292 protein-coding genes, 1 tRNA gene and 12 pseudogenes are annotated in these 333,829 nt (G+C 60.3%); 187 read left to right on the top strand and 118 right to left on the bottom strand.

The window, feature by feature from the left end; translation table 11 throughout:
• Nucleotides 1-182 (top strand): LysR substrate-binding domain-containing protein (locus JQ575_RS03395; protein WP_249166399.1); only part of this gene is annotated, 182 nt, incomplete at its 5' end.
• A gap of 192 nt (nt 183-374) precedes the next feature.
• Here JQ575_RS03395 and JQ575_RS03390 read toward each other — a convergent pair.
• The 4 genes and pseudogenes from JQ575_RS03390 to JQ575_RS03375 all read right to left on the bottom strand — a co-directional run bounded on the left by JQ575_RS03390 (nt 375) and on the right by JQ575_RS03375 (nt 5,399).
• A pseudogene (locus JQ575_RS03390) lies at nt 375-598 on the bottom strand (hypothetical protein).
• A gap of 375 nt (nt 599-973) precedes the next feature.
• Nucleotides 974-1,780, bottom strand: coding sequence for a hypothetical protein (locus JQ575_RS03385; RefSeq protein WP_212031865.1), 807 nt, complete (start codon nt 1,778-1,780; stop codon nt 974-976).
• A gap of 207 nt (nt 1,781-1,987) precedes the next feature.
• Nucleotides 1,988-3,790 carry an NAD(P)/FAD-dependent oxidoreductase gene (locus tag JQ575_RS03380; RefSeq protein ID WP_212031864.1) on the bottom strand — a complete coding sequence of 601 codons (1,803 nt, stop codon included), beginning with the start codon at nt 3,788-3,790 and terminating at the stop codon, nt 1,988-1,990.
• Nucleotides 3,791-4,211: 421 nt separating this feature from the next.
• Nucleotides 4,212-5,399 (bottom strand): enoyl-CoA hydratase-related protein, encoded by a 1,188-nt coding sequence (locus JQ575_RS03375; protein WP_212031863.1) that lies wholly within the window; start codon nt 5,397-5,399, stop codon nt 4,212-4,214.
• A gap of 166 nt (nt 5,400-5,565) precedes the next feature.
• Here JQ575_RS03375 and JQ575_RS03370 point away from each other — a divergent pair, with 166 nt between their 5' ends.
• Genes JQ575_RS03370 through JQ575_RS03345 form a run of 6 tightly spaced genes read left to right on the top strand, consistent with a single transcriptional unit; the run spans nt 5,566 to nt 11,019 of the window.
• Nucleotides 5,566-6,825 carry a Rieske 2Fe-2S domain-containing protein gene (locus JQ575_RS03370; protein WP_212031862.1) on the top strand — a complete coding sequence of 420 codons (1,260 nt, stop codon included), beginning with the start codon at nt 5,566-5,568 and terminating at the stop codon, nt 6,823-6,825.
• Nucleotides 6,825-7,319 (top strand): aromatic-ring-hydroxylating dioxygenase subunit beta, encoded by a 495-nt coding sequence (locus JQ575_RS03365; RefSeq protein WP_212031861.1) that lies wholly within the window; start codon nt 6,825-6,827, stop codon nt 7,317-7,319. Before JQ575_RS03370 ends, JQ575_RS03365 begins: the two co-directional genes overlap by 1 nt.
• 19 nt (nt 7,320-7,338) lie before the next feature.
• Entirely contained in the window at nt 7,339-8,133 is a 795-nt protein-coding gene (locus JQ575_RS03360; protein WP_212031860.1) for an enoyl-CoA hydratase/isomerase family protein, read from the top strand.
• A gap of 3 nt (nt 8,134-8,136) precedes the next feature.
• The gene (locus tag JQ575_RS03355) at nt 8,137-8,895 is read left to right on the top strand and encodes an SDR family oxidoreductase (protein WP_212031859.1); all 759 of its coding nucleotides are present in this window, start codon (nt 8,137-8,139) and stop codon (nt 8,893-8,895) included.
• A 1-nt stretch (nt 8,896) separates the two neighbouring features.
• Nucleotides 8,897-9,829, top strand: coding sequence for an alpha/beta hydrolase (locus JQ575_RS03350; protein WP_212031858.1), 933 nt, complete (start codon nt 8,897-8,899; stop codon nt 9,827-9,829).
• Complete coding sequence (locus JQ575_RS03345; RefSeq protein WP_212031857.1) at nt 9,826-11,019, top strand: acyl-CoA dehydrogenase family protein; 1,194 nt, start codon at nt 9,826-9,828, stop codon at nt 11,017-11,019. Before JQ575_RS03350 ends, JQ575_RS03345 begins: the two co-directional genes overlap by 4 nt.
• Before the next feature lie 44 nt (nt 11,020-11,063).
• Here the strand turns inward: JQ575_RS03345 and JQ575_RS03340 are convergent, their stop codons facing one another.
• From JQ575_RS03340 to JQ575_RS03310, 7 genes are read right to left on the bottom strand one after another with little or no spacing between them, the layout of a single operon-like run.
• Nucleotides 11,064-12,224, bottom strand: coding sequence for an ABC transporter substrate-binding protein (locus JQ575_RS03340; protein WP_212031856.1), 1,161 nt, complete (start codon nt 12,222-12,224; stop codon nt 11,064-11,066).
• Between the two features lie 30 nt (nt 12,225-12,254).
• Nucleotides 12,255-13,301: a branched-chain amino acid ABC transporter permease gene (locus JQ575_RS03335; protein WP_212031855.1), complete on the bottom strand. Its 1,047-nt coding sequence runs from the start codon at nt 13,299-13,301 to the stop codon at nt 12,255-12,257.
• A gap of 4 nt (nt 13,302-13,305) precedes the next feature.
• Complete coding sequence (locus tag JQ575_RS03330) at nt 13,306-14,178, bottom strand: branched-chain amino acid ABC transporter permease (protein ID WP_212031854.1); 873 nt, start codon at nt 14,176-14,178, stop codon at nt 13,306-13,308.
• Nucleotides 14,178-16,112, bottom strand: a complete 1,935-nt coding sequence (locus JQ575_RS03325; protein ID WP_212031853.1) for a long-chain fatty acid--CoA ligase — start codon at nt 16,110-16,112, stop codon at nt 14,178-14,180. The genes JQ575_RS03330 and JQ575_RS03325 overlap by 1 nt, the downstream gene beginning before the upstream one ends.
• Entirely contained in the window at nt 16,112-16,906 is a 795-nt protein-coding gene (locus tag JQ575_RS03320) for an ABC transporter ATP-binding protein (RefSeq protein ID WP_212031852.1), read from the bottom strand. Before JQ575_RS03320 ends, JQ575_RS03325 begins: the two co-directional genes overlap by 1 nt.
• Entirely contained in the window at nt 16,903-17,757 is an 855-nt protein-coding gene (locus tag JQ575_RS03315; RefSeq protein ID WP_249166398.1) for an ABC transporter ATP-binding protein, read from the bottom strand. The genes JQ575_RS03320 and JQ575_RS03315 overlap by 4 nt, the downstream gene beginning before the upstream one ends.
• A 5-nt stretch (nt 17,758-17,762) precedes the next feature.
• Nucleotides 17,763-19,076 (bottom strand): NAD(P)/FAD-dependent oxidoreductase, encoded by a 1,314-nt coding sequence (locus JQ575_RS03310; RefSeq protein WP_212031851.1) that lies wholly within the window; start codon nt 19,074-19,076, stop codon nt 17,763-17,765.
• A 241-nt stretch (nt 19,077-19,317) separates the two neighbouring features.
• Here JQ575_RS03310 and JQ575_RS03305 point away from each other — a divergent pair, with 241 nt between their 5' ends.
• Nucleotides 19,318-19,953, top strand: coding sequence for a TetR/AcrR family transcriptional regulator (locus tag JQ575_RS03305; RefSeq protein WP_212031850.1), 636 nt, complete (start codon nt 19,318-19,320; stop codon nt 19,951-19,953).
• Between the two features lie 307 nt (nt 19,954-20,260).
• Here the strand turns inward: JQ575_RS03305 and JQ575_RS03300 are convergent, their stop codons facing one another.
• A complete protein-coding gene (locus JQ575_RS03300) occupies nt 20,261-20,494 on the bottom strand; it encodes a hypothetical protein (protein ID WP_249166397.1) in 234 nt (77 codons plus the stop codon).
• A 381-nt stretch (nt 20,495-20,875) separates the two neighbouring features.
• Here JQ575_RS03300 and JQ575_RS03295 point away from each other — a divergent pair, with 381 nt between their 5' ends.
• The 8 genes from JQ575_RS03295 to JQ575_RS03260 are packed head-to-tail and all read left to right on the top strand — an operon-like array spanning nt 20,876 to nt 31,646.
• Nucleotides 20,876-21,511 carry a hypothetical protein gene (locus tag JQ575_RS03295; protein WP_212031849.1) on the top strand — a complete coding sequence of 212 codons (636 nt, stop codon included), beginning with the start codon at nt 20,876-20,878 and terminating at the stop codon, nt 21,509-21,511.
• Between the two features lie 53 nt (nt 21,512-21,564).
• A complete protein-coding gene (locus JQ575_RS03290; RefSeq protein ID WP_212031848.1) occupies nt 21,565-22,254 on the top strand; it encodes a hypothetical protein in 690 nt (229 codons plus the stop codon).
• A 7-nt stretch (nt 22,255-22,261) separates the two neighbouring features.
• The gene (locus JQ575_RS03285) at nt 22,262-23,566 is read left to right on the top strand and encodes a hypothetical protein (RefSeq protein WP_212031847.1); all 1,305 of its coding nucleotides are present in this window, start codon (nt 22,262-22,264) and stop codon (nt 23,564-23,566) included.
• Nucleotides 23,567-23,587: 21 nt separating this feature from the next.
• Nucleotides 23,588-25,642, top strand: a complete 2,055-nt coding sequence (locus tag JQ575_RS03280; protein ID WP_212031846.1) for a carboxypeptidase-like regulatory domain-containing protein — start codon at nt 23,588-23,590, stop codon at nt 25,640-25,642.
• A 6-nt stretch (nt 25,643-25,648) separates the two neighbouring features.
• Nucleotides 25,649-26,713, top strand: coding sequence for an aminotransferase class I/II-fold pyridoxal phosphate-dependent enzyme (locus JQ575_RS03275; RefSeq protein ID WP_212031845.1), 1,065 nt, complete (start codon nt 25,649-25,651; stop codon nt 26,711-26,713).
• The gene (locus JQ575_RS03270) at nt 26,710-29,349 is read left to right on the top strand and encodes an OmpA family protein (protein ID WP_212031844.1); all 2,640 of its coding nucleotides are present in this window, start codon (nt 26,710-26,712) and stop codon (nt 29,347-29,349) included. Before JQ575_RS03275 ends, JQ575_RS03270 begins: the two co-directional genes overlap by 4 nt.
• 24 nt (nt 29,350-29,373) lie before the next feature.
• Nucleotides 29,374-30,822 (top strand): dipeptidase, encoded by a 1,449-nt coding sequence (locus JQ575_RS03265; RefSeq protein WP_249166396.1) that lies wholly within the window; start codon nt 29,374-29,376, stop codon nt 30,820-30,822.
• Nucleotides 30,819-31,646, top strand: coding sequence for an amidohydrolase family protein (locus JQ575_RS03260; protein WP_212031842.1), 828 nt, complete (start codon nt 30,819-30,821; stop codon nt 31,644-31,646). The genes JQ575_RS03265 and JQ575_RS03260 overlap by 4 nt, the downstream gene beginning before the upstream one ends.
• On the opposite strand, the gene JQ575_RS03255 is transcribed toward JQ575_RS03260, so the two are convergent.
• The gene (locus tag JQ575_RS03255) at nt 31,647-33,026 is read right to left on the bottom strand and encodes a sigma-54 dependent transcriptional regulator (protein WP_212031841.1); all 1,380 of its coding nucleotides are present in this window, start codon (nt 33,024-33,026) and stop codon (nt 31,647-31,649) included.
• 739 nt (nt 33,027-33,765) lie between these two features.
• Between JQ575_RS03255 and JQ575_RS46365 the strand changes: the two genes are divergently transcribed.
• From JQ575_RS46365 to JQ575_RS03240, 3 genes are all read left to right on the top strand, one after another.
• Entirely contained in the window at nt 33,766-33,975 is a 210-nt protein-coding gene (locus JQ575_RS46365) for a flavin reductase (protein WP_212031840.1), read from the top strand.
• 199 nt (nt 33,976-34,174) lie between these two features.
• Nucleotides 34,175-34,636 (top strand): nitroreductase family deazaflavin-dependent oxidoreductase, encoded by a 462-nt coding sequence (locus tag JQ575_RS03245; protein WP_212031839.1) that lies wholly within the window; start codon nt 34,175-34,177, stop codon nt 34,634-34,636.
• 113 nt (nt 34,637-34,749) lie between these two features.
• Nucleotides 34,750-35,607, top strand: coding sequence for a TIGR03620 family F420-dependent LLM class oxidoreductase (locus JQ575_RS03240; RefSeq protein ID WP_212031838.1), 858 nt, complete (start codon nt 34,750-34,752; stop codon nt 35,605-35,607).
• Between the two features lie 17 nt (nt 35,608-35,624).
• On the opposite strand, the gene JQ575_RS03235 is transcribed toward JQ575_RS03240, so the two are convergent.
• Nucleotides 35,625-36,515 carry an LLM class F420-dependent oxidoreductase gene (locus JQ575_RS03235; RefSeq protein ID WP_212031837.1) on the bottom strand — a complete coding sequence of 297 codons (891 nt, stop codon included), beginning with the start codon at nt 36,513-36,515 and terminating at the stop codon, nt 35,625-35,627.
• A 107-nt stretch (nt 36,516-36,622) separates the two neighbouring features.
• On the opposite strand from JQ575_RS03235, the gene fgd reads away from it, so the two are divergent.
• Genes fgd through cofC form a run of 4 tightly spaced genes read left to right on the top strand, consistent with a single transcriptional unit; the run spans nt 36,623 to nt 40,039 of the window.
• Complete coding sequence (gene fgd, locus JQ575_RS03230) at nt 36,623-37,627, top strand: glucose-6-phosphate dehydrogenase (coenzyme-F420) (protein WP_212031836.1); 1,005 nt, start codon at nt 36,623-36,625, stop codon at nt 37,625-37,627.
• Between the two features lie 17 nt (nt 37,628-37,644).
• Nucleotides 37,645-38,418 (top strand): coenzyme F420-0:L-glutamate ligase, encoded by a 774-nt coding sequence (gene cofE, locus JQ575_RS03225; RefSeq protein WP_212031835.1) that lies wholly within the window; start codon nt 37,645-37,647, stop codon nt 38,416-38,418.
• Complete coding sequence (cofD, locus tag JQ575_RS03220) at nt 38,415-39,365, top strand: 2-phospho-L-lactate transferase (protein WP_212031834.1); 951 nt, start codon at nt 38,415-38,417, stop codon at nt 39,363-39,365. Before cofE ends, cofD begins: the two co-directional genes overlap by 4 nt.
• Nucleotides 39,362-40,039, top strand: a complete 678-nt coding sequence (gene cofC, locus JQ575_RS03215) for a 2-phospho-L-lactate guanylyltransferase (protein ID WP_212031833.1) — start codon at nt 39,362-39,364, stop codon at nt 40,037-40,039. The genes cofD and cofC overlap by 4 nt, the downstream gene beginning before the upstream one ends.
• Here cofC and cofH read toward each other — a convergent pair.
• Nucleotides 40,036-42,402 carry a 5-amino-6-(D-ribitylamino)uracil--L-tyrosine 4-hydroxyphenyl transferase CofH gene (gene cofH, locus JQ575_RS03210; RefSeq protein WP_212031832.1) on the bottom strand — a complete coding sequence of 789 codons (2,367 nt, stop codon included), beginning with the start codon at nt 42,400-42,402 and terminating at the stop codon, nt 40,036-40,038. The genes cofC and cofH overlap by 4 nt on opposite strands.
• Before the next feature lie 124 nt (nt 42,403-42,526).
• Here cofH and JQ575_RS03205 point away from each other — a divergent pair, with 124 nt between their 5' ends.
• Nucleotides 42,527-43,480 (top strand): TIGR03619 family F420-dependent LLM class oxidoreductase, encoded by a 954-nt coding sequence (locus JQ575_RS03205; protein ID WP_212031831.1) that lies wholly within the window; start codon nt 42,527-42,529, stop codon nt 43,478-43,480.
• Nucleotide 43,481: 1 nt separating this feature from the next.
• Here the strand turns inward: JQ575_RS03205 and JQ575_RS03200 are convergent, their stop codons facing one another.
• The 3 genes and pseudogenes from JQ575_RS03200 to JQ575_RS03190 all read right to left on the bottom strand — a co-directional run.
• A complete protein-coding gene (locus JQ575_RS03200) occupies nt 43,482-44,336 on the bottom strand; it encodes an LLM class F420-dependent oxidoreductase (protein WP_212031830.1) in 855 nt (284 codons plus the stop codon).
• A gap of 170 nt (nt 44,337-44,506) precedes the next feature.
• Complete coding sequence (locus JQ575_RS44360; RefSeq protein WP_249166394.1) at nt 44,507-44,800, bottom strand: LLM class flavin-dependent oxidoreductase; 294 nt, start codon at nt 44,798-44,800, stop codon at nt 44,507-44,509.
• Nucleotides 44,801-44,819: 19 nt separating this feature from the next.
• Nucleotides 44,820-45,545 (bottom strand): annotated as a pseudogene (locus JQ575_RS03190) (LLM class flavin-dependent oxidoreductase); the annotation flags it as partial.
• A 173-nt stretch (nt 45,546-45,718) separates the two neighbouring features.
• On the opposite strand from JQ575_RS03190, the gene JQ575_RS03185 reads away from it, so the two are divergent.
• The 3 genes from JQ575_RS03185 to JQ575_RS03175 all read left to right on the top strand — a co-directional run bounded on the left by JQ575_RS03185 (nt 45,719) and on the right by JQ575_RS03175 (nt 48,513).
• Nucleotides 45,719-46,603 (top strand): LLM class F420-dependent oxidoreductase, encoded by an 885-nt coding sequence (locus tag JQ575_RS03185; RefSeq protein WP_212031828.1) that lies wholly within the window; start codon nt 45,719-45,721, stop codon nt 46,601-46,603.
• Between the two features lie 133 nt (nt 46,604-46,736).
• Complete coding sequence (locus JQ575_RS03180) at nt 46,737-47,996, top strand: thiolase C-terminal domain-containing protein (protein WP_212031827.1); 1,260 nt, start codon at nt 46,737-46,739, stop codon at nt 47,994-47,996.
• Between the two features lie 4 nt (nt 47,997-48,000).
• The gene (locus tag JQ575_RS03175) at nt 48,001-48,513 is read left to right on the top strand and encodes a Zn-ribbon domain-containing OB-fold protein (RefSeq protein ID WP_212031826.1); all 513 of its coding nucleotides are present in this window, start codon (nt 48,001-48,003) and stop codon (nt 48,511-48,513) included.
• A gap of 738 nt (nt 48,514-49,251) precedes the next feature.
• On the opposite strand, the gene JQ575_RS03170 is transcribed toward JQ575_RS03175, so the two are convergent.
• Both JQ575_RS03170 and JQ575_RS03165 read right to left on the bottom strand, forming a co-directional pair.
• A complete protein-coding gene (locus tag JQ575_RS03170) occupies nt 49,252-49,965 on the bottom strand; it encodes an MOSC domain-containing protein (protein WP_212031825.1) in 714 nt (237 codons plus the stop codon).
• Nucleotides 49,966-50,330: 365 nt separating this feature from the next.
• Complete coding sequence (locus JQ575_RS03165) at nt 50,331-51,209, bottom strand: GNAT family N-acetyltransferase (RefSeq protein WP_212031824.1); 879 nt, start codon at nt 51,207-51,209, stop codon at nt 50,331-50,333.
• A gap of 238 nt (nt 51,210-51,447) precedes the next feature.
• Here JQ575_RS03165 and JQ575_RS03160 point away from each other — a divergent pair, with 238 nt between their 5' ends.
• The 4 genes from JQ575_RS03160 (at nt 51,448) to JQ575_RS03145 (ending at nt 54,703) form a co-directional block, all read left to right on the top strand.
• Nucleotides 51,448-51,663 (top strand): hypothetical protein, encoded by a 216-nt coding sequence (locus tag JQ575_RS03160; protein ID WP_212031823.1) that lies wholly within the window; start codon nt 51,448-51,450, stop codon nt 51,661-51,663.
• A 16-nt stretch (nt 51,664-51,679) separates the two neighbouring features.
• On the top strand, nt 51,680-52,603 hold the full coding sequence (locus JQ575_RS03155; RefSeq protein ID WP_212031822.1) for a glyoxylate/hydroxypyruvate reductase A: 924 nt from the start codon (nt 51,680-51,682) through the stop codon (nt 52,601-52,603).
• Between the two features lie 15 nt (nt 52,604-52,618).
• Nucleotides 52,619-52,975 carry a cupin domain-containing protein gene (locus tag JQ575_RS03150; RefSeq protein ID WP_212031821.1) on the top strand — a complete coding sequence of 119 codons (357 nt, stop codon included), beginning with the start codon at nt 52,619-52,621 and terminating at the stop codon, nt 52,973-52,975.
• A 270-nt stretch (nt 52,976-53,245) separates the two neighbouring features.
• Nucleotides 53,246-54,703 carry an NAD-dependent succinate-semialdehyde dehydrogenase gene (locus JQ575_RS03145; RefSeq protein WP_212031820.1) on the top strand — a complete coding sequence of 486 codons (1,458 nt, stop codon included), beginning with the start codon at nt 53,246-53,248 and terminating at the stop codon, nt 54,701-54,703.
• A 237-nt stretch (nt 54,704-54,940) separates the two neighbouring features.
• Here the strand turns inward: JQ575_RS03145 and JQ575_RS03140 are convergent, their stop codons facing one another.
• Nucleotides 54,941-55,630: a haloacid dehalogenase type II gene (locus JQ575_RS03140; RefSeq protein ID WP_212031883.1), complete on the bottom strand. Its 690-nt coding sequence runs from the start codon at nt 55,628-55,630 to the stop codon at nt 54,941-54,943.
• A 312-nt stretch (nt 55,631-55,942) separates the two neighbouring features.
• Here JQ575_RS03140 and JQ575_RS03135 point away from each other — a divergent pair, with 312 nt between their 5' ends.
• The gene (locus JQ575_RS03135; protein ID WP_212031819.1) at nt 55,943-57,319 is read left to right on the top strand and encodes an aspartate aminotransferase family protein; all 1,377 of its coding nucleotides are present in this window, start codon (nt 55,943-55,945) and stop codon (nt 57,317-57,319) included.
• Nucleotides 57,320-57,512: 193 nt separating this feature from the next.
• Here JQ575_RS03135 and JQ575_RS03130 read toward each other — a convergent pair.
• Nucleotides 57,513-57,988: pseudogene (locus tag JQ575_RS03130) on the bottom strand (Lrp/AsnC family transcriptional regulator).
• A gap of 304 nt (nt 57,989-58,292) precedes the next feature.
• On the bottom strand, nt 58,293-59,618 hold the full coding sequence (locus JQ575_RS03125) for an FAD-binding oxidoreductase (protein ID WP_212031818.1): 1,326 nt from the start codon (nt 59,616-59,618) through the stop codon (nt 58,293-58,295).
• A 529-nt stretch (nt 59,619-60,147) separates the two neighbouring features.
• Between JQ575_RS03125 and JQ575_RS03120 the strand changes: the two genes are divergently transcribed.
• From JQ575_RS03120 to JQ575_RS03075, 10 genes and pseudogenes are all read left to right on the top strand, one after another.
• Entirely contained in the window at nt 60,148-60,381 is a 234-nt protein-coding gene (locus tag JQ575_RS03120) for a hypothetical protein (RefSeq protein ID WP_212031817.1), read from the top strand.
• Nucleotides 60,382-60,529: 148 nt separating this feature from the next.
• Nucleotides 60,530-62,220: pseudogene (locus JQ575_RS03115) on the top strand (ABC transporter ATP-binding protein).
• A gap of 34 nt (nt 62,221-62,254) precedes the next feature.
• Nucleotides 62,255-63,925, top strand: a complete 1,671-nt coding sequence (locus JQ575_RS03110) for a peptide ABC transporter substrate-binding protein (protein WP_212031816.1) — start codon at nt 62,255-62,257, stop codon at nt 63,923-63,925.
• An 85-nt stretch (nt 63,926-64,010) separates the two neighbouring features.
• Complete coding sequence (locus JQ575_RS03105; protein ID WP_212031815.1) at nt 64,011-64,961, top strand: ABC transporter permease; 951 nt, start codon at nt 64,011-64,013, stop codon at nt 64,959-64,961.
• A 32-nt stretch (nt 64,962-64,993) separates the two neighbouring features.
• Nucleotides 64,994-65,872, top strand: coding sequence for an ABC transporter permease (locus JQ575_RS03100; protein WP_212031814.1), 879 nt, complete (start codon nt 64,994-64,996; stop codon nt 65,870-65,872).
• A 149-nt stretch (nt 65,873-66,021) separates the two neighbouring features.
• Nucleotides 66,022-67,332, top strand: coding sequence for an FAD-binding oxidoreductase (locus JQ575_RS03095; protein WP_212031813.1), 1,311 nt, complete (start codon nt 66,022-66,024; stop codon nt 67,330-67,332).
• A gap of 270 nt (nt 67,333-67,602) precedes the next feature.
• The gene (locus JQ575_RS03090; RefSeq protein ID WP_249166393.1) at nt 67,603-68,388 is read left to right on the top strand and encodes a GNAT family N-acetyltransferase; all 786 of its coding nucleotides are present in this window, start codon (nt 67,603-67,605) and stop codon (nt 68,386-68,388) included.
• Between the two features lie 11 nt (nt 68,389-68,399).
• On the top strand, nt 68,400-69,584 hold the full coding sequence (locus tag JQ575_RS03085) for an alanine racemase (RefSeq protein ID WP_249166392.1): 1,185 nt from the start codon (nt 68,400-68,402) through the stop codon (nt 69,582-69,584).
• Nucleotides 69,585-69,655: 71 nt separating this feature from the next.
• Nucleotides 69,656-70,933, top strand: coding sequence for an FAD-binding oxidoreductase (locus tag JQ575_RS03080; protein WP_212031811.1), 1,278 nt, complete (start codon nt 69,656-69,658; stop codon nt 70,931-70,933).
• On the top strand, nt 70,930-72,387 hold the full coding sequence (locus JQ575_RS03075) for an aldehyde dehydrogenase family protein (RefSeq protein WP_212031810.1): 1,458 nt from the start codon (nt 70,930-70,932) through the stop codon (nt 72,385-72,387). Before JQ575_RS03080 ends, JQ575_RS03075 begins: the two co-directional genes overlap by 4 nt.
• 79 nt (nt 72,388-72,466) lie before the next feature.
• Here the strand turns inward: JQ575_RS03075 and JQ575_RS45600 are convergent, their stop codons facing one another.
• The 8 genes and pseudogenes from JQ575_RS45600 to JQ575_RS03040 all read right to left on the bottom strand — a co-directional run bounded on the left by JQ575_RS45600 (nt 72,467) and on the right by JQ575_RS03040 (nt 79,746).
• The gene (locus tag JQ575_RS45600) at nt 72,467-72,661 is read right to left on the bottom strand and encodes an FAD-binding oxidoreductase (RefSeq protein ID WP_283842578.1); all 195 of its coding nucleotides are present in this window, start codon (nt 72,659-72,661) and stop codon (nt 72,467-72,469) included.
• A 95-nt stretch (nt 72,662-72,756) separates the two neighbouring features.
• Nucleotides 72,757-73,890: pseudogene (locus tag JQ575_RS03070) on the bottom strand (FAD-binding oxidoreductase); the annotation flags it as partial.
• 965 nt (nt 73,891-74,855) lie between these two features.
• On the bottom strand, nt 74,856-75,050 hold the full coding sequence (locus JQ575_RS03065) for a hypothetical protein (RefSeq protein ID WP_212000751.1): 195 nt from the start codon (nt 75,048-75,050) through the stop codon (nt 74,856-74,858).
• Nucleotides 75,051-76,004: 954 nt separating this feature from the next.
• Nucleotides 76,005-76,538, bottom strand: coding sequence for a hypothetical protein (locus tag JQ575_RS03060; RefSeq protein ID WP_212031809.1), 534 nt, complete (start codon nt 76,536-76,538; stop codon nt 76,005-76,007).
• Nucleotides 76,539-76,615: 77 nt separating this feature from the next.
• Entirely contained in the window at nt 76,616-77,050 is a 435-nt protein-coding gene (locus JQ575_RS45595; RefSeq protein WP_312015874.1) for a tripartite tricarboxylate transporter substrate-binding protein, read from the bottom strand.
• Nucleotides 77,047-77,583, bottom strand: coding sequence for a tripartite tricarboxylate transporter substrate binding protein (locus JQ575_RS45590; protein ID WP_212031807.1), 537 nt, complete (start codon nt 77,581-77,583; stop codon nt 77,047-77,049). Before JQ575_RS45590 ends, JQ575_RS45595 begins: the two co-directional genes overlap by 4 nt.
• Before the next feature lie 52 nt (nt 77,584-77,635).
• Entirely contained in the window at nt 77,636-78,619 is a 984-nt protein-coding gene (locus tag JQ575_RS03045) for a tripartite tricarboxylate transporter substrate binding protein (protein ID WP_212031806.1), read from the bottom strand.
• 29 nt (nt 78,620-78,648) lie between these two features.
• On the bottom strand, nt 78,649-79,746 hold the full coding sequence (locus JQ575_RS03040; RefSeq protein ID WP_212031805.1) for a mandelate racemase/muconate lactonizing enzyme family protein: 1,098 nt from the start codon (nt 79,744-79,746) through the stop codon (nt 78,649-78,651).
• Nucleotides 79,747-79,894: 148 nt separating this feature from the next.
• Here JQ575_RS03040 and JQ575_RS03035 point away from each other — a divergent pair, with 148 nt between their 5' ends.
• Nucleotides 79,895-80,848 carry a LysR substrate-binding domain-containing protein gene (locus JQ575_RS03035; protein WP_212031804.1) on the top strand — a complete coding sequence of 318 codons (954 nt, stop codon included), beginning with the start codon at nt 79,895-79,897 and terminating at the stop codon, nt 80,846-80,848.
• 370 nt (nt 80,849-81,218) lie between these two features.
• Here JQ575_RS03035 and JQ575_RS03030 read toward each other — a convergent pair whose 3' ends face one another.
• Complete coding sequence (locus tag JQ575_RS03030) at nt 81,219-81,812, bottom strand: TetR/AcrR family transcriptional regulator (RefSeq protein WP_212031803.1); 594 nt, start codon at nt 81,810-81,812, stop codon at nt 81,219-81,221.
• A 167-nt stretch (nt 81,813-81,979) separates the two neighbouring features.
• Here JQ575_RS03030 and JQ575_RS03025 point away from each other — a divergent pair, with 167 nt between their 5' ends.
• Together JQ575_RS03025 and JQ575_RS03020 are read left to right on the top strand one after the other, a co-directional pair.
• Nucleotides 81,980-82,813 carry an oxidoreductase gene (locus JQ575_RS03025; protein WP_212031802.1) on the top strand — a complete coding sequence of 278 codons (834 nt, stop codon included), beginning with the start codon at nt 81,980-81,982 and terminating at the stop codon, nt 82,811-82,813.
• A 60-nt stretch (nt 82,814-82,873) separates the two neighbouring features.
• Nucleotides 82,874-83,170, top strand: coding sequence for a YciI family protein (locus JQ575_RS03020; protein WP_212031801.1), 297 nt, complete (start codon nt 82,874-82,876; stop codon nt 83,168-83,170).
• 288 nt (nt 83,171-83,458) lie between these two features.
• On the opposite strand, the gene fabF is transcribed toward JQ575_RS03020, so the two are convergent.
• On the bottom strand, nt 83,459-84,721 hold the full coding sequence (gene fabF, locus JQ575_RS03015; RefSeq protein ID WP_212031800.1) for a beta-ketoacyl-ACP synthase II: 1,263 nt from the start codon (nt 84,719-84,721) through the stop codon (nt 83,459-83,461).
• A gap of 43 nt (nt 84,722-84,764) precedes the next feature.
• Nucleotides 84,765-85,925, bottom strand: coding sequence for an iron-containing alcohol dehydrogenase (locus JQ575_RS03010; RefSeq protein ID WP_212031799.1), 1,161 nt, complete (start codon nt 85,923-85,925; stop codon nt 84,765-84,767).
• A gap of 336 nt (nt 85,926-86,261) precedes the next feature.
• Between JQ575_RS03010 and JQ575_RS03005 the strand changes: the two genes are divergently transcribed.
• Nucleotides 86,262-87,461 (top strand): ABC transporter substrate-binding protein, encoded by a 1,200-nt coding sequence (locus tag JQ575_RS03005; protein WP_212031798.1) that lies wholly within the window; start codon nt 86,262-86,264, stop codon nt 87,459-87,461.
• A 187-nt stretch (nt 87,462-87,648) separates the two neighbouring features.
• A complete protein-coding gene (locus JQ575_RS03000) occupies nt 87,649-89,451 on the top strand; it encodes an AMP-binding protein (RefSeq protein WP_212031797.1) in 1,803 nt (600 codons plus the stop codon).
• Between the two features lie 106 nt (nt 89,452-89,557).
• Here the strand turns inward: JQ575_RS03000 and JQ575_RS02995 are convergent, their stop codons facing one another.
• Complete coding sequence (locus JQ575_RS02995; protein ID WP_212031796.1) at nt 89,558-90,070, bottom strand: helix-turn-helix domain-containing protein; 513 nt, start codon at nt 90,068-90,070, stop codon at nt 89,558-89,560.
• Between the two features lie 241 nt (nt 90,071-90,311).
• Between JQ575_RS02995 and JQ575_RS02990 the strand changes: the two genes are divergently transcribed.
• Both JQ575_RS02990 and JQ575_RS02985 read left to right on the top strand, forming a co-directional pair.
• Entirely contained in the window at nt 90,312-90,941 is a 630-nt protein-coding gene (locus JQ575_RS02990) for a 2-hydroxychromene-2-carboxylate isomerase (protein WP_212031795.1), read from the top strand.
• A 98-nt stretch (nt 90,942-91,039) separates the two neighbouring features.
• Nucleotides 91,040-92,239, top strand: a complete 1,200-nt coding sequence (locus tag JQ575_RS02985; protein WP_212031794.1) for a CaiB/BaiF CoA-transferase family protein — start codon at nt 91,040-91,042, stop codon at nt 92,237-92,239.
• A 32-nt stretch (nt 92,240-92,271) separates the two neighbouring features.
• On the opposite strand, the gene JQ575_RS02980 is transcribed toward JQ575_RS02985, so the two are convergent.
• A complete protein-coding gene (locus JQ575_RS02980; RefSeq protein ID WP_212031793.1) occupies nt 92,272-92,949 on the bottom strand; it encodes a glutathione S-transferase family protein in 678 nt (225 codons plus the stop codon).
• Nucleotide 92,950: 1 nt separating this feature from the next.
• Nucleotides 92,951-93,694, bottom strand: coding sequence for an SDR family NAD(P)-dependent oxidoreductase (locus JQ575_RS02975; RefSeq protein ID WP_212031792.1), 744 nt, complete (start codon nt 93,692-93,694; stop codon nt 92,951-92,953).
• A gap of 149 nt (nt 93,695-93,843) precedes the next feature.
• Here JQ575_RS02975 and JQ575_RS02970 point away from each other — a divergent pair, with 149 nt between their 5' ends.
• The 8 genes and pseudogenes from JQ575_RS02970 to JQ575_RS02935 all read left to right on the top strand — a co-directional run bounded on the left by JQ575_RS02970 (nt 93,844) and on the right by JQ575_RS02935 (nt 102,505).
• Nucleotides 93,844-95,541, top strand: a complete 1,698-nt coding sequence (locus JQ575_RS02970) for an AMP-binding protein (RefSeq protein ID WP_312015873.1) — start codon at nt 93,844-93,846, stop codon at nt 95,539-95,541.
• A gap of 14 nt (nt 95,542-95,555) precedes the next feature.
• A pseudogene (locus JQ575_RS02965) lies at nt 95,556-96,292 on the top strand (SDR family oxidoreductase).
• A gap of 15 nt (nt 96,293-96,307) precedes the next feature.
• The gene (locus JQ575_RS02960; protein ID WP_212031791.1) at nt 96,308-97,489 is read left to right on the top strand and encodes an acyl-CoA dehydrogenase family protein; all 1,182 of its coding nucleotides are present in this window, start codon (nt 96,308-96,310) and stop codon (nt 97,487-97,489) included.
• Between the two features lie 21 nt (nt 97,490-97,510).
• Complete coding sequence (locus JQ575_RS02955) at nt 97,511-98,641, top strand: acyl-CoA dehydrogenase family protein (protein WP_212031790.1); 1,131 nt, start codon at nt 97,511-97,513, stop codon at nt 98,639-98,641.
• Between the two features lie 52 nt (nt 98,642-98,693).
• On the top strand, nt 98,694-99,881 hold the full coding sequence (locus JQ575_RS02950) for an acetyl-CoA C-acyltransferase (RefSeq protein WP_212031789.1): 1,188 nt from the start codon (nt 98,694-98,696) through the stop codon (nt 99,879-99,881).
• Nucleotides 99,882-99,929: 48 nt separating this feature from the next.
• Complete coding sequence (locus JQ575_RS02945; RefSeq protein ID WP_212031788.1) at nt 99,930-100,943, top strand: nitronate monooxygenase family protein; 1,014 nt, start codon at nt 99,930-99,932, stop codon at nt 100,941-100,943.
• A 116-nt stretch (nt 100,944-101,059) separates the two neighbouring features.
• Entirely contained in the window at nt 101,060-101,713 is a 654-nt protein-coding gene (locus JQ575_RS02940; protein WP_212031787.1) for a flavin reductase family protein, read from the top strand.
• A 15-nt stretch (nt 101,714-101,728) separates the two neighbouring features.
• Nucleotides 101,729-102,505, top strand: coding sequence for an enoyl-CoA hydratase-related protein (locus tag JQ575_RS02935; protein WP_212031786.1), 777 nt, complete (start codon nt 101,729-101,731; stop codon nt 102,503-102,505).
• A gap of 28 nt (nt 102,506-102,533) precedes the next feature.
• Here JQ575_RS02935 and JQ575_RS02930 read toward each other — a convergent pair whose 3' ends face one another.
• Nucleotides 102,534-103,745 (bottom strand): multidrug effflux MFS transporter, encoded by a 1,212-nt coding sequence (locus JQ575_RS02930; RefSeq protein WP_212031785.1) that lies wholly within the window; start codon nt 103,743-103,745, stop codon nt 102,534-102,536.
• A 97-nt stretch (nt 103,746-103,842) separates the two neighbouring features.
• Nucleotides 103,843-105,042: an acetyl-CoA C-acyltransferase gene (locus JQ575_RS02925; protein ID WP_212031784.1), complete on the bottom strand. Its 1,200-nt coding sequence runs from the start codon at nt 105,040-105,042 to the stop codon at nt 103,843-103,845.
• Nucleotides 105,043-105,120: 78 nt separating this feature from the next.
• Between JQ575_RS02925 and JQ575_RS02920 the strand changes: the two genes are divergently transcribed.
• The 15 genes from JQ575_RS02920 (at nt 105,121) to JQ575_RS02850 (ending at nt 121,671) form a co-directional block, all read left to right on the top strand.
• Nucleotides 105,121-105,837, top strand: a complete 717-nt coding sequence (locus JQ575_RS02920) for a TetR/AcrR family transcriptional regulator (RefSeq protein ID WP_312015872.1) — start codon at nt 105,121-105,123, stop codon at nt 105,835-105,837.
• 14 nt (nt 105,838-105,851) lie between these two features.
• Nucleotides 105,852-108,173, top strand: a complete 2,322-nt coding sequence (locus JQ575_RS02915; protein ID WP_212031783.1) for a molybdopterin-dependent oxidoreductase — start codon at nt 105,852-105,854, stop codon at nt 108,171-108,173.
• 17 nt (nt 108,174-108,190) lie between these two features.
• Nucleotides 108,191-108,895: an SDR family NAD(P)-dependent oxidoreductase gene (locus tag JQ575_RS02910; RefSeq protein WP_212031782.1), complete on the top strand. Its 705-nt coding sequence runs from the start codon at nt 108,191-108,193 to the stop codon at nt 108,893-108,895.
• Between the two features lie 79 nt (nt 108,896-108,974).
• The gene (locus JQ575_RS02905) at nt 108,975-109,796 is read left to right on the top strand and encodes an enoyl-CoA hydratase-related protein (RefSeq protein WP_212031879.1); all 822 of its coding nucleotides are present in this window, start codon (nt 108,975-108,977) and stop codon (nt 109,794-109,796) included.
• 60 nt (nt 109,797-109,856) lie between these two features.
• On the top strand, nt 109,857-110,636 hold the full coding sequence (locus tag JQ575_RS02900; protein WP_212031781.1) for an SDR family oxidoreductase: 780 nt from the start codon (nt 109,857-109,859) through the stop codon (nt 110,634-110,636).
• Nucleotides 110,637-111,041: 405 nt separating this feature from the next.
• Nucleotides 111,042-112,637 (top strand): class I adenylate-forming enzyme family protein, encoded by a 1,596-nt coding sequence (locus JQ575_RS02895; protein ID WP_212031780.1) that lies wholly within the window; start codon nt 111,042-111,044, stop codon nt 112,635-112,637.
• Between the two features lie 114 nt (nt 112,638-112,751).
• Complete coding sequence (locus tag JQ575_RS02890) at nt 112,752-113,951, top strand: ABC transporter substrate-binding protein (RefSeq protein ID WP_212031878.1); 1,200 nt, start codon at nt 112,752-112,754, stop codon at nt 113,949-113,951.
• A gap of 70 nt (nt 113,952-114,021) precedes the next feature.
• Nucleotides 114,022-115,122, top strand: a complete 1,101-nt coding sequence (locus JQ575_RS02885; protein ID WP_212031779.1) for an NADH:flavin oxidoreductase — start codon at nt 114,022-114,024, stop codon at nt 115,120-115,122.
• A 33-nt stretch (nt 115,123-115,155) separates the two neighbouring features.
• Complete coding sequence (locus JQ575_RS02880) at nt 115,156-116,151, top strand: tripartite tricarboxylate transporter substrate binding protein (protein WP_212031778.1); 996 nt, start codon at nt 115,156-115,158, stop codon at nt 116,149-116,151.
• A 291-nt stretch (nt 116,152-116,442) separates the two neighbouring features.
• Nucleotides 116,443-117,231 carry a crotonase/enoyl-CoA hydratase family protein gene (locus JQ575_RS02875; RefSeq protein ID WP_212031877.1) on the top strand — a complete coding sequence of 263 codons (789 nt, stop codon included), beginning with the start codon at nt 116,443-116,445 and terminating at the stop codon, nt 117,229-117,231.
• A gap of 64 nt (nt 117,232-117,295) precedes the next feature.
• Entirely contained in the window at nt 117,296-118,087 is a 792-nt protein-coding gene (locus JQ575_RS02870; protein WP_212031777.1) for an SDR family oxidoreductase, read from the top strand.
• A gap of 115 nt (nt 118,088-118,202) precedes the next feature.
• The gene (locus JQ575_RS02865) at nt 118,203-118,811 is read left to right on the top strand and encodes a TetR/AcrR family transcriptional regulator (protein ID WP_283842576.1); all 609 of its coding nucleotides are present in this window, start codon (nt 118,203-118,205) and stop codon (nt 118,809-118,811) included.
• 169 nt (nt 118,812-118,980) lie between these two features.
• Nucleotides 118,981-119,778 carry an enoyl-CoA hydratase/isomerase family protein gene (locus JQ575_RS02860; RefSeq protein WP_212031775.1) on the top strand — a complete coding sequence of 266 codons (798 nt, stop codon included), beginning with the start codon at nt 118,981-118,983 and terminating at the stop codon, nt 119,776-119,778.
• A 13-nt stretch (nt 119,779-119,791) separates the two neighbouring features.
• A complete protein-coding gene (locus JQ575_RS02855) occupies nt 119,792-121,045 on the top strand; it encodes a CaiB/BaiF CoA-transferase family protein (RefSeq protein ID WP_249166390.1) in 1,254 nt (417 codons plus the stop codon).
• 125 nt (nt 121,046-121,170) lie between these two features.
• Nucleotides 121,171-121,671: a helix-turn-helix domain-containing protein gene (locus JQ575_RS02850; protein WP_212031773.1), complete on the top strand. Its 501-nt coding sequence runs from the start codon at nt 121,171-121,173 to the stop codon at nt 121,669-121,671.
• Here JQ575_RS02850 and JQ575_RS02845 read toward each other — a convergent pair.
• From JQ575_RS02845 to JQ575_RS02820, 6 genes are all read right to left on the bottom strand, one after another.
• Nucleotides 121,651-122,505, bottom strand: a complete 855-nt coding sequence (locus JQ575_RS02845; RefSeq protein WP_212031772.1) for a xanthine dehydrogenase family protein subunit M — start codon at nt 122,503-122,505, stop codon at nt 121,651-121,653. The two genes, JQ575_RS02850 and JQ575_RS02845, sit on opposite strands and share 21 nt — an antisense overlap.
• A complete protein-coding gene (locus JQ575_RS02840; protein WP_212031771.1) occupies nt 122,502-124,874 on the bottom strand; it encodes a xanthine dehydrogenase family protein molybdopterin-binding subunit in 2,373 nt (790 codons plus the stop codon). The genes JQ575_RS02845 and JQ575_RS02840 overlap by 4 nt, the downstream gene beginning before the upstream one ends.
• Nucleotides 124,871-125,362 carry a (2Fe-2S)-binding protein gene (locus JQ575_RS02835; RefSeq protein WP_212031770.1) on the bottom strand — a complete coding sequence of 164 codons (492 nt, stop codon included), beginning with the start codon at nt 125,360-125,362 and terminating at the stop codon, nt 124,871-124,873. The genes JQ575_RS02840 and JQ575_RS02835 overlap by 4 nt, the downstream gene beginning before the upstream one ends.
• Nucleotides 125,363-125,402: 40 nt before the next feature.
• A complete protein-coding gene (locus tag JQ575_RS02830; protein WP_212031769.1) occupies nt 125,403-126,119 on the bottom strand; it encodes a hypothetical protein in 717 nt (238 codons plus the stop codon).
• Between the two features lie 551 nt (nt 126,120-126,670).
• Nucleotides 126,671-127,390, bottom strand: coding sequence for a hypothetical protein (locus JQ575_RS02825; RefSeq protein ID WP_212031768.1), 720 nt, complete (start codon nt 127,388-127,390; stop codon nt 126,671-126,673).
• Between the two features lie 107 nt (nt 127,391-127,497).
• A complete protein-coding gene (locus tag JQ575_RS02820; RefSeq protein WP_212031767.1) occupies nt 127,498-128,472 on the bottom strand; it encodes a zinc-dependent alcohol dehydrogenase family protein in 975 nt (324 codons plus the stop codon).
• Nucleotides 128,473-128,722: 250 nt separating this feature from the next.
• Between JQ575_RS02820 and JQ575_RS02815 the strand changes: the two genes are divergently transcribed.
• The 5 genes from JQ575_RS02815 (at nt 128,723) to JQ575_RS44345 (ending at nt 134,021) form a co-directional block, all read left to right on the top strand.
• A complete protein-coding gene (locus tag JQ575_RS02815; RefSeq protein WP_212031766.1) occupies nt 128,723-129,217 on the top strand; it encodes a helix-turn-helix domain-containing protein in 495 nt (164 codons plus the stop codon).
• A gap of 449 nt (nt 129,218-129,666) precedes the next feature.
• Nucleotides 129,667-130,206 carry a S26 family signal peptidase gene (locus JQ575_RS02810; RefSeq protein WP_212031765.1) on the top strand — a complete coding sequence of 180 codons (540 nt, stop codon included), beginning with the start codon at nt 129,667-129,669 and terminating at the stop codon, nt 130,204-130,206.
• 281 nt (nt 130,207-130,487) lie between these two features.
• A complete protein-coding gene (locus tag JQ575_RS02805; protein WP_249166389.1) occupies nt 130,488-131,675 on the top strand; it encodes a Fic family protein in 1,188 nt (395 codons plus the stop codon).
• Between the two features lie 380 nt (nt 131,676-132,055).
• On the top strand, nt 132,056-132,418 hold the full coding sequence (locus JQ575_RS44350) for a hypothetical protein (RefSeq protein WP_249166388.1): 363 nt from the start codon (nt 132,056-132,058) through the stop codon (nt 132,416-132,418).
• On the top strand, nt 132,327-134,021 hold the full coding sequence (locus JQ575_RS44345) for a relaxase/mobilization nuclease and DUF3363 domain-containing protein (protein ID WP_312015871.1): 1,695 nt from the start codon (nt 132,327-132,329) through the stop codon (nt 134,019-134,021). The genes JQ575_RS44350 and JQ575_RS44345 overlap by 92 nt, the downstream gene beginning before the upstream one ends.
• Nucleotides 134,022-135,459: 1,438 nt before the next feature.
• Here the strand turns inward: JQ575_RS44345 and JQ575_RS02795 are convergent.
• The 3 genes from JQ575_RS02795 to JQ575_RS02785 all read right to left on the bottom strand — a co-directional run bounded on the left by JQ575_RS02795 (nt 135,460) and on the right by JQ575_RS02785 (nt 139,059).
• Nucleotides 135,460-136,644: a DUF2235 domain-containing protein gene (locus tag JQ575_RS02795; RefSeq protein ID WP_212031763.1), complete on the bottom strand. Its 1,185-nt coding sequence runs from the start codon at nt 136,642-136,644 to the stop codon at nt 135,460-135,462.
• A gap of 85 nt (nt 136,645-136,729) precedes the next feature.
• Entirely contained in the window at nt 136,730-137,542 is an 813-nt protein-coding gene (locus JQ575_RS02790; RefSeq protein WP_212031762.1) for a hypothetical protein, read from the bottom strand.
• A 422-nt stretch (nt 137,543-137,964) separates the two neighbouring features.
• Entirely contained in the window at nt 137,965-139,059 is a 1,095-nt protein-coding gene (locus tag JQ575_RS02785; protein ID WP_212031761.1) for a site-specific integrase, read from the bottom strand.
• Between the two features lie 132 nt (nt 139,060-139,191).
• On the opposite strand from JQ575_RS02785, the gene dusA reads away from it, so the two are divergent.
• The 4 genes from dusA (at nt 139,192) to JQ575_RS02765 (ending at nt 143,598) form a co-directional block, all read left to right on the top strand.
• Nucleotides 139,192-140,187: a tRNA dihydrouridine(20/20a) synthase DusA gene (gene dusA / locus JQ575_RS02780; RefSeq protein WP_409364756.1), complete on the top strand. Its 996-nt coding sequence runs from the start codon at nt 139,192-139,194 to the stop codon at nt 140,185-140,187.
• Nucleotides 140,188-140,418: 231 nt separating this feature from the next.
• Nucleotides 140,419-141,546 carry a TRAP transporter substrate-binding protein gene (locus JQ575_RS02775; protein WP_212031760.1) on the top strand — a complete coding sequence of 376 codons (1,128 nt, stop codon included), beginning with the start codon at nt 140,419-140,421 and terminating at the stop codon, nt 141,544-141,546.
• A gap of 64 nt (nt 141,547-141,610) precedes the next feature.
• Nucleotides 141,611-142,201 (top strand): TRAP transporter small permease subunit, encoded by a 591-nt coding sequence (locus tag JQ575_RS02770; RefSeq protein WP_212031759.1) that lies wholly within the window; start codon nt 141,611-141,613, stop codon nt 142,199-142,201.
• A complete protein-coding gene (locus tag JQ575_RS02765) occupies nt 142,198-143,598 on the top strand; it encodes a TRAP transporter large permease subunit (protein WP_212031758.1) in 1,401 nt (466 codons plus the stop codon). Before JQ575_RS02770 ends, JQ575_RS02765 begins: the two co-directional genes overlap by 4 nt.
• Before the next feature lie 34 nt (nt 143,599-143,632).
• Here JQ575_RS02765 and JQ575_RS02760 read toward each other — a convergent pair whose 3' ends face one another.
• From JQ575_RS02760 to JQ575_RS02745, 4 genes are all read right to left on the bottom strand, one after another.
• Nucleotides 143,633-144,205 (bottom strand): TIGR02281 family clan AA aspartic protease, encoded by a 573-nt coding sequence (locus JQ575_RS02760; protein ID WP_212031757.1) that lies wholly within the window; start codon nt 144,203-144,205, stop codon nt 143,633-143,635.
• Between the two features lie 31 nt (nt 144,206-144,236).
• Entirely contained in the window at nt 144,237-144,440 is a 204-nt protein-coding gene (locus JQ575_RS02755; protein WP_212031756.1) for a DUF1289 domain-containing protein, read from the bottom strand.
• Nucleotides 144,441-144,485: 45 nt separating this feature from the next.
• The gene (locus JQ575_RS02750; protein WP_212031755.1) at nt 144,486-146,090 is read right to left on the bottom strand and encodes a HAMP domain-containing sensor histidine kinase; all 1,605 of its coding nucleotides are present in this window, start codon (nt 146,088-146,090) and stop codon (nt 144,486-144,488) included.
• Between the two features lie 130 nt (nt 146,091-146,220).
• A complete protein-coding gene (locus JQ575_RS02745) occupies nt 146,221-147,090 on the bottom strand; it encodes an NAD(P)-dependent oxidoreductase (protein ID WP_212031754.1) in 870 nt (289 codons plus the stop codon).
• A gap of 284 nt (nt 147,091-147,374) precedes the next feature.
• Between JQ575_RS02745 and JQ575_RS02740 the strand changes: the two genes are divergently transcribed.
• From JQ575_RS02740 to JQ575_RS02725, 4 genes are all read left to right on the top strand, one after another.
• Nucleotides 147,375-147,812 carry a VOC family protein gene (locus JQ575_RS02740; protein WP_212031753.1) on the top strand — a complete coding sequence of 146 codons (438 nt, stop codon included), beginning with the start codon at nt 147,375-147,377 and terminating at the stop codon, nt 147,810-147,812.
• A 176-nt stretch (nt 147,813-147,988) separates the two neighbouring features.
• Nucleotides 147,989-149,149: an Mrp/NBP35 family ATP-binding protein gene (locus tag JQ575_RS02735; RefSeq protein ID WP_212031752.1), complete on the top strand. Its 1,161-nt coding sequence runs from the start codon at nt 147,989-147,991 to the stop codon at nt 149,147-149,149.
• Nucleotides 149,150-149,334: 185 nt separating this feature from the next.
• Nucleotides 149,335-150,423 (top strand): TRAP transporter substrate-binding protein, encoded by a 1,089-nt coding sequence (locus JQ575_RS02730; protein ID WP_192734707.1) that lies wholly within the window; start codon nt 149,335-149,337, stop codon nt 150,421-150,423.
• 161 nt (nt 150,424-150,584) lie between these two features.
• Nucleotides 150,585-151,673, top strand: a complete 1,089-nt coding sequence (locus tag JQ575_RS02725; protein ID WP_212031751.1) for a TRAP transporter substrate-binding protein — start codon at nt 150,585-150,587, stop codon at nt 151,671-151,673.
• Between the two features lie 93 nt (nt 151,674-151,766).
• On the opposite strand, the gene JQ575_RS02720 is transcribed toward JQ575_RS02725, so the two are convergent.
• The 5 genes from JQ575_RS02720 to JQ575_RS02700 form a co-directional block, all read right to left on the bottom strand.
• Nucleotides 151,767-153,368: a TRAP transporter large permease subunit gene (locus tag JQ575_RS02720; protein WP_212031750.1), complete on the bottom strand. Its 1,602-nt coding sequence runs from the start codon at nt 153,366-153,368 to the stop codon at nt 151,767-151,769.
• Entirely contained in the window at nt 153,365-153,904 is a 540-nt protein-coding gene (locus JQ575_RS02715; protein WP_212031749.1) for a TRAP transporter small permease subunit, read from the bottom strand. Before JQ575_RS02715 ends, JQ575_RS02720 begins: the two co-directional genes overlap by 4 nt.
• Before the next feature lie 377 nt (nt 153,905-154,281).
• A complete protein-coding gene (gene moaA, locus JQ575_RS02710) occupies nt 154,282-155,313 on the bottom strand; it encodes a GTP 3',8-cyclase MoaA (RefSeq protein ID WP_212031748.1) in 1,032 nt (343 codons plus the stop codon).
• Nucleotides 155,314-155,538: 225 nt separating this feature from the next.
• Nucleotides 155,539-156,000, bottom strand: coding sequence for a hypothetical protein (locus JQ575_RS02705; RefSeq protein ID WP_212031747.1), 462 nt, complete (start codon nt 155,998-156,000; stop codon nt 155,539-155,541).
• A gap of 143 nt (nt 156,001-156,143) precedes the next feature.
• Nucleotides 156,144-156,830, bottom strand: a complete 687-nt coding sequence (locus JQ575_RS02700; protein ID WP_212031746.1) for an HAD-IA family hydrolase — start codon at nt 156,828-156,830, stop codon at nt 156,144-156,146.
• A 141-nt stretch (nt 156,831-156,971) separates the two neighbouring features.
• Between JQ575_RS02700 and rpiA the strand changes: the two genes are divergently transcribed.
• From rpiA to gor, 3 genes are read left to right on the top strand one after another with little or no spacing between them, the layout of a single operon-like run.
• Complete coding sequence (rpiA, locus tag JQ575_RS02695; protein WP_212031745.1) at nt 156,972-157,670, top strand: ribose-5-phosphate isomerase RpiA; 699 nt, start codon at nt 156,972-156,974, stop codon at nt 157,668-157,670.
• Nucleotides 157,671-157,695: 25 nt separating this feature from the next.
• Nucleotides 157,696-158,241 carry a DUF2059 domain-containing protein gene (locus tag JQ575_RS02690; protein ID WP_212031744.1) on the top strand — a complete coding sequence of 182 codons (546 nt, stop codon included), beginning with the start codon at nt 157,696-157,698 and terminating at the stop codon, nt 158,239-158,241.
• A 58-nt stretch (nt 158,242-158,299) separates the two neighbouring features.
• On the top strand, nt 158,300-159,688 hold the full coding sequence (gene gor / locus JQ575_RS02685; RefSeq protein ID WP_212031743.1) for a glutathione-disulfide reductase: 1,389 nt from the start codon (nt 158,300-158,302) through the stop codon (nt 159,686-159,688).
• A 111-nt stretch (nt 159,689-159,799) separates the two neighbouring features.
• Here gor and JQ575_RS02680 read toward each other — a convergent pair whose 3' ends face one another.
• The 7 genes from JQ575_RS02680 to JQ575_RS02655 all read right to left on the bottom strand — a co-directional run bounded on the left by JQ575_RS02680 (nt 159,800) and on the right by JQ575_RS02655 (nt 162,773).
• A complete protein-coding gene (locus JQ575_RS02680; protein ID WP_409364757.1) occupies nt 159,800-160,054 on the bottom strand; it encodes a DUF3551 domain-containing protein in 255 nt (84 codons plus the stop codon).
• Between the two features lie 181 nt (nt 160,055-160,235).
• The gene (locus tag JQ575_RS02675) at nt 160,236-160,649 is read right to left on the bottom strand and encodes a cytochrome c family protein (protein WP_212031742.1); all 414 of its coding nucleotides are present in this window, start codon (nt 160,647-160,649) and stop codon (nt 160,236-160,238) included.
• A gap of 663 nt (nt 160,650-161,312) precedes the next feature.
• Nucleotides 161,313-161,438 carry a hypothetical protein gene (locus JQ575_RS45585; protein WP_283842575.1) on the bottom strand — a complete coding sequence of 42 codons (126 nt, stop codon included), beginning with the start codon at nt 161,436-161,438 and terminating at the stop codon, nt 161,313-161,315.
• Between the two features lie 17 nt (nt 161,439-161,455).
• Nucleotides 161,456-161,785 (bottom strand): hypothetical protein, encoded by a 330-nt coding sequence (locus JQ575_RS02670; RefSeq protein ID WP_249166387.1) that lies wholly within the window; start codon nt 161,783-161,785, stop codon nt 161,456-161,458.
• 152 nt (nt 161,786-161,937) lie between these two features.
• On the bottom strand, nt 161,938-162,126 hold the full coding sequence (locus JQ575_RS02665) for a bacteriocin (protein ID WP_212031741.1): 189 nt from the start codon (nt 162,124-162,126) through the stop codon (nt 161,938-161,940).
• A 155-nt stretch (nt 162,127-162,281) separates the two neighbouring features.
• Nucleotides 162,282-162,509: a hypothetical protein gene (locus JQ575_RS02660; protein ID WP_212031740.1), complete on the bottom strand. Its 228-nt coding sequence runs from the start codon at nt 162,507-162,509 to the stop codon at nt 162,282-162,284.
• A 78-nt stretch (nt 162,510-162,587) separates the two neighbouring features.
• Nucleotides 162,588-162,773: a hypothetical protein gene (locus tag JQ575_RS02655; protein WP_192740453.1), complete on the bottom strand. Its 186-nt coding sequence runs from the start codon at nt 162,771-162,773 to the stop codon at nt 162,588-162,590.
• 226 nt (nt 162,774-162,999) lie between these two features.
• Between JQ575_RS02655 and JQ575_RS02650 the strand changes: the two genes are divergently transcribed.
• A complete protein-coding gene (locus JQ575_RS02650; protein WP_249166406.1) occupies nt 163,000-163,368 on the top strand; it encodes a PilZ domain-containing protein in 369 nt (122 codons plus the stop codon).
• Nucleotides 163,369-163,462: 94 nt separating this feature from the next.
• Here the strand turns inward: JQ575_RS02650 and JQ575_RS02645 are convergent, their stop codons facing one another.
• Together JQ575_RS02645 and JQ575_RS02640 are read right to left on the bottom strand one after the other, a co-directional pair.
• Nucleotides 163,463-163,720 (bottom strand): hypothetical protein, encoded by a 258-nt coding sequence (locus tag JQ575_RS02645; protein WP_212031738.1) that lies wholly within the window; start codon nt 163,718-163,720, stop codon nt 163,463-163,465.
• Nucleotides 163,721-164,621: 901 nt separating this feature from the next.
• Complete coding sequence (locus tag JQ575_RS02640) at nt 164,622-165,524, bottom strand: alpha/beta fold hydrolase (protein WP_212031737.1); 903 nt, start codon at nt 165,522-165,524, stop codon at nt 164,622-164,624.
• 176 nt (nt 165,525-165,700) lie between these two features.
• Between JQ575_RS02640 and JQ575_RS02635 the strand changes: the two genes are divergently transcribed.
• Genes JQ575_RS02635 through JQ575_RS02625 form a run of 3 tightly spaced genes read left to right on the top strand, consistent with a single transcriptional unit; the run spans nt 165,701 to nt 169,240 of the window.
• On the top strand, nt 165,701-167,089 hold the full coding sequence (locus JQ575_RS02635; RefSeq protein WP_192740448.1) for a class II 3-deoxy-7-phosphoheptulonate synthase: 1,389 nt from the start codon (nt 165,701-165,703) through the stop codon (nt 167,087-167,089).
• A 1-nt stretch (nt 167,090) separates the two neighbouring features.
• Nucleotides 167,091-167,444 carry a diacylglycerol kinase gene (locus JQ575_RS02630; protein WP_212031736.1) on the top strand — a complete coding sequence of 118 codons (354 nt, stop codon included), beginning with the start codon at nt 167,091-167,093 and terminating at the stop codon, nt 167,442-167,444.
• 44 nt (nt 167,445-167,488) lie between these two features.
• Complete coding sequence (locus tag JQ575_RS02625; protein ID WP_212031735.1) at nt 167,489-169,240, top strand: NAD+ synthase; 1,752 nt, start codon at nt 167,489-167,491, stop codon at nt 169,238-169,240.
• On the opposite strand, the gene JQ575_RS02620 is transcribed toward JQ575_RS02625, so the two are convergent.
• Both JQ575_RS02620 and JQ575_RS02615 read right to left on the bottom strand, forming a co-directional pair.
• Entirely contained in the window at nt 169,241-170,443 is a 1,203-nt protein-coding gene (locus JQ575_RS02620; protein ID WP_212031874.1) for a DUF2865 domain-containing protein, read from the bottom strand. It lies immediately after the preceding gene.
• A 168-nt stretch (nt 170,444-170,611) separates the two neighbouring features.
• The gene (locus tag JQ575_RS02615; RefSeq protein WP_212031734.1) at nt 170,612-170,920 is read right to left on the bottom strand and encodes a hypothetical protein; all 309 of its coding nucleotides are present in this window, start codon (nt 170,918-170,920) and stop codon (nt 170,612-170,614) included.
• A 286-nt stretch (nt 170,921-171,206) separates the two neighbouring features.
• Between JQ575_RS02615 and cysS the strand changes: the two genes are divergently transcribed.
• The 4 genes from cysS to JQ575_RS02595 all read left to right on the top strand — a co-directional run bounded on the left by cysS (nt 171,207) and on the right by JQ575_RS02595 (nt 175,287).
• Nucleotides 171,207-172,622 (top strand): cysteine--tRNA ligase, encoded by a 1,416-nt coding sequence (gene cysS, locus JQ575_RS02610; protein ID WP_212031733.1) that lies wholly within the window; start codon nt 171,207-171,209, stop codon nt 172,620-172,622.
• Nucleotides 172,623-172,739: 117 nt separating this feature from the next.
• A complete protein-coding gene (locus JQ575_RS02605) occupies nt 172,740-173,249 on the top strand; it encodes a GNAT family N-acetyltransferase (RefSeq protein WP_212031732.1) in 510 nt (169 codons plus the stop codon).
• A complete protein-coding gene (gene cimA / locus JQ575_RS02600) occupies nt 173,246-174,844 on the top strand; it encodes a citramalate synthase (protein ID WP_212031731.1) in 1,599 nt (532 codons plus the stop codon). The genes JQ575_RS02605 and cimA overlap by 4 nt, the downstream gene beginning before the upstream one ends.
• A gap of 65 nt (nt 174,845-174,909) precedes the next feature.
• Nucleotides 174,910-175,287: a VOC family protein gene (locus JQ575_RS02595; protein WP_212031730.1), complete on the top strand. Its 378-nt coding sequence runs from the start codon at nt 174,910-174,912 to the stop codon at nt 175,285-175,287.
• 12 nt (nt 175,288-175,299) lie between these two features.
• Here the strand turns inward: JQ575_RS02595 and JQ575_RS02590 are convergent, their stop codons facing one another.
• Complete coding sequence (locus JQ575_RS02590) at nt 175,300-175,905, bottom strand: TIGR00730 family Rossman fold protein (RefSeq protein ID WP_212031729.1); 606 nt, start codon at nt 175,903-175,905, stop codon at nt 175,300-175,302.
• A 213-nt stretch (nt 175,906-176,118) separates the two neighbouring features.
• Between JQ575_RS02590 and JQ575_RS02585 the strand changes: the two genes are divergently transcribed.
• The 15 genes from JQ575_RS02585 (at nt 176,119) to JQ575_RS02515 (ending at nt 192,945) form a co-directional block, all read left to right on the top strand.
• Nucleotides 176,119-178,065 (top strand): ABC transporter ATP-binding protein/permease, encoded by a 1,947-nt coding sequence (locus tag JQ575_RS02585; protein WP_212031728.1) that lies wholly within the window; start codon nt 176,119-176,121, stop codon nt 178,063-178,065.
• Nucleotides 178,066-178,122: 57 nt separating this feature from the next.
• Nucleotides 178,123-178,827: a phosphatidylserine decarboxylase gene (locus JQ575_RS02580; RefSeq protein WP_212031727.1), complete on the top strand. Its 705-nt coding sequence runs from the start codon at nt 178,123-178,125 to the stop codon at nt 178,825-178,827.
• 79 nt (nt 178,828-178,906) lie between these two features.
• Complete coding sequence (locus JQ575_RS02575) at nt 178,907-179,791, top strand: phosphatidylcholine/phosphatidylserine synthase (RefSeq protein ID WP_212031726.1); 885 nt, start codon at nt 178,907-178,909, stop codon at nt 179,789-179,791.
• A gap of 142 nt (nt 179,792-179,933) precedes the next feature.
• Entirely contained in the window at nt 179,934-180,653 is a 720-nt protein-coding gene (locus JQ575_RS02570) for an RraA family protein (protein WP_212031725.1), read from the top strand.
• A gap of 54 nt (nt 180,654-180,707) precedes the next feature.
• Nucleotides 180,708-181,676, top strand: a complete 969-nt coding sequence (locus JQ575_RS02565; protein WP_212031724.1) for a tripartite tricarboxylate transporter substrate-binding protein — start codon at nt 180,708-180,710, stop codon at nt 181,674-181,676.
• Between the two features lie 289 nt (nt 181,677-181,965).
• Nucleotides 181,966-182,739: a motility protein A gene (locus JQ575_RS02560; RefSeq protein ID WP_212031723.1), complete on the top strand. Its 774-nt coding sequence runs from the start codon at nt 181,966-181,968 to the stop codon at nt 182,737-182,739.
• A gap of 33 nt (nt 182,740-182,772) precedes the next feature.
• Entirely contained in the window at nt 182,773-183,600 is an 828-nt protein-coding gene (locus JQ575_RS02555; protein WP_212031722.1) for a flagellar motor protein MotB, read from the top strand.
• Between the two features lie 160 nt (nt 183,601-183,760).
• Nucleotides 183,761-185,659: a potassium transporter Kup gene (locus JQ575_RS02550; protein WP_212031721.1), complete on the top strand. Its 1,899-nt coding sequence runs from the start codon at nt 183,761-183,763 to the stop codon at nt 185,657-185,659.
• Nucleotides 185,660-185,812: 153 nt separating this feature from the next.
• A complete protein-coding gene (locus JQ575_RS02545; protein WP_212031720.1) occupies nt 185,813-187,744 on the top strand; it encodes a potassium transporter Kup in 1,932 nt (643 codons plus the stop codon).
• Between the two features lie 55 nt (nt 187,745-187,799).
• The gene (locus JQ575_RS02540) at nt 187,800-188,252 is read left to right on the top strand and encodes a GNAT family N-acetyltransferase (RefSeq protein WP_212031719.1); all 453 of its coding nucleotides are present in this window, start codon (nt 187,800-187,802) and stop codon (nt 188,250-188,252) included.
• A 169-nt stretch (nt 188,253-188,421) separates the two neighbouring features.
• Nucleotides 188,422-188,751 (top strand): rhodanese-like domain-containing protein, encoded by a 330-nt coding sequence (locus JQ575_RS02535; protein WP_212031718.1) that lies wholly within the window; start codon nt 188,422-188,424, stop codon nt 188,749-188,751.
• Nucleotides 188,752-188,772: 21 nt separating this feature from the next.
• Entirely contained in the window at nt 188,773-189,942 is a 1,170-nt protein-coding gene (locus tag JQ575_RS02530; protein ID WP_212031717.1) for an aminotransferase, read from the top strand.
• A gap of 5 nt (nt 189,943-189,947) precedes the next feature.
• Nucleotides 189,948-191,054 carry a polyamine ABC transporter substrate-binding protein gene (locus JQ575_RS02525; RefSeq protein WP_212031716.1) on the top strand — a complete coding sequence of 369 codons (1,107 nt, stop codon included), beginning with the start codon at nt 189,948-189,950 and terminating at the stop codon, nt 191,052-191,054.
• A gap of 137 nt (nt 191,055-191,191) precedes the next feature.
• Complete coding sequence (locus JQ575_RS02520) at nt 191,192-192,112, top strand: threonine/serine dehydratase (protein ID WP_283842574.1); 921 nt, start codon at nt 191,192-191,194, stop codon at nt 192,110-192,112.
• Between the two features lie 152 nt (nt 192,113-192,264).
• Nucleotides 192,265-192,945 (top strand): hypothetical protein, encoded by a 681-nt coding sequence (locus JQ575_RS02515; RefSeq protein WP_212031714.1) that lies wholly within the window; start codon nt 192,265-192,267, stop codon nt 192,943-192,945.
• A gap of 277 nt (nt 192,946-193,222) precedes the next feature.
• Here the strand turns inward: JQ575_RS02515 and JQ575_RS02510 are convergent, their stop codons facing one another.
• The 8 genes from JQ575_RS02510 to JQ575_RS02475 all read right to left on the bottom strand — a co-directional run bounded on the left by JQ575_RS02510 (nt 193,223) and on the right by JQ575_RS02475 (nt 199,966).
• Complete coding sequence (locus JQ575_RS02510) at nt 193,223-194,158, bottom strand: lipid A biosynthesis lauroyl acyltransferase (protein ID WP_212031713.1); 936 nt, start codon at nt 194,156-194,158, stop codon at nt 193,223-193,225.
• An 82-nt stretch (nt 194,159-194,240) separates the two neighbouring features.
• Entirely contained in the window at nt 194,241-195,518 is a 1,278-nt protein-coding gene (locus tag JQ575_RS02505; protein WP_212031712.1) for a beta-ketoacyl-ACP synthase, read from the bottom strand.
• Between the two features lie 103 nt (nt 195,519-195,621).
• A complete protein-coding gene (locus tag JQ575_RS02500; RefSeq protein ID WP_212031711.1) occupies nt 195,622-196,824 on the bottom strand; it encodes a beta-ketoacyl-ACP synthase in 1,203 nt (400 codons plus the stop codon).
• The gene (locus JQ575_RS02495) at nt 196,817-197,290 is read right to left on the bottom strand and encodes a 3-hydroxyacyl-ACP dehydratase FabZ family protein (protein ID WP_212031710.1); all 474 of its coding nucleotides are present in this window, start codon (nt 197,288-197,290) and stop codon (nt 196,817-196,819) included. The genes JQ575_RS02500 and JQ575_RS02495 overlap by 8 nt, the downstream gene beginning before the upstream one ends.
• Nucleotides 197,291-197,299: 9 nt before the next feature.
• Nucleotides 197,300-197,593, bottom strand: a complete 294-nt coding sequence (locus JQ575_RS02490; RefSeq protein WP_192740419.1) for an acyl carrier protein — start codon at nt 197,591-197,593, stop codon at nt 197,300-197,302.
• Nucleotides 197,594-197,773: 180 nt separating this feature from the next.
• Nucleotides 197,774-198,112: a hypothetical protein gene (locus JQ575_RS02485; protein ID WP_212031873.1), complete on the bottom strand. Its 339-nt coding sequence runs from the start codon at nt 198,110-198,112 to the stop codon at nt 197,774-197,776.
• Between the two features lie 131 nt (nt 198,113-198,243).
• The gene (locus tag JQ575_RS02480) at nt 198,244-198,822 is read right to left on the bottom strand and encodes a peroxidase-related enzyme (protein ID WP_212031709.1); all 579 of its coding nucleotides are present in this window, start codon (nt 198,820-198,822) and stop codon (nt 198,244-198,246) included.
• A gap of 214 nt (nt 198,823-199,036) precedes the next feature.
• Nucleotides 199,037-199,966, bottom strand: coding sequence for a LysR family transcriptional regulator (locus JQ575_RS02475; RefSeq protein ID WP_212031708.1), 930 nt, complete (start codon nt 199,964-199,966; stop codon nt 199,037-199,039).
• A 105-nt stretch (nt 199,967-200,071) separates the two neighbouring features.
• On the opposite strand from JQ575_RS02475, the gene JQ575_RS02470 reads away from it, so the two are divergent.
• Nucleotides 200,072-201,409: a carboxymuconolactone decarboxylase family protein gene (locus JQ575_RS02470; protein WP_212031707.1), complete on the top strand. Its 1,338-nt coding sequence runs from the start codon at nt 200,072-200,074 to the stop codon at nt 201,407-201,409.
• 333 nt (nt 201,410-201,742) lie between these two features.
• Here the strand turns inward: JQ575_RS02470 and JQ575_RS02465 are convergent, their stop codons facing one another.
• Nucleotides 201,743-203,488 (bottom strand): ATP-binding protein, encoded by a 1,746-nt coding sequence (locus JQ575_RS02465; protein WP_212031706.1) that lies wholly within the window; start codon nt 203,486-203,488, stop codon nt 201,743-201,745.
• Between the two features lie 651 nt (nt 203,489-204,139).
• On the opposite strand from JQ575_RS02465, the pseudogene JQ575_RS02460 reads away from it, so the two are divergent.
• Nucleotides 204,140-205,792, top strand: a pseudogene (locus tag JQ575_RS02460) (EAL domain-containing protein); the annotation flags it as partial.
• Between the two features lie 43 nt (nt 205,793-205,835).
• Here JQ575_RS02460 and JQ575_RS02455 read toward each other — a convergent pair.
• Entirely contained in the window at nt 205,836-206,855 is a 1,020-nt protein-coding gene (locus JQ575_RS02455; RefSeq protein ID WP_212031704.1) for a helix-turn-helix transcriptional regulator, read from the bottom strand.
• A 793-nt stretch (nt 206,856-207,648) separates the two neighbouring features.
• On the opposite strand from JQ575_RS02455, the gene JQ575_RS02450 reads away from it, so the two are divergent.
• The 9 genes from JQ575_RS02450 (at nt 207,649) to JQ575_RS02410 (ending at nt 216,900) form a co-directional block, all read left to right on the top strand.
• On the top strand, nt 207,649-208,572 hold the full coding sequence (locus JQ575_RS02450; protein WP_212031872.1) for a formylglycine-generating enzyme family protein: 924 nt from the start codon (nt 207,649-207,651) through the stop codon (nt 208,570-208,572).
• 32 nt (nt 208,573-208,604) lie between these two features.
• Entirely contained in the window at nt 208,605-210,323 is a 1,719-nt protein-coding gene (locus JQ575_RS02445) for an arylsulfatase (RefSeq protein ID WP_249166384.1), read from the top strand.
• A 67-nt stretch (nt 210,324-210,390) separates the two neighbouring features.
• A complete protein-coding gene (locus tag JQ575_RS02440) occupies nt 210,391-211,416 on the top strand; it encodes an HAD family phosphatase (RefSeq protein ID WP_212031703.1) in 1,026 nt (341 codons plus the stop codon).
• A 31-nt stretch (nt 211,417-211,447) separates the two neighbouring features.
• The gene (locus JQ575_RS02435; protein WP_212031702.1) at nt 211,448-212,866 is read left to right on the top strand and encodes a DUF1254 domain-containing protein; all 1,419 of its coding nucleotides are present in this window, start codon (nt 211,448-211,450) and stop codon (nt 212,864-212,866) included.
• Nucleotides 212,867-213,015: 149 nt separating this feature from the next.
• Nucleotides 213,016-214,374 (top strand): DUF1254 domain-containing protein, encoded by a 1,359-nt coding sequence (locus tag JQ575_RS02430; protein ID WP_249166383.1) that lies wholly within the window; start codon nt 213,016-213,018, stop codon nt 214,372-214,374.
• Between the two features lie 9 nt (nt 214,375-214,383).
• Nucleotides 214,384-214,617, top strand: a complete 234-nt coding sequence (locus JQ575_RS02425; protein ID WP_212031700.1) for a DUF1214 domain-containing protein — start codon at nt 214,384-214,386, stop codon at nt 214,615-214,617.
• Between the two features lie 67 nt (nt 214,618-214,684).
• Entirely contained in the window at nt 214,685-215,716 is a 1,032-nt protein-coding gene (locus JQ575_RS02420) for a DUF1254 domain-containing protein (protein WP_212031699.1), read from the top strand.
• A 3-nt stretch (nt 215,717-215,719) separates the two neighbouring features.
• On the top strand, nt 215,720-215,962 hold the full coding sequence (locus JQ575_RS02415) for a DUF3302 domain-containing protein (RefSeq protein ID WP_212031698.1): 243 nt from the start codon (nt 215,720-215,722) through the stop codon (nt 215,960-215,962).
• Nucleotides 215,959-216,900 (top strand): HlyD family secretion protein, encoded by a 942-nt coding sequence (locus JQ575_RS02410; protein WP_212031697.1) that lies wholly within the window; start codon nt 215,959-215,961, stop codon nt 216,898-216,900. The genes JQ575_RS02415 and JQ575_RS02410 overlap by 4 nt, the downstream gene beginning before the upstream one ends.
• A 1-nt stretch (nt 216,901) precedes the next feature.
• On the opposite strand, the gene JQ575_RS02405 is transcribed toward JQ575_RS02410, so the two are convergent.
• On the bottom strand, nt 216,902-217,912 hold the full coding sequence (locus tag JQ575_RS02405; RefSeq protein WP_212031696.1) for a transporter: 1,011 nt from the start codon (nt 217,910-217,912) through the stop codon (nt 216,902-216,904).
• Between the two features lie 308 nt (nt 217,913-218,220).
• Here JQ575_RS02405 and JQ575_RS02400 point away from each other — a divergent pair, with 308 nt between their 5' ends.
• The 3 genes from JQ575_RS02400 (at nt 218,221) to JQ575_RS02390 (ending at nt 222,788) form a co-directional block, all read left to right on the top strand.
• Nucleotides 218,221-220,341, top strand: coding sequence for a cache domain-containing protein (locus tag JQ575_RS02400; RefSeq protein ID WP_212031695.1), 2,121 nt, complete (start codon nt 218,221-218,223; stop codon nt 220,339-220,341).
• Nucleotides 220,338-221,345 (top strand): ABC transporter substrate-binding protein, encoded by a 1,008-nt coding sequence (locus tag JQ575_RS02395; protein WP_212031694.1) that lies wholly within the window; start codon nt 220,338-220,340, stop codon nt 221,343-221,345. Before JQ575_RS02400 ends, JQ575_RS02395 begins: the two co-directional genes overlap by 4 nt.
• 183 nt (nt 221,346-221,528) lie before the next feature.
• Nucleotides 221,529-222,788, top strand: coding sequence for an MFS transporter (locus JQ575_RS02390; RefSeq protein WP_212031693.1), 1,260 nt, complete (start codon nt 221,529-221,531; stop codon nt 222,786-222,788).
• A 19-nt stretch (nt 222,789-222,807) separates the two neighbouring features.
• On the opposite strand, the gene JQ575_RS02385 is transcribed toward JQ575_RS02390, so the two are convergent.
• Together JQ575_RS02385 and JQ575_RS02380 are read right to left on the bottom strand one after the other, a co-directional pair.
• Nucleotides 222,808-223,785, bottom strand: coding sequence for a tripartite tricarboxylate transporter substrate binding protein (locus JQ575_RS02385; protein WP_212031692.1), 978 nt, complete (start codon nt 223,783-223,785; stop codon nt 222,808-222,810).
• A 55-nt stretch (nt 223,786-223,840) separates the two neighbouring features.
• Nucleotides 223,841-224,644, bottom strand: a complete 804-nt coding sequence (locus tag JQ575_RS02380; RefSeq protein ID WP_212031691.1) for a transporter substrate-binding domain-containing protein — start codon at nt 224,642-224,644, stop codon at nt 223,841-223,843.
• A gap of 144 nt (nt 224,645-224,788) precedes the next feature.
• Here JQ575_RS02380 and JQ575_RS02375 point away from each other — a divergent pair, with 144 nt between their 5' ends.
• From JQ575_RS02375 to JQ575_RS02345, 8 genes and pseudogenes are all read left to right on the top strand, one after another.
• Complete coding sequence (locus tag JQ575_RS02375; RefSeq protein WP_212031690.1) at nt 224,789-225,502, top strand: TetR/AcrR family transcriptional regulator; 714 nt, start codon at nt 224,789-224,791, stop codon at nt 225,500-225,502.
• 7 nt (nt 225,503-225,509) lie between these two features.
• Nucleotides 225,510-226,379, top strand: coding sequence for an amidohydrolase (locus tag JQ575_RS02370; RefSeq protein WP_249166382.1), 870 nt, complete (start codon nt 225,510-225,512; stop codon nt 226,377-226,379).
• A 10-nt stretch (nt 226,380-226,389) separates the two neighbouring features.
• Entirely contained in the window at nt 226,390-227,394 is a 1,005-nt protein-coding gene (locus tag JQ575_RS02365; protein WP_212031688.1) for a tripartite tricarboxylate transporter substrate binding protein, read from the top strand.
• A gap of 128 nt (nt 227,395-227,522) precedes the next feature.
• The gene (locus JQ575_RS02360) at nt 227,523-228,248 is read left to right on the top strand and encodes a PIG-L deacetylase family protein (protein ID WP_212031687.1); all 726 of its coding nucleotides are present in this window, start codon (nt 227,523-227,525) and stop codon (nt 228,246-228,248) included.
• Nucleotides 228,245-228,702, top strand: a pseudogene (locus JQ575_RS02355) (4-carboxy-4-hydroxy-2-oxoadipate aldolase/oxaloacetate decarboxylase); the annotation flags it as partial. The gene JQ575_RS02360 and the pseudogene JQ575_RS02355, both read left to right, overlap by 4 nt.
• A 33-nt stretch (nt 228,703-228,735) precedes the next feature.
• Entirely contained in the window at nt 228,736-228,936 is a 201-nt protein-coding gene (locus JQ575_RS46360) for a hypothetical protein (protein ID WP_409364758.1), read from the top strand.
• 1 nt (nt 228,937) lies between these two features.
• Nucleotides 228,938-229,786 (top strand): hypothetical protein, encoded by an 849-nt coding sequence (locus JQ575_RS02350; protein WP_212031686.1) that lies wholly within the window; start codon nt 228,938-228,940, stop codon nt 229,784-229,786.
• Nucleotides 229,787-229,883: 97 nt separating this feature from the next.
• Entirely contained in the window at nt 229,884-230,834 is a 951-nt protein-coding gene (locus JQ575_RS02345; protein WP_212031685.1) for a catechol 2,3-dioxygenase, read from the top strand.
• A 52-nt stretch (nt 230,835-230,886) separates the two neighbouring features.
• Here JQ575_RS02345 and JQ575_RS02340 read toward each other — a convergent pair whose 3' ends face one another.
• Complete coding sequence (locus JQ575_RS02340; RefSeq protein WP_283842573.1) at nt 230,887-231,582, bottom strand: NAD(P)-dependent oxidoreductase; 696 nt, start codon at nt 231,580-231,582, stop codon at nt 230,887-230,889.
• A gap of 356 nt (nt 231,583-231,938) precedes the next feature.
• Here JQ575_RS02340 and JQ575_RS02335 point away from each other — a divergent pair, with 356 nt between their 5' ends.
• A complete protein-coding gene (locus JQ575_RS02335) occupies nt 231,939-232,892 on the top strand; it encodes a tyrosinase family protein (protein ID WP_212031683.1) in 954 nt (317 codons plus the stop codon).
• A gap of 263 nt (nt 232,893-233,155) precedes the next feature.
• Here JQ575_RS02335 and JQ575_RS02330 read toward each other — a convergent pair whose 3' ends face one another.
• Nucleotides 233,156-233,353 carry a hypothetical protein gene (locus JQ575_RS02330; protein WP_212031682.1) on the bottom strand — a complete coding sequence of 66 codons (198 nt, stop codon included), beginning with the start codon at nt 233,351-233,353 and terminating at the stop codon, nt 233,156-233,158.
• A gap of 67 nt (nt 233,354-233,420) precedes the next feature.
• Here JQ575_RS02330 and JQ575_RS02325 point away from each other — a divergent pair, with 67 nt between their 5' ends.
• Both JQ575_RS02325 and JQ575_RS02320 read left to right on the top strand, forming a co-directional pair.
• On the top strand, nt 233,421-234,128 hold the full coding sequence (locus JQ575_RS02325; RefSeq protein ID WP_212031681.1) for a HEAT repeat domain-containing protein: 708 nt from the start codon (nt 233,421-233,423) through the stop codon (nt 234,126-234,128).
• Between the two features lie 11 nt (nt 234,129-234,139).
• The gene (locus JQ575_RS02320) at nt 234,140-235,372 is read left to right on the top strand and encodes an SCO family protein (protein ID WP_212031680.1); all 1,233 of its coding nucleotides are present in this window, start codon (nt 234,140-234,142) and stop codon (nt 235,370-235,372) included.
• Between the two features lie 175 nt (nt 235,373-235,547).
• Here JQ575_RS02320 and xerC read toward each other — a convergent pair whose 3' ends face one another.
• The 5 genes from xerC to JQ575_RS46355 all read right to left on the bottom strand — a co-directional run bounded on the left by xerC (nt 235,548) and on the right by JQ575_RS46355 (nt 241,434).
• Nucleotides 235,548-236,747, bottom strand: a complete 1,200-nt coding sequence (xerC, locus tag JQ575_RS02315) for a tyrosine recombinase XerC (protein WP_212031679.1) — start codon at nt 236,745-236,747, stop codon at nt 235,548-235,550.
• A 575-nt stretch (nt 236,748-237,322) separates the two neighbouring features.
• Complete coding sequence (locus JQ575_RS02310) at nt 237,323-237,628, bottom strand: hypothetical protein (RefSeq protein WP_212031678.1); 306 nt, start codon at nt 237,626-237,628, stop codon at nt 237,323-237,325.
• Nucleotides 237,629-237,775: 147 nt separating this feature from the next.
• Complete coding sequence (locus JQ575_RS02305) at nt 237,776-238,213, bottom strand: hypothetical protein (protein ID WP_212031677.1); 438 nt, start codon at nt 238,211-238,213, stop codon at nt 237,776-237,778.
• 67 nt (nt 238,214-238,280) lie between these two features.
• On the bottom strand, nt 238,281-240,830 hold the full coding sequence (locus JQ575_RS02300) for a primase-helicase family protein (protein ID WP_212031676.1): 2,550 nt from the start codon (nt 240,828-240,830) through the stop codon (nt 238,281-238,283).
• Between the two features lie 94 nt (nt 240,831-240,924).
• Nucleotides 240,925-241,434 (bottom strand): excisionase family DNA-binding protein, encoded by a 510-nt coding sequence (locus JQ575_RS46355; protein WP_409364755.1) that lies wholly within the window; start codon nt 241,432-241,434, stop codon nt 240,925-240,927.
• Between the two features lie 711 nt (nt 241,435-242,145).
• Here JQ575_RS46355 and JQ575_RS02290 point away from each other — a divergent pair.
• Together JQ575_RS02290 and JQ575_RS02285 are read left to right on the top strand one after the other, a co-directional pair.
• Entirely contained in the window at nt 242,146-242,355 is a 210-nt protein-coding gene (locus JQ575_RS02290) for a hypothetical protein (protein ID WP_212031674.1), read from the top strand.
• A 66-nt stretch (nt 242,356-242,421) separates the two neighbouring features.
• A complete protein-coding gene (locus JQ575_RS02285) occupies nt 242,422-242,739 on the top strand; it encodes a hypothetical protein (RefSeq protein WP_212031673.1) in 318 nt (105 codons plus the stop codon).
• 1,123 nt (nt 242,740-243,862) lie between these two features.
• On the opposite strand, the gene JQ575_RS02280 is transcribed toward JQ575_RS02285, so the two are convergent.
• Both JQ575_RS02280 and JQ575_RS02275 read right to left on the bottom strand, forming a co-directional pair.
• Entirely contained in the window at nt 243,863-244,708 is an 846-nt protein-coding gene (locus tag JQ575_RS02280) for an IclR family transcriptional regulator (protein WP_283842572.1), read from the bottom strand.
• 188 nt (nt 244,709-244,896) lie between these two features.
• Nucleotides 244,897-246,627: a GMC family oxidoreductase gene (locus JQ575_RS02275; RefSeq protein ID WP_212031671.1), complete on the bottom strand. Its 1,731-nt coding sequence runs from the start codon at nt 246,625-246,627 to the stop codon at nt 244,897-244,899.
• Between the two features lie 371 nt (nt 246,628-246,998).
• Here JQ575_RS02275 and JQ575_RS02270 point away from each other — a divergent pair, with 371 nt between their 5' ends.
• Nucleotides 246,999-247,163 carry a hypothetical protein gene (locus tag JQ575_RS02270; RefSeq protein WP_212031670.1) on the top strand — a complete coding sequence of 55 codons (165 nt, stop codon included), beginning with the start codon at nt 246,999-247,001 and terminating at the stop codon, nt 247,161-247,163.
• Nucleotides 247,164-247,209: 46 nt separating this feature from the next.
• Here the strand turns inward: JQ575_RS02270 and JQ575_RS02265 are convergent, their stop codons facing one another.
• The 4 genes from JQ575_RS02265 to JQ575_RS02250 all read right to left on the bottom strand — a co-directional run bounded on the left by JQ575_RS02265 (nt 247,210) and on the right by JQ575_RS02250 (nt 250,426).
• Nucleotides 247,210-248,085 carry a tripartite tricarboxylate transporter substrate binding protein gene (locus JQ575_RS02265; protein WP_212031669.1) on the bottom strand — a complete coding sequence of 292 codons (876 nt, stop codon included), beginning with the start codon at nt 248,083-248,085 and terminating at the stop codon, nt 247,210-247,212.
• A gap of 113 nt (nt 248,086-248,198) precedes the next feature.
• Nucleotides 248,199-248,477: a muconolactone Delta-isomerase gene (gene catC / locus JQ575_RS02260; protein ID WP_212031668.1), complete on the bottom strand. Its 279-nt coding sequence runs from the start codon at nt 248,475-248,477 to the stop codon at nt 248,199-248,201.
• Between the two features lie 4 nt (nt 248,478-248,481).
• Nucleotides 248,482-249,621 carry a muconate cycloisomerase family protein gene (locus JQ575_RS02255; protein ID WP_212031667.1) on the bottom strand — a complete coding sequence of 380 codons (1,140 nt, stop codon included), beginning with the start codon at nt 249,619-249,621 and terminating at the stop codon, nt 248,482-248,484.
• A gap of 55 nt (nt 249,622-249,676) precedes the next feature.
• Entirely contained in the window at nt 249,677-250,426 is a 750-nt protein-coding gene (locus tag JQ575_RS02250; protein ID WP_212031666.1) for a hypothetical protein, read from the bottom strand.
• 127 nt (nt 250,427-250,553) lie between these two features.
• On the opposite strand from JQ575_RS02250, the gene JQ575_RS02245 reads away from it, so the two are divergent.
• Both JQ575_RS02245 and JQ575_RS02240 read left to right on the top strand, forming a co-directional pair.
• Entirely contained in the window at nt 250,554-251,438 is an 885-nt protein-coding gene (locus JQ575_RS02245) for a LysR substrate-binding domain-containing protein (RefSeq protein ID WP_283842571.1), read from the top strand.
• Nucleotides 251,439-252,572: 1,134 nt separating this feature from the next.
• Nucleotides 252,573-254,429, top strand: a complete 1,857-nt coding sequence (locus JQ575_RS02240) for a sigma-54-dependent Fis family transcriptional regulator (RefSeq protein WP_212031664.1) — start codon at nt 252,573-252,575, stop codon at nt 254,427-254,429.
• A 16-nt stretch (nt 254,430-254,445) separates the two neighbouring features.
• On the opposite strand, the gene JQ575_RS02235 is transcribed toward JQ575_RS02240, so the two are convergent.
• Together JQ575_RS02235 and JQ575_RS02230 are read right to left on the bottom strand one after the other, a co-directional pair.
• On the bottom strand, nt 254,446-255,000 hold the full coding sequence (locus tag JQ575_RS02235) for a flavin reductase family protein (RefSeq protein ID WP_212031663.1): 555 nt from the start codon (nt 254,998-255,000) through the stop codon (nt 254,446-254,448).
• An 85-nt stretch (nt 255,001-255,085) separates the two neighbouring features.
• A complete protein-coding gene (locus tag JQ575_RS02230) occupies nt 255,086-256,186 on the bottom strand; it encodes an LLM class flavin-dependent oxidoreductase (protein ID WP_212031870.1) in 1,101 nt (366 codons plus the stop codon).
• A gap of 685 nt (nt 256,187-256,871) precedes the next feature.
• On the opposite strand from JQ575_RS02230, the gene JQ575_RS02225 reads away from it, so the two are divergent.
• The 3 genes from JQ575_RS02225 (at nt 256,872) to JQ575_RS46350 (ending at nt 259,004) form a co-directional block, all read left to right on the top strand.
• Entirely contained in the window at nt 256,872-257,606 is a 735-nt protein-coding gene (locus tag JQ575_RS02225; protein WP_212031662.1) for a PQQ-binding-like beta-propeller repeat protein, read from the top strand.
• A 237-nt stretch (nt 257,607-257,843) separates the two neighbouring features.
• Complete coding sequence (locus JQ575_RS02220; RefSeq protein ID WP_249166403.1) at nt 257,844-258,560, top strand: PQQ-binding-like beta-propeller repeat protein; 717 nt, start codon at nt 257,844-257,846, stop codon at nt 258,558-258,560.
• 87 nt (nt 258,561-258,647) lie between these two features.
• Nucleotides 258,648-259,004, top strand: a complete 357-nt coding sequence (locus tag JQ575_RS46350) for a cytochrome c (protein ID WP_212031660.1) — start codon at nt 258,648-258,650, stop codon at nt 259,002-259,004.
• Nucleotides 259,005-259,398: 394 nt separating this feature from the next.
• On the opposite strand, the gene JQ575_RS02210 is transcribed toward JQ575_RS46350, so the two are convergent.
• Nucleotides 259,399-260,265 carry an IclR family transcriptional regulator gene (locus JQ575_RS02210; RefSeq protein WP_212031659.1) on the bottom strand — a complete coding sequence of 289 codons (867 nt, stop codon included), beginning with the start codon at nt 260,263-260,265 and terminating at the stop codon, nt 259,399-259,401.
• Between the two features lie 250 nt (nt 260,266-260,515).
• Here JQ575_RS02210 and JQ575_RS02205 point away from each other — a divergent pair, with 250 nt between their 5' ends.
• The 9 genes from JQ575_RS02205 to JQ575_RS02165 all read left to right on the top strand — a co-directional run bounded on the left by JQ575_RS02205 (nt 260,516) and on the right by JQ575_RS02165 (nt 273,031).
• A complete protein-coding gene (locus JQ575_RS02205; protein WP_212031658.1) occupies nt 260,516-262,255 on the top strand; it encodes an acyl-CoA dehydrogenase family protein in 1,740 nt (579 codons plus the stop codon).
• Nucleotides 262,252-263,808 (top strand): AMP-binding protein, encoded by a 1,557-nt coding sequence (locus JQ575_RS02200; protein ID WP_212031657.1) that lies wholly within the window; start codon nt 262,252-262,254, stop codon nt 263,806-263,808. The genes JQ575_RS02205 and JQ575_RS02200 overlap by 4 nt, the downstream gene beginning before the upstream one ends.
• A gap of 40 nt (nt 263,809-263,848) precedes the next feature.
• On the top strand, nt 263,849-264,994 hold the full coding sequence (locus JQ575_RS02195; RefSeq protein WP_212031656.1) for an ABC transporter substrate-binding protein: 1,146 nt from the start codon (nt 263,849-263,851) through the stop codon (nt 264,992-264,994).
• Between the two features lie 17 nt (nt 264,995-265,011).
• Nucleotides 265,012-265,893 (top strand): branched-chain amino acid ABC transporter permease, encoded by an 882-nt coding sequence (locus tag JQ575_RS02190; RefSeq protein WP_212031655.1) that lies wholly within the window; start codon nt 265,012-265,014, stop codon nt 265,891-265,893.
• Nucleotides 265,894-265,902: 9 nt separating this feature from the next.
• Entirely contained in the window at nt 265,903-266,775 is an 873-nt protein-coding gene (locus JQ575_RS02185) for a branched-chain amino acid ABC transporter permease (RefSeq protein WP_212031654.1), read from the top strand.
• Nucleotides 266,762-267,556, top strand: coding sequence for an ABC transporter ATP-binding protein (locus JQ575_RS02180; RefSeq protein WP_212031653.1), 795 nt, complete (start codon nt 266,762-266,764; stop codon nt 267,554-267,556). Before JQ575_RS02185 ends, JQ575_RS02180 begins: the two co-directional genes overlap by 14 nt.
• Before the next feature lies 1 nt (nt 267,557).
• Complete coding sequence (locus tag JQ575_RS02175; protein WP_212031652.1) at nt 267,558-268,274, top strand: ABC transporter ATP-binding protein; 717 nt, start codon at nt 267,558-267,560, stop codon at nt 268,272-268,274.
• A gap of 33 nt (nt 268,275-268,307) precedes the next feature.
• Nucleotides 268,308-270,461 (top strand): alpha/beta hydrolase fold domain-containing protein, encoded by a 2,154-nt coding sequence (locus JQ575_RS02170; protein ID WP_212031651.1) that lies wholly within the window; start codon nt 268,308-268,310, stop codon nt 270,459-270,461.
• A 140-nt stretch (nt 270,462-270,601) separates the two neighbouring features.
• A complete protein-coding gene (locus JQ575_RS02165) occupies nt 270,602-273,031 on the top strand; it encodes a cytochrome P450/oxidoreductase (protein WP_212031650.1) in 2,430 nt (809 codons plus the stop codon).
• A gap of 292 nt (nt 273,032-273,323) precedes the next feature.
• On the opposite strand, the gene JQ575_RS02160 is transcribed toward JQ575_RS02165, so the two are convergent.
• Nucleotides 273,324-274,340 carry a LacI family DNA-binding transcriptional regulator gene (locus JQ575_RS02160; RefSeq protein ID WP_212031649.1) on the bottom strand — a complete coding sequence of 339 codons (1,017 nt, stop codon included), beginning with the start codon at nt 274,338-274,340 and terminating at the stop codon, nt 273,324-273,326.
• A gap of 194 nt (nt 274,341-274,534) precedes the next feature.
• Here JQ575_RS02160 and JQ575_RS02155 point away from each other — a divergent pair, with 194 nt between their 5' ends.
• The 6 genes from JQ575_RS02155 (at nt 274,535) to JQ575_RS02130 (ending at nt 279,407) form a co-directional block, all read left to right on the top strand.
• Entirely contained in the window at nt 274,535-275,197 is a 663-nt protein-coding gene (locus tag JQ575_RS02155) for a DUF1028 domain-containing protein (RefSeq protein WP_212031648.1), read from the top strand.
• 148 nt (nt 275,198-275,345) lie between these two features.
• On the top strand, nt 275,346-276,374 hold the full coding sequence (locus tag JQ575_RS02150; protein WP_312015870.1) for an ABC transporter substrate-binding protein: 1,029 nt from the start codon (nt 275,346-275,348) through the stop codon (nt 276,372-276,374).
• A 28-nt stretch (nt 276,375-276,402) separates the two neighbouring features.
• On the top strand, nt 276,403-277,227 hold the full coding sequence (locus JQ575_RS02145; protein WP_212031646.1) for an ABC transporter permease: 825 nt from the start codon (nt 276,403-276,405) through the stop codon (nt 277,225-277,227).
• Nucleotides 277,220-278,020 (top strand): ABC transporter permease, encoded by an 801-nt coding sequence (locus tag JQ575_RS02140; protein ID WP_212031645.1) that lies wholly within the window; start codon nt 277,220-277,222, stop codon nt 278,018-278,020. Before JQ575_RS02145 ends, JQ575_RS02140 begins: the two co-directional genes overlap by 8 nt.
• Nucleotides 278,020-279,063, top strand: coding sequence for an ABC transporter ATP-binding protein (locus JQ575_RS02135; RefSeq protein ID WP_212031644.1), 1,044 nt, complete (start codon nt 278,020-278,022; stop codon nt 279,061-279,063). Before JQ575_RS02140 ends, JQ575_RS02135 begins: the two co-directional genes overlap by 1 nt.
• A gap of 38 nt (nt 279,064-279,101) precedes the next feature.
• The gene (locus tag JQ575_RS02130) at nt 279,102-279,407 is read left to right on the top strand and encodes an antibiotic biosynthesis monooxygenase family protein (protein WP_212031643.1); all 306 of its coding nucleotides are present in this window, start codon (nt 279,102-279,104) and stop codon (nt 279,405-279,407) included.
• A gap of 55 nt (nt 279,408-279,462) precedes the next feature.
• Here the strand turns inward: JQ575_RS02130 and JQ575_RS02125 are convergent, their stop codons facing one another.
• A complete protein-coding gene (locus tag JQ575_RS02125; protein ID WP_212031642.1) occupies nt 279,463-280,248 on the bottom strand; it encodes a helix-turn-helix domain-containing protein in 786 nt (261 codons plus the stop codon).
• A gap of 114 nt (nt 280,249-280,362) precedes the next feature.
• On the opposite strand from JQ575_RS02125, the gene JQ575_RS02120 reads away from it, so the two are divergent.
• The 4 genes from JQ575_RS02120 to JQ575_RS02105 are packed head-to-tail and all read left to right on the top strand — an operon-like array spanning nt 280,363 to nt 284,900.
• Complete coding sequence (locus JQ575_RS02120) at nt 280,363-281,589, top strand: ABC transporter substrate-binding protein (protein ID WP_212031641.1); 1,227 nt, start codon at nt 280,363-280,365, stop codon at nt 281,587-281,589.
• Between the two features lie 50 nt (nt 281,590-281,639).
• Nucleotides 281,640-282,605 (top strand): 3-carboxyethylcatechol 2,3-dioxygenase, encoded by a 966-nt coding sequence (locus JQ575_RS02115; RefSeq protein WP_212031640.1) that lies wholly within the window; start codon nt 281,640-281,642, stop codon nt 282,603-282,605.
• Between the two features lie 27 nt (nt 282,606-282,632).
• A complete protein-coding gene (locus JQ575_RS02110; RefSeq protein WP_212031639.1) occupies nt 282,633-284,444 on the top strand; it encodes an FAD-dependent monooxygenase in 1,812 nt (603 codons plus the stop codon).
• Between the two features lie 15 nt (nt 284,445-284,459).
• A complete protein-coding gene (locus JQ575_RS02105; RefSeq protein WP_212031638.1) occupies nt 284,460-284,900 on the top strand; it encodes a PaaI family thioesterase in 441 nt (146 codons plus the stop codon).
• 38 nt (nt 284,901-284,938) lie between these two features.
• Here JQ575_RS02105 and JQ575_RS02100 read toward each other — a convergent pair whose 3' ends face one another.
• Together JQ575_RS02100 and JQ575_RS02095 are read right to left on the bottom strand one after the other, a co-directional pair.
• Nucleotides 284,939-285,340 carry a VOC family protein gene (locus JQ575_RS02100; RefSeq protein WP_212031637.1) on the bottom strand — a complete coding sequence of 134 codons (402 nt, stop codon included), beginning with the start codon at nt 285,338-285,340 and terminating at the stop codon, nt 284,939-284,941.
• Nucleotides 285,341-285,373: 33 nt separating this feature from the next.
• Nucleotides 285,374-286,273 carry an SDR family NAD(P)-dependent oxidoreductase gene (locus JQ575_RS02095; RefSeq protein ID WP_212031636.1) on the bottom strand — a complete coding sequence of 300 codons (900 nt, stop codon included), beginning with the start codon at nt 286,271-286,273 and terminating at the stop codon, nt 285,374-285,376.
• A 30-nt stretch (nt 286,274-286,303) separates the two neighbouring features.
• Here JQ575_RS02095 and JQ575_RS02090 point away from each other — a divergent pair, with 30 nt between their 5' ends.
• Together JQ575_RS02090 and JQ575_RS02085 are read left to right on the top strand one after the other, a co-directional pair.
• Nucleotides 286,304-287,077: an SDR family NAD(P)-dependent oxidoreductase gene (locus JQ575_RS02090; protein ID WP_212031635.1), complete on the top strand. Its 774-nt coding sequence runs from the start codon at nt 286,304-286,306 to the stop codon at nt 287,075-287,077.
• A 50-nt stretch (nt 287,078-287,127) separates the two neighbouring features.
• Nucleotides 287,128-288,234 carry a TRAP transporter substrate-binding protein gene (locus JQ575_RS02085; RefSeq protein ID WP_212031634.1) on the top strand — a complete coding sequence of 369 codons (1,107 nt, stop codon included), beginning with the start codon at nt 287,128-287,130 and terminating at the stop codon, nt 288,232-288,234.
• Between the two features lie 394 nt (nt 288,235-288,628).
• On the opposite strand, the gene JQ575_RS02080 is transcribed toward JQ575_RS02085, so the two are convergent.
• Nucleotides 288,629-289,534, bottom strand: a complete 906-nt coding sequence (locus JQ575_RS02080) for an IclR family transcriptional regulator (protein WP_212031633.1) — start codon at nt 289,532-289,534, stop codon at nt 288,629-288,631.
• 441 nt (nt 289,535-289,975) lie between these two features.
• Here JQ575_RS02080 and JQ575_RS02075 point away from each other — a divergent pair, with 441 nt between their 5' ends.
• From JQ575_RS02075 to JQ575_RS02050, 6 genes are all read left to right on the top strand, one after another.
• Complete coding sequence (locus tag JQ575_RS02075) at nt 289,976-291,703, top strand: NAD(P)/FAD-dependent oxidoreductase (RefSeq protein WP_312015869.1); 1,728 nt, start codon at nt 289,976-289,978, stop codon at nt 291,701-291,703.
• A gap of 220 nt (nt 291,704-291,923) precedes the next feature.
• A complete protein-coding gene (locus tag JQ575_RS02070; protein ID WP_212031632.1) occupies nt 291,924-292,697 on the top strand; it encodes an IclR family transcriptional regulator in 774 nt (257 codons plus the stop codon).
• A gap of 303 nt (nt 292,698-293,000) precedes the next feature.
• Nucleotides 293,001-294,263: an extracellular solute-binding protein gene (locus JQ575_RS02065; RefSeq protein ID WP_212031631.1), complete on the top strand. Its 1,263-nt coding sequence runs from the start codon at nt 293,001-293,003 to the stop codon at nt 294,261-294,263.
• 214 nt (nt 294,264-294,477) lie between these two features.
• On the top strand, nt 294,478-295,458 hold the full coding sequence (locus JQ575_RS02060) for a carbohydrate ABC transporter permease (RefSeq protein WP_212031630.1): 981 nt from the start codon (nt 294,478-294,480) through the stop codon (nt 295,456-295,458).
• Nucleotides 295,458-296,282 carry a carbohydrate ABC transporter permease gene (locus JQ575_RS02055; RefSeq protein WP_212031629.1) on the top strand — a complete coding sequence of 275 codons (825 nt, stop codon included), beginning with the start codon at nt 295,458-295,460 and terminating at the stop codon, nt 296,280-296,282. Before JQ575_RS02060 ends, JQ575_RS02055 begins: the two co-directional genes overlap by 1 nt.
• 54 nt (nt 296,283-296,336) lie before the next feature.
• A complete protein-coding gene (locus tag JQ575_RS02050) occupies nt 296,337-297,407 on the top strand; it encodes an ABC transporter ATP-binding protein (protein WP_212031628.1) in 1,071 nt (356 codons plus the stop codon).
• A gap of 45 nt (nt 297,408-297,452) precedes the next feature.
• Here JQ575_RS02050 and JQ575_RS02045 read toward each other — a convergent pair.
• The 5 genes and pseudogenes from JQ575_RS02045 to JQ575_RS02030 form a co-directional block, all read right to left on the bottom strand.
• A pseudogene (locus JQ575_RS02045) lies at nt 297,453-298,167 on the bottom strand (IS5 family transposase).
• Between the two features lie 859 nt (nt 298,168-299,026).
• A pseudogene (locus JQ575_RS44340) lies at nt 299,027-299,160 on the bottom strand (transposase); the annotation flags it as partial.
• Nucleotides 299,161-299,398: 238 nt separating this feature from the next.
• Entirely contained in the window at nt 299,399-300,208 is an 810-nt protein-coding gene (locus JQ575_RS02040; protein ID WP_212031627.1) for an SDR family NAD(P)-dependent oxidoreductase, read from the bottom strand.
• Between the two features lie 55 nt (nt 300,209-300,263).
• Entirely contained in the window at nt 300,264-302,549 is a 2,286-nt protein-coding gene (locus JQ575_RS02035; protein ID WP_212031626.1) for a molybdopterin-dependent oxidoreductase, read from the bottom strand.
• Between the two features lie 19 nt (nt 302,550-302,568).
• Nucleotides 302,569-304,068: an aldehyde dehydrogenase family protein gene (locus JQ575_RS02030; protein WP_212031625.1), complete on the bottom strand. Its 1,500-nt coding sequence runs from the start codon at nt 304,066-304,068 to the stop codon at nt 302,569-302,571.
• A 426-nt stretch (nt 304,069-304,494) separates the two neighbouring features.
• Between JQ575_RS02030 and JQ575_RS02025 the strand changes: the two genes are divergently transcribed.
• The 7 genes from JQ575_RS02025 to JQ575_RS01995 all read left to right on the top strand — a co-directional run bounded on the left by JQ575_RS02025 (nt 304,495) and on the right by JQ575_RS01995 (nt 313,027).
• Nucleotides 304,495-305,685, top strand: a complete 1,191-nt coding sequence (locus tag JQ575_RS02025; RefSeq protein WP_212031624.1) for a CaiB/BaiF CoA-transferase family protein — start codon at nt 304,495-304,497, stop codon at nt 305,683-305,685.
• A 3-nt stretch (nt 305,686-305,688) separates the two neighbouring features.
• Nucleotides 305,689-306,261 carry a cysteine dioxygenase gene (locus JQ575_RS02020; protein WP_212031623.1) on the top strand — a complete coding sequence of 191 codons (573 nt, stop codon included), beginning with the start codon at nt 305,689-305,691 and terminating at the stop codon, nt 306,259-306,261.
• A gap of 117 nt (nt 306,262-306,378) precedes the next feature.
• Complete coding sequence (locus JQ575_RS02015; protein WP_212031622.1) at nt 306,379-307,134, top strand: enoyl-CoA hydratase/isomerase family protein; 756 nt, start codon at nt 306,379-306,381, stop codon at nt 307,132-307,134.
• Nucleotides 307,135-307,180: 46 nt separating this feature from the next.
• Nucleotides 307,181-308,800 (top strand): GMC family oxidoreductase, encoded by a 1,620-nt coding sequence (locus tag JQ575_RS02010; protein WP_212031621.1) that lies wholly within the window; start codon nt 307,181-307,183, stop codon nt 308,798-308,800.
• 189 nt (nt 308,801-308,989) lie between these two features.
• Entirely contained in the window at nt 308,990-311,086 is a 2,097-nt protein-coding gene (locus tag JQ575_RS02005) for an acetate--CoA ligase family protein (protein WP_212031620.1), read from the top strand.
• 13 nt (nt 311,087-311,099) lie between these two features.
• The gene (locus JQ575_RS02000; protein WP_212031619.1) at nt 311,100-311,846 is read left to right on the top strand and encodes an enoyl-CoA hydratase/isomerase family protein; all 747 of its coding nucleotides are present in this window, start codon (nt 311,100-311,102) and stop codon (nt 311,844-311,846) included.
• Between the two features lie 146 nt (nt 311,847-311,992).
• Nucleotides 311,993-313,027: a YeiH family protein gene (locus JQ575_RS01995; protein ID WP_212031618.1), complete on the top strand. Its 1,035-nt coding sequence runs from the start codon at nt 311,993-311,995 to the stop codon at nt 313,025-313,027.
• Between the two features lie 439 nt (nt 313,028-313,466).
• Here the strand turns inward: JQ575_RS01995 and JQ575_RS01990 are convergent, their stop codons facing one another.
• The 3 genes from JQ575_RS01990 to JQ575_RS01980 form a co-directional block, all read right to left on the bottom strand.
• Nucleotides 313,467-313,688, bottom strand: coding sequence for a hypothetical protein (locus JQ575_RS01990; RefSeq protein WP_212031617.1), 222 nt, complete (start codon nt 313,686-313,688; stop codon nt 313,467-313,469).
• A 621-nt stretch (nt 313,689-314,309) separates the two neighbouring features.
• Nucleotides 314,310-314,663: a hypothetical protein gene (locus JQ575_RS01985; protein ID WP_212031616.1), complete on the bottom strand. Its 354-nt coding sequence runs from the start codon at nt 314,661-314,663 to the stop codon at nt 314,310-314,312.
• The gene (locus JQ575_RS01980) at nt 314,660-314,962 is read right to left on the bottom strand and encodes a hypothetical protein (protein ID WP_212031615.1); all 303 of its coding nucleotides are present in this window, start codon (nt 314,960-314,962) and stop codon (nt 314,660-314,662) included. The genes JQ575_RS01985 and JQ575_RS01980 overlap by 4 nt, the downstream gene beginning before the upstream one ends.
• Nucleotides 314,963-315,372: 410 nt before the next feature.
• Here JQ575_RS01980 and JQ575_RS44335 point away from each other — a divergent pair.
• Nucleotides 315,373-315,553, top strand: a pseudogene (locus tag JQ575_RS44335) (IS5/IS1182 family transposase); the annotation flags it as partial.
• Between the two features lie 433 nt (nt 315,554-315,986).
• Here the strand turns inward: JQ575_RS44335 and JQ575_RS01975 are convergent.
• Nucleotides 315,987-316,060 (bottom strand) — tRNA-Gln (locus JQ575_RS01975).
• A gap of 200 nt (nt 316,061-316,260) precedes the next feature.
• Here JQ575_RS01975 and JQ575_RS01970 point away from each other — a divergent pair.
• Entirely contained in the window at nt 316,261-317,004 is a 744-nt protein-coding gene (locus tag JQ575_RS01970; RefSeq protein WP_212031614.1) for a spermidine synthase, read from the top strand.
• 12 nt (nt 317,005-317,016) lie between these two features.
• Here JQ575_RS01970 and JQ575_RS01965 read toward each other — a convergent pair whose 3' ends face one another.
• The 3 genes from JQ575_RS01965 to JQ575_RS01955 form a co-directional block, all read right to left on the bottom strand.
• Nucleotides 317,017-317,595 (bottom strand): invasion associated locus B family protein, encoded by a 579-nt coding sequence (locus JQ575_RS01965; protein WP_312015868.1) that lies wholly within the window; start codon nt 317,593-317,595, stop codon nt 317,017-317,019.
• A gap of 123 nt (nt 317,596-317,718) precedes the next feature.
• Nucleotides 317,719-320,865 carry a multidrug efflux RND transporter permease subunit gene (locus tag JQ575_RS01960; protein ID WP_212031613.1) on the bottom strand — a complete coding sequence of 1,049 codons (3,147 nt, stop codon included), beginning with the start codon at nt 320,863-320,865 and terminating at the stop codon, nt 317,719-317,721.
• Nucleotides 320,862-322,031: an efflux RND transporter periplasmic adaptor subunit gene (locus JQ575_RS01955; RefSeq protein WP_212031612.1), complete on the bottom strand. Its 1,170-nt coding sequence runs from the start codon at nt 322,029-322,031 to the stop codon at nt 320,862-320,864. The genes JQ575_RS01960 and JQ575_RS01955 overlap by 4 nt, the downstream gene beginning before the upstream one ends.
• 402 nt (nt 322,032-322,433) lie before the next feature.
• Here JQ575_RS01955 and JQ575_RS01950 point away from each other — a divergent pair, with 402 nt between their 5' ends.
• From JQ575_RS01950 to JQ575_RS01920, 7 genes and pseudogenes are all read left to right on the top strand, one after another.
• Complete coding sequence (locus JQ575_RS01950; RefSeq protein WP_212031611.1) at nt 322,434-322,673, top strand: hypothetical protein; 240 nt, start codon at nt 322,434-322,436, stop codon at nt 322,671-322,673.
• Nucleotides 322,674-322,918: 245 nt separating this feature from the next.
• Nucleotides 322,919-325,525, top strand: a complete 2,607-nt coding sequence (locus JQ575_RS01945) for a TonB-dependent siderophore receptor (protein ID WP_212031610.1) — start codon at nt 322,919-322,921, stop codon at nt 325,523-325,525.
• Nucleotides 325,526-325,549: 24 nt separating this feature from the next.
• Complete coding sequence (locus tag JQ575_RS01940; RefSeq protein ID WP_212031609.1) at nt 325,550-326,239, top strand: Fe2+-dependent dioxygenase; 690 nt, start codon at nt 325,550-325,552, stop codon at nt 326,237-326,239.
• Nucleotides 326,236-327,261 (top strand): tonB-system energizer ExbB, encoded by a 1,026-nt coding sequence (exbB, locus tag JQ575_RS01935; RefSeq protein ID WP_249166380.1) that lies wholly within the window; start codon nt 326,236-326,238, stop codon nt 327,259-327,261. The genes JQ575_RS01940 and exbB overlap by 4 nt, the downstream gene beginning before the upstream one ends.
• Nucleotides 327,262-327,264: 3 nt before the next feature.
• On the top strand, nt 327,265-327,729 hold the full coding sequence (gene exbD, locus JQ575_RS01930; protein ID WP_211996658.1) for a TonB system transport protein ExbD: 465 nt from the start codon (nt 327,265-327,267) through the stop codon (nt 327,727-327,729).
• A gap of 13 nt (nt 327,730-327,742) precedes the next feature.
• The gene (locus JQ575_RS01925; protein WP_212031608.1) at nt 327,743-328,525 is read left to right on the top strand and encodes an energy transducer TonB; all 783 of its coding nucleotides are present in this window, start codon (nt 327,743-327,745) and stop codon (nt 328,523-328,525) included.
• Between the two features lie 140 nt (nt 328,526-328,665).
• Nucleotides 328,666-329,061: pseudogene (locus JQ575_RS01920) on the top strand (energy transducer TonB); the annotation flags it as partial.
• Nucleotides 329,062-329,083: 22 nt separating this feature from the next.
• On the opposite strand, the gene JQ575_RS01915 reads toward JQ575_RS01920, so the two are convergent.
• The 3 genes from JQ575_RS01915 to JQ575_RS01905 form a co-directional block, all read right to left on the bottom strand.
• A complete protein-coding gene (locus JQ575_RS01915; RefSeq protein ID WP_212031607.1) occupies nt 329,084-330,289 on the bottom strand; it encodes a serine hydrolase in 1,206 nt (401 codons plus the stop codon).
• A gap of 343 nt (nt 330,290-330,632) precedes the next feature.
• The gene (locus JQ575_RS01910; RefSeq protein ID WP_212031606.1) at nt 330,633-332,168 is read right to left on the bottom strand and encodes a calcium-binding protein; all 1,536 of its coding nucleotides are present in this window, start codon (nt 332,166-332,168) and stop codon (nt 330,633-330,635) included.
• Between the two features lie 272 nt (nt 332,169-332,440).
• Nucleotides 332,441-333,298, bottom strand: a complete 858-nt coding sequence (locus JQ575_RS01905) for a tetratricopeptide repeat protein (RefSeq protein ID WP_212031605.1) — start codon at nt 333,296-333,298, stop codon at nt 332,441-332,443.
• Nucleotides 333,299-333,829: the final 531 nt, after the last annotated feature.

Below are 333,829 nucleotides of genomic sequence, written 5' to 3'. Positions count from 1 at the left end.
CCGGTCAGGGCATCGGCATCTTCAGCGACGTCCTCGTGGCGCGCGAACTCGCGGCGCGGACGCTCGTGAGACCTTTCAATTTGTGCTTGCCGGGATATCGGTTCTATGTGGTTCGAACGACGGATCATCCGCGCGAGAAGACCATCCAGGCCTTCGCGACCTGGCTGCAGTCGGTCCTCTAACCCTCAATCGTTCACCGGAATCCTACGCAGCTCTCTTCAGCTGATCGTTTACGATCTGCGACCACGTTTCCGTTCGATGGACGACTACGATCCCCAACGCGAGGCCGAAACGACCATGAAGCTTCCAAGGCCTGGCGAGAGCTCGCCCGCGTACGCGGGCGGCGCTCCCGAAAGGCGCGCCGGCCAGGCGGCCTAGCCGCAATCCGGCGGGCGCTCGGGGCAACTATCGCCGATCGAGTTCAGGACATCCCGAATTTCCGCAACTGCCTGATCCGGAGGGACGCCGGGCGGCGGATCTGGCGGTCCCGCATCCAGCCGTGCTCGCATTCGCGGGTCGCGTGAGCTTCCCACAGCACCAAGGTCGCCCAGCCGCGCAGCGTCCAGATCGCGGGCGACCGTTCCTTCGCCATCAGCATCGAGATCCCTCCTGCACGGGACGAATCCTTCCACCCCGGCCCTCGTTCCGGCAGCTAACACATGACAGGGATTTATTCGAAATTGCGGGGGGGGGGGGCGCCTTCCACTCGTTCCGCTCGCCCGGACAGAGCGTCCAGCGCCGCCCGCCGCTTCTCGATGGAGGGGCGGTCGCTGGTTGGCGGCGGCCTCCAAAACTCAACTGGCGGCTTTTGGCGCGAAGCGGTCATTCGGCCAAATGCAGATGTCGGTGCCGTACGTCAAACGCGAATCGATCGGTGGCTACAAACGACGACGACATCGCGCGACGCATACCGCGCTGTATCGGATCGAAGCGCTGTTTCAGCACAAGACTTTGATGGACGTTGCATCGAAGGTTACCAGTCCTCGTCGTAGATCCACTCTCTTGGGGGTCGAGGCCGCGCCCTTACGTGCGGCGACTGCAGCGTACGCTCGGGCTTGCGCAAGGTCGGAGTCGGCTGCGCCGGAGGTGGTAACGTCTTGGGCGGGTTCTGCTCGGAAACCCTTGCTAGTACGCGTTTTATCTCTTCCTGGTTCGCCTTGAGCTCCTCAATGGCCTTTGAACTGTCGCGGACTATTTGTTGCTGGTTCGCCTTGAGCTGTTCGAAGTTTCGCTCGAGAGTCGCGAGATCGCGCGCCATCGTTTGCAGCAACTCTGTGTGATCAGGAAGCGCTGCAGTGGTTGTCGGCGCGGCGTCTTGCGGTGCGGGCTGGGGCAAGGGCGATGCTTGCGGTGGTGCTGCCTCCGCCGCGGCCACTTGAACGGTAGATGGCGCCTGCAGGGCGAGTACCGGCGGATTCTCCGACGACAATGTTGAAACGAGCTGGGGGGCCCAACGGGCGACGACCAGCTTGGCCCCGGCTCCATAGGAGGACTGCAAAACCAGGGCAGCGACAACGATGCACGCCGCCAGCACCAAGCCGACGAGCGCCCGGCGCGCCGGCTTTCCAGGCGGTGATTGCGGGCGAGGTCCGGCCGAAGGAGGTCCGGCCGAAGGTGGGCGCTCGGCATCGTGCTCCATTTTTGCAACCTGTTCACTCACACGCGCAAGCTCTTCACCCGCGCGTGTGATCTGTCCGTAGGCGTGCGCGAGTCGTTCATCGGTGCGCGGGACCGAGGCATCGGGGGAGGCATTTGCCTTCGAAGTAGGTGTGGAGTTCATTGGCGCTTCCCTTTTCCGTCCAACGTCATCCCAAGGTTGAGGTCGACTATTCGTCGGGCCGACCAGCCGCCGACACTGCGTTCAGTCTTGTTCAAAGAATGGCCGTATGATGGAGAGAATGCTCGTATGATGGTCGGACATGAGCAGTCCAGCCGAGCCGGCCTATAGGTGCCGTCTCCAGACCTGCTCAAAGCAATCGAATAGCAATCAGCTCAGATGGTGGGCCTTCTGGAGGCCGTAAACCGGTGTGGGAATGCCTTCCATTCGTGCCTTCAACTGGAGGGACAGAAACTGGGAGTAGTGACGTGACTGGTGCAGGTTACCGCCATGGAACCAAAGCCCCTCCTGCTGCGTGGGCTTCCACATATTTCGCTGCTCGCCTTCCCATGGGCCGGGGTCTTTGGTCGTATTCGAGCCTAGTCCCCAGACCTTACCTACCCTGTCGGCGACTTCCCTGGAGATCAGGTCCGCGGCGAAGCCGTTCATCGAACCGTAGCCGGTGGCGTAAACGACGAGATCAGCCGGCAGCTCGGTCCCGTCGGTCAAGATGACGGAATGTTCCGTGAGCTTTTTGACATCGACGCCGCTCTTCAGCTTGATGTTGCCATTGGCTACCAATTCCGAAGCGCCGACGTCGATGTAGTATCCGGATCCACGCCGCAGGTATTTCATGAACAAACCGGAATCGTCGTCACCATAATCGAGCAGGAAGCCTGCCTTCTCGAGACGTTTGTAGTAATCGGCATCGCGTTCCCTGATCGCGTTATAAACCGGGATCTGGAACTCGTGCAGAATCTTGTAAGGCAATGACGCAAAGATCAGGTCGGCCTTGGCCGTCGTCATTCCAGACTGGACCGCCTGTTCGGAGTAAAGCGAGGCCAATCCGAGCTCCATCAGCGAGTCCGACTTCACGACGTGGGTCGTCGAGCGCTGAACCATGGTAACGTCCGCTCCGGCTTCCCAAAGCGCGGCACAAATATCGTGGGCGGAATTGTTCGAGCCGATCACCACGGCTTTCTTGTTCTTGTATTTGTCCGGTCCCGGATGCTGCGACGAATGGTGCTGATCGCCCTTGAAAATCCCCATGCCTTCGAATTTCGGCGTGTTGGGCTTGGCTGACATTCCCGTCGCCAGTACGAGCTGTTTTGGCTTGAGGACGATTTCCTTGCCGTCGCGCTGGACGATGACGGTCCACTCGCGGCTCTTGTCGTCGTAGGATGCCTTCTTGCATTCGGTGGCGCCCCAGTAATTGAGCTCCATCACCTTTGTATACATTTCGAGCCAGTCCCCGATCTTGTCCTTCGGTGAGAAGACCGGCCAGTTCCGGGGAAACGGCAGATAGGGCAGATGATCATACCAAACAGGATCATGCAGGCAGAGTGACTTGTAGCGTTTGCGCCAGCTGTCGCCAGGTCGTTCGTTCTTTTCGACAATGATTGTGGGCACATTGAGCTGGCGCAGCCGGGCTCCGAGTGCGATGCCGCCCTGACCGCCACCAACAATGACGCAATAGGGCTGACGCGAATATCCGAGTTCGGCAGCTTCGGCCTCGCGTTCTTCCTTCCACGTTTTTCGATTGCGTTCGGCGCCGTGTTTTGCCCCCATCGGACGGTCGAAGCCCACTGCCTCTTCGTGTCCCTTGAGTTCGCTCATGGTCGTCAGCAACGTCCAGATCCGGCCGTCCTTCAGGCGCATGTGGCCAAAGCCACGCGCGACCTCCGTTTCGAATTGTATCCAGCTCTCGATTATTCCATCTGTTTCGGAAGCGTCCTCTCCGTCCGCAATTTTCCAGCTCGACGGCTTCGTATCGGAAAGCCGCGCCTTGAGCATGTCGCGAACCTGTTCCTTACCCTCCATTGTCTTGATGTTCCAGGTGAAGGTAACGAGGTCGCGCCAGTAGCAGTCAGTCTGAAAGAGATCGACGGCGCGTTCCACCTCGCCAGCGGACAGCGCTTTGTCGAGCGCGTTGAGCAGATCAGATATTTTTCCGTCCGGGGCCTTGTCGAGCATGATGTCCTCCCTTGTGCCGATGGCAGAGCTGCGCTCTTTTTCTCGTTTCGGCGAACTGAAGCCGAGGCGCCGACGAAAGCGATGAGCTCGCGCGGTGTCATTCGGTCATTCAGGACATATCTAAATTCTAGCACTTTGCGGTAAAGAGGCGAGGGGAAATCAGCCATTCAGAATGCGGCCAGGCATCTAGATAGGGGCCGAAACCTGATTTCAGGGAACGTCCGGTTTTTTTTGACGCGCAAGCGACCGCCGGGGATGGGCGGATTCGATGAGGACTAGAGCTCGATTTGCTCGGCTGCCGGATCGCTAATACAACTCGAACGAATGGCCGCTATTGGCGCGAAGCGGTCGTTCGCGAGATGGCCGGTTATGGAGGCTTAGCTGAGAGGCCTGAACGACCGCCGCGAAAAATGAGTTTGGTTCAATTGCCGCGAAAATTCGGCTGTCGCTTGGCGACGAAGGCGGAGATTCCTTCCTGTGCGTCGTCGGTGTTGCTGGCGATGACGATCGAATCCATTTCAGCGTCGAGCTGATCGGACAGTCCCGTCTCGAACGACTGGCGCAGCATCCGGCGGACGGCGCCGAAGGCGCGCGTCGGGCCGGCGGCGAGTTTCGTGGCAAGGGAGGCGGCTTCGCTGTCCACCTGATGGTCCGGCGTTAGGCGCGTCACCAAACCGAAGGCGAGGGCTTCTTGCGCGGTGAGGCGGCGGTTGAGCAGGAACAGCTCCTGCGCGCGCCGCGTCCCGACCATGCGCGGCAGGAACCAGGTGTTGCCGCCGTCGGCGGTGAGGCCGAGCGCGCCATAACCCAGCGCGAACCGCGCATCCTCGGCCGCGACGACGATGTCGGCGACATACATCAGGCCCAACCCGCCGCCGCCTGCGCCACCGCGCACCGCGGCGACGACAGGTGCGTTGATGCTGGTCAGCCGCTCGATCGCGAGATGATAGCTGTCGATCATGCGGCGTAGCCGGTTCGGCAATTGCTCACGTGCTGTGCCGGCAAAAAGCCCAAGATCGCCGCCGACCGTAAAGTTCGGCCCGTTGCCCGCGATCAGGACCGCGCGGACATCAGGGCGTTCGGCAATTTGCGTCGTGGCCTCCGCAAGATCAGCGGCCATGCGCTCGTCGATCGCATTGCCCATTTCTGGACGGTTCAAGCGTAATGTGGCAACGCCGCCTTCGAAGTCGAGCAACACCGTTTGCAACAGTCCGGCGGCATCGTGCCAGCGCGCGGTGTCGGTGAATTGCTCGAGCGATTTGATGCGCCCCTGGTCGACCGCGATCAGATGCGCAAAGGCGGCATCGAGCGTGGCGTCGCCTTGCTTGCCGCGGCCGCGATAACGGCCGGTCACCAGGAGGCGGCCATCGGCGAGGTCGAGAAACTGTTCCGGCTCGGCGCGCGCCTCGAAGTGCCGCGCGATCGCGCCCCAGGCGTTGCGCCGCATCGCCGCGGGCCCGTCATGATCGCCGCCGATGCCGAACGGCATGCCCTCGGCGGTGCGGCCGGTGAACTCCGGGTGCAGCAATGCGTCGAGCTCCTCGCGGTCGCCGGTGGCAAGCGCGGCGTAAAGCGCGCGTGCGAGACCGGCAGGGCTGACTTCTTCCATCCCGATGATCCTCCTTGCAAATCTGCTGTTTGGCGGGCTGAAGGGGAAAATTCGCTTGAAACCGCCAAGCGCCGGTGCTATTCGTTAAACGGTCAGTCGGATTATTTTTAGCGCAAGCCGCAGGTCTCCGCAAGAGAGCCCGGGCCAGCCGGTGGGAGATGCAGCGATGAACGTGGTGCCGCACGCGTCACAGTGGGGCGAATTGATCCGCTCCGACAGGGTGCACGGCTCGCTCTACAGCGATCCCGCGATCTTCGAGGCCGAGCTGCAGAACATCTGGTACCGCACCTGGGTCTATGTCGGACACGAGAGCGAGGTGCCGAACGCCAACGACTACGTCGTCAAGTCGATCGGCCCGCAATCGGTGATCATGACCCGCGATGAGCAGGGCAAGGTCAATCTCTTGCTCAATCGGTGTTCGCATCGTGGCAACCAGGTCTGTTCCTACGACAAGGGCAATGCGCGCTCTTTCACATGCCCGTTCCATTCCTGGACCTTTGCCAATGACGGCCGGCTGGTCGGCTACGCCTTCCCGGACGGGTATGAAGGCCAGGATAAATCAAAGCTTGCGCTCGGCCGCGTGACTCGGGTGCAATCCTATCGCGGTTTTGTCTTTGGCTCTTTCGCAGCCGAAGGCCCGACACTGGAAGAGCATCTCGGCGGTGCGGCAGAGACCATCGACCGGCTGGTTCGCTTCTCGCCGGAAGGCGAGGTCGAGGTGACGGCCGGGTTCCTCAAGCATCGCGTCAAGGCCAACTGGAAATTCATCCTGGAAAACGAATGCGATGGTTATCACCCGGCGTTCGTGCATTCCTCGATCTTCGGTGTCGCCGACAGCGCGATCGGCAAGCTCTATGGTGGCGCGTCGACCGCGGTAACGCGTGACTATGGCAACGGCCATACCGAAATCGACCTGCGACCCGAATTCCGCAAGCGTGACGCGCCGATGAGCTGGTTCGGCACCACGGAAGAGCGGCTGCCGGATTATACGGCGCGGATGAAGGCCGCCCATGGCGACCAGAAGGCGCGCGAGATCATGATCGACGGCGCGCCGCATGTGATGATCTTCCCGAACCTGTTCATCGCCGAAATCCAGATGTTCGTAATCCAGCCGCTCGCGGTCGACGACAGCGTGCAGCATGTCACGGCGCTGCAGTTCAAGGGCGCGCCCGACATGAACCGGCGTTTGCGCCAGCAGACCATGGGCTCGGTCGGCCCGGCCGGTTTGCTGCTGGCGGACGATTCCGAAATGTACGAGCGCTGCCATCGCGGCGTGCTGGCGCGCAATCCCGAATGGATTTTCCTCGGCCGCGGCGAGAAGCGCGAGCGCCAGGACGAATTCGGCTTCAAGGTCGGCCACGTCACCGACGAAATCCCGTCGCGCGGGATCTGGCGGCACTATCGCAGCCTGATGGAGGCGGTGTGATGCTGTCGCGCGAAAGCAGCGCTACGCTGATATCAGCCGTAACGGCCTTCATCTACAAGGAGGCTCGGCTGCAGGACGAGCACGCGTATGAAGCCTGGGAAGCGCTGTGGACCGATGACGGCGTCTATTGGGTGCCGGCCAATGGCGACGACATCGATCCCGAGAAGGAAATGTCGATCATTTACGACAACCGCTCGCGGATTTCGCTGCGCATCAAGCAGTTGCTCACCGGCAAGCGCCACACCCAGACGCCGCAATCGCGGCTGCGGCGGCTGGTGTCTAACATCGAACTGCTGGACCAGCAGCCGGGCGGCGATATCTCGGTCGCCAGCAACAGCATGGTGTTTGAATCCAGCCTGCGCGACGACACGGTCTGGGCCGCGCGCAACGAATACCGGCTTCGCTATGTCGATGGCGAGCTGAAAATGGCGTACAAGAAGGTGATCCTGGTCAACAACGAGAAAGCGCTGTTCACGCTCTCGTTCCTGATCTAGCCGAAGGCGGTAGCTTGCCATGATCGATAAAGGACCCGTTCTGCTCGACATCGCCGACGGCATCGCCCGACTCCGCCTCAATCGTCCCGATGCGGCCAACGGTATGAGCGCCGAGCTTCTCAGCGCGCTGTGCGACGCCGTCATGGTGTGCCACGGCGCGCCGGACCTGCGCGTGCTGCTGCTGAGCGGCGAGGGGACGAATTTTTGCGCGGGCGGCGACATCAGAGCGTTTGCGTCGAAGGGTGAGAAGCTGCCCGACTATATCAGGCAGGCCACCGCCTATCTGCAGAACGTCGTGACGGGCTTGCTGCGGCTGGAAGCGCCGGTGATTACCTCGGTGCAGGGCTTTGCGGCAGGTGGCGGTGGCTTCGGTCTCGTCTGCGCCTCCGATATCGTCATCGCTGGCGAATCCGCCAAATTCCTCGCGGGTGCGACCCGCGTTGCAATGGCGCCTGATGCCGGTGTCTCCGTTACGCTGTCGCGGCTGGTCGGCTTGCGCCGCGCCATGTCGATCCTGCTCACAAATCCGGTGATATCGGCGCCCGAAGCGCTCTCCATGGGCATCGTCACCAAGGTCGTTCCGGATGCTGAACTGGCCGAGGCGTCGATGGCCATGGCACGGGAATTGGCTGAGGGCGCGCCAAAGGCGCTGGCCGCGACCAAGCGGTTGGTCTGGGCCGGCACAGCGCTCAGCATTGAGCAGTGCCTTTCGGAAGAGGCGCGCACCGTGTCCGAACTCTCAGGGATGGCCGACGCGCGGGAGGGGCTCGCCGCCGTCATAGAGCGGCGCAAACCGAACTTTACAGGACGCTAGCCGGTGCCTGTCGCCAGCACCCGGCCTTTCGGGCGGCTCGACGGCCGTCGCGCCTTCGTTTCCGGCGGTGCGCAGGGCATTGGTGCGGCGATCGTGCGAAGTTTTGCTGAGGCCGGTGCGCATGTCGTGATCGTCGACCTCGATATCGCCAGAGCATCCGATCTTGCGGGGCAAGTTGATGCGACTGCGGTCCGCCTCGATGTCGGCGACACCGCCATGGTGCAGGTGACCATGGCGCAGTACGGTCCGTTCGATATCGTCGTCAACAATGCCGGCGTCGACCAGCATGCGTTCTTCACCGACACCACGCCGGAAGATTGGACAAAACTGCTCGCGGTCAATCTGGTCTCGGCCTTTGCATGCACCCACGCCGCGCTGCCGGCGATGCAGGCGGCCGGTTTCGGGCGTATCATCAACATCACCTCGGAAGCCGCGCGGCTCGGCTCGAAGGGCGGCGCAGTCTATTCCGCCGCCAAGGCTGGTGTAATCGCCTTCACCAAGAGCATTGCCCGCGAGAACGCGCGCTTCGGGATCACCGCCAATTCGATCGCACCGGGACCGATCCGCACGCCGATGCTGGAAGCCGCCGTAGCGAACGGCGGCGACAGGATTTTGCGTGCCATGACCGACGCCACCCTGTTGCGGCGGCTCGGCGAACCCGAAGAAATCGCCGCCGCCGTCTTGTTCCTGGCGTCCGATCAGGCGGCTTATGTCACCGGAGAAACCATCGGCGTATCCGGCGGCATGGGATTGGGCGGCTGATATGGCGCGCGCAGGCGGCGACATCGCAACGGCGCCGATCGATCTTGCGATCGCGCGCATCCGGGCGGTCTATCGCAGCTGGAATCGCGATACGTCAGTGGCCCAGATGCGTAGCGATTGGGATGCGGCCTTCGGGGGCAGTACCGCACCCGTTACGTGCGTACGGATCTCCGCCGGAGGCGTCGATGGCGAATGGATATCGCCGGCCGATGCGCCAGAGGATCAGGCCATCCTCTATTTTCACGGCGGCGGCTTTCGCCTCGGTTCGGTCGCCTCGCACCGCGACCTGATTGCGCAGATCGCAGTCGCCAGCGGTTGCCGTGTGCTCGCCATCGACTATCGCCTCGCGCCGGAACATCGTTTCCCTGCTGCGCTGGATGATGCGTTGGCGGCCTACGCGTGGATGCTCGATCGCGGCCTGAAACCGGATAACGTCGCCCTTGCGGGGGATTCCGCCGGCGGCAATCTCGTGCTGTCAGCCATGCTGGCCTTGCGCGAACGCGGGCTTCCGCTGCCGGTAGCGGCGGTGCTGATGTCGCCATGGACCGATCTGGCGGCGACCGGCGCGAGTTATGTCAGCCGGGCGGAAGCTGACCCGATCCATCAGCGGCCGATGATCCTGGCATTGGCGAAGAATTATCTGGGCGGGCAGGGCGATCCCCGCGACCCCCTGGCATCACCGCTGTATGCCGATCTAACGGGCTTGCCGCCACTATTGATCCAGGTAGGCGACCGCGAAACCGTGCTGGACGATTCCGTGATGTTTGCCGACATAGCGCGCTCCGCCGGCGTCGATGTTAGTCTGGAGGTCTGGGACGGCATGATCCATGTCTTCCAGATGTTCGAGCTTCCCGAAGCGCATCAGGCCATTGCATCGATCGCCGGATTTCTGAACCGGCACCTTCACATCAAGGACGAGAGGGCATCATCATGAACGTCAGGCCCGCCGATCCCCGCAGTCACGCCGACAGCGAGTTCCATTTCTCGGAGCAGCCGCAACTGTCGGAGGAATTGCGGATGCTGCGCGAGCAGGTTCGCCGCTTTGTCGAGAAGGAAGTCGTGCCGCATGGCGAGGCGTGGGAGCGCGAGGGAAAAATCCCGCGCGAGATCTATCGCCGCATGGGGGCGCTCGGGTTTCTCGGCATACGCCATGCGGCTGAGTATGGAGGCACCGATATGGGGCCGCTGGCGTCGATGGTGTGGGCGGAAGAACTCGGACGTTCGACCTTCGGCGGTTTCACTTCATCGGTGCTGGTTCATACCGACATGTCGGCGGTCCACATCACCCTGCGCGGTACTCCCGAGCAGAAGCAGAAGTACCTTCCCGCGATCATCCGCGGCGAGACGATCTGCTCGATCGCGGTGACCGAGCCCGATGCGGGCTCCGACGTCGCCGGCCTGAAGACGCGGGCCCGCCGCGACGGTGATTCCTGGGTGATCAACGGCTCGAAAATGTTCATCACCAATGCGGTCTATGGCGATATCCTGATCGTCGCCGCGCGCACCGATCCCGCCGCCAAGGGTAGCCGCGGCATCTCGCTGTTCATCGTCGAGCGGACGACGCCCGGCATCTCCGTGACAAAACTCGACAAGCACGGCTGGCTTTGCTCGGACACCGCCGAGATCGGCTTCCGGGATGTCCGGATCCCCGCGGGAAATCTGCTCGGCGAGGAGAACCGCGGCTTCTACGGCATCATGGAGACCTTCGAGAACGAGCGGATCTGCATCGGCGGCATCTGCGCCGGCGAGTCCGCCAAGGCGATCGAGCTCACGACCAATTATGTGAAGAACCGGCAGGCGTTCGGCGGCCCGTTGTGGAACCAGCAGGCAGTCCGGCTCAAGCTCGCATCGCTCGCGACCAAGGCCGCCGCCGCGCGGGCGCTGGCCTATCATGCGGCGGAGCTTGTGGAGGCCGGCAAGCCGTGCCCGCGCGAAGTGTCGATGGTGAAGGCGCTGTCGCCGGAAGTGTTGCACGAGGTCGTGCATGGCTGCCTGCAGCTGCACGGCGGCACCGGCTTCATGCGCGGCACTCCGATCGAGCGGATGGTGCGCGATGCCCGCGTGCTGACCATCGGCGGCGGCGCCACCGAGGTCATGCTGGAGGAAGTTGCGAAAAGGATGTGAGCCCTGACCGGCACGACGAGTGCCGGCCAGGGGTCATCGTGTGCTCAATTCACCGGCTTGAAGCTCAGCGTCGAGAACTCCGACTGCATGATCTGCAGCTTCTGGTTCGAGAACCGCACGCCGGCTCCAAAACTGATCGGCGCCATGATGCCGGTCTCGACGTTTTTGGTCTTCTCCAGTTCGGCGATGGTGCAGGCCCAGGTCGGTTGCTTGCCGCAGCGCTCGATCGCGGCAATCAAGACCTTGGCGGCGGCATAGCCGGTCATGGAATAGCGGTTGATGCCTTTCATCTCGGCTTCCGGCAGCAGTCCCTTGGCCTTCTCGAGGAAGGCCTTGCCGGCTGCACCAGCGAACGGCTCGACATAATCGACCGCGTAGATGCCGTCGCCGGCCGGGCCCATCAGCTTCAGCACTGGCTCGACCCGTCCGGGCCAGAAGATGCCGACCACCGGCTTGATGCTGAGCTTCTCCAGCTCCTTCATCATTGCGATGTTCTCGCCGATGATGCCGCCGGCCAGAAACACTTCAGCGCCAGATTCCTTCAGTTGCAGCATGTCGGAGGAGAAGTCCTGCTGGCCCTTCTTGTAGTTGCCACTGTAGACCACGTTGAGCTTCCTGGCCTTGACCACGGTATCGAAGCCGTCGCGCACGGTGATGCCGTAATCATCGTCCTGGGTGATCAGGCCCCATTTCTTGCCGGGATTCTTCTCGGCGAGATAATTGACGAGGTGGATGATGCCTTCCTCATAGGATTGCCCGACCACGAACACGTTCTTGCGCGGCGGTTCCCAGAGGAATTTGACCGGTGCGACGTCGATCACGGTGGGAATACCGGCTTTCTCCAGCAGCGGCATCACGGCGATGGATTGACCGGAGCCTGAGATGCCGAGCAGGGCAAACGCCTTGTCGACGTCGGTCACCTTCTTGACGCCCTGGATGGTGCGCGCAGTGACATAGCCGTCGTCTTCCAGCACATATTTGATCTTGCGGCCGTTGATGCCGCCGGCGGCATTGGCTTCCGCGATCGCGATCTTGTGGCCGATCGAGGCGGCTACCCCGAGCAGCGCCGGCGGGCCGGTCAGCGGTTCGACATCGCCGATCACGATCTCGGTGTCGGTGATGCCGGGGTCTGCGGCTAGTGCCGGGGTGGTCGAGAGATATGCGCCTGCGAGCAACAGCGACGCGGTCGCCAGATATTTGATCATTGTTTCCTCCTCCTGTTCGATTTCTTTTGATTAGTAACGCAGCGGCCAGTTCACCCACATCCGCCTGAGGTCGTGCCAGGCGCCGACCAGACCGCGCGGCTGGAAGCGGAGGAACAGGATGATGACGAGGCCGTAGAGCATGCTTTTCAGCTCCTGAGCGCCGGTCGTGAAGACAGCATCGATCTGCGCGCTGAACAGGCTGAAGACGAGCCGGGTCGCTTCCGGCAGCAGCACGATCAGGATGGTGCCGAGCACGGCGCCGAGCGCCGAGCCCAGCCCGCCGACGATCAGGATCGCCAGCGCCTCGATCGAGAGCAGGAACGGAAAACCCTCGACGCTGACGAAGGAGAGATAGATGCCGTACAGCGCGCCGGCGAGGCCGGTGATGAAAGCCGAGGTGACGAAGGCGAACAGCTTGTAGGCGTGCAGATTGATGCCCATGACCCGTGCGGCGGTGTCGTTGTCGCGGATCGCGACAAAGGCGCGGCCGACCCGGCTGCGGCGGATATTGAGGGTGGCAAACAGGGTGAGGACTGCAAAGCCGAGGCAGAGGTAGGTGAAGGCGGCATCGCTGTCGAAGCTGATGCCGAAGATTTCCGGCCGTTGCACCGAAATGCCGCGGGCGCCGTTGGTCAACCAGCGTGCTTCCAGGATCACGGTGTTGATGATGAAGGAGAACGCCAGCGTCGTGATCGCGAGGTAAAGTCCCTTCAACCGCAGCGACGGCGCGCCGACGATCAGGCTGGCGAGCGCCGGCACTAAGCCTGCGCCAAGGAAGCCGACCAGCGGATGCATCTGGTATTTGGAAACCAGGATCGCATAGGCGTAGGCACCGGTGACGAGGAAGCCGACATGGCCGAGCGAAATCAGGCCGGTGTAGCCGGTCAGGATGTTGAGGCCGAGCGCGCCGACGACCGTGATCAGGATGATTATCAGGAACGACAGCACGTAGGAGTTCAGCACAAAGGGCGCGACGATCAGGCCTGCGACGAGCAGTGCCGACCACAGCCAGACCGGCGGCGAATCGACGAGGGTGACGAGTTCGCCGTACGTCTGCTTGAAATCACCGGTGCGCATCTTCCTAAACCCTCTCGATGTCGCGTTCGCCGAAGATGCCGAACGGGCGGACCATCAGCACCACGATGATCATGGCAAAACCCGCGACCTCCTTCATGCCGGAGCCGATGTAGCCGCCGGCGAGATTCTCGGTGATGCCGATCAGGAGCCCGCCAAGGCCGGATCCGAGCACGGCGTCGAGGCCGCCGAGGATGGTGGCCGGAAACGCTTTCAGCCCGAGCTGGAACATCGCCGGCGACAGGTCATAGGACAGCGCGAAGAACACGCCGCCGATTCCCGCGATCACGGATGAAGCGGCCCAGGCCAGCGCATGGACCCTGGTGGCGCTGATGCCCATCAGCAGCGCGGTACGGTCATCGGCGGCGACGGCACGCATCGCGACGCCGATCTTGCTGTAGCGGAAGAACGCCCAGATCACGGCGAGCAGCACAAGAAGGGTGACGATGACGGCAATTTGGCCGGTGCGAACGCCGATCGGGCCGATCCGAACGATGCTGCGGCCGAAGCCGACATCGAGGCCGTGCGGATAGGCATCCCAGATGAAGTTGATCGACGAGCGCAGGATCACGGCAAGGCCGATGGTCACCATCACGGTGGCGAACACCGGCTCGCCCAGCATCGGCCGCATCACGACGCGCTCGATGATCAGACCGAGCACGACGGCGGCGAGGATCGCGCCGAGCGCCACCACGAAGACGTTGCCGCTCACCGTGGTCGAGATAGTCCAGGCGATGTAGGCCGTGATCATGGTCATTTCGCCCTGCGCGAAGTTGACCAGGCCCGTGGATTTGTAGATCACCGCAAAGCCCATCGCGATCAGGCCGTAGATGGCGCCGATGGCAAGGCCGGATATCAGCAGCTGCATGAAATACTGCATCAGACCTCCGCCTGGTAGATGATGGCGAGTTCGCGCGCGAACTTCTTCTCGATCATGGCGCGTCGAACTTTTTGTGTGGCGGTCAGTTCGCCGTCGTCGTGGTCGAGTTCCTTTTCGAGGATCGCAAAGCGGCGGATGTTCTCGACGCGGGCAAAGCGCTTGTTGGTCTCGCCCACGATGCGCTCGACAAGGTCTTGCACTTCGGGGAGTTGCGACAGTGATTTGTAATTGGTGTACGGCAGGGCCTTGTCGCGCGCCCAGCGACCGACATTGTCGAAATCGACCTGGATGATGGCGCCGAGATATTTCCTGGCCTCGCCAACCACGATCGCTTCTTTGATGAACTCTGAATCCTTCAGCGCGTTCTCGATCTCGGAGGGAGCGATGTTCTTGCCGCCGGCGGTGATGATGATCGCTTTCTTGCGGTCAACGACGGTGATCTCGCCATTGTCCATGATTTCGACTATGTCGCCGGTGCGCAGCCAGCCACCCGGTTCGAGCGTGGCCGTCGATGCCTTTTCGTCGAGAAAATAGCCTTTGAAGACGCCGGGGTTCTTCAGCAGGATTTCGCCGTCGCTATCCAGCTTCCAATCGGTATGAACGAGCGGCAGGCCACAGCCACCGAGGCGATGATGGCTATCGGTCTGGATGAAGGCAACGCCGCCGCTTTCGGTCAGCCCGTAGCCTTGCGACACCGGGCGGCCGACGATATCGAAGAAGCGCAGCGTCTCCGGCGAAATCGAGGCGCCGGCGCAGAGACGGTGACGGCTGCGCGCGAGCCCGATATGGCGCTGGATGTTGCGAAACAGGAAAATGTAGAGCAGTCCGTAAGCGATCTGGTCGAGCCAGGTGTCGCTGCCGTTCTGCCGCCGGTCCGACAATTTGCGGCCCCATGCGAAACAGGCCTTCGCGAATCCCCGTCGCAGCCGGCCGCTCTCGCCGAGTCTGAACAGGAAATTCTGCTGCAGCTTCTCGTAGATGCGGGGGACGCCGACGAAAAAGGTCGGCGCGATCTCGCGGATGTTGAGTGCGACGGTATCGACCGATTCCGCAAAGCTGACGGTGCCGCCCAGCACGAGCTGCATCACCTCGGAGTAGCAGCGCTCAGCTACATGGCAGAGCGGCAGATAACACACCGATTCGAACGGCTTGTCTGATATCCCGACCGCCTCGGCATAGATATACGAGGCATAGACCAGGTTGCGATGCGTCAGCATGGCGCCCTTGGGCGGACCTGTGGTGCCTGAGGTGTAGACGAGGATGCAGACATCGTCGGGCGAGGCCCGCGCGATCAGCCGGTCGAGCCTGCCATTGGCGTCGGGGTTTTGGTGCGCGTAACGCTTGCCGAGTTCGCAGAGCTTTTCGAACGACATCAGTTGCGAGTGGCCGTAATGCCGCAGGCCCTTCATGTCGACGCAGACGATGGCCTCCAGTGCTGGCAGGCCGTCATTGTTGGCGATGGCGTCCAGAACCTTGTCGGTCTGCTCCTGGTCGCCTGATATGATCACGCGCGCGCCTGAATGCCGGACGATATACTGCAGCTCGACCCACGGATTGGTCGGATAGATGCCGACCGCAATAGCGCCGATCATCTGGGTGCCGAGATCAGCGTAAAACCATTCCGGCGTATCCTCGCCCGCGATGGCGACGCGGTCGCCGGGTTTTAACCCGAGCGACAGCAGGCCGAGCGCGACGGAACGCGCGGTCTCGTAATAATGGTTCCAGGAATAACGGTTCCAGATGCCAAAATCCTTCTCGCGCAGTGCAAGCTTGTCGCCATGCAGTTCAGCCCGCATTCGAAGTAGCTGCGGAATGGTGATCGCGGCATTCTGCAGCGTGGACCGCAACGACGTGGTGTCGGGGGCGGACGTGTTCTTGGCCGAACCCGCCTGCACAGCCGGGTGCGCTGTTCGCATCGTGTCGAGGGTGGACATCAGGCACCCACCTTCGCAAGCGGTTCCGAGCGGTGGCCGCCGAGATAGGCTTCCGTGACGGCCGGATCGCGCCGCACTTCGGCGGGTGTGCCTTCGGCGATCTTGCGGCCGAAATTCAGCACATGGACGCGGTCGGAGATGTCCATCACGATCCGCATCTCGTGCTCGATCATCAACACGGTGATGCTAAGCTGGTCGCGGATATCGAGCACGAATCGGGCGATGTCCTCGGTCTCTTCCTGGTTCATGCCCGATACCATTTCATCGAGCAGCAGCAGTTTCGGCTCGCAGGCCAATGCCCGCGCCAGTTCGACGCGCTTCTGCTGGCCGTAGGACAGCGTGCCGACGACCGCGTCGCGGATGTGTTCGATCTCGAGAAATTCAACGATGTGCTCGACGCGCTCGCGGGCCTCGATTTCCTCGCGGCGGGTGCGGCCGAAGAAGATCACGGCATCGAGCACGTTGGAACGCAGATGGGTGTGGCGGCCGGTCAGGATGTTCTCGACCACGGTGCCGTGCTTGAACAGCGCGAGATTCTGAAAGGTCCGTCCGATCCCGATTGCGGCAAAGCGCGAGGGCGAGACGGTCGCGAGATCGGTGCCGTCGAACAGGATGCGGCCGCCGGTTGGCCGCAGCACGCCGGAGATCATGTTGAACAGGGTGGTCTTGCCGGCGCCGTTCGGGCCGATTACGCTGCAGATTTCGCCCGATGTCACGGTGAGGCTGACATCGGCAACGGCTTTGAGGCCGCCAAAGCTCTTGCTGAGATGTTCGACGCTGAGCAGGTCGCTCATGACAGCCACCTTTTGCGCCGCTTGTAGTGCTTGGCGTCGCGCAGGCTCTTGCGTCCCGAATTGGAGACGCCGAGATAGAACTCCTGCACGTCCTCGTTCGACGCCAGCTTCTGCGCGGTGCCGTCGAGCACGACGCGCCCGGTTTCCAGGATATAGGCGTAGTCGGCGATATCGAGCGCGCGCTGTGCGTTCTGCTCGACCAGCAGCACCGTCATCTTCATCTCGTCGCGCAGCTTTGCGATTACCTCATAGATGCGGTCGATGATGAGGGGCGCGAGGCCCAGCGACGGCTCGTCGAGCGCCAGCAGCACCGGGTCGGTCATCAGGGCACGGCCGATCGCCAGCATCTGCTGCTCGCCGCCGGACATGTAGCCTGCGATCTGGTCGCGCCGTTCGAACAGGCGCGGGAACAGCGCGAACACCTTTTCGCGCCGCTCGCGCGCTTCCGCTGCGGTCTTGGTGTAGCCGCCCATCTGCAGATTTTCGTCGATGGTCAGCGCCGGAAACACGCGGCGGCCTTCCGGCACCTGCACGATGCCGCGCCGAACCAGCTCATCAGGGGCGAGGCGATGGATTTCCTCATTGCGGAAGCGGATCGAGCCGTTCTCGATGACGCCTTCCTCGGTGTAGAGAATGCCGGACATCGCTTTCAGCAATGTCGACTTGCCGGCGCCGTTGGAGCCGAGCAGGGCGACGATGCCGCCTTCGGGCACGGCAATGCTGACGTCGCGGATCGCTTCGATGGCATTGTCATAGACCACGCGGATGTTGCGGAATTCGAGCAGGCATGATGGATCAGGCGCGGCCTGCGCGCCGCTGATACTCACCTGCGTCGGGATTGTTGTCGGCATCGCGGTCAGGCCCGGCTCGGCTGCGTCACGCGCGGCCGCTGCGCCAGGATCGCGTCGGTGACGATTTTCGCGGTTTCGGCGCAGGCTTGCGTGCCGCCATTGCCGTATTGCTTGACGGCGTCGCCGACGCACCACAGGCCATCGATGCCGGTCTCTCGCGGCAGGTCGTAACCAGCGCAGCTGCGCTGGGCCGGCCAGTCGTCGCGCATGACGCGGATCGACAGGATTTTGGCTTGGGCAAAATTCGGGAACTGCTCGCGCAGATCGGTCAGCGTGAGTTCGACCTCGGCGTCGGAGTCGAAATCGCCGAGCGCCGGGATCGGCACGGCATAGGCGACATAGAGATGCCAGCCTGAAGGTGCCAGTTCGGGGCAGGTTGCCGTGAGGTTGGCCATGTTGCACAGCCGCCGCGTCTTGCCGAAGGTCACGATGCCGGGATGGGAGATCAGCGGTTCGCGGCTGGCAATATTGATGACGATGTTGGCGGCGGGCTTGAGCCCGCTGCGCACCTGCTCGACATAGGCAGGCGGGAAGGCGGCTTCGCCGCCAAGCGCCACGGTGGTCTTCGGACCGGCATTGCTGACGACGAGATCGGTCTCGATCCGCACCCGTTGGCCATCGCGTACAACGGTCACTCCGTCGACGCGGCCCCCGGTGGTGTGAATTTGTACCGCCGGCGTCGACAACCAGATATCGCCATTGCGTTTGATCGCGTTTCCGAGTGCATTCCAGACGCCGATCGTGCCTTGCGGGCAGAAGCCAAAACGCTTGAAGGCGCCCTTGCTGGTGAAATAGGTCAGGAAGGCGCGCGCCGGCAGTTCATTGGCGTTGCAGGCGAAGATCGCGGCGCACAGGTTGCGGAAGATCGCATGCACCGAGGCATTGCTGGTGTAGGTTTTGAGCCAGTCCTCGGTCGATTGCCGCCCGTCGGGCAGGTTGCCGGAGCGGGCGTCGGCGAATTTCTCCAGGATGCGGGAGGCCTGTTTTGTCAGCTGCCCGAGCAGCAGCGACCAGCCGCCGCGGCCGACATCGATAAGCTTGCCGTCGATGAAGAAGGAACTGGCGGGCTCGGGGGTGCGGATATCGAGCGGCGTGCCGACGGTGTTGAAGGTCTCCTCGAACACGCCGCCGAGTTCGATCGCGATGGCCCCGATATTGACCGTAAAGCCGTCGATCTCTTCGGTCGAGGCGCGTCCGCCGAGCCGGTCCTTGTCGTCGACGACGATGGTATGAAGCCCGGCATGGGAGAGGCGAGCCGCGGCGCAAAGCCCGCCGGCACCGGCCCCGATCACGACAGCATCCGCCCTAAAAACCGTCATTTCACCTCCCAAAGCGCGCTGCACGGTTGGTCCGGGCTGTCTTTGATTTAGATCATTCTATTATAATCCGACTGGCCGTTCAAACAATTTTTTGCAATAAGGACGATGTGGTCGATCGGCCGCAGGTCCGTGCAGGACCGACGGCGGGCCGACGCATCGAGATCTGAAAAAGGGCGGCTGAATCAGCTAAGCATGTCCTTGGGAATACGAGCTAAAGCTGAATGGAAGCGGACAAACTCCGATGGCGCGAACACGCTCTGAGAACTACGACGGCATCCATCTCGGCATATTGACCAATGCCGCCCGGCTGTTTTCGGCGCAGGGCTACATGCGCGCCTCGATCGCCGACCTCGCAGACGCCTGCAAGCTGTCGCGCGGCGCGCTCTATCATTATTTCGACTCCAAGGAAGCGATCCTGTTCGCGATCCTCGACGCCCATATCCGGGAAATGATCCAGCATGTCGAAACGGCCGTCGCGGCCGGTGGCCCGACGCTGACACAGTTTCAAAATGTCATTCGTGCGATCGTCGAGGTCAACGCCAAATCGCCGCATGAACAGCGCGTCCTGATTCACGACCTCTCGTTCCTGAACGAGGATGAGCAGCAGGCCATCAAGGATCTTGAACTTCAGCTGGTCGATGTCGTCACCGACCTTCTGGTCAGGCTCGACGCCGAGGGTCGAATCGTCAAGCGCACCAGGAAGATCTACACGATGATCCTGTTCGGCATCATCAACTTCACCTACACTTGGTACGACCCCAAGGGCGCGATCGGCCCGCAGGAATTCGCCGATATGGCGGTCGAATTGTTCCTGCAGGGCTTTGCGCCGGGAGCGGTTGGGAAGGCTGCTACGACGAACCGGCGCGAGAAAGTTTAGCGAGCGACGGACCTGCCGGTCGTTGTACGCGCGTGTGGAATGACCGCCTTCTGGCGCAAACCGGTCGTTGAGGTGTGGATCTTAGATCCCGTTGGCTCTCGCTGGTTGGATCTAGCTCAAACTTCCTCATGATGGACTGGAGCGAGAGTTTAATTGTTTCAACCAGTTAGAGGGCGGCGTGTGCACGACGTGTGCACCGGGAGATCCAAGAAAATCTAGAGACAACCAACGTGCGCGGGAGTCGACTTGCGAAGCGGAGCCAGGCAACGTCAAAGCGGTCTCGAATGATTTGCCGACGAGCTTGCGATCACGACAGGCGCCGAGCAGACCCGAGCCCTTCCGCCACGTCGTTGCAATGCGCGATCGGCTGGGGTCGCCCAATCAGGTGGCCTTGGATTTCGGCGCATCCTTCTTTCGCGAGGAAGACAAGGTGACTTGCAGTTTCGACGCCTTCTGCGATGACGGGCAGGTCTAGCGCGCGCAGCGAAAGTCGATTTATCTGCACGTCCCGGATCGGTCCGGCGGCATTATCCAATTTCATCATTTCCCTCAAAGCCGTTCTGAGCGGTTCATCGGTGGCTCGCGGTGGGATGTGCATTTGGTGGACGGATGTTTCCAACGAAAATCCTCGGTGGGGGGATCGGAATCAAGTGAATGTGGTGTGCACTCCGGCGTTCGTGTGCACCATGTGTGTGGCAGCTTGGGCTTGTGCGGCGAAGCTAACTTCTTCCCCGCGCCTCAAGTAGCCGATATCGGCGAAGCAAGCTTCGCGGTCGGAAGCGCCGCCGTCATCAAAATCATTGTAAACTAAGAGCTTTTGCGTTTGGCACGCCCATTGCTGTTGTTATGCGCGAGGACGCCTGCACGAAAGGCTGCGCCGACGTCCATGCACCTGGCTTGGCCAACCCCTTGGGAGGACGAAATGCAGAATCCGCTCAGCGAATACAATCCGGAAATGGAAATGTTCGAATCCGAGCAGTTCGAATGGTCCGGCGAGACGGCCGGTGAAGTCGTCGGGGAAGACGAACTGCTGGAGCTCGCGGCCGAATTGCTCGAGGTCAGAGATGAGCAGGAGCTTGATCGATTCCTTGGCAGCGTCTTCAAGAAGGTCAAGCAGTTCGCGAACTCCTCGGCCGGCAGGGCCGTCGGCGGCATGTTGAAGGGCGTTCTGAAGAAGGCGTTGCCGATTGCAGGCGGTGTCGCTGGTACCTTCTTCGGAGGACCGGTCGGCGCCTCGATCGGCAGCAAGCTTGGCTCTATGGCCGGCAACCTGTTCGAGCTGGAGCTCGAAGGGCTGAGTCAGGAAGATCGCGAATTCGAGGCGGCCAAGCAATTCGCGCGATTCGCAACTGAAGCGGTGAAGAATGCTGCTTCCGCGCCGGGCGGCAATCCGGTTGCGATCGCACGGCAGGCCATCGCTACAGCGGCACAACGATATGCCCCGGGACTGGCGAACAGCGCGCCTTCGCCCTCGGCACACCATGGCGGCGGAGGTCGCGCGCGGACCGGTCGGTGGCGCCGCATCGGCCCGAACAGGATCATCGTCGAAAACATCTAGCGGTTGCAGCAACTGCCTTCAGCGATGCGAACCCAAAAGCCACGGAGACCATCATGCATGACATCGATCGCACCCAGCTAGAAGCCAACATGGAATACCAGGAATTCCAGGTAGAGTATCAAGGCGAGCAATTCGAAGGCGAGCAGTTTGAGTTTCCCGGCGAATTGCAGGAAGTCTTCAGTGAAGGCGAGCAGATGGAGCTCGCCGCCGAACTGCTCGAAGTTAGCAACGAGCAGGAACTCAATCATTTCCTCGGGAACATCATCCGGAAGGCGGCCGGCGCCATCGGCAGCGCCGTCAATTCTCCGCTCGGGCAGCAGCTCGGCGGCATCCTGAAATCTTCGGCGCGGAACGCTGCCCTGCAGGCCGTGCCGGTCATCAGCGACGCCATCGGGTCGCGTATCGGCGGACGTCTTGGGCCGTCGATTGCCAAGGGGCTGACCGCGTTCGGCACCAGCGCGTTGAGCGGGGAATACCAGGAACTGAGTGGCGAGGATCGCGAATTCGAAGGCGCCAGGCAGTTCGTCCAGCTTGCGGCAAACACCGTAAAGAACGCAGTCGCGGCACCGCCGGGCACCGATCCGAGGGCGGTGGCGCGCACAGCCCTGGTCAAGGCGGCGCGAACGGTTGCGCCCGGCCTATTGCAAGGCGGCGGCTCGTCAGCTGTGCCTCAAACCCGTGGCTCCGGACGCAGCGGAATCTGGTACCGCCGCGGCAACAAGATCATCCTGCAAGGCGTGTGAGCATCCGATGGCCCTCGATTCCTACACACGAGCGATGCTGTTGCACGAGACGCGCTCGCTGAAGGCGCGGCTCATCATGGTCAAGTCGTTCGCGCTGCAGGAACCGATGTTGCCGGCCGCGGCGCTGCTCCCGGCTGCGCAGTCGTCGATCGACAAATGTCTGGTCGTGGGCCGCCGCCAGTTGCGGCGTTTGCTGCACCAATTCCTGCGCTGGCTGCAATCGCCCGCCAGCGCCAATGCTACGCCGGAAGAAGCCCAGCGCCGGTTCACGATGCTACGCCTCAAATTCAACGTGGTGCTGACCCAGTTCGACATGTTCTCGGACGTGATCACGCAACGAAGCGAGAACGAGACCGGGGTGTGGCTGGGCGGCCTCGATGTCGTCTCCGCCGATGCACTGGAATTGCCCGGCTATTACCAGGCGCCGCCGATCATCTGCTATCTCGACCGTGACATCGGCGCCGCGATCCGGCGCGCACGCACGCGTCTGCCCGGCGGCGGCGAGAATCCGGTGGCCATCATACGGGTGCCGCGCGAGCGCATGGTGGGCACCGGCATCGCCTCCTCGCTGGTGCACGAAGTTGGCCACCAGGCCGCCGCTCTGCTCGATCTCGTCGATTCGTTGCGTCCGGTCTTGAAAGGTTTGCAACGTGGTTCAGCCGCCAGCCGCTTGCCCTGGCGCATGTGGGAACGCTGGATCTCGGAAATCGTCGCCGATTTCTGGTCGGTCGCCCGTGTCGGCATCGCCTCCACCATCGGGTTGATGGGGGTGGTGAGCCTTCCGAAGCCGTTTGTTTTTCGTCTTAACGCTGATGATCCGCACCCGATGCCGTGGATTCGCGTCAAGCTCAGTGCCGCGATCGGTGACGCACTCTATCCGAATCCGCAATGGCGCCGCCTTGGCGCATTATGGGAATCCTACTACCCGCCCGCCGGACTGCCTGCACCGACGCAAAATCTGCTCGCGCAGTTGCTGGAGAGCATGCCGGCCTTTGTGTCGGTCCTGGTCAATCACCGCCCGAGGGCGCTGCGCGGTCGTTCGCTGATGGAAGTGATGGACGTTGCTCAGCGTCAGCCGGCGCGGCTCGCCGCGCTCTATCAGCGCTGGGGGGCCAACCCATCAGAGATGTACCGAGCCTCTCCGATCCTGGTGTTTGCCGTCATCGGTCAGGCGCGCGCCGACGGCGGGATTAGCCCGGAGGATGAAAGCGCGCTGCTGTCCAAATTACTCACTTACTGGGCGCTCCGCGCCACCGTGAACACGTCAGAACTTTGCGCGGCCGTACCTGCCATGCGCAAGGCCGCAGCTTAACGACCACCGATGGAGGATGAGATGGCGACCTATACCACTAGCAAACCGCAACCAGGCAGCATCTCCGGCGGCGTGTTCGACGTCGGTTTATCGCCAAAGGACAAGTACAAGAATCCGATCGCCGACGCCCTCGTCGAGTTGTTTCTTGAGGAAGTCAAGAAGTACCCACAGGCGATTCCGGAACGCTCTGTCCGCAGCCAGGCAAATGGACAGTTCGATTTCGACGACCTCGATCCGGGTGACTACTGGCTCCGGTGCAAGGTATTCGCGTTGGACCCGCAGTACCACAAAGCGACCGTCGAGGAGGGATGCATCACGCAGGTGCCTTTCGGATTTCAGGTGGGGTTTGTGATCGAAAGCCAGGCGGCGACGGACGATTGCGAGCCTCCCAAGCCGTGCGATCGTGTGACCTCAGGCCGGATGATGGTGTTCAAGGTACCGCCGATCGGGTCGTCGAAGCTCGATTGGGGGCCGATGCAGCACAGGATATCGCCAGTCGCAAACGATCCGACAGCATTCATGTTCGACACAACGGGCCTGCAAGGTTCCGTTGCTCCGACGGCTCGCATGATTGGGCCGGGCGGCGAGAGCGAGAATGCCTCTGCCCCCATCACCGTGACGCCACCGCCGTCGGTCAACATTGGCGGAGATATCAGAACGTCGGCGCAGCGCTCCGGCGGGATGACGCCGACCGCCGATATGGGCCTTTGGCTCGCGATTCGCACCCACGCCAAGGCGATTTCGTTCGGTGGGTTGGGAACGAAGGGCACCGGTCGGACGCTCCGCGGCTATCAGGGATTCATCGAGCAGGTTTTGTGCGAAGGTAACAATCCTCAAGTTCTGCGCCCAGGCAGCCCGGACCTGACCGAAATAAAGCAGGCGAGGCTCAGGCCCATGCACGGCATGGCGGCGTATGAGCTGCTCAAGACCGCAACCGAAATCTTCCTGTTGTGGAATTGCGGCGTCGCGGTGCAGGAGTTTGATTCATTCGGTAGGCCCCTGACAACGGACGACGAGGAACGGATACGTTCGGGACTGACCGTTGCCGATGTCACGGACAGACTCAAGACCTATCTCGGTACCGGCCGTCTTCCCTGTATCGAGCGCGTCGTCCAGACCGCATTTCCGGGCTATGAAGTGGCCGGACGCGATGACGTATTCAATCGCAGCGTGTTCTGCACGGGCGTCCTGACCCCGCGCGCCGATAACGTCTGCCTGATCGAGCTGATCTGGTCGTATTGGCATGAGGAAGGCATGTTGGCGCAGTCGATGAACGCCATCAGCCAGCGTTTCCAGAACGTGCGCAGTATCGCCGATCGCGATCCGCTCGCGCACGTCACGATCGATCCGCTGCGGCCGCTCAACAATCTGCTCTGGGGTTACGTACAGGACGAGCAGAACCGGCTAACAGTGAAACGGCGTGGGGCCGAATACGATCATGAATACGGCATCACATTGCGCGGCAAGGCGTTGCCGCCGCTGCGTCCGGCGGACAGCCGCTCGAAATTCCTCGAGGGCTTCCATAACCTGCTGCACATGTGCTCCGTCTTCTACAAGGAGGACAACGACACCACCGTCATCGCCGATGCGTTCCCGCTGCTAAAGGCGTTGAGGGAAGTTCATCTGCTGCTTGCACAGGGAGCGCACAACCAGTTCGGCGATCTGCCGTGGACGGCACGGGTCGAAATGCTGATGCAGCAATGGCTGCTGGCGCGGCCGGAGATGCGCGACTTCCTGCAAAGTCGGCCGATGGTGCCTTATACCGAAGCCTGGATGCCGCAGGTCGACACCATGAAGACGCTGCAGGGTTGGTCGGACGTCACCGTCACGCACTTCCATGATCTGGCGTCCTTCGGCGAGCAGATACTGCTATCGGTCCGCTACGGTGACTGGATCGATCTCAATGACGAGAGCCATGCCAAGAACTGGGTGCGCTACTGGCGGCCGGAGATTCAGAGCTACATCCATGCCTATCGCACCGTGACGGGTATAGATCTGACCAATCCCGACACCGTCGATTACACGATGCCAGCCGTGCATCTGCAGAAGCGGCTGGCGATGCAGCGGGCGCGGTGAGATGCCGTGCTCGACTTCACCTCGGCGCTCTATCTCGGGCTGCGCCACCCGAGCCCGTCGTTGCGTCCCTGGCCGGCGCTCACGACGGGCAAGCCCGCGGCGCTGCAGTCGTCGCGGGTCAGCGCCGCCATTGCAGGCGAGTTCGCTGCGCTGGTGGGATGCGAACGCGCGACGCCGCTTGCGTCGACGCTGCACCTGTTCTGGGACCTGTTTGGATTGCTCGCACGTGACCGAGTGAGGATCTACATGGACGAGGGTAGCTATGCCATTGCGCGATGGGGCGTCGAGCGGGCGGCGGCGCGAGGCGTTCCCGTGCGCGAGTTTCCGCATCGCGACGCCACAGCGCTCAGCGATCTGATAAAGCAGGACAGGCGCTCCAAACGTCGGCCGGTCGTCGTTGCCGACGGTTTCTGCCCATCCTGCGGAAACGCAGCACCATTGCCGGAGTTTCTGCAATGTGTTGCGCCTCAGCAAGGCTATGTCGTGATCGACGATACGCAGGCGCTTGGCGTGCTCGGCGAGCAGGGTGGTGGTTCGTTGCGGTGGCAAAGTGTCAGATCGCCGGACGTGATCGTCGGCAGTTCGCTGGCCAAGGGATTTGGCGCTCCGATGGCGATGCTGGCCGGCAGTGCCGGCCTGATCCGGCGCTTCGAGGCGGAGAGCGACACCCGCGTCCATTGCAGTCCGCCGTCGATCGCGACTCTTCGTGCCGCCGAGCAGGCGCTTGACGTCAATCGCAGCCACGGCGAGCGGCTCCGGCGGTACCTGGCGTTACTGGTTTGCCGCTTCCAGGCTGGACTGCGTGCGATCGGGCTTGTGGCGGATGGCGGTCCGTTTCCGGTGCAGACATTACAGCCCGCCGGCATCGCGGCGGAAGTATTGCGCGCACGGCTGCTTCGGCGCGGTATCCGCACGGTCGTGGTCCGGCGCTGCCGCGAGATCGCTACGCGCGTGGCATTTCTGATCACCGCGCTGCACCGGCACTCGGACATCGACATGGCTCTCGAGGCAATCGCTCAGGCGATGACATCCGACCATTCCACCCACCAACTGACGGGGAGGGTATCATGACTTCGTATTTCGAATTCGAGACGATCCCGTATAGCGGCGAGTTGACCGAGCAGGAGGACGAGTTCGGCCTGGGAGAAATGGAATCGGAAGACGAGTATTCGCGCCGCAGGCGGGGTTCGACCGGGAGGCCGCAGCGGCGGCCACAGATCATGCGGAAGCCGCGGCCCCGTCCGGCCTGGATGCGGCCGCGCTGGCCAGTACGTCCGCGCCCGACGGTATTTCCCGTCATCCCCTGGGGCGGTGGTTGGGCGCCAGTCGATCTGCCGCCGGCCGCGCCGCCGGAGCCGTCTCAGGATGAGCCGCCGATCGATCCGGCAACCGACGCGCCGGCGCCGGATGATGGACAGCAAGCCGCTGACGCGCAGGATGCACCCGACGGCCAGGCCGATTCGTCCCCGCCAGCCGATTCCGAGAGCTTCGGATTCGAAACCGCGTTCGGTGAAGCCGAGACCGGCTTTGAAGTGTTCGGTGAGTTCAGCGGTGAAACGAACGAATGGGAACTGGGCGCGCCTGGCGAGTTCGAACTGACAGGTGAGGTTGCCAAAAGCACAAAACCATCCTTCCGCTATGTGAAGGATTTCTCCGGTCCCGCCGCGGAGTGTGTTGCCGCCTTGCGCAGGGCAGGAAAAAACAAGGCCCAGGCATTGACCATCATCAATGCGCAAATCGGTACGGCGATCGTCATGCTCCGCAAGGCGGCAGCCAACCTTCAACGAGGCAGCCGCTCTACCGCCACCAAGAATACCTTCCTCAAAATATTCAGGGTGAAGCCTGAATTCGTGCCGACCTGGATGAAGCCGACAGCCGCGATCAAAGATCGAGGTGACGTTGTGGCAGTCCGGTGCAGGCGGGTGGCCGACCTGCTGGCGAGCGGTAAGCTGAAGTTGTTCTGCAGGATCAACTCGACCAATTGTCCAGATTGCGGCAACGACAATAATGACTTTGCCTGCTCGAGCTGGGGATCCGAAAGCGCGGCTCCCGGCAGGAGCAACGTCATCTGCCTCGGCAATGCGTTCTGGGATGACATGAAGGCGGGTCGGACATCGTCCCTGCTTTCCACGCTGATGCACGAGCCCTTCCACATCTATTTCGGCAGATACGTGACCGAACATGCCGCCGATCGCGGCAAGTTCGGCGGCATCAACTGCATCGTGCGGTTTGTGTTCGAGGCAAACAGTCGCGTTGCGCCCGCGCGCGTCAACCAGCGCTGCACCGCCATGGCGGCGCGACGCGAACTGGAAGCCGAGTCGCAATATGGCGAGCTGGAGTCGTTCGAGCTGGAAGTACCGGGCACATGGCAATCCGAAGCCGCGGGGGCCAGCAATGTCCGCTGGCTGCAGGCTTCGCTGAACCAGTTGCTCGGCACACGCCTCGCCGTCGATGGCGTAGCCGGTGCGCAGACGCGCGCCGCGGTTCGCAGTTTTCAGCAGAAGCGTGGACTCAAGGTCGACGGCATCGCCGGCCCGGCGACGAACGCCGCCATCAAGTCGGCGCTGGGGCAAGGTGCGCCTGCATCGGCCGTCACAGGCGATCCCTGCCAGGGTCTGAAGGTTCCGGAGATCCTCGATAGTTTCGATTTTGACCGCGACAATCTCAAGCCGCATCATCTGCCGCTGATCCAGCGGCTTGCCCAATGCATCGTGGCGACCCATCGCAGGGGGCGACCGGTGCGCCAGGTCCGCATTGTCGGGCATACCGATCCGGTCGGCACGGACGACTACAATCGCAATCTTGGTCAGCGGCGCGGAGAGCAAGTCAAGCTCGGCCTGCAAAAGGCTATTGATACACTGGTGCCGGGACTCGCCAGTCGCGTCGCCATCACGGTCGAAACCGTCGGTGAATTGCAGCCGGTTCCTGGCAACGCGCCCGGCAGCCGCCGTGTACAGGTTTTCGTGGTCATCCCGCCGCGCGTGCGGCCGCCCCCGCCGCCAGCTGTTATCACCATCCCGTCGAAGTGCGGTTTCCGTTCGTCGGTGCATGGATTGAAATTCGTCAATTCCTTCAGCGTGCCGGCTGTGATCATGAAGCCCCTTTCCATGCTTGCCTCCAAGCTCGGATTTTCAGTCGGCTCAGGCGGCTACGGGCTTTGCGGCGGCATGTCGTTGCTGGCCGGCGATCACTTCACCTTCGGGGTTGCAGTTCCGACGACGACGTCGGTGCCGGCGACCGGCAGCGCGTTGCACCGCAAATTGGTCGACCGCCAGATGGACTCGCTCAATCTCAATCTGTCGTCGATCGGTTCGGACTTTGGTGCGCCGGTGTTGAAGTTCTTCGACTGGATGGGCCGTCCGGATTCGGGTGCGTCCAACAGCACCGCGGCGCTCACGACGATCGAACTCGCCAAGGTGACCGCCGCGCTGCGCCGCAGTAAGGTGGTCGTGATCGGGTTGGTGCTGGTCGATAAAACCGGCTCATTGACCGAAAACCACCAAGTGCTCGTGCATTGCATGACACGACGATCGCCGGGCCTGGCCCTGCTTCATATCTACGATCCGAACTTCCCGCTTCGTGACGATATTCAGATCGAGGTGAGAACCAGTGGCGGCGAGACCATATCGAAGGAGCTGGTGCCCGGTGGTGCGGGACAAAGTATCCGGGGCTTTTTCGTGATGCCGTTCACGCCGCAGAAGCCGTGACGCGGCTGCTGAAGGAGGCGACCGATGCCGGCGGAATCGAACGGCCTGGCCTATGCGCGATCCAACCGCGCCCGGTTCGTGGCCGAACTCATCGAATTCGTCCGCTTCGCGTCGGTCAGCGCTGGGCCGAAACATGCTCGTGATATCAGCAACTGCGCCGCCTGGCTGGCAGCGCAACTGCGCAGGGTAGGGCTCGATCGCGTCCAGGTGCTTCCGACGCGCGGGGCTCCGATCGTCTATGCAGACTGGCTGCATGCGCCCGGACGTCCGACCGTTCTCATCTACGGACATTACGACGTGCAGCCGGCCGATCCGATCAGCGAATGGCAATCGCCGCCATTCGAGCCCGTGGTGCGCGGCGACAATCTGTTCGGCCGTGGTGCTGCCGATGACAAGGGGCAGATGTTCACCCATGTCAAAGCCGCAGAGTGCCTGTTACGCACCTCCGGCCTGCTCCCCGTCAACATCAAATGCCTGTTCGAGGGTGAGGAAGAGATCGGCAGCACGAACTTGCCGGATTTTGTCCAGCGTCATAGCAAGACACTCAAGGCTGACGTCGCGGTGCTGTCGGACACGCGGATGCTGGCGGCAGATCGCCCCGTCATCACCGAGTCACTGCGTGGTGCGCTCAGCCTTGAACTCGAACTTCGCGGGCCCGCGCATGACCTGCATTCCGGCAATTTTGGCGGATGCGTCCACAATCCGTTGCAGGTGCTCAGTGGGATCATCGCCCGGCTGCATGACCGCGACGGCCGATTGACGATTCCGGGCTTTTACGACCGGGTTCGCTCAATGACGCCTGAGCAGCGTGCTTACATGGCGAAGGTCGGTCCGTCGGACGCTGAGATTTTGAGCGATGCCGGTGCTGAACGAGGGTGGGGTGAGCGCGGGTACTCGCTCTATGAGCGTAGCACCGTCAGGCCCGCGCTCAGCGTGAATGGTATCAGCGGCGGGTATCAGGGACCGGGCGTGAAAGCCGTTATTCCAGCGCGCGCGTCGGCGAAGCTCAATTTTCGCCTGGTGCCCGATCAGAATCCTCACGAGATCGATCAACTGTTTCGTGCCTATGTTCGTCGGATCAGTCCGCTCACGGTACGGCTCGCGATCAGGACCGAGCTCGCGACCCAGCCGGCCATGGTCGATCGGAGACACCCCGGGGTGACCGCTGCCGTCGAAGCTTACAAGAGAGGCTTCGGCAATGCCCCCGTGTTTCTGCGTTCCGGCGGAAGCATTCCCGTCGTCAATCTGTTCCAGAAAATCCTCGCGATTCCCACGGTGCTGATGGGCTTTGCGCTGCCCGACGACCGGTTGCACGCGCCTAACGAGAAATTCCACCTGCCAAATTTCTTCAATGGCATCGCGACTTCCATGCACTTCCTGACGGAGTTGGCCCGTATCGGCCTCGATGCATTCCCGGATCATCGCGACACGCCGCTTTCGTTGTGTGTCCACAATGGCGAGGCGGCACGATGATCATCGATTGCCACTGTCACGCCGGAAAGGGCGATGGGCTAACCGGTCCCTGGGATACAGCGGCGCCATTGAGAAAATACCTGCGCTGGGCCAGTGAGGCCGGCATCGACCGCACCGCGATTTTTGCCGCCTTTCGCTCCGACTACGCGGTCGCCAACCGGGAGATCGCGCGCATTGTCGCCAGCCGGCCCGGCCGTTTCTATGGATTGGCCTTTGTCCACGCAGCCAGGGACCGCGGGCGGATCGGTGAAATAGTTAAAGTCGCAATCGAGCAATATGGCTTCGTCGGGATCAAAGTGCACCGTTATGATGCGCGGCTGTCGCGCGAGATATGCGAAGTCGCTCGCGCCTTTTCTGTTCCCATACTCTACGATCCGATGGGTGAAGTCTCGATCGTCGAACTCATCGCCACGGAATATCCCGATGTAGCGTTCATCATCCCGCATATGGGGAGTTTTTCCGACGATTGGCGCGCGCAACACAGCCTGATTGACCACTTGGTGCGCCACCCCAATATCTATACTGACACATCGGGCGTTCGCCGTTTCGAACTGCTTGAGCTGGCCGTGCAGCGGGCCGGTGCAAGGAAGATACTGTTTGGCTCCGACGGGCCATGGCTGCATCCCGGTGTGGAACTGGAGAAAGTCCGGCTGCTGGGTCTCTCGCCCGCGGACGAGGAACTCGTCCTCGCGGGCAATTTCCTGCGGTTGACTTCGAACCGGCGCCAGCAACCCGTCGCGTTGCCAGAACACCCGTCGCGCGAATTCCAGCCATCGCAGGACGAATACCGCGATCCCTGGCAGGCCGGTCACTTCGAAGCATGATCAGCCGCCGCCATTGTGTTGGCGCCGCGCTGCGCGACGCATCTGAAGGGCGCGATCGGTCACGCCGAGCCTGCGTGCGGCGCCGTGCAAATTGCCGTTCTCCTCGTGCATGGCGATACGCGTTGCGGTATCTGCCGCGGTCTGGCTGATTTCGCGAAGCCCGACGCCCAACGAGAGGGCCTGGGCGATAGCGCGTTCGAACTCCGGCACACGCCAGTTGTCCTTCGCAGGCCCGCCGATTGGATGCTCATCGTCCGGCAAGTCACCGATGGTAATGGGCCCAGGACCGACGTGCCGGCTGCTGACGCGTGCTATCAGCTGACGCAGGTCCCTGACGTTGCCGGGGTAAGCGCGTTTCAGCAGGTATTCTCGAACCGGCCCGTCGAAATCCGCCAGTGAGATGCCGGGTTGGAATAGCTTAAGGAAATGCCGAGCCAAAGTCAGGATGTCTTCGCGTCGCTCCTGCAATGGCGGCAACCGAAAGATCCAGCCCCCGATCCGGTGATACAGATCATGACGAAAATGGCCTTCTTCGATGCTTCGGAGCAAATTCCGATTGGTCGCGGAAACGAGACGAAACTGGCTGCGTTGCCAGGCATTGCTGCCGACACGTTTATAGGTGCCCTCCTGAACGACACGCAAAAGCTGCGCCTGCAGGCTGAGCGGCAGTTCACCCACCTCGTCGAGAAATAACGTTCCACCGTTCGCGTCCGAGAAAGCGCCGTCGCGTGCACCGACGGCTCCGGTGAAGGCGCCGCGCTCGTGACCGAAAAATTCGCTGCCAGATAATTCCGGGGCGATGGTGGTGCAGTCGACGATGACAAGGTCGTTCTCGCAGGCGCGCGGATCAAGCTCGTGGACCAGCCGCGCAACCTGTTCCTTGCCGGTGCCGCTCTCGCCGATCAGTAGCACGGCGGCCCCGGTAAACCGTGCGACTTCGACGATCTGCCGCAACACCGACCGCCACGCCGGGCTTTTGCCGATCAGGTTGTCATGGATGGCCGGTGACTGCAGAAGCTCATCGACGGCACGCCAACGCTCGAAGCGTGCTTTGACCTTTTCCGCCATTTCAGACGCGGACGACCATAGAAATACGTCGGACGCGCCTGCATGCAATAGTCGCCAGGCCTGTTCGTTGTCGAGCTGGCCGCCTGCGATCGGGACCGCCACCACCCGCTTTTCGCGATTATGGCTGACCTCGCGGACGAATTCGCACAAATCATCGTCGAAGTCGGAAAAACAGATGATCCCATCATCCGCGGGCGCGCTGATGTCCCAAGATCGGGTGAGGACTCCACTGCTCGACAGGCTATCAACGATCGCCTGCCTGGCAGCAGGGTCTTTCGGCCCACAGAAATGAATCCATGGCTCCCGAAGCATGAGCCTCCCCCAGCATGACCGCAGAGCTTCCAAGATGTGCGAAGTGGCGGAACGAGGTGGTGAGCAGCTAAGCAAAAATAAATAAAGCAAGAAGATCCAAGCGATGCAACTTCAATTTGTATGATGGGTCTTTGAAGTGAGTTTTGAAATATGTAAGAATTTAATGGGTTGCAAACCAGACTTGATGCCGCCGTGTTGCGGGGCGGCCAACCTCAAGTTGAGCATCTTTTCCACGCTCGAGGCAAAGCCTTCCCGGTGTGTGGTGCCGATGATTTGGTTCGGCTTGATTGAATACAGAATTCACAGCGCAGGCTGTCCTGCATTGGTTCATTCCGCGTCGCGAACAAACTCGGGATTGGGTTAGCGAATGCTCCGAAATAATTTCGGTCTCGGCCCCATCAATAAAGGAGGCGCGGCCGAGGCAGCCTCAGCTCATAGAAGACGGCGAGGGCGAAAAGCACCACAGCGAGCAGGCTCAATTTAAACACCGCCTCGCGGCCACTCTGAGTAAGCTTGGCACAAACTGCATATCCGGGTCCTCGTGACGTTATTTTTTGTTGAGGGGCCGTCCAAACGAGAAGACTGCGACTGATTATTAGAGACTTGGCAGCCGGTCGATCATTTTGCGGTCAACATCCTCAACGAGAACGAGAGCGCCATATCGACGCATATCGCCCGCGCGCTGATCGATAAGTGGGACGGGTAAAATTATGCCCCCCGGGGGCGCAGGGTTCCGCTGTTGTCGTATGCGCTCGCCTGGATCGAATGCCAAGCATACGCAAAAGAAGAACGCGGTGACCATCTCATCATTGTCGGGCATGTGCTGTCATTGACTGCGCGATCCGAAGTAGATGCCCGACCGTTGCTTTTCTTCAGAGGTAAATACTGCCAGCTCGATGTCAATCCGGGCATTACGACACGGCCCGATCAAGGGCTGCACGGGTGGTAGCATGACGTCACGCCTGACCACCACGCTCGACAGATCAGCGCTGCCCGTCATGAAAAGCTCGTGTCTCAAAATGGCTCGGAAGCACAGCGGAGTTCCCGAAAACAGCCAATAAGTGCCACATCGCCTTGCTCTTGAATCAGGATTTGGCCGATCCGGCGCCCGATGGTATGTTCCCTTCTGCTTTTAATGAGAGGGCACGATGGCTGAAGCGAAACTCGGTCCGAACTTGCCGGACTGGATTGTCGAGCACGCGAACCGCTATCTTGCGAGCGGTGGAACCGACGGGCACATGTACAAGGTAACGGTGCCCCAGCACGGTGAGATGACCGTGCCGGCGCTGCTGCTGACCACAACCGGCCGCAAGTCTGGCGATAAGTTCCTGTTTCCGCTGTTTTACGGAATGGAGGACGACAGTTACTTCATAATCGCCTCAAAGGGAGGCGCGCCCGACCACCCAGGCTGGTATCGCAACATTCTTGCGAACCCCGACGTTGAAGTACAAGTCGGGACCAAGAAGTTGAAAGTGCGGGCCAGGACAGCGGAGGGCGTGGAGCGCCTGCGGCTTTGGAAAAAGGCGCTCGAGTTTTGGCCGCCCTATGCTGACTATCAGCTCAAGACCGAGCGCGAGATACCGGTGGTCGTGCTGGATCCCGTCCATTAGGGTACGTGGCGCCGACCGCGCGTCGAGACAATCTCGCTATTCGCACGGCTTGATTCCTATGCCAGCTCCCCGCGATAGCGGTTTGTACGCACCGTCAGCCGGAGGCTATCGACATGAAATTAGGCCGCCTTGGCGTGTGGTACAGCACCGACAAGCTCGACGGATCGCAGCTGCGCGATTTCGTGCGCGCGGTTGAAGGCAACGGCTACTCGAACCTGTGGTACCCGGAATCGCGAGGCTATGAGTCGATGTCGCTGGCGGCCTGGTTGCTGTCGTGCAGCGAGAAGCTGATGATCGGCAGTTCGATCGCCAACATCTATGCACGCGATTCCTTTACCGCGCAGCGCGCCCTAGTCTCGCTGAACGCGCTTTATGGCGATCGGTTCGTTCTCGGCCTCGGCGTCAGTCACATTCCGATGGTCGAAGGGCTGCGTGGCCATCGCTACGACAAGCCGCTTGCGGCCATGAGTGCCTATCTCGACGGCATCAACAAGTCTGCGCCATCAGGTGAACTGCCAGTCGTGGTCGCCGCACTCGGACCGAAGATGCTGGCGTTGAGCGGCGCCAAGTCGCGCGGCGCTGTTCCCTATAACGTGACGCCAGCGCACACGGCGCAGGCGGCAGCGATCCTCGGGCCATCGAAATGGCTTGCGGTGGAGCAGAAAATAACGATCGAGACCAATCCCGTGAAAGCACGGGGGCTCGGGCGCAAGGAGCTCTCGCGCTACATGGGGCTGCCGAACTACCGCAACAGCTGGCTGCGCCAGGGCTTCACCGAGGCCGAACTCGCCGACGGCGGTAACGACCGGTTCATCGATGCGATGGTCCTGTGGGGCGATGCTGACACGGTCAAGCGTGGCCTGCGAGAGCACTTCACGGCCGGCGCCACGCATGTCTGTCTGCAGCCCGTCCACGCCGATGGCGATTTCGCCGCCCGCGACCGCATGCTGGCCGCGCTAGCCGATGCCTGAGACGCCTGTGCTCCGCCTCAGAGCAGATCGGCGACGGCGTTGCGGTAGCGGCGCATCGCGTCGACATGGTCGTTCATGCTCCGGCCGGCCATGCGCTTGTGGTGGTAGCCACCGAAGGTGTTGTGCAGCGTGACATGTGTGACGCCGGCCTGCTTCCAGAAGCTGATCTCCTCGCGCCAGTCTTTTTCGGCGCCGGTGCCGGTTGAAGTCCAGACTTCCAAGCCAACCGAGTCCGGATCGCGTCCCTCGGCTTCCACCAGGCGACGCAGCTTGTCGAATTCGGCGACGGCCTTGGGTCCCGGCGGCTCAGACAGCATCATCCAGCCGTCGCCCCATTTTGCGATCCGCTGCAGCGTCACATCCATGTGACCGCCGAACCACAGCGGAATTTTGCGCTGTGGCGGCCTGGGATTGATGCCGGCGTCCGGAAGGCGATGCCACTTGCCTTCGAACGTCACGTAAGGATCGGCCCACAGCGCTTGCATTACCTGGACCTGTTCCTCGGATCGCTTGCCTCGATTGTGGAAATTCTCGTTGAGGCCGACGAACTCGATCTCGTTCCAGCCGACGCCGATGCCGAACCGGAAGCGGCCGCCGCTGAGCACGTCGAGACTGGCGGCCTGTTTGGCGACCAGCACCGTCTGGCGCTGCGCGAGGATCAGGACCTGGGTGGAGAGTTCGACCTTCTTCGTGCAGGCAGCGATGAAGCCGAACGCCACGAACGGATCGTGGAACAGGCCGAGCCCGCCCGCGCGGCCGCTGGCGGGGTTCGCCGGGTTGCCGCCGAGGACATGGTCCGCTAGCGTCAGGCCGTCGTAACCTTCGGCCTCGGCGAGCTCAGCGTATTCGCGCACAATCGGGCCATCGCCGCCAATGTCGCCGTAGGGCAGGGCTATTCCGAGATGCATGGTCGCTTCCCCCTTTTTGGCTGGTCGCTGCTTTCCCTCTAATCTATAGATTTCCACTACGGGTACCATGGCCTCGGCATCGGCCGGCGCCAGCCAGGAGATTTGCGGTGATCAAGCTCGGATACAAGGCATCGGCGGAGCAGTTCGCGCCGGGCGCGTTGCTGGGCTTCTCCTGTCTTGCCGAGGAAGTTGGCTTTGATTCCGTCTTCATCAGCGATCACTTTCAGCCATGGAAGCATGTCGACGGCCATGCGCCTTTTTCGCTGACGTGGCTGGGCGCGCTCGGCGCCAGGACCTCGCGCGTCGTTATCGGCACCAGCGTGCTGACGCCGACGTTCCGCTACCATCCATCCATCGTCGCCCAGGCGTTCGGCACCATGGGCGCGATGTTCCCGGGACGCGTCGTGCTCGGTATCGGCACTGGCGAAGGACTCAACGAAGTACCTTCGACCGGGCAGCCCTGGCCGGAATTCAAGGAGCGCTTCGCGCGCTTGCGTGAGGCCGTCACCCTGATCCGGGCGCTCTGGACCCAGGAGCGGGTCAGTTTCGAAGGTCAGTATTACAAGACCGAGAAGGCGACGATCTACGATCGCCCGAACACGCCGGTGCCGATCTATGTCGCCGCGGCGGGTGCCCTCGTGGCGCGCTATGCCGGCCGCTCCGCCGAAGGATTCATTTGCACGAGCGGCAAGAAGCCGGAGCTCTACACCGAGACCTTGTTGCCGAAAGTCGCCGAAGGCATGGCGGCGTCGGAGGATCCGTCGCGGTCCTACGATCGCATGATCGAGGTCAAGGTGTCGTTCGATACCGACAAGGCGCGTGCCCTGGAGGATACGCGCCACTGGGCGGCGCTGGCGCTGACGCCGGAGGAAAAGATGACGGTCGAGGATCCCGTCGAGATGCAGCGCCTCGCCGACGCGCTGCCGCTGGAGCGCGCCGCCAGTCGATGGATCGTGTCCAGCGATGCCGACGAGCACGTCGAGCGGATCGGTTACTACGTCGGTCTCGGTTTCCGGCATCTGGTGTTTCACGCGCCGGGACCAGACCAGGCGCGCTTTCTGAAGATCTACGGTGAGAATGTGCTGCCGCGCCTTCGCAAGCGTTTCGGTTGAGCGCGCGGGACCAGCCGATGCAACCCAGCAACGCCGTCGAGCTCCTTGCCGTCCCCCGCATTCCGCTTGTAGCCAAGGACGACGATCTCGTCGCCTTGATCGGCGAGGGGCTGGCGCGCGGTGGGATCGTGCCACGTGGCGGCGACGTCTTTGTGTTGACGCAGAAGATCGTGTCCAAGGTCGAAGGGCGCATGGTCGATCTCGCCAGTGTCAATCCGTCGGCTGAAGCGATCGAACTCGCCGACAAGGTTCAAAAGGATCCGCGCCTCGTCGAACTGATCCTGTCGGAATCGGTGCGCGTGGTGCGGGCAAGGCCGGGCATCCTGATCGTCGAGCACCGACTCGGCCTGGTTATGGCCAATGCGGGGATCGACCAGTCCAACGTGGCTTCGCCCGATGACCCCCAGCGTGCCCTGCTGCTGCCAGTTGATCCCGACGGCAGTGCGGCGATACTGAAAAAGCGCCTGTCGCAAAGGTTCGGTGTGCCGCTTGCCGTGATCATCAGCGACAGTTTCGGTCGCGCCTGGCGGCGCGGTACCTGCGGCGTTGCGATTGGCGCCGCCGGCCTGCCGTCGCTGATGGACCTGCGCGGCTCGTCCGATCTGTTCGGACGCGAGCTTCAGGTCAGCATCACCGGGCATGCGGACGAGATCGCTGCTGCCGCGTCGCTCGTGATGGGGCAGGGTGCCGAAGGTCAGCCCGTCGTGATCGTGCGCGGTTTGACCTGGCGCGGTCCTGACAACGCTGCGTCCGAGCTGGTACGCCCGGCCGCTGAGGACATGTTCCGATGAGAAAACGACTTGTCGTGGCGCTGTCCGGCGGCGTCGGTGGCGCGAAACTGGCGCTAGGTCTGAGCCGCGTCTTGCCGGCCGACGAACTGCTTGTGGTCGCCAACACCGGCGACGATTTCGAGCATCTTGGACTGAGCATCTCGCCCGATATAGACACGCTGACCTACACTCTCGCGGGCATCGACAATCCCGCCACGGGCTGGGGCCGTCGCGACGAGACGTGGTCGTTCATGGACAGCATCGGCGCGCTCGGCGGGGAGGATTGGTTTCGGCTCGGCGATCGCGATCTGGCGCTGCATGTCGAACGCACCCGTCGCCTGCGCCTGGGGCAGACCCTGTCCGAGGTCACATCAGACATTTGCCGGCGTCTCGGCATCGGTGCGCGCGTGTTGCCGATGAGCGATGACCGCGTGCGCACCCGCGTGCGCAGCGAAAGGGGCTGGATCGACTTCCAGGACTATTTCGTCCGCCAGCAGTGCCGGCCGGTCGTTCATGAGCTGGCTTTCGATGACGTGGCGCTCGCCCGACCGCAAGCCGAGATCGCGGCGGCGCTGCGCTCGGGCGACGTGCGGGCCGTGATCGTCTGTCCGTCCAATCCCTTCATTAGCGTCGAGCCGATCCTTGCGATCCCCGGCATGCGCGATGCGATCAAGGCGAGTGGGGCACCGGTCGTCGCGGTGTCGCCGATCATCGGCGGGCAAGCCGTCAAAGGTCCGACTGCGAAGATGATGCGTGAACTTGGCCTCGAGGCCAGCGCCGCCGGCGTCGCCGCGCGCTACGGCGACCTGCTGGATGGTTATATCGTCGACCACGCCGACGCCGATGGAGTTGGCCATGTTGGACCGCAGGTCACGATCGCCAAGATCCTGATGAAGACCCTGGATGACCGGGAGACGCTGGCGCGCGTGACGCTCGATGCGGCGGACGCGCTGGCTTCGCAGCGATGAACGACATCTGGGCGGTCATACCGGTCAAGGAGTTCGACGGCGCCAAGGATCGACTGTCGGGCCTGCTGTCGCCACCACAACGACGAATTCTCGCCGAAACCATGCTGACCGACATGCTCGACGCCATTGCCGGCTCACGCCTTCTGGCCGGCATCATGATCGTCACCCTCGAACCGCATGCGACGGCCCTTGGCAAGACAATCGGTGCGCGGATCGTGACCGAGGGGGCGCGGGACGGACATACCGGCAGTGTGAATGCCGGCCGCCGCCTTCTCGCAAGCGAAGGGTGTGGCGGCATGATCACGATGCCCGGCGATATTCCAGCTACCCGCGCCGGTGAGATAGACGCGGTGTTATCGGCGCATCTCGCCGCGCCGTCCTTCACGATCTCGCCGGCGCATGACGATCTCGGGTCCAATGCCGTCGTCTGTTCGCCGCCGGAATCGGTGCCGCTTCGTTTTGGCGACAACAGCTACTTCCCGCATCTCGACGCCGCACGCTGGCAGGGCATCGAGCCAACGGTGATCCGTCAGCCCGGGATCGCGATGGACATCGATCATCCCGTTGATTTGGCGCTGTTCCTGCGCCTGCAGCAATCGGCCGGAACGCGTACCCGAACGCTGCTTGAAGAACTTGGCGTGCCCGCGCTGCTGGCCAAGCGGGGTATAGCCTAAGCGACCGCCACCTTCTTGCGCGGCGGCGTTTGCACGATCGGCGCCAAATCGGCCGCGATCATGGAGGCCGCACGGCGCTCTTCCGGCACCGGCCGATAGAGCGTATCGCGCTGCATCGGTTCGCGACCGATCGAGCGGATCAGCGCTTCCATGTCGTGCGGCGGAAACTCCTGTCCGTGCTGGGTGCCGGCGGCGCGCGAGATGCTCTCGTTCATTAGTGTGCCGCCGAGATCGTTGGCGCCGGACTTCAGGCAGATCGCGGCACCCGCCGGCCCCATCTTTACCCAAGATGTCTGGATGTTCGGGATCAGCGGATGCAGGGCCAGCCGCGCGACGGAATGCATGAGCACGGCTTCGCGGAATGTCGGGCCGGAGCGCGACATGCCGTGGCGGTACATCGGCGCCTCCATGTGGACGAAGGGGAGCGGCACGAACTCGGTGAAGCCGCCTGTTTCAGCCTGCAAGTCGCGCAGCGCAAGCAGATGTTTTGCCCACGATTTCGACGTCTCGACGTGCCCGTACATGATGGTCGAGGTGGTGCGCAATCCCGCCTGGTGGGCGGCGCGCTGCACGTCGAGCCACTGGGCGGTGTTGATCTTGTCGGGGCAAATGATGGCGCGTACCTCATCGTCGAGGATTTCCGCCGCCGTTCCGGGCAGGGTGCCGAGACCGGCTGCCTTCAGCTTCGTAAGGAACTCGTGGATCGGAAGTCCGAGCGTGGCCGCACCTTGCGTCACTTCCAGAGCCGAGAAGGCGTGGATGTGCATCTCGGGGGCGACCGCCTTGATCGCCCGGCAGATCGCCTCGTAGGTGGCGCCTGTGTATTCGGGATGGATGCCGCCTTGCAGGCACACTTCCGTCGCCCCGCGATCCCACGCCTCGATTGAGCGACGCGTAATTTCCTCGATGGCGAGATCATAGGGTGAGCCGCGCAGATCCTCGTGCGTGCGCCCTTTCGAGAAGGCGCAGAACTTGCACCGGAAGTAGCAGATGTTGGTGTAGTTGATGTTGCGGTTCACGACGTAACGTACGACGTCGCCACTGACCGCGCGTCGAAGTGCGTCGGCGGCCTGCGTGACGTGCCGGTAGTCGGCGTCGCGCGCAGCGAAGAGGCGCACGACGTCGTTCGAAGCGAGCCGTTCGCCCGATGTGGCGCGCTCGACGATTCCTGCGATTCCGGCGTCGACGCCGCGGGCGAGCACCAGCGGTGCCGGTGACGGCTGGGTGTTGCCCGGTGCCCAGTCATCGTCGCGTGCGAAGCCTTCGGTGTCACTCATACGCCGCACGCGGGTGGCTATATCAGGGGCCAGCCAATGATCAGCGTCGCGTGCATAGACGGGGTAGACGGGCAGGCGATTCACCAGCAGCTTGCCGGCCTCCGCGCTCTTGCGGGCGAGTTCGGCAATGGCAGGCCACGGGGCTTCGGGGTTCACGTGATCGGGCGTGACCGGCGAGATGCCGCCCCAGTCGTTGAGCCCCGCGTCGATCAGCTTTTGATAGACGCCTGGCGACAGATTTGGCGGCGCCTGGATATTCATGTCGGGACCGAGAACCAAACGCGCCGTCGCGATGGTCCACAGCAAATCTTCGAGATCGGGTTCCTCGGAATCGGCGAGCTTGGTGTCAGGCTTGGCCCGAAAATTCTGTACGATGACTTCCTGGATATGACCATGGGCGGCGTGCAGATCCCGTATAACCTCCAGCGCGTCGATCCGCTCGTCGCGTGTCTCGCCGATGCCGATCAGTATCCCGGTCGTGAAAGGAACTTTTAACTCGCCGGCCAGACGCAGGGTTTCCAGCCTGACTGCGGGATGCTTGTCCGGAGAGCCGAAGTGAACGCCGCCCTGCCTGCACAGCCGCTCGCTGATGGACTCCAGCATGATGCCCTGGCTGGCCGTCACCTCGCGCAGGCCGGCGATCTCCTCGTGCGTCATCACACCAGGATTGGCGTGCGGCAGCAATCCGGTCTCGCGCAGCACAAGCGCGCACATCGCGGTCAGATAGGAGATTGTCGTTTCGTGGCCGAGTGCTTTCAATGCGTCGCGGGCTGCCTGGTAACGCAGCTCGGGTTTGTCGCCCAGCGTGAACAGTGCTTCGGTGCAACCCGCGGCCGCGCCGGCGCGCGCGATGGCGAGCACTTCGTCGGGCGAGAGGTAGACGGGCTTGCCCGCGCGCGGTACTTGCGCGAACGTGCAGTAGTGACAGACGTCGCGGCAGAGTTTGGTGAGCGGAATGAAGACTTTTCGCGAATAGGAGATCACCCGCCCATGTGCGGAATCGCGCAAGGCCGCGGCTTCTGCTATCAGTTCGGCCGGCGGCGCATCGAACCGCCGCCGTATCGCCTGCCTACCGGCCGCCGTCATGGTCTGTCGTCTCCGCCCGCAGAGGGTCGCAATGTCGTCGCGGGACGCGCTTGCCGTCACCCGTTAGCGGCCGCATGGTGTCGCATCGACGCCAGCAATGCAATGCAAAGAAGGACGCAAAAAAATGCTGATCGGCTTCAACGCACCAACCGCCGGACCCCTGTCGGCCGCGGATAATTTGACAAAAATCGTGGTTGGCGCCGAGGCGATGGGGTTCGACTATGCGACGTTCAGCGACCACGTCGTGATTCCGACCGCGATCGCGGCCGAATATCCTTACAGCGCCTCCGGGGAATTCCCCAGCGGCACCCGCGGCGAGAGGCACGAGCAGTTGACCGAGGTCAGCTGGATCGCCGCGAAAACGACGCGGTTGCGTCTCGTGACATCAGTCATGGTGGTGCCGCACCGGCCAGCGGTGCTGACGGCCAAAATTCTCTCGACCATCGACGTACTTTCGGGTGGCCGGCTGACGCTGGGTATCGGTGCGGGCTGGATGCGCGAGGAGTTCGAGGCCATCGACGCGCCGGATTTCGATGCGCGTGGAACTGTAACCGATGAATATTTGCGCGCCTTCGTCGAACTCTGGACCAAGGACGCGCCGAAGTTCGATGGCAAGCATGTCCGGTTCGCCAATATCGGTTTCGACCCGAAGCCCGTGCAAAAGCCGCATCCGCCGATCTGGATCGGAGGCGAGAGCGGTCCGGCGCTGCGGCGAGCTGCCCGCATCGGCGATGCCTGGTATCCGATCGGGACCAACCCGCAGAATCCGCTCGACAGCCTGGCGCGGTTCAAGACCCAGGCGGCGCGTCTGGCCAAGATGACCGCAGAGGCGGGGCGCGATCCCAAGGCGGTGGGCCTCAGCCTGCGCGTTACCGTGTTCGGCGAGACTGCACCGGCACAGGCCAGTGATGGTGAACATCGCCTGTTCGCCGGTCCGCCGGCAGTGATGGCCGCCGACATAAGGGCGGTGCGCGACATGGGTGTCGGCAGTCTCGATTTCGGTTTCGGCGGCACCACGGCCGATGAAGTCCTCGCAGGCATGCAGAAATTCCGGGCCGAGGTCTTGCCGCTGGTCTAGTTCAGCTGTCGAGTTGGCGGATCAAATTCGCCCAACGGTCGAGTTCCGGCAGGATCGTATCGGCCTTGGCGGAATCGAGGCTGACGACGAGGCGCGAGACGCCGTCGTCGCGGTCGCGCTCGAGCAGGTCGAGGTTCTCCTTGGCGCCCCAGATCGTAATCGGCACCGACGCGAGATCGCGGCCAGCTTCGTTTGCCATCTCGCGGAATTTCGGCAGCAGGGCCTGCACATCCGCATACGAGCTTCGTGCGCGGTGGGGCATCCAGCCGTCGCCATAGCGCAGGGCGCGTCGGGCACCGAACGGGAAAGCGCCGCCGACGATGATCGGCGGATGCGGTTTCTGCACCGGTTTTGGCCAGGTCATCATCGGGTCGAAATTCACGAACTCACCATGGTACTCGGGTTTTGACTTGGTCCAGATTTCTTTCATCGCCTCGACACGCTCGCGCGCCAGCTTGTGGCGGCTTTCGAAAACCGTTCCGTGGTTGGCCATCTCGTCCTCATTCCAGCCATTGCCGACGCCGAACAGGAAACGGCCAGCCGAGATCTGGTCGATCGAGGCGACCTGTTTGGCGGTCTGGATCGGATCGCGCTGGGCGATCAGGCAAATGCCGGTGCCGAGCAACAGCGTCTTGGTCACCGCCGCGGCCGCACCCAGCATCACGAACGGGTCCATCACGTCGTAATATTTCTTCGGCACATCGCCGCCGCTGGGGAAGGGCGACTTGCGCGTCAACGGAATGTGGGAATGTTCTGGCACCCAGAGGGAATCGAAGCCGCGCTCCTCCAGCGCCCGCGCAAGTTCGGTCGGCGACATCGAGTAGTCGGTGAAAAACATGGCCCCGCCGATGCGCATCGTTCTCTCCCGTGTGTTGTTGCTCGCTGACCAGATGGCCGGCGATGGATCTCGTGTCGTTGTCTATCGCTCGTCTTTGGACGTTTCGGCCAGCGCGTCTCTGCGTGCGGCAGCAGCTGCCCGACGCGAAGGGGTGGACGCATCACGCTTGTTCTCCGCTGGTTGATACCTCAGTTCAGCCGCGCGGCCTTGGCCATCACCTCGATGGCCTCAGGTTGTCGCGATCGCACGCTGAGCGAATCCGCGCCGCTGTCCTCCCAGGCGCGGTAGCGTTCGCGGATGCGCGCCGGTGGGCCGACCAGCGATTTCAAATCGACCCACTCATCGGGCACGCTGGCGATGGCCTCGTCCTTGTGGTCCGCGAGGTAGAGTTCCTGGATGCGCTTGGCGGCGTCGCCGAAGCCGCGACGGACACATGATGTCGTTGTGAAAATTCTTGGTCCGGTGACCCATGCCGCCCACATAGAGCGCGACCTCCGGCTTGAGGCGTGCCAGCGCTCCTTTGACGTCGGTGTCGACCTCGACATGGACGGAGGCCTGGATGGTGAAATCCTTCATGCTCTTGCCGTTGCCGGCGCGCCGAAAACCTTCCTCCAGCCATGGGCCGTACTCCTCCATAGCGCCCGGCACGAAACCCATTGGCAGCCAGCCGTCGGCGATCTCGGCCGTCAGCTTGACCATCGCCTCGCCGCCGGTCGCAAGATAGATCGGGATGTCGGGGTTCATGTGCAGGATCGACTTCAAGGGTTTGGCGAGCCCCACGGAACCCTCGCCCGTGTAGGGCAGGCTGATCTCGCGGCCTTCGTGCGTCACGGGTTCTTCGCGCTTGAAGATCTTGCGCATGATCGCGACGTAATCCTTGACCCGATAATACGGCTTGCCCCACGGCTGGCCGTACCACCCCTCGACGATCTGTGGTCCCGACACGCCGAGGCCTGCAATGAAGCGGCCACCGCCGGACATCGCGTCAATGCTGGCGGCCGACATCGCGGCGTTGGCCGGCGTTCGCGCAGCCAGCTGCATGATGCCGGTACCGAGCTTGATGCGGTTGGTCTGGGCGGCCAGGAATGCGAGCGGCGTGATGGCATCGGAGCCATAGGCTTCGGCGGACCAGACCGAGTCGTAACCGAGGTCTTCCGCCCGTTGCACCAGGGCGACGGGCACCTCAAGGTGCGCGCCCGAATAGCCGATTGACAGGCCAAGCTTCATCGTCCGGTCCTCCCTGGCCGGAGGATACGAAGCGCGGGATCGCTTGAACAGTCTCGGCGGACGCATGGGTTGCTGCGATGAACGATGGCTCCCCGATGTCTTCGCCCTGTGCCATGATGACGATTGGAAGGCGCCGATCGAGCGCGCCGCTTGATCGGGGAAGGTACCGCCACATGAAATTTGCCCTGCATTTCGGCAACTTCGCGTTCCCTGATCCGGAAGGCGCCCGCCGTTTGGTTCGCCTGGCGGAAACGGCGGGCTTCGACTCGGTGTTCGCTGTCGAACATGTCGTGGTTCCCGATAATTACGAGAGCGTCTATCCCTATGCACCCGGCGGCCGGTTGCCGGGCGGCCCGACGGTGAACTTTAGCGATCCTCTGATCTGGCTGACATGGGTCGCCGCCGCGACCACGCGGCTGCGCTTTATGACCGCGGTGATGATCCTGCCGCAACGCAACCCGCTGGTGCTAGCCAAGGAAGTCGCCACGCTCGACTATCTCAGCGGCGGCCGGCTCGAACTCGGCATCGGAGTCGGTTGGCTCAAAGAGGAGTTCGAGGCACTCGGTATTCCCTTTGAGCGTCGCGGCAAGCGCGCCGATGAATATGTCGCGGCCATGCGCGCGTTGTGGGCCAGCGACAGCGCGAGCTTCGCAGGAGAGTTTGTCAATTTCAACAAGGTCAATTCCAATCCGAAGCCGGTTGCGAAATCAGTGCCGATCGTCGTCGGCGGTCACTCGGAAGCGGCCGCCCGCCGCGCCGGTCGGCTAGGCGACGGCTTCTTCCCCTCGATCGGCGCCCAGGTCGACACCATGCCGTTACTCGACGTCGTGCGCCGTTCGGCCGAACAGGCCGGCCGCGATCCGGGAAAAGTGGAATTGATCCTCGGCTGTCCCGGTGCGCTGCCGAATTCCGGCACCGACCCGCGCGCGGCCGTCGAGGAACGGATTGCGCGGGGCGCGGGCCGCCTCGCGCTGCCGGTGACGGCGTTCATGCCCGATCTCGAAGCGACGCTGGCCCGTTTCGGCGAGGAGATCATCAAGCCTTACGCGAACGCGTGAGTGTCGGAAGCGTTTGGCGTTGCGACTGCGTTGTTATCGCGCGAGCGATGGACAAAGAGCAAGCTATCCAGCATCCTCATTCAGGCGCGAGAACAAGACAAGAAACGGAAAAGCGAACCGGGAGCCCAACGAAATGCCGCTGCCTAGGGAAGATGTCGAGGCGACTACCCCGAAATTCCTGCGCGACAAGTACGCCATTGTGGGCGTCGGCGAGACCACCTACACGCGCGGCTCGGACAAGTCGACGCGGGCGCTCGCGTCTATCGCAGTGCGCAACGCGATGGTCGACGCAGGACTGAAACCTTCTGAGATCGACGGCATGTTGTCGTATCAATTTAACGACTCGGTGTTCTCGCCATTCGTCGCCGGCGATTTCGGCATCCGTCTCAATTTCTATATGGACGTGTTCGGCGGCGGATCGTCGACCGAGGCGCTGATCGGTATCGCGATCGGCGTCATCGAAGCCGGCATGTGCAAGACGGTGGTGATCTTCCGTTCCATGAACGGTTTCTCGCAGGTGCGGATCGGTGGCACCGGTGTACGCTCCGCAGTGCCTGTCTCGGGCGACATGCTGCACAGCCGCGCCTATGGCTGGCAGAGCGCGGGACAGTCGTTCGCGCCGAGCTTCATGCGACACATGCATGACTTTGGGACCACCGCCGAGCAGGTCGCCCATGTCCGCGTGGCCCACAGCCATCACGCCTCGAACAATCCAAAAGCCTATTACAAGAAGCGCATCACGGTAGAGGATGTCGTTGGCAGCCGCATGATCTGCAAACCGCTGCATCTGCTCGACTGCTGCGTGGAGACAGACAACGCCAATGCCATCATTGTGACCACGGCCGAACGGGCCAAAGATCTGAAGCAGCCGCTGGTGCAAATCCGCGGTGTAGTAGGCCGCTGCTCGAAGCCGCGGGTCGACATGCACTACCAGACCGGGCCGATTTCAACCGTCGCCGGCCGCTACGCCAGGGAAATCCTCTGGCCGAATGCTGGAGTAGGCCCGGACGATGTCGATCTCACCGGCTCCTATGATGCCTTCACCTTCACGACCATGTTGCAGCTCGAGGATTACGGCTTCTGCAAGAAAGGCGACGGCGGCCACTACGTCTCCGACGGCACCATCATGCTCGGCGGGAAAAGGCCGAACAACACGTCGGGAGGCCATCTCTGCGAAGGCTATACCCATGGCATCGCCATGGTGATCGAGAACGTGCGCCAGCTCCGCCACGATGCAGATGATAGTTGCCCGATCGGGCCCGATGGCAGGCGGCAGCACACCTACGATTATCGCGAAGGTGGTTGTCGGCAGGTGAAGAACGCCGAAGTATCGGCCAATCTTGGCTGGGCGATGCCCGGCACGGGATCGGCCATGGTGATGTGGAGGGGATAGGCAAATGATATCCGCGCAATATCTCGGCATGCCGCTTGAAATCAATGATCTCGACCATGAGAACCTCGACTACTTTGGCTACTGTGCGAAGCACGATTTTCGCCTGCAGCGCTGCGCTTCATGCAAGCTTCTTCGCTACCCACCGACAACGGCGTGCCCCTGGTGCAGCGGGCCGGATTCGGAGTGGGTGTCGGTCGAGGGGCGCGGCACCGTGCACTCCTACACCGAAGTCCATCATGCCATCCAACCGGCATTCAAGCAGTACACGCCCTATCTCGTACTGCTGGTTGAACTGGATACCCAAAGCGGTATACCGACAAGGGAAGAGGGGCTCCGCGTGATCGGCAATCTGGTGCGGCCGGACGGCGTGCTGGCACCGAAGACCGAAGTCGAGCGGGTCGGTATCGGCACCCGGGTGCGCATGGTGTTCACCGATGTCGCGCCAGGATTGGCGTTGCCGCAGTGGACGATTGACGAGACCGCGGTCGGCGGCACGCCGTGGAGATACCGCGGGTAGGGGAGCGCAGCCCGGCTCGCGAGCGCTAAAGCGTTACCAGCTCGATGCTGAATTGGAGGGACCCAACGGAGAAAGTTGGTGGTCGTCCCAGCTTGCGCCGGATGCGCGGCTTGACCTGACACGTTCCGGATTGGTCAGGCGGCGCAATCCAATTTCATCCTATCCTTCACGAATGATTGAGGTGTTTCCCGAACTTCGCCGACGTTGTGTCACGCGTGATCTATTGTCAGTGCGTTTGATCAACGCGGATTTCATTGCCGAATCTGATTTTTATTTCGGTTGAATGAGACTGGTTCTCGGCGTTTCATGCCGTCGCGCGCGTTGGCTTCCAATCGTAGGGGATTTGACCTTGGAGAAACCGGTGTAGACAGCCTCGCTCGTGCGAGATTTGCCAGTCGGTCCAATCCCTTATATAGGATCGGCTTGAGCATAAAAGATTAATGAGATGAATGGCTTAGACTATCGCTTTTCCGTCGCCCCCATGATGGATTGGAGCGAGAGTTCAAGTTTTTCAATTGGTTAGAAGGCGCCGTGTGCACGATGTGTGCACCGGGAGCTCAAACAAAATCCAGCGACAACCAATGTACACAGGCTGAACTGAACGCGCTGCGGCGTCGGCGGCGAGCCGATGTTTCCGGAGCGGTGCGATCTCGTTTGGCAATCCGCGCTCATCACCCGAGTCGGCCCTTCTGGCCGCCCGAGGAGAACGCATTGCGCTACTACTAGCTAGACTAAAGCTTACGCAACGGCGACCACCGCACCGGCTGTCACGTGCCCGGGACTCACGACGTCGCAATAAATCCCGAAATCACGACCGTGACGCTTGACCACTCTGCGCAGGATTTCGACGTCCAGCGGTAAGCGATCCTGCTCGATCGTGATGAAGCCGCAGCGTCCGCAGGGCTTCTTGCCCCGCAAGACGACCTCTCCGATCCTGATCTCCCGGCCGATCCAGCCTTTTTCAGGCATCGCCTCATCCTCATCCGGCCAGTCGACAAGAATGTTCGGACGGAAGCGGCGCGTGTCGATGACGCTGTCGGGCAATTCTCGGCTAAGGCTGCGCAGTGCAGCCGTGGTCAAGAGATGGATCGGAGCGTGCTCGTAGCGAGGACGGAAACCGCCCGATCCGATGGGGTCGAACGGCTTCAGCATCGGCTTGAAGCCGAAGGTCCTTGACAAGGCTTCCCGCATCGAGGCGTCCTCCGGTCCAGCCCAACTCTTGCCATCGACCGAAACGGCGACGCCGCCATCAGCGATCTTGGCATGCGCGCGCGGCACGCCGATGAAGTGCTTTTCCCGCCCAGGGGAGGCGATACGGCCGGTTGCTTCATCGAGCACTCCCCAGATCCGGTCGCCGGCGATGCCAGCTGCCTCGATGCGCGCCACGGCGAGCTGTTCGCCTGCCATGGAGCTCACCGGATAGCGCCAGAGTTCTGCGACCTCGCCCTTCATAGGCTCTTGAGCCTCTGGGAGGCGTTCATCAGCCGCTCCTCGAGATGCGCGGGACGGTGGCGGCGTAGAGCAGATCGGCGTCGATGGATGGAGGGAGCTAGGGTGCGGATATGGTGATCGGCATTTATTCTAGGCATAATAGGAAATCCTGCGTTCGGGCATTTTGCGGTCGTGCGAGCACGTCCTCGGGAGTTTCCTGTTCGACCAGGAGACCATGGTCCCGGAACGAACGGGCCCCTTGTCGGCGACGTCACGGGCGAAACCCATTTCGTCATTGACGACCACCATCGTCGTTAGGAGTTCACCGCCCCGATGGAGTAACGGGACCTTCGACCGATGCACGTCTTGGACTAGTCCATACAGCTTCAGCTCAACGCGTGACCGGCCAATCCGTAGACCCACGGCTCGTTTTCCTTTCGGTTCAGGAATCGCCGTCCCTTGGACATGGTTATGATCGTCTCGCTTATCCCGAGGCGGCTCTGCTGAAGATAGTCAGCAAATAGACCCGTCTGCTCGCGCGTATCGACGCGGGCGAACCGTCCCGTGAGCTCCTTGAGATGCACGGCCGTGAGATGGATCGCGTCACAATCATTGCTGGCGACGATGGGACCGATCACGTGGCCACGCCCGAACTCGCGCTTCATGGAGTAGCCGACGATCTCGCCGCCGCGGCTTAGAGTGCAGATTGATGCACCTTCCGAAAGCAATGCAAGCAGCTTCTGGCGGCTTGTTCCGAACGCGCACTCATCGAGCGCTGCGATCTCCTGAAGATTTTCGGCTGACAGCGACTTCAGTTCACCATCCAGAACTGGCACCGCAGGGAGGGATGATACGACCTCACCTTGCCACTGATACACGACCGCTTCCTTGCTGAAGCCCAGCGAAAGATAAAGATGAAAGGCGGCATCGGTCGAGTTCAGGCTCAAATTCCGCTTCCCACACCGTTCGAACACCTGTTCCATGAGCCATCGGCCACTACCTTGTGCTTGGGTGCGCGGCGATGTGATTACCAGGCCGATGGTGGCGAATTCGCGTCCGTGCGGGAACCACATCGCGCTTCCGAAAACGCGCCCGATGCCGTCAACAGCGACGATGCCCTGACCTGCGCGGCGCAGGAAATCCCAGTCCTTGGGCCGATGCGGCCAGCCAACCGCAACCGAGAGAGCGTGGAGCAGCTTCACATCAATTTCGCGAATGTCCCGCGCGACCAATTCGAAGGACTTCAGGCGTACCGATCGTCCCATTCATCCGTCCCTTCGCGGAATGCCAAGTCTATGGCTTGTCGTGCCTTCTGATCCTGCTGACGGATTATGGCAGCAGACGTGTTTGCCGCAGCATTGCACGGAAAGGCAGCAGGTTTCACCTGTTTTGGGCAAGTCTTCGAAATCTTCGGCCTATAGCGCAACGCAATTCGGCAGGGAAAGCTCCTGCTTGCGGTTACGCTGTCGATATCCAGCGAATTGCGTTGGCAGAGTGGGCCCCATGAAGGTTGAAGAAATCCGCGCGAGGCTCGTCGCGTTTCCCGTTTTGGGGCTCAATGCCGCGGCTGGACTTCATCGGCAGGCCGGCACCGACACGGTCATTTGCGATCCCGGCGATGTCAGTCCTGCCCATCGCCTCCATGACTACATCGAGACCGGCGAACTCGCTACGTGCCAACAAATGATCGAGCATCTCGGCGCGCGCCTCGCCGTGTGACACGAAGGGTTCGTCGATGGGGTTTCTTTTCAATTCCGATGCCGCAAGAGGGGCAGTTTTCCGCCAGATCTTTGCGCGCGAGCTCCCCGACCTGGAATTCTACCACTGTAGTGAAAATATCGACTCCGACAAGGTGAGGTACCTCCTGACCTGGAACGTGCCGGACGATGTTTCGCGTTATCGCAATCTGGAGGTGCTCTTCTCCATCGGTGCAGGGGTTGATCAGTTCAAGCCGGAGATCATACCCGACCATGTGAAAGTGGTTCGCATGGTCGAGGATGGCATCATACGCATGATGCAAGAATACGTCGTCCTTGGCGTGCTGGCGCTCCATCGCGAGATGCTCGCATATCGGGAGCAGCAGAGAAGGGCCATGTGGCAAGCCCTCACCAGTCCGCAGACGGCGGAGCGCCGCGTGGGTTTCCTGGGCCTTGGCATGCTGGCGCATGCGGCAATCGACCGCCTCAAACCCTTTGGATTTCCTCTTGCCGCATGGAGCCGCAGCAAAAAGCTGGTCGAGGGGGTCACCTGCTTTCACGGCGAAGATCAGCTCGCCGGCTTTCTGATGGAGACGGATATTCTGGTCTGTCTCTTGCCGCTGACGGAGCAGACCCGTGGCATTCTGAACGCAAGGCTCTTCTCGTTCTTGCCGACGGGAGCGCGACTGCTGCATGTTGGCCGCGGCCCGCAGCTTGACCAGGCCGCACTCATCGAGGCGCTCGACGGCGGCCGCCTTGCAGCAGCCATACTCGATGTCACCGAACCCGAGCCGCTGCCGCAAGGCCATGCGCTCTGGTCGCACCCGAAGGTGATGATAACGCCGCATATCGCCTCCGTGACGCAGCCGCATACGGCAGCACTATCCGTAATAGAAAACATCCGGCGCCACCGCGCCGGGAAAAGTCCGATCGGCCTCGTCGATCGAACGCGCGGCTACTAACCAGGAAACGATCCCATGTCACTTCTGATTACAATCGACACCAATCCGGACTTCGCACCAAAGAACGCCTTGCCTGATCCGGAACGTCTGATTTCGGGCAATCCATCCTTCAAGACCTGGGCGCAGGACGCTTCGAAAGGCGAGAAGGTACTAACCGGCGTCTGGGAAGCAACGCCCGGCGAGACCCATTCCATCAAGGCCACCACCTACGAGTTTTGTCACATCATCTCGGGTCTCATCGAAATTGAGGAAAAGGATGGTGAGACGAAGACTTACCGCGCTGGCGACAGCTTTGTGATGAAACCGGGGTTTGTCGGCGTCTGGCGCACGATCGAGACCGTGCGAAAGATCTACGTCTGCGCTTATGACTGAGCATAAAGCTCAGAGCGGTCCAGATATACGGCCCGCCAGAACAATCGACTTTCCAAGCCGCGCCTGACCCGATTCAACGCCGTCAGCCAGTTCATTCTCGATGAAAAATGCGGCGGTCGATCCTGTACTGCTCGGATAAGACGATTCTATTTCACTAATCGCAAATCCAACAGCGTGCTCGTCGAACGTCGGGCAGACTCGCTCGTGGGCGAGGACAAGAGGCGACTACGCATCGCAGTGACGGCGGGGTTGGCCCCGAAGGGAAAGAAGATGATCGCATTGAAGGACAAGTATCTGTTTCGCCAGCAGGCGTTGATCGGCGGCAACTGGCGGGATGCGAACGCGAAATCGACCGTCGATGTCATCGATCCTGCCAGTCAGCAAGTTCTAGGCACCATTCCCGATATGGGCCGCGACGAGACCAGGGCTGCAATTGACGCTGCGGCCGACGCTTTCAAGCGCTGGAAGAAAAAGACTCATGCTGAGCGTGCAGCGCTCTTGGAGCGATGGCATGAACTGATGCGGCAACATGAGCAGGATTTGGCGCTTTTGCTGACGCTGGAACAGGGCAAGCCGCTCGCCGAATCGCTCGGAGAAATCCGCTATGGGGCATCCTTCGTAAAATGGTTTGCGGAAGAGGCGCGCAGGATCAATGGCTCGACTATTCCTTCACCCACTGCCGACCGCCGCATTCTGGTACTGAAAGAGGCGGTAGGCGTCTGCGGGATCATCACCCCCTGGAATTTCCCAAACGCCATGATTACGCGCAAGGTGGCCCCTGCGCTGGCTGCGGGCTGCACCGTGGTCATCAAGCCATCTGAATTTACGCCGTTTTCGGCGCTCGCGATCGGCGTTCTGGCGGAGCGGGCAGGGATTCCGGCGGGCGTCATCAATATCGTGACTGGCATGCCCGCGGAAATCGGCAATGAGCTGATGGCCAACGAAACCGTGCGCAAGATCTCGTTTACCGGATCGACTCGCGTAGGCGCGTTGCTGATGAAAGGCGCCGCCGACAACATCAAGAAGCTCAGTCTTGAACTCGGCGGTAATGCACCATTCATCGTCTTTGACGATGCCGACGTCGACCTGGCGGTGGAGGGGGCGATTGCATCGAAGTTCCGCAATGGCGGGCAGACCTGCGTCTGCTGCAATCGCATTCTCGTTCAAGCCGGCATTTACGACGCTTTTGCAGAAAAGCTCGCCAGCCGGGTCGCGAAAATGAAGGTCGGCGCCGGCACGGAAGAAGGGGTTGCAATCGGGCCGATGATCAATGGCGCGGCGATAGAAAAGATCAAGCGGCACATCTCGGACGCCTTGGATAAAGGCGCGAGGATCATCTCGCAGAGCGAAGGTATGCCGGAAGGTCGGCAGTATGCCCGTCCCGTCGTGCTCGGTGACGCAACGACCGAGATGCTGTTGGCTTCAGAAGAGACTTTCGGACCGGTCGCTCCGCTTTTCCGCTTCAAGACCGAGGACGAAGCGATTGCGATCGCAAACGGCACGCCATTCGGCCTTGCTGCCTATTTCTACACGGAAAACCTCAAGCGCTCATGGCGTGTTGCCGAGGCGCTGGAGTTCGGAATGGTGGGCTTGAACACTGGCCTGATCTCAACCGAAGTTGCGCCTTTCGGCGGTGTAAAGCAGTCGGGACTAGGGCGTGAAGGATCCCAGCTCGGGATAGAAGAATATCTCGAGATCAAAACACTTCATGTCGGCGGGTTGGAATGAGGGGCCGCTTCCCGGTTTCGGGAAGGGAATCGAAGGGGTTTCGATTCTGCGGCGGGTCGCGTCCGCGCGATAAATAGGATGATGCCTCAACCGCGAAGTAACGCAATATCTATCGGGACTAGCCGAAACACGGAAAAGGGGGCGGCTGAACCGCCCCCGTTATTCATCACGCATCGATCTTTATTGAGGTTTTCGAAGGTCTGAAGTGCCGCGAAAGGGCCCGAGAAGGATACGCGTTCACGCGCTTTTTCGAAGGGGCTCCAAGCCGACTGCGGCGGCGAGCCCGCCGATGTCATCGACCTCGGTGTATTCATAAAAGGGGTTCGCGGGCTCATGACCGCGGTTCACCCATACCTTGCTCTTGATGCCCAGGTCGTAGGCGGTCATCAGGTCGTAGCGGAAGGAGGATGAAACGTGGGTGATGTCTTCCGGACCGCAGCCCAGCTTGTCAAACATGTACTCAAAGCCCTTCATGTGCGGCTTGTAGGCGCCGGTTTCCTCGGCTGTGATGACCGTGTGGAAGGGGACGCCGAGCTTCTCCACGTTCGACATGATGAGGCTCTTCATGGAGTTCGACAGGATGACCATTGGGATCTCCTTCGCAACCCGGGCCAGACCTGCCGGAACGTCGGGATGTGGACCCCAAGTCGGCACTTCCTCATAGATGCGCTGTGCGTCCTCTGGCCGAAATGCAACACCATTGCGCCTGCAGGCGCGTTCCAGCGAATTGTGCACGACCTCGAGGTAGGGCTTCCAGGCGCCGAGAACCTCGTCCAGGCGATAGGCTGAAAAATCCTTGATGAAACTTGCCATCGCCGTGGGGGAAAGCTGGGAGCCGTAGACTCTCCTTGCCGCACCGGCCATGTCGAAATTCGTCAGCGTGCCGTAGCAATCGAAAGTGATGTATTTCGGTCGAAACTTCGTCATGGCGTGGAATCCTCCAATCCTCTCGGCACTGGGCCGGTACGACAGCATCATATTGAGGATCTCGGAAGATAAAGCGCCGCTTTTGCTGAAGCCGGAAGCAGATTGTGTCGTACTGGATCAAAGCTTTGGCAGAGAGTTGCGCGAGGCAACCTTTCGAATCGAGCAGCACCGCGACGCGGCGGACCTGCGCCGGCATAAGATGCGGCCTCGATCACCAACGAAAGTGACAACTCCTTTGGTCCAGGCGCTGCTTGGGAGGAACTGCCGTCCTCGATATCGTACTTTGCTCTTCGGGTTGATTTGGAGAATGAAATGTTGAGCAATTCGCTGATCGAGTTGGACCGCGCGCATCTGATTCACCCGGTTTCATCTTATCGCAGCCATGAGGCGTCGGGCGTGCGGGTGATAAAATCAGCGAAGGGCGCGACCCTGACCGATGCTTCGGGACATCAATTGCTCGACGGGTTTGCTGGCCTGTGGTGTGTCAATGCCGGGTACGGACAAGACAGCATCGTTGAAGCAGCAACCAGGCAGCTGCGCGAACTGCCCTATGCGACAGGCTATTTCGGGTTGGGCTCCGAGCCGGCCATTCGTCTCGCCGCCAGACTGGCTGAATTGGCGCCCGGCGATCTGAACCATGTCTATTTCACACTCGGTGGTTCTGATGCGGTCGACAGCACGATCCGCTTCATTCGGTACTACTATCACGCCAAAGGTATGCCGCAGAAGGACCAGTTCATCTCTGTGGAGCAAGGCTATCATGGATCCTCGACGGCGGGGGCCGGTTTGACAGCGTTGCCGGCCTTTCATGCGGGCTTTGGGGTGCCTTATCGCTGGCAGCACAAAATTCCGTCGCACTATGCCTATCGCAATCCTGTCGGCACCCATCCCCAGGCTATCGTTGATGCGTCGATCGCAGCCCTGCGAGCGAAGATCGCCGAACTGGGCGCAGATCGCGTTGCGGCTTTTTATGTCGAGCCAATTCAGGGGTCAGGAGGCGTTCTCGTGCCGCCGCCGTGTTGGCTGAAAGCCATGCACGCGGTTTGCAAGGAGAACGATATTCTGTTCGTTGCCGATGAGGTCATCACCGGCTTTGGTCGTGTCGGGCCTCTTTTCGCCTGCGAAGAAGACGATGTCGTGCCGGATTTCATGACCACCGCAAAAGGACTGACGTCGGGCTATGTGCCGATGGGAGCTGTTTTCATGTCGGACCGCGTTTACAATACGATCGCGGATGGGGCCGGCAAGACGGCCGTCGGCCATGGCTACACCTATTCTGCACATCCCGTTAGTGCGGCGGTTGGGCTCGCGTGCCTTGACCTTTACAAAGGTGGCTTGCTGGAAAACGGGCGCAAGGCCGGGCACCGCCTGATGGAGGGGCTTCGCTCCCTTGGCGATCATCCACTTGTCGGCGATGTCCGTGGTCGCGGCATGCTGGCCGCAATCGAACTTGTCACGGACAAGGAGCGCAAGACGCCCCTTCCACCGGAGGCCGACGCGGCGCGCCGCATCTTCGACCGCGCATGGGATAACGGCCTCGTCATCCGCGCCTTTGCCCAGGGCGTGCTGGGCTATGCGCCGCCGCTTTGCTGCACGCATGAGGAGATTGACGGCATCATCGAACGAACCCGGACGACGCTCGACCAAACGCTCGAAGACAGGGACGTCCGCACGGCGATGAAAGGATAATCATTTGCACCTGCCATTGATGCGCCGCCCGGTTAAGAGCAGCCTGGCGCAGGTGCAGCGAAATACCGCATCGACCGACCATCCCGCGACGTGCGACATCGACCCGATCGGCGGCGAGTAGCAAGTCTTGGGCGGCAGCATCGTCGGTGCGGCAATCTGCGTAAGTCATCGCCACGGACCGAGGATTTGTCCCCTAGCTGTTGAATATGCTTTCGAGAGGCAGATGGGATTTCACGATAGGCGACTTCAGTACGACAAAACTGAAGTATTTATCGATGCCAATATCCAGTTCGACGAGACGTTCCATGACCGCCTGGTATTCACTTATTCCAGCTGTGATAAACTTCACGAGGTAGTCGTATCCGCCCGAAACCAGATGGCATTCGACGACCGAATCCAACTTTTCGATGGTCGTGAGAAAGCGCGCGAAATCGATCTGGCGGTGGTTTTTCAGCGTGATCTCGGCGAAGACGGTCAGAGTTTGTCCAAGCTTTGAAACATCAATCTGAGCGGAATAACCGGTGATGAAGCCCTCCGTCTGGAGCCTTTTGACGCGCATCAGGCACGGGCTCGGAGAAAGGTGAATCAGCTCCGCGAGTTCGACATTGGAAACCCGTCCATTTTTTGCAGTTCGCATAAAATCCTTATGTCGATCTTGTCGAGCTTCATAGGACGGCCCCACTAGACGTTCGAGCCGCGGCTCGCCGAAGCCCTCTGGCGTCCATGTTGGCGGTCGATCTATCCCCGGGGCTGCCCGCGCCAGCTAGGCCGGACGGTATGCCGGCGGAGTAATTGGGGCGACGATGGTAATCGTTACTTTGAGGCGTCGGCAACATGCGCGCTTTCATAGCATCAACTCCCGTGCCACCTCGGCGGGCCACCGTGTGTTCGCCCATGAAGACACGTCGGGTGGCTCTCTAAGGTGATGCCACCCCTCGGCGTCCGTCAATCGAATATTCGCGGAGCAGGCTTTTCAGAAGTCGGCGACCTTGCCCCAAGCGCCCATTTTCAGACGCTCCGGCCTGTAGGGACGCGGATCGACGATCGGCTCGCTGCCGGTAATGATGTCGGCAATCATATGTCCCGCGCCAGGGCCAATCCCGAAACCATGACCGCTGAATCCGGCCGCGAGGATAAAGCCTGGGATCGCTTCCACTTCACCGATTGCGGGAACGCCATCCGGTGTGCTGTCGATATAGCCGGCCCAGACATTGGAGATTGCGACGCGCCGAAGCTCGGGCAGCAATTCGCAAGCTCTTTGATGTGTCGCCCGAATCTGCCGCATGTCGGGGCGGGGATTAAGTGTCCTGTTCAGCTCCATCGGGGTCACCTCACCGAGCGCCCATTTCGCCAGGGATTCGTGACCCTGGCGAAGGCCCTCGAATGCGCCAGGGGCGAGACTGCGCCAGCGGCGAGCGAACATCGGCACGAATTCGCGGCCGAACCTGAATTGCTGCGGCGTTGGATCGACTCGCGCGCGCCCGCTAATTGCCAGCGTGTACCCGCCGTTGCTGCGCCGCGTAAGTGACACGCGCGCAGTGTGCAAAGCATCGGGCAAACCGTCTGCGCCTGGAGCCGTCGCGAGAATGGATTGACGAACGGAAGCCTGCGGGAAGCGAATGGCGAGCTGGTTGCAGAAGGAAGAAGCCCACGCCCCTCCTGCCATGACCACCGTCTTCGTCCGGATTGTGCCCAGTTCGCTCACCACGCCGCTTACCCGGCCGGCACTGAGCTCTACGCCGCGAGCGGCGCAGTGTTGGTGCACCGTGCCGCCTGCCGTCATGATCGCGCGCGCGGCGACGGGCACAGCCTTCGAAGGGTCCGCCGTTCCGTCGGTTGGCGAGAAGACGCCGCCTTTCCATTTGCGGCCCGTCGCTTTGCCTCTCTCGCTCGCTTCTTCCGTGCTCAACATGTGCGTCGTAACGCCGACCGTCCTTGCAAAATCGCGCCAGTTCGCCCAGCCCGTCAGCTCTTTCTCGTCGTTCGACAGATAGAGAAGCCCGCAGCGACGGAAACCCGTGTCTTCCCCGGTCTCCTGTGCTACTCTCTCCCAGAGATCGAGACTCTTGGTGGCGATCGGTAGCTCGCGCGCATCGCGATTCTGTTGACGACACCATCCCCAGTTGCGACTGGACTGCTCGGCGGCGACACGCCCCTTTTCGAGCAAGGCGACCTTAACGCCGCGGCGGGCAAGATAGTAGGCCGTGAACACGCCCACCACGCCGCCGCCGATGACGACGACGTCAGCCTCTTGTGGCAGAGACCGACTGGATTCGATATGCATCAGTGGCGCGCTCATCGAGCGGGGACTCCGGCGTTTGAGGTATCGTACCGAGCTTCCGCGGATGCGCCTTGCCGAGTTTGGTGGTCTGACGGAATATCCTGCGGTTTGCCACCTTCATTACAAGCTTTTGTTGCGAGAACAGATCGCTCGCGCCGTACCTCAGAGGCAGAGACCGGGCATATGCTCTCCGCAATCAGATCGGTGCCAGTCGAGAATGAGGGCAATGAAACCAGCACGCAGTTCGTGGTGGTGATGCGTTCCTTGCAGGGCCGCTGAAGGCTGTCTTCGAGCCCACCGGGTCCTTGCCGCGGGGGCAGTACGTGCCAAGCTGACGAACCGGGTTCTCGTCAGCCGCGGGCGTATCGGGCTCGCGTCCCCCGGCTGATGTTGGAGGCATCGCAGCGCAGAGCGAAATGCCAAATCGGACTTCCTTTTCAGAAGTTCCTGCCGCCCGCGTGCCGCGTTTCGGCGACTCTGGGAGGACCGAAGCGGCCAAACTCGTGAGCATCAAGCAAGAATCTCGATCAATGCGTCGAGGATCATAATGGGAGCCATCGACATGGGCCTTGCCGAGGAACTGACCTTAGCGGAAGCCGTCACGCCTCTCATGGCGTTCCGCTACAAGAGCTTCGATGTCGCAGGTACGATGATCGATTTCGAGAGCGTGACTGAGGATAGACCTGCCGTCATCGCGGCCGAGGCTGGGCAGTTCACCAAGCCCGACGATCAGTTTCGCTCACTGATCGGGTTGGCGAACGCGGCCAACGCCGCGTCTTGAGCGGCACAGCTCTTGCTCGTCGAGCAAAGAGGTCAGATCCATGTCGCAGCTTCCGACCAGGGAATGTCAGCATGAACGGCGAGTTCTCGACCTGTCCGATCGCGCAGGCAAAAGCGTCCGAAGTCTCAATTCGCAGCAGGATGTCCCGATGCCGTTGAAAGGGGAGGATACTCTGACGGCCTCTAGCATCCAGGCTGAAGACTCCCAGGACGTGGCGCTCTCGGTGCGCGACCTTTGCGTGAGCCTGCCGGGGGGGATGGAGCGGGCCTTTGCCGTCGAGAATATCTCCTTCGATCTGAAGCGCGGTCAGATCCTGTGCATCATTGGAGAATCTGGATCGGGAAAGTCGGTCACGGCCAACGCGATCATGGGACTTCTGCCTAAGGTGATCCGGGTTTCCTCTGGCGCAATCCACCTCGACGGAATGAACATCGCGGGTCTGCCTGCCGACAAGCTGCGCGGCCTGCGCGGACGGGTCGTGTCAATGATCTTTCAGGACCCGCTTTCGGCGCTCAATCCGCTGATGACGGTGGGTGCGCAGATCGACGAAGCCATGGCGGCTCATGGCGTCGGCACACCGAAATCCCGCCGCAGCCGCGCGATCGAGTTGCTCACCGAAGTGGGTCTGCCCGATGTGCAGCTCATGTATCATCAGTATCCGTTCCGGCTTCGGGTGGGCAGCGGCAGCGCGTGATGATCGCGATAGCCCTGGCGCTCGAGCCCGCGATCTTGATTGCAGACGAACCGACAACCGCACTCGACGTGACCACTCAGGCGCAGATCCTGAAGCTGATCCGCGACATTCAGCGCCGCAAGGGAATGAGCGTGATGTTCATCACGCACGATTTTGGGGTGGTGGCCGAGATCGCTGACAGCGTCGTGGTGATGGAGAAAGGCCATGTCGTCGAGCAGGGCAGCGCCGTTCAGGTTCTAAAATCGCCTACCCATCCTTACACGCGGCGGCTCATTGCGGCCGTCCCCCATCTGACAGGCAAGGACCGGATTCCTCTGGAAGCTCCAGGGAAAGCGCCAATCCTGCAGGTTAACGGGTTGGTGAAAACCTATCGCAGCGGCACCAAATGGTTCGGCGCGACGCGGACTGTGCCGGCGGTAAACGACGTATCGTTCGACCTGGCACCTGGGCGGACACTCGGGGTCGTCGGCGAAAGCGGCTCCGGCAAGTCGTCGCTAGGGCGGCTTTTGATCAAACTGATGGACAGTGACGGCGGTCGGATTCTGTTCGAGGGTCGCGACATCGCCGGGCTTTCTGAAGCCGGGTTCCGCCCGCTGCGGCCGCGGATCCAGATGATCTTTCAAGATCCTTTCGCCTCCCTCAACCCGCGCTCGACGATCGGTCATATCCTTACGGTAGGCCCGATCGCGCATGGCATGCCCTATGCGCAAGCACGCGAGGAGGCCCGGGGACTACTATCCCATGTCGGTCTGGATGCTGGCGCCTTTGGCCGCTATCCGCACGAGTTCTCCGGTGGGCAACGCCAACGCATCGGCATTGCCCGGGCGCTAATGTTCAAACCGACGCTGCTGATTGCCGATGAAGCAGTTTCAGCGCTCGACGTGTCGATCCAGGCCCAGATCTTGAAGTTGCTGGATCAGATCCAGCGGGAGACCGGCGTCTCAATGATCTTCATCACCCACGATCTGCGTGTGGCCAGCCAGATCTGCGACGAGATCGCCGTGATGCAGCGCGGGCGAATCGTCGAACGCGGACCGCCCTCGCAGATCTTTCTGAATCCGAAATCATCCTACACGCGCGAACTGGTGGCGGCGATTCCTGGAGAGCAGCCTGAACACGCCCGCCAGGCTTCGGCAAATCGATGAGAGTAACGACGGATACCGCCACAAGGAGGAAACCATGACCAAACATTCCAAATCTGTATCCAATTACTCGCGACGCGACACATTGCGAATGATGGCCTTGGGCGGGGCTGCCGGCATCTTCGCGCCCAACCTGTTGACCAAGCCCGCCTTCGGCCAAAAGGCTCCACGAGTTCCCAAGGGTCGGATTGTCGTCGGGCTCTCGCAGGAACCCACGGTCTTTAATCCGCTGATGGCACATATCGAGGTCGATGACGGCGTCCATTTCTCGGTTTTCGATGCGCTCTTTCGCATCGATCCCAAAGGCGTAATTCAGCCGAACCTTGCCGTCGAAGTGCCGACCCAAAAGAACGGCGGCATTTCCGAGGACGGTCTGAAATGGCGGATCCGCTTGCGCGACGATGTCCGTTGGCACGACGGCAAGCCCTTCACGGCTGAGGACGTGAAATTCACCCTCGAACTCATCACGAAGCCGAACTTCCGCAGTTGGCGTACAACGGGGCACTCGCTAGTGCGCGACATCGCCGTTGTCTCGCCTGTCGAGATCACATGGCGGATGGAGCAGGCCTTCGCACCGTATTTGTCGTTCCTGACCGAAACCTTCGTTGTGCCGAAGCACATCCTGGAGAACGAGGCTGATCCAAACAATGCCGCCTTCAACCAAGCGCCAATCGGTACTGGTGCATTCAAATGGGGCACGCGCGTTCCCGGCGACCGCGTCGAGCTTGTCGCCAACTCGAATTATTTCGGTGATGGTCCTTATATCGAGCGCCTGATCTTCAAATACATTCCCGATCTCACCGTCCTCTACACCCAATTCAAGAGCGGTGACATAGACCTCGTGGGCCAGACATACATCAGCCCCGATCATTACGAGGAAGCTCGCAAGCTGCCGAGCCGGGTGGTGACGCTGGAGCCCAAATCCTCATTCGAGTCTTTTTACCTGAATCTCGAGCGCCCGCAGTTCAAGGAGCTGCAGGTCCGTCAGGCGCTTTATGCAGCGATCGACAAGAAGGCAATTATCGACGGGCTCTATTACGGCGTACCGACTCCGACTGAGACCTTCATGCCGCGGCAGTCTTTCTATTATAACCCGGGCCTGCCGGTGCAGGAGTTCAGCGTCAAGCGTGCGCAGCAGATCCTCGACGCGGCCGGCTGGGTGCCGGGAAAGGATAGGATCCGGGTAAAAGACGGGGTACGTCTGTCTTTTACCAACTCGACCACGTCAGGCGACCCCCTTCGCGAGCAGGTGCAGCAATATCTGCAGCAGGCGTTTGCAGAGATCGGCGTCGAAATGACCATCTCCAACCTTCCCGCCGCGGTGATGTGGGGCGAATTCTGGCAACGATCGCGTTTCGATTCGGTGATAGTAGGCAGCACCTACTTGATCGGCGCAGACCCGGACGTCACCAACCGCCTGCATTCGAATGCGATCGGCAATAAAGGCGGCCGCGGCTCAAACAATGCGCAATACGTCAATCCGGAGGTCGACTCTCTATTGGAGAAAGGCAGCCGCACCTTCGATCCGGAAGCACGGCGCGCAATCTACTTCCGCGTACAAGAACTGGTCCGGCATGATCTACCCTTGCTACCGCTTTACCAGAACATTGCCGTGCAGGGGCACAAGAAAGGGATTCAAGGTGCGATGTCTAACGGCAACACGCGCACCGAATCCTGGAATGCCGGTGCCTGGTCTTGGGCGAGCTGATATTCGCAGCCGCCGCCCCGTCTGGCGAAAGCCTGTCGGGGCGGCAACGTACTACTGAATTTCTCATTCTCAGGAGGAGGGCCGAATGCGCGGATTTCTGCTGAATCGCCTCTCACAGAGCCTCGCGCTGCTGGTGATCGTCTCGATCATCGGCTTCGTCATTCTGAGCCTTATTCCAGGCGGCCCCCTGTCGCAATACGCGCGGGATCCAAGCATGACCCAGCAGGATATGGAGCGGCTGGCGGAACAGTTGGGGTTGAACAGGCCGCTATGGATCCAGTATTTCGACTGGGTATGGCGCCTTGTGCAAGGCGACTGGGGCCGCTCCTTCCGCGACGGAACATCCGTGCTGGCCGTGATCGGAAGGCATATCTTTGCCACGCTACTGCTGATGGGTACCTCGACGGTGATCGCGATCGCGATCGGCACCTGGATCGGTATTCGTGGCGCCACCCACCGCTATTCGATGTTTGACTATCTGGCAACGATCGGTGCCATGGTCGCGCTATCGATCCCGACCTTCTGGTTCGGGCTTGTCGGGATCTACGTCTTCTCGCTGCAGCTGGGTTGGGTGCCCGCCGGGAACATGTACACGATCGGCGACGGCTCCGTTCTGAATTACCTGCACCATCTGATCCTGCCAAGCGTGGTGCTGTCACTTGTCCATGTCGCGGTTTGGAGCCGCTACATGCGGACGGCGACGCTGGACGCCATTAGCCAGGACTTCGTCAAAACTGCCCGCGCCAAGGGCCTGAGCGAGCGTCGAATTCTCTTGAAGCATGTTGTCGGCAACGCACTCCTGCCAATGATCACGCTTGCAGGAGTGCAGCTGCCCAGCATTCTAACGGGTGCATTGGTGACCGAGACGGTCTTTACCTGGCCGGGAATGGGACGGCTGTTTCTCGACAGCCTCGGTTACAGCGACTACCCGGTCGTGATGGGGTTGCTGATATTCTCCGCCATCCTGGTCATTCTCGGAAACCTGATCGCCGACATCGCCGTCGCCATTGTCGACCCGCGCATTCGTCTGGGTTGAACCCGCAAGTTCCGACAGAGGAGCCAACCGATATGACCGCTCTCGCCGTAACGACAGCTCCAAGCCGATGGTGGCACAACCGCGCGGTACACCGCTTCATTAGCCATCGCCTGGCGCTGCTAGGTCTGACAATGATCACGCTGCTGACGCTGGCATGCGTCTTAGGCCCCTATCTGCTGCCATACGACTCGCTCCACATCGACTTGCGCGCCCGCTTCGCTCCTCCGATGACCGGACATCATTATCTTGGCACCGATCCGCTGGGCCGTGACCTGGCGGCTCGACTGTTAATGGCAGGGCGGATCTCGCTGCTGGTGGGATTTTCGGCGATGCTATTATCGATCGTGATCGGAACACTCGTCGGCGTGGTCGCGGGGTATCGCGGCGGCTGGATCGGCGCAGTCCTGATGCGGACGGTCGATGGCTTCTTGTCGTTTCCGTCGATCTTTCTCGTACTGGCACTGGCTGCAGCATTGCGGCCCAGCCCCATCATGATCACGGTCATCATCGCAGTCACCAAATGGATGGAAGTTGCCCGCATCGTCGAGGCTGAGGTTCGCTCGTTACGCGAGCGTGAGTTTGTCCAGGCCGGTCGGATGCTTGGGCTAAGCGGTACACATATCATGTTCCGGGAGATCTTGCCCAACGCCATGGGTCCGATCATCGTAGCCGCCAGTTTGACGGTCGCCCGCGCGATACTTCTGGAAGCGTATATCAGCTTCCTCGGTTTTGGGATCCAGCCGCCGCTGCCCAGCTGGGGCAACATGCTCAACGGCGCCCAAAAATACCTGGCCAGCGCGCCCTGGCTTGCCATCATTCCTGGCGCTGCGATTACGATCGCGGTGACCAGCTTCAATTTCATCGGCGACGGGCTGCGCGACGCGCTCGACGTGCGAGACGATCACATCTGAGCTCAATGCGATGCGAGTGGCAGGTCAGCGTTCAAGGCTACAGCAGTGTTTCGTGACGAGCGTAGACGTCGCAAGCACCGTCTTGGCTGATCACAACTGATCTTGTCAGTAATCCCAGGCCACGCGTTAACACACGAGAAGTCAGCCACATGCACGAGCCGAGAGTCGCCGAGAAGGATACGCCCTATTGGTGGGAAGCCTCACCGCTAAAACCGCTGCCTCAACAGCCATTGCCCAAGAAACTTGACGTGCTGATCGTGGGCGCGGGCTATGCCGGCCTTTCGGCCGGGTTGGTGCTGGCGCGCGAGGGCCGTTCGGTTGCGGCCTTTGATGCGATGGATCCGGGCGAGGGGGCCTCGACGCGCAACGGTGGAATAACCAGCGCAAGCATACGACCTGATTACGCAACGATCTCTCGACGCTTCGGCGAGGACAAGGCGCTGGCGATCGAGGCGGAAGGCAAGATCGCGCGCGAATTCCTGTACGATTTCATCAGGACGGAACGGCTCGAATGCGACTTTCAGCTGGTTGGACAGTTCAAATGTGCGTTCGGATATGAACAATACGAAACGATGGCACGCAGCGCTGACGCGCTCTCGAAGAAGCTGCGGATCGATTCTCACGCGGTTCCGTATGCCGAGCAGCGCAACTACATCGGCACCGACTTCTACCGTGGTGGCACGGTCCGGATGGATATCGGTGGGCTACACCCGGCGAAGTTTCACGCTGAACTCCTTCGCGTGGCGCTCGCTTCGGGAATGGTGGTCCATGCTCGCACGCCGGTCATCTCAATCGAGAGGGATGGCTCCAGATTCCGCGTCGTGACCTCGGCCGGATCGGTACAGGCGCGCCAGGTGCTGGTTTGTACGAATGGCTACACTGATGGCGCGGTGCCCTTCCTGCGCCGCAGGCTGGTCCCGGTTCGCAGCCGGATCATTGCAACCGAAGAGCTTGCACCTGAAGTCATGGCGCGGCTGATGCCAAAACGCATGATGATGACGGAGAACCGCCAGGTCGGCTTCTATTACCGACCTTCGCCGGACGGCAAACGTATCCTGTTAGGGGGGCGCGACAGTTCTCGTGTAGGTAACCCGGTGGCTCCGAAGCTCCTTCTGCGCAACGGGCTGGTGAACCTTTTTCCGGAACTGGAGAACGTTCGCCTTTCGCACAGCTGGTTCGGCAATGTGGCGATGAATCGCGACATGCTCCCGCGCATCTTCGAAAAGGACGGTGTGGTCTATGCCACCGGCTTCTGCGGCTCAGGCGTCGTCTGGGCGCCGTGGATCGGAATGCATGCGGCCCACAAGCTGATGGGAAACGACGAGGCGGCACGCACCGCCTTTGACTTCCGTCCGCCGGCTTCCATCCCGCTCTATCGTGGCGATCCCTGGTTCATGCCCGCCATCATCTGGGGATACCGGATGCAGGATCGGTTCGCGCTGTGGCGCGACCGGCGCTGACGGCACATCGTCTGTTCTGATGCATCATCAATGAAATCCTCTGCCGAACTTTGCTTCAGTCTGGTTGCGTAATGCTGTAGGACCCAAGATACGCTGCAGCTCGTGTGAGCATCGTCAAATGGATCTCGCCGCGTCAGGCACTGGCGATTGTCCGGCAACCCAAGCAAGAGACGTCGACGCATCATGGCAACCGCAACTACCCAGGCCGGAGATCGCGAGAATGAAGACGTGGCCCTGGTCCCTTTCGCGAGATCGCATCTGGAAGGTGCCTTGAAGCTCTCGCAGGAGATGTCTTGGCCGTACCTGCTCAAGGATTGGGAATTTGCGCTGCAGCTTGGCCGCGGATTCGTGGTGACGAGTACAGGTGCGGTGGTGGGGACCGCGCTCTGGTGGCCTTACGGCGACACCCATGCTTCCGCCGGAATGATCATCGTCTCGAAAGCCGTTCAGGGACGCGGTTACGGGGCCCAGCTGATGGACGCGCTGCTCGCGGCGGCACGACCACGGATCATCACGCTGAATTCGACAGCCGAAGGCCTTGCGCTTTACGCACGCCGTGGCTTCGCCAGCATCGGCATGCTGCACCAGCATCACGGCATTCCCAGCCGGCGCCGTGACATGCCGCCGCTCGGAGACGTTAGAACGATGGTTCCATCGGACTTCGGGGCGATCGTGGGTCTCGATCACGAGGCCACCGGCTGGACGAGGAGCGAGATGCTGAGCCGGCTGATCGAGGTCGGCGACGGCTATGTCCTCTTGCGTGACGGCATACCCCGCGGCTACGCCATTTCCCGTCTCTTCGGCCGTGGGCATGTCATCGGTCCTGTGGTCGCCGAAAGCCCGACCGATGCACGCGCATTGATCGAGGCCGCGCTCGCGCCGCTCGGGAGTGTCTTCGTTCGGGTCGATACCTCTACCACCTCGCAACTCGGGGAGTGGCTCGAAGACATCGGGCTGCAGCAGGTCGGCGACGCCACCACCATGGTCCTTGGGACACGGATGCCATCGACCGGGCCGGCGCGCACGTTCGCGCTCGCCAACCAGTCATTCGGCTAGGAGACATCGGGATGCCGCGCGTAGAGATGCATATCCCGAACGCTGGATCCGGCGAGGCGGCCGCGACGGTCGGCGCGCTGGCGACGCCGGCCCTCATGCTCGACAAGGACCGGCTGGATCGCAATCTCGCCCGTCTGTCCTCCCGTATGGCCGCGCGAGGCGTCGTGCTGCGGCCCCATATGAAGACGGCGAAATCCATCGAAGTCGCCCGGCGCGCCTGTCCGTCCGGGCCCGGGCCGATCACCGTCTCCACCTTGGCGGAGGCGGAGTATTTCGCGAGTTACGGTTTCCGTGACATGACTTATGCCGTAGGCGTGGCACCGCACACCGCTGAGAGGGCGATGCGTCTCCGGAAAGCCGGCGTCGACCTCAAGGTGCTGCTCGATTCGTCCGAACAGGCGAAGATCCTGGGCGAGGCTGGCCGCGCCGCGGCTGTGACACCATCCGCCTTCATCGAGATCGACTGCGACGGCCACCGCGGCGGTCTGACCGCCGCCGATCCCAGGCTCATCGCCGTCGCAGCCGCGTTGGCCGAGGCCGGCGTCAAGCTCGCGGGCATTCTCACCCATGCCGGCGAATCCTACAGCCTCTACACGCCCGACGCCCTTGTCGCGGCTGCAGAGAACGAAAGGGCCGTGGCTGTGGCCGCCGCGGAGACGTTGCGGGCGGCGGGGCATGAATGTTCAGTCGTGAGCGTCGGTTCGACGCCGACCGCCCATTTCGGCGAAGACCTGACCGGCGTCACGGAGATGCGGGCCGGTGTGTACATGTTCTTCGATCTGGTGATGCACGGTGTCGGTGTCTGCACCACTGACGACATCGCGATCTCGGTTCTCACCACCGTCATCGGAACGAAGCCGGAGAAGGGCTGGATTTTGGTCGATGCGGGCTGGATGGCGCTGTCGCGTGATCGCGGTACCGCGGCGCAGCGGATCGAGCAGGGTTACGGTCTCGTCTGCGATCTGTCCGGCAAACTCTATCCGGATCTGATCGTCGCGCAGGCGAGCCAGGAGCATGGCATCCTCGCCATTAGATCCGGATCGACTGCAATCCTGCCGGATCTGCCGATTGGCACGAAGGTCAGGATCCTGCCCAATCACGCCTGCGCGACGGTGTCACAGCACGAGCTGTACAATGTTGTTTCCGCGGGAAGCGACGCAATCGAAGCTCCGTGGCCGCGAATGCGCGGCTGGTAGGTTCTCAAACAGAGTTGCGCCGTCACGATTTGCGCATGCCCAGCATTCAGATAGCGAATTCCGGAGTCGGTATGAAGCTCACATCCTATTGGCTAGACACATCGAATCCATTCGGGAGCGCCACCGCAGGACCGGTGCAAGGCAACTGCGACGTTGCGGTGATCGGCGGTGGCTTGACCGGTTCTTCGGCCGCGCTGGCTCTGGCCAAGAAGGGCGCGCGCGTCGTGCTCCTCGAAGCTGAGACGATCGGGCACGCGGCATCCGGCCGGAATGGCGGCATGTGCAACAACGGGTTTGCCCAGGACTACGGCACACTCTCGGCCAGGCTTGGTAAGGAAGTCGCCGATCGGCTCTACCGGGCGTTCGACGCCGGGGTCGATACGGTCGAGCGCCTGGTGGCGGAAGAGAAGATCGACTGCAGCTTCGCGCGCACCGGCAAGATCAAGCTCGCGGCCAAACCTGAGCACTATGACAAGCTGGCGCGCAGCCAGGAATTGCTCGCCGCCAATGTTGATCCCGACACGACGATGGTGAGCCGCGCCGATCTGGCCGGCGAAGTGGGATCGGAGCGCTATTACGGCGGGCTGATCTACCGCAAGAGCGCCGGCATGCACGTTGGGCGCTTCGTCCGCGGCCTTGCGGAAGCGGCGGCGCGGCGCGGCGTCGAAATCCACGAGCATACGCCGATGACGGGCCTGCGACCCGCCGCCGGCGGAGGCCACGAGATCGAAACACCCAAGGGCCGGCTTCGGGCCTCGCAGGTTCTGTTGGCGAGCGGCACCTCGCATACGGGGCCGCTGGGTTGGATTCGACGCCGGATCGTGCCGGTCGGCGCCTTCCTGATCGTCACCGAGCCCTTGCCGATAGCGACGCTGGACCGGCTCCTACCGCGCCGCCGAATGGCGGTCGATACGAAGAACCTGGTCAACTACTTCCGAACCACGCCTGACAACCGGCTGCTGTTCGGCGGCCGCGCCCGTTTCGCCATCTCCAACCCGGCCTCAGACGAGAAGAGTGGCGCGATCCTGCAGGCTGCGCTGCACGACGTCTTTCCCGAGCTTCGCACCGTGCGCATCGACTATTGCTGGGGCGGCATGGTCGACATGACGCGCGACCGGCTGCCACGCGCCGGCGAACGCAACGGCATCTACTATTCCATGGGCTACAGCGGCCACGGCACCCAGATGTCGACCCTGATGGGGACGATCATGGCGGAAGTCATGGACGGGCGCACCGAGCTCAATCCCTGGAAGGACTTCGCCTGGCCCGCCATTCCGGGTCATCTCGGTCCTCCCTGGTTCCTTCCGCTGGTCGGCGCCTATTACCGCATCAAGGATCGTTTCCAATGACCTCGGCCGTTCGACACCTGACGGAAGCCGGCTTCCTCGGAAAATTCTACATCGACGGAGAATGGCGAAAGCCGATTGGATCGGCGACGGCGGTCGTCATTAACCCGGCGACCGAACAGCCCATCGTCGAGGTCGCGCTCGGCAATGACGAGGATGTCGAGTACGCGGTCGCCGCCGCCAGACAAGCCTTCGCCGGCTGGTCCCGCACGCCAGCTGCTGGGAGGGCGGCGCTGCTCGATCGAGTCCATGGTTTGCTGCTCGATCGGCTGGAATTGTTCGCGCAGGCTATCACGGTCGAGATGGGGGCCGCCATAACGTACGCGCGCCGCGCCCAGGTGCCGTTGGCCGCCGAACATATCCGCGTCGCGCGTGACAATCTCGCAACCTATTCGTTCATCAGCCCGCGCGGCAACACCGCGATCATGCGCGAGGCGATCGGCGTCTGCGGCCTGATCACCCCTTGGAACTGGCCTCTCTACCAGATCACAGCCAAGGTCGGTCCGGCGCTCGCGGCGGGCTGCACCGTGGTGTTGAAGCCAAGCGAATTGTCGCCCCTGAGCGCCTTGCTGTTCGCCGAGGTGATGGACGATGCCGGTTGTCCGCCCGGCGTATTCAACCTCGTCAACGGGACAGGTCCGGTCGTGGGGACCGGTCTGGCGTCGCATCCGCAGGTGGACATGATCTCGATCACGGGCTCGACCCGTGCTGGAGTTCTCGTAGCGCAAGCGGCGGCAGTCACCGTCAAGCGCGTCTCCCAGGAACTCGGCGGCAAGTCACCGAACATCATTCTTCCGGATGCCGATCTGAGCCGGGCGGTTCCGCTTGGCGTCGGCGCCGCGTTCCGCAATCTCGGGCAATCCTGCAGCGCACCGACGCGCATGCTTGTCTCCCGCTCGCAGATGGCGAAGGTCGAAGTTCTGGCTGCGGCGGCCGCTTCCGAACTGGTGGTCGGCAATCCGCTTGCGGAAAGCACGACCCATGGTCCGATCGCCAACCGGCCGCAGTTCGAGCGTATCCAGGCCATGATCGGCGTCGGTCTGGAGGAAGACGCCAAGCTTGTCATTGGCGGGCCGGGGCGGCCCAACGACCTTCAGGTCGGCCTCTATGCGCGGCCGACGATCTTCTCGAACGTCCGTCGCGACATGAGGATTGCGCACGAGGAGATCTTCGGCCCGGTGCTGTCGATCATTCCCTACGATACGATCGACGAGGCGGTCGAGATCGCCAACGACACGGTCTACGGCCTCGGTGCCCACGTGCAAGGCACGGATATCGAGACGGTGCGGACGGTCGCCGGGCAGATCCGGTCGGGTCAAGTCCATCTCAACTACCCCGACTGGGACCCGAACGCACCTTTTGGCGGATACAAGCGTTCCGGCAACGGTCGCGAATACGGCCACGAGGGCATGGAGGAATATCTCGAGACCAAAGCCGTTCTCGGATTTTATCGATGAAACGCCATCTCGAGAAGCGACTCAATCCGCCTCACCTTGCATGAATCGGCCTTCGAGGCCCGATGGTTCAAGAGGCGGATTACTTCCCCAACGGGCGAACGATCGCGCCGGCGTTCATGATGTCCGATGGATCAAAGGCGGTCTTGATACGGCGCATCGCAGCGAGGCGGCCGACGTCGCCGTATCGCTCCAGAAGATGCTTCTTGAACCGACCGACGCCGTGCTCCGCGCTAAACGTGCCGCCGAGCGCCGCGGCCGTGTCGTAGAGTTGCAGCGACAGGCTTCGATCCGGTTGGTGAACTCTATCCGTTCGACGTCGGGAGGCACCAGCACGTTGTAATGCAGATTGCCATCGCCTACGTGTCCATAGACGGACAGCTCAAGATCCGCGTCATACGACCGTACCTGCGAGCCGGCTAAATCCAGAAAACGCTGAATGGAGGAAAGCGGTACGGAAATGTCATGCTTGACCGATCCGTTCCGGCGCTTCTCGCCCTCCGGGATGTTCTCGCGTACCTCCCACATCGCGGTCCGCTGCGATCCGCTCTGCGCCAGGAAGGCGTCCTCGATCCATCCGGACTCGATTGCTTCGGCCAGAACGGCTTCCATCAGTCCGTCAAGATCGAGATGACGCGAGGAAGAGGCGAGCTCGGCGAGTACGGTGCCGCCGGGGCCAGCGTGGACGGAGGGCGTGTTAGTCATCGCTTCGTTCGCGAGCACGATCGATCGGGCCGTCATGAATTCGAACGTGGTGAGCAGGTCCGCGGATTCGCGACGTATCAGGGCGAGCAACTCGGCGAGCGGGGCGTCCGTCGCGAGCTTCAGCCAGGCGGTCGCGCGGCGGATCGGTAAGGGTGCGAGGCGCATCACAGCGCCCGTGACGATGCCAAGAGTTCCCTCGCTTCCAACGAAGCACTGTTTGATATCGTAGCCTGTATTATTCTTCCGTAGTTTGCGCATGTCCGAAACCACCGTGCCGTCCGACAGAACTGCCTCGATCCCGAGAAGCAGGTCGCGAGTCATCCCGTATCTGACGACGGACAGTCCGCCGGCGTTCGTTCCGATGTTGCCGCCGATCCGGCAACTGCCTTCCGCGCCGAGGCTGAGCGGCAACAGAAGTCCGGCGGTCGCCGCGGCATCCTGTACGTTCTTCAGGATGGCGCCGGCGTCGACAGAGATGCTCATGGAGACGGGATCGACTTCGCGGATCCTGTCCATCCGATCGAGGCTGACGATGATCTGCCGTCCAGAGGCGTCCGGCGTCGCGCCGCCGCAGTAGCTGGTGTTGCCGCCCTGCGGAACGAGTCCGATGCCCTGTTGCGCCGCCAGCCGCACGATGTCGGCAACCTGCTTCGTCGTCGCGGGCTTCAGCACGGCGAACGTCGAGCCAGTGAAGAGCTGGCGTTGATCGGTTGTGTAGGTGGCGATCTGCTCTGGGTCGTCTACGACGCCCCGGCCGTCCAGCAGGTCGCGAAAGGCTTGAACGTGTACTGACTGAGACATGCATCAGCTTCCAATGGGCGTCATCGGATCATTTTCGCGCATTTGTGCGGCATTGTTTGCCGTTCGGTCGCGGTTCCGAAGACACCAATGCCGAAATGCAATGATGTTCGGCAGTTTGCGCTGATTCAGCCTCGTACTGAACGCCTTCATCGCGAGCCCTTTCAGACTTCAGAGGAGGTTCGCCAGACAGTCTAATCGGAGGCCAGTGTTTCGAAATGCGCGCCGCCAGTTCGAGGGCGTCGCCGGCTACTCAACCTGTCGTTCGACGAGGGCGACTATCGCGTAAAATCCTTAATCTCGCGGACCTGCGGAGCTCACCGCGAGGAGGGACGTTCCATATCGCGCCCTCAGCTCCTTTCGGCAATAAACCCTCTTGAGTTCGCTTGTGCTAATCGCGTCAGGAAGGGCATATCCGATCGTTGCCTCGTCTAACTCGGCAAGGTTGCGCGCCAGCTCAACTGGCTGCTATTGGCGCAAAGCTGCCGGTCGGAGGAATGTCTGCTCCTGGGGGTAGAACGGACATGCCGCACTGGCGGATTGAGGTCTCAGTTTGACCCAAAGCGGTCCTGCCCCTCACGGGGCTTGGGTCCGGGCTTGCACTAGTTTTTAATGTGAGTTCCGTATACGGGAGGCGACAAGACAATCGCATCGCAATGGTGTCTAGTAGAAGCGGCTGTGTTTGGCCGAGCGGGGTTGTCGCGCTTCCGATTCACCCCCAAAAGCGGCACGTATAGCAAAGCGTGGATCATCCCGGCTAACAAGCCGGCGACGTCGCGATCATGATGATGCCCTCATGCGCGGCAAGACAAGGTTCAGTTTCTTCGCCTTGGCTTGGACGCCCATAAAAGATCTGCGAAGCTCTTTGCCTATGCTGCGGGCGTCTTTTCCGGCCTGAGCCATTGAACGTAATGCAGCCAGTTCGGTTTCCGTCTAGCGGCGCGTTTTGTATGGCGCCCGCCGGGTTATCATTTGTTCTTCGCCTTCAGCCCACCGGCCGGATCGGCTCGCGATTTGCCGTCTAGCCAATCCTGCTCTTCTGCCAGCGCTCGCCAGGCAGCTTCCATTCTCTTAAAGCGTTTCTTTTTTGGTTCAGTTTCAGCCGCTTCCGCCATCACAGCGCAGTTGTCAGCATTTGCGCGATATTGGTCTGCTGTCTTCATCGCGTCACCGGCGTAAATTTGTACGGCACGGTGTCAAGCTAACGCAACCCGAGCGCGCGCGAAAGCCCCGAGGGGCTTGGCAAATCGCTTGCTCAGATTATCGGGTTCCGAACCCCACTTTGCGAATTTCGGGAAAAAGCGGCAATGGGCCGGCCTGATTGATCTAAGTCAAAGATTACGGATTCTTATGGGATCAGCATTCCGAGCATGCCCCAGGACCGAGATTGGATCGACATCGCTGGATATGCCTCGCTGGCGCTGGCCGGAGTGGCGCTCGTTGTGATTATTGTGTCCTTGTCCTAGCGCATCAGGGTGCCCGAAAGCCGCCCCGAGGGGGCTTGGCAAATCGCTGGATCAGGGTTTGGGCTTCGCCTTCAGTACAACAGGGGCGCGCATTGCTGCCTTTCCCAACTCGGTCAATTGGATCTCGGTTCGCGGTTGCATTCCGCGAAGTTCTATCCAACCATGGCCCCGTATCCGATCGAGCATACCAGGGCCAGCCGGCACAGGTAGGTGAGCCACCACCTTCCATTCAGTCAAACTGAGATGCTGCATCACCGCGCGTTGGCTCATGTTGGCGGCGAGTACTGGAGTATCCCGGGTCATTTACTTGTGCTTTTAAGGCCGAGTCTCAACAAGCCGGCCGATGCGTTACCGGGAGATCGGGGTGATAAAATCTCTGTGCAGGCAACTCGGTCTTTCAGCGCCATCGAACAACACGGTGACGCCCGTATTGCGATGGGAAACCTCGACAACGATCCCTGTCTTGCCGGCCAGGGTTCGCAATCGAGTGGCTCCGAGTTCGCTCATCTTGAAGCGAGCGCCGACGGCAAGTCTAAATTCTTGCACCTCACTCACAATTTTACCCCATGACAAAAACATTACAATTAAAATGACTTTTTGAACCTAGAATGACATTCGCCCGAAATAAAAAGGCCGCCAAGTGAGGCGGCCTTACGAGCGATTGGAGCTAGTGGATAACAGGAACTGGCTCATATTAAGCGCCGTTTCAATCTGGCGAAGCTTCTGCCCTGGGAGTTTGATCCCGTCAATCGGGACAAATGGACCGGCGATCCTTCGCGCGCAGGTTTGCCGTCGCTTCGGCACCCGGTCTACGGCATCCATGTCTGTTTCGCGGGCGCCTCGGGGGTCGTGAACAAGTCCGCCCGCAATGACCACGTCGCGGTCTATGTCGGTTTCGGGAAATGCTGTCTGGAATTCGGCCGCAATCGCCATCGCGACTCGCGTCACTCCCCTGAGATGGTCGGCCTGAGTCCCGCGTTTCATACGGAAAACGCCGGGATTTCCTTCGGCCGGCAGGCTCGTGATGCGATCAAAGCTGCTTTCGGCAAGTGCATAGGCCCATGCCTCGACGACTTTGTTGTGCAGGTCTTCGTTTTGGATGAGCGAGACCTCCGGTAGATCATCAACCACCGTTTGACGCAGTTCATCGGTAATCGGCCGGCTTGGTCGTTGGCTTGTTGACACGTCCAATCTTCCTTCTATTCAGTTTTCATGCTCGTTCTCTAAGCGAGCATCAACGACTGCATCTGCAGCCGGTACCGTTACTCAGCCTTGATTCCGGAAGCCTTCACAAACGCGCCCCATCGGACGATTTCAGCTTGCACGAAGTTTTCTGCTTCCGCGCCGTTGGCGCGGCCTGCATCGAGACCGAGTTCATTGAGTTTTTTATGAAAGGCGTCGCTGGCAACAATTCTGGTTGCCGCCTTGCGCACCTGCTCGATGATTTCGGGAGGCGTGTCGGCTCTCAGGGACATCACATGCCACGTGCGGAATTCGTATCCTTTGACGGTCTCGGCAACGACGGGGATGTCCGGAGTGGCACGCGACCGGCTCTCGCCCGTCGTCGCCAACGCCTTGAACTTCCCGGAGCGCACGAGTTCAAGCACCTCTGCCGGGCTCCCGAACATGAAATCCAGCGTCCCGTTCAGCAAATCAGTGACCGCGGCCGCGTTGCCGCGATAGGCGATGTGCGTCACTTCGATTCCGGAGAGAGCTGCGAGTTGCACGACCGCCATATGTGACGGCGATCCGACGCGCCGGGCGAACCATAGTTGAGCGCGAAAGGCTTGCTCTTGGCGGCGTCGATCAACTCCTTCAAGCTGTCGATCTTCGTGTCGGCGCGAACGACCAGTACGCTGGCCGATGTGGCAGGAACGGCAATCGTCACGAATGTCTTGGCGGGGTCGTACCCAACCGGAGGTGTGATCGCCGGCGTGATCGCGTGTGTTCCAATATGTCCTGCGAGAAACGTGTATCCGTCCGCCGGGGCCCCGGCAACTGCGGACATTCCAATCACGCTATTGCCGCCTGCACGGTTTTCGACCAACACCGTTTGACCGAGCTTTTCGCGCAATCCCTCCGCCAGAATGCGCGCCAGGGTGTCCGAGCTGCCGCCGGCGACGAATGGAACAATGATCTTGATGCTCCGATCCGGCCAGGCCGACGCCGCGGATGAGACGCCGGTCGCCAAAAGAACCAGCGCGATCACGTTAGATAATCGACAGCGCATTTCATTTCTCCAATCATCGCAAAGACCGCCATCTCGAAAGCGAACCTGTGCGCTACTCCGGCTTGATGTTGCCGGCGGTGACGACGTGGCGCCATTTTTCGATCGATGCATCGAGATGAGCGATGTATTCCTGCGGGGTGGAGCCGACAGATTCGTAGCCGATTTCATCGAGGCGCCGGCGCAGATCATCGGATTTCAGCGCGCCCTGCGCGACAGCGGCGAGCTGCGAAAGAATCGAGCCCGGCAGGTTGGCGGGTGCCACGATTCCGAAGTCCGGAGCTGCGTCCACCTTTGGCAGGCCGGCCTCCGCCAGGCTGGGCACGTCAGGCAGTTGCGCGATGCGTCCTGTCGTGCTTCCCAAGGCCTTCAGCTTATTGCCACGAATATGCTCGAGCACGGCGGGGATGGTGCTGAACGTAAAATCGACCTTCCCGCCGAGCAGGTCGATAATGGATGGCCCGCCGCCGCGATAAGGCACCGGGACAACGTCGATGCCCGTCTCCTGCCGAAATTGTTCGCAGCCGAGGTGGACCGCCGTGCCGAGGCCGGCGGTCGCCATGCTGAGTGCGCCGGGCTTCGACTTGGCGAGCGCGACAAGCTCTTTGACGTTGCTGACCGGAAGCGATTCCGAAACAACCAGCAGCAGCGAGGTCCGCGCCAGCAGCGACACCGGCGTGAAATCCTTCTTGGTGTCATATGGCAGTTTGGTACCGAACAGGCTGGGGTTGATGGCGAATGCGCTGTCGACGACGCCGATCGTGTAACCGTCGGGCGCGGCGGTGGCGATCGCCTGCGTGCCGATGATGCTCGCACCTCCGCCCCGGTTATCGACGAAGAGTGACTGGCCGAGCTTCTCGGCCATGGCGGCGGCGACGAGCCGCGCTACGATGTCCGACGCGCCCCCGGCGGCGTAAGGGACGATGACACGGACAGGTCGCTGCGGATATTGCTGCGCCTGCGCACGCTGTCCGGACAGCGAGATTGTCGCGGCAGATGTCAGTCCGATCAACAGCGAACGCCGGTTGATGCTTTGCATGATTTTCTCTCCCCTTGATTGGGTGGCAGTCAGAGGCGGTACTGATCGATCAAGTCCATGTCCGGATCTCCTCCGAGACCCGGGGCGTCGGGCACGGCGAGGAAACCTGCTTCGATCGGAACGAAGCCGCCGCAGGGGTCGAACGCGAGGTCGCAATAGAATCTTTCCAGGGCGCTCGCCTGCACCTTGGCTGCCAGCACGTGAATGGTGGCGAGATAGCCCGGGCCGAAGAAGGGTGAATGGGGCACACAGGTCGTTCCGGCCGCTTCCGACTCGGTGCAGACTTGCCAAAGCGGCGTCAGACCGCCGATCTTGATCGCGCTGGGTTGAACATAATCGACACAGCGTGCTGCGAGCATCTTCTTGAAGTCGAGAGCACTGCCGGCATTCTCACCGATGGCGGTCGGAACGCCAGCCGATTGCCTGAGAGCCGCAAGCGATTCGAAGTCTTCCGGCGGCCAGATAGGTTCCTCGATCCATCGAAGATTGGATGGCGCCATTTCCGTCACGGCGGCAGCAGCGTCCGCCGGCAACCACGCGCAATTGGTATCGACCATCAACGGCACGTCCGGGCCGGCCGCGGCGCGGGCAGCAGCGACGGCGTTCGCCGTGCGCTCGTGCAGCTTGATCTGGCGAAAGCCTTCGCCGAGCGCACGATCCACGACGCGGCGGACATCATCGGTATTGCCGTTGTATTGAAGCAGGGATGCGTAGACTTCGATACGGTCGCGCCGGCGGCCGCCCAGCAAGGTCGAAACCGGCACTCCCCCGAGCTTGCCCCGGATGTCCCATAGAGCAATGTCGAGGCCGCTGATCGCGTGGACCGTGGCGCCGGCCCGACCGAGATTGTGCAAGGTCCGGTTAATCCGCGCCGGCAGTTCGACGTCATCGACTTTTTGCCCAATCGCCAAAGGGGAAACCCAGTGCTCGATCGCCGGAACGACCGCGGACCAAAAGCTGCCATAGGCTTCACCCCAGCCCACGGTGCCCTGATCGGTCGTTACCCGCACCAGAACAGTATCGAGGGTCGTGCGTGGCCGGCCTGCGAACATCGGCGGGGAGGCCCAGTGATCGAACGGAATCCCGAGCGGAAACGCCGTGATCGTCGCAATCCGGGGTGGGTTCATCGGTTGAGCCTATGGACGACGCGGCATTGCCCGGCCGGGATCGGCCTGAACGGTCACGTATGCCGCCGCAGCCATTGTGGGCCCAAGATCTATGTGTTCAAAATGCCAAAAGCTGTATCAATCATGTCCCGGGGTTATGATGTTGAGTATGCGCGAGTTGGAAGTGTTTCGGCGCGTCATGGAACTGGGTACCATCACCGCAGCCGCCGAGGCGCTTCGTATTTCGCAGCCGGCCGTCAGTCGAACGCTGCAGCAGGCGGAGCGACGGCTCGGGTTTCCGCTATTTTTACGGCGAAAGAAGCGATTGTTGGCGACGCCCGAAGCGCAATCGTTGTTTCCAGAGACCGTCAGCGCGTTCGCGGCTTTCGACGTCGTCCAGAAGCGCGCCGCCGACCTGCAGGCGGGGCGAGCGGGCGGACTCAACATCGCTGCGATTTCGGCCTTCGCAAACGCCTTGCTGCCGACCGCCGTGGCAAAATTTCGTCAGTCGCGGCCTGATGTCGTGATCACGCTGCAGTCGATGAGTGCGCTCCAGGTCGCCACCCATGTCGCCAATCACCAAGCGGACCTGGGATTTGTCATCGACTCCATTGCCGCGCCCGGCGTGTCGGTGAGCGATCTCTGGACGACCGATTTCGGATGCGTTATGCCGCACACGCATCCGTTGGCATCGAAGCTTCATGTCGTACCCGCCGATCTCGAGCACGAAACGCTGATATGTCTGAACAGGCAACTCCCGTTGGGAATCCAGGCTGTACGCGCCTTCGCCAATGCAGACGTCCCGTTGAAGACTGCAATCGAGGTGTCGCAGTCCACCGTTGCATGCGCCTTGGTACGAGCCGGCGCTGGCCTCGCGCTACTGGACGGGTTGGCGATGATGGGGACGCCGGCAGCAGATCTGGTAATGCGGCCGTTCTCTCCTTCGATCAAGGTCATCGGCAGGCTCGTTCGACCGCGTCACCTGCGGCAGTCTCGTCTGGCCCGCGAATTTATCGATACTCTAACTAACGTCATCGCGACTGACGATCGCGGCTCCCGCCATGCCGATACTGCCGACACCATCATCACCATACCCTCGGCCGTCAGCGAGAACGTTTCATAGAATTCGTCATGCGCTTGATCGATTCGACCCACCGGCGCAACGCATCGCAAGATAGGTGCCTTAAGTTGAAACCGTGGGTCGCATGTCCGAGTCAGGCCTGATCACCAAGTAGTTAGCGGAGACATTGAGCGAGAGTTTAGGGTTTTCAAGTAATTAGAGGGCGGCGTGTGTACGATGTGTGCACCGAGAGATCAAAGAAAATCCAGAGACAGCCAAGGTGAGCGGCATTCGAAACGATCATCAGTGCCAGCGATGACGGTCGACTGACAATGTCGTGGAGTTCTCCAAAGGGGTTTACCCAAGCGAGCGCAATTTCACCGGATGGCTCGAGCAGGTGCGTCGGCGAGGGGACGCGGCGCCGATCGGCTCATCAAGCAGTTCGAGAAGATTTCGCATGGCGCTTCACCAGATCATTCGAGACCGTGTCGATGATCTCACCGGATAGTACGGGATCTGGCACCACGCGAGAGAGGACAACCGATCCGATCATCCCGGCGAGCGCCGTTATCGCCGCGCTCCGTTTCGTTTTTGCACTACCTCTTGGGACGATCTTGGTGAGAAGCGCGATATAGCTGCTGACGATGCTGCCGAAGCACTCCCGCAGCGCCGGATCGTCGTGACGTGCCGCGTCGGCAGCCATTGCTGCAAGGCCGCACCCTTGCCCCGGATTGTCACGGTGGTCGTCCGACACGTAATAACGCACGAGGGTCTCCAGCGGATCATCGCTCGCTGCAATTCGGTCCGCGATATCCTCGCTCATATCCTTGTAGGCCCGCTTGACCGCCTGAACGATGAGGTCGTCCTTTGACTTGAACTGCCGGTAGAAGCCTCCGGGAGTTAACCCAGCAGCCCTCATCAAGTCGACAAGCCCAATACCGTCGATCCCGCGTTCCCGGAACAGCCTTGCGGCGGTCGCGATCACTCGCTCGCGATTCTGCTCGACCGTTTCCTTGCTGACTTTCACGAGCCCATTCCTTCCGATTGCGACGGCCGACACGAAATGCCAGCGCGACCTTCATCGGGGCTCGAACCGTGGTCCCAAAAACCCCTTGACAATGATTATGCACATAATCATAGATGAATTATGATTACGAGCATAATCATTAAGTGGCGCTGACAAAGGAATTCGAGATGGCACAGGTAAAATCGCGCGCAGCGGGCGAAAAGATCGCCCTGATCACGGGCGCTTCCGGGGGCATCGGGCTTGCGGCCGGAGTTGCCCTGATCCGCGCGGGATATCGGGTGTTTGGCACCAGTCGTCAGGCTGCCGCCAATGAGGTGCGGCAGGGCATTAATATGCTCCGCTGCGACGTCACCGATGATGTGTCCGTCAAACAACTGATCAAGGACGTCGTCGGGCTTGCAGGCCGGATCGACGTGCTCGTGAACAATGCCGGCCGCAGCTTGATCGGCGCCGCCGAGGAATCATCTCTCGATCAAGCCCAGAGCCTGTTCGACATCAACGTCTTCGGCATCCTTCGCACCACCTCTGAAGTCCTGCCTATCATGCGCAAGCAGGGCCATGGCCGGATCATCAACATCAGTTCGGTGGCCGGCTTCCTGCCCGGACCATATACAGCGCTTTACAACGCCACCAAGCACGCCGTCGAAGGCTATTCCGAATCGCTCGATCACGAACTGCGAACATTCGGCATTCGTGTCTCACTGGTCGAGCCAGTGTTCACCCGCACCGCACTGGAAGAAAATGGCGACAGGCCCGATCGGATCCTGAGCGTCTACGACAAGGGACGCGCGGCGATGAACGCGACCTGGCGCAACGGCATCGCGACCGGCGATCCTGTGGAGGCCGTGGCAGACAAGGTGGTGCAGGCTGCCACCGACAAAGAGCCGAGCATTCGGTACACGCCCGGAAAGGTGGCGGGCCGTCTCCGCCTGATGCGGCGCTTTGTTCCCGAAAAGACCTTCGAGAAGAGTTTTCGCAAGCAGATGGGCGTGGCCGACTGATCCCTCAAATCGAGAGATCTCCAAGAAAGCAGAAATGTCTCTTTTACCGAGGAGCGACCCATGAAGTACTATTTGTGCAAGTACATCCCGCCGCGCGCCGATTTTCTCGCGACCATGAACGCCGATGAGAAAGCATGGATGAAGCAGCACGGCGCGTTCCTGGATGACCTGCTTGAAAAGGGGCAGGTCGTCGCGCACGGTCCTGTCACGGACCCCAGTGGCGGTTATGGCGTGTCGCTATATCAGATCGCCGATGACCAAGACATCAAGGCGATCACATCGGAAGACCCCATCGTGAAGAACGGCGCCGGTCACTATGAGCATCATCCGATGCTTCATCTGAAGGCGCGCGGCTAACCGCGCCGCTCCGACGTTTTGTCACCATCGATCCCCGGCAGAGCATCCCGATGCTCGAAACTCAATTAGGAAAATATCCATGACGATCGCACTCGTTACCGGCGCTTCGAGCGGCATCGGCGCAGCGCCTGGCCGCACGCGGCCACGATCTCGTGCTTGTCGCCAACGATTTTGTGCGATTTCTTGCGCTCGGTGATAGCACCCCTATGTCCGCGCGATCGATCGGCCATCGCCTTCATCAGTCTGGACGTGTTATTGGGCACCGGGTTCGGAGCTATCGGGCCTCTTTCATTGCCAACGTCGAAAGATGACGCTGGCGTTGACGCCTCCAAAGCCGAAGCCGTTTGAAATTGCATGCTCCATCGCCATGCGCCTGGGCTCACGGGCGACGAGGTCGACGCCTTCCGCGGCCGCGTCGCCGTTTTCGAGATTGAGAGTGGGCGGCGCGATCTGGTCGCGTAACGCGAGGATGGTGAAGATCGCTTCCGCTCCCCCCGCTGCGCCGAGCAGATGACCAGTCGCCGATTTGGTGGCGCTCACGGCAATTTTGCCGTCGCGGCCAAACACGGATTTGATCGCTTCGAGTTCGGAAACGTCGCCAACTGGCGTCGAAGTGGAATGGGCGTTGAGATGCTGGATATCACCGGGCGTGAGCCCGGCCTGCCTCAAGGCGCCTTCCATCGCGCGACGCGCGCCGTCCCCGTCCTCGGGTCCTGACGTGATGTGGTAGGCATCGGCAGTCGTGCCATAGCCGACGATTTCGGCGATCGGTCGGGCTCCGCGGCGGAGTGCGTGTTCCAGCTCTTCGATGACGAGGATACCGGCACCTTCACCCATGACGAAGCCGTCACGATCGCGGTCAAAAGGCCTGGACGCACGCGCCGGCGTTTCGTTGAAGCCGGTCGAAAGGGCCCGGGCGGCGGCGAAGCCGCCGAGGCTCACGAGATCGATGCAGGCTTCCGAGCCACCGCAAATCGCAACATCTGCTTCGCCGGTTCGAATGAGGCGTGCGGCATCGCCGATCGCCTGTACGCTTGCGGCGCAAGCAGTGACCGGCGTGCCGATGGGACCCTTGAAGCCGTAGCGGATGGAAATATGACCGGCCGCGAGATTTGCGAGAAAGGACGGTACGGTGAAGGGCGAGAGGCGCCTGATCCCGCGCTGATCGGTGGTGCGAACCGCCTCGACGATGGCCGGAAAGCCTCCGATACCCGACGCGATGATGGTGGCCGTGCGCTCGAACGAATGTGCGTCGGAGGGCGTCCATGCCGCTTGTGCAAGGGCCTCGGCCGTGGCGACCAGTGCGAACAGGATGAAGCGATCCATCCTCCGCTGATCCTTGGGAGCAACGACCAGATCCGGATCGAAGCCGCCATCCGGATCGTCGGCTTTTATCGGCACGATTCCAGCGACCCGCGCGGGAAGGGGAGCCGCCCATTCGGGAAGGGCAGCCAGCCCTGAACGGGCCGCAAGCAGGCGGGACCAACCCAACTCACTGCCGCAACCCAGCGGTGATACCAGTCCCAACCCGGTAACGACGACACGACGCACAATCAGTTACCTTCCAGTCTTGGTCAATCGTCCCTGATGGCAGCTAAGCTGCCATTCGCAGCAGATCGATGATCTCGGCTTGGTTTTTGAAGGGCCGCGGATTGGCCTGTACGAAGCGATGATTGATTGCAATCTTGCTAATCTGATCGAACTTGTCTTCGCCTATGCCGACATCAGCGAGGCGGCCAGGTAATCCAAGTGCTCTTGTGAATGCTGCAAAGGCGTCTGCGGCGTCGCCACCCGGGGCGCCAAGTGCCGTCGCCAAACGCTTCTGCGCATCCTCGGTGAACGGCTTGTTGTAGCGGAGCAGGCTCGGCATGATGACCGGTGTGCAATAGTAGTGCGGAACGCCGAAGGTCCCGCCAAGCACATGGCCGATGCCGTGACTGGCTCCCATCGGGACCCGCGCCTGGAGGCCGAAAGCGGCGAGCCACGCGCCGTATTGAGACAGTCGACGCGCCTCCAGATCATCAGGTTGCTGCAAGGTCCGGAGCATCCCCTCGCGCAGGGTGCGGATGCCTGCCAGGACGACCTCGTCGGAGAGTGGCGTGCCTGCGGGCGAACACAATGCTTCAATGCCGTGGTCCATCGAGCGCGTTCCCGATCCCATCCACAGCTTGGAAGGTGTGTGAACGGTGAGAGCAGGGTCGAGAATGATCGCGACCGGCATCATCTGGGGATGGAAGAAAATCTGCTTCAGCCTGTTGCGTTCATCCGTGACAAGCGCTGCTGCATTATATTCGCCGCCATTTAGCGTGGATGGCACCGCGATCTGTCGGACCTTGGGCGCCCGGAACGGAGAGACGGCGACGCCCGGTCCCATGGGGAAGGGATCGAAGCCCGCTTCATCGCGGATGTCATGTTCCATCGCCATGATGACGATCTTGGCGAGATCGATCGCCGACCCCCCGCCGACGGCGACGACCAGATCGGCTCTTGCGTCCTCGGCTTGACGGGCAACCTCGACAGCTTGCTTGCGCGTAGTGTGCTCTGCAATTCCGTCGAAGGTCCCGACGTGCCTCCCGCCGAGCGTACGCCGGATCTTCTCTATCTCGTCGGTCTTGGTGTTCAAGGTTCGACTGGCGAGAAGGAAGACGCGCTTGACGTTCAGCCGTTCCGTCTCATCTTTCAAAGCGTCAGACGCAGCTTTGCCATAAACGACGCGATCGATTGCTGGAAAATTATGGATCCCGGCTTTGCGCATTTCTGGTCTCCCCGTGAGTTTGTGGAAGTAAGCGACGATAGCAGGTAAGTCAAATAAGTTCTATAACGGAATTAATAAATCCGCAGCCCGAAGCTATGCGCCGTGTCTTTCGTAGTCGGCATTGGATGTGCGAGCGGGCGCGGGTTTCCATGATATAATGCCTGAGACGAAGGAGATTTTTCGAAGGTTCTCAAGGCGAAGGTTCCATCCCGCCCGCGTGGTCGCCGCTCGCGGATCGACGAGCGATTATTGAACTGCTTGACTAGTTCTTAAAAAGAACTGTAAGTTCATAGCAGCGACGAACCCCGGAAGGGTGCGCGCTCGGGAGGATGCGCAATGTTGGTGAAATGGAAAACCTTGGCGGCTCTGGCTTTGCTTTTAAGCGGCCCGGCATTCGCGGCTGATGAGCCCGGAATTTCAGCGACTGAGATCAAGATCGGTGGCGTTTTTCCCTTTAGCGGACCGGCGTCATCGATCGGTCTCGTGGGCAAGGGGGTTATTGCCTACATTCAGTCAGTCAACGACCGCGGCGGCATCAACGGACGCAAGATCAACTACCTCGCATATGACGACGCATACAGTCCCCCCAAAGCGGTGGAGCATGTCCGCAAACTCGTTGAGAGCGACGAAGTGTCGTTCATGTTCGGTCAGCTTGGTACTCCCGGCATCTCGGCTACGGCCAAATACCTGCGGTCGAAAGGGGTACCCAGCATCGCAATTATCAGCGGGTCATCCAAGTTCACGGACGTCGCCAATTACCCGATGACCACGACGGGTCTCGTCAGCTACGACACCGAAGGCAAAATCTACGCAAAGTATCTGACGAAGGCGCTGCCAAACGCCAAGTACGCAATCCTCTATCAGAACGACGACCTCGGCAAAGACTATGTCAGCGCCTTCAAGGCGTTTCTCGGAAAGGATTTCGACCGAAAGGTCGTGACCGCTTCCTATGAAGTCACCGAGCCGACGGTTGATTCCCAGGTCGTCAACTTGAAGAGTTCCGGAGCGGATGCCCTCGTGATCGCCGGCACGCCGAAGTTCGCAGCCCAGGCCATCCGGCAAGCCTCAGTAATCGGCTGGAAGGCGACCGTAATCCTCAATTTCCCATCCGGGTCTGTCGGGGGCACGCTCGCACCGGCCGGTCTCGACAAATCAGTCGGCGTGATCGTCGGCACGACCAACAAGGATATTCTGGATCCGACCTGGAAAGACGAACCGGGCATGCAGACCTACCGGGCATTTCTGGACAAGTATTTGCCGGGTGTCGATATCACCAATGGCAGCTATCTGACTGGCTACCAGCAAGGCATCCTGCTCGAGCAGATCCTGAAGCAGTGCGGCAACGACCTGTCTCGCAAAAATATTCTAGCGCAGTCGAAGAGCCTGAAGGATTTCGTCGTTCCGACGGCGCTGCCCGGCATCAAGGTCAATACAAGCGACACCGAGAACATGATCTGGACGCAGCTGCGGTTGCAGCGATGGAGCGGTACAAGTTGGGAAGGCTTCGGGGAAGTGCTGGACGCCAAGTCCAAGTGACCTCGCAGGAGCGTAGCGACGGGCGCGGTAGTTAGCGGGCGCGAACTTCCGACCGGTCTGGCCCAGCAGCCCGATTGACGGCTCGCATTATTCTAGTGGTGGGGCAGCAGCGACGGGGCATCAGGAGTGGTGAACTTCGCCTCACGCACGCATCGGACTAGCACAGCAATTCAGGAGGTCGATTTCGATGTCGACGAAGGCACTGACGTTTGCGGCGAGGGAGCTTTCCATTGAGCGTCGAACCGACGGCACGCTCATATTGAGCTCGCCCCTTGAATTGGGGAAGTGTGACTGGCGCATCACCGATTTTCTTCCGAGCTGGGCGCATTCTGTTCCCGATAGAATTTTTCTTGCGCAACGTAATGCGAATGGGGAATGGGACGAGATCACCTACGGCGAAGCATGGTCCCAGGTTCAGGCGGTCGGCCAAAGCCTGATCGAGATGGGCGCCAAGCCGGCTGACAAGCTGGCGATACTTTCAGGGAACTCCATTGAGAACGCGGTGATCTCATTTGCCGCAATGTCGATAGGCGTAATAATCGCGCCAATATCGCCAAACTACACGCTGATGCCCGGAGGCCTGGCTCGGCTTAAGGATATAGCGGAAGCGTTGCGCCCGAATTTTGTTTTCGTTCAGAGCGCGCGGGACTTTTCCGCAGGACGCTCTATTCCCGAACTGGCAGCATCGACCTGGATCAGTGTCGACGGGGCGCCGGACACCGTGCCTTTCGGCGCACTGGCATCCCGAACGGATAACCGAGGATTCGCGGATGCGTCACGAGCAATTTCTTGCGACGCCGTCGCAAAGATTCTCTTCACATCCGGTTCGACCGGCTTGCCCAAAGGCGTGCTCAACACCCACCGCATGATGGCGACCTCCCTGCAAATGGGGAGTCTGCTGGTGTCTCCTCCGGACGCGCCGGTGCAGGTCGAGTGGCTGCCCTGGCACCATACGATGGGCAGCAACGTGATCCTTCACGGGATTCTCAAGAATGGCGGCACTCTCTACATCGACGATGGCCGGCCGCTGCCTCAGCTCTTTCACAAGACGGTCGCGAATCTCAAGGAGATTTCGCCGACCGCGATGTTCAACGTGCCTGCCGGCTATAACCTCCTGTGTGACGCTATCGAGAACGATCGCGACCTTGGCGCCGCCGTATTCAAGCGGTTGGACAGATTGAGCTATGCCGGGGCTGCAATATCGCAGGGTACGCTTGAAAAGCTCTATCGGCTGACATCGACAATCACCGGTCGGCGAATTCCGGTCATGTCGGGCTACGGCACTACCGAAACGGCTCCGACAATCAGTACGACTCATTGGGCGACAGACCAGCCAGGCGAGATTGGTCTTCCCGCGCCGGGTCTGCAGCTAAAATTGATCCCTGTTTCTGATACTTACGAGGCAAGGGTCAAGGGACCCAACGTTACATCGGGTTATCTCGGTAGGCCGGACCTGACGGAAAAGGCCTTCGATGAGGAAGGGTTCTATCGCATCGGCGATACCGTCTCGTTTCTGGATCCTCAGAAGCCGGAGCTTGGGCTGCGTTTTACAGGCAGAATTTCCGAGAACTTCAAACTCGCGAACGGCACATGGATATCGATCGGGAATATGCGCGCGGCGATTTTGGCTGCAACGCGCGGCGTATTGCTGGACGTAGTCGTTGCGGGAGAAAATCTTGAATCGTGCGCGCTGCTCGGCTGGTTGAATCCTACCGAGGCGGCGCTGATTTCCAAGACCCCAGCGTCGGATTTGGCCAGCGACCCTCTCGTGGTTCAGTTTCTGAAAGAGCGTTTGCTGGAATACAATGAGACCGTTGGGAGCAGCGAAAGAATTTATTCGTTCTCCCTGCTGAAGGACCCACCGTCGCTGGCCGCAGGAGAAATCACCGACAAGGCCTATGTCAATCAACGTGCTGTGCTGAAAAACCGCTCTGAACAAGCAGCACGTCTCTACTGGAAGGACCGAAATCAAGACGTGATTTGGATCTGAGGTGGCGCTTCGTCGTTCGTGGGGCGAGGGAGGTCTTGTGTCGCCATTTGACGACGCGAGTGCCTGCGCTGAAACTTAGCGAGTGACAGCCCGCTTGAGCGCCACCTCAAGCAGTGCTGCGGCGCGCCTTTGCCTTGGGCTTCTCCGGCGCCGTGATAGCCGGGGTGCTTCGCGCGCCGGGGCCAGGGTGGGTATGAACCTCCTTGGCCGAAAGCGGCTCATTGCATTCGGAGCACACCATAACCGGATCGAAGTTCTTGCCGCATTTGCGGTGCTGATGCAGCAACGGCCGCCCGCGTGTGTCGACCATGTGCGTGTCACCCCAGTGCACGATTGCCATCATGATTGGATAGAGATCGAGCCCTTTTTGGGTGAGAATGTATTCATGCCGTTTGGGCGCCTCCTGATAGGGAATGCGCCGCAGCACGCCTTGCCGGACCAGTTTCTTCAGCCGCTCCGCGAGCAAATGGCGCGTAATCCCAAGTGCGGACTGAAATCCTTCGAAGCGGCGCGTGCGCAGAAAGCATTCGCGCAGGATAAGTAGGGTCCACCGGTCGCCTATCACGCCGATCGTGCGGGCCATCGAACACGGCTCTTCTTCAAGGGCATCCCATCGCATTTCTTGCTCTCCAATCCAACCGGCACCCTGTATTCGCTCGAATCGTCCAAGGGAACCTCAGCTCAGTTCCCATTCTAGATAGGTACTCAGCTCCAAACAATCCCCTACGGATATGGTAAAATCAGCAGAGTTTCGTAAATAATTGACAGTTCGTTTTTAGAACTGTAAAGACGGTCATGGTCGTATTTCGGCTGCTGAATACCAAACCTGATCATCCAATGCGCTCGCGGGAGAAGCTGACATGCCCCTGAAGGTTGAATTCCAGTTCGATTTCGGCAGCCCGAACGCTTATCTGGCGGAAGTAGCCATTCCGGGGATCGAGCGGCGTACCGGTGTGAAATTCGAGTACGTCCCGGTTCTGCTTGGCGGCATCTACAAGGCGACGGGCAACATGTCTCCGTTCGATTCGCTTCGCGGAATCAAAAACAAGCCGGAATACCAGGCACTCGAGACACAACGGTTTATCCGTCGCCACGACATCACGAAATTCCGTCCGAATCCTTTCTTTCCGGTCAATACGCTGATGTTGATGCGCGGTGCCGTCGCGGCTCAGTTCGAAGGCGTGTTCGAGCCCTATTTCCGCGCCGCCTATCATCATATGTGGGAAGAGCCGAAGAAGATGGATGACCTCGAAACCTTCCGGAACGCATTCATCTCCTCAGGCATCGATATCGACCGGTTGATTGCGCGTGCGCAGCAGGATGACGTCAAGAAGGGGTTGATCGATCGGACCACCGACGCGGTTAACCGCGGAGCATTCGGCTCACCGACTTTCTTCGTCGGAAAGGAAATGTTCTTCGGCAAGAACCAGCTTCGCGACGTCGAGGATTCGATCGTCGAACAGACCAAACCCGTTTCGAAAACGGCGTAAGGTCAGGTACTGAGGCCTGCAGAGCCAGGCCGATGTTCCGGGCCTGCATGACGGAAACTCGGCAGGTCCGACAGCGTAGTAACTCAGGGAGAATGCCCATGCCTGGCCCACTCAGCGGCGTTCGTGTCCTCGACCTGACTGGCGTTGTGTCGGGCCCGTTCGCGACCATGTTTCTGGCGGATCAGGGCGCCGACGTCCTGAAGATTGAGCCGATCGGCGGCGATATCACCCGCCGCAGCCGTGCCACGATCGACAAGGACGGTGAGTTCTCCGCGCTCTTTATCTCGTCAAACCGCGGCAAGCGTTCTCTGTCTATCGACGTCAAAAGCGCGGCCGGGCGCGAGGTGCTCGCCAAGCTGGTCGCGCAGGCGGATGTGCTGGTGCAGAATTTCCGGCCCGGCACCATGGAGCGCCTTGGTCTCGGCGTCGATGAGTTGCGCCAGCGCCATCCGCGCTTGATCTATGTCTCGATCAGTGGCGTCGGCGAGACCGGTCCGTATGTGAAAAAGCGTGTCTATGATCCGATCATTCAGGGGCTATCGGGCTTTGCTGATATCCAGTCGCAGCCGGTAACCAACCGTCCGCAGATGATACGAACCATCGTATGCGACAAGACTACCGCGGTTTTCACCGCGCAGGCGGTGGCAGCGGCGCTCTACGCCCGCGAGAAGACCGGGCAGGGCGACCACATTCAGGTCGCCATGCTGGACGCGATGATTTCGTACCTGTGGCCGGAAGGCATGATGCAATACACGGTAGTAGGAGCCGAGACCACCGCTGCGGATCCTAACGATCGACCCGATCTCGTGTTCAAGACCAGCGACGGCTACATCACGGCTGGTACCATTTCGGATTCCGAATGGCAGGGGTTTTGCCGGGCCTCCGGCGATCCCGATCTTGCCAAGGATCCCCGATTTGCGACGCCGTCGGCGCGTTCGGTCAACGCCACGGCACGCATCAACAAGATGGCGGAGTATATCGGCCAGCACACCACTGCCGAATGGCTGGAGCGCCTGGACGCCGCTGACGTCCCTTGCGCGCCGATCCTGCGGCGAGGCGAGATCATTCACAATGAACAAGTAATCGCGCGCGGCATCATCGCAGAGTTCGATCAGCCGAAGGTCGGCCGGGTGCGGCAGCCGAAGCCGGCGGCCCGCTTTGAGATCAATGAGGCCGCGATTGGTGGACCAGCTCCTCGCGTCGGCGAGCACTCGCGCGACGTGTTGCGTGAGCTGGGTTACGACGACAGCGCCATCGACAAGATGGTCGCCGAGCGTAACGTGCGCGTGGCGATCTAACCTCGAACCCCTGCGCGAGTGGTCGTCGGTTTCTAAACCTTGGCCGGCGCTGGCGTGATCGGTACCATCGGGACATTCGCCGCGACGGCCCGCTGATAGGCGTCCCGCTTCTTGATGCGTTCGAGATAGGGCTGCGCGTTGTCGCAAATGCCGACGCCATAGGCGATCGCCCACTCGAGGCAGGTCGTGAGCAGGATGTCGGCGCTGGTAAACCGGTCGCCCATCAGGAATTGCCGGCCGTCTGCGAATGCTACTTCGACATGGCGCAACTGCTGACGGAAGTACTCGCCGGCCTGGGCAACGACCTCGGGCGCTATACCGTAGATCGGACCGAGCGCGTCGGCGCGATGGCGGCGCATCACGTAAAGGCTGGTTGAATCCAGTTCTGCGACGATAAAGAAACACCATTCCAGCCACGCGGCATACTCACGGGTGGTTTCAGGAATCAGCGAGCGCTCCGTTGTGGAGTACATTCGCGACAGGTAGGCAACGATTGCGGCGCTCTCGCCGATGCAAAAGTCGCCGTCCTGAAGCAGCGGAATCTTCTGGCGCGGATTGAGCCTGGTGTATTCCGCGGTCTTGGTCTCCCCCGTTCGCGGCCCGATCGGTTTTGTCGTGTAGGCCAAGCCCAGTTCGTGCATGGCCCAGTGTGGGCGAACGGTGCGGCTTGTCCCAACGCCCCACAGGGTCAGGTTTGGCGTCACGTTCATGTTACCACTTCTCCACGGACGGACGCAGATCAAGCTCATGGGTCCAGCCATCACGGCTTTGCTGGTGGGTGAACCAATAGACGTCAGCAATGGAAGACGTCTTGGTCAGGCTATCTGGCGGAATTTCACTTGCCTCGATTCCCTTCGCCGCCTTCATACGCTGGTGAATAGCTTCGCTGTCGACGCCGGCATCGATCAACAGATGCACGACATGAATGTTCTTCGGTCCGAGCTCGCGCGCCATCGCCTGGGCTACCGCTCGAAGTCCGAACTTCGCTGACGAAAATGCCGCAAACCCCTGGCCACCGCGTACACTGGCGGTCGCACCCGTAAAGAAGATGGTACCGCGTCCGCGCGGCAGCATGACGCGGGCAGCCTCGCGTCCGACCAGGAAGCCGCCGTAGCAGGCCAATTCCCAAGCCTTGAAGAACAGCTTCTCGGTTGTCTCAAGCAGTGGCTTGTTGACGTTCGATCCTGCGTTGAAGAGGCAAACCTCGATCGGCCCGAACTCTTTTTCGATCCGCGCGAATATGCCTTGGACCTCTGCTTCCTGGCGGGCATCGACGCTGAAGGCGTGAATGTTATGTCCCCCAGCCCTCAGCTCGCCCACGAGCCCCTGCGACTTGGATGCATCGCGCCTGCAGATGCAAACTGTATAGCCGCCCTTTGCAAAACGCCGGGCGACGGCTGCTCCGATGGCATCGCCTGCACCTACAAGTATCGCTACGCCGCGACTCTCTGCCATTCCCTGCCCCCGATTAGTTCTTATTTGGTACTATAATCGTAGCGACGGTATGATACATTGTAAATCAGGCGTTTCGCGCAGCTTCCCAAATATTAGGGCAGGTACGTTGCCCTTTGAGCCTCACGAGCAAGGATCGATCGAATTAGTGATTGACGAGTTCTAAAAAAGAACGTTATCTACGCGCCGAACGTGTCGCGCTGCAACGTGGGCATGATTTGGTCGGGAGGTCGGTCGTGGCGGAGCTTTCAGAGGCGATCAATCTCGACGAGATTGCTGTCGGCTTGCCGCGCCGCATCCATGACGTCATGGCAAGGCAGGTTGCCGAAGCCCCGGACCGGATCGCGCTGGTCGAAGACGGGGCATCCTGGAGCTACCGCGATCTGGATCAGCGTGTCAGCGAGATCGCCGCCGTCCTGTCGTCGCTGGGAATCCGGGCGGGCGACCGGATGATCATTGTCAGCGAAAACTGTATTGCGCTTGCCGCGTTGCTGCTCGCGACGAGCCGGCTCGACGCCTGGGCGATCGTTGCCAACCCGCGATTGTCCGCGCGCGAACTGGACCAGATCCGCGACCATAGCCGCGCCCGCCGGATGTTCTTCGCCTCAGGTGTTTCGAAGGAGGCTGCGGCGCACGCATCGCGCTATGGCGCGGAGAAGCTTCAAATAGGCGCACTGCGGGAGATTGGCATTGGCCCGCTGAGCGAAAGCGCGACCGTCGAGCCGGTGGAGGTGGAGCCAGCCAAACAAGTGGCGGTGCTAATCTATACCTCGGGAACGACGGGGACACCTAAGGGGGTGATGCTCTCGCACGAAAATCTGCTGATCAGCGCAAAAACTACCGCGCATTTCCGCAAGATGGATAGTAACGACACGATCTATCTCGTATTGCCGATCTCCCATATCGTCGGCATCTCGCTCCTGATCATGACACTGATGGTCGGGGGCGCGGTGCGGATGGCCAGCAAATTCGATCCTGCCGCGACCACGAAGGCGATCGCGGAGGAGGGCGTTACCATCCTCAACGGCGTGCCTGCTACTTATCAACGCCTCCTGGAGTACAAGAGCGTGTCAGGCGTGAAGCGGCTCTCCCGAGGCGCGCTACGCTTGATCACCGTCGCCGGCGCACCGCTCGATTTGAACCTGAAGTCGCGTGTGGAGAAGGAGTTCGGCCTTCCGCTGCTTAATGGCTACGGCATCACCGAATGTTCGCCGGGGATAGCGGGGGTGCGCTTCGATGCCCCGCGGTCGGACCAGGCGGTTGGCACGCTGCTGCCGGGAGTAGAGGCGCGGGTCAGAACACTCGACGGCCTCCCTACGGCAAGGGGGGAAGTCGGGGAGCTTCATGTCCGTGGCCGCAACGTGATGCTCGGCTACTATCGCGCCCCCGAGCTGACCGCCGAAGTGATAGACAGCATGGGCTGGTTCAATACTGGTGACATAGCGCGCTTCGATGGCGATTGCCTGTACATTGTCGGCCGCACCAAGGAAATGATCATCCGTTCGGGCTTTAACGTCTATCCCGCCGAGGTCGAAGCGGTCCTCAGTTCACACAAGGACGTCGTGCAATGCGCCGTGGTCGGCCGTGTCGCCGACGGCAATGAAGAGATTGTCGGTTTTGTGCAGCTGATGCCGGGGTCACAGGTGACGCCGGAGAATCTGATGAGTTTCATCCGATTTCAGCTCACCTCATATAAGCGGCCGTCTAAAATCATCATCCTTGATGCCTTGCCGGCCACCTCAACGGGCAAGATTCTCAAGCGCAAGCTTGCGGAGTCTCTGCACGACGAAGGTAGCCAAGTTCCTCCAGCGCTGACGGCCGAATTTACGCAGACAATGTATCTGACCTGACCGGGAGAACACCCTTGAAGAAGAGAAACGCAACCGTGGCCGTGATCGGTGCCGGAGACTACATCGGCGGTGAGATCGCCAAGAAGTTCGCCTCAGAGGGCTTCACGGTGTTTGCCGGACGCCGCGATGGCGCCAAGCTTGAGCCGTTGGTCAAAGAAATCGAGAAAGCCGGAGGCGAAATTCACGCACGCACTCTCGATGCACGCAAGGAAGACCAGATCACGGCCTTTCTTGGCGACGCGGACAAACACGCGCCGCTGGAGGTCTGCATCTTCAACATTGGCGCCAACGTCAACTTCCCGATTCTGGATACGACCGAACGCGTATTCCGCAAGGTTTGGGAAATGGCGTGCTATCCGGTTTTCTCGCGGGCCGCGAAGCGGCGCGGCTGATGCTTCCCCGCGGCAAGGGCAATATCTTTTTCACCGGAGCGACCGCGAGCCTTCGCGGCGGGACGGGTTATGCGGCCTTCGCCAGCGCAAAGTTCGGCCTGCGGGCCGTTGCACAGGCGACGGCGCGCGAGTTGGGGCCAAAGAACATCCACGTAGCGCATCTCATCATCGATTCCGGCGTCGATACAGAGTGGGTACGTCAGCGGCGGATCGAGGCGCTAGGTCCTAATGCGCTTGATGATCCCGATCTGCTGATGCCGCCGTCTTCGGTCGCGGAATCCTATTGGCTGCTTTATCAGCAACCCAAAAGCGCCTGGACCTTTGAACTGGAGATTCGTCCCTTCGGCGAGAAGTGGTAGCGGGAGCCGCGTGCGATGGAGCTCGATCTTTCCAGCGAGGACGCCGCGTTTCGTGACGAGGTGCGTGCCTTTATTGCGGAGAACTATCCGCAGGAAATGCGCGTTTCAAATCCCGAGACCGACTTGACGAAGGAGCAGTCGCTGCTCTGGCACCGGATCTTGCACAAGAAGGGGTGGATTGCTCCGCTCTGGCCGAAGGAGTACGGCGGTCCAGGCTGGTCGGTCACGCAACGCTTCATCTTCGAACAGGAGACATCTCGGGCCGGAACGCTGCCGCCGCTTGCGTTCAGCGTCACCATGGTCGGTCCGGTCATCTACACCTTCGGCAACGACGCGCAGAAAAAGAAGTTTTTGCCGCGAATCCTTTCGGGCGAAGATTGGTGGTGCCAGGGCTATTCGGAACCGGGCTCCGGCTCGGATCTTGCCTCTGTGCGCACCAAGGCGGTGCGCGACGGCGATCACTACATCGTCAACGGTCACAAGACCTGGACCACGCTGGCCCAGCATGCCGACTGGATCTTCTGCCTGGTGCGGACCGACCCCGCGGCGAAGCCCCAGGCCGGCATCTCCTTCCTGTTGATCGACATGAAATCGCCCGGCGTCACCGTGCGGCCCATCATAACCATCGACGGATCGCACGAGGTGAACGACGTCTTCCTCGAGGACGTGCGCGTCCCCGTCGAGAATTTGATCGGCGAGGAAAACAAGGGTTGGACCTACGCGAAATTTCTGCTCGGCAACGAGCGTACGAGCATGGCCGGGATCGGCCGGTCGACTCGTTATCTCGGGCGTCTCAAGCAGATCGTGAGAACCGAAGTCGGTGAGGAAGATCCGGCGTTCGGGGAGTTCACTCGGGAGATCGCGCGCGTCGAGCTCGATGTGCTCGCGTTGGAGGCGACGGAACTGCGCATCGTTGCGCAGATGTCGCGCGGCATCGACCCGGGACCGGCTGCATCGCTGTTCAAGATCAGGGGCACCGAGATATTCCAGCGCATTACTGACCTGACGCATCAGGCCATCGGTAACTACGGTCTGGCCATACGCGAGCATCCAGTGACCGCGAACCGCTTCATGCCGGGGCCGGACTATGGACACACCGCGACGGAAAAGTATCTGAACTCCCGCAAACTCAGCATTTACGGGGGATCGAACGAGATCCAGCGCAACATCATCGCGAAAGCGGTTTTGGGTCTCTAATCACACCGCACGAGGCATCCGATGGATATTCAGTTGACCGAAGAACAGGAATTGCTTCGTTCCAGCATTCAGCGGTTTCTGCGCGAGCAATACGATTTTGACGAGCGCCGCAAGATCGTGGCGACCGATGAAGGCTGGAGCCGCAAGCACTGGAAATCCTTTGCCGAACTCGGACTTTGCGCGGCACCATTCCAGGAAAGCTCTGGCGGCCTTGGCGGCGGCTCGCTCGCGACGATGATTGTGATGCAGGAGTTCGGCCGCAGCCTCGTCGTCGAACCTTATTTCGAGACGGTTGTCCTGGCAGGCGGTCTGATCGAGGACGTCGCCTCGCCCGAGCAGCGCCAGGCGTTCCTGCCCAAGATCATGGAGGGAGAGGCCATATGGGCGCTGGCCTGGGCGGAAGGACGGTCACGTTATGATTTCAACAACGTCACCACCACCGCGCGCCGCCAGGGGGATAAATTTGTCCTAAGCGGAACCAAGGCTGCGGTGGTTGGTGCGCCGTGGGCTGATAAGCTGATCGTGTCGGCGCGCACGTCGGGCGGACCGCGCGATCGCGTTGGCGTGAGCCTCTTCATCGTCGATCGCCATGCGGCCAATCTTCGCTTGCAGAGCTTCAAGACGATCGATGGTCGGCGCGCCGCCGAACTGACGCTGATGGACGTGGAAGTACCGGCCGGCCAGTTGCTTGGTGTCGAAGGAGAGGGCGTAGTGGCGCTCGACGCGTGCCGTGACCGGGCTATCGCCGCTCTCTGCGCGGAAGCAGTCGGTGCGATGTCTGTGCTGAATTCCGCGACGCTGGAGTTTAGTAAAGCACGCAAGCAGTTCGGGGTTGCTCTCGGGAGCTTTCAGGTGTTGCAGCACCGGATGGTCGACATGTTCATCGCGCTCGAAGAGTCGATCTCGCTCACGCAACATTTGAACCTCAGCCTCGCCGCCCATGAGCCAAATGGATCGAAGCTTGCGTCGGGCGCGAAGTCGAAGGTTGGCAACGCCGCCCGCTTCGTCGCAGAGCAGGCCGTGCAGTTGCACGGAGGCATGGGTATGAGCGACGAATTGAACGTCGGGCATTACTTCAAGCGAATAAACTCCATCAACGTTCAATTCGGTGACCCCACCTACCATCTGATGCGGTACGCGCAGCAGAACTAATTGTCCTTCCAACGCAGCAAATCGACTGCCGCACCCCGATCAGAGGTAAAGAATGACTGAAGCCGTAATCGTGTCGACTGCACGCACCCCCATTGGCAAGGCTTACAAGGGCGCCCTCAATAATACCGAAGGCGCGACGTTGCTGGGTCATGCTATTTCCGCTGCATTGTCACGGGCCAACGTCGAGGGTGCCGAAGTCGAGGACGTTGTGATGGGGTGCGCCATGCAACAGGGTACCACCGGCACCAACATCGCACGAAAGGCGCTGCTGCGTGCTGGGCTTCCGGTGAGCGTGGCCGGAACAACTATCGATCGCCAATGCGCGTCCGGCCTTCAGGCGATTGCGCTGGCTGCACGTTCGGTCATTTTCGATGGCGTGGAGGTTGCCATCGGCGGCGGCGGCGAATCTATCAGCCTGGTCCAGAACAACCAGTTCAACAGTTTTCATGCCGTCGATCCCGAACTCCTGGCGATGAAAGGGGACGCCTACATCGCGATGCTGGATACTGCCGAAATCGTAGCGAAACGCTACAGTATCTCGCGGGAACGCCAGGACGAGTACGGCCTCGAGAGCCAGCGCCGGACGGCTGCGGCCCAGCAGGGCGGCCGCTTCAACGACGAACTCGCACCGATCAAGACCACCATGGCGGTCACGGACAAGGCGACCGGTGCCGTGTCGTATCAGCAAGTGACGCTGTCGGCCGACGAAGGGCCACGTCCCGATACCACGGCCGAGGGTCTTGCTGGCCTCAAGCCGGCAAAGGGGCCGGGTTTCACTGTTACCGGCGGTAATGCGAGCCAGCTCTCGGACGGCGCCAGTGCTACCGTCATCATGAGCGACAAGCTGGCCGCACAGAAAGGATTAAAGCCGCTCGGTATCTTCCGCGGCTTTGTCGCAGCGGGCTGCGAGCCTGACGAGATGGGAGTGGGGCCGATCTACGCCGTGCCCCGGCTACTCAAACGTCACGGGCTTAAGATCGATGATATCGATCTGTGGGAATTGAATGAGGCATTTGCGGTGCAGGTGATCTATTGCCGCGACCAGCTCGGGATCGACCCGCAAAAGCTTAACGTCAATGGCGGATCGATCGCAGTCGGTCATCCCTACGGCATGACCGGCGCGCGAGTGACCGGCCATGCCCTGATCGAGGGCCGCCGGCGCCAGGCCAAGTATGCTGTTGTTACAATGTGTATTGGCGGCGGCATGGGCGCCGCGGGACTGCTCGAAATTATCCACTGACGAACAATGGGCCATTAAGCCGTAAATTTCAACCTATCGGAGGCACACGTGAAGACTGCAATTACCGAGTTGTTCGGCATCGATCATCCCATCATCCAGGGCGGGATGCACTATGTCGGCTTTGCCGAAATGGCAGCGGCTGTGTCCAATGCCGGCGGCCTCGGGCTCATCACGGGACTGACGCAGAGAACGCCGGAATTGCTCGCCAAGGAGATCGCGCGCTGCCGCGACATGACGGATAAGCCGTTCGGTGTGAACCTGACCTTTCTGCCGACCTTTACCGCGCCGCCCTATCCGGAATACATCGCTGCCATCAGGGAAGGCGGCGTCAAGATCGTCGAAACCGCCGGGCGCAGCCCCGAACAATATATGCCGGCCTTGAAAGCAGGCGGCATCAAGGTGATCCACAAATGTACGTCCGTCCGGCATTCGCTGAAAGCCGAGCAAATAGGCTGCGACGCCGTCAGCGTCGACGGCTTTGAGTGCGGCGGCCACCCCGGCGAAGATGATATGCCCAACATGATCCTCTTGCCGCGTGCGGCTGAGGAATTGAAAATTCCGTTCGTTGCTTCCGGCGGCATGGCCGACGCGCGCAGCCTCGTGGCGGCGCTGGCGATGGGCGCCGCCGGCATGAACATGGGCACGCGCTTTATCGCTACCAAGGAAGCGCCGGTGCACCAGAACGTCAAGGATGCACTCGTGAAGGCATCGGAGCTCGACACCCGTTTGGTGATGCGCGCGCTACGCAATACCGAACGTGTATTGAACAACAAGGGCGTCGAACACCTGCTCGAAATCGAGCGAGCGAAAGGCAAAAGCCTGAAGATTGACGACATCCACGAGCAAGTGGCGGGCGTCTATCCCAAGGTGATGATCGACGGCGACATGGACGCGGGCGCGTGGAGCTGCGGTATGGTCGTTGGGCTCATTCACGACATTCCGACGGTGAAGGAACTGATCGACCGCATCATGGCGGATGCCGAGCGAATCATCCGTCAACGCCTGACTGGTTTCCTTGATGGCGCCGTGCAAAGGCCTGCTGCCGCCCGAGCAATCGCGTAGCCGGATGTTCTAACGAGGGCTATGCCCACGCACGGTTGTGCGTGGTGTGATTGTTATGGTGAAGCTCGATTGACCAGCAATGGATGGCCTTCGGCAGTCTAGGGGAAGGGGAGTTTATGGATCTGGCCGACTTCCACTACTACGAGCCTTCGAAGGGTCACGGACTCCGACATAATCCATTCAACGCGATTGTCGCGCCGCGTCCGATTGGCTGGATTTCGTCACGCAATGCGGCTGGTCAACTGAATCTCGCTCCATACAGCTTCTTCAACGCGTTCCTCTACGACCCTCCGATAATCGGGTTCTCCTCAATTTCGTGGAAGGACACCGTCAAGAACGTCAGCGAGACCCGAGAATTTGTTTGGAATCTGGTCACGATGGATCTGGGCGAGCGCATGAACAAGACGGCCGCGCCCCTCGATCACGGTGTGAGCGAGTTCGAAACGGCAGGGCTGACGCCGATCCCGGGGCGCCACGTAGCGGTGCCGCGGGTAGGCGAGAGCAGGGCCGCTATGGAATGCAAGGTCACCGACGTCTCGCAGTTGACCAATGCGCGCGGTGAAAAGGTCGAAGGATGGTTCGTGCTCGGCGAAGTTGTCGCAGTATACATCGACAAGTCCTTGATCGAGGACGGTGTCTACAACACGGCGCTTGCGCGTCCCATACTGCGCGCCGGCCGTGGTGGAGATTACCTCGAGGTCAAGACGGAGAACATGTTCGAGATGAAGCGTCCGCCTGGCAGCAGCAAGCCGGAATTCCACGGCGCTTGATTAAAGGAACGATCGATGACCCAGCATGTGAAAACTGAAGTGGCCGGAGGCATCATGACGATGACGCTGGCCCGTCCTGAAAAGAAGAACGCGCTCAGCAATGAAATGTACAGCGCCATGTCGGAAGGGCTGGAGCGCGCAGAGAAAGATCCTGCCGTGCGGGTCGTTCTATTTCAGGGAGATGGCGACAGTTTTACGTCCGGAAACGATATCACCGATTTCAGTGCCCAAGCCAACGGTAGCAATATAGGGGAAAGCCAGGCGTTCCGGTTCATCCGCAATCTAGGTAAGGCCACCCGCCCACTCGTCGCTGCAGTGCAGGGCAACGCGGTAGGCGTTGGCACCACGATGTTGCTGCATTGCGACCTCGTATTTCTTGCCGACACGGCGAAGCTGATGACACCGTTCGTGAATCTGGCGCTGGTTCCTGAGGCGGCTTCGAGTTGGTTGCTGCCCGCCCGCATCGGGCATGTCCGCGCGTACGCCATGTTTGCGTTGGGACAGCCGCTCGATGCAGCCGCCGCATTGGCCTGCGGTCTGGCTAACGCCGTGGTGCCGGCCGCAGACTTGCGCGCCAGGGCTTGGCAGGCCGCCGAAGCCCTGACCAAACGGCCCGCGGGCTCTCTCAGTCACACCAAAGCGCTCATGCGCGAAATGGACAAGATCGCTGCCCAAACAAACCGGGAAAGCGCGCTATTTGCCGAGCGGTTGCAGACCGGCGAAGCCCGCGAAGCGTTCGCGGCGTTTGCCGAGCGGCGTAAGCCGGACTTCACAAACCTGACGAGCGACTGACAAGTGGCCCATGTGGTGTCAAAGCCAATCAAGACCTCTCGATCCGCGCGTACAGACCAAGCGCCAGCAGTGAAAACCCGCTCAGCACGACGCCCAGGGCCAACATTGCTTCATGCGACACCGTTGCAGCAAGCCATACACCGATTGCTGCGTTCATCATCTGCCAGAAACCCAGTAGCGCCGAGGCGGCGCCGGCCTTCTCCCCGGATGGAGAGAGCGCGCGGGCGGTAGCCAGTGGACTGACAACGCCCATGCCGAGGAGAAACACGCACATCGCGCCCAGAAACGGCAAGAAAGTCGGGCTGATCATCGAGATGAGCAGGATCGCAACGCTGCTGGCGGCCGTTGCCCACAGTCCTGCCCGGATCGGGCGATCGAGCCCGTAGCGTGGAGCCAGTTTCGTCGCCAGCATGCCCGCGGCGAATACGATAAAGACGGTGCCGGCGAAGAAGAGACCGAGCTGGATCGGCGTGAAGTGCAGCGCTTCAATGAACAAGCGCGGTGCAGCCGAAAACATCGAGAACAAGCCGCCAATAATCAGGCTCGCGGTTGCAGCCGGGATGGCGAAACGACGATCGCCCATCAGGCTGCCATAGGTCCTGGCGATGGCGAGCAGATTGAGCGGCGTGCGGATCGAATTGTGGGTTTCGCCGAGGATGATGCCGTAGGCAATGGCGCCAGCTGCGGCAAAGGCCGCGACTAGAGCGAATTCGGAGCGCCAGCCAAAGCTGTGATCGAGTGCGCCGCCAAGCAAAGGCGAGAATCCGGGAGCTGCAGACATTGCGATCATGATCAGCGCCATCGCGCGCGCCAGTGCCGGCCCACGGAACATGTCGCGGGCGATGGCGCGAGCCAGTACTGATGTCGCGCAAGCGCCTGCTGCCTGCACGACGCGGCCGGCCAAAAGGTTAGGTAGATCTGTTGCCAAACCGCACCAGACGCTGCCGCCGAAGAAAACTGCAAATCCGATCAGGACTGGCCAGCGTCTGCCGTAGCGATCCGAGAGCGGTCCGACCAGGAGCTGTCCTATCCCAAACACCGCAAGAAAGACGGTAATGGCGGATGTGACCGCGGCGCTGGTGACATTCAATGAGATCGCAATTTGTGGCAGCGACGGCAGCAAGATGTTGGTCGCGAGCGTTCCCATGGCGGCCAGGACGGAAAGGACCGCGATCGCCAGGCCGCTGGAGACGGGAACATCCCGCGGCACGCTCGTGGCCGTTTGGCACTGGTCAGTCATGGGAACTTTCGCGCTGGTAGGGATAGGCTGGTTACCGGGCGGCGAGTGACGCGGTTCGCGCCGCTCGCCGAGCCCCTTTCTTGTCGGATCGGCCGTGCTATCTGCGGACGACGCGCTCGATCGCGATGGCGGTGGCTTCACCGCCACCGATGCAAAGGGCTGCAACGCCGCGTTTGAGGTTCTGCGCCTCCAGCGCGTGCAACAGCGTCACGATTAGGCGCGCGCCGGTGGCACCGATCGGATGACCGAGCGCACAGGCGCCGCCATTGACGTTCAGCTTCTCCCTGGGGATGCCGAGATCCTTCTGCGCCGCCATCGCCACCACGGCAAAGGCTTCGTTGATCTCGAACAGATCGACATCGCCGACGCTCCAGCCGACCTTGTCCAACAGCTTGCGAATGGCCGGGATCGGCGCGGTGGTGAACCATTGCGGTTCCTGGCTGTGGGTGGCGTGGCCCTTGATCTCTGCCAGCACGGGGAGGCCGTCGCGATCCGCGAGCGAGCGCTTTGCAAGAATGAGCGCCGCAGCGCCATCGGCATTGGCGGAGGAGGCGGCCGGCGTGATGGTGCCGTTGGCGCGGAACGCGGCTTTCAGCCCGGGGATCTTGGCGGGATCGACCTTGAGCGGGTGCTCGTCATTGGCGATGATCCGCGGCCCGGTCTTTTCGGTCAGTGTGATAGGCGCGATCTCGGCTTTGAATGCGCCACCCTCGACCGCCTTGCGGGCGCGGGTCAAGGTCTCCATCGCGTAAGCGTCCTGATCCTTACGCGTGAACTGATAGGCTTCCGCGGTAGCCTCGCCGAAATCGCCCATCGAGCGGCCGGTCTCATAGGCGTCCTCCAGCCCGTCCATCAACATGTGATCGATGATCCGGTCGTGGCCGGCGCGGTAACCGCCGCGTGCCTTGGCCAGCAGATAGGGCGCATTGCTCATGCTCTCCATGCCGCCCGACAGTACAATCGAGGCCGAGCCCGCATTGATGATGTCGTGGGCCAGCATGGTCGCTTTCATGCCGGAGCCGCAGACCTTGTTGACGGTTGTGGCCCCGGTGGCATCCGGCAGTTTGGCGCCGCGGGCGGCCTGGCGTGCCGGTGCCTGGCCTTGTCCGGCCGGCAAGACGTTGCCCATGAAAACCTCATCGATCCGCTCGGGCGCCAGCTTGGCCCGTTCCAGCGCCGCTGACATCGCGTGGGAGCCGAGCTTGTGGGCGCTGAGAGGCGACAACTCGCCCATGAAGCGGCCGAGCGGTGTGCGGGCGGCGGAAAGGATGACGACGGGGTCGGAAGCGGTGGCCATGGCGAACTCTCCTGTTGATAGGTGTTGTTATATGACGATAGTCATATAAGATAGCCAACATTGCAATGAAATGTTGCCGTGAACTTCAAGGAAGCGCGGTTCCAGAATTGCTTCGAGGGGATGGAGACGGGTTGTGCAGCCGATCACCTTACGACCTTGCACGGAGGGCCGATGCGATACGTAGAAGACCACAGGCGTCAAACCCACGATCGGATCGTTGAAAATGCCTCCTACGGTTTGCGCCAAAGTGGCGCGGAAGGGCTCAGTGTTGTCGAGTTAATGAAGCTCGCGGGTCTCACACACGGCGGTTTCTATAACCATTTCGATTCGCGTGCCGCGCTTGTCAGCGAGGCGATCGCCTTCGCGATGGACCAAACGACTGAGCGATGGAAAAAACTGGCGAACGGGAAAACCAGCAGGGAAGGCCTCGAGGCGTTGATCGGCGATTATCTTAGTCCCCGGCATCGCGACAATCCCAAACACGGTTGCGCGCTTCCAACCCTGGCCGTCGATGTCGCGCGATCGGGCCCGAGCGAGCAGCAGGCTCTGACTTCCAAACTGGAGAGGATGATCGACGCCCTTCTCGAGTTGCTTCCCGGTGAGCCACCTGGACAGGCCCGCCAAATCGCGACAGGCGCTATCGCAACCATGGTGGGATCGATCGTGCTGTCGCGTGCCGTCGGCGCGGGGAAATTTTCCGACCGCATCCTCGATGCCGGACGCAAGACCGCGGGCGGCCGGACTCGGAAGCCGCAACGAAGAACAACAAAGGCGGCGCGCTGCGAAAAATCATAACAAGGGAGGTCAAAATGACGGCCGGCAAATGGCTCAAGACGGCCTGCAACCTGTGTTACCTCAATTGCGGGATCGAAGTCCTGGTCAACGAGGGGCGCCTCGAGAAAGTACGGGGCGACCGTTCGAGCCCGAAATCACAGGGCTACCTGTGCAACAAGGCGACCCGGATTCCATATTATGCGAATGACAAGGATCGGCTTACGACTCCGCTGCGTCGTCGCGCCGACGGCGGCTTCGATGCAATCGAGTGGGACGTGGCGATCGCAGAAATCGCAGAGCGGCTGCGAGACATCGTCGACAGATATGGAGGCAAGACTATTGCCCTTTACGGCGGTGGCGGGCAGGGCAACCACGCCGGCGGCGCCTATGCCAGTGGATTGTTGCGCGCACTGGGTTCGCGCAGCGTCTTCAATGCCCTTTCGCAGGAAAAGACCGGCGACTTCTGGGTCAATGGCCACATGTTCGGCAGCCAGACCTGCCACACCGCCGAGGACGTCCATCATTGCGATCTTCTGCTTGTCATCGGTGCAAATCCCTGGATTGCGCACGGCTTCCCCAATGCGCGCGATCATCTCAATCAAATCCGCAAGGATCCCGCACGCAAGCTGATCGTCATTGATCCCAGGCGAACCGAAACCGCCGAAATGGCCGATCTGCATCTCGCGGTTTGTCCCGGCGCGGACTCGTTTCTCCTTGGGGCCCTGTTGGCCACGCTTGTCCGGTCCGACCGGATCGATCATGCCTTCATTGAGGAGCACACGATCGGCTTCGCGGAAGTGCGGCAGGCGCTATTAAACATCCCCGTTGAAGAATGGGCTGCCGCCGCCGATATCTCGATCGCGGATCTGGAGCGTTGCGCCGCGATGATCGTGGCGGCGAAGGCCATGGTGGTACGGGTCGAGCTCGGCATCCAGCAAGGCATCAACTCGACGCTCAACTCCTATCTCGAAAAGCTTCTGATCATGCTTTCCGGCAATTTCGGCCGTAAAGGCACCAACCAATTGCATAGCTGGCTTCAACCGCTATGGGGCAATTCTCCGAACCAGACATTCGCGCCGACCGGCGACGCAATTATTGGGGGCCTGTTGCCGCCCAACATTTTCCCCGAAGCAGTGCTAAAGGACCATCCTGACCGATTACGTTGCGCCTGGATCGACAGTTCCAATCCCGCCAACACGGCCGCAAACACCGGGGCCGTGGAACGCGCGCTGCGCGCGCTCGACCTATGCGTTGTGGTCGACGTTGCGATGACCGAAACCGCACAGCTCGCGCATTACGTTCTCCCGGCGTCCTCACAGTTCGAGAAAACTGAATTCACCCTGTTCAACTTCGAATTTCCGACGAACTATTTTCATGTTCGTGCCGGTGTGTTGCCGCCGCTCGCCGGCACCTTGCCGGAGCCTGAGATCTACACGCGGCTTGCCATCGCCCTGGGGCTTCTGCCAGGTGACAATGTGCTCGCGCCCCTGCGGGAGGCGGCGCGGCGTTCGCGAGCCGAGTTCGCCATCGCCTTTCGTGCTGTCATCGCTGAAAACCCCGGCGCGGTCGCTGCGCTAGTGCTCTATCACACGCTAGGGCAGACGCTTCCGGACGGCACGGCGGCTGCGGCACCCTTGTGGGGGGCGGCACTGGCTTGCGCGAAGCGATCGCCGCAAACGGTACGGCGGGCGATCGGCGCATCGGACGAGGTGGCGGATCACCAGCTCGGCGATCTCCTGTTCGACACTATCGTAGCCACCCGGCAAGGCACTGCCGTTACCCGGCACGACTATGATGAGGTCTGGTCGTTGATCAGCCATTCGGACCGCAAGGTTCGGCTGGTGGTCCCGCAGATGCTGGAATGGCTGGCACGGCTCGATCCGCAAGCCGCGGGCGCGCCAAAGGAGTTTCCGTTCATGCTGGCGGCGGGTGGCCGCCGCATGTTCAATGCCAACCAGATCTTTCGCGATCCCGCGTGGCGGCGCGAGGATCCGGACGGCGCCATGTTGATCAATTCGAGCGATCTGAGCGAGTTGGGCGCAGAGGATGGTGACTGGATCGCCGTCGAGTCGGTGGTCGGACGGCTCGTCGTCCGCTGCAAGGTCGACGATGCGATGCGGAATGGCCAGCTGGCGCTGCCGCACGGTTACGGTCAGGCATACCCGACGTCGGACGGAGAGCGGCTCATCAACGGGCCGCGTATCAATCTGCTCACGGAAAGCGGCAATCGCGATCCCATTGCGGGCACGCCGTACCACAAGAACGTAGCGGTTCGTCTGGCCCTGGTGTCTGCGCACGAGGCTGCCACCTATCAGTCGCAGTCCGAGCGAATTCATATGAGAGCGGCCGGACAATAGCTGGAAGGGAGCGTTAAATGACCGAAAAACCAATCGCAATCGTGACCGGGGTAGGGCCGGGCACTGGAACTGCCATCGTCAAGCGGTTCTCTGCAGGCGGATTCCGTATCATAGCGCTTGCCCGCTCAGCGGAGCTCACCAATCGCCTTGCGCAAGAGCTTCCCGATGTGCACGCGGTGACCTGCGACGTGTCCGACGAGAGCCAGGTGCGGACTGTGGTCAATGACGTAAAGCGCCGTTTTGGAGTGGCAGAGGTTCTCGTCCACAACGCGGTCGGAGGAGGCTGGGGAAGCTTTCGCGAGATCGATCCGAACATGCTGAAGGGAAATTTCGAGGTCAACGTGATGGGCTTGTTGTACCTGGCCCGCGAAGTAGCTCCTGACATGATCGATCGAGGCAAGGGCGCGATCCTCGTCACCGGAAATACGTCTTCGATCCGGGGAAAGGCCAATTTCGCCGGCTTCGCTCCGACAAAGGCGGCGCAGCGGATATTGGCCGAGTCGATCGCGCGTGACATGGGGCCTCTCGGCATCCACGTCGCCTATGTTCTCATCGACGCCGTGATCGATACGCCCCGGATGCGCGCGCGGATGAGCGACAAACCGGATGATTTCTTCATCAAGCCTGCCGCCATCGCCGACGAACTGTACCATCTCTACGGTCAGGACCGATCGGCCTGGTCATTCCTCGCGGAACTGCGGCCATTCCGCGAAAACTGGTGACGCCTGGCCGATGAGAAACGCGGTCTCGCTTTCTCCATTTAACGAGCCGCGCAGACGCAGGACTGGAAAGGTCGAAATCATGTCTGATGAGTCAATCTCGATTGATACGGGGACAGATGAATTGCTGTGTGCGATCCGGGATCGCGTCGCCGTGATCACCTTGAACCGACCTGAGGTGCGAAATTCGCTGTCCGACAATCTCACGCCGGCGTTGCGCAGGATGATCAAGCGCAACGGTGACGATCCGGACGTCGGCGCGCTGCTGATTACGGGTGCAGGCAGCGCCTTCTGTGCCGGCGGCGACGTCAAGGGGATGGGCAGCAACTCTGCTGCACCGGCCATGTCAATCAGCGACAAGGTTGCGCGACTGAAGGAGCGTCAGCGAACCCTGACCGGCGTGCTTGTCTCGGTGCGTAAACCCACCATCGCGGCCCTGCCAGGACCGGCGGCCGGCGCTGGCCTTGCGATCGCGCTTGCCTGCGACATTCGAATTGCTGCCGAATCCGCCATCATGACGACAGGTTATACGAAGATTGCGCTCACCGGCGATTACGGCATTTCGTGGCTGTTGACCCGGCTGGCCGGGACGGCGCGTGCCCGCGAACTGATGTTCCTGTCCGAACGGATCGATGCACACCGCTGCGAAGCACTGGGGTTGGTAAATCGCGTGGTGCCTGATGTTGACTTGCAGAAGGAAGCGTTCGCATGGGCGAGGATGTTGGCGAACGGTCCGGTGAGCGCCTATGCCGCCATCAAGGATAATCTCGACCTCGCGCTTTCGGCTGACTTCCTGACGTCATTGGATCACGAGGCAGAGAAGATGGTCGTTGCGGCGGGTATGGCGGAGCACACCGAAGCCGTGCGAGCCTTTATCGAGAAACGCGCTCCCAGTTACAGGTGAGGCTGATCGAATCGCTGAAGAAATAGATTGCCGGCCACCAAACGCGTGCGAGCAAGCAACATGACTCAATCCAACCGCGACACCCAACCTTCGGTACAGGACGTTGCACTCATTGTCGGTGGCGGCCCGGGCATCAGCTCGAGTTGCGCCCGGCTGTTCGCGGAACACGGCATGCGTGTCTGCGTCGCCGCCAGGAATCCCGACAAGGCGGTCCTTGAGACCCTCGAGAAGACGCATGGCGTGCGTCGATACGCCTGCGATGCCAGCGACCCGGCGACTGTGGCACAGCTGTTCGGGAGTGTCGTCCAAGACTTCGGGACGCCGAGGCTCGTCGTGCACAACATCGATGGCCGGGTTCCCGGCATTTTTCGCAAGAGCATTATCGACGCCGACCCGGTCATGGCGCTCGAAACACTTCGAAACTCGGCCTTCAGCGCGTTTCTGGTCGGTCAACAGGCTGCTCGGCTCATGCTGGGAAACGAACCCGACGCCAACGGCGCGAGAGGAACGATCATCTTCACGAACGCCAGCGCGGCGCTCAAGGGCTTCCCATCAAGTGGCGCCTTTGCAATGGCATGTCATGCCAAGTCCGGACTGGCACAAAGCATGGCAAGAGAGCTGATGCCGCAGGGGATCCACGTTGCGAATGTGCCGATCGACGCTGCGATCGGCTGGACCCAGGAGGACGGGACCCGCGCTCACCGGCTGGCGGGAACGACCGTCGACGACAACATGGCCGATCCCGTCCATATCGCGAAAACCTATCTTCAGCTTCATCAGCAGCATCGGTCGACCTGGGCGTTCGAAGTCGTGCTCCGGCCATGGGCCGAGAAATGGTGACTCGCACTTGCTTCAGTGCGGGCTTGCGCAGCGCCTGAGCAACGCCTCCCGAGTCGGAGCATCTCGCTGTCCCGGCACGCGAAGCAAGTGTTGACGCCGGAACAGCAGACCGCAACGAGCGCCACCGCGACCGCGTGCCAACGAGTACTGCACCTCGTCACGCGAGTCTTATCTCACTGATTTCTCCGAAGGATTTGCGTCTTAAACATATAATTCGAAATAGGAATTCTGTGTCCGAGTTCGACATCGTTCTTGCTATCAAACATGGCAAATGGCCACCTGACTTGACAGTTCTATTTTAGAACTGTTTAATCGATCCGCCGATGGAGGTGAAGGAGCGGACTTGCCCGTTTGAAGGGGGAGGCCACGCAGCACTCTCGAAAAACAAGGCGCGAGGAGGATGGCATGAGGAGCGTGGACGATATCACTGCAACCGAATTGCTGGACGGCCTGCCATCCAGGGTACACGAGGTCTACGCGCCGTTCGTGCGGGACATCCCGGATCATCCGGCCTTCGTCGAAGGGGGGCGTTCGTGGAGCTACCGGCAGTTCTCGGAAGCTGTCGACGCCGCGGCGAAGGACCTTTCCAGTTTGGAGATCAGGCCCGGCGATCGCGTGATGATTGCGAGCGAGAACAGCGTGGCGCTGGGGGCGATGCTGTTCGCGGCGAGCAAGCTCGACGCTTGGGGCATTGCGGTTAATCCCCGCCTCTCAGCGAGGGAGATCGACCTGATCAGGACTCACAGCGGCGCAAGACGCGTGCTGTTCAACGCGGCGCTGTCGAAGGAAGCCGCCGATCACGCGAGCCGCGTCGGAGCTGGAATTAACGCTGTGGGGCCATTCGGCGGAATCGGGATTGGTCCACTCAATGCGGATGCGCAGGCAGAGCCCGTCGAGAAGGATGGCGCGCGCCAGGTCGCGGGCCTTCTCTACACGTCGGGCACGACCGGTGCTCCGAAGGGAGTCATGCTGAGCCACCGCAACCTGCTCTTTACCGCAAAGACTTCGGGAATCCTTCGCCAAAGCGGTCCGGCCGATCGCATCTACGGCGTGCTGCCGATGTCCCACATCGTCGGGTATTCGATCCTGCTGATCGCCACGCTGATGCACGGCGGCACATTGCACGTTGTGGCTAAGGCCGATCCCGCCGCGCTGGCCCATGCCATAGCCGAGGAGGGGATTACGAGCCTGTTCGGTGTTCCAGCCACATATCAGCGCCTGCTCGAGCACAAGGCGGTCAAGGGCATCCAGCGACTCGAGCGAGGCAAGCTGCGGACCATAGCCGTCGCCGGCGCGCCGCTCGATCTCGACCTGAAGAAGCGGATCGAGGACGAATTCGGGATTCCGCTATTGAACAATTACGGCATAACTGAATGTTCGCCCGGCCTGTCGGGTGTCCGTTCAGAACACCCCGTCTCAGACGAGACGGTCGGCCCGTTTCTTCCCGGTATCGAGCACCGGATCGTGGACAGGCTGGGCAAGAAGGTGGCGGCGGGCGAAGTGGGCGAATTGCACGTCCGGGGCCCCAACGTGATGCTGGGCTACTATCGCGCTCCCGAGCAGACCGCTGCGGCGATCAATGAACAGGGATGGTTCAACACAGGGGATCTCGCCCGGGTGAACGGCGAGGGCCATCTTTACATTGCCGGTCGCACCAAGGAACTCATCATCCGCTCCGGCTTCAACGTTTACCCCGCCGAGGTGGAGGCGGTGCTGAGCGCGCACGACCAGGTCGTCCAATCAGCTGTGGTGGGACGACCGGTTGATGGCAACGAGGAGGTCGTCGCGTTCGTGCAGCTTCTCCCCGGCGCCAGTATCAGCGCCGAAGACCTGAAGGCGTACGCAGCCCAACAGCTCACTTCGTACAAGCGCCCGACTGAATTGATCGTGCTCGACGCTCTGCCCGCTGCCTCCACCGGCAAGATACTCAAACACAAGCTACGAGAGCTGGCGATCGAGCGGGCGGCCGGGAAGGCGTCCGATGCCGCAGCTGCGGGCTGAGTGATGCACTGCAAGGAATGGGACGAAGCCGCACCAGGGGTCGGTCGCCGAGGCCGCACGGAAATTCAACGATTGATGAGCGACGCAGCCCGTCGCCGCACAGGGGAGAAGTCGATGTTCAGGAAGTCCATACTAGCAGCCGCGATCGGCATGACGATTGTCGGCGCGCACGCGCGTGCGGAAACGCCCGGCGTCACGAGCGCCGAAGTGAAGGTGGGAGCTACGTTCCCGTTTAGCGGTCCCGCGTCGCCGCTCAGCAATACCGGAAAGGGTCTGATCGCCTACATCAATTCGATCAACGAGCGCGGTGGCATCAACGGCCGCAAGATCAATCTCATCACCTACGACGATGCTTACAGCCCTCCCAAGACGGTGGAGCAGACCAGGAAGCTTGTCGAGAGCGATGAAGTAGCCTTCCTGTTCGGCCCCCTCGGTACTCCCGGCATCGGCGCCACCATCAAGTACGTCAACGCGAAGAAAGTGCCGCATCTGTTTGTGGTAAGCGGCGTCACCAAATTCACGAACTTCGCCGAATTTCCGATGACCACAACGGGGCTGCCCAGCTATGACACGGAAGGGCGCATCTACGCGAAATACATCACTCAGGCCCGGCCGGACGCAAAGATTGCGATCCTCTATCAGAACGACGATTTGGGGAAGGACTTCCTCAATGCGTTCAAAGGCTATCTGAAGGACGACTTCGACAAGAAAGTCGTATCGTCCTCCTATGAAGTGACCGAGCCGACGATCGATTCCCACGTGGTGAAGTTGAAATCGTCTGGCGCAGAAGCGTTCCTGGTTGCCGGCACGCCGAAGTTCGCGGCGCAGGCCATCAAGAAGGCCGATGAGATTGGTTGGAAGCCGTTGTTCCTGATCAATTTCGTTTCGAGCTCGGTCTCTTCGACCATCGTCCCCGCTGGACCGGAAAAAGCCGTGGGCATCGTCGCGGCAACGATCACCAAGGATCCGAACGACAAGAAGTGGGCCGACGACGCCGGCATCAAATGGTACCGTGAGCATTTCGCGAAATACCTGCCGGGCGCGGACATCGGTGATGCCAATTATCTGTTCGGTACGCAGCAGGGACAGATCCTGGAGCAGGTGCTCAAACAGTGCGGTGACGATCTTTCGCGTGAGAATATCGTCAAGCAATCGCGGAGCATCCGCGGGCTGTCACTTCCCACGCTCATACCGGGTGCTACGATCAGCACGGGCCCGGAAAGCAGTATGGCGTACACGCAGCTGCAGCTGCAGCGCTGGAACGGCAGCACGTGGGATCAATTCGGCAAGGTTCTCAGCGCCGAGGAAAAGTGAGCTTGACTTTTGAAGGAGCAATGCGGGTGATCGGAGCCCGCAAAGCTACTAACTGAATCAGGGAGCGCGAATGTCCAGCGACGCACTTTTCCGGCCCTTCAAGCTGAAAGGGCTGAACCTGCCGAACCGGGTGGTGATGGCGCCGATGACGCGCTCTTTCTCTCCGGGCGGAATTCCGACCGAAGACGTCGCGAGGTACTACCGCCGCCGTGCCGAGGGAGCGGTCGGGTTCATCATATCGGAGGGGACAGGCGTGGATCGTCCGGCATCCCTGAACGATCCGAATGTTCCTCGCTTCCATGGCGAGAAGGAACTGGCGGGGTGGCGGCGTGTGGTTGACGAGGTACACGCCGCGGGTGGCCTGATGGCACCGCAGCTATGGCATGTCGGAGCCGTTCGTACGCGCGCCGAGAACTGGTCGCCTCCCGGTGCCTATGACACTCCGTCCGGCCTGTCGCGACCGGAGAAGAAGTTCGGCGAGCCGATGAGCGAAGAGGACATTGCAGACGCCATTCGCGCTTTCGCCGATGCGGCGCTTGCCGCGAAGCGCCCGGGGTTCGATGCCGTCGAATTGCATGGCGCACACGGCTATCTGATCGATCAGTTCTTTTGGGAGGGGACCAATCGGCGCGAGGATGCCTATGGAGGCAAGGACCTGCCCGGCCGGGCCCGGTTTGCCGCTGATATCGTCCACGCGGTTCGCAAGTCGCTCGGACCGGATTTTCCGATCGTGCTCCGGATCAGCCAGTGGAAGCAACAGGACTTTGAAGTCAAGCTGGCCGATACGCCACGCGCATTGGAAGCCTGGCTCAAACCGCTGGTCGACGCGGGCGTCGACATTCTGCATTGCTCGCAACGGCGCTTCTGGGAGCCGGAGTTCGATGGCTCCGATCTGAACTTCGCCGGATGGGCGAAGAAGGTAACAGGTGTGCCGACGATTTCGGTCGGGTCGGTCGGTCTGACCGGTGAATTCATTGCCGCGTACGGTGGAGAAAGCTCCCGTCCGGCGTCCCTCGACGAGTTGATCCGCCGTCTCGACCGCGAGGAGTTCGATCTCGTCGCGGTGGGCCGGGCGCTGCTTCAGGATCCGCAGTGGGTACTGAAGGTGCGTGACGGCCGTACGGAAGAACTGATGGCTTTCGAACGGAGCGCGTTTGCGGCGCTGAGCTGACCCCCGAAGAATGCAATATAACCGGACTCCACCATGAATCTGTCAATCTACCGAAGCTGCCTGCAAGGACTGGTGCTGGCCGCCATTGCCGTCGGCACAAGCTACGCCGTCAATGCACAGGGCTATCCCAACAAGCCGATCACGATCAAGGTGGCTTTCCCTGCCGGCGGCCCGGCGGATGTATCGATCCGTGCTGCGAATATCGTGCTTCAACGCAATCTCGGCTCTTCGCTGATTACCGAGAACGTTCCTGGCGCCAACGGTTCGATCAGCGTCATGGCCGTTCTCAGGGCCGGTCCCGACGGTTACACGCTGCTCGGCACGACAGGCACAGATTTCCTTATCGCGCCCTTCATGGTTGCCTCCGCGAAGTACGAGCCTGAAAAATTCCGCCTGCTGGGCGTGGTCGGGATCTCCGATTTTGTCCTTTTGTCCGGCAACGCTCATTCCTTCAAGAACGTCGACGAATTGATCGCCTATGCACGCAAGCCCGGCAGCAAGGAGCTTACGTTGGCGCATTGGGGCACCGGCTCGACATCGCATATCGTTGGTGCTGATTTGCAGCAGCGGACCGGCGCGAAATTTCTGGAAGTGCCGTACAGGGGCGTCGCGCCGGTGCTGGCCGACATGTCGGGCGGGCACATTGACCTCACCTTTGCTCCGCTAGGCGGCTCGACGCTCAGCCTGATCCAGACCGGCCAGGTCAAGGCGCTCGCCGTCGCCAGCGCGAATCGCAATCCAGCCCTGCCGGAGGTGCCGACGATCGGCGAGAGCGCATGGGGTAGGAACTTCGAATACAGCCTCTGGTCGGCGTTGTTTGCGCCGCCCGGTACGGCGGATGAGGTTGTCACTCGGTTGAACGGTGCGATGAATGTATGGACCACAAGCGAGGACAACCTCGCACGGATCCAGAGGGATGCGTCCCGGCGACTGGAACCAATGAGTGTCGATCAGGCCGAGGCCTTTCTCAAAAGCGAGCGCGACAAATACATCGCCATGGTGCGCGCGCTGGATCTCCAGCCACAATAGCGGCAACGCCAGCGGAGAAATGTCGGTTGTATAATTTGCGAACGAACGTGGGTCAACGTATCGCGTGGAAAATTGGAACTGGGTGCCATAGCAACTGTGTTGAACTAGCGTTATTCGAAAATTTCTTGGAAGGCGATCTCCACGGTTGAATAACGTTTATCCAAAATTTTTGTAGCCCGTGCTTCAGTGGCCATTTCAAGCTGGCAGGAAGAAACAATCGACAGGACGCGGAGATGGCCAGGGATTCAGCGAGCCGTCGGACTGTCTGTCTGGAAAGTGTGGAGGCTGGTTATGAGCGAGAAAACCCAAGTCGGGCAGATCCGGACCGAGGTGCACGGGCATGTGTTCAAGATCATTATCGACAATGTGGCGAAGAAGAACTCCTTCAGTCCGCAGATGATGGCGCAGATGTCGGATGCGATGACGCTTCTGGACCGAACGGACGATTACTGGGTCGGGGTTCTCTGCGCCGAAGGCCCTGATTTCACGGCTGGGCTGGATATGCCGAAATTCTTTGGACCAAAGGCCGAGAATACCGAGATCAAGCCTGGCAATATCGATGCGTTCGCGCTGAAAAGCCGTTGCCGCAAGCCGATCGTGACAGCAGTGCAGGGGATTTGTTTCACGATCGGCATCGAAATGATGCTGGCTGGCGACATCGTCGTGGCGGCCGACGACGCCCGGTTCTGCCAGATGGAATCCAAGCGCGGGATTGCGCCCCTTGGTGGTGCCCATTTCCGGTATTTGACGCGAGCAGGATGGGGAGATGCGATGTATCACCTGTTCTTGTGCGACGAGTTCAACGCAGCGCGGGCTTACAAAATCGGGTTTGTTCAGGAAGTCGTCGCTCCCGGCCAACAGATCGCCCGCGCAATGGAAATTGCGGATCTGATCGCCGGGAACGCTCCGATCGGCATTCAGGTAACCAAGGAAGCCGCGCTGAAATACATCGAGGCTGGTGAAAAAGCTGCGATCGATTACATCCCGAAGATCAAGGATCGCGTTTTCAGCAGCGAAGACATGAAGGAAGGCATCCAGTCTTTCGTGGAACGTCGCTCGGCAGTGTTCCGCGGGAAATAGTGATCCCGCGGATCGCCACGTAACCGCGCAGCAGAACTTCGCCCACAAGCTTGAGGATTGGACTATGGGAAGCATCAAGAAGGCATTCGATCTCACCGGCAAGAACGCCCTTGTTACAGGTGGCTCGCGTGGCCTTGGGCTGCAGATCGCCGAGGCGCTAGGTGAGCAGGGGGCACGGGTCGTGATTTCCTCTCGCAAGGCGCCGGACCTGGAAAAAGCTCAGGCGCATCTTGCCGGCCTTGGCATCAAGGCGGAATGGATCGCAGCGGATAATTCCAAGGATGAAGACGTCAAGCGGCTCGCAGAAGAAGCGATCAAGAAGCTCGGCCGGGTGGACATTCTGGTGAATAACGCGGGCGCGACCTGGGGCGCGCCGACCGAGGATCATCCGATCGAGGCGTGGGACAAGGTGATGAATCTGAACATCCGCGCGCTGTTCCTGCTCAGCCAGCAGGTTGCGAAGCACTCGATGATCCCCAATAAATATGGCCGCATTATCAACCTAGCTTCGATCGCGGGCCTGTTCGGTAGTTCCGGGGATATGCAGATGATTGCTTACAATACGAGCAAGGGCGCGGTGGTCAATTTCACGCGGGCCCTGGCGGGGAGTTGGGGGCGCTACGGAATTACGGCCAATGCTCTGGCGCCCGGCTTTTTCCCGTCGAGGATGACGAAGGGAACGATCGAGGCTGTCGGCGTCGAGAAGCTCGCCGCCTCATCGCCGCTGCGCCGCATCGGCGATGAGGACGATCTGAAGGGCGCCGCGGTTCTCTTCGCCAGCGACGCCGGCAAGCACATCACCGGTCAGATCCTTGCCATCGATGGCGGTCTGACTTCGGTGCTGTCGTCTTCCTGAACTTCTCAGTCGAGCCGCTTTCGGTTTGGTGGTGAAAGGCGCCTCTGCGGAATTCGGTTGGTATATATGATGATAATCATCTAATATGTCTCCGTAGGTTAGCTCGGAGCAGGCAATGCGTTACCCGAAAGATCACGGGCAGCAGACCCGCAGGCGGATCGTCGAGAATGCTTCCTATGGCCTGCGCCAGAATGGTGCTGACGGCTTGAGCGTGGTCGACCTGATGAAGCTCGCCGATCTGACGCATGGCAGCTTCTACGCCTACTTTAAGTCACGTGACGCTTTGGTCGTTGAAGCGCTCGCTTTGGCCATGGACCGAACCGTCGCCCATTGGCTGGATCTCACGCAGGGATTGCCTACCGAGAAAGGATTTGATGCCGTCGTCGAGGCCTATCTGAGCCCTCGCCATCGCAACAACCCGGCCCGCGGTTGTGCGCTTCCGGCATTAGCCGCGGATATCGGACGTTCTGGCCCGGAGGCGCGACGTACCTTTGCAGGCAGGCTGGAGAAAATGATCGATATCATCGCCGGGTTGATCCCGAAGAAATCGCCATCGGATGCGCGACATGCCGCCGCCGGCGCAATTGCGACTATGGTCGGTTCGATCGTGCTCGCGCGTGCGGCCGGTGACAAGCGGCTGTCTGACGCCCTTTTGGAAGCCGGTCGGCAGGCCGTGCGCGATCAGACCGGAAGCGCCACTGCGGAAGCCTCTCGAGCGGATTGAATCTGAATGCCTCTTTCCGAGTCCATCAGCCTCCAGGGCAGCTCCGGCATATCGATCGTCAAACCATTTGATGCAAATTATGACTTGCAAAATGCAAGCCGTGATGTAGCCTGCATTTCGCAAATCAAATGATGCGGTCGCGAGAGCCGCCGGCAGACAGGAGGCAGCTTTGTCCGAGGATGCGTTGGTGACGCGCGAACAGCGCGGCAATATTTCCGTTTTGACAATGGTTTATCGGCCGTACAACCTGCTCGGTCCCAAGCTTCTCAACGCGATCGTGGAGCAGGTGGAGGAAGCCCAAAAGGCAGGCAGCCGCGCTATCGTCATCCGTAGCGGACTGCGGCATTTCTCCGCCGGCGCAGATCTGGATATCTTCGATAAGCGGGTGGAGGCAGGCAGCGCAGATCAGGGCGGTGAAAATCGGCGGCTGAACGGCGTCGAATTCTTGCGCTTCATGGAGCTTCTGCCAATCCCGTTAATCGCCAGCGTTCACGGCGTTTGCCTGGGTGGCGGTCTCGAGCTCGCGCTATCGTGCGATTACATCATCGCAGCCTCTTCGGCGAAGATCGGCTCAGTCGAGGCGACGCTTGGGCTGCATCCCTTGCTGGGAGGAATCCAGCGGCAGGTGCAACGTATCGGCGCGCAGCGCGCCAAGGAGATGTCGATGCTGGCTCGGCGCTACGATGCGCCAACGCTGGAGAAGTGGGGATTAATCAATCTCACTGTCCCGGAGGAATCGTTGGAGAAGGCGACCATGGCCATCGCGGAGGAGTTTGCGCAAGGCCCGACGGTGGCGCATGCCGCGACCAAGGAACTCGCGCATATCGCCGTCAATCAGGGCGTGGTGGCTGCGGACGAGGCGATGTCACGCGTACAGGCGCCGATCTGGGCGTCGGAAGACCTCAAGACCGGTCTTGCATCATTCCGCAAGAACGGTCCGGGTCTCGCAAAGTTCGCGGGGCGCTGACATGAGTGGCCCCTTGAGTGGAATCCGTGTCGTCGATTTCTCCCGTGTGTTGGCCGGTCCCCTGTGCGCCCGGACCTTGCAGGACCTCGGCGCTGAGGTGATCAAGGTCGAACCGCCCAGCCCCGACGTTTCTCGCTTTGCTTTTCCATCGACGGACGGGATGTCAGGCTATTACGCTCAGCAAAATGCCGGCAAACGCAACGTCAGTATCAATCTCAACATCCCGGGCGCTTACGAGTTGGCGCTTGAACTCTGTGACACCGCCGATATCCTGGTCGAAAATTTCCGGGCGGGCACGCTGGGTTTCTTCGGGCTGGATTACGCAACGCTGTCGAAACGCAATCCACGGCTGATCTACGCGTCGATCACCGGCTATGGGCAGGGTGGTCCGTGGCGGAGCAGGATGGCCTATGCGCCAACCGTGCAGGCCGAGGCCGGCTTTACCGAAAACAGCGTCCGCCACTATGGCAGCGCGCTGACGGAGCCGCGTACCGATAGCCTGTCGCATGCCGACGTCTACGCTGGATTGCAGGCCGTGATCGCGATACTTGCGGCTCTCAACAGCCGCCAGAGGACCGGACGGGGCCAGTATATCGACATCGCAATGGCAGCGACGTTGCTCGCGGTCAACGAACGCGCGCACGTCGATCTTTCCGATGATGACATCGGGGCGGAGCCTGCGGTGCTCGGCGCCACTGATTGCTCCTTCTTCACAGGACCGCAAGGCGAAAATTTCACCGTCGCGACCAGCATTATTGGCAGCCGGACCTTTCCGTCGTGGCTGCGCGCCATGCGCCGCGTCGATTTGATGGATGATCCGCGGTTCTCCAGCGCTGCCGCGCGCCGCTTGAATTTCGGCGTGCTGCATCAGATCATCCAGTCCTGGATCCTGACCTTTCCGGATATGGCGACCCTCGACGCCCAGTTCGACGAGGCCAAAATCGCCATGGGCGAGATCCGTTCCATCAAGGAGCTCACGGCATCGGAATGGAGCGATTACTGGGGGGCCGTCCAACGCGTCCCTGACCGCAGCGGCGGCGAATATCGGTTGCCGGGCCGACCGTGGCATTTTTCTGCAGAACAGCTGAAACCAATTGGCACACCTGCCTTTCAGGGCGAGCATAATTACGCGGTCTTCAGCGAACTAGGCCTCAGCGAGGCGGAATTGAAACGCCTAAGCGAAGCGGGCGTGCTCGTTTCGCATCGGCGTGCGCTGGAGCCTGAGATCGTCGCCAAGCCGGAAGCCGAGCCGGGGCAGGCAGCCTGATCGGAAACGCCGAAGGGCGCACTGGACATACACGAATCCCGCTCAATATGGTATGAGCTGAGTTCGGGGTTGAAAGAGCTATGTCCAGTGTGAAGCGAAGCCGTCTTGCAAACAAGGAATGTTCCATGGCGCGCGCCATGGAAGTTGTCGGCGACCGCTGGTCCATCCTGATCCTGCGCGAGGCCTATTACGGCGTGAAACGCTTCGATGAGTTCGAATACTATATCGGGATCGCACCCAATATCTTGAGCGCCCGGCTGAAGAAATTCGTCGATGCCGGCATCATGACGCGGATGCCACTGCCCGAACACGGCGGGCGATACGAATACGTTCTGACCGAGAAAGGACGCGATTTCTTTCCAGCCTATCTCGCGCTTAAAAAATGGGGTGACGAGTGGCTGGCGGAGCCCGCAGGGCCGCAGGTCGTGTTCCGCGAACGCGCCGCGGGGCGCGCGATCGAATATCCGGAATTGCGGACGAGCGGTGGCAAGCCGTTGCGGCTCGAGGACGTCGAGATCGTTGCCGGCGCAGGTGCTGTTCCATTCAACCGCAAGCGGTTTGGTGGCGATGCCGGCGATCTTGCGGCCGGCCCCAAGGCACCCGTTTCACGACGAAAGCGCAAGTAGCGCGCGTCTGGTCTCGACCCGGATCAGATTCGCGCGGTATTCGGCCGACGCGTAGCGGTCGGAGAGGCACTCGGTGGTCTCACTCAGCAATGTTGCCGCCTTGTCGATATTGTCCCGCGAAAGCGTCTTGCCGAGCAGGAAATCGGAAGCGTGTTGGCCGGTGAAGGCGTGGTTCGCTGCGCCGGTGACGCCGATGGAAATCTGGTCAACCGCCCCCCCTTGCAACCGCACGCCGACCGCGATTGCCACGACGGCAAAGCCGCTCGCGGGATGCCGGATCTTTCGATAGATGAAGTGCATGCCAGTCCTCGGCCGAGGGATATGGACGCTTACGAGAATTTCGTCCGGTTCCAGCACAGTCGAAAAGATATCGGTAAAGAAGTCCCGCGCCGCCACGCTTCGGTGGCCATTCGGGCCCACGATCTCAATCTCTGCCTGCAGCGCCACCACTACCGCCGGCCAGTCAGCCGCGGGATCGGCGTTCGCGAGCGAGCCGCCTATCGTGCCGCGGTTACGCACCTGGGGATCGGCAATCAGGCTGGCCGCCTGGCGAAAGATCGGCAATTCCCCGTGCAGCGGCTCGGAAGCAAACAGTTCGGCATGCGTCGTCAGTGCGCCGATCCTGATGCCGGTCTCGCTGATTTCAATTCCTTTGAGCTCGGCGATGCCTCCGATATCGATCAGGAGTTCGGGGGACGCCAACCGCAGCTTCAGCGCCGGCAGCAGGGTATGGCCGCCAGCCAGGAGCTTTGTTCCATCGGGATCGTCCCGCAACAGATCGATCGCCTGGGCAAGCGAAGACGCGCGGACATAATCGAAGGCTGCGGGGATCATCGGGAGGCTCCCGTGCGTGCTTGTTGGATCGCTGCCCAGACGCGTGGCGGCGTCAGCGGCATATCCAGATGTTTGATACCGAACGGTGACAAGGCATCGAGCACGGCGTGAACCATGCAGGGCGGGGCGGCAATCGAGCCGCTCTCGCCGATGCCCTTGACGCCGATCGGGTTGGTCGGCGAGGGGGTTTCCTGGAAGTGCGATCGGATGTTCGGCACATGCTCGGCGCGCGGAACGGCATAGTCGAGCAGCGAGCCGGTCAGCAGCTGTCCATTGTCGGGATCGTAGCTGACCTCTTCATAGAGCGCCTGCGCGATGCCTTGCACGACTCCGCCATGGATCTGGCCGGCCGCCAGACGGGGATTGATCAGCGTGCCGACGTCGTCCACCGCGACATAGTCGAGAATATCGACGATCCCGGTCTCCGGATCGACCTCGACATAAGCGAGGTGAATGCCTGACGGCGCGCCCATGCCGGTCGGGTCGTAAAACACCGTCTCATCAAGGCCTGGTGCTACGCCATCGGGAAGTTTGTGCCCGACATAGGCCATGCGGGCCACCTTCGGGAAGGTTACCGGCGCGACATCGGTACCGGGCACGCTGAACGCGCCGGCCGAATAGGAAACGTCCTTCTCGTCTACTTCCAGCATGCCCGCCGCGATCTTCTTCGCTTTGGCGACAATGCGTTGCGAAGACACGTGCACGCTGGATCCACCGACCGCCATCGAACGGGAATTGAAGGTGCCGTGGCCGGCCTGTACCTGGCGCGTGTCGCCCTGTACGATGTCGATGTCTTCAATCGGAATCTGCAGCACGTCGGCAGCGATCTGCGACAACGACGTGATATGGCCTTGTCCCTGGCTCATCGAGCCCGAATAGATCGTGGCTCGTCCGCTGGAATCGATGCTGACCCGCGCGCTTTCCCAGCCGCCACGGTCAAATCCGCTCATGGCCAACCGGCGTGATGGCGCCATCCCGCACATATGCGTATAGGCGGCAACGCCAATGCCGCGATAGATCCCGCTTCCGCGCAAGGCTTCGCATTCGCTGCGGCGTCCGTCATAGTCGAAAGCCGCGAGCGCCTTGTCGAGCAGTCCCTGGTAATTGCCGCTGTCGTACATCACGCCCATGCTGCCGTAGGGCCGATAGGGAAATTCCGCCGGTTGAACGAAATTCTTCCGCCGCACTTCGACCTGGTCGAGTTTGAGGTAGCGTGCCACCGCATCGATCGCGCGCTCGGCAATGTAGGCGCCTTCGGGCCGACCGTAACCGCGATAGGCATCGACCGGCACCGTATTGGTGACGACGACGCGTGAAATAGCTTCATAGTTGTCGATCTTGTAAGTGCCGGTTCCAAAGTTGATGGTATTCACGGTCGGACCGCCGCTCGCCATGTTCGACAGGTAGGCGCCAACGTTGCCGAGGGTCTCAACCTTCAGGCCGAGGATCTTGCCGTCGTTCCTGAACGCTACCTCGATATTTTCCGTATGGGCGCGACCATGGCTGGTCGATTGATGGCTCTCGGAGCGGCTCTCCCACCACTTGACCGGTGCGTCAAGTTCGCGCGCGAGATAGGGGCAGAGCAGGTCCTCCGGATACAGATGCATCTTGGCGCCGAAGCCGCCTCCGATATCAGGTGCGACCACCCGCAATTGATGCTCGGGAATACCGACCGTCTCGGCGATCCAGCGCCGGTGCATGTGGGGAACCTGGCTGCCGATATAGACCGTCAAGGTACCGTCGGGTTCTGGCGAGGCAACGATCGCGCGCGTTTCCATGCAGGTAGGGATCAAGCGGTTGTTGACGACGCGCAGGCCGATGACATGATCGGCCTCGCGCGCGGCGTTCTGGTAGTCGCCGCCGCGCACCTTGTAGATCGTGGTGATATTGTCCGGAGCGTTGTCATGGAGCTGCGGTGCGCCCTCTCGGATTGCGACTTCTTCATCGATCACGGCGGGCAACACGTCGTACTCGACTTCGATCATGCCGACGGCGTCATAGGCTTCAGCCAGTGTTTCCGCCACCACGAGTGCCACGCACTCGCCGACAAAGCGAACGCAATCGGTCGCGACAACCGGACGGAACGGTACCTTGCTGCCGGGAATGACCCAGTTCGGCGCGATCGGGCCGATCTTGCCGACGAGCGCCTTGCCGGACAAGACGAGGCGAACACCCGGGGCGACCTTGGCAGCCGACAGATCGACGCTTCTGATCTTGGCGTGGGCGTGCGGCGATCGCAGGACGGCCATATGCAGCATGCCCGGCAGCCTGACGTCATCGACGTATCGGCCCTTGCCGGCGAGAAATTTGAAATCCTCGCGTCGTCTGAGCGGCTGGCCGATATGGCGGATCGCCGTCGTATCGTTCATGACTGGTAGCCTTTCGATGCTAGGCTTTCGACTGCGCGGACGATGTTGTGATAGCCGGTGCAGCGGCAGATGTTACCGGCAAGGCCGTGTCGGATGTCATGCTCGCTCGGATTGGGCTGATCCCTCAATAGCTGGCGCACGCTCATCACCATGCCCGGCGTACAGAAGCCGCATTGCAGAGCGTGATGCTCATGGAACGCCGCCTGAACCGGGCTGAGTTCAGCCCCCGTGTCGGTCAGCCCCTCGATCGTTGTGATCGACGCACCGTCTGCCATTACGGCCAGCACGGTGCAGGACTTGATTGCCTGTCCGTCGATCTCCACAGTACAGGCGCCGCACTGCGAAGTATCGCAGCCGACGTGTGTCCCGGTGAGGCCAAGGTCCTCCCTGATCAGGTGGACCAACAATCTTCGCGCTTCCACGGCGACGGTCTTGCGCGCGCCGTTGATCTCCACGGTCACCACGTGGCGGTTATCGGGCTCGGGCATGCATTCCTCCTGATCAGGGCACGTTGGCCGCAGTACTTCTTTATGAGAGCCGGATGTCGGCAATATCGATGGCGACCACAACGCCTTCGGTGATCGCGGTGCCATCGGCTCTTCGACGATAAGCACGCCGCTTGGTTGCGATCCTGACGCCGTCAAAATCCCGATACTCGGAGATGTAGTGCGCCATCGGAATTCCGCCGGTGACGACCGCGCCGTAGTCGACGCGTGAGATCAGGCCGTTATCATCGACGTGAAACACCTGTTCGGGACAATGCGTCGCGACTGCGTCCGGAAACGTCACCTTGAGCCGACGCCGCCTTTCGCTTGGTTCGTCCCACGGCTCGATCTCTTCCGTTTTGAATCCCGGCAACTGGAAGAGGAACGGCGAATTTAGATAGTTCCAGATCGCGTAACCTGAAAAATAGGCGAGATGCAGATCATCCCAGGCGGTCTCGACCGTGTGGCCTTCAAAGGCGGCGCGTGGATTTGCCCTGCTCTTGATGGGCTTGCCATTCGAGGTCTCGATGGCTACGGCCTCGGGATGATAGACGCTGCGCCAGTCCGGCTTGGTGAACGGCTGATAGCTGACCCGCTGAGCGCCGGTATCGGCCGTGACGTGAACCTGCTTCAGGGCATCGGGCCAACCTTTTCTTGCCCATAGCAGGCCGGTGATCGACATATTGCCCTCGATCGTCCTGGCCGATTTCCAGCGTGTGACACCGTGAGCGTTGAGGACAAGGTCGCGCAGTTCGCTCATATCCATTGCCCTCCCGTTGTGCAGTGATAAACTCTAATAATAAGAGTGACTGGAAGGCAAGTGAATTCTTGCATGAAGATTCCTAGTCGGGTCATTGGATAGCGGGCCGGGCGAGTTTGCGCTGGTAATATGAGCTATTCCGAAGGTCCACGCAGATGTGCTCGAAAGAGTTTTGAGGGAATGGCTTGTTCGATCGCCGGGGACACACGATGCCATGCTTCATAGCTGCTGACAGACCGCTCGTGTCCCAAGGGCCGATGGGAAAAATAATACTTTCGCCGGAAAATGTATCGCTGTTGGAAAGAACCTCTTTCGAATGGCCCTCGGCATGTCGCAGCTTCGGCAATGTCGACGTCACGATCATCTGCAAAGCCGACATCGGTCGGCGTGCCGTGCTGATCCGCTGTGCCGCTGAGGTGACGGTCTCTATGCGCCGGCACTGACGGTCCCGGTCATCAGGCTCGGCTCTTGCTTCGCTAAGGCAGGCTGCCCTTGCATAACAACGGAGATACCCATTTGTTTGCGTGCTTCCTGCCGTCTCGATGCTTTCCTTAAGTCAAGGTTATTGCAGAGATATCAATACCGACGAGGACAGATTCAGTATTTGGAGTTCCGTCCGGGTTTCTCCTGAACGCGCGCCGTTTGGTTGGCATCATAATCCCTTGAATGTTCTTGTACTCGGACATGTAGTGTGCGGCTGGAGCGCCACCTGCCACCAGCGTGGTATAATCCAAACGAGCGATGAGCCCGTTTTCATCGACGTGGAATATCTGGTCCGGACAGTGAGTCCCGACCTTCTCGGGAAAAGTGATCTTCAGCCGCCGGCGTACCGTGCCTTGGTCGGACGCCGGATCTATTTCCTCCGCTTTGGCACTCTCGGTGACAAACATAAATGGAGTATTCAGGTAATTCCAAAGTGCATACCCGGTAAAGTAAGCCAGATGCAGCCTATCCCACGTAGTCTGGAGGGTGTGCCCTTCAAACGCCTTTCTTGGATGCACGCGCTCCTCAATAAGCTTCCCGTCGATTGTCTCTAGCCGAACACGATCCGGCTCGTAGATGCTTTGCACGCCTTCTTCGGTAAAGTGCGTATAGCAAGTTCGCTGTTCTTTTGTTTGCGCCTTCAACTGAACATTGTTGAAGACACCGTCCCATCCCTTTCTAGTCCAGTGCGAACCATGCATCGAAAGGTTCACATCGATCGCGTTGAATTTTCGCCATTGCTCAAGGGTTCCGTGAGACTCAAGCACCAGATCTAAAAGAGCAGTCATGTTTCCTCCGCTTGGCCCTATTAGAATTAGGACAATCGCTTCCCATATCGGACTAGTCGCGGATTCAGGCGCCCTGGAGCTCAGGGCACCTGACCGTTGATTATCCATTAGTTGGGTTTCAGAAGGACTTTCCCGCCTTTCTGCGCATGCGCCATGGCCTGAGTTGCCTGCTCGAGCGAATATACGCCGGCGACCGGAACGTGCAGTTTGCCTTCGGCGATCAGTCGCTCGGCTGTCCGCGTATGAGCCGCAAGCTTTTCGTGTGCATCTCGAAAGCGCGGATATCCCAGCCAAAACCCTTCCAGGGTCACCTGCTTGAAAATAATGATCAGCGGACTCATGGCCGCGGGCGTTCCGCTGATGCCGCCATAGGCGACCATCTTGGCGTTTGACGTTAGGCAAGACGCAACCGAGTGCGAGGAGTCGCCACCCACGCCGTCGATGCCCAGCTTGATTCTGGCCTTGCCGGTCGCCGCTGCGACCTGCTTCGCAACGTCCGGTCCATCGACAAGGACGATGTCAGCTCCGGCTGACTTGAGCTCATCCACGAGTTCGGATCTGCGCACGAGGCTTACCGAGCGCAGTCCGAACTCTCGTGCAAACGCAATGACGCTGCGCCCCACACCGGAATTGCCGGCGTTCTGGATGATCCAGTCGTCCTTGCCGAGTTCGACATACTCGGTTAAGAGCAATGCCGCTGTCAGCGGATTGATCCGAAGCATTGACAGCTGTTGGGGATCGGCTTGCTCAGACAAGACGATGAGATTGGCGGCCGCGACCGTTATGGCCTGCCTCCACACGGGAAGTCCGGTCGGAATGGCGACACGATCGCCTATCTTTACATTTTTAACCGAGTCTCCAACGGCGACAACGCGTCCAATAGCTTCGTTCCCGAGCGGCGCCGGCGGCTCTGGCCTGATCCCATACCTGCCGCGGATCATCAGAAGTTCAGCGGGACCGATCGCTGAGTATTCGACTTCGACCGTGGCTTCATTTGCTGCCGGCGGTGGGGGTGGATCGCTTTCGACAACTTCAACCACCTCTGTGGGATTGCCAAACTTGGACATTTGCAAAAGCTTCATTGTTCCTCCGCGAGAGCCGTATGGCTCATTCCACCAGTCAATCTCATGGGTTCGCTGACGGCTCGACGCGAAACCATGCCAAGTTCGCATAATGAACTGTCGGAAATGGTTGGCGCCTGCGTTCTTTAACTCTAATAATAAGAGTGACTGGAAGGCAAGTGAATTCTGCTTGAAGATTCCCGGTTTGGCCTTGGATAGCGCGCCAAGCGAGTTTACTCTGGTAATAAGAGTTATTCGGAGGTCCACGCAGATGCGCTCGAAGAGTTTTGAGGGAATGGCTTGTTCGATCGCCGGGGTGCTCGATGCCGTCGGCGATCGCTGGGCAATTCTGATCCTGCGCGACCTGTCGCTGGGTTTGAGCAAATACGAGGATTTGAGAAAGTCGACTGATGTTACCCATGCCACCTTGTCCGACCGTCTTAAGCATCTTGAAGAAAATGAGCTGATTGAGCGGCGGCAGTATCAGTCGGGTCCTGATCGTTACGAGTACCTCCTGACTCGAAAGGGCAGGGACGTCATCCTCGTCGTTCAGGCGCTTGCCCAGGTCGGGGACAAATGGGGAGTTACCGGGGACGCCGGCCCCCCTCTCAAATTCATCAACAAGAACAGCGGACGCCAGGTGAAGCTGGCGCTCGTGGATGAGAAGTCGGCCGAAGTGGTCCGCATGAGGGATGTTCGGCCTCAGGCCGGCCCAGGCGCCGACGATCTGGTGAGGTGGCGACTGACCAAGTTCGATCAACGATGATTTCCTTCCCGCTGCATAGGGAAAGCGCGACGGTGCCTCTCCGGGCCAGAGTCTTCAGGATGGGAACTCAGGTCAATTCTATTTTGGAATTCACTTTTCCGAGAATGGGTCGTTTATTGCGATTGAAACTCCCCAGGCGAGCGGCATCGTTCCGCTGACTTGGACCTTGGGCCGGCTGCATTGCAGCTGGCCCTTTTTGTGAGCCAGCATAGCCGTCGAGTGACAGGAATAGTGCAAACGAGCCTCTGGTATTCCAGCCGGCGGTAGAATAAGTGCTAAAAACGAACTTATAAATTTCTCGCTCGGGTGGTAGTTGGTATCGCCCTTGGCGACCAACGGAGGGAAGGAACATGAGCGTTACAGACTTCATTCGCAGCGAAGTGAACGCAAACGAGATTCTTCTGTTCATGAAGGGGACGCCGACAGCGCCGGCTTGTGGACGACCTCCGATGCGAATTGATCGCGCCCGCCTGCGGCTGCAGGTCCCCGTCCTGGCCGCGATGTCCGCGGCCATCGTGTCGCTTCTCATTAGCTTCGGAGATCGAACCCCACTTGTGATCTACAATGCCTCGGGCAGCGCCCCTCTCGGGTTTTATTACCTTGAGAACCGGTTTCCCGACCGCGGGGAGATGGCGGTGGTCCGGCCACCGCCATTGATCGAACTGATGTTGGTGGCGCGTGGAATCCTGGCCCCGTCGGTGCCGCTCCTCAAGCAGATTGCAGCCGCAGGTGGCGACGAAGTCTGCCGTTCGAAGGATCCACTTCATGTGATTACCATCAACGGCAAGGTCGTAGCCGAGACGTTCGACAACGATCGCGACGGGCGTCCGCTGCCGGAGTGGGAGGGCTGCCTGAAGCTGATCGACGGTGAATTCTTCCTGCTGCAGCCGCATCCGCTTTCGTTCGATTCACGGTATTTTGGCCCGGTCCTTCGTTGCGACATCGTCGGCGTCGCACGTCCCTTATGGACTTGGAATCCCCCGGGCTAACTCCCTGCCGATCTAGACCGGGCTCCAGGGGGGGCCGAGATCGCAAAATAGGGGCCGATCCAGCCAAGATCGGCCAGAAAAGCGGCCAGGATTTCTGGAATATTAGATATTGTTATTATATTTCAATAGGTTCCGTAATGTGTCAGATCGGCCAGAGCTGACTGTCAACCAATCTGCCTAAGATCGGCCACAAGATCGGCCAAAGTGGGCGATCTTTACAAGAAAATCATTTATATTGAATATGTTAATACAACAGCAGATCGGCCAATATGAGCCCCGTCATGGAAACCGTCGAACGCATCGAGCCTGCCCGGCTGGAGGACCTATCGGAAGCCATTTCGGACGTGGTCGCCGAGCTGTCGGCTGCGGCCGCGAAGCTCGGTCACGCGCTCAATCCGCAGACCGCCGCCAATCTCGCTGGCCTCGTGCGGATCATGAACACCTACTACAGCAATCTGATCGAGGGCCATAACACCAGGCCCCGCGATATCGCGCGTGCCATCGACGGCAATTTTGACAACGACGAGGCGCGGCGCAACCTGCAGATCGAGGCCGCCGCCCATGTGCGCGTACAGTCCGAAATCGATCTAATGGCACTCGAAAATCGTCTGCCTGAACCGGCCTCGGTCGATTTCATTCTCTGGCTCCATCGCGAATTCTACCGCGACGCCGCGCCTGAGATGCTTCGCATCCAGGGCGCCGAAACCCAGTTCACGATGCAGCCCGGGACATGGCGCTCAACGTCCGAACACGATGTCGCGGTCGGCCGGCATCAGCCGCCCTCCAGCGATCGTGTCGAAGCGTTCATGACGTATTTTGCCAAGCGTTATCGCTTCGAGCCCCTCGGTAAAGCGGCGCGGATCACCGCCATTCCGGCCGCGCATCACCGCTTCAACTACATCCATCCCTTCCCTGACGGTAACGGCCGCGTCAGCCGCCTGATGAGCCACGCCATGGCGCATCTCGCCGGAATCGGCGCGCACGGACTATGGTCGGTCTCGCGCGGACTGGCGCGTGGCCTGACCGGACCTGGCGATTACAAACGGATGATGGACCACGCCGACATGCCGCGGCAGGGCGATCTCGACGGCCGGGGCAACCTCTCGCAGCGTGCATTGAACGAATACGTTCTCTGGTTCCTGCAGGTCTGCCTGGATCAGGTAACGTTCATGACAGGCCTGTTCGAGATCGAGACGCTGGCCCAGCGAATGCGCAATCTCGTCGAACGCAGCGAGCAGTTAAAGCCGGAGGCTGCGCGGCTTCTCGAGGAAGCATTGATCCGCGGACAGTTCGATCGCGGTGAAGTTCCGCGCATCACCGGCCTTCCCGAACGAACGGCGCGGCGCGTCTTCAACGACGTCATCGCCGCCGGCCTTCTTGCCTCCGACACACCCAAAGGCCCGGTGTCGCTGCGCTTTCCTTTTGATACGCTTGACGTGCTGTTTCCGCGATTATTTCCGGAAATCTAGTGGCACCAAGGGACGCCGTGGGAGCCTCGCGCGCGCCTATTTGTGCGCAAAATGGTGGTGCTTTTTGTATGTATTCGCTGTCAGCCAGGCTCTGTTCGCAACCGCGCGCCCGGGCCTCGGAGTGTTGTGATGTTTTCGCCAAAGGACCCGTTAGTCAGCATGAGCCAATCAGCCGGCAGATCAAGCGGGAGGGCAAGATAAAAGCACTGGCGCCCAAACGCGCCCAAGTCGTTGTCTGCACATCCAGGATTTGTCGCCACCGTCGAAGACGGTGTCGCCAACTCCCAGTTAAGTACCTTTTGCGATTGATGAACCACGTCTGCGTCTTGACGCACCGGAAATCCGTTCACACATGCGCCTGCCATTGGCGGAGATCGCTTGTGTCCGACACCGATGACGAGTTCAGGGTCAGGCTTGGCCGGATCGGCAACCGCCGCGGCCGCAAGGCAATCGGCTACGTCAAGCGCGTCCGCAAGATCGCGCAAAAAGCCGGCATCGGAACAACGCACCGGGCTTCCGGTTTTACCGGCTCACGCATCGGCCGCGGTTATGCGCAGGGAACGGTGTTCGCCAGCCGTCGCTCCGCAGGCCAGCGCCGGGTCGTCATCAAGGCGCGGATCGTCCGCATCAAGGCCGGGCAATGCCGGCGCGGTGCGGGCTCATCTGCGCTATGTCCAGCGCGACGGCGTCACGCGCGAGGGGAATCCCGGCGAGCTCTACGACGAGGGCAGGGATCACGTTGACGGCAAGGCGTTCGCTGAGCGAGGGGAAGGCGACCGCCACCAGTTTCGCTTCATTGTGGCGCCGGAGGATTCTGCCGAAATCGCCGACCTCAAACCGTTCGTCCGCGACCTGATGCGGCAGATGGAATCCGATCTCGGAACCAGGCTCGATTGGGTCGCCGCCGATCACTTTAACACCGGCCACCCCCACAGCCATATCGTGGTGCGGGGCAAGGACGACCGCGGGAGCGACCTCGTGATCGCCCGCGATTACATCGGCCACGGGATGCGGGCCCGGGCAAGCGAACTGATTACCCGCGAGTTGGGCCCCGAAAGCGAACTGGACCATCTGCGCAAGCTTGAGCAGGAGGTTGGCGCAGAACGCTTCACCCGTCTCGACCGCGCGATTCTCCGCGACGCACGCGACGGCGTCCTTGCGCTTTCCGCCAAGCCTGAGCGTGACCCGCGGCACCATGCCATGCGGATGGGGAGGCTCCGGGCGCTCGAGCGCCTGGGTCTAGTGGAAGAGACGGCGCCGGGCGCCTGGCGGATCGCCGGAGATATCGAGCCGACCTTACGGCGCATGGGGGAGCGCGGCGATATCATCAAGACCATGCACCGCGACCTCAGAGAAGCTGGGCTGGATCGCGCTGCGGCCGATCGGGCGATCTTCGACCCCAAAGAAGGCGGCCGCGTCGTCGGACGCCTGGTCGCGGAAGGGTTCTCGGACGAATTGCGCGAGCGACGCTATGCGGTTGTCGACGGCGTCGATGGCCGAACCCATTACGTCGAACTCGGTTTACGGCGCGCCGAGGACGAGCCGCTGGTTCGTAATACGATCGTTGAACTGCGCGCGCGGGAGGCCGGTCCGCGCCCGGTCGACCGCACCATTGCGGAGGTCGCGTCCCGTAATCAAGGGCTCTACAGCGCGGATCTTCATCGCGACACCGACCCCCGCGCTTCATCTGAATTTATCGAAAGTCACGCTCGCCGGCTTGAGGTGATGCGAAGGCAGGGCTTGGCCGAGCGGTTGCCAGACGGGCGATGGCAAGTTGGGCAGGGTCACCTCGATCGGGCGGAGCGCTTCGAGGTGGTGAACCGTTCAGAACGTCCCGTGCGAATGACGGTGTTGTCGTGGCAGAATCTGGAGGTGCTGCCCAATGCCACCGGGGCGACCTGGCTTGACCGCCACCTGGTCGCAAAGGAGCCTGAGACGATCGCCCCGATGGGGTTGGGCTCAGAGGTCGGCTCGGCCCTTCGCGCACGGCGTCAATGGTTGCTCGAGCAGGGGCTCGCACGCGAGCAGGAAGGGAGGCTCGTCTACGCGCGCAATCTGCTGCAAACCTTGGAGCGGCGCGAGCTTGCCGAGGTCGGCGCCCGTATCGTCGGCGAAACCGGCCTTGGATATTCGGAAGTCAAGCCCGGCGATCGGCTGACCGGAACCTACCGGCGAACGCTCACGCTGAACAGTGGGCGGTTTGCCCTGATCGAACGGGCGCAGGAATTCAGCCTGGTGCCATGGCGGCCGGTGCTTGAACGCGCAAAGGGGCAGGCGGTCACCGGTGTCGTGGGCGGTGAGGGGATTTCGTGGTCGATCGGAATCAAGCGCGGTATGGGGCGATGACGGGATCTGAACTGCGATCCCTTGGTGTCCTTGCCGCGGCCTTCACCGGCCCAAATTCTCCACCAAAATTTTTGCCTTGCCCGTATTGCCAATCCAGTCGGCGATTGCGGATTCATATCCCCACACGCCAAGGACCGGCTTGTTCAGGTACACGAACAATTCGCCGTCGCGTTTCGGAGTGATGGTTTCAGCAAGCTTCTCGGATTTGTCGGGAACGACATAGTCGGCGTCGTTGACCAGCAGATTGTCGTTCTGTCTTGGCGGCGCCCGGTCCAGAAAGTCTTCTTCGTTTCCCTTCGAACCTATCCGGAAGACAATGTTACCCCACGGACGGTCGAAAGTGCGCCTGAACGGGAACAACAGCGCCATCGTGGCTGCCTTGAGCATGGGAAGGCGGGAAATTGGCTGCCCTCCCATGTAAGACTCCTCACCGAAAAACGTCCACTTTCCGGTTGGTGGGTTCGTTTCCGGATCCGGAAGGCGTGTGACCGTGATCCGATACTTGACGCCGGTCTCGAGAAATACGCCGGTCGAAACGCAGAGATTGCTGGGCTTGTTGCCGGGCGCTTCCGGCGATGTATCAAACATTAGTTCGGCCTGATTTTTCCCGGCGACATTCTTGAAGCCACTACGTTCGGCCGTGGGGCCGGTAGCCGTACAAAAGCTACCGAGGCCATCGCGGATATTGAAATGGTAGTGGCTGCCGAGTGCTATGGCCAAATACAGCAGCCCGACCGCGGAGGCCGCGGGTGCAAGATAATATTTAAACCCGCGTAATGTGGCTTGGTAGAGCCACCACGTCCGAAGTTTCCTGACCCACCTGCCAGGCAAAAAGTAGAAAAGCAGGAAGGCGAGGAGAAACGATCGAACCGGTTGCGCGGTATAGGCAAGCATGGCGTCGTTGGCAACTCCCGAAAGGCTCAACCGTCCCAACAAGGGTAACGCGGCGAGCCAGGGGTAGAACAGCAGGTAGCTGATGATGCCGACAAACAGCAGTGTTTGGATTGGTGAGGCCACCGTGGGTGCCCTTCGCACCGCCGGCCTGTTGGTGTCGGGGAGATAGGTCGTCCACAGTATTCTCATACTGTCGCTGATCGAACCCGCAAGCTTCGAGCTGATCCAGATGAGAAAGCCAACCAGAAAAGCCCACACAAGGAACCATGCCGGATCCCGCGCATAGGCGTCGATCCACCGCGAGGCCATGCCCGGAAGAACTGCACCAATCAGCCGGATGGTGTCAGATACGAAGCGTAGCGGACTGCGGAGCTCCTGAAAAACGTAGCTGTCCCTGAAAAGGGGATAGAGCAGCAGGTAGCCGGTCGCAAAGACCGTAAGAAAGTAGATTGCGCGCCTTCGCCAGACAATATCCCAGACACCTTCCTGATCCTTGTGTCGGTCGTCGGACAACTTGCCTTCAGCGACCTCATCGTTGTTAGGTTCAATGGAGGTTGGAGGGTTCGAGATCATCGGCCCTGAAGGCCAGTAGCTGATGCGAGGATCGTTCGAGCGCACCACCTCGTATTCGCCCGGAAAGCCGATAGGCGCGTAAAAATGAGCGCCAAGTTTTATTCGGCCGAACACCGCCTCGTGGATCTTGGGAACAGGTCTTGGGTGCGGTTTGCCGTCCTCGCCCAGGGTGACCGGCATTGCGTCGTAGAATTCCTGAATCTTCCGGGGACTGTACCGGTAATAGCCGCCCAGGCCGCTGCGGGAGTTGTAGAGTCGGCCATCCTTGTCCTTTGCCGAGTCGGTGCTCAGAAGTGCATCGGGCTCCGCGTGCTTCCGCCATCATCCACGCGAGCGAAATATTGGCAAGTGAATCGTCCGGGTATCCGCCTCCGACGTTGGAGTGCACGCCCGTGAACCAAACCTGGAGCAATTGCTCGTCGCGGGTGGTCCTGACGATACCGCTCGACACGGTGTTGGACCCATCCTCATTCCACAGGACCGGATGAAACGTCGCGCGCTCGTCGTCTATCGCGAGCGCATGGCGCGCTTTAAGGATCTTCGTGTTGAAATCCTTGTTCGGCATTTCGAGTGGCCACAGCCAGTCGTTTACGCCGCGCGTCATTTCGTCGATCGGAAGGCCATAGGCGGCAACAGTATCCCACACGCCCACAAACTCGATGGTATCCACCATGCGCTCGCACGAGGTGTAGAATCGCTGGTCCAGCAGGAACTGGGCTAGCCGAAACGGATACTGCAGGTTCCACGCTGGATACTTGTCGTGGCGATACGCCCGGAAGGCAGCACGCGCCTTCTGGTCGAGTTCGCCTTCATTGGCAAATTTGACGAGGCCCTGGTTCAGGACGAGGCCGATCACAATGCGGATGGTGAAAGCGCCACGGCTGAATCCGAATGCATAAATCTTGTCGCCGGACTCGTAGTTTCGGCAGAGAAATTTGTAGAGGTTCAGCACGTTGCGCTTCAATCCCCAGCCAAAAACGCCGCCCAGAATGGCCAGAGGTTTGAACGCAGAGGTTCCGACCCCGTCATCGTAAATAGCGATCTGGTCAGACGCCTTCAGCTCAAGCGACTGAAACGTTCGCCAGACATTGGTGCGCCAGACTTTGCCAGCCGCGTTGCCTGTTCCGTCGGAAAGCAGAACAATCCGTTTTACCATCGCATCCTCCCCGGGGGAATCTCTTCATCTACGAAAGGCGCCAATTGCAATTCCTAACAGCAAGAATCAGGGCGCCGCCTGGCGGTCAAACCGGCTTCGGCATCAACAACAGCAAGCCATTGAGTGCAGCCAGGAAACCGACCTGGCCGATCGCGAGCGCGACGGTCGTGAGTTTGATTCCGGTGAGTGCGCTCAAGTTCTTGAACGAAGCTTCTGTTAGCCGGGCGGGTGACATGAGTATTGCTGCGATCGTCGCATCTTCCGCCAGATCAGACGCCATGTAGAGCAGCGGAAATACCCACCAGACCCAGGCTGGAACATGTGAAAGGAATTCGAGGCGGGTTCCGAGCGATACCGACGCAAGCCCCAGCAAGACGCCCAGACCGATCAGGAAGAGTGCATCGAGCGGAAAGAGGACGGGGCAAACATAGCCGCGGATGGCACCGCTGTTGGCCTTGTCGGCCAGCCAGCGTCCCAGCGTCGACGGACTCAGGACCTCAGTTTGCGAAGGAATGTATTTGAGCCGCTCCAGAAAGCGGCTTTCGACATCCTTGCCGTACTTTGGCGTAACGAGGAATTTCCGGCGGTCTGGATTTCTACGGTCCGCTCGCAGCGACGGCAGGAGATACGCAGCACGTGGCGCTGAATTTCCGAAAGACGTCTCAGCCGTATCTGGGCCTCGGTCGCATCGGCGCGAGGGTCTTTGAGGACCGATTCCCAATATTCCGCCGGGAGGCGCGAACAAGCGAGGGAAGACGCCGCTAGGCAGAAGGAACGCCAACGGCAAAAGCAGGCGGTCGACAACGCACAGGCGGCGTTCGACAAGGCTGAGCGGGAGCACACCGATAGGGCGGCGGCAATCCAGGCCGAGGTGGAGGCTCTTGCGAAGAGATCCCAAGCCGAAGATGCCAGGTGGGACAAGGAAAAGGAGCGGATGAACGCCGCGCTGCGGCGTGCGCGGGGCTAACTAACGGCTGTTAGTCTGCTGCACTCAGGGCGAAGGCCAGCTGCTCGCATCAGGCTTTATCGTTACAATCTTGGGCTGCTTACGAATTCGCGTGATTCGAGTATCGCCGATAGAGCAAAACACATCTTCGACCATCGCGAGCGCGGCCAAAACGGGGCTTTGCTTCTTTCTCGAGACCATCATGCGAACAAAACGGAAATCCATTCTGTGGCGGTAACTGAGGCGGTCCCAAATTATCGACCTTCCAAAACGTCGTAAGCTTCTGTAATCGCTGGTGGGCCCGGCAGGACTCGAACCTGCAACCAGACCGTTATGAGCGGCCTGCTTGTCGGCCGCAATGCAGAATAGATCGGCTACGAGGCAGCTAACGTCTCCATGAATTCTTCCATTGACGGTTGCTGCGCATATTGCAGCTTGAGAAGATCTTCAACCTTAAGGTTGGTATAGCGCTGGAGTTGGCGCCAATCTTTGTGGCCGGTGACCAGTGCTACCTTTTCGATTGGAAGGCCTGCCTCGAACAGACGGCTCGTTCCCTCGTGACGCAGATCGTGGAAGTGCAGGTCTTCGATTTTGAGTTCATCGCACGCCCGGGTGAATGCCGCGCTGACGGATCTGTGGTTATGGGGAAAGATCCGTCCATACCCTCGAGTCACAATCCGCTGCTGAAGCACGACCTCCCAAGCGTCATAGCCCGTTAGGTTGAGCAAAGGTACTTTCTGGTCATTTCCGTCCTTATTTCTCGGATCCTTTCTGTCTTGAATGACCACCAATCGTTTTTTCATGTCGACCAGTGGCCACTCGGGTTTGCAGATCTCCTCCTGGCGCAATGTCGTTGCCACGGCATACCTGACGATCCGTCCCATCGGTATGAACTGTCGAGGGTTCGTCTCAAAATATTCGATCAGTTCGTCGAGTTCGTCCTGTGTAGGTCGTCGGTCACGCTCATTGCTTTTTCCGACCAAGTTGAGGTGACTTAACGCGACGCGTGCGAGGCGGGCTTCCTCGGCCGAAACCTCGATTCCGTGCACCGCAGCGGCATGCGTTATGATTGTCCGGATGAACGACAAATCGATTGCCAACGTTGCGGGACCCGCGCCTTGTTTGGCTCGCTTCCTTCCGAACTCAATCAGCCGTTCTCGATTGAGCGCGGGAAGCTTCACACTGCCAAGCTCATCCTTTAGCGCCGCCATCACGGCAGCTTTTGACCGGCGAGGGGGCTTTCCAACCTCGTGCATGTCTTCATCGTGCAGGTCGATGAGATCGCCAAAAGTGCGAACGTTCCGAACCGCGCGGGGTTTGGAGGATCCATTGCGGTCGATGTTGCGCTCCATTTCAAGCGCCCACTCTTCGCCGTCCTTGCGCCGTCGGAACGTCTCAGCCACATAACGGGTCTTGCGCCGGACCTGGACGCGCCAGTTTCCGGATGCCAATTGTGTGAAGGTCGCCACGCGTGTGCACTCCGACTTTCGTGTGCACTATGTGTGCACTGAGAGGTCAAAACGGGTACAAACGTGTGCAATTTCGTCTAGTTTGGAGTGCACACGTTCGCTGTTCATCCCATTGAAGAGTAAGATAAACTGTTGAAATATCAAGACTATCGCTTTTCCGTTGCACCCATGATGGATTGGACCGACCGGCATTGCCGCGTGTTCCACCGTCTGATGACGCGGCGGGCGCGGCTTTACACGGAGATGCTGACGACCGGCGCCATCATTCATGGCGACCGAATGCGGCTGCTTGGCTTCGACCAAAGCGAGCACCCCGTTGCGCTGCAGCTTGGCGGCTCCGATCCGCGCGATCTCGCTACCGCCGCCAAGATCGGCGAGGATTTCGGCTATGACGAGATCAACCTCAACGTCGGCTGTCCGTCGGACCGGGTAAAGGACGGCCGCTTCGGCGCCTGCCTGATGGCAGAGCCGGCGTTGGTTGCCGAGGGCGTCGCGGCGATGAAGCGCGCGGTGAACATTCCCGTCACGGTCAAATGCCGTATCGGGATCGACGACCAGGATCCGGAAGTGGCGCTGGACGTGCTGGCGCGCGGCGTCGTTGCCGCGGGCGCCGATGCGCTGGTCGTGCACGCCCGCAAGGCCTGGCTCAACGGCTTGTCGCCGAAGGAGAACCGCGACATTCCGCCGCTTGATTACAACAGAGTCTATCGGCTGAAGGCCGCGCTGCCCGAGGTGCCCGTCATCATCAATGGCGGGATCGGCAGCCTTGCCGAGGCGAAGGCGCATCTTGCCCATGTCGATGGTGTGATGCTGGGGCGGGCGGCCTATCAGGAGCCGTGGCGCTTGCTCAATGTCGATCCGGAATTGTTCGGCGAGGCGGCGCCGCATCCGACCATGAAGGATGTGTTCGAGGCCATGATGCCCTACATCGAAAACCAGCTCGGGCAGGGCACGCGGCTGCATTCGATGACGCGGCACTTCGTCGGTGCATTTCACGGCGTGCCGGGGGCGCGCGCCTTCCGCCGCCATCTCGCCGAAAACGGCGTCAGGCAAGGCGCCGGCGCCAACGTATTGTGCGATGCGATTGCGCTGGTCGAAGCCCGCGCGGCGTCTTCGATCGCGGCCTGACGGCAACGCGGCCGGCGCGCAATCCAGGCTGATGGCAGCGCTGGTGCTGCCGGCAACTCCTTCAACTAACTGTCTCGATTTCACGAGCCAGGCCACGCCATCTTTCACCGGCTCACTTGCCGGTCCGACAGATATCGCCTTGACAGCGCAATCATCCCGTCCGTAACTTCAGTTCACAAAATCAAAAAACCATCAACCAAGGAGAAATGCTGCCAAAAGGGAGGAGTGAGAATGCTCAGATACACGTCTATTGTCGTGGCTGCTGCCCTCGGACTCGCCGCCACCTTTACGGACCCAGCCCAGGCTCAGACCCCGGCTCCGGCGCCCAAGCCCCTTGTATTAAAAGGGCAATCGACCCACCCCGCGTCGTCGAACTTCCACCTCATCTTCAAATTGTGGGCCGAGACCGTCGAAAAGATGACGGCTGGCCGCCTCAAGATTGAAACGCTCCCCGCCGGCGCCATCGTTCCCCCGTTCGAGGTCTTCGACGCAACGTCGAAGAACGTTCTCGATGTCGGAATGGCGCCGTTCGGCTACATCCTCGGTCGCAACACGGCGACGATTCCGATGTCGCACGGTCCGCTGTTCGGCATGGACGGGAGCGACTACTGGGCCTGGTACTACGACGGTGGCGGCATGGCCCTGCTGGAAGAATTCTACCGCGACGTCCTCAAGCTTAACGTCGTGGGCTTCCCGATTCCGACCGACTATCCGCAAGGCATGGGCTGGTTCAAGAAAGAGATCAACAGCCTCGCCGACCTCAAGGGGATGAAGTATCGCATCTACGGCATCGGCGCGGAGACCTACGGCCGGCTTGGCGTGTCGGTCGTCACCATACCGGGCGGCGAGATCGTCCCGGCGATGGAGCGCGGCGTGATCGAAGGCGCTGAATGGATCAACTGCGAGGAAGACAAGAAGCTCGGTCTGCATCAGGTCGCGAAGCACTACTACACCCCTGGCATGCACGAGCCCGTCACCGGCGGCCAGTTGATGATCAACGGCGATGTCTGGAAGAAGCTGACGCCGGACCTGCAGGAGATCATCAAGGTTGCCAGCGTCTACGCCACGACGCAGCGCAATTTCTCCTTCAACCGCGAGACCGCGCAGGCCTGCCAGGACCTCCTCAAGATGGGCGTCCAAATGCATCGCACGCCGGATGATGTCCTGAAGAACTTCCTCGACGAGTGGGAGAAGATCCAGTCCGAGTACGCCGCCAAGAATCCTTTCTACAAGAAGGCGATGGACAGTCAGAAGGCCTACGCCGAGAAGATCGTCCCGTTCAAGCTTTCCTGGTTCCCGCCGTATAATTTCGCCGGCGAGTACTACTGGAAGGACAAGGTCTATCTGCAGAAGAAGTGATCCGCTTTCGCGTGCGCAACTGGCGTCATTGACAGGCGCCAGTTGCTTTTCAAGGGGGATCATGATGTCGACTGACGGCGGAGCCTCGTACCCTGCTGGCGTGGGAAGAGAGTTTCCACACGCCTTCTACACGATCATTCGGGCCATTGACCGGTTCTCGGACGTCACCGGCAAACTCATCTCCCTGACGATGCTGTTCCTCGTGGTGACGATCACCTACGAGGTCGTGATGCGTTACGGGTTCAACGCCCCGACCGCCTGGGTTTACGAGTCGAGCTTCATGGCTAACGGCGCGGCCTTCATGCTCGCCTGCGGATATGCGCTCTACAAGGGTGCGCACGTTCGAACCGATATCTACTGGGAGAATTTTTCGGAACGCACCAAGGGGATCATCGACATGATCTCCTACATCCTGCTGTTCTACCCGGTCATGATCACCTTCATGGTAGTCAGCTACGACGCCGCGTTGCATTCCTGGGACACCGGCGAGAGGTCGCAGGAAAGCGTGTGGCGCGTGATCATGTGGCCGTTCCGGGCCACCATCCCGCTGGCGGCGGTCCTTCTCATGGTTCAGGGCGTCTCCGAAGTCCTGAAGTGCTGGTATCAGATCCAGTTCGGGCGCGAGTTCGAGCACAAGGAAAAGATCGAGATATGACCGGACTGGAGCTGCTTGGCCTATTCATGCTGCTGGTGATGCTGGGGGCGATCTTCATCGGTCTGCCGATCAGCTTCACGCTTTTGTTTCTCGCAGGCGTGTTCGGCTACATCGGCATGGGGCCGCGGGTGCTCAGCCTCGCCTACCTGCAGACCATCGGCATCATGAAGCAGGACGAACTGGTCGCGGTGCCCATGTTCATCCTGATGGGCTTCATCTGCGATCAGGCCGGGCTGATGGAACGGCTGTTCAAGGCGTTCCGCGATCTGTTTGCGCCGCTGAAGGGCGCATTATACGTGGTCGTCATCGTCACCGCGACGCTGTTCGGCATCGCTGCCGGAACCGTGGGCGCGACGGTGGCGCTGCTCGGCATCATGGCCGGGCCGATGATGATCCGCTCCGGCTACGACGTGCGCATGTCGGCGGGCGCGATCGCGGCTGGCGGCACGCTCGGCATCCTGATTCCGCCATCGGTGATGCTGGTCGTGATGGCGCCCGTGCTCGATATCTCGATCATCGATTTGTACGCGGCCGCGTTCGGCCCGGGCTTCCTCCTGTCCGGCATGTTCATCGCCTACACGCTGATCCGCTGTCATTTCAATCCGAAGCTCGGTCCCCCGGTGCCACTCGATGAGCGGCCGGAATCGATGAAGGTCGTGCTGTGGGAGTGCCTGGTCGGCCTCGTTCCGGTGACGGTGCTGACCATCGTCACGCTGGGTGCGATCCTGGCCGGCATCACGACGGCGGCGGAGGCGGCGGCACTCGGCGCGCTCGGCGCCATCCTTCTGGTCATCCTCTACGGCAAATTCACGTGGAGCGGTTTGCTGCAGGCCTGCTACAGCACGATGGCGACCACCAGCATGGTGCTGCTGCTCGCGGTCGCTTCCAACGTGTTCGGTGCGGTGTTCGCCTGGCTCGGCACCGCGAGCTGGATGACCAATGCCCTGCTTGCCTCACCGCTGCCGGCCTGGGGCACCATGACGCTGCTGCTGACGCTGATTTTCCTGCTCGGCTGGCCGTTCGAATGGCCGGCGATCGTGTTTATCTTTCTGCCCATGCTGGCGCCGGTGGCCAAAGGCCTCGGCTACGACATGGTGTGGTTCGGCTGCATCGTCGCGGTCGTTCTGCAGACGGCGTTCCTGTCTCCACCCGTCGCGATGTCGGCCTATTACCTCAAGCAGGTCGTGAGGGAATGGAATCTGCGGTTGATCTACCGCGGCATGGCGGACTTCATGGTCATTCAGGTTCTCTGCGTGGTCCTGGTGCTGATCTTCCCGGCGATCGCGATGTGGTTTCCAGGCTGGTTGCAGGCCCGCAGGGATGCGGATCGCAAGAAGGTGCAGATCGAGTATGTGATGCCGGCAAAAGTCGCCGCTTCGGCGCTCGGGCCGAATTGATCTGCAAGGCACCCGTCAGCGCGATGCGATCGCGCTAGTTGGCGGCCGCGCGGTCGCGCCGGGGGCGGCGCGGGGCGCTGACGCTGCCCGTCACGTCGGGATAGCCGTGCAGCATCAGCTGGTCGGCCTTGACGCCCCAGCTTTCCAGGCGATCCAGAAAGCTCATGCCGAGCAGGTTGGTTTTCATCTGCCCGCGCTGCACCACCAGCGCCGGGACCGATTTCTCGACGAGATGACCGACCGCGAGACGGTCGAGCGTCAGCCGCGCCGCCTTGGTGTGCCCGCCCACGGTTTCGACGTCGACGTTGTATTCGAGCATTTCGAGCGGCAACCCGATCGCCTTCGCGGTTTCCCAGGTCAGCACCACCGAGGTCGCGCCGGTGTCGATCACCATCGGCGCCTTGACGCCGTTGATCTTGGCATGCAGCGCGAATTCGCCGGCCTGGCCGCGGGCGATCTGCACGGCGGGCGCCGGCTGCGGGCTGTGCCGCCGCAGCATCTGCGAAACCTGGTCGCTGGCGCGTGCGATCTGTTCGGGGTCGCCGTAAGCAACGACGGCGCCGGCGGTGGCGGCGAGCATGATCAGGACGAGCAGGATGCGGCTCATCGCGCGCCCCCCTGGGCAGTCCTGCGATCGATCAGCTGGACGTCGGACGCTCCGCGATCTGCGCCAGACCGGCCTCTGCCATGCGGGCCGGCAATCCTGCCATCACGGCCAGCCGCTCCGCGCTGTCCATGCGGTGCCATTGCGCGATTTCCGGCAGCGTTCGTCCGCAGCCGAAGCAGAGTTTGGTTTTGGGGTCCATCATGCAGACTGCGATACACGGCGTTTCTTTGCTCATTCAGGGAGTGTGAAATGCTTTCGGTGGTTTGCGCAAGCGCTCCAGTTACAGTCCTGTTCCGGCGCTCATGATCGGTTTGTGACGCGCCCGGCGCTTCTCGTCGGCGGTCGCAATGATGACGGGCTCCGGCTGCAGGGGCGGGGCCTCCTCGGCCATCGGCGCCAGCGCCGACATCACGCGTTCCGGCGGGAAGGTGACGATTACCTCGGTGCCGATCCGCAGCTTCGATTTCAGCGTGAAGGTGCCGCCATGCATGTCGATCAGGCTTTTTGCGATCGGCAGTCCCAGCCCCGCGCCCTGTTCGGCCGACTTGATCGAGTTGGAGCCCTGGCCGAACGACGCCAGGACGATCGGGATTTCGTCTTCGGCAATGCCGGAGCCGGTGTCCTTGACGCTCAGATACTGGCCGCCGGACGCGGTCCAGCCGACCTTCAGCCAGATATCGCCGCCTTGCGGCGTGAACTTGATCGAGTTCGACAACAAGTTGAGCACGATCTGGCGGGTGGCGCGCTCGTCGCCCCAGATCCGCGGCATGCCCTGTTCGAACACTTCGTGGATGGTGATGCCGCGGCTGGTGGCGCGCAGTTTCAGCAAATGGTGGCAGTCGGCGACGACATGCACCAGCGACACCGCTTCCTCGTTCAGTTCGTAGCGGCCGGCCTCGATCCGCGACAGGTCGAGGATCTCGTTGATGAGGTTGAGCAGGTGGACGCCGGAATTGTGGATGTCGGCGGAATATTCCTTGTAGACCGGCACGGTGTGCGCGCCAAAAATCTCGCTCTTCATCACCTCGGAGAATCCGAGGATCGCGTTCAGCGGCGTGCGCAGTTCGTGGCTCATCTGCGCGAGGAAGCGCGACTTGGCGACGTTGGCGGATTCGGCGCGATGCCGCGCCTCGTCGGAGATCGCCTTGGCCTGCTCGAGCTCGCCGATCAGCGCATCCTTTTCGGCGCGCGCCTCCAGCGTCGCCAGCGTCGTCGAGTGCAGGCGATGGGCGAGCAGCGCGAAATAGCCTTCGGCGGCCAGCGCCAGCATGGCCAGCGCGTAGGTGTCGAAAGTGCCGCCCAGCACGAAATTCAGCGCGATCGCGGCCGTCACCGGCGCGGTGGCCGCCAGCGCCGCAATCGGCAGGCTGGCCGCCAGCATGCTCGACACCGCGATCACCAGCAGCATCAGGAACATCATCATCGTGTTCGACACGACGTCGAGGCCGGCGGGGTGGATCAGGATCGCGGTCCAGCACAGGCCGTAGAGCAGGTCGAGCAGCACAAATCGCGTGCGCCATTTGCGCGTGGCGGCGAGCGAGGGCTGCACCGCCAGAAATCTCCGGCAATTGCGGATGATGACGGCATGGATGCACAGCATGCCGAAGGTCCAGGCCAGGGCCGCAAGCACGTGCATCCAAAAGCCGAACAGCACACCGGTCGCAACCACCAGCAGCATGACGACGTATGAGGCCGACATCCGCGTCTGGGCATATTGCCGGAGCAGTTCGGTGTCGAAAGCCGGGCGGGTTCCGCTGGTCGACGTTAACCGGTCGCGCGCCTCGCGCACCCGCTGCGCCGCGGCGCGCCGGGTATTGACCGGCGCGGCGACTGGCGGGTCCGCCGGAAGCTGGACAACCTCGGGCTTTTCTGCGGGATTACTCATTAAACAACACAAACCCTGCCCGCGAACCGCGCGGGCTTTTTGTATTGTCTATCTGTGAGCCCAAATCCTTAAGCGATGACTTAAAGAGCTAAAGAATCCCGTTAACGCGAGGTTAAATTAACCTCTTCGATCAGCGCTGCAGCCTGGCCAGCAGGCTTGACGTGTCCCAGCGCTTGCCGCCCATTTTCTCGACCTCGGAATAGAACTGATCGACCAGCGCGGTGACCGGCAGGTTGGCGCCGTTGCGGCGGGATTCGGCGATGCAGATCGACAGATCCTTGCGCATCCATTCGACTGCAAAGCCGAAATCGAACTTGCCGTCGTTCATGGTCTTGTAGCGGTTCTCCATCTGCCAGGACTGGGCGGCGCCCTTGGAGATGGTCTCGATCACGGCCTGGACGTCGAGGCCGGATTTTTTCGCGAAATGAATGCCTTCGGAGAGGCCCTGGACCAGCCCCGCGATACAGATCTGGTTGACCATCTTTGTTAACTGACCGGAACCGGCCGGTCCGAGCAGCTTGCACATCCGCGCATAGGCCGCGATCACGGGCTCGGCGCCGGCATAGGCGTCCGCGGCGCCGCCGCACATCACGGTCAGGACGCCGTTTTCGGCGCCGGCCTGGCCGCCGGACACCGGCGCATCGATGAATTTGAAGCCGGCTTTGGTGGCCGCGGCATCGAGCTCGCGGGCGACTTCGGCGGACGCGGTGGTGTGGTCGACGAAGGTCGCGCCCTTCGTCATGCCGGCAAAGGCGCCGTCAGCGCCAATCGTGACCGCGCGCAAATCATTGTCATTGCCGACGCAGCACATCACGAAGTCCTGGCCTTCGGCAGCGGCCTTTGGCGTTGCCGCCGTGCGGCCGCCGAACTTGTCCGCCCATTCCTTCGCCTTGGCTCCGGTCCGGTTGTAAACAGTGACCTCGTGGCCGCCTTTTTTCGCCAGATGGCCCGCCATCGGGAAACCCATCACGCCGAGACCGAGAAATGCGACTTTAGCCATGTGTGCTACCTTATCGTTTGCCCTTGCGGGCTTGATCTTTGGGGGGCCGGACTTCGACCGAAGCTGGGAAGGGCCGGGCGGAACCCTGAGGCGGGTGGCCGCACCATAACCTCTGCGCCATGAAGGGCAACGCCTTCGTTTGGCCGGCGCGATCGGACACCGGTTCGCGTCAGGAAAACGCGTCAAAACAAGAGTCTAGAGAAGTCAGTTATGATTCCATCAGAACCGATTATGCTCTAGGATCGCCCGGTTCAAACAACTCACAAAAAAGGGAGTGAGATCGCATGGGCGTCAGCGTGGGCGTGCTCGATCATTTCAACATCCGGACTCGGAATCTCGCCGACACGGTCCGTTTTTACGAGGATATCCTGGGCCTGGAAAAGGGCGCCCGGCCGAACTTCGCCTTCCCCGGCGCGTGGATGTACTCGGAGGGCAAGGCGGTGGTGCATCTGGTCGATATTTCCAAGACCGACGAGCCCCAAAAGACTGATTCCGGCGTGGTCCATCACGTGGCCTTCGCCAGCACGGGCTTTGCCGGCATGCAGCAGCGGCTCAAATCCAAGGCGATGGCATTCGACTCGCGTCAGGTTCCCGGCGGCGACCTCTGGCAGATCTTCGTCACGGATCCCAACGGCGTCATGGTCGAATTGAACTACGAGGCCGCCAAGGAGGGCGGGGTCGTGGCCCCGGCCGAACGCCGGGACGACGTCGGAGCAAGGTAGCCTTTTGGGCTGCAACGCTCTAAGAGGGCCCCGGTTCTGATGCCATCGGAACCGACTAGAGCGTTTTCCAGCGAAGTGGACCCGGTTCGCGTCAAGAAAACGCGTCAATCAAGAATCTAGAGCCCCGTTCCGATTCAATCGGAACGGACAAGGCTCTAGGCTCCAGGAGACGTGCCGTGAGCGTAACGCAGCAACAGGTTCTCGATGCTTTGGCCAAGGTGGCTTCGCCGCGCGGCGTCGCCTTGACCAATGCCAACGTGCTGTCGGCGATCACGGCCACCGACGGCAAGGTGTTCTTCTCCATTAATGTCGACGCCGCGGAGGCCCGCGCGTGGGAAAGCGTGCGGGCGCAGGCCGAAGCCGCGGTTCGCGCCATTCCCGGCGTCAGCGTGGCGATGATCGCACTGACCGCCGAGCGCAAGCCCGGTGCGGCGTCTTCGCCGTCGTCAGGTGCAGCGGCACCGCCGCCGCCACCTCAGCATCGCCACGCGCACGGTGTGCAGCCGGTGTCGGCGCATAAGCCGCCGCAAAGCCCGGCATCGCCGATGTCCAGGCAAGCCGAAATTCCGGGTGTTGCGGCCGTGATCGCGGTGGCCTCCGGCAAGGGCGGCGTCGGCAAGTCGACCACGGCGCTCAATCTTGCGCTCGGCCTGCGCGATCTCGGCCTGCGCGTCGGCCTGCTCGACGCTGATATTTACGGCCCCTCGGTGCCGCGGCTGACCGGCATTCACGAGAAGCCGAAACTGAACGACGACCGCAAGATGATTCCGATCGAACGCTTCGGTCTTGCCATCATGTCGATCGGCTTCCTGGTCGAGGAAGAAACCGCGATGATCTGGCGCGGACCGATGGTGATGTCGGCGATCACCCAGATGCTGCGCGACGTGGCATGGGGCACGCTCGACATTCTCGTGGTCGACATGCCGCCCGGCACCGGTGACGCGCAATTGACCCTGGCGCAGAACGTGCCGCTGAAGGGGGCGGTCATCATCTCGACCCCGCAGGATCTCTCCTTGATCGACGCGCGGCGCGGCCTTGCCATGTTCAAGAAGGTCAACGTGCCTGTGCTCGGCATCGTCGAGAACATGAGCTATTTCCAGTGCCCGCATTGCGGCACGCGGTCGGACATTTTTGGTCATGGCGGGGCGCGGCACGAGGCCGAGCGGCTGGGTGTGCCGTTTTTGGGCGAGATCCCGCTGCACATGTCGATTCGCACCACCTCGGACTCCGGTAACCCGGTGGTGGCGAGCGAGCCGGACGGTCCGCACGCCGCCATCTACCGCGAAATCGGTACCAAGGTCCGCGACCAGCTTCAGGGCGCAAATGTAGCCGCCTGAGGGCCTTATTCTGCTTCCCTGAGACTTTCGTTTAATCAGTGCAGTCATGCCTTTGTCGCGTTTTCGTTAGCCAACTTCCATGTTAAAGCGCCCCCGCCAGAGCGCCCCGGATCACGTGGAATTCGCCCCGCCGGAGGATCGTTCGCGGAAATTGGGAAACGCCCCGCCTTTAAGGAGATGCCTGAATGAAGCGTCGTGATTTTTTGAAAGTTTCAGCGGCCGGAGCTGCCGCGACCGCCGTTGCCTCGCCGGCGATCGCGCAATCCTCACCTGAAATCAAATGGCGCTTGACGTCGAGCTTCCCGAAGTCGCTCGACACGATTTACGGCGGTGCTGACCAGCTGTCGAAATACGTCGCCGAAATGACCGACAACAAATTCCAGATCCAGGTCTTCGCCGCGGGCGAAGTGGTTCCCGGCCTGCAGGCGCTCGACGCCACCTCCAACGGCACGGTCGAGATGTGCCACACCGTCTCCTATTATTACGTCGGCAAGGATCCGACCTTCGCAATCTATGCGTCGGTTCCGTTCGGCCTGAACGCACGCCAGCAGAACTCCTGGTGGTCTCAGGGCGGCGGCGGGGAACTCGGCAACGAGTTCTTCAAGAAGTTCGGCGTGATCGGCTTCCCCTGCGGCAACACCGGCACCCAGATGGGCGGCTGGTTCCGCAAGGAGATCAAGACGGTCGCCGATCTGTCGGGCCTCAAATTCCGCATCGGCGGCATCGCCGGTCAGGTGTTGCAGAAGGTCGGCGTCGTGCCGCAGCAGATCGCCGGCGGCGACATCTACCCGGCGCTGGAAAAGGGCACCATCGACGCCGCCGAGTGGGTCGGTCCGTATGACGACGAAAAGCTCGGCTTCCAGAAGGTCGCGAAGTTCTATTATTACCCCGGCTTCTGGGAAGGCGGCCCAATGGTCCACGCCTTCACCAATCTGGAGAAGTGGAATTCGCTGCCGAAGAACTATCAGGCGATCCTCACCAACGCTGCGGCGCATGCCAACGGCTGGATGAACGAACGCTATGACATGCTCAATCCGGCAGCATTGAAGCGTCTGGTTGCCGGCGGCACCCAGCTTCGTCCCTTCACCAACGAAGTGCTGGAAGCCTGCCTGAAGGCGACCAACGAGCTGTGGGCCGAACTGTCGGCCAAGAATGCCGACTTCAAGAAGACGATCGATTCGATGCAGGCCTACCGCTCCGACCAGTATCTGTGGTGGCAGGTCGCCGAATACACCTTCGACAGCTTCATGATCCGCTCGCGCACGCGCGGCTGATTCCTAAGTCGGACAAGCAGGCCCGGTCTCCGCGAGGAGGCCGGGCTTTTTGCGTTGCACCCCGCAGATCGGGATGGAAATCGGGAACCGGATGTTCCATGGTGCCGCCAAAGCCTCGGCAAGAAGGCTTATCGGACACACATCCACAAGGGCAGGATTCCATGAAAAGAAGAGATTTTCTCAAGGTCACAGGTATTGGTGCCGCGGGTGCGGCGACCATGGCGGCGCCCGCCATCGCGCAGTCAATGCCGGAGCTCAAATGGCGGCTGACGGCGAGCTGGCCGAAGTCACTCGACACACTTTGGGGTGGGGTCGAGGTGATGGCCAAGCTGGTTGCCGAAGCCACCGACAACAAATTCCAGATCCAGACCTTTGCCGGCGGCGAAATCGTTCCGGGCCTGCAAGTCCTCGATGCCGTGCAAAACGGTACCGTCGAGATGGGACATACCGCGTCCTACTATTACTTTGGCAAGGACCCGACGTTTGCCTTCGGCACAGCGGTGCCATTCGGACCCAACCAGCGCCTCAACCAGGCCTGGTACATGCAGGGCGGCGGCAGGGAGCTGCTCAACGAATTCTACAAGGGCTATAACGTCACGTCGTTTCTGGCCGGCAATACCGGCTGCCAGATGGGCGGCTGGTTCCGCAAGGAGATCAACACCGTCGACGATCTGAAGGGACTGAAGATGCGCATCGGCGGCTTCGCCGGCCGTGTCATGCAGAAACTGGGCGTCGTGCCGCAGCAGCTGGCCGGCGGCGACATTTATCCCGCGCTCGAAAAAGGCACGATCGACGCGGCTGAATGGGTCGGCCCATACGACGATGAGAAGCTCGGCTTCAACAAGGTCGCGCCGCATTATTACTATCCCGGTTGGTGGGAAGGCGGTCCGATGCTGCTCGGCATCGTCAATCTGGACAAGTGGAACGCGCTGCCGAAATATTATCAAACCGTGCTCGAGCTGGCAGGGCAGTCCGCCAACAGCTGGATGATGGCGAAGTACGATCAGCTCAATCCGCCGTCGCTCAAAAAGCTGCTCGCCGGTGGCACCAAGCTGCACAGCTTCTCGCCGCCGATCATGCAGGCCTGCCTGAAGGCGACCAAGGAAATCTATGCCGAGACGTCGGCGACCAATCCCAACTTCAAGAAGGTTCTGGACTCGCTGAACGGCTTCACGAGCAACGGATACCAGTGGTTCCAGGTCGCCGAGCTCGGCTACGACAGCTTCATGGCGCGCAACCCGCAGGGCTGATCGTCAAGCAAGCAGCAGCTTCGACAAACAAAAACCCCGGAGCGAAAGCTCCGGGGTTTTTCGTTACAGGAATCTTGGCAGGAATCTCGCCCGCTATTGTTTTGGCTGGCCGAAATCCAGTGGTGGCAATTCGATCTGCGGCACCTCGATCCTGACCTTGCTGAGATCGACGTCGAGCGGCTTGTCGAGGAACACGGTCACCACACTCGGGAACGCGATCACGATCGCCACCATGATCGCCTGCAGTCCAATCCAGGGCAGGGCACCCCAGTAGATGTCGGAGCTCTTTACTTCCTTGGGAGCGACGCCGCGCAAATAGAACAGCGCAAATCCGAACGGCGGATGCAGGAACGACGTCTGCATGTTGACGCACAGCATGACGCCGAACCAGATCAGCGCAGCGTCGGGCCCGACGACCGGCGCCAATACCTTCTGCGCGATCGGCGCCACCATCGGCAGGATGATGAAGGCGATCTCGAAGAAGTCGAGGAAGAACGCCAGGAAGAAGATGAAGAGGTTGATGAAGATCAGGAAGCCCCAGACGCCGCCGGGGATCGAGGTCAGATGATGCTCGAGCCAGACGCCGCCGGAGACGCCGAGGAACACCACCGAGAAGCAGGTCGAGCCGATCAGGATGAACACCACCATGGTGGAGAGGCGCATCGTCGACTCGTAGCCCTGCTTGATCAGGTCGCGCAGGTCGGGGATACGCACGGCTTCGAGGCAGAGCCAGACGACGGCGAGATAGACCACCGCGAAGGTGAGTTTCAGCACCTTGCCTTCACCGAGCAGCATGCCGATGATCACGGCGACGCCGGTGGCGGCGATGCCGAGGAGGAGCATCTTGTGCCCCTTGCTGCTCAGATCCTTGTGGTGGATCGCGGCGAGCACGATGGCGCCGATGGCACCCATCGCGCCGGCTTCGGTCGGCGTTGCGAGGCCGAGCATCATGGTACCCAGCACCACGAAGATCAGAACGGCCGACGGAATAATGCCCATCAGGCATTTCTTCCAGAGCGGCCAACCCGTCAGCGTGAGCGCGTCTCTCGGAACCGCGGGGACGTGGTCCGGTTTGATGAGGCCGAGCATGAACGTATAGCCGGCGAACAGGGCGATCTGGAGGATCGACGGTCCCCAGGCGCCGAGATACATGTCGCCGACCGACTTGCCGAGCTGGTCGGCCATCACGATCAGCACCAGCGAAGGCGGCACCAATTGGGTGATCGTGCCGGACGCGGCGAGCACGCCGGTGATGTAGCGAATGTTGTAGCCGTAGCGCATCATCACCGGCATCGAGATCAGCGCCATGGCGATGACCTGCGCGGCCACCGTGCCGGTGATCGCGCCGAGGATGAAGCCGACGATGATGACGGAATAGCCGAGGCCGCCGCGGATCGGTCCGAACAGCTGACCCATCGAGTCCAGCATGTCTTCCGCAAGCCCGCACCTTTCCAGGATCGAACCCATGAAGGTGAAGAAGGGGATCGCCAGCAGCAATTCGTTGGAAAGCACGCTGCCGAAGATGCGGCCCGGAATGGCCTGCAGGAAGTTCATGTCGAAGAAGCCAAGATAAATCGACAGGAAACCGAACGACAGCCCGAGCGCGGCGAGCGTGAAGGCCACCGGGAAGCCGATCAGCATGGCCAGAATCAAGCCGCCGAACATCAGCGGCGGCATCATCTCCAGCGTAATCATTGCAGCGGCCTCTCGTATTTGGCGTCGATCATGACATAGCCCTTCAACGCCGCGATGCGCTTGATCACTTCGGAGACGCCTTGCAGCGCCAGGAAAACGAAGCCGACGGGAACGACGGCCTTGATCGGCCAGCGCACCAGGCCGCCGGCATTGCTGGAGATTTCACTGACCACGTAGGATTGCATGAAGAATGGCCACGACAGATAGGCCAGCAGCAGGCAGGACGGGATCAGGAAAAACAGCGTTCCGATCATGTCGAGCCAAAGCTGTCCGCGCTCGGACAGCATGAGATAGAGAAGTTCGACGCGAACATGCTCGTTCTTCTTGAAGGTATAGGAGGCGCCGAACATCACGAAGACGGCGAACATATACCACTGCAATTCGAGCCAGCTGTTGGAGCTGTAGCCGAACGCGTAGCGGATCATCGCGTTGGCGGCGCTGACCACGCAGGCGGCGAGCACGAGCCAGTTGCAGATGCCGCCCAGTTGCTCGTTGATCCAGTCGATGCCGTTACTGATTGCCAACAATGGACGCATTACGTTCTCCTCGGGCACGTCATCGACATGCGCCGGATTTCTTCATCGATATTGCGTCGCCACCCCGCGTCAGGCGCGCAGAGCCGCTGCCGCGCGGCAAACGCGCAGCTTCGTTCCGGCGCGAAAAACGCGCAGGTTCGCAGCCCTTTCGCTGGAGCGATTGCAACGATAGTCCTCCCCCGTTCGCATGCTTCCGCCGTCTTGGCTGTTCCATGGGGAAACAGCGGCCCATCCGGCCGTGCTGGCGTAAAGCAGCCGCACCATTTCAGTGCGTTGTGGCGGCGTCAATCGGAAAATGGACAGATTGACGCGGGCTATCAGTTACGTGGGGAGGACGCGCTTGGTTGCGCGGGAAGGCCGAAATACACGCTGAAATTTCAACCGCCGGTGACGCTCATGTGGCGGCTGACGCTTGGGCGGTTATGGCGGCGGTCGATGATGAAGTCGTGGCCCTTCGGCTTCAGGCCGATGGCGCGATCGATCGCGGCGGAGAGCAGGTCGTTGTCGGCAGATGCCCGCAACGGTTTGCGCAAATCGGAGGCATCCTCGTGACCGAGGCAGGTGTGCAGCGTGCCGGTGCAGGTGATCCGTACCCGGTTACAGGTCTCGCAGAAATTATGGGTCATCGGCGTGATGAAGCCGAGCTTGCCGCCGGTCTCGCTGACGCGGACATAGCGGGCAGGGCCGCCGGTGTCGTCGTCGAGATCGGTCAGCGTGTAGTGCTGGGCGAGACGCGCGCGCAACAATGACAGCGGCACGTACTGATCGATCCGGCCTTCGCCGATATCGCCCATCGGCATCACTTCGATCAGCGTCAGCGCCATGCCCTTGTCGTGCGCCCATTGCATCAGCGAGGGGATCTCCTCCTCGTTCATGTTCTTCAGCGCCACCGCGTTGATCTTCACCGCAAGGCCGGCCGCGCGCGCGGCTTCAATGCCGGCCAGCACCTTGTCGATGTCTCCCCAGCGCGTGATGGCGCGGAACTTGGCGGGATCGAGCGTGTCCAGCGAGACGTTGATCCGGCGCACGCCGGCATCGCGCAACTCGCCGGCAAAGCGCGCCAGCTGCGAGCCATTGGTGGTCAGCGTCAACTCATCGAGCGCGCCGCTCGAAAGATGCCGCGACAGCGAGCGCACCAGCGACATCACGTTGCGCCGGACCAGCGGCTCGCCGCCGGTGAGGCGGATTTTGCGCACGCCCTTGGCGACGAAGGCCGAGCACAGCCGGTCGAGCTCTTCCAGCGTCAGCAAATCGGCTTTCGGCAGGAACGTCATGTCCTCGGACATGCAATAGAAGCAGCGCAGGTCGCAGCGATCGGTGACGGAGACCCGCAGATAGCGGATGGTCCGCCCGAACGGATCGGTCATCGGAGAGAACAACTGATCGGGAGAAGTCGACAATCCGCTCATCCAAACTGCCTTGCAAACCCTGCCTGCGCACCGCGAGCGGCGGAACCGCCACTACGTCTGTCACCCATCATCCTATAGCGCTTTCGAGCGAAGTGGATACCGTTTCGCGTGAAGAAAGCACGTTAAAACGAAAGACTTATAGCCCGGTTCTGATCTTCAATCAGAGCCGGGATATAGGCACGAAGCTGGACGGCTACAATCTGCAGCTTTCCGGTGCGGAGCCGATCAGCGGGCCGGCTGCGCCGCCGGCGCGGCGTTGCTCGGGAACGGGGAGGCGGCGGCGGGCGCGGCTGCCGTAGGCTTCGGCTTCTTCTTCGGCCGCATTTTGCGAGGCGGCGGCCCGGCGGGCTTCAGCTCGGCGACCACGGGATTGGGATCGACCGTGGTGGAGGCCGGCGTCGTGAAGTCGCCGGGGTCGCGGATCAACTGAACGGGAACCGTGACCGGCTGGAACCTCGGCATCGCGAAGGTGACCGTAAAGCCGGAATCGGGGGCGGCGACCGCAACCGAGCAGGGGGTCTTGCAGCCCGGTCCGACCGAGGTGGTGGCATCCGCGCCTGGTGGCACCGACTCCAGCTGGAGCTGGATCGGCGGTGGCGTCGGCTTGAAGGAATCCATGGAAAACGAGGAACAGCCGGCCAGAGAGGCTCCGGCAACGGCAATCGCGAACACTCGACCTATGATCATCACTCACCTGCGGCGATCAGCCACAATCCCCGATCCGCACCATAGGAGCGTGAAAACAGGGCCGCAACCGCACCGTGCAGATTCACCAAAGGATGGTTAACGCCGGCAAGGAGGGATAAATATAACATATATAAATCAATATGTTATATGGATGTGGCAGCGCCAATCAGGCTGTTCACCGCCGCCGGCAGTTCGCGAAAATGGCCGATCAGCCGGTCCGGCTTCAGCTCGGCAATCGGCACGTCGGTGTAGCCGAATTCGACCCCGATCACCGGAATGCCCGCGCGCCGGGCCACGCCGATATCTGGACCGGCATCGCCGACCATGATGGCGCCGGCGAGCTGCGCGCCGGCCCGGGCCAGCGTCTGCTGCAGGATCACCGGATCGGGCTTTGAGACGCCAAACGTGTCCGCGCCGCAGATAGCGGCGAACCGCTTGCTGAGGTCGAGCTTGTCGAGCAGCAGTTTTGACAGCCATTCCAGTTTGTTGGTGCAGACCGCAAAGCGAAAGCCTTGCCCTTCCAGTTCATCCAGCGCCGCTTCCAGCCCTTCGAAAGGGCGCGATTCATCGGCGATATGTTCCGCATAATAGGCGACGAAATCCTTGGTCAGCCGGTTGAGCTCATCCACGCTCACGGAGCGGTCCTCGAGCTCGAGGCCGCGCTCGATCAGCTTGCGCGCGCCGGCGCCGATCATGTTGCGCGCCTTCGCGAGTGGAACAGGCGCCAGGCCTTCGCGGTCCAGCACGAAGTTGAGCGCACCAATCAGGTCGGGCGCGGTTTCGACGAGCGTGCCGTCGAGATCGAATACGAGGGTGCGGGGAGCTGTCATTTGTCATTCGCTACCGGCCCGGGCGTGATGATGCAAGTGGGTCGATAGGGCCGATTTAGCCCTCGTTTGCGCTGTTCCTGCCCGGCAAACGACGCTAGATATGCGCCGCCAGACCGGCGGATCTTCAAAGGGCATATCCTCGTGGACATGGACGCATTGAAACGACAGGCGGCGGCGCGCGCGCTGGAGCATGTACAGGACGGCATGAAGCTCGGGCTCGGCACCGGCTCGACCGCCAAGCACTTTGTCGACCTGCTCGGCGAGAAGGTCGCGAAGGGCATGCGCGTGATCGGTGTGCCGACCTCCGAGGCGACCCGCGCACAGGCGCAGGCCTGCGGCGTGCCGCTGACCACGCTCGACGAGATCGACCACCTCGATCTCACCGTCGACGGCGCCGACGAGTGCGACGGCGCGCTCAATCTCATCAAGGGCGGCGGCGGTGCGCTGCTACGGGAGAAGATCGTCGCGGCGGCCTCCGATCGCATGATCGTGATCGCCGACGACAGCAAGTGGGTCGATGTTCTCGGCCGCTTCCCCCTGCCTGTCGAGGTTATCCCGTTCGGGCTTGCGGCAACGCAGCGGGCGATCGTGTCAGCATTTGCGCAAAGCGGCGTTTCCGGGCAAATGGAGGTCCGGAAAGCCAAAGACGGCCACGTTTTTGTCACCGATGGCGGCCACTGGATTGTGGATGCCCATCTTGGGAAAATACCGGATGCGCCGAGTCTGGCAGGCATGTTGAGCGTGATCCCGGGCGTCGTCGAACACGGTCTGTTCATTGGCCTGGCCCGCACGGCCGTGCTGGCCGGCGCACAGGGAATTCGCGTAGTTGAGCGGCGATAGCGCCGAATCTTTGAGGAGAATTGGAATGAAGAGTTTTTCGGGAAGTTTGTCGGCTGCGGGTCTCGCGGTGGCGCTGGCGCTGATCGGAGCGCCGGCCATGGCGCAGCAGAAAAACGGCCCTGCGGCCACTGTGACTGTACCGGGCAAGCCGGTGTCGCCCGCCGCAATCGCCGCGGCCAAGGAAATTCTGACCATGAAGAACGCGGTCGCGATGTACGCCAACGCCATTCCCAGCCTCGTCGAGAAGACCAAGAACGTGCTGCTCGGGGCCAACCTCAACTACCAGAAGGACCTCAACGAGGTCGCGGTGATCGTCGCCAAGAATCTGACCGGCCGCGAAAAGGAAATCGGCGACGGCATGGCGCAGATCTACGCCAACGAATTCACCGAGCAGGAATTGAAGGATCTGGTGACATTCTACAAATCGCCGCTCGGCCAGAAACTGATTCTGAACGAACCGAGGGCGATCTCGGGCAGCATGGCCTATATGAACGATTGGGCGCAGTCCTTTGCCGAGGTGATCAACGGCCAGTTTCGCACCGAGATGAGGAAGCGCGGCAAGGAAATCTGATCCACTTGTTTCTGCCTCGCCCCGCTTGCGGGCGAGGGAGAAACGACAAGGGCTGACCATGGCTGAATACGACGTCGATCTGTTTGTCATCGGTGGCGGTTCGGGCGGCGTCCGCGCCGCGCGCATCGCGGCCGGCTACGGCGCCAAAGTGATGGTCGCCGAAGAATACCGGATGGGCGGCACCTGCGTGATCCGCGGCTGCGTGCCGAAAAAGCTGTTCGTGATCGGCTCGCATGTCCGTCACGAGATCGAGGACGCCGCCGGCTTCGGCTGGACCATCCCGGAAGTCTCCTTCGACTGGAAGACGCTGGTCGCCAACAAGGACAGGGAGATCGCGCGGCTCGAGGGCATCTACACGACCAACGTCGAAAAGTCAGGCGCACAGGTGGTGAAGGCCCGCGCGGTGCTGGAAGACGCCCACACGCTGCGTCTGTCCGACGGCAAGCGCGTCACCGCGCAAACCATTCTGATCGCGACCGGCGGCCGGCCCAACCATGGCGCCGAAATTCCCGGCATCGAGCACGTGATCTCCTCGGACGAGGCGTTTCACCTCACCGAGTTGCCCCGGCGCATCGTGATCCAGGGTGGCGGCTATATCGCGCTCGAATTCGCCGGCATCTTCAAAGGCTACGGCGCCGACGTCACCGTGATCTATCGCGGCGACAACATTTTGCGCGGTTTCGACGAGGACGTGCGCAAGCATGTGCGCGCGGAGATGGAGAAGCAGGGCATCAACATCATCACCGGCTGCACCATCGCGAAAATCGAAAAACACGGCAAGGAATTCACCACGCACCTCTCCAGCGGATCGAGCATCGCCTCGGACCAGGTGATGTTCGCGATCGGCCGCCATCCCAACGTCGCCAATCTCGGGCTGGAGACCGCTGGCGTCGCCATCAATCCGAAGAACGGCGGCATCGCCGTCGACGCCTGGTCGAAAACGTCCGTACCGAACATCTACGCCATCGGCGACGTCACCCACCGTATCAATTTGACGCCGGTGGCGATCCGCGAGGGCCATGCTTTCGCCGACACCGTGTTCGGCAAGCGGGCGGTGCAGGTCGATCACGCCACCATCCCGACCGCGGTGTTCTCGCAGCCCGAAGTCGGCACCGTGGGCCTCACCGAAGCCGAAGCCCGCGCGCAGTTCAGCCACGTCGATATCTACAAGACCGATTTCCGCCCCATCAAGGCGACGATGTCCGGCCGCGACACCCGCGTCCTGATGAAGCTCGTGGTCGACGGCTTAACCGACCGTGTGCTCGGCTGCCACATCGTCGGCGAAGCCGCCGCCGAGATCACGCAGGCCGTCGGCATCGCCGTGAAGATGAAAGCGACCAAGGCCGATTTCGACGCCACCATCGCGCTGCATCCGACCGCGGCCGAAGAACTGGTGACGATGCGGACGCCGACGGCGCGTTATGTGCGGGAAGCGGCGGCGGAGTAGGGCGCGCGTCGCCCGTATGAGCGCCCATGATCCGGCCAACGGTCCGCGCGCCCCGAGAACGATGCTGTCGACGAGACATCCGCTACTGCAGCGACATTGCTTCACGGCCGCTCAGTATCGGGGTCGATAGTCGCCGCGCCGCTGGAGTGCGAAGGCGTAGTGCGGATTGATCCCGCAATAGGCGTCGGTACCATTAGCGGTGGCCATGCATTGGGCGTAGCTGGAAAATTGGCAATTCCCCGGATAGCCCCATACGCGGCCTTGCAGGCAGTAGCTATTCCGAACGCTCTCATAAGCCTGGGGACCGTAAAAACCAGGGCCATATGTCTGAGCCCGGGCTTGCCCGCCTGCCAGGACGATACTCATTGTCATAATCGTCAAAGCCAAAGTGCGCATTGGAGTTTCCTCGAAGTCGGCACAACACCGGTACACTTGGACCGCCGGCAATGTTGATCCAGGTCAATGTATTCCCGATACGCACGTGAAGCGAGCGCGCATCAGTGCGTAGCCCGGATGAGCGCAGCGAAATCCGGAAACCTTCAGCCTGTTATTGACCGGCCGTGCCCGACTGCAAGTAAGCAATGATCTTTGCCCGCTCGTCCGCCGATGCGAGACCGCCATACGGCTTCATAGTGTTGCCGGGCACGACCGCATCGGCGTTAGCCATGAAACGCTCGAGCTTGTCGGCGTCCCAGGCGAAGCCTGCTTCCTTCATGGCGCTGGAATAGCCGTAGTCCGGCAGCGATCCTGCCTTCCGCCCGATAATTTTGTGCAGATTTGGGCCTTGCCGGTTATCGCCCTCCTTGACGGTGTGGCAGGTCCGGCACGCATTGTTGAACGCCTGTTGACCGGCGGCAGCATCCGCGCCTTGCGCCTGTGCTTGCGATGCGGCTGACGACGACAACATCAGGCACGCCATCCCGCTCAAGGCTGGAATCATGGCTGGAACCAGGCTTCGCATCAGCCGTCCTCCGTATTCCCTGCGAACAAACGCGCGAGGCAGCGAAGGTTTCCCTGGCCGTGAAGCAATCGGCGGCTCACGGCCTGATGAAATTCGACGATCACAAGGTGGCGGGTTGCACTTCAAAGGGGGAGGCGCCGTACGCTTCATTCCTGGAGCGTCGGCGCGCGCATCGCCTGACCAGCGTGCGAGCTACTTCGTATCCCGCGACGACCTTCTCCGGAAAGCCAATGCCTCCGGGCCCCACATCCTGATCATCACGACCGCGCAGGAGGCGATGCCGACGAAGGCGAGCATGACGGTGAGGGCGATTTCCATGGTACGTGCATAAATGATTTGCGGGTGATTTGTCTTCCGTATCACTACGGTGTCATTGCGTTTCCCTGCATCGACGCTTTGCCGTTGCCGGCCTGCAATCCCTAAACGCAGTCAGGCGTTCGGGGACGTACAAGCAGTCTTCCGGTCGAAACCGGCCCCGCAAAGAAAGGACTCTGGTTTCAGCAGCGGCCGCTACTTCGCCCGCGCGGTGCGGCGCGAGGAAGCGTCCGGGCGCTGGGCGCAATGGCTCAGCGATCCCCTGGGGGTGGTCGAGGCACTCGACCTCCCGGGATTCCGCGGGGGAGTGAAGCGGCTGCTTTTTTGGGCAGCGCCTATTTCGTGCGCTTAACGCGCGGGCGGCTTGGAGGGATGCCGGTCGACGACGACGGAGTCGGGATGCGAGACGATGGTCATGAACCAGATCGAGCTGACGACCAGCGACCAGAACGTATTCCAGTAAACCCAATTCATTGGTGCTTCCAATCCATCTAGGGCTTCCGGGTCCGAACGCTGTTCAGGCTGTTCGCAACAAAGTCTTCGAGATGCGCCGGCACCGGAGCTCCCTCAATATCACAGCGGCACTGGATTTCCTCTGCGACATTTTTGGAGATGTCGGCGGTCCAGTGTTCGAGCGTGTTGAAGGCATAGATTCCGACCGGGTTGTTGAAGCGCGCCAGCATCAGGTCGTTGATCACGGAATCGAGATCGGGGCGCTCGATCGGATTCTGAAGCTGCAAATCCCTCGGACCGAACGTATCCATCACCAGATAGAGCGTTTGATCGGCGCCATAGGGCACGGTTAACGGCATTCCAGTCATGGTCTTGGCACTCCGCGGAACGCAGATTCAAGTTTGAATCGAAGCGTTGGTTCCACGGCGGCGACAACACCTTCGTCTAATTTGTCGCCGTAGGGGCAGCCCGGATGAGCAACGCGACAGCCGGGCGCGCGGCTCGTGCGGGCTACCTGCTGTCAGCCAATCTTGCGCGACGGGCCTTTTGCTCCCGCGCCGCCCAGGGCGCCGGCCAGCGCACCGGCCAACGCGTCGTTCGCGTTGCTGGCCTGCAAATGCGACACCGTAGCCAGGAGGCGAAGGGGATCTGTGCCGCCGCTGATGGACGCAAGCTCGTTCAGATTCAGTTCGCGAATTTCGTTGGTCATGGTCCCGCTCCGTTGTGTCCGAAGGACGCGCGGAGATCGCGCGTCATGCAGGCAGACTAGCCGTCGTGCTGAAAATCAACCGTGCGCTGAATCACACAGGGAAAGCCAGAGCAGCCCGCGCGTGTTGCTCATGCGGGCTACTGTCGGCAGTGGGTTCAGGAGACCAGCGACAACAGGCGCTCTTCTTTGAACCGCTTGTAGGCGTCGATAGCCCGGTTCGCGAGCATCAGCTTTCGCGTTTCGCCACGCCGGATCAGGGTCTCGACGGCATCCGTCAGGAAGCGCGCCGCGACTTCGGGATCGCCGAGTTCGCCGGTCCCCTCGAGATAATCCCAGGCGATCTGGATCGAATTTTCCATCAGCAATGGCAATGGTTCGGTCATGGAAATAAAACTCCCTCAGGTACTATCGGTTCCGCAACGCGGCGGCAGCGTGGGCATCCACGCCGCGCCGCGCCGGGGTTACGGCCTCGGGCCGACGCTGCTGATGTTGCCTCTGACGTCCAAGGTGAAGGTCAATCCGAGGAACGAGAACTGACCGCCGCGGGCGTCGATCACGTCGGGGTTCTTGGTGCCGGGCGTCCACTTCATGCCGCCGCTCGCGGCGTCGAGTTCGATTGCGTTGAGTTCGCGATTGTCGGTGTTCATGTCCGTCTCCATTGATGGGTGGCAAAGCCACTTGCGATGGTGATGGAAGAACCACAGCGGCCGGTCCGCCACCGTGACCGACGTCACAATGCCGGCCACCCCGATGGCGCACGGCTGCAAATCCGTAAAGTTCGATTCAATGCGCCGCTAAAGCGCTAAGGGAACCTTACGGCCCTGGCTTCAAGTTGGTGGTTTGCTGATCCGCAACGGATGGTCACCCGTGACGATGGATGCACTGAAGACAAAGGTTGTGCGCGAACCGCGCCGGCAGCTGCACAAGCAGCCGGCCTGGATGACGATGGACGATGGCCTCACCAACCGCGAATGCTTCGTGCTCGATGTATCGCCCGGCGGCGCCAGGATCGTGACCGATGTCGCGATCGACGTCCGCGACAAGTTCGGATTGGCGCTGGTGCGCGATCGCCCAAAGCACCAGTCCTGCGAAGTCGTCTGGCGCCGCGGCAAGACCTACGGCGTGAAGTTTTTGAGCACCGGCAAAACAGTCACAGGGCCGATCAACGACCTTTCTACCGTAGAGCCTCATGCGCAGGCCGACCTGTTCGACACAGCTCAGCGCGTGAAGGCGGAAGCCTGACCCGCCTTGCGGACCTGAATCTTGCCATGTGCAAAACGAAGGCCCGACACTCCGGGTGCCGGGCCTCCGCGTCGCGTCGCTCTCGCGAGCGAGCCTATTTCTTCTTGGTGGCGCTGCCCGTGGTCTGCCCCGGCGCGTGTTCCGATGCGCCCGGTGCCGTCGACTTCTTGGCAGCCTTCATCTTGTGACCCGGCGCGTATTCCGACGCACCCGGAGCCGTTGATTTCTTGGCACTCTGCATCTGATGGCCCGGTGAGCTATCCGATGCGCCAGGTGATTTGGTTCCGGTTTGCGCAAAGGCGGACGAAGCCAACGCGAGCGACGCCGCGACGATCAGGGATTTCTTGAACATCGTGTTCTCCTCCTGGCTATCGGCATTAAATGCGCGGTGAGCACGCATGTTCCACTTTTTCCCGAATGAATGTTTCCAGGATGAAGGAATAATCTGCCGGCAAGGTTGATGAACGGATGTTTATCTCTTGCGCAAAACGCTTCGCGTTTGTGTTGTGGTCGGCTGTGATGCTCATCACGTTCCAGCGCCAAAACCAGTCTCGACGGGCAGCTCACTTCTGATTTACAGAATCAATGTCAAGCCCTAAAATAAAAAATATTTCTGTTTACCGGAAGTGAAATCGAGGGTATGTGTTTGCCCATCCCGTCCCACTCAGAGGGCGTCGGCCGTCGTCACGGACGTTGGGCGGGTTGCGGTGGACGCTTGTTTGCGCTGAGACGACGGCGCGGACTAAGCGTACGGCAAAACCGTGTGGTCCTGGCGCCCGTTGCAGGCGTCAAGCTGTCGGAGAAGCGTGAGCTGAACCGGCCGCGACGGAGTCAACCAAGAACTCGTCTCCGGGGAGATCACGGCATAAGCCGTAAAGCCATTGCGCAGGGAAGGCCGGGTGTTCTCCGCTGCCCTGTATGCTCGTGTGCAGCCTACTTAGTGCAAACCGCACACGGGACCGCGGGTGCAGCGCGCACCCGGTCTTCCCTGCGCCCTCTTATTGGAGAGGGCGGGAAGTTTCCAGCAAAGCTCGGGCGCAATGCGTCGCGAGATTGCGAAGCTGCGTTTGGACCTCGGTGCAGCGACAAACATCGCTGTCGTCCCGGCCTTGAGCTCAGATGCGCAATTGCGCATCGGGGGACCCATAACCACAGGAAGAAGTTTTGCGGATGGTCTCTGCTACCAAGCCTTCACCGAGAGATCACGCGGTATGGGTCCCGGCGTTCGCCGGGACGACGGAGAAAGTGACCCGCTACTCCGCCGCTTCAATCCATTCCGCCGCCCCGCGCCACAGCGTGTCGCGATGTTCGGGGCGGAAGAAACCGAAGTGGCCGATTTTGCTGGCGCCGGTGTCCTTTGGCGTCAGCGTGATGATTTCGGGTTTTGCGGCCGTAAATCCCGAGCACAGCAATTCCACCGCCGGCCGCGTCGCCCAGGGATCGTCAGACATGCACAGCGCACGCAACGCGCCTTTGTAGTTCGGAAAATTTTGCAAGGCCGCCAGATTCTTGTCGTCGAACATGTAGCGCGGGCTCATCACCCAGGAGACCCATTGCAGGAATACATCCTTCGGCATGTCCATGCCGAGCCCGAGCCAGCCCGGCGTGTAGCCGAACGCGCGGGTGAGGGGGACCGCGGCATTGAGCATCGCATAGACGCGATAGCGCTCGGGCACCGCGATCAGTTTCCAGGTGCCGGCTTGGGCTGCGATAAACAGCGCGCGCGAGATCTCCGTGTTGTTGGGCAGCAGGCCCAGCGCCTGGCCGCCAAAGGAGTGCCCGACATAGGCAAACGGCAGCGCCTTGTAGCGCTCGCGCATCCAGGCCACCGCGGAGGTCACATCCTGCGCGGCCCAGTCCGACATCGAGGCCTTGAAGCCGACCAGCGATTTCGGCTGGTTGTAGCCGGTCATCGACTTCTGCCGCGAGTCGCCGGTGCCGCGGTAGTCATAGGTCAGCACTGCGCAGCCTCGCCTGGCGAGGTAGCCGGCAAAGCCGCGATAGACCTTGCGGGGGACCGCGGTCGCCGAATTGATCAGCACGGCGTGGCGCTTGGCCCCGCGCGGCAAGAACAGCGTCGCCCCCAGCGGATAGCCATCCGCCGCGGGAAGCGTGATATCGTCGATGAATACGTCGTCCAGCCCCAGCTCGGCCACCCGCGATTTCCTTCCTCGCTTTTCGCGATTTGGCCCTAACAAATGCGAATTCGGCTTTTGCTGCAAGGGCTTGACTGGAAAGGTGGAAATCTAATGGCGGTTGGCCATCGCCCTGTGTATAACCCGGCCCTTCGTAACCGCTTGTAAGTCGCGGTTTTTGCTCAGGAGTTAACGTCATGTCCGAGCGGTGGACACCCGATAGCTGGCGCGCCAAACCGGTGCTCCAGGTGCCCGATTATCCCGATGCCAAGGTGTTGGCTGATGTCGAGGCGCAGCTCGCGACATTTCCGCCGCTGGTGTTCGCCGGCGAGGCCCGCAATCTGAAGAAATCGCTCGCGCGCGTCGCCGCCGGCGAAGCCTTCCTGCTGCAGGGCGGCGATTGCGCCGAGAGCTTTGCCGAGCACGGCGCCAACAACATCCGCGACTTCTTCCGCGTGCTGCTGCAGATGGCCGTCGTTCTCACCTATGCCGGTGCGCTGCCGGTCGTGAAGGTCGGCCGCATCGCCGGGCAATTCGCAAAGCCGCGCTCGTCGAACACCGAGAAGATCAATGGCGTCGAACTGCCGAGCTATCGCGGCGACATCATCAACGACATTGCGTTCACCCCCGAGGCGCGCATCCCTGATCCGCAGCGCCAGTTGATGGCGTATCGGCAATCGGCGGCGACGCTCAATCTCTTGCGCGCGTTCGCGACCGGCGGCTTTGCCAATCTCGGCAGCGTGCATCAGTGGATGCTGGGATTCCTGAAGGACTCGCCGCAGTCACGCCGCTACAAGGAACTGGCCGATCGTATTTCGGACGCGCTGAATTTCATGCGCGCCTGCGGTCTCGATCTCGAAAGCCACCCCGAGCTGCGCGCCACCGATTTCTACACCAGCCACGAGGCGCTGCTGCTGGGCTACGAGCAGGCCTTTACCCGTGTCGATTCCACCACCGGAGACTGGTACGCGACCTCCGGCCACTTCATCTGGATCGGCGACCGCACTCGCCAGCTCGACCACGGCCATGTCGAATATTTCCGCGGCATCAAGAACCCGATCGGCCTGAAATGCGGCCCGTCGCTCAAGCCCGATGAACTGCTGAAGCTGATCGACATCCTCAATCCCGACAACGAGCCGGGACGGCTGACGCTGATCAATCGCTTTGGCTCCGACAAGGTCGGCGATCATCTGGCGCCCTTGATCCGCGCGGTGCAGCGGGAAGGGCGCGTCGTGGTCTGGTCGTGCGATCCGATGCACGGCAACACCATCAGCTCCAATTCAGGCTACAAGACCCGCCCGTTCGACCGGATATTGTCCGAAGTGAAGTCGTTCTTCGCCATCCATCAGGCGGAAGGCACCCATGCCGGCGGCATTCACCTGGAAATGACCGGGCAGGACGTCACCGAGTGCATCGGCGGCGCGCGCGCTATCACCGACGAGGACCTCAACGACCGCTATCACACGGTCTGCGATCCCCGTCTTAACGCCGAACAATCGATCGACATGGCCTTCCTGATCGCCGAACTGCTCAAGCAGGAACGCGCCGGCAAGGTCAAACCGATACCGGCTGCAGCGGGTTTCTGACTTGCTGCGACTCTGGCGCGCCACGATCAATACGCGTAACGGCCTCGCTTTTGCGATCCGATCGGAGCAGGCCGTCCGCGAGGAACTGTTTGCCCTGGCGCTGTCGGTGCCGCTGGCCTGGCTGATCGGCGCCAGCGTGATGCGCCGGGTCGAACTGGTCGCGGCGGTGGCGTTCGTCCTCGTCGTCGAGATCCTCAACACCGCGATCGAAAAGCTCGCCGACCGGCTCACCACCGACCATGATCCGCAGATCGGGCGGGTCAAGGACATGGGATCGGCCGCGGTCGGCGTGGCGCTGTTGATGTCCGGCGCGTTCTGGCTGTTTGCCATCGCCGAACGCATAGGCGCGTTCTAAAGGCGGCGATTGAAGTTTCGGCGTGTGCAGGGCACCATTGGCGTATGAGCGAACCGAAATTCACCATTACGCTGGCGCAGTTGAACCCGACCGTGGGCGATGTCCCGGGCAACGCCGCGAAAGCGCGCGCCGCGCGTGAAAAGGCGAAAGCCGACGGCGCCGATCTGCTGGTGCTGCCGGAATTGTTCATCACCGGCTATCCGCCGGAAGACCTGGTGCTGAAACCGGCGTTCCAGGCGGCGTGCCGCGCGGCGGTCGAGGAGCTGGCGCGCGAGACCGCAGGCGGCGGCCCGGCTGTCCTGATCGGCACGCCCTGGGTCGAGGACGGCAAGCTCTATAACGCCTGCGCGCTGCTCGACGATGGCCGCATCACGGCTCTGCGGTTCAAAGCCAATTTGCCGAACTACGGCGTGTTCGACGAAAAACGCCTGTTCGCACGCGGGCCCGCCGCGGGGCCGGTGACGGTGAAGGGAGTCCGGGTCGGGGTCCCCATCTGCGAGGACATCTGGCTCGAGGAGTCCGAGGAATATGAAAACGTCGTCGAGTGTCTCGCCGAGACGGGCGCGGAAATTCTGGTGGTGCCCAACGGCTCGCCATATGCGCGCGACAAGAACGATCTGCGGCTGTCGATCGCGGTCGCCCGTGTCACCGAGAGCGGATTGCCGCTGGTGTATCTGAACCAGATCGGCGGGCAGGATGAACTGGTGTTCGACGGCGCATCGTTCGCGCTCAACGCCGATCTGTCCGTCGCGACGCAAATGCCGGCGTTCGAGGAGAACATTACGACGCTGGTCTGGACCAAGGGCGCTGACGGCTGGCACTGCAAGGGACCGGTGGTGCCGCTGATCGAAGGCGACAAGGGCGATTACGCGGCGTGCGTGCTGGGCCTGCGCGACTACGTCCGCAAGAATGGCTTTCCCGGTGTACTGCTCGGCGTCTCCGGCGGCATCGACTCGGCGCTGTGTGCGGCGATCGCGGTCGATGCGCTCGGTGCGGAGCGTGTCCGCGGCGTGATGCTGCCGTTTCGGTTCACCGCGCAGGTCTCACTCGACGATGCGGCAAAACTCGCGACGGCATTGGGCTTCCGCTACGAGGTGCTGCCGATCGCCGACGCCGTGAACGGGTTCGAGAAGATTCTGTCCGGCACCTTCGCCGGCCTGCCGCGCGACATCACCGAGGAAAACCTGCAGGCGCGCACCCGGGGCACGCTGCTGATGGCGATTTCGAACAAGACCGGCGCGATGGTGGTCACCACAGGCAACAAGTCGGAAATGTCGGTCGGCTACGCCACGCTCTATGGCGACATGAACGGCGGCTTCAATCCGATCAAGGATATCTACAAGACCGAAGTGTTCCGCCTGTCGAGCCTGCGCAATGAATGGAAGCCGGACGGCGCGCTGGGCCCGTCGGGCGAGGTCATTCCGGTCAACATCATCGTCCGCCCGCCGACCGCGGAATTGCGCGAGAACCAGACCGACCAGGATTCGCTGCCGCCCTACGAGATACTCGACGGCATCCTGGAGCGGCTCGTCGAACGCGAGGAGCCGCTGGCCTCGATCATCGCGGCAGGCTACCCGGCCGACGTGGTGACGCGGATCGACCGCCTGCTCAACATCGCCGAATACAAGCGCCGCCAGGCCGCGCCGGGCGTCAAGGTAACGGAAAAGAATTTCGGCCGCGACCGCCGCTATCCCATCACCAACCGCTTTCGCGACAATGGCAAGGAATTGCCGGCGCCCGACGAGAAACTGGTCGCCCGCGCGGGCCGCGCCTCGGCTGATGTGTTCGACGGCTAATTACTGTTTCGGCGGGATGAAGGTCGGCCCGACGGTGCGGATCGGCTTCTTCTCGTCCGTCGCGCCGGTTGACTCGGCGGCAGGCGCCGGAGTTGCAGGAGCCGGCGCGGCGGCCGTCGTGCCTGCCGGGGCCGTACCTTTCTTGGCGACGGGGGCCGTCTTCTGCTGAGGCATCGCGCGCTGCTGCATCCTCTTCGCGCTCTCTTCGGTGACGATGATGTCGCCCTGCTGTTCGGCGGCGGCCTTATCGTCGATCGATTTCAGCGCATCCGACCAGGTCTGGCCTGCGGCCTTGCAGGCGCAGGACGGGTTGAACTCGGTGCGGAATTTGAACGCATTGGGCAGTGACGAGTAAGGCTGGCCGCTGACCGAGACCGCCTGGTTGATGTCTTCGCCGGGATTGCGATAGGTGAACAGCGATGCTTCCGTTGCCGGGCATAACGCCTTGCAGGTCTTCTCATCGTCCTGGAAGCGCGCCTGGTAGGTGGCGAACGAAACCGGGAAATAGGCGCCGTCGCAGGTGCGGACGCAGACCGTGCGGAACGTGCCGGATGGCGCGCCGAGATCGGCGCTCGGCGGCGGGATGGTGTTGTTGCCGAACAGATTGTCGATGAAGCTGCCCCCGCTGCGCGCGGCAGCGGCGTATTGCGGGCCGCAATTGTTCTGCGCCAGCGCCGTCAGCACCGAACGGCGCTGGTTTTCGCGGTCGGCGCCGCCGATGCCGCCTGAGCGCAACCGCTCGAGGCTGGTCGTCATCTGCTCGAGATTGGCGCGCATCTGCTGGATCTGGTTATTGACCGGCGCGCACTGCGCCGACTGGCCGTTGAACAGCGAGAAGAAGCCGGAACTTTCGCAGCCCATCCGCTTCGCTTGCATGGTGACGCGGTCAAGCTCGGCCTGCTGTTTGGTTGCCGCTTCCTGATAGCGGCGGATCTGCTCTTCCTTGGCGGGATCGCCGCCGCTGGCACCGCGGTCGACGGCCGCCAATTGTCCTTCAAGCCGGATGCAGATCGGGTTGCCTTGCGCGCCCTGTTGCTGTGGAGGCGGCGCGGCTCCGGGAGGCATTTGTGCGAGCGCGTCCATATTGGATTGTGCGGGATCGGCTTGTGCGACCGCAGCCGAATTCGTCGCGGCGATGCCAGCAAGCAGCACGGCGCAGGTCAAAATCCAACGGGAGAAGGGAGTAGTCAGCGTCAGGGGCATGTCCAGCCATCGATAACGAATCCGCGCGGCTTTATAGCCGAAAAGGCGCGGCCAAGGCGGCATGGTGCGGCCGAGGCCGCATCCCATAGCTGCTTCTCGGGGCAGCGTCACGTCGTTTCCGCGGCGCCGGTGTGGCAATGCGGCAACGGCCCGTTGTGGCGATCCGGTTCAGCGCTGGCAGGTAATGGCGACGTATTCGTCGCAGCCGCTGCCGCTGCATTTGTCGTTTCCGCCCCTCGGAACCGACCCGGTGATTTCATCGGGATCGACGCGGCGGTAGGCGGTGGCGGAAGCAAATTCGCGTGACTGGCAATAGGAGCGGGCGGCAGGGGCGCCGCATTTGTCGCCCTTGGCGAGGCACTGGTCGATGCCGTAGCCGTCGGCCTGGTTGGCAATGATGAAAACGCGGCTGTCGGCGTAAGCGGACGAGGCCGCGAGCAGAAATGCGCTGGAAATGAATGCTGATGAAAATCGCATGGGGCACCCAATAAGGGAAAGGGATCGCCCCTCTCAGATAAGCCCAAATGGTTAATAATGATTAACCATGGGCGTTTTGCCGGGCGTTTAGCGGCCAATTTGGCTCAAAAACGGGCGCAGGCGGCCTTGACGGGGTCCCCCGGGCTGGGACATGGTGGAACCATGAACGGTTTCCTCGCCATCTGCAGCATTTGCCGCGAGATTATTAGCTAGCGATTCGCTGGCTGAGGCCGTCTTTTCTCAAAATGAGATCACTGGACGCCCGGCCGCAAGGTACGGGATTCCCATGCAACTACGCCTCTACGATACGTTGACCAAGGAGAAGCGGCCGTTCACGCCGCTCGATTCCGATAACGTCCGCATGTATGCCTGCGGACCGACGGTCTATGACTTCGCCCATATCGGCAACGGTCGCGCCGCGATCGTGTTCGACGTGCTGTTTCGCGTGCTGCGCCATCGCTATGGCGCCGATCATGTGACCTATGTCCGCAACATTACCGACGTCGACGACAAGATCAACGTGCGCGCCGCGCGCGACTATCCCGGCGTGCCGCTGAACGAGGCGATCCGCAAGGTCACCGAAACCACCTATCAGCAGTATCAGGACGACGTCACGGCGCTCGGCTGCTTGGCGCCGACCGTGCAGCCGCGCGCGACCGAGCATATCCCGGAGATGCGGGCGATCATCGAGAGACTGGTTGCCGGCGGCTTTGCCTATGCCGCCGAAGACCACGTGCTGTTTTCGCCGCAGGCGATGAATGCCGCAAATTCGGTGATGCCGCGCTATGGCGCATTGTCGAGGCGCTCGCTCGACGAGATGATCGCGGGCGCCCGCGTCGACGTCGCGCCCTACAAGCGCGACACCACCGACTTCGTGCTGTGGAAGCCGTCGAAGCCGGGCGAGCCGTCGTGGCCGTCGCCGGCCGGCATCACCGTGGAAGGCCGCCCGGGCTGGCACATCGAATGCTCGGCGATGGCCTGGAAACATCTCGGCGAGAAATTCGATATCCATGGCGGCGGCATCGACCTGGTGTTTCCGCACCATGAGAACGAGCTCGCGCAGACCTGCTGCGCCTTTCATTCTGACCGCATGGCTGAGGTCTGGATGCACAACGGATTCCTGCAGCTCGAGAGCGAGAAGATGTCGAAGAGCCTCGGCAACTTCTTCACGATCCGCGAGATGCTGGCCGATTGGCCGGGCGAGGTGCTGCGCTTGAGCATGCTCAAGACGCATTACCGGTCGCCGCTCGACTGGACCACCAAGGGGGCGGAAGAAAGCGCCAGGACGCTGGACGATTGGTACGCCGTCGCAGCCGACGCCGACGCCGGTGAGCCGTCGCCGGCCCTGACCGAAGCCCTCTATGATGACCTCAACACGGCGCAGGCCATGGCTGTCTTGCACGGCCTGCGCAACGCAGCGGCGTCCGGGGGGAAGCGCGAACGAAGCGAGTTCGCCGCGTCCCTTCGGCTGCTCGGATTCCTGTCCGTGAGCGCGGCCGACTGGAAAGGTCGGAAACAGCAGGCGAGCGGCATCGATGCAGCGCAGGTCGATCGGCTGATCGCTGACCGCGCGGCCGCGCGAGCCCGAAAGGACTTCAAGGAGTCCGATCGGATCCGTGACGAACTCGCCGCGATGGGCGTTGTCATCAAGGACGGCAAGGACGCCGACGGCAAACCCGTGACCACTTGGGAGATTGCGTGATGACCAGACCCGATACGCCTTTCCCGAAGCACTGGCGCTACTACATCTTCATCAAATGGGCCGTGATCGTTGCCGCGGTCGTGCTCGTGCTGAGATTGTTCGGAGTATTTTGACGCGATGGGACAGTCGTTGCCCAAACCTGCACTGCGGCCGTTTCTTGCGGCGGATACCCCTGTCGTGGCGGCGATCTTCGTTGCCGCGATTCAGGAATTGACCGGCGACGATTACGGCGAGGCGCAGCAGGAGGCCTGGGCATCGACGGCCGATGATGAGGAACAATTCGGCAAGAAGCTGGCCGGTGAATTGACCCTGATTGCGACGCTGCAGAATTCACCGGTCGGGTTCGCTTCGCTGAAGGGCGCCTCGCATATCGAGATGCTTTATGTGCACCCGAGTGCGGTGGGGCAGGGCGTCGGCGCCATGCTGTGCGATGCGCTGGAGAAGCTCGCCGGTGCGCGCGGCGCCAAGATTCTGACCGTTGACGTCAGCGACAACGCGCAGGAATTCTTCCTCAAGCGCGGTTACGTCGGCAAGCAGCGCAACACCGTCACCATCAATGGTGAATGGCTGGCCAATACCACGATGCAGAAGACGCTGGCCGAGGCCGCGCCGGGAGCGCCACAATGAGCCGCGAACGCCTTTATCTGTTCGACACCACGCTGCGCGACGGCGCGCAAACCAATGGGGTCGACTTCACGCTGCATGACAAGCAGATCATCGCCGGCATGCTCGACGAACTCGGCATCGACTATGTCGAAGGCGGCTATCCCGGCGCCAATCCGACAGATACCGAATTTTTTGCGACCAAGCCGAAACTCGACCATGCGCGCTTTACCGCGTTCGGCATGACGCGCCGACCCGGCCGCTCGGCCTCCAACGATCCCGGGCTGGCGGCACTGATCGAAGCCAAGGCGGATGCAATCTGCTTTGTCGCGAAAGCCTCGGCCTATCAGGTGCGTGTCGCGCTCGAAACCACGAATGAGGAGAACCTCGCCTCGATCCGCGACAGCGTGAGTGCCGCCAAGGCCGCCGGCCGCGAGGTGATGGTGGATTGTGAGCACTTCTTTGACGGCTACAAGGAGAATGCCGAGTTCGCGCTGGCCTGCGCCAGGGCGGCTTATGAGTCCGGCGCGCGCTGGGTCGTGCTGTGCGACACCAATGGCGGCACCATGCCGCATGAGGTCGAGACCATCGTCGGCGACGTCATCAAGGACATTCCCGGCGGCAATGTCGGCATCCACGCCCATAACGACACCGAGCAGGCGGTCGCCAACTCGCTCGCGGCGGTGCGCGCCGGGGCGCGGCAGATCCAGGGCACGCTGAACGGGCTCGGAGAGCGCTGCGGCAACGCCAATCTCTGTTCGCTGATCCCGACCTTGCGGCTGAAGAATGAATTTTCGGACGCCTTCGAGATCGGCGTCACCAATGAAAAGATGGCGACCTTGATGAAGGTGTCGCGGACGCTCGACGACATGTTGAACCGCGCGCCGAACCGCCACGCCGCCTATGTCGGCGAAAGCGCCTTCGTGACCAAGACCGGTATCCACGCCTCCGCGGTCATGAAGGACCCGCACACCTATGAGCACGTGCTGCCCGAACTGGTCGGTAACCATCGCAAGGTGCTGGTGTCCGATCAGGCCGGCCGCTCCAATGTGATGGCTGAACTCGACCGCGCCGGCATCCCTTACGAGAAGAGCGATCCGAAGCTGGCACGGCTGGTCGAGGAGCTGAAGGAGCGCGAGGCGGCGGGTTACGCCTACGAATCCGCCAATGCGTCGTTCGATCTGCTGGCGCGGCGCACGCTCGGGCGGGTGCCGGAATATTTCCGGGTCGAGCAGTTCGACGTCAATGTCGAGCAGCGCTACAATTCCAACGGCCAGCGCGTCACGGTGGCGCTCGCGGTGGTGAAGGTCGATGTCGCCGGCGAGCGGCTGATCTCGGCCGCGGAGGGCAACGGCCCCGTCAACGCGCTCGACGTCGCGCTGCGCAAGGACCTCGGCAAATACCAGAAATACATCGAAGGCCTGAGGCTGATCGACTATCGCGTCCGTATCCTCAATGGCGGCACGGAGGCGGTGACGCGGGTGCTGATCGAGAGCGAGGATGAAAACGGCGACAGCTGGATCACGGTCGGCGTGTCGCCCAATATCATCGACGCTTCGTTCCAGGCGCTGATGGATTCGGTGGTCTACAAGCTGGTGAAATCAGGCGCGCCGGTGTGAGGCTTATTGTCATTCCGGGGCGCGAAGCGAACCCGGAATGACGAGGCAACAATCGAAGGTGCCGCATGCTCGATCACGTCTCCGTCGGCGTTGCCGATCTCGAACGCGCGGCGCGCTTCTATGAGCCGACGCTTGCCGGGCTTGGGCTGACCCGGCTGGTGACGCGTCCGGCAACAATCGGGTTCGGCAAAACCTATCCCGAATTCTGGATCAACCTGCGCGCCGGCATGCCGCCGGTCGCGCCGGAAAGCGGCGTGCACATCTGCCTTCGCGCGCGGTCAACGGATGCGGTCGATGCCTTCCACGCCGCGCCGCTCAGCGCCGGCGGCCGTTCCGACGGCGCGCCGGGCTTGCGTCCCCACGACCGCGTGAAATACTACGCGGCGTTCGTCGTCGATCCCGATGGCAACCGCATCGAAGCCGTGACGTTTCCGAGCGAATGAAGGCGCAAACCTCTACAGCCGTCGCGCGACGTCCGGCGCCATCTCCTGGGTGCCCTCGGGCGCAAGGGCCGCGGCGGCGCGCAGGCGCGGCAGGATGTCCTCGACGCGTTCGGCCTTCAACACCTCGACGTCCAGAGCTGGGCGGATGAACTGATTGGCGCGCATATGCGTCAATAGCGCGATCAGCGGCTCCCAGAAATCGTCGATGTTGGCGAGCAGCACCGGTTTGGTGTGCCGGCCGAGCTGTTGCCAGGTCATCTGCTCGACCAGTTCCTCCAACGTGCCGACGCCGCCGGGAAGGGCGACGAATGCGTCGGAGCGTTCGAACATCAGCCGCTTGCGCTCGTGCATGTCAGGCGTGACGACCAGTTCGGTAAGGTTCGGATTCATGCGCTCGCGGTTGGCGAGAAAATCCGGAATGATCCCGGTAACGGTGCCACCGTGATCCAGCACGGATTTGGCAACCGCGCCCATCAGGCCCACCGATCCGCCGCCATAGACGAGGCGGATACTGTTCTCGGCGAACACCTTGCCCAGCGCGATCGCAGCTTCCACGAAACGGGGGTTCGAGCCGGAGCCGGAGCCGCAATAGACGCAGACGGTTTTGATTTGGTTCATGCAATTTATGTGGCACTGCAGCGTAGAAAGCTCAAGTCCGAGAATATACTGCCACAGCGGTTTTGAACCCGAAATGCGGGCAAACCGGAGAAAGTTTTGCCTTTCAAGGCTGTACGCGGCGTTTAAACGCTCTATATGACGAGCAGAATGACGATCAACGGAAACCATGTAACGGCGAACGGGCGCGCCATCAGACTTTTGGGCGCTTGATCCATGGCCGACACTGATTCGCGAGCCGACGAAGCGCCACTGCCCGATAGCTCCTCCCTCGAAAAGGCGACCCTGATCGGGACGCTGGCGCATCTGTGGCCCTATATCTGGCCCGGCGACCGCGCCGACCTGAAAATGCGCGTGGTCTGGTCGATGGTGCTGCTGCTGGTCGCGAAGCTCGCGACGCTGACGGTGCCCTTCACCTTCAAATGGGCGATCGACGCGCTCAACGGCCACGGCAGCGCGCCGGTGGAACCGTCGAACTGGACGCTGTGGCTGATCGCGTCACCCTTGCTGATGACCGCAAGCTACGGCGCGGTGCGGGTGCTGATGGCGGTGCTGACGCAGTGGCGCGACGGCATCTTCGCGCGCGTTGCGATGCATGCGGTGCGAAAGCTCGCCTACATCACCTTCGTGCACATGCACGAGCTGTCGCTGCGCTTCCATCTCGAGCGCAAGACCGGGGGACTGACCCGCGTGCTGGAGCGCGGCCGCACCGGCATCGAAGTGATCGTGCGGATGGTGATCCTGCAACTGATCCCGACCATCGTCGAGGTGTCACTGTTGATGGCGGTGCTGCTGTGGCAGTTCGACTGGCGCTACGTGCTGGTCACCGCGGTCACGGTCGTGATCTACATGTACTACACCTACATCGCGACCGAATGGCGGATCGAGATCCGCCGCAAGATGAACGATTCCGACACCGAGGCGAACACCAAGGCGATCGACTCGCTGCTCAACTACGAGACCGTAAAATATTTCAGCGCCGAGCAGCGCGAGGCCGCGCGCTACGACCGCTCGATGGAGCGCTACGAGCACAACAGCGTGAAGACTTACACGTCGCTCGCTGTGCTCAACACCGGGCAGGCGGTCATCTTCACGCTCGGTCTCACCGCGACCATGCTGATGTGCGCGATCGGCGTGCGCAACGGCACCAACACCGTCGGTGACTTCGTCATGGTCAACGCCATGATGATCCAGCTGTACCAGCCGCTCAATTTCATGGGCATGGTCTATCGCGAGATCAAGCAGGCGGTGATCGACATCGAGAAGATGTTCAGCGTGCTGTCGCGCAATCCCGAGATCAAGGATATCCCGGGCGCCGTGCCGCTGGTGGTGGGGTCGGGCAATGTGCGGTTCGAAGACGTGCGGTTTGCCTATGACCCCGAGCGTCCGATCCTGAAAGGCCTCAGCTTCGAGGTGCCGGCGGGCAAGACGGTTGCGATCGTCGGCCCCTCGGGGGCAGGCAAGTCGACGATCTCGCGGCTGCTGTTCCGCCTTTACGACGTTTCCGGCGGCAAGATCCTGATCGACGGCCAGGACATCAGGAACGTCACCCAGGCATCGCTGCGCGCCTCGATCGGCATGGTGCCGCAGGATACCGTGCTGTTCAACGACACCATCCGCTACAACATCCGCTACGGCCGCTGGGACGCCAGCGATGCGGAGGTGGAGGAGGCCGCGCAACTGGCGCAGATCGACAGCTTCATCCGGATGTCACCGCTGGGATATGAGACCCAGGTCGGCGAACGCGGACTGAAATTGTCCGGCGGCGAGAAGCAGCGCGTCGCGATCGCGCGCACCGTGTTGAAGGCGCCGCCGATCCTGGTGCTCGATGAGGCGACCTCGGCGCTCGACAGTCACACCGAGCATGAAATCCAGGAATCGCTCGAGCGCGTCTCGCGCGGACGCACCTCGCTGGTGATCGCGCATCGGCTCTCGACCATCGTCGGCGCCGACGAAATTATCGTGCTGGATCAGGGCCGCATTGCCGAGCGCGGCACGCACGCCCGGCTTTTGGCTTCCGGCGGACTTTATGCCAGTATGTGGAACAGGCAGCGCGAAGCCGAGGAGGCGCGGGAGAAGCTCGCGCAGATCGACGACGACAACGAGGCGCCCAACCGCACCCCGCCGCCGGTCCAGGATCCTCTGGTCACCGCTGCGGAATAATTGAAATACAGCTCGGTCCCGAAAGAACGGGACCGGGCCAGCCAATAGTGAGCCTTGATGTCGATTGCCAATTCCATCCGCGCGCAAATCCCGCCTGTTCATCCCGAGGGCTATCCCTTCATCGGCGGCTTTGCGCTTGCAAGCCTGGTCCTGTTCTGGATCTGGACGCCGCTCGGCTGGATCGGCACGATCCTGACGGTCTGGTGCGCGCTGTTCTTCCGCGATCCCGTGCGCGTCACCCCGGTGCGCGAAGGCATCGTGGTGTCGCCGGCCGACGGACGGGTCTCGATGATCTCTCAGGTGCTGCCGCCGGCCGAGCTTGGTCTCGGCGACCGGCCGCTGCTGCGCATCTCGATTTTCATGAGTGTGTTCAACTGCCACGTGAATCGCGCTCCGGTGGCGGGGCGGATCGACCGTATCGCCTACCGGCCCGGCACCTTCATCAATGCCGAGCTCGACAAGGCCAGCGAAGACAATGAGCGAAACTCGCTGGTGATCTCGACCGCCAGCCATGGCCGCATCGGCGTGGTCCAGATCGCAGGCCTGGTAGCGCGACGTATTGTCTCGTTCGTGCGCGAGGGGCAGACGATCGGCGCCGGCGAGCGGTTCGGCCTGATCCGGTTCGGCTCGCGGCTCGACGTCTATTTGCCCGAAGGCGGCAAATCGCTGGTTTCCGAGGGCCAAACCGCGGTCGCCGGCGAGACCGTGCTGGCCGATCTCGGCGGCGCCAGCGAGCAGGGGCGGACCTTCCGCGCCGATTAACCATCCGAATGGCCAAGGCGCCTGCCGGCCGCCACAATGGCGGCGCAGGCTGGCGCTTGCTATATATTGGCGAGCCATGATGACACCCGATCCCAAATCTCCGGAAATGCGCCGTCGCCGGTTTCGTCCGATCCCGATCCGGATGCTGGTGCCGAACTTCATCACGTTGCTCGCGATCTGCGCCGGGCTGACGGCGATCCGGCTGTCGATCGAGGGCCGCATGGAGCTCGCCGTTGCCGCGATCGTGTTCGCGGCGGTGCTGGACGGGGTCGACGGCCGCGTCGCGCGCATGATCAAGGGCCAGTCGAAATTCGGCGCCGAGCTCGACAGCCTCGCGGACTTCGTCAATTTCGGCGTCACGCCCGGCCTGATGCTGTATTTCTGGCAGTTGCATGAACTCGGTAATGGCGGCTGGATCGCGGCCATGGTGTACGCGATCTCGGGCGGCCTGCGGCTGGCGCGGTTCAACGCCAGCATCGACGATCCGAACAAGCCCGCATTCGCGGCGAATTATTTCACCGGTGTCCCGGCGCCGCTCGGTGCGCTGACCGTGATGCTGCCGATCTATCTGGTCTTTTTGGGCGTCCCGCAGCCGCCGGCCATACTGACCGCGTTCTATACGCTGCTGATCGGATTCCTGATGGTGTCGCGGCTGCCGGTGCTTTCCGGCAAGACCGTGCGCATGCGCGTGCCGCCGGAAATGGTGCTGCCGGTTTTCGTCTCGGTGGTGTTCTTCATCGCGCTGCTCGTGAGCTATCCCTGGTACATTCTCTCGGTCGGGACCGTGCTGTATCTGTTGAGCCTGCCGTGGGGCTGGAAAACCTATCGCGATCATGAGCGAAACGCCGCTGCCGCGCTGGCGGCTGCGACCACCGATGCCGCCGCACCCGCCGGTCCGGCAGCCGTATTCCCGGCGGCTCCGGCCGATGCCGAGCATGACGACCGCCCGGCGCGGCTGAACTGAGCCGCCACGCGACTTCCGTTATATCTGCCAAGATAGCTGCCATGAGCGCTGGCCGAGTTGGGTTCGACCCCAATCTCGGCTATAGGGCTTAGCGATGTCCGGCTGTCCATAATTCCGGCCCAAAAATCAGGAGAGAAACGCAGTGACCCAGTCCGCTTCCGCCCCGCTACCGGCTTCCGTGCTTGAAGCGTTGGCCCGCTACGACACGCCGACGATCTGCAATGCGATGGAGATCGTGGCGCCTGAACGCCGGCTGATCGGCTACACCACCAAGCCACTGGTCTGCCCGTTTCCCAATCTGCCGCCGATGGTCGGCTATGCCCGCACCGTGTCCATCCGCTCGGTGCTCAAGTCCGGCCTTCCCGCCGATGAGCAGGCAAGGCGCCGCATCGCCTATTACGAATATGTCGGCACCGGCTTTGGTCCGCGCATCACCGTGATCCAGGATATCGACGGCGCCGACGTCGGCTATGGTGCGTTCTGGGGCGAGGTGCAGAGCAACGTGCACAAGGCGCTCGGCTGCCTCGGCGTCATCACCGACGGTTCTATCAGGGACATCCCGCAATGGGCGCCGGGCTTCCAGGCGCTGGCCGGATCGATCGGTCCGTCGCATGCCTGGGTGCATGCCGAGAGTTTTGGCGGCGAAGTGCGCGTCGCCGGCATGACGGTGCATTCCGACGATCTGATCCATGCCGACCAGCATGGCGCGATCGTGATTCCGATCGATATCGCCGCCAAGATTCCGGACGCCGCCGAACTGTGCGGCCGCCGCGAGACGCCGATCCTGGATATCGCGCGCAGCCCGGACTTCACGCTCGAGAAACTGAAAGAGGCGCTGAAGCGTTCCGCTGAAATCCACTGACGAAAACAACCACCGGCGAAAAGTCGGGGTAATTAACACACGAGGGGAGACGTCATGAGAGCCTTTTGGGCGGCGCTGTCATTGCTTGTCATTGCCGGCGTCGCGGAGGTCGAGGCGCAAACCTATCCGTCGCGCCCCATCACGCTCGTCGTACCCTTTCCGCCGGGCGGATCCACCGACGCCGCCGCCCGGATCATGGCCGAGCGGATGCGCGCAACGCTCGGCCAATCGATCGTGATCGAAAATGTCGGCGGCGCCGGCGGCAGCATCGGCGTCGGTCGTGTCGCCCGCGCGGCGCCGGACGGTTACACCTTCGACATCGGGCAGTGGGACACCCATGTCGGCAGCATCATCTACAAGCTCGACTATGATCTGGAAAAGGATTTCGAGCCGATCGCGCTGATATCAAACAATCCGCAGCTGATGGTCGCCAAGAAGAATCTGCCGGCGAACACGCTTGGCGAACTCGTGACCTGGATGAAGGCCAATCCCGACAAGATCAATTTCGTCAACCAGAACGCGGCCGCCAATGTCACCGGCGTGATGTTCGAAAACCTGACCAAGCAGAAGGTGCAGTTCATTCCCTATCGCGGCGCAGGACCGGCGATGACCGATCTCGTCGCGGGTACGGTGGATCTTCTGGTTGTGCAGGGTGCGGTGGCGCTGCCGCAAATCCGCGCCGGCGCGATCAAGGCGCTGGCCAATCTGTCGGTGGCGCGCTCCGCCTCGATGCCTGATATTCCGACCGCGGACGAGACCGGCGTGCCCGGACTCTATATGTCGGGCTGGTTCGGCTTCTGGGCGCCGAAGGGAACGCCAAAGGACATCATCGCCAAGCTCAACGCGGCAACCGTGGAGGCGCTGGCCGATCCGGCGATCCAGAAACGCTTTACCGAGCTGGGGCTCGACGTCGCCCCGCGCGCGCAGCAGACGCCGGAAGGACTGGCCGCCTTCCAGAAGGCCGAGATCGACAAATGGTGGCCGATCATCAAATCCGCCGGGATCGGCGTACAGGCGCAGTGAACTGACCGAGCGAGCTGATCGATTGAACTGACCGCCCCTGTGCTCCGCGGCGGCCGGCGCATTATGGTTAGCGAAACGTTGCGATCGCGCCCAGGGTCCTTGATCCGGCAAATGGCGCCGATATTGGACTGTTTCCTGCGCCCGGCCCTCGCAATTGTACGGCACGGCCGCGGCTTAACCTTTACGCGTCTTTAACAGCGCCGACGTAGGGTTCAATTGGCGCGGCCCCGTATCGGGCGCGCCACCGTCCAGGACGGGCAGGTCGTTCGCGTACGCGTCGGAGTTCAGAATGGATATCACCACGCTCATTGGCCTGGTCGCCGGCGCTATCGTGCTATGCACGCTGATCCTGATGGGTGGCGATTTCCGGATGTTCTACGACATCCACGCCGTCATCATCATTTTCGGCGGTTCGTTCGCGGCGACGCTGATCCGCTTTCCGCTCAGCGCGATCCTGCATGGCATGCCGCTCGGCGCCAAATTCGCCTTCACGATGAGCCGTCTGTCGGCGCGCGACCTGGTCGATGAACTCGCCCGTATCGCCGAAATCGCCCGCAAGCAGGGTCCGGTCGGGTTAGAAAAGGTCGATACCAACGAGCCGTTCCTCGCCAAGGGAATCCGCTACGTCGCCGACGGTTACGATCTCGAATTCATCCGCGATAACCTCGAGCGCGATCGCGACAATTTCCTGATGCACCTGAACGAAGGTTCGAAGATCTATCGCGCCATCGGCGATTGCGCGCCGGCGTTCGGCATGATCGGCACGCTGCTCGGCATGGTGCAGATGTTCTCGAACATGCAGGATCCCTCGAAACTCGGTCCGTTCATGGCCGTCGCCTTGCTGGCAACGCTCTACGGCGCGCTGGTCGCGAACCTGATCTGTCTGCCGATCGCCGACAAGCTGCATGGCAAGCTGCTCGACGAGGAGACCAACCGCACGCTGATCATCGACGGCATCCTGATGATCCGCGACTCCAAGAGCCCGGCACTGGTGCGTGAAATGCTGCTGGCCTATCTGCCCGAGAAACATCGCCACGAGGAAGGCGAACTGGCTCCCGCCTGATCCTCAGGCAGCATCCAGGCGCGGACATAGAGCATGGCCAAGAAAAAACGCGAAGAGGCACATGGCGGTCACGGCTGGTTCGTGACGTTCGCCGACCTGATGGCGTTGCTGCTGGCCTTCTTCGTGATGCTGGTCGCGTTCTCGAGCCAGGACAAGGATAAGCTGAAAATCGTCGCCGGCTCGATGCGCGAAGCGTTCGGCGTGCAGACCGAAGTGCGCTATTCCGGCATCGTCGAATCCGACGGCCTGCCGACGCGGCCGAAGCTGAAGAGCGCCGCTCATATTTCGCCGGAGGAAGCCTCCGCCACGCCGACCCCGGACGAAAAGGACCGCACCCGCGAGAGCGGCGCCAAGCTGACGGTCGATCGTGAGTTCGCGCTGGCTTCGGCGTCGTTGCGGCAGGCGTTGCAAGACCTGCCGGAACTGACCGAGATGTCCAAGCACATCATGTTCGAGGAGACCAGCCAGGGCCTCAATCTCGAGATCGTCGATCAGGAAGGGCGGTCGATGTTTGCCGATGGCTCCAAGGTGCCCCATGACCGCACCCGGCGGCTGATCCAGAAACTCGCGGTTCCGCTTAAGGCGACGCCACTGCGGTTGTCGATCGTCGGCCATACTGCGGCAGGTTTCCTGCCGGCGCGAAGCGACTATGGCGCGTTCGATCTTTCGGCCGACCGCGCCAACACGGTGCGTCAGATCCTGGAGCGCGAGGGCCTGCCGCCATCGCACGTCTTCGCCGTATCCGGCAAGGCCGACAGTCAACCGCTGTTTCCCGATGATCCGACGTTGCCGGCAAATCGTCGCGTGACCATCACATTAATGCGCGAAAATCCACCGCTTCCACCTGGTCTGAAGCCGTAATTCGCCGAAACTACTATCTTACCTCTCGATTAGTGCGATGAAATTTGCTTTGCTTGGGTGCCGCATCCCCAGCGGTGTTATGCTTGCCGATGATTGACAGGCGACGCAGAAGCGTCGATAGCCGCCCGGATCAAATAACTGAGAGCGTGTTTCCCGCGTCATGACTGTCAGCGCCACATCCACCGAGGCCCATGAGGGGCAGGTCACCTCAGGCTTTTGGGCCCTGACACTGGGCAGCATCGGTGTGGTGTTCGGCGACATCGGCACGTCGCCGCTGTATGCATTCCGCGAAGCCGTAACCCATGCGGCGGCGGGCGGGCCGGTGTCGCGCGAGATCGTGCTCGGCGTACTCTCGCTGATCCTGTGGTCGCTGTTCATCGTCGTGACGGCCAAATATGTGCTGCTGCTGCTGCGCGCCGACAATCACGGCGAGGGCGGCACGCTCTCCCTGATGGCGCTCGGTCAACGGGCGCTGGGCCGGCGCAGCTGGGTGTTGTTGGCGCTCGGCGTCGTCGGCGCCTCGATGTTCATCGGCGATTCCATGATCACGCCGGCGATTTCGGTGTTGTCGGCGGTCGAAGGTCTCAAGCTCGTGGCGCCGGCGCTCGACCATTATGTGGTCCCGCTGACGATCTTTATTCTGGTGCTGCTGTTTTCGGTGCAGAGCAGCGGCACTGCGCGCGTCGCGTCGGCGTTCGGACCGGTCATGGTGGTCTGGTTCGCCACGCTGACGATTCTGGGCCTCATCCACATCAGCGATGATCCTACCGTTTTGCAGGCGATCAATCCCTATTACGCGATCCAGTTCGTGCTTTCGCACGGCATGATCGGACTGGTGACGTTGGGGCTGGTGTTTCTGGCGGTGACCGGCGGCGAAGCGCTCTATGCAGACCTCGGGCATTTTGGACGCAAGCCGATTCAGGCCGGATGGTTCTATCTGGTGATGCCGGCGCTTCTGATCAATTACTTCGGGCAGGGCGCCCTGGTGCTGTCCAATCCGGCGGCGATCGTAAGCCCGTTCTACCGGCTGGCCCCCGAAATGCTGTTGCTGCCGCTGGTGGTGCTGGCGACGGCGGCCACCGTGATCGCGAGCCAAGCGGTGATCACGGGCGCCTATTCGCTGGTGCGGCAGGCGGTGCAGCTCGGCCTGTTGCCGCGGTTCGAGGTTCGTTACACCTCCGAGAGCCATGCCGGGCAGATCTACCTGCCGCGGGTCAACCGGATGCTGCTGCTCGGCGTGATCCTGCTGGTACTGCTGTTCCGCACCTCGAGCGGATTGGCGTCGGCCTACGGCATCGCCGTCTCCACCACCATGGTCGTCGACGGCATCATGGGCTTTGTCGTGATCTGGAAATTGTGGAACTGGCGCGCGGCGACAGCGGCCGCGTTGATCCTGCCGCTCGTCGTGGTCGATATGGCGTTCTTCACCGCCAACCTGTTGAAGCTGCTTGAAGGCGCCTGGGTGCCGCTGCTGTTCGGGATCGCGATGGCGGTGATGATCTGGACCTGGCGCCGCGGCGCGGCGATCCTGATCGCCAAGACGAGGCGCATCGAGGTGCCGTTGATCGACCTGATCAAGAGCCTCGAAAAGCGTCCGCCGCACATCGTCAAGGGCACCGCGGTGTTTTTGACCAGCGATCCGAATTTCGTGCCCACGGCGCTGCTGCATAATCTCAAGCACAACAAGGTGCTTCACGAGCACAATGTGATCGTGACGATCGAGACCGCACAGACGCCGCGCGTCGATCCGGCCGAACGCGTCAAGATGGAGACCATCAGCGAAAAATTCGCCACCGTGCGGCTGCGCTTCGGCTTCATGGAATCGCCGAACGTGCCCAAGGCGCTGGTGATCGCCCGCAAGCTCGGCTGGCAGTTCGACATCATGGCGACGTCGTTCTTCGTCTCGCGGCGCTCGCTGAAGCCGTCGGCGCAGTCGGGAATGCCGCAATGGCAGGACCACCTGTTCATCGCGATGAGCCGGTCGGCCAACGATGCCACCGACTATTTCCAGATCCCGACCGGTCGTGTTGTCGAGGTCGGCACTCAGGTAACTATCTGATTATCTGACGAAATTTGGGCCCGTTAGCCGCCTGGAACCCATGCGCGGAATGCATATCGGAGGCCTGAATTCAGGCTAACCTATGCATTCCCGACAGGAGTATAGGCCTGCACTTCCTGATTGTGCAGTGCGGCAAAAACCGAGGCCTGTCCGATGTCATCCCAGATTGCGATTACCGCGGCGGAAACGCCGGCGGCCAACGGGCATGGGGAAGCGCACTGTACCGCCGGCTTCAAGGCGCTGATGCTTGGCTGCATCGGCGTGGTCTATGGCGACATCGGCACCAGCCCGCTCTACGCGCTGCGCGAGGCCATCGTGGCGGCGAGCGGCAGCCCAAGCAGCGCCGATCCTCAGGCGGTCCTCGGCGTTCTCTCGCTGATCCTGTGGGCGCTGGTCGTCGTGGTGACGCTGAAGTACGTCGTCATCCTGCTGCGTGCGGACAACAACGGCGAAGGCGGCACGCTGGCACTGATGGCGCTGGCGCAGCGCGGCGTCAGCAACAGCAAGGGCGCCGCCGCGATTGTGCTGCTCGGGATCATCAGCGGCGCGTTGTTTTACGGCGATGCCGTGATCACGCCGGCGCTGTCGGTGCTGTCGGCGATCGAAGGCATCAAGCTCGTCACTTCGACATTCGACCACTACGTCGTGCCGCTCACGGTGATCATTCTGATCGTGCTGTTCGCGGTTCAGTCGCGCGGCACCGCGCGGGTCGCCACGTTCTTCGGGCCGGTAATGTGCGTCTGGTTCGCGGTCATCGCCGTTGCCGCTCTGCCGCAGATCATGCGTCATCCCGAAGTGCTGTCGGCGCTCAACCCGCTCCATGCGGTTTCCTTCATGACCCATCATGGCGTGATCGGCTTCGTGACGCTTGGCGCGGTGTTTCTCGCCGTTACCGGCGCGGAAGCGCTCTACGCCGATCTCGGCCATTTCGGCAAACGGCCGATCCAGACCGCCTGGCTCTCCATCGTGCTGCCGTCGCTCGCGCTGAATTATCTGGGGCAGGGCGCGCTCCTGATCGCTGATCCCAAGGCTATCGAAAACCCGTTCTTCCTGATGTTCCCGGACTGGGCGCTGATCCCGATGGTGGCGCTTGCTACGCTCGCGACCGTGATCGCGAGCCAGGCCGTCATCACCGGCGCCTATTCACTGACGCGCACCGCGATCCAGCTCGGCCTGATGCCGCGGTTTGAAATCCGCCATACCTCGGAGTCGCATTCCGGCCAGATCTACATTCCGCGCATCAATCTGCTGCTGTTCATTTCGGTGATTCTGCTGGTGCTGCTGTTCCGCTCTTCGAGCGCACTGGCCTCGGCGTATGGAATTTCCGTGACCGGGACCATGGTAGTCACGGCGATGATGGGCTTTGTCGTGATCTGGCGGGTCTGGAAATGGTCGGCGGTGGCGGCCGCCGCGCTGATCGCGCCGTTCCTGTTCCTCGATCTCACCTTCCTCGCGGCCAATCTGCTCAAGGTATTCGAAGGCGGCTGGGTGCCGCTGGCGCTGGGCGGCATCGTGATGCTGCTGATGTATACGTGGCGGCGCGGCAGCCGGCTGTTGTTCGAGAAATCGCGCAAGCTGGAATTCCCGCTGGTCGAGCTGGCGGCGATGCTGGAAAAACGGCCGCCGCAGCGGGTCCCCGGTACGGCGGTGTTCCTGACCAGCGACCCCGAGAGTGCGCCGACCGCGCTGATGCACAGCCTGAAGCACTACAAGGTGCTGCACGAAAAGAACGTCATTCTCACCATCGAAACCGCGCCGACGCCGCGGATCGATGATTCAGAGCGGATCCGGATGGAGCAACTGAGCGAGACCTTCTCCACGATGACGCTGCGGTTCGGCTTCATGGAGCAGCCCAATGTGCCGAGAACGCTGGCGCTCGCCCGCAAGCTCGGCTGGCAGTTCGACATCATGGCGACGTCGTTTTTCCTGTCCCGCCGCGCGCTCAAGCCGGCCGCGCATTCGGGCATGCCGCGCTGGCAGGACCATTTGTTCATCGCGCTGAGCCGCAGCTCCAACGACGCCACCGACTATTTCCAGATCCCGACCGGGCGCGTGGTCGAGGTGGGAACGCAGGTCACGATCTAGACGCTGCGATCTGGTATAACGCGCGCGGGCCTCCCGCCGCGGGATCGCACTTCACATGGCTGCTGCCGTTCACCGCTTGGCTACGCTCGACGACGCTGCGCTTCTGTTCGAGGTGAGGCGACGATCGATCCTTGAACTGGCGCCGCCGAAAATGCCGGTCGATGACGCCGAGGCATGGGCGAGGCAGCTCGTGCCTGCCGGAATGGAGCGGAAGCTTCGCGACCTGGAAATATGGATTGCCGAACTGGACGGCGTCGTGGCCGGGTGGGGCGCCATCCACGGCGACGTCCTTGAGGGGCTGTACACGGCCCCCGAATATGCCGGGCAGGGCGTCGGCGCCGGGTTACTTGACCGGCTCGAAGCGCTGATGCGTCGACGCGGCTTTGCGGTGGTTCGCGCCGAAGCAAGCACAAATGCCAAGGGATTCTACCTGCGACGGGGGTACAGGGTGACCGGTCCGCAAACGCCCGTCGGGGCCTGGCCGATAGCAAGGCAACTTCTGCCCTGAAAACACCGCCGCGAGAGAATAAATGGCGCCATGCGATGGTGGCCGTGTGGCCCATTTCTGGTCATCCATTAAACCGTTCGCAGCGCTTGATTTTCGCCGCGACAGAGGCGAGTTTGGCGCCCGGCTGGCGGGCGGGACCCCTCAAAGCAGGATGTCGGGAGGATTTTAAGTGGCGGACCATCAGGTGCACGATTTGACGGCGGAAGATGTCGCAAAGGGCATGGCGGAGGGACGCTATCTGCTCGTCGACGTGCGCGAGCCGAACGAGGTCGCCGTGGAAGCCTATCCTGGCGCCGTGGTGGTTCCGCTGCAGTCGTTCGATCCGGCCGCCATTCCGGACCCCAAGGGCAAGCAGGTGGTCTTCGCCTGTCGCTCCGGCAAGCGCTCGGTGACGGCGTCGCTGGCGGCGCAGGCCGCGGGGCTTCCCTATGACAAGCATTTGGCGGGCGGCATCATTGGCTGGAAGGCTGCGGGATTGCAGACCAAGGCCGGCGGCTGATTCAGGGACTGCTTTGAAAAAATGACCTCCATGAACAAGGTCTTCGCCGACCTTCCCGTCACCGTCTTCGAGGCGATGTCGCAAGCTGCGCGCGACAACAACGCCATCAATCTCGGCCAGGGTTTTCCTGATGATCCCGGGCCTGAGGATATCAGGCGCGCCGCCGCGGACGCGTCGATCAACGGCTATAACCAATACCCGTCGATGATGGGCATTCCGGAACTGCGGCAGGCGATCGCGTCTCACTATGGACGCTGGCACGGCCTCTCGCTTGATCCGATGAGCGAAGTGATGGTGACGTCCGGCGGCACCGAGGCGTTGACGTCTTCCATTTTGGCCGTGGTCGAGCCCGGCGATGAAGTCGTCTGCTTCCAGCCGGTCTATGACAGCTACCTGCCGATCATCCGGCAGGCCGGCGGCATCCCGCGGTTGTTGCGGCTTGAGCCGCCGGACTGGCGGCTCAACGAGGAGATGCTGCGCAGCGTTTTCAATCACAAGACCAAGGCGGTGCTGTTCAACAACCCGCTCAATCCGGCCGCCGTAGTTTATCCGCGCGAGGACCTCGAATTGCTGGCACGGTTCTGCCAGGAGTTCGACACCATTGCGATCTGCGACGAGGTCTGGGAGCATGTTACCTTCGACGGCCGCGAGCATATCCCGCTGATCACGATCCCCGGCATGCGCGACCGCACCATCAAGGTCGGCAGCGCGGGCAAGATCTTTTCGCTGACGGGGTGGAAGATCGGCTTCGTCTGCGCCGCGCCACCGCTGCTGCGCGTGGCCGCGAAGGTGCACCAGTTTCTCACCTTCACGACGGCGCCCAATTTGCAGGCCGCCGTCGCCTACGGTCTCGACAAGCCGGCCGAGTATTTTTACGACATGCGCAAGGAGCTGGCGCGGAGCAGGGATCGCCTGACCAAGGGGCTAGAGAGCATCGGCTTTCCTGTCCTCAAATCACAGGGTACTTATTTCCTCACCGTCGACCTGTCGCCGCTCGGCCTCAACGAGACCGACGTGCAATTTTGCCACCGCATCGTGAACGACTACAAGGTCGCCGCGATCCCGGTGTCGGCCTTTTACGAACAGGATGCCGTGACGTCGGTGGTGCGTTTCTGTTTCTCCAAGAAGGACGCCACCCTGGACACTGCGCTGGAGCGTTTGTCGGACGCGGTGCATCGCCGGAAGAGGTAGACGAGATGCACGAGCGGACCCGCAACGTTGTTGGTTTCATTGCCGCGGTTGCCGCGATCCTGCTGCTGTCGCCGGCCCGGGCCGAAGAGCGCACCGTCAATTTCTACAATTGGTCGAACTATATGGCGCCTGGCGTGCTGGAGGACTTTACGAAGGAAACCGGCATCAAGGTAACCTACGACACCTTCGACGCCAACGAGACGCTGGAGACGCGGCTGCTAGCTGGAAAATCCGGCTACGACGTCGTCGTTCCCACCGGCTATTTCCTGCAGCGTCAGATCACGGCAAAGGTTTTCCTCAAGCTCGACAAGTCGAAACTGCCCAACCTCGCCAACGCCTGGCCGGTGGTGACGAAGCAACTCGCGACCTACGATCCCGGCAATAATTACGGCGCCAACTACATGTGGGGCACCACCGGGATCGGCTACAACGTCAAAACGGCGCAGAAGATTTTGGGCGCTGACGCAAAAATCGACAGCTGGGACATCGTCTTCAAGCCGGAGAACCTCGCCAAATTCAGGGACTGCGGCATCCACATGCTGGATTCAGCCGACGACATCCTGCCCGCGGCGCTCAGCTATCTCGGCATCGATCCGAACTCGACCAAGCAGGCCGACCTGGAGAAGGCCGCCGATCTAGTCACGAAGATCAGGCCTTATGTCCGGAAGTTTCACTCGTCGGAATATCTGGGCGCGCTGGCGTCAGGTGAAATCTGCTTCGTGGTCGGCTGGTCGGGCGACATCATGCAGGCGCGCAGCCGGGCGGCGGAGGCCAAAAACGATATCGAGATCGGCTACACCATCCCGAAGGAGGGCGCGCAGATGTTCTTCGACAATCTCGCGATCCCGGCCGACGCCAAGAACGTCGCGGAAGCCTATGAGCTGATCAATTACCTCTACCGTCCGGAGATCGCCGCCAAGAACTCGGATTTCCTGTCCTACGCCAACGGCAATCTGGCGAGCCAGAAGCTGGTCGATCCCAAAATCCTCAATGACAAGAACATCTATCCGGATGAGGCGATCCAGAAAAAACTGTTCGTGATCAACGCCCGCGATCCCGCGACCCAGCGCATCATCAACCGGCTCTGGACCCGGGTGAAGACCGGGAAGTAGAATCTACCGGCACGATCGCGCGCGGCGAAATATTGCGGGTCAGCCTTCACGAGAAAAGTCGGACCGTCACAACAGCTGATTAGACACAGATGTGAATTCGCCCGATAAGCGGCGATGTTCATTCGCATTTGCCGCTAATGCCTGGTCCTTCGGTCGTTCCGTCCCCCGGCGATCTCCAATTCATTGCTCGCCATGCACTAAAGACTCCTTTGCGAACTTCGCCCGTGCTGGACGCACAGGTCGGGCGAACGATCCACGTCAAGGATGAAACCGTTCAACGCAGCGGATCGTTCAAGTTTCGCGGTGCCGTACTTGGGGTAGGAAACGCCGAGCGCGGTGTTGTTGCTGCCGGAGCAGGAAATTTTCCAATTGCGGTCGGTTTGGCGGCTCAGGTGCTCAACAAACCTGCATGTCTGATGGTGCCCGGCGACGCGCCAGATCTCAAACGGGAACAGGCGCGCAAAACCGGAGCTGAGATAAAGATCGCCGAGCGGTCGGAGCTGACTGCACATGCGCAGGCGGAAGCGCGAGGACGCGGTTGGCGTAACCTGCATGCCTTCGAAGACCTCGAGATGATTGCGGGAAGCTATACGCTTGGTTCTGAGGTGGCAGCCGCTATTGAGGCGAGCAGTCCAGCTTCCGATGCGGTGGTCGTGGCCTGCGGCGGTGGCGGACTGGCTGCGGGTGTAACTCTTGCGCTGCGGTCGCGGTCAATTTCCGCTGCGATCTATGTTGTCGAGCCGGCCACCCACCGACGATATGCCCGGGCACGCGAAGCGGGGATGCCGGTCCGGATCGAGCCTTCAGGGGATACGATGTGCGATGCGCTGCGCTCGCGTCAGATTGGGACGCGCGCATTCGAAATCCTGGAACGCTCGAACGTCCGGGTGTGCGCGGTCGACGACGAACTTGTGCAGGGTGCAATGGCGCTGCTCCACGAGACATGCGGCATCCGGACGGAGCCGAGCGGAGCGTTGGCAATGGGCGCGGTCCTCGGAGGCGCCGTCGGCAGCGAGCATTCGCGCGTGTGGGTCATTGCTTGCGGAGGAAATGTGTAAAACCCTTCGCAAAGCACATGGCGAAGCTTGCCCCGGTAGGCAAGATTTTCCGGTGATCGAATCCGTTTGAGAAGGAGGACGCTAGCCTTTTCAATCATTCGCGTTGGCATAGTGGTTGCAACCATCCTCAATTGCTGTGGAAGGGTGTATTCATGATTACGAGTATCGCTGGTGCCGGGAGTTATTTGCGTCCCGCGCAAACCTCATCGACGACGGTGTTGACGCGGGCCGACGCGTTACCCGTGCCCCAGGCAGATGCAAGCACCACAACGGAAAAAGCGAAGCCGGGCATTCCGGTTTCGGACCTGAAAAAGCTCGACACGTCTGGACTGAAGGCCGTCTCGATCAAGGACCACCCCGAGCTTCGCGACCGGATGGCGATGATGTGGTTGGCGACGCAAGCCGCCAGCTCTGCCGCCGCCACCGATGTGCCCGACAATGCGCCGCAAAATATCTATGCGACCGTCAAGATCAACGGCAAGATCGTTGCCACCCTCTATAACGGCGGGTCGTCGGTGACGACGAACGCCGCCGCGGCAACGGTCGGAGACCTGCAAGATCCGCCCGGCCTCAACGGTGGCCCTGATCTGGCGCAATCGCGCGCGGAACGTATCGCGAAGGCCGTGGGCGGAACGATCGAGAAGGCTTCCACAGCGATCACGCAATCCGCATGGCGGCCACGTCAGAGCCTGTCGACAAGCTATACACGCCAGCAATTGGATGCGGCCTTCGAGGCGATGCAGGCGGAAGGGCAGAAGGCCATCGCGCAGCGGCAGACAGGGTATTCAGTTCCGCAGGGGGCTGCCGGCGCCTATGCGGACATCAACGTCTAAAGCCCGTCTGGCCGCCAGCGGCGGTGTAGCCGTCGCCCCGATGAGCGAAGCGATATCGGGCAATGCCGTACGATCCCGGATGTGGTCGCGCTTCTATTGCCGGAGCCCGGGGCAGATTCTATAGCTGCCGCCGGGAGCATCACATGACCAACATCCTTACGTACTTTTCAACACGCACGCTGCTGCAGATCATCTTTGTCCTGGGGGCGACCGTCGCGATGAAGGCGTGGAACCTCGGTTTGGTGTTCGGCGGCTAAGCCAGGCCACCGCAGATCGCTCACCGCCAGCGGCGGTGCAGCCACAGCCACTGGTCCGGATATTCGCGCACCCAGCCCTCGATGACAGAGGTCACGGCCTGCATCGTGCCGGCGATGTCGATCTGCCCCGATGCATCGCGCACCGGCTTGACCTCTTCGGAGAGTTCGGCGCGGAAGCGATGGTTGGGTAGGCGGATGATGCGCACGCCATGGATCGGGCATTCGACCTGGCGCACCAGCCGCGCCAGCGTCGGATTGGCCTTGGTCTTGCGGCCGAAGAAGGTGACGTCGACGCCGTTGGTCAAATACTGATCGACCAGCATCGCCACGTGCTGGTTGTTTTGCAGCGCCTCGGCGAGCTTGAGGGGCGCCTCACGGCCGGCCGGAATCAACGTGCCCATCTTGACGGCGCGGATCCGCTCGATCGCGCGATCGGCGGATTCGCTGTTGGGCCGCCGGAACAGGATCACGCAATCGAGCCCGTGCGCGACGGCGCCGAGCGCCGGTATTTCCCAATTGCCGAGATGGCTCGCGAAGATGATCGCCGGCTTGCCGTCGTCCCGCAGCTGATCGAAGATCTGCTTGGTCCGCGCGCCGAATTCGACCCGGCTCGGCTTGTCCGGATGATCGACGTCGTAATCCCAGATGTGATCGAGATGGGCAAATTCAGCGCCGATGCGGCCAAGATTGTCCCAGACGCCGGCCAGAATCTTCTCGATCTCTTCCGGTGATTTTTCCGGGAAGGCGGCCGTGAGGTTCTCGCGGCCGATCCGGTCTTCACGCAGCCTGCGGCCGATGAAACGCGTGACGCGGCCGAAGAAATTGGCGGTCTTGTCCGGATCGAAATAGCGCGTGGTGCGCAGCAACGCGATCGTCAGCGCGCCCACGGCGGCTTCTGTGGCCGGCTTGGCGGCGTCGCGCAGGCGCGCCTTGGTGCGTAGGAACAGGCGGTTCATGGGGGCTACGATAGCGTTTTCAAGCGAAGTGGATACCGGTTCGCGTCAAGAAAACGCGTCAAAACAAGAGGCCACGCAGCTGCTAGGCCGGTTCACGCGTCAGGATCAGCGAGGCATTCTGCCCGCCGAATCCGAACGAGTTGGACATCACGGCGGTGACGCGGGCGTCTCGCGCTTTATTGGCGACGACGTCGAACAAAATGGCCGGATCCGGAACCTCGTAGTTGATGGTCGGCGGAATCCGCTGATGCTCGAGCGTCAGCAGCGAGAACACGGCCTCGACCGCGCCGGCGGCTGAAATCGTGTGCCCGACCATCGACTTGTTCGACGACACCGGGATCTTCGGCAAATGATCGCCGAACACGACGGCGGTGGTGTTGTACTCCATCTTGTCGTTTTCCGGCGTCGCGGTGCCATGCGCGTTGATATGGTCGATCTGCTCCGGCTCGAGGCCGGCATCCGCCAGCGTCTTGCGCATGCAGCCGATGATCGGCTTGCCGTCCGGGCTGGAGCGGGTGCGGTGGAAGGAGTCGGTGAGTTCGCCGCAGCCGGCGACGACGCCCAATATCCTTGCGCCCCGCGCCATTGCGGACTCATAGCTTTCCAGCACCATCGCGCCGGCGCCTTCCGCCATGACGAAACCGTCGCGGTTCTTGGAGAATGGTTTGGAAGCTGCTTGCGGCGGATCGTTCTGCGTCGATAGCGCCGAGAGCAGCGAGAACCGCACCAGGGCTTCCGGATTGACCGAGCCGTCGGTCGCCACGCAAAGGGCCGCATCGGCGTCGCCGCGGCGGATCGCTTCGACGCCGAGCTGGATCGCGGTCGCGCCGGACGCGCAGGCGGTGGAGAGCGAGATCGGCGAGCCCTTGGTGCCGTAGGTCTCGGCCAGATGGCTTGCCACCGAGCCGAACATGAAACGGTGATGGAACGCCGAGAACCGGCCGCCGCCGCTGACGCGCAGCATGTCCTCATAGCCGAAATCGGTTTTTCCGATCGCGCGTCCGAGTTCCAGCCGCTGCGGCCACTCGACCTCGACGGGCGCCACCGCCAGGAACAGCGGCCCGGGGAAGTCGGCCTTGCTGCCGATGGCGGCCTGTTCGAGCGCTTCCTCGGTCGCCAGTTTAGCCAGCTGCTCGGTCAGTCCCGTCGAGGAGACGGGATCGACACTGACGAAGTCAACCGTGCCCGCCATCGTCGACTTCAGGCCGTCGATCGGAAAGCGCGTCACGGTGCGAATGCCGGATTCGCCGGCGGTCAGCCTGGTCCAGTTGTCCTTCTTGCCGGCGCCAAGCGACGTCACGACGCCCATGCCGGTGACGACGACGATCGGCCTGCCGAATTTATCGCGTGGTGCTGACATGTTTCCCCCGTCGATGCTGCGCCGCAACTGCAAGCGCTCGCGCGCTCATTTCATGGTCTCGGCGTGATCCCGCCCGAACAGCGATATGGTTCCGGATCACGCGCTACTTGATGGCCTCGACCAGCGCCATGCCTTCGCCCTGCCAGTGACCGGCCCCGAGCACCACAATCTGGTCCGGCACACCAGGCTTTTCAACCTCGAGCCCGGTCGGATCGTTGGGCGGAAACAGCGCGCCGCGCGACAGCGACAGTGCCGCCAGCGCCAGTCCCAGCGGAAACTGGGTTTCCAGCGTGTGGCCGAACATCGTCCCGGTCGCGCGCACGGCAAAGCCGGGATGCTGGCGCAGGAATTCCTTTTCTTCCGACGTCACCGGTCCGACGCCGGTCGCGCCGGTAATCAGGTTGCCGGCATCGCCGGTGACGCCGAGCTTCGGCCACAGCGCTTCCAGCGATTTCGTCACCGCGCCGGGTTGCTTGCGCTGGGCGAGGTCGGCGACCACCTTGGTCAGCCGGGCGTAGGGCTTGGCGCCGCGGGCTTCGGCGTGCTCGCGGGATTCCATCACCAGGAAGCAGCCGGCGGAGCCGAGCGCGAAACCGCCTTTGTCGTCGCGCTGCCACACCGGGGCGTATTTCTCGGTCAGATTGAAATCGCCGAATTCATAGAGGATCAGCAGATCGGGGCGCTCGCCATTATGCGCGGCGCCGACCAGCGCGATCTCGCTCTGCCCGGATTCGATCCGCGCCAGCGCGATCCGTGCCGCATCGATGGAGGCTGCTTCCTCGCCCATGAAGGTACGCGAGGTTCCGGACACGCCATGGACGATGGCGATGTTGCCGGCGAGCAGGTTGGAGAGCTGGGCCAGAAACAGCGTCGGCCGCAAATCATTCATCAGCCGTTCGTTGAGGAAGGCCGGACTCGAATTACCCTTGGCGTCGGCGTTCATGATCGCGAGGTCGACCGCAATGTCGCGCTCGCCGCCGCCGGCGGCCACGATCATGTCCATCCGTCCCAGGATTTCCTGGTTGCCTTTGACGCCGGCGGAATCCAGTGCCAGCCCGGCGGCATAGGTGCCGATGCGCTGCCAGGCTTCCATCTGGCGCTGGTCGCCCTTTTTCGGGATTTGGGCGTCGAAGCTGACCGGGGCGAGGGGATGGACGATGTAAGGCGCGAAGCGCTTGTCGTCGACATTGATGCGCTTCTGGTTCAGCGCATCCCAATGCGCGTCCAGTCCCTCACCGAGCGAGGACACGATGCCGATACCGGTGATCCAGACTTCCTTGGCAGGCGATGCCGTGGGTTCAGTCATGCTTCAGCACCTGCATGGGGAACCCGATCTTTTCGGCCATCGCGTCCATGTGGACGCGAAACGCAGGGTCGGGGAATGGGGTAAGGCCGAAGGTTATTTCAGCGCTGCACTTCAATTCCTTGCCGATGCGGCCCTTGGCCTTGGTGACCGCAAAGCCGGAACCTTCGTGCTCGACCTTGGCTTCGATCGTCAGCAACTGACCGGGACTGACGAAACCCCGCATCTTGGCTTCCTTGACGATGGCCAGGAACGGCATGCGTTCGAACTTCAACACGCCGAGCAAAAGCCAGCCTGAACTCTGCGCCATCGCTTCGGTCAGCAGGACGCCGGGCATGATTGGAAAGCCGGGGAAATGCCCCTCGAAAATGGTGTGCTTTTCCGGAACCTGGGCTTCGACCACAATCGTCCGTTCGCCGAGGTTGAGGTCGACGATCCGATCGATCAGCTGGAAATAATCAAGATTCATGGTGGGCGGTTACGCGCCCGTGCCCGCGTTCTTGGCTGCGACCAGTTCGTCGATACGATCGGCGAGGTTCTTCAGCACGAAGTACTGTTCGGTCGTGGCCTTGCCGTCGTTGACCTCCTGGGTCCATTTTTCGAGCGGCATCTTGATCCCGAACGCCTTGTCGATGGCAAAGGCGATGTCGAGAAAGTCCAGGCTGTCGATGCCCAGATCGTCGATGGCGTGACTCTCCGGCTTGATCGTGTCGCGCGGAATGTCGCAAGTCTCGGCGATAATGTTGGCGATCTGATCGAATGTAGAAGACATCATTAAGCCTTTGATATACTGGAGATAAATCCGGGACGGCTAGGAGGAGGCGGGCGCGGCGTTTTTCCCCCGGCCGGAGTCGAGTGCCCGTATATCGGAGCGCAGCCCTGAGTTCAATGGAGGTTGGCAACCCCACCGTGGACCGATTTATAGGCAAAAACGGCCGTTTAGGCCTGCCTTCTAGCTGTGCGGCATCGCGGAAATCCGGGCGCAGTCCCGGCGTCCCATCAGCACGCAATCCTGGGTCTTGCGCAGATCGGCAATGCTGATCGCGAGCCATATACCGATCACCGTCAGCGCCATCGTGAAGGCCAGGGCCGCAATGTTGGCCAGCATGCGATGACGGAAGTCGTCCGGTTCGTCACGGGAGCGTTCGTAGCGGGACAGATCGTTTGCCGCAGGTTCGGCATTGGCCGCGGCGGGCTCTTCCCGCCGGCTGGGGGGATGGGCCGAGGTGCGCGGCCGGAATTTGACCACGACGTGCTCGTCATCCCTTTGTATGGGCAGCTGGGGCTTCACTGCAGTCGGTCCGCAAAGGTTGTGGTACTGTTTAGCATGCCGGCCGTGCTTCCAACATAAAATGTTGGTGCGCATCCACGCAGGCCCATCCCCGCAGAGTCTCATGGAACCTGCGCTTGACGACCGCGTGGCTATTTCGGCAGCCGCCCCATCATGTAGAACTCGTCGTTCGGCCGCATCGCGGTAACGTTGGCCAGCCGGTTCGACAGCGCAAAGAACGCGGAGATCGCCGTGATGTCCCAGATGTCGTCGTCGGAGAATCCGTGGCCGGCGATCTCGGTAAAATCCTGTTCGGAAACCGTGTTCGCCTCCTGGCTCACCTTCATGGCGAAGTCGAGCATGGCGCGCTGGCGCGGTGTGATGTCGGCCTTGCGGTAGTTGACGGCGATCTGGTCGGCGATGACAGGGTTCTTCGCCCGGATGCGCAGGATCGCGCCGTGGGCAATCACGCAGTAATGGCACTGGTTGGCGCTGGACGTCGCCACCACGATCATTTCGCGCTCGGCCTTGGTCAGGCCGCTGTCCTTTTCCATCAGCGCATCGTGATAGGCAAAGAACGCACGGAATTCGTCGGGACGGTAGGCCAGCGTCAGAAAGACATTGGGGACGAAGCCCGATTTCTCCTGCACGGCAAGGATACGGGTGCGGATATCTTCCGGCAGCTTGTCGAGGGAGGGGGTAGGAAATCGCTTTGCAACAGGCTGCGTCATGGAATGGTTCCGGCTTCTGGCCGCGTGATGCGGCGCTGATGGCTGAACCATATAGAGCGTTTTCGAGCGAAGTGGATACCGCTTCGAGAAAGCGCGTCAAAACACAGCGTCTCCTGCTGAGCTATATGCCCGGACTTGATCCCGGCAGGTGGGTTCGCTGTCTCCGTAATTCCTAATTCCCTCCAGGATAACCTGTCACAGAAATTACCGTGTCTCACTTATGGGTGCAGTCCACCAACTGTCCGATTTCTCTTACAACCTGCCGCAGCCATTTGTGTCCAGGATCAGCATCGTTTCGCGCATGCCAAGCTTGAACCACTCGAAACGACGGGATATCGATCGGCGGCGGCGAGAGCTGAAGGGGTAATCTCCCGGCGAGTGGACCGAACAAACGCCGAGGCTCCGTTGCCACGAGGTCGGATGTGCCGACTAGATGCGGTGCCATCAGGAAGTGACCGACGGTGACCGTTACGTTTCGCTTCAAGTTCTTGCCGCGCAGAACCGCATCCACATAGCCGTGCGGCTCACCCTTCATCGACACCTGAAGATGACGGAGCGAAAGATAGCGTTCGAGGTCCAGCGAACGGTCGAGCGCAGGATTTCCGACCCGGCCAGCGCAAACGAAATCCTCTTCGTAGAGCAGTTCCTCGCGCATATGCGAGGGCGGCACTGGGAAGTTTCCGGCAATCAGTTCGACTATCCCGTCATCAAGCATCGGGAGGCCGACGCCTCGGCTGGTGTTGCGCACGATGAGCGCCACGCCGGGGGCCTCCCGCTCCAAGCGCTCCGTCAGGCGCGGCAGAAGCACGAAAGCCGCGTAGTCCGATAGGCCAAGCACGAATTGCCGTGTGCTTTCTTTCGGATCGAATACCCGGCCGCCAAGCAGGACACCTTCAACTTGCTCAAGGATGGATCGGATCGCCGGAGCAGCCTCCAGAGCCGCGGGCGTCGGTGTCATGCCACGCGGCGAGCGGACAAATAGTGGATCACTGAACAGAGCGCGCAGGCGATTGAGGGCGTGGCTTACCGCCGGCTGTGTGAGGCCTATCCGTTCGGCCGCTCGCGTGGCGTGTTCCTCGGCCATGAGCGCATCGAACACGACGAGGAGGTTGAGATCGATCCTGTGTAAATGAAGAACCTTCATAACGACCATAATATATATGAATTGGATTCATTGCGAGCTATGCGTGATTGTCTTCCCAAGATCATCATCCCGTCAGTTCAGGACGCTTAAAATCAGAGATTGCCGATGTCACATCGCACTACCGCAGCAGTGGAGATGCAACGCACAGGCAGATCTCGCCGTAGTCTATTTGAGGCAGGTCTTTTCGCCACGGCAGGTTTGCTCGCTGCGATCAGTCAGAAAGCCTATGCCATGACCGAAACATCCAAAGAGGATCGTTTTTCGCGCGGGATCGGAATCTTGCGCCGGATTGGCGGAGAGAACTTCGACGGACCGATCAACAGTCTCGCGGAGATATCCGCTGACCTGTCACGCTTCACTGTCGAGTATCCCTATGGAGACGTCCTGTCGCGTCCGGGCCTCGAACTGCCGCTAAGACAATTGTGCACTATCTCAATGCTCCTTGCCGACGGAAGCGCCCAGCCTCAGTTGAAGTTTCATATGGCCGGCTTCCTCAACGCCGGCGGCGAACCCAGGGCACTCGTCGAGCTGATGTTTGTGTCGGTCGCGCTGCTCGGCTTCCCGCCCACCATCACCGCGATCGGCATCGTTCGCGCCGTGTTCGCCGAGCGAAAGATCACGTTCGAACCAATCGAACCTGCTGCGGACGATGGGCGGACTCGCGGACAGGCCGGATTGGCGGCAATCCAACGGCTTTGTGGCGGCGATGTGCAGGCCTATTTCGACGGCATTGCCGCCGGCTCACCCGACTTGGCCCGACTTTCCATCGAATTCGCTTTTGGCGAGATGCTGGCGCGCGACGGCCTCGACCAGAAGGCCAAGCTGCTCGCCATTATCGCCATCCTTGCGGCCAGCGGCAATCGCGCGGCCACGCTCCGACTTCATATAGCGGGTGCGCTTGCCCACGGCGTGACGCGGGAGGAAATCATCGAAGTACTGATCCAGCTTAGCGTTTATCGGGGTTTCCCGTCAGCGCTCAACGCTTTCTCCGTCGCCAAAACTGTCTTCGCTGCCGGATCGCAAGGGATGGGGGCGGATATAGCCCTACCGATTGAGACCCAAAGCCGCACCGACCGGTTGCAACGCGGCCGGGCGACCCTTGCGAAAACCTCCGGTTCGTCGGGCGATGCCGTGGTCCGCAGTTTCGATGATGTCGCCCCGGATCTCGGCCGAATGATCGTCGAGCATTCTTATGGCGAGATATTTTCACGGAGTGGCATCGACATGAAGTCCCGAGAACTCAGCGCCTGCGCGGCGCTGGCGGCCATTGGGTCTGCCACGACCGAGATTCCGCTTCGCGTGCATATCAACGCCGCCTTGAACGTCGGCGCGACGCGGGAAGAGGTATTGGAAACGCTCATAAACCTAACCGCCTATTGCGGCTATCCAACGACGCAGCAGGCAGTTCGCATCGCAACCGAGGAGTTCGCCAAGCGCGGCTAACCAGCAAGTGGGCAGCAGTCCAAGAGCATCTTCCACCACCGAGCTGTAGACTGGAAATTAGAAAGAAATGAAATGATGGATCGCCGCACGATGATTTTTGCAGATTGCGTGATGATGCAGTAGTGCCGGTGATTTGCCCGACGTGTCAAAATGTTTTTGTGGGCCAGCATCCCTGCCAGCGAACCCCTTTTGTTTCCATAGGGTTCCTTTCTTTGCATGGGGTTGTTTTCGATATTTTGGTTTGGAGGGTGCCGGGTCGGCCTTCGCCTGTCCGATCAGCCCCAATGGGTTGAACGCTTGGGAAACCCATCGCCTCGCGGCACCGCAGCGCCGTTAGCGCAGCGGTTTCTTCAACAGCGAGAATCGGTCGGGATCAAGTCCCAGCGACGGCTGCAGCATCGGCGCCTCGATCGGGCGCGGTTCCAGCGTTCGTGCGGCCGGCCGTTCGTTGATCATGGGATCGTTGGGAACGTCGCGATGCGAGGTTGCGCCGCGCCAGCGGTCCAGCACGGCGCTGACGAAATGCATGTCGTGGCCGGCGGCGACCGACGGCGCGGTCGCAATCGTGGCCTCGCTGCGCGGCAACTGGTGGATCGGCACCTCCTTGAAGCGCAGCCGCGTCGGCAGCGCCACGCCTTCGCCGAAGGCCAGCACTTCGCGGGTGCCGAGCGAGGGCACGAACGACAACAGATTGGCGGCGGCGTCCGAGACGGCCGAGCGCAGCAGCGCCTGGTCGCGGTCGTTGGCAAGGCGCATCGCAAACAGCGTATTGCACTGGGAGATGATGGTGGCGTCGAGTTCGGCCGGACGCTGCGTGACCAGGCCGAGATAGACGCCGTATTTACGGCCTTCCTTGGCGATACGCGAGACCGCCTTGCGGGTCGGGCCGAAGCCGATATTGCGGTCGGCGGCGGCGTAACGATGCGCCTCTTCGCAGACGAACAGCAGCGGCGAGACGCCGTCGCTCCAGAGGCCGAAATCGAATGCCATGCGGCACAGCACCGACACCACGGAATCGACGACTTCGGCGGGGAAGCCGGCGAGCTGCATGATGGTCATCGGCCGGCCATTGGCGGGCAGGCGGAACAGGTGGCTGATGACTTCCGCCATGGTGTCGCCGCCGACATTGGCGTTGTCGAACATGAACGTGTAGCGCGGATCGTTGCGCACGGTCTCGATGCGCGAAATCAGCTTGTGATAGATGATGCGCGACGAACGGTTTTCCAGCTTGCCCATCCGTTCGTCGATCAGCGAAATCAGATCGACCAGGCGATACGGCACCGGCGTATCGACGGTGTAGCCGATCGCCTTGGGATCGATCCGCTTCAGGCCGACGCGGTCGGCGTTCTGGTATTGGGTGTAGATGCCCTTCGCCATCGGAATGACTTCGGCGAGAATATCGAGCTCTTCGGGCACGCCGGGGCGGCCGGCGAACAGCACGTCGACGATCTCCTCGAAATTGAACAGCCAGAACGGCAGTTTCAGGTTCCGCGGGTTGAGCACCAACGCCCGGTCGCCGAAGCAGCGGCCGTATTCGTTGTGGACGTCGAGCAGGAAGATGCGCAGGTTCGGCCGCGACTTGAGGATTTCGTTGAGCAGCAGCGACACGCCGGTCGATTTACCGACGCCGGTGGAGCCGAGCACCGCGAAATGCTTGGAGAGCATTTCCTCGACGTCGACATAGGCGATGACCGAGCGGTCCTGTTGCAGCGTGCCGACATTGATCTGGTCTGATCCGGTCGGCGCGTAGACCGTGCGGAGTTCCTGATTGGTGATCAGCTCGACGGCATCGCCGATGGTCGGATAGTTGGTGACGCCGCGCTGGAATTTCGGGCGATCGCCGCCGAGGATTTCGCCGAGCAGGTCGACGCCCGCGCTGGCAATGTAATTATCGGAGCTCGGCAGATCCTCGCAGGTTACGTCGGTGATCATGGCGACGATGGTGGAAGTTGCGCAGCGGATGCTGATGAAGCGGCCGACAGTGGCGCGTACTTCCGAGGTAGCCATCTGGCTTACCGCAAGAAGTCCGACCCGGGCGAGGGAGCCGCGCACCGAAATCACACGTCCGAAGGATGTCACGATGTTGAACCTGGCATGTCATGAAATTGGTCTGGCCGCATTATGGGCGGCCGGGACTAGCGAAACGGTTAAACCGGCGTCGTTCCAGATTGGCTAAATCTGTCGCATCCCGCTCGGGCTTCGTTTTGCAACAGGCGCCTGCCACGGCCACAACGCGCCAGTTGTGCAGGAAAATCAGCGCTTTTCTGCATTTGTGCGCGCACGTGCGATCGGCTCTGGATTAACCATTCGTTTACCACGTCGGGGGAGAGGCCCGGATTGGATCGGGGGCCGGCAACGTCCGGTACTGGACTCGAGATCAAGTATCAGTCCGCGTATCGCGGTAACCGATTGCTAACCGCATGTTGTAACCCGCCTTCCATTTGTCGTGCGTAACGATGTCACGCTGGGACGGACCAGGTGACTTTCGATAGCGGCATGCCGGGCGATTCTGCGAAGCCTGTAGAGAAGACCGGGACGGTGAGGCGCCTGGCGCTTTGTGCTGTCCTGATCGCGGTGGCGATCTTGGCTGGGATGGCGACATCGGCGTGGGAGCTTCGCGAACGCGTACTGCTTGCCCTCGTCGTGATCCTCGCACTCGTCGTCGCTCTGCTGCAGAGGCGCCATCGATTGTCCGACCAGCGGCTCGCGGCGGAACGGCGCCAGCTCACAGTTGCCGTGAACAATATCCCGCAAGGTCTTGTTCTTTATGATGCATCGGCACGCATCGTCATTTGTAACCAGCCCTATATTGATATGTTTGGCCTGTCGCCGGATGTCGCGAAGCCCGGCTGCACGATGCATCGCTTGATCGAACACCGCAAAGAAACCGGATCCTTTGACGGCGATGTCGACGCGTTCTGCAATGCCATCATTCGCACCGTGTCGCTCGGCAAAGCCACGCGGCAACTCACGGAAGCGCCGGGCGGCAGGGCGATCGAGATCGTCAACCGGCCGCTGAATGCGGGTGGCTGGGTAGCCACGATCGAGGACATCACCGAACGCACCCGCGCTGACGAGAAAATCGCCCATCTGGCGCATTATGACGGGCTGACCGACCTGCCCAACCGGCTCCTGTTTCGCGAGCGACTTGAACAGGCGCTGAAGGCGGTCCGACCGGGCGAACAGCTGGCGGTATTCTATATCGACATCGACGAATTCAAGAGCGTCAACGATGCCCTCGGCCATGCCATCGGCGATGAGTTGCTCAAGGGCGTAGGCGAAAGGTTGCGCTTGTGTCTGAAGGATACAGATGTCGCGGCGCGGCTCGGCGGTGACGAGTTCGCCGTGATTCAAACCGGTATCAAGAAACAGGCCGAAACCACTCAACTTGTTGAAGGAATTTACGCGGCGATCAGGGCGCCGTTCGCGTGCGCTGGCCATCTGATCACGACAGATGCCAGCATCGGCATCGCGCTTGCCTCCGGAGATGGGCTCGATCTCGACCAGTTGCTCCGGAACGCGGACCTCGCGCTGTACGGCGCCAAAGGCGACGGCCGGCGGACCTACCGCTTCTTCGAGGTCGGCATGGACGCCCGCGCCAAGGCGCGACGAGCCCTGGAACTCGAATTGCGTCAGGCGATATCAGATGGCGGCCTCGAGGCCTACTATCAGCCGGTGCTCAATCTCGAGGACGGCATGGTTTCCTCCTGCGAGGCGCTGCTGCGATGGCGCCACCCCGAACGCGGCATGATCTCGCCCGCGGAGTTCATTCCGGTCGCGGAAGAGACCGGCCTGATCAATGAACTCGGTCACTGGGTGCTCAACACGGCGTGCGCCGAGGCTGCCAACTGGCCGGCGGAGGTCCGCGTCGCTGTCAACGTCTCACCGGTTCAGTTCCGGAGCCAGACGCTGGCGCTCAACGTCGCGGCGGCCCTTGCTGCCTCGGGCCTCGCCGCATCCAGACTCGAGCTCGAGATCACCGAGGCGGTGCTGATCCGCGACGACGACGGCGCGCTTCAGATGCTGCATCAGTTGCGCAAGCTGGGGGTACGCATCGCGCTGGACGATTTCGGCACCGGCTATTCCTCGCTGAGCTATCTGCAGCGGTTTCCATTCGACAAGATCAAGATCGACCGCTCCTTCATCAGGGATCTGGCCGGCGCGGGCGCTTCGTCGTCGATCGTCCAGGCGGTGGTGAACATTGCGGCCGCGAGCGACATGACGACGACAGCGGAAGGCGTCGAGACCGAACAGCAGCGAAATCTGCTGTACATTCTCGGCTGCACCGAGATACAGGGGTTTCTGTTCAGCCCCGCGATAACAGCCGGGGAGATCCGGCGGCTGTTGCTCTCGCACCGCGCCAAGGTGGTATCCGCGGCTTGAATCCGGCAATTTGACGCCGGCCGGTTTCGCGGAAGCGATCCAGTTAATTGGTGTTAAGCCCGATCGGAATCTGTTCGGAAGTATTTTGATCGATCGCCTTGCGCGTGCGAAACCCGCGGCCGCCAAGCGTTTCCGATGGATACTCCCCGAACAGCGAGTGATAGTAGTGAGAGAAGCGTCCAAGCTCGATGAAGCCGTGCCGGATCGCCACTTGCGCGACGGTGACCGTCGTCGGATCGCTTTCCCTCAGAACGGAATGAATGGCGCACAGCCGCTTGTGACGCAGGAACGATATCGGTCCCAAACCAAAAACGTCGTAGAATGCGCGATGCAGAGTCCGTCGCGACACGTTGAGGTGAGCGCAGATTTCGGAAACGTGCACGGGGCGAAGGCCGGCGGCTTCGAGATAGTCGTCGACTTTCCCGACCAACTGTATCGCCGAGGGCAAAAGCCCTCTCGTGTCAGGCGGTAGCGATTGCACGATGGTTCCGGTCACGGCGTCGATGATCGAGCGCTTCCAGAAATCGGCGACGGTATCGGACAAGGCGGTCTGCTGACGCGCCAGACGGGAAATGATCAGGGGCAATCGCCGTGTCGCCGCCATGCCGATCGAAGGATCTGCCTGATAGACATTTTTAGTGAGCCATGCGGCGGGGTCGCTCAATCTTGCTTCGCCCCTGAATAGCGACGGGACCTCGGCAAGATCGAGGCGGATCGCGGCATACGCCGCGGCGCCATGGAAAATTCCATCATGCTCGGTACTGGGAGGCATGATCAGGACGTCCGCCGGGCGCATGTCGAACGACCAGTGGGTGACCCGGTCGCTGGCATTGAGCAGCATCCCGATAACGAGCTTGTCGTCGGTCGAAACGCGTTGGGTTCGAACGCCGACGGAGAACGAGCCGATGCTGAGCGAGAAGTCTCCAATCCCGACGTGGCTCAATGAGCCTTGAAACTTTCCACGGCCGAGTTGCGTCACCTCGACATGCGACCCTCTGATCGCGTTGTGAAGGCCCTCGAAGCTGTCCAGACTGCAGGTGTTGACCGCAAGCTGCCCGCTCATGGTTCGGCATCCCCCATTCGATGCCCCCATCCCCGACTCGATCTAGCCACAACTCCAGCGCGCTCACAATGAATTTCGTCGGTCAGGTCTCGCTCGGTTGCAAGGAGGCTTGCGCACGCTTGCTGTCGCGATGAGAATATTTGTCTAAAGTTTTGAACAGAACGGCATGCAGTTCGATCAATGCATTGATCGATTCGCGAAGTTCTGCATTAAGCCTGAAGTTGCGCCTTTGCAGATTGGCACAAACTGCACATCACATCGCTTCGAGATTCATCTAGCTTGCAAGGGTGCCAATACTTCGCGCCTCGTAAGCCTTTGAAGAGACGGAGACTGTGCGCCAATGCACTGCGCACGACAATCGCGCGGAAAAGGGAAGAGGGGCTGACTGATCTACGTCTGCCGTGCGCAACCACGACGCGAGCGGCTGTAATAAGAAAAAGGGTCGCCAATGCGCTCAACAAGAACCCGCTTCATCGATCTGGCTAACGCTGCCAACGGAATGCTCTGCGCGTTAGCCCACTCAACCTGCCTTACCCTGACGCCTTCACCGGCATTGGCGATAATTGTAGTGCCCTCCAGTTGGCAGCAACAGCAACTCAAGCAAGATAATCTGGTGACCGAAGTCCGCGCGCCGGTGCCGGGTTACTGCAGGTACTACTCCGATCCAAGCAAGACGCAGGGCTTCCGGGACGTTTGCCCGTAACCGCGCACGTCAGGAGTCAGGGTCATGACGCTGCTGCAAACCGACGTCCAGCAGGGCGACACGCCGTCGGAAGAGGGCCGGACCGCCGACATGGTCCGGATTCCCGGCGGCACATTCCGAATGGGCTCCGACCATCATTACCCTGAGGAAGCGCCGGTACATCGCGTGACGGTGGACGGCTTCTGGATCGACCGCACGCCGGTGACCAACCATCAGTTCAAGCAATTCGTGATCGCAACAGGTCACAAAACCTTTGCCGAAATCCCGCCCGATCCGAAGCATTATCCAGGGGCCCTGCCGCACATGCTGTACGCGGGCTCTCTCGTGTTCGAGCGGCCGCACTCGACCTATGATTTGCGCGACTGGAGCCAGTGGTGGACCTTCATGAAGGACGCCAACTGGCGGCATCCGTATGGACCCAGGAGCGACATCAACGTCCTGAATGATCATCCCGTCGTCCATGTGTCTTACTCGGACGCGCTGCTCTATGCGCGATGGGCGGGTAAGGATCTGCCGACCGAAGCCGAATGGGAGTTCGCCGCGCGCGGCGGGCTAGATGGCGCCGAATTCGCGTGGGGCGACGAGCTTACGCCCGATGGCGTGCATATGGCTAACACCTGGCAGGGCGAATTCCCGCTGCACAATCGCCATGAGGATGGCTACGAGCGCACCTCGCCGGTAACGGCGTTTCCGCCGAACGGTTATGGCTTGCACGACATGATCGGCAATGTCTGGGAATGGACCTCGGACTGGTACGCGCCCCGGCATGAAGCCGACGCGCCGAAGGCGTGTTGCATCCCGGAAAATCCGCGCGGCGGGCGGGAGGAGGGCAGCTACGACCCCCGCCAGCCGAACGTCAAAATCCCGCGCAAGGTCATCAAGGGTGGTTCGCATCTGTGCGCACCGAACTATTGCCGCCGCTATCGCCCGGCGGCGCGGCATGCCGAGGCGATCGATACCTCGACCAGTCACCTTGGGTTCCGGTGTGTGGTGAGGAAACCACTCGCGCAATGATTTCCAACGTCGTGCAACAAGTGGAGAGTTGAATGTCAGGCAGCAAGACCAACAACCCTACCGACGGCCTTAGCAACGCCACCGATAACCGAACCGTCAGCCGCCGCAATGTCCTGCTTGGAACCTCGACCCTGGTTGCAGCGGCTGCTGTGACAACCGGCGCACTCGCGCAGGCCCAGAAGGCCGCGCCGGCAACCTCCGCGGCGCCAACTCCGGCTCCGCCGCCTGCTGCTGCGGGGTCCGGCCGCAAGCCGAATATCCTGGTCATCTTCGGTGACGACGTCGGCCAGACCAACATCAGCGCCTATTCGTTCGGAGTGGTGGGTTACAAGACTCCGAACATCGATCGGATAGCCAAAGAAGGCATGATGTTCACCGACTATTATGCGGAGAACAGCTGCACGGCGGGCCGATCGACGTTCATCACCGGCCAGGCGTGTCTGCGCACCGGCCTTTCCAAGGTCGGCGCACCCGGTGCTTCGGTTGGCCTTCAGAAAGGCGACATCACCATCGCTCAGGCGCTCAAGCCGCTGGGTTACGCTACGGGACAGTTCGGCAAGAACCATCTCGGTGACCTCGACGAGTATTTGCCTACCAATCACGGCTTCGACGAATTTTTCGGCAACCTCTATCATCTCAACGCCGAGGAGGAGCCCGAGCAGCCATTTTGGCCGAAGGATGATCCGGCGTTCCTCAAGGCCTATCACCCGCGCGGGGTGATCCGCAGCGCTGCCGGCGGCAAGATCGAAGACACCGGGCCGCTGACCAGGAAGCGAATGGAAACGATCGATGACGAGACGACAGACGCCGCGATCGATTTCATGGCGCGCCAAACAAGGGCCAACAAGCCATTCTTCACCTGGATGAACGCGACGCGGATGCACGCCTTCACGCATGTGCGTCAGTCGATGCGCGGGCAGAGCGGCATGGTCGGCAACGAATATGCCGACGGCATGGTCGAACATGACGGTCATGTCGGCAAGCTCCTCAAGGCGCTCGATGACCTCGGGATCGCCGAAAACACAATCGTTGTCTACACGACTGACAACGGCCCCAATCAATGGTCCTGGCCGGACGCCGCCACCACGCCATTCCGCAGCGAGAAGAATACGAACTGGGAAGGTGCGTTCCGCGTTCCGGCGATGGTGCGCTGGCCGGGCAAGATCAAGCCCGGCGAAGTTTCAAACCAGATCGTCTCCGGTCTTGACTGGTTCCCGACGTTGCTCGCCGCCGCAGGCGATGCCGATGTCAAGGAACGGCTGCTCAAGGGCTGGCAGCCGGAGGGAAATCCAACCACCTTCAGGAACCACCTCGACGGCTACAACCAGCTCGACTATCTGACCGGCAAATCGCCGAACAGCGCCCGCTCGGACTTCTACTACTTCAATGACGATGGCGATCTGGTGGCGATGCGCTACGACGACTGGAAGATCGTTTTTGCCGAGCAGCGTCAACTGGGAGGCATGGTGGTGTGGGCCAATCCCTTCACGACGTTGCGCGTGCCGAAGATATTCAATCTTCGGATGGACCCCTATGAGCGCGCCGACGTCGTTTCAGACCAATACTACGACTTCCTGGCAAAGAACGATTACATGATGGTGAAGGGACAATTGAAGGCTGCGGCATTCCTGCAAACGTTCGTCGACTACCCGCCGAGCCAGCGCCCAGCCAGTTTCAATGTCGAGGGCGTTCGCAAAGAGGTCAACAAGGCGATCGACAAGTCATTCAAGGATCGCGGCATCGAGAAATAATCGAGGAAACGAAGTTGCCGGCCGGCTCCATGCTGCCGGCGCTTCGCTGTCTGCGACTGTAAGGTCTATGATGATGACCGAAACATTTCAGTCCTCCCGCCGCCGCGCCTTGGCGTTGCTTTTTATCGCCTCTTTGTCCGGCTTTTCAATCCAGGACTCGTTTGGGCAGACTGATGCACTGCCCTCCTGGAACGATGGCGCGACCAAGAAATCCATTACCGACTTCGTCGCAAAGGTGACGACGCAGGGCGGTACGGATTTCGTGCCGCCGGCGGAACGCATCGCCGTGTTCGACAATGACGGCACGTTGTGGTGCGAGCAGCCGGTCTATTTCCAGGCCGCCTTCGCACTCGACCGCGTAAAGGCGATGGCACCCAACCATCCGGAATGGAAAAGCCAGCAGCCGTTCAAGGCGTTCCTTTCCGGCGACAGGAAGGCGCTGGCGGAGCAGGGCGAAAAGGGCGTGCTGACGCTGATGGCCGCGGCGCATAGCGGCATGACCACGGACGAATTCGCAAAATCCGTCGCCGACTGGCTCGCGACCGCCAGACATCCGCGCTTCAACCGGCCCTACAACGAACTGATCTACCAGCCGATGGTCGAACTGCTGGCTTATCTCCGGGCCAACGGTTTCAAGACCTTTATCGTGTCCGGCGGCGGCGTGGAGTTCATGCGGGTGTGGGCTGAGAAGGCCTACGGCATCCCGCCCGAGCAGGTGGTGGGCTCGTCCGGCGTCACGCAATACCGGCTCGACGCCGCTGGCAAGCCGTCGTTGTTGAAGACGGCGAAAGTGCAGTTCATCGACGACGGCCCGGGCAAGCCTGCTGGTATCAACATGATGATCGGCCGCCGCCCGATCCTCGCCTTCGGCAATTCGGACGGTGACCATCAGATGCTGCAATGGACCACGGCAGGAAGCGGCGCGCGCTTCGCCGGCATCGTGCACCACACAGATAGCACACGTGAATATGCCTACGACCGCCCGTCCAAAATCGGGCAGCTCGACAAGGCGTGGGACGAAGCCAAAGCAAAAGGCTGGACGGTCGTGGACATGAAACAGGACTGGAAGAAGGTTTTCGCGTTCGAACCCTAGGACGCCTGAACCAGTTTTGAAGGAGATGACGATGAGCAAGACTTTGTTTGTTACATTTGTCCTTTCCTGCCTTGCGGGAGTTGCGATCGCTCAAACGCCGCAGGAGCGATTGCTTCGCAGCCGCGCCGTCGAAGCGGCAATCTGGGGCATGCCCGTCGTCAACTACGACCTGATGCTGCAGGAAATGCTGACCAAGACGCCAGGCAAGGTGAACCAGGTGATCTATTGGGGCAAGCCGCTCGACTGGAAGAACCAGACGCTGACGCCCAATCCCGACACGCTCTATTTAATGACGTTCCTCAACACCAGAGATGTCGGGCCGATCGTGATCGAGATTCCGCCTGCGGATGCAAACGGCTCCCTCAACGCCAATTTCGTGAATATCTGGCAGGCACCGCTCGAAGATGCCGGATTGCTCGGCGTGGACAAGGGGGCGGGCGTCAAGCTCTTGATGCTGCCGCCCGGCTACAAGGGACAAGTGCCGTCAGGCTATGAGGCGCTGCAGCCGGAAACGTGGGGCAGCTACGGCCTGATCAGGTCGAACCTGAAGAGCCACGGCGACGCGGACGTAGCAAAGTCAGTCGCCTACGCGAAGCAGATCAAGGTCTATCCGCTCTCGCAGGCATTCAATCCGCCTGCGACGACCTTTACCGACGTGAAGGATATCCTGTTCGATACGACCATCCGGTTCGACGAGAGCTTCTACACAAACCTCGACCGGATGGTGCAGAGCGAACCGTGGCTGGATCGCGATCGTGCCATGATCGACCAGTTGCGCTCGATCGGCATCGAGAAGGGCAAACCTTTTGCTCCCGACGCAAAGACGAAGCAGGCATTCAAGGAGGGCATCGCCGAAGCCCATGCGTGGATGGCCGCCAAATACGACGGCGGTTTACCACCGTTCTTTGAGGGGACGCATTGGACGTTCCCCGGTCATCCCGAGTTGATCAAGGCGGCAGGCGATAACTTTAACGATCCAAATGCCTACCCCGTCGATTGGCGCGGCGTCGCCTATCACTACGCGTACATTGCCCTCAAGCGAATGGGCGCCGGCCAGTTCTACCTCATCAACATCAAGGACAAGGACGGCGCCGATTACGAGGGCGTAAAGACCTATCGTCTCCGCGTTCCCGCGGGCGTACCGATCGAACAGTACTGGTCGCTGACAGCCTATGATCGCGACACCCACGCACTGATCAAGAATGTCGATCGCGCCAGCCGTGCGTCGAACGCTTCCGACGTGAAGAAGAATTCCGACGGCTCGGTCGACATCTACGTCGGTGCCAAGGCACCGGCCGGCCAGGAGGCGAACTGGATACCGACCGATCCCGCCCGCAAGTTCGAGCTGATGTTCCGCCTCTACGGACCGAAGAAGGAGTTCTTCGACAAGGTCTGGAAGCTGCCGGACGTGGAGGCGATCACGGCATCGACGATAGGGGGCAGCAAATGAGGGCAGAGGCTGATCGTAGAAATATCCTGCTTGCAGGAGCCACGCTTGGCGTCGCGTCGTTGCTCGCGGGAAGTACGTGCACCACGAGCGCCGAGACATCATCGCTCAATCCGCAACCCTTGCCGCCATCGCCGGGGTGGGGTCGCGCCATGCCGGCCGCTCCCGACGCACGGGTCAAGATCACGGAGGCGTACGCCGCCCACGTCGCGCGCGATGCCTTCTTCTGGGCCTGGCCGCTGGTCAATACCTATAACCGCCGGCTTGCATTCTCGAAGATGACGGAACAGCGGTATGTCGGCCCATTGCTCGAGGCGCCGCTCAACCGCCTCACCATGCTCACGGATTACGTCAATCCGGAAGAGCGCAATGTCGCGTGCCCGAACCAGGATGTGGTTTACGGCCTCGGCATGGTCGCGATGGATGTTTCTCCGGTGGTGGTCCAGGTGCCGGATTTCGGTGATCGCTTCTGGGTCTATCAGATCGTCGATCTGCGCACCGACAGCTTCGTCCAGCTCGGCAAGATGTACGGCACCACACCCGGCTTCTACCTCCTTGTCGGGCCCAACTGGAACGCTGAAGTGCCGAAAGGCGTCACCCGCGTATTCCGCGCATCGAGCAATACCGGCCTTGTCGCGCCACGTATCGCTCAGAACGACACGCCGGAAGACAAGCGCGCCATTCAGGACGTGCTGACCGGTATCGCGATGTACCCGGTCGCGGAGTACGACGGGCGTCTGAAAAAGGTCGAGTGGAGCAAGCTGCCCAAAGTCCCCGGCGCGCCTCCCGGCGAAGAGGAAACGCGCTGGGTGCTTCCTGAAAGGTTTTTCGATGAACTTCCTGCGGTGCTCGCCGATGCGCCGCCGCTGCCCGGCGAGGAAGCGCGCTACGCGCAACTGCTCGCCGTGCTGGCGGCCGCCAAGGACAATCCGAAAATGAAGCAGGTGATGATTGAGGCCGCCAAGGACGCCGAAGAGAAGGTGGTGAATCCGTTGTTCCAGTTCCGCAACTACGGCCAGCAGCTTCCGTACCACTGGAGCACGATCTCGAACGAAGCCGCCTTTGGCACCGATTACTTTACCCGCACAGCAGTTGCCAAATCGAACATCCTGGTGAACGCCCCGAACGAAACGAAGTATTTCTATCAGGACCTCGATGCTTCGGGGGCACGGCTCAACAACGCCAACCGCTACACGGTGACGTTCGCGAAAGACGGCACGCCTCCCGTGAATGGTTTCTGGTCGCTCTCGATTTACAATCAGCACCATTTCTTTGTTGCAAACCCGATCAACCGGTTCTCGGTCGGCACCAAGAACAAGGACCTTAAACTCGCCGACGATGGTTCGCTCACCATCTACGTGCAGGCCGAGGCGCCGGCCGATCCCACACAGCGCGCCAACTGGCTGCCTGCTCCCAAGGGAGACTTCTCGCTCTACGTCCGCGCCTATTGGCCGAAGGCGCCGGTGATCGACGGCTCCTGGACGCCGCCCGCGGTGCAGCGCGTCAGTTAGGAGAGCGTCATGACCGGCTACGACATCTTCGCCTGGATCGTGCTGATCATCCTGGCCCTTCAATATGGCAAGGATGGCTCCCTCACGATCTATGTGAGCAACGCCTCACCGGGGAAGGACAAGGAGAGCAACTGGCTGCCGGCGCCGGCGGCGAAATGCAGCCTGGTCGCGCGCGTTTATGGACCGAGCAAGGCGGCGATGACGGGGCAATGGAAGCTGCCACCGCTGGAGCCAGAAAAGTGAGGCCGTAAAATGAGAAGAGAGAACGTGGAAGCTGCCGGATATACAAGAGACCGACTAAAGGTGGATCATGAAAACGAAACTCCTGCTCGGATTGGTTATCGCGACTTCCGCTGCACTCAGCGGAAATTCTCTCGCGCAATCACCCCCCGCCAACGTCGTCCCCGTCACCGTCGAAAACTTCGCCCGTCCGGAATCTGATCTGTACTTCAACGCAATCGTCAAGAAAGACGGCTTCGGCAAGTTCGAGTTCACGCGCACGCCCTCGCTGATCGAAGCGCAAACAGTTGTCCGTATGAACCGTGACACCCTTTATGGCGGAGCGGTGTTCGATCTGGATGCCGGACCCGTCACGGTCACGTTGCCTGACGCTGGCAAACGCTTCATCTCGATGCAGCTGATTGATCAAAACCAGTACTCACCCGCCGTGTTTTATGGTGGCACCCATACGCTTACGAAGAAGCAGATCGGAACGCGCTATGTCATGGTCGCGAACCGGATACTGGTTGACCCGAACGATCCGAAAGATATCCAGACCGGCGTCGCTTTGCAGGACGCCATTAAGGTCGTCCAAAAGAGCCTTGGCAAATTCGAGGTGCCGAACTGGGATCCGGTCAGTCAGAAAAAGGTGCGCGAGGCGTTGATCGTTCTCAGCACGACGCTTCCCGACTCGAAGCGCATGTTTGGCAGTCGGGACCAGGTCGATCCCGTGCGCTTTCTCGTCGGATCAGCGGCCCTCTGGGGCGGCAATCCCGAGAAGGATGCCATCTATCTCAACGTCACCCCCGCGCGGAATGACGGCACGACCGTCCATAAGATCAGCGTCGGAAATGTGCCCGTCGAAGGCTTCTGGTCAATCAGCCTTTACAACGCCAAGGGCTATTTCGAGCCGAACAGTTACAACGCCTACACCGTCAACAATCTAACGGCGAAGAAAAGCACCGATGGTTCGGTCGCCGTCCAGTTCGGCGGCTGCGACGGCAAGATACCGAAGTGCCTGCCGATCATGCCGGGTTGGAACTACACCGTTCGGCTCTATCGCCCGCGCGCGGAAATCCTGAACGGCAAGTGGAAATTCCCTGAGCCGAAACCCGTGAGCTGAACCATGTCCGGCTACGACATCTTCGCCTGGATCGTGCTGATCATCCTGATTGCCTGCGTGGTCGCGGTGTTCTGCATCGCCGGCTGGCTGCCGGGGCACATTGCCAGGAGCCGCAACCATCCATGGGCGGAGGCGGTGACGGTGGCCGGCTGGGTCACGCTGATCTGCGGTTTTGCGCTTTGGCCGGTCGCGCTGATCTGGGCCTATGTCGACAGTCCCCGTCCGCGCGCGGAGACACGGCCATGATGATCGCGCTGATGGCGGCTTACCTGGTCTTTCTCTTCGCCATCGTGCGGCTCGGCATCGTGCGCTTCAATCTTTTCTGGAAGGCGTCGCCCTTCATCGTGCTGCTGCTTCTCAACCTCGGCCTGTTCATTCCGATGGGCTGGGGCGCGCCGCAGGGCCCGGCGCTGGTCGTGCGCCATGCCGTCTCGATCGTGCCTGATGTGGCGGGCGAGGTCGCCGAGGTCCCGGTCATGGCCAACACGCCACTCAGGACGGGTGATATCCTGTTCAGGATCGATCCCACGCCATACCAGGCGCAGGTCAGGACGATCGAGGCGCAGCTGAAGCTCTCGGCGACGCGTCTAGCCCAGATGACGCAACTGTTCGAGCGAGATTCCGGCCGCGGCTTCGATGTCGAGCAGCGGCAGTCCGAGGTCGACCAGCTCAAGGGGCAGCTCGAGGCGGCGCAGTGGAATCTCGACAAGACGACGGTCCGCGCGCCGGGCGACGGCTATGTCACCAACCTCGCGCTGCGCAAAGGTGCGCGCGTCACCAACCTGCCGCTGGCGCCGGTAATGGCGTTCATCGACACATCAGGCACCATCATCGGTGTCGAGATCAACCAGATCGATGCACGCTACGTCGAGCCGGGGCAGGAGGCTGAGGTAACCTTCAAGTTTGCACCCGGTCAGGTCTACGCTGGCAAGGTGGAAGGCGTGCTGCAGGCCCTTGCCACGGGGCAGGCGCAGGCGTCCGGCATCGCCGTCATGCCGAAAGCGATTGAAGCCGCTCCCTTCGTGGTGCGCGTCAAGCTTGATGATGCCGAGGTCGCGCGGAAACTGCCGGCCGGCTCGGTTGGCACGGCTGCGATCTACACCGAACATCTGAAACCAACGCACGTCATTCGGCGCGTGATCCTGCGCCAGGTCGCGATATTGAACTATGTCAATCCGTTCTAACCTACTTCAGGTGCCTTGGTCCGCGCGGCGTCACCGGTTTCTCCGGAGCGGCCGGCGCGAAGCTCAGGGTCGCCATGAATGTGGCATTCGCCGGCCGGTTCTCGGTGAAGACGTCCGCGTAGCCGCGCAGGTTCAGATAGCCGGTGTAGCCTTCCCACGTTGGAAAGAAGAAACCGATCTGCGGGCCAATGCCGATTGCCGTGCCCCTGTTGGCGCCGAGCTTTGCGCCGGTGCCTGTGTCGCCGGTGACCTGCTGATAGACATAGCCGACCACCCCTGCATGAACGCTCTTGCCGATAAACTGCGAAGCCGCCAGGTCGGCATGAAAGTCGATGCCGTTGCGGTAATCCAGAGCCGTGTTCGTGCCGCTGAAGCTGAAGCCCCCGACCACCGTAAACTCCTGGCCCGTCTTCGGATTGAGATAGGTGTAGCCGGCGCCGCTATCGACCGCGACAAAACCGGGACTGAGATTCGCGAGGCGGGTGGAATCATAGGTACCGGTCGGGATATTGCCGAACACGTAGGTCATGAGGTTGTGGACGCCGAAATTCCATTTCAGGGTACCGATGTAATACACATCGCCCCAGGTGACCCGGTTGTCGAACGCCGAGCCGGAAATCGTGTTGCCCCGCGGCCCCGTCAGCGTCGCGTTGATATCGACGCCGATATTGCCGGGCACGGTCGCCGCACCGATCGTCAGCTGGCCGCCGAGCACAGGTGTCGCAAAAGTATAGGTCGGCAGGAATACGCCGACATCCGCTTTTGCGCGCAGACCGGCAACGATGTTGGAATTGTTCTGGAGGGCCTTGCCTCCGCCGGCTGTGGCGTCGAGGTGAATATACTGGAAAGTATAGCTCATCCCGGGCTGGCCGGGCACTGCGGAGAGGCTGCCCATGGTGCCCGGCAACCAGAACCCGATGCCGCCGTTGTCCGCTTTTGCAGTAAGCGGCACCAAAGCGATCGCGGTGAACGTCAAGACTGCGAGCGCTTGTTGCGACCATCGGTCCATCATTTGGATTCTCCCGGAGGCGCCAAAAGACAGCTCATTCTAGAAGAAGGCGAAGCTGGTTTTGCACCTCATTTACGGTTCGGCCCGCACAACCGAAGATTTTTTTTGGGTAGTGACTTAATCGCCACGCGACCTTGCCGGTTAGAGTGTTCCAATGCTGCATTTCGGGACAACCAATATGCAGTTTGTGCCACCGCTGCAGTTTGCCGTCCTAATCGGTTCTCAACGATTGCCATGCGAAGGCATTCTGATGCCAGGCGTTGCGGAGCGTCCGCCTTCGAAATCGCGAAGACGAAGCTCGAGGTCCAGAGATGACCAGCAGTTCCGAAGAACAGCGCAAGATGCGTATCGGGTTTCGTACCTCGATCGTTACGCTGTTCGTGGCTGTGGTGCTGTTTGTCGGATTGACGCTGGTCTATCTCAGCTTCAGCCGCGTGTCGCGGATCACACAAACGGCGGCGAGCACCTTCATCGACAAGGTGGCGCAGCTCGGCGCCGATCGGATCGATTCGAAATTTCGCAACGTGCGCGACAGCCTCGAAATTCTCGCAGGTCTGCCGTCGATTCAATCGGCCGAAATCGAGGACAATTCGCGGCTCTATGGCCTGATGGCCTCGATGTTGCGCAACAACCCCCAGATTTTCAATCTCTATGTCGGCTATGAGGACGGCTCGTTCCTGGAAATGGACGTGATCGATCGCGCCAAGCCGGCCTTCCGTGCCAGCCTCGGTGTGGATGAAGATGCCGCTTTCCGGGTGGTCATCATTTCCCGCACCGGCGCGGCGTCGTCGTCGCCTGTCACATTGTTCCTTTCGGAGAACTTGATCCAGGTAGCGGAGACCAAGGCGCCGGCCAGCTACGACCCGCGCCAGCGTCCCTGGTATGTCGAGGCCTTCAAGGACGAGAAAACGCTGCTCACCGGGCCGTATGTGTTCTTCGCGACCGGGCAGCCCGGCTACACGTTGCGGACAGTTTTGAAGGAAGGCCGGCGTGGCGTGGTGGCGGCCGATCTCCTGCTCAATCGCCTCGAGGCGATGCTGGGCGAACAGGGGCTCGGCAATTCCGGGTTTGCCTTTCTGTTTAACGATTCCGATCGGATCGTCGGCCATCCCGAGATGAGCCGGCTGATGGACGAAATTCCCGAACGGGGCGACGAACTGCCCCGGATGAATGCCATCAAGCTGCCCGGTCTCATGCAAGCGGTCGGGGCTTGGCGAAAGGGCGGCGCTTCCCAGCACTTTTTTGCGGACGACGCCGGGCGCAGCTATGTCGCTGCCTTCCACGGCGTCGAGACGGCCGGCAATGCCAATATCAAACTCGCGGTGATCGCGCCGCTCGACGAGTTTTTTGCGCAGATCATCTCGGAACGCAGGGGCCTCTTTTTGCTGGCGCTCGGATTTGTGCTCGGCATGCTGCCGCTCGCCATCTGGCTCGGCTCCATGCTCGCGCGGTCGCTGCGAAACCTCGCGCAGCAGACCGACGACATCCAGCATTTTCGGCTCACGGATCGCCCGAGACTGCATTCGGTTATCGACGAGATCAACGAACTCGGCCGCTCGGTCTTCACGATGCGGACGGCAGTCCGCAACTTCTCGAGCTTCGTACCGCGGCCGATCGTGCGGCAACTCATCGAGTCCGGCGCGTCGATCGAGCTCGGGGGCACGCGGCGGGAAGTCACCGTGCTCTTCACCGATGTCGCCGACTTCACCGCCAAGACGGAAAAGGCCGATCCATCCGACGTCATGATTTTCACCTCGCGCTATTTCGCGGCGCTGTCGGAGACGATCATGAAGCATCACGGCACCATCGACAAATTCATCGGCGATGCCGTGATGGCGTTCTGGAATGCGCCTGATGACGATCCCGATCACGTCGTTCACGGCTGTGAGGCCGTGCTTGCCTGCCTCAGGCGCAACAACGAATTGAACGAACAGTTCCGCGAAGTCGGCTGGCCAGCCTATGGCACCCGCTTCGGCCTGCATGCCGGCGATGCCGTCGTCGGCAATGTCGGCTCTTCCGATCGCATGAACTACACGGCGCTCGGCGCGAACATCAATCTGGCTGCCCGCCTCGAAGGGCTCAACAAGAATTACGGCACGCGAGTGCTGGTGAGCGTCGCGGTGAAGGAGCGCGTCGAAGGGCGTTTCAGCTTCCGCAGCGTCGACGAGATCAAGCCGAAAGGATTCGCGGAAGCTGTGCGGATATTTGAACTGCGTGGCGAGACAGATGGAGCTTCGGAGCATGCCTTCTGCCAGCGCTGGGAAATCGTGTACGCTGCGATCCGGCAGGAGCAGCCGGCCGCAGCGCTGGTATGGGTCACCGATTTTCTCGCTTTGTATCCCGGCGACGGCGTTGCGCGCTACCATGCCGAGCAGCTTCGTGCCGGACTGTTGGGGACGCGTCTTGCAGCGCCGGCCGGAGCAATCAAATGAGGCGCGTACTGGGCCAGGTAAACAGGCGTCAGGTCCTGGCCGGCGGACTGGCGGCAGGCGCCTGCCTTGCGGCGCCGGCGATTGTGCAGGCGCGGACGCGAGTCCGGCTTGGCTATCTGCATGTCGTCGCCGTCGATGGCCAGATATTTACCGGTCTCGACCGCGGCTCGTTCGACAAGCAGGGCATCGATTTCGAACTGGTCGAACGCAACACCGGGCCTGAAGTGTTCGAGGCCATGGCGCGCGGCGAAGTGGATGTGCTGTCGGCCGGCGGGGTGATCTCGAACTATCTGGCGCTCGGCGCCGGGCGTGCATTCCTGATCAACGACATCGAAATAGCCACGACGCAGCTATGGGTGCGGCCCGACCTCGGCGTCCGCTCGTTCGCTGATCTCCGGGGCAAACCCATTGCGACGACCACCAGGACGACCGCTCACATCTTTCTCGATCGCGCGTTGCGCGCCAACAGCATCGACAATTCCGAAGTCGAGGTTCGCAACAGCAGCATGTCGGCGGCAGTAGCTGCGTTCATTTCCGGCGAGGTTCCGGCGGTTGCGCTCTGGGTGCCCTTCAACATCATGGTTCGCGAGAAAGTGCCCGGCGCCGTCAAGCTGGTGGATGCGTCGGCATTTTATCCGCAATCGGCCGTCGTTGGCGGCTGGGTCGCGCGCCATGATTACTATGGCAACAACAGGGATGTGCTTGGCGGGATCATTCGCGGCTGGGCGGACGCCAATGACTATATCCTGCGCAACAGCGCCGCTGCGGCGCAGGCTTTGCAGAAGAACCACTACCGCCAAGCGACGGTTGCCGACATTACCGAAGCACTCCGGGCGCAAAAGATGTTTTCGTCGCGGGAGTGGAAACGCCTCTATTTCGACGGCACCGTTGTCAAATGGCTTCAGCAGGTCAGCGACTTCTTCATGGCCGGCGCCGGTGTGACGAATGCGAAACCGGCCACGGAATATTTCGATCCCAGCCTCTATCTTGCGGAGATTCAGTGAGGGCGCGCCGCGATACCGGCAGTTCGTCCAGGCCTTGGTATTTCGCGACGCGGGATAGCCATGCCTCTGTTGCAGCGCAGGGGCCATCTTAATTGACATTGCCAATACCTGCGCGCTATCCAAGCTCTAGCAAAGAACAAGAAACAGGGCAGGGTGGAACGCGATGAATCGCGACGGCGCGTCTTGAGCGATTTGGCGCGGCCTTCCGCGCTCGCTCCATTCCGGATCCGGAATTATCGTTTCCAGTGGCCCGCCGATCTGCTCACCTCGTGGGCGTTCGAGATGGAGATGATCATCCTCGGCTGGTACGTGCTGGTCGAGACCGGTTCGGTGCTGCTGCTCACCGTGTTCGCTTCCCTTGGTTATATCGGCACATTGGTCGCGCCGATGTTCGGCGTCGTCGGCGACCGCATCGGCCACCGCGATCTCCTGGCCATGATGCGCGCGAGCTACGCGGTGCTGGCGACCGCGCTGATGACGCTGGCGCTGACAGGCCATCTCAGTCCACTCTTTGTTTTTATTGTCGCGGCCCTGATGGGGGTCGTCCGTCCGTCGGACCTCGGCGTGCGCGGCGCGCTGGTTGCGACCATCATGCCGCGCGATCAATTGATCGGCGCGATCAGCATCTCCCGAACCACGATGGATACCGCGCGCATCGCCGGCGCGCTGAGCGGCGCCGGATTGTTCGCCGCGCTCGGGATGGGACCGGCCTATGTGGCGATCGTCTGTCTCTATCTGATCGCGACCGTGCTGACGCTGTGCGTGGTGGTATCGGCCAAGCCGCATCCGACCGGCGATACCGAAAGCGAGGCGCTGCGGCCCTCGCCATTGCGCGACCTGATGGAGGGCGTGGCCTATTGCTGGACCACACCGCGCATGCGCGCCGCGCTGTGGGTCGCGTTCCTCGCCAACCTCACGGCCTATCCGCTGACCAACGGATTGCTGCCCTACGTGGCCAAGACGATCTACGGCACCAACCAGACCGGGCTCGGCTATCTCTCGGCAAGCTTCGCGATCGGCTCGCTGGCGGGCTCGATCGTGCTGAGCCTGATCCACGGCATAAGGGTGGCGCGGCTCATGATCGCCTCGACCGTGCTGTGGTACGCGACGCTGCTGCTGTTCGTGCAGATGCAGACGGTGCCGACCGCGATCGTCTGCCTGGTGATTGCCGGTTTCTCGCAGAGCCTCGCGATGATCTCGATCGCCGTCATCCTGATGCGCACGGCAGCCGAGAATTTCCGCGGCCGGGTGATGGGCGTGCGCATGATGGTGATCTATGGCCTGCCGTTCGGCCTTCTGGCCGCGGGCAGCCTGATCGACGAGATCGGCTTCGCCGCGACGGGAACGCTGTACGCGGCGGTCGGTCTCGCCTTGATGCTGGCGATCATGCTGCACTGGCGCGCCGATTTGTGGCCGGTGCATGCCCCGGCCAATGCGCGTTAGGCGTCGCGTTGGCGGCGCCTCACTGCATCTTGATGTTGGCTTCCTTGAGCACCGGCTCCCACTTGGCGGCCTCTGCGCGCATGAACGCATCGAATTCCTGCGGCGAGTTTCCGACCGGCGTCGCGCCCATCTTTTCCAGCGCGGTCAGAACCACCGGGTCCTTGAGAGCGGTCTTGAGATCGGTGTTGATCTTGGCTACCAGTTCCGGCGCCATGCCCGCGGGTCCAAGAAATCCCCACCACACCGACGCGTCGTAGCCGGGCAAGCCGGACTCCGCGACCGTCGGGACATCCGGCAGCGCCTTGGCGCGCTGCGCCGTTGTCACCGCAAGTGCGCGCACCGTAGAGCCCTCGAGCTGGCCGACGACCTCCGGCAAGGGATTGACGCTGATCGGAATCTCGCCGGCGATCACGGCGGTGAGGGCGGGCGCACCGCCCTTGTAGGGAATCGCGAGGATCTTCACCTTGGCCATGTAGTTGAGCAGTTCGCCGGCAAGGTGCGCCGACGTGCCGTTGCCGGACATGCCGTAGGACAGGGCGTCAGGCTTCTCACGAGCGATCGTCAGCAACTCCCCGAGATTCTTCACCGGGCTGTTCCTGGAGACGACGATGGCAAGCGGAGACGCGGCGATCTCGCTGATCGCGGTGAAATCCTTGAAGGTGTCGTAGGGCAGCTTCGGATAGAAGAACTGATTGAGCGGATGGCCGCTGGCGACCAGGATCAGGGTGTATCCGTCCGGCGCGGATTGGGTCAGTGCCTGCGAAGCGATGGTGCCGCCGGCGCCGGGCCGGTTTTCAATCACGGGCTGCTGGCCCCAGATCTTCGACAGCGACTGGCCGACCGTACGCGCGAGGACATCAACCGCACCGCCGGCGGCATAGGGCACCAGAATGCGCACCGGCATGCTTGGGAAACCCTCGGCGTTTGCCTGCGTACCGGCCAGCGAGAATAGTGCCGCGGCCAGAACGGATCGGATGAGTTTGCGTGGGGTAGGCATGGTACGAAAATCCTTCTTGTCCGGATCGATGGTTGGAAATGGGCGGCGTGCGCCGCTAATTCTGTGTTTCCGGCATCACCGCGCCGCGCAGTCCCGCACGCGCAATCGCTGCCTTGACCAGGCCTTCCGATTTCGCGGCTTCGGTGAACTGCCGGATGAACGCCATCCCGCCGTCGCGTCCTTTGGGGACGCCGATTGCGAAACGCTCGACGCCCCAGCGGCCGTCGAGCACTTTTGACCCCGGCAGCTTCTCCGACATCTCAAACAGGGAGGCCTTGTTGGTGGCATAGGCGTGGAGGGTGCCGGCCGTCAGCATCGCGATGGCGGCATCGAAATTTGCCGCGCGCACGATCTCGGCCTTCTTCAGGTCGCGTGAAAGCGTGGCATCGGACGAGCTTCCTGCCGTGACGCCGACGCGCATGCCCGCTGCATCCACATCGGCCAGCGCTGTCAGCGCCGAGCCCTTCGGCACGAGATAGCCGAGCTCGACTTCAAAAACGGGAGGGACGAAATCCATCTCCCGTGCCCGCGCGGCCGTGGCGTTGGTGAGGGCGATGTCGGCCTTGCCTGATTTGATCGCCTCAAGGACCTCGGCATTCACGGAGAAAATCACCGGCTCAAAGGGCACGCCGAGCCGGCTCGCGAGTTCCTTGCCGAGATCGTAGCCGACGCCCTTTGGTCCGCCAGCCTTTGCATCGGGCAGAATCGAAGTCGGCGTTCCCGTGTAAAGCGCGACCTTGAGCGTACCGCTCGGTGCGAGGATTTGTTTGACGTCGGGATCGGCCGCATCGGCCCTGAAGCAGCAAAGGATTGCCGCAACCGTCAGAACCGCAACAATAATCTGGCGCCTTCCGGCCATACCGCTCTCCAATGCCCAGTCCACGGAGTGACGTCATGTTTCCCGCCGCCACTCAGTTATTTGTTGACTAGACCTGATAATTTGTACATCTGTACAAAAGAAAAGGCGGAAAGCAAACCCCAAAGAAGAACCCAAAGAAAACTCATGACGCGCAATCCCAATATGCGGGAAGCCATCCTCAGCGCGGCCGAGAGCCTGTTCTCGACCCGGGGCTTCAACGCGGTTTCGATCCGCGACATCGCGCTGGAGGCGGGCGCCAACCCCGGCAGCGTCACCTATCATTTCAAGAGCAAGGACGGCCTGCTGCTTGAAATCTACAAGCGGCATTGCGGCCCCATGAACAAGCGCCGCATCGAGCTATTGGTGGCGGCGCGGCGCGTGCGCGACGTGCAGGACCGGCTCGAGGCTGTGGTACGCGCCTATGTGCAGCCGGCGTTTTCGTCGAGCAGCGATCTGGCCGGCGGCGGCGCGCGGTTCACGCGGCTGCGCGCGGTGATGTCGGCGGAAGGCAACGCCGTGGTCGGCCGCATCATTGCGGAGATCTTCGACGACACCACCAACGCCTTCATCGAAGCGATCGAGCAGAGCCTGCCGCATCTGCCGCGCAAGACGCTGGTCTGGCGCTCCCAGTTTCTGCTCGGCGCGCTCTATTACACCCTGGTCAACCCGGAGCGGGTGACGCGGTTGTCGCGCGGCGAGGCCGATGGCGCCGACATGGCCGAGGCGATCGAGCAACTGGTTTCCGCCACCGTCGCCTCGCTGCAGGCGCCTGACATCAACGGCCAGGCGGCCGCGGAGCCCGCTGCGAAAGCCGGAGCCAGAAAAGCCCCGGCCGGTTCCCGCTCACGCCCCGCATGAGAGTATGATGTCGAAGCCAACGATTCCCGGCCCGGATCGCAATACGCGGACGCCGAAATTTCGCCTGCCGCCGCTGGCGTGCGACGCGCACACCCATATTTTCGGCCCCGGCGACAAATATCCGTACGCGCCGGGGCGGCCGTACACGCCACCGGACGCACCGCTGGAGGATTTCAGGGCGCTGCATCAGAAGCTCGGCATTGGCCGGGCCGTCATCGTCAATGCCAGCGTGCACGGCACCGATAATCGCGTTGCGCTCGACGCCATCGCTGTCAGCAACGGGACCTTTCGCGCGGTCGCGAACATCGACGATACCATCACCGAGCGCGGCCTTCAGGAGCTTCACGACGGCGGTTTCCGCGGCTGCCGCTTCAATTTCGTGCGCCATCTCGGCGGTGTGCCCGACATGGCGGTGTTCCACAAGATCGTCGCGATGGTGGCGCCGCTCGGCTGGCACATCGACCTGCATTTCGATGCGATCGACCTGCCTGAATATGCCGACCTGCTGGCAAAACTGCCGGTGCGCTACACCATCGATCACATGGGCCGCGTCAAGGCGGCCGACGGTCTCGACCAGTTGCCGTTCCGCACCCTGATCGAGTTGATGCAGCGCGACGAGAAATGCTGGGTCAAGGTCTGCGGCTGCGAGCGGGTGTCCTCCAGCGGTCCGCCGTTCCACGACGCCGTGCCGTTCGCGCGCCGCATCATCGAGACCGCGCCGGATCGCGTAATCTGGGGAACCGACTGGCCGCATCCCAACGTCAAGGCGATGCCGAACGACGGCGATCTGGTCGACCTCATTCCACTGTTCGCGCCGGAGCCCGAGCTGCAGCAAAAGATACTGGTCGATAATCCCGCGCGGCTGTTTGAGTTCTGATGGATCAACCATGACGGTCAGGCCCAAGGGTTTTGGTTTGAACGGCCGCTGCGTATCGATCGCAGGCGCAATTGTGTTGGCAGTATTGCTGCTCGCGCCGCAGATCGTCTGCGCCCAGAATTATCCAAACCGGCCGGTGCGGTTGATCCTCCCGTTCGGTCCGGGCGGGGTTGCCGACGTCACTGCGCGGATCGTCACGGAGAAGCTTGGTGAAAAGCTCGGGCAGCGCTTCATCGTCGAGAACATGCCGGGCGCCGGCGGTATCACCGCCGCGCGCGCGGTGCTGTCGTCGGCCGCCGACGGCTACACGCTGGCGCTGCTGAGCAACGGCACCGCGATCTCGGTATCCCTGTTCAAGAACCTGAGATTCGATCCGGTCACGGATTTTGTTCCGGTCTCGAGCATGGGTTATTTCGACTTCATCCTCGTCACCCAGGCCGGATCGCCGTATCAGAAATTGGCGGACCTGATCAAGGCGGCCAGGGAAAAGCCCGGCGCGCTCAATGTCGGGACCATCAATGTCGGCTCGACGCAAAACCTCTCGGCGCAATTGTTCAAATCCACAGCCGGCGTCGAAATCACCATCGTTCCGTTCCGCAGCTCGCCCGATGTCCTGATCGCGCTGCTGCGCGGCGATATCCAGATGGGAATCGAGAATTACAGCGCGGTGCAGTCGCACATATCAGATAAGGCGGTGACGGCGGTGTCGACTTCGGGTTCGGTCCGCACGCCGTTCCTGCCTGACGTTCCGACGGTAAAGGAAGCCGGCGGCGGCGATTTCGAGGCGCGGTCCTGGAACGCGATTTTTGCACCCAAGGGTACGCCGCCGGAGGTGATCAAGACGCTCAATACCGCGCTCCGCGAGGTGCTCGACACGCCCGATTTGAAGAAGCGCGCGCTCGAGCTGGGAATCGAGGCCAAGTCCTCCACGCCGGAGGAAATCGCGCAGCGGCTGAAGGACGATATCGAGAAATGGGCTAAAGTGATCGAGCGGGCGGGCATCGAGAAGCAGTAAAGCGTTTTCCAGCGAAGTGGACACCGGTTCGCGTCAAGAAAACGCGTCAGATCAATAATCTAGAGCCCCGTTCCGATTTCATCGGAACGGAAAAAGGCTCTAGCCGGAAAACCGAAAGAGGAACAGCAATGACCAATACAAGCAAGACCGGCCTCGTGGTCACGGCGCATCCCGGCGATTTCGTCTGGCGCGCGGGCGGCGCAATCGCGCTTCACGCCAAAAAGGGTTACCGCATCAAGATCGCCTGCCTGTCGTTCGGCGAGCGCGGCGAGAGCCAGTTCGCCTGGAAGGAGACCGATGCCACGCTGGAGAAGGTCAAGGCGGGCCGGCGCGACGAGGCGCAGCGCGCAGCCGAGATGTTGGGCGCGGAAATTGAATTCTTCGATGCCGGCGACTATCCGCTGCGCACCACCGAAGCGCATTTCGACCGCATGGTCGATATCTATCGCGAGCTCAATCCGTCCTTCGTGCTGACCCATGCGCTGGAAGATCCCTACAATTTCGATCATCCCAATGCCGCGCACTTTGCGCAGGAGACCCGCGTGGTGGCGCAGGCGATGGGCCACAAGCCCGGCGCAAAGTACACCTACGCCGCGCCGCCGGTGTTCCTGTTCGAGCCGCACCAGCCCGAAATGTGCAATTTCAAGCCGCAAGTGATCCTCAACATCGATGAGGTCTGGGAGCAGAAGCGCAAGACCTTTGAAATTCTCGCCGCGCAAAAACACCTGTGGGCGTATTATGAGCGCGTCGCGCTGCAGCGGGGCATGCAGGGCGGCCGCAATTCCGGCAAGGCCATGACCTATGGCGAGGCCTATCAGCGGCTGTTCCCGATGGCGGTGGAGGAACTGGCATGAAGACCGTTGTTGTCAGGAATATCAAGCGCACCGATGCCGACCTCGTGAACCGCCTCGGCGCGCTCGGCGTCGCCACCGCGCATGAGGCCTATGGCCGCTTCGGCCTGATGAAACCCTATCTGCGTCCGGTATGGGCCGGCGGCGAGGCGGCCGGCACGGCGGTGACCGTGCTGGCGCAGCCCGGCGACAACTGGATGATCCATGTCGCGGTGGAGCAGTGCAAGCCCGGCGACATTCTGGTGGTCGGTTGCACCACCGACAATACTGACGGCATGTTCGGCGATCTGCTCGCGACCTCGCTGATGGCGCGCGGCGTCAGGGGCCTCGTGATCGACGCCGGCGTCCGCGATGCCAAGGCGCTGCGCGAGATGGCTTTCCGGTGTGGTCGAAGGCGATTTCCGCCAAGGGCACGGTCAAGGCGACCTTGGGCGCCGTCAACGTGCCGGTGGTCTGCGCCGGAATCAACGTGGTGCCGGGCGATGCGGTCGTGGCCGACGACGACGGCGTTGTGGTGATCCATCGCAGGGACGCCGCAGACGTCGTCGCCAAGGGCGAGAAGCGCCGTGCCGATGAGGACGGCAAGCGCCAGAAGCTTGCTGCCGGCGTCCTCGGCCTCGACATGTACAACATGCGCGAGCCGCTGGCGAAGGCCGGCCTTGTCTATATCGACGAGCCGGAGAGCGACTGAGATGGCAACGCGCCTTCGCACTTTGCTCGGCGACCATCCGGGGACATCAGCGCTGAGGAGCGGCGCGATTATATCCGATCTGGTCGAGTTCGACTTTGTCGACTATTCGCCGACCAACAAGGGCTTCAAGCCTATGGTCCGCGAGGCCGCGTTCGACGTCTCCGAGATGGCCATCGTCACCTATCTGATGGCCAGGAGTTTTGACAAGCCGATGGTGCTGCTGCCCGATGTGGTGATGGCGCGCTTTCAGCATGGACATGCGCTGTACAACGCCAAGCGGGGCGCGCTGAAGCCTACCGATCTGAACGGCAAACGCGTCGGCATCCGCTCCTTTACCACCACGACCGGCGCGTGGCTGCGCGGCATCCTCGCCAATGATTGCGGCGTCGACCTCAATTCGATCGACTGGGTGACCTTCGAGGACGCCCATGTCGCCGAATTCAAGGACACGACCAAACGGGCGCCGCCCGGCAAGTCAATCATCCAGATGCTTGTGGACGGTGAACTCGACGCGGTGCTCGGCGAGAAGTCGGACCATGCGGATTTGAAGCCGCTGTTCGCCGATGTCGCCGCGGAGGAGAAGGCCTGGGCTGCCAAGCACAAGGTGGTGCCGATCAACCACATGGTGGTGGTGAGCCGGGCAATGTGCGAGAAAAATCCGAATGCGGTGCGGGAAGTGCATCGGTTGCTGGCGGAGTCGGCCAAGGCATCATCCGCCGCGCCACGTTTCACGGTAGATGAGATGCGTCGTTCGCTGGAGCTGATCATTGGCTATTGCGCGCAGCAGGGGCTCATTCCCCGTGCCTGCAGCGTCGATGAGCTGTTCGACGACGTGACGCGTGCGCTGTAATTTGTAGGGTGGGCAAAGGCGCATAGCGCCGTCCCCACCATCTGGGTTGAACTGGTGGGCACGCTGCGCTTTGCCCACCCTACGAGAGAGACCACCTATGACCCTAGAGCCGATCTTCGATCTCGCCCATCTCGGCCACATGGAGATGCTGACGCCGAAGCCGGAAGAAAGCGAAAAATTCTTTGTCGACGTCATGGGCATGACCGTCAGCGGCCGCAAGGGCGACTCGGTCTATTTGCGCGGCTGGGACGACTACGAGCGCTATTCGCTCAAGCTCACGGCTTCCAAAACCTCAGGGATGGAGCACATGGCGTTGCGCGCGCGCAGCCCGCAGGCGCTGGAGCGCCGCGTCGCCGCGCTGAAGGGGTCCGGCTTCGACATCGGCTGGGTCGACGGCGACATGGGGCAGGGGCCAGCGTTCCGTTGCCGCGATCCGGACGGTCATATCGTCGAGCTCTATTACGAGACCGAATGGTATCAGGCGCCGCCCGAACTGAAACCTGCGCTGAAGAACCAGGCGCAGCGGTTCCCGGCGCGCGGCGTCAATGTCCGCCGGCTCGACCATCTCAATTGCCTCGCGGTCGACATCAAGGCCAACCGCCTGTTCTTCGAAAACTATCTCGGCCTGCGCACCACCGAGCAGATCGTGCTCAACGACGGCACGGAAGCCGCGATGTGGATGACGATGTGCAACAAGAGCTACGATTTTGCCTACACCCGCGATCACTACGGCAAGATGGGCCGCTTCCATCACGTCACCTACGCGCTCGACAGCCGCGAGGAAATCCTGCGCGCCGCCGACATCTTTCTGGAAAACGACATCCACATCGAGACCGGCCCGCACAAGCACGCGATCCAGCAGACCTTCTTCCTCTACGTTTATGAACCCGGCGGCAACCGCGTCGAAGTCGCCAACGCCGGCGCCCGCCTCATCCTGGCGCCCGACTGGAAGCCGATCGTCTGGACCGAGGAAGAGCGCAAAAAAGGCCAGGCCTGGGGGCTGAAGACGATCGAGTCTTTCCATACACACGGGACGCCGCCGGTGTGAGGGAAGGCGGTTCTACGTACTGCGTCGAATTCCGCTCGGTCGCACCTTTGAACTATCCGGACCGAAGCGTTCCGGTGTGCTCGACCGCGGAGGGTGTCCGGCAGCCGACGATCGCCGGCGCCTCCCTGACCAGGTCGTCATTCTCCAGAGCTGCGACCATGAACAGGGCAAAGTCGACGCGATGCGTCATGTTGCTGTTGAGGATGGGGTCGCCGACGTGGCGGCTCCACACGGGTAAGCAATGACTCTCGCCTTCCTGGAGGTCGCTGCCGCGCACGACGGTCCACCGCGTGTCACTGGCAAACACCCGCCGGCACGCTTCCACCTGATCGTTGAGATCCACGACGCGGAAAAGCCGCGCCAGACTGCCGGCAATCGTCACCAGCGCTTTGACTCTGAGCGAGTACACGTCAAGGCCGTCGCGTGTGATGTGCCACCCGCAGGAGAAAACGAGGCGGGCGCCCGGACGCGCATGGTCGAGCACCGCCTGGGCCGTTCCCGATGCGTAGTGGTTGACCCCCCACGGCACGAGCACGGTGAGCACCCCGTCGCATCCCGCGACAGCATTCTTGATCACCTCGCGATCGTTGGTCGCCCCCGGAATGATCGTCATGCGCTCCTTTAACGCGTCGAGCTCGCCGACGCTGCGCGCCCGGCAAACCCCAACGACTTCGTAGCCCCGCTCCAGAGCGTGCTGCACCATGTACCGTCCAAGTTTTCCGGAGGCCCCGACGATACAAACTTTCATTGCGCGCGCCCCGTACGCTTGGGTGATCTATGTGCTTCTCCCGTCATGGTAACACAGCGGACTCGAAGCATGGCCCGGGTTTGCGCTCCCGCAATTCGGAAGACGCCTTGGCGCGCCTGTCGCTGCCACAAGCCGCAGGGCGACGAAGTCAATCGCCGATCGCGCCAATGCCGCTCTTTTCATGCGCACGGAAAGGTTGTATGTTGTTTTTAGCGCAGCCATAGACTTGAAGTCATGTTCGCTGGCGATTGCCAAGGAAAATCAAAGCCGGGCGAATAGCCCAGGCCGATCCGGGTCGCTCCGATCAGGCCCAAGCAGCCAGCCGCAGCAAAGTCGCGAGCCCGGGAGGCACGGCAATGGATGTCGAACTGCAGATCAACAATGGCGCAACTGCTGCCACGCGATTCGTCTCATGGGCGCCTTCGCCCTGCCGTATCAGGGTGACCAATCCGTCCGGCGCCACGTCGCCGACCGTTAACGTCACCATCGCCGGCGTATCGTCGGCGAGCGGCGGTGTGGTCGTGTTCCGGGCAGGTGCCACGGGAGCATTTGCAAACAGCCTTACGCTTCCGGTTCCGACCAACGGCACCACCGTTCCGTTCTTTGTCGCCGGCCGGTTCGGCCGGCCCAGCGTCAACAATGGCGACGTGAAAATCGAGGCGCGCGTTGGCGCCACGCTGGTGGGATCGGTCCCGCTGATGGTGCGCATTCGAAAGAACGCCAACGCGCTGACCGCGGGCGAGCGTGACCGCTTCGTGTCGGCATTCGCGCAACTCAACAATCAGGGTCTGGGGCGCTTTGCGGATTTCCGCAACATGCACACCAATGTGAGTTCGCCGCAGGCCCACGGCGTTCCGGGTTTTCTGCCGTGGCATCGCGCCTACCTTCTGGATCTGGAGCGGGAGCTTCAGGCGATCGATCCGAGTGTGGCGTTACCGTATTGGCGCTTCGATCAGGCTGCGCCAAGGATATTCAACCGGGATTTCCTCGGCGTCTCCAACTCCCTGGGCACCGTCCAGTTCAACGCCACCAATCCGCTGCAGTTCTGGAAGACTGATGGGGTGCAGGGGATCAACCGCCGGCCGTTCTTCCCCACGACCTCGGCGCCGCCTGGCGTTCGGACCGAGCCCCAGACATTGGCCTTGGGCACGCAATATGCGGCGTTTCAAACCATGGAAGGTAACCCGCACGGGTCGGCCCATACCAGCTTCGGCGGTTCGATCTCCAGCATCGGCACGGCTGCGAAAGATCCGCTATTCTTCCTGCTTAATTGCAACGTCGACCGTCTGTGGGCAAAGTGGCAGCGCTAGAATGGCCGGTTCAATCCGGCGCTCGCGGCATCGTTCGCCAATAGCGGCAGTAACCCGATTGGCCACAATCTGCCTGATACGATGTGGCCGTGGAACGGGATTACCGGAGGTCAGCGTCCGCCGACGGCGCCTGGCGGACCGATGGCTCCGTCGCCCTGCGTCAGCGCGCCGGGGCTGCAACCGCGGGTGCAGAGCAGCCTGGATTATCAGGGCGCGGTCAACGCCACGTCCCGCATGGGATTCGACTACGACGATGTGCAGTTCTAACGCGCCTCGCGCGAGGAGATAGCAGCCATGGCCCCGACACGCAAAGCAGCGAAGAGGTCGAAGCAGGCAAGAAAGAAATCACCAAAGAAATCGGCAAAAAAATCGTCAAGCAAAAGGTCGGTGAAGGCGGAGTCGCCAAAGGTCGCCGCCCGGCGCGCGGCGTCGACCGCGACGGATTCGAAAGGTACGGTCAAGGCGCGGGTTGCGGCTGCCGCACTGTCGCCCCTTGCGGTATGCGAGAGCGACAAGGATCTTCAGGCGATGTTGAAGACCCTGCGCAACCAGGATGAGCCCGTCAAAGTGCGGCTTGCAGCCCTGCAAGCGATGCAGGCGGCAAGTTTCAGTGTCGTGGCATTCGAGTCGAGCCGCGGAGATTACATCGCCACGCTGCGGGCGATAGCGGATGACCCGGATCCGGAACTGCGTCAGCGCGTGCTCGGTATCCTGGCGCGCGAGAAGGACGGCTATGCGCAGAAAAAGCTGATCGAGGGGCTGAAGGATCCCAAGAAGGCGCTGGTCCCGCCGGAAAAGGCGTTGCAGCTCCTCAGCTATGATGTGCACGCGGACGCCTATTCGGCAGCGCGCGACATCGTCAAGAAGCCGCCGGATGAGATGGCGCGGCGCGAGGCCTTGCGGCTGCTTGCGGCGGACGCCACTGCAGCGCCGATGTTCGAGAAGCTGCTGCGCGACAAGAAGGAACTGCGCGAGGTCAGGCAGATTGCGGCCTCCGCGCTGCAGGCGCTCAAACCGGAAAAAATGCAGCAGCATGCGCGCGAGATCCTCCTCGACAAGTCGGACTACGACGACATCAAGGCAACGAGCCTTACGGCGTTGACCCAGTTCGGCGATCAGGAGGCCATCGGCAAGGACAAGGCGCTGCTCAAGAGCGTCGATCGGCTCAGCGCGGGCAAGGCGTCGGCGAAATACAGGCAAAGCGCCTCGCGATTCCTCGGCAAATACAGCCAGTGAGGTGAGGGGCGATGCCACGTGTCAAACCGGCGAGCCAGCTTTCGGAAGCGCAGTTTGCGGTATTGGTCGACGGGCTGGCCGACGATCCGGGTCGTCGCGATCTGCTGACGGAGCTGTTGCACGAAAATCACCCTGTTTATGCGGAGTGCGGGGCGGCGGCGGTCGTGCGGATGCGCGGCTGGATCCTTGTCGCCCTTGCGCGCGCTGGCGTCCCGGATGGCGCGCTGATCTTTCTGCTCGAAGAGCTGGACGCCGGGGTTGACCCATATCTGGTCGCGGCCGCCGCACGCGCACTGCGGTCGTACCCGCGTCCGACCGAAACATTCGCCGCGTTCGTCATGCGCGCTCTGTCAAACATCCGCTATCGCGACGAGCCCGTGTCGTTTGAAGCCTATGGCGAATATGCCATGTCCGCCGCCGGAACCAGCCCGGTTCAAGAACTGCTCGAGACGTTGGCGTGGCTCGGCCCGTTGGCGCGCGGCGTTCTTCCCGAACTGATGTTGCTTCGTGCCCAATGCGGCGCCGGCTCCAGGAAATTGCGCGTCGACATCGACCGCGCCATCCGGGCGATCTCCGCTGCCGATCAGGCTATTAGCAGTGGTACGCTCGCATGCTGCGGCGCGCCGCCAGACAGCTTGCCGAATACGGTTGCTTGGACGGCCAGTTCCCGCCGCGATGCCGGGCCGATCGGGAAGGTCGTTCTCGAGGATCACGACGGCAATCGGATTACCTTCGAGGAATTCTTCAAAGGAAAGCCGGCCATCGTCGTGTTTTTCTACACGCGCTGCGACAATCCGATGAAGTGTTCGCTGACAGTTGCAAAACTCGCACACGTTCAGGGACTGCTGGACGCGCAGGGGCTGGGTGAGCGAATCCAGACCGCTGCCATCACTTATGATCCGGCGTTTGACCTGCCCGAACGCCTTCGCATTTACGGGCAGGACCGGGGGGTGCGGTTGGATGCCCGCCACCGGATGTTGCGGGCGCTGGATAACGACGCGCTTCGCCGGCATTTCGAACTCGGCGTCAACTTTATCGAGTCGCTGGTCAACCGGCATCGCATCGAAGTCTACATTCTGGATTCAGAAGCGCGGATCGCCGTCTCCTTCGAGCGGATTCACTGGGATGAGCGGGAGGTCGTGACTCGCGCAATCGAACTGCTGGAGGAGCGGGAGCCCGGCGCCGGACAAGGCCAGCCGCGATCGTGCTGTTCGTCGTCCGTGGCAGCTGGACCGGCAGGCTGAGCCTGCACCGCGGATGTGATCCGGTTTTGTCCGGTCTCGGGAGGGCCGATTTTACGGCGTTAGCGCTGCTTGGCTTTTCGAGAAGTCTGGCTGGGGAACTAGGATTCGAACCTAGACAAACAGAGTCAGAGTGCATTTCTATAGTTTCAAGTAGTGCCTGCGGCACAAGCACTTCTCACCTACGGGGAAGTCTTGCCGTAACTTTTGCCGTAGCTTTTTTCAACGTCCCTTTGGCATAATCACGCTTGAGATCGCGCACCAGGTCGGGATTATGTTTGGCATAGTACCGTACGGTGGTTGAGATGTCAGCATGGTTGAGCATCTTCGACACCACAGCGATCTTGTCGGGGTGAGCCCAGTAGTACCGCGTTGCTCCGGTGTGGCGCAGGCAGTGCGGGTTCAGATCCGTGACACCAGCCCGGCCGCACGCTTCGGTCCACTTCGTGTAGAAATGATCGTAAGTCATCGGGCGACGCTCGCCCTTGACGTGCTTCACGCCGTTGTACTTCCGGGTACGCTCGGACAGGTAGGTGAACACCGCCATCGGATGCAGCTTTCGCGCCTTGAGCCGTTGCAGCCGTGCCACTTCGGCGGGTCCGATCGGATCGTCGAACAGTTTCTTCTTGCCCTTAAGACTGATCCTGATGGTCTCGCCGGGGAGGTCGACGCGCGGCCAGACCAGGGGTAAGATTTCGTTGATCCGCTTCGGGGCCTCCAGATTGAACTCAGCGACCTCGCGCATGTCATCGTCCAGCTCGGCCCAGATCAGGGCCTGCTCGGTCTCGGTCATGACGCGGATGTCGTGCTCCTCGTCGTCCTTCCTGATCCACGTCGTCCAGTCGAACATGCGGATGGCTGCACCCTTGGCCTTGCCCGCATAGTTTATGACGGTGCGCAGCGTCACCAGCGTGGCCTTGACCGCCCCAGGCGTCAGCGCCCGGTACATCTGATTGCCCTTGGCATCCTTGCCAGCGGCCCGCACGCATTTGGCACGCTCTTTCTTCACCCGGGTGATGTCGTCGGGCGTGATATCCTTAAGCAGTTTGGTCGCACCGATCGCATTGCACAGCCAGTCGAGTCGGAACTTCAATCCGCTCTCGATGTTGCTACTCCCAACATCGGCCCACCACGCATCGCAGGCTGTGCCGAACCGCATCGGACCTAGACCGGCGTCTAGATCTCGGCGCGCATCGACTTTCTTTGCCGCTTTGAGGTCGGCTGCGTACTTTTCCGCCTTCCGCTTGTCGAGAGTTTTGCATGGGCCGTAGTACGGTTGCCCTGCGACATTGAAGCGGTAGAACCAATCATCGGTGTCGCGGCGCCGCTCGATGTTCTTCCCGTGAAGGGGATTATGGTCGCGTTCTCCCCGTGCCATGCTCTCTCTACTTTCTGTTTCGACCGTTCCTGCATATTGCGGAGCAGTGTCATTACGTCATCCAGCGTGAAAATCCGACGCGGTGACTTCTGGCCTTGTCCCTTCTGGTGCCAAGGCAGGTTGCCGTTTTCCATTTCGCGGAACAAGGTCTCGACGTTCATTTCGAGCAGGCGTGCCAGGTCGGGGGTCGAAAGAAAAACCCGGCGCTGGTAAGCCTCGACGAGCGCCGGGGGGACAACTCCATATACATTTCCCCCGGTCATTTGTTCAATTCCGGAGCAGTTTCCCGCAGTAGTTCGGCTGTGGCCCAGTGAGACTTGGAAGGTAGGTTCTTCTCCTGTTCGGGGAACAGGCCCCGGTTCGCAAGAGCCTGCGCGTGGCGCAGGAAACGTTCAGAGAATGTCATTGGTGTACTTCATCACGCAGTAGAGCCACGCAGTGTTTGCGAATAACACTAGCGGGCGGCACCGAAGCTGAACAACTGGTCCAGGCTCAGGGTAGTAGGAGACTCAGCTCCAGAACGAATGGGCGTGGCCCATTCGTTCTGGTGCCGGGGTCAACACGATCGGGGCGTCCTACGGCAGACGATTAATCGTTATCGCCTGGGGGCTTCCATTAGTCGGCAGGCCGGGTAGCGCATCGGCATCATGCCACAACCCCGCTACGAAAACGTGGCCGCCGACGGGCTCCACAATGTCCTGCACCCAAAAGAAGAAGGACTCGTCGTCGAGGTCGCTGAGGGTCCAGGCGTTCACGCAAACCATCGACCGATCGTTATGATATTGCGCGTCGAAGAAACCGTGTTTGATAAGTTCGGCGCTCCCACGGTTCAAATCGTTCGAGTTGTGAAACACCACTATGGCGAGCAATTTTGTCAGCATGTTATTGGCCTCCTTGGTTGGGCGACGTGAGCGCAAGCTTTCCGCAGTTATTGCGGATGTCCGCTCCGGCACCCGGCAAACTTAAGTATTTGGTAGTCTCCTGGCGAGGATTGGTGACGGGGAGTGCATACATACTTCCCCCGAAAATTAAGCGAAGCTGGCTCGTCGATTGATTTCATTAAGCCAACTTGCAAAGCCTATAGTGCTCCAGCGTGGGAGCGCCGGATGGGAAACCACCTGAAGCGATTCAAGCTGAATGACGCTCGCAACCTGATCGGGATCATGAAAAATGGCGAGGCTATGGGCCTCGGTGTAGTTCTCTAGCTGTTGCCGAAAACTGCGACTGTCACCTGCCCAATTCAGGATGTCGGCCGCAAAGGTCCAGGTTGTACGTCCCTGAAACCAGTTCGATGGCAAAGGGGGAGGGAATTTTCCGCGCCACCGGGCTAATGCGATGAGCTGCGGGTCAACACCAGCAATCGAGCGCAAATAGGGGGTTGGAATAGGGGACCAGGGTGGGGCGGACGCCAACCCATGTCGAACCATCATCATCATTTCGCGGTCGCCGTTGAACCTGACGTTCATCACTATCTTGCCAGCTGGTGGGGCGCGAAGCGCCCCACCGTGTCTGCCAGTCTACCACTCTGCCACCTCAAATTTTGTTCAATTCAAGAGAGGAGGCAGAGAGGGGATAGGAAGCAGAAGGGACCTGGCAGCTTACCAGCTTGGCATGCCCAATCGCTCTGCTGATCACTGGCGATAGCGCAGGCGAGACCCGATCGGGCAAAAGTGGATCGTCAGCATCGTCAGGTGTACGGCGTTCAAACTCAGCCCGTAGCTCGTCCGGGGACGCGCTAAGCCACGTCTCGTGTTCGCGCCAGACCCACAGGCATTTCCTTCCCCGCTTTCCGCCCAGATTGATCCGCCCGTCGGGGATTCTGCGAGCCCCGGCCCGCTTAAGTGCAAGTTCGGCTGTCCGCCGACCGTTTTTCCGACCGGTGCGTTCCGCCACGGCTTCCATTACCTCATCGACATGGAATACAGCCCTGTGGAACGGCTGCGCCCGATCCTCCTGAAGCTCCGATATGGCCGCAGTGAGTGTGTCATTGCTCAAGGCCTCAAGATCAAGTTTTGCTTCGGTCATCGGTGGTTCTGCATCGGGCTTGAATCCAGAGAGATCGACGCTCAACAAGAAATGCTTTACAGCTGCGACGACGCTATCCGACAGCCCCTCGGTCCAAAGCTGATCGTAATAATCCGATGAGCGGCGCTGCGCGTCGACCTTGACAATGAATAGCCTACGGTCACGACGATCGATCACGAGAGGCCGATCCAAGTTGGTGTAGATGAAGAGCGCCCTCGGGGTACGAACCTCGAATTCGTCGACGCCCTTCCGCTCGACCTCCACCTTTTCTTCGCTGATCCAGCGCTTGATCCGCTGGTTGGACCCCGCCTTCTCCGCAATGTCGAGCTCGTCCAGCACCAGGATCTGGACGTTTCCGCAGCTCGCCTGCCAGCGCTCGTTGATAATGCCTCCGAAACGCTCACGAACATTGTGGTCGCCGAACAGTCGCTTCAGGAGGGCCGCGACGACTCCCTTGCCGATGCCCGGTTCGCTCTGGATCATCACCGCCGATTTGATCTTCACTGACGGTTTCTGGACGGAGTGTGCCAGGTATTGGATGAACCATGCACAGTGGGCATCGTCTGGAATCAACAGGCTGAAGTGACTCAGCCATATCGTCGGATCGCCTTCCTTGGCCTCTACGCCTCCGTTCCGCCACAGGTTCAACACCTGCCAGTCGTCAGGTCCGCACACCGGCGCAACGTTCCCAGGAAGATAGTCGGTCTCGTGGACGATCAAAGAGGTGCTGGAAAGCGAGAATTTCTCAGCGGCGTTGCGCCCGATATTCCTAGCGTAGAACCTATTGAAAGTCGCGGTGGTCATGTCGTGCATCCCGGCATACTCGTGGAACAAGCCGGTTTTGGCATCGAGGACAAGCTCGCGCTGAAGCTCCACAAGGGAGGGGGACTGCCCAAGCAGTACGGTCGGCGACTTCATGCGCGAATTGTATCGGAACGAACAGCTGCTGCAGCCATCAAACTCCTTAGAGATCGATTCGCATTTCCGTGGCGGGAACTCGGCAGCCCGTTCGACTTTCTTCTCTGATTCATTCTGGTCATAACGCGGATCGCGGCTCGACAGCCGATGAAATACCTCCCGTCCCATGGGCTGACGAGCCAGGATGTCGGCCAGGATTTTCCACCATGGCTCGGGCAGGCGGTCTGCCTGCTCGTCACATGCCGCAACGAACCTGCAGCCGGCGAGGAGGGCCCGCATACTCTCGATTTCGTCGGCCTTATCCGGGTCCGCCGCGTTGAAGAACTCGTTCTTCAACTCATCAGCGAGGAGCTTGCTTCCGTCCGTGCGGGCTGTGGGCCGAGATTTTGGTTTCGGCGGAGCGAACCGGGCCAGCTCGGCCGGCGTCCAGCGACGCACTGGGTGGTATTGGAGCAGCGTGGCCGGGCGCGGGTCCTCGAACTTGAAGTTCAGTGTCCCGATGGCTCGGTAAACCCGCCCCAGATCGCTCGTCTTATCGAGTTGGAGGTCATGGGATTTAAAGGCTTCAATAGCTTTGGCATTCCAAGCCTCCATGGCTGACGCGATCCATTCGCGGTCGGAGTCGTTGCCGATCGTGAAGGGCTCCGTAAACAGCCACTGAAAATAAGCGCCGCCACCTGAAGAAATGACGATGGTCGGCGGCGGGAGCCCGGCTGCGCTCAGGATTTCGAGTGCCTGCTCAATACTGTCCGGAAAGCGTGCCGCCTTCTTATGAACGCCGTGTGCCAGGTCGACATCGAGGGTGAAGCCAGGAACGGCAATGGCGCTGTCGTTGGTCCGCGTTTCCGAATCGTTGTGAAGCGCCCACGAGATGTACGTGTGGCAATTCCGACCTTTCTCGATAATCAACTTTGCAGCGGCCTCAGTTTCGGAAACGGGAAAACGCTGGTGCCGACGGTCGGGCAACGTAAAGATAACGATGCTCCCTGTCGTTGCTCCGCCATACAACGTCTTGAGGTAGTTTACCAACGTCGTTGTCGGATCTTCGCCGTTGAACAGATCCAAATCGGAATCGTGCTCGATTACTTCGAATTCGGCGGGGGGTGACTCGTTGTTAGACGAACTCCATGTCTTGTTCATTACTCATCAGGGACCTTCAACTGTTACCTCACCGCCAATGGTCCTTCGTCGGCTGTGAGGTTTGCTTCATGGCCAACCAGCCATGAGTAAGTGATCATTTCCGATACTTAATCGCCACATCACTAATCTCGGGGATGTAGTAGTCCCCCGGCGTCCGATTCTCTGGCTTGCAATGGGGGGTACGAGGTCCTGCCCCCCAACCGTGCTTATGCCTTTCACCACATTTCGGGCAGTCAATTTCGACGCCGTCGTGGTCGGATGGACCCGGATTTCGCGTCTTTAGCCGAGCAACCACGCTGGCAACCGGGATTTCGCGATCGCCATCAGCGTAGTGAACAAGTTGGCAGCCGAATGGAGCAGCGGATGGATTATTTTTGCAGAAGCACATCGAGATCTCCTTAACACCGGAGGATGATCGATGGTTCTGTTCTCCAGGCGTTTCCTTGTGAAAAAGCGACGCGGCGTCCCTGGAAGGGACCCGGAGAAGGCGACCAACGCGAACCAGTGAAATGTTTTTGGCCCGCAATCTGCGACGAACAGTCAGGGACGAAATGCCAAGCTTCGAGGCGATCTCTTGAATAGTCAGCAGGTCTTCCAACTTCACTCTCGCAAACCGGCTTCGAGGCCGTGAACCCGAGATGGTAATTGAAGCTCAAGAACACAAGGGGCTTCGACACTGCCTGTCAGGTGGTCCTGTCAACGTCGCCGTCTGCATCCGGCTGGAATGCGGTACCGAATGGAAAGAAGCTGGAGCCCCACGATTATACTGAGGCACTCCGCCATCATTTGGCATCCCACAGCGCTTTCCATTGCGCTCTCGTACTGCGTCCCTCCTGAGCGCCGCAGTCTCGCGCGGCCCCCGTTGCCTCGACCTCCGCCAGAACGTGAAAGCTGCCTGACCCAGAGCGGAAGACGAGATAGGTCGTCCCGGAGTTGCCCACGAATGTCTTAGTCTCGAGCCCAACCCCACTGCGCTTCGGGGTGAGACGCGGCGATGCAAGTTGCAGGACTTTGGGTTGTCGCCGGGCCAGTTGGACGGCCAGGAGGCGTCGGATCGCTTCGGGGCGCCCCGGGTTTTCCTTCTGCTCCGCAATCCAGAAATTGAGCGCTTCGAATAGGTCAGGGGGTAGACGCAGCCCGATTGGCTCGGCGTTCGTAGGCGGTCGACCCCGTCCTTTTTTTCCTTTGATATTGTTTATTCGCATAGAAACTAAATCCCGATATTGGATGTTAATCTGAGAGTGGTGACCGCGCGAGGCGGCCTCGCCAGTTTGAGAACCATTCCCAATATTGATCAAAACCGAAGGTGTTTTCAATGAAAGCAGACGAAATCGAACTGATCCGTGCCCTGGCCGAGGCGCTGGCACTCGAGTACGCGGACGTCGACGACGAAGATCTCTCCAGTATCCACGAGGGCATCGATCTTCTGACCCGCGCGCAGCAGTGTATCGAATGTTGCGGCCGTCAGTGTCCCGATCCCGTTGCAGATATAGTGCAGCTTTACCACCGGCGTGTTCAGTCATGACCATGGCCTATTCATGTAAGCGCCTGGACGCAAATGCTTTCGTTGATTTTAAGATGGAGTGAGAGAATGTTGTTGAAGCTTTTTGCGGTTCGCACTTTCGACACCAAAGAGGCTGTCGGTTTCTTTTGGACGCGGGACCTTGAGACTCTGTCGTTCATGGTGGATGCGGCAATCGATCCCGGTACCTGTGAGTATTGTTTAATCGACGCGCCCGCTGCCGTGATGTGGCTGGGCGACGCACCTGCGATGGGCGTCGAACGGGAGGACATCGAGGACCAGATCGATGATCGCGGGGCAATGAAACGCGGTGTATCGTTTGAATTTGCGCTCGAGGATGTCCTTTACGGCTACGGCGAGATCGTGAGTTGGACAGAACTGGCATAGTTGGAGAGGGCCCTAGAGACACTGGACCGCTCAAAGATCCGGCTGATGCCACTTGGGCCTCAGCCGGATCCGATGCCAATGCCGTACGGGCGGCGCAGAGCCGTTGAGCAAGTCATAGGATTGAGCGAGCATCGCTGCTTCGAGATATCAATCGAACTTCTGATGCACGCGGGTTTCAGGCCCCGCCCGGCAGCCGCAGTCCCCCGCCCATTGATGGTCCACCGTGACGTCGAAGGGGTGGAGGCTTTTATGGGGACAACGATCGCATCGCGCCGGCATAGTGCTGCGGAGATCACGCTAAAAATTTTTTAAATTCGGACACTAGTACTGGTCCAGAGTGCCTATTCACCAGGAGCGCTAGGCCCGTTCTTCATTACCGCCGTAGAATCAAGGTCCTCCAGGAACTCGAAGGCAGGCGCGACACCCGAAACCGGTGGATGATCCCGAGCGCGGGTACAGGCCACATAAAGTAGGATGGCTCGGTATCGTGGGCTTCCTGTAGATCAGTCTGTTGTCGTCGTTGGCCATCACGGCACGGTACGAAACTCCAGCCCGTTGCCGGATAGATCGTCGCGCGACAGAACGAATGCCTGAAATGAGTCCCAGCGCCGCCTTGGCTCGTACGGCAGCTGTTGGCGCAAAGCGGTCGTTGGGCTGTGCGAAATTAGATTTCGCGGGTTTTCATCGGTTTGACCTAGCTGAAATTTGTCCATGATGGATTGGTTTCAATTAGTTAGAAAGCGGCGTGTGCATCGGGAGATCAAAGAAAAGTTAGCGACAACCAACGTGGACAATGCGCTGCATTCCTTGATCGCCGCAAACCCAAATGGTCGCGCAGTGTCGTTCCGTGACGGTCGCGGAGCGCTAGTTCCGCTGAGCGGTCCAGTACCCTGAACAGCGTGAACTTCCCGAATAGCCGCTCCATTTGCCGCCGCCGGTATTGGCCAACTCGGTCCAATGAACTGTCCAAAGATGGTTGCGCCGCAAAGGAGCTGTCGCAACGCGATTGAACGCAGGTCCCCAGTTTAGGAGGGAGCTGTCTTTCAGACCGTGATGCGCTTCGGGACATTTGGCTCGCCGGGTGCCGATCTTTGTCGTGCGGGCTGTCCTTCATGTCACGCATTCAACTCGAAGACCGTCTGCTACCGCACGCTCGTGAAACCTTTGCAGTCGTCTCAAGCAGGCGCTCGATCGCCTGAGATCCAGCTTGTCCAACATCCGTGCGAGCGCCTACCAGCGTGACCGCGGCGATGGCTTCATTCTGCAGATCAAGAATGGGAGCGCTGATGGCGGCGAGGCCGGGGACAACGGTCGAGTCCGTGGTGTCGTAACCGCGTTTTCGGATACGTGCGAACCTTTCGGCTAACTTGTTGACGGAATCGTCCCCATGCCCAGGAGCATTGGAAGCGATCAACCGGTCTCTGATGCGAGCGGGGGTGAATGCGAGAATGGCGCGTCCGGACGCCGATCCTGTCAGCGGCAACACTGATCCTACGGCAAGCGTCGTAAAAAAGGGCACATAGCTGCGCTCCCAGCGAATGATCGTAGGGCCCCGATCGCCTAGAACAGTAAGCAACGCGGTCAAGCCGGTCGCGGCGACCAATTCCGGCATTGCTTCGCTCGCAAGACGCAGCGGGTCAACGCGCGCAAGGGCAGAGGCGCCAATACGGATTGCGTTTGGTCCGAGGTCGTACAGGCCCGTAGCCTTGTTCTGAATGGCTAGGCCACTTGCGATAAGGCTCGCCAAGTAGCGATGTACGAGACTTGGCGGCATATTGATCGTTTTGGCCAAATCGCGCAATTGAGCGCCTTGTCCAGCCTCCACGAGCGCCATGAGGACTTCTGCTGCTTTGTCGGCTGATTGAATGCCGCGGCGTTCCTTAGCCCCTCTACTCAAGGCCGATGATCGTCGCCCTTCGGTCCGACGCTTTGTTCGACCAGGCTGCTTTCGTTGTCCCGTCAAGCCCATTCCGACTCCTGTCGAGTATTCTGCAAGACACTCGCTCAGTGTATCCTGAACTTCAACGCCTGAGGGTTCTACGGAGACTGGATGCTACGCCCATCAGCCCAAAACGCCGGATCTGCCGGAGGTTTTCGAGAGCGGATTGTCAAGGGAATGCCGGTGAAATGGCAGCAATAGACTGACGCGGGTTTGCGTTAGCTGTTTTGGGTTAGAATCTCGGCCATGCGTTCGCCGATGAGTACGCAGGTCGCCATCGTCGCCACGCTCACGATTTTGGGCATGATCGAGGCATCCGCGACACGAAGGCCTCGCACACCATTGACCCGGAGCTTTGCGTCGACGACAGCTCCGCTGTCGTTGCCCATGCGACACGTACCGGCTTCGTGGAAATAAGTCGTCGCACCCTTGCGTACGAAATCGGCCATTTCCGCTTTGTCCAACTTTTTGCCAGGTGCGACTTCGCGCTTTGCAAAAGGTTTCATCGCCTTTGAGTTTCCGAGTTCGCGGCACACTTCAATACCCGCCGCCAACGCAGCAAGATCGTCCGGGTGGCTGAGAAACTTCGCGTGAAGGATCGGCTTGTCTGCTGGATTGGTAGACCTAAGGCGCAGGAGGCCACGGCTCTTCGGCGCGACAAGACCTGCACACAGCGCCCAGGACGTCGGCGGAGGGGTGTATTCCTTCGCTACGACATCGCTCGCATAGGGCAACTCAATCTGGACGATGTTGATGTCCGGCGACGCAAAAGATGACTGGCTCTTCCAGAACCCAGCCACGTTTGCACCGCTATTCTGCATTTGAAATGGCTCCGGAGCCTCCCAAAGACAACCGCCGTGCAGAATGTGGTCTTGGAAGTTGGCGCCAACTTCCGGCGAGTCAACCAACGTCTTGATTCCAAGCGCCTTCAGGCTCGCTTCTTCGCCGACCCCGCTCAACATCAATATCTTGGCGCTGTTCATTCCGCCTGCACACAGGATCACCTCCTTTGTCGCGGAGATTGTAGTGACCCTATCGCCGAGATCGACCTCAACGCCGGTAGCCCTACCGCCTTCCAATATGACGCGGTGCACGAGGGCCTTAGTCAGGAGAGTGACGTTTTCCTGTCCGAGCACGTCATACAGATAGGCGCGCGCCATGCTGCGGCGCTGACCGTCGCGGATGATCTGATTCATGTACGCGAAGCCGCCCGCTGCTTCCTCTCGCGCACCATTCTGATCCGGCAAGACCGGAAAATTGAGTTCCTTTGCCGCTTCCAGGAGTGCAGGAGCGATCAAAGGAGGACTAGCCGATGGCTGACACCAGACGGGGCCATCTTTGCCTCGATAGCGAGCGTCTGCCGGACCCTGCCAATTTTCTACTTTTCGAAAGACGTCCAGTGCGTGTTTGTATCCCCACGCAGGATCTCCCGTGAGTTCTGCCCAGTGATCGAGATCAGTCTTGAATGGACGTGCCCAGATCGTTGCGTTGATGCTGCTTCCACCGCCAACCACGCGCCCCATGTGCTCTGGGATGGCGCGCCCGTTCACGGTCGGAGAGGGCTCCGCGACTACACCCCAGTCCCGCTCTGTTCCCAGATTGGTGAACCATACTTTCGGATCAAGCACAGAAGGTGCTGTGTCCCAATCGCCCGCCTCCAGAACCAGAATATTGGCTAACTTGTTTGCCGCGAGGCGTCCGACCAGCGCGGAGCCCGCGCTTCCCGTGCCGCAAACGATGTAATCGTAGCCCGCCTGCAAATTCTTGCGCCGGGCATCTTGATTGGAACGAATATCGTCAAGCTGATCCGCCAATGCTGACAGAGTTGGGCCGGCAATGCCCATTGCTGCAGCCAGGGCCACGAAGGTTCGACGGCTGATCTTGTTGGTCAGGTAGCGAACCTCAAGCTGGTTAAGGCTGTTTGCGTCTTTCGGATAATCACGGCTCATAACGGGCTCCTCCCTAAAAATCTCGTGCCTTCTTTCGAGGCCTCTATTTGCGATGAAGCTCGAAGGCAGCCTCAGCGAGAACGGAGCCTTGGTGCTCTTCGTTTACAACGATAACCTATTAGACAAGACATTGTCTATAATGCAAGAACCTCTGCCCATTGGGTGGTCGGATTGCGGATGGGCAAGTGGCGGCAGGCCACGAAGTGTTAGAAGCGGTAGTTCTCAAACGGTCTCCAATCGATTCAACCGAACTGTTCTGCGCGCGGCCTATCCGGTGGTCGCGGAAATCCATTCTCGACCGCTAAGGGAGAGGCCATCGCGATCATGCCGGCGGGCGCGATGGCACCGCAGACGACTATGTCAATCGCGCCATGCCGTTCTCGGCTCCCCAATCCCTGACGCCGGAAGAAGTCTATTCGGTAGTGGCCTATCTGCTCTACATCAACGACATCGTGCCGCGCGATGCCGTGATGAACGCACAGGAGATTCCGCGGCCGGCTTCATCGCCGATGGACGGCCTGATACACAAGACCTGAAGGGCAGTCGCGATTGCAATTGACGCAGCGGGCGGGAAACCGGCGCCTACTGACTCTCGCGAATGCCGGCCGCTTCGATCACCGACTTCCACTTCGAGGACTCCGCGGCGAGGTGCGCGGCCAGTTCCTCTGAGCTGGACGCAATGACGCGGCCGGACACGAGAGTGATTTTTTTCTGCACATCGGGATCGGCGAGGACTTTGCGCAAGTCGATGGTAAGCTTTGCCGTGATCGCGGATGGCACTTTGGCCGACGTGAAAAGCGCCCACCAGTTGCCCATCTCGTAGCCGGGGATGCCGGCTTCGGCGACGGTCGGGACATCAGGCAGTGTCGCCAGGCGTACCTTGGTGGTGACCGCAATGGCGCGGACAGTCTTGGCTTCGATCTGTGGGAGTGCTGTCGACGCGTTGTCGAACATGACGTCCATGCGGCCGGCGATGAGGTCCGTGAGGGCGGGATTGCTGCCGCGATACGCGACATGCACGAGGTCAACTTTGGCCTGTTGTTTGAAAAGTTCGGCCGCCAGATGCAGCGATGAGCCGATTCCCGCCGACGCGTAGTTCAGGGGAGCAGCCTTCGCCTTGGCGATGAGGTCAGCCAAAGTCTCAACGTTCGAAGTGGCGGGCACGATCACAATGTTGGGGGTCTCGAGCGCCAGCGTGAGCGGAGCCAGGTCCTTGGCCGGGTCGAAGGGCATGCTCTTGTAGAGAAATGGATTGATCGCGACGGCGATCGCACCGAGTACCAGCGTATGGCCGTCTGGCTCCGCCTTCACGGCAGCGTTGATGCCGCTATTGGAGCCGGCACCCGCCATGTTCTCAACAATGATCGTCTTGCCATAGAGTGTTCCGAGCTTGTCGGCGATGGTGCGCCCGATGATGTCGGCGGCGCCGCCTGCGGCGAACGGCACGATCAGCCGCATCGGCTTGCTTGGAAACTCCTGCGCGCCGGCTGGCCGGCAAGCCAGCACGGACAGGGCAGCTGCGGCAAGAATGTGGCGGCGGGAAATGGACAGCATAACTGGAGGCTCGCTTGTCAGTCGATCGATGAGGGATGTTTGGAGAGGGGTGTCACATTGATCTTCAGGTAAGGCCACAGCGGCAGCCGGGTCAGCGTCTCGTGGAGCGCATCATGGCTCTCAGCATCGAAGATCGAGACGTTGGCGAAGCGGCCGGTCACGCGCCAGAGGTGCCGCCACTTTCCCTCTCGCTGCAGCTCCTGCGCATATTTGCGCTCTGCCGCAATCAGCGCCTCGGTCTTTTCCGCTCCGAGATCCGAGGGTAGCTCCACTGTCATCTCCACCATGTACAGCATGACCTCACCCGGCTTTCCTAGATGGACGACCGCGGTCGCGGCGATAGAAGTCGAACTTATCTGGATCGATCGTAACGCCGGTGCCTGGACCCTTTGGCAGGTGGATGGCGAAGTCGTGCATCGCCAACGGCGTTGCAATAATGTCGTGCTGCAGTAGCCGTGGTCCGAACAACTCGCATGCCCAGGCGAGATGGCTGAAGGTCGCGAACAGCTGCAGATATCCTGCTGTGCCGACACCCGTTTCCAGCATGCATCCGCCGTAAAGTCCGACGCCCGCCGCATCCGCAATCGCAGCCACACGCCGTGTTTCGGCGTAGCCGCCGGATTTCGTCACCTTGAGCGCGAATGCGTCGGCAGCGCGCAGGCGGACATGCGCGAGGGCGTCATGGCAGGAGGCGACGCCTTCGTCCGCCATGATGACGGTGCCGGTGGCGGTTGCCGACAAGCGGGCCATACCCTCCACATTCCAGCGCGGCAGAGGCTGCTCGACCAGGACAACGCCGGCACCCGCAAGCTTCGGCAGCAAGCGGCAGGCGGTGGGTTCGTCCCATGCCTGATTGAGATCGACGCGGATCGATGCGCGGCCGGCAAAGGCATGCGCCAGCTTCACGGCATGCGTCGTATCGCGCTCGGCATCACCAAAGCCAATCTTGATCTTGAAGTGCCGGTGGCGGCGGTTTTCCAGCATCTCCTCGCCTTCCGCGATGTCACGGTCGGTGTCTCCGGATGCAAGTGTCCAGATGAGTTCGAGCGACTGCGTCTGCGCACCGCCCAACAGCTCCGCGACGCTGACGCCGCTCGCGCGGGCGACCAGATCATGCACGGCCATTACCACGGCAGCGCGCGCGAACGCATTGCCACGCACCGCCTGTGCAACGCGCGTCTCGATAGCATTCAGATTGCGCGCATTCTGGCCGATGAGCACGGGTGCGATGTAGCCGTCGATCGTGGCTTTGATACCTTCCGTCGACTCCTCGCCCCAGCGAGGTCCGCCGATGGTCGCGGCCTCGCCAATACCCATAGCGCCGTCCGCGAAGACGCGAACGATGACGTAGTTCTGCTCCGCAACTGTGGCAAACGCCAGCTTGTGTGGGCGCGTCGTCGGGACATCGACCAGTATCGCCTCAATCCGATCGATAATCATCCGACCCTGTCCCTCGACGCTGTATTCATTTTCCCGCCGTCGTCTCCCACCACAATTAGCCCATCCGCAAAAGAACGATATCGAAGCGCGCCGCTAGCGCATCGCCCGCCTTGTCCAGCCCTACGATGCTTTTCGACTTCGACGCCCAGGGATCCCTGGCGATCTCGGGATCGCCCGTGAAATAGATCTGTGTGATCAGTGGCACGGTACCGTTATGGCTTGTCATCAGGTGGATGTGGGAGGGACGCAACAAGCCATCGAACGACTCGAAGCCTGGCAATTGCGGCGGTATGCGGTATTTGCCTGGTACGATCGTCTCGACTGAGTATTTGCCGTTGGCATCGGACTTGACGAGGCCGCGATACCTGTACTCGTTGGGCATCAAAGTCTGGAACGGGTTCTCCAGGTCGTATTTGCCGGCGTCGTCTGCGTTCCAGAAGTCGAGGATGACGCCCTCCACGGGCTTGCCGTCAGTATCACGAACCGTTCCGGAAACCGCGACTTTGCGCCCGTTGGCGCCCTTGGGAACGAGGCTTGTATTGAACGGCGCGCCTGCACGCCAGAACGGGCCCAGAATGTCATTCGCTGTCGCGACCAGCGGCTTCGGCAGGGCGTGTGCCGGCTTGTCGTTGATGAGGTCGATACCTGGAGTAGGCGCCAGCCTCATGCCGGGTAGCAGGCGCGGGGCCGCAGCAGCCGACGTGGCAACCGAGCCGACGCTGGCGATTCCGAGCGCGAGTAGAATCGAGCGCCGTGTGGCGCGGTCGAATTCTACGTCATGGTGATGGTGTTCATCGTCCTGCATGGCGGTTGCCTCCGTCCCGGACCGCGCGGCTGTCTCGCCTGCGTTTGGTCGGTGGCAGCCTGCAGCTTTCGGAGCTATTGGACAATCCGCAGTAGACTATCTGATCGATAAGAATTTATAATTCCTCATGGATTTACGGCGTTTGACATACTTTCTGGCGGTCGCCGAGCACGGCAGCATGGCCAAGGCGGCCGTCGCCCTCGAGGTTTCGCAGCCGACGCTGTCGCAGCAGATCGGCGCGCTCGAGCGCGACCTGGCAAGCGTGCTGTTCGACCGTACCGGGCGCGGCATGCAGTTGACCGAACCAGGGCGAGTGCTGTGCGACCACGCCCGCCGGTTACTGGCCAACGCCGAGGCGGCCCGCATCGCGATTGCCGAACTCGAGAGTGGCAGAGGCGGCATGCTGTCCGTCGGCATAATCCATACCTACAGCACGGCCTTCCTTCCAAAGGTCATCGCGGCATTCGGCAAGTTTCATCCGGGCGTCAGCCTCAAGGTCGAAGAGGCAACAGCACTTGGTGTCGAGCGTGCAATTCTTGCGGGCAGGCTGGACGTCGGTATCGCGTTCGCTCCTCCGGAACATCCGGAATTGGGCGTTGACGTGCTGTTCGAGGAGCGTCTTGCGCTGGTCCTTGCCAAAGGTCACGCATGGTCGTCGCGCCGCTCCATACCCATCACCTCTCTCAGGCAAATTCCTCTTGCCCTGCTGACGAGTGCTTTCGCGACGCGGCGGATTCTGGAAGCCGCGCTCGGCCCCGGCAGCAAGCTCGACATCAAGGTAGAGATGAACTCGGTCGAGGCTCTGATCGAGCTCGCCAAGGATGGCGGTTTCCCGACCGTGCTTGCGGATCGCAGTCTCGGCAGCCGCAAGGATCTTACCGTCGTGCCGATAGGGCCACCGTGGATCAAACGTTCCGGCGCTTTGCTATGGGACGCGCATCGCTATCAGACAGCGGCTGCGCGGGCCTTCATGGCCGTCGTTCGCCAGCACATGCGCTTTGTATCTTCGTGATAGTCATCGCTCGAGGGAAGAGGGTGATGCTAACCTAGTAGAGCGGCCTGCGGCGCCTGAGAGGGCCGCCTTCGACCGTCTCTGCGACATTTGGCCAAACGTCAATGTCCGCTAAGTGCGAGACGAGTCAGGAGTCAGAGCGATCCCCAACGCATTCGGGAGAGAGCCTGAGCAGCGGTTCCCAACACTGCTCCGATCGATGTTCGGTATACGGCACCGTCAACGCAGCGATCGCGCAACCCTAGGAAACCAACATAGGAGGCATAGAGGCCACGGACCTGAACGCTCGGAATCGATTCAAAGCCGCGCACCCTCACCATATCCAGCGTTGCACTGATTTGCGGATCGGCCTGATCCGGCCGCGGGGCAAACGATTCCTCGATACGGGCTTGCGGCGTCGGCTGGCTTTGCGCGCCACAAGTTCATGTACTGTTAAACAACATATTCTCTATTTTGCAAGAGTCGGTGCAGCCTTGCGCCGCCGACCTTCGCCCAGGCCGGCAGACCGTCCCGGGCTGCGCGTAGCTCAACTTCATGTTGCTCTCTTCGAGAGCAGGCATTCAGCTTGCGACGTCGCGGCCACGCAATTTCCTCTGGGCTCGGACGATCGATCGGGTACACCTGCAGCGATCGATTATCACGCCGTTTCGCCTGTACTACAGGCTACGATGTTGTGAGACCGCACAAAGACGCGCAGAGCAATGGAAGCGGGGCAGCGCGTCGAACCACCGCCAAATGAGTTTGGAGGCCGTCGAGAGGCGGTGCACATCAATCTGGGACAGCAACATCGCGATAAATGGAGGCCATCCATTGGGGTTATCGCGCATTTCCGCCGACAGGGTATGTAATACCGATTGCTCGTGTCGAAATCCGCACAACTGTCGTTGCCCTTACGACAGCACCTCGGATCTCTGCGCTATCGATTCCGCAGTCGCCGCACCAAATCGAATTGTTTCGAGCTGTTGTCAAGAATCGATGCTCGGACCCGTTCCGCTAAGAGTATAGCGGGGGGCGCTATTGATCCACGGTCCGCGATCCGCGCACGTGCCCGGCCATTATCCGATGTGCAACAGCTTGACTTATATTTTTGTTGTGTGATCTTGATGCAAAATAATGCAGGGTGGAGCCGTCCGGATGGCCAGCGTGGGGCCCTCGAACCATGTCTCCCGCGTATTATCGGTCGCTAATCCTTTGGCCGATACCGATGCTCAGTCGCGGATCGCTGAATCTTGGCGACGATGTCTGATCGATCATAAGCTGGATCCGTCCAGGAACGGTCCACCGCAGACCTTCACAGAACCCGAACTCAGGCGTCTCACCCAACCGATCGAACAATTGATCCAGGCCGCCATCCCGGAACTGGAAGACCTCGCGCGCGTACTGCGGGATTCCGGCTATTGCGTCAACTTTGCTGACGCAAACGGCACAATGCTCATCAGTCGTCTCCCGGGTGGTGATTACGAGCGCATGTTCCGTGATCTGAACATATACACTGGCTCGAACTTCGCGGAGGCCTGCGAGGGAACCAATGGAGTTGGCACGGCACTCGCTGAGCAACGACCCATTCTGGTCCATCGCGACGAGCATTTTCGCGAGCAATGGAGCATCTTTACATGCGGTGTCGCACCCCTGTTCGACCACGTCGGCAAGTTGGCCGGTGCCCTGAATATCACCTCGTGCCGCGTCGAGCTCGATAGAGCAGCTCATCAGCTTGCGTTTGCGATGGCGGTGGAAACCGCGCGTCGCATCGAGAGCTCCATTTTCTGCCGGGAATTCGGGGACTCCTGGATCGCGACGCTGCAAGGTGACGAAGGCGCCGGTTTGATTGCTTTTGATGAGGACCGTCGCGTCGTCGGAGCATGCCGCCGCGGCCGATCAATCCTGGGATTGACAGGCGCGATGATCCAGACGGGCATCGATTTGTCTCAGTTGGTTCAGGTGAACGGTCGTGCCATCCGGACTGAGATAACGTCGGTCGAACTCCGGCGGACGGATGGCGCTCGGCTAGGGCGAGGACAGGTCGCTCCGCCGAAGATTGCGAAATCCAGCGGCAGGCGAACGGAAATACGACACAACCCGGCAAACCGGTACGCCAGCCTTACTGAGCTTGCCGGAAACGATCCTGTGCTAATCAAAGGGGTCAGGCGACTCATGACGATCGGGGACCACAATCTCCCGATCTTGCTGCATGGCGAGACCGGGTCTGGCAAGGACGTGTTTGCTCGTGCCATCCACGCCTCGAGCGGCCGTGCACAAAACAACTACGTCGCTCTAAATTGTGCGGCAATGCCGGAAAGTCTGATCGATGCGGAATTGTTTGGATATGAGGCAGGCGCATTCACGGGTGCACGACGCGAAGGATCAAAGGGTTTAATTGTTCAGGCCGATCGCGGTACGCTATTCCTCGATGAGATTGGCGACATGCCACTCGCTCTGCAAACTCGCCTGTTGCGCGTGCTTGAAAATCGGGAAGTGTGGCCTCTGGGAGCCCTAAAGCCAGTAGCCGTCAACATTAGCCTGATTAGTGCGACACATCGCGATCTTGGTCGCATGGCTAGTGCCGGTAATTTCCGCGCCGATCTCTATTACAGGTTACGTGGCATGGAAATGCGGCTTCCTGCCCTACGTGAGCGGCTTGATAAGACTGATGTCATTTCCAAGATCGCCGGCGAAGAAGCGCCGAATTGCAGGATATCAGAGGAGGCATGGACCGCGCTACTCTCTTACCCTTTCCCTGGAAATATGCGCCAGCTCAGGCATGTGTTGCGACTGGCCGGTTGCACTGCTGAGGACGGAATTATAGTCAAAGCGGACCTTGATCTCCCCCCCGTTTGCAGCACCGTATCCGATCAGGACACGGAGCAGGCCGCGATAGTCGACGCCTTACGAAGTAATGGCGGACGCGTAGTCAAGGCGGCACACGCGTTGAAACTTAGCCGCGCCACTCTCTACCGCAAGATTAAGCTGTTGAAGATCAGCGTTCCAGACTAAGGCCGCGATGACTCGTTCAAGAGAACCTGCTCCAACTCAAGCGTCGTGCATCGAGATCGGCAAGCGAAAGCTGGCCTTGGATATCCCGCACGCCTTTGAAGCCACTGCGCAGATATATGAGTGGGTAAGTCTCGGCCGAGAGTCGCGCGTCTCGGACTTCTCCTATGAATACCGAGTGGGTGGTCGTTTCAAACTCCTGCGTTAGCATACAGTCGAAAGCCACGGCTGCATCCTCCAATAGAGGACTACCCGTCACGCTCGCGATCCAACGCCCGAGTGCGAAACGATCATCGCCGCTAATGCCCTTTTGACCGCTAAATGTCAGGGCGAGCGGCATATGCTCCTCGCTGAGGAAGTTGACCGCGAAGCAGCCTTCCTCGCGAATCCGAGCATGTGCGCTGGCGTTCCGGTTGACGCAGACAAGCAAGGACGGCGGATTGTCGGAGAGGGAGCAGGCCGACGTAACCGTCAAACCCGTTCGCAATCGTGGTTTGGTTCCGACAGTTACCACGGCGACCGCGCCTGCGCACTGGCGCATGGCTTGCTTAAAAATGGACGCCTCGATCTTCATGCCTGTCTCCCAACGCCGACCGCGGACCTTCGTCCAAGCAAGTGAACCCAGGTGCGAAGCTTCTCCGCACCTGGAGCTATATTTGTCACGCTGCTTCTGACAATTCCGCACCCAGATGCTTCAACTGCGGCATAACCTCCCGCTGCAATAGCTCGAGCGAGCGATGCCATGCCTGCGGCTTATGCTTGTAGTCGAAGCCGAACACGCACAGAACGCCGAAGCCGCCGACCTCGCGATAGATCTTTTCGATTTTTTCGACGGCCGTCGAAGGTGAACCGACGATCCAGTTGCGTCGGGCGCAGTAATCGACTGTAACGTCGCTATCGGGCACGTCGGGCATGTGCTTCAGATAATCCTTGAAACCAAAGTGCCCCAAGAGGGGAAGAAAGTATTCTCCCATCATGCGGCCCATCATGTCGCCGGCTGAGAGCTTCCATGCTTCTTCATCGGTATCTGCGATGAACACCTCGCGGACCAGTCGCCAATCCTTGCGACTGGGTTTGCGCCCGGTCTTTGCGGCGCCAGCTTCGACAGAATCCCAATGGCTGCTGACGTAGGCCGGGTTGAGATTGAGGCTCATCGGGATGAAGCCGCGCTCTCCCGCAAGCTTCAGGGTGTCGGAGTTCTTCGATAGACCCGCGACGCCGATTGGCGGATGCGGCGCCTGCAGTGGTTTGAGATGTGGCTTCAGAAAATCGAACATTGTGTCCGGCTTGGTTACCGTCCAGAACTTGCCTTTGTAGGTGAAGGGTGCGGGATCGGACCATAGCTTCAGGATGATCTCCAGCGCCTCGCGGGTCATGTCGCGGTTCTGTCCACTCATGCCATCAACATTGAACATCGCCCAGTCGCTGGGCAGGCCTGATGCGGCAACGCCGAAATTAAGCCGTCCCTCTGAAAGGTGATCGAGCATCGCGACGCGATTAGCGAGCTCGGCAGGGTGATGATAGGGCAGCAGGAAACCGCCAGGACCGATCCGAAGCTTCTTGGTCTGCAGCAGAGCTTGCGCGATCAGAAGGTCCGGCGACGGATTGGGTTCCCAAGGTGCGGTGTGATGCTCGCCGATCCAGGCTTCCTGATATCCAAGTTCGTCGAGCCAGCGCAGGACCTGTAGGTCCCAATCGTGGCCCTCTTTCAATCCGCACTCCGGTGGGTGCGAAGGCATGGTGAAATAGCCGACTTCCATAGGATCTCCTCCCTGTGAGTACCGCATCTCGCGATGCGTTTTGCTTTGCAATCGCTGGGTAGCAAGCGCCATGCCAAGCCGCTGTCCATTGAGTGATGGCCAGCATGGGGGTTCGGCGCCAAATTGTCGGAGGACCGAAGCCGAACCCGCCTCATCGTCCCGCGACGTCAGTGCAAATTGTGGGACGGCGCTACTAAAGCGAGCCCCGCCATATCGCCTTTCTGATTGGTTCAGGAAATAGCCGTCTCATGGCAATGAGACGGTCTTGCGACATTTGAGACGACCTGACCTCAATCTTGTTGAGTGTTTCAGCCGAAAATGTATGGGCCGCAGTTGGCAGTGCGCCCATACCATTGCGCTCAATGTGAGCCGTTGGCGATGGCACGGGCTTTGCTGTTTAGCCGTCAGCGAGCGTAGCGCGCCTAAACATCCGAGATACCTCCAACCGTCAAGAGCGCGACGCACGATTTGACCGACGAACGCAATATCTCGTGAAGGTACCGCGACGCAGCTACGACGATCCAAGCATCACGGTTCAACGTTGGGGAGACATGAGTCGCGCGAAATATTGGAACGCTTCGGAGCTACTTACATGACGCCGTTTGATGGCTTCACTCGCTAGGAACCGGGCGCGGATAGCCTACCGATATCAATTAAGAAACACGACAACCAGGAGGAACGCTCTATGAAATCGCGAAAGATGACACGTCACTACATTTTGTTGGTCGGTCTCTTGATCGTAGCAACACCGTTCATTGCCCAACTCGCGAGGGCGCAAAGCCTAGAGGCAATGGCAACGGCGTCGCCGAATGACTGGCCCCAATATCATCGAACTGGAGCGGCTTGGCGTTACAGCCCACTTTCCCAGATTAACAAACAGAACGTCGCCAATCTGAAGGTGAAGTGGATACATCAGCCGGGCGATGTCACGCAGGGACTGCAAGCAACACCGATTGAAGTGGATGGAGTTCTCTATTACATCGGTCCTTACAACCGGATGTATGCCCTAAATGGCGCAACCGGAGCAGTTTTGTGGCAGTATCAGCCGAAGCTCGCGCAAATCTCCAACGACGTGTTCTACGTAGCAGCGAGCCGTGGCGTCACTGTTGGGCGTGGAAAGGTTTTTCTTGGGACGCTTGACGGGCGTTTCATCGCTCTGGATCAGAAGACCGGGAAGGAAATCTGGTCTCGCCAGTTGACCGATCAGAAGAAGGAATATGGCGCGCTATTTTCATCACCTCCCCAGCTCGCCGGCGAAATTTTGTTCGGCGGTTCGACTGGTGGTGACCAACCGCATCGCGGAAAAATTTACGCGGTAAACGCTGACACGGGTGAACCGGCGTGGACGTTCGATACCATCAAGGATGATCCAAAGAGCTGGCCGAACGACTCCGGTAATACGGGAGGAGGCGGTGCCTGACTACCCGGAACATACGATGCGACAAGCGACACGATCTATATCGGCACGTCCAATGCGTCGCCGGACTTCTACGGAGCGGATCGGGAGGGCGACAACAAGTACACCGCGACGGTCCTGGCGCTCGATCCGAAGACGGGCAAGCTGAAATGGCATCGGCAGGAGATACCTCATGACGTCTGGGACTACGACTCCGCCTACGAAGCTGTCTTGATAGATAGGGATAATGAAAAATTGCTGATGCACCTCAACAAGATCGGCTACGTCTTTGTAATGAACAGAGATAACGGCGATCTCAAGAATGTCTGGAGACTCATCGACAACGTTAATTCGGTGAAAAGTATCGATCCTCGAACAGGGGAGTTGATTGGACGTAACGAGCCAAAGCCTGGTGAAAGAATGCTTCTCTGTCCCTGGTTGCTCGGTGCGAGAAGCTGGAATCATGGCGCTTACAGCCCGCAGACGGGGCTTTGGTACACCAACACGATGGAGGCCTGCAACGAAGTTGTCTCAAAGAAGGATGATCCAACTTCCCTAAAACCGATCAACGCACTATCGCTCGGCGTTGGAGATCTAAAAACCGTTGCGCCTCCAACGGGCAAGCCGCTTGGCCGTCTTGCCGCGCGCGACCCCGTCACAGGCAAAATGAAATGGAGTGTGGACTACGAGATACCAGCCTTGGGAAGCGTCCTGACCACTGGCGGCGGGCTCGTATTCAACGCCGATGTCGACGGACATATCTATGCTTACGATGCAGACAATGGATCCGTACTCTGGCAGTTCTCGGCGGGCTCTGGAACGCGCGGTGGACCGATCAGCTACTCAATCGCCGGCAAGCAATACGTCGCCGTTCCGACTGGTTTAGGCTCTCTCGCTGTGGGTTTCATGGCCAGTGCCTTCCCCAGAATTAAGGAGATTCCCGCGGGCGCCGCGCTCGTTGTGTTCGCTCTCGATTGAGATGCTCGTCGATAGCTGTTGCGAGTCAAGGTGTTTCTATGGGCGGGCGGACCTAAAAGTCCGCCCGCCGCAAATACGGATTTGGTCATGCGGTCAGCGGGTATTGCCATAGGCTGGTTATGCGTTATGTCGCTGTCGTCAGTGGTTGCGGCTGACGAGCGGTCTCCGTTCGATCTTTCGGATCCTCAGAGGGTTGATGCCGGAAAGCAGCGCTTCAATAGTTCGTGTGTGGGCTATTGCCATGGAAGTGAGGGAATGGGTGGTAGAGCACACTCGTTTAAGGGCCGGGGAGACGACTTTGATGTCGAATATGCATATCGGATCATTAAAAATGGCCGCAAAGGATCGGGCGCGGTGATGCCCCGGTGGGGGGAAACGTTCTCACAGGAGCAAATATGGGAACTGGTGGCTTATTTGAAATTTCTGAGTACGCAAAAAGAATAGAGGCAACAGAAGCCAACGCGTTAGTATTGTCCGGTGGACGATCGGGACGGCGACCTTCATCTTTGCGCCCCCGGTCCCTCATGGGGAACGAGGCGGTCTGTGTCCAGCAAAGCCCCAAGCCATCGCGCGCCGCGAGCTGATTCACGCAGGTGGGAGCTAGTTTGCGTGAGTCACGCGCAGGTGACGAAAGTGCGCAACGGTACCAGACTCAATCGAAATTCCAACTGCGCTGGTCCGAGCTGAGGTCGTTGCCATCAATGCGGGTCGCTCTCGCCGCATGGCAACAGCGGCACATGACTTGACCGGTGTCTCCCGCCGCAATCGATCGAAGTCATAGGCGGGATAGGCGAAATGACTAGATCGTATTGCCGCACCTCGGTCTGGCGGAGTATTTCTAGGCGAAGGGTTGGACGGCGCGCGCCGAGTGCTTCCGGTCGTCGGAACCAGCTGAATAGATGGTAGAGCCCATACGCTCGGATAATCTTCGGCTCGATGCAAGGAGAGCACGAGCCGTAGGACCCGTGAGCGAATCATCGAAGTGGCCAGCGGGTCCTAGTGCAGTGACAACAGCGGCCAGTTCATTGTCGTGATCATAGATCGGAGCCGCCAAGGCTAATACCCCAGGGAGGACACCTCCTGCCGTATGACCGAGGCCGCGTTTTCGCACTGTCTTAAGGGCTTCTTTGGCTTCATGCAGGGTTGGTGCCTTACCCTGAAGTTTCTTGATTTCATTCAGGTCAGCCTTGATCAGAGAATGGGTCATCGATTGGGGAAGCAGAGCAGCAAAGACTTGGCCCGTCGCGGATCGTAGCAGGGGCATGTTCGAGCCGACCCTGACGTTAACCGTCACAGGCCTTGCTGGCTCAAGCCAACGTACGATCGTCGGTCCGTTCGTCCCCCAGACCGCGAGTAGCAGGGACGCATCGACTGAATCGCGTAATTCCGCAAGTTCCACGTGTGCAGCCGCGATTACATCGACCCGTGAGAGGGCTACCAGACCAATCCTGAGAGCCATTCCACCGAGCATGTATCTGTTGTTGTTGTGTGAGCGCTCCACGAAACCCGCCCGAGTCAGGCTGGCGAGATACCGATGTGCCTTCGCGGAAGGCATGCCGACATGCTCAGCTATCTTTCCAAGACTTTCTTCGCCGCCTAGATCGGCGAGCGAACGGAGCACGCGCATGCCCACTTCGACAGATTGCACCCCCCCACTGGCATAAACCGCGCGCGGCCGTCGCGACTTGTCGGGAGATTTGGACATCCGGGAATCTCTACTCAGTTTGATCGAGAGTCTTGCTCCCGCCTATCTTGGATTAAGCCCTTCATATGCGGCGGGCAAGATCAGCGGCTTCCGAGGCCAGCGCCCTATGTCGCTCGCGGGTACATCTGCGCAGTGTGATGGCTTCCCGGGCACGGGCCGCGGAAAGCAAAGAGCGTGTTGAACTCAGTCGCAAATTACGATAGCCGTATCGAGTTACGTAATCCGAAATCGGTTACGTCAGGCCTTTTGAATGACCGTGTATCAGGCTCCATTGGAGGAAATTCGGTTCGCGCTCGGTGTAAGCCGTTGCATGAACGACCAAGCAGCCGCGTCTAATTTTGAAGCGGACGAGGTGGACGCAATCCTGTTGCAGTGCAGCAAGTTAGCGGAGAGAGTCTTTTCGCCCCTAAACGCTCTCGGCGATAGGGAAGGGTGCCGATTCGAGAACGTTGTTGTCACCACGCCTCCCGGGTTCAAGGATGCCTATTCGATCTTCGCCAAGGCAGGATGGAATGGTCTAGGATTGCCCGCCCGGCTCGCGGGTCAGGCCATGCCCTTTGCCGTGGCAATCTCCATTTCGGAGATGTTGAACTCCGCCAATCTCTCGCTTGCCATGGGCCTGATGCCGACGCCGGGGGCAATCGAGCTGATCGACCGTTTCGGAAGCGAGAGACAAAAGCAGATCTACCTTCCGCGTCTGATCTCAGGAGAATGGACCGTGACGATGGCCCTAACTGAGCCGCAGGCAGGAAGCGATCTCGGCGCCATCGCGACGCGTGCCTACGTGGAGGAGGGGTCGCTATTCATCAAGGGGCGCAAGTCGCTCATCACCTGGGGCGAACACGACCTCACCGAGAATATTGTTCACCTGGTGCTGGCGCGTAGCCCAAGTGGCGCTCCTGGGGTGAAGGGACTTTCCCTATATTTGGTGCCGAAGCTCCGCCTCGAAGGTGGTTCGAACGATGTGAAGTGCATTGGAATCGAGAAGAAGATCGGCTTGAAATCCAGTCCGACCGCATCCTTGGTTTTCGGCGAAAATGGAGGGGCGACGGCGGAACTGCTCGGAAAAGAAAACGGTGGTTTGGAGCAGATGTTCATTCTGCTTAACCAAGCTCGTCTAAGGGTCGCTGCCTTTGCCTTAGGGTCGGCCGAACGGGCAAGGCAAGCCGCCGTTGGATATGCGGCTGTTCGCGTGCAAGGTCGTGATGCGCAGGGGAAACCAACGGTTATCGCCAACCACCCCGACGTCCGAAGGATGCTGACGTCGATGGAAGCCAGAACCGAGGCAATTCGCTTCCTTATTGCCTACGCGGCATCTTTCGTTGACGGCGCTCATGCCTCGTTGGCGGAGACAAAAGTTCGCCTGGAGATATTGACGCCCATCGTGAAAGCCTGGTGCACCGAAACCGGTTTCGATGTGGCTTCTACGGGAGTGCAGATCTTCGGCGGCCTGGGCTACAGCGAGGAATGCGAGGCTTCGCAGTACTTCCGTGAGGCACGTGTGCACATGATATACGAAGGCACGACTGGTGTTCAGGCCAACGATCTAATCTTTCGCAAGATCCGTTTGGACGGTGGGTGCGGTGCACGAAAACTCTTCAGTTCAATCGAGACATCGCTCATGAGCGAGAGTTCCGTGGATGACCCCGGACTGTTATTCGTCCGCGAGAAGATATGCGCCTCGCTGGCGCTGCTGAAAGAGCTAACCGACTCGATCGTCGTGCAGAACGGCGCTCGACTAGCCCGCCTGCGAGCGAACGGTGCCCACTACCTGATGTTTTCAGGCACCGTACTCGCATGCTGGTTAACGTGGCTTGCAGCAACACGTGCGACGGCCTCGGACACGCGCGTCGCAGACGAATTCTCCCGAAGAAAGAGAAAGAACGCTCGTTTCCTGGCGGCGCAGTATCTGGCGCCTGCGGCGGCGTTGGCAGAAAGCGCTCTTTCCAGTCGGATGTTCGATCTCTGCGAAGCGGGCGAAATCGAATGAAAATGCGGCGGGAATCAAATCGACCCCTCTCGTCGGTTCAGACCTTGATGCATATGCTCTCCCATGCCGCGGAACGGAATCCGGATGGTGAGGCACTTGTCATTGTCGGCGGGGTTAGGCTTACCTATGCAGATCTCGTGACGAGCGTTCTCGAATTCACGGCGCACTTGAAGCGACTGGGCAGTCACCGTGATAGAGTTGCCGTTGCGCTGCCCAACAGCGCCGATTCCGTCATCGCCGTTCTCGGCGCAATGGACAGCGGCGCACAGGTCGTTCTGCTCAATCCATCCTATCCGGCCAAAGAATTGGGGCCGATACTGCGGGATGCGGATCCACTGGTTCTGGTTTGCACCCGATCGTTGAACGAACAGCTCTCCAACTCAGAAGGTGCAGAAATTCGCGGGTCGGTCGTCATCGATGAACCGTTCGCCTCGCTGGTTCGTCGATCTCGCTTCGCCGATTTCGCGGCCCTTTCAAAGCCTGGATTAGACGAACTTGCCGTGCTTCAATACACCGGCGGCACGACCGGTGGCGCCAAAGGCGTAAATCTCACCCACCGCACTACAGCACTCAACGTGACTCAGCGGGAGGAGCTCCTGCCGACGCGCTTCGGGCAGGAGAGATTTTTATGCATGACGCCACTCTTCCACGCGTATGCGACGGCGACTTCCTTTTTTCCATCCATCTATTCGGCGAGCACACTCGTGGTCCTGCCGCGTTACGAGCCGGAGCGCGCGCTTGATGCGATCTCGGCCGAGCGAATTACCCTGTTCTGCGGAGCACCGACCATTTACAATGGACTTGTCGCTCATCCCGGATTTACCGAGAAGGACTATGCTTCGCTCATAGGGGCCTATTCAGGGGCCGCGCCGCTCTTGGTGGCGACGCTGGCCGAGTGGGAGCGAGTCACCCATGTTCCCATTGCCGAGGGATATGGCCTTACCGAAGCGACCGCGATCCTTTGCTTCAATCCGTTGCTTGGCCTCCGAAAGCCGGGATCAGTGGGGCTCGCATTGCCGGGCACCGAGATCGAGATAGTGGACGCCGAGAACGGAACAACTGTGCTGGGCCCGTCGAGCATCGGAGAAATCAGGGCTCGAGGCCCCCAGCTCATGGCTGGTTATCGCGGTCGGGCGCGGGAGACCGCGGAAATCATTCGAGACGGATGGCTCTACACGGGCGATATCGGGGAGCTTGATGCCGATGGATACCTGTTCGTCAGAGACCGCAAGAAAGATATGGCGATTGTCTCGGGATACAATGTGTTTCCGAGGGAGCTGGATGAAGTCCTTTCGTCACATCCCGATGTCGTGGAAGCAGTCGCCGCCGCGGTGCCAGATACGTACCGGGGCGAAGTGATGCACGCTTGTGTAAAGGTCCGACCCGGTAGCAGCCGTGACGCGGCGGACTTGATCGCTTACTGTTCGGCGAGCCTAGCCCGGTACAAAGTGCCCGCGAAGATTTACGTGGTCGAAGAAATCAGCAAGACGGCAGCAGGTAAGATCGACCGGAAGAGAACCAGAGAATGGCTCATTACGATGATGAGCGACTAACGTGTCCACAACGGCAAATCAAATACGATAGGAGCAAGCGATGACTATGATTGATCGCAGATCGGTTGTTCTTGGGCTGAGCGCGGCGCCATTTCTGACGCGAGGCGCGGTTTCCCAGGGCGTGAGTACTACCTACAGATTGGGTTTCCTCATGCCGCTTACAGGGGGATCCGGAAAGCTCGGCCAAATGATGCTTGAGGGATCGCAGCTGGCGGTCGATGAAATCAATGCGGAAGGATCGAGAAAGATCGAGCTTATCGCCGAGGACAGCCAGGCACTTGCAAAGAACGGCATCGACGGCTTCAGAAAGCTGGCGGAGGTCGATAAGGTTCCGTTCGTTATCACCGGCTGGACTGCTGTCGTTGCGGCAATTGCTCCTTTGGCAACGGAATCGAAGGTCTACCTTCTCTCCGCCAGTTCGGCATCGCCTGCATTGCGGTCGGTGTCCCCCTATTTCCAGTCCACGTGGATGTTTGATGACGAAACCGTCAGGCTGATTCTTCCTTATGCCGCCCAAAAGCTAAATGTCGCGAAGCTCGGTTTGCTCACCGAGGTAAGCGACCTCGGCGCCGCTCTGGGAGCATCGATCAAGAAGGAGTGGTCGAGACTTGGCAAGGAGCTTTCGATCGAGGAAAGCTTTCAGTCAAAGGAGACGAACTTTCGCCCATCGCTGTTGAAGATATTGGCGACGAAGCCGGACGCCATTTACAACACGAGTTCGAACGGAAAGCTCTCGGCTCAAGTCGTACGCCAGGCGCGGGAACTCGGTTATGAGGGCATTTTCCTGTCGTATGGCGCGTTCGAAGATCCGGAAATCCTCGCGATCGGTCAAAAGGCCGAAAAGTGCTTCTACACTTCGCCGACCTTCGACACGACGGCCCGTAACGAGACGACCAGGAAATTCGTGGATGCCTTTACTCGAAAGCACAGCCGTCCTCCGAATATTCATCAGGCGAACCACTACGACCTCGTGCAGCTGTTTTCAGCAGTTGCAGCGAATCTGGCTCGCGAAAAGGCGCCGTTGACCGGCCAAGCTTTTCGGACGGAGCTCACGTCGAAGTTTCCTACCTATGATGGGGCGGCGGGACGCTATCGGTTCAATTTCGCGGATGGAAGCGTCATGCGTTCGACCGTTGTGAAGACCGTCAAGGACGGGGCGTTCGTCAAGATCGCGGACTTGGACTAACCGAAAGTTGCTCGACGATGACCAGTTCGATGCTCCTGCTGAACTTAATTGTTGACGGTGTAACGCTTGGCTGCATCTACAGCCTCATCGCCATCGGGTTTTCACTGCTTTGGTGGATTGCAGGAATAGTTCACATCGCCCACGGAGCCACGATGCTTGCAGGAGGCTTCGCCTTGTTCGCCGCGCTTGAAATGGGCGGGGCCGGCTTGTCCGTTGCCTTGCTGGCGGGGCTGCTTGGAGCCGTCGCGTTGGGGGTCATCGTCGAGATATTCATGTATCGGCCTCTTCTTAATCGAGGCACCGACGAAATGGGCATTCTGACCGCCTCGCTCGGCGCTCTCATCTTCTTCGAATACGCCATCACGATTGCCTTTGGACCTGAAGGGGCTACGCTCGATGCTGGCGGTCTGAGGACGCCGGTGATTCAGGGCCTGCCGCTGGTTTTCGATCGCTTTTCGGCGCTGATCGTCTGCGTGACCCTCCTGACGTTTCTTGCTCTTTGGTTCCTGCTGGCGAAGACACAGATTGGCCGCGAGATGCGAGCGATTGCTTCCAACCTGGATTTAGCGGAGGTGTTGGGGATCAATATCCGGCTGGTTCAGGTCTATGCGGCGGCAATTGCCGCCGCGCTTTGCCTGCCTCCGGCCGCGTTCCTTCTGTTCAATACGGGGCTTGTGCCATCGGAAGCCCTGCATGTTGTATTGGTCGCTTCGGTCGTTGCGATCCTCGGAGGCAGAGGCAGTCTTTTGGGTGCCTTGGTCGCCGGCCTGCTGATTGGAGTCGCCGAAAGCGCTATGACATGGCGTTTCGCTGCCGGGTGGCGTCAGTTGATCACGTTCTCGCTCCTCTATGTTTTGCTTCTCGTTCGACCTCAGGGTCTGTTCGGCGAGCGGGTCTAGGATTGTTGGATGGCCTACCTCGCTCACCTTCTGACAATCGCGAACATCTATATCGTGCTGGCAGTCTCACTGGATTTGCTCGTCGGATACACCGGTCTCATCTCGCTCGCACATGCCGCCTTCTTCGCAATAGGCGCCTATTCGACGGCAATCCTGCAGAAATCGGATATCGGCCCATTTGCAGCGATGGCGACCGGGATGGCGGTAGCTGCTCTCCTGAGTGTCCTCGCAGCCCTGCCTTCTCTTCGCGTCCGAGGCGTCTATCTCCTGATAGTGACGATCGCGCTTCAAATCGTGACAACGGTCGTGCTCCTGAACTGGGGTGAACTAACCGGAGGACCGGGTGGCATTGCGAGGATCCCCCCGCTCGTTGTGTTTGGGCAGCCCCTGCATGGACTGGCGTTCACTGCGCTTACTTCAGTCGTAGCCGCTGCCGTCTTCGCGGTCTGCTGGCGGCTCATGCATTCGCCGTTCGGCACGTTACTCCAGGCCGTACGAGACGACGAGTTGAGTTGCCTCATGCTGGGTAAAAACGTCGCCTTGGCCAAGATATCCGTATTCGCGTTTTCCGGCGCGCTGGCGGCGATGGCTGGAAGCCTCTATGCGCATCATACGTCCTATGTCGACCCCTCGGGCTTCGACGTGATTGTGTCCATATTGATTTTGCTCATGGTCATGTTGGGAGGCGCAGGTACGCTTTATGGACCAGTCGTGGGGGCAATTACGTTGACGCTTCTGCCGGAAGTGCTGCGCTTCATGCCCGCTCCACCGGGCGTCGCGGCGGCGTCCAAGCAACTCGTCTATGGTCTCCTTCTCGTCATCATCATTTTTTTTCGCCCGCAGGGATTGCTCGGTAAGGGGAGGTTCCATGCGCGAGGTTGATATCTCCCGAGCATCAAGTGCGCCGCCGGTGCTCGAGGTGCGCGGTCTTCGGAAACGGTTCAAGGGTAACCAGGTTCTGCGCGGCGTGACCGGATGCGTCACACGAGGCGCGGCGACGGCTCTGATCGGCTCCAACGGTGCCGGCAAATCGACGCTCCTGAACATCATATCCGGGCTGCTGTCCTCAGATGAAGGGACGATCCTGCTCAACGGGCGCGACATCACCGGGCGTTCGGGCTTCTCTCGCGCCAGGGATGGTATGGGAAGAACCTTTCAGCATCCGCGCGCCTTTACATCGTTGACCGTCCGCGAAGCCGTATTGATGGCGCGGACGCCACCGGGCGATGAAGGAATCGGCAGCAACCTCGCAAGAGCACTGGGTGTACTGAGAAAGGCACCGGAGCTCGACCGACAGCGCGTCCAGGAATGTCTCGAGATTTGCCGCCTCGACCATTTGTCGGACGTGACCGCTGATCGCCTATCGTACGGCGAACGCAAGCTCCTGATGTTCGCCCAAGTGCTGGCGTTTGATCGTGACCTGATCTGCCTCGACGAACTCTGCGCCGGGCTGGAGGCGAATGTTGTTGAGTATCTGATGGGTGTATTTTCCGAATTGGTCCGGAATGGAACGACCATTCTGTTCGTCGAACACAATCTTGAGCTGGTGCGCGAATTGGCCGACGAGATTGTGTTCCTGCACGAGGGTACCATTTATCGCAGCGGGTCCGCCGGCAGCGTACTTGAAGATTCCGAAGTGATCAGCCTGTACCTGGGAGAGTGAGGTGAGCAACAGCATTCTCTCGGCGACGCGACTGAACGTATCGTATGGATCCCAAGCTGTGCTTCGAGATATCGACTTCAGCCTCGACCCAACGGAAATTTGCGGCATTATCGGGCCCAACGGCGCGGGCAAGACGACGCTGCTCAGAAGCCTCTACGGCCTCCTTCGGCCTCGCGGCGGACGAATTTGCGTCGAGGGTCAGGATATCACGGAAAAAGGCGTTAGAGAGCGATTGGAGCGACGTATTTCCTATGTGCCGCAGGAACGGAGCGTCTTCCCGAATTTGACCGTGATCGAGAACCTCGATCTCGCGGTGGATGCTCTGCCCGCGTCGCGGCAAAGCGGTCGAGAAGCGCAGAAGGAACTCGTCCTTGAATTGTTTCCGCGACTGAAGGAGAGAAACCAGCAATTGGCCGGAACGATGAGCGGTGGCGAACAGCGCATGGTCGCGATTGCGATTGGGCTGATGTCTCAGCCGCGGGTGCTCTTGCTGGACGAACCCACGACCGGCCTGGCGCCTCAAGTCGTTCATAATCTAATGGATGTCATTAAGCGGCTCAACCGGGACTGCGGCATCGCGACCGTCATAGTGGAGCAGAATATACTATCGACGGCAAAGATCGCCGATCGCATCTACATCGTGAAGGACGGACGTGGCTCCGAGTTTCAAGGAAGCCCAAGTCAACTCACCAAACAGCAGATCATGGAATGCCTGTAGCTGCTGCGTCGACGCAATATAGGGAGGATCAATATGCACGTCATTATTGCAGGAGCGGGCATCGGCGGGCTGACCACGGCGCTTTGCTGCCTCCGCGAAGGTATGAAGGTAACACTGCTGGAACAGGCCCGGGAACTCAAAGAGGTCGGAGCCGGCGTCCAAATTTCCAGCAATGGGGCGATTGTCCTGCGGGAGCTCGGGCTCCTCGATATGGTGGAGCGGATCGCGGTAAAGCCGATAACCTTCAGGGTTCTGTCGTTCGATACGGACGAACTGATTTCCGACATGCCGTTAGGGCCCGAGGCCGCCGCGCGATACGGCGGACCATTCTATCAATTTCATCGAGCTGATCTGCTCGACATCCTCAAGAGCCAATTGCCGCCGCATGTGTTGAGGCTGGAAAGCAAGGTAGTCGACGTACTGCAAAACCAGCAGGGGGTAACGGTCGTTCTGGGTAACGGAGAGCGGGTCACCGGCGACGTGCTCGTTGGAGCAGACGGAATCCATTCTGCCGTTAGGGCCCGACTGGTGGGCGACGGTCCCACTACGTTTTCGGGCAAGCTGGTGTGGCGCGCTCTCGTTCCGGGAGATCGATTGGGAGACCTGTCGTTCAAGGAACGTTTCTATGGGTGGGCGGGGCTCGACCGGATGGTCTGGGCGTACTGGGTCAGACCGGGGCAGATGTTCAATTTCGGCGGCGTTGTACCGTCGTCGGAAGTCAGGCGTGAGACGTGGAGCCAAACCGGTGAATTGAGCGAACTGCGCGCATCCTTCTCAGGCGCGAATCCGAGGTTGTCCGCCTTGATGGAGCTGATTGACGAGGCCTTCATTACCGGCCTCTACGATCGGGATCCCCTGGCCAGATGGACCGTAGGTCGCGCTACGCTTCTTGGCGACGCTGCTCACGCGATGCTGCCTTATCTCGCTCAGGGTGCGACGCAATCGGTCGAAGACGGTTACGTATTGGCCAAAAGTCTGGCGCGAAAGAAAAAGGCAGGCGTTGCTGACGCGCTGGCCCTTTACGAGATGAAGCGACGTCCGCGAACCACGAAAGTGCAAACGGTGGCACGTTCGACCCATATCTTCTGGACAGAGGGAGATCCCGTGCAGGTTAGAGCGAGGAACGGCCGGATGAAAGGACTGGCTCAGATCGACCCGCTGGCGACGACGATCTGGAGATGGTTGTACGGCTACAATCCGGTCAAGGCCGGCGAATCTGATGAGATAGTGCCCGACAAGCGAGGAGTTAGGTCAGTTTTTGCCGAAGACAACCCGCAGCAAAAGCGGGCGTGGGATATGTGGCATGATCTCTTCACGTCCGAAGAGGAAGCTGGCGGGATTCGTGGGCTCAGGCGCGGGTACGACCGGTTCTTTGGTCAATTCAAGCCTGCAACAGACACGGACATCAACGAGGTCACGATCGGCGAGGCCACGGGTCTTTGGGTCGATGCCAAGGGCACGAAGAAAGGTCGGGTAGTGCTGCACCTTCATGGGGGCGGATTCGCTTTCGGATCCGCGCGTTGTTCGGTCGAGTATTGCGAACGTCTATCGAAAGCGATCGATGGCAGGTGCCTTGCGCTCGAGTACCGTCTAGCACCCGAAAATCCGTTCCCTGCAGCGCTTAACGACGCTGTGCGCGCGTATGAATGGCTTCTTGAGCAGGGATACGAAGCAGAACAGATCTTCCTGAGCGGAGAATCGGCCGGCGGAGGGCTCGCGGTTTCGACGGCGGTAGCTCTCCGCGATGCGGGGAGGCCGCGTCCGGCCGGCATGTTCCTGTTGTCTCCCTTTGTCGATTGTTCGCTCGCAAGCCCAAGCATCGAAACTTGCGAGGGGAAGGATCCAATCATAGACCGCGATATCCTGACCTACATGTCGACAAGCTACTTCCAGTCACATCAGGCCACGGATCCGAGGGTTTCTCCGGTCTATGCGGATCTCGCCGGGCTTCCCGCGATTTTGGTCCAGGCCAGTCGTCGAGAGGTGTTGGTGGACGATGCCGTACGGCTGGCTGATCGAGCACGAGATGCGGGGACGGACGTAAGGCTATCACTCTACGACGAACGACTGCATATCTTCGGTCTGTATCCCTTCCTGCCGAGCGCCGAACGCGCGTTGCTTGAAATCCAGGATTTCGCGAAAGACCCTCGTTTGTCCTCGGTGCCTCAGGTTGCAATCTCGGGGTAAGCAACGGGACGCGCCGGTCAGTCCGGCCAGCCATCGGCGGGCCTTCATTTGAAGTTTTACGCTGCGTAACAAGTTACATAATAAGAAATCAACTTTCCGCTGTTGACGGGAAGTTGAGGTCAGAAAGACCGGACCCCGACATGAAGAGCTCCGACCATCCAAGTGCATCGACCGGCCAAGGTATTTCTGCCTGCCCTTCGCATGCATACTCGCCGTCGACCCCCGACCGTGGAAGTCATAGCGGTGGGAGAGAACCACTTGGCTGTCCCGTCGGTGCGGAAGCCTCGTCTGGCACTTTGACTGGCGCGCATCTGTTTTCTTCGAAGGCCGCCGAGTTCGATCCTTTCGAAGGAGCGTATCAGGTCGATCCAGCAGACTCATTGCGATGGTCCCGGGACGAGGAGCCGGTCTTCTTCAGTCCGAAGCTCGGATATTGGGTTGTGACCCGATATGACGACATAAAGGCCATCTTCCGGAACAATATTCTGTTCTCCCCCTCGATCGCGTTGGAGAAAATAACGCCGGCGCCTCCCGAGGCGCAGGAGATTCTGAAGCAGTACGGTTACGCAATGGACCGTACGATGGTGAACGAGGACGAGCCAGCGCACATGGAGCGGCGCCGGCTCTTGATGGATTCATTCAGCCCCGAGGCGCTTGCGAAACACGAGACGTCGATTCGACAGCTGACTCAACGTTATGTGGATCGTTTCATCGACAAGGGCGAAGTCGATCTGGTCGCCGAGATGCTTTGGGAGATCCCCCTTACGGTGGCGCTCCACTTCCTCGGGGTACGGGATGACGACATTGATGAGTTGCGCCAATTCTGCGTGGCGCACACGATCAATACGTGGGGCAGGCCGAGCCTGGACGAGCAGCTCCATGTGGCGGATTCGGTGGGGCGCTTCTGGCGAGCCGCAAACCGGGTTCTCGACGGTATGATGGAAAATCCAGCCGGAGACGGTTGGATGTACGTCTCTATCCGGCAGCATCTCAAGCATCCGGATGTCGTGCCGCTATCCTACCTGCGGTCGATGATGATGGCGATCCTCGTGGCAGCGCATGAAACGACGTCCAAGGCCACCACGAACGCTATGCGGCTGCTGTTGTCCGACAAGGAGGCCTGGAGTCAAATCTGCGCGGATCCAAGCCTGATTCCCATGGCAGTCGAAGAGTGCTTGCGGCGTGCGGGGTCAATCGTTTCGTGGCGCCGTATCGCCACCGCCCCGACGAGGGTGGGGGACGCGGAAATTCCCGAGGGAGCCAAGCTCCTGTTGGTAATGGCTTCGGCCAATCACGACGAACGAAAATTCGAGAATCCCAGCGTCCTCGATCTCCATAGAGAGAATACGGTTGATCATCTTTCCTTCGGATACGGCGCTCATCAGTGCATGGGAAAGAACATCGCCCGGATGGAGATGAGGAATTTCCTCGAAGAGTTCGTGCGCCGACTGCCGCACATGGAACTCGTGCCGGACCAGGAATTCAAATACCTTCCAAATACATCCTTCCGGGGGCCGGAAAGTTTGTGGGTTCGCTGGGACCCAGGGCATAATCCGGAACGTCGCGACGAAACGATTCAGAAGTCTCGTCAGTCGTTCAAAGTCGGACCGCCCGCCCGAGCCGACATTGCGCGACCGGTTCGCGTCGTCGACGTTCATCAGGAAGCCGATCGTATCCTGCGGATCATCCTTGAAGCCACCGACGGCCGAGACCTGCCGGCCTGGGCCCCCGGAGCCCACATCCATGTGCTCCTTGGGGAATACGACCGGCGCTATTCCCTTTGTGGCGACCCGGAAGATCGGAAGCATTACGAGCTGAGGATATTGATGGAGACGGCAGGAAAGGGTGGTTCGCGCCATATCCACGAAACCTTGCGCACCGGCGACATGTTGCGGATCCGTGGGCCCAAAAATCACTTCCGTCTGGACGAATCCGCGTCGAGCTATTTGCTGATTGCCGGAGGCATAGGAATCACGCCGATCGTCGCCATGGCCGACCGCCTCAAGCACCTCGGCAAGCGCTACGAGCTCCACTATGCCGGCCGCTCCGCTTCGAGCATGGCGCTGTTGGAAAAGCTTCGCCGGGACCATGACAAGAATTTGCAGCTTTATCCCGCCTCCGAAGGAGCAAGAATGGATCTGCGAGCGTTGGTCGAAAAAGGAACCATCGTGGACCGAATATATGCCTGCGGTCCCGATCGTCTGTTGAGTGAGCTTGTTGGTTTATCCTTGGATTGGCCTGAAAATACTCTTCACAAAGAGCATTTCACATCTGCCCAGGCCGCCGCCGATCCGTCGCATGATCGTCCGTTTGAGATTGAGCTTCGCGATTCGCAGGTTACCCTGCAGGTTCCGCCCGATAGGACGGCTCTCGATGTGTTGGAGGCTGCCGGCATTGACGTAGCCTGTGATTGTCGAGAAGGATTATGTGGTTCGTGTGAGGTGCAGGTGATTGAAGGTGAAGTGGAACACCGAGATCGAGTGCTATCTCAGTCCGAACGCGCCCGGAATACGCAGATGATAACCTGCTGCTCGCGAGCGAGAGGGGGCAAGATCGTACTCGCGTTATGACGACGTTGTAGAGGACGTGGGACAATGCGATCCACCGTATGGGACGAGGCCTTCGTCATACCTTTCATCGCGCCGCGTTTAGTTTGATGACGCTCCGCGCTTGCAATTCTCGCCGGCGAACGTGGACAGGCGGGCGGCGGAGTCACGCCGAAATAAACGCTCATAATGCTCGATGCCCGATGGGAACCGCGTGATCTTCGGTGCGCAGCTCTGTGCTAACGGAACCGCCCGGCAGTAATATCTGCCTAAGCGTTATGTGGCGTCGCTACCTGCTGCAGCCTTTCTATTAAGTTTAAATGGTACCCCTGACAACGACTTCATATCCGACGTCTACAACTGTGTCCGACTGTTGGGTCTTATTGATCCGACGGAGGATCATCTCTGCTGCAGCTTCGCCGATCTTGTCACCAGGCGTGCGAACAGTGGTTAATCCCGGAGGAACTTCGGCCGCGATTTCATAGTCGCCATATCCGGCAATGGCGAATCTGTTTGGAACGTGCCAGCCGCGCCTCATGCATTCGAAAAGCGCACCGGTTGCCAGAACGTCCGTGAAGCAGAAAATGCCCTCAAGAAGCGGTTCGCGCTCGAGGATCCGATCCATCGCGAGCCGGCCGCCCGAGAAGCCGGACCAGTCGGGAACGAACGCCATCAGGTCGCTAGTCAGTCCGGCCTCTAACATCGCTTCCTGAAAGCCGGCAACGCGTTCCTGGAAGCGGCGGTTGTTCTCAATCGGGTAACCGGCGAGCCCGATGCGCCGCTTTCCGCTCGCTATGATTAGGCGCGTAATGTCTTTCGCCGCCTTCCGGGCAGAAAAGCCGACGCCCATATCAAGGAAAGGGCCTTCGAGATCCCACGTTTCGACAAGGGGAATACGAGCATTGATCAGCATATTGCGCGTTGCCTCGTCACGGTTGACGCCAGTGAGGACAATGCCATCGACACGGCGTCCGATCAGCGCGCGCACGGCCTCAAATTCTCGCTCCGCCTTCTCCACCACCGATATGATCAGGTGGTAGCCGTTCGCGCGCAGCGTGTTCTCGAGCCCAATAATCATGCCCGCGAAGTTGGAATTTTGAATGGAAGGCGCGATGACGGCGACGATGTTACTTCGACCCGAAGCCAGATTGCCTGCCATCAGGTTCGGTACATAACCAAGCCGTGCGGCCGCCGCAGCGACCCGGTCCCGCGTTTCAGGGATCACCTTGGATGGGTGCTTGAAGGTATTCGACACCGTCATAGGTGAGACGCCGGCTTCCCGCGCGACGTCCGACATCTTGACGGAACTCTTGTGCGTGACGTGGTCGTTCAAGTTGATCCGCCTGTGTAGTTGGGAGCCTTGGCGTCCTCGACACGAGGATGACCGCCCGATTCTGGTGCTGCCTCAAATACAGACAACAGCACAATTTGCCGCTTTTTTAGTTGACGGCCAGCCAGACACGTTTATTGTAGCGCTACAATAGCGGGTTTCAGGTTAAATTGGAGAAAATTTTGACATTTTCCATCATGGCGCGTGACGGCAAAACGGGGATGTTTGGGATCGGGATAGCGACGTCCGCGGTCGCGGTCGGCAACCGCTGTCCTTGGGTGAAGGCCGGGGTTGGCGCGATTACGACGCAGCATAGAACCGACACCCGGGCTGGTCCCCTCGGCCTCGACCTCCTTTCCAGAGGGTGTACGGCGCAAGAGACCGTCAACTTGCTGGCCGCAACCAACGATTTCCCGCAGGAGCGTCAGTTCGCGGCGGTGGACAAGGAGGGGCGTGTCGCCTTCTTTAACGGCCCTGAGATCAAATGTATCAATGCCGGCTTTACCGGCAAGTCCTGTGTCTCGACCGGGAACTTCATCGCCAATTCGGACGTGCCAAGGGCGATGGTCGAGGCGTTCGAAAGGAGCGTAGGCCAGGTTTTCGCGGAGCGGCTGCTTGCCGCCGTAGATGCCGGACTTGCCGCAGGCGGCGAAACCAAGCCCATCATGTCCGCTGCTCTCCTGATAGCCGATCGCGAGACGTGGCCGCTTGTCGATCTGCGGGTCGATTGGGCCGGGAATCCGCATCTCGAACTGCGTCGATTGTGGGAATTCTACAAGCCGCACCAGGAGCGCTTCATCAAGCAGGTGCTGACGCCGGGCGAGCTTACCTTGCTCGAGAATTCGCCCATGAACGTCTAGGACGGAATGTTTGGCCGACGGCACGCGAACCGTGGTTGGCATACAACACGACATTGAAGCGTAAGCCTGCTCGCTTCAACCAATGCGATACAACGAAGCAGCATCTGTCAGACATTTCGTTAATAAGACATTCGAAAGGAGAAGTGTAGTGAAAGCAAATCAGACGATCTTGGCGCTCCTGACATCTTTACTTGCCTCCGTCTCCAGCGCTGTTGCGCAAGAGACCCTCGTCGTCAATTCGTGGGGTGGTGCTTATGAAAAGCTGCACAAGCAGCTGGTGTTCGAGCCATTCGAAAAGGCCAACAACGTCAAGATCAAGGTAGTGACGGTCTACTCCGCCGATACGCTGGCGCAGCTGCGCGCGCAAAAGGGCGCCCCGCAATACGACGTGGTTCACTTCTCCGGAGGGCAAGAGGTCGTCGCGGCACGCGAAGGCCTCATCTCGCCGATCAAGCCTCAAGAGCTGCCGAACGCCGCTGACCTGTACCCGTTCGCGACCGAAGGCATGGCGCGCGGTGAAGGGCCGGTGCACCTCGTGACCGCGATCGGCCTGCTCTATAACGAGAAGAAGGTTCCGAACGCGCCGAAGGCGTGGAAGGATCTCTGGAAGAGCGAATACGGCGATCACCTCGTTCTCACCGACCTGTCCAATTCCTACGGCCTGCTCGGCTTCCTCATGATGAACAAGGTTTGGGGGGGCTCGCTCGACAATACCAAGCCGGGCCTGGAGAAGGTTGGGGAACTGCTCAACAGGTCGGTGATCATTTCGTCATCGCCGGAAGTTCAGCAGAACTTCGCCCAGAACGATGCCTGGATTGCCGCATTTTCGCAAGACTACGCCCACGTCATTCGCCAGAGCGGCCAGCCGGTCAAATTCCTGTTGGCCGAAGAGGGAGCTCCGGCCGTGTTCTTCACCGCCAATCTCGTTGCCGGACGCCCCAATCAAGCCCTGGCCAAAAAGCTGATTGATTTCGAGTTGTCGCCGGAAGTGCAGGCGGCTTTTGCGCGGGAGATGCGTTACTCGCCCACCAATCGGAAAACCAAGCTCGATGACAATGTCGCCTCTGAAGTGGTCTTCGGCGACGCCGTCAAGTCGCTGGTCCGGTTCGATCCGGCTCAGGTCGACAGCAGCAGGGCGACGCTGATCGAGAACTGGAAGAAGTTGATCGCACGCTGACCTGCATCAGACGAAATCCGGGGGCACCATGAACAAGTATCATGATGATTGGATCATCGCCGCCCCCGGCATTCTCCTGCTGTGCTTTGCCTTTCTGGTTCCTGTTGCGGGAATCATGGTTCTCGGCATCAAGAATCCAGACGGTTCGCTCACGATTTCATACATCGAGCGCTTCCTGACCGACGCCTATTATCTCGGCGTGGCGTGGCGGACGATCAAACTGTCCTGCATTATCACGCTGGTCTGCGCGATCGCCGGATTTCCGTTTGCATATGTGATGGCCCGGGCCAGCCCGAACCTGCGGGTCTGGCTGATGATCCTCATCACGCTGCCATTGATGACGAGCGTCGTCGTCCGGACATTCGGCTGGATGGTTCTGTTGGGCCGGGGCGGATTGCTACCGGAGGCATTGTATCTGATGGGATTTGTTCGACGCAATTACTCACTGATGCATACCGAGGCCGCCATTATCATCGGAATGATCCAGATTCTCTTTCCTTTCATGGTTCTTTCCATTGTCGGCGTCATATTAAGGCTCGACCCTCGTATCGAGGAGGCATCGCGCGTCATGGGATGCAGTTTCCTGGCTTCTGTGAAGCGTGTGGTTCTCCCGCTTTCCATTCCGGGTATCGTCGCCGGCTCTCTGCTGGTGTTCACTCTGTCGGTCAGTTATTTCATCACGCCGTCACTGCTCGGCGGTGCGCGCCTGCCGGTACTCGCCGGATCCATTTACGAGACCGCGACAAAATCCCAGGATTGGGCATTCGCCGCGGCCCAGTCCCTGATCCTTTTTATCGGCGTGCTCATCCTTCTCATCCCGTATATCAGCCTCACGAGGAAATCCCATGGTTAGGGCAGTTCCTCCATGGGTTCGCGGGGCCGCCGCGCTATTCGTGACGATCGTGATGATCTTCATCCTTGGGCCGATCGTGGTCGTGGCGGGAGTGTCGTTCACGGCGGGAGACTACATCGCGTTCCCGCCGCAAGGCCTGAGCTTGAAATGGTACCGCACGGTCCTCGACTCGAATGTTTACGTTCAGTCGGCCCTGAACAGTCTGCAGTTGGCCGCGGTCGTTACGGCCTCGGCGACGGTCGTTGGTACCGGCATGGCCATCGCGCTTCACCGTGGGCGCATTCCGGGTACCGGCATTCTGTCCGCGCTGATGCTGTCGCCGCTGGTGCTGCCGACCATCGTATTCGCGCTCGGGCTGCTGATGTTCTGGAGTTCGCAGGTTGGCCGCACGTCCTTCGTATCCCTGTGGGTCGGTCACACGGTGATTGCGGTTCCCTACGTCATTCGGACGACCCTTGCTGTCCTGTCGACCTCGGACAGGTTTCTTGAAGAAGCCGCGCGCACCATGGGCGCAGGCCGCTGGAAGACGCTGATCCATGTCGTTCTCCCGCAATGTCTTCCCGGTATCGCCGCAGGCGCCTTTTTCGCCTTCAACATCTCATTCGATGAAGCCATCGTCTCGCTGTTCCTGAGGTCGCCCGAGATCATGACCTTGCCCATTCAGATTTATACACAGCTGGAATTCAGTCCGGATCCGTCGATCGCCGCGGTCTCCACCCTCATGATTGGGTTAACGGTCGTGATGCTGCTGGCGATCGACCGGCTGCTCGGCGTTCAAAAGGTGGCAGGTTGATGGCGGCTGTTGTTCTCAACAATGTGACGAAGCTCTTCGGTGAAACGGCGGTCATCAAGGGCATTTCCATGTCGATCGCCAAGGGCGAGTTTGTGAGCTTGCTCGGCCCGAGCGGCTGCGGAAAGACGACACTGCTGCGGATGATCGCGGGACTTGAGCAGACCACGAGCGGGTCCATCATTATCGGCGAAAAGGACTCCACCGCACTTCCGCCGGAGAAGCGCGACATTGCCATGGTGTTTCAATCCTACGCGTTGCTTCCGCACCTGAACGTGTTTGACAACGTCATGTTTCCGCTCCGGATGCGCAACCTCGGGACCAGGCAGGAACAAGCCAGGCGGGTGAAGGACGTGCTGGAGATGGTTCAGCTCAGCCATCTGGCAACCCGCAGGCCCCGTGAGCTTTCCGGCGGGCAACAGCAACGTGTCGCGGTCGCCAGGGCTGTCGTATCGAGCCCGCAGGTGCTGCTGCTCGACGAGCCCCTATCCAACCTGGACGCCCGTCTGCGCGAGAGCATGCAGGAAGAGCTCATTCAACTCCATCGCCAAACAGGCCTGACAACCATCTTCGTCACGCATGATCAGGAAGAGGCGCTCAGTCTGTCGGATCGAATCATCCTGTTGAACGAGGGAACGATCGAGCAGGAGGGCACGCCGGCCGAACTTTATGGAGCGCCGACGACGCGTTTTTCGGCCGGCTTTATGGGCTCGTCCAACATTCTGGATGTCGAGCTGGTGATGGACGGAGACGCCTGTCGCGCCATGCTGTCGGCCGAGGATGTCCTTACTTTGGCTAAAGGCTACGTCCGCGGCGGCGCATCGACGATCACGTTCCGGCAGGAAGACGTGCAGTTGGCTCCCGCCGGCGATTCAACCTGCACGGCCAGGGTCGAAACGGCCATCTTTCTGGGATCGCGGGTTCGCTATGTGGTCAGGGCAGGCTTGCATTGCATCCGATGTCTTGCGACGGACGGCCAGATTTTCAAGGTGGGCGAAACCGTCGCTTTGCAGGTCGCGCCCAACCGCATTCGTGTTCTTGACTAAAACTCGAGTCGTCTAGCAAACCGACACAGGAGATAATCATGATTGGAAGAGTCTGGCGCGGATGGGCAAAGCCTGAGCAGGCTGACGCCTACGAAAAGCTCTTGACGACCGAAACCTTGCCGGCGCTGCATCGGGTACCCGGCTACAAAGGCTCGTATTTCATGCGCAGCGCAGAGAACGATGAAGTCGCCATTGTGGAGATTACATTCTGGGAATCGATGGCCGCGATCGAGGCTTTTGCAGGAAAAGACAGCACGAAGGCAGTTGTACCGCCCGAAACACAGGTTTTTCTGACAAGATGGGACGATCGATCGGCGCACTTCGAGGCCACGTGGTGCCCATGATGTCATCTAGGGCGGCTAAGGCAATTGACCAGCTCCGCGTTGAGGTGGTTGCCAATTAGGCGATCTTTCCTCGCGCCTTGTTCGCTGCGGACCATCGACGCTCGATTTCCTTCACGGCTATCCTCATGCTGGGCAGGTACTTTCGGGCGGCGACCTCGGGCGTCATTGATGACGAGAAGAAGATCAGATTGACGCTGCCGAGAACGGGGCCCCCCCCCGGAATAGCCAGCGCTATAGCGCTGATGCCGGCTTCGGAGCCTCCGACCGAGGATGCGTAGCCGTCCTTCTTCGTTTGCAAGAGGATGTCTTCAATGAAACGTCGGTCCTTTGCCAGGCCCGCGTCTTCCTCGACAAGCGAAGCGGTCAGATCAAGCATCTCGCGGCGCAATGCCGGCGGCGACGCCGTCAGGATGGCCTTTCCGAGCGCGCTTCGCACCAAAGACCTCCTGCGGCCCACCATGGACCGATGAACCGACAACGGACTGAAGGGGTGAGTGCTCTCCCGGATCAGCACAGAGCCCAGTTCGAAAACCCCGAAGTCGCTCGGCCATGATACTTGGTCGAGCAGACTAAACATTGCCGGAAGCGCCGCCTGGCTCGACAGGTCGCGCGATGACACGCCCTCGCTCAGCGTGCGCACTAGTGTCGTAAGACTGAATAGGGCGTTGGTCTCATCAAACGTGACGTAGCCGTCATCTCGCAACGTATCGAGCAGGCGATAACACGTGGTACGGTTGAGGCCGGTTCTTCTCGCGAGTTGCACGACGTTCGATGGTCCGCTCGCATTGAGATCGCCGATCAGCGCCAACCCGCGGGAAAGTGCTCTGACATTGCGGTGCATGGCCCCCCCCACGTGTTCGCACTGCGAACATTCCATAGACTCCGATGGAATCCAAGTCCGAATGGCTGCAATCCATCCCGGCACGTCTAAAAAGGGCGGCTACGGGAGGGAACGATGGTCTATTCAAGCTTCCAATTGCGTGCGGCCGTTTGTTTAGCCTTGGCGATTTCGGCGCCGCCGGCAGCGGCACAGACCGCTGGCGGAACCGCAAATCTCAGCGGTGGCAAGGTGAAGGTAGGCGTCCTGACCGACATCGCCGGGCCGACAGCTCTGGCGAACGGTAAGGGGTCCGTGATCGCGGCCGAGATGGCCGCAGAGGACTTCGGAGCCGGCATCAACGTTGAGGTCATTTCGGCCGATCACAGCGGCAAGCCCGACACCGGATCCCAAATCGCTGCGCGCTGGTTTGACGTCGAAGGTGTTGACGCGATCGCCGACATGCAAGGTTCGCCCATCGGGTTCGCCGTGCAGAATCTCGCCGTCCAGAAGAGCAAGATCATGCTGTTGTCCGGATCGACCTCGTCAGATTTCAATGGCAAGGCCTGCTCCCCGCTTACGGTGCAGTGGACAGTCGATACCTACAACCTAGCGAAGGGTGCGGCGAAGGCAATCATCGAGGCTGGCGGCACGAAGTGGTACTTCCTGACGGTCGATCAGGCCTATGGTCACGCCTTGTCGAGGGATACCTCAGAGCAAGTGAAACTCAACGGCGCGCAGGTGGTGGGTAGCACCGTGTTTCCGCCAAATACCTCAGACTTTGCATCGTTCCTGCTCACCGCATCCAACGCCGGAGCTAATGTCATCGCGATCGCGGCTTCGAGCGGCGATACGGTGACTGCGCTGAAGCAGGCCGACGAATTCGGCCTTAGCGCGAAAGCCAAGATCGTTCCGCTGCAATCGGTGCTGACGGACGTGCACGCCGTAGGTCTGAAGATCGCGCACGACGCCTACGAAGTCTCTCCATTCTACTGGGACCGTACGCCGGAGACGCGTGCCTGGGCTCAGCGCTTCTACGCCAGGGCCAAGATCATGCCGACTGGCTTCCACGCGGGTGTTTACTCGTCAGTCGCGCACTATCTCAAGGCCGTCAAGGCGACCGGCACGGACGAAGCGCCGACCGTCATGAAGCAGATGGAGAAGGAGCGGGTGAACGACTTCTTCGCGGCCGACGGCTACATCCGCGCCGACCGTAAGATGATACACGACATGTACCTGCTCCAGGTGAAGAAGGTCGGAGAGAACAAGGGTGATTGGGACCTTTACAACGTCCTGCAGACGTTACCCGGCGAGGCGGTCAACCGGCCGCTCTCCGAGAGCCCGTGCCCTCTGGTGAAGAAATAGGCCGCAAGCTACCATCGACAACAGCCACGCTCGTTCGAAGGAATCCGATCATGTCAGTCGCAATCGTCTGCGCATCCCACACGCCTCTGATGTACCGGGGACCCGCCAGCAACGAAACCGAGCAACGCGTTCGCATGGCGTTCGAACGGCTCGGAACCTTCGTGAAGGAGTTCGAACCCGACTACGTCATCCAGTTCGCGCCCGACCACTTCAACGGCTTCTTCTACGATCTGATGCCTTCGTTCTGCGTGGGCGCGGGTGCGGTCTCCCTCGGTGACTGGGGAGGGGGGACGGGTCCGCTGGACGTTCCGGAAGAAACGGCTCTTGCGCTTGTGGATCACGTACGGGCGGAGGATTTTGACGTCGCGGTGTCGTACCGCATGCCGGTCGACCACGGTTTCGTCCAGATGTGGGAAGCAGTCCTAGGCCATTTCAAATCCGTGCCGATCCTGCCGATCTTCGTGAACGCCGCAGCTCCGCCTATTCCCACCTACCGGCGGGCGAGGCAGCTGGGTGAATCCGTCGGTCGCTTCGCGATGCGTTCCGGGAAGCGGGTGCTGTTTGCCGCATCGGGTGGCCTGTCGCACGATCCGCCGGTGCCGTCCATCAAGGGGGCCCCACCGGAGATTCGCGAGCGCCTGATCAACGGACGCAATCCAACCCAGGAAGCCAAGGAGGCGCGCGAAAAGCGGGTCTTCGAGGCGGCTGTTCTGGCCGAAGCGGGCGAGGGCCCCTGCAAGCCTCTTAATCCGGATTGGGACGAAGAATTCATGGAAATCTTGCGCAGCGGCCAGATCTGGCGAGCCGATGCGCTCAACACCGACAAGGTGCGCGAGGCGGCCGGCCGGGGCGCCAACGAAGTCCTCGCGTGGGTTGCCGCCTTTGGAGCGTTCTCGACGGGTGGCCAGTTCACCATGGAGCAGGAGTTCTATGAAGCTATCCCCGGCTGGATCGCCGGCATGGCGATGATGGCGGCAAGACAAGCGGACGCCTCAACTGAAGATTTCCCCGCGTGAAAGCGGGAAGTAATCGCGGAGGTAGGTATGGCATACGAAACAGATGTGCTCATCATCGGGGCCGGACCGACCGGATCGACGACGGCGCTTTCGCTCGCGAATTGCGGCGTGCGCTGTCACATCGTGTCACGCGGCAACTGGATGGCCGATAGCCCGCGCGCGCACATCACCAACCAACGAGCCAATGAGGTCTTCCGCGATCTCGGTATCTCGGAGGACGTGGCCCGGTACGCGAGCCCATGGGAATTGATGGGTGACACTACGTTCACCACCAGCCTGGCCGGGCCCGAACTCATCCGGATGCGAACGTGGGGAACGGGGGATGACCGCCGAGGGGACTACCTGAGGGCAAGTCCGTGCGGCATGGTGGACATCATCCAGCCGTTGCTCGAGCCGATCCTGTTCCAGAAGGCGGCCGCGAAGGGCGCCACGTTCGCGTTCAACACCGAATACATCCGTCATGAGCAGGATTCCGGAGGCGTCACCGCCACCCTGCGCGACCGATTGGACGGGCGCGAGTTCACCGTCCGGGCGCGCTACATGGTCGGGGCCGACGGCGCGAGATCGACCGTGGTCGATCATCTCGAGCTTCCGATCGAAGGGCGCATGGCGCGCGCTGGCACCGTCTATACGGTCTTCAATGCCGACCTCTCCAAGTACAGCAAACATCGTCCCAGCATCCTGAACTGGATTGTCTCACCGGACGCGAGCTTCGGCGAAATCGGAATGGGCCTTCTCCGCGCCGTGCGGCCGTGGACGCAATGGATCGCAGGCTGGGGGTTCGACATCAACAAGGGCGATCCCGATCTCTCCGAAAGCAGCGTCCGCGAAAAGATCAGGGTCTTAATCGGGGATCCGGCGATCGAACCTGAGATCGTGAGGACGTCGGTCTGGTACATCAATCAGGCGTACGTGACGCAGTATTCCAGGGGGCGGGTGTTCTGCGGTGGCGATGCCGTCCACCGGCATCCTCCGTCCAGCGGTTTGGGCAATAACACCTGCGTGCAGGACGGCCACAATCTCGGCTGGAAACTAGCCTACGCCATCAAGGGCTGGGCCGGGCCGAAGCTACTGGAAAGCTATTCGCAGGAACGGGCGCCCGTTGGAAAGCAGGTCGTGCAGCGAGCCAACCAGTCGCGGCTCGACTATGCCCCGCTGAATGCCTGTTTCCGGGTGCAGGGGGCGGAAAACCCGGTCGCGGCGGGCATCGCACGCTTCCGCGATCCGGGACCGGAAGGTGTTGCCGCCCGCAAGGCGGCTCAGGCAGCTCTCGACCTCAAGCAGACAGAGTACAATGCGCAAGGCGTGGAGATGAACCAACGCTACGAATCCTCGGCCGTGATCGCCGATGCCGTGGCCGAGCCCGAAAATTGGCGGCGTGATCGCGATCTCTACAATCAACCGACGACACGACCAGGAGCCAAAATTCCGCACGCCTGGCTCGTCGGTCGGGACGGCACCCGCATCTCGACACTTGACGCAACAGGAAAGGGTCTCTTCACCGTCGTGACCGGTATCGCCGGCACCGCATGGAAGGAGGCTGTACGCCGCCTCGATCTTCCGTTCCTGCGGATCGTCGTGACCGGCTCGCCTGAAGCGCAGGACCTTTACTGCGAGTGGCAGCGCGTCCGCGAGGTCGAAGAGGCCGGCGCGCTGCTTGTGCGACCGGACGGAGTGGTGGCTTGGCGCGACAAGGAAGGGACGCCGGAGCCCCTGGATGCCGCGGACAAGCTCGGGGCAGCCATCCGTGCCGTTCTCGACCTGCCGACCCTCTCGATGATCCCGCGTGAGAAACAGGCTGAGCTATCGAACCCCACTGGTTCGCCACTCTTCGCATAAACTCTGGAGGCAAACTTGGCCGAGAAAGGTTTCTTCGCGAAGATTTTGCACGGAGAACTTCCTGAAGCTCCGATCAGCAAGCTGCTTGGCTGGAAATACCTGGAGTTCGATCCCTCCTCTCAGGTGTTAAAGGTCGAAATGCAGGCTCGCCCGGACTTCGTGAATCCAGCGGGTTTCATCCACGGCGGTATGCTTGCAGCCATGCTGGACGAAACGCTATCGCCAACGTTGGCCTTGACCCTAGGCCCTGGAGAGTTTGCACCGACCCTCGAGATCAAGGTGAATTTCATTTCGCCGGCAAGAGTCGGTCGAGTGCTGGGTACCGGTCGGATTGTAAGCCGAGGACGGTCCATCTGCTTCTTGGAAGGCCAGTTGCATGACGAACAGGGGAAGCTCCTAGCGACCGCAATGGCGACTTCGAAGATCAGGCGGATAATTGAAACTGAAGACGCGTAACTTGCCGAAAGCGTTCACCACAGCGATAGCGCCGACATCTATTTGCCTGTCTGATGTACTTCGATGATGTTGCCGTCGGGGTCATGAAAGAATATCTGATACCAGCCGGCCATCGCCCATGTTCCGTAGTCCGAGTATGGGATTTTCTTTTCTTCTAGGCGCCTCTTAAAGGCTTGAATGTCGTCCGTTCGAAAGCAGAAGTGGCCCCGATCCAGCGGATTGATGATGTGCTTCATGCGGAAGCCGAGGTCAACATCCCTGCGCGCCAAGTGAAATTCGACCGCTCCATCAGTCACGAAGTCGACGTTCCCACCGTATCCATCGGCGGTATTGACGCGCTGATAGTCGACCGAACCGAGGTCAAATACCGAGCGATAGAACTCGGACAGGCGTGGCACGTTCTCGGAACACAAATTCATGTGGTGGAATTTCATATTCATCGTTGATTCCTTTCGCGCTCGTTCTGCATTGGTTCAGGCGGGCAGTCCGCCGTCGATCATGAAGGTGGCGGACGTCACGTAGGAAGCTTCATCCGAAGCAAGCCAAAGCATCGGGTAAGCAAGCTCGATCGGTTCGGCCCAGCGCTTTAGCGCGCAGGGCGGAACGAGATCGTCTACGGCTTCCTGTCCCATGCGGTTGATGTGAAATGGCGTCCGCGTAAAGCCAGGACAGACGGCGTTGACCCGAATGCCGTGCTCTGCCTCCTCAAAGGCGAGCGTGCGCGTCAGGGCCAGGATTGCCGCTTTGGTCGCATCATAAGCACCCATACCTTTTCGGCCGTAGAGGGCGTAGGTAGATGATACGTTGACGATGCTGCCGGATTGCTTCGATCGCATGAGCGGCAACACCGCACGGGACATTGCGACAAAGCTCAACAGATTGACGCGCACGATCGCGTCCCATGTGCTCCATGGGGCGTCTGCCACCGGCTCATAGCGGCGAATGCCGACATTGTTGATCAGAACATCAACGCTCCCGAAGGCCGACGCGATTTCCCCCACGACGCGATCGGATTCCGCCTCGACGCCGAGGTCGGCCGCAAATGCGCGGATGTCGGCGTCGGTATTCTCGCGTTGAATAGCCACTGCTGTCTCTCTTGCCGTTACGGCGTCGGTATCGATCAAGGCAACGCGGGCGCCCGCTTCGCAGAACAGCCGGCATGCCGCCGAACCAATCCCGCCGGCGCCGCCGGTGATGGCAACGGTCTTATTCTCCAGTCGGGAGGACATTTTCTCCAGTCGGGAGGACATTTTACCTCTACTTGTGTGTTTTATAAGCACCGCACAATATCCGCTAATAAAAAGATCATCGTCGAGGTGGACAAGCTCGTCAAATGATTTTATGTATGAATTTGTAAATTTATATATGAGCATACGCTATGGCATAGCTCGGGAGGGCATTCGTTGCTTTTGCAGGGAAGGGTCTGCGTCATCGTCGGGGCGTCCTCGCTCAGAGGGATCGGCTACGCCACCGCCGAACTCTTCGCGCAAAGCGGTGCGAAGCTCGTACTCGTGGACCTTGCCATGGAGGACGAGATCTTCAGCGACATCGTCAAGTCGATCGCGAGCAACATAGGCTCGGAACCCACAGTCGCTGGTCTCAAATGCGACATCACGAATCTTGCGGATTGCGAACGCGTCATAGCGGAAGCCGTTGCCAGGTTTGGAACCATCGATTGCCTGGTGAATTGCGCAGGTATCGTGCTGGCGCAGTCGATGCTCTCGATTGCTGAGGCCGACTACGACCGAATTCTCGACGTCAATCTGAAGGGTACCTTTAACGTCTGCAAAAGCGTGTTGGCTATCTTCGCCGCCAAAAAGTGTGGCGTCATTGTCAATCTGGCTTCAGTCGCAGCGCAGCGGGGCGGTGGCCTTGTAGGTGGCGCTCACTATGCCGCCTCCAAAGGCGGTGTCGTCAGCCTGACAAAGACCATCGCGCGCGAGTTCGGGCCTCAGGGGATACGCGCGAACGTCATCTGCCCTTCCATGGTCGAGACCGCGATGCTCGACGGCAACCTTTCTCGCGAGAAATTCGACGAAATTGTAGCGGGTATTCCGCTGCGACGGCCGGGAAAGCCGTCGGATATCGCGGGTGCCTGCCTGTTTCTGGCCTCAGAACTTTCAGCCTACGTCACCGGAGCAACGATCGACGTGAATGGCGGCAGTCACATTCACTGATCCGCAAATCGCGGAATTTCGCATACGCCAACAACATGAGGGGACGTCCAATGAGCATCACCGACCGGAGAAAATTCCTTAAAACGTCGGCTTTGGGAGCAACTGCGGCGGCCGGCGCTGCAATCGCAGCTCCCGCGCTGGCCCAATCAACACCGGAAATCAAATGGCGCATGCCGGCCAGTTGGCCAAAGTCACTCGATACCCTGTACGGGGGGTGTGAGTTCCTGGCGCAGCGCGTCAACGAGCTTAGCGATGGAAAGTTTAAAATCCAGGTGTTCGCGGCCGGAGAGATCGTGCCCGGTTTGCAGATATTGGACGCGGTCCAGAACAATACGGTCGAATGCGGTCACACATCGCCATATTACTACTTCGGCAAGGACCCGACCTTTACGTTTGGAACTGATCTGCCATTCGGCATGAACGTCCGGATGCGCAACGCGTGGCTCTATCACGGAGGCGGGCTTGACTTGATCAACGAGTTTCACAAGACCTACAACGTGATGTTCCTGCCCGCGGGTAATACCAACTGCCAAATGGGCGGCTGGTACCGCAAGGAAATCAATTCCCTGAACGACCTCAAGGGCCTGAAGTTTCGCGTCGGCGGCTTTGCCGGCATCATCTTGTCGAGACTCGGCGTTGTCCCTCAGCAGATCGCTGGCGGAGACATCTACCCCGCGCTCGAAAAAGGCACGATCGATGCTGCCGAATGGGTAGGCCCGCACGATGACGAGAAACTCGGCTTCGTGAAGGTGGCAAAGTACTATTACTATCCAGGTTGGTGGGAAGTCGGGCCAACCGTGGGGCTCTTTGTAAATCAGCAGAAGTGGGGCGAGCTTCCCAAACTCTACCAGACCATCCTTCAGTCGGCCTCTGCGGAAACCAATCAATGGATGTCCGCCAAGTACGATGCACAAAACCCGGTTGCCTTGAAACGCCTTGTAGCAGCGGGCGCCGTCCTCAAATCGTTCCCACTTGAAGTCATGGACGCCAGCTGGAAGGCCGCTAATGAGGTTTTCACGGAGATGTCGGAGAAAAATGCCTGGTTCAAGCGTGTCTACGAACACTTCGTTGCATTTCGGGGAGACCAGTATCTCTGGAATCAGGTCGCCGATCACACGATGGACACCTACATGATCCGCTTCCGACAAAGAGGTTAAAATCAAAGGGCAAGCCGTGGCGATACTAGCAAATGTTTTGCGTTCTGTTGCGGCCGATGTCGCATTCTGTTGACGTCGGCAGGTCATCAATCGGCAAAGGGAGATTTGAAGGGAAAGAAGGTAACGCGCGGCTTGCAGCGCTTTCCCTACATGGGATCCGTAAATGACAACTGGATGCAACTGTCCGTCGCATTCTCCCGTCGAATCCTTGGATGAATAGGCATGATTGGCACGTGTAGGGCCGACGGCCGCATCTACCTCGTGCTCAATGAGGTATGATCTCCGAGAATTGCGTCCGTGCGCCAGGCCGAAAGGCGCCGCTACCAGCCTGTTCGAGCCTGCACGCTTGAATCCTTATCTCGCAATGCAATTATCGAATCTGGTGTTCAACAATCTATCGGCTTGCAGTTTGACGGGCCCGCGTTCGCTTTTTCGCGGCAAAAGTCGAGCTTTCAGTGAAGCCTGTCTCGGTATGCCACGCGTCTGCTTCACGCCATCCCATGCGACTAGACAAGACATCTGCCGCTCTTCCAACCGCGGCTTCAATCTCGATCACCGTCTTTCGGCTATGTTGGTCTAATCGTTCTGCATAAGGGACTGTCAATGCTGCAAGGGCGTGATTTTTGGGGTCAAGGATGGGACAGCTTACGGCATACAATCCCTTGATTTGAAGACTCACCATCGACGCGAATCCACGCGCTCGAATCGTCGAAAGAATTGGTCCAATATCGATGTCGGAGTGTTGAGGGCGACGCTGGATCGACTCCTTGATCCTCAGTTCGGTAGTATTGGGATCCTGAAAAGCCAAGAGCGCTCGTCCAGAAGCAGATACCAGCACGTCCAGCTCGGCACCAACGCGGATACTAAACCCCATTCCACCAGGATTATCGACCTTAGCAATGACGATCTGGCGTCCCTGGTTGTAAACAGTTAGGTGGCAGGCTTGCTGAAGATTAGATGATAGCTCTTGCATGATCGTTCCTGCTTCAGCGAGCAAGCGGTTTGTTGGCGGATTGCTGTGCGCAAGCTCGAATAGCTTGGGCGTTATCGCGTAAGTATCGTTGATGCTGACCAGGTAGTTTCGCTCAACCAGGCAAGCCAACATTCGATAGATTTCGCCAACGCTGCGATCGAGCTGGTCGGCTATTTGGGACAAAGAAAGGGGCGTGTTGCTGGTACATAACGCTTCAAGGATATCGAGTCCTTTCTCGAGTGCAGGCGCCGCGTAGGTGGGACCGGATGGTTCGACCGCCTTCGAACCCTTCCTCGGTTTTTTGAGGGCGTTTATCGACTTTTTCATTCCTAAATGATCTCCCAGAATACAATTACAATGACCCGCTTTAAGCAGGCGAGATTGACCGTATTGCTAAGCCTGTCCCTAGCGAGTCTTGCGCCAAATCAGGTTATACTAAAAAGCCGAGCAGTTGGAATGTTTTTTGCATGTGAATGGATACATCTATATATAAAAACATAAATCTGACCGCTCCGTAGTTGGGAAGTGATCATTCACCCGCGGAACAAAGGACAGATTGGTCGCTGCCGGAGCTGATCGAGGCGGCAATTTGCTCGGACTTTGCTGCGAAATCTCGTGCGCGGAATTTGACTAAGCAGACGTAGCGTTATACTATATGGTATGTCGTTCCAACATATGGAACGAGATGTAAGTTTCCAAGGGCCGTTATTCTAAAGAAGGCCTCGGGAATCGCATGGCAGCGGAAATAATGCTCAACGGGAGATTGGCGTGCAGAAAAGTGAAAAGGCGGGCCTCGTAAACGGAAAGTTCGATGCGATTGTGATCGGTGCTGGGTCCGCCGGTCTGTACCAACTCCATCGGCTAAAGGAACTTGGTTTGAACGTGGCGCTATTCGAAGCCGGCACGGGCGTAGGTGGCGCATGGTACTGGAATCGATATCCCGGTGCTCGGTTTGATTCCGAGAGTTACACTTACGGCTACTTCTTTTCCCAAGATCTGCTTAGGGAATGGAGTTGGAGCGAGCACTTTGCCGCGCAACCAGAAACGGAGCGCTACTTCAACTATGTTGCTGATAAATTTGATCTCCGAGGTAACATCCAGTGTTCCAGTCGCGTTACAGAAGCTCAATACCGGGAAAATGATAATAGGTGGGAAATTGCGCTGGAAGATGGTGCGCGTTACGAAGCTCGATACTTGATTGCGGCGGTTGGACCTCTAACGGAGCCGACGCTTCCTGCATACGAGGGCGTAAGTTCGTTTGCGGGTGAAGCCTACCATACCGCACGCTGGCCCAAGGCTCCTATCAGTTTTGTAGGAAAGCGCGTCGCGGTGATCGGCACGGGCGCTTCTGGTGTGCAAACGATCCAAGAAGTAGCGAAAACAGCGAGTAGCCTGACCGTATTTCAGCGGACGCCGAACTATTGCGTTCCACTTGGAAATTCATCGATCGACGACAAGACGCAGAAGAACATTCGCGATAATTATCCCAAGATCTATTCTCGTTGCCTCGAATCCGCGGGTGGATTTATCCACAATGTCGATCCTCGCTCAGTATTCGAGCTCTCTTCAGAAGAGCGCGAGGCGCACTGGGAGAAGATCTACCACGAGCCTGGTATGGCAATGTGGTTAGGTAACTTTCATGATATTTTCATTGACGAGCACGCCAACAATCTCGTTTCAGAATTCATGCGCAAAAAAATTCGCCAGCGCGTGAAAGATCCCAAGGTTGCAGAACGGCTAGTGCCAAAAAATCACGGTTTTGGAACTAGACGCGTTCCGTTAGAAACAGGTTACTACGAACTTTTCAACAGCCCCAATGTCAAGCTAGTTGATCTTCAGGAAACTCCAATTCTGCGCATAACACCCGTCGGCATACAGACCACTGATGCCAATTTTGAATTCGATATGATCATATATGCTACCGGATTTGACGCGATCACCGGTGGCTTTGACAAGATTGACATTCGTGGAATTGATGGAACGAGATTGAAGGAAAAATGGTCTAATGGACCGATAACGTTTCTCGGAACCACTACTGCAGGATTTCCAAACTTTTTCATGCCTGGGGGTCCTTTAACCTGGTTAGGCAATATCCCGCGGGGGCTTGAGTATAACGTTGATTTCATCACGGCGCTGATCGCGCACATGCTCGACAAGAAGTTCATTGCCATCGACGCCAAACCGGAGTCCGAGGCGGAGTGGACTACGTTCTCAACGGAGGGAGCCAAGAAGTTTCTTTCGTCCAAGGTTGATTCTTGGTTTACGGGTGTGAATACCAACGTGAAGGGAAAGCAAAAGCGCACGAGCCCGTTCTATCGCGGAGGTGGTCCGGCCTATCGTGTCAGGTGCGAAAAGACCATTCGCGACGGCTACAATAAGGATTTCAACTTTTACAGTGACGCCAACGAGCCGAACATTGAGCCGGAATTAAAGATAAGTTTGCGGAGCGGGGGGGATGCCATCGGAAGAGCCCCGCAAAAGGCGGTAGCGGGCTGACAGCGATTTGTTCCAATCGGTTTTATCACGGTGAACATTTCTGTGGCCTGGTCAACGGACTTGCCTGTGTTTGCCGGGATACTGTCGTACGATCCTGGCTTTACTGCGCGCGGTCGCGGCAATGTTCTTTCGAGCTTGCGTGCGGTGCCCAAACTATGATTGACGATCATGCCCTGTTCTGATAATTGGAACAACGGATCAAAAATCATTGGGTGGTTGCTTGGACAAAACGCTCTTAAAAGGACTCACGCTCGTTGAATTGTTGGCCCACAGCGAGGAATCTCGAGGGGTGACGAGTCTTGCACGCGAGTTGCAACTCTCGAAGAGTAACGTTCATAGGATTTTGCTTACGTTGCAGTCTAAGCAGTATGTTCGTCGCGTCGATTCCAATAGCACTTACGAGCTCACTCCAAAGATTTGGGAGTTAGGCTCGCTGGTGCGGGGACGATTGAGCCTTCTGAAAGTCAGTAATGAGTACATGATGGAATTGGCGCGGGCTACTGGCGAGTCCGTACACCTCTCGATTCTTGAGGGCGGTGAGGTCGTTTACATCGACAAAATCGAAAGCTCTCAGCCCATAGCCGCATATACGCGAATTGGCGGGCGGGCTCCTGCCTACTGCGTCGCGACTGGAAAAGCTATGTTAGCGACGGTCCCGGGTGAAGAGCTGGACAGCTTGTTGCCCAAGCTTAAGCGCTTCACGGATAGCACGATTACCGCCCACGATAAGTTACGTTCCGAGTTAATCAAAACTCGCGAAGCCGGATACGCCGTCAATCGCGGCGAGTGGCGCGAAGACGTGTTTGGCGTTGCTTCACCAATTTGGGATGGTGCAGGCCGAGCTCTTGGCGCTATTGGAATTTCGGGGCCTTCGGTAAGGTACAAGGCAAAGCAGGTTAAAGTGTTTTCCGGTCATGTTGTTAAAGCGGCTCAGAAAATTGCCGGCGCTTTGGGACACAATAGCCGTTATCCGTCCCCGGTGGGACCGAGATAACCACTCGACAAGCTTGCATTAATGCAATGTTCCGCGGCGGTTGACTTGCATGCCGCCTAGCCGTGAGCAATTGTCGTTACTAAAGCAGCCGCCCCGTAGATAAGTTGGCATTGGATGCTTGCAGGCTTGTTGCAAGCGCGTCGCGGGTATCGCACCCCTCTTACGCTAAGTGGGGTCTACAGTTTTATGCATTCACGGCCGGAAATATTCGCAGCTTATTGCCAGCGGTCCATTCGTGCGTTATGATATGTGGAGTGTCGTTCCAAATAATAGAACGGCGATGCGCAACCGGGAGGATACCAAATGAGCTTGTCGAATTTCAGCCGACGTTCGGTGCTAAAAGGGGTTGTAGCTTCCGCCGTTGCGGCGCCTGCTATCTCGTTAACTGCAAGGACGGTGAATGCAGCCGATCCTGTTCAAATCATCTTAAATCGGTACCCCGCGCAGGAATTCTTTGCTGAACGAATGAAAAAGGTGCCCGGCATCGATGTGAATGTTCAATTGATGCCCAATGACAAAATTCTTGAACTGCTGAATATCAATTTGGCGTCTGGCTCTTCAACTTTCGATATCATGCCATGCAATGATACGCAGGTGATCCGATACGCGAAGAACGGCTGGATTCGTCCGCTCAATGATCTCTGGGACAAGTATAAGGACGAGTATCAACTGGGGGACATTGAGAAAAACTTCGTCGCCGGCTCGACTGTCGACGGTAAGCTCTACCAGTTGCCTAACGAATTTAACTCCCACATCACGATGTATCGAAAAGATCTCTATGAAGAGAAGGGCTTTCGTCCGGAGCAAACGATTCAAGAGTTTAAAGATCACGCCAAGGCTCTCGCAACCGACAAGATGGCAGGGACTGTGCTTCTATTTCGAGTAGGTGACCAATGTGCGACGGGAGCTACATACTATTTGAACAATGTCGGCGACGGCTGGTTTCATGATGATTGGCGTCTCGCAGTAAATACGCCGAAGGGCGTGCAGGCCGTTGAATTCATGCGGGACATGGCAAGGTACGCCCAGCGAGGCTTTACCACGGCTTCTGGCGATGAAGGTTCACTTGCCCTTTACCAAGGCTTCGCCGCGATGGGGCATATGTGGGTAACCAGGGCAAGCTCGATGGAGGACCCTAAGAAGTCGCGGGTCGTCGGGAAGATTGGTTATGCTGCTCCAGCTCAAGGTGGCCAGCGCCTGAGTCTCACCGGCTACGCCATCTCGAAATTCAGCAAAAAGGATCCTGACGTCCTGTTCAGAGTTATGCTTGAATCGGTGAAGGAGCAGGCAGCGCGTGATAATATCACGAACAATGTACCTACACGGACGTCCGTCCTAAACGATCAGGAGCTGCAATCCAAATATCCATACCTCGTTGCTGCGAACGGCGCAGCCAAGTATGGAAAAACATATCCCGCGGCGCCATTCTTCTCTCCTGTCGCAGAAATTGTGACGAGGCGCATTGTTCAAGTCATGACAGACGAAATGAAAGCCAAGGAAGCAATGGATCTCGCAGCACAAGAGGGAAACAAGTATCTCGTCGAGAATGGCTTCCTTAGGGGCTAGCTAGGCGATCCATCGCGAGTCGAATGGGATTTGTTATTGCGTATCGTTGGGCAGATCGAATGGGGCCAAGTCGGCCCCGTTCGGCCCCTCCCTTGGTGGTCATGAGCCTCTTGAAGCGTTTCGTTTATAAAAATTGACATTCAAGAGTGAAAAGATCTATCGTCGTGCCATTCCACTAATGAAATCGTCATGCAAGATCGAGCGGGTCCCGTATATGACTAATGTTCAGGAAGTGGCGGTTGGCACAGTTGCTGACGGAGCTATTGTGAAAGGAATGGGCAGATATTCGAAGGCGTCAAAGCGTCGTCTTGCGAAGCAAGGCGGTGATGCCGCTTTGCAGAACGACTCCGCTTGGTTTTTGTTGCCGAGCGGGCTCATCCTTGGTCTCGTAATGATCGCTCCTCTGCTCTTTGCGATTTATCTAAGTCTGTTCAGCTACTTCTTGGGGCAGGACAAGACATTTGTCTGGTTCTCCAATTACGCCTCACTACTCGGTGATGCACGTTTCTGGTGGTCCTTGATCAGGACGGTATGTATCGTTTTTTCAGCGGTCCTACTGGAGTTTTGCTCCGGGTTGCTCATCGCGTATGGGCTTTACAATTTGAGCTCCGGGGCCCGCTTTTTTAACGTTTTAATTATGTTGCCAAACATAATTACACCCGTCGTCTCGGGAGTATTCCTGCGCTGGGTGTTTGTTCCTGACTACGGTCTCATTGACGTTGCTCTCAATACCATCGGAATAGTCGGCCCCGATTTTCTAAGCACCCCCTTCTGGGCGCGCATCACGATCGTCCTCGCCGATATGTGGCAGTTCACGCCGTTTATGGTCTTGGTGCTCTTTGCGGGATTAAACACCGTCGATCGCAGTCAGATCGAGGCTGCGCAGATCGATGGGGTTGGATCGTTCGGAATGCTCCTCCGTATCATGCTGCCAAACATCAAACCTCTGATCGTTTTTGTCTTAGCGATTAGGTTGATGGATTCGTTTCGGTTCTTCGATCAAATCTTCATCTTGACTAGCGGTGGTCCTGGAACAGCGACAGAAACCCTGACGATGTTCACTTACTCATTAGGTTTTAATCTCCTAAACATCGGGGCGGCCTCGGCGCTAGGTGTCATGACGCTAGCGATCGAACTGTTGGTCGTTCTCCTCATGATTCGATTAGTTTATCGAAAGGAAAAGGGTGCATTCTGATGTCACAGATCAACTGGAAGCAACCGGCACTCTTCGTGTTGCTTTTGGCCTTTACCGTGGTGAATTTGTTGCCGATCATCTGGGCAGCGATGATCTCGGTCAAAAACCCTGTCGATGCATTCATGACGACATTATCGTTCAACTTTGAACCGACGTTTGAGTATCACCTAAAGGTGTGGCGCGACAGCGAGTTTCTTCGTTCGTTTTTCAATAGCATCGCCGTTTCCGTCTCGACGGTCCTGATTTCGGTTAGCTGCGGCACAATGGCGGCGTATCAGCTCACGAGAATGCCGCCAGGAAGATCCCGCGTTATTCTTCTGTCGATACTTGGAATGCGAATGTTTCCGCATATCCTGCTGGCTCTGCCGTTCTTTGTGATCGCGCAACTGTTCAATCTGATCGATACCTATTTCCTTTTGGTGCTGGCTTTTGTTGCGATCAATCAGCCATTCACGATCTGGTTCATGCGGAGCTTTTTCGCTGATGTTCCTCGGGAGATCTATGAAGCTGCCGCTATCGATGGCTGCAATGCGTGGCAAACGTTTTATCGCGTTGCGCTTCCGATAGTTAGGCCGGGCCTTTGGGTGACTTCATTATTCTCGCTGCTGCTCGCATACAATGAGTTTCTATTCGCAAGAGTGCTGACCGGAGCCAAGACAAAAACACTTCCCGTTGCTATCTCATCGTTTGGCACAGAAGACGTCAGCTATTGGCCATTGGCAGCAGCTGCTGCAATCGGAATTACTCTTCCGATCATTCTGTTCATGGTTCTCTTACAGCGGCATTTGGTTCGAGGAATCGCAATGGGCGCGGTCAAGGGTTAAGTTGTTTGGGCCAGGTCATCACTCAGGCGGTGACCCAAGTGCACGGGGATTAGAATGTCAGGCGTAAGAATTCGGAATCTAAAGAAGCTTTATGGGCAGATAGAGGTCATCCACAGTATCTCGTTTGATATCGCGGATGGGGAATTCGTGGTGTTGGTGGGGCCATCAGGCTGCGGAAAGTCAACTCTGCTTCGTATGATCGCGGGACTTGAAGGGATCACGGAGGGGGAGATTGCAATTGGTTCGAACGTGGTCAATCGCGTTCCTCCCAAGGACCGCGATATCGCTATGGTGTTTCAGAACTACGCTCTCTATCCCCACATGACGGTAGCCGAAAATATGGGTTTCGGACTGACGATGCGTAGCATCGCTAAGTCTACGGTCGCACAACGAGTTAAATCAGCCGCTGAGATCTTGGCTCTCACCGATCTCCTTGGCCGGTATCCGAAGGAGCTTTCAGGTGGTCAGCGACAGCGAGTTGCAATGGGGCGGGCCATTGTCCGCGATCCGCAAGTGTTCCTGTTCGACGAGCCTCTGTCCAATCTTGACGCTAAGCTTCGCGTCGCGATGCGTAGCGAGATCAAGTCGCTTCATCAACGATTAAAGACGACGACGGTCTACGTCACTCACGATCAGGTCGAAGCTATGACGATGGCTGATAAGATTGTTGTTATGAACAAGGGATTTATCGAGCAAATTGGCACTCCCTTGGAGCTCTATGACACTCCCAAGAACGCGTTTGTGGCTGGATTCATCGGATCTCCCGCTATCAACCTTCTGCAAGGTGAAATCACTGATACAGCCTTTATTAGCGAGAAGGGACTGAAGTTCAGCATTGGCCCGGACACTTGTCGGATCGCCCGGCGCCCGGGTATCAGTGGCGTTATATCAGGCATTCGACCTGAGCATTTGGTGTTGTCGGATAGTGGACTGCCGGTGAAGGTTGAACTTGTTGAGCCGATGGGTTCAGAAACGCAGGTGATCGTTCAAGCGGAAAGCGGAGAACAACTGACGTGTCTTTTTCGCGACAGGATTGGCGCAAGCCCTGGGGAAATCATTCACGTCGCGCCCGCGGCGAACTCCATGCATCTCTTCGACACGGGTACAGGGGCGCGTCTACACTAGAGCGCGATGAATTTGGTTGGGGCTTATCCGGCAATTTGGAACTAGCTAGGGCGCGGACTCATTAACGCGCAGCCATAGCCTGATTGACGCGAGCTGGACGAAGGCAAGGTAGTTGATGGCAAGCCTGTCGTAGCGCGTTGCAATCCGACGACATTGTTTAATTCTGTTGAAGAACCGCTCGACCCGGTTCCGGTCGCGGTAGAGATAAGGGCTGTAGCAGATTGAGTCGCGGCGATTGCTTTTTGGCGGGATGTTGGCCCACGCGCCCTTCTTCATGGCAAGCTCTCTGATCCAGTCGGCGTCATAGCCACGGTCGGCAAGCAGCATTGATCCGGATTTCAGACGAGACAGCAGTTTTCCGGCAAGTCGAACGTCGTGGGCTTCACCGGGACTCAACGCTAGCCGACCGGCAAACCATTGCTATCGACCAATGCATGAATTTTGCTCGTCAAACCGCCGCGTGACCTTCCCATCGATTGGCGCAGGTTCATTGTGATGCATGCTCCATGCTGATGCACGCGGACAATGGAGATGTCGATCATCTGGACAGCGGCATCGTGGGCAGCGGCAAGTACGTTTATGATGCGGCCCCAGACACCAGCCCGCCGCCAGCGAACGAATCGGTTGTAGCAAGTGGTGTATGGGCCGAACGCCTCCGGCAGATCACGCGAGGGTGCTCCAGAGCGCGGAACCCAGAAATGCCGTTGAGGATACGACGGTCGTTTACCCGAGGAACTCCACGCGGCTTGTTCGGCAGCATCGGCTAGATGGCGGTCCATTCATAGTCGGCGAGTTCATAGCGCATGGTTCGAAGCCCCTGTTTGGGAGCTTGAATCACAGGCGTAAGGCCAAGCACAATGCCCCTTGGCCGAGCCCGGCACCGGGCGCTTTGGGGCAAAGCGAACATCGACCGGCCCACAAATCTCCGCGGAATCGGTCAAAAATGACCCTTCCCGACACGGCTCGCTCCTTCATAATAACCTCGAAAGTACAATGGAGGTAAAAAGATGAAGTGCCTGCGCATTTTCGCTACGCCTGATGGCGAATCCCATTTTGGGGAAGTTGATATCCCCACGACACTAACGCGATCGTTTCCGAATGGAGCGCCGGCCGCTAACTATGAATCCTCGCGTTCCGCTTTCTACGAAGCCTCGCGAGTTCGTTTTGTTCATATCCCTGGAGGGGCGCGCGAAGCGGACTTTCATAACCCACCGGGTCGACTCCTTGCCATTTGGTTGGATGGCGAGGTTGAGTTTGAAACGAGCGACGGAGAGATGAGACGTGTCTCCGCTGGAAAGGCGGTTCTAGTCGAGGATACGCATGGGAAAGGGCATATCTCGCGCCATCCACCGGAAGGGCAAAATGTTATACAGGTTTTACTGCCGCACGGCCTTGACGCGCCTTCTGCGTAGTCGGTTGTTGGCCCATCGCATCACATCGCGGCGACGTGGCAATTCACTCGCTGTCGGATCGAAGCGTCATTCGGCGAAGCAGCTCCCACCGAGCCGGGTTTATGTGTACGCGCCCTTAGTTGGCGCGTCTGCCGGTATGAAGGATGGGAGCAACTGGCCGATTGCGGCGTAGCCGATTAGACCGTTCGCGCTGCAGGTGCCAGAGCCGAAAACTTGCTCGATGGAATTCAGGTCGGCGAATACGTCGGCGGAAAGAACAGCTTGGCGCCTCGTAAGCGGATGAGCGCCCGCACGCCTTTACCTTTGTGGCTGCCGGGATTGTCCATGATGACGATGTCACAGGGATGCCGGGAGGGGAGGAGAGAGGCTTCTTTACGTTGATTGCGAAGCTCTCACCGAGCTTACACCCAAGCCCGCACGGTCACTGGAAAGGCCACAACGTTCCTCGCCGCATTGTTACAGTCGAATGCGCATCCTGGGTTCTCGATGGCCCGAACGACAGGTGCGGCACGGCGCCTCCGGTCTCGGAAAATCGGATCAACCTAAACTATCGCCGCTGCATCCGCTGCCAAGATTCGTCTACAGCCCAGCTGCTTTGAGGACGTCAAGCGCCTTGGGATTGTTAACAAGGTGGCGAACGAGTTTCATCGCGCCGGCGGCAACGAACCCTCCATCAATGGTGATTTCGGTTCCCGTGATGTAGTCCGAATCATTTGAAGCTAAAAACAGCGCCAGTCGGGCAACATCGTCCACGGTGCCATGCCGTAGCATTGGCGTTGCAACTCGCATTGCCTCGGCAGAGGACAGGCCACTTCCCATGTCGGTTGCGACCACACCGGGACAAATAGCGTTCACCCTGACGCCAAGGTCTGCGAGTTCGGTTGCTGCGGTCCGTGTCAAGCCGAGCAAGCCAGTCTTGCTTGATACATAAGCAGCACATTTAACGCCGAGATGCGAAGCGGTCGAAGCAATATTGATAATCGAACCTCCGCCAGCCCTACCCATTATAGGTGCTACGTGCTTTATCCCGAGAAATGGCCCTGTGATGTTTACATTCATCACGCGGTTCCACTCGTCGATCGACGTTTCAAGCACGCCAAGTTGATTAATAATGCCGGCGTTGTTCACGAGGATCGTGATCTTATCGCGCCACTCGACGACTTCCGATACAATTGTCTGCCACCGCTGTTCGGAACTTACATCAAGTGGAAAGAAGCGGGCGTGCCCTCCGGCGGCGGAAATCTCGGCCGCAAGGCGATTTCCTTCAGTTTCGAGTACGTCACAGATCGCGACTGCCGCACCTTCCAGCGCGAAACGGCGTGCTTCTTCTGCGCCCTGACCACGCGCGCCACCCGTGATGATCGCGACCTGATTATCTAGTTTTCTCATGACAACTGCCTACGACATTTCGGGATGGATTGGTTGTGAAAAGTTCGGCGACCGCTCAAGCAAACACTGGAGGATCAAATGCCGAGATGTCTGGAAGGTCGTTTACGGGGCCGCGCAGTTCAACAAGACACGTATGTGCTGAACAGCCTTGCGACAGCCCTGAGGAAGGAACATCAAGTGTCAAAGCGTTTGGATTGCCATGAAGCTCAAGGTCCGTATCCGGATCTGGATCGTACCAAGCCCCAGTCGAAAGCCTGACAACGCCCGGCATAATCACATCCGAGACGATCGCGCCGGCAAGACATCGACCTCGCGCATTTGAAAGCTCGACCACATCGCCATCTGTTATGCCGCGAATAGCTGCATCCTGAGTGTTGATGTAGACTGGTTCGCGCCCGTTTACTTTTCCTTCTCGACTCCAAGGACTTGGGTCGAGTTGACTGTGAAGGCGCCTTGTCGGCTGGTCAGAAATGAGATGAAGTTGAGCGGGAGTAACGGAACGACCGCCAAGCCATTCTTTTGGTTCTATCCAGGTCGCGTGTCCAGGGCAGTCGGCCAAACGAAAGCTGTCAATTGTCGCAGATCCTATTTCGATGCGACCCGAAGGGGTTTGAAGCGGGTTCGCGATAGGATCTTCGGCAAAGTCTTTTAGCATGATGACAGGTTTGTCGTGCTCTGAGAAGTCGAGCAGCCCGGCAGACCAAAAGTCATCGAAGCTCGGTACTGAAATTCCGATCGTATCCGCTTTTGTAGCGAATTGCGCGTATAGTCTGCGCAGCCAATCACCGCTGGAATGGCCCTCGGTAAATAGGTCCTTCGTTCCGAGCCGCTCAGCTAGCCCCGCGAAGATGTCATAATCATCCTTGGCCTCTCCTGCGGGGGGGATCACCTTGGCCATAGCGACCAGCCGTGCCTCCTTGGTTGCGAAACCTAAGTCGTCGCGCTCAAGGGTGGTTGTTACGGGAAAGACGATGTCGGCGCGCTTTGCCGTAGCTGTCCAAAACTGCTCGTTGACGATGATGGTGTCTGGCTTCGCCCAAGCTCTGCGAAGGCGGTTCAAATCCTGGTGATGATGGTAGGGGTTGCCGCCAGCCCAATAGATTAGCTTGATATCTGGATAAGTGTACTCCGCACCGTCATAAGTGAACGTCTTGCCGGGATTGAGCAACATGTCGGCAATTCGTGCGACAGGTATGAAATCTTTTACTGCATTCGTACCTTGGGAGAATGTTGGGCCAGACATGCGGAGATGCGGGCTGCCCATCTGATTGGTCGGACCATAGCCCACTCCAAAGCCCCCGCCTGGTTTGCCAATCTGACCAAGCATCGCCGCAAGCGTTACTAAGGCCCAAAATGGCTGTTCGCCGTGCGTGGCTCGCTGCAACGACCAAGCGATACTTAGCATCGTTCGATGAGAGGCGGCATCGCGGGCGAGGCTCGCGATTTTGTCAGCTGGGACCCGCGTAATCCCTTCTGCCCACTTCGGGGATTTTGGTAGATTATCGTGCTTTCCAAGAATGTAGTCACGAAACGTTTCATAGCCGACGGTGCACCGAGCCAAGAAACTTCGATCCAGGAGTCCTTCAGTTTCGAGCACCCAGGCCATGGCCAGCATGAGCGCGGTGTCGGTATTTGGGCGTATAGGAACCCAATCTACCGCATCACCGGTTTTCAGATTGTCTTCGACCGGGCTAACATTGACAAATCTTACGCCCGACTTTGCCATCTGGCGCAAGCCGCCCGGCACCCGATGATCAGCGACGCCGCCGGCGGTCACTTGAGCATTTTTTTCCGGTACACCCCCGAACGCGATAAATAGCTGGGTGTGCTCCGCCATTACGTCCCACGACGTATGGATGGACTGAAGATACTCCATTTCGCCCACCAGATGGGGCATGAGCACACGAGCCGCACCCAGGCTGTACGAGTCCATGTGTCGTACATAACCGCCAATTCCATTCAGGAAACGGTGAACTTGGCTTTGTGCGTGGTGGAAGCGACCAGCGCTGGCCCAACCGTACGATCCTCCAAAAATCGAACGATTTCCGTTTTCTTTCCTGGTTTTGTCGATTGCTGCAGCAGCTAGATCGAGAGCTTGATCCCATCCCATTTCAACAAAGGCCTCGCGGCCGCGCAAATCGGTTCGACTGCCTGGTCCTCCATCAAGGTAGCTCTTGCGTACTGACGGGCGTTGCACCCGTGCGCCCGAAAGTTCAGGAGCAAGTTGATGAAGACCGATCGAGGAGGGCGCTGTATCCTTTCGGTAAGGCTTGAGTACTGGCGCGCCCGCTTTCTCCTCTACCTCATAGATGCCCCAATGCGATGCTGTGTATCTGGTCATGTGCGGGTCGACCTATGTCTCAGTTGTAGTTGATCCAAACGGACTTTGTATTCAGGTAGTCGTCTACGTGCTCCACGCCACCTTCTCGCCCATAGCCACTTAACTTGTTACCGCCAAAGGGAACCGCGGGGTCCATCACATTATAGCAATTCACCCAAACCGAACCTGCTTTGATTGATTTTGCAAGTCGGTGCACTTTCTTTACGTCACGAGTCCAGATGCCGCTTCCGAGACCAAAAGGCGTCGCGTTCGCGCGTCGCTCGACTTCGTCCATAGTGTCAAACGGAATAGCGCAAACGACGGGTCCAAAGATTTCCTCGCGTACAATTCTCATGTCATCCTTCACGCTTCCAAAAACAGTTGGCGGCAGAAAATATCCATTAGCAAGCGGCGCATCCAGCATCCGTTTACCACCGGACAAAGTAGTCGCTCCCTCATCGAGGCCGATCTGTATGTAGGACAAGATTCGATCGAGCTGTTCTTTTGAGACAACGGGGCCGATCTGCGTTTTAGGGTCTAGGCCGTCACCGACCACGAGATCGGAGCCAAACTTAGCGACGCGCGCTATAAATTCGTCGTATATCGACCTCTCGACGAACAAACGTGTTCCTGCACAGCAAACCTGGCCGGTGTTCCCAAATACACCCATGGCTGCGCCCATGACGGCTTTGTCAAGATCTGCATCGGCAAACACGATATCTGGAGATTTTCCGCCAAGCTCAAGAGTAACTCTCTTTAAATTACCAGCTGAGGCCTGAATGATCTTTTGGCCAACAAAGTGCGATCCAGTGAATGCAATTTTGTCAACGTCCGCATGCTGCGCCAATGCGGCGCCGGCGCTTTCGCCGAAACCCGTAATCACATTTACAACGCCTGATGGAACGCCAGCTTCGATGATGAGTTCCGCAAGGCGAAGACAGGACAGGGAAGCTTGCTCTGCTGGCTTTAGAACTACCGTGCAGCCTGTCGCGAGCGCAGGTCCTATCTTCCAGATAGCCGAGGTCAGGGGGGCATTCCACGGAATGATTGCACCTACAACGCCGATAGGTTCGCGCGCCGTATATGTAAACATCTCGCGCGAGGCAGAGTTCTCGATTGTCTGCCCGTGGATGGCAGTAGCAAGACCGGCATAGAAGCGCAGACGGCCAATCGCTCTCTTATGGCTATTGGCTCGAAGCCGAGAAAGCGGCGCCCCCATCTCAAGTGAATCAAGCAGGCTTAGTTCGTCGAAGTGACGATCGACCAGATCGGCGAGCTTCAGGATACAAGCTTGCCGCTCGTAAGGAGTGAAATGGCTCCAAGGTCCTTCAAAAGCGCGTCGCGCAGCGCTTGCCGCCATCGCAACGTCGGGAGCGGCGCCAGCTGCGATTCGAGCGAGAACTTGGCCATTTGAAGGATTGATCGTCTCAAACGTTTCGCCAGAGATTGCGGGCGTCCACTTTCCATCAATGAACAGCTCTTTCGGATGCTCGCTAAGAAAAGCTGGCCGCTGCACTTTGAAGTCTGAGGCAATATTCATCTGTGGCTCGCGTCCTGTGGACATCAGTCGGGATGGGTTTTTATTTAAGGACCGGAGGTGACGTGGGTTCGCCAGTTCGGCCACAATCGTCGTCGGAAGGAGGGAAGCGCCGTAGGGGAGACTTGCTGGTTCTCGCTTCGTTTCCTTGGCTCGCTACCGTTGTCTAGGCGGCGCCGCTGAAATCGCGCACTCCCATTGCACAGTCGTGTTCTAGTTGGTGTTCTAATATATAGAACGATGTTCTCATTGTTGGAGTGTGCGCAGAACACGCGGGATTGTCAAGAAGTCTGGGCAGGCTTCGTCAAGCAAAAGGCACTGCCTGGGCTATGTGCCCGTCTTTCACTTGACGCAGCTCGGTAGGTGGATTATTAAGAATATGATACGGCGTTCCAAATAATGAAACGACAGAGAATCGGAATTGAGTGCATGATATCCAGCTCCAGCTCCAACTCAGCTCAGCTTCCTCTCGCCGGAATCCGAGTAATCGAATTTTGTCAAATTGCGGCTGGCCCATTTTGCGGAATGCTGCTCGCTGACTTTGGCGCCGACGTCGTTAAAATAGAGAACCCGGATGGCGGCGATGGTTTGCGCAGCTGGCCTCCGCACCGGGATGGCTACAGCGAAAATTTCGCATCCTTGAATCGAAACAAGCGGTCTGTCGCTCTGGATCTAAAACATCCTGACGACCTTCTGGTGGCCAAGCATCTCTGCCGAACAGCTGATGTTGTCGTTGAGAATAACCGTCCGGGCGTAATGGACCGGCTTGGTCTAGGATACGCCTCCGTAGCGTCAGATAATCCCAAGGTTGTGTATTGCTCGATTTCGGGATTTGGACAGGACGGGCCTCGCTCTCAAGAGGGTGGATTCGACGTCACTATACAGGCGATCGCTGGTGTAATGAGTGTGACGGGTGAGCCGGATGGTGGGCCGGTGAAGTGCGGCGTACCAATAAGTGACTTCTCGTCCGGACTATACGCGGCCTTCTCTGTCGCCGCAGCACTCCGACTTGCTTCGCAATCGGGACAAGGACAGCACATCGACATTTCTCTTCTCGGGGCAACGCTTGCGATCGCTGCGCTACAGACGTCCGAATATTTCGGAACAGGACGGGTGCCAAAAAGGTTGGGCGCAGCTCATCCGCGCAACGCGCCATACGAAGCATTTCAGGCGAAGGACGATTGGTTCGTGTTGGCCGCCGGAAACAATAAACTTTGGACGACAGTTTGTTCTGTTGTGAAGATGGAAGAGTTATCGCGGGATCCGCGGTTCTTGACTAATTCTGATCGAGCGAAAAATCAGCGTGAGCTGCGAGCAATTCTGGAAGGCGTCTTTGGAACTCGCAACGCTGGAGAGTGGGTGGCTCAATTTCAACAGTTGGGTGTGCCTTGTGGGCTAATTAATAGCTACGCGCAGGCATTGGACGACCCTCAAGTCATTGCAATGGATTGGGTTCAGGATATTGCACTGCCGTCGGGCAGTAGGACTAAAACGTTTGGCTGCCCTGTTCGAATCAATGGGGTTTCACCGCCAATTCGTCTGGACCCGCCGGCTCTTGGGGCTCACAATAGCGAATTCCTACTTGAAGGGGGCCAGCTCCAACGGCGCGCAGGGAGTTAACCAATGAGCATACGGCCATTTCGTGACTTCGTCTGCGAGCTTACCAACCTTGCCGATCGAGGGCTTGCCGAGTCCACTATGCTGGAAGCTGCGCGCCCTTTGATGAGTGATCTCTTGTTGCGAGATACTTGGCTGCCGGATGCGTATTCGCAAGCGAATCCGAACTTCTACCAGCAGTATTTACTCCATTGTGATATTAAGCAGCGGTTTTCAGTCGTTAGCTTTGTCTGGGGACCCGGCCAAGAAACACCCATCCACGATCATACCGTATGGGGACTCCTTGGGGTTTTACGTGGCTCGGAGGTGTCTCAGCGGTACGAATTTGAAGATGGCCAACTACAGAAACATGGCGATCTCGAATTCCTGGAAGCTGGTGCTATCGACGCTGTGTCGCCAACAATCGGGGATATACACAAGGTTAAGAATGGCCGGGCGCACAACGTTTCAGTGTCGATCCATTTGTACGGTGGCAACATTGGGTCAATCTCGCGCCATGCATTCAAGCCGGACGGTGAGGTAAAGCCGTTTACCAGCGGATACTCGCTAAGTACGACGCCTAACCTCTGGACGCCATAGTCAAGCTTATCCGCTGATGAAAATCCGACGTGCTTCGATGGAATGCGTTTAGCGTCGCTCGACAGCGCCGCTTTGCCGCTCTCAAACCTAGTAACTCGCTCTAAATAAAGTCCTTGAATGGAACAATTTCCGCGCTTCGCCAGCATCAAGATGGAGCTGAATAGCGGTTTAGGCCGTTTGATTCTTTCCAGGCCCGAACGCGGAAATGCGCTCAGCCCGATCATGGTCCAAGAACTTTCGCAAGGTTTAGCCGCACTGATTTCAGCGGGCGCGTTAGGCGTTGCGTTCATGGGAGAGGGAAGGCACTTCTGCACCGGATTTGACTTGTCGGATGTCGATGAATGCTCGGATGGTGATCTGCTCCTCCGATTCATTGAGATTGAGGAGTTTCTTCAGAGCGTCTATGAGGCCAAATTAACAACAATAGCCGTCGGAAAAGGGCGCGTAGTTGGAGCCGGCGCAGATCTGTTTGCTGCCTGTGATAGAAGGATCGCTATTGAAGGATCGACCTTTAGCTTCCCCGGCGCGGGCTTCGGACTGGTTCTCGGAACCGCGCGACTACAATCTCGTGTAGGAAGAGATAATGCGCGGCGCATTGTGACTCTTGGCGAGGTCTTGAGCGCAGAAGATGCGCAGTCCATTCGGCTCACCACCGACGTAGAAAAAGAAGAATCCGTCGAAGGTATCGTGACCGGCATTGTTGATAGACTTCAATTGCTTGGCGGGACGACATTGGCTGCGGTAAATTGCGCGACTAGCTCGAGCAATAAAGATACGCAACTCGCGTCTCTCGTTCGATCCGCGGCGTTGCCAGGGCTGCGCGATAGAATCTTGTCATACAAGGCGCGCGTTACAGCAAAACAGAAGACTTGAGGAAACGGCGAGCCTCGTACGTGCGCCGAACAATAGGGGGACGCTTTTGGGGAACGGTACTGTTTACGATTTTATCATAACCGGCGCTGGCTCAGCTGGTTGTGTCTTGGCCGCTCGACTAAGTGAATCCGGAACGCATAGCGTATTGCTGCTCGAAGCCGGCGGTGAAGATAAAGGATTCTGGATTCACACTCCGCTCGGCTTCCCGTTCTTATTCAGCAATCCAAAAGTGAATTGGATGTTCGAAAGTGAGCCCGTGGCGGAGCTTGGCAATCGTACAGCTTATACACCACGCGGGAAGGTTCTTGGAGGGTCGAGTTCCATCAATGGCATGGTTTACATTCGCGGACACGCCCGGGACTACGATGAATGGCAACAGTTAGGATGCTCCGGATGGAGCTACGACGAAGTACTGCCCTATTTCAAAAAGGCAGAAGATCAGAGTAGGGGGCGCGATCATTTTCATGGAATTGGTGGTCCGCTGAAAGTCTCGGATCACCAAGAGACGCATCCCCTGGCCGACGCGTTCATAGAGGCTGGAATTCAGGCCGGCATATCGCCGAACGGTGATTTCAACGGCGCCTCCCAGGAGGGAATTGGATACTATCAAACCAACAGCTTTCGCGGGAAGCGTTGGAGCACGGCGACAGCTTACCTCAAATCGGCGCGGAATCGTCCGAATTTGCACGTCGTTACAAATGCTCACGCAACTCGCGTCTTACTCGAGGAACGACGAGCTGTCGGTGTAGAATACCGAACCGCTGCTGGATTGGAGACAGCACGCGCGCGGCGCGAAGTATTGGTATCAGGTGGCGTTTTTGGTTCCCCTCAGTTGCTTATGCTTTCAGGAATTGGTCCCGGCGATCACCTTCGAGGGGCCGGTATCGACGTTATCCATGACTTGCCAACCGTTGGGAAAAATCTGCACGATCACTTCTTTGTTCAGCTAATGTTTCGATGCAGCAAACCGATCACCTTGAATGATCTCTCGCGTAGCTGGCCAAAGAAGCTTGCAGCGGGCCTTCAGTATTTAGCTCTCCGATCGGGTCCGCTTTCCATCAATGGAATCTTTGCGGGGGCATTTGTCCGCAGTGATGAGCGGCTTGAGCGGCCTGACCTACAGCTGAACATGAATGCTTGGAGCGTTGCAAAGCGAACTCGCGATGGCGCAGTGCCACATCCCTTCCCGGGGCTGACCATAAGCCCTGTCCACCTGAAGCCAGAGAGCCGCGGGGAAGTGCTGCTAAAGAGCTCTGATCCTATGGCCGCACCCGCCATACATTTTAGATGCCTCTCGACCATCTACGATTTAGACGCGATGGTTGGCGGGATCCAAATGATCCGTAAGATTGCCCAGCAACCGGCTCTAAAGCCGTTAATCACGGAGGAAATCCAACCCGGTCTGAATGTTGAGAGTGAGCGGGACCTGGAAGCCTTTATTCGCCAGTTGGGTTATCCCAACCTCCACCCAGTCGGAACGTGCCGTATGGGCTCGGATCCCGGCGCAGTTGTCGACGCAAAGTTGAACGTCAATGGAGTGCGATCGTTACGTGTCGTTGACGCGTCGGTTATGCCTCGGGTCGTGGCAGGAAATACAAACGCACCCACGATCATGATTGCGGAAAAAGCTTCGGATATGATCTTGAAGGAAGCTTCGACGGGGTGAAGATCCGTCGCTGATTGAAACACGAGAGCGTCACGTAAAGCCGGGTTGTTGAACTTGCTGTTCATGCAACGTGAGCGCCCGCGTTTTGGCAGGCACCCGTCCGCTAGATTGACACTCATTCAAATAGGGTGTTAGTGCTGTGGCAAATCTTGATACAGCGTATCAAATATTGGAACAACGGGTGAGGCGATGAATTCTGCTTTGCAATCCATGATTTCCCCAAATATCGTGGCCGTCATCGGAGCGTCGGAAGGGCTCGACAAGTTTGGTGGTCGCATTGTTCACTATTTAAAGAAGCATGGCTTCCCGGGCAAAATTCTCCCGATCAATTCCAAGGCCACCGAATTGCAAGGCTTGCCTTGCTACCCCAGCATCAAGGACGTCGGTTGCATACCTGATGTTGTAGTCATTGTTGTTCCGGCAAAGGCGATGTTGGAGCAGATCGAACTTTGCGCCAGCGTGGGCATCAAATCCGCTGTCTTGATAACGGGCATGCTTGATGAGGTGGATGCTGGCGGGGACAGCTTACAAAACAAGGTAGTCAGAACAGCTGCGGCGGCTGGAATGCGCTTGTTGGGTCCGAATTGCCTCGGAATAGTAAATGCCATCGATAATGTTGCGTTGACATCGTCGCTGGCGATGGAAGTTCCGACATTAAGACCTGGTGGGGTTGGAATCGTTAGCCAGAGCGGTGCTTTAATGGGCACCATGATGGCAAGGTGTAGTGACTACGGCGTGGGATTTAGTCGCTGCATTTCAGTCGGGAATCAAGCCGATCTCGAGCTCTGCGATTTTTTCGAGTATCTTATCGCGGATGAGAAGACGCAGGCTATTTGCCTCTATATCGAAGGAATCAAAGACCGTGGTCGATTCTTCGAGCTCGCTCGCCGTGCATTCGCGGCCGGAAAGCCCGTGCTTGCAGTCAAGGCGGGACGTAGTGTGGCAGGCGCCGCCATTGGCCAGTCCCACACCGGCAGCCTGGCAGGTTCGTACGATGCGTTTGAAGCGTATTGCGCTGCCAATGGCGTTGTAGTGGCCCAAGATCCTTACGTGATGATTCTGGCTGCCGACATGTTGGTTAGGTTGCCAAACGCAGCCGGTAAGCCGGCGGGTATTGCGGCCATCGGCTCATCTGGAGGAAGTACTGCTAATTTCGCAGACCAACTCGTTGGTCGCTCTCTCCGATTGCCAAATGTGAGTGACGTAACCAAGCAGAAGCTTGAAGAGTGGATGCCGGCTGAGGATGCGCATATTCCTGTTGATACTGGGGCGTTCCGTGGCGGCACCTCACGTCAGGGCATCATTAGCGTCTTGGAGACCATGCTGGACGACGATGATGTCTCATCAGTTGTCTACGCGATGACAACTTCGCCCCGCATGACCGACTATGCTGCCATTGTTCCTGAAATATCGCGACGCACGAAAAAGCCGATTCTATTCACACTTCTCGCGGGCAGCATGGCTCAGCCGGTACGGAAGGTGTTGCATGAGGCCAACTACCCGTTTGTGGACAACCTCGCAGATGCATTCACAATACTGGAGCTGCTGCATGAGGTGGGAAACCAGAAATTGGAAGGTCTGCGCGCTTTAACAACTCGTCCTCCGGGCGTATCGGCATTACCTGATCCGCGGAGCGGCCAACTAACTGAATCCGAGGCAAAAGCGCTCGTAGCCGCTTACGGTATCAGTACCGCAGGTGAGGTTCGCATAGCCAACGAAGCCGGGCTTAGCGGCCTCAAGCAGCTGGCTCTACCCGCTGTCGTGAAGGGGGTATCTCGTAACATTCTCCACAAGTCGGAGGCCAACATCGTAAGGGTCGGCTTGGAGTCCGAATCGGAAGTACGTTCGGCTTGTGAAGACGTATTTCGCATATTACGCGACAAGGACCCCGAGGGAGCGGAAGGCGTCACCATTCAGGAAATGGTAATAGGTGAAGCGGAGCTTTTCATGGGAGCGCGCTTCGATCCCGAATATGGGCCTTTAGTCACCGTAGGGTTTGGCGGAATTTTTGTTGAAATCCTGCGTGACGTAGCAATAGCAGCTGCGCCGATTGATACTGCCACAGCAAAAAAGATGATTATGAGCCTTAAGTTGTGGCCATTGCTGAACGGAGCTCGCGGCCGCAACGTAGCCGATGCAGATTCTGCTGCTCAAGCAGTATCGCGCCTCTCGTGGCTCGCCGCTGACATGGGAAGCAAGCTTATCGAGATCGACGTCAATCCGCTTATTGTGAAAAAACAAGGCGAAGGTGCAGTCGCAGTCGATGCTGCCGCAGTGATCGCCTAGCATGGAGGAAGCAATGAATGACACCAGTGTAATCAGCTACGAAAGCAACGAAGGGGTCGCGGTTGTGACCCTTAACAGACCAGAGAAAAAGAATGCGCTGAATCCCGCGATGATCGATGGACTGCGGTCGGCCTGGATTAGATTCCGTGACAGTGAAGATCGTGTAGCTATCTTAACGTCGTCAGACGACAACTATTTTAGTGTAGGGGCGGACTTTAGGGATCTTCCTCCCAACCTTTGGCACGGTATGCCCGTTGCCGGCGTTGATATTGGGAAGCCGGTGATCGCGGCGGTGTCAGGATGGGTTGTAGGAGGCGCATTCATACTTCCTCAAATGGCGGACCTCTGCATCGCTACTGAAAACACAAAGTTCTACTATCCGGAGGCTAAGGTCGGCGTGACAGGTGGACTCATATCATCTGTCGTGTCACGGCTCCCGCATAAGGTAGCCATGGAATTCCTTTTGTGCGGCGACGAACTATCCGTAGAACGCGCCTACCAATGTGGATTTGTGAATAAAATCGTGCCGGTTGGACAGCAGTTGGCGGCCGCGAAAGTCATGGCGGAGAAGATTGCGGGAAGTGCACCGCTGGTAATTCAAGCGCTAAAGCGGCTTGCTGACGAAACTCTTCCCAAGAGCCCTCTGGATCGTATGTGCGATGCTCGTCGCCTACTGGAAACAGTATCGTTGAGCGATGATCGCAAAGAGGGCGTCCTTGCGTTTAAGGAAAAGCGCAAGCCAGTTTTTAAGGGTCGATAATCAGTCAAATCTAACCGCTTTCGGGAGCCAAATCTTCTGAAGGAATCGGCCTCCGAGTGCGAGGCCGGCTGAAACGTTCGCTGGGGGTTCCTGCGCACCGTTGCTTTCGTCGGGAGAGCCAAGTGGCCTAAAGTGGGGTTTGTTGAATGGCCATTGTCAGGTCCACTGCCCGGGCGCAAGCGACGGCGCTTATTCCGGGCATCCTTCTCTGCACGGGCGTCGCTTGCGTTTCTGCCGTGTTGGAAGCAGCTGAAAGGCATGCTTTCGGGCACCCCTTTGTCGAGGCGCTAGTGCTGGCGATCCTGCTCGGTATGACGATCCGCAGTTTTTGGATGCCGCCGGAACGCTGGCGGTCGGGTATCGCTTTTAGCGCTAAACAGCTATTAGAATTCGCGGTGATGTTGCTTGGTGCTTCCGTGAGCTTTGCAGCCATTGCTGCATCCGGCATGACTCTGCTTGTCGCGATTGCGGCCATCGTTTCACTGTCCCTTTGCGCTAGCTTCTGGCTCTGCCGAATGCTCGGGCTATCGGAAAAGCTGTCGATTCTCATTGCCTGCGGAAACTCTATTTGCGGAAACTCTGCGATCGCCGCGGTCGCTCCGATTATCCGCGCTGACGGGAACGAAATTGCCTCTTCCATTTCGTTTACCGCCGTACTTGGCGTGATTATGGTACTTGGTTTGCCGTTATTCATTCCTCTTCTGCATCTGTCTGAGACGCAATACGGCATTTTAGCGGGCCTGACCGTTTACGCTGTTCCCCAGGTCTTGGCTGCAACCGTTCCGGCAGGAATTGTCAGCACGCAGATCGGCACACTCGTAAAGTTGATGCGCGTCCTGATGTTGGGGCCGATCGTCATTGGGCTTTCGTTGCTCGCCCTACGCCGCTACGGTGGCGCAACGCACCCGCACGGAGGCCGCGTCTTTCGTCTAGTCCCCTGGTTCATCGTAGGATTTCTTGTATTGGGGACATTACGATCGTTTGGGCTCGTTCCCAGCAGCTTAGCCGGTCCCCTGACAGTGATCACCAGCTTATTAACTATTGTCTCCATGGCTGCGCTCGGACTTGGTGTAGATGTTCGTGTACTTGCCAATGTTGGAGGCAAAGTAACCGCCGCGGTCACGCTATCTTTAATTCTTTTGCTTGCTCTTAGCCTGACGCTTGTTCATCTTTTTAAGTGACCGCGAGTCCCGGTACCGTTTGACGGTCTAGAGCAACATCGGATAGCACGTGATCATGCGCTCCCGCTTCAGCATTCTGTTGGGTCGGTCCAAGCGCAACTATTAAGCGAAGGCAATAACCAATGCGCCGCCTCTTCTTCGCTCGCGCTGCACGGCCTCGCTGAACGGGTTTTTTTGACTTCAGCCAGACCTTCGAGGGGCCACGCGGTAGGGCGCGCAGAGTCCTAGGTCTGAACAGGCGGTATTCAACCTGTACGAACAGTAATTTAGTTCCGATTGCACTACGGCACTTTCGCACCATCTCCGCCGTGCGCGGAGAACAGCCGGGAGTAGGTCTGAATTTGTCTAACGCTCCCAAGAGAGTACTCTTGACCGGCCGCTTCTGGCGCAAAGCGGTCGTCAAATTTCGTCCTGACTCGCGGGGCATGACGCAGCTCAGTTAGATTGAAAACGCCCTATCTACGTTATTCTTGGCCTTCATCAGCGGCTGCACCGTTAGGCGAAGAGCTACATTCACATGGCACAGACCAGGCAGCGGAAATCGCAAATGGTTCCATGCCAACGCTTCAACACTAGACTGTGGAAAAAGCCCGTTGATGCTGGCCGGCGCAATTTCATCAGTCCGATGGTGCTCGACCGCGACACTTTCGTAGCGCTGCATGCCGCCTGCCGCGTGCATGACAATGTGGCGCCGGAGCCCCCTAACTAACTATGCGGTACAAAAGCAATGTCACCGCCCGCAGTTTCTCAATCGGGGGTGCCGGTCTTTGTGGGGCTCTCAAGGGTGTGGGCGGCGGCTGCATTTGATCCGCGTAGCGAGCGTACCCGATCCAACTCGATCCATCGCTCCCGCCGGTGCGATACGGGATGTCTTTGAAAAAAGCCCGCCGGTTTACCCCGGCGGTTTTTTTCCATTAGGCGGCTTGGTGAGTGACTGAGCGCGACGGGGTGACGGGTTTCCAAACCATATCGTCAATATCCGGCACGATTGACGGAGCGGGTTCGCGATCCATCAGCAAGTCGATCCATGAGAATTTGAAGTCGAGTTGGAAGATCGCCGTTTTCTGGACGCAAAATGGTGCGGAGCCGTTCCCCGATTTCTTCGCAGATTGCGCGGCAGTGTAAGCTGTCGATCTGTAGGCTGTCCGAAGTTCTCATTGTTCCGCCCTGGTATTCTTGCGGAGACAATAATCATTAAATTTTAAGGGGTAGGTCTCGTTTCGCGCTGGATTTGATTGGAGGGCTTAACGAGAAATTAACCGCCCTCGCTTGCGGGGTCGCCTCAGCGGTAATGAAGGACATCAACGTTGTTTGGCGCGCCTTCAATCGGTTGAGGAGAAACCAGCGGATCGCTCAAAAGTAGATGGTCCATGGCCAAAGCCAACTGAAGATTCAAGGTGGTAATGGTGAGATATCGCGGCTCCCTAATGGCGACGCCAACTGAATGAATGGCGCGATACCAATGAGTTTGTGCGCGCACATCCCGATCGAGCGTTGCCAGGAACCTTATCGCATCGCCAAGTGTCTCGATCCTAGTGAATGGCCTAGCGATCAAAGAATGATCTAGCAGCACTAGGTTGGGCCATTGGATCGGGCCCTTTAAAGGGAAAATCTTGCTCCTGAATGCCTGCTTCACGACGATTGACGCATTGACTCCTGGTGACGTCGTATCACAAACGTCAGCACCCGCAGTCCTGGCAACGAAAGTGCCTCGTTTTCGTCTACAATGCCAAGCATACGCAACCTAGTGACGACTGCAAAAGCTTCATTTCGCAAACTGCCACCGCCGAAAAGCTTGATCAGCGCGCGTTGCTCTGGCCGGGTCAATTTAGCCCAGATCGCAGCTTCAGAAACTTGTCGCTTGATGTCCATATGATCAACATCTTGCGAGACGCCAATACAGACTTGCAAAAGCAAGCGCGATGAGATTGACATCCGTCTCAGTCTTCGACCCTACGTCAAACTTCTTAGACCTTCATTGCATCATGTTTTGCTGATTCGCGTAATGTCGTTGGGACATTTAGCTCGGGATGCGAATCCACGATGTGAGGATTCGAACCTGCAACCCACGGAGAGAAATCCGTTACTCTGGGATCTGAAGTAAAAATGGACTCGGTTTTCAACCGTGGGCATTGCTGCAGTTTGTCAAAAATCCAGGTCGATCGTGTTGACCACTGCTCAGGCGGGATACGAGTGGTACCGGGCACGAGGGCAAGACGCTTCTGTATCGCGCCAGCAAGCTCGAGTGCGATGTACGCCAGATCACCCCCCCGTGCTGCCGTAAGGCCGTGTGCGCAAGATCCCGCGCGACATCCACAAACCCGCCTGAGATGTTGCTCGTTCGCTTGCGGACACTGAAGATCGAGATGAGGTCCGCACACTTGAAGCGTATCTTGAACCTGGGGTCGGCTTCGACTGCGAGGTGCTCAGGATGAGTTCATTCTGGCCGCAATCGCCCAGAACCTGCGACGGCTCGCATCGCTGGTTGCTCGGTCACCACCCGCCGAAGTTCTGTGCGTCGCGTAGCGTTGGAGTTGCGTAGAGGGCGTTAGGGCCGGCAGATCAACGCCGGCACTTCCAACGAGGTGACTGACGATCCACGATCAGCAGCAAGCGACTTTTGCAACAAATCTGCCAACAACAGAAGGCGCTTCTACTGCGGAATCCTACCGATGGAGTAGTCTTTAGAGCAAGATTTGAAAGCTGTGTTGCGCACGCCCGCGCGACCCAGTTTCGATATCACCGCATTGCTGAATTGTAGCCTTGGCCTTATGGCCGGGCTTAGATTTAAGTGGAGGCGATCACTATTTTCAGTTGTCAGAACACAGTGCGAACACTTGCCGTAACTCTGCCGTAACTTTTCACCAGCGATGGACCCTTTTTGTCCATTTTGGTCGGGCTGTATTCTAGTCGCTCAAAGTTCCAGAATTGAAAAGTCTTTGTTTTCAAATGGCTTAGCTGGCTGGGGAACTAGGATTCGAACCTAGACAAACAGAGTCAGAGTCTGTTGTGCTACCGTTACACCATTCCCCAAGAATTGCTCAACGAATCAATGACTTAGCGAGTCGGCTGGCAATTTCTCGCGCCCGGATTTCAAGAATCCGGCGAACTGGCGCCCTTCTACTCGCTACCTTGCGCCCTTGGCAAGCGCGCGGGGAAGGCGTTGTTGCATGGGGACCGGAAAATCCGCCGGTATTTTACGACGCGGCCGGGCCGCAGTCAGGCCTTGGCCGATGAGCCTTTCGTTCGAAGAACTGGACTTTCGCCCGACGCCGATGGGCGTGCTCAGCCTGCGGCGGCGCAGGCGGCCGATGTCCGATATCGATGTTTATGAAATCAAGCTCGGCGACGAGTTTCTGATGTCGAGCCAATTCACGTTGGCCGAAATCGAACTGGCCCGGCTTGGCCTCGCGGCGCATGGTCGCGCGGATCTGGACGTGGTGGTCGGTGGCCTCGGGCTCGGCTACACCGCGCGCGCGGTGCTCGAAAACGCCGGGGTGCGATCGTTGATCGTGGTCGATGCGCTTTCCGAGGTGATCGAATGGCACGAGCAGGGATTGCTGCCGCTCGGCAAGGAACTCACCGGCGATCCGCGCTGCCGCCTGGCCCATGGCGATTTCTTCGCGATGTCGTCTTCCGCCGAAGGCTTCGATACGGCTTCACAGGGCCGCCGTTTCGATGCTGTGCTGGTCGATATCGATCACTCGCCGCGCAAGCTGCTGCATCCGCGGCACGCCGCGCTGTACGAGCCGGAAGGGCTGGCACAACTCGCCGGCCATCTGCAGCCGGGCGGGGTATTCGCGCTGTGGTCGAACGATCCACCCGACGATGCATTCGAACGCGTGCTGGCCGGCGCCTTTGCGACCTCGACAACCCATGTCGTGACTTTCGACAATTGGCGCGGGGATCACGATGCCAGCAACACCGTCTATGTGGCCGTCAAAGCGGAGTTGCCGCTGCCGGGGGCGGTCGCCTGAGCCGTCGCGCCGTTACTTGATCTTGTCGTAGGCCGCGGCGAAGTCGGCGAGCGGCATCGGAATGGTGATGCTTTCCTTGGCCATGTTCTGGAACGACACTTTGAGTTGCTTGCCGGATTTCATCGCCGCCAGCATATCCGCCGGGATCGGGCTGTTGGCGTAGCAGCCGCGTTGCTCGCAGGTCTGGATCTGCAGATCCGAAACCTTGCCGTCGTCGACCTGGAGCTTGGCGCCCGCCGGCAGGTTTAATCCAAGCGGCAACTGGATGATGGCGATCGGCTGGCGGTTGTCGCCGGCGACGCGGATGTTGAGCAGCACGATCACCTGTCCGGTCTTGGTCAGAACCGCGCTTTGTTCGACCGCGCATTCGAGCGGCGCGTCGCGGCTTGGGCTAGAGCAGCGCGCAACCCAGCCGGGAGGGGCGGGGGTGTTGGCCGGCGCTGCATCGGCCTGCGGGGTAGGAGTCGGCGATGGCGTTGCCTGGGCTGCACGCGGCGCCGACTTGGCCTTGGGTGCCTGCGGCGCCTGGGCGAAGCCGGGCGAGGCAAACGAAACGGCGACGGCGAATGCGAGCGTTGCTGAAATTTTCACTGTGATCCGGCTCCGAAATATGTCGCTCTCGGATGTGCCGTCAGGGGCGCAAAGTCAAGTAACTCGCCAGCCAGATCGCTTGCAGGGTTAAATCACTGGCAATCCATCACGCGCAAAGCCGGTTCACTCGGCGGCTTGCTTGACCGCGCCCTGTTGTTCCGGATCGGCTTCGTGATCGGGATGCGCCGGTCGTCCCCAGCGCGCAAACGCATTGGAGAGCCGGTCGAGATAGAGATAGATCACCGGCGTCGTGAACAGCGTCAGCGCCTGGCTGACGATGAGGCCGCCGACCATGGCATAGCCGAGCGGCTGGCGGATTTCCGATCCGGTACCGGTGCCGAGCATCAGCGGCACGCCGCCGAGCAGGGCTGCCATCGTCGTCATCATAATGGGGCGGAAGCGCAGCAGCGCCGCCTTTCGGATCGCGGCCTCCGGCTCCAGCTGCTCGTCGCGCTCGGCCGTAATCGCAAAATCGACCATCATGATGCCGTTCTTCTTCACGATGCCGATCAACAGAACGATGCCGATCAGCGCGATCAGGCTGAAGTCAAATCCGAACAGCATCAGGATCGCCAGCGCCCCGACGCCGGCCGACGGCAGCGTCGACAGGATCGTGATCGGGTGGATATAGCTCTCATAGAGAATGCCGAGGATCAGATAGACGACCACGAGGGCCGCGAGGATCAGCAGCGGCACGGTGCCGAGCGATTGCTGGAAGGCCTGCGCGGTGCCCTGGAAACTCGAGTTGAGCGTCGTCGGCGCGCCGATCTCGACCATCGCCTTCTGAACCGCGTTGGTCGCCTGGCCCAGCGCCACGCCCTGGCCGAGGTTGAAGCTGATCGTGATCGCCGGGAACTGGCCCTGGTGGCTGATCGACAGCGGCCGCACCGGCACGCTGGTCCATTTCGCAAACGTCGACAGCGGCACCTGGTCGCCTGTCGTCGGGGACTTCACATAGATCTTGTTCAGGGTGTCGATGCTGCCCTGCAATTCCGGCAACACCTCGAGGATCACGTGATAGCTGTTGAGCTGTGTGAAGTACTGCGTCACCTGGCGCTGGCCAAAGGCGTCGTACAGCGTGTCGTCGATCAATTGCGGCTGGATGCCGTAGCGCGAGGCGGTGTCGCGATTGATCTTCAGTTCCACCGTGGTGCCGTTGGTCTGCTGGTCGGTCGCGACGTCGCGCAGTTCGGGCAGCGTCTGCATCTTGGCCAGGATCTTCGGCGCCCATTCGTTCAGTTCGGCCAGATTGGCGTCCTGCAGCGTGAATTCGAACTGGGTTCGCGTCGGCCGGCCGCCCAGCCGCACGTCCTGCGCCGCCTGCATATAGAGCCGGGCGCCCTCGACCTTGTCCAGTTTGGGGCGCAGCCGGGCGATGATCTCCTGCGCTGACGCCTTGCGCTCGTTGCGCGGCTTCAGCGTGATGAACATGTTGCCGTTGTTGCCGGCCCTGCCGCTGCCGCCAATGTTCATGGCGATGGTCGCGACGTCAGGGTCGGCCATCACGATCTTGCCGAGCTCCTCCTGGTGGCGCTTCATGTCGGCGAACGAGATGTCCTGGCTGGCCTCGGACGTGGCGGTGATCAGGCCGACGTCCTGCTGCGGGAAGAAACCTTTCGGGATGATCACGAACAGGTAGACCGACAATCCGAGCGTGGCGAAGAAGATCATCAGCGTCGTGAATTTCCAGCGCAGCGCAAGATCGAGCCCGCGCTCATAGGCGCGAAGCATGGCGTCGAACGCGCTTTCGCTCCATTGGTAGAAGCGGCCATGCCTGGTCTCATGATGCGACCTGAGGAAGCGCGAGGCCATCATCGGCGTCAGCGTCAAGGATACGATCATCGATACGAAGATCGTCATCGCCAGCGTGACCGCGAATTCACGGAACAGCCGGCCGATGATGCCGCCCATCAGCAGCAGCGGGATCAGCACCGCGACCAGCGAAATCGAGATCGAAACGATGGTGAAGCCGATTTCGCTGGCGCCCTTGAAGGCGGCGGCCATCGGCGTTTCGCCTTCCTCGATATAGCGGGTGATGTTCTCCAGCATCACGATGGCGTCGTCGACGACGAAGCCGACGGCGATGGTGAGCGCCATCAACGACAGATTGTCGAGCGAATAGCCGAATACCCACATCAGCGCGCAGGCGCCGAGCAAGGCCAGTGGCACCGTGATGGTCGGGATCACGGTGGCCCAGAAGCTGCGCAGGAAGATGAAGATTACCATCACGACCAGCGCGATGGTCAGAAGCAGCGTGAATTGCACGTCCTCGACCGCGGCGCGGATGGTCTGGGTGCGGTCGCTGATGACCTCGATCTTGATCGCAGGCGGGATCGCCGCGACCAGCCGCGGCAGCGTCGCCTTGATCTTGTCGACGGTGTCGATGACGTTGGCGCCGGGCTGTTTGAACACGACGAGGAACACGCCGCGCTTGCCGTTGGCCCAGGCCGCCTGCTTGGCGTCTTCCGGGCCGGTGACGGCCTGGCCGATATCGCGAACCCGCAGCGGACCGCCATTGCGATAGGCGATGATGACGTCGTTCCAGTTCTTGGAATCGAGCAGCTGGTCGTTGGCATAGATGGTGTAGGCGCGGGTGGCGCCGTCGATATTGCCCTTCGGGCTGTCGACGGTGGTGATCGCGATCTGGCTGCGCACATCCTCCATCGACAGGCCCTTGGCGACCAGCTTGGCGGGATCGATCTGGATGCGGATCGCGGGTTTTTGTTGCCCGCCAATGATGACCTGGGCGACGCCCGAGATCTGGCTGATCTGCTGGGCGAGCTGGGTGTCGACGGCATCGCTGACTGATGTCAGCGGCAGCGTGTCCGACGTCGCCGACAGCAGCAGGATCGGCGAATCCGCCGGGTTGACCTTGCGATAGGTCGGCGGCGAGGGGAGGTTCTTCGGCAATTGGCCGCCGGCGGCGTTGATCGCGGCCTGCACGTCGTTGGCGGCGCCGTCGATCGAACGGTTGAGATCGAACTGGATGGTGACCGCTGACGTGCCGAGATAGCTGGTCGAGGTCATCTGCGCGATGCCGGGAATTTGCGCGAGCTGGCGCTCCAGCGGCTGCGCCACCGACGAGGCCATGGTCTCCGGACTGCCGCCCGGCAGGCTGGCGGAGACCTGGATCGTTGGAAAATCGACCTGCGGCAGCGGGGCCACCGGCAGCAGCGGATAGGCGACGAGACCGATGAACAGGATGCCGGCCATCATCAGCGAGGTGCCGATGGGGTAGCGAATGAAGGGTGCGGAGATTCCGCCGCTCATTTTTGGCCGACCTTGGCCGGCACCGGGTCCGAACTTGCGACCGCGGTCGAAACCAGCGTGCCCGGCTGCACCTTGTATTGGCCTGCCGTGATTACCTGCTCGCCGGGCGACAATCCCTCATCGATCACGGAGCGGCCGTCGATCGACCGCGTCACCTTGATCTTGCGCAGGGCGGCCTTGTTGTCCTGGTCGACCGTAAAGGCGTAGAGGCCGTCGGCTCCATGCTGAACCGCATCGTCGGGCACCACGGTGGCGTCCTTCAGCGTCGCAATCAAAAGCCGGGTCGAAACCGACTGGCCCGGCCACAGCGCATGATCCTTGTTGTCGAACAGCGCCTTGAGCCGGATCGTGCCGCTCGTGGTGTCGACCTGGTTGTTGATCAGCGCCAGCGTTCCCGTCGACAGCACGCGCTTGCCGTCGGTCGACAGCGCGATCGTCTCCGGCGGCGCCGCCGCAAGTGCAGCCCTGATATCGGGCAGCTGATCTTCGGGGGCGGTGAAGATCACGGCGATCGGCTCGATCTGCGCGATGGTCACGATGCCGGTCTGGGTCGCGGCATTGACGATGTTGCCGACGTCGACCTGGCGCAGGCCCGCAACCCCGGAGATCGGCGCCTTGATGGTGGCGTAGTCGAGCTGGGTTTGCGCATTGAAAATGGCCGCGGCATCGGCCTCGATCTGCGCCGTCAGCTGCGCGACGGTGGAGCGCTGGGTATCGGTTTGCTGCCGGGTCGCGAATTCGCCGAGCTTGGTAAAGCGTTGCAAATCGAGACTGGCGTTGGCGAGATTGGCTTCGTCCTGGGCTTTCTTGGCCTTGGCCTGATCGAGCGTCGCCTGGAACGGCCGCGGATCGATCTCGACCAGCGTATCGCCCTGCTTGACGAACTGGCCCTCCTGGAAGGCGATCCGGTTGATCTGGCCATCGACGCGGGTGCGGACCAGGACCGTATTAAAGCCTTGCACCGTGCCAAGGCCGGTCAGATAGACCGGGAAATCCGCCTTCTCGACGGCGGCGGTCTTGACGGCGACGCGGGCCGGTGCGCGCTGCTGGGAACCAGCCGCCTGCGCGGCGTGGTCTTCGCCATGCAAACGCTGCCAGCCGAAATAGCCGAGCCCGGCCATTGCACCGATCAGCAATAACAGACGGATCGCGCGCGATTTGGACATCGAGGCTTCTTGGGTTCGGGAGGGTATTCAAACGAGTCCCCAGCGAAGTCCGGTGTAATATGCGCGCCGTTTGGCTGTAAACACACTAAGACTTGAAGAATCCTAAACAATTGGAAAGGTTTGAGAGGCTGGCAGCTTGATCAAAAATGTAGCTCCGCAATGCCTGCCGATTGCGCAACTCGCCGGGCGTTCGCCCACCGCATCGCGGTGAATGTATCAAGCGTCGTGGCGAGACGAGTTCTGTTGAAGCCGGACGACATCGCCTCTGCGCTTCGCGCGATGCGATCGACCGCTCGTCGAAGCTCCCGCACGGTTTTTGGTCGCGTCGTTTTCGAAATGGTTGAAACACGACTGGATGTCGTCCATAGCGCGCGAGCAACGTTGCGACATTGGGAGCATGTGATGGACGAGTTGAACGGACGCATGATGGCCTGCGAGATCCTGGTCACGGGATTGATCGCGCGCGTCGCCAACAGCTCGCCCGATCCGTTGCGGTTTCTCACCGATTTCCGCGACGAGATCAAAGCGGTGGTCAAGGGCGTCAACATCGCCGGGATGGAAAACACCGAGCGGGTGCGGCAGGTCGCGCAAGCGAAAGTCGATGAGTTGTTTTCGCTGATGAAGCCGCCGATCTCGGATTGATCAAAGCCGGAATCTGAGAAAGCCTTGTGTCCCAGCCGTTTCTTGCAACAGTTTAGAACGTTTCAAATCTAAGTTTAGAACGCTTTCAAACTGCAGTTTAGAATCTCTTTTAACTGGTGCGATTCATTTCTCTGTGTTGCTGCAATCACATTGACCCCGGTTCCCCCGCTCGATAGCACCCACAATGGGACGGATTGTCGCGCGACAAAATGCGCGCAACCCAAGGTTTCATTCAAGGGCGCGTCATGAACAAAGCAAAAGCACCGAAATCGTTGCGTTTCGAGGCAGCGATCAACTCGGTCAATCAAACCATTGAAAACAATTCCGGAAAGGCGGTCACGGCGGTCGCGGGTTTGATCGCCGTTGCGTCGTTCTCCGGCGCCGAAGCCCAGCAATCCAGCCTCCCGCCGGTGACGGTCGATGCCCCGGTCGCTCGCCCGCGTCCTGCTGCTGGGAAGCCTTCGGCGGCCCAACTCCGCGCACGCACCGCCTTGCGCCGTGCTGCGCAGCGCCCGCAGGTCGCGCCGGTGGCGGCGGTGCCGTTCCCCAATGCCGGTGGCTTGCGCGCGGACCGCGACCCCTACGCAAATCCCGACGCGCCCTACATGGCCACCCGGGTGCAGGCGTCAGGCAAGTTCCCCGAGCCGATCCTCAATACGCCAAAGACGATTACGGTGCTGACCAAGGATGTCCTGGCCGACCAGAACTCGACCACGTTGAAATCCGCGGTGCTGAACACCGCCGGCGTCACGCTCGGCACCGGGGAGGGCGGCAACGCCTTCGGTGACCGCTTCTTCATCCGCGGCTTCGATGCCCGCAACGACATCTTCCTCGACGGCATCCGCGACGCCGGCGTCAGCGTTCGCGAGAACTTCTTCACCGAACAGGTCGAAATTCACCGCGGGCCGGGTTCATCCTTTGCCGGCCGCGGCACCGCCGGCGGTGCGATCAACATCGTGACCAAGCAGGCGACGACTGAAAAAAGCTTCTACAACATGGACACGACGTTCGCGACCGACCACACCAAGCGGGTCTTGCTCGACGTCAACCAGGTGATCAGCCCGACACTGGCGATCCGCGCCGGCGGTCTGTTCCAGGACGCCAGCATCGCCGGCCGCAACTACAGCAAGGACGACCGCGATGGCGGTTTCGTCGCGGTGAAGTGGACCCCGCTCGACTCGGTCAAGCTGTGGGCCAACTACATTCACACCAATCTGCACGGCATGCCTGATTTCGGCGTGCCGTATTATCGGCCCGGAACGCCCGCACCAGCGACAGGGTTCACCAATACTTCCGGTGGTCCGTTCACGGATTTCGGTGTCAACCGCAACACGTTCTACGGTGTGGTCAACCGCGACTATTACAGCATCAAACAGGACATCGGCACGGTTGGTGGCGAGATCACCATAACCCCCGATCTGACGTTGAGCAGCAAGACCAGGGTTCAACGCTCGGTGCAGGACTACATCGGAACGCTGCCCGAGGCGCCGATCACGGTAACCGGCAATGCTCTCCCGCAATGGACGCTCAGCCTCAATCCGCAGAGCCGCTACCAGGCCAGCGAAAACGTCGCCAACGTGACCGAAGCGGTCTGGAAGACCCAGCTCGGCGGCTGGAGGAACACGTTGGCCGCCGGCATCGAATACTCGCGCGAGCTTTCCAGCATCGACAAATATTTCGGCCTCAGCTCGGAGGGTGCCACGGTGGGCGGCAACTATACGGGTGTAAGTATTTTCAATCCCCAGCGCACGTTTGCGCCTTTCGCCGGCAACGCGCAGTGGACTGGCCTGCCGACCAGGATCTCGATCGATACCACGAGCGGTTATCTGATCGACACCGCCAACTACAACGATTTGGTCATCCTCAATGGCGGCGTTCGCTACGACAACTACAACGTCAAGGTGAGTGGTTTCGGCACGACCGGCCCCAATCCCAACCCGGCGCTCTGGGGTAACCAGCAAAAGGAAGACGGCATACCGAACTTCAACCTCGGTTTGACGCTGAAGCCGCTGCCCTATGCCAGCGTCTATGCGGCCTATGCGACGTCGTCGAACCCGGTCGGCGCCGAATTCGACGGTACCAGCTCGCAATATGGCGGTCTCGCTCCCTTCCTCCCCGGCAATCCAAATCAGTTGTTTGGACCCGAGAAGAACAAGGCGATCGAAATCGGTACCAAATGGGAACTGTTCGACCGTCGCTTGCTGGTGACGGCGGCGCTGTTCCAGACCGAGAAGGAAAATGCGCGGGAATCGCAGAACTTCAACAACACGACGGATGCCGCGACACTGGCGAAACTAGCGGCTCTGGGCTGCACTTATAACCTTCCGATTACCGCTCCTCCGACAAACCAATCCTGCATCTCCGCGGGTGCCGCCTATCGCATCCAGGGCATCGACCTTGGCGTCGGTGGCAAGATCACCGACAAATGGAGCGTGTTCGGCGGTCTGGTGCTGATGAAGTCCGAGGTGACGAAGTCTCTGGTTCCGTCGCCGCAGCCGACGCTGTACCCGAGCAATGTCGGGCTCAAGCTTGCCAACGTCGCGCATCAATCGTTCAGCATCTTGAGCAAGTACAAGCTCACCGACGTCTGGGAGCTTGGCGGCCAGGCGGTGTACCGTTCGGAGATGTTCGGCGGCACGTTCCTCGCCGCAAACCAGGGTACGTCGCTCCCCAGCTTCTGGCGCTTCGATACCTTCGTCGAGGCGAAGGTCGACAAGAACTGGACGGCAAAACTGTTCGTCTACAACATCACCAACAAGCTCTACTACGATGCGCTGTATCAGAGTGCGACGCCGTTCGTGTTCGTGGCGCCGGGCCGCAGCGTGAGCATGGTGATTTCGGCGCGGTTCTAGACAAATTCTAAGGAAGCAGGTGGCATGCTGATCTGCATCCCCGCGGTGCTTGATAAGGCTGATGTGGCGGACTTCCGCCGCATCATGGATGAGAGTGCGTGGGAGGACGGTCGTTCCACCGCTGGCGCGCAGTCCGCGTTGGTCAAGCGCAACGAGCAATTGCCGCCGGACAGCGAGGTCGCCCGCAAGCTCGGCCATCGCGTGCTGTCGGCGCTGACGGCGAGCCCGAGATTCATCTCGGCGGCGATCCCGCTGCAGATCTTTCCGCCGCTGTTCAACCGCTACGCCGCCTCGGACGGACATCATTTCGGTGTCCATGTCGACAACGCGGTGCGGGGCGACACCCTGACCGGCTTGCGGATCCGGACCGACCTGTCGGTTACGTTGTTTTTGTCGGAACCGGACGAGTATGACGGCGGCGAACTGGTGGTCGAGGACCGCTATGGCTCCCAGGAAATCAAGCTCCCGGCCGGGGACATGGTTCTTTATCCTGCTTCTAGTTTGCATCTGGTGACGCCGGTCACACGAGGTATGCGTGTCGCATCTTTTTTCTGGCTGCAGAGCATGGTACGGGATGCTCACGCCCGCAGCCTGATCTTCGATCTCGATACCGCGATCCAGGCCTTGGTACAGCGACTTGGGCGGGATGACCCTGAAACGGTCAAATTGACCGGTATCTATCACAACCTGATCCGCTACTGGGCCGAAGTATGAATTCCATGATTGTCCGCACCACAGTTGCCGTGATCGCCGCCCTGGCGATGCTTTCGTCGACCGTGCCTTCGTCGGCCCAGCAGAAGATGGCGCCCGCAGCGCCGCCCGCGCCTGCGATTCAGCAAGCTCCCGCGGCGGGGCAGCCGCCCGCAGCGCCGGCCGCACAACCTCCGGTCGTTCAGGCTCCCGCGCCGTCGGCGGCCGCAGCGCCAGCCGCCGCATCCCCGGGTGCAACCGCATCCCCGGGTGCAGCCGCATCCCGGGCTGCAGAAGCCACCGCGGCGCCGGCCGAGCGTGACAAGCTGCTGAAGGCCGCCGCTGCGGAGCTCCGCGAATTGTCGCCGTGGTCGATGTTCAAGTCGGCGGACGTGCTGGTCAAGGCCGTCATGATCGGTCTCGCCTTTGCCTCGCTGCTGACCTGGACCATCTTCATCGCCAAGATGATCGAGATGACCGTCATCCAGCGCAAGCTGCGCAATGCGCTGAAAAAGATCAGCGACTCCCGCTCGCTTGCGGAAGCGCAATTCGCGCTGGGCGCGAAGGGTAGCGTGCTGTCGTCGTTGCTCGCGGCCGCGATGCGCGAAGCGCGCCTGTCGGCGGGTATCTCGAGCGACGCCGGCATCAAGGAGCGCGCGGCGTCGAGCTTTGCCGAGATCGTGCGCGCCGAGGCTCGGCGGATCCGGCTCGGCATGGGCCTGCTCGCCACCATCGGTGCAACGTCGCCCTTCGTCGGACTGTTCGGCACGGTCTGGGGCATCATGAACAGCTTCATCGGAATCTCGAAGTCGCAGACGACCAATCTGGCCGTGGTGGCGCCCGGTATTGCCGAAGCGCTGCTGGCGACGGCGATCGGTCTCGTCGCCGCGATCCCCGCCGTCATCATCTACAATCACTTCTCACGCGTGACCAAGGGCTACCTGGAACTGGTCGGCCGTGCGTCGGGCGCCGCAGGACGGCTGCTGTCGCGCGATCTCGATCGGACCCATGTCGGCGGTTCGCATTCCCGCGCGGCGGCGGAGTAGACGATGGGCGCATCGATCGCAGACAGCGACGTTGATGACGACAGCGATTTTGCCGAATCGCACGAGATCAACGTCACGCCGTTCATCGACGTCATCCTGGTCCTCTTGATCATCTTCATGGTGGCGGCGCCGCTGTCGACCGTCGATCTTCCGATCGACCTGCCGACATCGACGGCGATCCCGCAGAAGAAACCGGACAAGCCGACTTACGTGAGTATCAAGCCTGATCTGACGATTGCGATCGGTGAAGACTCGGTCAAACGGGTCGACCTTATCCGTTCGCTCGATGCGATGCCCGATAGCAATAAGGATCGTCCAATCTTCATTCGCGCCGACCGTTCTGTGCCGTATGGCGAGTTCTTTGGCTTGATGGAAATCCTGCGCGCGGGCGGCTATACCAAGGTGAAGCTGGTGGCGCTTGAGCGTGCTCCCGACGCCCCTGCGCCGGCAGCCAGTCCGACGCCCTGAGTGACGATGATCGATGTCTGAATTCGACGAGCAGAGGCCATCACGCCGGCTGTGGATCTTTGCCGCAGTCGTTGCGCTCGCGCTGCATGTCGGCGGGGCCGCACTGGCGATCGTGCATTTGCAGTCGGACGACGAGGGGGGAGATCTCGGCGCGCAGGGGGTGGAAATCGGCATCGACCTGACGTCTCCAACCACCGAAGTCTCGGAGCTTCCGCCGGGCCCGGAATCGGAAGCGGCGCAAGCTTCGCAAGCGGCACCCGACCAGAAGGCTGTCGAAAAGGAAACCGATCTTCCGAAGGCGGAGGTAACCGAGACCGAGGATCCGGACCGGGTCGTCACGCAAAACGACTCGAAGAAACCGGAAAAGGAGGAGCCGGAACCTGCGGCCGTGCAGACCACGGCGGCGGCGGAACAGGCGGCTTCGGAAGCCTCCGCGCAACAGGCCATCGAGGATGCGCGCGTCACTGAAAAGGCGACAGTCGTCAACCAGGGACTTGGCAAGGACAAGGGGCGCCTCACCGCGGATTGGGGACGCAAGATCAGCGCCTATCTCGAACTGCACAAGAAGTTTCCGACCGGCAAGGCGAAGGCGGCATCGGTCAGGTTGAGCCTGGTGCTCAACCGCCTTGGTAACGTGGTTTCCGTGAGCGTAATGGAGTCGTCCGGCGATCCCGCCTATGACGAAGCGGCGATTTCGATGGTCCGCCGCTCCGACCCGGTGCCGCGCCCACCGGCAGGTCTCACCGAAGATCAGTTCACCTTTGCTTTGCCTGTAAACTTCAACAAGCCGAAGTAATTGCTCAATCTGATGGAATGGATGCGAAACAAAAATGCCGGCGATCACTCGCCGGCATTTTCATTTGAAACCCTCATCCGCCGGATCAGGTCTTCTTCAGCATCGGACAGACGCTCTTGTCGAGCGGGATGAAGGCCTCGTCAGTCGCGTCGGAAGCAACCGCCACTCCCAGTTCCGAGGTGATCCCGGAGGGGCCGCGCTCGATCGCACCGGCCATCGGCACCGGCGAGACGGCGCGCCGCGTGCGTACGACCTGGCAGAAGGAATTGTCCGCCCATCTCGACAAGCACAAGAAATATCCAAAGGGTCGCTCGCAACAGGCCGCCGAAATCGCTGTTCGGTTCACGCTGAACCGGATGGGGCGCGTGCTTTCGGTCAGCATCGAAAAAGGATCCGGAGACGCCGCGTTCGACGAGGCCGCACTCTCAATGGTGCGGCGTTCCGATCCCGTGCCCGCGCCGCCGCCATTGATCGCGGACGAGGGGTTGAGCTTTACCGTGCCGGTGATCTTCCGCGTCAAATCGAAGAAGGGCTGAGCGGGGTAGGGCGCCGCGGGGCCTACGACGCTGGCTCCGTTTGGAGCGCGCGCATCGCAGCTCTGATCATCGCGACGATTTCGAGCCCGGCGGCGCCGTCCTCAGGCTGACGCCACGCGCTCTGGATTGCGACGACCACCTGCTCAGCCGGATTGACGACGATGATCTGGCCATAGTCGCCATTCGCCGAAAAGGTGCCGTTGCTGACGCCGTCCGGTAAGTGCGGCATCACCCACCATTGGTAGCCGTATCCCAACGGCGAACCGGGCATGAGCCGACCGAAGTCGGTGGCCGCGCTGTCGGGCTGTCCGGCGAGATCGCGCCAGCCGGGCGGAAGGACCCGCCGCCCATTGAAGGCTTCGCCATCCTCCAGCACCAGCTGGCCGAAGCGGCCGAAGTCGCGCAGGCGTGCGCTGACGCCAAACCCGCCCAACTCCATGCCGCCTTCGGAATCAAGTTGCCAATACCCGTCGGCCTCCATGCCGGCAGGGCCCCAGATCGTCTCGGCGCAGTAGTCGGCCAGGGGCCGGGCTGTTGCGGCCGCGACCAACGCGCCAATCAGATAACTCTCGCCGGTCGAATAGTTGAAGACTGTGCCCTGCGGCTGTGCGCGCGGCAGTTTGCACAGGAGGTCGAGGACGGAGCCTGGCCACCGGCTCACCATGGCCTTGACCAGGCGAGTGCAGTCTGACCGTCCGTCTGCATCGTCGTGCTCGCGCCAGGCCACACCGGAGCACATCCGCAGGAGATTACGGATCGTGACGCCCTCGTAAGCCGAGCCGCGCAGCCGCGGCAAATATTGCTCGCAGCGATCGTCAAGGCTGCCGATCGCGCCATCATGGAGTGCCGCCCCGGCGAGCGTCGCGGTGATCGACTTCGCGGTCGACATGCTGGTCCACCGGCTCTCCGGGCCGTTACCCATGCCGTAGCGCTCCAACGCAATCTCGCCATGCTTCAGGATCAGCAGCCCGGCCATGCGCCGGCGGGCCATGTGGTCGCTGAGGCCGAGGCGCACCCCGCCCACCTCAAAGGTCAGGTCCGCGAGCGAACGGGCGTGCGGTGGGAGCGGCCGTACCGCGTCGCCGCGCCGGATGACGCGCACCGGCCAGACCTGGTCCTGGTTGCGGAAGGTCGGCGCCTGGTTTTCGGGTGTCGTGTTCCAGTGGTGCGGAGCCGCCCGCTCCGGATCGGTGTCATCAGCGGCATTCGTCGGTGCAGGATTGGCCATGAATACCCCCTCGTTCGTTGAGACGACGCCAAATCGCCCGGGAACGGCGCGTTTGCAAAGCAAATCAAGTTGGTTTGACGTGGTCTGGTCCCGCTGGCATGCTGACGGCCGACGATACGGAGACATAGCCCCGTCAGGGGATGTGCGAACGTCCGCTCAGGGTCAATCGCGTCGTTTTTAGCGTTGGCCGACGACTCCGGTCTTCCCCCGAAAGCGGACATAGTCACTGCCGCCCGGCAGGTCCGTTTCGTGCCAACAGGCGACATTGGCCGTAATCCCGCCGAAGCAAATTCCGCCGCCCCCTGGCAGCCAGAATCAAACTCCAGGTCGCCCGCAACCGCATCTAGAGGACGAAGAAGTCAGCGCTGGTAATATTTAGACCGACATCCACGCTGGCAAACTGAACCGCAGCGGCCGCGCCGGATCCGTCGCTGTCGTAAAGAAGCGCGCCGGTCTGGTTGTTGTAGATGATGTGGTCGTCGCTATCGAGCGCTGATGCGCCCTTCCTGAATTCGCTGCCATGAAGCGAAGCTATATCGACGCCCGCACCCAGCGAGAGCGCCGTGAACACCGCGTTGTCGAGGAAGATTTGGTCGTCCGCGACATTGAAATCGAGAATGGTGTCGACGTTACCGTGCCCGAGTGACGTGTCGAATATGAAGGTGTCGGTACCGGATCCGCCCGAAAGCGCATCCGCAAGCGATCCGCCGTTCAGCTTGTCGCTGCCCTCGTTGCCGTAGAGTCGGTCAGCGCCTGCGCCGCCCAGAAGCGTGTTGTCCTGCGCATTGCCGGTGATCTTGTTGTCGAGTCCGTTGCCGGTTCCGTTGGCGGCGTTGCCGGCCAGAACCAGGTTTTCGACGTAGGCCGTCAGCGTGTAGCTGACCGTGGATTCGACAGTATCCAGGCCTTCGCCGTTTTCTTCCACGACCACGTCGCCGGCCTGATCGACCTTGTAGGTGTCGTTACCGGCTCCGCCGTGCATTTCGTCGGCGCCGGTGCCGCCGTTCAGCGTATCGGCGCCACCCATCCCGTAGAGCGTGTCGTTATCACCCATGCCTAAAATGATGTTGGCGTCGTCGCTGCCGACGATCTGATTGCGCAAGGCGTTGCCGGTGCCGTTGATCACGCCATATTCCAGCACAAGGTCCTCGACGTTGGCGGTCAACGTATAGTCGCCGAGGTTGGAGAACACCGTGTCGCGGCCCTCGCCGGCGTACTCGATCACCGTGTCGCCGGACTCCCGGACGATATAGGTATCGTCGTTGCGGCCTCCGAACATGACGTCGTTGCCGTAGCCGCCGTCGAGCGTGTCGTTGCCACTTTCGCCCCAGAGGGTGTCCTCCCACGATCCGCCATACAGCCAGTCGTTATGGTATCCGCCGAAGAGGGTATCCATTCCGGACCCGCCATAGAGGTGGTCTTCGCCATCCATGCCCCAGAGCGTATCGGCCCCGTCGAGCCCGCTCAGCGTGTTGCCCAGCGCGTTGCCGACGATCTCGTTGTTGAGCGCGTTGCCGGTGCCGTTGGTCGCCGAGCCGTACAGCTCCAGCCGCTCGAAGAAATCTTCAAGGGTATAGTTGATGTACGACTTCACCTTGTCGAAGCCGCCGTACTGCTCGTTCCCCGCTGGTCCATCCTCGTGCTCGGATAGGCTGTCACCTGTGTTGTCGACGATGTAGGTATCGTCACCCAGGCCGCCGTCCATCAGGTCCGCGCCCTTTCCACCGTCGAGCCAGTCGTTGCCTCCCAGACCGAAGAGGTGGTCGTCGCCGTCATACCCGAAGATATTGTCGGCTTGCTCCGTCCCAAAAAGGCCGAGGGTGCCCCAGCCATTGGAGCTCGATTTGTCGTTGCCATTGCTGCCATAGATGTTGGCCATTTCGTCTCCCTTTGTCCGAGCGCCGAAATATTCGGCTCGCATGGGGACGCTATGTCAGTAACGGCTGGCGCCGCGTGTTCCCTGGGGAACAGGCTGCTTTTGCATGCGTGCGGAAGATCACATAGGCGGGCGCGCGCGGAGACAAATGTCCGCTTCGGGTCAAGCGCGTCACTTTGGTCGTCGGCAGACTACTTCCGGTTTTCCCCCGGAAGCGGACATGCCAGGGCCGATCGACATGTCTCTTAAGTGCCACTTCCAGACGTCAAGCCACGTCAGCGCCGCCCCGTTATCTTGCTCAATTCTTTCGATACGCGCTTCACAGCCGTCGGGCCGTCTGGATCGGACGGAGCGAGTTGAGCGTGCATCTTGAAGTCAGCCAAGGCCGCTTGCAGACTGCGTTTCTTCTCCCACGCCATGCCGCGGTTGTAATAGGCTTTGGCAATTTTCGGATCGAGCCGTATCGCCTCGTTGAAATCTGCGATGGCCCGGTCGAAGTCGCCCCTGTTGCCCCAGATGCTGCCGCGGTTGACGTAGGCGGGCGCGTATTTCGGATTGAGCTGGATCGCCTGGTTATAGTCCGCGACGGCCCGGTCGAGGTTGCCCTTGGCTCCCCAGGCTTTGCCGCGGCCGTAGTACGCTTCAGCGTCTTTCGGGTCGAGCTGGATCGCCTGGTCGAAGTCCGCGATGGCCCGGCGGAAGTCGCCCCTGGACCCCAGGGCGCTGCCGCGGTTGGCGTAGGCGACCGCATATTTCGGATCGATCTGGATCGCCTTTGTATAGTCCGCGATGGCCCGGTCGAAGTCGCCCTTATGGAACCAAATGTTGCCGCGGTTGCTGTAGGCAGCCGGATACGTCGGATCGATCCGCATCGACTCGTTGTAGTCAGCCACTGCGCGGTTGACGTCACCCCGTGCCTGGTACGCCCCGCCGCGACGCGTATGCAGCCGCGCAAGGCTTCGACCCGTGTATTGTTGCGAGTCGATGGCGCGCGAGCACTCTGTGACCGCGAGGTCATCTGACAGCTTTATGCAGAAATCCAACTCGTCTGCGGCGGCCACTCTCGGCAACCCGGCGAGAACCACCGTGGCCATGCATGCTAACAACCGGTATGTTGAGAAGCGCATCTGCATCGCACGTGGTCTCCGCACGTTGGTCGGAGCAGTCGGAACAAGCGACCGCCATTCTCCGGACGTTCATTTGTCCCTTAGTCGGGGTCGCAGAACAAATGGTTCATCAGCGATTGGACGCTCGGTTTCCGCTTGGGGTCATTCGCGTCGCTTCGCGAGCAAGCGTTATTTTGCGGCCCGGGTGCGACAAATCAACCCGACGGGCAAATCAGTTCCGATTTACAGAAATCATGTCAAGCCCCAAAACAGAAAATATTTCTGTTTACCAGAATCCAAATCAAGTGCATATGTTTGCCCATCCCGTCCCACTCAGAGGGCGTCGGCCGTCGTCACGGACGTTGGACGGGTTGCGGTGGACGCTGGTTTACGCCTCGACGATGGCGTGGATAAGCGTACGGCAAAACCGTGTGGTCCTGGCACCCGTTGCAGGTGTCAAGCTGTCGGGTAGGCGAGAGCCGAACGGCAGCGACGGAGTCAACCAAGAACTCGTCTCCGGGGAGATCACGGCATAAGCCGTAAAGCCATTGCGCAGGG

The sequence above is a fragment of the Bradyrhizobium sp. JYMT SZCCT0428 genome (assembly GCF_018131075.1).
Taxonomy (GTDB): Bacteria; Pseudomonadota; Alphaproteobacteria; order Rhizobiales; family Xanthobacteraceae; genus Bradyrhizobium.
This window is presented reverse-complemented; position numbering and strand designations above follow the sequence as displayed.

What these genes read in the sequence shown, in the direction of transcription:
- JQ575_RS03140 (WP_212031883.1), bottom strand. Translation starts at nt 55,630, where the DNA reads ATGACGAAGTTTCGACCGAAATACATCACTTTCGATTGCTACGGCACG.
- JQ575_RS03150 (WP_212031821.1), top strand. Translation starts at nt 52,619, where the DNA reads ATGTCACTTCTGATTACAATCGACACCAATCCGGACTTCGCACCAAAG.
- JQ575_RS02500 (WP_212031711.1), bottom strand. Translation starts at nt 196,824, where the DNA reads ATGACTGAACCCACGGCATCGCCTGCCAAGGAAGTCTGGATCACCGGT.
- JQ575_RS02925 (WP_212031784.1), bottom strand. Translation starts at nt 105,042, where the DNA reads ATGGCCACCGCTTCCGACCCCGTCGTCATCCTTTCCGCCGCCCGCACA.
- JQ575_RS01940 (WP_212031609.1), top strand. Translation starts at nt 325,550, where the DNA reads ATGCTGATCTGCATCCCCGCGGTGCTTGATAAGGCTGATGTGGCGGAC.
- JQ575_RS03290 (WP_212031848.1), top strand. Translation starts at nt 21,565, where the DNA reads ATGCATGACATCGATCGCACCCAGCTAGAAGCCAACATGGAATACCAG.
- JQ575_RS03235 (WP_212031837.1), bottom strand. Translation starts at nt 36,515, where the DNA reads ATGCATCTCGGAATAGCCCTGCCCTACGGCGACATTGGCGGCGATGGC.
- JQ575_RS02935 (WP_212031786.1), top strand. Translation starts at nt 101,729, where the DNA reads ATGACCCAGCATGTGAAAACTGAAGTGGCCGGAGGCATCATGACGATG.
- JQ575_RS02440 (WP_212031703.1), top strand. Translation starts at nt 210,391, where the DNA reads ATGATGATGACCGAAACATTTCAGTCCTCCCGCCGCCGCGCCTTGGCG.
- JQ575_RS02335 (WP_212031683.1), top strand. Translation starts at nt 231,939, where the DNA reads ATGGATGTCGAACTGCAGATCAACAATGGCGCAACTGCTGCCACGCGA.
- JQ575_RS02760 (WP_212031757.1), bottom strand. Translation starts at nt 144,205, where the DNA reads ATGAGCCGCATCCTGCTCGTCCTGATCATGCTCGCCGCCACCGCCGGC.
- JQ575_RS02825 (WP_212031768.1), bottom strand. Translation starts at nt 127,390, where the DNA reads ATGACTGCTCTTTTAGATCTGGTGCTTGAGTCTCACGGAACCCTTGAG.
- JQ575_RS02230 (WP_212031870.1), bottom strand. Translation starts at nt 256,186, where the DNA reads ATGGAAGTCGGCTATTTCACCATGCCTTCGCACCCACCGGAGTGCGGA.
- JQ575_RS03120 (WP_212031817.1), top strand. Translation starts at nt 60,148, where the DNA reads ATGGGAGCCATCGACATGGGCCTTGCCGAGGAACTGACCTTAGCGGAA.
- JQ575_RS03010 (WP_212031799.1), bottom strand. Translation starts at nt 85,925, where the DNA reads ATGCGCAAAGCCGGGATCCATAATTTTCCAGCAATCGATCGCGTCGTT.
- JQ575_RS02840 (WP_212031771.1), bottom strand. Translation starts at nt 124,874, where the DNA reads ATGAACGATACGACGGCGATCCGCCATATCGGCCAGCCGCTCAGACGA.
- JQ575_RS03145 (WP_212031820.1), top strand. Translation starts at nt 53,246, where the DNA reads ATGATCGCATTGAAGGACAAGTATCTGTTTCGCCAGCAGGCGTTGATC.
- JQ575_RS02775 (WP_212031760.1), top strand. Translation starts at nt 140,419, where the DNA reads ATGCTCAGATACACGTCTATTGTCGTGGCTGCTGCCCTCGGACTCGCC.
- JQ575_RS02110 (WP_212031639.1), top strand. Translation starts at nt 282,633, where the DNA reads ATGGCATACGAAACAGATGTGCTCATCATCGGGGCCGGACCGACCGGA.
- JQ575_RS02665 (WP_212031741.1), bottom strand. Translation starts at nt 162,126, where the DNA reads ATGACCAACGAAATTCGCGAACTGAATCTGAACGAGCTTGCGTCCATC.
- JQ575_RS03380 (WP_212031864.1), bottom strand. Translation starts at nt 3,790, where the DNA reads ATGCTCGACAAGGCCCCGGACGGAAAAATATCTGATCTGCTCAACGCG.
- JQ575_RS02270 (WP_212031670.1), top strand. Translation starts at nt 246,999, where the DNA reads ATGCCGTTCTCGGCTCCCCAATCCCTGACGCCGGAAGAAGTCTATTCG.
- JQ575_RS02960 (WP_212031791.1), top strand. Translation starts at nt 96,308, where the DNA reads ATGGAGCTCGATCTTTCCAGCGAGGACGCCGCGTTTCGTGACGAGGTG.
- JQ575_RS02880 (WP_212031778.1), top strand. Translation starts at nt 115,156, where the DNA reads ATGAATCTGTCAATCTACCGAAGCTGCCTGCAAGGACTGGTGCTGGCC.
- JQ575_RS02765 (WP_212031758.1), top strand. Translation starts at nt 142,198, where the DNA reads ATGACCGGACTGGAGCTGCTTGGCCTATTCATGCTGCTGGTGATGCTG.
- JQ575_RS01915 (WP_212031607.1), bottom strand. Translation starts at nt 330,289, where the DNA reads ATGGCCAATCCTGCACCGACGAATGCCGCTGATGACACCGATCCGGAG.
- JQ575_RS02040 (WP_212031627.1), bottom strand. Translation starts at nt 300,208, where the DNA reads ATGAGAAAACTAGATAATCAGGTCGCGATCATCACGGGTGGCGCGCGT.
- JQ575_RS03035 (WP_212031804.1), top strand. Translation starts at nt 79,895, where the DNA reads ATGCGCGAGTTGGAAGTGTTTCGGCGCGTCATGGAACTGGGTACCATC.
- JQ575_RS02100 (WP_212031637.1), bottom strand. Translation starts at nt 285,340, where the DNA reads ATGAATATGAAATTCCACCACATGAATTTGTGTTCCGAGAACGTGCCA.
- JQ575_RS02115 (WP_212031640.1), top strand. Translation starts at nt 281,640, where the DNA reads ATGTCAGTCGCAATCGTCTGCGCATCCCACACGCCTCTGATGTACCGG.
- cofD (WP_212031834.1), top strand. Translation starts at nt 38,415, where the DNA reads ATGAGAAAACGACTTGTCGTGGCGCTGTCCGGCGGCGTCGGTGGCGCG.
- JQ575_RS02905 (WP_212031879.1), top strand. Translation starts at nt 108,975, where the DNA reads ATGTCTGATGAGTCAATCTCGATTGATACGGGGACAGATGAATTGCTG.
- JQ575_RS45585 (WP_283842575.1), bottom strand. Translation starts at nt 161,438, where the DNA reads ATGAATTGGGTTTACTGGAATACGTTCTGGTCGCTGGTCGTCAGCTCG.
- JQ575_RS02340 (WP_283842573.1), bottom strand. Translation starts at nt 231,582, where the DNA reads ATGAAAGTTTGTATCGTCGGGGCCTCCGGAAAACTTGGACGGTACATG.
- JQ575_RS02680 (WP_409364757.1), bottom strand. Translation starts at nt 160,054, where the DNA reads ATGAGTATCGTCCTGGCAGGCGGGCAAGCCCGGGCTCAGACATATGGC.
- JQ575_RS03160 (WP_212031823.1), top strand. Translation starts at nt 51,448, where the DNA reads ATGAAGGTTGAAGAAATCCGCGCGAGGCTCGTCGCGTTTCCCGTTTTG.
- JQ575_RS02125 (WP_212031642.1), bottom strand. Translation starts at nt 280,248, where the DNA reads ATGCACCGCAATGTCAGAGCACTTTCCCGCGGGTTGGCGCTGATCGGC.
- JQ575_RS02895 (WP_212031780.1), top strand. Translation starts at nt 111,042, where the DNA reads ATGAGGAGCGTGGACGATATCACTGCAACCGAATTGCTGGACGGCCTG.
- JQ575_RS02650 (WP_249166406.1), top strand. Translation starts at nt 163,000, where the DNA reads ATGGATGCACTGAAGACAAAGGTTGTGCGCGAACCGCGCCGGCAGCTG.
- JQ575_RS02415 (WP_212031698.1), top strand. Translation starts at nt 215,720, where the DNA reads ATGTCCGGCTACGACATCTTCGCCTGGATCGTGCTGATCATCCTGATT.
- JQ575_RS02060 (WP_212031630.1), top strand. Translation starts at nt 294,478, where the DNA reads ATGACTAATGTTCAGGAAGTGGCGGTTGGCACAGTTGCTGACGGAGCT.
- JQ575_RS02480 (WP_212031709.1), bottom strand. Translation starts at nt 198,822, where the DNA reads ATGACGCAGCCTGTTGCAAAGCGATTTCCTACCCCCTCCCTCGACAAG.
- JQ575_RS03020 (WP_212031801.1), top strand. Translation starts at nt 82,874, where the DNA reads ATGAAGTACTATTTGTGCAAGTACATCCCGCCGCGCGCCGATTTTCTC.
- JQ575_RS02555 (WP_212031722.1), top strand. Translation starts at nt 182,773, where the DNA reads ATGGCCAAGAAAAAACGCGAAGAGGCACATGGCGGTCACGGCTGGTTC.
- JQ575_RS03125 (WP_212031818.1), bottom strand. Translation starts at nt 59,618, where the DNA reads ATGAGCGCGCCACTGATGCATATCGAATCCAGTCGGTCTCTGCCACAA.
- JQ575_RS03100 (WP_212031814.1), top strand. Translation starts at nt 64,994, where the DNA reads ATGACCGCTCTCGCCGTAACGACAGCTCCAAGCCGATGGTGGCACAAC.
- JQ575_RS02660 (WP_212031740.1), bottom strand. Translation starts at nt 162,509, where the DNA reads ATGACCGAACCATTGCCATTGCTGATGGAAAATTCGATCCAGATCGCC.
- JQ575_RS02525 (WP_212031716.1), top strand. Translation starts at nt 189,948, where the DNA reads ATGCACGAGCGGACCCGCAACGTTGTTGGTTTCATTGCCGCGGTTGCC.
- JQ575_RS02095 (WP_212031636.1), bottom strand. Translation starts at nt 286,273, where the DNA reads ATGCTCATATATAAATTTACAAATTCATACATAAAATCATTTGACGAG.
- JQ575_RS03165 (WP_212031824.1), bottom strand. Translation starts at nt 51,209, where the DNA reads ATGGGACGATCGGTACGCCTGAAGTCCTTCGAATTGGTCGCGCGGGAC.
- JQ575_RS02795 (WP_212031763.1), bottom strand. Translation starts at nt 136,644, where the DNA reads ATGGTAAAACGGATTGTTCTGCTTTCCGACGGAACAGGCAACGCGGCT.
- JQ575_RS03245 (WP_212031839.1), top strand. Translation starts at nt 34,175, where the DNA reads ATGGCTGAAGCGAAACTCGGTCCGAACTTGCCGGACTGGATTGTCGAG.
- JQ575_RS02940 (WP_212031787.1), top strand. Translation starts at nt 101,060, where the DNA reads ATGGATCTGGCCGACTTCCACTACTACGAGCCTTCGAAGGGTCACGGA.
- JQ575_RS02225 (WP_212031662.1), top strand. Translation starts at nt 256,872, where the DNA reads ATGAAATCGCGAAAGATGACACGTCACTACATTTTGTTGGTCGGTCTC.
- JQ575_RS02360 (WP_212031687.1), top strand. Translation starts at nt 227,523, where the DNA reads ATGACCAATACAAGCAAGACCGGCCTCGTGGTCACGGCGCATCCCGGC.
- JQ575_RS03045 (WP_212031806.1), bottom strand. Translation starts at nt 78,619, where the DNA reads ATGCAAAGCATCAACCGGCGTTCGCTGTTGATCGGACTGACATCTGCC.
- JQ575_RS02380 (WP_212031691.1), bottom strand. Translation starts at nt 224,644, where the DNA reads ATGGCCGGAAGGCGCCAGATTATTGTTGCGGTTCTGACGGTTGCGGCA.
- JQ575_RS02655 (WP_192740453.1), bottom strand. Translation starts at nt 162,773, where the DNA reads ATGAACACCGACAATCGCGAACTCAACGCAATCGAACTCGACGCCGCG.
- JQ575_RS02385 (WP_212031692.1), bottom strand. Translation starts at nt 223,785, where the DNA reads ATGCCTACCCCACGCAAACTCATCCGATCCGTTCTGGCCGCGGCACTA.
- JQ575_RS01905 (WP_212031605.1), bottom strand. Translation starts at nt 333,298, where the DNA reads ATGCAGATGCGCTTCTCAACATACCGGTTGTTAGCATGCATGGCCACG.
- moaA (WP_212031748.1), bottom strand. Translation starts at nt 155,313, where the DNA reads ATGAGCGGATTGTCGACTTCTCCCGATCAGTTGTTCTCTCCGATGACC.
- JQ575_RS02720 (WP_212031750.1), bottom strand. Translation starts at nt 153,368, where the DNA reads ATGATTACGCTGGAGATGATGCCGCCGCTGATGTTCGGCGGCTTGATT.
- JQ575_RS01980 (WP_212031615.1), bottom strand. Translation starts at nt 314,962, where the DNA reads ATGTCAATCTCATCGCGCTTGCTTTTGCAAGTCTGTATTGGCGTCTCG.
- JQ575_RS02715 (WP_212031749.1), bottom strand. Translation starts at nt 153,904, where the DNA reads ATGCGTCCATTGTTGGCAATCAGTAACGGCATCGACTGGATCAACGAG.
- JQ575_RS02865 (WP_283842576.1), top strand. Translation starts at nt 118,203, where the DNA reads ATGCGTTACCCGAAAGATCACGGGCAGCAGACCCGCAGGCGGATCGTC.
- JQ575_RS03180 (WP_212031827.1), top strand. Translation starts at nt 46,737, where the DNA reads ATGCCGCTGCCTAGGGAAGATGTCGAGGCGACTACCCCGAAATTCCTG.
- JQ575_RS03080 (WP_212031811.1), top strand. Translation starts at nt 69,656, where the DNA reads ATGAAGCTCACATCCTATTGGCTAGACACATCGAATCCATTCGGGAGC.
- JQ575_RS02870 (WP_212031777.1), top strand. Translation starts at nt 117,296, where the DNA reads ATGGGAAGCATCAAGAAGGCATTCGATCTCACCGGCAAGAACGCCCTT.
- JQ575_RS02395 (WP_212031694.1), top strand. Translation starts at nt 220,338, where the DNA reads ATGAGGCGCGTACTGGGCCAGGTAAACAGGCGTCAGGTCCTGGCCGGC.
- JQ575_RS03350 (WP_212031858.1), top strand. Translation starts at nt 8,897, where the DNA reads ATGGCGCGCGCAGGCGGCGACATCGCAACGGCGCCGATCGATCTTGCG.
- JQ575_RS02505 (WP_212031712.1), bottom strand. Translation starts at nt 195,518, where the DNA reads ATGTCAGCACCACGCGATAAATTCGGCAGGCCGATCGTCGTCGTCACC.
- JQ575_RS02250 (WP_212031666.1), bottom strand. Translation starts at nt 250,426, where the DNA reads ATGCAGGACGATGAACACCATCACCATGACGTAGAATTCGACCGCGCC.
- cofH (WP_212031832.1), bottom strand. Translation starts at nt 42,402, where the DNA reads ATGACGGCGGCCGGTAGGCAGGCGATACGGCGGCGGTTCGATGCGCCG.
- JQ575_RS03200 (WP_212031830.1), bottom strand. Translation starts at nt 44,336, where the DNA reads ATGCGCATCGGCGGGGCCATGTTTTTCACCGACTACTCGATGTCGCCG.
- JQ575_RS02815 (WP_212031766.1), top strand. Translation starts at nt 128,723, where the DNA reads ATGCGCTCGAAGAGTTTTGAGGGAATGGCTTGTTCGATCGCCGGGGTG.
- JQ575_RS02030 (WP_212031625.1), bottom strand. Translation starts at nt 304,068, where the DNA reads ATGAATATTGCCTCAGACTTCAAAGTGCAGCGGCCAGCTTTTCTTAGC.
- JQ575_RS02080 (WP_212031633.1), bottom strand. Translation starts at nt 289,534, where the DNA reads ATGAAAAAGTCGATAAACGCCCTCAAAAAACCGAGGAAGGGTTCGAAG.
- JQ575_RS01925 (WP_212031608.1), top strand. Translation starts at nt 327,743, where the DNA reads ATGTCTGAATTCGACGAGCAGAGGCCATCACGCCGGCTGTGGATCTTT.
- JQ575_RS03345 (WP_212031857.1), top strand. Translation starts at nt 9,826, where the DNA reads ATGAACGTCAGGCCCGCCGATCCCCGCAGTCACGCCGACAGCGAGTTC.
- JQ575_RS03040 (WP_212031805.1), bottom strand. Translation starts at nt 79,746, where the DNA reads ATGAACCCACCCCGGATTGCGACGATCACGGCGTTTCCGCTCGGGATT.
- JQ575_RS03305 (WP_212031850.1), top strand. Translation starts at nt 19,318, where the DNA reads ATGGCGCGAACACGCTCTGAGAACTACGACGGCATCCATCTCGGCATA.
- JQ575_RS03065 (WP_212000751.1), bottom strand. Translation starts at nt 75,050, where the DNA reads ATGAAGACAGCAGACCAATATCGCGCAAATGCTGACAACTGCGCTGTG.
- JQ575_RS02820 (WP_212031767.1), bottom strand. Translation starts at nt 128,472, where the DNA reads ATGAAGCTTTTGCAAATGTCCAAGTTTGGCAATCCCACAGAGGTGGTT.
- JQ575_RS02145 (WP_212031646.1), top strand. Translation starts at nt 276,403, where the DNA reads ATGAACAAGTATCATGATGATTGGATCATCGCCGCCCCCGGCATTCTC.
- JQ575_RS02805 (WP_249166389.1), top strand. Translation starts at nt 130,488, where the DNA reads ATGGAAACCGTCGAACGCATCGAGCCTGCCCGGCTGGAGGACCTATCG.
- JQ575_RS02130 (WP_212031643.1), top strand. Translation starts at nt 279,102, where the DNA reads ATGATTGGAAGAGTCTGGCGCGGATGGGCAAAGCCTGAGCAGGCTGAC.
- JQ575_RS02930 (WP_212031785.1), bottom strand. Translation starts at nt 103,745, where the DNA reads ATGACTGACCAGTGCCAAACGGCCACGAGCGTGCCGCGGGATGTTCCC.
- JQ575_RS02690 (WP_212031744.1), top strand. Translation starts at nt 157,696, where the DNA reads ATGAAGAGTTTTTCGGGAAGTTTGTCGGCTGCGGGTCTCGCGGTGGCG.
- JQ575_RS02605 (WP_212031732.1), top strand. Translation starts at nt 172,740, where the DNA reads ATGGGACAGTCGTTGCCCAAACCTGCACTGCGGCCGTTTCTTGCGGCG.
- JQ575_RS02255 (WP_212031667.1), bottom strand. Translation starts at nt 249,621, where the DNA reads ATGATTATCGATCGGATTGAGGCGATACTGGTCGATGTCCCGACGACG.
- JQ575_RS03370 (WP_212031862.1), top strand. Translation starts at nt 5,566, where the DNA reads ATGAACGTGGTGCCGCACGCGTCACAGTGGGGCGAATTGATCCGCTCC.
- JQ575_RS02495 (WP_212031710.1), bottom strand. Translation starts at nt 197,290, where the DNA reads ATGAATCTTGATTATTTCCAGCTGATCGATCGGATCGTCGACCTCAAC.
- JQ575_RS02350 (WP_212031686.1), top strand. Translation starts at nt 228,938, where the DNA reads ATGGCAACGCGCCTTCGCACTTTGCTCGGCGACCATCCGGGGACATCA.
- JQ575_RS03335 (WP_212031855.1), bottom strand. Translation starts at nt 13,301, where the DNA reads ATGCGCACCGGTGATTTCAAGCAGACGTACGGCGAACTCGTCACCCTC.
- JQ575_RS02365 (WP_212031688.1), top strand. Translation starts at nt 226,390, where the DNA reads ATGACGGTCAGGCCCAAGGGTTTTGGTTTGAACGGCCGCTGCGTATCG.
- JQ575_RS03285 (WP_212031847.1), top strand. Translation starts at nt 22,262, where the DNA reads ATGGCCCTCGATTCCTACACACGAGCGATGCTGTTGCACGAGACGCGC.
- JQ575_RS02410 (WP_212031697.1), top strand. Translation starts at nt 215,959, where the DNA reads ATGATGATCGCGCTGATGGCGGCTTACCTGGTCTTTCTCTTCGCCATC.
- JQ575_RS02120 (WP_212031641.1), top strand. Translation starts at nt 280,363, where the DNA reads ATGGTCTATTCAAGCTTCCAATTGCGTGCGGCCGTTTGTTTAGCCTTG.
- JQ575_RS03280 (WP_212031846.1), top strand. Translation starts at nt 23,588, where the DNA reads ATGGCGACCTATACCACTAGCAAACCGCAACCAGGCAGCATCTCCGGC.
- JQ575_RS02875 (WP_212031877.1), top strand. Translation starts at nt 116,443, where the DNA reads ATGAGCGAGAAAACCCAAGTCGGGCAGATCCGGACCGAGGTGCACGGG.
- JQ575_RS02195 (WP_212031656.1), top strand. Translation starts at nt 263,849, where the DNA reads ATGACTATGATTGATCGCAGATCGGTTGTTCTTGGGCTGAGCGCGGCG.
- JQ575_RS02420 (WP_212031699.1), top strand. Translation starts at nt 214,685, where the DNA reads ATGAAAACGAAACTCCTGCTCGGATTGGTTATCGCGACTTCCGCTGCA.
- JQ575_RS02540 (WP_212031719.1), top strand. Translation starts at nt 187,800, where the DNA reads ATGGCTGCTGCCGTTCACCGCTTGGCTACGCTCGACGACGCTGCGCTT.
- JQ575_RS02730 (WP_192734707.1), top strand. Translation starts at nt 149,335, where the DNA reads ATGAAGCGTCGTGATTTTTTGAAAGTTTCAGCGGCCGGAGCTGCCGCG.
- catC (WP_212031668.1), bottom strand. Translation starts at nt 248,477, where the DNA reads ATGCTGTACATGGTGGAGATGACAGTGGAGCTACCCTCGGATCTCGGA.
- JQ575_RS44360 (WP_249166394.1), bottom strand. Translation starts at nt 44,800, where the DNA reads ATGTGGGCGGCATGGGTCACCGGACCAAGAATTTTCACAACGACATCA.
- JQ575_RS02645 (WP_212031738.1), bottom strand. Translation starts at nt 163,720, where the DNA reads ATGTTCAAGAAATCCCTGATCGTCGCGGCGTCGCTCGCGTTGGCTTCG.
- JQ575_RS02400 (WP_212031695.1), top strand. Translation starts at nt 218,221, where the DNA reads ATGACCAGCAGTTCCGAAGAACAGCGCAAGATGCGTATCGGGTTTCGT.
- JQ575_RS03265 (WP_249166396.1), top strand. Translation starts at nt 29,374, where the DNA reads ATGCCGGCGGAATCGAACGGCCTGGCCTATGCGCGATCCAACCGCGCC.
- cofE (WP_212031835.1), top strand. Translation starts at nt 37,645, where the DNA reads ATGCAACCCAGCAACGCCGTCGAGCTCCTTGCCGTCCCCCGCATTCCG.
- JQ575_RS02450 (WP_212031872.1), top strand. Translation starts at nt 207,649, where the DNA reads ATGGTCCGGATTCCCGGCGGCACATTCCGAATGGGCTCCGACCATCAT.
- JQ575_RS02180 (WP_212031653.1), top strand. Translation starts at nt 266,762, where the DNA reads ATGCGCGAGGTTGATATCTCCCGAGCATCAAGTGCGCCGCCGGTGCTC.
- JQ575_RS02950 (WP_212031789.1), top strand. Translation starts at nt 98,694, where the DNA reads ATGACTGAAGCCGTAATCGTGTCGACTGCACGCACCCCCATTGGCAAG.
- JQ575_RS02885 (WP_212031779.1), top strand. Translation starts at nt 114,022, where the DNA reads ATGTCCAGCGACGCACTTTTCCGGCCCTTCAAGCTGAAAGGGCTGAAC.
- gor (WP_212031743.1), top strand. Translation starts at nt 158,300, where the DNA reads ATGGCTGAATACGACGTCGATCTGTTTGTCATCGGTGGCGGTTCGGGC.
- JQ575_RS02285 (WP_212031673.1), top strand. Translation starts at nt 242,422, where the DNA reads ATGTTGTTGAAGCTTTTTGCGGTTCGCACTTTCGACACCAAAGAGGCT.
- JQ575_RS03205 (WP_212031831.1), top strand. Translation starts at nt 42,527, where the DNA reads ATGCTGATCGGCTTCAACGCACCAACCGCCGGACCCCTGTCGGCCGCG.
- JQ575_RS02910 (WP_212031782.1), top strand. Translation starts at nt 108,191, where the DNA reads ATGACCGAAAAACCAATCGCAATCGTGACCGGGGTAGGGCCGGGCACT.
- JQ575_RS02990 (WP_212031795.1), top strand. Translation starts at nt 90,312, where the DNA reads ATGCCCCTGAAGGTTGAATTCCAGTTCGATTTCGGCAGCCCGAACGCT.
- JQ575_RS02700 (WP_212031746.1), bottom strand. Translation starts at nt 156,830, where the DNA reads ATGACAGCTCCCCGCACCCTCGTATTCGATCTCGACGGCACGCTCGTC.
- JQ575_RS02405 (WP_212031696.1), bottom strand. Translation starts at nt 217,912, where the DNA reads ATGATGGACCGATGGTCGCAACAAGCGCTCGCAGTCTTGACGTTCACC.
- xerC (WP_212031679.1), bottom strand. Translation starts at nt 236,747, where the DNA reads ATGGCACGGGGAGAACGCGACCATAATCCCCTTCACGGGAAGAACATC.
- JQ575_RS02475 (WP_212031708.1), bottom strand. Translation starts at nt 199,966, where the DNA reads ATGAAGGTTCTTCATTTACACAGGATCGATCTCAACCTCCTCGTCGTG.
- JQ575_RS02635 (WP_192740448.1), top strand. Translation starts at nt 165,701, where the DNA reads ATGTCCGAGCGGTGGACACCCGATAGCTGGCGCGCCAAACCGGTGCTC.
- JQ575_RS02615 (WP_212031734.1), bottom strand. Translation starts at nt 170,920, where the DNA reads ATGCGATTTTCATCAGCATTCATTTCCAGCGCATTTCTGCTCGCGGCC.
- JQ575_RS03075 (WP_212031810.1), top strand. Translation starts at nt 70,930, where the DNA reads ATGACCTCGGCCGTTCGACACCTGACGGAAGCCGGCTTCCTCGGAAAA.
- JQ575_RS02850 (WP_212031773.1), top strand. Translation starts at nt 121,171, where the DNA reads ATGGCGCGCGCCATGGAAGTTGTCGGCGACCGCTGGTCCATCCTGATC.
- JQ575_RS02245 (WP_283842571.1), top strand. Translation starts at nt 250,554, where the DNA reads ATGGATTTACGGCGTTTGACATACTTTCTGGCGGTCGCCGAGCACGGC.
- JQ575_RS02975 (WP_212031792.1), bottom strand. Translation starts at nt 93,694, where the DNA reads ATGGCAGAGAGTCGCGGCGTAGCGATACTTGTAGGTGCAGGCGATGCC.
- JQ575_RS02575 (WP_212031726.1), top strand. Translation starts at nt 178,907, where the DNA reads ATGACACCCGATCCCAAATCTCCGGAAATGCGCCGTCGCCGGTTTCGT.
- JQ575_RS03270 (WP_212031844.1), top strand. Translation starts at nt 26,710, where the DNA reads ATGACTTCGTATTTCGAATTCGAGACGATCCCGTATAGCGGCGAGTTG.
- JQ575_RS02915 (WP_212031783.1), top strand. Translation starts at nt 105,852, where the DNA reads ATGACGGCCGGCAAATGGCTCAAGACGGCCTGCAACCTGTGTTACCTC.
- JQ575_RS02210 (WP_212031659.1), bottom strand. Translation starts at nt 260,265, where the DNA reads ATGTCCAAATCTCCCGACAAGTCGCGACGGCCGCGCGCGGTTTATGCC.
- JQ575_RS02280 (WP_283842572.1), bottom strand. Translation starts at nt 244,708, where the DNA reads ATGGGCTTGACGGGACAACGAAAGCAGCCTGGTCGAACAAAGCGTCGG.
- JQ575_RS02005 (WP_212031620.1), top strand. Translation starts at nt 308,990, where the DNA reads ATGAATTCTGCTTTGCAATCCATGATTTCCCCAAATATCGTGGCCGTC.
- JQ575_RS03155 (WP_212031822.1), top strand. Translation starts at nt 51,680, where the DNA reads ATGGGGTTTCTTTTCAATTCCGATGCCGCAAGAGGGGCAGTTTTCCGC.
- JQ575_RS02165 (WP_212031650.1), top strand. Translation starts at nt 270,602, where the DNA reads ATGAAGAGCTCCGACCATCCAAGTGCATCGACCGGCCAAGGTATTTCT.
- JQ575_RS02470 (WP_212031707.1), top strand. Translation starts at nt 200,072, where the DNA reads ATGTCACATCGCACTACCGCAGCAGTGGAGATGCAACGCACAGGCAGA.
- JQ575_RS02890 (WP_212031878.1), top strand. Translation starts at nt 112,752, where the DNA reads ATGTTCAGGAAGTCCATACTAGCAGCCGCGATCGGCATGACGATTGTC.
- JQ575_RS03170 (WP_212031825.1), bottom strand. Translation starts at nt 49,965, where the DNA reads ATGAAGGGCGAGGTCGCAGAACTCTGGCGCTATCCGGTGAGCTCCATG.
- JQ575_RS45590 (WP_212031807.1), bottom strand. Translation starts at nt 77,583, where the DNA reads ATGCGCTGTCGATTATCTAACGTGATCGCGCTGGTTCTTTTGGCGACC.
- JQ575_RS02510 (WP_212031713.1), bottom strand. Translation starts at nt 194,158, where the DNA reads ATGAACCGCCTGTTCCTACGCACCAAGGCGCGCCTGCGCGACGCCGCC.
- JQ575_RS02985 (WP_212031794.1), top strand. Translation starts at nt 91,040, where the DNA reads ATGCCTGGCCCACTCAGCGGCGTTCGTGTCCTCGACCTGACTGGCGTT.
- JQ575_RS01955 (WP_212031612.1), bottom strand. Translation starts at nt 322,031, where the DNA reads ATGTCCAAATCGCGCGCGATCCGTCTGTTATTGCTGATCGGTGCAATG.
- JQ575_RS02560 (WP_212031723.1), top strand. Translation starts at nt 181,966, where the DNA reads ATGGATATCACCACGCTCATTGGCCTGGTCGCCGGCGCTATCGTGCTA.
- JQ575_RS02185 (WP_212031654.1), top strand. Translation starts at nt 265,903, where the DNA reads ATGGCCTACCTCGCTCACCTTCTGACAATCGCGAACATCTATATCGTG.
- JQ575_RS02055 (WP_212031629.1), top strand. Translation starts at nt 295,458, where the DNA reads ATGTCACAGATCAACTGGAAGCAACCGGCACTCTTCGTGTTGCTTTTG.
- JQ575_RS02015 (WP_212031622.1), top strand. Translation starts at nt 306,379, where the DNA reads ATGGAACAATTTCCGCGCTTCGCCAGCATCAAGATGGAGCTGAATAGC.
- JQ575_RS02220 (WP_249166403.1), top strand. Translation starts at nt 257,844, where the DNA reads ATGCACCTCAACAAGATCGGCTACGTCTTTGTAATGAACAGAGATAAC.
- JQ575_RS02955 (WP_212031790.1), top strand. Translation starts at nt 97,511, where the DNA reads ATGGATATTCAGTTGACCGAAGAACAGGAATTGCTTCGTTCCAGCATT.
- JQ575_RS03295 (WP_212031849.1), top strand. Translation starts at nt 20,876, where the DNA reads ATGCAGAATCCGCTCAGCGAATACAATCCGGAAATGGAAATGTTCGAA.
- JQ575_RS02515 (WP_212031714.1), top strand. Translation starts at nt 192,265, where the DNA reads ATGATTACGAGTATCGCTGGTGCCGGGAGTTATTTGCGTCCCGCGCAA.
- JQ575_RS01960 (WP_212031613.1), bottom strand. Translation starts at nt 320,865, where the DNA reads ATGAGCGGCGGAATCTCCGCACCCTTCATTCGCTACCCCATCGGCACC.
- JQ575_RS03175 (WP_212031826.1), top strand. Translation starts at nt 48,001, where the DNA reads ATGATATCCGCGCAATATCTCGGCATGCCGCTTGAAATCAATGATCTC.
- exbB (WP_249166380.1), top strand. Translation starts at nt 326,236, where the DNA reads ATGAATTCCATGATTGTCCGCACCACAGTTGCCGTGATCGCCGCCCTG.
- JQ575_RS03005 (WP_212031798.1), top strand. Translation starts at nt 86,262, where the DNA reads ATGTTGGTGAAATGGAAAACCTTGGCGGCTCTGGCTTTGCTTTTAAGC.
- JQ575_RS02445 (WP_249166384.1), top strand. Translation starts at nt 208,605, where the DNA reads ATGTCAGGCAGCAAGACCAACAACCCTACCGACGGCCTTAGCAACGCC.
- JQ575_RS03330 (WP_212031854.1), bottom strand. Translation starts at nt 14,178, where the DNA reads ATGCAGTATTTCATGCAGCTGCTGATATCCGGCCTTGCCATCGGCGCC.
- JQ575_RS02065 (WP_212031631.1), top strand. Translation starts at nt 293,001, where the DNA reads ATGAGCTTGTCGAATTTCAGCCGACGTTCGGTGCTAAAAGGGGTTGTA.
- JQ575_RS02620 (WP_212031874.1), bottom strand. Translation starts at nt 170,443, where the DNA reads ATGCCCCTGACGCTGACTACTCCCTTCTCCCGTTGGATTTTGACCTGC.
- JQ575_RS03340 (WP_212031856.1), bottom strand. Translation starts at nt 12,224, where the DNA reads ATGATCAAATATCTGGCGACCGCGTCGCTGTTGCTCGCAGGCGCATAT.
- JQ575_RS03300 (WP_249166397.1), bottom strand. Translation starts at nt 20,494, where the DNA reads ATGAAATTGGATAATGCCGCCGGACCGATCCGGGACGTGCAGATAAAT.
- JQ575_RS02755 (WP_212031756.1), bottom strand. Translation starts at nt 144,440, where the DNA reads ATGAGCAAAGAAACGCCGTGTATCGCAGTCTGCATGATGGACCCCAAA.
- JQ575_RS02810 (WP_212031765.1), top strand. Translation starts at nt 129,667, where the DNA reads ATGCGAATTGATCGCGCCCGCCTGCGGCTGCAGGTCCCCGTCCTGGCC.
- JQ575_RS02050 (WP_212031628.1), top strand. Translation starts at nt 296,337, where the DNA reads ATGTCAGGCGTAAGAATTCGGAATCTAAAGAAGCTTTATGGGCAGATA.
- cofC (WP_212031833.1), top strand. Translation starts at nt 39,362, where the DNA reads ATGAACGACATCTGGGCGGTCATACCGGTCAAGGAGTTCGACGGCGCC.
- JQ575_RS01970 (WP_212031614.1), top strand. Translation starts at nt 316,261, where the DNA reads ATGAGCCTTTCGTTCGAAGAACTGGACTTTCGCCCGACGCCGATGGGC.
- JQ575_RS02740 (WP_212031753.1), top strand. Translation starts at nt 147,375, where the DNA reads ATGGGCGTCAGCGTGGGCGTGCTCGATCATTTCAACATCCGGACTCGG.
- JQ575_RS02000 (WP_212031619.1), top strand. Translation starts at nt 311,100, where the DNA reads ATGAATGACACCAGTGTAATCAGCTACGAAAGCAACGAAGGGGTCGCG.
- JQ575_RS02310 (WP_212031678.1), bottom strand. Translation starts at nt 237,628, where the DNA reads ATGCTGACAAAATTGCTCGCCATAGTGGTGTTTCACAACTCGAACGAT.
- JQ575_RS02530 (WP_212031717.1), top strand. Translation starts at nt 188,773, where the DNA reads ATGACCTCCATGAACAAGGTCTTCGCCGACCTTCCCGTCACCGTCTTC.
- JQ575_RS02565 (WP_212031724.1), top strand. Translation starts at nt 180,708, where the DNA reads ATGAGAGCCTTTTGGGCGGCGCTGTCATTGCTTGTCATTGCCGGCGTC.
- JQ575_RS01995 (WP_212031618.1), top strand. Translation starts at nt 311,993, where the DNA reads ATGGCCATTGTCAGGTCCACTGCCCGGGCGCAAGCGACGGCGCTTATT.
- JQ575_RS02835 (WP_212031770.1), bottom strand. Translation starts at nt 125,362, where the DNA reads ATGCCCGAGCCCGATAACCGCCACGTGGTGACCGTGGAGATCAACGGC.
- JQ575_RS02190 (WP_212031655.1), top strand. Translation starts at nt 265,012, where the DNA reads ATGACCAGTTCGATGCTCCTGCTGAACTTAATTGTTGACGGTGTAACG.
- JQ575_RS03375 (WP_212031863.1), bottom strand. Translation starts at nt 5,399, where the DNA reads ATGGAAGAAGTCAGCCCTGCCGGTCTCGCACGCGCGCTTTACGCCGCG.
- JQ575_RS03185 (WP_212031828.1), top strand. Translation starts at nt 45,719, where the DNA reads ATGAAATTTGCCCTGCATTTCGGCAACTTCGCGTTCCCTGATCCGGAA.
- JQ575_RS03365 (WP_212031861.1), top strand. Translation starts at nt 6,825, where the DNA reads ATGCTGTCGCGCGAAAGCAGCGCTACGCTGATATCAGCCGTAACGGCC.
- JQ575_RS02550 (WP_212031721.1), top strand. Translation starts at nt 183,761, where the DNA reads ATGACTGTCAGCGCCACATCCACCGAGGCCCATGAGGGGCAGGTCACC.
- JQ575_RS02675 (WP_212031742.1), bottom strand. Translation starts at nt 160,649, where the DNA reads ATGCGAAGCCTGGTTCCAGCCATGATTCCAGCCTTGAGCGGGATGGCG.
- JQ575_RS01950 (WP_212031611.1), top strand. Translation starts at nt 322,434, where the DNA reads ATGGACGAGTTGAACGGACGCATGATGGCCTGCGAGATCCTGGTCACG.
- JQ575_RS02320 (WP_212031680.1), top strand. Translation starts at nt 234,140, where the DNA reads ATGCCACGTGTCAAACCGGCGAGCCAGCTTTCGGAAGCGCAGTTTGCG.
- JQ575_RS03260 (WP_212031842.1), top strand. Translation starts at nt 30,819, where the DNA reads ATGATCATCGATTGCCACTGTCACGCCGGAAAGGGCGATGGGCTAACC.
- exbD (WP_211996658.1), top strand. Translation starts at nt 327,265, where the DNA reads ATGGGCGCATCGATCGCAGACAGCGACGTTGATGACGACAGCGATTTT.
- JQ575_RS02580 (WP_212031727.1), top strand. Translation starts at nt 178,123, where the DNA reads ATGTCGATTGCCAATTCCATCCGCGCGCAAATCCCGCCTGTTCATCCC.
- JQ575_RS02590 (WP_212031729.1), bottom strand. Translation starts at nt 175,905, where the DNA reads ATGAACCAAATCAAAACCGTCTGCGTCTATTGCGGCTCCGGCTCCGGC.
- JQ575_RS02625 (WP_212031735.1), top strand. Translation starts at nt 167,489, where the DNA reads ATGAGCGAACCGAAATTCACCATTACGCTGGCGCAGTTGAACCCGACC.
- JQ575_RS02545 (WP_212031720.1), top strand. Translation starts at nt 185,813, where the DNA reads ATGTCATCCCAGATTGCGATTACCGCGGCGGAAACGCCGGCGGCCAAC.
- JQ575_RS02595 (WP_212031730.1), top strand. Translation starts at nt 174,910, where the DNA reads ATGCTCGATCACGTCTCCGTCGGCGTTGCCGATCTCGAACGCGCGGCG.
- JQ575_RS02135 (WP_212031644.1), top strand. Translation starts at nt 278,020, where the DNA reads ATGGCGGCTGTTGTTCTCAACAATGTGACGAAGCTCTTCGGTGAAACG.
- JQ575_RS02325 (WP_212031681.1), top strand. Translation starts at nt 233,421, where the DNA reads ATGTTGAAGACCCTGCGCAACCAGGATGAGCCCGTCAAAGTGCGGCTT.
- JQ575_RS02085 (WP_212031634.1), top strand. Translation starts at nt 287,128, where the DNA reads ATGAGCATCACCGACCGGAGAAAATTCCTTAAAACGTCGGCTTTGGGA.
- JQ575_RS03105 (WP_212031815.1), top strand. Translation starts at nt 64,011, where the DNA reads ATGCGCGGATTTCTGCTGAATCGCCTCTCACAGAGCCTCGCGCTGCTG.
- JQ575_RS01910 (WP_212031606.1), bottom strand. Translation starts at nt 332,168, where the DNA reads ATGGCCAACATCTATGGCAGCAATGGCAACGACAAATCGAGCTCCAAT.
- JQ575_RS02305 (WP_212031677.1), bottom strand. Translation starts at nt 238,213, where the DNA reads ATGAACGTCAGGTTCAACGGCGACCGCGAAATGATGATGATGGTTCGA.
- JQ575_RS01990 (WP_212031617.1), bottom strand. Translation starts at nt 313,688, where the DNA reads ATGCAGCGCTACGAAAGTGTCGCGGTCGAGCACCATCGGACTGATGAA.
- JQ575_RS02140 (WP_212031645.1), top strand. Translation starts at nt 277,220, where the DNA reads ATGGTTAGGGCAGTTCCTCCATGGGTTCGCGGGGCCGCCGCGCTATTC.
- JQ575_RS02025 (WP_212031624.1), top strand. Translation starts at nt 304,495, where the DNA reads ATGATATCCAGCTCCAGCTCCAACTCAGCTCAGCTTCCTCTCGCCGGA.
- JQ575_RS03320 (WP_212031852.1), bottom strand. Translation starts at nt 16,906, where the DNA reads ATGAGCGACCTGCTCAGCGTCGAACATCTCAGCAAGAGCTTTGGCGGC.
- JQ575_RS03085 (WP_249166392.1), top strand. Translation starts at nt 68,400, where the DNA reads ATGCCGCGCGTAGAGATGCATATCCCGAACGCTGGATCCGGCGAGGCG.
- JQ575_RS03325 (WP_212031853.1), bottom strand. Translation starts at nt 16,112, where the DNA reads ATGTCCACCCTCGACACGATGCGAACAGCGCACCCGGCTGTGCAGGCG.
- JQ575_RS02240 (WP_212031664.1), top strand. Translation starts at nt 252,573, where the DNA reads ATGGCCAGCGTGGGGCCCTCGAACCATGTCTCCCGCGTATTATCGGTC.
- JQ575_RS02520 (WP_283842574.1), top strand. Translation starts at nt 191,192, where the DNA reads ATGCCTGGTCCTTCGGTCGTTCCGTCCCCCGGCGATCTCCAATTCATT.
- JQ575_RS02455 (WP_212031704.1), bottom strand. Translation starts at nt 206,855, where the DNA reads ATGAGCGGGCAGCTTGCGGTCAACACCTGCAGTCTGGACAGCTTCGAG.
- JQ575_RS02745 (WP_212031754.1), bottom strand. Translation starts at nt 147,090, where the DNA reads ATGGCTAAAGTCGCATTTCTCGGTCTCGGCGTGATGGGTTTCCCGATG.
- JQ575_RS02265 (WP_212031669.1), bottom strand. Translation starts at nt 248,085, where the DNA reads ATGCGGCTGATCGTGCCGTTCGCCGCAGGCGGCGCCGCCGACATCATC.
- JQ575_RS02705 (WP_212031747.1), bottom strand. Translation starts at nt 156,000, where the DNA reads ATGATCATAGGTCGAGTGTTCGCGATTGCCGTTGCCGGAGCCTCTCTG.
- JQ575_RS02670 (WP_249166387.1), bottom strand. Translation starts at nt 161,785, where the DNA reads ATGACTGGAATGCCGTTAACCGTGCCCTATGGCGCCGATCAAACGCTC.
- JQ575_RS02490 (WP_192740419.1), bottom strand. Translation starts at nt 197,593, where the DNA reads ATGTCTTCTACATTCGATCAGATCGCCAACATTATCGCCGAGACTTGC.
- JQ575_RS02585 (WP_212031728.1), top strand. Translation starts at nt 176,119, where the DNA reads ATGGCCGACACTGATTCGCGAGCCGACGAAGCGCCACTGCCCGATAGC.
- JQ575_RS02435 (WP_212031702.1), top strand. Translation starts at nt 211,448, where the DNA reads ATGAGCAAGACTTTGTTTGTTACATTTGTCCTTTCCTGCCTTGCGGGA.
- JQ575_RS02020 (WP_212031623.1), top strand. Translation starts at nt 305,689, where the DNA reads ATGAGCATACGGCCATTTCGTGACTTCGTCTGCGAGCTTACCAACCTT.
- JQ575_RS03360 (WP_212031860.1), top strand. Translation starts at nt 7,339, where the DNA reads ATGATCGATAAAGGACCCGTTCTGCTCGACATCGCCGACGGCATCGCC.
- JQ575_RS02750 (WP_212031755.1), bottom strand. Translation starts at nt 146,090, where the DNA reads ATGAGTAATCCCGCAGAAAAGCCCGAGGTTGTCCAGCTTCCGGCGGAC.
- JQ575_RS02235 (WP_212031663.1), bottom strand. Translation starts at nt 255,000, where the DNA reads ATGAAGATCGAGGCGTCCATTTTTAAGCAAGCCATGCGCCAGTGCGCA.
- cysS (WP_212031733.1), top strand. Translation starts at nt 171,207, where the DNA reads ATGCAACTACGCCTCTACGATACGTTGACCAAGGAGAAGCGGCCGTTC.
- JQ575_RS02845 (WP_212031772.1), bottom strand. Translation starts at nt 122,505, where the DNA reads ATGATCCCCGCAGCCTTCGATTATGTCCGCGCGTCTTCGCTTGCCCAG.
- JQ575_RS03385 (WP_212031865.1), bottom strand. Translation starts at nt 1,780, where the DNA reads ATGAACTCCACACCTACTTCGAAGGCAAATGCCTCCCCCGATGCCTCG.
- JQ575_RS02430 (WP_249166383.1), top strand. Translation starts at nt 213,016, where the DNA reads ATGCCGGCCGCTCCCGACGCACGGGTCAAGATCACGGAGGCGTACGCC.
- JQ575_RS02300 (WP_212031676.1), bottom strand. Translation starts at nt 240,830, where the DNA reads ATGAACAAGACATGGAGTTCGTCTAACAACGAGTCACCCCCCGCCGAA.
- JQ575_RS02980 (WP_212031793.1), bottom strand. Translation starts at nt 92,949, where the DNA reads ATGAACGTGACGCCAAACCTGACCCTGTGGGGCGTTGGGACAAGCCGC.
- JQ575_RS03025 (WP_212031802.1), top strand. Translation starts at nt 81,980, where the DNA reads ATGGCACAGGTAAAATCGCGCGCAGCGGGCGAAAAGATCGCCCTGATC.
- JQ575_RS02170 (WP_212031651.1), top strand. Translation starts at nt 268,308, where the DNA reads ATGCACGTCATTATTGCAGGAGCGGGCATCGGCGGGCTGACCACGGCG.
- JQ575_RS02275 (WP_212031671.1), bottom strand. Translation starts at nt 246,627, where the DNA reads ATGAGCCGTGATTATCCGAAAGACGCAAACAGCCTTAACCAGCTTGAG.
- JQ575_RS03255 (WP_212031841.1), bottom strand. Translation starts at nt 33,026, where the DNA reads ATGCTTCGGGAGCCATGGATTCATTTCTGTGGGCCGAAAGACCCTGCT.
- JQ575_RS02900 (WP_212031781.1), top strand. Translation starts at nt 109,857, where the DNA reads ATGACTCAATCCAACCGCGACACCCAACCTTCGGTACAGGACGTTGCA.
- JQ575_RS02375 (WP_212031690.1), top strand. Translation starts at nt 224,789, where the DNA reads ATGACGCGCAATCCCAATATGCGGGAAGCCATCCTCAGCGCGGCCGAG.
- JQ575_RS03095 (WP_212031813.1), top strand. Translation starts at nt 66,022, where the DNA reads ATGCACGAGCCGAGAGTCGCCGAGAAGGATACGCCCTATTGGTGGGAA.
- JQ575_RS03240 (WP_212031838.1), top strand. Translation starts at nt 34,750, where the DNA reads ATGAAATTAGGCCGCCTTGGCGTGTGGTACAGCACCGACAAGCTCGAC.
- JQ575_RS03000 (WP_212031797.1), top strand. Translation starts at nt 87,649, where the DNA reads ATGTCGACGAAGGCACTGACGTTTGCGGCGAGGGAGCTTTCCATTGAG.
- JQ575_RS02425 (WP_212031700.1), top strand. Translation starts at nt 214,384, where the DNA reads ATGACCGGCTACGACATCTTCGCCTGGATCGTGCTGATCATCCTGGCC.
- JQ575_RS01945 (WP_212031610.1), top strand. Translation starts at nt 322,919, where the DNA reads ATGAACAAAGCAAAAGCACCGAAATCGTTGCGTTTCGAGGCAGCGATC.
- JQ575_RS03310 (WP_212031851.1), bottom strand. Translation starts at nt 19,076, where the DNA reads ATGACGGTTTTTAGGGCGGATGCTGTCGTGATCGGGGCCGGTGCCGGC.
- JQ575_RS02770 (WP_212031759.1), top strand. Translation starts at nt 141,611, where the DNA reads ATGTCGACTGACGGCGGAGCCTCGTACCCTGCTGGCGTGGGAAGAGAG.
- JQ575_RS02155 (WP_212031648.1), top strand. Translation starts at nt 274,535, where the DNA reads ATGGCGCGTGACGGCAAAACGGGGATGTTTGGGATCGGGATAGCGACG.
- cimA (WP_212031731.1), top strand. Translation starts at nt 173,246, where the DNA reads ATGAGCCGCGAACGCCTTTATCTGTTCGACACCACGCTGCGCGACGGC.
- JQ575_RS46350 (WP_212031660.1), top strand. Translation starts at nt 258,648, where the DNA reads ATGCGGTCAGCGGGTATTGCCATAGGCTGGTTATGCGTTATGTCGCTG.
- JQ575_RS02830 (WP_212031769.1), bottom strand. Translation starts at nt 126,119, where the DNA reads ATGAGCGAACTGCGCGACCTTGTCCTCAACGCTCACGGTGTCACACGC.
- JQ575_RS02035 (WP_212031626.1), bottom strand. Translation starts at nt 302,549, where the DNA reads ATGACCAGATACACAGCATCGCATTGGGGCATCTATGAGGTAGAGGAG.
- JQ575_RS02995 (WP_212031796.1), bottom strand. Translation starts at nt 90,070, where the DNA reads ATGCGATGGGATGCCCTTGAAGAAGAGCCGTGTTCGATGGCCCGCACG.
- JQ575_RS03135 (WP_212031819.1), top strand. Translation starts at nt 55,943, where the DNA reads ATGTTGAGCAATTCGCTGATCGAGTTGGACCGCGCGCATCTGATTCAC.
- JQ575_RS02290 (WP_212031674.1), top strand. Translation starts at nt 242,146, where the DNA reads ATGAAAGCAGACGAAATCGAACTGATCCGTGCCCTGGCCGAGGCGCTG.
- JQ575_RS02370 (WP_249166382.1), top strand. Translation starts at nt 225,510, where the DNA reads ATGTCGAAGCCAACGATTCCCGGCCCGGATCGCAATACGCGGACGCCG.
- JQ575_RS03110 (WP_212031816.1), top strand. Translation starts at nt 62,255, where the DNA reads ATGACCAAACATTCCAAATCTGTATCCAATTACTCGCGACGCGACACA.
- JQ575_RS02345 (WP_212031685.1), top strand. Translation starts at nt 229,884, where the DNA reads ATGACCCTAGAGCCGATCTTCGATCTCGCCCATCTCGGCCACATGGAG.
- JQ575_RS02200 (WP_212031657.1), top strand. Translation starts at nt 262,252, where the DNA reads ATGAAAATGCGGCGGGAATCAAATCGACCCCTCTCGTCGGTTCAGACC.
- JQ575_RS02205 (WP_212031658.1), top strand. Translation starts at nt 260,516, where the DNA reads ATGACCGTGTATCAGGCTCCATTGGAGGAAATTCGGTTCGCGCTCGGT.
- JQ575_RS02725 (WP_212031751.1), top strand. Translation starts at nt 150,585, where the DNA reads ATGAAAAGAAGAGATTTTCTCAAGGTCACAGGTATTGGTGCCGCGGGT.
- JQ575_RS03315 (WP_249166398.1), bottom strand. Translation starts at nt 17,757, where the DNA reads ATGCCGACAACAATCCCGACGCAGGTGAGTATCAGCGGCGCGCAGGCC.